General features: G+C 62.0%; 444 protein-coding genes, 4 tRNA genes, 1 other RNA gene and 3 pseudogenes (2 of these 452 only partly in view). 236 read left to right on the top strand and 216 right to left on the bottom strand.

The features are described from left to right. The 8 genes from phoB to phoR all read right to left on the bottom strand — a co-directional run. Positions 1-13, bottom strand: the beginning of a protein-coding gene (phoB, locus tag BBJ66_RS02730) for a phosphate regulon transcriptional regulator PhoB (RefSeq protein WP_003570612.1). The gene continues 671 nt to the left of window position 1, outside the view; the window shows 13 of its 684 coding nt (coding positions 1-13); it begins with the start codon at positions 11-13; its stop codon lies beyond the left edge, outside the window. 137 nt (positions 14-150) lie between these two features. Beyond that, on the bottom strand, positions 151-864 hold the full coding sequence (gene phoU, locus BBJ66_RS02725; RefSeq protein ID WP_003570614.1) for a phosphate signaling complex protein PhoU: 714 nt from the start codon (positions 862-864) through the stop codon (positions 151-153). Positions 865-908: 44 nt separating this feature from the next. Beyond that, positions 909-1,724, bottom strand: a complete 816-nt coding sequence (pstB, locus tag BBJ66_RS02720) for a phosphate ABC transporter ATP-binding protein PstB (RefSeq protein ID WP_049732262.1) — start codon at positions 1,722-1,724, stop codon at positions 909-911. Between the two features lie 15 nt (positions 1,725-1,739). Further along, positions 1,740-3,062: a phosphate ABC transporter permease PstA gene (gene pstA, locus BBJ66_RS02715; RefSeq protein WP_071084804.1), complete on the bottom strand. Its 1,323-nt coding sequence runs from the start codon at positions 3,060-3,062 to the stop codon at positions 1,740-1,742. Next, a complete protein-coding gene (pstC, locus tag BBJ66_RS02710; protein WP_071084803.1) occupies positions 3,059-4,540 on the bottom strand; it encodes a phosphate ABC transporter permease subunit PstC in 1,482 nt (493 codons plus the stop codon). The genes pstA and pstC overlap by 4 nt, the downstream gene beginning before the upstream one ends. A gap of 133 nt (positions 4,541-4,673) precedes the next feature. Then, complete coding sequence (locus BBJ66_RS02705; RefSeq protein ID WP_071084801.1) at positions 4,674-5,708, bottom strand: substrate-binding domain-containing protein; 1,035 nt, start codon at positions 5,706-5,708, stop codon at positions 4,674-4,676. 457 nt (positions 5,709-6,165) lie between these two features. Next, positions 6,166-6,567 (bottom strand): endonuclease domain-containing protein, encoded by a 402-nt coding sequence (locus BBJ66_RS02700; protein WP_071084799.1) that lies wholly within the window; start codon positions 6,565-6,567, stop codon positions 6,166-6,168. Between the two features lie 146 nt (positions 6,568-6,713). Further along, positions 6,714-7,937: a phosphate regulon sensor histidine kinase PhoR gene (phoR, locus tag BBJ66_RS02695; RefSeq protein ID WP_071084797.1), complete on the bottom strand. Its 1,224-nt coding sequence runs from the start codon at positions 7,935-7,937 to the stop codon at positions 6,714-6,716. 239 nt (positions 7,938-8,176) lie between these two features. On the opposite strand from phoR, the gene ppk2 reads away from it, so the two are divergent. After that, positions 8,177-9,058 (top strand): polyphosphate kinase 2, encoded by an 882-nt coding sequence (gene ppk2, locus BBJ66_RS02690; protein WP_071084795.1) that lies wholly within the window; start codon positions 8,177-8,179, stop codon positions 9,056-9,058. Positions 9,059-9,160: 102 nt separating this feature from the next. Here ppk2 and BBJ66_RS02685 read toward each other — a convergent pair whose 3' ends face one another. After that, positions 9,161-10,360, bottom strand: coding sequence for a regulator (locus BBJ66_RS02685; RefSeq protein ID WP_071084792.1), 1,200 nt, complete (start codon positions 10,358-10,360; stop codon positions 9,161-9,163). A gap of 286 nt (positions 10,361-10,646) precedes the next feature. Between BBJ66_RS02685 and BBJ66_RS02680 the strand changes: the two genes are divergently transcribed. The 5 genes and pseudogenes from BBJ66_RS02680 to BBJ66_RS02660 all read left to right on the top strand — a co-directional run. Then, positions 10,647-11,606 carry an NAD(P)H-dependent flavin oxidoreductase gene (locus BBJ66_RS02680; protein WP_071084790.1) on the top strand — a complete coding sequence of 320 codons (960 nt, stop codon included), beginning with the start codon at positions 10,647-10,649 and terminating at the stop codon, positions 11,604-11,606. Positions 11,607-11,727: 121 nt separating this feature from the next. Further along, positions 11,728-11,803, top strand: a tRNA-Thr gene (locus BBJ66_RS02675). A 438-nt stretch (positions 11,804-12,241) separates the two neighbouring features. Then, positions 12,242-13,126, top strand: a complete 885-nt coding sequence (locus BBJ66_RS02670) for an AbiTii domain-containing protein (RefSeq protein ID WP_071084787.1) — start codon at positions 12,242-12,244, stop codon at positions 13,124-13,126. A gap of 155 nt (positions 13,127-13,281) precedes the next feature. Beyond that, positions 13,282-14,460, top strand: a complete 1,179-nt coding sequence (locus tag BBJ66_RS35735) for a HEPN domain-containing protein (RefSeq protein ID WP_071084785.1) — start codon at positions 13,282-13,284, stop codon at positions 14,458-14,460. Further along, positions 14,454-14,645 (top strand): annotated as a pseudogene (locus tag BBJ66_RS02660) (ATP dependent DNA ligase); the annotation flags it as partial. The gene BBJ66_RS35735 and the pseudogene BBJ66_RS02660, both read left to right, overlap by 7 nt. A gap of 36 nt (positions 14,646-14,681) precedes the next feature. On the opposite strand, the gene BBJ66_RS02655 reads toward BBJ66_RS02660, so the two are convergent. After that, entirely contained in the window at positions 14,682-15,224 is a 543-nt protein-coding gene (locus BBJ66_RS02655; protein WP_128146116.1) for a carbohydrate binding domain-containing protein, read from the bottom strand. 394 nt (positions 15,225-15,618) lie between these two features. Between BBJ66_RS02655 and BBJ66_RS02650 the strand changes: the two genes are divergently transcribed. Next, positions 15,619-16,092 carry a hypothetical protein gene (locus BBJ66_RS02650; RefSeq protein ID WP_071084781.1) on the top strand — a complete coding sequence of 158 codons (474 nt, stop codon included), beginning with the start codon at positions 15,619-15,621 and terminating at the stop codon, positions 16,090-16,092. An 80-nt stretch (positions 16,093-16,172) separates the two neighbouring features. On the opposite strand, the gene BBJ66_RS02645 is transcribed toward BBJ66_RS02650, so the two are convergent. Next, the gene (locus tag BBJ66_RS02645; RefSeq protein ID WP_128146117.1) at positions 16,173-16,607 is read right to left on the bottom strand and encodes a hypothetical protein; all 435 of its coding nucleotides are present in this window, start codon (positions 16,605-16,607) and stop codon (positions 16,173-16,175) included. 600 nt (positions 16,608-17,207) lie between these two features. Beyond that, positions 17,208-17,837 (bottom strand): hypothetical protein, encoded by a 630-nt coding sequence (locus BBJ66_RS02640; RefSeq protein WP_071084777.1) that lies wholly within the window; start codon positions 17,835-17,837, stop codon positions 17,208-17,210. A 220-nt stretch (positions 17,838-18,057) separates the two neighbouring features. Here BBJ66_RS02640 and BBJ66_RS02635 point away from each other — a divergent pair, with 220 nt between their 5' ends. From BBJ66_RS02635 to BBJ66_RS02625, 3 genes are all read left to right on the top strand, one after another. Next, positions 18,058-18,450 carry a hypothetical protein gene (locus tag BBJ66_RS02635; protein ID WP_071084995.1) on the top strand — a complete coding sequence of 131 codons (393 nt, stop codon included), beginning with the start codon at positions 18,058-18,060 and terminating at the stop codon, positions 18,448-18,450. A gap of 227 nt (positions 18,451-18,677) precedes the next feature. Next, positions 18,678-20,168 carry an MDR family MFS transporter gene (locus tag BBJ66_RS02630; protein WP_071084775.1) on the top strand — a complete coding sequence of 497 codons (1,491 nt, stop codon included), beginning with the start codon at positions 18,678-18,680 and terminating at the stop codon, positions 20,166-20,168. 175 nt (positions 20,169-20,343) lie between these two features. Then, positions 20,344-20,724: a GFA family protein gene (locus BBJ66_RS02625; protein ID WP_071084773.1), complete on the top strand. Its 381-nt coding sequence runs from the start codon at positions 20,344-20,346 to the stop codon at positions 20,722-20,724. 63 nt (positions 20,725-20,787) lie between these two features. Here the strand turns inward: BBJ66_RS02625 and BBJ66_RS02620 are convergent, their stop codons facing one another. Continuing rightward, positions 20,788-22,809, bottom strand: a complete 2,022-nt coding sequence (locus BBJ66_RS02620; RefSeq protein WP_071084771.1) for an ABC transporter ATP-binding protein/permease — start codon at positions 22,807-22,809, stop codon at positions 20,788-20,790. Positions 22,810-22,882: 73 nt separating this feature from the next. Continuing rightward, positions 22,883-23,782 (bottom strand): GntR family transcriptional regulator, encoded by a 900-nt coding sequence (locus BBJ66_RS02615; protein WP_049732247.1) that lies wholly within the window; start codon positions 23,780-23,782, stop codon positions 22,883-22,885. Positions 23,783-24,070: 288 nt separating this feature from the next. Between BBJ66_RS02615 and BBJ66_RS02610 the strand changes: the two genes are divergently transcribed. From BBJ66_RS02610 to BBJ66_RS02580, 7 genes are all read left to right on the top strand, one after another. Beyond that, on the top strand, positions 24,071-25,573 hold the full coding sequence (locus tag BBJ66_RS02610; RefSeq protein WP_071084769.1) for a UxaA family hydrolase: 1,503 nt from the start codon (positions 24,071-24,073) through the stop codon (positions 25,571-25,573). A gap of 38 nt (positions 25,574-25,611) precedes the next feature. Further along, positions 25,612-26,631, top strand: a complete 1,020-nt coding sequence (locus tag BBJ66_RS02605; protein ID WP_071084767.1) for an aldo/keto reductase — start codon at positions 25,612-25,614, stop codon at positions 26,629-26,631. A gap of 9 nt (positions 26,632-26,640) precedes the next feature. Further along, complete coding sequence (locus BBJ66_RS02600; protein WP_049732245.1) at positions 26,641-27,090, top strand: RbsD/FucU family protein; 450 nt, start codon at positions 26,641-26,643, stop codon at positions 27,088-27,090. A gap of 205 nt (positions 27,091-27,295) precedes the next feature. Next, positions 27,296-28,285, top strand: coding sequence for an ABC transporter substrate-binding protein (locus BBJ66_RS02595; protein ID WP_012556485.1), 990 nt, complete (start codon positions 27,296-27,298; stop codon positions 28,283-28,285). Positions 28,286-28,390: 105 nt separating this feature from the next. Beyond that, positions 28,391-29,944, top strand: a complete 1,554-nt coding sequence (locus BBJ66_RS02590; RefSeq protein WP_012556484.1) for a sugar ABC transporter ATP-binding protein — start codon at positions 28,391-28,393, stop codon at positions 29,942-29,944. A 119-nt stretch (positions 29,945-30,063) separates the two neighbouring features. Beyond that, positions 30,064-31,038, top strand: a complete 975-nt coding sequence (locus BBJ66_RS02585) for an ABC transporter permease (protein WP_012556483.1) — start codon at positions 30,064-30,066, stop codon at positions 31,036-31,038. Between the two features lie 216 nt (positions 31,039-31,254). After that, complete coding sequence (locus BBJ66_RS02580) at positions 31,255-32,271, top strand: zinc-binding alcohol dehydrogenase family protein (protein WP_012556482.1); 1,017 nt, start codon at positions 31,255-31,257, stop codon at positions 32,269-32,271. Between the two features lie 220 nt (positions 32,272-32,491). Here BBJ66_RS02580 and BBJ66_RS02575 read toward each other — a convergent pair whose 3' ends face one another. Together BBJ66_RS02575 and BBJ66_RS02570 are read right to left on the bottom strand one after the other, a co-directional pair. Next, positions 32,492-33,217, bottom strand: a complete 726-nt coding sequence (locus BBJ66_RS02575; RefSeq protein WP_071084765.1) for a copper homeostasis protein CutC — start codon at positions 33,215-33,217, stop codon at positions 32,492-32,494. Next, entirely contained in the window at positions 33,214-34,455 is a 1,242-nt protein-coding gene (locus tag BBJ66_RS02570) for a LysR family transcriptional regulator (protein ID WP_071084762.1), read from the bottom strand. Before BBJ66_RS02570 ends, BBJ66_RS02575 begins: the two co-directional genes overlap by 4 nt. Positions 34,456-34,879: 424 nt before the next feature. Here BBJ66_RS02570 and osmF point away from each other — a divergent pair, with 424 nt between their 5' ends. The 6 genes from osmF (at position 34,880) to BBJ66_RS02540 (ending at position 41,632) form a co-directional block, all read left to right on the top strand. Beyond that, complete coding sequence (osmF, locus tag BBJ66_RS02565) at positions 34,880-35,788, top strand: glycine betaine ABC transporter substrate-binding protein OsmF (protein ID WP_049732240.1); 909 nt, start codon at positions 34,880-34,882, stop codon at positions 35,786-35,788. Between the two features lie 87 nt (positions 35,789-35,875). Then, a complete protein-coding gene (locus BBJ66_RS02560; protein ID WP_071084760.1) occupies positions 35,876-37,042 on the top strand; it encodes an ABC transporter permease in 1,167 nt (388 codons plus the stop codon). Then, complete coding sequence (locus tag BBJ66_RS02555; protein ID WP_049732238.1) at positions 37,039-37,983, top strand: ABC transporter ATP-binding protein; 945 nt, start codon at positions 37,039-37,041, stop codon at positions 37,981-37,983. The genes BBJ66_RS02560 and BBJ66_RS02555 overlap by 4 nt, the downstream gene beginning before the upstream one ends. Further along, positions 37,980-38,729, top strand: coding sequence for an ABC transporter permease (locus tag BBJ66_RS02550; RefSeq protein WP_071084755.1), 750 nt, complete (start codon positions 37,980-37,982; stop codon positions 38,727-38,729). The genes BBJ66_RS02555 and BBJ66_RS02550 overlap by 4 nt, the downstream gene beginning before the upstream one ends. Before the next feature lie 44 nt (positions 38,730-38,773). Then, on the top strand, positions 38,774-39,169 hold the full coding sequence (locus tag BBJ66_RS02545) for a VOC family protein (RefSeq protein ID WP_071084753.1): 396 nt from the start codon (positions 38,774-38,776) through the stop codon (positions 39,167-39,169). Positions 39,170-39,178: 9 nt separating this feature from the next. Further along, positions 39,179-41,632, top strand: a complete 2,454-nt coding sequence (locus tag BBJ66_RS02540; protein ID WP_071084751.1) for a glycoside hydrolase family 2 protein — start codon at positions 39,179-39,181, stop codon at positions 41,630-41,632. A gap of 218 nt (positions 41,633-41,850) precedes the next feature. On the opposite strand, the gene BBJ66_RS02535 is transcribed toward BBJ66_RS02540, so the two are convergent. Next, a complete protein-coding gene (locus BBJ66_RS02535) occupies positions 41,851-42,243 on the bottom strand; it encodes a PRC-barrel domain-containing protein (protein WP_049732234.1) in 393 nt (130 codons plus the stop codon). A 248-nt stretch (positions 42,244-42,491) separates the two neighbouring features. Here BBJ66_RS02535 and BBJ66_RS02530 point away from each other — a divergent pair, with 248 nt between their 5' ends. From BBJ66_RS02530 to otsA, 3 genes are all read left to right on the top strand, one after another. Beyond that, positions 42,492-44,192: a long-chain fatty acid--CoA ligase gene (locus tag BBJ66_RS02530; protein WP_071084749.1), complete on the top strand. Its 1,701-nt coding sequence runs from the start codon at positions 42,492-42,494 to the stop codon at positions 44,190-44,192. Positions 44,193-44,330: 138 nt separating this feature from the next. Continuing rightward, complete coding sequence (pgi, locus tag BBJ66_RS02525) at positions 44,331-45,956, top strand: glucose-6-phosphate isomerase (protein WP_071084746.1); 1,626 nt, start codon at positions 44,331-44,333, stop codon at positions 45,954-45,956. Positions 45,957-46,405: 449 nt separating this feature from the next. Continuing rightward, complete coding sequence (gene otsA / locus BBJ66_RS02520; protein WP_071084744.1) at positions 46,406-47,821, top strand: alpha,alpha-trehalose-phosphate synthase (UDP-forming); 1,416 nt, start codon at positions 46,406-46,408, stop codon at positions 47,819-47,821. A 259-nt stretch (positions 47,822-48,080) separates the two neighbouring features. Here otsA and BBJ66_RS02515 read toward each other — a convergent pair whose 3' ends face one another. The 3 genes from BBJ66_RS02515 to BBJ66_RS02505 form a co-directional block, all read right to left on the bottom strand. Next, the gene (locus tag BBJ66_RS02515; RefSeq protein ID WP_071084742.1) at positions 48,081-49,007 is read right to left on the bottom strand and encodes a carbohydrate kinase family protein; all 927 of its coding nucleotides are present in this window, start codon (positions 49,005-49,007) and stop codon (positions 48,081-48,083) included. 62 nt (positions 49,008-49,069) lie between these two features. Beyond that, positions 49,070-49,759, bottom strand: a complete 690-nt coding sequence (locus BBJ66_RS02510) for an orotate phosphoribosyltransferase (protein ID WP_071084740.1) — start codon at positions 49,757-49,759, stop codon at positions 49,070-49,072. Between the two features lie 72 nt (positions 49,760-49,831). Beyond that, entirely contained in the window at positions 49,832-50,482 is a 651-nt protein-coding gene (locus BBJ66_RS02505; RefSeq protein WP_071084739.1) for a TetR/AcrR family transcriptional regulator, read from the bottom strand. A gap of 100 nt (positions 50,483-50,582) precedes the next feature. On the opposite strand from BBJ66_RS02505, the gene BBJ66_RS02500 reads away from it, so the two are divergent. Continuing rightward, positions 50,583-51,065 (top strand): anthrone oxygenase family protein, encoded by a 483-nt coding sequence (locus BBJ66_RS02500; RefSeq protein ID WP_071084737.1) that lies wholly within the window; start codon positions 50,583-50,585, stop codon positions 51,063-51,065. A gap of 197 nt (positions 51,066-51,262) precedes the next feature. Here BBJ66_RS02500 and BBJ66_RS02495 read toward each other — a convergent pair whose 3' ends face one another. From BBJ66_RS02495 to BBJ66_RS02465, 7 genes are all read right to left on the bottom strand, one after another. Then, on the bottom strand, positions 51,263-51,799 hold the full coding sequence (locus tag BBJ66_RS02495) for a glyoxalase superfamily protein (protein WP_071084735.1): 537 nt from the start codon (positions 51,797-51,799) through the stop codon (positions 51,263-51,265). A 203-nt stretch (positions 51,800-52,002) separates the two neighbouring features. After that, positions 52,003-53,181, bottom strand: coding sequence for a GGDEF domain-containing protein (locus BBJ66_RS02490; protein ID WP_071084732.1), 1,179 nt, complete (start codon positions 53,179-53,181; stop codon positions 52,003-52,005). Positions 53,182-53,482: 301 nt separating this feature from the next. Beyond that, positions 53,483-54,523, bottom strand: a complete 1,041-nt coding sequence (gene pyrC, locus BBJ66_RS02485) for a dihydroorotase (RefSeq protein WP_071084730.1) — start codon at positions 54,521-54,523, stop codon at positions 53,483-53,485. Between the two features lie 72 nt (positions 54,524-54,595). Then, positions 54,596-55,228, bottom strand: coding sequence for a nucleoside triphosphate hydrolase (locus tag BBJ66_RS02480; RefSeq protein WP_049730606.1), 633 nt, complete (start codon positions 55,226-55,228; stop codon positions 54,596-54,598). After that, positions 55,225-56,007, bottom strand: a complete 783-nt coding sequence (locus BBJ66_RS02475; RefSeq protein WP_071084728.1) for an ATP-binding cassette domain-containing protein — start codon at positions 56,005-56,007, stop codon at positions 55,225-55,227. The genes BBJ66_RS02480 and BBJ66_RS02475 overlap by 4 nt, the downstream gene beginning before the upstream one ends. A 2-nt stretch (positions 56,008-56,009) precedes the next feature. Continuing rightward, positions 56,010-57,074 carry an ABC transporter permease gene (locus tag BBJ66_RS02470; protein WP_049730608.1) on the bottom strand — a complete coding sequence of 355 codons (1,065 nt, stop codon included), beginning with the start codon at positions 57,072-57,074 and terminating at the stop codon, positions 56,010-56,012. A 150-nt stretch (positions 57,075-57,224) separates the two neighbouring features. Beyond that, positions 57,225-58,244 (bottom strand): sugar ABC transporter substrate-binding protein, encoded by a 1,020-nt coding sequence (locus BBJ66_RS02465; RefSeq protein ID WP_003570686.1) that lies wholly within the window; start codon positions 58,242-58,244, stop codon positions 57,225-57,227. Between the two features lie 226 nt (positions 58,245-58,470). On the opposite strand from BBJ66_RS02465, the gene BBJ66_RS02460 reads away from it, so the two are divergent. The 3 genes from BBJ66_RS02460 (at position 58,471) to BBJ66_RS02450 (ending at position 60,989) form a co-directional block, all read left to right on the top strand. Further along, entirely contained in the window at positions 58,471-59,718 is a 1,248-nt protein-coding gene (locus tag BBJ66_RS02460; protein ID WP_071084726.1) for an ROK family transcriptional regulator, read from the top strand. Then, positions 59,702-60,178 (top strand): RbsD/FucU family protein, encoded by a 477-nt coding sequence (locus BBJ66_RS02455; RefSeq protein WP_071084724.1) that lies wholly within the window; start codon positions 59,702-59,704, stop codon positions 60,176-60,178. The genes BBJ66_RS02460 and BBJ66_RS02455 overlap by 17 nt, the downstream gene beginning before the upstream one ends. 217 nt (positions 60,179-60,395) lie before the next feature. Then, positions 60,396-60,989, top strand: a complete 594-nt coding sequence (locus BBJ66_RS02450; protein ID WP_049730611.1) for a TetR/AcrR family transcriptional regulator — start codon at positions 60,396-60,398, stop codon at positions 60,987-60,989. A gap of 14 nt (positions 60,990-61,003) precedes the next feature. On the opposite strand, the gene BBJ66_RS02445 is transcribed toward BBJ66_RS02450, so the two are convergent. The 4 genes from BBJ66_RS02445 to BBJ66_RS34510 all read right to left on the bottom strand — a co-directional run bounded on the left by BBJ66_RS02445 (position 61,004) and on the right by BBJ66_RS34510 (position 64,620). Next, complete coding sequence (locus BBJ66_RS02445) at positions 61,004-62,098, bottom strand: alkene reductase (protein WP_071084722.1); 1,095 nt, start codon at positions 62,096-62,098, stop codon at positions 61,004-61,006. A 72-nt stretch (positions 62,099-62,170) separates the two neighbouring features. Further along, complete coding sequence (locus BBJ66_RS02440) at positions 62,171-63,175, bottom strand: NADP-dependent oxidoreductase (protein ID WP_071084720.1); 1,005 nt, start codon at positions 63,173-63,175, stop codon at positions 62,171-62,173. Between the two features lie 33 nt (positions 63,176-63,208). Continuing rightward, a complete protein-coding gene (locus tag BBJ66_RS02435) occupies positions 63,209-64,072 on the bottom strand; it encodes an alpha/beta fold hydrolase (RefSeq protein WP_049730614.1) in 864 nt (287 codons plus the stop codon). Between the two features lie 182 nt (positions 64,073-64,254). Continuing rightward, the gene (locus BBJ66_RS34510) at positions 64,255-64,620 is read right to left on the bottom strand and encodes a hypothetical protein (RefSeq protein ID WP_128146119.1); all 366 of its coding nucleotides are present in this window, start codon (positions 64,618-64,620) and stop codon (positions 64,255-64,257) included. Between the two features lie 31 nt (positions 64,621-64,651). On the opposite strand from BBJ66_RS34510, the gene BBJ66_RS02425 reads away from it, so the two are divergent. Next, positions 64,652-66,199 (top strand): putative bifunctional diguanylate cyclase/phosphodiesterase, encoded by a 1,548-nt coding sequence (locus tag BBJ66_RS02425; protein WP_071084715.1) that lies wholly within the window; start codon positions 64,652-64,654, stop codon positions 66,197-66,199. Between the two features lie 151 nt (positions 66,200-66,350). Here the strand turns inward: BBJ66_RS02425 and BBJ66_RS02420 are convergent, their stop codons facing one another. The 11 genes from BBJ66_RS02420 to BBJ66_RS02370 form a co-directional block, all read right to left on the bottom strand. Further along, positions 66,351-67,820: an NAD-dependent succinate-semialdehyde dehydrogenase gene (locus BBJ66_RS02420; RefSeq protein ID WP_071084713.1), complete on the bottom strand. Its 1,470-nt coding sequence runs from the start codon at positions 67,818-67,820 to the stop codon at positions 66,351-66,353. Beyond that, entirely contained in the window at positions 67,817-68,590 is a 774-nt protein-coding gene (locus BBJ66_RS02415) for a sulfite exporter TauE/SafE family protein (RefSeq protein ID WP_071084991.1), read from the bottom strand. Before BBJ66_RS02415 ends, BBJ66_RS02420 begins: the two co-directional genes overlap by 4 nt. 2 nt (positions 68,591-68,592) lie before the next feature. Next, positions 68,593-70,584: an alpha-glucosidase gene (locus tag BBJ66_RS02410; protein ID WP_071084993.1), complete on the bottom strand. Its 1,992-nt coding sequence runs from the start codon at positions 70,582-70,584 to the stop codon at positions 68,593-68,595. A gap of 43 nt (positions 70,585-70,627) precedes the next feature. Then, positions 70,628-71,392: an SDR family NAD(P)-dependent oxidoreductase gene (locus BBJ66_RS02405; RefSeq protein ID WP_071084711.1), complete on the bottom strand. Its 765-nt coding sequence runs from the start codon at positions 71,390-71,392 to the stop codon at positions 70,628-70,630. Between the two features lie 3 nt (positions 71,393-71,395). Next, the gene (locus BBJ66_RS02400) at positions 71,396-72,280 is read right to left on the bottom strand and encodes an SMP-30/gluconolactonase/LRE family protein (protein WP_071084709.1); all 885 of its coding nucleotides are present in this window, start codon (positions 72,278-72,280) and stop codon (positions 71,396-71,398) included. A 10-nt stretch (positions 72,281-72,290) separates the two neighbouring features. Beyond that, positions 72,291-73,094, bottom strand: coding sequence for an HpcH/HpaI aldolase family protein (locus tag BBJ66_RS02395; RefSeq protein ID WP_190238020.1), 804 nt, complete (start codon positions 73,092-73,094; stop codon positions 72,291-72,293). A gap of 10 nt (positions 73,095-73,104) precedes the next feature. Further along, positions 73,105-74,850, bottom strand: a complete 1,746-nt coding sequence (gene araD / locus BBJ66_RS02390) for an L-arabinonate dehydratase (protein ID WP_071084705.1) — start codon at positions 74,848-74,850, stop codon at positions 73,105-73,107. Continuing rightward, on the bottom strand, positions 74,847-75,701 hold the full coding sequence (locus tag BBJ66_RS02385) for a carbohydrate ABC transporter permease (RefSeq protein ID WP_071084703.1): 855 nt from the start codon (positions 75,699-75,701) through the stop codon (positions 74,847-74,849). Before BBJ66_RS02385 ends, araD begins: the two co-directional genes overlap by 4 nt. 5 nt (positions 75,702-75,706) lie before the next feature. After that, entirely contained in the window at positions 75,707-76,642 is a 936-nt protein-coding gene (locus BBJ66_RS02380) for a carbohydrate ABC transporter permease (RefSeq protein ID WP_049730623.1), read from the bottom strand. A 140-nt stretch (positions 76,643-76,782) separates the two neighbouring features. Further along, entirely contained in the window at positions 76,783-78,018 is a 1,236-nt protein-coding gene (locus BBJ66_RS02375; protein ID WP_071084989.1) for an ABC transporter substrate-binding protein, read from the bottom strand. Positions 78,019-78,077: 59 nt separating this feature from the next. Further along, the gene (locus BBJ66_RS02370) at positions 78,078-79,142 is read right to left on the bottom strand and encodes an ABC transporter ATP-binding protein (RefSeq protein WP_071084701.1); all 1,065 of its coding nucleotides are present in this window, start codon (positions 79,140-79,142) and stop codon (positions 78,078-78,080) included. A gap of 264 nt (positions 79,143-79,406) precedes the next feature. Between BBJ66_RS02370 and BBJ66_RS02365 the strand changes: the two genes are divergently transcribed. Further along, the gene (locus tag BBJ66_RS02365) at positions 79,407-80,456 is read left to right on the top strand and encodes a LacI family DNA-binding transcriptional regulator (RefSeq protein WP_049730625.1); all 1,050 of its coding nucleotides are present in this window, start codon (positions 79,407-79,409) and stop codon (positions 80,454-80,456) included. 185 nt (positions 80,457-80,641) lie between these two features. Then, positions 80,642-81,700, top strand: a complete 1,059-nt coding sequence (locus BBJ66_RS02360) for an LLM class flavin-dependent oxidoreductase (protein ID WP_071084987.1) — start codon at positions 80,642-80,644, stop codon at positions 81,698-81,700. A 401-nt stretch (positions 81,701-82,101) separates the two neighbouring features. Here BBJ66_RS02360 and BBJ66_RS02355 read toward each other — a convergent pair whose 3' ends face one another. From BBJ66_RS02355 to BBJ66_RS02305, 11 genes are all read right to left on the bottom strand, one after another. After that, positions 82,102-82,413, bottom strand: a complete 312-nt coding sequence (locus tag BBJ66_RS02355) for a hypothetical protein (protein ID WP_071084700.1) — start codon at positions 82,411-82,413, stop codon at positions 82,102-82,104. A gap of 92 nt (positions 82,414-82,505) precedes the next feature. After that, positions 82,506-82,859: an ADP-ribosylation/crystallin J1 gene (locus BBJ66_RS02350; RefSeq protein WP_071084698.1), complete on the bottom strand. Its 354-nt coding sequence runs from the start codon at positions 82,857-82,859 to the stop codon at positions 82,506-82,508. A 63-nt stretch (positions 82,860-82,922) separates the two neighbouring features. Then, positions 82,923-83,960 carry a proline racemase family protein gene (locus BBJ66_RS02345; protein WP_071084693.1) on the bottom strand — a complete coding sequence of 346 codons (1,038 nt, stop codon included), beginning with the start codon at positions 83,958-83,960 and terminating at the stop codon, positions 82,923-82,925. Positions 83,961-84,013: 53 nt separating this feature from the next. Then, positions 84,014-85,264, bottom strand: a complete 1,251-nt coding sequence (locus BBJ66_RS02340; RefSeq protein WP_071084691.1) for an NAD(P)/FAD-dependent oxidoreductase — start codon at positions 85,262-85,264, stop codon at positions 84,014-84,016. Positions 85,265-85,346: 82 nt separating this feature from the next. After that, positions 85,347-86,624 (bottom strand): alpha/beta hydrolase, encoded by a 1,278-nt coding sequence (locus tag BBJ66_RS02335; RefSeq protein WP_049730629.1) that lies wholly within the window; start codon positions 86,622-86,624, stop codon positions 85,347-85,349. A gap of 569 nt (positions 86,625-87,193) precedes the next feature. Further along, positions 87,194-88,075, bottom strand: a complete 882-nt coding sequence (locus BBJ66_RS02330; protein ID WP_071084690.1) for an aldo/keto reductase — start codon at positions 88,073-88,075, stop codon at positions 87,194-87,196. 238 nt (positions 88,076-88,313) lie between these two features. Further along, entirely contained in the window at positions 88,314-88,949 is a 636-nt protein-coding gene (locus tag BBJ66_RS02325; RefSeq protein ID WP_049730631.1) for a TetR family transcriptional regulator, read from the bottom strand. Positions 88,950-88,968: 19 nt separating this feature from the next. Next, entirely contained in the window at positions 88,969-89,640 is a 672-nt protein-coding gene (locus tag BBJ66_RS02320) for a class I SAM-dependent methyltransferase (protein ID WP_071084985.1), read from the bottom strand. Positions 89,641-89,923: 283 nt separating this feature from the next. Then, the gene (locus BBJ66_RS02315; protein ID WP_071084688.1) at positions 89,924-90,223 is read right to left on the bottom strand and encodes a hypothetical protein; all 300 of its coding nucleotides are present in this window, start codon (positions 90,221-90,223) and stop codon (positions 89,924-89,926) included. Positions 90,224-90,378: 155 nt separating this feature from the next. Then, entirely contained in the window at positions 90,379-90,750 is a 372-nt protein-coding gene (locus BBJ66_RS02310; RefSeq protein ID WP_071084686.1) for a cell surface protein, read from the bottom strand. Positions 90,751-90,940: 190 nt separating this feature from the next. Continuing rightward, a complete protein-coding gene (locus BBJ66_RS02305) occupies positions 90,941-91,261 on the bottom strand; it encodes a hypothetical protein (protein ID WP_071084684.1) in 321 nt (106 codons plus the stop codon). Between the two features lie 264 nt (positions 91,262-91,525). Here BBJ66_RS02305 and BBJ66_RS02300 point away from each other — a divergent pair, with 264 nt between their 5' ends. Both BBJ66_RS02300 and BBJ66_RS02295 read left to right on the top strand, forming a co-directional pair. Further along, positions 91,526-92,938: an MATE family efflux transporter gene (locus BBJ66_RS02300; protein ID WP_071084682.1), complete on the top strand. Its 1,413-nt coding sequence runs from the start codon at positions 91,526-91,528 to the stop codon at positions 92,936-92,938. Between the two features lie 31 nt (positions 92,939-92,969). Then, positions 92,970-94,196 (top strand): adenylate/guanylate cyclase domain-containing protein, encoded by a 1,227-nt coding sequence (locus tag BBJ66_RS02295; protein ID WP_071084680.1) that lies wholly within the window; start codon positions 92,970-92,972, stop codon positions 94,194-94,196. A 253-nt stretch (positions 94,197-94,449) separates the two neighbouring features. Here the strand turns inward: BBJ66_RS02295 and BBJ66_RS02290 are convergent, their stop codons facing one another. The 3 genes from BBJ66_RS02290 to BBJ66_RS02280 all read right to left on the bottom strand — a co-directional run bounded on the left by BBJ66_RS02290 (position 94,450) and on the right by BBJ66_RS02280 (position 97,546). Continuing rightward, on the bottom strand, positions 94,450-95,427 hold the full coding sequence (locus tag BBJ66_RS02290) for an enoyl-CoA hydratase-related protein (protein WP_083335508.1): 978 nt from the start codon (positions 95,425-95,427) through the stop codon (positions 94,450-94,452). Between the two features lie 316 nt (positions 95,428-95,743). Continuing rightward, the gene (locus BBJ66_RS02285) at positions 95,744-96,673 is read right to left on the bottom strand and encodes an alpha/beta fold hydrolase (protein WP_083335507.1); all 930 of its coding nucleotides are present in this window, start codon (positions 96,671-96,673) and stop codon (positions 95,744-95,746) included. Positions 96,674-96,709: 36 nt separating this feature from the next. Further along, positions 96,710-97,546, bottom strand: coding sequence for an alpha/beta fold hydrolase (locus BBJ66_RS02280; RefSeq protein ID WP_244511614.1), 837 nt, complete (start codon positions 97,544-97,546; stop codon positions 96,710-96,712). Positions 97,547-97,661: 115 nt separating this feature from the next. On the opposite strand from BBJ66_RS02280, the gene BBJ66_RS02275 reads away from it, so the two are divergent. Further along, positions 97,662-98,231 (top strand): TetR/AcrR family transcriptional regulator, encoded by a 570-nt coding sequence (locus BBJ66_RS02275; RefSeq protein WP_071084678.1) that lies wholly within the window; start codon positions 97,662-97,664, stop codon positions 98,229-98,231. A 174-nt stretch (positions 98,232-98,405) separates the two neighbouring features. Beyond that, positions 98,406-99,155, top strand: coding sequence for a class I SAM-dependent methyltransferase (locus BBJ66_RS02270; RefSeq protein WP_071084676.1), 750 nt, complete (start codon positions 98,406-98,408; stop codon positions 99,153-99,155). Positions 99,156-99,185: 30 nt separating this feature from the next. Here the strand turns inward: BBJ66_RS02270 and BBJ66_RS02265 are convergent, their stop codons facing one another. Beyond that, entirely contained in the window at positions 99,186-99,773 is a 588-nt protein-coding gene (locus tag BBJ66_RS02265) for a hypothetical protein (protein ID WP_071084674.1), read from the bottom strand. Next, positions 99,773-99,904, bottom strand: a complete 132-nt coding sequence (locus tag BBJ66_RS35585) for a hypothetical protein (RefSeq protein ID WP_274534062.1) — start codon at positions 99,902-99,904, stop codon at positions 99,773-99,775. Before BBJ66_RS35585 ends, BBJ66_RS02265 begins: the two co-directional genes overlap by 1 nt. 138 nt (positions 99,905-100,042) lie before the next feature. Here BBJ66_RS35585 and BBJ66_RS02260 point away from each other — a divergent pair, with 138 nt between their 5' ends. Continuing rightward, positions 100,043-101,515: a hypothetical protein gene (locus tag BBJ66_RS02260; RefSeq protein WP_071084672.1), complete on the top strand. Its 1,473-nt coding sequence runs from the start codon at positions 100,043-100,045 to the stop codon at positions 101,513-101,515. 35 nt (positions 101,516-101,550) lie between these two features. Here BBJ66_RS02260 and BBJ66_RS02255 read toward each other — a convergent pair whose 3' ends face one another. Together BBJ66_RS02255 and BBJ66_RS02250 are read right to left on the bottom strand one after the other, a co-directional pair. Continuing rightward, positions 101,551-102,159 (bottom strand): pyridoxamine 5'-phosphate oxidase family protein, encoded by a 609-nt coding sequence (locus BBJ66_RS02255; protein WP_244511613.1) that lies wholly within the window; start codon positions 102,157-102,159, stop codon positions 101,551-101,553. 8 nt (positions 102,160-102,167) lie between these two features. Then, positions 102,168-102,872: an SDR family oxidoreductase gene (locus BBJ66_RS02250; RefSeq protein WP_071084670.1), complete on the bottom strand. Its 705-nt coding sequence runs from the start codon at positions 102,870-102,872 to the stop codon at positions 102,168-102,170. Positions 102,873-102,989: 117 nt separating this feature from the next. Between BBJ66_RS02250 and BBJ66_RS02245 the strand changes: the two genes are divergently transcribed. Next, the gene (locus BBJ66_RS02245; RefSeq protein ID WP_071084668.1) at positions 102,990-103,865 is read left to right on the top strand and encodes a LysR substrate-binding domain-containing protein; all 876 of its coding nucleotides are present in this window, start codon (positions 102,990-102,992) and stop codon (positions 103,863-103,865) included. Positions 103,866-103,892: 27 nt separating this feature from the next. Here BBJ66_RS02245 and BBJ66_RS02240 read toward each other — a convergent pair whose 3' ends face one another. Next, the gene (locus BBJ66_RS02240; RefSeq protein WP_071084666.1) at positions 103,893-104,189 is read right to left on the bottom strand and encodes a hypothetical protein; all 297 of its coding nucleotides are present in this window, start codon (positions 104,187-104,189) and stop codon (positions 103,893-103,895) included. A gap of 15 nt (positions 104,190-104,204) precedes the next feature. Next, positions 104,205-104,384 carry a hypothetical protein gene (locus BBJ66_RS02235; RefSeq protein WP_049730639.1) on the bottom strand — a complete coding sequence of 60 codons (180 nt, stop codon included), beginning with the start codon at positions 104,382-104,384 and terminating at the stop codon, positions 104,205-104,207. A 207-nt stretch (positions 104,385-104,591) separates the two neighbouring features. Here BBJ66_RS02235 and BBJ66_RS02230 point away from each other — a divergent pair, with 207 nt between their 5' ends. From BBJ66_RS02230 to BBJ66_RS02220, 3 genes are all read left to right on the top strand, one after another. After that, positions 104,592-105,113, top strand: coding sequence for a hypothetical protein (locus BBJ66_RS02230; protein WP_071084663.1), 522 nt, complete (start codon positions 104,592-104,594; stop codon positions 105,111-105,113). A 131-nt stretch (positions 105,114-105,244) separates the two neighbouring features. Then, positions 105,245-105,490, top strand: a complete 246-nt coding sequence (locus BBJ66_RS02225) for a DUF982 domain-containing protein (protein WP_003588894.1) — start codon at positions 105,245-105,247, stop codon at positions 105,488-105,490. A 289-nt stretch (positions 105,491-105,779) separates the two neighbouring features. Further along, a complete protein-coding gene (locus tag BBJ66_RS02220) occupies positions 105,780-106,205 on the top strand; it encodes a hypothetical protein (RefSeq protein WP_071084661.1) in 426 nt (141 codons plus the stop codon). 54 nt (positions 106,206-106,259) lie between these two features. Here BBJ66_RS02220 and BBJ66_RS02215 read toward each other — a convergent pair whose 3' ends face one another. The 4 genes from BBJ66_RS02215 to BBJ66_RS02200 form a co-directional block, all read right to left on the bottom strand. Further along, entirely contained in the window at positions 106,260-106,916 is a 657-nt protein-coding gene (locus BBJ66_RS02215) for a DNA methyltransferase (protein ID WP_071084659.1), read from the bottom strand. Positions 106,917-107,071: 155 nt separating this feature from the next. Continuing rightward, a tRNA-Arg gene (locus BBJ66_RS02210) sits at positions 107,072-107,148 on the bottom strand. Between the two features lie 122 nt (positions 107,149-107,270). Then, positions 107,271-108,803: an ATP-binding protein gene (locus BBJ66_RS02205; RefSeq protein ID WP_071084658.1), complete on the bottom strand. Its 1,533-nt coding sequence runs from the start codon at positions 108,801-108,803 to the stop codon at positions 107,271-107,273. A 368-nt stretch (positions 108,804-109,171) separates the two neighbouring features. Beyond that, entirely contained in the window at positions 109,172-111,169 is a 1,998-nt protein-coding gene (locus tag BBJ66_RS02200; RefSeq protein WP_049730654.1) for a methyl-accepting chemotaxis protein, read from the bottom strand. A 419-nt stretch (positions 111,170-111,588) separates the two neighbouring features. Between BBJ66_RS02200 and rpmH the strand changes: the two genes are divergently transcribed. The 4 genes from rpmH (at position 111,589) to yihA (ending at position 114,735) form a co-directional block, all read left to right on the top strand. Further along, positions 111,589-111,723 carry a 50S ribosomal protein L34 gene (gene rpmH, locus BBJ66_RS02195; protein WP_003570740.1) on the top strand — a complete coding sequence of 45 codons (135 nt, stop codon included), beginning with the start codon at positions 111,589-111,591 and terminating at the stop codon, positions 111,721-111,723. Positions 111,724-111,744: 21 nt separating this feature from the next. Further along, a complete protein-coding gene (gene rnpA, locus BBJ66_RS02190; RefSeq protein ID WP_049730655.1) occupies positions 111,745-112,146 on the top strand; it encodes a ribonuclease P protein component in 402 nt (133 codons plus the stop codon). Then, on the top strand, positions 112,146-113,939 hold the full coding sequence (gene yidC / locus BBJ66_RS02185) for a membrane protein insertase YidC (protein ID WP_071084655.1): 1,794 nt from the start codon (positions 112,146-112,148) through the stop codon (positions 113,937-113,939). Before rnpA ends, yidC begins: the two co-directional genes overlap by 1 nt. Positions 113,940-114,081: 142 nt before the next feature. Continuing rightward, entirely contained in the window at positions 114,082-114,735 is a 654-nt protein-coding gene (gene yihA, locus BBJ66_RS02180) for a ribosome biogenesis GTP-binding protein YihA/YsxC (protein WP_071084653.1), read from the top strand. Positions 114,736-114,803: 68 nt separating this feature from the next. Here the strand turns inward: yihA and BBJ66_RS02175 are convergent, their stop codons facing one another. The 3 genes from BBJ66_RS02175 to BBJ66_RS02165 all read right to left on the bottom strand — a co-directional run bounded on the left by BBJ66_RS02175 (position 114,804) and on the right by BBJ66_RS02165 (position 116,753). Next, complete coding sequence (locus tag BBJ66_RS02175) at positions 114,804-115,358, bottom strand: fasciclin domain-containing protein (protein WP_071084975.1); 555 nt, start codon at positions 115,356-115,358, stop codon at positions 114,804-114,806. Between the two features lie 139 nt (positions 115,359-115,497). Then, on the bottom strand, positions 115,498-116,217 hold the full coding sequence (locus BBJ66_RS02170) for an anti-sigma factor (protein WP_071084651.1): 720 nt from the start codon (positions 116,215-116,217) through the stop codon (positions 115,498-115,500). Beyond that, positions 116,214-116,753: a sigma-70 family RNA polymerase sigma factor gene (locus BBJ66_RS02165; protein WP_049730660.1), complete on the bottom strand. Its 540-nt coding sequence runs from the start codon at positions 116,751-116,753 to the stop codon at positions 116,214-116,216. The genes BBJ66_RS02170 and BBJ66_RS02165 overlap by 4 nt, the downstream gene beginning before the upstream one ends. 143 nt (positions 116,754-116,896) lie before the next feature. On the opposite strand from BBJ66_RS02165, the gene argB reads away from it, so the two are divergent. Both argB and BBJ66_RS02155 read left to right on the top strand, forming a co-directional pair. Further along, positions 116,897-117,784 (top strand): acetylglutamate kinase, encoded by an 888-nt coding sequence (gene argB, locus BBJ66_RS02160; RefSeq protein WP_003570750.1) that lies wholly within the window; start codon positions 116,897-116,899, stop codon positions 117,782-117,784. A gap of 301 nt (positions 117,785-118,085) precedes the next feature. Further along, complete coding sequence (locus tag BBJ66_RS02155; protein WP_071084649.1) at positions 118,086-119,234, top strand: alpha-hydroxy acid oxidase; 1,149 nt, start codon at positions 118,086-118,088, stop codon at positions 119,232-119,234. Positions 119,235-119,293: 59 nt separating this feature from the next. Here the strand turns inward: BBJ66_RS02155 and BBJ66_RS02150 are convergent, their stop codons facing one another. Beyond that, positions 119,294-120,064, bottom strand: coding sequence for an isocitrate lyase/PEP mutase family protein (locus tag BBJ66_RS02150; RefSeq protein WP_071084647.1), 771 nt, complete (start codon positions 120,062-120,064; stop codon positions 119,294-119,296). Continuing rightward, positions 120,061-121,134 carry a bifunctional transcriptional activator/DNA repair enzyme AdaA gene (locus tag BBJ66_RS02145; RefSeq protein ID WP_071084645.1) on the bottom strand — a complete coding sequence of 358 codons (1,074 nt, stop codon included), beginning with the start codon at positions 121,132-121,134 and terminating at the stop codon, positions 120,061-120,063. The genes BBJ66_RS02150 and BBJ66_RS02145 overlap by 4 nt, the downstream gene beginning before the upstream one ends. Before the next feature lie 101 nt (positions 121,135-121,235). On the opposite strand from BBJ66_RS02145, the gene BBJ66_RS02140 reads away from it, so the two are divergent. Both BBJ66_RS02140 and BBJ66_RS02135 read left to right on the top strand, forming a co-directional pair. Further along, positions 121,236-121,952, top strand: coding sequence for a pyrimidine 5'-nucleotidase (locus BBJ66_RS02140; RefSeq protein ID WP_049730664.1), 717 nt, complete (start codon positions 121,236-121,238; stop codon positions 121,950-121,952). A 104-nt stretch (positions 121,953-122,056) separates the two neighbouring features. Then, the gene (locus BBJ66_RS02135; RefSeq protein WP_071084643.1) at positions 122,057-122,689 is read left to right on the top strand and encodes an EF-hand domain-containing protein; all 633 of its coding nucleotides are present in this window, start codon (positions 122,057-122,059) and stop codon (positions 122,687-122,689) included. Between the two features lie 85 nt (positions 122,690-122,774). Here the strand turns inward: BBJ66_RS02135 and BBJ66_RS02130 are convergent, their stop codons facing one another. Continuing rightward, positions 122,775-123,641, bottom strand: a complete 867-nt coding sequence (locus BBJ66_RS02130; protein ID WP_049730666.1) for an LOG family protein — start codon at positions 123,639-123,641, stop codon at positions 122,775-122,777. A gap of 193 nt (positions 123,642-123,834) precedes the next feature. Between BBJ66_RS02130 and dapD the strand changes: the two genes are divergently transcribed. The 3 genes from dapD to BBJ66_RS02115 all read left to right on the top strand — a co-directional run bounded on the left by dapD (position 123,835) and on the right by BBJ66_RS02115 (position 126,571). After that, positions 123,835-124,695, top strand: a complete 861-nt coding sequence (dapD, locus tag BBJ66_RS02125) for a 2,3,4,5-tetrahydropyridine-2,6-dicarboxylate N-succinyltransferase (protein WP_049730667.1) — start codon at positions 123,835-123,837, stop codon at positions 124,693-124,695. Positions 124,696-124,794: 99 nt separating this feature from the next. Continuing rightward, positions 124,795-125,988: a succinyl-diaminopimelate desuccinylase gene (gene dapE, locus BBJ66_RS02120; RefSeq protein ID WP_071084641.1), complete on the top strand. Its 1,194-nt coding sequence runs from the start codon at positions 124,795-124,797 to the stop codon at positions 125,986-125,988. Then, positions 125,975-126,571, top strand: coding sequence for a hypothetical protein (locus BBJ66_RS02115; protein WP_071084639.1), 597 nt, complete (start codon positions 125,975-125,977; stop codon positions 126,569-126,571). Before dapE ends, BBJ66_RS02115 begins: the two co-directional genes overlap by 14 nt. A gap of 6 nt (positions 126,572-126,577) precedes the next feature. Here BBJ66_RS02115 and truA read toward each other — a convergent pair whose 3' ends face one another. From truA to def, 5 genes are all read right to left on the bottom strand, one after another. Further along, positions 126,578-127,378 (bottom strand): tRNA pseudouridine(38-40) synthase TruA, encoded by an 801-nt coding sequence (gene truA / locus BBJ66_RS02110; RefSeq protein ID WP_071084637.1) that lies wholly within the window; start codon positions 127,376-127,378, stop codon positions 126,578-126,580. Then, positions 127,378-128,313, bottom strand: coding sequence for a methionyl-tRNA formyltransferase (fmt, locus tag BBJ66_RS02105; protein ID WP_071084636.1), 936 nt, complete (start codon positions 128,311-128,313; stop codon positions 127,378-127,380). The genes truA and fmt overlap by 1 nt, the downstream gene beginning before the upstream one ends. Before the next feature lie 20 nt (positions 128,314-128,333). Then, complete coding sequence (locus BBJ66_RS02100; protein WP_071084634.1) at positions 128,334-128,756, bottom strand: type II toxin-antitoxin system VapC family toxin; 423 nt, start codon at positions 128,754-128,756, stop codon at positions 128,334-128,336. Beyond that, entirely contained in the window at positions 128,753-129,037 is a 285-nt protein-coding gene (locus tag BBJ66_RS02095) for a FitA-like ribbon-helix-helix domain-containing protein (RefSeq protein WP_071084632.1), read from the bottom strand. The genes BBJ66_RS02100 and BBJ66_RS02095 overlap by 4 nt, the downstream gene beginning before the upstream one ends. A 65-nt stretch (positions 129,038-129,102) precedes the next feature. Then, a complete protein-coding gene (gene def / locus BBJ66_RS02090; protein WP_071084973.1) occupies positions 129,103-129,618 on the bottom strand; it encodes a peptide deformylase in 516 nt (171 codons plus the stop codon). Positions 129,619-129,852: 234 nt separating this feature from the next. Between def and BBJ66_RS02085 the strand changes: the two genes are divergently transcribed. Together BBJ66_RS02085 and BBJ66_RS02080 are read left to right on the top strand one after the other, a co-directional pair. Continuing rightward, entirely contained in the window at positions 129,853-131,079 is a 1,227-nt protein-coding gene (locus tag BBJ66_RS02085; protein WP_071084630.1) for a DNA recombination protein RmuC, read from the top strand. An 81-nt stretch (positions 131,080-131,160) separates the two neighbouring features. Further along, positions 131,161-132,060 carry a ribokinase gene (locus tag BBJ66_RS02080; RefSeq protein ID WP_071084628.1) on the top strand — a complete coding sequence of 300 codons (900 nt, stop codon included), beginning with the start codon at positions 131,161-131,163 and terminating at the stop codon, positions 132,058-132,060. A 118-nt stretch (positions 132,061-132,178) separates the two neighbouring features. Here the strand turns inward: BBJ66_RS02080 and ptsN are convergent, their stop codons facing one another. The 7 genes from ptsN to lptC form a co-directional block, all read right to left on the bottom strand. Beyond that, positions 132,179-132,643 (bottom strand): PTS IIA-like nitrogen regulatory protein PtsN, encoded by a 465-nt coding sequence (ptsN, locus tag BBJ66_RS02075; protein ID WP_003570770.1) that lies wholly within the window; start codon positions 132,641-132,643, stop codon positions 132,179-132,181. A 70-nt stretch (positions 132,644-132,713) separates the two neighbouring features. After that, positions 132,714-133,289 (bottom strand): ribosome hibernation-promoting factor, HPF/YfiA family, encoded by a 576-nt coding sequence (gene hpf, locus BBJ66_RS02070; RefSeq protein WP_003570772.1) that lies wholly within the window; start codon positions 133,287-133,289, stop codon positions 132,714-132,716. A gap of 292 nt (positions 133,290-133,581) precedes the next feature. Next, positions 133,582-134,496, bottom strand: a complete 915-nt coding sequence (locus tag BBJ66_RS02065) for a DMT family transporter (RefSeq protein WP_071084626.1) — start codon at positions 134,494-134,496, stop codon at positions 133,582-133,584. Positions 134,497-134,583: 87 nt separating this feature from the next. Then, positions 134,584-136,146, bottom strand: coding sequence for an RNA polymerase factor sigma-54 (gene rpoN / locus BBJ66_RS02060; protein ID WP_071084624.1), 1,563 nt, complete (start codon positions 136,144-136,146; stop codon positions 134,584-134,586). Positions 136,147-136,366: 220 nt separating this feature from the next. Beyond that, entirely contained in the window at positions 136,367-137,143 is a 777-nt protein-coding gene (gene lptB, locus BBJ66_RS02055; RefSeq protein WP_003583867.1) for an LPS export ABC transporter ATP-binding protein, read from the bottom strand. Between the two features lie 40 nt (positions 137,144-137,183). Then, positions 137,184-137,819, bottom strand: a complete 636-nt coding sequence (locus BBJ66_RS02050; protein WP_071084622.1) for an LptA/OstA family protein — start codon at positions 137,817-137,819, stop codon at positions 137,184-137,186. Positions 137,820-137,834: 15 nt separating this feature from the next. Then, positions 137,835-138,500 (bottom strand): LPS export ABC transporter periplasmic protein LptC, encoded by a 666-nt coding sequence (gene lptC, locus BBJ66_RS02045; protein WP_071084620.1) that lies wholly within the window; start codon positions 138,498-138,500, stop codon positions 137,835-137,837. Between the two features lie 226 nt (positions 138,501-138,726). Here lptC and sppA point away from each other — a divergent pair, with 226 nt between their 5' ends. The 3 genes from sppA (at position 138,727) to BBJ66_RS02030 (ending at position 140,503) form a co-directional block, all read left to right on the top strand. Further along, positions 138,727-139,677 (top strand): signal peptide peptidase SppA, encoded by a 951-nt coding sequence (gene sppA, locus BBJ66_RS02040; RefSeq protein ID WP_049730680.1) that lies wholly within the window; start codon positions 138,727-138,729, stop codon positions 139,675-139,677. Positions 139,678-139,706: 29 nt separating this feature from the next. Further along, positions 139,707-140,006, top strand: a complete 300-nt coding sequence (locus BBJ66_RS02035; protein ID WP_003544934.1) for an integration host factor subunit beta — start codon at positions 139,707-139,709, stop codon at positions 140,004-140,006. A gap of 164 nt (positions 140,007-140,170) precedes the next feature. Beyond that, entirely contained in the window at positions 140,171-140,503 is a 333-nt protein-coding gene (locus BBJ66_RS02030) for a LapA family protein (protein WP_071084618.1), read from the top strand. Between the two features lie 35 nt (positions 140,504-140,538). Here BBJ66_RS02030 and BBJ66_RS02025 read toward each other — a convergent pair whose 3' ends face one another. Together BBJ66_RS02025 and BBJ66_RS02020 are read right to left on the bottom strand one after the other, a co-directional pair. Then, positions 140,539-140,973, bottom strand: coding sequence for a GNAT family N-acetyltransferase (locus BBJ66_RS02025; RefSeq protein ID WP_049730682.1), 435 nt, complete (start codon positions 140,971-140,973; stop codon positions 140,539-140,541). 63 nt (positions 140,974-141,036) lie between these two features. Beyond that, on the bottom strand, positions 141,037-141,492 hold the full coding sequence (locus BBJ66_RS02020; protein WP_049730683.1) for an SRPBCC family protein: 456 nt from the start codon (positions 141,490-141,492) through the stop codon (positions 141,037-141,039). A gap of 67 nt (positions 141,493-141,559) precedes the next feature. On the opposite strand from BBJ66_RS02020, the gene BBJ66_RS02015 reads away from it, so the two are divergent. The 6 genes from BBJ66_RS02015 (at position 141,560) to BBJ66_RS01990 (ending at position 148,056) form a co-directional block, all read left to right on the top strand. After that, entirely contained in the window at positions 141,560-142,180 is a 621-nt protein-coding gene (locus BBJ66_RS02015) for an NUDIX hydrolase (protein WP_049730684.1), read from the top strand. A gap of 99 nt (positions 142,181-142,279) precedes the next feature. Continuing rightward, positions 142,280-143,377: a class I SAM-dependent methyltransferase gene (locus tag BBJ66_RS02010; protein ID WP_071084616.1), complete on the top strand. Its 1,098-nt coding sequence runs from the start codon at positions 142,280-142,282 to the stop codon at positions 143,375-143,377. Next, positions 143,374-144,234 carry a TrmH family RNA methyltransferase gene (locus BBJ66_RS02005; protein WP_071084614.1) on the top strand — a complete coding sequence of 287 codons (861 nt, stop codon included), beginning with the start codon at positions 143,374-143,376 and terminating at the stop codon, positions 144,232-144,234. Before BBJ66_RS02010 ends, BBJ66_RS02005 begins: the two co-directional genes overlap by 4 nt. Then, positions 144,231-144,734, top strand: a complete 504-nt coding sequence (gene lspA, locus BBJ66_RS02000) for a signal peptidase II (protein WP_071084612.1) — start codon at positions 144,231-144,233, stop codon at positions 144,732-144,734. Before BBJ66_RS02005 ends, lspA begins: the two co-directional genes overlap by 4 nt. A 55-nt stretch (positions 144,735-144,789) precedes the next feature. Next, a complete protein-coding gene (locus BBJ66_RS01995; RefSeq protein ID WP_071084610.1) occupies positions 144,790-147,069 on the top strand; it encodes a PAS domain-containing hybrid sensor histidine kinase/response regulator in 2,280 nt (759 codons plus the stop codon). A gap of 108 nt (positions 147,070-147,177) precedes the next feature. Next, a complete protein-coding gene (locus tag BBJ66_RS01990) occupies positions 147,178-148,056 on the top strand; it encodes a GNAT family N-acetyltransferase (RefSeq protein ID WP_071084609.1) in 879 nt (292 codons plus the stop codon). A gap of 64 nt (positions 148,057-148,120) precedes the next feature. On the opposite strand, the gene BBJ66_RS01985 is transcribed toward BBJ66_RS01990, so the two are convergent. Together BBJ66_RS01985 and BBJ66_RS01980 are read right to left on the bottom strand one after the other, a co-directional pair. Further along, on the bottom strand, positions 148,121-149,110 hold the full coding sequence (locus BBJ66_RS01985) for a helix-turn-helix transcriptional regulator (RefSeq protein WP_071084607.1): 990 nt from the start codon (positions 149,108-149,110) through the stop codon (positions 148,121-148,123). 177 nt (positions 149,111-149,287) lie between these two features. Further along, a complete protein-coding gene (locus tag BBJ66_RS01980; RefSeq protein WP_049730691.1) occupies positions 149,288-151,573 on the bottom strand; it encodes an NADP-dependent malic enzyme in 2,286 nt (761 codons plus the stop codon). Between the two features lie 113 nt (positions 151,574-151,686). Here BBJ66_RS01980 and mutS point away from each other — a divergent pair, with 113 nt between their 5' ends. The 4 genes from mutS (at position 151,687) to murJ (ending at position 159,330) form a co-directional block, all read left to right on the top strand. Further along, on the top strand, positions 151,687-154,413 hold the full coding sequence (gene mutS / locus BBJ66_RS01975) for a DNA mismatch repair protein MutS (RefSeq protein WP_071084604.1): 2,727 nt from the start codon (positions 151,687-151,689) through the stop codon (positions 154,411-154,413). Positions 154,414-154,427: 14 nt separating this feature from the next. Next, positions 154,428-154,703 (top strand): hypothetical protein, encoded by a 276-nt coding sequence (locus tag BBJ66_RS01970; RefSeq protein ID WP_007633762.1) that lies wholly within the window; start codon positions 154,428-154,430, stop codon positions 154,701-154,703. A gap of 108 nt (positions 154,704-154,811) precedes the next feature. Next, positions 154,812-157,718 carry a [protein-PII] uridylyltransferase gene (locus tag BBJ66_RS01965; RefSeq protein ID WP_071084603.1) on the top strand — a complete coding sequence of 969 codons (2,907 nt, stop codon included), beginning with the start codon at positions 154,812-154,814 and terminating at the stop codon, positions 157,716-157,718. A gap of 25 nt (positions 157,719-157,743) precedes the next feature. Continuing rightward, entirely contained in the window at positions 157,744-159,330 is a 1,587-nt protein-coding gene (gene murJ, locus BBJ66_RS01960; RefSeq protein WP_049730694.1) for a murein biosynthesis integral membrane protein MurJ, read from the top strand. A gap of 260 nt (positions 159,331-159,590) precedes the next feature. Here the strand turns inward: murJ and BBJ66_RS01955 are convergent, their stop codons facing one another. Then, positions 159,591-160,019 carry a YcbK family protein gene (locus tag BBJ66_RS01955; protein ID WP_049730695.1) on the bottom strand — a complete coding sequence of 143 codons (429 nt, stop codon included), beginning with the start codon at positions 160,017-160,019 and terminating at the stop codon, positions 159,591-159,593. A 187-nt stretch (positions 160,020-160,206) separates the two neighbouring features. Between BBJ66_RS01955 and BBJ66_RS01950 the strand changes: the two genes are divergently transcribed. The 16 genes from BBJ66_RS01950 (at position 160,207) to trmB (ending at position 174,296) form a co-directional block, all read left to right on the top strand. Continuing rightward, positions 160,207-160,605, top strand: coding sequence for a VOC family protein (locus tag BBJ66_RS01950; RefSeq protein WP_071084600.1), 399 nt, complete (start codon positions 160,207-160,209; stop codon positions 160,603-160,605). 121 nt (positions 160,606-160,726) lie between these two features. After that, on the top strand, positions 160,727-161,791 hold the full coding sequence (trpS, locus tag BBJ66_RS01945) for a tryptophan--tRNA ligase (RefSeq protein ID WP_049730697.1): 1,065 nt from the start codon (positions 160,727-160,729) through the stop codon (positions 161,789-161,791). A 131-nt stretch (positions 161,792-161,922) separates the two neighbouring features. Next, positions 161,923-162,414, top strand: a complete 492-nt coding sequence (locus BBJ66_RS01940) for a universal stress protein (RefSeq protein WP_049730698.1) — start codon at positions 161,923-161,925, stop codon at positions 162,412-162,414. A 105-nt stretch (positions 162,415-162,519) separates the two neighbouring features. Then, complete coding sequence (locus BBJ66_RS01935) at positions 162,520-163,086, top strand: NifU family protein (protein ID WP_049730790.1); 567 nt, start codon at positions 162,520-162,522, stop codon at positions 163,084-163,086. Between the two features lie 86 nt (positions 163,087-163,172). Beyond that, positions 163,173-163,835, top strand: a complete 663-nt coding sequence (tsaB, locus tag BBJ66_RS01930; protein WP_071084598.1) for a tRNA (adenosine(37)-N6)-threonylcarbamoyltransferase complex dimerization subunit type 1 TsaB — start codon at positions 163,173-163,175, stop codon at positions 163,833-163,835. Further along, positions 163,832-164,332: a GNAT family N-acetyltransferase gene (locus BBJ66_RS01925; protein ID WP_171899737.1), complete on the top strand. Its 501-nt coding sequence runs from the start codon at positions 163,832-163,834 to the stop codon at positions 164,330-164,332. Before tsaB ends, BBJ66_RS01925 begins: the two co-directional genes overlap by 4 nt. An 85-nt stretch (positions 164,333-164,417) precedes the next feature. Beyond that, entirely contained in the window at positions 164,418-164,846 is a 429-nt protein-coding gene (locus tag BBJ66_RS01920) for a Fur family transcriptional regulator (protein ID WP_049730701.1), read from the top strand. Between the two features lie 27 nt (positions 164,847-164,873). Further along, a complete protein-coding gene (locus tag BBJ66_RS01915; protein WP_071084596.1) occupies positions 164,874-165,671 on the top strand; it encodes a lysophospholipid acyltransferase family protein in 798 nt (265 codons plus the stop codon). Between the two features lie 49 nt (positions 165,672-165,720). After that, the gene (miaB, locus tag BBJ66_RS01910) at positions 165,721-167,130 is read left to right on the top strand and encodes a tRNA (N6-isopentenyl adenosine(37)-C2)-methylthiotransferase MiaB (protein ID WP_071084594.1); all 1,410 of its coding nucleotides are present in this window, start codon (positions 165,721-165,723) and stop codon (positions 167,128-167,130) included. An 18-nt stretch (positions 167,131-167,148) separates the two neighbouring features. Beyond that, a complete protein-coding gene (locus tag BBJ66_RS01905) occupies positions 167,149-168,201 on the top strand; it encodes a PhoH family protein (protein ID WP_071084592.1) in 1,053 nt (350 codons plus the stop codon). Beyond that, the gene (gene ybeY / locus BBJ66_RS01900) at positions 168,201-168,716 is read left to right on the top strand and encodes an rRNA maturation RNase YbeY (protein WP_071084590.1); all 516 of its coding nucleotides are present in this window, start codon (positions 168,201-168,203) and stop codon (positions 168,714-168,716) included. Before BBJ66_RS01905 ends, ybeY begins: the two co-directional genes overlap by 1 nt. Beyond that, on the top strand, positions 168,713-169,867 hold the full coding sequence (locus tag BBJ66_RS01895) for a hemolysin family protein (protein WP_049730706.1): 1,155 nt from the start codon (positions 168,713-168,715) through the stop codon (positions 169,865-169,867). Before ybeY ends, BBJ66_RS01895 begins: the two co-directional genes overlap by 4 nt. Before the next feature lie 132 nt (positions 169,868-169,999). Continuing rightward, positions 170,000-171,604: an apolipoprotein N-acyltransferase gene (lnt, locus tag BBJ66_RS01890; RefSeq protein ID WP_071084586.1), complete on the top strand. Its 1,605-nt coding sequence runs from the start codon at positions 170,000-170,002 to the stop codon at positions 171,602-171,604. Between the two features lie 148 nt (positions 171,605-171,752). Beyond that, entirely contained in the window at positions 171,753-172,166 is a 414-nt protein-coding gene (locus tag BBJ66_RS01885) for a helix-turn-helix domain-containing protein (RefSeq protein ID WP_049730708.1), read from the top strand. A gap of 178 nt (positions 172,167-172,344) precedes the next feature. Beyond that, complete coding sequence (gene metK / locus BBJ66_RS01880) at positions 172,345-173,598, top strand: methionine adenosyltransferase (protein ID WP_049730709.1); 1,254 nt, start codon at positions 172,345-172,347, stop codon at positions 173,596-173,598. Continuing rightward, on the top strand, positions 173,595-174,296 hold the full coding sequence (trmB, locus tag BBJ66_RS01875) for a tRNA (guanine(46)-N(7))-methyltransferase TrmB (RefSeq protein ID WP_071084584.1): 702 nt from the start codon (positions 173,595-173,597) through the stop codon (positions 174,294-174,296). The genes metK and trmB overlap by 4 nt, the downstream gene beginning before the upstream one ends. A gap of 321 nt (positions 174,297-174,617) precedes the next feature. Here the strand turns inward: trmB and BBJ66_RS01870 are convergent, their stop codons facing one another. Beyond that, entirely contained in the window at positions 174,618-174,875 is a 258-nt protein-coding gene (locus tag BBJ66_RS01870; protein ID WP_003570822.1) for a DUF1150 family protein, read from the bottom strand. 47 nt (positions 174,876-174,922) lie between these two features. Further along, positions 174,923-175,348, bottom strand: coding sequence for an Hsp20 family protein (locus BBJ66_RS01865; RefSeq protein ID WP_049730711.1), 426 nt, complete (start codon positions 175,346-175,348; stop codon positions 174,923-174,925). Positions 175,349-175,587: 239 nt separating this feature from the next. On the opposite strand from BBJ66_RS01865, the gene BBJ66_RS01860 reads away from it, so the two are divergent. Beyond that, positions 175,588-176,532 (top strand): nucleoside hydrolase, encoded by a 945-nt coding sequence (locus BBJ66_RS01860; protein WP_071084971.1) that lies wholly within the window; start codon positions 175,588-175,590, stop codon positions 176,530-176,532. Between the two features lie 35 nt (positions 176,533-176,567). On the opposite strand, the gene grpE is transcribed toward BBJ66_RS01860, so the two are convergent. Both grpE and hrcA read right to left on the bottom strand, forming a co-directional pair. Next, the gene (grpE, locus tag BBJ66_RS01855; RefSeq protein ID WP_049730712.1) at positions 176,568-177,200 is read right to left on the bottom strand and encodes a nucleotide exchange factor GrpE; all 633 of its coding nucleotides are present in this window, start codon (positions 177,198-177,200) and stop codon (positions 176,568-176,570) included. Positions 177,201-177,311: 111 nt separating this feature from the next. Further along, the gene (gene hrcA / locus BBJ66_RS01850) at positions 177,312-178,400 is read right to left on the bottom strand and encodes a heat-inducible transcriptional repressor HrcA (protein ID WP_049730713.1); all 1,089 of its coding nucleotides are present in this window, start codon (positions 178,398-178,400) and stop codon (positions 177,312-177,314) included. A 127-nt stretch (positions 178,401-178,527) separates the two neighbouring features. Between hrcA and rph the strand changes: the two genes are divergently transcribed. The 4 genes from rph to hemW are packed head-to-tail and all read left to right on the top strand — an operon-like array spanning position 178,528 to position 181,526. Continuing rightward, positions 178,528-179,247, top strand: a complete 720-nt coding sequence (rph, locus tag BBJ66_RS01845; protein ID WP_049730714.1) for a ribonuclease PH — start codon at positions 178,528-178,530, stop codon at positions 179,245-179,247. Next, on the top strand, positions 179,244-179,669 hold the full coding sequence (locus BBJ66_RS01840; protein ID WP_071084582.1) for a VOC family protein: 426 nt from the start codon (positions 179,244-179,246) through the stop codon (positions 179,667-179,669). Before rph ends, BBJ66_RS01840 begins: the two co-directional genes overlap by 4 nt. After that, positions 179,670-180,314, top strand: coding sequence for an RdgB/HAM1 family non-canonical purine NTP pyrophosphatase (gene rdgB, locus BBJ66_RS01835; RefSeq protein ID WP_071084580.1), 645 nt, complete (start codon positions 179,670-179,672; stop codon positions 180,312-180,314). A 9-nt stretch (positions 180,315-180,323) separates the two neighbouring features. Beyond that, positions 180,324-181,526: a radical SAM family heme chaperone HemW gene (gene hemW / locus BBJ66_RS01830; protein ID WP_071084578.1), complete on the top strand. Its 1,203-nt coding sequence runs from the start codon at positions 180,324-180,326 to the stop codon at positions 181,524-181,526. 135 nt (positions 181,527-181,661) lie between these two features. On the opposite strand, the gene BBJ66_RS01825 is transcribed toward hemW, so the two are convergent. The 5 genes from BBJ66_RS01825 to mutM form a co-directional block, all read right to left on the bottom strand. Then, positions 181,662-182,774: a saccharopine dehydrogenase family protein gene (locus BBJ66_RS01825; protein ID WP_071084576.1), complete on the bottom strand. Its 1,113-nt coding sequence runs from the start codon at positions 182,772-182,774 to the stop codon at positions 181,662-181,664. Positions 182,775-182,938: 164 nt separating this feature from the next. Beyond that, complete coding sequence (dnaA, locus tag BBJ66_RS01820) at positions 182,939-184,489, bottom strand: chromosomal replication initiator protein DnaA (RefSeq protein ID WP_049730792.1); 1,551 nt, start codon at positions 184,487-184,489, stop codon at positions 182,939-182,941. 856 nt (positions 184,490-185,345) lie between these two features. Beyond that, positions 185,346-185,624: a 30S ribosomal protein S20 gene (rpsT, locus tag BBJ66_RS01815; RefSeq protein ID WP_003570835.1), complete on the bottom strand. Its 279-nt coding sequence runs from the start codon at positions 185,622-185,624 to the stop codon at positions 185,346-185,348. 191 nt (positions 185,625-185,815) lie between these two features. Beyond that, on the bottom strand, positions 185,816-186,589 hold the full coding sequence (locus BBJ66_RS01810) for an enoyl-CoA hydratase (RefSeq protein ID WP_071084574.1): 774 nt from the start codon (positions 186,587-186,589) through the stop codon (positions 185,816-185,818). Between the two features lie 20 nt (positions 186,590-186,609). Next, complete coding sequence (gene mutM / locus BBJ66_RS01805; protein WP_049730720.1) at positions 186,610-187,500, bottom strand: bifunctional DNA-formamidopyrimidine glycosylase/DNA-(apurinic or apyrimidinic site) lyase; 891 nt, start codon at positions 187,498-187,500, stop codon at positions 186,610-186,612. Between the two features lie 149 nt (positions 187,501-187,649). Between mutM and ubiE the strand changes: the two genes are divergently transcribed. The 8 genes from ubiE (at position 187,650) to BBJ66_RS01765 (ending at position 197,827) form a co-directional block, all read left to right on the top strand. Next, a complete protein-coding gene (gene ubiE, locus BBJ66_RS01800; RefSeq protein ID WP_071084572.1) occupies positions 187,650-188,426 on the top strand; it encodes a bifunctional demethylmenaquinone methyltransferase/2-methoxy-6-polyprenyl-1,4-benzoquinol methylase UbiE in 777 nt (258 codons plus the stop codon). Positions 188,427-188,477: 51 nt separating this feature from the next. Continuing rightward, positions 188,478-190,052, top strand: a complete 1,575-nt coding sequence (gene ubiB, locus BBJ66_RS01795) for a 2-polyprenylphenol 6-hydroxylase (RefSeq protein WP_071084569.1) — start codon at positions 188,478-188,480, stop codon at positions 190,050-190,052. A 201-nt stretch (positions 190,053-190,253) separates the two neighbouring features. Then, positions 190,254-191,840: an aromatic amino acid lyase gene (locus BBJ66_RS01790; RefSeq protein WP_071084567.1), complete on the top strand. Its 1,587-nt coding sequence runs from the start codon at positions 190,254-190,256 to the stop codon at positions 191,838-191,840. 23 nt (positions 191,841-191,863) lie between these two features. Next, positions 191,864-193,243 (top strand): dihydroorotase, encoded by a 1,380-nt coding sequence (locus BBJ66_RS01785; protein ID WP_071084566.1) that lies wholly within the window; start codon positions 191,864-191,866, stop codon positions 193,241-193,243. Further along, on the top strand, positions 193,240-194,520 hold the full coding sequence (locus tag BBJ66_RS01780) for a Zn-dependent hydrolase (protein WP_071084564.1): 1,281 nt from the start codon (positions 193,240-193,242) through the stop codon (positions 194,518-194,520). Before BBJ66_RS01785 ends, BBJ66_RS01780 begins: the two co-directional genes overlap by 4 nt. Then, positions 194,501-195,598: a DUF917 domain-containing protein gene (locus tag BBJ66_RS01775; RefSeq protein WP_049730726.1), complete on the top strand. Its 1,098-nt coding sequence runs from the start codon at positions 194,501-194,503 to the stop codon at positions 195,596-195,598. Before BBJ66_RS01780 ends, BBJ66_RS01775 begins: the two co-directional genes overlap by 20 nt. A 3-nt stretch (positions 195,599-195,601) precedes the next feature. Beyond that, positions 195,602-195,931, top strand: a complete 330-nt coding sequence (locus tag BBJ66_RS01770; protein ID WP_071084552.1) for a TfoX/Sxy family protein — start codon at positions 195,602-195,604, stop codon at positions 195,929-195,931. Positions 195,932-196,165: 234 nt separating this feature from the next. After that, a complete protein-coding gene (locus tag BBJ66_RS01765) occupies positions 196,166-197,827 on the top strand; it encodes a urocanate hydratase (protein ID WP_071084551.1) in 1,662 nt (553 codons plus the stop codon). 32 nt (positions 197,828-197,859) lie between these two features. Here the strand turns inward: BBJ66_RS01765 and BBJ66_RS01760 are convergent, their stop codons facing one another. The 3 genes from BBJ66_RS01760 to BBJ66_RS01750 form a co-directional block, all read right to left on the bottom strand. Continuing rightward, a complete protein-coding gene (locus BBJ66_RS01760) occupies positions 197,860-198,246 on the bottom strand; it encodes a VOC family protein (protein WP_049730729.1) in 387 nt (128 codons plus the stop codon). Then, positions 198,243-199,505, bottom strand: a complete 1,263-nt coding sequence (locus tag BBJ66_RS01755; protein ID WP_071084549.1) for an MFS transporter — start codon at positions 199,503-199,505, stop codon at positions 198,243-198,245. Before BBJ66_RS01755 ends, BBJ66_RS01760 begins: the two co-directional genes overlap by 4 nt. Before the next feature lie 138 nt (positions 199,506-199,643). Next, positions 199,644-200,555, bottom strand: coding sequence for a LysR family transcriptional regulator (locus BBJ66_RS01750; protein WP_071084542.1), 912 nt, complete (start codon positions 200,553-200,555; stop codon positions 199,644-199,646). 125 nt (positions 200,556-200,680) lie between these two features. On the opposite strand from BBJ66_RS01750, the gene BBJ66_RS01745 reads away from it, so the two are divergent. Continuing rightward, positions 200,681-201,445 carry an SDR family oxidoreductase gene (locus BBJ66_RS01745; RefSeq protein ID WP_071084540.1) on the top strand — a complete coding sequence of 255 codons (765 nt, stop codon included), beginning with the start codon at positions 200,681-200,683 and terminating at the stop codon, positions 201,443-201,445. Between the two features lie 124 nt (positions 201,446-201,569). After that, positions 201,570-202,775, top strand: a complete 1,206-nt coding sequence (coaBC, locus tag BBJ66_RS01740) for a bifunctional phosphopantothenoylcysteine decarboxylase/phosphopantothenate--cysteine ligase CoaBC (protein WP_071084539.1) — start codon at positions 201,570-201,572, stop codon at positions 202,773-202,775. A 6-nt stretch (positions 202,776-202,781) separates the two neighbouring features. Here the strand turns inward: coaBC and BBJ66_RS01735 are convergent, their stop codons facing one another. Then, entirely contained in the window at positions 202,782-203,594 is an 813-nt protein-coding gene (locus tag BBJ66_RS01735; RefSeq protein ID WP_071084537.1) for a class II glutamine amidotransferase, read from the bottom strand. 249 nt (positions 203,595-203,843) lie between these two features. On the opposite strand from BBJ66_RS01735, the gene BBJ66_RS01730 reads away from it, so the two are divergent. The 5 genes from BBJ66_RS01730 to BBJ66_RS01710 all read left to right on the top strand — a co-directional run bounded on the left by BBJ66_RS01730 (position 203,844) and on the right by BBJ66_RS01710 (position 209,289). Further along, positions 203,844-204,755, top strand: coding sequence for a pirin family protein (locus BBJ66_RS01730; protein ID WP_071084535.1), 912 nt, complete (start codon positions 203,844-203,846; stop codon positions 204,753-204,755). A gap of 317 nt (positions 204,756-205,072) precedes the next feature. Continuing rightward, positions 205,073-205,750 (top strand): FadR/GntR family transcriptional regulator, encoded by a 678-nt coding sequence (locus tag BBJ66_RS01725; protein WP_071084532.1) that lies wholly within the window; start codon positions 205,073-205,075, stop codon positions 205,748-205,750. Continuing rightward, complete coding sequence (locus BBJ66_RS01720; protein WP_071084530.1) at positions 205,747-207,039, top strand: CynX/NimT family MFS transporter; 1,293 nt, start codon at positions 205,747-205,749, stop codon at positions 207,037-207,039. The genes BBJ66_RS01725 and BBJ66_RS01720 overlap by 4 nt, the downstream gene beginning before the upstream one ends. Before the next feature lie 185 nt (positions 207,040-207,224). Continuing rightward, entirely contained in the window at positions 207,225-208,757 is a 1,533-nt protein-coding gene (locus tag BBJ66_RS01715; RefSeq protein ID WP_071084528.1) for a S10 family peptidase, read from the top strand. A gap of 115 nt (positions 208,758-208,872) precedes the next feature. Further along, entirely contained in the window at positions 208,873-209,289 is a 417-nt protein-coding gene (locus BBJ66_RS01710; RefSeq protein ID WP_049730739.1) for a GFA family protein, read from the top strand. 8 nt (positions 209,290-209,297) lie between these two features. Here BBJ66_RS01710 and BBJ66_RS01705 read toward each other — a convergent pair whose 3' ends face one another. Next, the gene (locus BBJ66_RS01705) at positions 209,298-209,825 is read right to left on the bottom strand and encodes an Lrp/AsnC family transcriptional regulator (RefSeq protein WP_071084527.1); all 528 of its coding nucleotides are present in this window, start codon (positions 209,823-209,825) and stop codon (positions 209,298-209,300) included. Between the two features lie 82 nt (positions 209,826-209,907). Between BBJ66_RS01705 and BBJ66_RS01700 the strand changes: the two genes are divergently transcribed. Further along, on the top strand, positions 209,908-210,294 hold the full coding sequence (locus tag BBJ66_RS01700; RefSeq protein WP_049730741.1) for a RidA family protein: 387 nt from the start codon (positions 209,908-209,910) through the stop codon (positions 210,292-210,294). 42 nt (positions 210,295-210,336) lie between these two features. Here the strand turns inward: BBJ66_RS01700 and BBJ66_RS01695 are convergent, their stop codons facing one another. Beyond that, positions 210,337-211,044, bottom strand: a complete 708-nt coding sequence (locus tag BBJ66_RS01695; protein WP_071084524.1) for a glutathione S-transferase family protein — start codon at positions 211,042-211,044, stop codon at positions 210,337-210,339. Between the two features lie 114 nt (positions 211,045-211,158). Between BBJ66_RS01695 and BBJ66_RS01690 the strand changes: the two genes are divergently transcribed. Beyond that, complete coding sequence (locus tag BBJ66_RS01690; protein ID WP_071084522.1) at positions 211,159-212,052, top strand: LysR substrate-binding domain-containing protein; 894 nt, start codon at positions 211,159-211,161, stop codon at positions 212,050-212,052. Between the two features lie 23 nt (positions 212,053-212,075). Here the strand turns inward: BBJ66_RS01690 and BBJ66_RS01685 are convergent, their stop codons facing one another. Continuing rightward, positions 212,076-213,659 carry a peptide chain release factor 3 gene (locus BBJ66_RS01685; RefSeq protein ID WP_071084520.1) on the bottom strand — a complete coding sequence of 528 codons (1,584 nt, stop codon included), beginning with the start codon at positions 213,657-213,659 and terminating at the stop codon, positions 212,076-212,078. Positions 213,660-213,749: 90 nt separating this feature from the next. Between BBJ66_RS01685 and dut the strand changes: the two genes are divergently transcribed. Next, on the top strand, positions 213,750-214,220 hold the full coding sequence (dut, locus tag BBJ66_RS01680) for a dUTP diphosphatase (protein WP_049730745.1): 471 nt from the start codon (positions 213,750-213,752) through the stop codon (positions 214,218-214,220). Beyond that, positions 214,220-215,119 carry a GNAT family N-acetyltransferase gene (locus BBJ66_RS01675; protein WP_071084518.1) on the top strand — a complete coding sequence of 300 codons (900 nt, stop codon included), beginning with the start codon at positions 214,220-214,222 and terminating at the stop codon, positions 215,117-215,119. The genes dut and BBJ66_RS01675 overlap by 1 nt, the downstream gene beginning before the upstream one ends. A 72-nt stretch (positions 215,120-215,191) precedes the next feature. Here the strand turns inward: BBJ66_RS01675 and BBJ66_RS01670 are convergent, their stop codons facing one another. Beyond that, entirely contained in the window at positions 215,192-215,656 is a 465-nt protein-coding gene (locus tag BBJ66_RS01670; protein WP_071084969.1) for an Lrp/AsnC family transcriptional regulator, read from the bottom strand. Positions 215,657-215,768: 112 nt separating this feature from the next. On the opposite strand from BBJ66_RS01670, the gene BBJ66_RS01665 reads away from it, so the two are divergent. Next, complete coding sequence (locus tag BBJ66_RS01665; protein ID WP_071084516.1) at positions 215,769-216,671, top strand: DMT family transporter; 903 nt, start codon at positions 215,769-215,771, stop codon at positions 216,669-216,671. A 46-nt stretch (positions 216,672-216,717) separates the two neighbouring features. Here the strand turns inward: BBJ66_RS01665 and BBJ66_RS01660 are convergent, their stop codons facing one another. Beyond that, the gene (locus BBJ66_RS01660) at positions 216,718-217,236 is read right to left on the bottom strand and encodes a Dps family protein (protein WP_071084514.1); all 519 of its coding nucleotides are present in this window, start codon (positions 217,234-217,236) and stop codon (positions 216,718-216,720) included. A 233-nt stretch (positions 217,237-217,469) separates the two neighbouring features. Here BBJ66_RS01660 and BBJ66_RS01655 point away from each other — a divergent pair, with 233 nt between their 5' ends. The 3 genes from BBJ66_RS01655 to BBJ66_RS34500 all read left to right on the top strand — a co-directional run bounded on the left by BBJ66_RS01655 (position 217,470) and on the right by BBJ66_RS34500 (position 220,946). Further along, positions 217,470-218,087, top strand: a complete 618-nt coding sequence (locus BBJ66_RS01655; protein WP_049730749.1) for a LysE family translocator — start codon at positions 217,470-217,472, stop codon at positions 218,085-218,087. A 144-nt stretch (positions 218,088-218,231) separates the two neighbouring features. Next, positions 218,232-219,194 (top strand): cysteine synthase A, encoded by a 963-nt coding sequence (cysK, locus tag BBJ66_RS01650; RefSeq protein WP_071084512.1) that lies wholly within the window; start codon positions 218,232-218,234, stop codon positions 219,192-219,194. Between the two features lie 1,026 nt (positions 219,195-220,220). Then, the gene (locus tag BBJ66_RS34500) at positions 220,221-220,946 is read left to right on the top strand and encodes a hypothetical protein (RefSeq protein ID WP_128146121.1); all 726 of its coding nucleotides are present in this window, start codon (positions 220,221-220,223) and stop codon (positions 220,944-220,946) included. Positions 220,947-220,977: 31 nt separating this feature from the next. On the opposite strand, the gene BBJ66_RS01640 is transcribed toward BBJ66_RS34500, so the two are convergent. The 5 genes and pseudogenes from BBJ66_RS01640 to BBJ66_RS34710 form a co-directional block, all read right to left on the bottom strand. Then, positions 220,978-221,880, bottom strand: coding sequence for a serine protease (locus BBJ66_RS01640; RefSeq protein WP_128146122.1), 903 nt, complete (start codon positions 221,878-221,880; stop codon positions 220,978-220,980). A gap of 12 nt (positions 221,881-221,892) precedes the next feature. Then, positions 221,893-223,548 carry a caspase family protein gene (locus BBJ66_RS01635; protein ID WP_274534064.1) on the bottom strand — a complete coding sequence of 552 codons (1,656 nt, stop codon included), beginning with the start codon at positions 223,546-223,548 and terminating at the stop codon, positions 221,893-221,895. A gap of 51 nt (positions 223,549-223,599) precedes the next feature. Beyond that, positions 223,600-224,625 carry a hypothetical protein gene (locus BBJ66_RS34495; protein WP_128146123.1) on the bottom strand — a complete coding sequence of 342 codons (1,026 nt, stop codon included), beginning with the start codon at positions 224,623-224,625 and terminating at the stop codon, positions 223,600-223,602. 563 nt (positions 224,626-225,188) lie between these two features. Beyond that, a pseudogene (locus BBJ66_RS01630) lies at positions 225,189-225,427 on the bottom strand (transposase); the annotation flags it as partial. Between the two features lie 81 nt (positions 225,428-225,508). Next, positions 225,509-225,676, bottom strand: a complete 168-nt coding sequence (locus tag BBJ66_RS34710; protein ID WP_161492664.1) for a hypothetical protein — start codon at positions 225,674-225,676, stop codon at positions 225,509-225,511. 221 nt (positions 225,677-225,897) lie between these two features. Between BBJ66_RS34710 and BBJ66_RS34685 the strand changes: the two genes are divergently transcribed. Then, positions 225,898-226,218, top strand: a complete 321-nt coding sequence (locus BBJ66_RS34685) for a hypothetical protein (RefSeq protein ID WP_145926485.1) — start codon at positions 225,898-225,900, stop codon at positions 226,216-226,218. On the opposite strand, the gene BBJ66_RS32825 is transcribed toward BBJ66_RS34685, so the two are convergent. The 9 genes and pseudogenes from BBJ66_RS32825 to BBJ66_RS01580 all read right to left on the bottom strand — a co-directional run bounded on the left by BBJ66_RS32825 (position 226,204) and on the right by BBJ66_RS01580 (position 236,898). Continuing rightward, a protein-coding gene (locus BBJ66_RS32825) for an IS5 family transposase (protein ID WP_088930309.1) occupies positions 226,204-226,964 on the bottom strand; the annotation gives its coding sequence in 2 pieces (ribosomal slippage) (positions 226,204-226,637 and positions 226,637-226,964; 762 coding nt in all). The two genes, BBJ66_RS34685 and BBJ66_RS32825, sit on opposite strands and share 15 nt — an antisense overlap. Before the next feature lie 306 nt (positions 226,965-227,270). Beyond that, entirely contained in the window at positions 227,271-228,794 is a 1,524-nt protein-coding gene (locus BBJ66_RS01605; protein ID WP_071084499.1) for a S1 family peptidase, read from the bottom strand. Continuing rightward, positions 228,781-229,551 carry a M12 family metallopeptidase gene (locus BBJ66_RS33980; protein WP_116429601.1) on the bottom strand — a complete coding sequence of 257 codons (771 nt, stop codon included), beginning with the start codon at positions 229,549-229,551 and terminating at the stop codon, positions 228,781-228,783. The genes BBJ66_RS01605 and BBJ66_RS33980 overlap by 14 nt, the downstream gene beginning before the upstream one ends. A 358-nt stretch (positions 229,552-229,909) precedes the next feature. Beyond that, positions 229,910-230,439 (bottom strand): annotated as a pseudogene (locus tag BBJ66_RS32820) (magnesium chelatase domain-containing protein); the annotation flags it as partial. Between the two features lie 7 nt (positions 230,440-230,446). Then, positions 230,447-231,976: a YifB family Mg chelatase-like AAA ATPase gene (locus tag BBJ66_RS01600; RefSeq protein ID WP_071084498.1), complete on the bottom strand. Its 1,530-nt coding sequence runs from the start codon at positions 231,974-231,976 to the stop codon at positions 230,447-230,449. A 173-nt stretch (positions 231,977-232,149) separates the two neighbouring features. After that, on the bottom strand, positions 232,150-233,097 hold the full coding sequence (gshB, locus tag BBJ66_RS01595; protein ID WP_071084496.1) for a glutathione synthase: 948 nt from the start codon (positions 233,095-233,097) through the stop codon (positions 232,150-232,152). Between the two features lie 134 nt (positions 233,098-233,231). After that, complete coding sequence (locus tag BBJ66_RS01590; protein ID WP_071084494.1) at positions 233,232-234,254, bottom strand: ABC transporter permease; 1,023 nt, start codon at positions 234,252-234,254, stop codon at positions 233,232-233,234. Next, positions 234,238-235,758 (bottom strand): sugar ABC transporter ATP-binding protein, encoded by a 1,521-nt coding sequence (locus tag BBJ66_RS01585; RefSeq protein WP_071084967.1) that lies wholly within the window; start codon positions 235,756-235,758, stop codon positions 234,238-234,240. The genes BBJ66_RS01590 and BBJ66_RS01585 overlap by 17 nt, the downstream gene beginning before the upstream one ends. A 156-nt stretch (positions 235,759-235,914) precedes the next feature. Beyond that, positions 235,915-236,898, bottom strand: coding sequence for a sugar ABC transporter substrate-binding protein (locus BBJ66_RS01580; protein WP_071084492.1), 984 nt, complete (start codon positions 236,896-236,898; stop codon positions 235,915-235,917). A 328-nt stretch (positions 236,899-237,226) separates the two neighbouring features. Here BBJ66_RS01580 and BBJ66_RS01575 point away from each other — a divergent pair, with 328 nt between their 5' ends. Further along, entirely contained in the window at positions 237,227-238,249 is a 1,023-nt protein-coding gene (locus BBJ66_RS01575) for a LacI family DNA-binding transcriptional regulator (RefSeq protein ID WP_071084490.1), read from the top strand. Positions 238,250-238,269: 20 nt separating this feature from the next. Here the strand turns inward: BBJ66_RS01575 and BBJ66_RS01570 are convergent, their stop codons facing one another. From BBJ66_RS01570 to BBJ66_RS34830, 4 genes are all read right to left on the bottom strand, one after another. Next, positions 238,270-238,773: a cupin domain-containing protein gene (locus BBJ66_RS01570; protein WP_049730762.1), complete on the bottom strand. Its 504-nt coding sequence runs from the start codon at positions 238,771-238,773 to the stop codon at positions 238,270-238,272. A gap of 116 nt (positions 238,774-238,889) precedes the next feature. Next, positions 238,890-239,258, bottom strand: coding sequence for a YraN family protein (locus BBJ66_RS01565; RefSeq protein ID WP_071084488.1), 369 nt, complete (start codon positions 239,256-239,258; stop codon positions 238,890-238,892). Next, positions 239,248-240,165, bottom strand: a complete 918-nt coding sequence (gene rsmI / locus BBJ66_RS01560) for a 16S rRNA (cytidine(1402)-2'-O)-methyltransferase (protein ID WP_049730764.1) — start codon at positions 240,163-240,165, stop codon at positions 239,248-239,250. Before rsmI ends, BBJ66_RS01565 begins: the two co-directional genes overlap by 11 nt. Next, positions 240,162-240,320, bottom strand: a complete 159-nt coding sequence (locus tag BBJ66_RS34830) for a hypothetical protein (RefSeq protein WP_167347720.1) — start codon at positions 240,318-240,320, stop codon at positions 240,162-240,164. The genes rsmI and BBJ66_RS34830 overlap by 4 nt, the downstream gene beginning before the upstream one ends. 93 nt (positions 240,321-240,413) lie before the next feature. Between BBJ66_RS34830 and dnaN the strand changes: the two genes are divergently transcribed. From dnaN to BBJ66_RS34825, 8 genes are all read left to right on the top strand, one after another. Next, complete coding sequence (gene dnaN / locus BBJ66_RS01555; protein WP_071084486.1) at positions 240,414-241,532, top strand: DNA polymerase III subunit beta; 1,119 nt, start codon at positions 240,414-240,416, stop codon at positions 241,530-241,532. 79 nt (positions 241,533-241,611) lie between these two features. After that, on the top strand, positions 241,612-242,523 hold the full coding sequence (locus tag BBJ66_RS01550) for a DUF72 domain-containing protein (protein WP_071084484.1): 912 nt from the start codon (positions 241,612-241,614) through the stop codon (positions 242,521-242,523). A gap of 95 nt (positions 242,524-242,618) precedes the next feature. Continuing rightward, complete coding sequence (gene pmtA / locus BBJ66_RS01545; RefSeq protein WP_049730767.1) at positions 242,619-243,218, top strand: phospholipid N-methyltransferase PmtA; 600 nt, start codon at positions 242,619-242,621, stop codon at positions 243,216-243,218. Beyond that, positions 243,218-243,799 carry a histidine phosphatase family protein gene (locus tag BBJ66_RS01540; RefSeq protein ID WP_071084482.1) on the top strand — a complete coding sequence of 194 codons (582 nt, stop codon included), beginning with the start codon at positions 243,218-243,220 and terminating at the stop codon, positions 243,797-243,799. The genes pmtA and BBJ66_RS01540 overlap by 1 nt, the downstream gene beginning before the upstream one ends. Positions 243,800-243,805: 6 nt before the next feature. Next, positions 243,806-244,513 (top strand): orotidine-5'-phosphate decarboxylase, encoded by a 708-nt coding sequence (pyrF, locus tag BBJ66_RS01535; protein ID WP_071084480.1) that lies wholly within the window; start codon positions 243,806-243,808, stop codon positions 244,511-244,513. Between the two features lie 28 nt (positions 244,514-244,541). After that, the gene (locus tag BBJ66_RS01530; protein ID WP_012559686.1) at positions 244,542-244,829 is read left to right on the top strand and encodes a DUF1330 domain-containing protein; all 288 of its coding nucleotides are present in this window, start codon (positions 244,542-244,544) and stop codon (positions 244,827-244,829) included. A 133-nt stretch (positions 244,830-244,962) separates the two neighbouring features. After that, entirely contained in the window at positions 244,963-245,943 is a 981-nt protein-coding gene (locus BBJ66_RS01525; RefSeq protein ID WP_049730770.1) for a complex I NDUFA9 subunit family protein, read from the top strand. Between the two features lie 282 nt (positions 245,944-246,225). After that, positions 246,226-246,378 (top strand): hypothetical protein, encoded by a 153-nt coding sequence (locus BBJ66_RS34825; protein ID WP_003570911.1) that lies wholly within the window; start codon positions 246,226-246,228, stop codon positions 246,376-246,378. 248 nt (positions 246,379-246,626) lie between these two features. On the opposite strand, the gene BBJ66_RS01520 is transcribed toward BBJ66_RS34825, so the two are convergent. Further along, positions 246,627-247,424: an undecaprenyl-diphosphate phosphatase gene (locus BBJ66_RS01520; RefSeq protein ID WP_049730771.1), complete on the bottom strand. Its 798-nt coding sequence runs from the start codon at positions 247,422-247,424 to the stop codon at positions 246,627-246,629. Positions 247,425-247,653: 229 nt separating this feature from the next. Here BBJ66_RS01520 and BBJ66_RS01515 point away from each other — a divergent pair, with 229 nt between their 5' ends. The 9 genes from BBJ66_RS01515 (at position 247,654) to BBJ66_RS01475 (ending at position 257,885) form a co-directional block, all read left to right on the top strand. Next, positions 247,654-248,346, top strand: coding sequence for a glutathione S-transferase family protein (locus tag BBJ66_RS01515; RefSeq protein ID WP_049730772.1), 693 nt, complete (start codon positions 247,654-247,656; stop codon positions 248,344-248,346). Between the two features lie 12 nt (positions 248,347-248,358). Beyond that, positions 248,359-249,516: a tRNA epoxyqueuosine(34) reductase QueG gene (gene queG, locus BBJ66_RS01510; protein WP_071084478.1), complete on the top strand. Its 1,158-nt coding sequence runs from the start codon at positions 248,359-248,361 to the stop codon at positions 249,514-249,516. After that, positions 249,516-250,385, top strand: coding sequence for an SDR family oxidoreductase (locus BBJ66_RS01505; RefSeq protein ID WP_071084476.1), 870 nt, complete (start codon positions 249,516-249,518; stop codon positions 250,383-250,385). Before queG ends, BBJ66_RS01505 begins: the two co-directional genes overlap by 1 nt. Before the next feature lie 408 nt (positions 250,386-250,793). Next, on the top strand, positions 250,794-251,156 hold the full coding sequence (locus BBJ66_RS01500) for a septal ring lytic transglycosylase RlpA family protein (protein WP_049730775.1): 363 nt from the start codon (positions 250,794-250,796) through the stop codon (positions 251,154-251,156). Between the two features lie 198 nt (positions 251,157-251,354). Continuing rightward, complete coding sequence (locus BBJ66_RS01495) at positions 251,355-252,644, top strand: RsmB/NOP family class I SAM-dependent RNA methyltransferase (protein WP_071084474.1); 1,290 nt, start codon at positions 251,355-251,357, stop codon at positions 252,642-252,644. Positions 252,645-252,841: 197 nt separating this feature from the next. Then, positions 252,842-254,116, top strand: a complete 1,275-nt coding sequence (locus BBJ66_RS01490) for an imelysin family protein (RefSeq protein ID WP_071084472.1) — start codon at positions 252,842-252,844, stop codon at positions 254,114-254,116. Positions 254,117-254,162: 46 nt separating this feature from the next. Then, positions 254,163-255,701 carry a di-heme oxidoreductase family protein gene (locus BBJ66_RS01485; RefSeq protein ID WP_071084470.1) on the top strand — a complete coding sequence of 513 codons (1,539 nt, stop codon included), beginning with the start codon at positions 254,163-254,165 and terminating at the stop codon, positions 255,699-255,701. Further along, positions 255,701-256,801, top strand: coding sequence for an imelysin family protein (locus BBJ66_RS01480; RefSeq protein WP_071084468.1), 1,101 nt, complete (start codon positions 255,701-255,703; stop codon positions 256,799-256,801). The genes BBJ66_RS01485 and BBJ66_RS01480 overlap by 1 nt, the downstream gene beginning before the upstream one ends. A gap of 4 nt (positions 256,802-256,805) precedes the next feature. Beyond that, positions 256,806-257,885, top strand: coding sequence for a DUF1513 domain-containing protein (locus tag BBJ66_RS01475; RefSeq protein ID WP_071084466.1), 1,080 nt, complete (start codon positions 256,806-256,808; stop codon positions 257,883-257,885). Here the strand turns inward: BBJ66_RS01475 and BBJ66_RS01470 are convergent. Next, positions 257,882-258,958 (bottom strand): DUF2252 family protein, encoded by a 1,077-nt coding sequence (locus BBJ66_RS01470; protein ID WP_071084965.1) that lies wholly within the window; start codon positions 258,956-258,958, stop codon positions 257,882-257,884. The two genes, BBJ66_RS01475 and BBJ66_RS01470, sit on opposite strands and share 4 nt — an antisense overlap. 243 nt (positions 258,959-259,201) lie before the next feature. Between BBJ66_RS01470 and BBJ66_RS01465 the strand changes: the two genes are divergently transcribed. The 3 genes from BBJ66_RS01465 (at position 259,202) to guaA (ending at position 261,964) form a co-directional block, all read left to right on the top strand. Further along, on the top strand, positions 259,202-259,651 hold the full coding sequence (locus BBJ66_RS01465; RefSeq protein ID WP_003544704.1) for a PaaI family thioesterase: 450 nt from the start codon (positions 259,202-259,204) through the stop codon (positions 259,649-259,651). Then, positions 259,648-260,286: a 5'-methylthioadenosine/S-adenosylhomocysteine nucleosidase gene (locus BBJ66_RS01460; RefSeq protein ID WP_049730780.1), complete on the top strand. Its 639-nt coding sequence runs from the start codon at positions 259,648-259,650 to the stop codon at positions 260,284-260,286. Before BBJ66_RS01465 ends, BBJ66_RS01460 begins: the two co-directional genes overlap by 4 nt. Positions 260,287-260,401: 115 nt before the next feature. Further along, positions 260,402-261,964 (top strand): glutamine-hydrolyzing GMP synthase, encoded by a 1,563-nt coding sequence (guaA, locus tag BBJ66_RS01455; protein ID WP_038686329.1) that lies wholly within the window; start codon positions 260,402-260,404, stop codon positions 261,962-261,964. 113 nt (positions 261,965-262,077) lie between these two features. Here guaA and BBJ66_RS01450 read toward each other — a convergent pair whose 3' ends face one another. The 3 genes from BBJ66_RS01450 to BBJ66_RS01440 form a co-directional block, all read right to left on the bottom strand. Next, on the bottom strand, positions 262,078-262,512 hold the full coding sequence (locus tag BBJ66_RS01450; protein WP_071084464.1) for a type II toxin-antitoxin system VapC family toxin: 435 nt from the start codon (positions 262,510-262,512) through the stop codon (positions 262,078-262,080). Further along, positions 262,509-262,808 (bottom strand): hypothetical protein, encoded by a 300-nt coding sequence (locus BBJ66_RS01445; protein ID WP_049730797.1) that lies wholly within the window; start codon positions 262,806-262,808, stop codon positions 262,509-262,511. The genes BBJ66_RS01450 and BBJ66_RS01445 overlap by 4 nt, the downstream gene beginning before the upstream one ends. Positions 262,809-262,952: 144 nt before the next feature. Further along, positions 262,953-263,654 (bottom strand): helix-turn-helix transcriptional regulator, encoded by a 702-nt coding sequence (locus tag BBJ66_RS01440; protein ID WP_071084462.1) that lies wholly within the window; start codon positions 263,652-263,654, stop codon positions 262,953-262,955. Positions 263,655-263,750: 96 nt separating this feature from the next. Here BBJ66_RS01440 and BBJ66_RS01435 point away from each other — a divergent pair, with 96 nt between their 5' ends. After that, positions 263,751-264,167, top strand: a complete 417-nt coding sequence (locus BBJ66_RS01435) for a VOC family protein (protein WP_071084460.1) — start codon at positions 263,751-263,753, stop codon at positions 264,165-264,167. Then, on the top strand, positions 264,164-264,295 hold the full coding sequence (locus tag BBJ66_RS32815; protein WP_244471372.1) for a hypothetical protein: 132 nt from the start codon (positions 264,164-264,166) through the stop codon (positions 264,293-264,295). The genes BBJ66_RS01435 and BBJ66_RS32815 overlap by 4 nt, the downstream gene beginning before the upstream one ends. 18 nt (positions 264,296-264,313) lie before the next feature. Here the strand turns inward: BBJ66_RS32815 and BBJ66_RS01430 are convergent, their stop codons facing one another. From BBJ66_RS01430 to BBJ66_RS01420, 3 genes are all read right to left on the bottom strand, one after another. Beyond that, the gene (locus tag BBJ66_RS01430; RefSeq protein ID WP_071084458.1) at positions 264,314-264,859 is read right to left on the bottom strand and encodes a YbhB/YbcL family Raf kinase inhibitor-like protein; all 546 of its coding nucleotides are present in this window, start codon (positions 264,857-264,859) and stop codon (positions 264,314-264,316) included. Between the two features lie 38 nt (positions 264,860-264,897). Then, positions 264,898-265,752: a helix-turn-helix domain-containing protein gene (locus BBJ66_RS01425; protein ID WP_071084456.1), complete on the bottom strand. Its 855-nt coding sequence runs from the start codon at positions 265,750-265,752 to the stop codon at positions 264,898-264,900. Between the two features lie 269 nt (positions 265,753-266,021). After that, the gene (locus BBJ66_RS01420) at positions 266,022-266,918 is read right to left on the bottom strand and encodes a LysR family transcriptional regulator (RefSeq protein ID WP_071084455.1); all 897 of its coding nucleotides are present in this window, start codon (positions 266,916-266,918) and stop codon (positions 266,022-266,024) included. 125 nt (positions 266,919-267,043) lie between these two features. Here BBJ66_RS01420 and BBJ66_RS32810 point away from each other — a divergent pair, with 125 nt between their 5' ends. The 3 genes from BBJ66_RS32810 to BBJ66_RS01405 are packed head-to-tail and all read left to right on the top strand — an operon-like array spanning position 267,044 to position 269,085. Then, on the top strand, positions 267,044-267,418 hold the full coding sequence (locus tag BBJ66_RS32810) for an Atu4866 domain-containing protein (RefSeq protein ID WP_083335505.1): 375 nt from the start codon (positions 267,044-267,046) through the stop codon (positions 267,416-267,418). A 39-nt stretch (positions 267,419-267,457) separates the two neighbouring features. Next, positions 267,458-268,309, top strand: coding sequence for an oxidoreductase (locus BBJ66_RS01410; protein WP_190238043.1), 852 nt, complete (start codon positions 267,458-267,460; stop codon positions 268,307-268,309). Positions 268,310-268,350: 41 nt separating this feature from the next. Then, positions 268,351-269,085, top strand: a complete 735-nt coding sequence (locus BBJ66_RS01405; RefSeq protein ID WP_049735634.1) for an SDR family oxidoreductase — start codon at positions 268,351-268,353, stop codon at positions 269,083-269,085. 13 nt (positions 269,086-269,098) lie between these two features. Here the strand turns inward: BBJ66_RS01405 and BBJ66_RS01400 are convergent, their stop codons facing one another. Continuing rightward, entirely contained in the window at positions 269,099-269,662 is a 564-nt protein-coding gene (locus BBJ66_RS01400; RefSeq protein ID WP_071084959.1) for a methylated-DNA--[protein]-cysteine S-methyltransferase, read from the bottom strand. Positions 269,663-269,827: 165 nt separating this feature from the next. Here BBJ66_RS01400 and BBJ66_RS01395 point away from each other — a divergent pair, with 165 nt between their 5' ends. The 4 genes from BBJ66_RS01395 to ybaK all read left to right on the top strand — a co-directional run bounded on the left by BBJ66_RS01395 (position 269,828) and on the right by ybaK (position 272,508). After that, positions 269,828-270,436, top strand: a complete 609-nt coding sequence (locus BBJ66_RS01395) for a 2'-5' RNA ligase family protein (RefSeq protein ID WP_071084453.1) — start codon at positions 269,828-269,830, stop codon at positions 270,434-270,436. 90 nt (positions 270,437-270,526) lie between these two features. Then, on the top strand, positions 270,527-271,585 hold the full coding sequence (locus tag BBJ66_RS01390) for a succinylglutamate desuccinylase/aspartoacylase domain-containing protein (protein WP_071084957.1): 1,059 nt from the start codon (positions 270,527-270,529) through the stop codon (positions 271,583-271,585). An 88-nt stretch (positions 271,586-271,673) separates the two neighbouring features. Next, positions 271,674-272,024: an ArsC family reductase gene (locus tag BBJ66_RS01385; RefSeq protein ID WP_071084452.1), complete on the top strand. Its 351-nt coding sequence runs from the start codon at positions 271,674-271,676 to the stop codon at positions 272,022-272,024. Between the two features lie 10 nt (positions 272,025-272,034). Continuing rightward, entirely contained in the window at positions 272,035-272,508 is a 474-nt protein-coding gene (gene ybaK / locus BBJ66_RS01380) for a Cys-tRNA(Pro) deacylase (RefSeq protein WP_071084450.1), read from the top strand. Between the two features lie 2 nt (positions 272,509-272,510). On the opposite strand, the gene BBJ66_RS01375 is transcribed toward ybaK, so the two are convergent. Continuing rightward, a complete protein-coding gene (locus tag BBJ66_RS01375) occupies positions 272,511-272,954 on the bottom strand; it encodes a MarR family winged helix-turn-helix transcriptional regulator (protein ID WP_071084955.1) in 444 nt (147 codons plus the stop codon). 79 nt (positions 272,955-273,033) lie between these two features. Between BBJ66_RS01375 and BBJ66_RS01370 the strand changes: the two genes are divergently transcribed. Together BBJ66_RS01370 and BBJ66_RS01365 are read left to right on the top strand one after the other, a co-directional pair. Continuing rightward, the gene (locus tag BBJ66_RS01370) at positions 273,034-273,717 is read left to right on the top strand and encodes a glutathione S-transferase family protein (protein ID WP_071084448.1); all 684 of its coding nucleotides are present in this window, start codon (positions 273,034-273,036) and stop codon (positions 273,715-273,717) included. A gap of 250 nt (positions 273,718-273,967) precedes the next feature. Further along, on the top strand, positions 273,968-275,221 hold the full coding sequence (locus tag BBJ66_RS01365; RefSeq protein WP_071084447.1) for an aminopeptidase: 1,254 nt from the start codon (positions 273,968-273,970) through the stop codon (positions 275,219-275,221). On the opposite strand, the gene BBJ66_RS01360 is transcribed toward BBJ66_RS01365, so the two are convergent. Next, positions 275,169-276,080: an EamA family transporter gene (locus BBJ66_RS01360; protein WP_071084445.1), complete on the bottom strand. Its 912-nt coding sequence runs from the start codon at positions 276,078-276,080 to the stop codon at positions 275,169-275,171. The genes BBJ66_RS01365 and BBJ66_RS01360 overlap by 53 nt on opposite strands. Positions 276,081-276,161: 81 nt before the next feature. Here BBJ66_RS01360 and BBJ66_RS01355 point away from each other — a divergent pair, with 81 nt between their 5' ends. Continuing rightward, the gene (locus tag BBJ66_RS01355; protein WP_071084443.1) at positions 276,162-276,659 is read left to right on the top strand and encodes a MarR family winged helix-turn-helix transcriptional regulator; all 498 of its coding nucleotides are present in this window, start codon (positions 276,162-276,164) and stop codon (positions 276,657-276,659) included. Between the two features lie 284 nt (positions 276,660-276,943). On the opposite strand, the gene xseA is transcribed toward BBJ66_RS01355, so the two are convergent. Further along, positions 276,944-278,527, bottom strand: coding sequence for an exodeoxyribonuclease VII large subunit (xseA, locus tag BBJ66_RS01350; RefSeq protein WP_071084441.1), 1,584 nt, complete (start codon positions 278,525-278,527; stop codon positions 276,944-276,946). A 298-nt stretch (positions 278,528-278,825) separates the two neighbouring features. Between xseA and BBJ66_RS01345 the strand changes: the two genes are divergently transcribed. Continuing rightward, the gene (locus BBJ66_RS01345; protein WP_071084439.1) at positions 278,826-279,071 is read left to right on the top strand and encodes a hypothetical protein; all 246 of its coding nucleotides are present in this window, start codon (positions 278,826-278,828) and stop codon (positions 279,069-279,071) included. Between the two features lie 23 nt (positions 279,072-279,094). Here BBJ66_RS01345 and BBJ66_RS01340 read toward each other — a convergent pair whose 3' ends face one another. Further along, on the bottom strand, positions 279,095-280,936 hold the full coding sequence (locus tag BBJ66_RS01340; RefSeq protein WP_071084437.1) for a hypothetical protein: 1,842 nt from the start codon (positions 280,934-280,936) through the stop codon (positions 279,095-279,097). Between the two features lie 161 nt (positions 280,937-281,097). Between BBJ66_RS01340 and BBJ66_RS01335 the strand changes: the two genes are divergently transcribed. Together BBJ66_RS01335 and BBJ66_RS01330 are read left to right on the top strand one after the other, a co-directional pair. Beyond that, positions 281,098-282,105, top strand: a complete 1,008-nt coding sequence (locus BBJ66_RS01335; protein WP_049735642.1) for a glycosyltransferase — start codon at positions 281,098-281,100, stop codon at positions 282,103-282,105. Next, positions 282,102-282,479, top strand: coding sequence for a GtrA family protein (locus BBJ66_RS01330; RefSeq protein WP_049735643.1), 378 nt, complete (start codon positions 282,102-282,104; stop codon positions 282,477-282,479). The genes BBJ66_RS01335 and BBJ66_RS01330 overlap by 4 nt, the downstream gene beginning before the upstream one ends. Before the next feature lie 15 nt (positions 282,480-282,494). Here BBJ66_RS01330 and BBJ66_RS01325 read toward each other — a convergent pair whose 3' ends face one another. Further along, the gene (locus BBJ66_RS01325) at positions 282,495-283,481 is read right to left on the bottom strand and encodes a Gfo/Idh/MocA family protein (protein ID WP_071084435.1); all 987 of its coding nucleotides are present in this window, start codon (positions 283,479-283,481) and stop codon (positions 282,495-282,497) included. A 235-nt stretch (positions 283,482-283,716) separates the two neighbouring features. Here BBJ66_RS01325 and BBJ66_RS01320 point away from each other — a divergent pair, with 235 nt between their 5' ends. Together BBJ66_RS01320 and BBJ66_RS01315 are read left to right on the top strand one after the other, a co-directional pair. Next, positions 283,717-284,664, top strand: a complete 948-nt coding sequence (locus BBJ66_RS01320; RefSeq protein WP_071084433.1) for an aldo/keto reductase — start codon at positions 283,717-283,719, stop codon at positions 284,662-284,664. A 13-nt stretch (positions 284,665-284,677) separates the two neighbouring features. Beyond that, the gene (locus tag BBJ66_RS01315; RefSeq protein ID WP_071084950.1) at positions 284,678-285,121 is read left to right on the top strand and encodes a GNAT family N-acetyltransferase; all 444 of its coding nucleotides are present in this window, start codon (positions 284,678-284,680) and stop codon (positions 285,119-285,121) included. Here the strand turns inward: BBJ66_RS01315 and BBJ66_RS01310 are convergent. Continuing rightward, the gene (locus BBJ66_RS01310) at positions 285,111-285,728 is read right to left on the bottom strand and encodes a hypothetical protein (protein ID WP_071084952.1); all 618 of its coding nucleotides are present in this window, start codon (positions 285,726-285,728) and stop codon (positions 285,111-285,113) included. The two genes, BBJ66_RS01315 and BBJ66_RS01310, sit on opposite strands and share 11 nt — an antisense overlap. A 149-nt stretch (positions 285,729-285,877) precedes the next feature. On the opposite strand from BBJ66_RS01310, the gene BBJ66_RS01305 reads away from it, so the two are divergent. Beyond that, positions 285,878-286,375, top strand: coding sequence for a YciE/YciF ferroxidase family protein (locus BBJ66_RS01305; protein ID WP_071084431.1), 498 nt, complete (start codon positions 285,878-285,880; stop codon positions 286,373-286,375). A 48-nt stretch (positions 286,376-286,423) separates the two neighbouring features. Here the strand turns inward: BBJ66_RS01305 and BBJ66_RS01300 are convergent, their stop codons facing one another. Beyond that, positions 286,424-287,311 (bottom strand): LysR family transcriptional regulator, encoded by an 888-nt coding sequence (locus BBJ66_RS01300; RefSeq protein ID WP_071084429.1) that lies wholly within the window; start codon positions 287,309-287,311, stop codon positions 286,424-286,426. A gap of 175 nt (positions 287,312-287,486) precedes the next feature. On the opposite strand from BBJ66_RS01300, the gene BBJ66_RS01295 reads away from it, so the two are divergent. Together BBJ66_RS01295 and BBJ66_RS01290 are read left to right on the top strand one after the other, a co-directional pair. Continuing rightward, positions 287,487-288,482 carry an aldo/keto reductase gene (locus tag BBJ66_RS01295; protein WP_071084427.1) on the top strand — a complete coding sequence of 332 codons (996 nt, stop codon included), beginning with the start codon at positions 287,487-287,489 and terminating at the stop codon, positions 288,480-288,482. 91 nt (positions 288,483-288,573) lie between these two features. After that, a complete protein-coding gene (locus tag BBJ66_RS01290) occupies positions 288,574-288,933 on the top strand; it encodes a nuclear transport factor 2 family protein (RefSeq protein ID WP_049735649.1) in 360 nt (119 codons plus the stop codon). A 54-nt stretch (positions 288,934-288,987) separates the two neighbouring features. Here BBJ66_RS01290 and pheT read toward each other — a convergent pair whose 3' ends face one another. The 5 genes from pheT to infC all read right to left on the bottom strand — a co-directional run bounded on the left by pheT (position 288,988) and on the right by infC (position 294,265). Then, positions 288,988-291,411 carry a phenylalanine--tRNA ligase subunit beta gene (pheT, locus tag BBJ66_RS01285; RefSeq protein WP_071084425.1) on the bottom strand — a complete coding sequence of 808 codons (2,424 nt, stop codon included), beginning with the start codon at positions 291,409-291,411 and terminating at the stop codon, positions 288,988-288,990. Positions 291,412-291,427: 16 nt separating this feature from the next. Next, positions 291,428-292,510, bottom strand: a complete 1,083-nt coding sequence (gene pheS / locus BBJ66_RS01280; RefSeq protein WP_071084423.1) for a phenylalanine--tRNA ligase subunit alpha — start codon at positions 292,508-292,510, stop codon at positions 291,428-291,430. A 247-nt stretch (positions 292,511-292,757) separates the two neighbouring features. Further along, the gene (gene rplT / locus BBJ66_RS01275) at positions 292,758-293,162 is read right to left on the bottom strand and encodes a 50S ribosomal protein L20 (RefSeq protein ID WP_071084421.1); all 405 of its coding nucleotides are present in this window, start codon (positions 293,160-293,162) and stop codon (positions 292,758-292,760) included. A 38-nt stretch (positions 293,163-293,200) separates the two neighbouring features. Beyond that, positions 293,201-293,404 (bottom strand): 50S ribosomal protein L35, encoded by a 204-nt coding sequence (gene rpmI / locus BBJ66_RS01270; protein WP_003570998.1) that lies wholly within the window; start codon positions 293,402-293,404, stop codon positions 293,201-293,203. Between the two features lie 324 nt (positions 293,405-293,728). Beyond that, positions 293,729-294,265: a translation initiation factor IF-3 gene (gene infC / locus BBJ66_RS01265; protein WP_012559640.1), complete on the bottom strand. Its 537-nt coding sequence runs from the start codon at positions 294,263-294,265 to the stop codon at positions 293,729-293,731. A gap of 178 nt (positions 294,266-294,443) precedes the next feature. Between infC and BBJ66_RS01260 the strand changes: the two genes are divergently transcribed. Continuing rightward, the gene (locus tag BBJ66_RS01260; protein WP_071084420.1) at positions 294,444-295,283 is read left to right on the top strand and encodes an alpha/beta hydrolase; all 840 of its coding nucleotides are present in this window, start codon (positions 294,444-294,446) and stop codon (positions 295,281-295,283) included. A gap of 164 nt (positions 295,284-295,447) precedes the next feature. Then, entirely contained in the window at positions 295,448-296,047 is a 600-nt protein-coding gene (locus BBJ66_RS01255; protein ID WP_064835900.1) for a transglutaminase-like cysteine peptidase, read from the top strand. A 229-nt stretch (positions 296,048-296,276) separates the two neighbouring features. On the opposite strand, the gene mbfA is transcribed toward BBJ66_RS01255, so the two are convergent. Then, on the bottom strand, positions 296,277-297,260 hold the full coding sequence (gene mbfA, locus BBJ66_RS01250; protein ID WP_071084418.1) for an iron exporter MbfA: 984 nt from the start codon (positions 297,258-297,260) through the stop codon (positions 296,277-296,279). Between the two features lie 183 nt (positions 297,261-297,443). Between mbfA and BBJ66_RS01245 the strand changes: the two genes are divergently transcribed. Further along, entirely contained in the window at positions 297,444-297,911 is a 468-nt protein-coding gene (locus BBJ66_RS01245) for a group III truncated hemoglobin (protein WP_071084416.1), read from the top strand. 4 nt (positions 297,912-297,915) lie between these two features. Here BBJ66_RS01245 and BBJ66_RS01240 read toward each other — a convergent pair whose 3' ends face one another. The 3 genes from BBJ66_RS01240 to BBJ66_RS01230 all read right to left on the bottom strand — a co-directional run bounded on the left by BBJ66_RS01240 (position 297,916) and on the right by BBJ66_RS01230 (position 300,486). Next, the gene (locus BBJ66_RS01240; protein WP_071084414.1) at positions 297,916-298,809 is read right to left on the bottom strand and encodes an EamA family transporter; all 894 of its coding nucleotides are present in this window, start codon (positions 298,807-298,809) and stop codon (positions 297,916-297,918) included. 90 nt (positions 298,810-298,899) lie between these two features. Further along, positions 298,900-299,451 carry a recombination regulator RecX gene (recX, locus tag BBJ66_RS01235; protein WP_071084412.1) on the bottom strand — a complete coding sequence of 184 codons (552 nt, stop codon included), beginning with the start codon at positions 299,449-299,451 and terminating at the stop codon, positions 298,900-298,902. Between the two features lie 9 nt (positions 299,452-299,460). After that, entirely contained in the window at positions 299,461-300,486 is a 1,026-nt protein-coding gene (locus BBJ66_RS01230; RefSeq protein ID WP_071084411.1) for a histone deacetylase family protein, read from the bottom strand. A gap of 136 nt (positions 300,487-300,622) precedes the next feature. Here BBJ66_RS01230 and BBJ66_RS01225 point away from each other — a divergent pair, with 136 nt between their 5' ends. Then, a complete protein-coding gene (locus BBJ66_RS01225) occupies positions 300,623-301,234 on the top strand; it encodes an HAD family hydrolase (protein WP_071084409.1) in 612 nt (203 codons plus the stop codon). A 30-nt stretch (positions 301,235-301,264) separates the two neighbouring features. Here the strand turns inward: BBJ66_RS01225 and BBJ66_RS01220 are convergent, their stop codons facing one another. Continuing rightward, positions 301,265-301,783: a GNAT family N-acetyltransferase gene (locus tag BBJ66_RS01220; protein ID WP_071084407.1), complete on the bottom strand. Its 519-nt coding sequence runs from the start codon at positions 301,781-301,783 to the stop codon at positions 301,265-301,267. A gap of 23 nt (positions 301,784-301,806) precedes the next feature. Further along, positions 301,807-302,376: a helix-turn-helix domain-containing protein gene (locus BBJ66_RS01215; protein ID WP_071084405.1), complete on the bottom strand. Its 570-nt coding sequence runs from the start codon at positions 302,374-302,376 to the stop codon at positions 301,807-301,809. A gap of 139 nt (positions 302,377-302,515) precedes the next feature. Here BBJ66_RS01215 and tenA point away from each other — a divergent pair, with 139 nt between their 5' ends. The 3 genes from tenA to BBJ66_RS01200 all read left to right on the top strand — a co-directional run bounded on the left by tenA (position 302,516) and on the right by BBJ66_RS01200 (position 305,656). Beyond that, positions 302,516-303,214: a thiaminase II gene (gene tenA, locus BBJ66_RS01210; RefSeq protein ID WP_071084403.1), complete on the top strand. Its 699-nt coding sequence runs from the start codon at positions 302,516-302,518 to the stop codon at positions 303,212-303,214. A gap of 77 nt (positions 303,215-303,291) precedes the next feature. Beyond that, positions 303,292-305,124, top strand: a complete 1,833-nt coding sequence (gene lepA / locus BBJ66_RS01205) for a translation elongation factor 4 (protein WP_071084400.1) — start codon at positions 303,292-303,294, stop codon at positions 305,122-305,124. A 301-nt stretch (positions 305,125-305,425) separates the two neighbouring features. Next, positions 305,426-305,656 carry a type II toxin-antitoxin system CcdA family antitoxin gene (locus BBJ66_RS01200; protein ID WP_071084398.1) on the top strand — a complete coding sequence of 77 codons (231 nt, stop codon included), beginning with the start codon at positions 305,426-305,428 and terminating at the stop codon, positions 305,654-305,656. 1 nt (position 305,657) lies between these two features. On the opposite strand, the gene BBJ66_RS01195 is transcribed toward BBJ66_RS01200, so the two are convergent. The 3 genes from BBJ66_RS01195 to BBJ66_RS01185 all read right to left on the bottom strand — a co-directional run bounded on the left by BBJ66_RS01195 (position 305,658) and on the right by BBJ66_RS01185 (position 307,491). Continuing rightward, positions 305,658-306,110 (bottom strand): GFA family protein, encoded by a 453-nt coding sequence (locus tag BBJ66_RS01195; protein WP_071084396.1) that lies wholly within the window; start codon positions 306,108-306,110, stop codon positions 305,658-305,660. Positions 306,111-306,184: 74 nt separating this feature from the next. Beyond that, entirely contained in the window at positions 306,185-306,742 is a 558-nt protein-coding gene (locus BBJ66_RS01190) for a sugar O-acetyltransferase (RefSeq protein WP_071084394.1), read from the bottom strand. Positions 306,743-306,753: 11 nt separating this feature from the next. Further along, positions 306,754-307,491: a type 1 glutamine amidotransferase gene (locus tag BBJ66_RS01185; protein WP_071084392.1), complete on the bottom strand. Its 738-nt coding sequence runs from the start codon at positions 307,489-307,491 to the stop codon at positions 306,754-306,756. Positions 307,492-307,615: 124 nt separating this feature from the next. Between BBJ66_RS01185 and BBJ66_RS01180 the strand changes: the two genes are divergently transcribed. Then, entirely contained in the window at positions 307,616-307,909 is a 294-nt protein-coding gene (locus BBJ66_RS01180) for a SelT/SelW/SelH family protein (RefSeq protein ID WP_071084390.1), read from the top strand. A gap of 11 nt (positions 307,910-307,920) precedes the next feature. Here BBJ66_RS01180 and BBJ66_RS01175 read toward each other — a convergent pair whose 3' ends face one another. Further along, entirely contained in the window at positions 307,921-308,334 is a 414-nt protein-coding gene (locus BBJ66_RS01175) for a BA14K family protein (RefSeq protein ID WP_071084388.1), read from the bottom strand. A gap of 168 nt (positions 308,335-308,502) precedes the next feature. On the opposite strand from BBJ66_RS01175, the gene BBJ66_RS01170 reads away from it, so the two are divergent. The 8 genes from BBJ66_RS01170 to BBJ66_RS01135 all read left to right on the top strand — a co-directional run bounded on the left by BBJ66_RS01170 (position 308,503) and on the right by BBJ66_RS01135 (position 314,929). Further along, positions 308,503-308,589: transfer RNA gene (locus BBJ66_RS01170), tRNA-Leu, on the top strand. Positions 308,590-309,123: 534 nt separating this feature from the next. Continuing rightward, positions 309,124-309,993 carry a hypothetical protein gene (locus BBJ66_RS01165; protein ID WP_071084386.1) on the top strand — a complete coding sequence of 290 codons (870 nt, stop codon included), beginning with the start codon at positions 309,124-309,126 and terminating at the stop codon, positions 309,991-309,993. 174 nt (positions 309,994-310,167) lie between these two features. Then, complete coding sequence (locus tag BBJ66_RS01160; protein ID WP_071084948.1) at positions 310,168-311,217, top strand: DUF4062 domain-containing protein; 1,050 nt, start codon at positions 310,168-310,170, stop codon at positions 311,215-311,217. Positions 311,218-311,509: 292 nt separating this feature from the next. Beyond that, positions 311,510-311,833, top strand: a complete 324-nt coding sequence (locus BBJ66_RS01155) for a poly(hydroxyalkanoate) granule-associated protein (RefSeq protein ID WP_244511611.1) — start codon at positions 311,510-311,512, stop codon at positions 311,831-311,833. Positions 311,834-312,019: 186 nt separating this feature from the next. Further along, a complete protein-coding gene (tnpA, locus tag BBJ66_RS34485) occupies positions 312,020-312,406 on the top strand; it encodes an IS66-like element accessory protein TnpA (protein ID WP_071084384.1) in 387 nt (128 codons plus the stop codon). Next, positions 312,403-312,756 carry an IS66 family insertion sequence element accessory protein TnpB gene (gene tnpB, locus BBJ66_RS34480; protein ID WP_071084382.1) on the top strand — a complete coding sequence of 118 codons (354 nt, stop codon included), beginning with the start codon at positions 312,403-312,405 and terminating at the stop codon, positions 312,754-312,756. The genes tnpA and tnpB overlap by 4 nt, the downstream gene beginning before the upstream one ends. 68 nt (positions 312,757-312,824) lie before the next feature. Then, positions 312,825-314,360: an IS66 family transposase gene (gene tnpC / locus BBJ66_RS01140; RefSeq protein ID WP_071084380.1), complete on the top strand. Its 1,536-nt coding sequence runs from the start codon at positions 312,825-312,827 to the stop codon at positions 314,358-314,360. A 92-nt stretch (positions 314,361-314,452) separates the two neighbouring features. Next, positions 314,453-314,929: a hypothetical protein gene (locus BBJ66_RS01135; RefSeq protein WP_071084378.1), complete on the top strand. Its 477-nt coding sequence runs from the start codon at positions 314,453-314,455 to the stop codon at positions 314,927-314,929. Between the two features lie 361 nt (positions 314,930-315,290). On the opposite strand, the gene BBJ66_RS01130 is transcribed toward BBJ66_RS01135, so the two are convergent. The 3 genes from BBJ66_RS01130 to BBJ66_RS01120 form a co-directional block, all read right to left on the bottom strand. Continuing rightward, the gene (locus BBJ66_RS01130; protein ID WP_071084376.1) at positions 315,291-315,587 is read right to left on the bottom strand and encodes a DUF982 domain-containing protein; all 297 of its coding nucleotides are present in this window, start codon (positions 315,585-315,587) and stop codon (positions 315,291-315,293) included. Between the two features lie 203 nt (positions 315,588-315,790). Continuing rightward, positions 315,791-316,123, bottom strand: coding sequence for a hypothetical protein (locus BBJ66_RS01125; RefSeq protein WP_049735671.1), 333 nt, complete (start codon positions 316,121-316,123; stop codon positions 315,791-315,793). Positions 316,124-316,182: 59 nt separating this feature from the next. Beyond that, on the bottom strand, positions 316,183-317,826 hold the full coding sequence (locus BBJ66_RS01120) for a GumC family protein (RefSeq protein WP_071084374.1): 1,644 nt from the start codon (positions 317,824-317,826) through the stop codon (positions 316,183-316,185). A 135-nt stretch (positions 317,827-317,961) separates the two neighbouring features. On the opposite strand from BBJ66_RS01120, the gene BBJ66_RS01115 reads away from it, so the two are divergent. From BBJ66_RS01115 to BBJ66_RS01065, 11 genes are all read left to right on the top strand, one after another. Then, complete coding sequence (locus tag BBJ66_RS01115) at positions 317,962-319,011, top strand: glycoside hydrolase family 5 protein (RefSeq protein ID WP_071084372.1); 1,050 nt, start codon at positions 317,962-317,964, stop codon at positions 319,009-319,011. A gap of 2 nt (positions 319,012-319,013) precedes the next feature. Then, positions 319,014-320,282 (top strand): hypothetical protein, encoded by a 1,269-nt coding sequence (locus BBJ66_RS01110; protein WP_049735674.1) that lies wholly within the window; start codon positions 319,014-319,016, stop codon positions 320,280-320,282. Positions 320,283-320,337: 55 nt separating this feature from the next. Further along, positions 320,338-321,354 (top strand): acyltransferase family protein, encoded by a 1,017-nt coding sequence (locus BBJ66_RS01105; RefSeq protein WP_071084370.1) that lies wholly within the window; start codon positions 320,338-320,340, stop codon positions 321,352-321,354. Positions 321,355-321,569: 215 nt separating this feature from the next. Then, the gene (gene purU, locus BBJ66_RS01100; RefSeq protein WP_071084368.1) at positions 321,570-322,454 is read left to right on the top strand and encodes a formyltetrahydrofolate deformylase; all 885 of its coding nucleotides are present in this window, start codon (positions 321,570-321,572) and stop codon (positions 322,452-322,454) included. Between the two features lie 119 nt (positions 322,455-322,573). Then, positions 322,574-325,495, top strand: coding sequence for an aminotransferase (locus tag BBJ66_RS01095; RefSeq protein WP_071084366.1), 2,922 nt, complete (start codon positions 322,574-322,576; stop codon positions 325,493-325,495). 519 nt (positions 325,496-326,014) lie between these two features. Continuing rightward, entirely contained in the window at positions 326,015-326,209 is a 195-nt protein-coding gene (locus BBJ66_RS01090) for a hypothetical protein (protein WP_003544544.1), read from the top strand. 128 nt (positions 326,210-326,337) lie between these two features. Further along, the gene (locus BBJ66_RS01085) at positions 326,338-327,333 is read left to right on the top strand and encodes a P1 family peptidase (protein WP_071084363.1); all 996 of its coding nucleotides are present in this window, start codon (positions 326,338-326,340) and stop codon (positions 327,331-327,333) included. 40 nt (positions 327,334-327,373) lie between these two features. Beyond that, complete coding sequence (locus BBJ66_RS01080) at positions 327,374-328,279, top strand: LysR family transcriptional regulator (protein ID WP_071084361.1); 906 nt, start codon at positions 327,374-327,376, stop codon at positions 328,277-328,279. 138 nt (positions 328,280-328,417) lie between these two features. Continuing rightward, a complete protein-coding gene (locus BBJ66_RS01075) occupies positions 328,418-329,947 on the top strand; it encodes an ABC transporter substrate-binding protein (protein WP_190238047.1) in 1,530 nt (509 codons plus the stop codon). 180 nt (positions 329,948-330,127) lie between these two features. Next, complete coding sequence (locus tag BBJ66_RS01070; protein ID WP_071084359.1) at positions 330,128-331,075, top strand: ABC transporter permease; 948 nt, start codon at positions 330,128-330,130, stop codon at positions 331,073-331,075. Between the two features lie 3 nt (positions 331,076-331,078). Beyond that, positions 331,079-331,939 (top strand): ABC transporter permease, encoded by an 861-nt coding sequence (locus BBJ66_RS01065; protein ID WP_071084357.1) that lies wholly within the window; start codon positions 331,079-331,081, stop codon positions 331,937-331,939. On the opposite strand, the gene BBJ66_RS01060 is transcribed toward BBJ66_RS01065, so the two are convergent. From BBJ66_RS01060 to BBJ66_RS01050, 3 genes are all read right to left on the bottom strand, one after another. Beyond that, positions 331,940-332,797 carry a C40 family peptidase gene (locus BBJ66_RS01060; RefSeq protein ID WP_071084355.1) on the bottom strand — a complete coding sequence of 286 codons (858 nt, stop codon included), beginning with the start codon at positions 332,795-332,797 and terminating at the stop codon, positions 331,940-331,942. A gap of 34 nt (positions 332,798-332,831) precedes the next feature. Next, entirely contained in the window at positions 332,832-333,182 is a 351-nt protein-coding gene (locus BBJ66_RS01055; protein ID WP_007634042.1) for a MarR family transcriptional regulator, read from the bottom strand. A 160-nt stretch (positions 333,183-333,342) separates the two neighbouring features. After that, positions 333,343-334,734 (bottom strand): leucyl aminopeptidase family protein, encoded by a 1,392-nt coding sequence (locus BBJ66_RS01050; RefSeq protein WP_071084353.1) that lies wholly within the window; start codon positions 334,732-334,734, stop codon positions 333,343-333,345. A 143-nt stretch (positions 334,735-334,877) separates the two neighbouring features. Here BBJ66_RS01050 and BBJ66_RS01045 point away from each other — a divergent pair, with 143 nt between their 5' ends. After that, the gene (locus tag BBJ66_RS01045; RefSeq protein WP_049734183.1) at positions 334,878-335,714 is read left to right on the top strand and encodes a tetratricopeptide repeat protein; all 837 of its coding nucleotides are present in this window, start codon (positions 334,878-334,880) and stop codon (positions 335,712-335,714) included. 9 nt (positions 335,715-335,723) lie between these two features. Here BBJ66_RS01045 and BBJ66_RS01040 read toward each other — a convergent pair whose 3' ends face one another. The 10 genes from BBJ66_RS01040 to BBJ66_RS00995 all read right to left on the bottom strand — a co-directional run bounded on the left by BBJ66_RS01040 (position 335,724) and on the right by BBJ66_RS00995 (position 345,235). After that, positions 335,724-336,356, bottom strand: coding sequence for a LysE family translocator (locus BBJ66_RS01040; protein ID WP_071084352.1), 633 nt, complete (start codon positions 336,354-336,356; stop codon positions 335,724-335,726). A gap of 74 nt (positions 336,357-336,430) precedes the next feature. Further along, a complete protein-coding gene (locus tag BBJ66_RS01035) occupies positions 336,431-337,417 on the bottom strand; it encodes a type II secretion system F family protein (protein WP_071084350.1) in 987 nt (328 codons plus the stop codon). A 15-nt stretch (positions 337,418-337,432) separates the two neighbouring features. Next, on the bottom strand, positions 337,433-338,440 hold the full coding sequence (locus tag BBJ66_RS01030; RefSeq protein WP_071084348.1) for a type II secretion system F family protein: 1,008 nt from the start codon (positions 338,438-338,440) through the stop codon (positions 337,433-337,435). 5 nt (positions 338,441-338,445) lie between these two features. After that, the gene (locus BBJ66_RS01025) at positions 338,446-339,909 is read right to left on the bottom strand and encodes a CpaF family protein (protein WP_071084346.1); all 1,464 of its coding nucleotides are present in this window, start codon (positions 339,907-339,909) and stop codon (positions 338,446-338,448) included. A gap of 31 nt (positions 339,910-339,940) precedes the next feature. Continuing rightward, complete coding sequence (locus BBJ66_RS01020) at positions 339,941-341,218, bottom strand: AAA family ATPase (protein WP_049734178.1); 1,278 nt, start codon at positions 341,216-341,218, stop codon at positions 339,941-339,943. A 14-nt stretch (positions 341,219-341,232) separates the two neighbouring features. Then, complete coding sequence (locus BBJ66_RS01015) at positions 341,233-341,991, bottom strand: CpaD family pilus assembly protein (RefSeq protein WP_071084344.1); 759 nt, start codon at positions 341,989-341,991, stop codon at positions 341,233-341,235. Then, positions 341,988-343,487 (bottom strand): type II and III secretion system protein family protein, encoded by a 1,500-nt coding sequence (locus tag BBJ66_RS01010; RefSeq protein WP_071084342.1) that lies wholly within the window; start codon positions 343,485-343,487, stop codon positions 341,988-341,990. The genes BBJ66_RS01015 and BBJ66_RS01010 overlap by 4 nt, the downstream gene beginning before the upstream one ends. 12 nt (positions 343,488-343,499) lie before the next feature. Further along, entirely contained in the window at positions 343,500-344,315 is an 816-nt protein-coding gene (gene cpaB, locus BBJ66_RS01005; RefSeq protein ID WP_049734175.1) for a Flp pilus assembly protein CpaB, read from the bottom strand. 110 nt (positions 344,316-344,425) lie between these two features. Beyond that, the gene (locus tag BBJ66_RS01000; protein ID WP_071084341.1) at positions 344,426-344,938 is read right to left on the bottom strand and encodes an A24 family peptidase; all 513 of its coding nucleotides are present in this window, start codon (positions 344,936-344,938) and stop codon (positions 344,426-344,428) included. Positions 344,939-345,046: 108 nt separating this feature from the next. Next, on the bottom strand, positions 345,047-345,235 hold the full coding sequence (locus tag BBJ66_RS00995) for a Flp family type IVb pilin (protein WP_071084339.1): 189 nt from the start codon (positions 345,233-345,235) through the stop codon (positions 345,047-345,049). A gap of 378 nt (positions 345,236-345,613) precedes the next feature. Here BBJ66_RS00995 and BBJ66_RS00990 point away from each other — a divergent pair, with 378 nt between their 5' ends. The 7 genes from BBJ66_RS00990 (at position 345,614) to BBJ66_RS00960 (ending at position 351,091) form a co-directional block, all read left to right on the top strand. Further along, a complete protein-coding gene (locus BBJ66_RS00990) occupies positions 345,614-346,024 on the top strand; it encodes a pilus assembly protein N-terminal domain-containing protein (RefSeq protein WP_049734172.1) in 411 nt (136 codons plus the stop codon). Positions 346,025-346,138: 114 nt separating this feature from the next. Continuing rightward, a complete protein-coding gene (locus BBJ66_RS00985) occupies positions 346,139-346,774 on the top strand; it encodes a TadE/TadG family type IV pilus assembly protein (RefSeq protein ID WP_071084337.1) in 636 nt (211 codons plus the stop codon). After that, positions 346,774-347,355 carry a TadE/TadG family type IV pilus assembly protein gene (locus tag BBJ66_RS00980; RefSeq protein WP_071084336.1) on the top strand — a complete coding sequence of 194 codons (582 nt, stop codon included), beginning with the start codon at positions 346,774-346,776 and terminating at the stop codon, positions 347,353-347,355. The genes BBJ66_RS00985 and BBJ66_RS00980 overlap by 1 nt, the downstream gene beginning before the upstream one ends. 110 nt (positions 347,356-347,465) lie before the next feature. Continuing rightward, positions 347,466-348,686: a phosphopentomutase gene (locus tag BBJ66_RS00975; protein WP_071084334.1), complete on the top strand. Its 1,221-nt coding sequence runs from the start codon at positions 347,466-347,468 to the stop codon at positions 348,684-348,686. Next, positions 348,683-349,651, top strand: a complete 969-nt coding sequence (locus tag BBJ66_RS00970) for an adenosine deaminase (RefSeq protein ID WP_071084332.1) — start codon at positions 348,683-348,685, stop codon at positions 349,649-349,651. Before BBJ66_RS00975 ends, BBJ66_RS00970 begins: the two co-directional genes overlap by 4 nt. A gap of 113 nt (positions 349,652-349,764) precedes the next feature. Beyond that, complete coding sequence (upp, locus tag BBJ66_RS00965) at positions 349,765-350,394, top strand: uracil phosphoribosyltransferase (protein ID WP_049734167.1); 630 nt, start codon at positions 349,765-349,767, stop codon at positions 350,392-350,394. Between the two features lie 127 nt (positions 350,395-350,521). After that, entirely contained in the window at positions 350,522-351,091 is a 570-nt protein-coding gene (locus BBJ66_RS00960; protein WP_071084330.1) for a TIGR02281 family clan AA aspartic protease, read from the top strand. Between the two features lie 6 nt (positions 351,092-351,097). On the opposite strand, the gene deoA is transcribed toward BBJ66_RS00960, so the two are convergent. The 9 genes from deoA to BBJ66_RS00915 all read right to left on the bottom strand — a co-directional run bounded on the left by deoA (position 351,098) and on the right by BBJ66_RS00915 (position 359,805). After that, on the bottom strand, positions 351,098-352,405 hold the full coding sequence (gene deoA, locus BBJ66_RS00955; RefSeq protein WP_071084327.1) for a thymidine phosphorylase: 1,308 nt from the start codon (positions 352,403-352,405) through the stop codon (positions 351,098-351,100). A 1-nt stretch (position 352,406) separates the two neighbouring features. Beyond that, positions 352,407-353,183: a deoxyribose-phosphate aldolase gene (deoC, locus tag BBJ66_RS00950; RefSeq protein ID WP_071084325.1), complete on the bottom strand. Its 777-nt coding sequence runs from the start codon at positions 353,181-353,183 to the stop codon at positions 352,407-352,409. 114 nt (positions 353,184-353,297) lie between these two features. Next, positions 353,298-354,098 carry a purine-nucleoside phosphorylase gene (locus BBJ66_RS00945; protein ID WP_071084323.1) on the bottom strand — a complete coding sequence of 267 codons (801 nt, stop codon included), beginning with the start codon at positions 354,096-354,098 and terminating at the stop codon, positions 353,298-353,300. Next, positions 354,095-354,484 carry a cytidine deaminase gene (locus BBJ66_RS00940; protein WP_049734162.1) on the bottom strand — a complete coding sequence of 130 codons (390 nt, stop codon included), beginning with the start codon at positions 354,482-354,484 and terminating at the stop codon, positions 354,095-354,097. Before BBJ66_RS00940 ends, BBJ66_RS00945 begins: the two co-directional genes overlap by 4 nt. Positions 354,485-354,486: 2 nt before the next feature. Beyond that, on the bottom strand, positions 354,487-355,458 hold the full coding sequence (locus BBJ66_RS00935; protein WP_071084321.1) for an ABC transporter permease: 972 nt from the start codon (positions 355,456-355,458) through the stop codon (positions 354,487-354,489). Between the two features lie 10 nt (positions 355,459-355,468). Continuing rightward, on the bottom strand, positions 355,469-356,572 hold the full coding sequence (locus BBJ66_RS00930; RefSeq protein WP_071084319.1) for an ABC transporter permease: 1,104 nt from the start codon (positions 356,570-356,572) through the stop codon (positions 355,469-355,471). 7 nt (positions 356,573-356,579) lie between these two features. Next, positions 356,580-358,091, bottom strand: a complete 1,512-nt coding sequence (locus BBJ66_RS00925; RefSeq protein WP_071084317.1) for an ABC transporter ATP-binding protein — start codon at positions 358,089-358,091, stop codon at positions 356,580-356,582. Positions 358,092-358,179: 88 nt separating this feature from the next. Continuing rightward, positions 358,180-359,172, bottom strand: a complete 993-nt coding sequence (locus BBJ66_RS00920; protein WP_064835792.1) for a BMP family lipoprotein — start codon at positions 359,170-359,172, stop codon at positions 358,180-358,182. Between the two features lie 315 nt (positions 359,173-359,487). Next, positions 359,488-359,805, bottom strand: a complete 318-nt coding sequence (locus tag BBJ66_RS00915) for a hypothetical protein (protein WP_003589247.1) — start codon at positions 359,803-359,805, stop codon at positions 359,488-359,490. A gap of 228 nt (positions 359,806-360,033) precedes the next feature. Between BBJ66_RS00915 and BBJ66_RS00910 the strand changes: the two genes are divergently transcribed. Then, positions 360,034-360,123: transfer RNA gene (locus BBJ66_RS00910), tRNA-Ser, on the top strand. A gap of 30 nt (positions 360,124-360,153) precedes the next feature. Here the strand turns inward: BBJ66_RS00910 and BBJ66_RS00905 are convergent. From BBJ66_RS00905 to BBJ66_RS00840, 13 genes are all read right to left on the bottom strand, one after another. Further along, a complete protein-coding gene (locus BBJ66_RS00905) occupies positions 360,154-361,248 on the bottom strand; it encodes a tyrosine-type recombinase/integrase (RefSeq protein WP_071084315.1) in 1,095 nt (364 codons plus the stop codon). Then, complete coding sequence (locus BBJ66_RS00900) at positions 361,245-361,433, bottom strand: hypothetical protein (protein WP_071084312.1); 189 nt, start codon at positions 361,431-361,433, stop codon at positions 361,245-361,247. Before BBJ66_RS00900 ends, BBJ66_RS00905 begins: the two co-directional genes overlap by 4 nt. Positions 361,434-361,687: 254 nt before the next feature. Next, a complete protein-coding gene (locus tag BBJ66_RS00895) occupies positions 361,688-362,038 on the bottom strand; it encodes a DUF2190 family protein (protein WP_071084310.1) in 351 nt (116 codons plus the stop codon). 2 nt (positions 362,039-362,040) lie between these two features. Beyond that, complete coding sequence (locus BBJ66_RS00890) at positions 362,041-362,253, bottom strand: phage head-tail joining protein (RefSeq protein WP_071084308.1); 213 nt, start codon at positions 362,251-362,253, stop codon at positions 362,041-362,043. 3 nt (positions 362,254-362,256) lie between these two features. After that, on the bottom strand, positions 362,257-364,137 hold the full coding sequence (locus BBJ66_RS00885; RefSeq protein WP_083335504.1) for a prohead protease/major capsid protein fusion protein: 1,881 nt from the start codon (positions 364,135-364,137) through the stop codon (positions 362,257-362,259). Then, positions 364,121-365,524 (bottom strand): phage portal protein, encoded by a 1,404-nt coding sequence (locus BBJ66_RS00880; RefSeq protein ID WP_083335503.1) that lies wholly within the window; start codon positions 365,522-365,524, stop codon positions 364,121-364,123. The genes BBJ66_RS00885 and BBJ66_RS00880 overlap by 17 nt, the downstream gene beginning before the upstream one ends. Further along, a complete protein-coding gene (locus BBJ66_RS00875) occupies positions 365,521-366,120 on the bottom strand; it encodes a hypothetical protein (RefSeq protein ID WP_071084306.1) in 600 nt (199 codons plus the stop codon). Before BBJ66_RS00875 ends, BBJ66_RS00880 begins: the two co-directional genes overlap by 4 nt. A gap of 320 nt (positions 366,121-366,440) precedes the next feature. Beyond that, complete coding sequence (locus tag BBJ66_RS00870; RefSeq protein WP_071084304.1) at positions 366,441-366,692, bottom strand: hypothetical protein; 252 nt, start codon at positions 366,690-366,692, stop codon at positions 366,441-366,443. 377 nt (positions 366,693-367,069) lie between these two features. Further along, positions 367,070-368,854 (bottom strand): phage terminase large subunit family protein, encoded by a 1,785-nt coding sequence (locus tag BBJ66_RS00860; RefSeq protein ID WP_071084300.1) that lies wholly within the window; start codon positions 368,852-368,854, stop codon positions 367,070-367,072. Then, on the bottom strand, positions 368,844-369,248 hold the full coding sequence (locus tag BBJ66_RS00855; protein ID WP_244511610.1) for a DNA packaging protein: 405 nt from the start codon (positions 369,246-369,248) through the stop codon (positions 368,844-368,846). The genes BBJ66_RS00860 and BBJ66_RS00855 overlap by 11 nt, the downstream gene beginning before the upstream one ends. 269 nt (positions 369,249-369,517) lie before the next feature. After that, on the bottom strand, positions 369,518-370,342 hold the full coding sequence (locus BBJ66_RS00850) for a helix-turn-helix domain-containing protein (RefSeq protein ID WP_071084298.1): 825 nt from the start codon (positions 370,340-370,342) through the stop codon (positions 369,518-369,520). A 1-nt stretch (position 370,343) separates the two neighbouring features. Next, positions 370,344-370,655, bottom strand: a complete 312-nt coding sequence (locus tag BBJ66_RS00845; protein WP_128146148.1) for a hypothetical protein — start codon at positions 370,653-370,655, stop codon at positions 370,344-370,346. A 149-nt stretch (positions 370,656-370,804) separates the two neighbouring features. Next, positions 370,805-371,281, bottom strand: a complete 477-nt coding sequence (locus BBJ66_RS00840; RefSeq protein ID WP_071084294.1) for an Lrp/AsnC family transcriptional regulator — start codon at positions 371,279-371,281, stop codon at positions 370,805-370,807. A gap of 109 nt (positions 371,282-371,390) precedes the next feature. Here BBJ66_RS00840 and BBJ66_RS00835 point away from each other — a divergent pair, with 109 nt between their 5' ends. The 3 genes from BBJ66_RS00835 to BBJ66_RS00825 all read left to right on the top strand — a co-directional run bounded on the left by BBJ66_RS00835 (position 371,391) and on the right by BBJ66_RS00825 (position 372,940). Beyond that, the gene (locus BBJ66_RS00835; protein WP_071084292.1) at positions 371,391-371,942 is read left to right on the top strand and encodes an RBBP9/YdeN family alpha/beta hydrolase; all 552 of its coding nucleotides are present in this window, start codon (positions 371,391-371,393) and stop codon (positions 371,940-371,942) included. A 164-nt stretch (positions 371,943-372,106) separates the two neighbouring features. Then, positions 372,107-372,316: a KTSC domain-containing protein gene (locus BBJ66_RS00830; RefSeq protein WP_003555857.1), complete on the top strand. Its 210-nt coding sequence runs from the start codon at positions 372,107-372,109 to the stop codon at positions 372,314-372,316. Positions 372,317-372,700: 384 nt separating this feature from the next. After that, on the top strand, positions 372,701-372,940 hold the full coding sequence (locus tag BBJ66_RS00825; RefSeq protein ID WP_071084940.1) for a CrpP-related protein: 240 nt from the start codon (positions 372,701-372,703) through the stop codon (positions 372,938-372,940). Here BBJ66_RS00825 and pncB read toward each other — a convergent pair. From pncB to BBJ66_RS00790, 7 genes are all read right to left on the bottom strand, one after another. Further along, positions 372,922-374,226, bottom strand: a complete 1,305-nt coding sequence (gene pncB, locus BBJ66_RS00820; RefSeq protein ID WP_049731206.1) for a nicotinate phosphoribosyltransferase — start codon at positions 374,224-374,226, stop codon at positions 372,922-372,924. The genes BBJ66_RS00825 and pncB overlap by 19 nt on opposite strands. Before the next feature lie 130 nt (positions 374,227-374,356). Then, positions 374,357-374,773: a hypothetical protein gene (locus BBJ66_RS00815; RefSeq protein ID WP_244511609.1), complete on the bottom strand. Its 417-nt coding sequence runs from the start codon at positions 374,771-374,773 to the stop codon at positions 374,357-374,359. 130 nt (positions 374,774-374,903) lie between these two features. Then, positions 374,904-375,863, bottom strand: a complete 960-nt coding sequence (locus BBJ66_RS00810) for a 2-hydroxyacid dehydrogenase (protein WP_071084289.1) — start codon at positions 375,861-375,863, stop codon at positions 374,904-374,906. 8 nt (positions 375,864-375,871) lie between these two features. Beyond that, positions 375,872-377,509, bottom strand: coding sequence for an ABC transporter ATP-binding protein (locus BBJ66_RS00805; protein ID WP_071084287.1), 1,638 nt, complete (start codon positions 377,507-377,509; stop codon positions 375,872-375,874). Beyond that, complete coding sequence (locus tag BBJ66_RS00800; protein ID WP_071084285.1) at positions 377,506-378,654, bottom strand: ABC transporter permease; 1,149 nt, start codon at positions 378,652-378,654, stop codon at positions 377,506-377,508. Before BBJ66_RS00800 ends, BBJ66_RS00805 begins: the two co-directional genes overlap by 4 nt. Then, complete coding sequence (locus tag BBJ66_RS00795; RefSeq protein WP_049731210.1) at positions 378,654-379,736, bottom strand: microcin C ABC transporter permease YejB; 1,083 nt, start codon at positions 379,734-379,736, stop codon at positions 378,654-378,656. The genes BBJ66_RS00800 and BBJ66_RS00795 overlap by 1 nt, the downstream gene beginning before the upstream one ends. Before the next feature lie 150 nt (positions 379,737-379,886). Then, complete coding sequence (locus tag BBJ66_RS00790) at positions 379,887-381,719, bottom strand: extracellular solute-binding protein (RefSeq protein WP_071084283.1); 1,833 nt, start codon at positions 381,717-381,719, stop codon at positions 379,887-379,889. Between the two features lie 212 nt (positions 381,720-381,931). On the opposite strand from BBJ66_RS00790, the gene mepA reads away from it, so the two are divergent. From mepA to BBJ66_RS00760, 6 genes are all read left to right on the top strand, one after another. Beyond that, positions 381,932-383,026: a penicillin-insensitive murein endopeptidase gene (mepA, locus tag BBJ66_RS00785; protein ID WP_071084281.1), complete on the top strand. Its 1,095-nt coding sequence runs from the start codon at positions 381,932-381,934 to the stop codon at positions 383,024-383,026. An 88-nt stretch (positions 383,027-383,114) separates the two neighbouring features. Continuing rightward, positions 383,115-383,495 (top strand): methylglyoxal synthase, encoded by a 381-nt coding sequence (locus tag BBJ66_RS00780; protein ID WP_049731213.1) that lies wholly within the window; start codon positions 383,115-383,117, stop codon positions 383,493-383,495. Positions 383,496-383,512: 17 nt separating this feature from the next. Further along, positions 383,513-384,538, top strand: coding sequence for a glucokinase (locus BBJ66_RS00775; protein ID WP_071084279.1), 1,026 nt, complete (start codon positions 383,513-383,515; stop codon positions 384,536-384,538). 122 nt (positions 384,539-384,660) lie between these two features. Then, complete coding sequence (locus tag BBJ66_RS00770) at positions 384,661-386,448, top strand: ABC transporter ATP-binding protein (protein WP_071084277.1); 1,788 nt, start codon at positions 384,661-384,663, stop codon at positions 386,446-386,448. A gap of 15 nt (positions 386,449-386,463) precedes the next feature. After that, positions 386,464-387,288: a 4-hydroxy-tetrahydrodipicolinate reductase gene (dapB, locus tag BBJ66_RS00765; protein ID WP_071084275.1), complete on the top strand. Its 825-nt coding sequence runs from the start codon at positions 386,464-386,466 to the stop codon at positions 387,286-387,288. 21 nt (positions 387,289-387,309) lie between these two features. Then, positions 387,310-387,945: a 2,3-bisphosphoglycerate-dependent phosphoglycerate mutase gene (locus tag BBJ66_RS00760; protein ID WP_003589269.1), complete on the top strand. Its 636-nt coding sequence runs from the start codon at positions 387,310-387,312 to the stop codon at positions 387,943-387,945. A 39-nt stretch (positions 387,946-387,984) separates the two neighbouring features. Here BBJ66_RS00760 and phnF read toward each other — a convergent pair whose 3' ends face one another. Further along, a complete protein-coding gene (gene phnF, locus BBJ66_RS00755; RefSeq protein WP_071084273.1) occupies positions 387,985-388,722 on the bottom strand; it encodes a phosphonate metabolism transcriptional regulator PhnF in 738 nt (245 codons plus the stop codon). A 110-nt stretch (positions 388,723-388,832) separates the two neighbouring features. On the opposite strand from phnF, the gene phnG reads away from it, so the two are divergent. The 15 genes from phnG to BBJ66_RS00680 all read left to right on the top strand — a co-directional run bounded on the left by phnG (position 388,833) and on the right by BBJ66_RS00680 (position 401,481). After that, the gene (gene phnG / locus BBJ66_RS00750; RefSeq protein ID WP_071084271.1) at positions 388,833-389,309 is read left to right on the top strand and encodes a phosphonate C-P lyase system protein PhnG; all 477 of its coding nucleotides are present in this window, start codon (positions 388,833-388,835) and stop codon (positions 389,307-389,309) included. After that, positions 389,309-389,917, top strand: a complete 609-nt coding sequence (phnH, locus tag BBJ66_RS00745; protein ID WP_049731220.1) for a phosphonate C-P lyase system protein PhnH — start codon at positions 389,309-389,311, stop codon at positions 389,915-389,917. The genes phnG and phnH overlap by 1 nt, the downstream gene beginning before the upstream one ends. Before the next feature lie 4 nt (positions 389,918-389,921). Further along, on the top strand, positions 389,922-391,028 hold the full coding sequence (locus BBJ66_RS00740; protein ID WP_071084269.1) for a carbon-phosphorus lyase complex subunit PhnI: 1,107 nt from the start codon (positions 389,922-389,924) through the stop codon (positions 391,026-391,028). Next, positions 391,025-391,900 (top strand): alpha-D-ribose 1-methylphosphonate 5-phosphate C-P-lyase PhnJ, encoded by an 876-nt coding sequence (locus tag BBJ66_RS00735; protein WP_071084267.1) that lies wholly within the window; start codon positions 391,025-391,027, stop codon positions 391,898-391,900. The genes BBJ66_RS00740 and BBJ66_RS00735 overlap by 4 nt, the downstream gene beginning before the upstream one ends. Further along, positions 391,897-392,673 carry a phosphonate C-P lyase system protein PhnK gene (gene phnK / locus BBJ66_RS00730; protein ID WP_071084265.1) on the top strand — a complete coding sequence of 259 codons (777 nt, stop codon included), beginning with the start codon at positions 391,897-391,899 and terminating at the stop codon, positions 392,671-392,673. The genes BBJ66_RS00735 and phnK overlap by 4 nt, the downstream gene beginning before the upstream one ends. A gap of 36 nt (positions 392,674-392,709) precedes the next feature. After that, positions 392,710-393,417 carry a phosphonate C-P lyase system protein PhnL gene (gene phnL / locus BBJ66_RS00725; RefSeq protein WP_071084200.1) on the top strand — a complete coding sequence of 236 codons (708 nt, stop codon included), beginning with the start codon at positions 392,710-392,712 and terminating at the stop codon, positions 393,415-393,417. Next, positions 393,414-394,031, top strand: a complete 618-nt coding sequence (locus tag BBJ66_RS00720; protein ID WP_071084198.1) for a DapH/DapD/GlmU-related protein — start codon at positions 393,414-393,416, stop codon at positions 394,029-394,031. Before phnL ends, BBJ66_RS00720 begins: the two co-directional genes overlap by 4 nt. A 117-nt stretch (positions 394,032-394,148) precedes the next feature. Further along, positions 394,149-394,994 (top strand): phosphonate ABC transporter ATP-binding protein, encoded by an 846-nt coding sequence (gene phnC / locus BBJ66_RS00715; RefSeq protein WP_071084195.1) that lies wholly within the window; start codon positions 394,149-394,151, stop codon positions 394,992-394,994. 86 nt (positions 394,995-395,080) lie between these two features. Next, positions 395,081-395,986, top strand: a complete 906-nt coding sequence (gene phnD / locus BBJ66_RS00710) for a phosphonate ABC transporter substrate-binding protein (RefSeq protein ID WP_071084192.1) — start codon at positions 395,081-395,083, stop codon at positions 395,984-395,986. A gap of 64 nt (positions 395,987-396,050) precedes the next feature. Further along, positions 396,051-397,010, top strand: a complete 960-nt coding sequence (gene phnE / locus BBJ66_RS00705) for a phosphonate ABC transporter, permease protein PhnE (protein ID WP_071084189.1) — start codon at positions 396,051-396,053, stop codon at positions 397,008-397,010. Positions 397,011-397,017: 7 nt separating this feature from the next. Beyond that, positions 397,018-398,361, top strand: coding sequence for a phosphonate ABC transporter, permease protein PhnE (gene phnE / locus BBJ66_RS00700; RefSeq protein WP_071084187.1), 1,344 nt, complete (start codon positions 397,018-397,020; stop codon positions 398,359-398,361). Between the two features lie 142 nt (positions 398,362-398,503). Then, positions 398,504-399,199 carry a DUF1045 domain-containing protein gene (locus tag BBJ66_RS00695; RefSeq protein ID WP_049731230.1) on the top strand — a complete coding sequence of 232 codons (696 nt, stop codon included), beginning with the start codon at positions 398,504-398,506 and terminating at the stop codon, positions 399,197-399,199. A gap of 13 nt (positions 399,200-399,212) precedes the next feature. After that, complete coding sequence (locus BBJ66_RS00690; RefSeq protein ID WP_071084184.1) at positions 399,213-400,352, top strand: alpha-D-ribose 1-methylphosphonate 5-triphosphate diphosphatase; 1,140 nt, start codon at positions 399,213-399,215, stop codon at positions 400,350-400,352. Continuing rightward, positions 400,349-400,945, top strand: coding sequence for a phosphonate metabolism protein/1,5-bisphosphokinase (PRPP-forming) PhnN (gene phnN, locus BBJ66_RS00685; RefSeq protein ID WP_049731232.1), 597 nt, complete (start codon positions 400,349-400,351; stop codon positions 400,943-400,945). The genes BBJ66_RS00690 and phnN overlap by 4 nt, the downstream gene beginning before the upstream one ends. Positions 400,946-400,965: 20 nt before the next feature. Then, positions 400,966-401,481, top strand: coding sequence for a GrpB family protein (locus tag BBJ66_RS00680; RefSeq protein WP_071084181.1), 516 nt, complete (start codon positions 400,966-400,968; stop codon positions 401,479-401,481). On the opposite strand, the gene BBJ66_RS00675 is transcribed toward BBJ66_RS00680, so the two are convergent. Then, positions 401,465-402,436: a LysR substrate-binding domain-containing protein gene (locus BBJ66_RS00675; RefSeq protein ID WP_225881045.1), complete on the bottom strand. Its 972-nt coding sequence runs from the start codon at positions 402,434-402,436 to the stop codon at positions 401,465-401,467. The two genes, BBJ66_RS00680 and BBJ66_RS00675, sit on opposite strands and share 17 nt — an antisense overlap. Positions 402,437-402,895: 459 nt before the next feature. Between BBJ66_RS00675 and BBJ66_RS00670 the strand changes: the two genes are divergently transcribed. The 4 genes from BBJ66_RS00670 to BBJ66_RS00655 all read left to right on the top strand — a co-directional run bounded on the left by BBJ66_RS00670 (position 402,896) and on the right by BBJ66_RS00655 (position 407,087). After that, positions 402,896-403,945 carry an ABC transporter substrate-binding protein gene (locus tag BBJ66_RS00670; protein ID WP_071084179.1) on the top strand — a complete coding sequence of 350 codons (1,050 nt, stop codon included), beginning with the start codon at positions 402,896-402,898 and terminating at the stop codon, positions 403,943-403,945. Positions 403,946-404,057: 112 nt separating this feature from the next. Further along, positions 404,058-405,131: an ABC transporter ATP-binding protein gene (locus BBJ66_RS00665; protein ID WP_071084177.1), complete on the top strand. Its 1,074-nt coding sequence runs from the start codon at positions 404,058-404,060 to the stop codon at positions 405,129-405,131. Beyond that, positions 405,128-406,297, top strand: a complete 1,170-nt coding sequence (locus BBJ66_RS00660; RefSeq protein ID WP_071084175.1) for an ABC transporter permease — start codon at positions 405,128-405,130, stop codon at positions 406,295-406,297. The genes BBJ66_RS00665 and BBJ66_RS00660 overlap by 4 nt, the downstream gene beginning before the upstream one ends. Before the next feature lies 1 nt (position 406,298). Beyond that, positions 406,299-407,087, top strand: coding sequence for an ABC transporter permease (locus BBJ66_RS00655; protein ID WP_071084173.1), 789 nt, complete (start codon positions 406,299-406,301; stop codon positions 407,085-407,087). 40 nt (positions 407,088-407,127) lie between these two features. Here BBJ66_RS00655 and BBJ66_RS00650 read toward each other — a convergent pair whose 3' ends face one another. After that, positions 407,128-409,485: a DNA translocase FtsK gene (locus tag BBJ66_RS00650; RefSeq protein WP_071084171.1), complete on the bottom strand. Its 2,358-nt coding sequence runs from the start codon at positions 409,483-409,485 to the stop codon at positions 407,128-407,130. A gap of 173 nt (positions 409,486-409,658) precedes the next feature. Continuing rightward, entirely contained in the window at positions 409,659-412,658 is a 3,000-nt protein-coding gene (gene polA / locus BBJ66_RS00645; protein ID WP_071084169.1) for a DNA polymerase I, read from the bottom strand. 406 nt (positions 412,659-413,064) lie between these two features. Between polA and BBJ66_RS00640 the strand changes: the two genes are divergently transcribed. Then, positions 413,065-413,481, top strand: coding sequence for a MarR family winged helix-turn-helix transcriptional regulator (locus tag BBJ66_RS00640; protein ID WP_003583451.1), 417 nt, complete (start codon positions 413,065-413,067; stop codon positions 413,479-413,481). 20 nt (positions 413,482-413,501) lie between these two features. On the opposite strand, the gene BBJ66_RS00635 is transcribed toward BBJ66_RS00640, so the two are convergent. Next, complete coding sequence (locus BBJ66_RS00635; RefSeq protein ID WP_071084166.1) at positions 413,502-415,886, bottom strand: bifunctional diguanylate cyclase/phosphodiesterase; 2,385 nt, start codon at positions 415,884-415,886, stop codon at positions 413,502-413,504. A 224-nt stretch (positions 415,887-416,110) separates the two neighbouring features. On the opposite strand from BBJ66_RS00635, the gene BBJ66_RS00630 reads away from it, so the two are divergent. The 7 genes from BBJ66_RS00630 (at position 416,111) to BBJ66_RS00600 (ending at position 425,724) form a co-directional block, all read left to right on the top strand. Beyond that, positions 416,111-417,499 carry a dipeptidase gene (locus BBJ66_RS00630; protein WP_071084936.1) on the top strand — a complete coding sequence of 463 codons (1,389 nt, stop codon included), beginning with the start codon at positions 416,111-416,113 and terminating at the stop codon, positions 417,497-417,499. 382 nt (positions 417,500-417,881) lie between these two features. Further along, complete coding sequence (locus BBJ66_RS00625) at positions 417,882-418,580, top strand: SH3 domain-containing protein (RefSeq protein ID WP_071084164.1); 699 nt, start codon at positions 417,882-417,884, stop codon at positions 418,578-418,580. 410 nt (positions 418,581-418,990) lie between these two features. Next, positions 418,991-419,212 (top strand): hypothetical protein, encoded by a 222-nt coding sequence (locus BBJ66_RS32800; protein ID WP_082336749.1) that lies wholly within the window; start codon positions 418,991-418,993, stop codon positions 419,210-419,212. 246 nt (positions 419,213-419,458) lie between these two features. Then, positions 419,459-421,792: a transglycosylase domain-containing protein gene (locus BBJ66_RS00615; protein WP_049731244.1), complete on the top strand. Its 2,334-nt coding sequence runs from the start codon at positions 419,459-419,461 to the stop codon at positions 421,790-421,792. Positions 421,793-422,073: 281 nt separating this feature from the next. Next, positions 422,074-423,990, top strand: a complete 1,917-nt coding sequence (dnaK, locus tag BBJ66_RS00610; RefSeq protein ID WP_071084160.1) for a molecular chaperone DnaK — start codon at positions 422,074-422,076, stop codon at positions 423,988-423,990. Positions 423,991-424,075: 85 nt separating this feature from the next. Next, positions 424,076-425,206 carry a molecular chaperone DnaJ gene (gene dnaJ / locus BBJ66_RS00605; protein WP_012559503.1) on the top strand — a complete coding sequence of 377 codons (1,131 nt, stop codon included), beginning with the start codon at positions 424,076-424,078 and terminating at the stop codon, positions 425,204-425,206. 317 nt (positions 425,207-425,523) lie between these two features. Next, entirely contained in the window at positions 425,524-425,724 is a 201-nt protein-coding gene (locus tag BBJ66_RS00600) for a hypothetical protein (protein ID WP_049731246.1), read from the top strand. Positions 425,725-425,768: 44 nt separating this feature from the next. Here the strand turns inward: BBJ66_RS00600 and BBJ66_RS00595 are convergent, their stop codons facing one another. Next, a complete protein-coding gene (locus BBJ66_RS00595; protein ID WP_071084158.1) occupies positions 425,769-426,134 on the bottom strand; it encodes a helix-turn-helix domain-containing protein in 366 nt (121 codons plus the stop codon). A 376-nt stretch (positions 426,135-426,510) separates the two neighbouring features. Here BBJ66_RS00595 and recF point away from each other — a divergent pair, with 376 nt between their 5' ends. Genes recF through BBJ66_RS00580 form a run of 3 tightly spaced genes read left to right on the top strand, consistent with a single transcriptional unit; the run spans position 426,511 to position 428,941 of the window. Next, on the top strand, positions 426,511-427,635 hold the full coding sequence (gene recF / locus BBJ66_RS00590; protein WP_049731248.1) for a DNA replication/repair protein RecF: 1,125 nt from the start codon (positions 426,511-426,513) through the stop codon (positions 427,633-427,635). Then, positions 427,632-428,456: a molybdopterin-synthase adenylyltransferase MoeB gene (locus BBJ66_RS00585; protein ID WP_071084156.1), complete on the top strand. Its 825-nt coding sequence runs from the start codon at positions 427,632-427,634 to the stop codon at positions 428,454-428,456. Before recF ends, BBJ66_RS00585 begins: the two co-directional genes overlap by 4 nt. Beyond that, the gene (locus BBJ66_RS00580; RefSeq protein WP_071084154.1) at positions 428,453-428,941 is read left to right on the top strand and encodes a GNAT family N-acetyltransferase; all 489 of its coding nucleotides are present in this window, start codon (positions 428,453-428,455) and stop codon (positions 428,939-428,941) included. The genes BBJ66_RS00585 and BBJ66_RS00580 overlap by 4 nt, the downstream gene beginning before the upstream one ends. Before the next feature lie 13 nt (positions 428,942-428,954). Here the strand turns inward: BBJ66_RS00580 and BBJ66_RS00575 are convergent, their stop codons facing one another. After that, entirely contained in the window at positions 428,955-429,956 is a 1,002-nt protein-coding gene (locus BBJ66_RS00575; protein ID WP_049731251.1) for a 2-hydroxyacid dehydrogenase, read from the bottom strand. A gap of 185 nt (positions 429,957-430,141) precedes the next feature. Between BBJ66_RS00575 and BBJ66_RS00570 the strand changes: the two genes are divergently transcribed. Continuing rightward, a complete protein-coding gene (locus BBJ66_RS00570) occupies positions 430,142-430,681 on the top strand; it encodes an SH3 domain-containing protein (protein WP_049731252.1) in 540 nt (179 codons plus the stop codon). On the opposite strand, the gene BBJ66_RS00565 is transcribed toward BBJ66_RS00570, so the two are convergent. Next, positions 430,674-431,666 (bottom strand): adenosine kinase, encoded by a 993-nt coding sequence (locus BBJ66_RS00565; RefSeq protein WP_049731253.1) that lies wholly within the window; start codon positions 431,664-431,666, stop codon positions 430,674-430,676. The genes BBJ66_RS00570 and BBJ66_RS00565 overlap by 8 nt on opposite strands. A 472-nt stretch (positions 431,667-432,138) precedes the next feature. On the opposite strand from BBJ66_RS00565, the gene BBJ66_RS00560 reads away from it, so the two are divergent. Further along, positions 432,139-433,086: an AEC family transporter gene (locus BBJ66_RS00560; RefSeq protein ID WP_071084934.1), complete on the top strand. Its 948-nt coding sequence runs from the start codon at positions 432,139-432,141 to the stop codon at positions 433,084-433,086. A 72-nt stretch (positions 433,087-433,158) separates the two neighbouring features. Here the strand turns inward: BBJ66_RS00560 and BBJ66_RS00555 are convergent, their stop codons facing one another. Next, positions 433,159-433,725: a c-type cytochrome gene (locus tag BBJ66_RS00555; RefSeq protein WP_049731254.1), complete on the bottom strand. Its 567-nt coding sequence runs from the start codon at positions 433,723-433,725 to the stop codon at positions 433,159-433,161. 153 nt (positions 433,726-433,878) lie between these two features. Here BBJ66_RS00555 and BBJ66_RS00550 point away from each other — a divergent pair, with 153 nt between their 5' ends. Continuing rightward, on the top strand, positions 433,879-434,634 hold the full coding sequence (locus tag BBJ66_RS00550; protein WP_071084152.1) for a 3-deoxy-manno-octulosonate cytidylyltransferase: 756 nt from the start codon (positions 433,879-433,881) through the stop codon (positions 434,632-434,634). A gap of 123 nt (positions 434,635-434,757) precedes the next feature. Beyond that, the gene (locus BBJ66_RS00545; RefSeq protein WP_049731256.1) at positions 434,758-435,612 is read left to right on the top strand and encodes a prephenate dehydratase; all 855 of its coding nucleotides are present in this window, start codon (positions 434,758-434,760) and stop codon (positions 435,610-435,612) included. A 20-nt stretch (positions 435,613-435,632) separates the two neighbouring features. On the opposite strand, the gene BBJ66_RS00540 is transcribed toward BBJ66_RS00545, so the two are convergent. The 5 genes from BBJ66_RS00540 to BBJ66_RS00520 all read right to left on the bottom strand — a co-directional run bounded on the left by BBJ66_RS00540 (position 435,633) and on the right by BBJ66_RS00520 (position 438,607). Beyond that, positions 435,633-436,001 (bottom strand): VOC family protein, encoded by a 369-nt coding sequence (locus BBJ66_RS00540; RefSeq protein WP_049731257.1) that lies wholly within the window; start codon positions 435,999-436,001, stop codon positions 435,633-435,635. A gap of 135 nt (positions 436,002-436,136) precedes the next feature. Continuing rightward, the gene (locus BBJ66_RS00535) at positions 436,137-436,397 is read right to left on the bottom strand and encodes a hypothetical protein (protein ID WP_049731258.1); all 261 of its coding nucleotides are present in this window, start codon (positions 436,395-436,397) and stop codon (positions 436,137-436,139) included. A 146-nt stretch (positions 436,398-436,543) separates the two neighbouring features. Further along, positions 436,544-437,236, bottom strand: a complete 693-nt coding sequence (locus BBJ66_RS00530; RefSeq protein ID WP_071084150.1) for a helix-turn-helix transcriptional regulator — start codon at positions 437,234-437,236, stop codon at positions 436,544-436,546. A gap of 4 nt (positions 437,237-437,240) precedes the next feature. Continuing rightward, on the bottom strand, positions 437,241-438,200 hold the full coding sequence (gene nudC, locus BBJ66_RS00525; RefSeq protein WP_071084148.1) for an NAD(+) diphosphatase: 960 nt from the start codon (positions 438,198-438,200) through the stop codon (positions 437,241-437,243). Beyond that, positions 438,197-438,607 carry an HIT domain-containing protein gene (locus BBJ66_RS00520; RefSeq protein WP_071084145.1) on the bottom strand — a complete coding sequence of 137 codons (411 nt, stop codon included), beginning with the start codon at positions 438,605-438,607 and terminating at the stop codon, positions 438,197-438,199. Before BBJ66_RS00520 ends, nudC begins: the two co-directional genes overlap by 4 nt. A gap of 89 nt (positions 438,608-438,696) precedes the next feature. On the opposite strand from BBJ66_RS00520, the gene ffs reads away from it, so the two are divergent. The 3 genes from ffs to BBJ66_RS00505 all read left to right on the top strand — a co-directional run bounded on the left by ffs (position 438,697) and on the right by BBJ66_RS00505 (position 441,063). Then, an RNA gene (gene ffs / locus BBJ66_RS00515) (signal recognition particle sRNA small type) lies at positions 438,697-438,793 on the top strand. Between the two features lie 45 nt (positions 438,794-438,838). Further along, a complete protein-coding gene (locus tag BBJ66_RS00510; RefSeq protein WP_071084143.1) occupies positions 438,839-440,719 on the top strand; it encodes a DNA polymerase III subunit gamma/tau in 1,881 nt (626 codons plus the stop codon). Positions 440,720-440,739: 20 nt separating this feature from the next. After that, a complete protein-coding gene (locus tag BBJ66_RS00505) occupies positions 440,740-441,063 on the top strand; it encodes a YbaB/EbfC family nucleoid-associated protein (protein ID WP_049731263.1) in 324 nt (107 codons plus the stop codon). A 77-nt stretch (positions 441,064-441,140) separates the two neighbouring features. Here the strand turns inward: BBJ66_RS00505 and BBJ66_RS00500 are convergent, their stop codons facing one another. Next, positions 441,141-441,502 carry the 3' portion of an MOSC domain-containing protein gene (locus BBJ66_RS00500; protein ID WP_190238044.1) on the bottom strand. The gene runs 256 nt beyond the window's last position, so the window shows 362 of its 618 coding nt (coding positions 257-618); its start codon lies beyond the right edge, outside the window; its stop codon occupies positions 441,141-441,143.

Here is a 441,502-nt window from a genome sequence, read left to right as displayed (position 1 = left end):
CTCTCGGGATCATGCGTGTCGGTCTCCTCGCGCATGATCCTTAAACCGGGGGTGATTTAAGCAATGCATCCTGCGCAAATTCACAAAAATCGGCTGCGACCTCTTTGCGCGCCCCACATGGGCGCGCACGCAATCGTCTGGTTTAGGCGGTTATTCCGTGACCGCGCCGACGGTGTTGGCGCTGTCGTCCTTCGGACGGTCACCTTCCGGCTGGGCGCCGGTCGCCATGTAATAGATTGTCTCGGCAATGTTGGTGGCGTGGTCGCCGATGCGCTCGATGTTCTTGGCGCAGAAGAGAAGATGCGTGCAGCTGGTGATGTTGCGCGGATCTTCCATCATGTAGGTCAAGAGCTCCCGGAACAGCGAGGTGTACATCGCGTCGATCTCGTTGTCGCGCTCGCGGATCGCACTCGCCTTGTCGGCGGCGCGTGTCGTGTAGACGTCGAGCACTTCCTTGAGCTGGACGAGCGCCAGCTCGGAGAGATGCTCGAGGCCGCGGGCGAGCTTGCGGGGAACGCCGGTGCTCTGCACGGCGATGACGCGCTTGGCGGTGTTCTTGCCGAGGTCGCCGACGCGTTCGAGATCGGCGGCGATGCGGATCGAACCCATGATTTCGCGCAGGTCGGCGGCCATCGGCTGACGGCGGGCGATGGTGACGATCGCCTTGTCGCCGATTTCGCGCTCGGCGTGATCGAGGATCACGTCGTCGGAGATGACCTTCTGGGCGAGCGCCGTATCGCCGTTGACCAGCGCCCGGACGGATTCGGCGACCATCTGCTCGGCCAGGCCGCCCATTTCGGAAATCCGCCGGGACAGGAACTTCAGATCATCATCATAGGCAGAATAAATATGTGTCGATGCCATGGGGCTTTATCCTCGAATAACGGGAAGGCTTGGTGACGCCAAAATCAGCCGAAGCGACCCATGATGTAGTCCTGGGTGCGCGGATCGTCGGGATTGGTGAACATCTTGTCGGTGTCGTTCTCCTCGACCAGATTGCCGAGGTGGAACATGGCGGTGCGCTGCGAAACGCGCGCGGCCTGCTGCATGGAGTGGGTGACGATGACGATCGTGTAGTTCTCGCGCAGTTCGTGGATCAGCTCCTCGACCTTGGCGGTGGCGATCGGGTCGAGCGCCGAGCAGGGCTCGTCCATCAGGATGACTTCAGGGCTGACGGCGACGGCGCGCGCAATGCAGAGACGCTGCTGCTGACCGCCCGACAGGCCGGTGCCGGATTCGTGCACGCGGTCCTTGACCTCGTTCCAGAGGCCGGCGCGCTGCAGGCTGGTCTCGACGATCTGGTCGAGATCGGCCTTCGACTTGGCAAGGCCATGGATGCGCGGGCCGTAGGAGACGTTTTCGTAGATCGTCTTCGGGAACGGGTTCGGCTTCTGGAAGACCATGCCGACGCGGGCGCGCAGTTCGACGACGTCGATATCGGGATCATAGATATCGTCGCCGTCCAGCGTGATCTTGCCGGCGACGCGGCAACCGTCGATCGTGTCGTTCATGCGGTTCAGGCTCCGCAGGAAGGTCGACTTGCCGCAGCCGGACGGGCCGATCAGCGCGGTTACGGTGTTTTCGCGGATGTTCAGGTTCACATCGAAAAGCGCCCGCTTCTCGCCGTAGTAAACCGAGACATCCTGGCCGATCATCTTATACGGGACGTTGCTCATCTTCTGATCCAGCGCCTTTTCAACTGCAGCTTCCGTCAACATGTTCATGATCTGTAACTCCGTTTACCAGCGGCGCTCGAAGCGACGACGCAAGAGGATGGCGCCCATGTTCATGACGATCAGGAACAGGAGCAGGACGATGATGGCACCCGAAGTACGCTCGACGAAGGCCCGTTCGGCCTCGTTGGCCCACATATAGACCTGCACCGGCAGGGCCGTCGAGGGATCGAGCGGTGTCGTCGGCGCGTTGGCGACGAAGGCGACCATGCCGATCAGGAGCAGCGGCGCGGTTTCGCCGAGCGCGTGCGCCAGGCCGATGATCGTGCCGGTCAAGATGCCGGGCATGGCGAGCGGCAGAACATGGTGGAACACCATCTGCATCTTCGAAGCGCCGAGGCCAAGCGCTGCGGCGCGGATCGACGGCGGCACAGCGCGGAGCGCCGCACGGGTGGCGATGATGATCGTCGGCAGGGTCATCAGCGTCAGCACCAGGCCGCCGACCAGCGAAGCCGAACGCGGCATGCCGACGAAGTTGATGAAGACGGATAGGCCGAGCAGACCGTAGACGATCGAAGGGACGGCGGCGAGGTTGTTGATATTGACCTCGATCAGGTCGGTCAGCCGGTTCTTCGGGGCAAACTCCTCGAGATAGATCGAGGCGGCAACGCCGATCGGCAGAGCGAGCGCCAGCACGATCAGCATCAGGTAGAGCGAGCCGATGAGGGCGACGCCAAGGCCTGCAGCCTCAGGACGGCTGGAATTGCCGTTGACGAAGAGGCCGGTGTTGAACTGCTTGTGCAGAGCGCCGCTCGCCTTCAGCTCGTTCATCCAGCCAACCTGCTTGTCGTTGACCTTGCGGTTCTTCTCATCGACCGAAAGGTCGATCTGGCCCTTGTTGGCGCTGTCGACATTGGCGTCGGCGAGCACGGTGACATTGACCGTCTTGCCGATGATCGTCGGGTCGGCGACGACCATGTCGCGCAGCTGGATCGGCGCGCCCTTGGAGAGCATGGCGGCTGCATCGCGCACGTCAGGCTTGCTCGAGGCGTTGATATTCAGCTGCTTGACGATCGCGTCGCGCAGCAGAACCGGATAATTGGCGGCAATCAGCACCGAAGGGTCGGTCGCACGCTTATTGCTGGGGTCGATCGTCTTCTCGGCAAATTCGATCGGCAGGGTGATCGCCGTCTGCTGGAAGGCGGTGTAGCCTTTGCCGATCACCGTCCACAGCAGGATGAACAGGAAGACGAGACCGAAGGTGATGGCGGCGATGCCATAGGCCTGGAACCGGCGTTCGGCGGCGTAGCGGCGCTTGATGCCGATATCGCGGCGCGCTGGCGCCTTGGAGACGGTGACGCCTGATGTGGGAGAAACAATATCCGTCATTCGTACTGCTCCCGGTATTTGCGCACGATGTAGAGCGCATAGATGTTGAGGCAAAGCGTGATGCAGAACAGCGTGATGCCAAGAGCGAAAGCAACCAGCGTCTGCGGCGAGGTGAACTCGAGGTCGCCGGTCAGCTGATTGACGATCTTGACGGTCACCGTCGTCATCGGCTCGAAAGGATTGATCTGGATGCGGGCGGCGACACCGGCGGCCAGCACGACGATCATGGTTTCGCCGATGGCGCGCGAGGCGGTCATCAGCAGCGCGCCGACGATGCCGGGAAGTGCTGCCGGCAAAACCACCTTCTTGATGGTTTCGGAGCGGGTGGCGCCGAGACCGAGCGAACCGTCACGCAGTGCCCGCGGCACGGCGGTGATGATGTCGTCCGACAGCGAGGAGACGTAGGGGATCAGCATGATGCCCATGACGATGCCGGCGGTCAGGACGCTCTGCGCCTGGATGAAGTTGGTGTAGTTGCCGGAGAGCAGGCCGCTGATCTGAGCGGAGAAATCGCGCAGGAACGGGCCGACGGTGACGAGCGCGAAGAAGCCGTAGACGATCGTGGGAATGCCGGCCAGCACTTCGAGCAGCGGCTTGGCGATCCCGCGCAGCTTCGGCGAGGCGTATTCGGCCATGTAGATGGCGGCGAAGAGGCCGACCGGCACGGCGACCAGCATGGCGACCAGGCCGATATAAAGCGTGCCGAGCAGCAGCGGGATTAGGCCGAACTGGCCGAAGGACGAGCTGCCGGCGCCGGCAAAACGCGGATCCCAGACCGTGCCGAAGAAGAAGTCGGCGGCGGGAACGGCGGCAAAGAAGCGCGCGGCTTCCGACAGCATCGAGAACACGATGCCGATCGTCGTCAGGATGGCGATCGACGAGGCGAGCAGCAGGCCCCAGAGCATGACGCGCTCGACCCGATTGCGGGCCCGGAAGCGCGGCGCGATGGCGCGCAGCGCATAGAAGGCGCCGGCAACGGCGAGAATGAAGACGACCACCGTCATGGCGAGGCGGCTCGTTGCGCTCATGGCGTTGAGCGTCTTGGCGGCGCCGAGCATGTAAGGCAGCGGCTGGCCGGCAAGCGGCACGCCCTTTTCGCTCAGCTTGGCCTGGAGAGCCGCCGGATCCCCGGCGACCGCGGCGGTTTCATCCGCGGTCAGCATCGTCAGACCGCGGGCGACCGTCGCCACCATGGAATAACCCAGATCCTGCTCGACTGCAGCTTGCGCCTTGACCTCCTCAGGGAAGTGGCTGCGCACCGAGGATTGGATGATGCCGGGGCTGACCGAGAGCCAGACGCAAAGCACGATGAGGGCGGGAAGAACCGCCCAGATCGCCGCATAGGCGCCGTAATAGGCCGGCCGTGAATGCAATGCGGAGGACCGGCCTCCGGCAAGTGCCGTGGCCCGGCTGCGCGCGACCAGATAGGCGGCGGCGCCGATCACCACAAGGCACAGAAGTATGACGGATGTGCTCATTCGTTACGTCCCCAGGCCATAGCCCCAAAAAGCCCAATCATGCGGAATGAATTCAACCCTGCACCGGAAACGCCGGCGCCAGGATTTAAGGCAATGCCGGCGCGGGCTTTGCAGCGCCGCGCCGGCAAAATCATTACATGGCCTTGCCGGCTTCGACTTCCTTGCGGATCGCGTCGCGCTCGGCATCCGGGGCGGCAACCAGGCCGTATTCGACGAGCGGGCTGTCGGGGCCGATCATCTGGTCGGATACGAAGAAGTTGACGTATTCCTTCAGGCCCGGAACGGCGCCGAGATGTGCCTTCTTGACGTAGAAGAACAGCGGGCGGGAAACCGGGTAGGTGCCGTTGGCGATCGTTTCCGTCGACGGAACGATACCGCTCATGCTGGCAACCTTGAGCTTGTCGGCGTTGTTTTCGTAGAAGGAGAGGCCGAATACGCCGACGCCGGTCTTGTTGGCGGCGATGCGGGCGAGCGTTTCCGGATAGTCGCCGTCGATGTCGACAGCAGCGCCGTCCTTGCGGACTGCGACGCAGGCCTTCGTCTGAGCGGCCTTGTCGGAGATTTCCTTGGCGATGACGTCGAGAGCACCCGAAGCCTTGCAGCCGGCAGCGAGAACGTTCTGTTCGAAGACTTCGCGGGTGCCGTGCTTTTCGCCCGGGATATAGGCGGCGATATCAACAGCCGGAAGCTTCGGGTTGACGTCCGACCACTTCTTGTAGGGGTTGGCGACGAGCTTGCCGTCGACGACGACCTGGGCTGCGAGGGCCTTGTAGATGTCTGCGGGAACGTAGGCAACATCCGGGTTGGAAGAGTCGGTTGCGAAGACGATGCCGTCATAACCGATCTTGACTTCCTGAATGTCGGTGACGCCGGCAGCCTTGCAGGCTTCGGCTTCGTTCTTGTTGATCGGACGCGAAGCGTTGGCAATGTCGATGGTGTCTTCGCCAACGCCCTTGCAGAATTCCTTCAGACCAGCGCCCGTGCCGCCGGATTCAACGACCGGCGTCTTGAAGTTGGTGAAGGTTTCGCCGAAGGACTCGGCAACGATCTTTGCGTAAGGCAGGACGGTGGACGAACCAGCAACCTGAATCTGGTCGCGGGCGACGGCAGCGCCAGCGAAAGCGGCGGTTGCAGCGAGCGCGGCAACGGTGAGCTTGAAGGTGTTCATTAGAAATCTCCCGCATTGGGCTTGTGTGAGTGCGGCCTTTCGAGAGGCCCTCGCAGTGCCTTTTTTCATCGGCGGGACTCTCTTAGCGCTGTAAGCACCGTCCTTTTATGTCAAATCGGTGAAACATTTGTGACAGGTTAAGTTTTTGATATTCAACATCAATTTTTACACACCTGGAGTGGATGCGTCACAGGGATCTGAATTTTTGGCCGCTTAACTACTTTGTGTTGCATAACCACATAACACACCAGAAAGTGAAGACTCTTGCATCCTTTCATTGAGATCGTACCGTGTATCTGCCCCTCATCCGCCTGCCGGCACCTTCTCCCCGTTTTACGGGGCGAAGGAGCATGGCCGCGACCTGTCCGTCCCTCGCCAACGTCTCGCGGGGCAAGTCCCCTCTCCCCGTTTTTACGGGGAGAGGGTTAGGGTGAGGGGCGGGCACAGCACGCCATCGCTAATCGCCCGCTGCCGGAAAGAACCGCAAATCCGTCGCTTCCACGCGTTCGGTCAGCCGTCCGTCACAAATCGCAACGATCGTCTCCAGCACGGACGACAGTTCTCTGAGCACATCCACGTTCCAGAAGCGAACGACCGACCAGCCGTTGCCGGTCATGAAGACATCCCGAATTGCGTCGCGTCGATTGCCTGCGTGTTGGCTGCCGTCGATTTCGATCACCAGCCGCAGTTCACGACAGGCGAAATCCGCAAAATAGGGACCGATCGGCAATTGCCGGACGAATTTATGTCCGTTGAGCCGCCGATCGCGCAGCTCATTCCATAGTTTGCCTTCCGCGTCATTGTCCGACTGACGCAACGATCGCGCTCGGGCGGTGGTTTTCGGCTTAGGGCCTCTCATCGATGTCGTTCCGTGTGATTTGCCCCTCACCCTAACCCTCTCCCCGTTTTACGGGGAGAGGGGACGTGCCATACGAGAGCGACAGGTCCCCTCTCCCCGCCTGCGGGGAGAGGGTTAGGGTGAGGGGCAGCCTCTCCATTCGGTCATTAGAACCGCACGGTGAAATCGGTGCCCTTGCCGACTTCTGACTTGACGATCAGCCGCGCCCTGTGGCGGGTGAGGATGTGTTTGACGATGGCGAGGCCGAGGCCGGTGCCTTTTTTCGAGCGGCTGTCCTCGATGCTGACGCGGTAGAAGCGCTCGGTCAGGCGCGGCACATGCTCGGCCGGAATGCCCGGTCCCTTGTCGACGATGCTGACCTCGACGGGCTGGCCGGCGCCGTTCTTCAGCCAGACATCGACGATCTTGCCCTCCTGGCCGTATTTGCAGGCATTTTCCATCAGGTTCTCGAACACCTGGACCAGCTCGTCGCGGTCTCCCAGCACCTCGACCTTGCCGTCGGGCAGATGCAGGTCGATGTCGACGCCGACATCTTTTGCGAGCGGCACCAGCGAATCCCGGACATGGCCGAGCAGCGGCACCAGATCGACCTTCTCATCCGGCGCGATATGCGATTTCAGCTCCAGCCGCGACAGCGACAAGAGGTCGTCGACCAGCCGGCTCATGCGCGTCGTCTGATCGAACATGATGGCGAGGAAACGCGCCTGCGCCTTCAGATCGTTCTTCGCCGGTCCCTGGATGGTCTCGATGAAGCCGCGCAGCGACGCAAGCGGCGTGCGCAGCTCATGGCTGGCATTGGCGACGAAATCCGACCGCATGCGGTCGATGCGGCGGACCTCTGAAATATCGCGGAAGGAGAGGATGAAATAGCGCTCCTGCGGCCCGCCTTCGGCCGAAAATTCGACCGGGGCGCTGCGGACGATATAGACGCGCTCCGACGGCAGCCGCTCGGCATGCTCGATCTGGTTCGGCGCGTTGGTGGCGATGGTTTCGCGCACCATGTCGAGCACGCCGGGCGAACGCATGCGGCCGGATATATGGGCGCCGAGCGCCACCTCGCCGAAGGCCTTTTCGGCAGCGCGGTTCTGGAAGAGCACCGAGGCATCGTCCGACAGCACCATGACCGGGATATCGAGGCCGGAGAGCGTGGCGGACACCTCAGGCAGGCGGCTCGGCGACACCTCCGGCTTGATCTCAACGGGCGCGGCCGGTTCGTCCTTGATGACGGGCGCCTCATTGAAAAGCGCGGTGACGACCATCACGAGCAGCAGGATGAGCACCACCCATTTGTTCATACCGGCGGCAAGCGCGGCGAGTGCGCTGAGGATCGCCGCCAGCAGCACCGGCCGTTCGCGCCGGATGCGCGCCAACAGGCTTTTTCTCCACGGAGTTTGGTCTTGCAAGTGCCCTCGCGGCGTCGATTCGTTTTTCTCTATATTGAACTCTGCCTGATAGCGGCAATTCATGACAGAAGTTTTCGGGCTGCCGCTTTGATGCGAAAGGCCGTAGCCGAAACCCCCGAAAAATTATCGGCGAATGCGAAAGATTTGATTTTCAACGGTAAATATGTTCGCCTGCAATAAGAACCGATCGGGCTGAGGAGGAACATATGGCCGAGACCGTCGAAAGCAGGGCCGTGGAGCTGGAGATCCGTGGAAAGCAACGCATCTTCGATGTCGACGATCCCATCCTGCCGGACTGGGTGGAGGAACATGCTCTTGCCTCAGGCGACTTTCCCCACAAGAAGAAGCTTAAGGAAGAGGACTATGTCGAGCAGCTGGAAAAGCTGCAGATAGAGCTCGTCAAGGTGCAGTTCTGGCTGCAGGCCTCAGGCAAGCGGGTGATGGCGCTGTTTGAAGGGCGCGATGCTGCCGGCAAGGGCGGCGCGATCTCGGCCTCCTCGGAGAATATGAACCCCCGCCTTGCACGCGTCGTGGCGCTGACCAAGCCCACAGAGCGCGAACAGGGGCAATGGTATTTCCAGCGTTATGTCGCGCAGTTCCCGACATCAGGCGAATTCGTGCTGTTCGACCGTTCCTGGTACAACCGCGCCGGCGTCGAGCCGGTCATGGGCTTCTGCACGCCGCAGCAATATGAGGATTTTCTCAAGCAGGCGCCGCAGCTCGAAAAGATCATCGCCCATGAGGGCATCTTCTTCTTCAAATTCTATCTCGATATCGGCCGCGAAATGCAGCTGAAGCGTTTCCACGACCGCAGGCACGATCCGCTGAAAGTCTGGAAACTGTCGTCGATGGACATCGCCGCGCTGATGAAGTGGGGCGACTACAGCGAAAAGCGCAATCGCATGCTGAAGGAAACCCATACGGATTTCGCGCCCTGGACGGTGATCCGCGCCAACGACAAGCGGCGGACGCGCCTCGAAATCATCCGCCACATGCTGAACAGGATGGACTATGACGGCAAGGACGAGAAGGCGCTCGGCACGGTCGACAAGGAGATCATCGGCTCAGGGCCCGGATTCCTGAAATAGGGTTCTCTGACGAGGCGCGCCGGGGCTGGGGCTACCAGCTTTGCTGGGACCGAGGCCATCGGCTTTGCCGAGGCTGGGGCCATCGGCTTTGCCGGAGCCGGATTATTGCCCCGGCAGGATGCGGATGGCGAAGAGGTTGATGCCGCGCGCCTTGCCGTCGAGATCGCTGTTGATCGTCAGCGTGCCCGGCGCATTCGGCGCCAGCGAGCGGTCGAATTTCACCTGCAGCAGCGCATCCGATTTTTCGCGGGTGACGTTGAAGCGATGGCGGGCGCAATTGCCGAGCGACTGGAAATTGCATTCGACGGTCACCTGCGTCGGCTCGTCGCTTGTGGATTGCAGCGTCAGCGCGATGGTCGAGGATTTGCCGGCAAGCTGCTGCAGCACCGAAGCGGGCACGCTGATCGAGATATTGCCATCGGCCGCACCGCTCTCGGAAATCAGGCGAATGGCGGGACCGTCATTCTCGGCGATCTTTTCGGTGCGCGCCCGCGGGCCGCTCTGGATCTTGTCGGCATCGTCGGGCTTGAACAGCGGGATCCAATCGGCCGAAAAGCTGTTCTGCGGATCGATCGTTACCGGCTCGTCGGTGTGAGGGGCGGCATTGCCGGCGCTGTCGTCATTGCCGGTGAAATCCTCGGGCTGGGTGCTGGCGGGTGGATTGGCGACGCTGGTGTCGCGCTCGGCGGCCGTCATCAGCAGGCCCGACGTATGCGCCCACCAGGCGCCGATGCCGATGAAGGCCAGCAGCACGCACCAGACGAGAAGCCTGGAAAAGAATTTGCGCGGCTTGCGGCGGCCTGCCGCCCGCTCCGGGCGGAAATCCATGTTGGTGGCGCGCTGACCGCGGGTAAGCCGCTCCTCGCCGACCGGGGCGGCAGCCAGATGATCGGCGCTGCCGGCATGCACGTCGTCGAGGCTGAAATCGTCGCCGCGGCTGTGGGCCACCTCGGGAGCGCGGGTCTCGCCTGCGGCCACGGGGCTGTCGATCAGATTGTCGATATCGCCGACATCGCCCGTGTGAACCGGCGGCGCCGGCATTTCCACGACGGGCGGCACGGGCACTTCAGGCGGCCTCTGGCGTGGGTGCAGGCGGTCGCGCTCCTCGCTTTCGATGGCGTGGATGGTGCTTTCCAGGCGATGGCGATGATGGGCGACGACCTCGGTCTCGGTGATATCCTGCTTGCGCAGGCCGGCTTCAAGCGCCTGGCGGGCCGACTGGTAGATCCTCGCTCGAACCTCCGGATTGTCGCGATCGGAATTGTCGAGCGCTGTTCTGATGGCCGTTTCTAATCCGCTCACTTCAAGTCCTTCACCTTGAACCCGGCATCGGACTGCAATCCCCGCCGTTCTCCATCAAAATTCGGTAGCGGCAAGCGCGGCAAACCGCAAGCCTTGCAGGCCCGGCTGCAGCGGATCGGCGGGGATAATCGCCAGGTTTTGCCGCTTGCGGACCTTATTCTACCAGCTTTGTCAGCCGCCTATATTCGGGCAGAAATCGACGAAGGCGTGGCAGCCGCTCTTTTATCGGCTTTTCTTCTCTGTTATGAGATTGACGTTTTCGTAAACGTCAATGGAAGCGTCAAGCATGGCCCTGCCCCCGATCCTCAGCGACAAATTGAGACTGCCGGTCATCGGCTCGCCGCTGTTCATCATCTCGCATCCGGCGCTGACGCTGGCACAGTGCAAGGCGGGTGTCATCGGGGCGTTTCCGGCGCTGAACGCCCGGCCGGCAAGCCAGCTCGACGAATGGCTGGCCGAGATCACCGAAGAGCTTACCCGCCACGACGCCGCTCATCCCGACAGGCCGGCCGCCCCCTTTGCCGTCAACCAGATTGTCCACATGTCGAACAAGCGGCTGGAGCACGACCTGTCGCTCTGCGTCAAATACAAGGTGCCGGTCGTGATCTCCTCGCTCGGCGCCGTGCCCGAGGTCAACGCCGCCGTGCATTCCTATGGCGGCATCGTGCTGCACGACATTATCAACAACCGCCATGCCCATTCGGCCATCCGCAAGGGCGCGGACGGGCTGATTGCGGTCGCAGCCGGAGCCGGAGGCCATGCCGGCACGCTGTCGCCCTTCGCGCTCGTCCAGGAAATCCGCGAATGGTTCGACGGGCCGCTGCTGCTTGCCGGCGCGATTTCGACCGGCGGCGCCATCCTCGCCGCAGAAGCGATGGGCGCCGACATGGCCTATATCGGCTCGCCCTTCATCGCCACTGAAGAAGCGCGCGCCACCGAGGCCTACAAGCAAGCGATCGTCGAAGGCGCTGCCGGCGATATCGTCTACTCCAACTATTTCACCGGCGTGCACGGCAACTATCTCAAACCCTCGATCGTCGCCGCCGGCATGGACCCGGATAACCTGCCCGCCGCTGATGTCTCGAAGATGGATTTCGAGCAGGCGGTCGGCGGCGCCAAGGCCTGGAAGGACATCTGGGGCAGCGGCCAGGGCATCAGCGCCGTCAAGGCCGTCGAGCCGGTGGCCAAACTCGTCGACCGGCTGGAGGCCGAATACAAGGCCGCCCGCGCCCGGCTCAGCCTCTGAACCTGAACTCGCCGCCCCTACCCTCTTTTTTGCCAAAGCCATGACAGGGCGCTTGAAATCTTCGGACAATGGCTGTATCAGCGCCATGCAAATCGCGGGCCGCATGCTTCGGCCGTGAGATGCCGCTTTAGCTCAGGTGGTAGAGCACATCATTCGTAATGATGGGGTCGCAGGTTCGAGTCCTGCAAGCGGCACCAGCCTTCCCTTTCTCCTTTGATTTCATTAATCATTCAATGATATCAATGTCTCGACAGCTGCCGACTGAGCCCCACGACAGGGACACACGGCAGATCAATGGCGTTTCGAATGGCTAAACCGACAACACGCAAAGGGACGGCTAACGCACAATTCAAGCGCCGCGTCCCGCTCCATCTGGTCGACACGTTGAAAGGCCAGCGGACAAACTCGCGTCTCTCAAGACGCTCGACCTTGCCGGTTTAGCCAACGTTGCACCTGAAGCCGATCCGAGCACATCTGCTCTGCGCGGCACAGCATCTGAGCACGCGGCGGGGCATCACCGCGTCGGCGTTTCCACTGGCGAAAAATTGGTGCAGCAATACACAACCTCTGGCTTATTATGCGCGCACTGGTATTGATTGGCGGGAGACCATCTAAGGGATTCGAAAGCTTCATTGATGCTTGGGCTGGTAGAAGAGATACAGCGAGATGCCCTCAATCCTGATGTCGGTGTTTCGACGCTTCTGCGGAAGGTAAAGCTGGCGGCTGCGAAATTGCAGCTGCCCACTATCGAAACGTGGGTGGAGGCCGAGCTTCATGGTTACGATGGCCCCGTGCCTCCCTACCGCAAATTTAAAGGTATCCCAAAGGCTTTTAATCCGTTCCGGGGTTGGATCGGAATACAGGTAACTGCTGAGGTATACGAAAAAATCAGCGGGACAAGCACAGGTCAATCCGTAGCGCAGATTGAGGACTTGCTTGCTGACAAGGCGGAGACGACATTTCACACGCCGATGAACCGCAATGTAGTTGACGCTTTAAACACTGGCACGCGGGTTCAACTTCCACAGATGTCTGTCTTTATTGGAAGGTCTGACTTAGCGGGCATCTTAGACACAGTTCGCAACATGGTTCTTGATTGGGCGATAGCTCTTGAAAAGAATGGAATAAGGGGGGATGGAATGTCATTCAGCCAAGAAGAGAAATCAGCCGCGCAGCGCGATGCGTCCATCACTATAGGGTCTGTCGGAACGATCGTTGGCGTGGTCGGTGGCCAGAACAGCGTCCGCGATATTGTCGGCGGGAACATGAACCTGACGTCGGTACGCGACCTTGCGCAGCAGCTCCGTACTGGCCATGAACTTCTTGTCAGCGCGGGGGCGGACGGGCGGTCACTATCGTCGGCTGTGGACGCCTTGATTGTTGAGTCTGAAAAACCTGAACCCAATCAAGGTGTACTGCGGGGATTGTTGACAGACGCGCGCACAGCGTTGGCTGGCGCAGCAGGGAATTTGATGGCAAGTGGCGCTTTGGCATTGATCAGCACACTGCTCGGGGGCTAGTCGAACGCCGATGGCGGCAAAGGTCCGTTGTTCTATGGAGCGCGCCGGGAGCGAAGGCGGCAAATCGGCTGCGGGATGACCAGAAGCACCCGTCGAAGAGTTTAAAGCTTCCAGCTGGAGGGCCGTGGTAGGTAGCCTATTCGGGGAATCGACGTATGAATATCGCAGAAGATCAAGCGGTGCTCGCTGCGCTGGAGGCAGCTTATCCCGCAGCAAAGAGATTACGAAATCCTCTTACTCCTGTCTCTGCCGGGAAGCCGACTACGGTATGGGGTAAACTGCGCAAGGCCTTAGAAGCGCACGAGGTTTTCGGAAAGGGGCGGCAAGTATTCGCAGGAGCGCACCAGCTGCAGCTCCACCCGTCTATGCTTTCGCAGTATATTAATCGACCCCTTGCAGCGAGGGGGCCAGAGGATACCTTGAGGTGGCTCCATGCTATTTTCTCCGTGGAGAAATTCGTCTCCCGACAGTGTGCCGAACTTATCGGCGTCAAGGTCGTCCGGGACTGCGCATTCGCCAACGGGGTTCAATTGCTGCCGCTTGGAAACATGCGACCGTCTTGGCATTCCAATCAACTAAGGTACGTTTATGAGGGGCCTCGATCTTTCATGGCCGCAACGCCATCCGATGTTGCCGGAATGATCCAGAAGGTGGAGATGACCTTCTCAACAGATGTTAAATCACATCGGCATGATTATTCCGCATTCTCTGAACTCGCGCTCGCTATTACGACAGCAACTGATTCAGCTCCGGTGGTTGGAGCAGCTTGGGGCGAGTATGAGGACACGGATTTCGCGGACGCCGAGTTTGGATGGGGACATATGCCGGCTCGGTATGAGGGACGACCGCCGCGATTCTCGACCGTCACATTGGAAGACGAGCACGTTGAACCGATTAATCGGTTTCTGTCGTTAAGTGGTAACGTCAAGCGCGCATGTGCGAACGCAGCCGCGCGGTTAAACTCCGCTAGACGCCGCGTAGAAACAGGACAAAGTGCGATCGACCTAGCGACGGCGTTTGAATCCCTGTTGGCCACGAGCGATGAAAGAACGGAGATCACCTATCGCCTTCGATTGCGTGCTGCCTTGATCCTTGCAAGCGACTACGAAGGGCGGCTGGAGGTATCAAACCGAATGAGAGACCTTTACGCTCTACGCAGCAAAATTGTTCACGGTGATAGTGTGGCTTCAAGCACCGCTGCAGACCGGGCTACGGTTGATTGGGACACACAAAATTTCAGCCGGCTTTTGAATCTGGTGATTGACGCGGGGCGATTGCCCGACCTTAAGCGGCTGGAACTCACCGGAGATGCTGCTGAAGCATTCCCAAGCTGATCATCGGTAAGCCGGCGGTCGACACCGGGCGCAAGCGAAACGCGGTGTTCGTCAATCCGAAGCTTGTTGCCGAGATCGAGTATCGAGCGTGGACCCATGACGGCAAACTCAGGCATGCGTCATACAAGGGGCTGCGGGAGACGCAGGACGATGTGGCGATTTTCGATCTATCCGGACAAGTGTAGCTGCGGACTTCACTGACTGCATGCCTCTCGCCTGGCTTACTCCATTAACTGGACATCATCGATGAGAATCATAGGTCCAGCATAATGGGGAGCGTTCTCCGTGAATATGTGCACATCCGTCGGCCCGTCTTTATCGACCTGCACGGGAACTTGATACAGTGTCCAATTGGTCTCAGGCTTCACCATAGCAGCGAACACCGTCCTGGTTCCAACTCTGGCAATTAGCGGGGTTAATCCCGCATACCCGCTACTAGCTTTGTACCAAAATGAAAAACTGTAGATGTGGCTTTTCAGCTCAACCAGCTGTGTGACCCCTCCCGTGCCCCCTCCAAGCCCGCCGATTGCCACGCTATATTTTTCGGTGTGGGGATCCTGGGTGACCGCCGAATTAGGCGGGATGAGTGTCCATTCGGAGCATGTTGCGGAACCGGGTATGCAGCTGTTCTCGAAACCGCCATTTCTGATCTGATCGTCTGCATTCGCATGAGACGCTGCGAGGGATGCCGTTAGATAGGCGCCAGCCACAAGTGCAGCCCGAGAAATGGTTGCGACGCGACGTGCAATCAAAGGGTTCTCCATCTGATGGCCTCCCTTGAGTTGTATTGCATTCATCAATATCGCGCTCATATGTTGTAGTAGTCAATTGACCTATAATTGAGCCCTCGTACTCACATCGGCTGTGGCCTACGACGGCAAGCCGCGACATATAAAGGACTGCGCGAAGCGATAAGCTGGCGGTTTGTGAGTGGACACACCCTAAGGTCTAACACCGGCCAGCCTAATGCGTCTCGTCGACGCGACTCTGCAAACAGCCGCCCTCTCAGTCGTTGCTAGTGACAGCTTTGCCCAGTCGGTGGGCAAGCCTTCAACAGTTTGAAGACATCTTCAACTCAGGCCGGCTGGCTGCCCCTTATATAAATATGCGCGACTGATATCGATCGAACGCGAGCAGGTTTAGCAATTAGGAGGATCTATGCGGACATCGCTTTTAAGCATCGCGCTTTTCACATTTACCCTGTCCGCTGCTCAGGCAAAAGACTTCCCTCTCGCCTCATGTGCCGGATGGAACGGAACGCTCGTCAGCAAGACCGGCACCGATACAAGCACAGCAGTGATGGAAGGCAAGCTCACTCGGGCCGATTTCCAGGAATATTGCAAGCGCGACGCAGGATGGGAGACAACAGCCCATGGCGGCAAACTGACCGTCAAGCAGTGCGTGGCGATGTACACGAAAGAGAATGGGGAAGACACTTTCCGTTCCACCGCCAATTGCAGCGAAGGCACGCTGTCCTTCGAACACTCTGCCGGAACACCGCAGAGTGTCACTTTCCCACTACCAGAGAATTCAGACGTCTCGTGCGCTTCGGGGATGCCGCCGCTGATCGAGCAGTTCCGCCTTCTCTGCCCTCAGGCCGCGCGGGAGTTTCATTTGATGGATGACGAATGACGGGGTGGCTGCGTAATATCGCACAGACTCGCCTTTCCCGACAGCGTAACGGCGTTTGTGACGCCGCAGACACAACGCCGTCATCGTTTGATAGCTGACTTGAGAAACCGCCTCAAAACTTCATGGAGAGTCAGGAGCGAAAACAGGGTGATCCACCCGCCGACAAGGCAGATCAGGTAAAACGCGGCAAATCTGAAATGACCAAACAGCTCGACTCCACTTCGGCACCTCGCGTTGGTGCATGCGGGAACTTGAGCCATGCCATAGGCAGCTAACCCAACCAGAGACAGGCTTAAGAACGCAATGCCTAACGCCTTGGCGGTTGAAATCTCAGGGTTAGGTTTGCGGGCGATCTGGCGCGAATAAAGGAAATAGATCGCTAAACATAAGCACGGAAGAGCCGTCGCCAGTAAGGCCAGTAGCATTGAAGCCAGCAGCGTCGATGCAGGTGTCGGATCGACGAGGATCGAGAAAACGTTCGCGAATAAATAAGCTAAAATAGGAATGCCAAGCATTGAGGTCTCCCAGCTTTTCGGGCCGGGTTTATAGAACTCTTGGAATACGAAGACGAAGTGGGACGCCAGCGCAAAAAGCGCTGGAAACAGCGGGAACTCCCATCGTAAAATAAGCAATCTCAACAATCCGAAACCTACCTAGCGCTCTGCCGAAAACGAGGCGATGCGTACGCTTTATCTAGAAGAACCGACTCCTCCTCGGTCCAGGAGCCGCGATCTATGCCATCAATCGCCTGAAAACCGCAACCGACAGGAACAATGCCGCCGCCGCACTGGTTCTCCCCTTGAGACAACAAGGATGGAGAAAACCATGCCCTGCAAATTCATCGCGATATCGCTGCTTTCCATCGGCTTTGCCGGCCCGGCGCTGGCGCAGACGGCAGGCGGGGCGGATTCCAGTGGGCGGCTTTCGGCGGCGCTCTTGATGGCACCTCTATTTGACGGCCGCACGGACCGTATGGTACGGTTTCATGATGTGGTGGAACGAGGCATTCGCGCCTCGCCCCGAGGGCCTTGCGCCCCTGCCGGATTGGGTCATGTAGGATGACTTTCTCCGGGAAGCCTTGGATGAACTATGGAGGCTCCATATGGCACCTCCTTTCATTCGAATATATTGGCCGGAGGCGTCGTTCGCGCGCTGCCTTCGGCCAAATCTTTGTCATCGGTGTTCGATCCCAAATAATACCACATCCTTCCGCTTCGACGCGCTACCCCCTCCTTAGAAAGTCGGTAGAGTGTCATTCCCACGGTCTTCTCATGCATACCAGTCAATCCGATCGCGCTTAGAAAGTCCTTTACGTCGGCAGCCTTGGTGCCTTTGTCGCCTTCGGCCTTAAGGATCTGTATGATCCACTCGCGTATCGATAGTGTTTCATTCGCAACGGCTTCCATCGGCAACGACTGGACATTACCGAGAGTCTCCTTGCTGGTCGAACCCTCTATCAAAGGGCCTTGAAGATGGGCAGGGCGCGGGACGCCGGCCAAGTCAAACGCCTTGGCATACCGATCCATTCCCAAAGCTTCTCCGACGTTATTCCAAAGGTCAGCATCGTTGCTAAAGCCGAAGGCTCGCAAGGCGGCCCTGATCGAGGTAATCGCTTCGTTGGCGATACGCAGCCGCTCCTGCGCGTCCGCCATATCCTTGGCGGCCTTCTCATGTTCCTGCCCAGCTTCGATGGTCCTCACAAGGAGCGCGTAAACGCCATCCCGCTCATGATCTTTTAAAAACATCACCCTTCCTCATAATCGATTCGATACTCGCATGTTCTCCCGACGTAAGCAATCCCCATAAGAAATCCCATCAACACATCATCATATCCAATCACGGGACAATAGAGGATCCATTTCGGCGGGTGCGACATATTTCTCAGCTGGCGTTTCGAGCAGTCGTTAAGGAACAATGCCGCCGCCGCTTGGGTTCCCCTTTGAGGCAACAAGGATGGAGAAAATCATGTCCTGCAAATTCATCGCGATATCGCTGCTTTCCATCGGCCTTGCCGGCTCGGCGTTGGCGCAGACGGCAGGCGGGGCGGATTCCAGTGGGCGGCTTTCGGTGGCGCCTGTTATCGGCGGATCGGGGAGTTCGGGTGTGGGTTCCGCCGGCACCGGTTCGGCTGGCACCGGCTCTGCCGGCGCCAATTCGCCGGGCAGCGGTTCCGTCGGCACCGATTCCGGCACGACCGGCAGCACGAGCGGCAATACCACGGGCACGGGCGGCGTCGAGCTCAACAGCGGCCGCAGCACGATCAATCCCGGTGGCGTCAATCCCGATCTCAAGCCGACGCCGGGTTGCACCGCCGGTTCCGGGAATACCGGCTCGGGCGGCGAGGCCTGCCCGCAATGAGGATATCGCGGATATCCGCCTGACTCCTGACAGAATGAAGGCCCGGCGTTGAGGGCGCCGGGCCTTTGCTCGGCGGCCTGAACCGCATAAAACAACAGTTGCCGTGAGAACTGCTTTACCGGCCGGTTTCCAGGACGTAATAGTACCGCATCCCTCCGCAAGCGGCGATCGCCCTACCCAGCCTGCCGATATCCCCGGCGTCCGCGGAGCACCCGAAGAGGATTGTCATGTCGAATGCAGCGCATCGCTCGAACCGCGTGCTTGTCGTCGCGACCATCATGTTCGCCACTTTCATGGTGGCGATCGAGGCGACGATCGTGGCAACCGCGATGCCGCGCATCGTCGGCCAGCTCGGCGGTTTTTCCTATTACAGCTGGGTGTTTTCGGCCTTCCTGCTGGCGCAATCGACGACGACGGTGATCTACGGCAAGCTTTCCGACATCTTTGGGCGCAAGCCGGTGCTGATCGGCGGCATCCTGATCTTCCTCGTCGGCTCTTTGCTCTGCGGGCTTGCCTGGTCGATGATGTCGCTGGTGCTGTTCCGCCTGCTGCAGGGGCTGGGTGCCGGCGCCATCCAGCCGGTGACGATGACGATCATCGGCGATCTCTTCAAACTCGAGGAGCGCGGCCGCGTGCAGGGCGCGATGGCGACCGTCTGGGCGACCTCGGCCGTCGTCGGGCCGCTGGCCGGCGGCATCATCGTCGACAATATCTCCTGGGCCTGGATCTTCTGGATCAACCTGCCGATCGGCATTCTCTCGATCATCGCCTTCATGATCTTCCTGAAGGAGGAGGTGGCGCACAAGCAGGCAAAGATCGATTACCTCGGATCGGTGCTGTTTTCGATCTCGATCGTGGCGCTGCTCGTCATGCTGACGGAAACCGATGCCGGCGCCTGGATCCTGCTGACGCTCTTTGCCGTCTTCGTCATTGCGGGCCTGCTCTTTCTCGCCCAGGAGAAACGGGCGCCGGAGCCGATCATTTCGATCCCGCTCTGGAGCCGCCGGCTGATCGCCACCAGCAATGCGGCGACGCTCTTGGCCGGCATGGCGCTGATCGGGCTTTCCACCATCCTGCCGATCTATGTACAGGGCGTGCTCGGCCGGTCGCCGATCGTTGCCGGCTTCACGCTGACCATGCTGGTCGTCGGCTGGCCGCTGGCGGTGATGCTTTCCAGCCGCTTCTATAAAGCCTTCGGCATTCGCCGGACGCTGCGCGTCGGCAGCCTGCTGTTTCCGTTCGGCGCCTGTTTCCTGCTGTTCCTGACGCCGGAGAGTTCGCCGGCACTTGCCGGCGCCGGCTCCTTCTTCATGGGCTTCGGCATGGGCCTGATCAGCCTCACCAGCATCGTGCTGGTGCAGGACAGCGTCGAATGGTCGATGCGCGGCAGCGCCACCGCCTCGATCATCTTTGCCCGCAGTCTCGGCAATACGCTTGGCGCCACCGTGCTCGGCGCCATCCTCAATGCCGGCATCAATCATTATGCCGGCGGCGAGGCGGCGGCCGGCCTGCACGAAGCGCTGAACCAGCCGACCGGGCTTTCGGCGCTCGCCGCCGACCCGGCGATCCGCGCCGTCTTCAATGCGGCGCTGCATTGGAGCTTCTGGGGCGTGGTGGTCGTCGCAGTGCTGACCTTCTTCACCACCTGGCTGATCCCGGTGGCGCCGAGCCGGAAACGCGAGGGCGCGGCTGTCGCAAGCGAGGCGGCCTCGCGTTAAGCGGTTCGGCCGATGCGGGGTGATCGACGAGAGCGGAAATGGGCGGCAATGTGCGGAGAGGCGCTCAAGTCTAGGCCTACAAGCCCTCCCGGACGCGTGACCCGGCTGACGGGCGCAGCAGCCGGATCCTCGGCGCAGGTTTAAAGGCAAGATTGGGCTTTTGAGAGGAACACTTATGCACAAAGGATCCTGTCTGTGCGGCGCTGTAACTTTTGAGATCGAAGGCGATCTGCAAGCGCCGGACGCATGCCACTGCTCCAAATGCCGAAAACAATCCGGGCACTTTTTCGCTTCAACCGACGTGCCTCGACGTCAGATCACGATCCGCGGAGGCGAAAGCGTCACCTGGTATCAATCCTCGGAAAAGGTCAGGCGTGGATTTTGCACGGTATGTGGATCATCGCTGTTTTGGGATCCACCGCATCGAGACTGGATTGCTGTCGCGATGGGTGCATTTGATAGCCCGACCGAAACCAAACTGAAAATGCATATCTTTGTCGCAGATAAAGGCGACTACTACGACATCACAGACGACCTACCCCGGAATGAGCAATAGCCAGAAGCGTGAAGCTGCGTATCCGACAAGCGAGGGCACTCCGCGCACCCGACCAAGCCAACGTCAGTGTCTATCGCGCGGCTGCGCCGATTTGCTCGCGGCCGTGCCGGCCTTCGACAGGGAGCGCCGGTTCTCCAAAACGCGTGACAGCAGGTTCCGTTTTTTCGTGCGCTTGATCAGGTCGATATCGCTGACCAGCTTTGCGCCGCCCTCGCGCCGCTCCAGGGTGATTTTGCGGCTATGGAAGACTTCGAGCTCGGCGCGATGCGCGACGCTGATAATGGTCACCTCCGGCAATTCCTCGATCACCATCTGCATCATCTTGTCCTGGCTCTTTTCATCGAGGGCCGAGGTTGCTTCATCGAGCACGATGATATCGGGCGTGTGCAGCAGGAGGCGCGCAAAGGCGAGCCGCTGCTTTTCGCCGCCGGACAAGGTCTGGTCCCAGGGCGCGTCTTCTTCGATCCTGTCGTTCAGATAGTCCAGTCCGACCTTTTTGAGGGCATCCTTGATCTTATCAAGCGTCCAGCTATCGGCGGCGCCGGGATAGGCGACTGCCCGGCGCAGCGTGCCCGACGGGATGTAGGGCCGTTGCGGCAACATGAACAAGCGGCGGTCGGCGTGAAAATTGACGCTGCCGTCGCCCCACGGCCAAAGACCTGAAATGGCCCGCACCAGCGTGCTCTTGCCCGACCCGGATTCTCCGGCGACCAGCACCCGTTCGCCGGGTTCGATCGCCACCCGGGTTTCCGTGACCACGGCGGTGCCGTCGTCAAGCGACACGGAGAGATCGTTGAGGCTGAGCATCGCTTCGCCTTCCGTTTCGCCGCGTTTGATGCGCCCGAGCGCGTCGCTCTGTTCGGCCCGCTCCAACCCGTCGAGCGACATCATCAGCGAAGCGACGCGCCGGGCACAGGCGTTCCAATCGGCAAGACGGGGATAGTTGTCGACCAGCCATCCGAACGCGCCCTGGACGATGGCGAAAGCTGACGCTGCCTGCATGACCTGTCCGAGCGTCATGCTGCCTTCGAGAAACTTCGGCGCGCATAGCAAGACCGGCACGACCGGGGCAATCAGCATCGATCCATGCGACACCAGCGTCGTGCGCATGTGCTGGCGGGCAAGCAGCGCCCATTGCCCGAGCACATTGGTGAAGGTTTTGTCGAGGTCGTTGCGTTCCTCCTCTTCACCGCCGAGCAATGCGATGCTCTCGCCGTTTTCCCGCACATGCGTCAGCGTGTAGCGAAATTCGGCCTCCGTCTGGTTTTTGGTCTCGGAGACCTGGACGAAATGGCGGCCGATCACCGCCATCGAACTGGAGGTGATCGCGGCATAGAGGACAGCGGTGACGACGAGAAAGCCGGGAATGGTGACGGTGAAACCGGCGATCGGCAGCGTCAATGCCCCGCCGATCGTCCACAGCACGACGATGAAGGTCGAAGCCGCCAGGAATGCGGAAATGACGCCGGCGATGAAATCGACGGGGGCTTCGGTGGCAATCCGCAAATCTTCGGAAATGCGCGCCTCGGGGTTCTTGTGGTCGCCGCCGATCAGGTTCAGCTGATAGTAACGGCCGTTTGCCAGCCAGCGCCCGATGACCGCAGTTGTCAGCCAGGACCGCCAGCGGCGCTGGATCATCATGCGAAGCGCGACCTGTGTGGTGACGACGGCGACGGTGCCGAGCACCAGCGGCACGAAGACGGCGCTGAGGAAATAGACGGTGCCGGCATCGTGTCGCTCGATGGCGTCGAAAATCGCCCGATTCCACAGATTGATTCCATATTGGAAGCCGACATTGATGCCGATCAGGGCCAGCAGCCCGAGTGTGCACGGCCAGGCGAGCCTGTCGCCGCCGCGGCCCCAGTAATGCCGGGCGCTGATCCAGAAACGCTTGAGCAGATACTTCTTGCGCGCCTGCTCGGCCTCCTCGGGCGTCAGCTCCGGACCGGGCTCGATGACATCCGGCGGGGGGACATCTGGCGGCGGCACGACCTCGACAGTCGATTCCTTCTCCTCGAGCGACGTCTCGGAACCTTGCGGTTCGGTGCCGTCAACCGATTGCGGTTTGAGTTTAGCGCCGGTCATAAGCACGATAACGGCTTATGGACCAGAAGGTTTCATGATGCGGATGAGGGGGCCACACGGCACGCCTTTCACCTCAATCACTCTCCGTCGCCAGCTGCGGCAGGGATTGCAGCAGGGTCTGGCGGGCGGAGTGGAGATGCGCGCGGCAGGCGGTTTCGATCGCCGCCTGGTCGCCGGATTCGAGCGCGGCGATATAATCCAGATGTTCGTGGATGGCGCGCTCGTTGCGTTCGCGGGCGGCGGTCTTGTTCCACTGGTAGTGATAGTGGAAGACGATGGCGATGGCGTCGTAGAAATCGGCGATGAAGCGGTTCTTCGAGGCGCGGTGGATCAGGAGATGGAAGCGCTCGTCGAGGACGGAGAAATCCTTGAAGCGCTGATTGATGTCGGCAAGCATGGCGTGATGTTCGTCGCGGATAGCGGCGAGATCGGTCCAGGCCTGGCTATCCCGGGCAAGCCGGCCGAATTCGGCGGCGGAATGCAACTCGAACATCTCGCGCACATCGGCCAGTTCGAGGGCGAATTCGCGGGTGAAGCCCTTGAGCGTCCAATGGCTGTTCGGCCGCTTCTCGATCAGGCCGAAGCGGGAGAAGCGGATCAGGAATTCGCGGACGCTTGTCGTGCCGGTGCCGATCTCGCGGGCCAGCTCCAGCTCGTTGATCTGCATGCCGGGGGCGGCATCATCGGCGAGGATGCGCTGCATGAAGCTGCGCTCGATGATATCATGCAGGGAGTCGGTCTCTTCGGAGGGAAAGAGATCGCGGTCGGTGGGCTGGCGCAGCACGATCTTCTGGCGCTTGTTCCAGCGGATGATGCCTTCTTCGCTGAGGCGGGTGAGGATGGCGCGGGCCGTCGATCGGCTGACGCCGAGCTGGGCGGCGATCTCCGGTTCCGAGGGCAGTGCCGTATCCGTGCGCAGGGCGACGGCATACCTGTTGTAGGCTTCCTTGAAGACTGTATTCTGCCTTGCCACCAGACCCCGCTTTCCGCCCTCGTGCCCGCTGCCCGGCTCTAAAGCAGGGCAAATAGACCGGGGCTTGTTCAAACGAACTTAGCTTATTTCCGGTCGCCTGCGGCTCATTGCCTCCCTCGTCCACAGGATCAATATTCCCGTTGACTTGAAAATGTTTATTGTAGATAAAAAACAAAATCAATGCGCTTTCGCCGATGCAGCGAGCGTTTCCTGAATTCAATAGTTGGAGCATGATGTCGTCCGAAAACCGCTCACACTTTTCGGTATCACGCTCTGGGGAGAAGAGACTTGGACAAACTGCCTTGGATCATCCTGTCGGCCGGTGACAATGTCGCGGTCGCAACGGCGGCCATCGCACCGGGTTCGACGGTTGCCGGCATCAAGACCTCCGAGAAAATCGACCCCGGCCACAAGGTGGCGATTGCGGATATTCCGCTTGGGTCCGCCGTCGTGAAATACGGACAGGCGATCGGCCGCACCACCGAAGACGTCAAGGCCGGCGACCATGTGCACAGCCACAATCTGCATTTCGAAAACGACCGGCTGGCGGCCACCGCCAATTCGGCGCCGGAAGCGGCGACTGATGAAGACAAGGCGCGGACCTTCATGGGCTATCGCCGCGCCGACGGACGGGCGGCAACGCGCAATTATATCGGCATCATCGCCAGCGTAAACTGTTCCACCACCGTCTGCCGGGCGATCGCCGACGAGGCCAACCGGACGATCCTGCCGCATTACGAAGGCATCGACGGCTTCGTGCCGATCGTGCACGACCAGGGCTGCGGCATGAGCTCGACCGGCGACGGCATGAATGTGCTGCACCGGACCCTTGCCGGCTATACCCGCCATGTCAATTTCGGCGGCGTGCTGATGATCGGCCTCGGCTGCGAGGTCAACCAGCTGACGCTCTACGGCCAGAGCGGTGCCGGCGCCGCCAAGCGGCATTTCAACATTCAGGATGCCGGCGGCTCGCGCCGCGCGGTCGAGCGCGCCATGGGCATGCTGCGCGAAATTGCCGCCGATGTCGGCAAGGAAAAACGCGTGCCGATCTCGGTCGGCGAAATCATCATCGGCCTGCAATGCGGCGGCTCCGACGGCTTTTCCGGCATTACCGCCAATCCGGCGCTGGGTGTCGCGGCCGATCTGTTGGCAGCCGCCGGCGGCACGGCGATCCTGTCGGAAACCTCGGAAATCTACGGCGCCGAACATCTGCTGCGCAGCCGCGCCGTCAGCGACGAAGTCGCCAGGAAGCTCGACGAGAAGATCGCCTGGTGGGAGGATTACGTCGCCCTGCACGGCGCCTCGCTCGACAACAATCCCTCGCCCGGCAACAAGCGCGGCGGCCTCACCACCATCCTGGAAAAATCGCTCGGCGCGGTTGCCAAGGGCGGGCGCTCGCCGCTGACGGCGGTCTACGGTTACGCCGAGCGGGTCACCGCCCCCGGCCTCGTCTTCATGGATACTCCCGGCTACGACCCGGTCTCGGCGACCGGCCAGGTGGCGGGCGGGGCGAATATGATCGCCTTTACCACGGGCCGCGGCAGCTGCTTCGGCTGCCGGCCGGCGCCGTCGCTGAAGCTTTCCAGCAATTCGGCGCTCTATGCCTCGATGGAAGAGGATATGGACATCGATTGCGGCACGATCGCCACCGGCGACGCGACGATCAGCGGCAAGGGCCGCGAGATCTTCGAGCTGATCGTCGACACGGCCTCCGGCAAGAAGACCAAGAGCGAACTCTTCGGCTATGGCGACAATGAATTCGTGCCGTGGCATCTGGGCGCGACTCTCTAATCTAAAAAGAACACCCCAAGGCTTGGCGAGGAGGCATGATGAAGACGAGACGGATCGGCAAGACCAAGCTCGAGGTGACCGAAATCAGCTTCGGCGCGGCAGCGCTCGGCGGTCTTTACCGCGCCTGCCCGCGCGAGGTAGCGATGGAAACGCTGCAGGCGGCCTGGGACAGCGGCATCCGCTATTTCGACGTCGCCCCCTGGTACGGCCTCGGCCTTGCCGAACGCCGCGTCGGTGATTTCCTGCGCGACCAGCCTGATGGCTCCTACGTGCTGTCGACCAAGGTCGGCCGGCTGCTTCGGCCGGTGCCGACCGGCACCGTGCCCGATTACAGCTATGTCGATCCGCTCTCCTTCGATGCCGATTACGACTATTCCTATGACGGCATCATGCGCTCTGTCGAATTCAGCTATGCCCGCCTCGGCCTCAACCGCATCGATATTCTCTACGTGCACGATATCGGCGGCTATACGCATGGCGCGGCGAAGAATGCGGTCTACCAGAAGCAGCTGCTCGATTCCGGCATCAAGGCGCTCGAAGAACTGAAATCCTCAGGCGCGATCGCCGCCTTCGGCCTTGGCGTCAACGAAGTGCCCGTCTGCCTCGACGTCATGCGCAACGCCGATCTCGACTGCATCCTGATGGCCGGCCGCTACACGCTGCTCGACCGGTCGGCGGTTGCCGAACTTCTGCCGCTCTGCCTGAAGAAGGGCACGTCGCTGGTCGTCGGCGGCGTCTTCAACTCCGGCATTCTCGCCACCGGGCCGGTGCCGGGCGCGCATTTCGACTATATGCCGGCCGATGACGAGGTGCTCGCCAAGGTCGGCGCCATGGAGGCGATCGCCAAACGCCACGGCGTGCCGCTGGCCGCGCCCGCCCTGCAGTTTCCGCTGCGCGAACCAATCGTCGCATCGGTGCTGATCGGCACCGCCAAGCCGTCGAGCCTGATCCGCAACATTGAGATCGTCGAGCCACGGCTTGCCGATGAGATCTATGCCGAATTCGAGCCCTATACGCTGGTCGCGCCGCCGCTCGGCGCCGAAGCTGTCCGGGTCTGAGGAGACACTATGCTCAAGGGTATTCATCCGCTGCTCGGCCCCGACCTGCTCCACGCGTTGAAGACGATGGGACATGGCGACGACATCGTCATAGCGGACGCCAATTTCCCCTCTGGTTCGATGGGCCCGCCGGTCATTCGCGCCGACGGTGTCAGCGCCACCGACATGGCCGAGGCGATCCTCGCCCACATGCCGCTCGACACTTTCGTGCCGGAGACAGCCTGGCGGATGGAGGTGGTCGGCGACCCGCACGCCGTGCCGGAGGTCTGCGCCGAGTTCCAAAAGATCGTTTCCCGGCGCGCCGGCGATTTTGCGATCGTGCCGGTCGAGCGTTTCGCCTTCTACGCGATGGCCCGCAAGGCTGCCTATATCGTCGCAACGACGGAATTCCGGCTCTACGGCAACCTGATTTTGAAAAAGGGCGTCGTGCATCCGCATGAGGTCGATCTCGGCCAGTAGCTATTTTAGGTTATCGTTGTATTGGAATAAAATCAGTTGCTTGGGAGGATTTTACCAAAGCAAAAAAGCCGGATCGGCACTCTTGCAATTTGATTGCGCCTCGGCTAGCTTCTCCCTGCAAATGTTTTTTATCGATAAAAATCGTCCGCCTGCGTTCAGCGGCCGGTTTATTCGGAGGAGAACGCATCCTGAGAGGAGAACCCTTATGACCATCGTGAAATCCCTTCTGTCGCGCCGCGCCTTTACCGCGCTCGCCGGCGCCGCCGTCATCGCCACGGCGATGCCGGTCACGTCCTTTGCCGCCGACGTGACGATCCCGATCATCGTCAAGGACACGACGTCCTTCTACTGGCAGATCGTTCTGGCCGGCGCCCGCAAGGCCGGCAAGGATCTCGGCGTCAACGTGCCGGAACTCGGCGCCCAGGCGGAATCGGACATCAACGGCCAGATCAGCATTCTTGAGAACGCCGTTGCCGGCAAGCCGGCCGCCGTCGTCATTTCGCCGACCGAATTCAAGGCGCTCGGCAAGCCGATCGATGAAGCCGCCAAGTCAGTTCCGATCATCGGCATCGACTCGGGCGCCGACTCCAAGGCGTTCAAGTCGTTCCTGACGACCGACAACGTCCAGGGCGGTCGCATCGCCGCCGACGGTCTTGCCGCCGCCATCAAGGAGATGACGGGCAAGGAAGAAGGCGAAATCGTCATCCTCACCAATCTTCCCGGCGTCGGCTCGCTGGAGCAGCGCCGCGAAGGCTTCCTGGATCAGATCAAGACCAAGCATCCGGGCCTCAAGGTCATCGCCGACAAGTATGGTGACGGCCAGGCGACGACCGGCCTCAACATGATGACCGACCTGATTACGGCCAATCCGAAGCTCGTCGGCGTCTTCGCCTCGAACCTGATCCTGGCGCAGGGTGTCGGTCAGGCGATCGCCGAAAACAAGCTCGGCGACAAGATCAAGGTCATCGGCTTCGACAGCGACGACAAGACGGTCGGCTTCCTCAAGGACGGCGCCATTGCCGGTCTCGTCGTCCAGGACCCCTACCGCATGGGTTATGACGGCATCAAGACCGCGCTTGCCGTCTCCAAGGGCGAGAAGGTCGAAGCCAATGTCGATACCGGCGCCAACCTCGTCACCAAGGCGAATATGGCCGATCCGAAGATCGACGCACTGCTGAACCCGAAGATCAAGTAAACAAGACAGACAGGCCGCGCCGGTTTTTAAAAACCGGCGCGGCTTTTTCCATCATGCTATGGTTTGCAAGGGTGGAAATGAGGCGACCAAGAGGAGGAGAGGTCCATGATCGGACTGGAAGAGGTCAGTCATCGCCATGATGACAGCGCCACGCTGAAAGAAGCCAACCGCATCCCCACCGGATCGCCCATCCTCGAGCTCAAGGGCCTGCAGAAGAATTACGGTCATGTCCAGGCGCTGAAGCCGGCGACGCTGACCTTCCTCGCCGGCGAAATCCACGCCATCGTCGGTGAAAACGGCGCCGGCAAATCCACCCTGATCAAATTGCTCACCGGCGTCATCACCCGCACGGCCGGCGAGGTGCTCTGGTGCGGCCAGCCGGTGGGGCTGTCGACGCCGAACGAGGCGATCGCCCGCGGCATCAACGCCGTACACCAGGAAGTCGTGCTCTGCCGGCACCTGACGGTCGCCGCCAACCTCTTTCTCGGCGATGAGGTCAACCGATACGGCCTGATGCGCAAGAAGCAGATGGAGAAGCTGGCGCAGGCCGTGCTCGACGATCTCGGCTTCGGCCTGCCGGCCGGCGCGCTGCTCAGCTCACTGACGATCGGTCAGCAGCAGCTGGTGGCCACGGCGCGCGCGGCGATGCGCGGCACCCAGTTCCTGATCTTCGACGAACCGACTGCCTATCTCACCCGCCAGGAATCGGCGCAGCTCTTCAAGCTGATCCGCCGGCTGCAGGGCGAAGGCGTCACCATCGTCTATATCAGCCACCGCATGGAGGAAGTCTTCGAGCTTGCCGACCGCGTCTCGGTGCTGCGCGACGGCACCCATGTCGGCACGCGGCTGATCGGCGAGACCAATGACGCCGAGCTGATCGCGCTGATGATCAACCGCTCGATCGAACAGATCTACCACAAGGAAGAGATTGCCATCGGCGAAACGATCGTCGAGGTCCGCGGCCTTTCGGGCCCGGGCTTCGAAGACGTGTCGCTGAGCGTCAAGGCTGGGCAGATCGTCGGCCTCTACGGCCTGATCGGCGCCGGGCGCAGCGAATTCGCGCTCGGGCTCTATGGCCGCCAGCCGACGACGGCAGGCGACATCCAGTGGATGGGCAAGCCTGTCGATATCAAGAACGAACGCACCGCGATGGAACTCGGCATAGCGCTGGCGCCGGAAAGCCGGCGCGACCAGGGGCTTTGCCTCAACCTGCCGATCGGCCTCAACATCAACCTGCCGGTGTTCGGGCGTCTCAGCCACGGCCCCGTCATCAACCACGCGCGGGAATCGGCCAATGCCGACAGGCAGATCCGCGATCTCAGCATCAAGACGCCGAGCCGGCGGGTTCCGGCCTCCAGCATGTCGGGCGGCAACCAGCAGAAGATCGTCATCGGCAAGTGGCTGAGCCATGGCGCCAGGCTGTTCATCTTCGACGAACCCACAGTCGGCGTCGACGTCGGCACCAAGGCGGAAATCTATCGGCTGTTCGCCAAGCTGCTGAAGGAGGGCGCCGGCATCATCCTGATCTCCTCCTACCTGCCCGAGGTCTACGAACTGGCCGACCGGCTGCACGTCTTCCGCGGCGGCAGGATCGTCGCCAGCCATGATTTCCACGCGGCGACGCATGAGGAAGTGCTCAGCGAAGCGATCGGCGTCTGAGCAAAAGCAATTCCAGCAAAAGTGCTTAGCGGTTTTGCGTCCGGAAATTGCGTGAGAACAAAGAGATAGAGAATTTCCGTCATTCGGAAAACGAAAATTCTCTAAGAGGGAGAAAATACATGACTGCCACCCCCACCGAAATCGTCGCGCCGCCGCCGCGCCGGAAAATGAACATCCTGTTCGGCCTGACGCTGATCGGCCTGCTGGTCTTCCTCTGGGTCGTGCTCGGCCTGGTCACCCCGAGCTTCTGGACGCCGCTCAACATTTCGAACCTGCTGCGTCAGGGCGCGATGACGGCGATCCTGGCGCTCGGCCAGACCTTCGTCATCATCACCGCCGGCATCGACCTTTCGGTCGGCGCGATCGTCGGCTTCTGCACAGTCATCATCGCCTGGCTGCTGCAGGCGGGCGTGCCGCTCTGGGGAGCGATCATACTAACGCTGGCAATCGGTGTGGCGATCGGCGCCTTCCACGGCTTCGGCATCGTCCATATGGGCCTGCCGCCCTTCATCATCACGCTGGCAACGCTGACATCGCTGCGCGGCATCGGCCTGTTGATCACCAACGGCTCGACGATCAGCATCACCGACGAGAGCTTCAGCAATTTCGCGCGGGCCGATTTTCTCAGTATTCCGAGCCTGTTCTGGATGGTCATCCTGGTGGCGGTGCCCTCCTTCGTCTTCCTGCATCTCAGCCGCTGGGGCCGCTATCTCTTCGCCGTCGGTTCGAATGCGGAAGCCGCGCGTCTTTCCGGCGTCAACGTCAAGGGCATGATCTACCTCGCCTATATCCTCTCGGCTGGCTTTGCCGCCTTCGTCGGCGTGCTGCTCGCCTCACGCATCGCCATCGGCAATGCGACGCAGGCCGACGGCTGGGAATTGCAGGCGATCGCGTCCTCCGTCATCGGCGGCACCAGCCTGTTCGGCGCGGTCGGCTCGGTGCACGGGCCGCTGATCGGCGCCTTCATTCTCGCCACCATCAACAACGGCGCCAACCTTCTGAACGTCAACTCCTTCTGGCAGCGCATCATCACCGGTCTGCTGATCATCGTGATCGTCTTCTTCGACCAGCTGCGCCGCCGTAAGAGCAATTGAGCGGCGAGCAGGAGATCGCCGCCTGCCCGCCCCTCATCCGCCTGCCGGCACCGTCCTTCGGACCCCCGCTCGCGGGGAGAAGGGACCAGGCCGCAACCTCTCGGTCCCTCGCCAACGTCTCGCTGGGCACGTCCCCTCGCCCCGCAAGCGGGGAGAGGGTTAGGGTGAGGGGCAAATCTCGCGACATAGAGTAAAAACGAAGAATCGAGATCCGTCATGAAAGCAGTCGTTTGCCGGGAGCCCGGCGTGCTCGAGATCGCCGAACGCCCTTCGCCTGCGGCACCGGCACCCGGCTGGGTGCGGTTGGCCGTCAGCCATGTCGGCATCTGCGGCACCGATTATCACATCTTCGAGGGCAAACACCCTTTCCTCGAATATCCCCGGGTGATGGGGCATGAGGTCTCGGCGACGGTGCTGGAAGCCGGCGACGGTGTTGCCATGGCGGTGGGAACACCCGTCATCGTCAATCCCTATCTGTCCTGCGGCCAATGCGTCGCCTGCATCAAGGGCAAGCCGAATTGCTGCACCAATATCAAGGTGCTCGGCGTCCATACGGACGGCGCCTTCTGCCAGGAGATCTCGGTTCCCGCAGGCAACCTCTACGCCGCCGAGGGCTTGAGCCTCGAGGCGGCGGCAACCGTCGAGTTCCTGGCGATCGGCGCCCATGCCGTGCGCCGCTCGATGACCGGCGCCGGTGCCAAGGCGCTCGTCATCGGCGCCGGCCCGATCGGGCTCGGGGCGGCAATCTTCTCGCGCATCGCCGGCCATGACGTGACGCTGCTCGATACCAGTGCCGAGCGGCTGCAGATGGCCTCGGACCGTTTCGGCTTCACCTCCGGCATCGTCGCCAACGAGCAAACGGCGGACGCCCTGCGGGAAAAAACCGATGGCGACGGTTTCGACGTGGTCTTCGATGCCACGGGTTACGGCCCTTCGATGGAGAAAGCCTTCTCCTTCGTCGCCCATGGCGGCGCACTGGTGCTGGTCAGCGTCGTCAAGGACGACATCCGCTTCTCCGACCCCGAATTCCACAAACGCGAAATGACGCTGATCGGCAGCCGCAACGCCACCCGCGCCGATTTCGAGCACGTGGCTGCTTCGATCGCCAAAGGCCTGGTGCCGGTGGACAAGCTCATCACCCATCGCACGACGCTTGCCGATGCGCCACGCGACTTGGCGCGGTGGGCGCATGAGAAGAGCGGGCTGATCAAGGCGGTGATCAGGGTTGGTTAGGGAGGGTTAGCGCCCCGTTTCGCCGAGCTGGATCGGCGGGGCAAGCCCCTCATCCGCCTGCCGGCACCTTCTCCCCGCTTGCGGGGCGAAGGGGGCGAGCCGCGACCTCTCCGTTCCCCACTAACCTCGCGCAGGGCACGTCCCCTCTCTCCGTCAGAACGGGGAGAGGGTTAGGGTGAGGGGCAGCCGTTAAGCGCTGTGCTTGCGTCGGCGGCGCTCGCTAACCCACCGCCGCAATCACCCTGCACATCTCCCTGACCACCGCAACATCCGTCTTATTCATACTCTTCGCCTCGAAACCGAAGGCAACCGCACGGGGGTCGACGCTTTCGATTGGTGAGCTGCAGGACCCATGCACCTCGCGAGCGCCGGTTGCCTGCAAGATCGCTCCGGCATTGGCCGGGCGGATGCCGCTGCCGGGCATGATGGATATGCGCCCAGTCGCCTTGGCCGAGAGGCGTTTCAGGGTTTCGATTCCGTCGGGCGCCTTCAGCGCGCAGCCGGAGGTCAGGATGCGCTCACAGCCGAGTTCGACCGCCTGTTCCAGTGCCTGATCGGCATCCGGCACCAGATCGAAGGCGCGATGCAGGGTCGAGCCGAGGCCTGCGGCATGCGCCTTCAGACGGTGGATCAGCGGCATGTCGAGGGTACCATCCAGCCGGTTGGCGCCGATGACGACGCCGGCGAGGCCTGCGGCGCGCACGGCGTCGATATCGAGCAGCATCGCTTCCTCATCCGCCGCCCCGAAGATGAAGGGGCCGGCATGCGGGCGGATCATTGCATAGATTGGGATGGGCGCCCGCGCGGCGATCTTCATCAGGCTCGGCAGAGGCGTCAGGCCGCCGAGCTCCAGCGCCGAGCAGAGCTCGATGCGGCCGGCGCCGCCTTCAATCGCGGCGGCAAGGCCCTCGGCGCTATCCACACACACTTCCAGCAGGATGGTCACGCGGCGCTCTCCCTGGCTTCGGCGCGCGCCATGGTCTGCGCGACGGCTTCCGATGTAAGTCTCGCCGCCGCTTCGATGATGACGGCGCAGGCATCGGCGGCGGCTTTGCGATGGTTGAAGGCGACGTGATAGGACATCGGCAGATGTTCGTCGAGATCGACGATGCGCACTTTATCGGCGATCGGCATGGCGCTGACGCGACCGAGGAAGGAGACGTAACCGTGATTGGCGACAAGGTCGACGATCACCGGCAGCGAATCCGCCGCGGTGATATCCCGGCTGCGCAAGCGCCGGTCGGGCGCACGCTCATCGCTGAAGGCCATCGCCGCATGGCCGAGGCCGGTGCGCGGGCTCGGCATGCAGATGGCGTGGCCGGCGACGAGATCGGCGACCGTGGTTCCGGTACTATCAGGCGGAGCGATCACCACCATATCGGTCTGCAGCAATTGGCGATGGCGAAAGCTCTCCAGCCCGAAGACCGAATCCAGAATCGCCACATCGATGCGGCCGCTCTTCAGCGCCTCGCGCAGATCGTCGGCGGTCATCGAAACGAGCGAGATCGCATTGTTGCTGCGCCGCGCATTCCATTCGGAGACCAGCGAGCCCAGGCAGCGCGCCACCCAGCTTTCCGAGCCGGTGGGGATGATCGAGCCGATGCGCAGCGACCGGGCGGCGCGGCGATAGCGCTCGTCGGCCGAGGATTTCAGATCGTTCCACGCCTGGCTGATCGTCGTGAAGATCTGGTAGGCACGCCTGCCCTCCTCCGTCAGCACCGAGCCCTGCGCCTGCCGCTCGAACAGCCGATGACCCAGAAATTTCTCCAGATTGGCAAGCTGAAGCGAAAGCTGCGGCTGACCCAGGCGAAGGCGGCGGGCAGCACGGTTGATGCTGCCCTGATCGGCGACTTCGAGAAAACGCTCGATGGTGACGATCTTGACGGGGATGCGGGCTGCCCAGGCCGCACGGGCGTCGGCGGCCGCGGCGTCCTGACCGGTGAATTGACCGAGCTCGTCGACCGCAGCGGTGATCGGCGTCAGGCCTTCCAGCACCCTGCCGCTGGCAAGCAGCGTCACCAGCTCGCCGGAGGCGCGTTCCGTCAGCTTGATCGCCAGCTCGGTCTCGAGATGGCGGATCGCCGTCGACACCGTGGAAGGCGACAGCTCGAAGCGGCGCGCGGTCTCCCGCACCGAACCGGAGGTCAGCACATGGTGGCTTATGAACAGGGCGCCGAGATGCAAATCTCTCCCTCCGGAAAGCGCTGGAAAAACCGGACGATATGGTGTGTTCACGAAAAAAGATATCCCTGCATCCGCGGAGCCGGACTATCGTTTCCATCATAAGAAATCCGGGCGGCGGAAATTCCGCGAAAGAGCACCGGAACGCCGTGGAAACACGCAAGGGGACAAAAACAAATCGCGCCGGCCCTGGAAAAGGGAATGCGTTTCCGCGCGTGGAGGTGCATTCGCCGCCATAATCGTGCTGCGACGGCAAATACTGGAGGGGGCTTGCATCGATTTTTCGAGCGTGCACGCTATTTCCATGACGCACGCCATTCCGGCATGGCGGCCCAAGTGGTCGCCGGTGCCGGCGGATTTTCTGCGCGCGCAGGCCTCCCGCCGAGGTTTGCGCCATATTCAACGGTGTCAACGAAGGGGATATTCCATGCTGAAGAAACTCGCACTCGCCGTCTCGCTCTCCGCCTTCGCGGCGGGTGCGGCCCATGCCGCGGATGTCGTCGTCTCGTCGAAGATCGACACTGAGGGCACGCTGCTCGGCAATGTCATCGCGCTCGCGCTCGAAGCCAACGGCATCAAGACACAGGACCGCATCGCGCTCGGCGCCACACCTGTTGTGCGCAAGGCGATCACCGCTGGCGAAATCGACATCTATCCTGAGTATACCGGCAATGCCGGCTTCTTCTTCAACAAGGCCGACGACGCGGCCTGGAAGAACATCGACCAGGGTTATGAGCTGGCGAAGAAGCTCGATTACGACGCCAACAAGATCGTCTGGCTGACGCCGTCGCCGGCCAATAACACCTGGGCGCTCGCCGTGCGCAACGACGTCGCTGAGCCGAACAAGCTGAAGAGCCTCACAGACTTCGGCAAATGGATTGCCGGCGGCGGTGCCGCCAAGCTTGCGGCGTCTTCCGAATTCGTCAATTCGGCCGGCGCGCTTCCCGCCTTCCAGACCACCTACGGTTTCCAGCTGAAGCCCGACCAGATGGTGGTGCTCTCCGGCGGCGACACGGCGGCGACGATCAAGGCGGCCGCCGACCAGACGAACGGCGTCAACACCGCCATGGTCTACGGCACGGATGGTGCGATCGAAGCGGCCGAGCTGACCGTTCTCGAAGACGACAAGAACGTGCAGCAGGTCTATGCGCCGACGCCGATCATCCGCGAAGAGGTGCTGAAGGCCAATCCGAAGATCGAGGAAGTGCTTTCGCCGATCTTCAAGAGCCTGACCGCCGACGAACTGCGCAAGCTCAACGCCAAGATCCAGGTCGACGGCGAGCCGGCAAAGTCCGTCGCCGAAGCCTATCTCAAGGAAAAAGGCTTCCTGAAGTAGTCATCGCTCGCTCCGCCCGGTTGCGGGCGGAGCCTCCCTTTGCTGATAGGGTTGGCCGGACGGGACTGGTCAGACAGGGTTGATTTGATGGAAGAAACCTCAGCGGTCCGCAGGCTGGACCGGCTCGGCGTGGTTCTGGTGGCGGGCGGCATCGCGGCGACGGCACTGATGCCCTTCATCTACGTCAAGGCGAACCGCATTGCCGCCGGCAAGCCGATGCTGCTGACGCAGCTTCTTCCCCAGCCTTCCGTCATCACCCTCACCGTGCTTCTCATCCTCACCGCTTTGGCCGCGCTGTTCCTGCGCCAGGCTCTGGCACGGCTTGTCATCGCCACACTCTGCCTGGCGGCGCTGATCGCTGCGATCGGCCTCGTCTCGGCCGCGGCCACGCCGCCGGGCAGCACCGTGGCGCGCATGACGCCGGGCGGCGGTTTCTGGGTGCTGTTTGCGGTGATCGGGCTCGTCATCTCGGATGCGCTGGTGAAGATCCGGCTGGCGCCGTGGATGCGGGTCGCAGCCCTTGCCGCCTATACGGCGCTGCTCTTCATCTCGCTCTCCTCCGGCCTGCTCGACAGCCTGTCGATCATGAAGGAGTTCTCGACGCGGGCGCCGCAATTCGAGACGGAAGCGATTTCGCATCTGCTGCTCGCCTTCGGCTCGCTCGCCATCGCCATTATCCTTGGCCTTCCGCTCGGCATCCTCTGCTTCTGGGTGCCGAAGCTGCGGGCGATCGTGCTGCAGGGTTTGAGCCTGATCCAGACGATCCCGAGCCTGGCGCTCTTCGGCCTGCTGATGCTGCCGCTCGGTTATCTCGCCACCCATGTGCCGCTGGCATCAGCGATCGGCATTCGCGGCATCGGCACGGCGCCGGCCCTGATCGCGCTGGTGCTCTATTCGCTGCTGCCGATCGTCGCCAATACCGTCGTCGGCCTGCAGGGCGTCGATCCCTCGGTGCGCGATGCCGCGGCCGGCATGGGGCTGACGCGCCGACAGATCCTTGTCGGCATCGACATGCCGCTCGCCTTTCCCGTCATCCTCACCGGCATCCGAATCGTGCTGGTGCAGGCGATCGGCATGGTGACGATCGCGGCGCTGATCGGCGGCGGTGGCTTCGGCATCTTCATCTTCCAGGGGCTCGGCCAGACGGCCATGGACCTCGTCCTGCTCGGCGCCGTGCCGACCGTCTTCTTCGCCTTCTCATCGGCCGTCATCCTCGATGCGGTCATCGACAGCATCCGGGGATCCGCCGCATGAGCATGATCGAGATCAGCAACGTCACCAAACGCTATGGCGCCGCCACCGTCGTCGACAATGTCTCGATGCAGGTCGAAAAAGGTTCGATCACCGTCATCGTCGGCACGTCGGGCTCCGGCAAATCGACGCTGATGCGGATGATCAACCGGCTGGTGCCGATCAGCGAGGGCGAGATCTTCGTCGGCGGGCAGAATGTCATGGATGTCGAGGTGACCGATCTCCGCCGCCGGATCGGTTACGCCATCCAGGGGCATGGTCTTTTCCCGCATCGCACCGTGGCGCAGAATATCGCCACCGTGCCGCAGCTTCTCGATTGGGATTCCACACGTATTTCCAGGCGCGTCGAGGAACTGCTCGGGCTGTTCAATCTCGATCCGGCGACCTTCGCCGACAAATATCCGCATCAGCTTTCCGGCGGCCAGCAGCAGCGCGTCGGGGTCGCCCGGGCGCTGGCGGCCGAACCGGAACTGCTGCTGATGGACGAGCCCTTCGGCGCCCTCGACCCTGTTATTCGCGGCAAGGCCCAGGACGACCTGCTGGCGATCCAGAAGCAGTTCGGCACCACCGTCATTCTCGTCACCCATGACATGGACGAGGCCTTCCACCTCGGCAACCAGATCGCTGTCATGAGCGAGGGCCGGCTGCTGCAATGCTCGACGCCGGAAAAGATCCTCACCGAGCCCGCCGACCCCTTCGTCCAGCAACTGACCGGCACCTCCGACCGGGCGCTGAAGCTGATGTCGCTGCTGCCGCTGAAGGAGAGCATGGAACCGGCCAAGAGCGGGCTTACCTATGCCCTGCCGCAGTCGCTCAGTCTGCGCGACGCGCTCGCCGAAATGATCTGGCAGGGGGTCGGCGAGGCGACCGTGCAGGACGGCGAAAAAGCGCCGGTGGGATCGATCTCGTTGACGCGGCTGCTCGAACTGGGCCGCAAGGCATGAAACTGCTCGTCGCCAATCTCTTCCGCCTGGCGGCGCTCGCCCTGCTGCTGGTGCTGCTGTTCAGGACCGAGTGGCTTTCCCTCCTGCTGACGCCGCTGACCAGCAACAATGCGCCCGCCGTCTATACGCAAAACAGCCTTGCGTCGCTGGCGGCCGGTCATCTGCAGCTGGTGATCGGATCGATCGTCTGCAGCGCCTTGCTCGCCGTTGCCGGCGGCATCTTCGTCACACGGCCGAGCGGCGCCGACTTTCTGCCGCTGTCGCGGGCGATTGCCAATGCCGGGCAGACCTTTCCGCCGGTCGCGGTGCTGGCACTCGCCGTTCCCGCCACCGGCTTCGGCGCCATGCCGACGCTGATTGCGCTCTTCCTCTACGGCCTGCTGCCGATCTTCGAAAACACCGTCGCCGGTCTCAAGCAGGTGTCGCCGCAGGTGCTCGATGCCGCCGACGGCATGGGCATGAGTGCTACGCAGCGGCTGTTGCGCGTCGAGCTGCCGCTTGCCCTGCCGCTGATCCTCGAAGGGCTGAAGGTCGCCACCGTCATCAATATCGGCACGGCGACGATCGGCTCGACGGTGGCGGCAAAGGGCCTCGGCGAGGTGATCATCGCCGGGCTGATTTCCGACAACACCGCCTTCATCCTGCAGGGCGGGCTGATCGTCGGCCTGATGGCGGTGCTGATCTATGACGCCATGGGTCTTGTCGAAGCGGCGATCACCCGAAGAATCGGCTTGCGCCCGGCGTGAAAGGACCGCTACCACAGCTGTGACCGAAAGAATGGGAGGCAGACTTGGCAAAGATGATCCACTCGATGATCCGCGTTCTCGACGAGGCGCGCTCGGTCGCATTCTACAGCAAGGCCTTCGGTCTTTCCGTCGCCGACCGCGTCGATTTCGAAACCTTCACGCTGATTTATCTCAGCAATGCCGAGACCGGCTTCGAACTGGAGCTGACCGTCAACAAGGGCCGGAGCGAACCCTACGATCTCGGCAATGCCTACGGCCATCTCGCCATCTCCGTCGAGGAGGTGACCGTCGAGCGTGAACGGCTGTCCAAGCTGGGGCTGAAGCCGGGTCAGCTGGTGGAACTCAACCGCGACGGCAAACTCTTCGGCCTGTTCTTCTTCGTCACCGATCCCGACGGCTACAAGATCGAAGTGCTGCAGCGCCACGGCCGGTTTCTCTAGGAATATTTGATGATCGAAAAGACCGAGCTCAATTCCGGCTGGACGCTTCACTGCAACGATACAGGAAGACCCGGCCTGCCGGATGCGATCCCCGCGACGGTGCCGGGCTGCGTGCATCTCGACCTTCTCGCCAACCGGCTGATCCCCAATCCCTATATCGACGTCAACGAGATCACCAATGACTGGATCGGCAAAACCGACTGGACCTATCGCTGCACATTCGAGGCCGCGCCGGATGAGGGCAAGGTGCAGGAACTGGTCTTCGACGGGCTCGATACGATCGCGGCGATCGCGCTGAACGGCGAAGAGATCGGCCGCGGCTTCAACATGCACCGCACCTATCGCTTCGACGTCTCGGCCCTTCTGACGACCGGTACCAACGACCTCACGGTCAGCTTCCGCTCGGCTTACGCCTATGGCGCCGAGATGGAGAAACATTACGGCTACCGGCCCAACAATTATCCGGGGCCGGGCAATCTGATGCGCAAGATGGCCTGTAATTTCGGCTGGGACTGGGGTCCGACGCTGGTGACGGCGGGGCTCTGGAAGAGGGTCAGGCTGGAAAGCTGGGATCGGGCACGGCTTGCCGAAACACGAGTCTCGGCCACGCTTGCCGGCGGCGACGGGCTGGTGAAGATCCATGCGAAGGTGGCGCGCCATGGGGACGCGAAGCCGTGCCGGCTGGTCGCGACGATCGGCGGTGTGACGACGACGGTTGCGATCGGCGCCGGAGAAGACACCATCGCCTTCGAGCTTCGCCTGCCCTCGCCAAAACTCTGGTGGCCGCATCATCTCGGCGCCCAGCCGCTCTATCCCCTGACGCTTGAGCTCGTCGACGATGCCGGCGGCGATCTGCTCGACAGCTATCAGCGGGCGCTTGGTTTCCGTTCGCTCAGGCTCGACACCTCGGCCGACGCGCATGGTTCGGCCTTCACCTTCGTCATCAACGACGTGCCGCTGTTCATCGCCGGCGCGAACTGGATTCCCGACGATTGTTTCCCTTCGCGGGTGACGGCGGGGCGCTACGCGGCACGGATCGACGAGGCGAAAGCCGCCAATATCCACATGCTGCGCGTCTGGGGCGGCGGCATCTTCGAGCGCGACGAATTCTACGAGGCCTGCGACCGCATGGGCATGCTGGTCTGGCAGGATTTCCTCTTTGCCTGCGCCGCCTATCCGGAGGAGGAGCCGCTTCGAAGCGAGGTCGAGGCTGAAGTACGCGACAATGTCGTGCGGCTGATGCCGCATGCCAGCCTGATCCTCTGGAACGGCAACAATGAGAATATCTGGGGATTCGACGAATGGGGCTGGCGGCCGGTCATCAAGGCCGATGAAAGCTGGGGGCTCGGTTATTATCTCGACCTGCTGCCGAGGCTCTGCGCCGAACTCGATCCCGACCGGCCTTATTATCCCGGCAGCCCCTATTCCGGCTCGATGGAGATCGCGCCGAATGCCGATGCGCATGGCTGCAAACATATCTGGGACGTCTGGAACGATGTCGGCTACGAGGTCTACCGCGACTATGTCCCGCGCTTCTGCTCCGAATTCGGCTGGCAGGCACCGGCCAATTGGGCGACGATCGAAGAAAGCGTGCACGACCAGCCGCTGACGCCGCAATCGAACGGCGTCTTCCATCACCAGAAGGCGACGCAAGGCAATGACAAGCTGATCCGCGGCCTCGCCGGTCATCTGCCGGAGCCGAAGACGATGGACGACTGGCACTTCGCCACCCAGCTCAATCAGGCGCGCGCCATCCGTTTCGGTATCGAGCACATGCGCTCGCATCGAAATATCTGCAAGGGCGCGGTGGTCTGGCAATTCAACGATTGCTGGCCGGTGACCTCCTGGGCGGCGCTGGATTCGGCCGGGCGCCGCAAGCCGCTCTGGTATGCGCTGAAGGCCGCCTATGATCCACGGCTGCTGACAATCCAGCCGCGTGATGGGGGGCTTGCGGCAGTGGCGGTCAACGAACGCACGCTGTTCTGGCGGGCGAAGATCAGCGGCAGACGTTTGAATCTCGACGGCTCCGTGCTGGCCGAATTCGAATTCTGGCGCCTGCTCTGCGACCGCTTCGAAGCCAAGGCGTTTCCGCTGCCCGAGGATATCGTCAGCCCCGGCTTACCGAAGGAGGAAGTCATCGTCATCGAGATGCTCGACAGGCGGGCTTTTCACTATTTCGTCGAGGATATCGAACTCGCCCTGCAGGCGCCGCGGCTGAGCATCGATGTCACAGCGATCGATGGCGGGTTTGCGGTTGCGGTGACGGCTGAGAACTTTCTCAAGGATCTCTGCCTGATGGCGGACCGGCTGGATCCGGATGCCGTGGTGGATACCATGCTGGTGACGCTGCTGCCGGGCGAGAGCCATGTATTTGCGGTGACGACGGGCAAAATGATTCGGGCTGAAGACATTGTCGTCGGTACGGTGCTGCGGTCGGCCAATGATCTTGTTGCGGGTTGCTGAAAAGCCCCTCATCCGCCTGCCGGCACCTTCTCCCCGCGCGCGGGGAGAAGGGGGATATGCCGCGACCTCTCCATTCCTCACTAACCTCGCGCAGGGCGAGTCCCCTCGCCCCGTTTACGGGGAGAGGGTTAGGGTGAGGGGCAGCGCCACCGACAACAGCACACACCAAAAGGCCCCGCATCGCACGGGGCCCTTCCAGTTCCGCCTATCGGACGACGTTACATCCAGTAGGGCGGCACGCCGTAGTAGTCATACACTCGGCGGCCATTATCGTTGTACCAGGTGTCGTCATCGTCCGCATAGCTCGGGGCGCCTTCGATCTGTTCCTTGGTCAGATCGATGCGATAGCCGTCCAGCTGGGTGTCGTAGTTCAGCTTTTCCCAGGGCAGCGGGTAGTGGTCGTGGCCGATGCCCAGGAAGCCGCCGAAGCTCAGCACGGCATAGGCGACGCGGCCGTCGAGCTTGCCGATGATCAGGCGTTCGATCGAGCCGATATGTCTGCCATCGGGCCCATAGACACGGGTGCCTTCGACGCGGTCGCTGGCGATCAGCGAATGTGTGCTCTTGGCGTTCGGGTCACGGCGGTTGGCGTCGGTATCCTGGTTCAGCATTGTGCACCTCCTTTTGGTTTTCTCGGATTGGGTATGGAAGATCAACGTCATGGCGGGTTCAAAGTTCCCATCTCCGGCGGGATGGCACGGCCAGCGAATGTTGACGTTTACGTCAAGGTTAGTATAGCTTCAATTCGGCTTGAACCATTCGAGCAATGGCATAAGCTGCCGGACTGGAAGATGGAGGGTCTTTCCGGTCGATTTGCCGACCGATCGTCGGCACGGCGGCCGCAAGGGAGAGAGACACGATGAACAGCATTTCCGTCCATCCGAACGGAGCCAAGCCCGAGAAACCCTGGCTTGCCGCCTATCCGGAGATGGTTCCGGCCGAGCTTCCGCCGCTGGAACATGCCTCGCTGGCGGAACTGCTCGAAAAATCCTGCGCCCGTTACGCCGACCGGACCGCCTTTTCCAGCATGGGCAAGGCGATGAGCTATCGCGAACTGGAGAGCCAGACCCGCAAGGTCGCCGCCTGGCTGCAAAGCACCGGCCTCGAGAAGGGTGACCGCGTCGCGGTGATGATGCCGAACGTCCTGCAGAACCCGGTCGCGACCTACGCCATCCTCAGAGCCGGCCTCGTCGTCGTCAACGTCAATCCGCTCTATACGCCGCGCGAGCTCGAACATCAGCTGCGCGATTCCGGCGCCAAGGCGATCTTCGTGCTTGAGAATTTCGCCCGTACGGTCGAGCAGGTGCTCAACAAGACCGACGTCAAGCATGTCGTCGTCACCTCGCTCGGCGAAATGCTGGGGCTGAAGGGGCTGATCGTCAATCTCGCCGTGCGCAAGGTGAAGAAACTCGTCCCCTCCTGGTCGATCCCCCAGCACAAGAGCTTCGGCCAGGTGCTGCGCGAAGGGGCGAAGAAAACCCTGCAGCCGGTCGCTCTTACCGGCGGCGACGTCGCCTTCCTGCAATATACCGGCGGCACAACAGGCGTTGCCAAGGGCGCGGTGCTGACGCATGCCAATCTGCTTGCCAACAAGCTGCAGCTGTCGCTCTGGCTGCGGTCGGCCTTCGAGCGCAAGAAACAGCCGGAGGTGCTGAATTTCCTCTGCGCCCTGCCGCTCTACCATATCTTCGCGCTGACGGTGAATTCGCTGATGGGCATGTCGCTCGGCGCCCGCAATATCCTGATCGCCAATCCGCGCGACATTCCCGGCCTCGTCAAGGAATTCGGCAAGTCCGATGTCCACATCTTCCCCGGGCTCAACACGCTGTTCAATGCGCTGATGAACAATGCCGATTTCGCCAAACTCGATTTCTCCCCGCTGATCATGTCGCTCGGCGGCGGCATGGCCGTGCAGCGCCCGGTCGCCGAACGCTGGCTGAAAATAACGGGCACGGCGGTGACCGAGGGCTACGGGCTTTCCGAGACATCGCCCGTCGCCACCGCCAACCGCTTCGATTCGCCAGAATTCACCGGCTCGATCGGCCTGCCGATGCCTTCCACCGATCTCGATATCCGCGACGAGGACGGAAAATCGCTGCCGCTCGGCGATGTCGGCGAGATCTGCATCCGCGGGCCGCAGGTGATGGCCGGCTATTGGCAGAAGCCGGAGGAGACGGCGCGGGTGATGACCGACGACGGCTATTTCCGCTCGGGCGACATGGGTTTCATGGATGCACGCGGCTATACCAAGATCGTCGACCGCAAGAAGGATATGATCCTGGTCTCCGGCTTCAACGTCTATCCGAACGAGATCGAGGAAGTCGCCGCCATGCATGCCGGCATTCTCGAAGCCGCGGCGATCGGCGTGCCGGACGGGCATTCGGGCGAGGCGGTCAAACTCTTCGTCGTCAGGAAGGATCCGAAGCTGACGGAAGCCGAGGTGAAGGCCCATTGCATCGCCAATCTCACCAATTACAAGCGCCCGCGCTTCATCGAATTCCGCACCGAGCTGCCGAAATCCCCCGTCGGTAAGATCCTGCGCAAGGACCTGCGCGGCTAATTTAACAAGCTCATGAAATTGAAGGCCATCCGCTCGCTGCGGGTGGCTTTTTTCATGTTGGAGCAATGGCTGAACTTGATTTGGGCCTGAGAAAGCGAATAGTTTCCGCAACCCTTTCCGCCTCCAAAGGAGCCTCCCATGAACGCCATCGTCGAACAGCTGAAAAGCACTGCCGCCGCCACCAAGGCGACCGATCTCCGTGCGGCCTTCGCCGCCGATTCCGAGCGCTTTTCGCGATTCTCGGTCTCGCTCGACGATCTGCTGATGGATTTTTCCAAGACGGCGGTGAACGACGACATCCTCAAGCTGCTGGTGAAGCTTGCCGAAGACGGCGGCGTCGAGAAGAAGCGCGAGGAGATGTTCTCCGGCAAGGCGATCAACTTCACCGAGGATCGCGCCGTGCTGCACACCGCCCTGCGCAACCGCTCCAACACGCCGGTTCTGGTCGACGGCAAGGACGTGATGCCCGATGTCAACGCTGTGCTCGCCGCCATGGGCAAGTTCGCCGACGAGATCCGCTCCGGCGCGCTGAAGGGCGCCACCGGCAAGGCGATCACCGATGTCGTCAATATCGGCATCGGCGGCTCGGATCTCGGCCCTGTCATGGCGACGCTGGCGCTTGCTCCCTTCCATGACGGCCCGCGGGCGCATTTCGTCTCCAATATCGACGGCGCTCATATCGCCGATATCCTCAAGCTGGTGCAGCCGGAGACGACGCTGTTCATCGTCGCCTCAAAGACCTTCACCACGGTGGAGACGATGACCAATGCGCAGACGGCGCGCAAATTCATCGCCAAGGCGCTCGGTGAAGCGGCCGTGCAGCATCACTTCGCCGCCGTCTCGACGGCGCTCGACAAGGTTTCAGCCTTCGGCATCGACAGCGCCCGCGTGTTCGGCTTCTGGGATTGGGTCGGCGGCCGCTACTCGATCTGGTCGGCCATCGGCCTGCCGCTGATGATCGCCGTGGGTCCGGAGAATTTCGGCAAGTTCCTCGATGGCGCCCATGCCGTCGACAATCACTTCCGCAAGGCGCCGATTGCAGAAAACCTGCCTGTCCTGCTCGGCCTGATCGGCTTCTACCACCGCAATGTGCTGGGTTATCCCACCCGCGCCATCCTGCCCTATGACCAGCGCCTGTCGCGTTTTCCCGCCTATCTGCAGCAGCTCGACATGGAATCGAACGGCAAGGGCGTCACCATCGACGGCACGCCGGTCGAGGGCAATTCCGGGCCGGTCGTCTGGGGCGAGCCCGGCACCAACGGCCAGCACGCCTTCTACCAGCTGATCCATCAGGGCACGAGCATCATCCCGGCCGAGTTCATGATCGCCGCCAATGCCTTCGAACCGGAGCTGCGCCACCAGCACCAGCTGCTGATCTCGAACGTTCTTGCCCAGTCGGAAGCGCTGATGAAGGGCCGCACCTTCGAAGAAGCCAAGAAGCAGCTGACCGACAAGGGCATGGACGACAGGAAGGCCGATTTCATCGCCCCGCACCGCGTCTTCCAGGGCAACCGTCCGTCGATCACCTTCGTCTACGACAAGCTGACGCCTTACGCGCTCGGCCGCCTGATCGCGCTTTACGAACATCGCGTCTTCGTCGAGGGCGTGCTCTTCCGCATCAACTCCTTCGACCAGTGGGGCGTCGAGCTCGGCAAGGAACTGGCGACGGGTCTGCTGCCTGTCGTCGAGGGCAAGGAGAGCGCGGCAGGCCATGACTCCTCGACGCAAGGGCTGGTCGCGGCGCTGTCGAAGCTGGCGAAGTAAGTACTCGAGGCTGCCGCCTCATCTTAACTCAAGAGGCCGGGCAAACGTCTATGCCCGTCCTCCGGCGCCCTATGCCCAGGAGAGGAGTCCTGCAGCGGGCTGTGACCCGCGCAGGCGATCCACAGGCCGACATCGCGACGGGCGCCAACATCATCATCACGGCGGCAAAAGTCGAACCGACATCGGTGGCGTCAGGCGCGCGGCCCCGCACAGACGCTCCCGTGCGGAAGCGGATGAAACGTTCTTCTAATGGAAAATTGTAGAAGGAATTCTTTCAATCCGCGGCGATCGCCCTAGATTCAAGCAAATTCTGTGCAACGGCTGTCTCCCAAGACATGGCCCATCAAGCCCGGGACGACGCTCCGTTCCATTATTCCCATTGGCCTATGAGCAGGCCCTCGTCCGGATCGGCGCGGAAAAGCTGAACCGCTCCAAGGCAAAGGAACCCCATGAGCCGTCTTATCGTCGTTTCCAACCGTGTTCCCGTGCCGAACAGAGATGGCGGTGCGGCTGCCGGCGGCCTCGCCGTCGCGCTGCAGGCAGCCCTGCAGGAGCGCGGCGGCATCTGGATGGGATGGTCGGGAGAGTCGAGCGGCGACAGGGAACCCGGCGCGCTGTCGCTGCAGCAGAAGGGCAATATCACCTATGCCCTGACCGACCTCACCGACACCGATGTCGAGGAATATTATCGCGGCTTTGCAAACCGCGTTCTCTGGCCGATCTGCCACTACCGCCTCGATCTCGCCGAATATGGCCGGAAGGAAATGGCCGGCTATTTCCGCGTCAACCGCTTCTTTGCGCACCGGCTGGCGCCGTTGATCGAGCCTGATGATATCATCTGGGTTCACGATTATCACCTCATTCCGCTGGCCGCCGAACTGCGCCAGATGGGGCTGAAGAACCGGATCGGCTTCTTTCTGCACATTCCCTGGCCGCCGGCCGACATTCTCGTCACCATGCCGGTCCACGAGGAGATCATGCGTGGGCTCTCGCATTACGATCTCGTCGGCTTCCAGACCGATTACGACCTCCAGAATTTCGCCGGCTATCTCAGACGGGAGGGCATTGGCGACGACCTCGGCAACGGATTGTTCGATTCGCACGGGCGGATCTTCAAGGCCGGCGCCTATCCGATCGGCATCGAGACCGCGGCCTTTGCCGAATTCGCCGAAAAGGCCGCAGAGAACGTCATGGTCCAGAAGACCCGGCGCAGCATCGAGGGTCGCGACATGATCATCGGGGTCGATCGTCTCGATTATTCGAAGGGCATCATTCAGCGGCTGGAAGCCTTCGAGCACTTCATCACCGTCAATCCGGCCTACCAGAACAAGGTGACGTTTCTGCAGGTCACGCCGAAATCGCGATCGGAAGTTCCCGAATACGAGCAGATGCAGAAGATGGTCGCCGAACAGGCCGGCCGCGTCAACGGTTCCATCGGAACGGTCGACTGGGTGCCGATCCGCTACGTCAACCGATCGATCAGCCGCAACGTACTCGCCGGGCTTTTTCGGCTGGCGACGATCGGGCTCGTCACACCATTGCGCGACGGCATGAACCTCGTCGCCAAGGAATATGTCGCCGCCCAGGATCCGGATCGCCCGGGTGTCTTGGTGCTGTCACGCTTTGCCGGCGCCGCACGAGAGCTGAAGGGCGCGCTGCTGGTCAATCCTTATGACGTCGAAGGTACCGCCAATGCGATTGCGCGAGGGCTCGCCATGTCGCTGGAGGAGCGCCGCGACCGCTGGAGCATGATGATGGAACATCTGCTCTCGCACGACGTCTCGCTCTGGTGCGAGAACTTCCTGCGGGATCTGGTGACCGCTCCGGAGGTTCAACCGGAGCATGGCTCGCGGACAATCTCCTGATCGATCGGCATCCAACGTCATCGCATGAGTCGTCGAAGGCGCGCGGGCGACCCATGTTTCCTGGACGCAAGGGCTGGTTGCGGCGCTTGGCGAAGTAAGCGTTAAATGCCCCTCACCCTAACCCTCTCCCCGTAAACGGGGCGAGGGGACGTGCCCTGCGAGGCGTCGATGGGACCGAGAGGTTGCCGCAGATCCCCTTCGCCCCGCAAGCGGGGAGAAGGTGCCGGCAGGCGGATGAGGGGCCGACGCTGGCCTAACCTTAAAGCCCGATCTCATGCGCCCAGGGCGGGTTGGCGCCGGCGCGGGAGACGGTGACGGCGGCGGCTTTGGCGCCGAGCGTCAGGGCGTTGCGCACCGCCTGTTCGTCGAGCGCGGCGACCTGCGCCTTGGTCAGCAGGCCATCCCTCTTCAAGGACGCCAGCACGCCGGCATCGAAAGTATCGCCGGCGCCGACCGTGTCGACGACCGCGACGCGCTGGCTCGGCACCGTCACCTTGCGATCCCTGGTATAGCCGGAAGCGCCTTCCGCACCCTTGGTGATGACGACGAGCTTGGCGCCCTCAGCGATCCAATGGGCGGCGAGCGCGTCGTGATCGCCCGCAAGACCGAACCAGTCGAGATCTTCGTCGGAGAATTTGACGATGTCGGATTTGGCCGCCATGCGCTTGATGCGGGCCATGTGCGCCGGCTTATCCTTGATGAAGCCGGGGCGGATGTTGGGATCGAGCGAGATGACGCGCTTTTCGGCCTCGCGGTCGAGCAGCGCTTCGTAGGTTTCGCCGCAGGGGCTCGGAATCAGGCTGATCGCGCCGAAATGCAGCGCCTCGCAATCATCGCCGAGGGTTGGCAGGTCGGCCTCGGTGATCATGCGGCCGGCCGTGCCCTCGTCGTAGAAAGCATAGGTCGCCTGGCCGTTGACCAGCTTGACGAAGGCGATCGTCGAGGGGCGCTGCGTGATGGCGCAGGGGCTGTAGTCGACATTGGCGGCCTTCAGCGTCGCAAGCAGGATTTCGCCCATCATGTCGTCGGCAATGCCGGTGAAGAAGGCGGTGGGGATGCCGAGGCGGCCGAGCGCGATCGCGGTATTGAAGATCGCGCCGCCGGCATAGGGGGCAAAGCCCTTTTCACCAAGGGTCGTGTCCCTCGGCAGCATGTCGATCAAGGCTTCGCCGCAGCACAAAATCATCATATTCCTCCCAACAGCACTGATAGGTTCATCAACCGATTAAGCGAGCTTTTGTCAACTGGCTAGAGCGAAAGCTCACTGACGCCACCGTTCCGTCCCGACCAGGCGAGCGGCGCATCGAGGAAGGCCTCGACCTCCTCAAGCGTCTTCTCGTCGAAGAGCTTCTGCGCCTTGGCGACTGCAAGCATATTGCGCCAGGTGGCGATGTGATGCAGCCTGACCTTGCCGTCGGTAAAGCGCTGCTGACCGAAGATGTCGTAGAAAAACAGCGCGATGCCGTGATCGACGATGCCGCCGGCAGCGCGGACGGCGTCGATGAACTTGAACATGCTGGTTCCGGCCGTCGTCAGGTCCTCGATGACCAGCACGCGCGACCCTTCCGGCATATTGCCTTCGATCTGGGCATTGCGGCCATGGCCCTTCGGCTGCTTGCGGACATAGATCATCGGCAGGCCGAGGCGATCGGCAAGCAGGGCGGCGAAGGGGATGCCGGCGGTCTCACCGCCGGCGATGCAGTCGAACTGCTCGAAGCCGGCATCACGCAGCAGCGTGCTGGCGGCGAAATCCATCACCGTCGAGCGGATGCGCGGGAAGGAAAGCAGCTTGCGGCAATCGATATAAACAGGGCTCGCCATGCCGGAGGCGAGTTTGTAAGGCTGGGCCGCATTGAAATGCACCGCCTTGATCTCCCAGAGCATCTTGGCCACCAGTTCGGCCATTACGGCGCGGTCGGGAAATGTCGTCTGGATCATGCGGCTCTCCTTCAGCTTTGCGTCTCCGGCAATAGCAGCAAGAGCCCATCGTTTCCAGACGCAAGGCGAGCCTTACAGCAAGAGACGGCCGATATCGGGTCCCTGCATCTTCTTGAACAGCGCAATCGCCGCATCGCCCGCTTCCGCATCCAGCGAAACGGCATAACGCACTGCGGCGGCAAGCAGTTGCATCGTCAGCCGGGCGATCGCCAGAAGCTCGCCACGGTCACGCTCCGGCCACAGGCGGGCGAGCACGGCGAGCAATGCCTGAGCATGGAATTCCATATCCTCGGCATCGACCTGCTGCAGCAGCTTGTCGGTATGGGTCGCATGCCAGATATCGCGCATGACGGGCTCGCGCCGGAAAAAGGCATAATATTCGTCGGCGATAGTGGCGAGCGCGCCGGCGAGCGCCGCTGGATCAGTCACCTCAGCCAGCTCCGCCTCGACGCAGCGCCTGCCCTCCTCGTTGAAGCGCTCGGCCAATGTCCGGATGATCGAACTCTTATCGGGGAAATATTGGTAGAGCGCGCCGAAGGAAAGACCGGCCTTTTGGACGATTTCGCTCATCTTCAAGCCGTCGCTGCCGCGGCTTTCGATCAGCTCGGAGGCGACGGCGAGGATCTTTTCGAAGCGTTCGCGGCCGCGCTGCTGGCTGGGAATGCGGCGCGGCTGGCCGGTATGTTGCTGGCGCCTGCGTGATGCGACCGGCTGATCCGACATCGTCTCTCCTTCGACGGTTGACAAGGAAAATAAGAGAGTTTATCTCATTTTGCAAATGGGAGAGTTTCTCTTGTTTTAAATCTTCGGAAGGAGCTTCGACATGCAGATCGTCCTCATCCTTTCCCTCGTCGCCGCAGCGATCGGCAGCGGCCTCGTCGCCGGCATCTTCTTCGCCTTCTCGACCTTCATCATGACCGCCTTCTCCCGCATCCCGGCGGAACAGGGCATCGCCGCGATGAATTCGATCAACGTGACAATCGTCCGCTCGCCCTTCATGGCGCTGTTCGTGCCGACGGCAATCCTCTGCATCGTCATATCAGTGCTGGCGCTGATGAACTGGCGCGGCGGCGCATCCGCGCTGATGCTGGCGGGTGCTGCGCTCTATGTCGTCGCCTCTTTCCTCTCGACCATCATCTTCAACGTGCCGATGAACGACGCGCTGGCGAAGGTCAGCGGCAGCGGGGCAGAAGCGACCGCGCTCTGGGCGACCTATCTCAGGGACTGGACGTGGTGGAACCATGTGCGGACGATCGGCTCGCTCCTTGCCTCGGTTGCCTTCGTCAGGGCGCTGATGATCCTCTGAGAAGCAAACGCCGGTGGCTGCCCCTCATCCGCCTGCCGGCACCTTCTCCCCGCTCGCGGGGCGAAGGGGGCGAGCCGCGCCCTCTCCGTCCCTCGCCAACCTCGTGCAAGACACGTCCCCTCGCCGCGTTTACGGGGAGAGGGTTAGGGTGAGGGGCAGCCACTGGCGCGAACCGTGCAATCTACAGCGCGCCCCGCCTATCCCTGCTCGCAAAAAACGATGCGGTTGCTGAAGGGGTCGATGACGGTCATTTCCAGTCCCCAGGGCGCCTCTTCCACGCCGGGCTTCATGTAGCGGTAGTCCTTGCCGGCGAGTTCGGCGTGGTAGGCCCGCACATGGGCGACGCGGACGAAGGCCTTGGCGCCGGGGCTGGCGTCGCCGGAATGTTCGCTGAGGTGCAGCGCCATGCCGTCACGCGAGACCTGGCAATAGAGCGGGGAGTTTTCCTCGAAGCGGTGCTCCCAGTCGAGATGGAAGCCGAGGAAGCCGCAATAGAATTCCATGGCCTTCTCCACCGAGAAGATGCGGAAGATCGGCATCGGCGGTTCGATGCCGATAGCGGAGCGGGAAGCACCCGCCGCATCGATCTTGGCCGAGAGGATATTCCATTGCTCGAGCCCGAACTGGCGGGCGACGATTTCGAGCGTCTCGCTGTGGGTCAGCGAAATGTCGCGGTCGGCAAGCGCCTGCCGCAAAGTCTTTGCCATGAGCTTGGCATCGCGAAAATCGCGCATAAGTCATCCTTCCGTCGGCGGCAAACAGGACGATCAGTGCCCGCGTCTGCTGACCCGTTCGCCATCGATCGCCAAACGGCAAGGGATGTGAAGGATGGTATCTGGATGCATTCACCATAACGCCAGAGTATCAAACGTCGAGCGTCGCGGGGCGGCTGGCCGCATCCGGCCAGGGGCGATATTATGAGAGGAACCGTCAGCAATCAAGACGCCGTGCGCGCCACCTCGAGCGGAACCGCCTGCAGGTGGCCGGCCAGCTCGACCCGGTTGCGGCCGCCCCGCTTGGCGGCGTAGAGCGCCTTGTCGGCAGCACTCAGCATGGCATCGAAATCCAGGCTTTCGGCGCGCCCGGGCGCCACGCCGACGCTGACCGTGCATTTCAGCACCGCGTCGTCGATCGCAATCTCGCGCGCCTCGAAATCCCTGCGGATGCGCTCGGCCGCCAGTTCCGCCCGACCGGGCATGGTCTCCTTCAAGACCAGCGCGAACTCCTCGCCGCCCAGCCGTGCGGCAATGTCCCCGGCGCGGCGATGGGCGGCAAGTTCGGCGGCGAAGACCTTGATCACGCGATCGCCCGCCGCATGGCCGAAGCGGTCGTTGACGGATTTGAAGTGGTCGATATCGAAGACGATGACGGCTGTGGTCGAACCCATCGGGCGCGTGCCGTATTGGTCGAACAGGGCGCGGCGGTTGAGCAGCCCGGTCAGCGGATCGGTGATCGCCTCGAGCCGATGGCGGGCGGCAAGCCGCCACTGATGCAGCGCCAGCGACAGCGCGCCGATCCCGGTCATGCCGGCGATGCAGACGGCAAGGCTCAAATCCTCGGCCCAGTTGCTCGGCGCCTTGCCGAGCACCAGCTTGCCGTCGGAGATCAGCACGGCGGCGCAGAGCACGAAGGAGATCGCCGTCAGCGTATAAAGCGCCGAGATGCCGAGGATCGGCGCCGGCGCTTCAGCACGGGCGAGCCAATATTGCCGGGCGGTGGCAAAGAGAAGCAGGGCAATGGCGAGATTGTCAGCGATGAAGGCCAGGCCGTCATAGCCCGATACCAGCGGCACGATCGAGAAGACCATCGCCGCCAGGGCGCGGATCGCAATGCCCGGCAAGGACAGGCGGCCGGTCAGAAACTGCCGGCCGGCACCCCAGATGGTGGCAAAACCGGCATGGAACAGCACGAAATTGGCAATGCCGAAGCCTATCACCGGCCTGTCCACATAGGCGCTGTAGACAAAAATGCCGCTGACGACGAAGACCAGGCCGACGGTGGCGGTGAGCAGCACGGTTTCGGCCCGGCGGACAAGCCAGCCGCCCATCAAGGTCACGGCAAGGCACGCCGTCGACACGCCGAGCGCCAGCAGGAGGGAGTTATAGTCAAGCATCATGCTTTTCAGTCTCCGCGACCGCGGCCACGCCGGATAATATTGGCAACCTATGCGATCGGAAGTGAGGAATGTCTTACGCATTCCGTTAAAAAATGATGCACTGCACAGGGAAATGTTATGGCGGTAACTTCGAGGCGAAGCTCGCGCATGAGGCGCCCCTCATCCGGCTGCCGCCACCTTCTCCCCGTAAACGGGGCGAAGGGAATATGCCGCACCCTCGTCCCACCAACCTCTCGCAGGGCACGTCCCCTCGCCCCGTTTTTACGGGGAGAGGGTTAGGGTGAGGGGCGGATCCTGGCGCCTACGCCACCACCTGCCAATGCAGCGGAAACATCGGGTCGAACACCGTCACCGGGCCGGCGCCGGTTTCGATCCTGGCGGGAAAAGTGACCGGCTCGGCCTGCTTTGACAGGGTGATGCGTTCCTCGTTCGGCTGCAGCCCGTACCAGGCCGGGCCGTTCAGCGAGGTGAAGGCTTCGAGCCTGTCCAGCGCATCCTCCTGCTCAAACACATGGGCGAGGCAGCTCATCGTGTTGATCGAGGTGTAGATGCCGGCGCAGCCGCAGGCGCATTCCTTCAGCGGATCGACATGCGGGGCGGAATCGGTGCCGAGGAAGAAGCGGGCGTCGCCGCTGGTGGCGGCCGCACGCAGCGCCAGCCGATGGTTCTCGCGCTTGGCGACCGGCAGGCAATAATAATGCGGGCGGATACCACCGACGAGGATGGCGTTGCGATTGATGATCAGGTGATGGGTGGTGATCGAGCCGGCGAGATTGCCCTTGGCCGCCTTGATATAGTCGATGCCATCCGATGTCGTCACATGCTCCATCGTCACCTTCAGCTCCGGCAGGCGGCGGCGCAGCGGATCAAGCACGGTTTCGATGAAAACGGCCTCGCGGTCGAAAATATCGACCTCAGGCGTCGTCACTTCGCCGTGGACGCAGAGCGGCAGGCCGATCTTCGCCATGCGCTCCAGCACCGGCATCGCCTTTTCCATGTCGCGTACGCCACCATGCGAATTGGTGGTGGCGCCGGCGGGGTAGAGCTTGACGGCGGTGATCAGGCCGCTCTTGGCGCCCGCTTCCACGTCATCCGGGCTGGTATGCTCGGTGAGATAGAGCGTCATCAGCGGCTGGAAACGATGACCGGCCGGCACGGCTTTGAGGATGCGCTCACGATAGGCCGTGGCATCCGCTGTGGTGACGACGGGCGGCACCAGATTGGGCATGATGATTGCGCGCGCGAAGGTGCGGCTCGTATCGGCGATCACGCCTTCCAGCATGGCGCCGTCGCGCAGATGCAGGTGCCAGTCGTCAGGGCGGCGGATGGTGATCGATTGCATGGCAGGCCTCCGAAGCGATGCGTCTGCGGCCTCGATAGCACTATCTTTTATACGAAAACAATCGCTGCGGCATCACGCCAGCGCGATCTCCAAAGTCACATCGGCCGGGCGGCGGTTTTCCAGGATCAGCCGGCCGTTCGGCAGGTCGTTGCCGTAGACCTTGGCGCTGGCGGCCTCTTCGCTCAGATTATAACCGCGCCAGCGCGCCCAAAGGCGCTCTTCCAGCACTTCGATCGGCGGCGCCAGCATGATGGTGAAATCGAAGATGCCGTCGAGTTCGGCCCATTTTCCCTGGGTGAAGAGCAGATAGTTGCCCTCGACGATGATGAAACGATCCTTCGGATCAATCGGTCGGGCGGAAGCAATCGCGAGTTCGCGCGCGCGGTCGAAGACCGGCACGAGAACCTCCTGGTCGGCCGGCCTGACGGCCCTGATAATATCGAGGAAGCCTCTGACATCGAAGGTTTCAGGAATGCCCTTGCGGGCCAGAAGGCCGCGTTCGATCAGGATGGCGTTATCCATATGGAAGCCGTCCATCGGCAGGACCGCGGCGCTTTCGCCTCTGGCTTTCAACGCCGCCGCCAGATTGTCGGCCATGGTCGACTTGCCGGAACCCGGCGGACCGGCAATGCCGATGAGGAAGCGCGTTCTATCACCGGCGCGGCTGAGCACCTCGCCGGCGATTTCCTCGGTGCTGACCGTCATGCCGCGACGGGCTCCGTCGGCACCGCCTTGGCGCCGGTCATGAAGGCGACGGCGTCGGACATGGTGTATTCCTTCGGATCGATCACCGTCAGGCGGCGGCCGAGGCGGTGGATATGGATCCGGTCGGCGACCTCGAAGACATGCGGCATGTTGTGCGAGATCAGCACGATCGGCAGGCCGCGGGCGCGCACGTCGAGGATCAGCTCCAGCACGCGGCGGCTTTCCTTGACGCCGAGGGCAGCCGTCGGTTCGTCCATGATGATGACCTTGGAGCCGAAGGCGGCGGCGCGGGCGACGGCGACACCCTGGCGCTGACCGCCGGAGAGCGTTTCCACCGCCTGGTTGATGTTCTGGATGGTCATCAACCCGAGCTCGGAGAGCTTGTTGCGCGCCAGCTTTTCCATCGCCGGCCGGTCGAGCATGCGCAACATCGAGCCGAGCATGCCCGGTTTGCGGATCTCGCGGCCGAGGAACATGTTGTCGGCGATCGACAGCGCCGGCGACAGAGCCAGGTTCTGATAGACAGTTTCGATGCCGGCCTCGCGCGCTTCCATCGGCGAGCGGAACTGCACCTGCTTGCCTTCGAGGGTGATCACCCCCTCATCGGGGGTGACGGCGCCCGAGATCGCCTTGATCAGCGAGGACTTGCCGGCGCCGTTATCGCCGATGACGGCGAGGATTTCGCCGGGGTAAAGGTCGAAATCGGCATTGTCGAGCGCGGTCACGCGGCCATAACGCTTGACCAGACCGCGGGCGGTGAGAAGGGGTTCGCGAGCCATGATTACACCGAAACCTTTCTGATCCACTGGTCGATGGCGACGGCGGCGATGATCAGCACGCCCGTCAAAAGCACTTTCCATTGCGGGTCGGCGCCGAGCATGTTGAGGCCCATCGACACGACGCCGACGATCATGGCGCCGAACAGCGTGCCGAGAATGGAGCCGCGGCCGCCGAAGAGCGAGATGCCGCCGATCACAGTCGCAGTGATCGCCTGCAGATTATAATCGGTGACCGCCGAGGAGGGCGAGATCGAGCCGTTGCGGCCGATCGAGACCCAGGCGGCGAAGGCGGCGATGACGCCCGAGATGGTGTAGACGGTGAGCAGCACCTTCTTGGTCTGGATGCCGGAGAGCTTGGCCGCCTCCGGATCGTCGCCGACCGCATAGACGTGCCGGCCCCAGGCGGTGTGATTGAGCACGTACCAGAGTAAGAGGACGAGCAGCACCATGGCGATGACGCCCAGCGTCAGTACGGCGCTGCCGAGCCTGAAGCTCGCGGCGAAAAGATGCAGCAGCGGCGCCTGTTCGTCGACATCGGTGTCGCGGATCGTCTCATTGGCGGAATAGATGAAATTCGTCGCCATGACGATATTCCAGGTGCCGAGCGTGACGATGAAGGGCGGCAGTTTCATGAAGGCGACGAGGAAGCCGTTCAGCAAGCCGCAGAGGCCGCCGACGAGGAGGCCGCCGATCACGGCGATCGGCGTCGGTATGCCGTAGGTGATGGCGACATTGCCCATGATGACAGCCGAGATCACCATGATGACGCCGATCGAAAGGTCGATGCCGGCGGTCAGGATGACCAGTGTCTGGGCGGCACCGAGAATACCGACGATGGCGATCTGCTGCAGGATCAGCGTCAGCGTATAGGACGAGAAGAACCGCCCGCCGATCGTTGCCCCGAAAATGATGATCGCCAGCACCAGCACGATCAGCGGCACGGCGGCCGGCGTCGAGTGCAGAAAATGCTGGGCACGCTTGATCAGCGAGACATCCTGGTGCTCGAAGGAGGCGACATTCTTGTCGCTGCCGTCGAGGACGCGTTCGAATTCCTGAGTTCCGGTCATGGTTCCTCCTCCGCATCCGCGCGCCGAACCCGCGCGGAGGCCGTCACCCTATTCATCCGTTCGTTGCTTAGCCGGTGGGGCGACGGCACATCGTCCGTCGAAAACGGCCGGGGATCAAGCCCCGGCCGCTCCAGTTTCAAGAGATTGGGCTCAGCCCCAGCACTTGTCGGTGCCTTCCTTGGTGTCGATCGACTTGACGCCGGAAACCGGCTTGTCGGTGACGAGCGAGACGCCGGTGTCGAAGAAGGACTTGCCTTCGGTCGGCTTCGGCTTTTCACCCGAGTCGGCGAACTTCTTGATCGCCTCGATACCGAGCGACGCCATCAGCAGCGGATATTGCTGCGAGGTGGCGCCAATGACGCCTTCCTTGACCGACTTGACACCCGGGCAACCGCCATCGACCGAGACGATCAGCACGTTCTTTTCCATGCCGACGGCCTTCAGCGCCTGATAGGCGCCGACAGCGGCCGGCTCGTTGATCGTGTGGATGACGTTGATTCCAGGATCCTTCTGCAGAAGGTTTTCCATGGCCTTGCGGCCGCCTTCTTCATTGCCGTTGGTCACGTCATGGCCGACGATGCGCTTGTCGTCTTCGTCGCCGATCTTGTCCGGATTCTTCGGATCGATGCCGAAGCCCATCATGAAGCCCTGGTCGCGCAGAACGTCGACCGTCGGCTGCGACGGCGTCAGGTCGAGGAAGCCGACCTTGGCGTCCTTGGCCTTGTCGCCCATCGTTTCCTTGGCCCACTGGCCGATCAGCTTGCCGGCGAGCAGGTTGTCGGTGGCGAAGGTCGCGTCGGCGGCATCGGCCGGCTCGAGCGGCGTATCGAGCGCGATGACCAGCAGGCCGGCGTCGCGGGCCTTCTTCACCGCAGGCACGATGCCCTTGGTGTCCGAAGCCGTGAGCAGAATGCCCTTGGCGCCGTCGGCGATGCAGCTTTCGATCGCTGCCACCTGGCTTTCGCTGTCACCGTCGATCTTGCCGGCATAGGACTTCAGCGAAACGCCGAGTTCCTTGGCCTTGGCCGTCGCACCTTCCTTCATCTTGACGAAGAAGGGGTTGGTATCGGTCTTGGTGATCAGGCAGGCGGAAACGTCAGCCGCCATCGCCGGAGCGGAAAAAGCGACACCAAGCGCGAGCGCGCCGAAAGCGAGAACTGATTTCTTCATGGAACTCCTCCCAGAGTTTGCCGGCGCCGCCCCTGCGGGCCGGAATTTTAAGATATGACACTTTGCCGTGGATTGTTAACTTCCAAAGCCGTCCCGTGCCCTTGACGAGGGCAATTAAGAGCGAAAAGAAATCGTCTTGTCAATAAATAAATCCAATTGAATTATTAATTCGATGTGGCATGCTCCGTTCAAATCGGGCATAGGCCAACGATCGGGAGGAGCGGCCATGTCGACCTTGGATGGACCGGAACATACACCGGTCCCGCCGCCAATTCTAAATCCGGCCGGAGGTGCGAACCAGGTCAGGGTCCGGGCCTATAACGAACGGCTCGTGCTGTCGCTGGTGCGTCTCTACGGTGCGCTGTCGAAGGCCGATATCGCGCGCCGCAGCGGACTGTCGGCGCAGACCGTCTCGGTCATCATGCGGGTGCTTGAGAAGGAAGGGTTGTTGTCGCGCGGGGCGCCGGTGCGCGGCCGTGTGGGACAGCCGTCGATCCCGATGCATCTCAATGCCGACGCCGTCTATTCCTTCGGCCTGAAGATGGGCCGGCGCAGCGCCGATCTGGTGCTGATGGATTTCGTCGGCCGCATCCGCATGCAGTTGCACCGGACCTACGCCTATCCGCTGCCGCAAGAAATCCTCGCCTTCGTTACGTCCGGTATTGAAGAGATCGAAAGCCGGCTCGACGAAAAGCAGCGCGGCCGCATTGCCGGCCTCGGCATCGCAGCCCCCTTCGAACTCTGGAACTGGGCCGAAGAGGTCGGCGCGCCGCCTGGCGCCATGGAGGTCTGGCGCGAGGTCGATCTGCAGGCCGATATCGCCGCGCGCGTCTCCCATCCGGTCTTCATGCAGAACGATGCGACCAGCGCCTGCGGCGCCGAACTGGTGTTCGGCGTGGGGCCGTCCTATCCGGATTTCGTCTATTTCTTCATCGGCTCCTTCATCGGCGGCGGCATCGTCTTAAATTCGGCGATCTTTTCCGGCCGCACCGGCACGGCCGGCGCCATCGGGCCGCTGCCGGTGCGGGGGAAAAACGGCGAGACGATGCAGTTGCTTGAAATCGCCTCGATCTTCGTGCTGGAAAACATGCTGCGCGAGCGCGGCATCGATCCCGAGCCGCTGTGGTATTCGGCCGACGACTGGGTGGATTTCGGCGAGCCGATGGAGACCTGGATCCAGGACAGCGCCAAGGCGCTGGCCCAGGCGATCGTCGCGGCCGCCTCGATCGTCGATTTCAGCGCCGCCGTGATCGACGGCGGTTTTCCCCATTGGGTGCGCAGCCGCGTGGTGCAGGCCACGATCGACGAAGCCGCCAAGCTCGACCTGCAGGGCGTCGTCATGCCTGAGATCATCGAGGGCGCAGTCGGCGCCCAGGCCCGCGCCATCGGCGGCGCCAGCCTGCCGATCTTTGCGCGTTACCTCACAGACCAAAACGTACTCTTCAAGGAGGTAGACCATGCTGAAGGGACTTGATCCGCTGCTGAGCCCGGAGTTGCTTTTCACGCTGCGAGCCATGGGCCACGGCGACGAGATCGCCATCGTCGACGGCAATTATCCGGGTGTCGAACATGCCCGCCGGCTGATCCGGCTCGACGGCCACCATCTCGTGCCCGTGCTCAACGCCGTGCTCAGCGTGCTGCCGATCGACGATTTCGTGCCCGAGGCGATCTTCCGCTCGACCGTCAAGGCCGAGCGCGACAAGCTCGATCCGGTGCATGAGGAGATGATCGACTGCTGCGCCCGCCACGAGCCGCACCGGCAGGTGGTGCCGCTGATCGGCCCGGATTTCTACGGCCGGGTGAAGGCCGCCCATGCGGTGATCCAGACCAGCGAGCCCAGACTCTATGCCAACATCATCCTGCGCAAGGGCGTGATCTATCCGAAAGAACCGGGCACTCAGGCGGCGGCCGGGGTGGACCCGTTCGTCTACTGATTGGGGAATTTCTTCCCTCTTTGCCGCATAAATCAAAGTTGCCACAGAGGGCACCGCGTATGAAAAGACGCGCGGGCCCTTCTGCGTGCTGAAGCGTCTGCACCATTAAGAGCCGCTTTTATTGACTATCCCCATCAATGATATACATCATCAATAAGTCACGCTATAATGACGGCCGACATTATAACTTGGGCATGGCGGTCGAAAGGGCTGTAGAGTGCGGATCACCAAGGAAAAGAAGCAGGAAAACCACGAACGTATTATCGCCACCGCGTCAGAGCTGTTTCGGGAGCGCGGGTTCGATGGCGTCGGCGTGGCGGAGTTGATGGAGCGCGCGGGGCTGACCCATGGCGGCTTCTACAATCACTTCCGCTCCAAGGAGGAGTTGATCGCGGAGTCGACCGAGAATGGTTTGAGCGAGACCTTGAGGCGCTATGCCGGTCATGACGTCCTCGACGTCATGGAACTTTATCTCGCGCGCGAGCACCGGGATGGGCGCGGCCAGGGGTGCACCGCGGCAGCGTTGAGCTGCGACGCCGCTCGACAGCCCGAGGAAACGAAGGCCGTTTTTGCTGCAGGAATAGATAGGCTGGTGCGCGCGATCGAGGGCGGCATTGCACGACACCACGCTTCCGACACCGGGGGCCGCGCGCAAGCCATCACCATCCTCGCTCAGGCCGTCGGAGCAATCGTGCTGTCGAGGGCCTGCCCGGACGACTCCCCGCTGGCGGACGAACTGCTCGACGCCTGCCGGGCGGATTGCCGCGACGCCATCGAAAATCGAACGCGGAATAATGGGGCCGCCATATAGGCAGCCCCATGCCGTCAGGCGCCGACCGGCGCGGCCATTTCAGGATAATCCGTATAGCCCGCCGCGCCCCCGCCATAGAGCGTCGCCATATCGAGATTGGCCAGCGCTGCACCGACTTTCAGGCGTTCGACGAAATCCGGATTGGCGATGAACGGCCTGCCGAAAGCGAACAGATCCGCCAGCCCCTGCTCCAGCCTTGCCGTCGCAAGTTCCAGATCATAGCCGTTATTGGCGATATACGTGTTCCTGAACCGGTGGCGAAGCGCCTGGTAATCGAAGGGTGCAACATCGCGCGGCCCGCCCGTCGCGCCTTCGACGACATGGAGGTAGGCAATGCCCATCTCGTCGAGCTCCTCGACGATATAGTTGAACTGCGCCTGCGGATCGGTTGCCGATACTCCATTGGCCGGCGACACCGGTGAAATCCGAACTCCGGTTCGTTCCGCTCCCACCTCCTCGATGACCGCAGCCGTTACCTCGAGCATCAGCCGTGCCCGGTTTTCGATCGAGCCGCCATAGGCGTCGGTGCGGCTATTGGCCCCGTCCCTGGCGAACTGGTCGAGCAGGTAGCCGTTGGCACCGTGAACTTCGACACCATCGAACCCGGCGGCAATCGCATTGGCGGCGGCGCGACGGAAATCCTCGACAATGCCGGAGATCTCGCGCAGTTCGAGCGCCCGAGGGGCCGACACGTCAACGAAGGCATTGTTCACAAAGGTCTTGGTTTCGGCCCTGATGGCGGAGGGCGCCACGGGCCGCTGCCCATCCGGCTGCAGGTCGACATGCGATACCCGACCGACGTGCCAGAGCTGCAGGAAGATATGGCCGCCCTTGGCATGCACCGCGCCGGTCACCTTGCGCCAGCCGTCGATCTGCGCCTGCGTGTAGATGCCGGGCGTGTCCTGATAGCCCTGCCCTTGCTGTGAAATCTGGGTCGCTTCCGAGATGATCAGGCCGGCCGAGGCCCGTTGCGCATAATATTCGGCAATGAGATCGCCCGGCACAAAGCCTGCACCCGCTCGGTTGCGCGTCAAGGGCGCCATGACGATGCGGTTGGATAGTGTGAGAGAGCCAAGTACGGCGGGCTCAAAGAGTGTCTTGCTGGTCATTTTTCGCTTTCAGAGTTGGAATCTATTTCTGGCGTTCGTCTCGCAATGCACGCCACGCCGGTCAGCTCGACCTCAGTCTGCGACCGCGATGACCACCTTGCCCTTGGCACGCCCGGTCTCGACATAGGCCAGCGCCTCGGCGGTCTTCTCGAACGGAAACACCTTGTCGACGACCGGTCGGATCACGCCTTGCTCGATCAGGCGGGCAATCTCACCCAATTGCTGTCCCTCGGCCCGCATGAACAGGAATGAATAAGCGATGCCGAGGCGCTTGGCCTTTTTGCGAACCCCTCGGCTCAGCAGGCGCAGCACCAGTTTCAGGAAGAGGTTCAGGCCGAGTTCCCTGGCGAATGCGGGATCGGGCGGACCGGAAATGGAGATGAGCCGGCCACCCGGCTTCAGCACGCGCAGCGATTTTTCGAGCGTCTTCGGATCCTGACTGTTCAGCACCAGATCGTAGCCCGACAAGACCTTCTCGAAATCCTGGGTCTTGTAGTCGATCACCACATCCGCCCCGAGGCTTCTCGCCAGTTCGGCATTCCCGGCGCTGGTCGTCGTCGCCACCGTCGCGCCGAGGTGTTTCGCAAGCTGAATGGCGAAAGTCCCGACACCGCCGGAGCCGGCCTGAATGAAGACCTTCTGACCCGGTTTCACCTTGCCCACCTCGACCAGCGCCTGCCACGCGGTCAGCCCGACCAGCGGTATGGACGCCGCTTCGGTCATGCCGAGATTTTTCGGCTTCGGCGCCACATCGGCTTCATCGATGGCAATGAATTCGGCGAATGCACCGACCCGATAATCGCGTGGCCGTGCATAAACCTCATCGCCAACCTTGAACCGCCTGACCCTGGATCCGGTTTTGACAACCGTTCCGGCCACGTCGTGTCCGAGGACGAAAGGCGTACGATAGGGAAGAATGAGTTTGAACTCTCCGTCCCGCAACTTGGAGTCCAGCAGGTTCACAGCCGTGGCCTGAACCCGCACGAGGACATCATTGTCCTGCACTTCCGGTTCGGGCAGGTTTGCCAGGCGCAGAGCGCCCTTCTTCTTGTATTTATCGACGACAAATGCCTTCACGAGGCTTACTCCAATTCGACGTTTATTGTGATGTCAGTCGCCAAGGAAGGCCAAAGCCTTCGGCACGAAATCGGCGTGGTTCTGGAAAATCCCGCCATGCCCGGCATCTTTGTAGATAATCAGTTGCGCGCCGGGAATGCGCCGCGCCATATCGGCGCTGTTGACCGTCGGGACCATGATATCATCGTCGCCATTGGCGATCAGGACCGGGATATTGATCCGACCGAGATCCTGAGGCGCCTGCCGCCCCCAGGCCTTGATCGCCTTGAGTTGCCGCAGAAACGCCCTTGGCGTCGGGCCCTTGTCCCTTCCCGCCTTGCGCTCTTTCAGGCGATCCAGAAAGGCTTTCGCCGCTCGGCGACCATTGGCGGTGGAGGTGAAAAACAGATAGGTTTTTGGGTCGCGCAACGTCAGCAGACCCTTGATCATCAGCGGCCAGGACACGGTGCCGACCTTCTCTATCCCTTTGCCGCCGGCCGGGCCTGTGCCGGTCAGAATGAGTTTCCGCACAAGGTCCGGCGCCTTCAGCGCGATGTCCTGCGCGACAAATCCCCCGAGAGAAAAACCGAGCAGGTCGACTTTTTTGAACCCAAGCGCTCGGATCAACGCGATCGCGTCGCGCGCCATCTCGTCGATGGTGACAGGGGCCGCGCCGCCCGAGGCGCCGATACCTCGGTAATCGGTCGCGATGACATGATGCTTGGTGGCGAGCCCATCGACAATCCGGGGGTCGAAATTGTCCAGCACCGCGCCCCAATGGTTGAGAAGGATGACCGGCACGCCGCCTTGGGGGCCGAGGTCGCGATAGACAAAAGCTGTCTCCCCAACATTGACCCAGAGATTTGGCGCCTCGGCGTAGCAGGCAGCTGACCGAAGGTATCTTATCGTCGCGTTCATCGTTTACTCCATTATCGAACGGCACGCCTAAGAGCTTTGCCGAAGCCGCTCGATGCCGGGCGCGCCTTCACCCCAATCATCGCCATTGCCCTTACGCCTCCTTACGAACGCCGACCGTTGCAGCAGAAAGCCGTCCGCTTCAGCCGTCTGGATATTTTAATGACATTCGTCATCATAGATGATTAATGATAATCATCATCAAAGTTGTCAAGCGGAATTTTCTGAACCGAATCGAAAGCCGTGCTGGTAAAAACGGGCTGAAAGATCAAGCCCACGGCCGTTCTGCTGATGGCCTTAGGCACTAGCGTGCCGCAATCTTCAGATTTGCAGCCCATCCGATTTGCGGGAAAGCTATCCGTTGTGCGAAGCGAAATGCGCGCAGCGTCGGCCAGGCAACCCGTCATTAACCTTGGACATTCCAAGATATCTTTGGATGTGCCGGTCCGCGCTTGAGCGACGACGGCCAGCCGGCCTCTCAATTCCGCCCGAATGACTTGTGGCGGTCTTCGACCACCGCTTGGGATGATGCGGTTCTGCGAGCTGGCCATGAGGGCTCTTCACACAACAGGAGCCTGTTCTATGCCTCGCATCCAAGCAACCAGACCCCAGCTGGAGATACTGGCCTGGCTCGCGATCTTCCTGCTGCTCTTCTGCCTATCCTGGCGCTTCGATTGGCATGAGGGGCTCGATGGGTTCATCGAGCGGCATCATGACTATCCGCTGGATCACGCGCTCCTTGCCCTTAATATCTCCGGGTTTCTGGGGCTCGTTTATTCCGTGCTGCGGATCAGGGATCTTTCCAGCGAGGTTCATCGCAGGCTGCAGGCCGAAAAGAACGTCGACTGGATTGCCTGCCACGACACGCTGACCGAGCTGCCCAACCGCAGATTTCTGGATTCGATATGCGCGCGGGCGATGATCGAGCAAAGGGCGCAGCAAAGCTATGCCGTGTTCAGCATCGATCTCGACGGCTTCAAGAAGGTCAATGACCTGCTGGGACACGATCACGGCGATGCGGTGCTGAAGACGGTTGCGCAGCGGCTTTCCGCCCTCTTTCCCCGTGAGCATGTTTTCCGCCTTGGCGGAGACGAGTTCGTCGTTCTCTCGCGGCGAACCGGAAATCCCGATCTTGCCGCTCTGGCGGACCGCATCGTCAGTGTGATCGGCAAACCTTTCACCTTCAACGGTGTCGCCGTCGACCTCGGCGCCAGTGTCGGCTTCGCACTCTATCCGGAGAACGGCGACGACCTCGCTCAAGTCATCCGGCATTCGGACTGTGCGATGTATGTGGCGAAAAGGCAGGGACGCAATCTGGTGAAGCCCTTCGTGCCTTCGATGCAGGACGAGCTGGCGAAACGGGTTCGACTGGAAGGGGATCTGCGCGCAGCGATCAGGAAGGCGGAGATCGTTCCCTATTACCAACCGCTGGTCGACCTGAGGGCGAACAAGATTATCGGCTTCGAGGCGCTGGCCCGCTGGAAAACGGCTTCCGGCGAATTCATCCCGCCGAGCGAATTTATTCCGGTGGCGGAGGAAGCCGGCCTGATCGTCGAACTGACGGATCAGTTGCTTCGCTGCGCCTGCACCGATGCGCTTTCCTGGCCAAGCGAGCTTGTCCTCTCCTTCAATCTTTCTCCGATCCAGCTGAGCGACCGGTTGCTGGGCCTCAGAATTCTCAGAATATTGGGCGAGGTCGGCCTTCCCGCGCACAGGGTCGAGCTTGAGGTGACGGAAAGCGCCATCATCCAGGACGCCGTCACGGCGCGAATTGTCCTCGACGATCTGGTGAATGCCGGCGTCAGGATTGCGCTCGACGACTTCGGAACCGGCTATTCCAGCCTCTCGCAGCTCTCCAACTATCGCTTCGACAAGATCAAGATCGACAGGAGCTTCGTCGCCTCGTTCGAGACCAACGACAAACAGGACAAGGTGATCAAGGCGATCATCGCTCTCGGCGCCGGACTTGGCGTGACGATCACGGCCGAAGGCATTGAAGAGGAAAGCCAGCTTCAGCGGCTTCAGGATCTCGGCTGCGACATCGGTCAGGGATATCTGCTCGGCAGACCGGCGCCGATCGAGAAAATCACCGCAGATCAAATCGGCACCAGGATTTTGCAACGCGGTTGACGGGGGCTGCGGTATGTCGGCTCTGATTCAGAGCCGACACGAACTTATCCGTTCAAGCGCGTTCGTTCTCTGTTGCAACGAGAGAAGTACCCGCTTCAACATCCCGGGATTGGAATCGCGATATCGTCGATCGTGATCGTGATCGTGATCGTCAGATCCCCCCGAGGGCTACATACTTCAACTCCAGAAAGCCCTCAATTCCGTACTTCGATCCTTCGCGCCCGGTGCCGGACTGCTTGATGCCGCCAAAAGGAGCCATCTCGTTGGCGATCATGCCGGTGTTGACGCCGACCATGCCAGCCTCGAGCGCTTCCGCAACACGCCAGATGCGGGCCATGTCCTTTGCGTAAAAATAGGAGGCCAGGCCGAATTCGCTATCATTGGCCATGGCGATGACGTCGTCCTCGTCCTTGAACGAAATGATCGGCGCCAGCGGCGCAAAGGTTTCTTCCTTCGCCACCTTCATTGCCTGCGTCACGCCGGTGACGACCGTCGGCTCGAAGAACGTGCCCCCGAGCGCGCTTCGTTTGCCGCCGGAAAGCACGGTCCCGCCTTTTGCGACCACATCGGCGACATGCTCTTCCATTTTCGCCACAGCCTTCTCGTCGATCAGCGGCCCTTGGCTGACGCCGGTTTCGGTACCGCGACCGAGCGAAAGTCCCGAAACCTTGGCCAGGAGCCGTTCGGTGAACGCGGTAGCGACGCTCTCCTGCACGTAGATGCGGTTGGCGCAGACGCAGGTCTGACCGGCGTTGCGGAACTTGGAAATCATCGCGCCTTCGACGGCGGCATCCAGATCGGCGTCGTCGAATACGATGAAGGGCGCGTTGCCCCCCAGTTCCAGCGACAAGCGCTTGATGCCGTCGGCTGCCTCCTTCATCAGCCAGCGGCCGACGCCGGTCGAGCCGGTAAAGGTGATCTTGGCAATCTTCGGATTGTGGCAGAACTCAAGACCGATTGGCTTGGCCGCGCCGGTCACGACCGAGAACACGCCCTTCGGCACGCCGGCGCGCTCGGCCAGAAGGGCAAGCGCCAACGCCGATAGCGGCGTCTGCGAAGCGGGCTTCAGGATCATGCTGCAGCCGGCGGCAAGGGCCGGGCCTGCCTTGCGGGTGATCATGCCGTTCGGAAAATTCCACGGCGTAATCGCCGCGCAGACGCCCACCGGTTGCTTCAGGACCATGATGCGCTGGCCGGCATTGGGACCGGGAATGATATCGCCGTCGATGCGCTTTGCCTCCTCCGCGAACCATTCGAGATAGGCGGCATTGGAGACGACCTCACCCCTCGCCTCCGCCAGCGGCTTGCCTTGCTCGGTCGTCAGGATCAGCGCCAGATCGTCGGCGTTTTCGATGATGAGATCGTACCAGCGCTTGAGCACCTGCGCTCGTTCCTTGGCCGTGCGCCTTGCCCAGAGCTTCTGGGCGGCCGCTGCGGCATCGATCGCTTCGGCGACAACCGCCTGGCCGAGATCCGGCACATTGGCAATCAGCGCCCCGTCGAAGGGGTCCGTGACCGCAATCGACTTGCCGTCAGGCGCGGCGATCCACGCGCCGTCGACGAAAGCCTTGTCTATGAGAAGCGCGGGGTCCCTGAGGGCAAGCGTGCGACGCTCGGTCATGATGCATGATCTCCTATGATCTTCAAAAGGGCGGGAACGGCCAGCGACAGGCCGGACAAGAGAAGCAGGCCGAAGGCCATGCGGCGGATGGACAGAGCGGACAGGGGCGGCGGCCACCTTTTGGCAACCGAGGTCATGATCATTACGACCGGAATGCAGAGCAGCCCCCACCAGAAGCCGCTGTGCGGCACCTCGCCGGCAACCGCGACCATGGACAGCCGAATGACCGCATTGACGGCAAAGACCGCCACCAGCGTTTCGCGGATGCTGACGGCCGGCAGCGGCTGCCGGTAGAGATGATAGACCAGCGGCGGACCGGCGGTGGAAAACAAGCCGCCCATCAGGCCGGCAACCGCCCCGAAAAGCGCAAAGGAAACCGTCGATGACCGCACCGCCAGCGGCTGCGGCTTCAGCGCGAGCTGCAGGCTGGAGGCAATGATGACGATACCGAGCACAAGCTTCAGCCAATCGATGGACGTCGAAACCATCAAGCCCAGCAGCCAGTATCCGGCAGCAAGAGCCGCAAGGCTGGAGATGACGACCGGCCAGAATTCCGCCCAGGCGATATCGCGCCAGCCGCGTGCCAGGACCTGCGCCGCATTGACGAGCACCATGCAGCCGACGAGTACGGCGGCCTCCGGCAGCGGCATCAGCCCGGAAAGCCCGATGCCGCCCATCATGATCAGGCCGAGGGCAAAACCGGTCAGGGTCTGCATGTAGGCGGCGACGCCCGCCAGCACCAGAAGCCCCGCAAGACCGGCGACGCTCACCGTCACAGGCCCCGAAGACCGGAAAACAGCGCTTCATCGGCGCAACCGGCGCGATAGAAAACGGGCGGCTGCCCCAGCGGCGCGGCAACTTGCACCTTTTCGCCGCCGGCAAAGGTTTCGCCGGTCCAGGCGTGAATCCACCGCTCGCCCTGCGGCAGGTAGACGAGACGATCCGCCTGCGCCGCCTCCCAGATCGGCGCGACCAGCATGTCAGGGCCGTAGAGATAGCTGTCCTGGATCGCGTATGTCTGGCGATCGTCCTGGTAATGCAGGAAGAGCGGCCGCTGCACCGGCAACCCCCGCGCAACCGCCTCATCGGACAGGCGTTTCAGATAGGGAGCGAGATGCTTGTAGATCCTTGTCATCCGGGCGAAATGCGACAATACCTGCGGATCCTGATCTAGCTGGACGTTCTCGCGCGGACGATTTCCCTCGTGGCTGCGCATGACGGGCGTGAATGCCGCCATCTCAGCCCAGCGCATCAAAAGCTCCGGCGTGCGGACATTGCCGAAGAGACTGGTGTAACCGCCGATATCGGAGTGGTGATAGGCGTTGCCGAGCAAGCCGGAAGACAGTGCCGCACAGATAACCGTGACCAGCCCGTCGTGACGGGAGAAATCGACCGACTGGTCGCCGCCCCACAATAACGGGCAATGTTTCTGAACGCCGGTGAAGCCGGCGCGCATGAAGAACAGCGCCTCGCCGGTCTGGCTGCGGCTGGCAACGGCCTTGGCGTTGACCTCGGCCCAGAGCGTCGGCCACTGATTGTGCATCAGCTTGGCGTCGATGCCGTTGGAAAGATGGACGTCGATTGGCAGATATTCGCCAAAATCGGCCATCCAGCCGGAAAGACCGTAGTCGAGCATCTTCTTGCCGATGATGTCCTCGGCAAACCATTCCGCCGCGGCCGGATTGGTGAAATCCACGACGCCGCAATCGAACTCGCCGAAATCAACGAGTGCGGTCCCCCCGGCCGCATCCGTTGCAAAGTAGCCGGCTTTCTCGGCGATCTCGAACAAGGGGCCATCGACACACAGATAGGGGTTAACGTAGCCCAGGAAGCGGATGCCGTGATCGTTGAGTTCGGCGATCTTCCGGCGCAGGCCCGGATAACGGTCCTCGTTGGCCTGCCAATCCCAGAAAAGACGCGCGCCGAAAGAAGTCTGACGCAGGCCGACCCAGTCCTCGCACCACAGAGCCGACACCTCGACACCCGCGTCGCGCATCGACTGAAGGCGCCGGAAGGAATTCTCCCCATCCTTCAGGCCGATAATCGCGCCGTTATATACCCAGTCGGGAAGCGGCGGCTGGCGGCCGAAGCGGTCCGACAGCACCTCGACCAGTTCGACGAACGTCGGAGCGGCGAAGAACTCGATCCGCTCCGGGATCGCCCAGACCTCGATCTCGTGAAAGGCCTTGCGGCGGAAATCGAAGACGGAATAGGCCGACGTCTCCACATGGCATGCGTAAAGAGCCGAAGAAACATAAGTCGGCTGCGGATAGTTGGTGTTGAAATAGTCACCGCCGGCCCTGTCCTTGACGTTCGATTTGAACGTGATCTCGCTGGTTTGGTCGCGGCCGACGCCGGGCTCGGACGTCCAGAGCGGAAAGCGGCGGCCGCGCATATCGAAATACGACATCTGCTCGCCCCCGCCCCAGACATGCTCATCGTGATCGGCGGGAATTCGGATCCAGAGCCGGTTGACGAGGGGATCGGGCGCTTCAAATTCGATCGCCCCGTTCTCGATCGTCAACACCAGCCGTGGCTTCTGGCCCGACCGTTCCGACAGGGCGACCCGGTTTCCGTCGATCTCGGCATGCGCCAGTCGGCCGCGCTCAATGACATAGTCCTCGATCTCGAAGTTGCCGCGATACATATCCATGCGCTCCTCGCCGATACCGGCGAAGATGCAGGGCGCACTCGTACTGTGATCGAGGATCGTCCGGCCGTTGATGGACACGGTAAATCCGGTTTCCGTCTTTTCGAGTTTCATCGCAATGTCTTTCAGATCTTGCATCGTCTTGGTCGGTTCTCGGTCAGTTCTGGGTCAGGCCGGCATCGACGACGAAATTGGCGCCGGTGCAGCCGCCGCTTTCGTCGGAGCCGAGAAAGAGCGCCATGCGCGCTACATGGCTTGCATCCAGCCTGAATTTCAGCGCTTGCAGTTCGAGGAACTGCTGGTTCTGCTCCGGCGAGGTCCACAACTTCAGCTGTCGCTCGGTGACAACAGCGCCGGGCACGATGCAGTTGACCCGGATTCCGGAAGGGCCGAGTTCGCGGGCAAGCGTCTTTGTCATGCCGTTTATCGCGGCCTTCGCGGTCGTATAACCGACCATGCCCGGACGCCCGCGCATCCAGGAAATCGAACCGAGCATGATGATCGATCCCGTCCCCTTTTCCGCCATGCGCGAGCTGACGGCCTGGGTGGCGAAGAACTGGTGATCGAGATTGAGCGACAGCGCCCTGCGCCAGCCGTCCGGCTCGACATCGCTCATCGCGTGACGATCGTCCTTGCCCGCATTGTTGACGAGGGTATCGATGCCGCCGCACGCCTGCTCGATCTCGGCGATGGCAACCCGCAACGCCGCAATGTCGGTGATATCGCATGCGGAAAAGGCAGCACCTGTTTCGGCGGCAAGCTTTGCCCCTTCGACCGCGTCGATATCGATGAAGGAGACATTTGCGCCCTGCGCCGCAAAAGCCCTGACCATTTCCGCGCCGATCCCCGACGCGCCGCCGGTGATCAGCACGGCGCGGCCCTCAAGAGATGCATAACGAACGCTGTCATAGGTCGATGGCATGGATCAGACTTCCGGATTGAAGAGAGGTTTTTGCAGCCCGGCGACATCGGCGCGCATGGCAAAGAGACCGCCGGACAGCGGGAATGCATCAAGCTCTGCCTCGGAGCGGCCGACGCTGGCGCTGGTGCAAAAGAGCGTACGCATGTCCGCACCGCCGAAGCTGACCATTGTCGGGCATCTGACGGGAACAGGATATTCGGCCAGCAGCGCGCCGTCCGGCCTGTAGCGCTGCACCCGGCCGCCCTCGAACAGGGCCGTCCAGTAGCAACCTTCGAGGTCGACAGCGCCGCCATCCGGGCGGCCCTTGTCCGTTTCGCTGCCGAACCGGGCAAAGACCCGCCGGTTGGATGCGATGCCGGTTTCCGGCGCGTAATCATAGGCGTAGAGCGTGTAGCGCAGCGTATCGGCGTGATAAAGCCGGCGTCCGTCCGGTGAGAAAGCGACGCCGTTCGAGGTCAGAAGACCATCGGCCAGTCGCGCCAATCCGTTACGGTCATACCGGTAAAGTCCAGCAATGCGTTTTTCGCGGCTTTCATCCACCGTTCCGGCAACGAACCGGCCCATCGGATCGACCATGCCGTCATTGAAGCGGCTGATCCTCTGGTCCTCCGGATTGTCGGCGAGCTTTCGAACCGGCTTGCCGTCCGCATCGATCAGCCAGATCCCCGACCGCAATCCCGCTACGAAACCGCCCCCTGCAGAGAGGCCGATGCAGCCAATTTCTTCCGAGAGATCAAACGTCGTCAAACTGTGCGCCTGCGGGTCGAAACGATGGATGCGGCAGCGCTTGATATCGACGAAATAGAGCACCTGCTCGGCAACCGACCACAAAGGGCATTCGCCGAGCGACGTTTTTGCATCGAGAACAAGGTCAAAGCCGGCGCGCACGAAATTATCCTCAATAGGCAGCGGCTGGTGCCGCGACAGGAGCCGCCTGACCCTTCAGGACGCCGAGCCAGTCATTGGCGCGGCCGGTCATCATCGCGACGTCGGACGCAATAGCCGCAAAGTCGTAGCCGTAGCCGAGGAAGCGCTTCACCATATCGGGATTGGGACCGACGATGCCGACCGGTTTGCCGGCGGCATGCGCGTCCTTGGCCGCCTTCTCGATCAGCGCCTGGACCTCTGGATGGGCGATATTGCCGATATGGCCCATGGCGGCCGAAAGATCGCCCGGACCAACGAACAGCGCGTCGATCCCATCGACGGCGGAGATCTGCGGCAGCCGCTCGATCGCTTCCGGAGTTTCGAGCTGTACGATGGTGCAGACTTCGCCATTCGCCCGCTTCAGATAGTCCGGGATCGTGCCGAATTTCGAGCCGCGATGAACGGCGGCGACGCCGCGAATGCCCTGCGGCGGATAGCGGGTGTAGGACGCCGCCGCGCGGGCCTCTTCGGCTGTCTGCACGAAGGGCAGCATGATCGTGCGTGCGCCAGCATCGAGCACGCGCTTGACCAGCACCTGGTCGTTCCAGGCAAGGCGCACCACGGCCTCGGCCGGCGTGCAGCCGATGGCGCGCAGGATGCCCGCCACGTCCGAAACCTCGACCGGCACATGCTCCATATCAACGACGAGGAAATCGAAGCCGGTATAGCCGAGCGCCTCGGCCGTTGCGGGAGCTGCGGCCATCAACCAGGTGCCGAGCGGCGCTGCCCGGTCCTTCTCGGCAAGCCATGCCTTGAAATGATTGGTCAGGCTCATCATCGTCTCCTCAATAGATCGCCGGATCGGGCACCACGGCCGTTCCGCTTAAGAAATCGAAATCACAGCCCTGATCGGCCTGGCTGACATGCTGCTGGTATAGTGCTGCAAAGGACCGCTGGTAGGTCGGCGGGGCTGGTCTCCACGCCGCGCGGCGGCGGATGATTTCCGCCTCGTCGACCCGCATGTTGACGGTCCCGGCGGTAACGTCGAGTTCGACGAGGTCGCCGGTCTTCAGGAGCGCCAGCGGTCCGCCGACGGCGGCCTCGGGAGAGACGTGCAGGATGCAGGTGCCGTAATGCGTACCACTCATCCGGCCGTCGCAGATGCGCACCATGTCGCGCACACCCTGCTTCAAAAGCTTCTTGGGGATCGGCAGATTGCCCCATTCCGGCATGCCCGGTGCGCCCACCGGGCCGGCATTGCGCAGCACGATCACCGTATCCTCGGTGATATCGAGATCGGGATCGTCGAGCGTCATGTTCATGACGCCCGGATTGTCGAAGACGATGGCCGGGCCGACATGCTTCAGAAATTTCGGGCTGGCCGCGGAAGACTTCATGACGGCGCCGTTCGGGGCAAGATTGCCGCGCAGAACTTCCAGCGTTTTTCCGCGCGATAGCGGCACCACCGGATTGTCCTCGCCGCGGATGACGTCGTCGTTCCAACAGTCCGCCCCGGCAAGATTGTCGCCGAGCGTTTGGCCGTTGACCGTCGGTCGCGTCAGATCGAGGTGATGCGAAAACTTGTTGAGAAGCGCCAGAAGACCGCCGGCGAAATAGAAATCCTCCATCAAGTATTCGCCCGATGGAAAGACGTTGACCGCCACCGGCACCTTGCCGGCCATCGCCGCCATGTCATCGAGCGATAGATCGACACCGGCGCGGCGCGCCATGGCGACCAGATGGACGGCCGCATTGGTGGAGCCGCCAAGCGCCATATAGGCAACCAGGCCGTTGAGAAAGCTCGCCCTATCCAGGATATCGGAGGGTTTCAGATCTTCCCAGACCATCTCGACGATCCGGACACCACAGGCCGACGCCATGCGTGGATGACCGGAATCGGTGGCGGGGATGGAAGAGGCGCCCGGCAGCGTCAGCCCCATGGCGTCGACGATCGATGTCATCGTCGAGGCGGTGCCGATGGTGTTGCAGGTGCCGGCCGAGCGCGTCATACGGCTTTCGAGGTCGACCCAATCCGACTGCGTGATATTGCCGGCGCGCAGTTCGTCCCAATATTTCTTGGTATGCGTGCCGGCGCCCGTCTTCATGCCACGCCATTGCCCGTTCGACATCGGGCCGGCCGGGCAGTAGATCACCGGAATATCCATCGAAATCGCGCCCATAAGAAGGGCCGGTGTGGACTTGTCGCAGCCGCCGAGCAGCACGGCCCCATCGACCGGATGCGAGCGCAGCAGTTCCTCGCATTCCATGGCGAGAAAATTGCGGTAGAGCATGGTGGTCGGCTTGACCATGACCTCTCCGACGGAGAGCGCCGGCATTTCGACCGGATAGCCGCCCGCCTGCCAGACGCCGCGCTTCACCGCCTCAGCGCGATCGCGCAAATGCGCATGGCAGGGACTCATCTCGCTCCAGGTGTTGATGATGCCGATCACCGGCCGGCCCATGAACTCGTCGCGGCGCATGCCCATCTGCTGCGTGCGCTGCCGATGGGCAAAACCGCGCATATCGTCCGAGGCGAACCAGCGCTGGCTGCGCAGTTCCGAGAGATCGCGTCTCTTCTTCACGTCGCTCATCCCTTGATGCCCCCCGCCGTCAGGCCGGAGACGACGCGCTCCTGGAAGATGACGATGAGAATGGCGACCGGCACGATGCCGGCGACCAGCGCTGCCGAGATCACCGGCCAGGGAAAGGCGAACTCGCCCTGGTAAAGCTGGATGCCGACCGGCAGCGTGCGCAAGGACGGGTTGGAGTTGAACGACAGCGCCAGCAGGAATTCATCCCAGGCATTGACGAAGGCGAGGATGCCGGCTGTGAAGACACCGGGCGCGCAGAGCGGCACCACGACCTTGAACAACGCACCCATGCGGGTGCAGCCATCGATCATCGCGGCATTTTCCAGATCGCGGGGAATGCCTTCGAAGAAGGAGACCAGCATCAGCGTGCAGACGGGCAGGCTCAGCACCGTGTAGGGCAGGATCAGCGCCGTCCAGCTGTTGAGGAGATTGAGCGCCCGCATGATTTCGAACAACGGCACCAGCAGCGTCACCAGCGGGAATGTCGAGACGGCGATGATCAGCGACAGGATCAGCCCGCGATAGGTCAGATTGAGCCGGGCGAGCGCATAGGCCGCCAGCACCGCGACGAACAGCGTCAGCGCGGTCGAAAGCAGCGCCACCATGAAGCTGTTGAACAGGAAGATGTGCAGCGGCTGGTCGGAGAAGGCCTGCACATAGTTCTGAACGGTGGGCGCATGCGGGATCCAGGTAATGGGCTTTGCCGTCAGCTCGGTTTCGGTCTTCAGCGACGTAAACAGGATCCAGAGCGCCGGGAACATGCCGTTCACCAGAAGGATGCCGGCAGCGATGAAACGCAGCGGCTTGCCGGACAGGAAGGACGCCGAACCGGCGGCTGTTGTCGTGCTCATGGATGCTACTCCTTGGTCCGGATCATGCGGAGATAGACGGCCGTCACGCACATCGACAGCGCGAACATCACGACGGCCAGCGCCGATCCATAGCCGAGATCGAGGAAGGACACGGTGTTCTGGTGGATGTACATGGCAAGCGTCGCGGTGGATGTGCCCGGCCCGCCGCCCGTCATCATGTAGGGGATGTCGAAGGTCTGCAGCGCGGTGATGGTGCGGAAGATCAGCGCCACGACGATCGAAGGCTTCAGCAGCGGCAGGGTGATTTCGAAGAACTGGCGCAGCCGTCCGGCGCCATCCACGTCCGCCGCCTCGTAAAGCGAGCGCGGAATGGTCTGCAGACCGGCCAGAATGATCAGCGCCATGAAGGACGATGTCTTCCAGACGATCGTCAGACAGATGGCGGCGAAGGCCCAGTTCGGCGAGTTGAACCAGATGATCCCCTCGAAGCCGAGGCGGTTCAGCACATCGTTGACGACGCCATATTCCGAGTGGAAAAACCACGCAAAGATCAATCCGGCAAAGGAAAGCGGCAAGGCCCAGGGAATAAGCAGCGACAACCGCACGGGCCACTGCGTCCGGAAGGGGAGGTTGGCGAGCAACGCGAGTGAAAGCCCGACCAAAAGTGCGCCCGGCACGGTGATCAGAGTGATCAGGATCGTATTCCAGGTGGTCTCCCAGAAGACCGGATCGTCGATCATCAGGCGGTAGTTATCCAGCCCGGCGAATTCCGCCGGCAGGCCTGAGGTGAGCGATAGGTTGAAGAAGCTCGTATAGATCAGCCGACAGACCGGATAGACGATGATCAATGCCAGAAGAAGACCGGCCGGTGCGAGGAGCAAAACGGCAAGAGCACGGTCGCTGAGATCGAGCCAACGAGTCCAGACCGCCGGCTGATGCTCGCGCGTATCCGTCGCCTTAAGTGTGGTTGTCGTCGCCATGGTCTCGTTCCGAAACGTTGAGAGGCTTGGAGGGCAAGGTCGATGCCTCGCCCGCAACCGGACGCTGCTCGTCCGCCTCTTGAGAAGATCTCCCCTCCCCGGAGGAGAGGGAGGGGAATGCGCAAGGAGCTAAGGGCTCCTCACCGCAGAATGCGTTTCAAGCGTGCGCCGATCTGATCGGCACCGTCTTCCGGCGTCGTCACGCCGGCAAGAACGGCGTTGACCGTGGTGCGGATGACTTCACTCACTTCGTTGTAGCGCGGCGTCACCGGGCGCGGCTTGGCGGTCTCAACCACCTGCAGCGCATCGGCAAACCACGGCGCGCTCTTCGTCACCTCGGCGTCCTGATAAAGACCGGCATAGGTCGGCAGCAGCGAGCCGTTGATTGCCATGAACTTCGAAACATCCTCGGATGACAGGTACTCGACCAGCTTCTTTGCTTCGTCCTGATGCTGCGAATAGGCGGAAACGCCCCATTCCCAGCCACCGAGGCAGGTTGCCTGCTCGCCGCCGGTCATGGCCGGCAGACGGGCAACGCCGACCTTGCCGGCAACGGCGGAATCCTTGCCCTGAGCCTGGGCCCAGGCATAGGACCAGTTGACGGCGAAGATAACATTGCCAGCCTGGAATTCCTTCCGCGTGTCGTCGGTGCCGACTTCGGCGATGTTCTTCTTGGCAATGCCCTCATCGGCAAAAGCTTTCCAGAGACTGAGCGATTTGATCGCCGCGTCGCGATCGAAGGTCAGGCGACCGTTGTCTGTCAGCATCTTGCCCTGGCTCCAATAGGGCAGCAGGAAGGTGCAAACGGCGCCTTCGATCGCCTTGCCCTGGAAGGACAGGCCCTGGAGATCGGCGTTGCCTTCGCCTTCGGCGATCTTCTTGGCGGCAACTTTCAGCTCGTCCCAGGTCTTGGGCGGCGCGATACCGTATTTTTCCAGAAGGTCCTTGCGATAGTAGAGGAACTGCGAATCCGCGAAGGCGGGCAGCGCGATCACCTTGCCATCGACCGTGTTGGCGCCCGCATAGGCCGGCAGATAGGAGGACATGTCCTTGCCGGCGAAATCGCTGGTCCAGCCGGCAGCCGCAAACTGCGCCGGGCGGATGACGTCGAGGATCAGAACGTCGAGAGAGGTGTCCTTGGCCGACATCACGGTGTTGAGATACTGCGCCTGAGCTTCGGACGTATTGCCGCCGGTCTCGATCTTGACCTTCACATCCGGATTGGCGGCTTCATATTTGTCGAGCGCCTTGCGCCAGACGTCCGGCTGGTGCTGGCTGGAGATGTAGATGTTCAGCGCCGTCTCGGCCGAAGCCGGCATCGCGAAGGCCAGCATCGCGCCGCAGAGCAATGCACCGGTTAATTTCGAAAACGTCATGATTTCCTCCCGTTTGATGTTTGGTCGCGCGATGCTGGCATCCTCCCCGCGCAGGGTCGTCAATGGACGGCGCGTTCCGTTGCGGCGTCAAAAAGATGAATTTTCGCGGGGTCCACCCCGATCTTCAGCGTTTCGCCGGCCTTGACCCGCGTCTCCGGCGGCATCCGGGCCGTCAGGGTCTCGCTGCCGACGGCGAAATGGACAAGCGTATCGGAGCCGAGCGGCTCGACGACCTGAACGTGACAGGTCAGGGCAACGTCTGATGCGTTCGCCGCAAAATGCTCCGGACGTATCCCGACGACGAATTCGCGGCCATCGACCGCGGGGACCTGGATCGCCGACAGCGGCAGGCGGTCCCCATTGGCAAATACCAGATGGCCGCCATCGGCCTTTGCCTTGGCAAAATTCATCGCCGGCGACCCGACAAAGCCGCCGACGAAGACGCTGGCCGGGCGATTGTAGACCTCGTCCGGCGATCCGACCTGCTCGATTTCGCCGCCGCGCAGGATGACGATCCGGTCAGCCAGCGTCATCGCCTCGACCTGGTCATGGGTGACGTAGATGATCGTCGTGCCGATCGCCTGATGCAGTTTCTTGATTTCGGTGCGGACCTGACCGCGCAATTTCGCGTCCAGATTGGACAGCGGCTCATCGAAGAGGAACACCTGCGGACGGCGCACGATAGCGCGGCCCATGGCGACGCGCTGGCGCTGGCCGCCGGACAACTGGCCGGGCCGGCGATCGAGCAGATGGGATATGCCGAGCATGTTGGCGGCCTCGTCCACCCGCACCGCCGCTTCTCCGGCGTTGATGCCCCGCACCTTCAGGCTGAAGCCCATATTCTCCCGAACCGTCTTGTGCGGATAGAGCGCATAGTCCTGAAAGACCATGGCGATATCCCGTTCACGCGGCGCCAGCCGGTTGACGACACGGTCACCGATCCTGACCTCGCCGCCGGTGATCGCCTCCAGCCCGGCAACCATGCGCAGGGTCGTCGATTTGCCGCAGCCTGAAGGACCAACGAAGACCACGAACTCACCGTCGGCGATCTCCAGATCGATGCCCTTGACGATCCGAAGGGCACCATAACTCTTGTCCAGCGCCCGCAGGCTCACTCCCGCCATTCAAACCTCCCGGAGACGGAACTTCATCCCATGCCCATCCTTACGTCTCGCTGCAATAATAGCGCTACGATTTTCTTTTTGCAAGCCCGTCTATTGAGAATCGCCGCGGGCGAATGAAGGCAAACCAAGCCCGGCATCACGAATTTGCCGACTTATCGAGTTTTATCAGGCAAATGGCGTATTTCCCGTCAATGGGAATTGTTCAATGGCGGCCTATGGGTTATTATGCGTTTAAATAATAGCGCTATTATATTGACGGAATAAATGGTGGACACTCGACGCTCCGCGAAGCCGACCCGAAAACGCCGCAAGATGCAGCGGGTGACGATGATGGATGTCGCGGCACGGGCCGAGGTCTCGCCTTCGACCGTCTCGCTTTATCTGCGCAAGCCGGACGCCGTATCGGCGTCGGCCAGCGAGGCGATCGCACAATCCATCGAGGCTCTCAATTATGTCCCGAACCTGATGGCCGGGGGGCTCGCCGCCGCCTCTTCGCGCGCCGTCAGCATCATCGTGCCATCGGTACGCAATGCCTTTTTTGCCGAAACGGTTGCAACCATGCAGGCCGAACTGGGCAAGGAGCGGCTGCAGGTGCTGCTCGGCCACACCGAATACAGCGAGCGCGAGGAGGAAAACCTCGTGCGCATGGCCTTATCCTGGGCGCCGGCGGCAATCGTGCTGACGGGGCTGAGCCACAGCAATGCGACTAGGAAGCTGCTGCGCGAAAGCAATGTGCCGGTGGTCGAAATCTGGGAGCTCGGCTCCGAGCCTATCGAGATGGCGGTCGGTTTCCACCACGAACAGGTCGGCCGCTCGATGGCCGCGCACCTGATCCAACGAAATCGCCGCAACCTCGTCTTTCTTGGCGCCCGTCTGCAAGAAGACAAAAGAGCGACGCACCGCGCCGAGGGATTTGTAGAGGAAGCTCGCAAAACCTCGGGTGCTACCGTCGATATCATCCAGCATCCGGCACCGTCGAGCGCCGAAGTCGGCGCCATGCTGCTTGGCGAAACCATGCGGAAATTTCCACAGGTGGATGGCATTGCCTGCTCCAACGATCACGTGGCACTCGGCGTAATTTTTGAATGCCAGCGGCTCGGAATCGACATTCCCGGACAGCTTTCGGTGATCGGCTTCGGCGATCTCAGCTTCAGCGCCGCCTCGAATCCTTCGCTCACCACCATCCGCCCGCCGGGAGATCTGATCGGCACCGAGGCTGCGCGCCTGATCCTTGAGCGCATAGCCGACAGCGGCGAAAGAAAGCCGACGGTCATCGATACCCGTTTCACGCTGCTTCATCGGCAAAGCAGCTGATCGAAGACAAACTGCCGCACACGGCACGCCGCTTCGAAAATTGATCTACCAAACAGGGAAAGGACAAAAGTGCCGCTCCTTCCTTCCACAGGCAACGGCTGCTACCAGAGACACTTGCGCCAGAGCCGGGCCGATAGTGAAATGCCGTGCGCGATCGCGCCGACGAGACCGGAGAAACCCACAACATGACCACCGCCTGCGAAGTCAGCTGGTTTTCCGCCCTGTGCGACGACGATTATGAATTCCTCGGCTGTCCCGATCCACGGCTCCTATCGAGCTTCGAACATTGCCGCGATATCGTCCTGCAGGCCGAAAGCGGCGGCTTCGACAATATTCTGCTTCCGTCCGGCTACGCGCTGGGCATCGACACGACGGCGTTTGCCTCGGCGATGGCGACGCTGACCCGCCGGATCAAACTCCTGATGGCAGTTCGCATTGGTGAAAACTGGCCGGCGCAGCTGGCCCGCCAGATCGCCACCATCGACCGCATCGCCCATGGCCGCCTCTCGGTCAACATCATCTCCAGCGAGATGCCGGGAGAAACCCTTGCGAGCGGCCCGCGCTATGCCCGCACCATCGAAGCCATGTCGATCCTGCGCACGCTGCTTGACGGAAAGCCGCTTGATCACGACGGCACCTTCTGGAAGCTGAAGGTCGATCCGCCGCGGATCGCTCCGCTGTCGGGACGCTGCCCGCAATTCTATTTCGGCGGCCTATCCGAGGATGCCCGGCAAGCAGCAGCGGAAGGTGCCGACGTCTATCTGATGTGGCCGGACCGGATGGAAGCCGTCCGCGAGACGATCGCCGATCTTCGCAGCCGGGCACAGAAGCGTGGCCGGGCGCTGCGCTTCGGTTACCGCGTGCATGTCGTCGTTCGCGAAACCGAATCTGAGGCACGACTTGCCGCCGACCGGCTGCTGTCGAAACTCGATGACGCCACGGGTGCAGCCATCCGGGCGAAATCACTCGACAGCCAGTCCGTCGGCGTCAGGCGCCAAACCGAGTTGCGCGATCAGGCCGGCAGTGAAGGTTATGTCGAGGACAACCTCTGGACAGGTATCGGCCGCGCCCGCTCCGGCTGCGGTGCTGCGATTGTCGGCGATCCCGACCAGGTTCTGGCAAAATTGCAGGCATATCGCGCGGAAGGGATCGAAGCTTTCATTCTCTCGGGGTATCCGCACACCACCGAGGCCGATCTTTTCGCCCGTCTTGTTTTGCCACGGCTGGATCATGGGCCGCTTTGACAAGAGGGGTGGAAACTTGCTTGCCTTGGCGGGATATGAACCGAAGATGTGATGCGACGCGTTTTTAGAACAGGGATGCCACTCGAAAACCGCTTCCGCACAATCGGCACCAGGATTTTGCAACGCTGCTGACGGGACGATCCGCCCGGAACGCCTGCGTTCAAGAATCCTTTACACTGACGCAGCAAGGAGCAGCGTAGCGGCGTGTCCTTCGAGGCTTCAGCCTTCGGCTTGCGCACCTTCAGGATGAGGGACGTTGGGTGCCGCGGTTTTACCCCGTCTCGGTCGTCGTCGTTGGAACCCCGATGACCTCCCAAGCGGCAAGCCCGACATTCGAGAGAGCCTCATCCTGAGGTGCCCCGCAGGGGCCTCGAAGGACGAGGCGGGCCTGCGCACAGTTGTCAGACTTCCACCCGCTCGAACTGACACGAGAACTTGACATTGTAAGCACAAAAGTCGCCTTCGGGGGTGATCACCAATCCAGTGATGTTCGCGCGCTGGAAGCTGTCCTCCTCGGCCTCATTGTCGATGTTGAGCGTTACCGTCAGAGCACCGTCTTCTGATTCAATCACCTTGTAATCATAGACTACCAACTGCCCAAAGCAGATGATTTCGCCGCCCTGGACGATCAGTTCCGCGCTATGCTCTTCCACATCCCTCCAGCGGCCCTGCATGTCTTCTGGCAGCGGCGCGGCGCGTCCGAGGCGTTCCATTCAGCTCTCTCCATCAATTTCGACATATGATCCTGAGCCCAGCGAAATTGCCGCGGCCGGAGCGTCTTTCTGCTTGGTAACTTTCAGTCAAGCTAAGGGAACGTTCTCGTAACGACGATCTTCCCGACGATCGCCGCGTTGAATTGATCCATCTCTTCCGCCGGTATCCAATATTCGAGATGCGCGCGACCGCCCGCCTCCTGAACAGCATGCCGGTCAAGATAGTCCTTTCTCACCCGAAATTCCGTCACGAAACCTGACCCGCTCCTCGGCACATTCCAGTCGCGTGCGATCTTGACTGCATAATCTTCGGACAGCACCGGATAAAAGATCGGCTGATCTGGCAGGCGTGGCGGAAACCCGCGCATGTCGCGCTCGCGGATCAGCATCAATTCCTCAGGTCCGACCGGGCGCCAGAGGGTTACGGTCTCGATATCTTCGTTCATCCTGTTTCCCCCCCTGCAACCAAACGCTGTCTTGACCGGCAAGGCTTACCACAGCCTGTACGCTCAAATCTCCCCCGCCGACGGCCCCCAGACATCCGTCAGCGCAAAGCCTGCGGGATGCGGGTCGAAGGGGTCGAGGGCGACCTGGGTCATGCCGAAGGTGAAGCCGCGGCCGGTGATGGTGGGGATGACGGCGGGGCGGCCGGCGACCTCGGTCACCGCCTGCAGCCCGACCTCGAACTGCGAGCCGATGATCGATTTCGAGGTGAAGACGTCGCCGACCTTGGCCCTGCCGCGGGCATGAAGCGCGGCGAGATTGGCGGAATTGCCGGTGCCGCAGGGCGAGCGGTCGGCCCGGCCCGGCCACATGGTGGTGCAGGTGCGCACCGTGCCGTCGGCCTCGGTATCGCGAAACATCACATAGGCGATGCCCGAGATCGCCGGGATCTCCGGATGGACGACCTTGATATCGCGGTTGATCAGTTCTTTCAGGATCATGCCGGCCTGGACCAGACCGGCGGCATTGGCCTTCTCGATCTTGAGATTGATCTGGCCGACATCGACAAGCGCGTAGAATATGCCGCCATAGCAGAGATCGGCCTTGATCCTGCCCCAATGCGGCGTGTCGATCTCGACGTCGAGCTGATGCACGAAGGACGGCACCATGGTGAGCTTGACCTTCTCGCAGCGCCCGTCGCGGCAGGTTGCCGTCGCCTTGACGAGGCCGGCCGCGGTTTCGAGCGTCACCACCGTCTCCGGCTCCTGCATCTCGACGATGCCGGCTTCGAGCAGCGCCGTCGTTACGCAGATCGAATTCGAGCCGGAGCTGGCATGCGCCTGATCCGGTTGCAGGATGATGAAGGCGGCATCCGCGTCGGGATGTCTTGCCGGCAGCAGCAGGTTGACCGAGCCGATCGGTGCGCCGCGCGGCTCCAGGCAGAGGAAGCGGCGCAGCTCGTCACCCTTCGGATCGGTGTTCAGCCAATGCAGCTGGGCGGCGATGGTGTCGCCGGGGATTTTCGGCACGCCGCCGATCGCGACGCGGCCGATTTCGCCTTCGGCATGAACATCCAGCAGCTGGATCGTGCGCTTCCATCTCATAGAAGAAACTCCGGTTCAGAGGTGACGGGCGACGCCGCCATCGACAGTAAATCCTAATATCGGTCTATGCGGAACGGGGCGATGTCGAGGGACGGTTCGAGCCCGGTCACCATATCGCCGATCAGCCGCGCTGTCGTTGCGGCATAGGTCAGGCCGAGATGGCCGTGGCCGGTCGCGTAGAAAACACCGGGCATCTTCGAGGAGGGCGAAATGATCGGGATGGTATCGGGCAGCGCCGGGCGGTGGCCCATCCAGTCCGTCGCCTCTTCGAGCTTCAGCCCGGGCAGCGCGCGTTGGGCGTGGCGCACCAGCACCCGCGGGCGGCGGAAATCCGGCGCCGCATCGAGCCCGGCGAGTTCGACATTGCCGCCGACACGGATGCCGCCTGCCGTCGGCGTCACCATGAAGGCGCGCGCCGGCCAGATCATCGAATAGCGCATGGAGATGCCCGGCTTCATGATCTGCGTGTGATAGCCGCGCTCGGTTTCAAGCGGGATCGGCTCGCCGAGCTTTTCGGCCAGAAAACGGGTGTGGACACCGGCGGCGAGCACGACGGAATCGGCCTCGACGCGGCCGCCCTCTTCCAAGAGAACGACAACGGTGCCATCACCCTTGCGCTCGATGTTCCTGACCGCGCCGGAGACAAAGGCCGCGCCCGCGGCTTTGGCCGCCTCGGCCAGTTTGACCACCAGTCTATAGGGATCGCGGATCGACTTGTTGTCGGGCAGCAGCACCGCCTTGGCGATGGTAGGCGAAAGCGCCGGCTCATAATATTGGATGGCGCCGTTGCTCAACACCTCGAACTCGAGACCGTAGCGCTGCATCATGGCGATATGGCCGCGGTCGGCGGCAAATTCCGCCTCGGTCTCGTAGATCGCCAGACACCCCTCTTCCGTCATCATCTCGGGCGCGCCGATCGCCTCGAGCATCTGCCTGAAATCGCCGAGCGCCTGTTGCGACAGGCTCATACCGGCATCCTCGATCTCTCTCAGGCGCGACGGGCGGCCGGCGGCAAGGAAACGCAGGAACCAGGGCAGCATCTTGGCCGCATAGGAGGGTCGCAGCCAGACCGGACCTTCGGGATCGAGCAGCCAGCCCGGCATTTTCCTCCAGGTCGAAGGGCCGGAACCGGCGGCGAAATCGAGCGCGATGCTTGCCATATTGCCGAAGGAGGTGCCGCGTCCCGGCTCGCCCTTGTCGACCAGCGTCACCGCAAGCCCGCGCCGCTGCAGCTCGAAGGCGATCGAGGCGCCGATCACGCCTGCGCCGACGACAACCACCCTCTTCTTCGTCTCATCCGCCATGCATCAACCCATCCAGACGGCAGACAGAATTTGCCGTTCGTCACTCTGATATATCAGATCGGTGGTGATGCCTATGGAATTTTTACTGGCTTTCCGGCAGGCTTGCGCCGACGCTGTCGCCGACCGAACCGACGGTATTGTCCATCGACTGGCCGAGACGCTTCAGCTGGGCGTCGTAATTGCGCCTTGTGCGCGGATCGAAGATGGCGATCGGCGTGCTGACGGCGACGCTGACGGCACTTCCGGCCGTCTGGGCAGCGCCCATCGCCACCGCGCCGACGGCCTCTCCGAGACCGACATTGGAATCGGTGATCGTCTGGCCGGCAATCAGCCGGTCGCCGATCAGCTTCACCACTTCGGGGCTTTCAGCGAATTTGCCATGGTTCAGCCGGTCGCCGCCCTTGAGCTTGGTGAGATCGAGCACGGTGATGCCGGCCGCCTCCAGCTTGCTGCGATAGGGTTCGGCGGAGGGATCGATCTGGCCGAGGCGATCGACATTGCCCGAGATGCGCCGCGACAACGCCAGCGCCCGATCATCCCTGGAGACGAAGATGGTGAAATGCGGCTTGTCCTTGCCGAGGCTGACGAACTGGCGGCCGAAGACGTCGACATCGAGATCCGGCGAGGCGAGGATGACATTGTTGATCTTCGACGCGACGTGGCCGTTGCGGATCGCCATCTGCCTGAGCGCTTCGACGGTCAGCCAAGTGCCCATCGAATGCGCCATGATGGTGACGTCGCTGACGGCGGGATTGGCGGCGGTGCGGGCCAGCAGCTCCTCCAGCGCATCGCGGGAATAATTGGTGCTTTCCTTGTCGTAATTGTAATCGAAGATGCTGGCGCGCGAGGGCCAGGTGAAGACGACGGGGGCGACGTCGGCATGCGAATCATGGACGATCTGCGCGAAGCGGTAGACGGCATCCTCATAACGATTGTTGAAGCCGTGCACGAAGACCAGCACCCGCCGGCTTTTAGGCATATGGCCCTTCAGCCAGGTCTCGCCCGCCCGCTCGCCTTCGAGCGGATCGACGGACACGGTGACGAAATCGCGCAAGGGATCGGCCGGCAACCGCCTTGGCCATTGCACCTGGCCGACCTTGCGATTGGCCTCCGGCGGGATGGAGACATCGACGGCATTGACGGTCAGCCCGGTGCCGCGTTCACCTGAGAAAAGCACTGCGGGATTATCATCGGCAGCGCGCGTCGTCGCGACAAGAAGATCGACCTTCGAGGTGCCGGGTGGCACGCTGCCGGCCGCCTGCATGACGCCGACCGGCCTGCCGCCGCAGCCGGCAAGCGTAAACGCCGCCAGCAGAAGACCTGTCAGAGCCGCCCGCGGGCCGCGCCATTTGCCGATCATGATCAAACTCCAACCGGTTCGCGCACCGACAGGCGGCGCCCGTTCAAATAGGCTGACGACGCATGCCGAGTCAAATTTGCGCGCGGCGGAGAGCTTGAATGGGAAAACGAAAAGAGCCTGGCGCGGGAGGAGGTGCGCCAGGCTCTTGATCCTGACTGACAACTGGGAGGAGGAGTGTTGTCAGTCCGATGTAAGAGCGCTGGGAGGAGGAGTGCGCTGCTTACGAAGATAGTGATACCCCATTCATTTGATTGGGAATAGCGAAAATACCGCAATGCAGCAATGCGTTGAGCGCAAGGCTTGCCCTGAAATTAACAGGGCGCCGCCTTATTTTTTAGCATGTTTGACCAGGTGGTCAAAATTGTGCTGAAAAATGCGTCTCAGTTCAGAGACCGCCACCAGCCCCTCATCCGCCTGCCGGCACCTTCTCCCCGCTTGCGGGGCGAAGGGGATATGCCGCAACCTCTCCGTCCCTCACCAACGTCTCGCGGGGCACGTCCCCTCGCCCCGTTTACGGGGAGAGGGTTAGGGTGAGGGGCAGCTTATGGGGTACAGCCCGGGCAGATCCCTCACGCCGCCTTAAACACCTTCCGGCCCTCGGCATCGAGCGCCGAGAATTCCTCGTCCGACAGGGTGATATCGACGGCCGCGACGTTTTCTTCGAGGTGCTTGACCTTGGAGGTGCCGGGGATCGGCAGCATGACCGGGCTGCGTTTCAGCACCCAGGCGAGCGCGATCTGGCTCGGTGCGGCATTGTGCTTTTTGGCGATCGTATCGAGCAAGGAGCCCGGTTTGGCGAGATCGCCGGCAGCCAGCGGGAACCAGGGGATGAAGCCGATATTGTGTTTGGCGCAATAGTCGAGCACCTCCTCGCTGGTGCGATCGACGAGATTGTAGCGGTTCTGGACGGTGGCGACCTTGAAGTGTTTCGACGCCGCCTCGATGTCGGCGACGGAGACTTCGCTTAAGCCCGCATGGCGGATGAGGCCGGCATCGAGCAGCGATTTGATCGCATCGAATTGCTCCTTGGCCGGCACCTTCGGATCGATGCGGTGCAGTTGCCAGAGATCGATCTGCTCGAGCCCCAGGTTGCGCAGGCTCTTATGCGCCTGCTGGATCAGATATTCCGGGCGGCCGACCGGCAGCCAGATATCGGGGCCGTGGCGGGTCAGGCCGCCCTTGGTGGCGACGACGGATTTGCCGCCATAGGGATGCAGTGCCTCCTTGATCAGCCATTCGGAAATATCGGGGCCATAGGAATCGGCGGTATCGATGAAGTTGACGCCGAGTTCCGGCAGGCGCTTCAGCGTGCGGATGGATTCGGCATGATCGTCTGGCTCGCCCCAGATGCCCTTGCCGGTGACACGCATGGCGCCGAAACCGAGACGGTTGACCGCGATCTCGCCGCCGATCTTGAAGGTGCCTGACTTGGCTGCGTTATGACTGGACATGATCTTTCCTCTCCTGGTCAATGAAATCGTTAAAGTCGGTGGAGCGTTCAGGTGCCGCCCGGTTCACCTGCCATGGCGGGGCCTGGCCGAAAGCGATGCGGGCATGGTGATGATCCGCTCATCGTGGGGATATTGAGAATGTGGCCGTTACGACGCTTGCACATATAGGAGGGCGCCGCGTCGACGGACAGGGACGGCGCTGAAAATGCCGCAGAGTGCGCGGGTTCATCGATACGCATCAACGCCCGGTCTTCGCCTCGCCGCCGAATTCCGCCAGGATCGTCCACAGTTCGGCGAGGATTTCATAGGCGAAATCCTGCGGCGCCGCACCCGGCGGGCGCTGCTGCCAGAGTTCGGCCCCGACGCGCAGCGCGCCAATGACGACCGCCGCAAGCACGCGCATGCGCGACCGCTCCTCCGGATCATTTCCCTTGCGCAGAAGCAGCGCCTCGGCGAGCTTCTGCTCCAGCCTGGCATATTTCAGCTGGTCGCGGGCCTTCAGGGCCGGCGTGCGATGGATGAGTTCGCTAAGCGCCAGGCCGCGCTCGTCGACGGAGGCAAGGACGGCGGCGGTGATCGCCGCCTTGACCACGGCCACCGAGGGTTCTTCTGCCGGCCTTGCGGCGATCTGCGCCATCAGCCGATCGGCGAAGCCATCCTGCCAGGCGAACACCACCTCGTCCTTGGAGGGGAAATAATCGAAGAAACTGCGTTTGGAGACGTCGGCCGCCTCGGTGATGTCCTCGATGGTCGTGGCCTCGAAACCGCGCTGGAGAAAGAGGGTCATCGCCGCCTGCTCGATGCGCTCGCGCGTCTGCCGCCGCTTGCGTTGCCGCCTGCCTTCCCCAGTCGCCGTCCGCTTGCTGTCAGCCATTTCAGCCCGGCATCATCGTTCAGCCGCCGGTTTCGTTGGAAAAGGCGGCGACATCGTCGAGTTCAGCTTCGCTCGCACGATAGCTGAAACGTTCGCGCGACAGCTCCAGCGGCTTGCGGCGGGAAATCCGGTAGACGGAGGCCGGAGGCAGGTTGCGCACCGTGCCGCCGATGCGCACCGCCTTCAGGCCGAGACGGTCGAGGATCGGCCGCGGCACCGGGCAGCGCGGGCCATAGGTAAACTGATAGACAGCCCCGCCCGGGCGCAGATAGACGAAAGCGCCGGCCAGGATCGAGGCGATCTTGCGCGGCGACATGGACAGAAGCGGCAGGCCGCTGACAACCGCACCGACCGGTTCGCCCTCGAAAATATCGGCGTGGGCGAGTTGGGCCGCATCCATCTGCAACACACGCGCCATCGGGAAACGCGCCTGCAGGGCGGTGATGAACTCCGGACCGTACTCGATCAGGGTCAGATCCGCCTCACTTACGCCGCGCGCCAGCAGCGCCCGGGTGAAGACGCCGGTGCCGGGACCGAGCTCGATGATCGGCCCGTCAAGGGCGGCAATTTCACTGGTCATGATCCTGGCAAGCGAATCGCCGGATGGCGCGATCGCCGCGACGCGAAGCGGGTTGCTGATCCAGGAGCGGAAAAAATGCAGGAAATCGGAGCATGCGGCCTTTGCGGTCATGACTATCCCACCTGTCTGAAATTCGATTTGATTATGAAAAGCGACCATCGCGGCGAGCATGGCAATTCCAAGGCAGACACATCAAGCACCCGCCCGATCAAGCGATTGACACGAATTTTTCGGTTGAAACTCGATGTTTGTTTGTACTTATTGCATCTTTGCATTGGATGCAAGATTTACTGAAGATAACTGCGCCGGGACATGCCATCTCCGGCTGAGCGATATCCCACGGCAAAAAGGCGGCGCAAAGGCCGCCTTCAGACTCGCCAGCCGCCGAGGCTCGTCAGTAGTTGCAGCCGGAGCTGCTCGTCGGGTTGAAGCCGAGCTTGCAATCCATGTTGAGGGGCTTCTTCGGGTTCGTCATATAAGGTGTCGAGCCCATGCTGTCCGCGCGCTCGCCGATCGAACCGGTCGTGCGCCTGTCATGTTCGATCCTGGTTTCCTGCCGGACAACCGGACGCGCGGTTGCACGCTGCTCCGTCGCGCTCGACTGGAGCGGGGCTGCCGCGGCTGGAAAGGCCGCGAGGCCGAGGATCGCAGCGAGGGCCGCGGCGGTCAGGCCGGTCTTGAAGGTGATGGTCATAATCGTCTCCTTGGGAGGATTCAGGGACTTTACGCCCCGGAATTAGGAAGGCGATCTGTCACAATCTACGGCGCCAAAGCGGAGGTCACGGACATGTGAGCGGCCCCACGAATGGCGAAAGAGGCGGGTCATCGCCGCCTCTTTCATTTGCCGGCTCAATAGCCGTTGTCGCAGGGCATGCTGCCGGGACCGATCGATCCCGAAAACGTAGGGTTGCACATTTCCGGAACTGCCGGTCTGTTCACCGGCTGGCGGACGATCGAGCCCGTGGTGCCGGCCTCGACGCCGAAGGCGGCAAGCGGATACCAGTAACCGTCGGAATGGCGGCGGGTGCCGGGGCGCTCGGTGCGGAAGCCCTGATAGCCATGCCAGGACCCGGCATGTGGTTTATATTGCACCATTTTTACGGCTTGGACATCGGGCGGCCGAACCGCCTGGATGGGTGCCGCCTGCGCTGGAGCGATCGATGCGAGGGCGAGAAAGGCACTGAGCGCCGTGGTGGAAGGGACAAGTCTGGACATCTTCATGATAAACCCTCCTTCGTGGATTTACCTGATGAAAATGCCTTTCCCAACGGCGGAGTTCCCGTTCACATGCAACTTCCAAAACTCGTGATTGCAGGCGATCCGGCGTGAGCAAATCGCCGAAAAACGTGAAAAGTCGCGATCGGCGAAAGGGCTCAAGCGGCGCTCGGGCGGAATTACGAATTCTCTGTTCTCAATTCGCGTATAATGTCCGGTAGCCCTGGCCGGAGAGGCAGGCGACATATTGCCGGTGGGCCGCGGCGCGCGCTATCGTTTCCGCCTCCAGCTCATCGGCCTCGATATAGCCCGTCAGCTGGGCGCGCAGCTGATACTGCTTTCGGGCCTCGTCATACATGGCGTTGCCGTCAGTCATGCAAATGCCATGCGCAACGGCAGGCGGATTGACCGGTACGCCGACCGCCAGGAGCACCGGATCATTGGCATGGTCGATGCAGCCGGCAAGCGCCGTCGTCATCGCAAGGACTGCCAGAGCCCGAAAAATTCGCACCATCATGCATTCCTCCGGCCGAACCGCCTCTGAGATCATCAGACCTGCGGGTACATCAGCAAGGTTGCGCGAAACTAGAATTACAGCTGCATTTTTGATTTGAGGTGTGCTTGCCTTGCTGCGGCTTGGTGTGCCCGTCGCCAAAGCGACCATGTGACGCATGATTTTATGGACCGTGATTTTAGATTTCGAACGAACTCTAATCTTGACTTAGATGACAAAAGACCTCTAAGTAGATCCAGTTGCGAACGCTATTCGCGAGGCCTAGCCATGAATCGTCCCTCCTCTTCGAACATAATTCCGGTCCAGCAGCGAGAGATTCGACTTGGCGTGCTAGATGGCCCAATCATCCCAACCATTCTCAGTCTTGCAACACCAACAATCCTGGTCCTCGTGGTCCAGACACTCGTGGGCGTGGCAGAGACCTATTTCATTAGTTTCCTGGGCACTGACGCACTTGCCGGTGTCAGTTTGGTTTTCCCGATACTGATGCTCATGCAAATGATGTCGAACGGTGGGATCGGAGGCGGGACGGCTGCAGCCATTGCACGTGCTTTAGGGGCAGGCCGTCGAGGAGACGCCGACGCTCTGGTTTGGCACTCTATCGTCCTTGCCTGTGCTCTTGGGGGGATTTTTACGGCGCTTGCGCTTCTATTTGGCTCAATCCTTTTCCGATCCATGGGAGGGGAAGGCCAAACGCTCACTGCGGCGGTCACCTACTCATCCGTGGTATTTTCGGGCTCCGTTCCGATCTGGATCACAGCGCTCCTCTCATCCGCTTTGCGTGGCGCGGGCAATCCAAGAATCCCGGCCTTGGTGATTTTTGGGGGGACGATTGTGCTTCTTCCTCTGTCTCCAGCCCTTATATTTGGCTGGGGCCCCTTCCCGATACTCGGTATAGCCGGTGGCGGGCTTGCCATCGTGGTCTATTATTTGATCGCAGCTGTAGCCCTTGTATTGTATCTAAGATCGCCAAACACCTTTCTGAAATTGAAGGTTGTTCCTCTGGAACGACGACTGTTCGGCGAGATACTCGGCGTAGGCCTGCTCTCCGCGATTGGAACCGTCCAGGTCAATTTGACCGTAACCTTCGTCACCGCCGCTGTTGGCCATTTTGGAGTTGACGCATTGGCCGGTTACGGCATTGCCTCCCGTCTCGACTACCTCCAAATTCCTGTGATCTTCGGGCTCGGGACTGCGATAGTAACGATGGTAGGCCTCAACATCGGCGCCAACCAAATCGAGCGGGCTCGCCGTATCGCATGGATCGGCGCTTTTCTCGCGTTCGGTTTTTCGGGGATAATTGGCATTATTGGGGCGCTTTGGCCGGCGGTCTGGATGAGAATCTTCAGCGATGACCCCGACGTTTTGAACCAGGGTTCCCTATATCTGAAGACGGTAGCGCCTTTCTATGGGTCCGTCGGTCTGGGTCTCGCCCTTTATTTCGCCAGCCAAGGTGCAAAGAGCGTCCTGTTGCCGGTGCTTGCCGGAACCGTTCGAATGGTAATTGCAGCCTTCGTAGGATGGTCTGCCGTCCAATGGTTAGGTGTTGACCTTATCTCACTCTACGGCATCGTCGCGTTTGCTGCGGTCGTATACGGGGCACTCACCGCTGCGGCCATTTACTGGGGAAAATGGACGCGTGACGCGGTATCCCTACTCCAGCACGATAAATCGCCTTGAACGGCAGGATCCACCAAGATAAGGGCGATCAATGAACGAGCTTCGGAGCCTTGCCGCTTGGATCATCGACAAGGGCATTTGCAGCAGCAGCATCGAGGAAATTCTCCTGGGCGCAAGCGAACGACTTGTCGCACTCGGATACCCCGTTATGCGCCTGTCGATTTTGATGCCGTCACTTGATCCGACGCAACGCGGATTTTCTATATCGTGGTCATCGTCCACTGGTGTTTCCACCGAAATAACAACTCATGGAACTGCCGGCCAAAAGTCGTTTGAACGGTCCCCCGTCTTCTATTTGCTTTCGAATGAACTCCAATTCGCTCGGTGGAAGCTATCCGAGGGTGAAGATAAGCACCCTTACCCAATTCTTTCCGAGTTGCGTGAACAAGGTGCAACCGACTACGTGCTGAAATTGATCTCATTCCCCGGCGAGGCGGTGCTCGTTGGCATGGGTTTTTCGATGGCAGCAGACGGTCCCCAGGGGTTCTCACAAAAGCAGATCGACGACCTCGATATGTTTTTACCCGCGTTGGGTCTGGCATGTTACCGCATTGCTGCAACCCGAACCGCTACAGAAATGCTTGCTGTCTATACGGGTCCACGGACGAGTGGCAGGATTTTGAGTGGTCAGACCGCGCGCGGTGAGGGCACTGCTATCTACGCCGCAATTCTCCTGGCTGACCTCAAGAACTTTTCCGCATTGAGCGAGGTCTACGGTGCGAACCGGATCGTGGCATGGCTTAACGAACACTTCGAGGCAATAGGCGGCGCCGTCGAAGCTAATGGCGGCGAGATATTAAAATTTATGGGCGACAGCGTCCTATCCATTTTCCCGGCCGATCTCGATATGCCGGCAAACGCGTGTAAAAAGGCCTTTGTCGCGGCTCAGATGGCCCATACTGCCAACGACAATCTCAACCGGAGGCGATTGGCAGCAGGCGGCCCGGAGCTCTTGGTCGATGTGGTTTTGCATGTGGGTGAAATCTTTTATGGAAACGTTGGATCGCCTCGACGTCTCGATTTCACAGCCATCGGGAAAGCCGTTAACGAAGCAGCACGGATCGAGAGACTGTGTGACGCGGTAGGGCGAAGACTTTTGGTCTCAGAGAGCTTCGCAAACCATTTCGAGGGCGTCTTCGAGAAAGTAGGAACGTTCACGCTGCGGGGCATCGCCGCAGCCGCCGATGTATACGGAACAATGCCTCACCTGGCCGATGGACGTTCGCTTTCAGCTTCGGAAGCCGATGTTGAATCTTGACCGGGCAACTTTTCGTAGGCTGTGAGCGAGCGATATTTGCGGCGAGCTGTTTGCTAAATGACTCGCTCCCGCTGCTTTCAACAATATGAACTAGCCCCCTGAGTCTATCTTCCGTCCCCAGCTGCCGGCACCGCCCTCGGCGGCGCCGATGTCCTGGCCATCCCCTCCAGCGCCAGCTTCTCCTGCCGTGCGCATGTCCTCTTCCGTATTCTCAGACCAGCCGTGGACAGCGCGGATGTAGTCCGCTTTGGGTTCAGTTACCATGAAAGACAGGGGGACGACCTTCCGATTGCGCGGCCAGCCCCTCGATGAAATCCTCCGTACGATAGAGTGCAGCATACTGAGCGCCGAGCTGCGAGAACGCCTCGGCATCACCAGAATCAACGGCCAAATGCGCTGAAGTCAGAGTCGTCGCCACGCCGAGCGGCGCATTGGCTGCAATCTTGGTGGCGATCTCAATCGCGCGATCAAGGGCACCTTGGGGCGTCTTGACCATCTCCTGCAGGGTGCCCATCCGGTACGCCTCTTCGGCGGTCCAATGATCTCCAGTGAGCATGTATCGCATCGCATTGCCCCAGCCAGCTTCACGGACGAAGCGTACGGTCGAGCCGCCACCAGGGAAGCGACCATGCGCGTTTTCATCCTGACCGAAATTGGTTTCGGCTGCGGCGACCCGGATATCCGCCGAGAGGAACAATTCGTGGGCTAAATTCCAGGTATCACCGTGAACCGCGGCAATCAGCGGCTTCCTGCGCTGTGTTGGGCCGTAGTTGAGAGGATTGATGACGTGGGCCAGGCCAGCGAGGGGGCCCCCGCCGTTCGCGACGGCTCTGTATGCTTCCACGTCGATGCCGCGTGAAAACCGCTCGCCGTGGCCGAACAAGATCGCTGCTCGCAACGACGGATCGTGGTCATAATCATAAAGGGCTCTCGCCAATGCCTGAAAGGTTTCCGGATCGACCCGATTTTCGATGGCGGGGCGATTGAGGCCGAACAAGGCCACTTGGCCGCGGCGTTCGATGGTTAATTTGGCGCCAGAGTCGAGGCGTACCTCCACCAGCGTCGTAGCTTGTGCCGGCTGCACGGCCGCAGTCGATTGCGTGGGTTGAGTTTGCTGGGTCCGCTCTGCACCGAGGGCAGACGTGGCCGCTGTGGTCACGGGGACAATGGCAGCTATGGTTGCGGTCGCCTTGATGAGATCGCGACGCGCGATGATCGGCTCGTTCTTCATTCTCGATTCTCCGTATTTCGTGGCCATACGGCCTGCGTGCCTGTTGGTCGCTTGTTGGCCGGCTACCCGCCGACGGAGGGCACGCTCAAGGAGGCGGCGCGTGGGAGGCGGCGCGTGGGAGGCGCAAGAGAACAGGGCCTGGAAGGGCAAAGTCTGTAAGGACCGCATTCGCTATCCCGCGCCCTGGTCTCACCAGACGAGTGCCGAGTGTTCACACCCGGGTTCTTCAATCGCAGAGGAAATGGGTGGGCGGCTTCAGGCCGCCCACCGGACAATGCCACTGCCGACATATTGGCCTGGTGCTCCGCAAGCAGGCTTAGTTCGGTCCGTCAAGAAATGTATCCACTTGCGAGACGAAGAGCGTGTCGTGCTGAAACAGCGACCCGTGACCGGAGTCTGGATACAGGCTAAGCTGAGCGTTCGGGATGCGCTGAAACAGCGTAACGGACTCAAGCGTCGGGGCAATGAGATCCTTGCTTCCGTTCACGATCAGCACAGGTTGTTTGATTTGCGCAAGCTGCTCGGAGTTGTCCGGCATGCTGCCCCAGGTAACGAGAGCTTTGGCTTGCGCGCCCATGGTCTGTTCAGACGCTGGAGCCTCGGGGTCCACTGAGTGGTTGTTGATATTCTTCAAGTACTCGTCGGCTTCTGCCCTTCCCAGTTCAGTGTCGGTGAAAAACAGAAGGGCACGTAGCGGACGTCCGGTCTCACCGCTGGTTTTGACAGCCGTTGCAATCACGTTAGGAAGCTGCCTGAAGCCTGCCGAACCTTGTGGTGCCGAACCGACCAGGACTGCCTTTCTGATCAGTGATGGCTTTTCTATCAGAAGCTGTTGAACTATGGAGCCCCCGAGAGAAAAGCCGAGTGCGTCGACCTTCTGCAGCTTTAGGGCCTCGATCAGTTGCACAGCGATCTCGGCCATGCCCGCCACACTGTCCGGAGATTGTCCTTCGGAGGCTCCGACGCCCGCATTGTCGAATATGATGAGCTCCCGCCCCTTCGCCAGACCTTCCACAGTTCGTCGGTCCCAATCATCCATGGTGCCGGTAAAGTGCTGGAAGAGAACAAGGGGTGGCTTGGCACCGCGGTTGCCGATCGTTCGATAGGCGTAGCGCGTACCATCGACTTCGACATATTTGTTTTCGGTCGTGGTGTAGTCAGAGGCTAGAACGGGTTGGGCGGAAGCGACGCTGCCGATGACGGTCGCCGAGAGAAGCATCGTGGATAATATTAAGCGCTTGATCATTTCGCACCTTACTTTTGTTTTTCCGACGCGGGCGCGTTAGCGAAGAAACTCGAGAGCTTGCTGCACGAACAACTTGTGGTGCTGGAAGATGCCGCCGTGACCCGTACTCGGGAAAATGCTCAGGCGGGCATTGGGCAGGCGCTTCGCGAGCTCGAAGGAATTTACCGTGGGCACCATGATATCCTTGTCTCCGTTTGCGACGAAAACCGGATGTTCGACGTTGCTCAGATCGGTTGCTTCACTCCCGCCCCAATTGTCGATGGCGGCGATCTGGGCACCGATCGTCTCATCCCGGGCGGGTGCATCCCGATTCTCCGTGCGCTCTTCCAGGCGCGACAGGAATTCGTCGCCGGCTGCCTGCCCTTCGGCTGTTTCTGTGAAGAACAGAAAGTGCTTCGGATGTTTCCCGGTAGCTCCAGCCTGCTGAAATGCATTCTGGATCAGGGCCCCGACACCCGAGATGCCCTCGCCTCCGGTCGGCCCCGTTCCGGCAAGAATGATCTTACGAACGAGCCCCGGTTCGCGTTGGACGAAGGCCTGCGCAACGAAACCTCCAAGCGAAAAGCCGAAGAGATCAACCTTTTCAATCCCTAACGCATTCACAAAGGCAACCGCGTCCACCGCCATCTCGTCGACAGTTGCCGGTGCAATGCCATCAGTTCCACCCAGGCCGCGGTTGTCGAAAAGAATAACCGGGTGGCTGGCTGCAATTCCGTCAATCAACCGGGGGTCCCAATCATCCATCACGCCAGTCAGATGATGCAGGAAAAGAACAGGCACACCGTCCTTCGGGCCAAGCGTGCGGTAAACGAACTTCGTTCCATTTACATCAGCGTCCTTGGTTTCGGCAGTCGCAAAGGTCGTCATCGGCATGGCCTCTTTCAAAACACGTCGGCGCCAGCGGGATGTTGGCTTAATATAACGATCGTGATATAACGATCGTTATGCTATCAGCGTGCAGCATGTCAAGATGTGATTGGAGCAAGCAATGAGATACCCACCCGACCAGAAGGCGAAAGCACGGGCCGCGATGGTGGAGGCTGGAGCAAAAGCTCTTCGACGCAAGGGATTCAACGGGATCGGCGTCGACGGACTTGCGTCTGCCGCAGGTGTGACATCAGGTGCGTTCTACTCAAACTTTCCCAATAAGGAGGCACTGCTGCAGGAGGTCATTGAGACTTCTCTCGGAGAACCATTTGTCGCCTCGCAGGGAACGGTCCTGGAGCGTCGACAGAAGCTGAAAGAATGGATGGCGTTGTATTTCAGCGTTGATCATCGAGACAGTCCGGACACGGGATGTGTAATGCCCGCTCTGAGCGTGGATGTGGCCCGTGCGAGCCACGATGTCCGCGTCGCCTATACGGAACGGATCAATTTCCTTGTTGCGAAAATCGCCGAAGTTGTGGAAGGCGAAACGCGCGAACGCGAACGGAAGGCGTGGAATATAATCGCGTTGATGATCGGTTCTGTTTCCGCTGCACGCGCTATGTCCAACCAACAATCTGCGGAGACCGTTCTTGGCTTCGCCCTTGCATCGGCGATGGCTCAGATCGAGTGAGCCGTGGACATGACGGGGTCTACAATCCCACAGATGCTCTGCCGATTGGCGTACAGCTCTCGGAGGGACAGTTCGGTACAAGGCAAACCGACGTCAAAAGTTTAAATATTGCTTAAATATTATATTAATGCTTACTTATGGCCGCAGACGCTAATCTCTCCGGGGAGGAAGATTATGGCTTCGCCGTGGGTAATCGACGCGCTGTCGCATGCGCAATCAGCGTTTTCCAGCAAGATCAACACGGACATTCTCGAGGTTGGCGGTGGCTCCCGCACCCATATCCCGTTGCAGGGAGCGAGATATACGGTCCTCGACATCTCGAAGGAGCAGCTCGAGAGGAACCGGGACGCTTGCGAGCGGATCCTCGGCGATGCGCAAACCATAGACTACGGAGATCGCCATTTCGACGCCTGTGTCTTCTGGGACGTCCTCGAGCATCTGGAAAGCCCGCGCGCCGCCCTGCTTAGAGCCCATGACACCCTGTCTCCCGGCGGCTTGGTCTTCGTCAAGGGCCCGATCCTGAATTCGGCCAAAGGGATCTTCACCGACCTTACGCCCTGGTGGACCCACGTCCTGTTTTATCGCTACGTGCTGCGGCAGAAAAACGCTGGCAAACCGGGTTATGCCCCCTTCCGCGTCGAGCACGCCGCCGAGGCATCGCATTCGGAGATTGCCGGGACACTGAAGGAGCTCGGCATGGATATCGTCTTCGTCGGCGAATATGTGTCGACGCAGGTGCATGCGCTCAAGGACCGGATTCCCCCGCTTTATTGGCTCTATGAAGCCTTCGGCCTTCTGCTGCGCACAGTTTCGGCCGGAAGGATCGGCGGGCGGGAGACCGAGTTCCTGATCGTGGCAAAGTGCCTGCGTCCCCACCAAACTCTATATAGCACTTCGGAATCCCGAAATTGGCTGCGGCATTGAAATCCTTCACTCTTTCCTGAGGGTCACAGCTCACGAAACGCGGCGAATTTCGGGATCCCGAAGCGGTGGGATTTCGGGATCCCGAAGTGGCGTTTTTTTCTTCCGGCCGACACGCCCACGTTTATCGGCGGCAAGTTTGCGGTCGGTCTCGGACCATTTCCGGCACCTATCGGCCGTGCATTGTTTCCACTCGTCGGTGGCCGGCGCACCTTCATGGTCACCGACGAATGTCAGCGTGAACCGGTTGGGGTGCGCCACCCCGCTGCCTGCCCGGCCGCGGTGAACTTTGATCAGCCCCTTATATGCCAGCTCATCGAGCGCATCGGCGACATATTCGCCGGTGACGCCGTAGGACACGAACTGGGGATGGGTCACCACAAGTTTGCCGTTTTCAAGAGCGGCATGGGCGGTGTGCTCAATGACGATGCGGAAGAAGGCGCGGCAGGCATTGGCGCTCAATGTCGTGAATGCCGGCGATTCCAACAGCTGGATCGTCAGCCATTGCCAGCGGAGGCTGCCGTCATCGCTCCCGCCGGGCGGCGCGGTATGCTTGCGCACCATCGCCCGCGTCTTCCCGGCACTGGTGCGGCTCTTGTCGCGCGGGTTGAATTCCACCATCAGCCCCTCGCCGTCGTTGCCGGACGATCCTTCGGCAAGACGCCAGGCTTGCGAGGCCGGGAATTCTGCAGGCGGCGGCCGAAGCGCGTCCAGACGACCACCTCGACAACGGGAAAAATTTTGCTCGACATTCAGCATTCCATGGTTGCAATTGCGTGCAACCTAGCGCAAGCACGATCCATAAACTAGGAAAATATTCTTATCTTTGATCTTATATCACCGAGGTCTTCCTGCTAGGATCTCGGCAGGGATGTCAGAGGCCAGCCAGCATGAAATTACCGCATTGGAGAAGACTTGTCGGGTTTTGTGTCTGCGTCACGCTCTCCGGCCCGGCACAGTCCGAGGATGGCGTCACCATCCCCGGTTATGCGCCGGCGACCGGCGTCGAGCATGGCTACAGCGTTCAAAAAGCGACCGAAAGCGATATGTCGTTCTGGTTCGACAAGCCGGGCGCCTCGATGACGGCGCGCGGCGTATTTCACCCCCGCATGACGGTTCTGTCGCGAGATGAAAACGGCATGCGTGTCCGCTGGTTGCTCAACGCCGAACTGCCGGAAGGCACTGCCGGCGCTGCCGATAGCTATCAGATGAACCTGCTCTACCAGAACTCCCTGACGGCCTACGGCACCAGCACACTCGACCTTGAAACGGACCTGAACGGCTATCCCAGCAATCTGTTCGGCGTCGATCGGATCCTGGCGCATATGCGGGAGATGGCCGCCAATGGGCCGGGTGGGGCCGCCGCGCCTCCAGAGAGCGGGGTCAACGGCATCATCGGCAAGATAGAGCAAAACCCTCTGCTGATTGTCACCGCCTTGGTGCCGGAGGCGCAGCTGCTTGCGACCGGACAATTCTATCAGGATCAGCTCATGCAGATCGGGCAGGCCGCGGCGGGGTCGCGGATCGAGGATTATGGCGGCGTCAATGTCCCCGTGACGTCGACCTGGACCCTTGAGTCCACCGACGCGGCTGCGCGCACGGCAACTCTTTCCGTCTCGGAAGAATTCGACCCTGCAGCGTTGAGCCAGTCGCAGGAGCCGGCGACGGCAAAGATGATAGCGGCCTTTCCCGAACGGGCAAAGAACCTTACCGCCGATCAGCTGGCGTCCATCAAACGTGCCGGCAAGACCCGAAGCGTCAAATTCGTGATGTCGCTGGACGATGGTTCGGCGATCGAAGCCACCGAGATCGTCAGCGTGACCACAGGCGGGTTTGCGCTCAGCACCTACACCCACATATTGCGGGACGACATGCCGGCACGCTTGCCGCTCCCCGCGGTGCTGACGGCCAAGGTGTTGCAGACACCCGATCTGCATATCGAGCCGCTGCCATCTGAAAAGGCCGGGCCGGGCATCCTGGACGAGCTTTCCACACTGCCTTCGCCACCAGCATCGCAGGAGACGGCAGTGGCGACGGGCAATGACGGGGCTGAGGCGATCGCGCCTGTCTCGCTTGAGGTGAAGAGCGCCGAGGTCGGCCGGTCTCCCCTATCTTATGACCCGGGGCTGACTATCGTGCTCACGCCTGAGAGCACCGCCAAATTCCGCGATTTCACGCAAGCCGCATTGGGACGGCAAACCCAGTTGCTGGTCAATGGCAAGGTCGTCATGGAACCCTGGATGCGGGAGCCGATCATGGATGGCCGCATTGTTCTGGCGGGAACGGGTGGGGAAGATCTGGCGGCGATGGCCGAACAGCTGAGGGTTCCGGGCGCTGCGATCGTCGTCCGGCTGCGCCCGTAAGGGCGCGCGCGCCCCATGTCATGGCTCACTCCATATCATGGATTGACCCATCGACAGGCTGCAAGCGCGCCGGCCTGGTCATAGATCAACAGCGCCCTTCGATTGCCCTGCCGGCGCAACTCGAACCAGTCCAGCATGCGGGCGCGAAAGATCAGCAGGCCGAAGTGCGGCTTTCCCTTCGCTTCATCCGCAGGCTTCGGCGGAACCGCGTGATCGATGACGTCAAAGGCACACTCGTCCCCGGGGAGACCGCCGGTGTAGGTCGTCCGCGTCCAGGTGGAGAGCTTGTCCCAGGCGGCGTTTGCCTGATCGCTGCCGGGGGCATGCAGTTCGACCGTTCCCTGAAGCCGAAACTGCAGCCGCGTCTGCGTGGAGAAGCCGAGGATGGTGACATGGGGATTTGCCGAAAGCTCCAGCCATTTCGGGCTGCGGCTATCGGTGTGAAATTCCAGAACCCGTGATGGACCGTCGGCGCGCCGCAACACCACCATGCGCGCCTGCGGCCTCGCCCCTGAATCCACGGAGCAGAGGTTCAAGAACCGGAAACCCGACTGCGGGCTTGCCGCCGCTGTTTCCAGCTCCCGCCATGCGGCAGCGTCTATCTCAGCGAGGTTCAACGGCACAGCTTCATGATCTGCTTCCATGAGCTGTCTCAGACGGAACGGGTAATGCCGCCGTCGACGCGGATGTTCTGACCGGTGATATAGCCGGCGCCATCGGAGAGCAGGAAGGCGACGGTCGCGGCGATTTCCTCGGCCGTACCGTAGCGGCCCATCGGCACGCTGTCGCGCCGCTCTTCGGTGGCGGGAAGGCTGTCGATCCAGCCGGGCAGGACATTGTTCATGCGGATGTTCTTCGCCGCATAGGTATCGGCAAAGATTTTGGTGAAGCTTGCCAGCCCCGCCCTGGCGAAGGCCGAAGTGGGAAACATCGCCGACGGCTCGAAGGCCCATGCCGTCGAGATGTTGACGATGGCGCCGCCGCCCTGGGCCTCCATGATCGGCGCGACCAGCCGGATCGGCCGCACGGCGCTGAGGAAATAGACCTCCATGCCCTTGTGCCAGTCCTCGTCGGTAATTTCGAGGATCGGCGCGCGCGGCCCATGGCCGGCGGAATTGACCAGCGCATCGATCCGCCCCCATTTCCCCATCGCCAGATCGACGAGCCGCTTCACATCGTCATTCACCAGGTTCGAGCCGGTGACACCGACACCGCCCAATTCCTTGGCGAGCGCCTCGCCCTTGCCCGACGAGGAAAGCACCGCAATGCGATAGCCGTCCGCAGCCAGCTTCCTTGCGGCGGCGGCACCCATGCCGGAACCGCCTGCGGTGATGAGAGCGACTTTTTCTTTGGACATCGGAGCCTCCAATCGTTGAATTGCGAAGCAGTATGCCAGAGACAGCCCCGACTTTCGCCTCAGAAAGAAACGTGTCAGACTGTAGAAAATCTACTGGAAATCGCCCGGAAATCTTGAATGGCCCAACCCCGCCGCAAGCTGCCGCCGCTGAATGCGCTCCGCGCCTTCGAAGTCTCGGGCCGCAGATTGAGTTTCCGCGCCGCCGCCGAGGAACTGGGAGTGTCGCAGGGCGCGGTGGCGCAGCAGGTGCGCGCGCTGGAAGATCAATTCGGCCTGATGCTGTTTCAGCGCCTGCCGCGCGGCCTGGCTCTGACCCCGCAGGGCGCGGCCTATCTGGCGGATGTGACGCGCGCCTTCGATACGCTCGGTGAGGCGACCGGGCGGCTTCTCGCCCGGCCGGACGCCGTGACGATCAGCGTCACCCCGACGGTCGCCGCCAAGCTGCTGATCCCCCGTCTCGCCGAGTTCAAGGCGGCCCTTCCCGACGTGGAATTGCGAACGGTCGCCACCGAGGCACTGTCCGACTTCGACCGCGATCAGGTGGATATTGCGGTGCGGCTGACCCGCGGGCCTTTCCCGGCCTCGCTGGAGGCGCGGTTGCTGTTCCGCCAGGAACTCGTCGCCGTCGCCAGCCCGCATCTGGTGAAGCACCTGCCCCTTCCGCTGACGGCCGATGCGCTTCGCAAGCTGCCGCTTCTGCATGACGCCGTCAGCCCCTGGCCGCTCGTCCTGCGATCGCGCGAGAAGCTGCCGGGTGCCGTGTTCAACCACACCACGCTGGCGCTGGATGCGGCGCTGGCCGGCCAGGGCGTCTCCTTGGCCTGCCGGGCGTTCGTGGCGGCGGATCTCGAGGCCGGGCGGCTGGTGCAGGTGATCGATGAGACGACGCTGATCGAACCGGACTATTTCCTGATCCGTAAACGCTCGTCATCACCGCGAAAGGCGGTCGATGCGGTATGGCACTGGTGCGCGGCGCGGCTGTCGCTGGGTTAAACCCATAAACCGACGCCAAGTCGGATTTCAATTCTTGGGTTCAGGGATCAGGCGTATCAGCGCTCCGTTAGACGCCGCGCCGCTGATTGTCGTTGAGATCTGCCGAAGCGGTCCGCGAGCGATGAGCATCTCCGGCGCAAGGTGTTTTCCAGGCCCCGGATCGGCAAAGGCTGAAAACGCGTGATCCGACTCGAGCATCGCCATGAATGATGTCGCGACGATTGCTTCGCCGCAGGCGGCGCATCGAAGAATGTACGAACCGAGGTGCACAATCGATTCTGTTTCGTCCAATCCGCACGATGGGCAAGCCAACATATTGTTCATTGGTTCACTCCAGTCCTATGACGCGGCGGCCAGGACGATGGCGATGACGAGCAGCATCGGGCCCATCCACTTGAAGTGACGAACTAGAGGCGGATTGGCGGAGTAGCCGGGCAGCGGCAGATAGCCAAAGCCCACCGAGGTCATCCACAGGCCGGCGCAAAACATGATGATTTCATCGATATAGGCTGCGATCATGGCTCTCCCGCCGTCGTAAGAACACTGTGACGCTCTGCCTCGACAAGCGGAGCCGCTCTATCCTAGCCGGACGGCGGCCTCCAATTAAACATTTGGCGGCGCCTTCGAAAAGACCAAAGGCTAAACTCAAGGTGGTACAGCCGCTGCAAATCCCGTAAGCATCTGAAACTCGCGACGAATGCGACCAAGCCACCTCGGGAATATCACATGCGCAACGCCCAATTCATTCGCTTCACTGCCTTCTCGCTCAGCATCGCTTTTGCGACATTTCAGACCGAAGACCTCATGGCCGGTCCGGCCAAAGAGAAGTTCTTCGATGCCGCCCTGTGCAAACCGCCCTATTCGATGACATCGGCAACGGAGATTTACGATGCCGCGGAAGCTCTGGCCAAGCCGGACAGCTCGTCGCTCGGTGCGGCGATCTACAAGATCCCGAGCCAGATCGGCCGCGACGGCTTCAAGTCGACAGAGGTTTTCTTTGCCAGCAATGCGGTCGGAATTTTGGTCGAGGGCCAACGCGCTGACGATCTGGCGAAAAAATACCGGTTGAAGCCGGAGACCTCGGACCTGCTTGGGACATCCACCAAGGGTTATTCGCGCGAGCTTCCCGCCGATCAGCAGCCCGAACCGGGACTTGCCGGTCCCGGAAAAGTCCGGATCGTCGCCCGCCAAGGGGACGCCTTGCCGGGCAAGACATTGCTGGCGTGCGAATTCGCCCAGGATTTTTGAGAGGCGCCGCATAAGCCTGCAGTCGGCTTTGCTCGAAAAAAGCAGCTCATTCAAGCCGTCGTCTCGCCACGCGGGATAAACCGCCTTATGTGAGGATGCGGCAAAGGGCACGCAGCGGAGATCCTGAGACAATGCAAACCATTTGGAAGAAGCCGGTAACACTCGCCCTTGAAGGCCCGGATCAGTGGGTGGTCATCCAGACGACCCAGGCCGCAACATGGGCGCTGGTCGAAGACTGGCCGACCGAAGAGGGTCCGGCGCTGGATCGGGCGTGCGCGGTTTGCGCGGATGTCATGTCGGGCAAACGAAACCGGGAAGAGGCGCGGCAGGCCTTTATCGAAGCTGCGATCGAAGCCGGCATCCCGATCAAGGAGTAGGCAAAGGCATTTGGACTCTGTTGGGCCTGATGCCTCCAGCAAGGGCACGAGCCGGCGGTTCCGACACTGGTGTGGCTTTTGTCGTTCTTTCACGCGTGCGGTGGGGAAAGTTCGCTCCAGCGTCCACATCGGCAAATCGCCACATATTCTTCGACATTCAACATTCCATGGTTGCAACGGCAAGAATCTAGCGTAAGAACGTTTCATGAACTAGGAAAAAAATCTTAGGGTATTTTTGAGATCGCCTGATCCCGTCAGGGACAGGAAATTGCACGCGGTGGAGGGCAGGATGCGAAAGGTCGGCATGAGGAAGAAGAGCGCCATGGTCGATGGCCAGCGGCTGCTGGCATTGGTGTCGATCCTGCTGGGAAGCGCCGTTCAGGCTTTTTCCTGCGATCAGCCGGTCGTGATTTCGAATTGGTCGCTCTGTGCGACCGGCAATGTGAGCGCTGAGGGCGGCGCCGCTGATTGGAAAGTCGTTCCCGCATGGACTCGCCAGAAAGCCATAAGCGCGTATTTCGAAAACGAGCCGCGGCTCTTGGCAAACCACGGCCTTTGCAACGCCAAATTCCAACGCGTCGTACTCTGCCTGCCGGGATGGCAAACGGGCAACCCGGATGAGTGTTCATATCTGGTTTGCAGCGGCTATTACTCTTCCGTATTCGGGAAGAAAGAAAGGGAAGACTATGAAAGAGACTTCCCGGCCAAGCAATAGTTTGCCGCTTCGCTGCCTTGGGCGGTCACTGGAGTTGCGGTCGCGGCAAACTTTTCATCCGCTTGCATTCTTGAACACGAGGCACTGGGTGAATCGGTTGCCGCTTTCCACCGCTTCAGACCAATTCACCACAATTTCCCCTTCAAGCGTCATGACCTCCGACAAAGCTCTTCCCAGATCCCAGACAAGGGGAGAGAATTGTTCGTTGGTCAGATTGTCGGCCTGAACGACAAGATAAGCGTTCGTCTTCATGCGTTTGCAGATCCGGCCGTATATTTCCTGCATTCTTTTGAGATAAACGTCATAGCCATCATAATCCGGATCGCCGTTATGAAGCGGGTTCCATTGATGCCAATGGGGCATGTATGGCGGCGACGTAATGCAAAAATCCATCTCGGGAAGGTCGAAGGCTGCCAGCTCCGCGCTATCGCCGCAGAAGAGATGATCCTTTGTCGTTATGCGTTCCCTGACCCATTCATATCTCTGCCGGTCGGCTTCTATCCCATAAGGGATTCTGCCCCTCTGCTCGCAGACAAAGAAGGTGGTCCCCAAGCCCACGAAGGGATCGAAGACGGCGTCTCCTGATTTTGTAAACCGATCAAGCAATGCCGACACCAAAGCGCCGGGAAATCTGATTTCATCGCCGTTCTGAAAGTCCGGCAAGGGAAATTGATGTTGGTTGGAGACCGTCCATAATTCTGAAATTGCCACGGCAAACTTCCTGCGCCCCACAGCTGTCACCGGACACAGTTCCTCCGCTGGCCCGTGGGAAAAATGCTCGGTCAGCTACACACAGTATCAGAGGCACACGTCAGATGGCGTTCCCTTTCGGGAGCCAAGCGGAATTAAAGCTGATAAAAAGGAAATGGCGCACCCGAAGAGATTCGAACTCCTGACCCCCAGATTCGTAGTCTGGTGCTCTATCCAGCTGAGCTACGGGTGCGTGCAAGTGCGGCGGTGCCGCTTGCGTGGGCGATCCTCTAAAGCGTCCTTGGGGACAATGCAAGAGCATTTCGGAAAAAATCGCGCGTTTCATAATTTGCGGCCGCGGCTTTCGAAATCCTGTCACTTTTCGATGTGCGTCCGGCTGCGGTAATCCTCCAGCGAAACCGGGCGATCGGGGATCTCGATGCGGAACTGGGTTCCAACAGTCGGTTTTTCCACCAGCGCGATCGTGCCGCCATGGGCGAGCACCAGCTCGCGGGCGATCGTCAGCCCGAGGCCGGTGCCGCCGGAGCGGGCGGAGCCGCGAAAGGCGGCAAAGAGGTTCTGGCGCGCCTTCAATGGCATGCCGGGACCGGTATCATCCACCGTGATGCTGACGACGCTGCCGACGCGCTGGGCGGCGACGGTGATGCGCCTGACCGTACCCGGGGCGCCCTCGCCCGGCGCGGTCAGCGCCTGCAGCGCATTGCGGCAGAGATTGTGGATGACCCGGAACAACTGCTCGCCATCGGCGTCGACCTTGAGATCGGCGGCGATCTGCTCTGAGAATTCGATGCCGCTTTGCGGATCGATCGCCAGCATGTCCTTGACGTCCTGGGTGAGTTCCAAAAGCGGGATATGGCGGCGGCGCGGGGCGGATTCGCTCGCCTTGCCATAGGACAGCACCTCGGTGGTATAGCCGACGGCGCGGTCGATGGTGCGCAACAGCTTCGGGGCGAAGCTTTTCACCATCGGATCGTCGACGTCGACCAGCCGGTCCGACATCAGCTGCGCCGAGGCCAGGATGTTGCGCATGTCGTGATTGATCTTGGAGACGGCAAGGCCGAGAGCGGCGAGGTTCTTCTGCTGCTTCAGCGTCTTCTGCAGCTCCATCTGCATCGAGGTGAGGTTGCGGCCGGCAACCGCCAGTTCGTCGCGGCCGCCATCGCCGATATAGATATGGGCGGGGTTTTCGGGATCGGAGGAGAATTGCTGCATGCTGCCGGTCAGCCGGCGGATAGGGCCGATCAGGATGCGGTTGATCGCAAAGAAGATCAGCGTCGCGGTGAAGAGCGAGATCAGCACCGACAGCAGGAGAACGTTGCGGGAATAGGCAAACATCGCCGTGCGCAGCTGCCTGTCCTTCATCACCACCTCGACGCCGGTATTGGTGTCGCCGACGGGGCCATAGACGCGGATCATCCTGCTGCCGCCGAAGATCAAGGTGTCGAGCGCATCGCGTATCGCCGTTGCCGGCGGCACATCGGTCAGATCATAGGCTTCATCGACCGAGGTCGGCATATCGGTCGTCGCCAGCAGCCGCGAGGTCCCGTCCTTGCGCAGCACGATCGCCTTGGTGCCGGTCGCCTCGAGCGTTTCCTTCTGCAGGGCGCGCGGCAGCTCGACCGGCTGCAACCCATCGATGACGATGGCGGCGGCGGCGGCCGTGTTCAGCCTGTCCTGCAGCCAGCGTATCCGCATGCTGGCGACCGAGGGGAAGAAGATCAGGATTTCGGCGAGCATGATAAAGACGACGGTGAGCCAGAGCAGCTTGCCCGACAATCCGCCGAACATTCCGCCGAATCTGCCGGCAGACGGGCACGGCGCCCTGGCGGTCTCGCCGGCCGCGGTGGTTTCCGCCGAAGGATTGTCGCCCTGATCTTGTACCGGCATTCTGGTCTCGCCCGATCGGCAGCACTGCAGCCGCCCTCACCGTTGGAGCTGTATATTAGACCAAAAGCCTCCGCTTTCAAATCTTTGCGAGCAGCGTCACGTCGTCACAAAGAAACGCCGCCCGAGAGGAGTGAAAGCCCCCCCAACCCCTCCCCCACAAGGGGGAGGGACTAATTTGCGGCGCCCGCGCAGCAAATATCAGCCTTTCCGCGGATGAGACGACGAAGTGGGAAGCGCGGGTGCGACAGGTTAAGCCTCTCCCCCTTGTGGGGAGGGATTTGGGGCGGGGTCTTTGCCCGGCGCGGACCGGGCAGAAAAACTAACGCCGCCCGGAGGCGGCGTTAAAAATGGCGAGTGATCAGTAAGGATCAAAACTCTTCCCAGCTCTGCTCTGCCGCGGCAGCGTTGCCGCCGAAGGCGCGGGCGACCTTGGCGATCGCGCGGCGGGCGGGAGAGGCGACCGGCCGTTGCGGCTCGTTGCGGACCAGCGCCACCGGTGTCGGGGCGTCGTCCGACAATTTGAAGCGGGCAATGAGGCTGACCAGCCCGCCAGCTTCGGCCGACAGCCTGTGCGTGGCGGCGGAGGTCTCTTCCACCATGGCGGCATTCTGCTGTGTCACCTGATCCATCTGGTTGACGGCGGTATTGACCTCCTTGAGGCCGGTCGACTGCTCGGTCGCAGCCGTAGCGATCGAATGGATATGGTCGTTGATGGCGATGACCCGGGTGCCGATTTCCGCCAGCGCCTCGCCGGTCGCTTGCACCAGCTTGACGCCGACCTGCACTTCGTCGCCCGACTTGGTGATCAGCGCCTTGATGTCCTTGGCGGCGGTTGCCGAACGCTGGGCAAGTTCGCGCACTTCCTGGGCGACCACGGCAAAGCCCTTGCCGGCCTCACCGGCGCGGGCTGCTTCGACACCGGCATTCAGCGCCAGAAGATTGGTCTGGAAGGCGATCTCGTCGATGACATTGATGATCTGGCTGATTTCGCGCGAGGCCTGCTCGATCCGGCCCATCGCCTCGACGGCGTTGCGCACGACGACGCCTGATGCACCCGACTTGTCCTTGGCTTCGGAAACCATGACGGTTGCTTCATGCGCCCGCTCGGTGGAGTTCTGGACGACGGCGGTGATCTGATCGAGCGCTGCTGACGTCTGTTCGAGGGCGGCCGCCTGCTGCTCGGTGCGCTTCGACAGGTCGTCGCTGGCATTGCGCAGCTCGGCGGTGTTGCCGTTCATCGCTTCCGTCGTCTCGCGCACCTCGCGCATCGTCGCCTGCAAGGTGACGAATGTGTTGTTGACGTTCTGCTGCAGCTCGGCGAAGGCACCCTGGAAACTGCCGCGCATCGTCTGGGTGAGGTCGCCTTCGGCAAGGCTTGCAATCACACGGCGGGTCTCGCCGATACCGGTATCGACGCTCGACAGCAGCGTGTTGATATTGCCGGCGAACTGGTTGAGGTTTTCGTCCTCATAGTCCTTGCTGATACGGTGGCTGAAATCGCCGGCCGCAGCCGCGGCGACGACGACCGACATGCTCGACTGCAGGTCGTCGCTCTTGGCGCGCATGGCCGCCTCCTGGGCGTTCAGGCGCTTGACGGCAAGGCCGTTCTGCTTGAAGACCGCGACCGCCGCGGCCATCTCGCCGATTTCGTCCTGGCGCCCGGCAAAGGGAACCTCGGCTTCGAAATTGCCGTCGGCGACGGCCTTGATCGCATCGGTGACGCGCTTGATCGGGCGGCTCAGATGGCTGGTGCCGATATAAAAGCCCATGCCGATGCCGGCCGCGATGCCGATGCCGGTAATGCTGAGGACGAGCATCAGCACCCAGGAGCGGAAACTCTCGATCTCGGCGTTGACGGTCTCCAGCGCGGCTTTGTCGATGGCGACGACCGCGTCGATCTCAGCCTGGAACGCCTTGCGGTTGGCGCGGTTGGCTTCATTGTTGCCCTGGGCGCTGGCGGCCTCGGGGCCGACTTCGGTGCCGAGCCGGGCCGTTTCCGCGCGGAAGGTGCGGAATTCTGCGGCGCGGGCGGCAAGCTTGGCGAAATCACCCTTCTCCTCCTCCGGCACCAGCGGCGCCCAGCCCGCGATGACCTTGTCGATCTCGTCGAGGCCGGCCAGCAGGCCCTTGGCGAAGTTCGGCGTATCCTTGATCGTCTTCGCCGCATAGATGCCGCGCGATTCCATCACCACGGCGGTGACGAAGCGGTTGAGGCGTTCACCGGCATAGGCGCGGGCGGCAGCCTGCTCGTAAGCCGTCAGGTTGCGGCTATATTCGTGCATGGCCGACAAGGCCGTTGCGCCGATCAGAAGCGCGACGGAGCCCATCACGCATACCAGCAGATTAATTTTGCCGCGGATCTTCAATGCACTGTCTCCTACCTACGCCACTGCCTGGAAAGCAAATTGCCAGCCGATGATCCGAATATCGGTGAAATTGATTAAAGTTCGATTGCCAATATTTACGATTATGGCCGGGGAAAATTATCCATGCCGGCCCTGACGAGGGCGCGAAAAGCCCTGAAAACCGGGCGATCGATCTGCAGCGACGGCAAAGCACAACCAATCGGCGCAGGTCGAATTTCTTAACACCAGAGTGCGAAAATACTTGTCGAGCCGGCCGCGCAAAGTGAAATTATCGCGTATAATTGACTTTCACCGGCTTCGTCCGTATAAGCCGCCGCACGTCCGGTCATTCAGGCCTTTCATGGCCCGCCCGTTCGAAAAACAACGCTCCTTGCATTGTGCAAATTCAAGAAGGGCCGCACTCCGCGGTGTTTAAATAAATGAAGCGTACCTACCAACCATCCAAGCTTGTTCGCAAGCGTCGCCACGGCTTCCGTGCGCGCATGTCCACGAAGGGTGGCCGCAAGGTCATCGCCGGCCGCCGCGCGCAGGGCCGCAAGCGTCTTTCGGCTTAAGGCCGGGTTGCCCGAGTAGAGATGGCGGGCGAATTGACGACCAATGAAAAAAAACACACTGTCGGGCGGCTGAAAAGCCGCCCGCAGTTTCTTGCCGTACGCGAAGGCGAAAAACGCCGCGGCGGCCTCTTCCTTCTCGAAGTCCTCGACCGGAAGGAACCCGACAGCCAAGCCCGCGTCGGCTTCACAGTCACCAAAAAACATGGCAACGCAGTCGAACGCAACCGTATGCGCCGCCGCCTGAAAGAGGCGGTGCGGCTTCATGCGGGGTTTGCAATGCAGCCCGGACACGACTATGTGGTTGTCGCGCGCAGGGACGTGCTTGAGGCGTCCTTCAAAGAATTGGCCGCGGAACTGAAATTTCGCGTGGAAACCAGGCCGAAACCCCGGCGCTCCGGAGATGGACGCCCCAGGAACGTATGATGGAAAAAAACCGCAATTACTTCATTGCGATCGCTCTCTCGGTGCTGATCGTCCTCGGCTGGCAGTTTCTCTATATGAATCCGCGCATCGAGGCCCAGCGCAAGGCGCAGGAAGCCCAGAAGGCGCAGCAGAAGACCGAACAGGTGCAGCAGCCCGCAGCCGATGGCGCGACGCCGGCTCCGACCAGCGGTACGGCGCCCTCCGGTCAGGCCGTCGCCACCGCGACGCTCGAACAGGCGCTCGCAAAGAACCCGCGCGTCGTCATCGATACCCCTGCGCTTTCCGGCTCGATCAACCTTGCCGGCGCCCGGCTCGACGACCTGAAGCTCAAGGGCTATCACGAGACCGTCGACGACTCGAGCCCGACCATCACCCTGTTCAGCCCGGCCGAAACCAAGGACGGCTACTTCACCGAGCTCGGCTATATCGGCAGCGACGCGACGGGCAGCGTTCCCGGCGCCTCGACGCTCTGGACCGCGCCCGAGGGCGCCAAGCTCACCGACAAGACCCCGGTGACGCTCTCCTACACCAACGACAAGGGCCTGACGTTTACCCGGACGATTTCCGTCGACGAACGCTACATGTTCACCGTCGCCGACAAGATCGAAAATACCGGCCAAGCTCCCGTATCCCTGTCTTCCTACGGCCGTGTCACGCGTTACAACAAGCCGACGACGCCCTCCGTCTACGTGCTGCATGAAGGCTTCATCGGCGTCATCGGTGACGACGGCCTGGTCGAAACCAAATATACCGCCGCCGAGAAGGAAGCCGTCATGCCGCCGAAATCGACCGGCGGCTGGCTTGGCATCACCGACAAATACTGGGCCGCGACGATCGTTCCGCCGCAGACGTCAGCCTATGAAGCGCGCTTTTCGCATTTTGCCGATGGTCAGCCGCGCTATCAGGCCGACTACAAGGACGATGCCTTCACCGTTGCGCCGGGCCAATCGATCGAGCTCAAGAACCTCGTCTTCGCCGGCGCCAAGGAAGTGCCTGTCATCGACGGCTACGAGGCCAGCTATTCGATCCCGAAGTTCGACCGGCTGATCGACTGGGGCTGGTTCTATTTCATCACCAAGCCGATGTTCAAGCTGATGGACTTCTTCTATCGCTTCTTCGGCAATTTCGGCGTGGCGATCCTGTGCACCACCATCGTCGTCAAGGCGTTGTTCTTCCCGCTCGCCAGCAAGCAATATGCGTCGATGGCGAACATGAAGCGCATGCAGCCGAAGATGGAGGAGCTGAAGGCGAAATTCGCCGACGACCGCATGGGGCTGCAGCAGGCGACGATGCAGCTCTACAAGGAAGAGAAGATCAACCCGATCGCCGGCTGCTGGCCGGTGGCGCTGCAGATCCCGATCTTCTTCTCGCTCTACAAGGTGATCTACATCACCATCGAAATGCGGCACGCGCCGTTCTTCGGCTGGATCAAGGACCTTTCGGCGCCCGATCCGACGACGATCGTCAATCTGTTCGGCCTGCTGCCCTTCGAAGCGCCGACCATTCTGCATCTCGGCGTCTGGCCGCTGATCATGGGCGTCACCATGTTCCTGCAGATGCGCATGAACCCGACGCCGCCCGATCCGACGCAGGCGATGATCTTCAACTGGATGCCGCTGGTGTTCATGTTCATGCTGGCAAGCTTCCCGGCCGGCCTCGTCATCTACTGGGCCTGGAACAACACGCTCTCGGTCGCGCAGCAGTCGGTGATCATGAAGCGCCAGGGCGTCAAGGTCGAACTTTTCGACAATCTGAAGGGCTTGTTCCGGCGAAAACCGGCGCCGTCGAAATGATGCTCTCAAGCCCCGCTCCGGCGGGGCTTTTCATTTCCGGGCGGACCGAGGCGCGAAGCGCAGACCACCTCAAAGCTTGACATCCGTCCGCAAAACCACGAAGCCCGGTTAAGAGACAGAACCCTAGGATTGCCGAGCCCGCATGCCCGAAACCGAAAAGCCGCTCTTCGGCCACCCATGGATCTTCATCCGGGGCGTCCCGTCGCTCAACTTCCTGCCGCCGGAAGGGCCGCTTGAGGTGGCCTTCGCCGGCCGTTCCAATGTCGGCAAATCGTCGCTGATCAATGCGCTGGTCGGCCAGAAGGGGCTGGCGCGCACGTCGAACACGCCGGGGCGCACCCAGGAGCTCAATTATTTCGTTCCGGACGGTTTTTCCGGCGAAAGCGGCGACATGCCGCCGATGGCGATCGTCGACATGCCGGGCTATGGCTATGCGCAGGCGCCGAAGGAGATGGTCGACAAGTGGACCAAGCTGGTTTTCGATTATCTGCGCGGCCGCGCGACGCTGAAGCGCGTCTATGTGCTGATTGACAGCCGCCACGGCATCAAGAAAAACGACGATGACGTGCTCGATCTGCTCGACAAGGCGGCCGTCTCCTATCAGATCGTGCTGACCAAGACCGACAAGATCAAGGCGCCCGCCGTGCCGAAGCTGCTTGCCGAGACCGCGGACAAGATCCGCAAGCGCCCGGCCGCCTATCCCGGCGTGCTGTCCACCTCATCGGAAAAGGGCGACGGGCTGGACGATCTGCGCCAGGCGATCGGCGAAACCGTCGGCGTCGCGCGCTGGAAATAAAGGGGCGCCCCGAAGGACGCCCCAGCTGCCGGAACCGCTCAACACTTCCGGACACTGCGCATCTGGATTTACATCTTCGGCAGCAGCACCTTGTCGACGACGTGGATGACGCCGTTCGACTGTTTGACGTCGGCGATCGTGACATGGGAGACGCCGCCGTTTTCGTCGGTCAGCGTAATCTTGCCCATGCTTTCCCTGGCTTTCAGCACGCAGCCGCCGACGGTCTTGATGTCGTGCTCGCCGCCGTCATCCTTGATCATCTTGGCAACGGTCTTGGCCATCGCATCGGCGGCAACCACATGGCAGGTCAGAACCTTGGTCAGCGTCGCCTTGTTTTCCGGCTTCAGCAGCGTCTCCACGGTGCCCTTCGGCAGGGCGGCGAAGGCTTCGTTGGTCGGCGCAAAGACGGTGAAGGGGCCTTTGCCCTCGAGCGTGCCGACCAGGCCGGCTGCCTTGACGGCTGCGACCAGCGTCGTGTGATCCTTGGAATTCACGGCGTTTTCGATGATGTTCTTGGTGGCGAACATCGCCGCACCGCCGACATCGGGGTTCTTGGCGGCGGCAAAGGCGACGGCGGACAGGGCGGCGGCAAGCGCGAAGCCGCGCAATAGGGACTTGATCATGATTTTCTCCTCACCGGACAGCATCCGCGGGCCTTATGCCTGAGCGTCGTCCGGACATTTCGAACTACGGAGGTTCGCGCCGAAGAGTTTCAGGCGGGAGAAATGATTTTATGCGGCGCCGATTACGGTCGGTGCCCGATCATGGCCGGCGTAAAGCGCCGCTTGCGATCACCGGACCGGTCGCCTGGCCGGTCGGCGAGCCGCCGAAGGGTTCGAGGCTGACGGCAAGCGTTGCGCCATCGGCGAGATGGCCGCGCAGATCGGCGGGAATGACGAGTTCGCCGCTCTCGCCCGGCTGGAAGACGCCAAGCGATTTCGGCAGGCCGCTACCGGGTACCAGCCAGAGTTCCAGCGACTTCTCCTCCGGCTTGCCGGCGGCGACCGGCACGATCTTCAGCCGACCGCTCTGCAGCTCGTAAGAGGCGAGAAGATTGATGGCGCTGTTCTGGCCGGAAAGCGAGGCGACGAGTGGCGTCGGCCCCTGCGGCTCAGGCACCACGCCGGAGGCGAAGATGACGGCGCTGACGGCGACGACGATGCAGGCAAAGCTCAGCGAGCGCCAGAAAACCGCCGAATTCCAGAGCCCTTGCGAAAAGGATGCGGGTTTTTCAGCATCCCCGAACAGCCGCGCCTCGATCCGCTTGAAGGTTTCCCGGCTGGGAGCGGCGGTTTCATACTCGTCATTGAAGGCGGAAAGGTTGGTTTCCCAGCGGCTGACGATCGCGGCAAAGGGCCGATCGTGGCGCATGCGCTCTTCCACCACCCGCCGGTCCTGCTGCGACAGGACGCCAAGCACATATTCGCCGGCGAGAACCTCGTCGCGGGAGCGGTCTCCCTTGCTTTTGTCGGGCGATGTCATCGTTCCATGCACTCTCTCAGTTTCAACAGGCTGCGCCTGAGCCAGGTCCGCATCGTGTTCAGCGGCACACCAAACTGATCGGCCAGTTCCTGATAGCTCAGCCCTTCGACATAAGCCCGTTTCACCGCGACCGCACGATCAGCTTCCAACTCTTCCATGCAGGTGTCAATCCGCCTTCCTTCATCCTTCGTCACCGTCTGCATTTCCGGGTCGGGTGCGGCGTCGGCAAGATCGTAGGCGCTGTCCAATTCGTCGGCGACAGGCTTGCGCGTCCTCAGCGTATCGATCGACCGGTTGCGGGCAATCGCCGAAAGCCATGCCGAGGACGAACCCGTGGCTGCCTGGAAGCTTCCGGCCCTTTGCCAGATGCTGATATAGACTTCCTGCAGGGCTTCTTCGGCTTCCGTGCGATCCTTCAAGATACGCAGGCAGATGGCAAAAAGTTTCGGTCCGGTCTGATTGTAAAGGGCAACAAAGGCCCTGCGGTCGCCGAGCGCGACGCGGCCGATCAGGTCTGCAATCTCATCGCCTTGCATGCCGTTCCTCATATCGTGCTTGGGTGCGCCGGACGCTAAAAACCATCGGCTCCGCGCCAGATACGAAAAACTATTGCCCTCTGGATTGTTCCCTCTGTCGGAAACTTGCGATAAAAGGCCGCGAACAATTCCGCGGGGTCCCCATGAACGAGTCCGAAAGCGAACTGCAGGCACGGCTTCTGGCCAAGGCGCTGCCCTTCATGCAGCGTTACGAGAACAAGACGATCGTCGTGAAATATGGCGGCCACGCCATGGGCAATCCCGAGCTCGGCAAGGCCTTTGCCAGCGACATCGCGCTGTTGAAGCAATCGGGCGTCAACCCGATCGTCGTTCATGGCGGCGGCCCGCAGATCGGCGCCATGCTGAACAAGATGGGCATCGAATCGAAATTCGAGGGCGGGCTGCGCGTTACCGACCAGAAGACGGTCGAGATCGTCGAGATGGTGCTCGCCGGCTCGATCAACAAGGAAATCGTCGCGCTGATCAACCAGACCGGCGAATGGGCGATCGGCCTGTGCGGCAAGGACGGCAACATGGTCTTCGCCGAAAAGGCGCGCAAGACCGTCAAGGACCCGGATTCCAACATCGAGCGGGTGCTCGATCTCGGCTTCGTCGGCGAGGTGGTCGAGGTCGACCGCACGCTGCTCGATCTGCTCGCCCGCTCCGAGATGATCCCGGTGATCGCCCCGGTTGCGCCCGGCCGCGACGGGGCGACCTACAATATCAACGCCGATACTTTCGCCGGCGCCATTGCCGGGGCGCTGAACGCCACCCGGCTGCTGTTCCTGACCGATGTGGCCGGCGTGCTCGACAAGAACGGCCAGCTGATCAAGGAGCTTTCCGTCGCCGAAGCCCATGCGCTGATCGCCGACGGCACGATCTCGGGCGGCATGATCCCCAAGGTCGAGACCTGCATCGACGCGATCAAGGCCGGCGTCCAGGGCGTCGTCATCCTGAACGGCAAGACCGCCCATTCCGTCCTGCTGGAGATCTTCACCGAGCACGGCATCGGAACGCTGATCGTTCCCTGATCGAGAGTGGTCGACGCGAACCTGCGCCAGCAGGGGATGGACGCAAGGAGCAGCGCTGCGGCATGTCCTTCGAGGCTTCGCCCTGCGGGCTACGCGCCTCAGGATGAGGTGCGTTGGAGAATGCCTCACTGAAGCAGGGGGGTGGAGGTTGATCGCCATCGCCTGAGCGCCGTCCCGCGCAAAAACCGCCCAAACAGCGACAATCCTATCGGACAGGCCGCAAATCGCCCGATCTAGCCTTGGCAAGATTTCGAATCGTGTTTTAGGTTGCTGCCCGAAAACCAACGGGTCGAGCAAACAGATGCGCCTTACAGACTGCTATAATTTCCACGACTTCCGGCGCATGGCCAAGCGGCGGCTTCCCGGGCCGATCTTCGATTATATCGACGGCGCTGCCGATGACGAGGTGACCTATCGGCGCAATACCGCGGCTTTCGAGGCCTGCGATCTGGTGCCCGATGTTCTCAGAGGGGTGGCCGAGGTCGACATGTCGGTGACGGTCATGGGGCAGAAGCTGGCGATGCCGGTCTATTGCTCGCCGACGGCGCTGCAGCGGCTGTTTCACCACCAGGGGGAGCGGGCGGTGGCGGCGGCGGCGGCCAAACACGGCACGATGTTCGGCGTCTCCTCGCTCGGCACGATCAGCCTGGAGGAAGCCAGACAGCTCAGTGCCGGGCCGCAGGTCTACCAGTTCTATTTCCACAAGGATCGCGGCCTCAATCACGAGATGATGGCGCGGGCGAAAACTGCCGGCGTGCAGGCGATGATGCTGACGGTCGACAGCATCACCGGCGGCAACCGCGAGCGCGACAAGCGCACCGGTTTTGCCATTCCCTTCAAGCTCAATCTCGCCGGCATGATGCAGTTTGCGATCAAGCCGTACTGGGCGATCGACTGGATGACGCATGAGGCGTTCCGGCTGCCGCAGCTCGAAAACCACGTGAAGATGGACGGCGGCGCCCTGTCGATCAGCCGCTACTTCACCGAAATGCTCGACCCCTCGATGTCGTGGAACGACGTGGCTGACATGGTGCAGGCCTGGGGCGGGCAATTCTGCCTGAAGGGCATCATGTCGGTCGAAGACGCCAAGCGCGCGGTCGAGATCGGCTGCACCGGCATCGTGCTGTCCAACCATGGCGGCCGCCAGCTCGACGGTTCGCGCAGCGCTTTCGACCAGTTGGCCGAGATCGTCGATGCCGTCGGCGACCGGATCGACGTGATGATGGATGGCGGTGTGCAGCGGGGAACACATGTGCTGAAAGCGCTGTCGCTGGGGGCAAAGGCCGTCGGGCTCGGCCGCTACTATCTCTTCCCGCTTGCCGCTGCCGGACAGCCCGGCGTCGAACGGGCGCTGGAGACGATGCGCACCGAGATCGAACGCGACATGAAGCTGATGGGCTGCACTTCGATCGACCAGCTGACGCGGCGCAATCTGCGCTTCCGTTCCTGAGCGGAAGGCTACGTCATTGCGGGCCGCAGTCTATCCTGCGGATGCGGCCCGTCAACATCTCAGGGCTGGCTATAAATCGCCGCCGCTTCCTGCTTCAGCTTTTCCATCATCGACCGGTAAGGCCCCGGCCCATAGCTGATGCGGCCAACACCGAGCCTTGCCAGGGTTTTCACATCGGGGGCGCCGGTCCGCATCATGACATTGACCGGCAGCGACGATGCCGCGCAGATCTTTTCGATCAAACCGGGATCGATCAGGCCGGGCACGAAGAAGCCGTTGCCGCCGGCCGCCGCATAGGCCCTGCCCCGCTCGATCGCCTCGTCCACCAGGCCGGCATGTTTGGCAAGATCGCTTTCGGCCAGGAAAAGGTCGGTGCGGGCGTTGATGAAGAAAGGGATGTCCTTGGCATCGGCCATAGCGCGAATGGCGCGGATGCGGGCCGCCTGGCTCTCGGCGGGATAAAGCCCCTCGCCGGCAACGACCCGATCCTCGAAATTGATGCCGACGGCGCCGACCTCCACCAGCCTGGCGACATTGGCGGCCGCCCCCGCGGGCTCCGCCGAATAGGCGCCTTCGAAATCGACAGAAAGCGGCAGGTCGACGAAATCGGTGATGGATTTCGCCGTCTCCACAAGCACCGACATCGGCAGCTTCTCACCATCGGCAAAACCGTGGGCCGCGGCGACCGACCAGCTTCCGGTCGCCAGCGCCCTGGCACCGGCTTCCGCCACCGCCTTCGCCGTGCCGGCATCCCAGATATTGTAAAGCACGATCGGGTTGCCCTTCTGGTGCAGCGCGTGGAATGCCCTGGCCTTTTCAGTCTGGTTCATGTTGTCTCCTCCATCTTTGTTTGCGTGCTGATCTTCTCTTCATGGCGCAGCAGCCATTGCTTGCGCCAGAGCCCGCCGCCGTAACCTGTGAGCGAACCGTCCGCGCCGAGAATGCGATGGCAGGGCACGATGATCGCCAGCTGGTTGGCGCCGTTGGCGCGGCCGACGGCACGCACGACCTCCGGCCTGTGCATCTCCCTGGCAAGATCGCCATAGGCGCGCGTCTTGCCGACAGGGATCTCCATCAGCTTTGCCCAGACATGTTTTTCGAAGGCTGTGCCGCCGAGCGCCAATGGCGTCGTGAAAACGGCGAGCCGCCCCTCGAAATAATCCCGGATTTCCGCCTCGACCTGGTCGATGACAGGGGTGCGGCCGATCGCGACCGAGGAGCGGACGCGTTTCTGCAATGCTTCGAGCTCGCTCGGCAGCGCCTTGCGATCGTGAAATTCGAGGAGATGCAGATGGGTCTTGTCGGCAACCGCGATCATCGGTCCGAGCGGGGTGTCGAACCAATCGGCAAAGAGCAGTTCTCGGTTCTGCGACAGCGCCGGCGCCTTGCCGACGAGCCGCTGGAAAGCCGAGCGAAAACCGCTCGGAGACTCGTATCCGGCGTCGATCTGCGCATCGATGACCCGCGCGCCATCGGCCAGCTGCCGGGCCGCTTCGCCGAGCCTGCGGTAACGGACGATATCGTGGAAGGTCATGCCGAGCGCCCGCTTGAAGGCGCGGCGCACCGTCGAGGGGTCGTGGCCGCGGCGCACGAGTTCGTCCTCCGTCCAGCGAACCTCCGGCTCGCCGTCAAGCGCGGCCAGCAGCGCATCGACGACCGGCTCCCGGCCCGGCTGCTCCAGCGGCCGGCAGCGTCGGCAGGGGCGGAAGCCGGAATGCATGCAGGCGGCGATCGTCTCGAAGAAGAGGGTATTTTCCCGCTTCGGCTTGCGGGCCGGGCAGGTCAGACGGCAGAAGATGCCTGTCGTCTTGACGCAGACATAGGCCTGTCCCTCATAATCGGCGCGACGCGCGATCAGGGCATCATAGAGCGTGTCATCGTCGGGGCGTTCGAACAGCATAGCCGTTTCTAGCATCCCGCGCCCGCGACGTCCGCCGAAAATCGGGCGTCTATTTTTTCTTGTCGATTTCCTTGCGGTCGCAGCCATGCCATAAGTCCGCCATGACAAAGATCGACCGCACACCAGATAAAGCCGATTTCGCGCACGTTACCGACTGGGTCTTCGACCTCGACAACACGCTCTATCCGCATCACGTCAATCTCTTCGCGCAGATCGACAAGAACATGACCGCCTATGTCGCCGCGCTCTTACAGATGGAGCGGGAAGAGGCGCGCAAGCTGCAGAAGCAGTATTATCTCGAACATGGCACGACGCTGCAGGGGCTGATGATCCATCACGGCATCGACCCGAACGACTTTCTGGAAAAGGCGCATGCGATCGACTATTCGGCGCTGACGCCGCAGCCGGAACTCGGCCAGGCGATCAAGGCGCTGCCGGGGCGCAAGTTCATCTTCACCAATGGCAGCGTCAAACATGCGGAAATGACGGCGGAGGCGCTCGGCATTCTCGAGCATTTCGACGACATCTTCGACATCGTCGCCGCCGACTACGTGCCGAAGCCGGCGCAGGCGACCTACGACAAGTTCACGGCGTTAAAACGCGTCGAAACGAGCAAGGCGGCGATGTTCGAGGATCTGCCGCGCAATCTGACGGTGCCGAAGGCGCTCGGCATGCAGACCGTGCTGCTGGTGCCGCGCAATCTGGAAGAGACGCTCGTCGAATGGTGGGAAAAGACCAGCGGCGAAGAGGATCATATCGATTTCGTCACCGACGACCTCGCCGCCTTTCTCAACAAGGTCACCGGCCTCGGCGGCTGACGGATTACCAAAGTTTCATTCAGCTTACCGATGTTTAACTGGGGCTTTCCGCCCTGCTGCCGTAGCTTTCTTCGTGAGGGGACACCTCACGAAAGGCAAATACGATGTACCGCAACAAGCTGATACTGGCAGCGCTTTCCTCCACCCTCATCTTCGGCGCAGCCGCCGGAGCGGGCTATGCCGCACCCGGTGACGGGCCGCGTCAGCACGCCGGCATGCACGGTCCACACGGTCCAGGATCTGCCGCCTTCCTCGAAATCACCTATGTCAGGATGCTCAAGCAGTTCGACACGAACAAGGACGGAAAGGTCACCAAGGAAGAGGCGACGGCCGGCCTCGACAAGGTTTTCGCTGCGATCGACACCAATAATGACGGCTCGCTGACGCCCGGTGAAATCCGCGCATACCAGAAGACCGAGATGCAGGCGATGCGAGATCAGCGCAAGCAGGAGGCCGGCGAAAACAAGGGGGATAGCGCCGCCGCGACGCCGGACAATGACGACCAGGGACGGCCGCCCCGCGACGGGCACGATGGTCGTGACGGGCACCGCTGGATGCGCCATGGCGGCAACATCATGCGCGCCTCGTTGATGATGCATCGGATCGATACCGACCAGAACGGCCAGATCTCCAAACAGGAAGCGGTCGCCGCCTTCGACAAGCTGTTTGCGCGGATGGACCGCAACAAGGACGGCGTCATCTCGATCGACGACATGCCGGACCGGCCGCTGCTGTAAGGCCGCTTCTGTAAAGCTGGGCGAACCATTGCCCCCGCTCTTTCCCCGCCCGGCGGGGAAAGAGACGCGTCTCACGACCGAGACGCTATTCGCGATGCTCATAGAAATCCTGGATGATCTTCCACGCGGCCTCGGCCGTGTCGACGAAGCTGATCAGCTTGACGTCATCAGGCGCGATCGTGCCGAATTCGGCCAGGGCATCGAAATTGACGATGCTGCGCCAGAAGGCCTCGCCGAAAAGGATCAGCGGCAGCCGCTCCATGCGGCCGGTCTGGATCAGCGTCAGGCATTCGAAGAATTCGTCGAGCGTTCCGAAGCCGCCGGGAAAGACGGCGATCGCCTTGGCGCGCACCATGAAATGCATCTTGCGAATGGCGAAATAGTGGAAGTTGAAGCTGAGCTCCGGCGTCACATAGGCGTTCGGCGCCTGCTCGTGCGGCAGCACGATGTTGAGGCCGATCGAGGGTGCGCCCTCGTCGGCCGCGCCGCGATTGCCCGCTTCCATGACGCCCGGACCGCCGCCGGTGACGATGACATATTCCTGGAACCCGAGGGTCGCCGAATATTTCGAGCAGAGCCGGGCGAATTTGCGCGCCTCGTCATAATAGACGGAAGCCGCCTCCAGATTGGCGCGCTGGATATCGTTGCGCGCCGCCCAGGCGCTCTGGCCGGGGGCGGGAATGCGGGCGCCGCCGAACATGACGACTGTGGAGCGGATGCCGCGTTCCGTCAGCATCATCTCCGTCTTCAGCAGTTCCAGCTGCAGGCGGATCGGCCGCAACTCCTCGCGGCAGAGGAAGTCCTCGTCGACATAGGCAAGGCGGTAAGCGGGCGACATCGTCTGCGGCGTCTTCGGCACGGCTTCGGCGCGCTGCCTGTCGGTCGAGCTGCTCTTCAGCGGGTCCCATACGCCGTCCTTGCGCCGCGATCCGCCGTTTCGTCCCTTCGCCATGTCGAAATGCCTTTCAGTCCTGCCGGTCGTAGTGCCGGATATGTCGCTATAACGCCTTGAAACCAGATTGATCCTGCCCGAAAAATCATTCCATTCTACGGGCGCATGCTGTAGAGCAGGACACAATCCCGCCAACCGCAATTCCGGAGACTGCGCCGTCTCCACGATAAAGATCGAAGTTTAAGGAATTCCCATGAGCGCCACCGACCTCGCATCCCTCGAAAAGACCATCGAAGCCGCCTTCGACAATCGCGACAATGTGAACACGTCGACGAAGGGCGAGGTCCGCGATGCCGTCGAAGCAGCGCTCGACCTGCTCGATGCCGGCAAGGTCCGTGTCGCCACGCGTGGCGCCGATGGCGCATGGACGGTCAATCAGTGGCTGAAAAAGGCCGTGCTCCTGTCCTTCCGCCTCAACGACATGGATGTGGTCAAGGGCGGCTCGGGCAATTCCACCTGGTGGGACAAAGTGCCTTCGAAATTCGAGAACTGGGGCGAGAACCATTTCCGCGCCGCCGGCTTCCGCGCCGTGCCGAACTGCGTCGTGCGCCGCTCGGCCTATATCGCCCCGAACGCCATCCTGATGCCCTCCTTCGTCAATCTCGGCGCCTATGTCGGCGAAGGCACGATGGTCGACACCTGGGCGACGGTCGGCTCCTGCGCGCAGATCGGCAAGCACGTGCATCTGTCCGGCGGCGTCGGCATCGGCGGCGTGCTGGAGCCGATGCAGGCCGGCCCGACGATCATCGAAGACAATTGCTTCATCGGCGCCCGTTCGGAAGTGGTCGAAGGCTGCATCATCCGCGAAGGCTCGGTGCTCGGCATGGGCGTCTTCATCGGCAAGTCGACCAAGATCGTCGATCGCGCCACCGGTGAGGTGAGCTACGGCGAAGTGCCGCCCTATTCCGTCGTCGTCGCCGGCTCGATGCCGTCGGGCAATGCGACGATGGCGAACGGCCAGCCGGCGCCGCATCTCTACTGCGCCGTCATCGTCAAGCGCGTCGATGAAAAGACCCGCTCCAAGACCGGCATCAACGAGCTGCTGCGCGATTGATGACATCGGGAAAATGATCCGGTAAACAGACGGCGTCTTTTACGCGAGGCGCCGCCGCCTTGCCATGTCTTTGCCATTCCCGCCGGATAGTTCGACGCCATGACCGCTACCGATCCCGTCGCCAATCTTCAGACGCTGATTCGCTGCCCCTCCGTGACTCCAGCCGAAGGCGGCGCATTGTCGGCGCTCGACGCCATGCTTGCGCCGCTCGGCTTCACCGTCGACAAGGTGAAAGCGAGCGAAGCGGGCACGCCCGACATCGAAAACCTCTATGCCCGCCTCGGCAGCGACGGCCCGCATCTGATGTTTGCCGGCCATACCGATGTCGTGCCGGTCGGTGACGAGGCTGCCTGGACGCATCCGCCCTTTGCCGCCGAGATATCGAAGGGCGAACTGTTCGGCCGCGGCGCGGTCGATATGAAAGGCGGCATCGCCTGTTTCGTCGCCGCCGTCGCCCGCCATATCGAGAAAAGCGGACCGCCCAAGGGCTCGATCTCCTTCCTGATCACCGGCGACGAGGAAGGCCCGGCGATCAACGGCACGATCAAGCTGTTGCAATGGGCGGCTGAGCGCGGCGAGCGCTGGGATGCCTGCCTGGTCGGCGAGCCCACCAATCCCGACAGGCTGGGCGACATGATCAAGATCGGCCGGCGCGGCTCGCTGTCGGGCAGGATCACCGTGCACGGCGTCCAGGGCCATGCCGCCTATCCGCATCTTGCCGACAATCCGGTGCGCGGCATGCTGCAGCTGACGCAGGCGCTGATGGACCCGCCCTTCGACGGCGGCACCGACGATTTCCAGCCCTCGAATCTCGAGGTGACGACGGTCGATGTCGGCAATCCGGCAACCAACGTCATTCCGGCCAGGGCATCGGCAAGCTTCAACATCCGCTTCAACGACAGCTGGACGGCCGAGACGCTGCGCGCCGAAATCCTGCGCCGTCTGCAAGCCGCCGCCGGGGACGGCCGGCTGCGGCCGGGCCGCGAACCGGTGAAATACGATATCGTCTGGGCCGACCGGCCGAGCCATGTCTTCCTGACCCGCAACAATGGCCTGATCGCCTCGCTGTCATCGGCCGTCGAGAGCGTGACCGGCCGCTCGCCTAAGCTTTCGACCACCGGCGGCACGTCGGATGCGCGTTTCATCAAGGATTATTGCCCGGTCGTCGAGTTCGGCCTCGTCGGCCAGACGATGCACATGGTCGACGAACGCGTCGCCGTTGCCGATCTGGAGATGCTGACGGCGATCTACGAAACCTTCATCGCCCACTGGTTCGCCAATGCCGGGGCTTAGAGAAGTCCAGTATTATCTGGCCGGCCTCTGGCTGCTGATCCGGCTGGATCCGCGCGGCTTCCGCTACCTCGATATGTCCGAGCGCGGCGTCAACCGCTCGTTCTGGGCGATCGCCTGGTGCCTGCCGCCGATGGGCATTTCCTGGCTCTGGTGGCGGCAGGTCTTTCTGCGGTCGATGCCGCCGGAAGCCGATGTCGGCTTTGCCTTCTATCTCAGGCTCGGCCTCGTCGAGCTCGCCAACTGGTTCGTGCCGCTGGTTTTTGCCGGGCTGCTGCTGCTTGCCTTCCGCATGGGCGAGCGTTTCGCGCCGGTCGTCGTCAGCGTCAACTGGCTCGGCGTGCCGCTCTCCTATATCAACGGTCTGCTGCTGGCGATGGTGGTCTTCCTTCCCGGCTCCGTCGGCCTCGTCTCGCTGCTGCTGCTTGCCTTCATGCTGGCGCAGGTCTTCGCGCTGGCGCGCATCCTCAGGATGATCTGCCACGGCCACGCGCTGATGGTCGGGGCGATGACGCTGGTGCTGCTGGTGCCGTCGATGATCCTTTCGGAATATCTGCAGCACTTCCTCGGCATCTATCCGGTCTGATCAAGCCTATGATTGATCGTCGTCGGGATCACTGACCGGCCTGCGCCGATCGACGATCACGTCTGGATAATCCACCTGCAGAAAATAGAGCCCGTCGGGCGGCGCCACCGGCCCGCAGGCCTTGCGGTCGCGCGCTTCGAGCGCCGCCTCGACATCGTCAGGCGTCCATTTGCCTTCGCCGGCGAGCTTCAGCGTGCCGGCGAAGGAACGGATCTGGTTGTGGAGGAAGCTCTGCGCCGTGGCGCGGATTTCGATCAGCTCGCCGTTGCGGGTCACATCCAGCCGGTCGAGCGTGCGCACCGGGCTGTTTGCCTGGCAATGGGCGGCGCGGAAGGTGGAAAAATCGTGCCGGCCGACCAGCCGCTGGGCGGCGGCATGCATGACCTCGTGGTCGAGCACCTTCGGCACCCACCAGGCCTTGCCGGCTTCAAGCGCCAGCGGCGCCCGGCGGCTGACGATACGGTAGAGATAATGGCGGCGCAGCGCCGAAAAGCGGGCATCGAAGAATTCCGGAACCGCTTCGACATCGAGAATGGAGACACGCTCGCCGCCGAGCCTCAGATGTGCGTTCAAGGCATTCTGCAGCTGGTAGGGCGACCAGTCCTTGGCAAGGTCGGCATGGATCACCTGCCCCATGGCGTGGACGCCTGAGTCGGTGCGGCCGGCGCCGCGGACCGAGACGGTCTCGCCGGTCAGCGACAGCACTGCCGCTTCGATCGCGCCCTGCACCGAGGGGCCGTTCTCCTGCCGCTGCCAGCCAACATAGGGGCCGCCGTCATATTCGACGGTCATGCGGAAACGCGGCATCAGGAAAGCCTCGTGCCGGCGGCAAGCGGCGTGCCTCTGAGGAAGTCGGCTGCCGGCAGCGGCTTGCCGCCGGCCTTCTGCAGCTTGGTCAGCCGCACCGCACCCGACGCGCAGGCGACGACGAGGTCGTCGCTCAGCAATTGCCCGGCAGCCCCCTCGCCTTCCGCCAGCGCGGAGCCCAGCACCTTGACCCGCTCCGGCTTGCCGCCGATGACGAGCTCGAACCAGGCGCCCGGAAACGGCGCCAGGCCGCGGATATGGTTGTGCACATCCCTGGCATTCCTTCCGAAATCGATGCGGGTCTCGGCCTTGTCGATCTTGGCGGCATAGAGCACGCCCTCTTCCGGCTGCGGCGTCAGCGGCAGGTCGTTCATTTCCAGCTTCACCATGGCTTCCGCCATCGCCTTGGCGCCGACCTGCATCAGCCGGTCGTGCAGCTCGCCGGCCGTCATGTTCGGGCCGATCTCGACTTCGCGGGCGAGCGCGACGGCGCCGGTATCAAGACCCTTGTCCATCTTCATCACCATCATGCCGGTCTTTTCGTCGCCGGCCATGATCGCCCGCTGGATCGGCGCGGCCCCCCGCCAGCGCGGCAGCAGCGAGGCATGGCCATTGTAGCAGCCGTCGCGGGTCCCGTTCAAAACCGGCTCCGGCAGCAGCAATCCGTAGGCAACGACGACGGCGACGTCGGCATTGAAAGCGGCAAACCGCTCGCGCTCCTGTGGATCCTTAAAATTGACCGGAGTGAAGACCGGAAGACCGAGCAGTTCGGCGGCCTGATGCACCGGCGATTTCTGCAGATCGAGCCCCCGCCGGCCGCCCGGCCGCGGCGGCTGGGTATAGACGGCGACGATCCTGTGGCCGGCATCGACGAGCAGACGCAGGGTCGGAACCGAGAACTCGGGGGTTCCCATGAAGATGATGCGAAGGGACATTCTATCTCGCCAATTGAGGATCAACCCTCTTCAAACGGGTTTACGAGCTTGAGATCAAGCTCCTCGAAATCTCTGGTGTTGCGGGTGGCGAGTGTGGCGCCGTTGGCAAGGCAGATGGCGGCAATCATGGCATCCTGGACCGAAATCGGACGCCCTATGTTTTCACGTTTCGCCCGCAGGCGTCCGGTTGCCATGGCCGCTTCCAAATCCCAGCCAACAATACGATCACGAAATTGGCCTTTCACCAAATTCTCGATGGCGCGAAAGAAGCGATCCGATCCGGTCTTCAAGAGAACCCTTTCAGCGCCGTAAATCTGCTCCATCAACCCGACAGTGCAAAGCCAGATTCTCGAGCTATCCTGCCGCAACATCCAAGCCTTCACCTTTTCATTGGGTAATGACCTGGCAAACTCGGAAACCACATTCGTATCGAGAACGATCATTCGAAGTCCTCAAACGGCCGGCCAAAATCCTTTTTCCGCGCGGCCTCGATTTCCTCCATGATTGCAGCAAATTCGTCGTCTACCGCGTCTTCTCTTTCGAAAGCGGCGCGTATCGCTGCATAGGCCGACACGGCCTCGGGCTTTGCTTCGGTTTTTCTCTGAAGCGCTTCCCGCAAAAGTTCCTTGGCCTCGTCAGAAAGACTGTTTCCACTGCGCTGCGCCGATTCCGCAATGTCTCGCTTCATCGCCTCGGAAATATTCCTGATCAGAAAATCACCCATGCGGCACCTCCGTCATGATATCAGTGATATCATAATGCCTCGCCGGCGAATTTTCAACGCGGCGCTCAGAGCGCCTTCGACTTCGCCGCCTTGGTGAACTTCTTGATCACCATCTCCCGCTTCAGCCGCGAGATATAATCGATGAACAGCACGCCGTTCAGATGGTCGATCTCGTGCTGCAGGCAGGTGGCGAGCAGGCCGTCGGCCTCCGCCGTCTGTTCCTTGCCGTGGCGGTCAAGATATTTGACCGAGACGACAGCCGGGCGCTCGACCTCGGCATAATAATCCGGGATCGACAGGCAGCCTTCCTCATAGACCGAGCGATCGTCGGAGGAGGTGACGATCTCCGGGTTGATGAAGACCTGCGGCTGCTTTTCCTCGCCCTCGCGCGACACGTCGATGACCAGCATACGGCGCGGCACGCCGATCTGGATCGCCGCAAGGCCGATGCCCGGCGCGTCGTACATGGTTTCCAGCATATCGTCGGCAAGACGCTGCAGGTCGGCGTCGACCCGCTCGATCGGCTTGGAGATCTGGCGGAGAAGGGGATCGGGAAGAATGATGAGTGGCTTGATGGTCATGGCGTTCCCATAACCCATCTTTTCCGACTATGGAATTATCCGGCAGGCGGGGAAGACGCTTTTTTGCATCTCCGCCCGGAATTTCGCCATATTCGCCTCAAGCCGCCGGGTGGGCGCGGTGCCCGGAACGACCGCATACGCCGGCAGGAGCCTGGGCGTGCGAGGATATTGGGGGCGCTATATCCGTTCACGTTTTGATCTATATATTGCCGCCTCTTCTGTTATGGTTGCGGCATGACCGCCCATTCCGATTCGTTCACTTTACCGCTTGCCTCGATCAGCCCGGCCATGTTGGCGCTTGCCGGCGGGGTTCTGCTGGCCTTTGTCCTGCTGGTGACCGTGCTGCTGCTGCGCGGCGCAAGCCTTCGCCGCGAACAGGCGGAGGAGGCGAGCTTTCGCGCTGGAGAAAGCGACGCGCGCATGGCCGAGCTTCTGAAGATCCAGGCGGAAATGCAGGGCCGCATCGCGGCAATGACCGAGGTATTCGGGGCGCGGCAGAGCGAGCTCAACCAGGCGATCAGCCAACGCCTCGACGGCATGTCGCAGCGCGTCAACTCGACGATTACCGAGCAGACCAAGTCGACGCATGAGAACCTGCAGCGGTTGCAGGAGCGGCTGGCGGTGATCGATGCGGCGCAGAACAATATCCAGACGCTGGCCAAGGATGTCGTCGGGCTGCAGGCCATTCTTTCCAACAAGCAGACGCGCGGCGCCTTCGGCCAGTCCCGGATGGAAACGATCATCGCCGACGGCCTGCCGATGGGCGCCTATGCCTTCCAGCAGACGCTCACCAACGGTTCGCGGCCGGACTGCACGATCCGCATGCCGAACGGCGCGCCGCCGCTGGTGATCGATGCGAAATTTCCGCTCGAAGCCTGGAACGCGATCCGCGACGCCGGCAGCCCGGAGGCCGGCAAGATCGCCGGCCAGCAGTTCCGCCGCGACATGGAGATCCATATAAGGGACATTTCCGAGAAATATCTGATCCAGGGCGAAACTCAGGATACGGCCTTTCTTTTCGTGCCGTCGGAATCGATCTTCGCCGAGCTCCACGAGAATTTCGAGCCGGTGGTGCAGAAGGCGCACCGGGCGCGTGTCGTCATTGTTTCGCCGTCGCTGCTGATGCTGTCGATCCAGGTCATCCAGGCCGTGCTCAAGGACCAGCGCATGCGGGCTCAGGCGCATCTGATCCAGGGCGAGGTGGCAATCCTGATGGACGATCTCGGCCGCCTCGATGAACGGGTGCGCAAGCTGCAGGGTCATTTCGCCATGGCGCAGAAAGACATCGACATGGTCGTCACCTCGGCCGACAAACTGACCAGGCGCGGCGCCAAGATCGAAGCGCTGGAATTCGAAGCGGGCAGCGGCGAGGCCAAGCCGGCCCGCGATGGCGAACCCGCGGCCAAATCGGTGGAAAGCCGCACCGGTCTTCTCAAGCTGCGGGTGGTTGACGAGGAGTGACCGCTTCGGGCAGTGTCTCGCCCGCATGAAACAGCAGGAGCATGACGTCGCCTGCATGCGCCAGAGGACGGGACATCCCTGATGATTACAGTTTTCGGGTCCATCAACATGGACCTCATCGCCACCACCGAGCGCCTGCCGAAGCCCGGCGAGACGGTGGCCGGCAACGGCTTTGCCACCGCCGCCGGCGGCAAGGGCGCCAACCAGGCGCTGGCCGCGCGGCGCGCCGGTCGCCATGTGCATATGGCCGGCGCCGTCGGCAAGGACAGTTTTGCCGCCGATGCCCTTTCCCTGCTCAATGATGCGGGTACCGATCTTTCCCTCGTCAGGCATGTCGACGGTCCGACGGGCACGGCGCTGATCCTGGTCGGCGGCGACGGCGAAAACATGATCGCCGTCGTTCCCGGCGCCAACGGCCTGGTCACGCCCGACGATGCCGAGGCCGCGATCGGCGGCATGCAGGAAGGCGATATCCTGATGCTGCAGCTCGAAGTGCCGACATCAGCCGTCGAACGCGCGCTGTCGGCCGCCCGCGCCAAGGGCGTCACCAGCATTCTCAACCTTGCTCCCTTGATTCCCGATGCGCCGCGTCTCGGCCGGCTCGCCGATATCGTCATCGCCAACGAGACCGAATTCGAGCGGCTGGCCGGACAGGACGGCATGGACGCGCAAGCGCGCGAGGCGGCCCTGACGCGCCTGCATGCCGAAACCGGCCAGACGCTGATCGTGACGCTCGGCGGCGACGGCGTCGTCGCCATCCGCGACGGAGCGATCGCGCGGGCGCAGGGCCTGAAGATCGAACCCGTCGATACGGTCGGCGCCGGCGACACCTTCTGCGGCTATTTCGCTGCGAGCCTCGACGAGGGTCTGGATTTTGCCTCGGCGCTGCGCCGGGCGGCGGTCGCCGGTTCGCTCGCCTGCCTCAAATCAGGAGCACAGTCTTCGATCCCTTCGGGTGAAGACGTCGCAGCCAGGATATAGCGGGTTGCCTTGCGAAGCCGCCGGCTAGACTCCCGCTGATTCCGGGAGTTGCGGCGGGTTCCGGCCTGACGCGCATCGCATTGTCGCAAGACTGCTGCACAGTTTTGCAGGGCCTGGTTCAGGCGGCGTTGGACGTCTGCTCTTCATTGAGGAAGGCGTAGATCGCCGAAGCGGAATCGGTGGCGCGCAGCTTGGCGACCAGATCGTGGTCGCGCAGCACGCGGGCAATCCGCGACAGGGCCTTGAGGTGATCAGCGCCCGCGCCTTCCGGCGCCAGCAGCAGGAAAACGAGGTCGACAGGCTGGTCGTCCAGGGCCTCGAAATCGACAGGCTGCTCCAGCCGGGCGAAGATGCCGACGATCGAATGAATGTTGACCAGCTTGCCGTGGGGAATGGCGATGCCGTTGCCGACGCCGGTCGAGCCAAGGCGTTCGCGCTGCAGGATGACGTCGAAGATCTCCCGTTCGGAGAGCCCGGTGATCCTGGCGGCTCTTGCGGCCAATTCCTGAAGCAGCTGTTTCTTGGAATTTACTCTGAGGGCGGGAATGATCGCATCCTGATGGAGCAAATCTGCCAATGCCATTTCTTTTTCCTTCTGTCGCCGGGATCAAATGCAAGGAGCGGCGGCAATACCGCCGCTCACTGCCCTGACCTCAGCCTTTGATATTGGCCGAATCGATCCAGCCAATATTTCCGTCGTGCCGACGGTAAACGATGTTCAAATGTTCCTTGCCGGGGCTGCGGAACAGGAGAAGCGGCTCGTCGGTCATGTCGAGTGCCATCACGGCGGTGGCGACCGACATGGTCTTCAGCTGCTTCGTGCTTTCGGCGACGATTGCCGGGGCGAAATCGTCGGGAATTTCATCCTCGTGATCAGGAACAGAGTCCATGACCGTGTAGGAGACTTCTGCAAAACCGTTCAGATGGTTTCCGGCATGATGGTCCTTCAGCTTGCGCTTATAGCGGCGCAGGCGCTTTTCGATGCGCTCCGAAGCGGCGTCAAAAGCAAGCTGGGGATCGGTCGCTTCACCGGCCGCATGCAGCACCACCCCGCTGTCGAGATGAAGCTTGCAATCTGCGGAGAAACGAGAACTCGCCTTTTCCACGGTCACCTGGCCGGAATACCCCCCGTCGAAGTATTTCGTGATGGCCATACCAATTTGGTCCTCGATCTTTTGACGGAACGATTCACCAATTTCCATATGTTTACCGGACACACGCACACTCATGGAGTTTCCCTTCTTATGTCGTTTGCGGGTATCAGTTTACGCCAAGCCTCAGGTTCATCCAAGCACTTCGCGCAATCTCAAGCAAGATCGGCGTCAGCCTGCTGGTCCTTGGTACCCTTCTGATGCTGGGGATAACTCCAGATGCCGTTTGCGGCATCGATTGCGGCGGGCTTCTAGCCAGCCGCTGCCGGAAAGTCAATAGGGCGAAAAACCGCGGTTGCTAATGCGCGCACCGCGTGTGATGCCGCGCCAAGGAATACAGGGGATGCGGCCGACCGCTAGCCAGTGATGCCTAGACTATTCCCGCCCTGCTTGTACTCACCCTTGCCGGGATCGTCATAGCTGCGACACCGAGAATGACGCAAATGAGTCCAATCCAGGCGGTGGAGCTCAGCCTTTCGCCGAGGAAAACGATGCCGATCGCAACGCCGATCGGAACCCTGAGATAGGCTTGCGACGTCGTTCCGACCGAACCCAGCGTCTGGACGAGGCGGAAATAGATCGAAAAGGCAAGCGCCGTCGAAAAGGCGGAAAGAGCCAGCAGCGCCAGAATCGATGCGGCCGATGGATCGAGCGTCCACGGCCGGTCGACGACAAGGCTGACCGGCAACAGAATGACCGCACCTGAGATCAACGAGCCGGCCGCCGGCACGATGGGATCGAGCCCCTTGAAGTTCTTGCTGAAAATCGCCGCACCAGCATAGCAGGCGGTCGCCAGGATGATGGCGAGCTGCGCCGTCAGGCTTTCGCCGAGACCGCCGAGCACCGAGACGCCGATGACCAGGCAGATGCCGGCAAGCCCTGATATGACGCCGAAAAGCTTTCGCGCCGTCACCTGCTCATGGCGGGTTATCAACACGGTCAGCAGGAAGGTGAAGATCGGCGTCGCCGAATTGAGAATCACCGCCAGCCCGGCATCGACGGATTGTTCCGCCCAGGCGATCAGCGTGAAGGGAATGACGCTGTTCAGACAGGCCTGGACGAAAAGCCGCCGCCACGTCTCGCCGTCGGTGGGCAGGCGGATTCGCCGGTAGCGGAGGACGATAAGCAGGATGGCGCCGGCAATCAGCGTGCGGACCGCGATCAACGTCACCGGCGGGATCGTCTCGACACCGATCTTGATGAAAGTATAGGAGGCCCCCCAAAGGGTCGCCAGCGCCAACAGCAGAAAAAGCTCCCTGGCAAGCTTCTGATTTTGCGGCATCATGGTCGGCTTTCCCAGTTCGCTCCAGACGTCAGAGCAATAACGGGATTTGGAGCTGGATGCTTCGATCAAGACCGAAGCATTGCGGTGTCAGAAGCCGGCGACCTTGGCGAGCGCCCGCTTTTCGCGGCGGCGCTGCACCGAGGAGGCGATGTTCATGGCCTCGCGGTATTTGGCAACCGTGCGCCGGGCGAGATCGACGCCGCCCTTCTTCAGCATGTCGACGATATCGTCGTCGGAGAGCACCGCGTCCGGGCTCTCCTGCATGATCAGCGCGCGGATCTTGTGACGCACGGCCTCGGCCGAATGGCTGTCGCCGCCGGCGACGGCGCTGATCGAGACGGTGAAGAAATATTTGAGTTCGAAGAGGCCGCGCGGCGTCAGCATATATTTGTTCGAGGTGACGCGGCTGACGGTGGATTCATGCATCTTGATCGCTTCGGCGACCGTCTTCAGGTTCAGCGGGCGCAGGTGGTCGACGCCGTTCAGCAGGAAGGCGTCCTGCTGGCGGACGATCTCGCTTGCCACCTTCATGATGGTCTTCGCCCGCTGGTCGAGACTGCGTGTCAGCCAGTTGGCGCTCTGCAGGCATTCGGACAGGAAGGCGTGATCCTCGCCATTGCGGGTCACGCGGGAAAAATAGGATTGGTTGACCAGCACGCGCGGCAGCGTTTCCGGATTAAGCTCGACCAGCCAGCCGCCCTCCGAAGAGGGCCTGACGACGACGTCGGGCATGATCGCTTCGGAAACGCCGGTCTCGAAACCGCTGCCGGGTTTGGGATTGAGCTGACGAATTTCGCCGAGCATATCGAGAAGATCTTCCTCGTCGACGCCGCAGAGCCGCTTCAGCGTGGCGAAATCGCGCCGCGCCAGCAGTTCGAGGTTTTCGACGAGCGCCTGCATGGCGGGGTCGTATCGGTCCTTCTGCCTGAGCTGGATCGCCAGGCATTCCGAGAGGCTGCGGGCGAAAACTCCCGGCGGATCGAGCGTCTGCAGGGCGGTAAGCACACGCTCGGCCGCAGTCAGGCTGGTGCCCAGCCGTTCGCCGGTCTCGACGAGATCGACCTGCAGATAACCGGCATCGTCGAGCTGATCGACGAAGTTCTGCGCAATCAGCCGATCGGCCATGTCGGGCAGGATGAAGGGGATCTGCTGGACGAGATGATCGCGCAACGACACCTGGCCGGCGACGAAATCGTCGAGATCGTAATCGGCGCCCTCGCCGCCGCTGCCCGGCATCGATTTCCACTGGCCGACGAGCTCCGGCGCATCGAGGCGCTGCGGCGCGCTGTCATCGGGAAAAACGTTGGTATAGTTGGCGTCGAGTTCGTCGTTCAGCCGGCTGGTGCTGGCGCTGCCGCCATTGTCGTACCAGTCGCTGGAGAGCGCGTCGGTGCGGTTGCCATAACCGTCGTCCGAGCCCGCATCCTCCGGCGGATGACCATAAGGCTCATCTTCGGCTTCGCCGCGTTCGGCCCCTGCCTCGCCGTCATTCGACGGAAATTCGAGCAGCGGGTTCTTCTCCACCTCCTGGGCGATGAACTGGGTGAGCTCGACATGCGTCATCTGCAGCAACTGGATGGATTGCATCAGTTGCGGTGTCATCACCAGGGATTGGTTCTGGCGCAGGAAAAGACTGGCGGACAGTGCCATGACGGACGCGAAACTCCCTCGATTCCTCCGGGAAACCGCGTCCGATCACACTTCAGGCGACGGAAATCCAACTGGCCCAAAAATTGCTTTTTTATCTCATTTGGTCAAGCGGAACTATGTCAGCGCGGTTAATTTCTGCGGTGGCACAGGTGTCGGCGAAAGGTCTGCGCCGTTTCAGGACGACTGAGGCAGCGTCCCCGTCTTTGGCGTCATCAGCCATTCAGAGGCTGAAATTGTCGCCGAGATAAAGCCGGCGCACTTCCGGATTGTTGACGATGTCGTTCGCCCGGCCATGGGTCAGCACTTCACCGGCATGGATGATGTAGGCGCGGTCGATCAGGCCCAGCGTCTCGCGCACATTGTGGTCGGTGATGAGAACGCCGATGCCGCGCGCCGTCAGGTGGTGGACGAGATTCTGGATGTCGGCGACCGAGATCGGATCGACGCCGGCGAAGGGTTCGTCAAGCAGCATGAAGGTCGGGTCGGTCGCAAGCGCCCGGGCGATTTCGAGGCGGCGGCGCTCACCGCCCGACAGGGCGACGGCGGCACTCTTGCGCAGCTTCTGGATATGGAATTCCTCCAGCAGCTCGTTCAGCTTCTGCTCGCGCTCGGCCTTGTCCTTGACATGCACTTCGAGGACGGCGCGGATATTCTCTTCCACCGTCAGGCCGCGGAAGATCGAGGCTTCCTGCGGCAGGTAACCGACGCCGAGACGCGAGCGGCGGTACATCGGCATGGTCGTGACGTCGTTGCCGTCGATCTCGATCGTACCTTCATCCACCGGCACGAGGCCGGTGATCATGTAAAAACAGGTGGTCTTGCCGGCGCCGTTCGGGCCGAGCAGTCCGACGGCCTCGCCACGGCGCACCACCAGCGAGACGCCGTTGACGACGCGACGCGTCGCATAGGTCTTCGTCAGACCGCGGGCGATCAGCGTTCCCTGATAGCGGCTTTTGTCGGCGGCGCCCGCAGCTTGTGGCCCGGGCTGGCCGAACATGGTGGATAGCGATGATAATTTCACGTGGGAGGCCGGCTTCTCAGTTCTGCTTCTGCTGTGCATTCGGCTGCGATTTTGGATCGAGCTGAATCTGGACACGCCCGCCGCAGCTTTCAAGCTCCGCCTGACCGGTTTGCATGTGAACGGTCAATTTGCAGCCGGTAAAGACGTTCGGTCCATCCGACAGAATAACCTTGTTGCCCTGATCCGCCGTGAGGATGAATGTCTGCGAGGCCATATCGAAAGCGCCGTCATCGGCAGTCGCCGTCTGCGTGCCCGATGTCAGCAGGACCTTGTCGGTCACCAGGATCTTGTCGATATCGGCACTGCCCGATGCCAGCGAGGCCGACTGCTGCGGCTGGGCTGCGGGTTGCGCTCCATCAGCGGCGGGCTTTGCCGCCTTGTCCTTGTAATAGACGGTCATCTTGCCGGACTGCATCGTCGTCGTCCCCTGGACGACCTTGACCTTGCCGGTGAACAAGGCAGTGTGCTCCTGATCGTGGATCTCCAGCTTGTCGCTTTCGATCTGGATCGGCTGGTCGTTGGAAAGCTTCATGCCCGACATCGTGGCCGCCTGCTGCGCGCCTGCGCCCGGGGCCATCAGAATAAGGGCCAATGCGCCGGCAATGAATGCCATGCCAGTCTTGCAAGTGGAAAAACGACAATCTTTTGTCATGGATGACCCGGCTGGTTAAGTGCCCTGTTTATGGATGGTGGATGGATCGACATTCATGCGAACATTCCCCTCGAATGTGATCACCCGCCCCTTATCGGTTATCTCCATCGTCTTCGCAACAATGGAGGCATTGTCCTTGGTGATGGTGACGGGGTCGTCGCTGCGCATGTTTCCGCCCTTGATGTCGAGCTGGGCGGACTGGAAATTCGCGTTGAGGCCGCTGCTCAGCACCAGGGTGAAGGGGGCCGTCATATGCAGGTTGTCGGTGGCGCGATTGTAATCGGCCGTCGAGGCGACGACGCGGGCAATCAGCCCGTCATTCATCGGCACGGCGGCCTTGATGGTCTCGAGCGTGATCAGATCGGGATTGCGGATATCCTGCAGCGCCCTTTCGGCAAGCATCGAATAGTTGACGCCGTCGGAATTACGGCCGGCGATCGCCGGCTTTTCCATCACGACCTTGCCGTTCTCGATCTTGGCGCCTTCCATCTTGATGTTCTCGGGCAGATAGATCTTGACCAACGCCACCGCCGTCAGGCCAGCCGCGACGACGAGGGCTGCCACCGGCAGCAAAATCTTCAGCCGCCGCACGCGGGCGGAATGGAACAACGCATCGCCATAGGCGCTCCTGCCGGAGCCCGCATAGGCGGCATTTCCGTTGTTCTTCAGGGTATCGAGCATAGGTCTCGTTCCATGTGCGGTGACGGCAGCGCCTCGCAACAAAGCCGGCCGCCAATCACAGTTCGTTTCGCATTATTACATTGGCTTGCCAATATGGAATTTTTTCTGCAACAAGCAACAAAACGGAAAAACATCAAAAAGTGGCATTCGTACGCGCCGCTGCCACCTATTTCACCGGATCCATCGGCGGGCATGCCGAAGCCGGGGCCAGCGCTGGAGGTATCTCATGGACAGTTCGATGATCGCGGATCGCCGGCGGCTGCGCCGCAAGCTCTGGTTCTGGCGCCTCGCGGCGGTGGCCCTTGTCGTGGCGCTTGGTTTCGCCTTCTACAGCTTCGTCGTCGGCGATAGCAAGATGGGCCGCCCGCATATCGCCCATGTGACGATATCGGGGCTGATCGTCGACGACGACGAGCTTCTGGAGCGGCTGAAGAAGGTCGAGACCAACGACCAGGTGAAGGCCGCGGTGATTTCGATCTCCTCACCCGGCGGCACGACCTATGGCGGCGAAAAAATCTTCAAGGCGATCCGTGCGATTTCGGCCAAAAAGCCCGTCGTCTCCGACGTGCGCACGCTTGCCGCCTCCGCCGGCTACATGATCGCCACCGCCGGCGATACGATCATTGCCGGCGACAGCTCGATCACCGGCTCGATCGGCGTCATCTTCCAGTATCCGCAGATCCAGCCGCTGCTCGACAAGATCGGCGTCTCGCTGCAGGAGATCAAATCCTCGCCGCTGAAGGCCGAGCCCTCGCCCTTCCACGAGGCGAGCGAGGAGGCCAAGGCAATGATCCGCAACATGGTGGTCGACAGCTATAACTGGTTTGTCGATCTGGTCGCCGACCGGCGCAAGCTGCCGCGCGACGAGGTGCTGAAGCTCGCCGACGGCACCATTTATACCGGCCGCCAGGCGCTCAAGGTGAAACTTATCGATACGATCGGCGGCGAGCCGGAAATCCGGGCCTATCTCAAGTCGCGCGGCGTCGACGCCGACCTGCCGATGGTGGACTGGGACAAGAAGAGCAACACGCCGTTTCTGCTCGCTGGGGCTGTTTCGCGGTTGATTACGATCTTCGGTTATGATGATCTCATGAAAGGCCAGGATATCAATGGAATCCTGCCCCCAAAGTTGCTTCTTGACGGGCTGCTTTCAGTTTGGCAGGTTGGCCACGATTGATAAGAAATCAATAATTTAAGGGGGCGACTGTGATCAAGTCCGAATTGGTGCAGATTGTTGCGGCACGCAACCCGCATCTCTATCATCGCGACGTCGAGAATATCGTCAACGCGGTTCTCGACGAGATCACGGATGCACTGGCTGCGGGCAACCGTGTCGAATTGCGCGGCTTTGGCGCGTTTTCGGTCAAGAACCGCCCGTCCCGCTCCGGCCGCAATCCGCGCACCGGCGATACCGTCTTCGTCGAGGAGAAGTGGGTTCCCTTCTTCAAGACCGGCAAGGAGCTGCGCGAGCGGCTCAATCCCGGCCAGGCCGACGAAGAGGATTGAGCGGCGCAAGCCGCCTGCGGCGAATCCGCACTTGAACTCGTAGGCCAGTTTTCTATTCTGCTCATGCATCGGCCCCGAAAATCGGAAGCGATTTTCGGGGCCGATGCGCAGATACAACGCGCCGCGCGAAGAGAGCGGCACCATCCGACGCATGGAGAGCTTAGATGGCCAAGAAGATCGTCAACCTGTTGATTCTGCTGCCGCTCGGCGTCGTCCTCATTGTCTTCTGCGTCGCCAACCGGCAAAGCGTCACGCTCGCCTTCAATCCGTTCCGGCCGGAGGATCAGGTACTTGCGCTTTCCGCACCCTTCTTCGTCTTCCTGGTCGTTGCCCTGATCGCAGGCATGCTGATCGGCTCGGCCGCCACTTGGTTCAGCCAGGGCAAACACCGCAAGCGCGCCCGCACCGAAGCCAAGGAAGCCATCCGCTGGCAGGGTGAGGCCGACCGCCACAAGAGCCGCGCCGAGGAAATCGCCGGGCGGCTTCCGGCACGGTAAAACCGGCTCGGATTCGACGACGGTCCGGCGCTCGATCAAACCGGAAAAAAGCTCAGCTCCTCATAATCGCCCTCCGGCGACGTGCCGTTGCCGGTCACGCGGAAACCGTGGGAAAGGTAGAACGCCTTCGCCCGCCGGTTCTTCACCAGGCACTTCAGCCGGTAGCGGTGTTGCGGCCATTCGGGCAGCGCCTGCAGAAGCGCCGTACCGGCGCCAAAGCCCTGGAAGTCCCGGCTGATATAGAGCATGTGGATGAAATCATCGGCCGGCCAGAGCGCCAGGAATCCGGCTACTCCACCGTTTTCATGCTCGCAGACGAAGACCGTCTCGCCATTGGTATGAGCGGCGAAATCCTCGCGGTGGAACTTGCCGGGGTCGACCCAGACGAATGTTTCGCGGCGCACGGAAAGATAAATCTCCGCGAGTATTTCCTGGTCTTCCGCCCGCGGCGGCCTGATTGTCCACGTCATGACGTCGATTTAACCCATGCCCCACCCCGCGCCAAGCCCAAAGCACGTGGTGCCGGGCCGGGATCAGCCGGCCGCCATCTTCGCGACGACGGCGGCATTGAAATCCGAAAAGAACCCTTCGGCGAGCCTCTGCGAGGTCGAATCGAGCAGGCGTGCGCCGAGTTGGGCAAGCCTGCCGCCGAGTTCGGCTTTGGCCCGATAATGCAGGATGGTCTCGGCGCCGTTTTGCTCGAGCACGATGTCGGCGCTGCCCTTGGCAAAGCCGGCAAGACCACCCTTGCCTTCGGCCGACAGCGTGTAGCTTTTCGGCGCATCGACATTGGAAAGCGTCAACAGCCCATGGAAGGTCGCCGACAGCAGGCTGAACTTGACCTTGATCGTCGCCTCGAACATGTCAGGCGACAGCCGCTCGATGCTCTGGCAGCCCGGAATGCAGCCGCGCATGATCTCGGGATCGTTGAGCGCTGCCCAGACGACATCCCGCGGCGCGGCGATGCGTTCTTCGCCGGTGAAATCCATTCGACAGCCCCATCTCCGATTCGTTCATCTTATCCCAGCGGGAAAGGCTTTTGCCAGTTAGAGAGGAATGTTATCCCGCTCGTTGCGGAGCAAGGAACAGGCGATGAGTGACGAATTGAAGCCCTGGAGCGTGACGGCAAGCCGCATCACCTATGAGGACCGCTGGATCCGGCTGCGAAGCGACGATTGCGTCACCGCCGACGGAATTGTCGTCGCGCCCTTCCATGTGCTCGACTATCCCGACTGGATCAACGTCGTGCCGGTGATGCCCGACGGGCGCGTGCTGCTGACGCGGGAATACCGGCACGGCCGCGGCGAGATCATCCACGGTCTCGTCGCCGGCGGCATCGAGCGCGGCGACAGCGGGAGCGGCGATGCGGCGATGACAGCAGCCCGGCGCGAACTCCACGAGGAGACCGGCTATGAAGCCTCGACCTTCGTCAAGCTGCTGACCTCCTATCCGAATGCCGCCAGCCACAGCAACGCGGTGACGAGCTGGCTGGCGCTCGGCCTCAGCCGGGCCGGCGAACCGCGTTTCGACCCCGGCGAGAAGATCGAGCTGCTGTTTGCGGATCTTGCCGCCATCCTTGGCGACCTGCAGTCCGGCGCGGTCGTCATGCAGTCGATGCATGTCGCGGCCCTTTATGCGGCAGAAAGCTGGCTTCGCCGGCGGACATCCGAGGCTTGAAATACATACCGCGCCGGCGCGCAGTTGATCCGGCACGCTTTTCTGGGCTACTGCATAAATCAAAGGGCGCTGTGCCCGACAGAGACGCGGAAGAGCACGTTGAAACAGAAAGAACGCCGGCCGGGCCAGAAGAAGACATCAGGTCCTTCCGGTGAAAGCCGCAGGGACGATCGCGCCGGCCGGCCGCCAAAGCCGGCCGCACGGCCCGCGGCAGCCCGTGAGGCGGTGCGCGAGGCTGTCGGGCCCACCGCCGCCGAACGGCCGCTGACGACGCGCAGCGGCGAGCGTCCGACCGAGCGCGTGCCCGTGATCCTCGAATCGCTCGGGGCCGGCGACTTCCACCTGATCGACAGCGGCAACGGCGAAAAGCTGGAACAATACGGGCCTTACCGCATCATCCGTCCCGAGGCCCAAGCGCTGTGGCGGCCTTCGCTGCCGGCCCATGTCTGGGAAAAGGTCGATGCCGTCTTCACCGGCGACACCGACGAGGAAGGCAGCGGCCGCTGGCGCTTCCCGAAGGCGGCGCTCGGCGAGACCTGGCCGCTGAACCTGCTCGGCGTCGATTTCCACGGCCGTTTCACCTCCTTCCGTCATGTCGGCGTCTTCCCGGAGCAGATCGTGCACTGGAGCTGGATGAAGGAGCAGGTCGAAAAGGCCGGCCGGCCGCTGAAGGTGCTGAACCTTTTCGGCTATACCGGCGTCGCCTCGCTGGTTGCCGCCGCGGCCGGCGCCGAAGTCACCCATGTCGACGCCTCGAAGAAGGCGATCGGCTGGGCGCGGGAAAACCAGGCGCTCGGGCGCATGGAGAAACTGCCGATCCGCTGGATCTGCGAGGATGCGATGAAATTCATCCTGCGCGAGGAACGCCGCGGCAGCCAGTACGACATCATCCTCACCGATCCACCGAAATTCGGCCGCGGCCCGAACGGCGAGGTCTGGCACCTCTTCGAGCATCTGCCCTTGATGCTCGATGTCTGCCGCGAGATCCTGTCGCCGAAGGCGGTGGGCCTGGTGCTGACGGCCTATTCGATCCGCGCCAGCTTCTATTCGATCCACGAGCTGATGCGCGAGACGATGCGGGGCGCCGGCGGCGCGGTCGAATCCGGCGAGCTGGTCATCCGCGAAGCCGGCCTCGACGGCAAGACGCAGGGCCGGGCGCTTTCCACTTCCCTCTTTTCCCGCTGGGTGCCGAAATGAGCAAGGACTTCCACGATCAGGGACCGCGCAGGGTCGGACAGGTGAAGGAAGTCACCTCGCTTGCCAATCCCATCATCAAAGACATCAAGGCGCTGACGAACAAGAAGTCGCGCGAGGAGAGCGGGACTTTCCTGGCCGAGGGACTGAAGCTCGTCATCGATGCGATCGAACTCGGCTGGACGATCCGCACGCTGGTCTATGCCAAGGCCGCCAAGGGCAAGCCGCTGGTCGAGCAGATGGCGGCAAGGACCGTCGCTTCCGGCGGGCTGGTGCTCGAAGTCAGCGAAAAGGTGATCGCCTCGATCACCCGCCGCGACAATCCGCAGATGGTCGTCGGCATTTTCGAACAGCGCTGGAAGCCGCTCAAGGACATCCGGCCCAGAGAGGGCGAGACCTGGGTGGCGCTCGATCGGGTGCGCGATCCCGGCAATCTCGGCACCATCATCCGCACAGCGGATGCGGCCGGCGCGTCCGGCATCATTCTGATCGGAGAGACGACCGATCCCTTCTCGCTCGAAACGGTGCGGGCCACCATGGGCTCGGTCTTTGCCGTTCCGGTCGCACGGGCGACGCCGGAGGAATTCATCGCCTGGCGGAAATCGGCCGGCGTTTGCGTGGTCGCGACGCATCTTGCCGGCGCGGTCGATTACCGCACCATCGACTACCGGAAGAAGCCCGTCGTGCTCTTGATGGGCAACGAGCAATCCGGCCTGCCGGACCAACTGGCCGGGCAAGCCGACGCGCTTGCCCGCATTCCGCAGCAGGGCCGCGCCGATTCTTTGAACCTTGCCGTCGCCACCGCCGTCATGCTTTTCGAGGCGCGCCGCCATCTCCTCTCACTTGCCGAGGGCAAATGACCGAACAGACTTTTGCCCGCCCCGCACTGTTTTCGAGGCCGGCGCCGATCCTCTTCTTCATCGTCGTCGCCGTGCTCATCGATCAGGTCGTCAAGATCGCTGTCGATCATTACCTGCCGCTGCAGGAGGCCGTGCCGGTTATTCCGATGCTGGCGCTCTACCGCACCTACAATCTCGGCGTCGCCTTTTCGATGCTGGAGGGCATGGATGGCTGGTTCATCGTCGGCATGCGGCTCGTCATCGTCGCCTTCGTCATCTGGCTGTGGTACCGCACGGCGAAGGACCGCTGGCTCGCCCATCTCGGTTATGCGCTGATCATCGCCGGCGCGATCGGCAATCTCGTCGATCGCTTCGCCTATGGCCATGTGATCGATTACATTCTTTTCCACACCGAAAGCTGGTCCTTCGCGGTCTTCAATCTCGCCGACAGTTTCATCACTATCGGCGCGGCCTGCGTCATTCTCGACGAGCTGATGCTGCCGAAAACGGCCGGCCACTAAAATCTTATCGAATTCCTGAAGGCATTCGGAAGAGGCCTCATGTTAGCCAGATAGCATGCACAATCTGGGACAGTTGCAGGAAAGATTGTCCGCCGCCTTCGGCGGACCCGCCGCCAAGCCGCATGAAGAGCGGATGGCGGGGTCCTTCTCGCGGCCGGTCGCATCGGCGCTTGAGGCAGCCGATGACGGCAAGATCGGGCCTGCAACAACACGCCGCCTGCTGGTCTACTGGCTTGGCGGCGCCGGCCTGCTTGCCGCGATGATCCTGACGCTGCTTGCCCATGCCGGCGATGCTCTGCTGCTTTCGGGCGGTCTTGTCGTTCTCGGCCTTGCCGTCATCGCCAGCTATGCCGTCCTGATGGTGCGGCGGCGCAAGCCCCCGCGCGGCGGCAAATCCCTGCCGGATTGGAACGATGGCGCCAAGCTGTTCGCCGACGTGCACGACGTGCTCGGCGACATCACCGTCAGCCGCAGCATGGACCGGCGCATCATTTCCGCCAACGACACGTTTCGCCGCCTGACCGGGCGGCTGCGTCCGGAGGGGCGGAGCTGCGAGGAGATCGGGCTTGCCTTCCGCCCCGGCCCGATCCCGCACTGCTTCGACGTCGAGATCTCGACGCCGGACGGCCAGCGCATCTTTCTCTGGCGCGACGTCGTCACTCGTGACCCGGCAAACGGCCGCCTGCTGCTGCAGAGCGTGGCGCGTGATGTGACCGACGAGCGGCTGATCGCACAGGGCCGCGAAGAGGCCCGCCAGAAGGCGGAATATAACAGCGCCGCCAAATCGCGGCTGCTTGCCACCGTCAGCCACGAGGTGCGCACGCCGCTTTCCGGCCTGCTCGGCATGACGCATCTGCTCGCCGAGACGCGGCTGACGCAGGAGCAGCAGGACTATCTCGCCAATATCCGCCAGTCCGGCCACGCGCTGACGCAGCTTGTCGAAGATCTGCTCGATTTCTCCACCATCGAGGTCGGCCGCTTCGCGCTGCACCCGCGCTCGGAATCGCTGCGCAAGCTGCTCGAAAGCGTCGTCGAGATGCTCGCCCACCGGGCGCATGAAAAAGGCATTGAGATCGGCGCCACGGTGTCTTCAGACGTGCCGGAGAATATGAGCTTCGACCCGGCGCGGCTGCGCCAGGTTCTGTTCAACGTCATCGGCAATGCCGTGAAGTTCACCCAGGCCGGCGGCGTCTTCATTCGCGTGTCGCTCGACGCAGACGACCTGTCGATCACCGTCACCGATAGCGGTCCCGGCATGACGGCGGAGGAACAGGCGCGGGTCTTCGGCGAGTTCGAGCAGGGCGGGACCGTCGCCGACAAGAGCAGCGGCACCGGGCTCGGCCTTGCCATCTCCGCCCGCATCATGCGCGAATTCAACGGCGCGCTGACGGTTGCCAGCGAAAAGGGCAGAGGCAGCGAATTCACCATCCGCTTCCCGGTCGATATCGGCAGCGAGCGCCCCGACAGGCGCAATACGCTGCTTGCCGGCAACAGCGTCGTGCTCCTGGCGCCGGCGGGTGCGGCGCGCACCGCCGTCGCCGAGACGATTACCGCGCTCGGCGGCCTCTGCCATCTCGTCGCCGACGGCGAGAGCGCGCGGGCAACGCTGCTTGGCTTGGCAAACAGCGGAAAGCGGCCGACCGATATCATCATCGACCATCGCATGTCGGCCGAATTTTCCGCCCATCTTGCCGATCGCGCCGAAATCGCCGCCCTTGGCCTGCGCAAGGTCCTGCTCGTCAATCCGGAAGAGCGCAGCGCCCATCCGCTCGACCTCTTCGATGCCTGGCTCATCCGGCCGCTGCGCGAACAATCGCTGATCGACGTGCTGCGCGGGCGCATGCGCGGCATGGAGAAGCGCGACGCGCTGAACGACAACCAGCCGGGCTTCGGCCTTTCGACGGCCGAGACGATGGTGGCCGCCAGCGGGCTCAACATCCTGCTTGGCGAGGACGATCCGATCAATGCCATGCTGGTGCGCGTCGTGCTGGAGAAGGGCGGGCATAAGGTGCGCCATGTCGAGGATTTCGAGGCGCTGCTCGATTGCGCCCTTTGCGAGGCGAATGCCCGGCCCGATATCATCATCAGCGACCTGTCGATGCCCGGCGGCAACGGCATCGATATGCTCGGACGCCTGCGCGGTCACGAAAGGCGGCTCGATCTCGCCCCGGTGCCGGTGATCGTGCTCACCGCCGACAAGAGCGACGAATCGCGACGCCAGGTCTTGCTGAATGGCGCCAACCGGGTCATGGTCAAGCCGGTCGACCCGGTGCGGCTGCTGACCGAAGTTCAGGCGGTCGCCGCACTTTCCGCCCGCCGGGCAGAGGCGCGGTAACGTGCCGCGGGGCCGGCATGCGCCTTGCGCCGGGAAATCCAATATGTCACTTTCCTGTCGCAGAGAAGTGTTTTATGGCGTCGATAAGCCGGCAACGGGAGAATCGCCATGTCCGCCATCGACATCCTGAATCGTGACACCACTGCCGAGGCTGCACCGCCTTCGACGGCGGCTGCGCAGAAGGACGGCGATATCCTCGGCCGCATCGGCAATCTGGAAACCCGCCTTGCCCGCACGGCGCGCGAGATCGATGCCGCCCAGGCGGTGCGCTACCGCGTCTTCGTCGACGAAATGAAGGCGCAACTGCCGCAGGATGCCATGCGCCGCCAGCGCGATGTCGACGCCTATGACGCTGTCTGCGACCATCTTCTCGTTCTCGACCGCACGATCGAGGGTGACCCGGAAGACCAGATCGTCGGCACCTACCGGCTGCTGCGCCAGGATGTCGCCATGGCCAATGGCGGTTTTTACTCGGCTTCCGAATTCGAGATCGACGGCCTCCTTGCCAAACATCCGGACAAGCGCTTCATGGAGCTTGGCCGTTCCTGCGTGCTGCCGGAATACCGCACCAAGCGCACCGTCGAGCTTCTCTGGCAGGGCAACTGGGCCTATGCGCTGAAGCACGGCGTCAGCGCCATGTTCGGCTGCGCCTCTTTCCCCGGCGTCTATCTGGAGAGCCATGCGCTGGCGCTGTCCTTCCTCTACCACAATGTGCTGGCGAAGAACGAATGGGCCGTCGACGCATTGCCGCATCTCGCCCGCAACATGGACCTGATGCCGGTCGAGGCCGTCAACCCGAAGCGGGCGCTGATGGCGCTGCCGCCGCTGATCAAGGGTTATATGCGCCTCGGCGCGATGGTCGGCTCCAGCGCCGTCATCGATCATGCCTTCAACACGACCGACGTGCTGATCGTGCTGCCGATCTCCAGCATTTCCGACCGCTACTTGAATTATTATGGCGCCGACGCCGGCCGCTTCTCGAGCTAGAGCCGTCTGCTTGTGAAAGCCTACAGCAAAAGACGCGCACTGTAGGCTCTGCGATGGCGTGCCCTCATATATCGAACCGCCTTCTCGTATCTGACGGGTTCTCTCCATACGCCGCCCGATAGGTGGCCGCAAAACGGCCGAGGTGAAAGAATCCCCACTTCAAACAGATGTCCCGCAACGACTGCCGGTTGGAAGGATCGCGCAGATCCTCTCGGACCGCTTGCAAGCGGATCGTCCTGAGGTAGGCAGAGGGTGTGGTTCCCTTGAAGGCACGAAAACCGACTTCGAGAGCGCGAATGGAAATGCCCGCCGCCTCCGCGACACTCTGCATTGTCAACGGCTGCGCGATGTTTGCATGCATGAATTCAATGGCGCGACGGACGTGCCGCGGTGCGATCAGATGGATTTTCTTGTCGAGGAGATGCGAGAGCCGATGCGGAACCAGGCGCACCACCAGATCGGCAAAGGCCTGGATCAGGTTCGACATGGCAATTGGCGATTGGAGTAGCGGCCCGTTGTTGCGCATGCCGATGATCATCGTTTGGGCGAGACCGCCGATCAACTGTCCCGCCGCCGTGGAACGATCAATGACCGGCGCCAGATCCATTGCCCCGGTCAGCGGGGTCTCCAAAACGGCAGCGACGGTCTGAGCGATGATCGACCAGCTCAGGCTGAGTGTGTCCGACCGGTGCGGCGCTGCCCTCACGGAAACCCGTTCCGGTTCAAGATTGTTCGTCAGCAACAGCCGCCCGGGTGTCGCTTCGGCCACGGTCCGACCAAACCCTACGTCGAGAGCACCCGTGCGCGGCACGATGATTGCCAGAGTTTCCGGCGTTCCATCTGCCGTTCTTGCACCCCAGCCGCCGGAATCCTGGTTGCTGACCAGCGACAACCGCTCATCGCCCCAAAACCCGACCTTCCAGTCGAGTGGTTTCTCTCGGCCATTGCGCCATGCGTCGAACGAACCGAACCCCTTGGTCAGAGCCTCGACCATATCGTCGAAAGTTGCCCCCTGAAATCGGGCGATGAAATTGGGGGATGCATTTTCCGGCATGGGAACCCAAACGGCTGATGAAATTAAATTATGCCCCGCGTTTTGCATCAAAAGTATGACTTATTAGATAAACCCTTTCAACCAGGGCCTCGGTGCGTAAGCCACAAAAGCTGTGCGCGGCCGACGTGTTGTCGGCCGGGCACGGAAATGCCGTCTCATAGGGGAGGCAGAGCGAGTTTATGAACCCGCGCCATAAGCGGCGATCGCCGCCATATTGACGATGTCGCTGTCCTTGGCGCCCATCGAGGTGATCTGCACCGGCTTGTCGAGACCGACGAGGATCGGGCCGATCACGGTGGAGCCGCCGAGCTCCTGCAGCATCTTGGTCGAGATCGAGGCCGAGTGGAAGGCCGGCATGACTAGCACGTTGGCGGGACCGGAAAGGCGGCAGAAGGGATATTGCTCCATCACCTTGCGGTTCAGGGCCACGTCGGCCGCCATCTCACCATCATATTCGAAATCGACGCGGCGCTTGTCGAGGATCTTCACCGCCTCGCGCACCCGCTCGGAGCGTTCGCCCGAGGGATGGCCAAAGGTGGAATAGGCCAGCAGCGCGACACGCGGCGAATAACCCATGCGCCGCGCGAGCCCGGCCGCCTCTTCGGCGATATCGGCAAGCTGCTCGGCCGTCGGCATGTCGTGCACGGCGGTATCGGCCACGAAGACCGTGCGGCCGCGGCAGAGCGCCAGCGAGACGCCGATGACGCGGTGGCCAGGCTTTTCATCGATGCAGCGGCGCACGTCCTCCAGCGCCGTGGAATAGTTGCGGGTGATGCCCGTCACCATGCCGTCGGCATCTCCGAGCGCCACCATGGTTGCGGCGAAGTGGTTGCGGTCGTTGTGAATCAGCCGCTGGACGTCGCGGTGCAGGTAACCGTGCCGCTGCAGCCTGGCATAGAGATAGTCGATATAGGCCTCGACCCGCGTGGAAATACGGGCATTGACGATCTCCAGGCCCGGCCGGTTGAGATCGATGCCGGCGCGTTCGGCCGTCGACCGGATCAGGTCCTCGCGGCCGAGCAGGACGGCGGTGCCGAGCTGCTGATTGGCGTAGGACAATGCGGCGCGCAGCACCTGCTCTTCCTCGGCCTCGGCAAAGACAATGCGCTTCGGGCGGCGGCGCACCCGCTCATAGAGGCTGGCGAGCGTCGAGGCGATCGGATCGCGGCGCGCCGAAAGCTCGCGGGCATAACCGGCCATATCGGTGATGACCTTGCGGGCAACGCCGGTCTCGATCGCGGCTTCAGCGACCGCGACGGGGATCGCCGAGATCAGCCGCGGATCGAAAGGAACCGGGATGATGTACTGCGAGCCGAAACGCGGCCGGTTGCCCTGATAGGCGGCAACGACGTCATCCGGCACATCCTCGCGGGCAAGGTTTGCCAGCGCCTTGACGGCGGCGATCTTCATCGCGTCGTTGATGGTGGAAGCACGGACGTCGAGAGCGCCGCGGAAAATATAGGGAAAGCCGAGGACATTGTTGACCTGGTTCGGGTAATCCGAACGGCCGGTCGCCATGATGGCGTCGTCGCGGATGCGGGCCACCTCCTCAGGGGTGATCTCGGGATCGGGATTGGCCATGGCGAAGATGATCGGCCGATCCGCCATCGAGCGGATCATCTCGGCCGAGAAGGCGCCCTTCTGCGACAGGCCGAAAACGACGTCAGCGCCCTCCATCGCCTCCTCAAGCGTGCGCGCGTCGGTCTTTGCCGCATGCGCCGATTTCCACTGGTTCATGCCCTCTGTGCGGCCCTGGTAGATGACGCCCTTGGTGTCACAGAGGATAACGTTCTCGGGCGCAAAACCCATCGCCTTGATGAGCTCGATGCAGGCGATCGCCGCAGCACCGGCGCCGTTGCAGACGAGCTTCGTCGTCTTCAGGTCGCGGCCGGTCAATTCCAGCGCATTGATCAGGCCGGCGGCGGCGATGATCGCCGTTCCGTGCTGGTCGTCGTGGAAGACGGGAATATCCATCAGCTCGCGCAACCGGCTTTCGATGACGAAACAATCCGGCGCCTTGATATCCTCGAGGTTGATGCCGCCGAAGGAGGGGCCGAGGAAGCGCACGCAATTGATGAATTCGTCGACATTTTCCGTATCGATTTCGAGGTCGATCGAATCGACGTCGGCGAAGCGCTTGAACAGCACCGCCTTGCCTTCCATGACCGGCTTGGAGGCAAGTGCGCCGAGATTGCCGAGACCGAGGATCGCCGTGCCGTTGGAAATGACCGCGACCATGTTGCCGCGGGCCGTGTAATCATAGGCCGTCTGCGGATCGGCGGCGATCGCCTTGACGGGCACGGCGACACCCGGCGAATAGGCAAGCGACAGGTCGCGCTGCGTCGCCATCGGCTTGGTCGGCACGACTTCCAGTTTGCCGGGCCGGCCCGTGGCGTGAAAATCGAGCGCCTCCTGGTCGGTAACTGATGTCGCCGGCCGGTCCTTCTTATCGATATCGGGCATAAATCCTCCAACGTCCTGTGGGCGACGCTTCGCTCTTCCTCAAATGCTGTTGTCATCTATAGCGGCGCGCGGATAGGGTTGGCACCTGTTTTTTTGGGAAAAACTGCACCTCCGTGAACGCACGAATAGACACAGGGAATGACGCCTTTTCGGCTGCCGAGCTTGCCACGGCGGAAAGCCGTGCCTCGGCCACGCCGATGATGGAGCAATATATCGAGATCAAGGCGAACAATCCGGGTTCGCTGCTCTTCTATCGCATGGGCGATTTCTACGAGCTGTTCTTCGAGGATGCGCTGGAGGCTTCGCGCGCGCTCGGCATCACGCTGACGAAGCGCGGCCAGCACATGGGCCAGGACATCCCGATGTGCGGTGTGCCGGTGCATGCGGCCGACGATTATCTGCAGAAGCTGATCTCGCTCGGTTTCCGCGTCGCCGTCTGCGAACAGGTCGAGGATCCGGCCGAAGCGAAAAAACGCGGCGGCAAATCCGTCGTCAAGCGCGATGTCGTCCGCCTGGTCACGCCAGGCACGATCACCGAGGAAAAGCTGCTTTCGCCCTCGGAATCCAACTATCTGATGGCGCTGACCCGCATTCGCGGTGGCGCCGAGCCCTTGCTGGCGCTTGCCTGGATCGATATTTCCACCGGCGTCTTCCGGCTGGCCGAGACCGAAGCCTCGCGCCTGCTTGCCGATATTCTGCGCATCGATCCGCGCGAGCTCATCCTTCCCGACACGATCTTCCACGATCCGGAACTGAAACCGGTCTTCGACGTGCTCGGCCGCACCGCGGTGCCGCAGCCTTCAGTGCTTTTCGACAGCGCCAGCGCCGAAGGCCGGATCGCCCGTTATTTCGGCGTCGCGACGCTCGACGGCTTCGGCAGCTTCTCGCGCGCCGAGCTGGCGGCGGCGGCCGCGGCCGTCGCCTATGTCGAGAAGACGCAGATCGCCGAGCGGCCACCGCTTGGAAAGCCGGAGCGGGAAAGTGCGGCGTCGACGCTGTTCATCGATCCCGCCACCCGCGCCAATCTGGAACTGGCCCGCACGCTGTCGGGCGACCGCAACGGCTCGCTCTTGAAGGCGATCGACCGCACCGTCACCGGCGGCGGCGCGCGGCTGCTTGCCGAGCGGCTGATGTCGCCGCTGACCGACCCCGCCCGCATCAATGCGCGGCTCGATTCGATCGGCTTTCTGATCGACGAACCGTCGCTCTGCGGCAAGCTGCGCGACACGCTGAAACATGTGCCCGACATGCCGCGGGCACTGTCGCGCCTGGCGCTCGACCGCGGCGGCCCGCGCGATCTCTCGGCGATCTGCCAGGGCCTTCAGGCGGCGAGCGACGTTGCGGCTGCGCTGGAAAGCGCGATGCTGCCGGAAGAGCTTGGCCAGGCGCTGTCCGGGCTGCAGGCGCTTCCCGCGGCGCTGGAAAGCCTGCTGGCCGAGACGCTTGCCGAGGAATTGCCGCTGTTGAAGCGAGACGGTGGCTTCCTGCGCGACGGCGCCAGCCCCGAGCTCGACGAGGTCCGGGCGCTGCGCGACCAGTCGCGCCGGGTCATCGCCGGCCTGCAATTGCAATATGCCGAAGAGACCGGCATCCGGTCGCTGAAGATCAAGCACAATAACATCCTCGGCTATTTCATCGAGGTCACGGCCGGCAATGCCTCGCCGATGACCGACACGGCTGAGGCCAAGGCCCGCTTCATCCACCGCCAGACGATGGCGAGCGCGATGCGCTTCACCACCACCGAACTTGCCGATCTCGAAAGCCGTATCGCCAATGCCGCCGACCGCGCGCTGACGATCGAGCTCGCCGCCTTCGCGAGGATGACGGCGGCCGTGGTTGCGGAGGCCGAGGCGATCAAATCCGGCGCCCGGGCGCTTGCGGTCATCGATGTTGCCGCGGGCCTGGCGCTGCTCGCCGACGAGCAGGCCTATTGCCGGCCGCAGGTCGACGGCTCGAAGATGTTTGCCATCGAGGGCGGCCGTCATCCTGTGGTCGAGCAGGCGCTGCGGCGGCAGGCGGACGGCCCCTTCGTCGCCAACCATTGCGATCTGTCGCCGAAAACCGGCGACAAGGACGGCGCGATCTGGCTGCTGACCGGCCCCAACATGGGCGGCAAGTCGACCTTCCTCAGGCAGAACGCTTTGATCTCAATCTTGGCGCAGATGGGCTCCTTCGTGCCGGCGACCTCGGCCCATATCGGCATCGTCGACCGGCTGTTCTCGCGCGTCGGCGCCTCCGACGATCTGGCGCGCGGGCGCTCCACCTTCATGGTCGAGATGGTCGAAACGGCTGCGATCCTCAACCAGGCGAGCGACCGTTCGCTCGTCATTCTCGACGAGATCGGCCGCGGCACCGCCACCTTCGACGGCCTGTCGATCGCCTGGGCCGCCGTCGAGCACCTGCATGAGGCCAATCGCTGTCGCGGCCTGTTCGCCACGCATTTCCACGAGCTGACCGTGCTGTCGGAAAAGCTTGGCCGGCTATCGAACGCCACGATGCGCGTCAAGGAATGGGACGGCGACGTCATCTTCCTGCATGAGGTCGGGCCGGGTGCAGCCGACCGCTCCTACGGTATCCAGGTCGCCCGGCTTGCCGGGCTTCCGGCCTCGGTGGTGGCGCGGGCCCGCGATGTGCTCACCCGCCTGGAGGACGCCGACCGCAAGAACCCGGCGAGCCAGCTGATCGACGACCTGCCGCTCTTCCAGGTGGCGGTGCGGCGCGAGGACACGGCCCGCGGGCCGTCCAAGGTCGAGGAGGCGCTGAAGGCGATGAGCCTTGACGACATGACGCCGCGCGAGGCAATGGACGCGCTTTACGACCTCAAGAAGAAGCTGAAATAGGGTAGCGGCACGCGATGTTCATGGAAAAGCTGGTTCGCGAAACGGAGCGCCTGTCGCTCATCTGCTCGATGCTCGACACGATGCGGCGCGCCGACGCCGACCGCAATGCGCGCGGCTGGACGTCGCCGATCGGCATGCTGAAAATCACCCGCTGTTGCGCTATGATCTCAGAACTCGGCACATCAATCGCCAAGGCCGGCTATCGCGAATGCGACCGGCAGTCGCTTGAGGAGATCATGAGAGAGACACGGCAGGTGCTGCATTTGCTGAATGCGCGGGCCGCCCTCTGAGTTTTTCGGGAAAGCTGTCGCGCGGCTTACCAACACCATTTCGCCAAATTTAAAGGTTCTTGCAGTATGAGGGCGCGTGTCGATCGCCTGACAAAGGGGTTATAGCGCATGCAGACGAAACACGAGGCGAGCCCGGATCCGGCCGCCCGGCATGAACAGGAAACTGCCCCGGCGACAGCGATGCGCGCGCTTGATCTTTCCCATATCCTCGACGTCGAACTCTTGCAGAAGCAGTGCGACGCCGTTGCCGAGGCCAACCGCAACCGGCCCGACGTGCTGCGCGCCGACCTTCTCGCCGTCCTGAAAAAGGCAAGCACGGAAGGCCGGCAGAAGGCACGGGCCGCGCTGATGGCCGATGGCGGCGGACTGAATTGCGCCTACCGGATTTCCTGGCTGCAGGACCAGATCATCACCGTCCTCTACAATTTCGCCACCGCACATATCTTTCCGCAGCAGAAGGACAAGTTCACGGTCACCGCCGTCGGCGGCTACGGCCGCGACACGCTGGCGCCGGGCTCCGATATCGACCTGCTCTTCCTCTTCCCGCCGCGGCCGACTGAGGAGACGCACAAGGCGGTCGAATTCATGCTCTACGTCCTCTGGGACATGGGCTTCAAGGTCGGCCACGCCACCCGCACGGTGGAGGAATGCATCGCGCTTTCGAAATCCGACATGACGATCCGCACCGCCATCCTCGAGATGCGCTACATCTGCGGCCTGCAGCGGCTGGAAACCGAGCTCGAGACCCGCTTCGACAAGGAAATCGTCACCGGCACCGGCCCTGAATTCATCGCCGCCAAGCTTGCCGAGCGCGACGAGCGCCACCGCAAGGCTGGTGATACACGTTATCTCGTCGAGCCCAACGTCAAGGAAGGCAAGGGCGGGCTTCGCGACCTGCACACGCTGTTCTGGATCTCGAAATATTATTATCACGTGCGCGACCAGGCGGAACTGGTCAAGCTCGGCGTCCTGTCGAAGCACGAATACCGTCTGCTCGAAAAGGCCGACGATTTCCTCTGGGCGGTACGCTGCCATATGCACTTCCTCACCGGCAAGGCCGAGGAGCGGCTGTCCTTCGACATCCAGCGCGACATCGCCGAAGCCTTCGGCTATCACACCCGGCCGGGCCTATCGGCCGTCGAGCGCTTCATGAAGCACTATTTCCTTGTCGCCAAGGATGTCGGTGATCTGACCCGCATCCTCTGCGCCGCGCTCGAAGACCAGCAGGCGAAGTCGATCCCCGGCCTCACCGGCGTCATCAGCCGTTTCACCCATCGCACCCGCAAGATCGCCGGCAGCGTCGAATTCGTCGAGGACCGCGGCCGCATCGCGCTTGCCGATGCGGAGGTGTTCAAGCGCGATCCTGTCAGCATCCTTCGGCTCTTCCACGTCGCCGACATCAACGGGCTGGAATTCCACCCGGACGCGCTGAAACGCGTCACCCGTTCGCTGGCGCTGATCGACAACCGGCTCAGGGAAAACGACGAAGCCAACCGCCTGTTCATGTCGATCCTGACATCAAAGCGCGATCCGGCGCTGATCCTGCGGCGGATGAACGAGGCCGGCGTGCTTGGCCGCTTCATTCCCGAATTCGGCAAGATCGTCGCGATGATGCAGTTCAACATGTATCACCACTATACGGTCGACGAACATCTGATCCGCACCGTCGACGTGCTCTCCGAGATCGACAAGTCGCGGTCCGAGGATCTGCACCCGCTGGCGAACAAGCTGATCGTGAACATCGAGGACCGCGAGGCGCTCTACGTCGCCGTGCTTCTCCACGATATTGCCAAGGGGCGGCTGGAGGATCACTCGATCGCCGGCGCCCGCGTCGCCCGCAAGCTCTGCGCCCGCTTCGGCCTGTCGCAGAAGCAGACGGAAATCGTCGTCTGGCTGATCGAGGAACATCTGACCATGTCGATGGTCGCGCAGACCCGCGACCTCACCGACCGCAAGACCATCACCGATTTCGCCGACCGGGTGCAGTCGCTCGACCGGCTGAAGATGCTGCTGATCCTGACGATCTGCGATATCCGCGCCGTCGGCCCCGGCGTCTGGAACGGCTGGAAGGGCCAGCTTCTGCGCACGCTCTATTATGAAACCGAGCTGCTGCTGGCCGGCGGTTTCTCGGAAGTCTCGCGCAAGGAGCGGGCGAACGCCGCCGCCGAGGCGTTGCGCGGCGCGCTCTCCGACTGGAGCCAGAAGGACCGCAACACCTATACCAAGCTGCATTACCAGCCCTATCTGCTCTCCGTGCCGCTTGAGGACCAGATCCGTCACGCCCATTTCATCCGCCAGGCCGACAAGGCAGGCCAGGCGCTCGCCACGACGGTGCGCACCGACAGTTTCCACGCGATCACCGAAATCACCGTGCTGTCGCCCGACCACCCGCGCCTGCTCGCCGTCATTGCCGGCGCTTGTGCCGCCGCCGGCGCCAACATCGTCGACGCGCAGATTTTCACGACGTCGGACGGCCGGGCGCTCGATACGATCCATGTCAGCCGCGAATTTTCCGACGATGCCGACGAACTGCGTCGTGCCGGCACGATCGGACGGATGATCGAGGACGTGCTGTCCGGCCGCAAGCGGCTGCCGGAGGTGATCGCCACGCGGGCGCGCAACCGCAAGAAGAACAAGGCCTTCGTCATTCCGCCGTCGGTCAACATCACCAACAGCCTGTCGAACAAGTTCACGGTCATCGAGGTCGAATGCCTCGACCGGCCGGGACTTCTGTCGGAGATCACCGCCGTGCTCTCCGATCTGTCGCTCGACATCCAGTCGGCCCGCATCACCACCTTCGGCGAGAAGGTGATCGACACCTTCTACGTCACCGATCTGGTCGGACAGAAAATATCCGGCGACAGCAAGCGCGCCAACATCACCGCCCGGATGAAGGCCGTCATGGCCGAAGAGGAAGACGAACTGCGCGAGCGCATGCCCTCCGGCATTATCGCGCCGGCCGCCACCGCCCGGACATCACCTTCAGCCGACAAGAAAGCCGATTCCCCCGCATGAGCCCCACACGCATGAGCCAATACGCATGAGTCTCGTCAAGAAATTCGCGACCGTCGGCGGCGCCACCCTCGGCAGCCGCATCTTCGGCTTCGCCCGCGAAACGCTGATGGCCGCCGCACTCGGCACCGGACCGATGGCCGACGTCTTCTATGCCGCCTTCCGTTTTCCGAACCTGTTCCGCCGGCTGTTTGCCGAAGGCGCCTTCAACGCCGCCTTCGTGCCGCTTTTTGCCAAGGAGATCGAGGCGAACGGCACGGATGGCGCCAAGCGCTTTTCCGAAGAAGTCTTCGGCGTGCTGTTTTCGGTGCTGCTGCTCATCACCATCGTGATGGAGCTTGCGATGCCGCTCCTGGTGCGCTTCGTCATCGCGCCGGGCTTTGCCGACGATCCCGAGAAATTCTCGATCACCATCCGCATGGCGGCGGTGATGTTTCCCTATCTGATGTGCATGTCGCTGACGGCGATGATGAGCGGCATGCTGAATTCGCTGCATCATTTTTTCGCCGCGGCCATCGCGCCGGTTTTCCTCAACGTGGTGATGATCGGGGCGCTGTTTTATGCGCTCTATACCGGCGCCGATCCGCTGGCGACGGCCTGGTATCTCTCCTTTGGCGTGCTTGCCGCCGGCGTCCTGCAGCTCGCCGTCGTCTATGTCGGCGTGCTGGCGGCCGGCATGAGCATCGGTTTCCGCTTCCCGAAGATGACGCCGAACGTCAAGCGGCTGCTGATCCTGGCGGTGCCGGCGGCGGTGACCGGCGGCATCACCCAGATCAACCAGCTGATCGGCCAGGCGATCGCCTCGTCGCGCGACGGCGCGATCGCAGCGCTGCAATATGCCGACCGCATCTATCAGCTGCCGCTCGGCGTCGTCGGTGTCGCCGTCGGCGTGGTGCTGCTGCCGGAACTTGCCCGGGCGCTGAAGGGCGGCCATCTGCGCGAGGCCGGAAACCTGCAGAACCGCTCGATCGAATTCGTGCTGTTCCTGACGATCCCCGCCGCCTTCGCGCTGTGGATCCTCTCCGACGAGATCATCCGCGTGCTCTATGAGCGCGGCGCCTTCCATCAGGAAAACACCGCCGTCGTCGGCTCGATCCTGGCGATCTACGGCATCGGCCTGCCCGCCTTCGTGCTGATCAAGGCGCTGCAGCCGGGCTTCTATGCCCGTGAGGACACCAAGACGCCGATGCGCTTTTCGGCGATCGCGGTTGCGACCAACTGCGCCACGGCGCTGACCCTCTTTCCCTATATGGGCGCGCCCGGCATCGCCGTTGCCGAAGCCACCGCCGGCTGGATCAGCACTATGCTGCTATTCACCACGCTTCTGCGCCGTGGTCATCTGACATGGGAATGGGCGCTGGCAAAACGCACCGTCCTGCTGATCGTCGCCGCAGCCGTCATGGGCGGGGCGATCGTCTTCCTCAAGCAGCATTTTGCGCCCGCGCTTGCCTCCGGCGCGCCGCTTCTTACCAAGATCGGCACGCTCGGATTGCTGATTGCCATTGCCATGCTGGTCTATTTCGCCGCCGCCTTCCTGATCGGCGGGGCCGATCTCGGCATGATCCGGCGCAACCTGAACCGCAAGCCGGTGGCGGCGAAGGACGCGCAAAACTAGGCGATTGCCGGTGCCGGCCTCTTGCATGCCGGCACCAACCGTCGAGCCACAAGACCCCTCCCCAACCCCTCCCCACAAAAGGGAGGGACTTAGATGCCGCGCCCGACGTGTTCCATTTCACTGTTTCATCCGCAGAAAGGTTGCTGCTTAGCGCTATACAGTGCGCTAGGTTAGCCCCTCCCCCTTGTGGGGAGGGGTTGGGGAGGGGTCTTCGCCGGCCACGAACCGGACAACCATTGGACAAGGGCGGGCAGCACTTTTCAGCAATCGACCCATCGCCGCTGCGGCCCGACGTCGACATGGACGATGCCGTTGCAATAAGTGCCGATGCCGCCGATGCCCGGCGCGCTTCTGGCGGCTGCGATGATGGTGCGCTCCGAGAGGCCCGGCATCCTGATATCGGCCGCCAGGCATTTGCCGTGCAGGGATCCATGGCGGCGGGGATGCGGCCTGAGGCCGGAGGTGATCATCGGCCGGCGTCCGGTTTTTGCGGCGATATGCGACAGCACCGCCCGAAGACGCTCGGGAAAACAGCCGGCACGGACGCTGACGGTCTGGACCGTGTAGGCAAGGCGCGCCTCCTGCTTGGGAATATGGATGGCCGGTCTCTTGCTGTCTTGACCGACGGCGCCGGTTGCGGATTGTAGGGCGAAAAGGCCTGCCATGGCGAGCAAACTGGCGTTCTGCATGGTCCCTCCGGGCGGTTGACAGGGCGGCCATCGCACGCCCCTGCGCGATCGAGGATTTTCAGTTCAATAAAAGCTTTTCTGTGAAATTTTATACTCAATTGTGGGTAAGCAACTTGATCATTTTGGCTTAAAACAACGGATATTGCCGATCCAAATTGGAATAAACATCTCAATCGGGAGATATGACATGACGATCCAGTCGCTTTTCCTCGTCACCCTCGTCGTCGACGACTACGACCGCGCCAAGGCTTTCTACTGCGACGCCCTCGCTTTCGATTGCCTTCAGGACGAGAAACAACCGGAGGGCAAGCGCTGGGTGGTGGTGAGGCCCAAAGGGGGAGAGGGCGCCGCCTTTCTGCTGGCGCAGGCGGCAAACGAGACGCAGCGGGCGGCGATCGGCAACCAGACCGGCGGCCGTGTCGGCTTCTTCCTGAAGACCGATGATTTCGCCCGCGACCATGCCGCAATGCTGGCAGCCGGCGTGCGCTTTCTCGAAGAGCCGCGGCATGAGGTTTACGGCACGGTCGCGGTGTTTTGCGATCCCTACGGCAACAGCTTCGATCTGATCCAGCATGCCACGGCCTGAACCCCTTGATTGCGACCGGTTGCCCGTGCATAAGCCGCGGCGTTGGCGACATGGGTGAACAACCCTGTTGCCATGCAGCAAACCAAAGCTGTGGGCCCTCCACCAGCCTATCGAGGACGACATGAGCGAATTCAAGAAACTCGTATTCTCCGGCGTGCAGCCGACCGGCAATCTGCATCTCGGCAATTATCTCGGCGCGATCCGCCGCTTCGTGGCGCTGCAGGAAGGCAATGACTGCATCTATTGCGTCGTCGACATGCATGCGCTCACCGCCCAGTTGGTGCATGAGGACATGCCGAGCCAGACGCGCTCGATCGCCGCCGCCTTCATCGCCGCCGGCATCGATCCGGAAAAACATATCGTCTTCAACCAGTCGGCCGTGCCGCAGCATGCCGAACTTGCCTGGATCTTCAACTGCGTCGCCCGCATCGGCTGGATGAACCGCATGACGCAGTTCAAGGACAAGGCCGGCAAGGACCGCGAGCAGGCCTCACTCGGCCTTTACGCCTATCCGAGCCTGATGGCCGCCGACATTCTCGTCTATCGCGCCACCCATGTGCCGGTCGGTGAGGATCAGAAGCAGCATCTGGAACTTGCCCGCGACATCGCGATGAAGTTCAACCTTGATTATGCCGAGCATATCGGCAGGACCGGTTATGGGGTCGACATCACCGTCGGCAACGAGCCGGTGCATGCCTATTTCCCGATGGTCGAGCCGCTGATCGGCGGGCCGGCGCCGCGCGTCATGTCGTTGCGCGACGGCACCAAGAAAATGTCGAAATCCGACCCTTCCGACCTGTCGCGCATCAACCTGATGGACGACGAGGACGCGATCTCGAAGAAGATCCGCAAGGCAAAGACCGATCCGGACGGCTTGCCGAGCGAGGTGGACGGACTGCAGGGCCGGCCGGAAGCCGACAATCTGGTGGCGATCTATGCCGCGTTGGCCGACAAGTCCAAGGCCGACGTGCTTGCCGAATTCGGCGGCCAGCAATTCTCCGTCTTCAAGCCGGCGCTGGTCGATCTCGCCATACATGTGCTGGCGCCGATCACCGGCGAGATGCGCCGGCTGATGGACGATACCAGCCATATCGACGCGATCCTGCGCAAGGGCGGCGAACGCGCCAGGGCCCGCGCCGAGGTGACGATGCGCCAAGTACGCGACGTTATCGGCTTCCTCTATTGAGGGTGACTCTTCTTCTCCCCGCTTAGGGGCGAAGGGGACCCTCGCCTGGGGAGAAGGGAACCTTCTCCCGGGGGGAGAAGAGGAAAAACTGGGCTTGCAAATTTTCCGCTTCGGGTGTCAGAGTCCGCGCCATGGTATCGAAGCGACTCTCACGGCTCGAAGGTCATCGCCGCAAATTCATGGCGGTGATCGACGGTACACCCGAATGCCAGCGCGCCGTTCATTATGCCGGCCGGCGCGCGAAGAATTCCAATGGCGGGCTGGTGCTGCTCTACGTCATCCCCGACGGGGATTTCCAGCAATGGCTGGGCGTCGAGGCGATCATGCGGGCCGAGGCGCGCGAGGAGGCCGAGGCGGTGGTTGCCAAGATCGCCCAGATCGTGCGCGAGACGATCGGCATCGAGCCGGAGATCGTCATCCGCGAAGGCGGTGCGGCCGAACAGATCAACGCGGTGATCGAGGAAGACCGCGATGTCGCGATCCTCGTTCTGGCCGCCGGTTCGGCGAAGGAAGGTCCGGGACCACTGGTCTCGTCGATCGCCGGCCGGGCGGCGGCGTTTCCGATCCCGGTCACGGTGCTGCCGGATACGCTGACCAACGAGGAAATCGACGCCCTCTGCTGAGAATTTCTTGAGTAAAAATCTCTTGAATGGTACCGGCAATCGGCTTATCTTCTTTTGAAGAATTCTAAAGACGGCGAAGCCATGGGCAGCCGCATGGAGACCCAGATGTTCATTCAGACCGAAGCCACGCCGAACCCCGCCACGCAGAAGTTCCTGCCGGGCAAGGTGGTGATGGAAAACGGCACGGCCGAGTTCCGCAGTGCTGCGGAAGCCGAAGCTTCGCCGCTCGCTGCCCGCCTGTTCGAAATCCCTGGAGTCACCGGCGTCTACTTCGGCTATGATTTCATTTCCGTTTCCAAGGACGATGCCGAATGGCAGCATCTTAAGCCGGCTATATTAGGCTCGATCATGGAGCATTTCATGTCCGGCAAGCCGGTTATGGGTGATGCCTCGATTCTTTCCGAGGACGTCGATGCCGGCGACGAGTTCTTTGACGAAGGCGACGAATCGATCGTGCTGACCATCAAGGAACTGCTGGAGACCCGCGTGCGGCCGGCCGTTGCCCAGGATGGCGGCGATATCACCTTCCGCGGTTTCAAGGACGGCAAGGTCTATCTGAACATGAAGGGGTCCTGCGCCGGCTGCCCGTCTTCGACGGCGACGCTGAAGCACGGCGTCCAGAACCTGCTGCGCCATTTCGTCCCGGAAGTGCAGGAAGTGATTGCCGCTTAAAATGTGAGTTCGTCCGGCCGTTCATCTCCCGTTCGGCCGGATGAATTTATAATCGGGCAACAATAGATTTTTCGGAAATTGATGGCATGATTGTTCTGGCGCTCGACACGGCAGGTGTAGACTGCGCTGCCGCCGTTTACGACAGCGGCAGGAATACGATGCTGGGGGAGGCATCGGACATGATCGGCAAGGGGCATGCTGAACATCTGATCGGTATCGTCGATCGCGCGCTGGAACAGGCCGATATGACGCTATCCGATATCGACCGGATTGCCGTCACCATCGGTCCCGGCTCGTTTACCGGCATCCGCGTCGGGGTTGCCGCCGCCCGCGGTTTTGCGCTTTCCCTCAATGTGCCCGCCGTCGGCGTCACCACGCTCGAGGTCATGGCATCAGCCCAGCGCGAGAAGACGCCTCATCGCGCCGTGCTGGCAGCGATGGACGCCAAGCGGGACGAAATCTACCTCCAGTCCTTTTCATCAGACGGTTCGCCCCTCGACGCGCCACGGGCGCTAAGCGTTGCACACGCGCAAGCTTTTGCTGAAAGCTTCGACGGTGAGATCACCGGTTCGGCGACGCCGCTCTTGAAGGCCGACGCCGGCAGCGATCACAGCAACAGTTTCCCGATCTCTATCGTGGCGCGCCTCGGTGCTGCCGCCTCCCTCGATGCCGGAAAGCCGAAGCCCCTTTATCTGCGCGGACCCGATGCCAAGCCGCAGGCCGGGTATGCGATTGCCCGACGAGTATGACGATGCTGGAAGCCTACCTGACGCTGAAGCCGGAATTCGAGATCATTGCCATGGAGCGCGAGGATTGCCGTGATGTCGCCGTCCTGCACGGCGAACGTTTTGCCCGGCCCTGGGGCGACGGTGAATTTCACGGATTGCTGATGCAGGAGACCGTGTTCGGCTTCGTCGCGCGCCAGACCAACGCCATCCTGAAAAAACCGCTTCCCGGCTTCATCCTGGCCCGCCATGTCGCGGGCGAAGCGGAGATCCTGACGATCGCCGTCCAGGCCAAGGTCGCCCGCGCCGGGCTCGGCTGGCGGCTGATGCAGGCGGCGATGCGGGAAGCGCGCGCCCGCGGCGGCGAGAGCATGTTTCTCGAAGTCGACGACGGCAATACGGCAGCGCTTGGCCTCTATCGCAAGCTCGGCTTCGAAAAGGTCGGGGAACGCAAGGGTTATTACAAGCAGGAAAACGGCGCCCTCTCCACGGCGCTTGTCATGAAGCGCGTTCTTCGGTAGTTCCCTGCCAGCGAGAAACATGGACGCAGGCACGGCGCAACGCGGTGCGGCGTTTTCGAAACACGAATATCCCTAGAGGCGGGCCATGTCTGATGTAGCCAAGACCCTTGAGGAGCTTTGCACCGAACGCGGCATGCGCATGACCGAGCAGCGCCGCGTGATCGCGCGCATCCTGGAAGACTCCGAAGACCATCCCGACGTCGAGGAACTCTACCGCCGCTCGGTGAAGGTCGATGCGAAGATCTCGATCTCGACCGTCTACCGCACCGTGAAACTGTTCGAGGATGCCGGCATCATCGCCCGCCACGACTTCCGCGACGGGCGCTCGCGCTACGAAACGGTGCCGGAAGAGCATCACGACCACCTGATCGATCTGAAGACCGGCACGGTCATCGAATTCCGCTCGCCGGAGATCGAAGCGCTGCAGGAGCGCATCGCCCGCGAGCACGGCTTTCAGTTGGTCGACCACCGGCTGGAGCTCTACGGCATCCCGCTGAAGAAGGACGATCTCTGAAGCGATGGCCGCCCGGGGGACCAGCATTTGATCGCCTGGCTGCGTATTGTCTGCGCTGCGGTCATCATCCTGGCCGTCAGCATCGTGCTCGTACCGCTGCAGCTGCTCGCCCTGCGTTTCGACTGGCGGCTGCGGCGCCGGCTGCCGCGCGTCTGGCACCGCATTGTCTGCTATTGTCTCGGCATCCGCGTCCGCGTCACCGGCCGGTTGGAAGAGCGCCGGCCGCTGATGCTCTGCTCCAACCATTCCTCCTGGATGGATATCATGGTGATGTCGGCGGTTGCCGACGTTGCCTTCATCGCCAAGATCGAGGTGGCCGACTGGCCGATCTTCGGCACGCTCGCCAAGCTGCAGAAGAGCGTCTTCGTCGTGCGCGAAGAGAGACGCAAGACCGGCCATCAGGCAAACGAGATCGCCGGGCGCATGGCCGACGGCGAGATCGTCGTGCTCTTTCCTGAGGGCACGACCTCGGACGGCAACCGGCTGCTGGAGGTCAAATCCTCGCTGTTCGGCGCCGCCGCGATGGCCGTGCCCGCTTCGCCGACGGGCATCGTCGTGGTGCAGCCGGTGGCTGTCGCCTATACGAGGGTGCACGGCATCGCCATGGGCCGCTATCACCGGCCGCTTGCCGCCTGGCCGGGGGATATCGAGCTGCTGCCGCACCTCCTCGACATCGTGCGCTGCGGCGCCATCGACGCCGAGGTTTCCTTCGGCGAGGCGGTGGAATACCGCTCCGACACCAATCGCAAGGAGGTGAGCGCGGCCATTGCCTCACGCATTCGCAACTTGTTGAACAGCCGCCTGCGCGGGCGGGAAATCTCCTAACGTAAGATTTCGATTTTCTCGGGCGGCAAAAACCACTAAATAGCGCGCCATGACACAGGAAAGCGCCCTCCTCCAGGCCCCGGAACAGCTACTCCGCGACGGCTCCAACAGCCGCAAGGTCTTCATCAAGACCTATGGCTGCCAGATGAATGTCTATGATTCCACGCGGATGAGCGATGCGCTTGCCCGCGACGGCTACGAACCGACCGAGGATATGGAAGAGGCCGACCTCGTTCTGCTGAATACCTGCCATATCAGAGAGAAGGCGGCCGAGAAGGTCTATTCGGCGCTCGGGCGGCTGCGCGACATGAAAAAGAGGAAGGCGGCGGACGGCCGGGAGATGATGATCGGCGTTACCGGCTGCGTCGCCCAGGCCGAAGGCGAGGAGATCCTGCGCCGGGCGCCTGCCGTCGACGTCGTCATCGGCCCGCAGACCTATCACCGCCTGCCGGAGGCGCTGCGCCGGGCCAAGGAGGGCCAGCGCGTCGTCGATACCGAATATGCGATCGAGGACAAGTTCGAGCACCTGCCGATCGCCGAGAGCCGGAAGATCCGCGCCCGCGGCGTCACCGCCTTCCTGACGGTGCAGGAGGGCTGCGACAAGTTCTGCACCTTCTGCGTCGTGCCCTATACGCGCGGCTCGGAAGTGTCGCGGCCGGTTTCTCAGATCGTCGAGGAAGCCGAAAAGCTCGTCGAGGGCGGCGTGCGCGAGATCACCCTGCTCGGGCAGAACGTCAATGCCTGGCACGGTGCCGGGCCGCGGGGCGAGGCATGGAGCCTCGGCGACCTGCTCTACCAGCTTGCCGAGATCCCCGGCCTTGCGCGGCTGCGCTACACCACCAGCCATCCGCGCGACATGGACGACCGGCTGATCGACGCCCACCGCGATCTCCGGGCGCTGATGCCCTATCTGCACCTGCCGGTGCAATCGGGCTCCGACCGTATCCTCAAAGCGATGAACCGGCGCCACACGGCGGCCGAATATCTCTCGCTGATCGCGCGCATCCGCACGGTGCGGCCCGATATCGCGCTGTCGGGCGATTTCATTACCGGCTTTCCGGGGGAGACAGACGCCGATTTTGAGGATACACTCAGGCTTGTGGAGGAGGTCCGTTATGCACAGGCCTTCTCGTTCAAATACTCGACACGGCCGGGCACGCCCGGCGCGGAACTGAAGGACCAGGTGCCGGAAGAGATCAAGGCAGAACGGCTGGAACGCCTGCAAGCGCTTCTCCTGAAGCAGCAGCAGGAATTTGCCGAATCCTGCATCGGCAAAGAGATCGACCTGTTGCTGGAAAAGCCCGGTCGCATGCCGGAACAGCTGATCGGCCGCTCTCCGTGGCTTCAATCCGTGAATGTTGATGCAAAAGCATCGCAAATCGGTGACATTATTAAAGTGCGAATCACCGGAACCGGAAACAACAGCCTGTTTGCCGAACGTGCAGAGGCTGCGGTTTAACCCAAGGAGCCCGACCGCTTGAACGGACAAGAATTGGTTTCTTCTTCACCGCGCCACCCCCGCACGCCGAGCGACTCCAATCACTTTGTCCTGACGTTCGAGAACAACCGCTTCGCCAGCGAGCTCTTCGGTCAATTCGACCAGAACCTCAAGCTGCTTGAGGAACGGCTCAATATCGATGCGCGGGCCCGCGGCAATTCGGTCGTCATATCAGGCGATGTCGTGACCACCAACCAGGCGCGGCGCACTCTCGATTATCTCTATGAAAAGCTTCAGAAAGGCGGCAGCGTGGAACGATCCGACGTCGAGGGCGCAATCCGCATGGCAGTCGCCGCCGACGACCAGCTCAGCCTTCCCACCATGGAGCGCAAGGCCAAGCTGACGATGGCGCAGGTTTCGACCCGCAAGAAGACGATCATCGCCCGCACGCCGACCCAGGACGCCTATATCCGGGCGCTTGAGCGTGCCGAGCTGGTCTTCGGCGTCGGCCCGGCCGGCACCGGCAAGACATATCTCGCCGTCGCCCATGCCGCCCAGCTCCTGGAGCGCGGCGCGGTCGAAAAGATCATCCTGTCGCGCCCGGCGGTCGAAGCCGGCGAGCGCCTCGGCTTCCTGCCTGGCGACATGAAGGAAAAGGTCGATCCCTATCTTCGCCCGCTCTATGACGCGCTCTACGACATGATCCCCGCCGACAAGGTCGACCGGGCGATCACCGCCGGCGTCATCGAAATCGCGCCGCTCGCCTTCATGCGCGGCCGCACGCTCGCCAATGCCGCCATCATCCTCGATGAAGCGCAGAACACGACATCGATGCAGATGAAGATGTTCCTGACGCGTCTCGGCGAAAATGCCCGGATGATCGTCACCGGCGACCCGAGCCAGATCGACCTGCCGCGCGGCGTCAAATCCGGTCTCGTCGAGGCGCTGCAGCTTCTCAACGGCGTCGAGGGCATCTCGATCGTGCGCTTCAAGGATACCGACGTCGTCCGCCATCCGCTGGTCGGACGCATCGTCAGGGCCTATGATTCCACCTATGCCGTCGAAACCGAAGCAGTCAGCCGGCAGGACTGATGGCCGAACTCGACATCCAGATCAGCGTCGACGACATCGGCTGGCCGGGCGAGGAAACGCTGCTGTCCTTCTGCGAGCGCGTGCTCGGCGCAGCCGTGGTCTATCTCCGCGACAGCGAGAAGCAGCCCTTCCCGACGATGCCGCCCGAGGTGTCGCTTGTCTTCACCGACGACGCCTCGATTCAGGACATCAACGCCGAATGGCGGGGGAAGGACAAGGCGACCAACGTGCTTTCCTTTCCGGCCTTTCCGGTTCAGCCCGACACGATGCCCGGTCCGATGCTCGGCGACATCATCATCGCCCGGGAGACGGTAGAGCGGGAAACCATCGAGCTCGAAAAGAGTTTCGACGACCATTTGACCCATCTTCTGGTGCACGGTTTCTTGCATCTTCTCGGCTACGACCATATGAATAGTGCCGAAGCCGAAATTATGGAGGGGCTGGAGACTCGCATTTTGGCGCAGCTCGGCCTATCTGATCCTTACGAGGGTCAAGACCTTAAAATGGAACCATGAGCGACTTTACGACGAAGCCGGCGGCAGACGCCAAGGACTCCGAGCCATCCTCCTCTTCCGACGAGGCGGGCAGTAGTAGTCGGCCATCCGGCCGATCCCAATCCTTCTGGTCGCGCGCCGCGCGCATCCTTCGCCCGCAGCAAGGCTCGCGGCTGCGCGAGGATCTTGCCGACGCGCTGATGACCGATGCGGCCGGCGACGACGCGTTTTCGCCCGACGAACGGGCAATGCTGCACAACATCCTGCGTTTTCGCGAGGTACGCGTCGCCGACGTGATGGTGCCGCGCGCCGATATCGAGGCGGTCGACCAGAACATCACCATCGGCGAGCTGATGATCCTGTTCGAAGAATCCGGCCGCTCGCGCATGCCGGTCTATGCCGATACGCTCGACGATCCGCGCGGCATGGTGCATATCCGCGACCTGCTCTCCTATGTCGCCAAGCAGGCGCGCAACAAACGCCGCGGCCCGACGAAACCGGCCGTTGCCGTGCCGGCGCTGCCGGCGATCGAAGTTGCGCCCGAAAACATCCAGAAGCCCACGCGTTCGGGCAAGCCGAATTTCGATCTCGCCCGCGTCGACTTGCAGAAGACGCTGACGGAAGCCGGCATCATCCGCAAGATTCTGTTCGTGCCGCCGTCGATGCTGGCCTCCGACCTGTTGCGCCGCATGCAGGTGAACCGCACGCAGATGGCGCTCGTCATCGACGAATATGGCGGCACCGACGGCCTCGCCTCGCATGAGGACATCGTCGAAATGGTGGTCGGCGACATCGACGACGAACATGACGACGAAGAGGTGATGTTCAAGCGGGTCGCCGAAGACGTCTTCATCGCCGACGCCCGCGTCGAACTGGAAGAGATCGCCGCAGCGATCGGACCGGATTTCGATATCAGCGAGCAGGTCGACGAGGTCGATACGCTGGGCGGCCTGATCTTCTCCGCACTCGGCCGCATCCCGGTACGCGGCGAGGTCGTTCAGGCGCTCCCCGGTTTCGAATTCCACATTCTCGAGGCCGATCCGCGCCGCATCAAGCGGCTGCGCATCACCCGCAAGCGCCATGCGATCCGCCGCCGCGCCAAGGTCGATGGCGACATCCCGCCCGGCTCTGACGCTGGCGACGACCGGCCGGCGGAATCAACCGCCAACTAAGGCTGTATATTTTGTGCATGTCGTTATCCCGGAACCGCTGCACGGTTCCGGGCGATATGCATTAACGGGACAAGGAGCCGCTTTTTTGAAAGACTGCGAACGGGTTGATTCGCGGTTTTGATGGGAGTGCGCATGGAGCGGCTTGCGGACAGGGTTATCCTCGTCTGGGGTTTCAAACGGTCGCTGCTGGCCATCGCCGCCGGAGCATTCGCCGTGCTGGCGCTGCCGCCCTTCGGCTTCTTCGCGGCAATGTTCGTCTCCTTCCCGCTGCTCGTCTGGCTGATCGACGGGGCGGCGGCTTCGCCTGAAAGCGGCGTGTTCGGCAGGCTGTGGCCGGCCTTTGCCACCGGCTGGCTGTTCGGCTTCGGCTATTTCGTCGCCGGTCTCTGGTGGCTCGGCCATGCGCTGCTGGTCGATCAGGAGGAATTCGCCTGGGCGCTGCCGCTCGCCATTCTCGGACTGCCGGCCTGCCTGGCGATTTTCTACGGCCTGGCGGCCGCACTTGCCCGCATCTTCTGGTCCGACGGCATGGGACGGATCGCCGCACTTGCGGCCAGCTTCGGGCTGATGGAATGGCTGCGAAGCGTTGTTCTCACAGGCTTTCCCTGGAACGCCATCGGCTACGGCATGATGCCGGTTCCGCTGATGATGCAGTCGGCGCATGTGATCGGGGCGATGGGGGTGACGGCCCTTGCCGTCTTCATCTTCTCCGCGCCTGCCCTTGCCGGCACGCGGCAAGGCGCGCGGGCGGGTCTCGCGCTCGCCGTCCTGCTGTTTGCCGCCCATCTCGGCTACGGTGCTTATGCCCTCTACCTCGCACCGCGGGCGGCGGCCTTGCCGGAGGATAAGCGGCCAGTGGTGCGGCTTGTGCAGCCTGATATCGACCAGGCGGCGAAGATGGACAATGACGCCGACCGCAATGCGATCTTCGAGACGCATCTGAAGCTGTCGGCCGAAACGCCGAAAAACGGCGGGCGCAAGCCCGACATCATCGTCTGGCCGGAAACCTCGATCCCCTTCATCCTGACCGACAACCAGGATGCGCTGACGCGGATCGCCGATACGCTCGACGACAACCAGATTCTGATCGCCGGCGCGGTGCGCGCCGAAGAGATGGGACCGGGCACGCCGGCGCGCTACTATAATTCCATCTATGTCATCGACGGACGCGGTCAGATCGTCGCCGCCTCCGACAAGGTACATCTGGTGCCTTTCGGCGAATACCTGCCCTTCGAGGACCTGCTCACCGAATTCGGCATCCAGAACGTCGTCGAGATGCCCGGAGGGTTTTCGGCAGCAGTGAGCCGGCACCTGCTGGCGCTGCCCGGCGGGCTCAATCTCTATCCGCTGATCTGCTACGAGATCATTTTCCCCGATGAAATGACCGGCGACATCAAAGACGCCAATGCCATCCTCAATATCACCAATGATGCCTGGTTCGGTGCGACGCCCGGCCCCTATCAGCACTTCCAGCAGGCGCGGGTACGGGCTGTTGAAACCGGACTGCCGCTGATTCGCGACGCCAATAGCGGTATTTCAGCAATTGTAAATGCACGAGGGGAAATTGTTGCCGGCCTCGATCTCGAACAAACCGGCTATATTGATGCAACTCTTGATAGGTTCGGGGTGGAAGCCGGAACGACATTCCCCCGGCAAACATACTTCTGGTTGACCGAGGTCCTGCTCATTTTGATTGCGCTGGTTTCTCGTAGAGGTTTTATTTCCGGGTTGAATTGACCAAAAACCCCTAAAATTGCATAGTGATGACAATCGGCGTTCCGAACGTATGTTCAAAGGTGGGTTCTCACCGCTTGCAACGTGGCGTTTGGGATGGATCAGGGGCATGCCGGTTAAACAGGTTGAAATTCTTAGCTAGGGCACGACCATGATTGAAAACAAAAAGAAGCCGAATCCGATCGACATCCATGTTGGCAGCCGTATTCGCCTTCGCCGAACAATGCTGGGCATGAGCCAGGAAAAGCTGGGCGAAAGCCTCGGCATCACATTCCAGCAGATTCAGAAATACGAAAAGGGCACCAACCGCGTCGGCGCAAGCCGTCTGCAGAATATCTCGAACATCCTCAATGTTCCGGTTTCCTTTTTCTTCGAGGACGCGCCCGGCGAACATTCCGGCGGCGGCATGGCCGAGGCCTCCAGCTCGAATTACGTCGTCGATTTCCTCTCCTCTTCCGAAGGCCTGCAGCTCAACCGCGCCTTCGTCAAGATTTCCGATCCGAAGGTTCGCCGCAAGGTCGTGGAGCTGGTGAAGGCTCTGGCAGCCGAGGCCGACTCCGACTGAGCCACACCCATCGCAGAATCCGAAAGGCGGTCGAAAGGCCGCCTTTTTTGCGTTTTTAGGGCAAAATTTGTCACTTTGCCGCAGATATAAAGATATATTTATGTCCTTCTGCGCTTGTCATCAGGCCTCGAACTGAGTACCTACTAGGTAGCTTTTATTCTTTGAGGGGAATCCCGGAATGCGCGCGAATTATCTCTTTACCAGCGAATCTGTTGCCGAAGGTCACCCTGACAAGGTCTGTGACCGCATCTCCGACGAGATCGTCGATCTGGTCTACCGCGAAGCGGCAAAGACTGGCATCAATCCGTGGGGCGTGCGCATTGCCTGCGAAACCCTCGCGACGACCAATCGTGTCGTCATCGCCGGTGAAGTTCGCCTTCCCCCGAGCCTGATGAAGAAGGACAAGGACGGCAACGACGTCATCAACCCGTCGAAGTTCAAGGCTGCCGCCCGCCGCGCTATCAAGGACATCGGTTACGAGCAGGACGGCTTCCACTGGAAGAAGGCCAAGATCGACGTGCTGTTGCACTCGCAGTCGGCCGACATCGCCCAGGGCGTGGATAGCGCTGCCGACCAGCAGGGCGACGAGGGCGCCGGCGACCAGGGCATCATGTTCGGTTACGCCTGCCGCGAAACGCCGGATCTGATGCCGGCGCCGATCTATTATTCCCACAAGATCCTGCAGTTGCTCGCAGTTGCCCGTAAGAAGGGCGACGGCGAAGTCGCCAAGCTCGGCCCCGACGCCAAGAGCCAGGTGACCGTGCGCTATGTCGACGGCAAGCCGTCGGAAGCAACCTCGATCGTGCTTTCGACCCAGCATCTCGACGAGAGCTGGGATTCGAAGAAGGTCCGCGCCGTCGTCGAGCCCTATATCCGCGAAGCGCTCGGCGAACTGAAGATCGCCGACGATTGCAAGTGGTACATCAACCCGACCGGCAAGTTCGTCATCGGCGGACCTGACGGCGATGCGGGCCTCACCGGCCGCAAGATTATCGTCGACACCTACGGCGGCGCTGCGCCGCATGGCGGCGGCGCATTCTCCGGCAAGGACACGACCAAGGTCGACCGTTCGGCTGCCTATGCCGCCCGCTATCTCGCCAAAAACGTCGTGGCCGCCGGCCTTGCCGACCGCTGCACGATCCAGCTCTCCTACGCCATCGGCGTCGCCCAGCCGCTGTCGATCTATGTCGACCTGCACGGCACCGGCAAGGGTGTTTCGGAAGACCAGGTCGAAGCGGCGATCCGTGAGAATATGGACCTGTCGCCGTCGGGCATCCGCCGCCACCTCGACCTCAACAAGCCGATCTACGCCAAGACCTCGGCCTACGGCCATTTCGGCCGCAAGGCCGGCCGCGACGGCTCGTTCTCCTGGGAGCGCACCGACCTCGTGAAGGCACTCAAGGAAGCCGTGAAGACCAAGGCCGCTGCATGACGGATATGGAACGCCGGGGCCGGGCGACCGAAGCCTTTTTCGGTCGCCGCAAGGGAAAGGCCCTGCGCGAACAGCAGGCTGAAACATTAAACAGCCTGCTCCCGGCATTCCTCGTCGACCTCTCGGCGGCTCCTCCGGAGCCGCTGACCTCGCTTTTTCCGGTTCCGGTGGAGACATTGCGGCTGGAAATCGGTTTCGGCGGTGGCGAACACCTGATCCACCGCGCCCTGGAAAGACCGTCCACCGGCTTCATCGGCGTCGAACCCTTCGTCAACTCCATGCAGAAGCTTTTGTCGCGCGTCGGCGAAACGGGCGCGCGCAATATCCGCGTCTATAATGACGATGCGACGCAGTTGCTCGACTGGCTGCCGGACGCGTCGCTCGACCAGATCGACCTGCTCTACCCCGACCCCTGGCCGAAGCGGAAGCACTGGAAACGGCGCTTCGTCTCGAAGACCAATCTCGATCGCTTCCATCGCGTGCTGAAGCCCGGCGGCCTGTTCTGCTTCGCCTCCGACATCGACACCTATGTCAACTGGACGCTGCTCAAATGCCGCGACCATGGCGGCTTCGACTGGATGGCCGACAATGCGGCGGACTGGCTGACGCCCTATGAGGGCTGGCCGAGCACGCGCTACGAGGCCAAGGCGCGCCGCGAGGGCCGGTCGTCGGCCTATCTGACGTTCCGGAAGATCTGAGTTTCAACGGCGGCTAGAGGGCAATAGCGACGGGCGTGCCGTGTGGCCCCCTCATCCGACCCTTCGGGCCACCTTCTCCCCGCTGGGGAGAAGAAGGAGCAAGCTCCAATTGGATGACGTGCTTCTGAACGGCCGGGTTCGTTTGGGCAGCATCGGCGCGGCATTCTCCCCTCTTCTCCCCAGCGGGGAGAAGGTGGCCCGCAGGGTCGGATGAGGGGGTCACGCGGCACCAACGACGATCAGTTTATCTCGAAGCGGCATCGCTACAAATGCCTGATGCACCGCAAAAAGCGGTGAAACGCGATAGACAGTATTCGACGGTCAGTGCAGGCTGACCGTCTTCAGTTCGTCCTCGGCAGCCTTGAAGAAGGTGCTGGAGCGGTTGTCCGTCAAGAGGATCGGCGTGCCGTCGGCGCCGAAGAGTGCCCAGAGATCGACATTCGGATCGATATCCGGCGCCTCGGGAAAACACTTGGCGACCTCTTCGGTGCGCATTTTTCTGATATAAGCGACCTCGCCGCTGCCGATGTGGGCAAGCTCGGATTTGGTCAAGTGAGACGTGGCTTCTTTCATCAACATTCCTGTTCCTCCGGAAGAAGGGACCAACGGTTCGACAAACCGTTGTGCTACTGTGAGACCGAAATGTTAATTTTCTTGACCATGCGCGCCGGCTCCGGGCGAATTAGATCGACGGAGAGCAGACCGTTCTTCAGACCAGCGCCTAGCACCTGCATGCCGTCGGCAAGAACGAAGGTGCGCTGGAACTGGCGGGCGGCGATGCCGCGATAGAGATAGTCCCGATCGCCCTGCTCGACCTGGCGACCGCGAATCAGAAGCTGGTTCTCCTCGATGGAAACATCGAGTTCCTCCTCGCCGAAGCCGGCGACAGCCAGGGTGATGCGCAGACGTTCCGGCGCGCCGCTGTCGGCGCCGATGCGTTCGATATTGTAAGGCGGATATCCGTCGCTTGCCTTGGAAATGCGCTCCAGCGTCTTTTCCATGGCATCGAAGCCCAGAAGCAGCGGGCTGGCGAAAGGGGTAATGCGGCTCATCTCTTTTCAAGTCCTTGATGCAAGCGACCATCCCGGACCTTAAGGGCAGCATCCGGATGCCGCTAATATGGGGACAGCACCCCGGCGCTGCAAGACGCGGGCGACGTCTCGGTGCCACCCCGCAATTTTAAGGTGGCGCCCCGGGGGCTGCTTGACAAAGCGCCTGCTGCCTCGCATCAAAACGTGCCGGCGCGCAATGTGCCGATTTGCGACGAGAAATGAAGAAAACGGTGCATCGGATGGCAAGCGCAAGAAAGATCATCATCGACACGGATCCCGGCCAGGACGACGCGGCCGCCATCATGCTGGCCTTCGGCAGCCCCGACGAGCTGGAAGTGCTGGGGATCACTACGGTCGCCGGCAATGTGCCGCTTGCGCTGACCAGCCGCAATGCACGCATCGTCTGCGAGCTCTGCGGCCGGACGCAGACGAAGGTTTTCGCCGGCGCCGACGCGCCGATCGCCCGCAAGCTGGTGACCGCCGAACATGTGCACGGCAAGACCGGCCTCGACGGCCCTGAACTCAGCGAGCCGACGATGGCGCTGCAGCAAGGCCATGCCGTCGACTTCATCATCGAGACGCTGCGGCGTGAGAGCGAAGGCACCGTGACGCTCTGCACGCTCGGGCCGCTCACCAATATCGGCTTGGCCTTGCGGAAGGCGCCCGACATCGCCCCGCGCATCCGCGAACTGGTGATGATGGGCGGCGGCTTCTTCGAGGGCGGCAACATTACGCCGGCGGCCGAATTCAATATTTATGTCGACCCCGAGGCCGCCGATATCGTCTTCCGCTCAGGCGTGCCGATCGTGATGATGCCGCTTGACGTCACGCACCAATTGCTGACCCGCAAAGACCGGGTGAAGCGCATGGCCGAGATCGGCACGGCGCCGGCAAAGGCGATGGTCGAGATGCTGGAATTCTTCGAGCGCTTCGATATCGAGAAATACGGCTCCGACGGCGGACCGCTGCATGACCCGACAGTCGTCGCCTACCTGCTGAAGCCGGAGCTTTTCGAAGGCCGGGACTGCAATGTCGAGATCGAGGTTCAGTCCGAACTGACCGTCGGCATGACGGTCGTCGACTGGTGGCATGTCACCGAGCGCCATCGCAACGCCAAGGTCATGCGCCAGGTCGATGCGGACGGCTTCTTCGATCTTTTGATCGAACGCTTCGCCCGCATCTGATTTCAGCGTCCTTCTCCACAGGGAGAAGGTGCGGTTCAGGCGTCCTTCTCGTCGAACACGGAATTGGCTTCGGCTTCAACCGCCTTCGGGCCGCCCTTGGCAACGCCGACCATGGCCGGGCGCAGCACGCGCTCGCCGATGGAAAAGCCCGCCTGCACCACCTGGACGACGGTGTTGTTCGGCACATCCGGGTTCGGGACTTCGAACATCGCCTGATGGAAATTCGGATCGAATTTCTGGCCGACCGGCTCCAGCTTGCGAACGCCATGACGTTCGAGCGCCGAGAGCATGGCACGCTCGGTCATCTCCACGCCTTCGATCAGCGTGGTCAGGCCGGCATCGGCCGTATCCTTGGCCTCCGGCGGGATGGCATCCAGCGCCCGGCGCAGATTGTCCGAGACGGCCAGCATGTCACGCGCAAAACCGGCGACGGAATAGGACTTGGCATCCTTGACCTCACGCTCGGTGCGGCGGCGCAGATTGTCCATTTCGGCGGCAAGGCGCAGATAGCGGTCGCGCAGCTCGCTGTTTTCGGCTTTCAGAAGCTCGAGTGCATCAGGCTGGGGGGCCTCTTCCTGCGCGATATCGTTCTCGACGTAGGCGGCAGCGTCGGCTGCGGCATCGGCCGCAGTTGCGTCAGGTCCGTTTTTCGTCGTGTCATCGGTCATGACGGTCTCCGGTTGGTGTCTTCAGATGCGCCCGATATCGAGGTTTGACCGAAAAAAATCAAGTCTGCGTGACAAAGAAGCGAAAATTCTGCGGTCTTCGTCAAAGTGGCGTCAAAGCGGATTGCGCGAAAGCCGGGAGACGAGCTGGGCGGTGTAATCCACCATCGGCACGATGCGGGAATAATTCAGCCGCGTCGGGCCGATGACGCCGACGGCGCCGACGATGCGATCGTCATCGTCACGATAGGGCGCGACGATCAGCGACGAGCCGGACAGCGAGAAGAGCTTGTTTTCCGAGCCGATGAAAATGCGTACACCCGAGCCGGTTTCGGCCAGATTGAGGATCTCGATCAGGCTGTCCTTCTTTTCGAGATCGTCGAACAGCAGGCGCAGCCGGTCGAGATCCTCGGCGCCGGCAAGGCCTTCAAGCAGGTTGGCGCGGCCGCGAATGATCAGCTGCGCCGGCTTGCCGTCATCAGGGCTGCCGGCCCAGACGGCGATGCCGCGCTCGACGAGATCCCGCGACAGGGCGTCGAGCTCGTGACGGACGTTATCCTTCAGCTGGCTCAATTGTTTGCGCAGCTCCGGCAGGGTCTGGCCGGACATGTGAGCATTGAGAAAATTCGCCGCCTCGGTCAGCTGCGAGGAGGTGACGCCCGCCGGCAGTTCGATGATGCGGTTTTCCACCTGATCGTGATCGCCGACGAGCACGGCCAGCGCCTTTGTCGGCTCCAGTCGGATGAACTCGACATGTTTGAGCACCGGATCGCTTTTCGAGGTGATGACCAGGCCGGCGCCGCGCGAAATGCCCGATAGCATGCGGCTGGCCTCGTTCATCATCGATTCCACCGGATTGCCGCCGCTTTCGGCCCGCACCTGACGATCGATGCTGGCGCGGTCCTCGGCGGAGAGGTCGCCGACCTGCATGAAGGCATCGACGAAGAAGCGCAGGCCGATCTGGGTCGGCAGCCGGCCGGCGCTGATATGCGGCGAATAGATGAGGCCGAGATCTTCGAGATCGCTCATGACGTTGCGCACCGAGGCCGGCGACAGCGACATCGGCAGCAGCCGGGACAGGTTGCGCGAACCGAGCGGCTCGCCACTCTCCAGATAGCCTTCGACGATGCGGCGAAAAATTTCCCTGGAGCGCTCGTCCAGCGCAGCAACGGCATCCGAAACCGATGTCGACCTGATGCCCATGAAGCTTACGAACCCGCGCTGATGATACTTCCCGAAAAGTAAGTCAAACTCGCAGCCGTGGCAAAAGGGAATTTGCAAATGGGCGCCGCCAATCGTAGAAGCGGTCAACAAACCCCAGGAGATAAGAATGCGGCCTTCAGGCAGAAAAATCGACCAGATGCGCAAGGTCTCGTTCGAGCGCAATTTTTCCAAGCATGCGGAAGGCTCGTGCCTGGTGAAATTCGGCGATACGCATGTGCTCTGCACGGCCAGCCTCGAAGAAAAGACGCCGCCATGGCTGCGCAATACCGGCAAAGGCTGGGTCACGGCCGAATACGGCATGCTGCCGCGGGCGACCGGCGAGCGCATGAAGCGCGAGGCGGCGGCCGGCAAGCAGGGCGGCCGCACCCAGGAGATCCAGCGGCTGATCGGCCGGTCGCTGCGCGCCGTCGTCGATCTGCAGGCGCTCGGCGAACGCCAGATCACCCTTGATTGCGACGTCATCCAGGCCGATGGCGGCACGCGGACAGCCTCGATCACCGGCGGCTGGATTGCGCTTTACGACTGCCTGAAATGGATGGAAAGCCGCAACATGATCAAGGTCGACCGGGTCCTGAAGGATCATGTCGCCGCCATTTCCTGTGGCGTCTTCGCCAGCCAGCCGGTGATCGATCTCGATTACCTCGAGGATTCCTCGGCCGAGACCGACGCCAACTTCGTCATGACCGGCACCGGCGGGATCGTCGAGATCCAGGGCACGGCCGAAGGCACGCCGTTTAGCGAAGAGGAATTCACCTCGCTGATGGGTCTTGCCAAGAACGGCATCGGCGAACTCGTCGCCCTGCAGAAACAGGCAATTGCGGGATGAACCCCATGCTGGAAGGCATGTTGGAAACGGCGCTCTACGCGCACGATCTCGATGAGGCCGAGGCGTTCTACGAGAACGTTCTCGGGCTCGAAAAGATCACCCGCGCCGCCAACCGGCATGTCTTCTTCCGCTGTGGCCCCGGTGTTCTGCTGATCTTCAATCCCGAGGAAACGGTCAAACCGCCGGCCCCCGACGCGCTGCAGGTGCCGCCGCATGGCACGAGCGGAGCGGGCCATGCCTGCTTCCGGGTCTCCGGCCGCAACATCGATGCCATGACTGAGCGGCTGAGAGCGGCCGGTGTGGCGATCGAATCCGAGGTGCACTGGCCGAATGGCGGCCGCTCGATCTATTTCCGCGATCCCGCCGGCAACAGCCTGGAATGCGCGGAGGCTAAAATCTGGGGCATCGAACAGGATATCTGAATGCGCAAGCTCGAAACGAAGACCATCGTCGTCGCCAGCCACAATGCCGGCAAGATCCGTGAGATCCAGGAATTGATCGGACCGCTCGGCTTCACCGCCAAATCGGCAGCCGAGCTGAATTTCGTCGAGCCCGACGAAACCGGCACCAGTTTCGAGGAGAATGCGACGATCAAGGCGGTGGCCTCCGCCAATGCCGCAGGCATGCCGGCGCTTTCGGACGATTCCGGGCTGGTGGTCGACGCGCTTGACGGCGATCCCGGCGTCTACACCGCCAATTGGGCGGAGACATCGGACGGCACGCGCGATTTCGACATGGCGATGGCAAAGGTGGAAAAGGCGCTGCAGGATGCGGGCGCGACCAAGCCTGAACAGCGTACCGCGCGTTTCGTCAGCGTGCTCTGCCTTGCCTGGCCGGACGGCCACACGGAACTGTTTCGTGGCGAGGTGGAGGGCAGCGTCGCCTGGCCGCCGCGCGGCACCCAGGGCTTCGGCTACGATCCGGTCTTCCAGCCAGAGGGTTACGACATCACCTTCGGGGAAATGAGCAGCGAGGAAAAACACGGCTGGAACATCGGCAAGCCGCAGGCGCTGTCGCACCGGGCGCGCGCCTTCAAACTCTTTGTCGAAACCTGCCTGGAGGCATAAGGTCACTACGTGGACAATTTCGACACTCCAAGCCTCTCGCGCAACGTCGCACTGCTGCCCGATACCGGCGAGCCCGGCTTCGGCGTCTATGTGCATTGGCCCTTCTGCGCGGCGAAGTGTCCCTATTGCGATTTCAACAGCCATGTGCGCCACCAGCCGGTCGATCAGGAGCGCTTTGCAGCAGCCTTCCTGAAGGAGATGGCGACGGTCCGGGCAATGAGCGGGCCGAAGACGGTGACGAGCATCTTCCTCGGCGGCGGCACGCCGTCGCTGATGAACCCGGAAACGGTCTCCGCCATTCTCGACGGCATTGCGCGGCACTGGCACGTGCCTGATGGTATCGAGATCACCATGGAGGCCAATCCCTCGAGCGTCGAGGCCGAGCGCTTCCGCGGCTACCGGGCGGCCGGCGTCAATCGCGTCTCGCTCGGCGTGCAGGCGCTTGATGATCGGGACCTGAAGTTCCTCGGCCGGCTGCATGACGTCGCCGATGCGCTGAAGGCGATCCGGCTGGCGCGCGACATTTTTCCGCGCATGTCCTTCGACCTGATCTATGCCCGGCCGCATCAGACGGTCGAGGAATGGGAAAAAGAGCTGAGGCAAGCGATCTCCTACGCGGTCGATCATCTTTCGCTCTATCAGCTGACCATCGAGGAAGGCACGCCCTTCTATGGCCTGCACAAATCAGGCAAGCTGATCGTGCCGGATGGCGAGCAATCGGCCGTGCTCTACGAGGCGACGCAGGAGATCACCGCGCGCGAGGGCATGCCCGCCTATGAGGTTTCCAACCATGCCCGGCCGGGTGCCGAAAGCCGGCACAATCTGACCTATTGGCGCTATGGCGATTATGCCGGCATCGGCCCGGGCGCGCATGGCCGGCTGACGCGCGGGCCGGAAAAGATCGCGACGGCGACCGAGCGCAAGCCGGAAGCCTGGCTCGACATGGTCGAGCGCGACGGCCACGGCATTCTCGACGAGGATCGGCTCGGCTACGAGGAACAGTCTGACGAATTGCTGCTGATGGGGCTGCGGCTCAGGGAAGGTGTCGATCTCGCCCGCTGGCAGCAGCTTTCCGGCCGCGACCTCGACCCGAAGCGGGAAGAGTTTCTGCTCGAACACAAATTCATCGAGCGGATCGGCAATTCACGGCTGCGCTGCACGCCGGCGGGCATGCTGATCCTCGATTCCGTCGTCGCCGATCTCGCCTGCTGACATCGGACAACGGATTGTTTCCAACGCGGCGATGACATCAACGCCGCGTCGGAAAAACAATTCTCAGCCGTGGCCGCTGCATAATTCCTTACATCGAAATCGATTAAGGATAAAATTATGCAGCAATTCAAAGTGCTACAGCGTCCTTTGCGCGTCTGAAGACACGCGCGGCGCTGTAGTGGCGCCGGCCTTGAACAGGCTGCCGGTCGGCGTCTTCAGGAACATCTCCAGCGGAATATGCTCCTGGTGCAGGAAGCCGGTGGCCGGCAGCAGGCCGTCGCGGACCATTTCGATGACGGCAACGACGGAGGCCGAGGTCGTCCAGGCGATCGCCGTGCGGCGTGCGCCGGCAATCTCGATCGGGTAATAGGCGCGCACGAACTCCTTGCGGCGCAGGCTGCCATTCTCCGTGCCCTCGGCGGCGACATGGACATAGACGACATCGTCTTCAACAGGCGGCTTGGCGTTGGTCAGGATCTCGCCGGCGAGCTTGCGCTTGTCGCGCATCAAAAGCTCGTGGAAGAAGAAGTTCATCAGCTCCATATGGCCGGGATAACGCATGGTCTTGTAATCGAGATTGTCGATCTTGCCGAGCATGGTGTCGCACATGGTGCCGAGGCCGCCCGAGGTGGTGAAGGCTTCGAGCTTGACGCCGCCGACATAGACGGTCTCGTGCCATTCCATCGGCGAGACGAGCTTGCGCACCCCACCCTCGATGACCTCGCAATCGTTCAGATATTCGTTGACGACACCTTCAGGCGACCAGTTGAAGGCATAGCCCAGAAGGCCGGTCGGATGCTGCGGCAGGGCGCCGACGCGCATGCGGATCGAACGACAGCGCTCGAAGCCATCGGCAAGGCTTGACCCGACGATGCCGACGAAACCCGGTGCCAGGCCGCATTGCGGCGCCATCAGGCCGCGGGCGGTCTTTGACAGTTCGATGATGAAATTGGTGGTGGGAACATCTTCGGTCAGGTCAAAATAATGAATGCCGGCGAGATGGGCGGCACGCGCCAATTCGATGTTCAGATGGTAGGGAAGGCAGGAAAGCACCGCCTCGACATTCGACAGCAGCTCGCCGACCACTTGGACGTCGGCAATATCGCCGGCGCGGCACTTGAAGGGAACGTCGCTCAGCGGCAGTTGCGCATCGACGCCGATGACCTCGAAACCGCCCTCATGCAAAAGCGTGGCCGCCAGCCGTCCGACCTTGCCGAGGCCGAGAACGGCGATCTTTCTAAAACTCATCCATTATCCTCCCATGCGCCCTCTTCGGCGCTTCAGTCTTTGTCCGACGCACGCCGCTCCAAATCGGACATGCACGGGATGGCCGGAGGTATAGAATAAAAAGCTCATAAAGCAAAACGGCCGGAATCGCTTCCAGCCGTCAAAACCTTCCGAAAATCGGGTGGTTATTCGTTGATCAGCCGCTTCAGAAGCTCGACTTCGTGCGACAGCTTGGTGTCTCCGGAAATCAGCTCTTCGATCTTGCGCACGGCGTGCAGCACGGTCGTGTGATCGCGCCCGCCGAAACGGCGGCCAATCTCGGGGAAGGAGCGCGGCGTCAGCGTCTTCGACAGATACATGGCGATCTGGCGCGGCTTGACGATGACGCGGGTGCGGCGGTTCGAGACCAGTTCCTGGCGCGAGACGTTATAGTGCCTGGCGACGATGCGCTGGATATCCTCGATGCGCACGCGGCGAGGTTCGCCGGAGCCGACCAGATGGGCAAGCAGCTCGTCGACGCGCTCGATCGACAGGTTCGGCTCGAAGGAGCGCCGGAAGACCAGCTGGTTGAATGCGCCTTCCAGTTCGCGGCCGCTGGCCGTGATGTTGCGGGCGACGTGCTGCAGCAGGTCGGCCGGAATTTCGAGCGATGGATCTTCGAGCCGGGCTGCCGCAAGGCGGCGCTTGAGGATTTCGAGACGCATCTCATAATCCGGCGCGTCGAATTCGATCGCCACGCCGCCCTGCAGGCGCGACCGGACGCGAGGATCGAGCGATTCCAGCTCCCAGGGGGCGCGATCGGCGGCGACGACCACCTGCTTGGCGCTGTCGAGCAGCATGTTGAGGAGATGGCAGAATTCATGCTGGATCATCTTGCCCTGCAGGAACTGCATGTCGTCGATGATCAAGAGATCGATGTTGCGCAGCGAATCCTTCAGCGTCAGCGCGTCATTGTCGCGGATCGCCGTGGCGAAGCGCCACATGAAATATTCGGCCGTGAGATAGACGACGCGCAGTGCCCGCGGGTTCTGCACCGCCGCATTGGCGATTGCCTGCAGCAGGTGGGTCTTGCCGAGGCCGACCGCCGAATGGATGAACAGCGGATTGAAGCGCACTGCGCCGGAACCGGCTTCGGCGATCGTCTTCGCAGCCGCAAGCGCAACACGGTTCGAGCTGCCTTCGACGAAGGTGTCGAAGGTGAAGCGGCTGTCGAGCGGCGAACCGAAGAGCGGCGAGCCAAAGCTTGCGGGCCTTGCCGCAGCCACTGAGGAAACCGCCTGCTGGACGGCCTGGCCGGCCGGCTGGGCGCTTGCCGGGCGGCGCGCCTGGGGGGCAACGACCGGCTCGGGCTGGACCGCCTCATCGAGCGCCTTCGTGCCGCTGCGGGTCGCCGTGCGCACCAGGACTTCGATCTTCAGAATTTCCGGATCTTCGGCCTGGAACAGACCGGTGATGAGATCGAGATAACGATTGTTGATCCACGACTTCAGGAAGGTGGTCGGAACCGACAGGCGAACCACGCTCTTCGAGACCGAATGCAGCTTCAGCCGGGCGAACCAGCTGGCATAGACGTCAGGACCGACCTGGGCCTTCAAGCGCGCGCTGACGCGCTCAAACAAGATGCCGTGCTTCATTTCCGCCTTTGCTTCTCCCACTTCGAGGCGAATGGAGCCAAACGCCTGCGGTGCCACATCCCCATTGTCGAGCCCGCCCGTCGTCATCGTATTCATCTGCATAATGCCGCCTTTCAATTCCACCGGGCGGCTTCCGCTAAAATAGCCGCCCGATTATTCCCCGCTTTGGCGAGCTGACGGCATCCTCATGAAGCCGCTTACCTGCCGGTTCACTCAAACACTGCCCCCGAAGGGACCGGCGCAGAATTCCGTTGCAGGAACCGCATTCATGCGGCAACCTTCATCGGCTTTCCGTGCCAGGCTGGCGGTCGATCCTCGTTTTCGACCGATCAGCCCGAACGCAATATCACTTTACCTTCTCCGGCGGCCTCGCGTTAAACGTGTGACCACCGAAGACACAAAACATCCCTGCCCGTAACAGCCACGTTACGGCCCAAATCCGTCAAGTGCTTGAAAAAACGGAAGCGCAAGGCTCCGTAACAAATGGCACAAACTTATCGCCCTGCCGACGTGGCAGTTAAGACCGAGCCTCTGCAGGTGATGTCCGCGCCCTTTGTTGGAAGCCATTTAGGCAGGATCAAATGGCAATATCAACGATGAATTTTACGCAAAATTAAGAAGCGGGCATTGACTCCGCCGGCCGTTTTCGGGCGTCACACCAGCGTCAAAAAAGAATCGCTTTTGAATCAAGGAGATTCCCCGTTCGGGCTATTTTGACACGCATGGAAAGAAAAAAAATAAAAATCTGCTTGACTCCCCCCTGCTCCCGGAAGCTCGGGGCAGAGTCGCGTGGCGTCAAAGCATCCTTGCGCAACTATTTGTTTTTAAACAGTTTTTCCTGTCATGGCATTGACACGAAACAGTCGCAGGATTAACCATAGAAGGGCTGATCGGCGGAATCGAAAAAGCCCGGTAAAATTACCGGGCTAATCATAAAGATGAAGACGTTAACGGAAGATTACGCGGTCGCGGTGACCGACAGAGCCTTCACACGAGCGGCCAGGCGCGAGACCTTGCGCGATGCCGTGTTGGCGTGCAGCACGCCCTTGCTGGCGGCGCGGGCAAGCTCGGGCTGAGCGGCCAGGAAAGCTTCCTTCGCCTTGGCGGCGTCACCGGATGCGATGGCCTCTTCGACCTGGCGAACGAAAGTACGAACGCGCGAGCGACGAGCCTTATTGACGTCGGTACGGCGGGCGATCTTGCGGGTCGCTTTTTTCGCCGAAGTTGTATTGGCCATGGATGCCTCTCTCAAGAATTCGAACAAACTCCGCCATTACCGCGGGCCCTGCGGCCACAGAATCCAGCAATGCGGGAGCAATCGCGGAAAACCAAACCGGCTTTCCGAACCGTGGGCGGGCATATAACTCTAAAGCCGGCCCACGTCAACGCGGATTTTCAAGCTTTGCCATGACAAGCGGCTAAAAGCGTTCAACGGTGCTTAAAAGCCGGTTTGCGCTTCTCGACGAAGGCCGCCATGCCCTCCTTCTGGTCATCAGTGGCAAAGAGACTGTGAAACAGCCGGCGTTCGAAGCGGAGCCCTTCCTCCAGTGTCGTCTCGAAGGCGCGGTTGACCGCCTCCTTGGCCATCATCACCGAAGGCTGCGAGAGCGAGGCGATCTTTTCGGCCGCGGCAAGAGCCTCCTCGAGCAGACGCTCGGGCGCTACCACACGCGATACGAGTCCCGACCGCTCCGCCTCGGCGGCATCCATCATCCGGCCGGTCAGGATGAGATCCATCGCCTTCGCCTTGCCGACGGCGCGCGTCAGCCGCTGCGAGCCGCCCATGCCGGGAATGACGCCGAGGGTGATTTCCGGCTGGCCGAACTTCGCCGTCTCCGAGGCGATGATGAAATCGCACATCATGGCGAGCTCGCAGCCGCCGCCGAGCGCAAAGCCGCTGACGGCGGCGATCACCGGCTTGCGGGCCTTGGCGACCTCGTCCCAGCCGCTGATGAAATCGCTCTTATAGATATCGGCGAACTCCAGCGGCTGCATCTCCTTGATATCGGCGCCGGCGGCAAAGGCGCGCTCGGAACCGGTGATGACGATGGCGCCGACCGCCTCGTCGGCATGGAAGGCGGCATAGGCCTCCTTCAATTCCTTCAGGACGGTGGAATTCAGGGCGTTCAGCGCCTGCGGGCGGTTCAGCGTGACGAGGCCGACATTGCCTCGGGTTTCGACGATCAGGGTCTCATAGGCCATGCTGGTCTCCCGGTTCTCTCTTATTTCTGGCAGGCGGCGCAATAGAAGGTGGAGCGGCCCGCCTGGACGATACGGGCGACCGTACCGCCGCAGCCGGGCGTGCGGCAAGCCTGACCTTCGCGATCATAGACAGAGAAGGAGTGCTGGAAATAGCCGAGCGATCCGTCCGTCTGGATATGATCGCGCAGCGACGATCCGCCGGCGGCGATCGCATCGGCGATGACGTCGCGGATCGAGGCGACGAGCAGGTCCAGCTGCTGCTTCGGCCGGCCGCCTGCCGTCACCAGCGTACCGGCGGCGCGGACAGGCGAAAGATGCGCGCGCCACAGCGCCTCGCAGACATATATATTGCCGAGACCGGCAATGTTCTTCTGGTCGAGCAGCGCACTCTTCAAAGGCTGCGCCTTGTCGCGGAAGCGCTCGGCGAGATAGGCGGCGCCAAGCTCGTTTCCGGTCGGCTCCGGGCCGAGGTCGCGGAAGAAGGGATGGGCGGCGAGATCGGCGCGCTCCACCATATCCATGAAGCCGAAACGGCGCGGGTCGTTATAGACGACGCGGCAGGAGCCGCCCGGAGCGTCGAGGTGAAAGACGACGTGATCGTGCTTCTCGTCCTTCGAACGGGCATGATGAAATTCGCCCGGTGTCCCGGAGGCGACGCCCTCCTCGATGCGAAAAGAGCCGGACATGCCGAGATGGGAAATCAGCGTGTTGCCGTCGTCGAGATCGACCAGCAGATATTTGGCGCGGCGCCCAAGCCCGACGATGGTGCGGCCGGAAACCCTGTCGGCGAAAGCCTCGGGAAAGGGAAAGCGCAGATCGCCGCGGCGCAACTCCAGCCTGGCGACGCGAGCCCCCTCCATCGCCGGCGCCAGGCCGCGTTTTACCGTTTCGACTTCTGGCAATTCCGGCATCTTAACCCATCTGTATCTAACGTGTTTCAACCGAGGACGATGTGCGCTATAGCGCCAGTGGTCCGCGGAAAGCGCGGCCCAGTGATAACGTCGCGCGCGGTCTTTCGCTATGGCCTGCGCGGCTGAATATCAAGGAACGGAGCAGTCTGATGTCAGAAAGCCGCACTTCCGCCGATGGCGGCATGGAGACCTCCTACGGCTTCCGCGAGGTGTCTGACGGCGAGAAGCAGGGCCTCGTCAACCAGGTGTTCCACAAGGTCGCCAAACGCTACGACATTATGAACGACGTCATGTCGATGGGCATGCACCGCGCCTGGAAGGATGCGATGATTTCGGCGCTGAACCCGCGCAAGGAGCCGGGCTACAAGGTGCTCGACGTTGCCGGCGGCACCGGCGACATCGCCTTCCGCATCGTCGAGGCTTCGGGCCGGCAGGCGCATGCGACCGTGCTCGATATCAACGGCTCGATGCTCGGCGTCGGCGCCGAGCGGGCGGAAAAGAAGAAGCTTTCCGGCAATCTCACCTTCGTCGAGGCGAATGCCGAGGAACTGCCCTTCGAGGCCGCCAGCTTCGACGCCTATACGATCGCCTTCGGCATCCGCAACGTGCCGCGGATCGATGTCGCACTGTCGGAGGCCTATCGCGTCCTGAAGCGCGGCGGCCGGCTGCTGGTGCTCGAATTTTCCGAAGTCGACATGCCGCTGCTCGACAAGATCTATGACGCCTGGTCGTTCAATGCCATTCCGCAATTCGGCAAGGCGATCACCGGCGATGCCGAACCCTACCAGTATCTGGTGGAATCGATCCGCAAATTCCCGAACCAGGAGAATTTCGCGGCAATGATCCGCCAGGCTGGCTTTTCACGCGTCAGCTACACCAATTATACCGGCGGCATCGCCGCGCTGCATTCCGGCTGGAAGCTCTGAGGGAATGAGGGAAGAAAAAGAGACAAACCTCCCTCGGCGGGGCACTGTGGCATGAGCACTTTCGGGGCCTATTTCCGCCTTTGGCGCGTCGGCTGGGTGCTCGTGCGCGAAGGCGTCGTCTCGGCTCTGCCGTCCGAAGGGCTGCCGCCTCCGGTGGCGCTCGCCAAATCCTTCGTCACGATTTTCGAGCGCAGCAAGGCGCGGCACCAGAAGCGCAGCGACCGGTTGGCGCAAGCCGTCGAGCGACTCGGCCCCTCCTATGTGAAAATCGGCCAGTTCCTGGCGACACGGCCGGATGTCGTCGGCGTCGAATTCGCCAACGACCTGTCGCAGTTGCAGGACCGGATGGCCTTCTTTCCCTCGGCTGCAGCCAAGGCCAATATCGAAGGCTCGCTCGGGCGGCCGATCGGCGAACTCTATGCGAGCTTCGACGAGCCGATCGCCGCGGCCTCGATCGCCCAGGTGCATCCGGCCGAGGTCGAGACATCGGAAGGCCGCAAGAAGGTCGCCGTCAAGATCGTGCGGCCGGGCGTGCGCCAGCGTTTTGCCCATGACATCGAGGCGATGTATCTCGTCGCCCATATGCAGGAGCGCTTCCTGCCTTCGAGCCGGCGGCTGCGGCCGGTCGAGGTGACGAAGACGCTGGAACAGACGACGAAGATGGAGATGGATCTTCGCCTGGAGGCGGCCGCTCTTTCCGAGATCGCCGAGAATACCGAGAGAGATCCCGGCTTCCGCGTGCCGAAGGTCGACTGGGAGCGAACGGGGCGCGACGTCATCACCATGGAATGGATCGACGGCACGCGCATGTCCGACGTCGAGGGGCTGCGCGCGGCCGGCCACGATCTCAACCTGCTTGCCGATACGCTGATCCAGTCCTTCCTGCGCCATACGCTGCGCGACGGCTTCTTCCATGCCGACATGCATCCGGGCAACCTCTTCGTCGATGCGGGTGGCATGATCGTCGCCGTCGACATGGGCATTGTCGGACGGCTCGGCAAAAAGGAACGGCGGTTCCTCGCCGAAATCCTCTATGGTTTTATCACCCGCGACTATATCCGCGTCGCCGAGGTGCATTTCGAGGCCGGCTATGTGCCTGGCCACCACAATGTCGAGAGCTTCGCCCAGGCGATCCGGGCGATCGGCGAGCCGATCCATGGGCAGCCGGCCGAAACGATTTCGATGGGCAAGCTCTTGACGCTGCTTTTCGAAGTGACCGAACTCTTCGACATGGCGACGCGGCCGGAGCTGGTGATGCTGCAGAAGACCATGGTCGTGGTCGAAGGCGTGTCGCGCATGCTCAATCCGCGCTTCAACATGTGGAAGGCTTCCGAGCCCGTCGTCGGCGACTGGATCCGCACCAATCTCGGGCCGAAGCGGATCGCCTCCGATCTCAAGGATGGGCTGAAGGCGGCGGTGAAGCTTGCCGAAGCCGTGCCGGAAATCGCGGCGAAGACCGAAAAATTCCATCACCAGCTTCTGCATATGAGCGAACACGGCTTACGGTTCGACGAACAGACGGCCGAGGCGATCGGCAAGGCCGAGGCGCGGCATAACCGCTCGGCCAGGATCGCGCTTTGGGTCATCGCATTGACGCTTCTCTATATTGCCTGGATGGTGAGCTGATCCGTCGGTAAAAACATGCTGTGTTCGGCATTTGGGATATCCCATGTGACGGAGGGCTCGCTTAGTCTCGCCGTTAGAGCATGATGCCGAAAAGTGTAAGCGGTTTCGGGCGACATCATGCTCTAGCTCTTTAATTTAGAACAGGATTCAGGTTTTCTGCCGGACCGGCCTAAAATCATCCTGTTCTAGGAGATATGGCACATGCAGCACGAACGCCTTGGCATCGAACTTTCCGGACGGCCGCTCGGTTTTGCCGAGATGGCGGCGATCGGTGCGGGCAAGGCGACGATATCGGCTTCGGCGACCGGCATGGCCCGCATCGCCATTGCCCGGGAGATCGTCGAGGATGCGATTGCTTCAGGCATGCCGGTCTACGGCTCGACAACAGGCGTCGGCGCCATGAAGGATGTGGAGTGGTCGGCCGACGAACTCGACACCTTCAACCTCGGCCTGGTGCGCGCCCATCATTTCGGCACCGGCACGCCCTTTTCCTGCAATGTCGTGCGCAACGCCATGGCGATCCGCGTCAATACGGCGTTAACCGGCCAGGTCGGCTGCACGCCGGAGCTGATCGAAGCCTATATCACCATGCTGGAAGCCGATCTGATCCCGGTCGTGCGGCGCACCGGCTCGATCGGCTGCGCCGATATCGGCCTGATGGGGCAGATCGGCGCGGTGCTGACCGGCGTCGGCGAAGCGGTCTATCGCGGCAAGCGGATGCAGGCGGCCGACGCCTTCCGGGCGGCCGGACTGGAGCCGGTGCGGATGGCGCCGCGCGACAGCCTCGCCTCGCTCAGCATCAATGCGGTGAGCTTTGCCGCGGCTGCGGAAACGACGCGCAATGCCGCCGCCTCGATCCGCATCCTGCTGGCGACGGCGATGATGGCGGCCGGCGCGCTCGGCGCGTCCCGCGATCCCTGGAAGGCCGTCCGCCATGTCGGCACGGCGCGCGAGGCGCTGATCGGCGCCTGGCTCTGCAACGCCTCCGACGACTGGAACTGGCCCGTCGCGACGCATGTGCAGGATCCGCTCAGCCTGCGCATGATCGCCCAGGTATTCGGCGCGGTCATCGAAAACCTGCTGTCGACAGGCCATAAAATCCTTGCCGCCACCGGGCGTTCGGACGACAATCCCGTCGTAGTCGAAGGCCGGGTGATGACCTCGGGCGGCTCGCTGCCGCTCGATGTGACGATCCTGCTCGAATCGGCCGCACTCTGCATGGCGCATGCGGCGCGCAACGCCTTCAACCGCTGCGTCATTCTCGGCAATGGCCAGCGGCGCGACCTGCCGGTCAATCTCGTGCCGCCAGGGCGGATCGCCACCGGTTTCGGGCCGATCATCAAGCTTGCCGGCGAGATTTTTTCGCGCGTGCTGTCGATGTCCAATCCGGTGTCGGCGCAGTCGCTGGTGGTGGCCGCCGGGCTGGAGGACGAGGCGGCCTTCCTGCCGCTGGTCATCGAGCGCTTCGAGCGCCAGATGCAGGCGCTGAAGCGTCTGGCAGCGCTGGAGGCGCTGCTGTCGGCCCAGGCGATCGACATTCTCGGCGACGAACCGAAGGGCGTCGCCGCCATGCTTTACGACGTCGTGCGCAAACATGCGGATTTCTATATCGTGGACAGGCCGCTTTCGGCCGAGGTGGAGGCAATCGAGGAGGAGCTCGGCTCGGACGACTTCCTCTCGAGGCTGACCGAGCAGGTTCCGATCGCCTCCTTCGACGATTTCTTTGCGCTCGGATCACTGGAGCATATCGAGGAGCGCCTGACCCACCACGAGGCGCAGGCACTCTGATCTCAGCCTGGGGAGGAAGCGTGATGGACTTCGATCTCGTTCTGCAGGGCACGGTGGTGCTGCCGGACCGCATTCTCGAAGCGGGTTATGTCGCCACCCGTGACGGCAAGATCGCCGAGGTCGGTCTCGGCGTGCCGCCTGCGGCGCGCGAACGGCATCTGCTCGGCAAAGCGCTGATACTGCCCGGCGCGATCGACGCGCAGGTGCATTCGCTTTCCCAGAAGGACCAGGAGGATTTCGTCTGGTCGACGCGTTCGGCGGCAGCCGGCGGCGTAACAACGATCGTCGACATGCCCTATGACGAGGGCGATCTCGTCTGCTCGGCGGCTGCGGTCAAACGCAAGATAGACCATGCCGGGCAGCAGGCGCGTGTCGACTTCGCGCTTTACGGCACGGTCGATCCGGAAGAAGGCCCGGCGCGGATCGGCGAGATGGTCGAGGCAGGCGTTGCCGCCTTCAAATTCTCGACTTTCGGCACCGACCCCAAGCGTTTTCCACGCATTCCGCCGGCTCTGCTCGACGCCTGCTTTGCCGCCATCGCGCCGACGGGGCTGACGGCGGGCGTGCACAATGAGGATGACGAGGCGGTGCGCAGCTATATGGCTGCGGTGAAGGCGAGCGGCATCACCGACTGGCAGGCGCATGGCCTGTCACGGCCGCCGATTACCGAACTCTTGGCGATGCATACGATCTTCGAGACGGGAGCTGCCACCGGCTGCCCGGCGCATGTGGTGCACTGCTCGCTCGGGCGCGGCTATGACATTGCCCGCGCCTATCGGCGTGACGGTTTTGCCGCGACCGTCGAATGCTGCATCCATTATCTGACGCTCGATGAAGAGAACGACGTGAAACGCCTCGGCGGCAAAGCGAAGATCAATCCGCCGCTGCGGCCGCGCGCCGAGGTGGAGAAGCTCTGGCGGAAGGTGACCGAGGGCGATGTCTGGCTGGTCTCGACCGATCACGTCAGCTGGTCGGAGAACCGCAAGACCAATCCCGATATGCTCGCCAACGCCTCCGGCGTTCCGGGCCTGGAGGTGATGGTGCCGCTTTTCGTCAAAGGCGCCAGCGAACGCGGCATTCCGCTGACATGGGCGGCGAAGCTGATGGCGGAAAATCCGGCCAGGCATTTCCGGCTCGACCATATCAAGGGGGCGCTGACCCCTGGCAAGGATGCCGATATCATCGTGCTGGAACCGCGGGACAGCGTCTATGACGCGTCTGCCAGCGGCAACAACGTCGTCGGCTGGAGCCCCTATAACGGCACTCGCCTGCCGTGGAGCGTTGCGGCCACCTATCTCAGAGGCGAGAAGATCGCCGAAGGCGGCAAGGTGCTGGCCGAACCCGGCACCGGGCGGTTCGTCCGGCCGCTGCCGCGCCAGGTTGTTGCGGGAGCGCCTGCATGAGCCGCAATCTGCCCGTCGATGCCGGCCGGATCGCCGCAGATATCGAGGCGCTCGCCGCAATTACCGAGCCCGGCCATCCCTGGACGCGGCGGGCTTTCACGCCGCTCTTTCTCGAAGGCCGGGCCTATATCGAAGCGCGGATGAAGGCGGCGGGGCTGGAAACGAGGATCGATGCCGCCGGCAATCTGATCGGCCGGCGCACGGGCCGCAAACCCTGGCTCGGCACGATCATGCTCGGTTCGCATTCCGACACGGTGCCGGATGGCGGCCGCTTCGACGGCATTGCCGGGGTAATTTCAGCGCTTGAGGTGGCGCGCGCGCTCAGCGACCGGGCGATCGAACTCGACCACGATCTCGAGATCGTCGACTTCCTTGCCGAGGAGGTGAGCATCTTCGGCGTCTCCTGCATCGGCAGCCGGGGGATGACCGGGCAATTGCCGGAGGCCTGGCTTTCGCGTGTCAGCGACGGGCGCGACCTGGCCGAAGCCATCGCCGAGCTGGGTGGCACGCCAGGCGTGCTGGCGCAGCAGAAGCGGCCCGATCTGGCAGGCTTCCTCGAGCTCCATATCGAGCAAGGACCGGTGCTCGAAGCCGAACGGGAGGACATCGGCATCGTCACCGCGATCTCCGGCATCACCCGCATCGAAATTGCCGTCGAGGGGCGGGCCGACCATGCCGGCACGACGCCGATGGATCGGCGGGCGGATGCGCTGGTGGCGGCCGCCCAGCTGGTGCTCGACATCCGCAACGCCGCCGCCGAGCTTGCCAAGATGCCGGGCCACTTCGCCGCGACGGTCGGTGAACTCAGGATCGAGCCGAATGCCGCCAATGTCGTACCGTCGAAAGTGGTGCTGCTGATCGACGGCCGCGCCGAAATCCGCGCCGATATGGAAGCTTTCTGCCGCTGGCTCGATGGCCATGTCGAAAAGCTCGCCGACGCCTATGGCGTGACGATCAAGCCGCCGAGCCGGGTGTCCGACAATCTGCCGACGCCGGGCGATGCCGGGCTGCTGTCGACGCTGGAGGCCGCCTGCATCAGTGTCGGCGCCAAACACCGGCGCATGGCGTCGGGCGCGGGGCACGATACCGCCTGGGTCGCCAAGGTGGCGCCGGCGGCGATGATCTTCGTGCCTTGCCGGGAAGGCCGCAGCCATTGCCCCGACGAATGGGCCGACAATGACGATATCGCGCTCGGCGCCGCCGTGCTGTTCGAGGCGGTGCACGAAATGGACAGAGATTTGAACCAGGAGAAACCGGATGGGACGCATACTGGTTGAGAAGGACGTGGAAGCAGCCGTCAAGGGCGGCTCCGTCTATGCCGCCGGCGGCGGCGGCTGGGCCGATCATGGGCGAATGCTTGGGTTTGCCGCCGTCACTATCGGCAAGCCGGAGCTGGTGTCGATCGACGAGTTGCAGGATGACGCCTGGATCGCCACGGCGGCGGCGATCGGCGCGCCGGCCTCCACCACGCCCTGGGAAATGCAGGGCATCGATTATGTCAAAGCCGTGCAATTGCTGCAGGAGGCGTTGGGTGAAAAGCTTTCCGGGCTGATCATCGGCCAGAACGGCAAATCCTCGACGCTGAACGGCTGGCTGCCTTCGGCGATCCTCGGCACCAAGGTGGTCGACGCGGTCGGCGATATCCGCGCCCATCCCACCGGCGACATGGGCTCGATCGGTATGGCCGGTTCACCCGAGCCGATGATCCAGACTGCCGTCGGCGGCAATCGGGCCGAGAACCGGTATATCGAGCTGGTGGTAAAGGGGGCGACGGCGAAGATCTCGCCAGTGCTGCGCGCGGCCGCCGATCAATCCGGTGGTTTTATCGCCAGCTGCCGCAACCCGCTGCGCGCTTCCTATGTCCGTAGCCATGCCGCACTCGGCGGCATCTCGATGGCGCTTGTGCTCGGAGAAGCGATCATCGCGGCGGAAAAGCGCGGCGGATCTAATGTTATCGATGCGATCTGCAAGACGACGGGCGGGCATATCCTCGCCGAGGGCGTCATCTCTCGAAAGGACGTCGTCTACACCAAGGAAGCCTTCGACATCGGCACGGTCACCGTCGGCACGGGCGCAAAATCGGTGGCGCTGCATGTGATGAACGAATATATGGCGGTCGACGATGCGAATGGCGCCCGGCTTGCGACCTTCCCCGCGGTGATCACCACGCTGTCGCCGGAGGGCGAGCCGCTCAGCGTCGGCCAATTGCAGGAGGGCATGCATGTGTTCATCCTGCATGTGCCGAAGGATATCATTCCGCTGTCGGCAAGCGTGCTCGATCCCACCGTCTATCCCGTCGTCGAAAAGGCGATGGGGATAGAGATCGCCCGCTACGCTTTGGAAACGAAGGCCTGAACCATGACGCGCGATCCCGGCCTTGAAGAGCTGTTGCGCGAGGAACTCGGCGATCGACCGGGCCTTGCCGAAAAATCGATGTTCGGCGGCTCCGCCTTCATGCTGAACGGCAATCTTCTCTGCGGCGCGCGCCACGACGGCATGCTGGTCCGTCTCGGCCGAGGCAATGACGGCTGGGCGCTGGCGATGCCGGGCGTGATCCAGATGCTGTCCGGCGAACGGGTGATGCAAGGCTGGGTGCGGGCGACGGCTGCGGTTTACGGCGACGATGCGCTGAGACGGCGTTTGCTCGGTGCGGCACTTGCCTACGTGGAATCGCTGCCGGGGAAGTAGAGACTGCGCTTTCCCCCTTCTCCCCAGCGGGGGTCCGAAGGACAGATGAGGGGGTGAGCGGCAAAGCCGCGAGTGCCTGAGCGCAAGCGAAGGGCAATGAATGTTTTACCGTGTGGCCCCCTCATCCGACCCTTCGGGGCCACCGACCAGGGTCGAGCCACAGGTCTCGACCCGTCCTTCGGACCCCCGCCGGGGAGAAGGGAAAAAAACTGAGAACCAAGCGAGGAACCCACGATGCCGAAGGCCAATCCACGTCATCCGAAATTTCCGATTCCCGGCGGGCCGGACTTGCGTGCCAAGGGCTGGCGGCAGGAGGCGCTGCTGCGGCTGCTCGAAAATGTGCTGTCGGTCGGCGAGGATCCCGAAAACCTGATCGTCTATGCCGCGCTCGGCAAGGCTGCGCGCAACTGGGCGGCGCACAAGGGCATCGTCAAGGCGCTGACCGAGATGGAGGAGGACCAGACGCTGCTCATCCAGTCGGGCAAGCCGATCGGGCTGGTACGAACGCACGCCAAGGCGCCGCTCGTCATCATGGCGAACTGCAATATCGTCGGGCAATGGGCGAAGGCCGAAGTGTTCTATGAGCTGCAGCGCAAGGGACTGATCTGCTGGGGCGGACTGACGGCGGGCGCCTGGCAATATATCGGCAGCCAGGGCGTCATTCAGGGGACCTATGAGATCTTCATGCGCATTGCCGAGCGGCGCTTCGGCGGCGATCTTGCCGGCCGCTTCGTGCTGACGGCCGGGCTTGGCGGCATGGGCGGGGCGCAGCCGCTCGCCGGTCGCATGGCAGGGGCGGCGATCCTCTGTGTAGATATCGACCCGGAACGGGCCCGCAAGCGCCAGCAGATCGGTTATCTCCAGGAAATCGCGCCCGATCTCGATACCGCCCTTCAGATGATCGATGCGGCGGTCAAGGAGAAGCGGGCGCTGTCGGTCGGGCTGGTCGGCAATGCGGCCGAGGTCTATCCCGAAATTGCCCGGCGCGGCATCGTGCCCGACATCGTCACCGACCAGACCTCGGCGCACGACCTCGTCTACGGCTACGTGCCGAAGGGCATGAGCCTCGATCAGGTGAGAGGATTGCGCGACGATGGCCAGGGGCAGTTGATGGCGGCAAGCCGCGCCTCGATCGTCGAGCATGTGACGGCGATGCTGGAATTCCAGAAGCGCGGCGCGGAAGTCTTCGACAATGGCAACCTCATCCGCACCCAGGCGAAAGAGGGTGGCGTCACCAATGCCTTCGACATTCCGATCTTCACCGAAGCCTATCTGAGGCCGCTGTTTGCCCGGGCGATCGGCCCGTTCCGCTGGATGGCGCTCTCAGGCGAGGAGAGCGATATCGCCCGCATCGACGACCTGCTGCTCGAACTCTTCCCCGACAACAAGATCATCACCAACTGGATCCGGCTGGCGCGCCAGCATGTTCCCTTCGAGGGGCTGCCGGCCCGCATCGCCTGGCTCGGCCACGGCGAACGCACGATGCTGGCGCGGCGCGTCAACGCGCTGGTCGCAGGCGGCGAGCTCAAAGGCCCCATCGCCTTTTCCCGCGACCATCTCGATGCCGGCGCCATGGCGCATCCGAATATCATGACCGAGCGGATGAAGGACGGCTCGGATGCGATCGCCGACTGGCCGCTGATCGATGCAATGATGCTCTGCTCGTCGATGGCCGATCTCGTCGTCGTCCATTCCGGCGGCGGCGGCTATGCCGGCTACATGACAAGCTGCGGCGTCACCGTCGTCGCCGACGGCAGCGATGCCGCCGATGAGCGGCTGGACCACGCGCTGACCAACGACACCTCCCTCGGCGTCATGCGGTATGCCGATGCCGGTTATGAGGAGGCGCTTGATGAGGTGGCGAAGAAGGATGTGCCCTATATCAGGCTGGATTGAGTCGGGGGCAGGTATCGGCCAGATATCGAGCGTCAATCGATCGGATTCGAAACTTCGATGAGATTGCCGTCAGGGTCTCTGAAATAGACCGAGCGCAGGCATCCGGTCGCACCGGTGCGTTCGACTGGGCCTTCTTCGATCACAATGGCCGACGCCTGCAGATGGGCGATGACATCGGCAAGCGGCGTCTCGGCGATGAAGCAGAGGTCGCCGGAGCCGGGGGTGGCATGTCTTGCCTTGGGTTCAAATTCGTGGCCGGCCTGATGCAGATTGATCTTCTGTCTGCCGAATTTCAGCGCCTTTCGGCCTTCCGCAAAGGTTTCGACCGACATGCCGAGAATGCGGGAATAGAAGTCGCAGGTGGCTGCGATATCGGCGACGGTCAGCACAAGATGATCGAGACGGTCTATGCGGATCATGCTTTTCTCCTTGTAAAGTCCTGGGCAAAGCCCTGGGCAAAGTGCTGGGCGACGCAGGCGGAGATAAAGGCGAGCGCCAGCATGGCAAGCGTGAAGAGGACGACGGCGGCCCAGCCTTCCACAGCAAAGAACCAGCCGCCGGCCGAGCCCATGAGGCTGGAACCGACGTAATAGGCGAGCATATAGAGCGACGAGGCGTGGCCCTTGGTGCCATGCGCAAGCTTGCCGACGAGGCCGCTGGCGATGGAATGGCTCATGAAAAAGCCGGTCGTCAGCACGACGATGCCGAGAATGATGGATGGCAGCGGTGCGAAAAGCGTCAGCGCGCTGCCGGCGGCCGTCAGCGCCAGACCGAAGAGCAGCACGCGAAAATGCCCGATCCGGTCTCCGATCAGGCCGCCGATCGAGGAGGCGCCGATGCCGAAGAGATAGACGGTGAAGATCAGGCCGAGTTCGGTCTGATTGAGGCCATAGGGCGGCGCCACGAGACGGAAACCGGCATAATTATAGATGGTCACGAAGGAGCCCATCGCCAGGAAGGCGATGGCGAAGACGAAGGGCAGCGCCGGATTTTTGAGATGGCCGAGCCAGGCTTTCGCGTGAAAGCGCGGATCGAAGCCCGGCCGGCGGACGAAATTCTTCGACGGCGGCAGCAGGGCGATGAAGCCGATCGCGGCGGCAAGGCCGATGGCGCCGATGAGGAAAAGCGCCGGCCGCCAGCCGAGATATTCGGCGAAGATGCCGGTGAGGACGCGGCCGGACATGCCGCCGAAGGCCGTGCCGCCGACATAAAGGCCCATGGTGGCGCCGAGGCCGCGCGGATCGATTTCCTCGGCGAGATAGGCCATGGCGACGGCAGGCACGCCGCCGAGAACGAGGCCCTGCAGGGCGCGGATCACCAGCAGCAGATGCCAGTTCGGCGCAAAGGCGGTGGCCACCGTCAGCAAGCCGGCGCCGACCAGCGACAGCGCCATCAGGCTGCGGCGGCCAAGCCCTTCCGAGACGGCGGCGGCACAGACGATGGCGACCGCCAGGAAGCCGGTGGAAAGTGAAAGGGACAGCGAGCTTTCGGCCGGGCTGACGGCAAATTCCTGCGAGAAGATCGGCAACAGCGGCTGCACGCAATAAAGCAGCGAGAAGGTGGAAAAGCCGGAAAGGAAAAGCGCCAGGCTGGCGCGGCGATAGGCGCCGGTGCCGCGTGTCAGATAGTGCTTTTCTCCTGCGATCGTAGTCTTCACGCCATGCACTGACGGCGGCATATCTTCATCCTGACGAACCTTCGAGTTCATGGGTTAGAACAGGATGATTTTAGGCCGGTTGGCCTAAAATCTGAATCCTGTTCTACATTAAAGAGTTAGAGCATGATGTCGCCCGAAATCCGCTCACACTTTTCGGCATCATGCTCTATCCGCAATATCCCAATAGGGCGGATCGCCAAAACTCTTCTTCAGATGATCGGCGATGGCGCGCAGCTTGGCCGAGGGATTGCGGCCCTCGGGATGAGCCATGTAGATGAATTCGGCCTCCGGCCTGTGGCCGATATCGATTTCGGCAAGCCTGCCTTCGCGGATGGCCGGGCCGGCGATAAAGGCGGGCAGCAGCGCGATGCCGAGACCGGCAATCGCGGCGTCGCGCAGCATGTCGCCATTGTTGATGCCGAGCGCCAGTTTCGCGCGGACGACGACCGCACCCTCCGGCGTCTGGAAGCGCCAGTCGGCGACGCCGCGATTGGTGTAGAAGATGCCGCGATGATTGTTCAGGTCGGCGAGCGAGCTCGGCATTCCCTGGCGGACGAGATAATCCGGCGACGCGCAGAGCAGGCGACGGCTGGGCGCTAGCTTCCAGGCGACCAGCCGGCTATCGGCGATCGGGCCGTTGCGGATGATGGCGTCGTAGCCGTCCGAGGCGGCATCGACACGCCGGTCGTCGATATCGAGCGTCAGTTCGATATCGGGATGGTCGGCAAGGAAGGGATAAAGCGCCGGGCCGAGATGCATGCGGCCGAAAGTGACCGGGGCGGCGATCCGGATCGGCCCCGACAGCGTGCCGCGCCGCTCGGCCATATCGGCGGCGGCCTCCTCGATCTCACGCACGATACGCCCGGCGCGCTGCAGGAAGACCGCACCATCCTCGGTCAAGGCCAGCTTGCGCGTCGTTCGGTGCAGCAGCGTGCCGCCCAGCGATTTCTCCAGCTCGGCCAGCCTTTCGCTGACGACGGATTTGGAGAGCCTGAGGCGCCGGGCCGCCTCGCTGACCGAGCCTGCCTCGACGACGGCGACAAAAGCCGCAATACCTTCGATCCTGATCATCGTTCGGTCTTTCCGAATTCAAATTCCCCAATATGGAGACTAATCCGAACGAAAAGAAAATGCCATCTTCCACTCAACGCAGGAGACGGCACGGGCCGTCTCGCTTCCAACACAGGAGATGGACCATGAACCGTTTGAACAACAAGGTCGCGATCATCACCGGCGCAAGCTCCGGCATCGGCCGCGTCACGGCAAAGCTCTTTGCCGCCGAAGGCGCCAAGGTCGTCGTCGGCGCCCGACGTCAGGCCGAACTCGACAGTCTCGTCGCGGAGATCAAGGCAGAGGGCGGCGACGCCGTCGCCATCGCCGGCGACGTCCGGTCGGAAGACTATCACAAGGCGCTGGTCGCGGCCGCCGTGACCCATTACGGCAAGCTCGACATCGCCTTCAACAATGCCGGCATCATCGGCGAGGCTGGCCCGAGCACCGGTGTCTCGGAAGCAGGCTTCAGCGAGGCGCTGGCCGTCAATCTGACAGCCTCCTTCCTCGCCGCCAAACATCAGATCGGCGCCATGACGGAAAATGGCGGCGGCTCGGTGATCTTCACCTCGACCTTCGTCGGCTACAGCTTCGCCTTTCCCGGCGTCGCCGCTTATGCCGCCAGCAAATCCGGGCTGATCGGGCTGACGCAGGCGCTCGCGGCCGAATTCGGACCGCAGGGCGTGCGCGTCAATGCCGTCTTGCCGGGTGCGGTCGATACCGACATGTACCGGGACATGAACGATACGGCCGGCAAGCAGGCTGCCGTCACCAATATGCATGCGCTGAAGCGTGTCGCGACACCGGACGAACTCGCCCGCTCGGTTCTCTACCTCGCCTCCGACGATGCGAGCTTCGTCACCGGCACGGCGTCGTTGGTTGACGGCGGCATTTCGATCACCCGCAGTTGAGACGGCGCGGCGCGATTATTGGCAGGCGGGTTGGAGATCCCTCTCCAGCCCGCCCGCGCGATTGCATGTTTTGCGCCAAAGGCTTAGGGTCGGGGCCGGTCAATAAGGCGACGGGAAGAAAGCCATGGCTCTCAGCGGAAAACGCATCCTCCTCATCATCTCCGGCGGCATCGCCGCCTATAAGAGCCTGGATCTGATCCGTCGGCTGCGCGAGCGCGGTGCCGGCGTGCGCCCGATCATGACCAAGGGGGCGCAGGAATTCGTCACGCCGCTTGCCGTCGGCGCACTGGCGGCGGACCACGTCTTCCTCGATCTGTTTTCGCGTGAAGACGAACAGGATGTCGGCCATATAAGGCTGGCGCGCGACTGCGATCTCGTGCTCATCGCCCCTGCCACCGCCGACCTGATGGCGAAGATGGCGAACGGGCTTGCCGACGATCTCGCCTCGACCGTGCTGCTGGCGACCGAGAGGCCGGTGCTGGCGGCACCGGCGATGAACCCCAGAATGTGGGCGCATCCGGCGACGCGGCGCAATGCGGCGCTGCTCCGGGCAGACGGCATCCGCTTCGTCGGGCCGATGGCCGGCGAGATGGCGGAGAGCCGGGAAGCCGGGCTCGGCCGGATGGCGGAACCGCTGGAGATCGTGGCGGCGGCCGAAACCATGCTCGACGACGGAGAAAAGCCGCTGAAAGGGCGCAAGGCGATCGTCACCTCAGGACCGACACACGAGCCGATCGACCCGGTGCGCTACATCGCCAACCGCTCTTCCGGCCGGCAGGGCCATGCGATCGCCGCCGCCCTTGCCAAACTTGGAGCCGAGGTGACGCTGGTCTCGGGGCCGGTGACGATCGCCGACCCCGTCGGCGTCAGCACCGTGCATGTCGAGCGGGCGGAGGAAATGCGCGACGCCGTGCTTTCGGCGCTGCCGGCCGACATCGCGGTGATGGTGGCAGCGGTGGCGGACTGGCGTGTCGCCTCGGCCGCCGACCAGAAGCTGAAGAAACATCCGGGCGAATCCATTCCGACGCTGGCGCTGACCGAAAACCCCGACATCCTCAAAACCGTCGGCCATCATACGATGCGGCCGAAACTGGTGATCGGCTTTGCCGCCGAAACGCAGGACGTGGAAAGCAATGCGCGGGTGAAACTCGAGCGCAAGGGCGCCGACATGATCGTCGCCAATGACGTTTCGCCGGCCACCGGCATCATGGGCGGCAGCCGCAACAGCGTCAAACTCATCCGCCGCGATGGCGTCGAGCAATGGCCCGACCTGGCGAAGGAAGAGGTTGCCGAAAGGCTGGCGGCGCTGATCGCCGCGCAGTTCAGCTAAAGCGCTTCAGGCAGGGATAGCCACGCGCTGCGGCCGGGCGGCACTTCTCTTTCCCGGCCGGAAGTCTGCGACGTCGATACCGTTTTCGCCGACGGTGACGGCGCTGCCATCGGGAATTTCGGCCCAGGCGTCGACATCGTCATTCAACGGCTCGGAGACCAGGCAATAGCCGGCGCTGGCAGGCGAGGCATAGAGCGTCGGCGCCTTGCGATCGGTGGCATAGCGGATCGCATAGAGCGTCTTGCCGTCGGAGAAGGCGGCGGTAAAGCGCAGCAGGATCGAGCCGAGGAGACTTTCGGCCAGATCCTCGACGAAACCGACCATGTCGGCCATTGCGGCGATCGGTGCCTCGCGCAGGCCGAATTGCAGCGCCAGCAGAAACATCAGCTCGGAATCGGTCGTGCCGCCGCGGGCGTTGAACAATTCGTCGTCGAGCATCGCCTCCATCGGCCGGCGCAGACGCTCGAAGCCGGAGATCTGGCCGTTGTGCATGAAGGACCAGGTGTCATGGGTGAAGGGGTGGCAATTGTCGCGGCGCGTGCCGCCGCCGGTGGCGGCGCGGACATGGGCGAGGAAAAGCGGCGAGCGGATCTGCCGCGCCAGGCTCTTCAGATTGCAATCCGACCAGGCCGGCAGGATATCGCGGTAGCGGCCGGGCTCCGGCCTGTCGCCATACCAGGCGATGCCGAAACCATCGCCATTGGTCGCCGTCTTGGCGCGGGTGGCGCAATGGGACTGCTCGATCAGCGAATGAGCGGGCGAGGATACCAGCTCCTCGAGATAGAGAGCGTCTCCGCGATAGGCTGCCCAGCGACACATGGCTTTCTTGCTCCGGGACCCGCCGCCGCATCGGCGGGCATGCTGAAATTGTCTGATGGCGCGGCTAATAACAGCTTAACGCGCGGCCGGTTTGCAAGCACAAGGTGACGGATTCGTGGCGCTCGGGATGTTCAAATTCGGCGAAAGCCTGTGTTCTTTTGTGAACACTGCGTTGTCCGCAGGGCAGGCTTCGCGCTTGGCGGCGGGGCCGCTATAGTTGCCGCCAAGTTGAACCTTCAAGAGGACGCCATGTCGATCCGCCCCGTCAAACATGAAAGTACCGCCACACCGACCATGGAAGGCGCGGGCGTGAAGCTGCACCGCGTCTTCGGCTTCGGCGATCCGGCGATGACCGACCCCTTCCTGATGATGGACGATTTCCGCAATGACAATCCGGCGGAATATATTCGCGGTTTTCCGTGGCACCCGCATCGCGGCATCGAGACGATCACCTACGTGCTTGCCGGCACCGTCGAACACGGCGACAGCCTTGGCAACCGTGGCCTGCTCGGCGCCGGCGATATCCAGTGGATGACGGCCGGCAGCGGCATCATGCACCAGGAAATGCCGAAGGGCGATTTCGCCGGCCGCATGCATGGCTTCCAGCTCTGGGCAAACCTGCCCTCCTCGCTGAAGATGACGGCACCGCGCTATCAGGACGTCAAATCCGCCGATATCCCTGTCGTCGTCGATGATGACGGCACGGCCGTGCGGGTGATCTGCGGCGATTTCTGGGGCAAGGCCGGTCCCGTCGACGGCGTTGCCGCCGAGCCGATCTATCTCGACGTCTCGGTGCCGCCCGGCAAGAAGAAGCGTCTGCCGGTCGACACCTATCGCAACGCCTTCGCCTATATCTTCGCCGGCTCCGGCACCTTTCGCGATGCGTCGAAACCCTTCGGAGTGCGCGTCGAGAAGGAAGTGGACGGCGAGGAGTTGAACATTCGCGACATGTCCGGCAACCGCACGCTCGTGGTCTTCGACAGCGGCGACGAAGTGACGGTGCAGGCGGGCGACCAGGGCATCCGTTTCCTGCTTGTATCAGGCAAGCCAATCGAGGAGCCGGTCGCATGGCACGGCCCGATCGTGATGAATTCGCGCGAGGAAATCATGCAGGCGATGCGCGAACTGCAGAACGGCACCTTCATCAAGGCGGCGCATTGATCGCATTTCTCTCTTGCATCTGCGAAGAATCGGCCTACCTTCGAGCTATCAGCAACAGAACGAAAGGAAGGTGATCCAATGTCTAATGAGATTTCGGACCTCGTAACGGGCATGGGAGAGATGATGAAAGCGAGGCAGCCCTCGCTGTAATCCCCGCCTTCCTGGGGCTGCATAGACAGTCCAGGCCAGTTTGAGGCCAAACTCATGGAAAGGGTCGCCGAGGCGGCCCTTTTTTATTGCCGTGATTTCATCAGCATTGACGAACCATCGCAATCCCACTACTCATAAAGTCATCAGATGACTTTATGAGTAGTGGGATGCGCGCAATCAGCAGGACCAATCTCGCCGATGACGCTGTCGAGGCGATCCGCAGCGATATTCTCGGCAAACGCTGGGCGGTCGGCGAGAAATTGCCGAATGAAGCCGCGCTGTCGGCCATGCTCTCGGTGAGCCGCGGCACGGTGCGCGAGGCGGTGCGGGTTCTCGTCTCCCAAGGCTATCTCGAAACGCGGCAGGGTTCGGGTACCTATGTGCGCGCAACCAGCGATGCCGGCCGGCCGCTGACGATGGCGCGGCGCGCCAGCCTGCGCGACCAGTTCGAGGCGCGCCTGGCGCTCGACGTCGAGGCCGCCCGGCTGACGGCGGTCCGCAAGAGCCCGGAGACGGTAGCGGAGCTTCGCCGACTGCTTGCCGAACGCGGCAGTTACGACGGCGGCGATCAGGCCGGCTTCATCGAACGCGACCTTGCCTTCCACAAGGCGGTCATCGCCGCGTCCGGCAACCGGGCGATGATCGAGATCTATGATTTCTTCTCGGCCTCGATCGCCGACACGATCGCCGCGACGCTCGGCAAGGATATTCCCGAACCGGATATGCAGGCGCATGCCGATATCGTCGACGCCATCGAAACCGGCGATCCCGACCAAGCGGATGCGGCGGTGCGCCGCTTCATGGCGCCGGTTCTTGCCGCCCTCGAGCGGATGATCCTGTCATGACCACATCTTCCGCCGATGCCGTCACGACACTCGACGCATCAGACGATTTGCTTGTGGACGCCGAGGCCGGCAGCCTGCCGCCGCCGCAGGCAACACCGGTGCGCGGTGCCGCCGATCGTTTGCTGCTCGGCGCCAGCCTGGTGCTGATCGCCTTCAACCTGCGCCCGGTCTTTTCGAGCGCCTCGGCGCTGCTGCCGGAAATCCGCGCGGAACTTGGCCTCAGCGCGCTTGGCGCCAGCCTGCTGACGACGCTGCCGGTCGTCTGCCTCGGCGCCTTTTCGCCGCTGGCGCCACGTCTTGCCCAGCGCCTCGGCACGGAACGCACGCTGCTCGGCGTTATCCTGCTTCTGGCGCTCGGCACTGCGTTGCGCGGGCTTTCCTCGGTGCCGCTGCTCTTCATCGGCACCGCGCTCGCAGGCGCCTGTATCGCCATCGGCAACGTGCTGCTGCCGGGGCTGGTGAAACGGGATTTCGCCGGGCGCGCCGCGCTGATGACCGGCTTCTACACCATGGCGCTCTGCGCCGGTGCGGCCAGTGCGGCCGGGCTGACGCTGCCGATCGAACACGCGCTCGGCGGCTCTCTCGACGGCGCCCTCGCCGCCTGGGCATTGCCGGCGCTCGTCGTGGCCCTGCTCTGGCTGCCGCAGGTTCTGCGCAGCGGCGGCCACGCCAGGCGAAACGGATTTCATGTCCAAGGCCTGTGGCGGGACCGGCTGGCCTGGCAGGTGACGCTGTTCATGGGGCTACAATCGGCGCTTGCCTATTGCGTCTTCGGCTGGCTGGTGCCGATCCTGCGCGAACGCGGCCTCGACGGCGTCACCGCCGGCGCGATCGTTTCGCTGTCGGTGATGGTGCAGGCGGCATCCTGCCTGATCGTGCCGCATGTCGCCGTGCGTGGGAAAGACCAGCGGCTGATCAATGCCAGTCTTTGCGGCGTTGCCGTTATCGCCCTGCTCGGCCTGCTGTTTGCGCCGCTGTCGACGGTCTGGCTGTGGGCCTTGCTGCAAGGCATCGGCCAGGGTGGGCTGATCGCGGCGGCGATGACGACGATCGTGCTGCGCTCGCGCGATCCCGATGTCGCCGCCCATCTGTCCGGCATGGCGCAATGCGTCGGTTACCTGCTTGCAGCCATCGGCCCGCTCATCGTCGGCCTTATCCGCAGCTGGACCGGCAGCTTTTCCTGGTGCGCCGCCCTCTTTGTCGCGCTTGGGCTCGGTGCGGCGATCAATGGCTGGAAAGCCGGCCGGTCGGTCGAGATCAATGTCCATGCCGTGGAAAAGGTGAGCTGATCCCTCACCGGCCCATCACCATCTCTTGATGCCGGTCGCCGGCCGCGGATGTTACGCTATCTCTAAAGCTCTTTGTTCTTACGCATGTCGTTGGGGCAAAAGCGCTTCGCGCTTTGCCTGGGAAAACCGCTGCCACTTTTGCGCGACATGCTTTAGCTGCAGTCCGCACCGCCGGAGGAGACATCTTGCGTTTACGACCCCTGTTTCTGTTTGCCGCTCTGGCGGTGTCGCTGGCCCCTGCCCTTTCCCCGGCTCAGGAAAGCAGTCAATCCGGAGAGAAAGTCGAGCGCAGTGCGCGCGACGGCGTGCTGAAGCTGCTGCCGGCCGATTCCGTCACCGAACACGAACTGACGATCGGCGGCCGGAAGATTGCCTATACCGCAACCGCCGGCACGCTGGATCTCTTCGGCCAGGACGGCGCGCCGACCGGCGCGATCTTCTACACCGCCTATGTCGCGAAAGGCGGCGGGCCGGACCGGCCGCTGACCTTCGCCTTCAACGGCGGGCCGGGTGCGGCTTCCGCCTTCCTGCATCTGGGGCTGGTCGGGCCCAAGGTGCTGGATTTCGGGCCCCAGGCGCGCGACGGCGCCCATGCGCAGCTCGTCGACAACCCGCAAAGCTGGCTCGATTTCACCGATCTCGTGCTGATCGATCCGATCGGCACCGGCTGGAGCCGGACGGTGAAGGCCGACGACGCCTCCAACTATTACAACGTCAACGCAGACGCTGAGAGCATCGCCAAGGCGATCGCGCTCTATGTCGCTCACAACAACCGTTCCAACGCGCCGAAATATCTTCTCGGCGAAAGTTACGGCGGCTTCCGCGCCGCCAAGGTCGCCTCGGCGCTGCGGGAAAGCCAGGGCATCGTCGTCGCCGGCGCGGTGATGCTTTCGCCCTTGCTCGAGGGCCAGCTGATGTTCAATGCCGATCAGTTTGCGCTCGGCGCAGCGCTTGAGCTGCCGTCACTGGCGGCGGCCGAACTCGACCGGCGCAACGCCTTTAACGAAGAGAAGCAGCGCGAGGCCGAGGCCTTCGCGCTCGGCGATTATCTGACGACGCTTGCCGGTTCCCCGCCGACGGGCACTGAGGCCGCCGCCTTCTATGGCAGGATCGCCGGGCTGACAGGCATCCCTGAGGATATCGTCACGCGCAACCGCGGCTTCCTCGGCAATTCCTTCGTCAAACACTCCGACGGGGGCAGCGGCGAAGTGATGAGCTCCTACGACGCCGCCTTCGCCGCCCCCGATCCCTATCCGGAATCGGATTACGACCGTGGCGACGACGCCATCCTCGACGGCTTCACCCGCGCCTATGGCGGCGCTTTTGCCGACTATGCCCGCAACGAACTCGGCTTCAAAACCGAGATGACCTATTCGCTGCTCGACAGTGATATCAGCCGGCGCTGGGAATGGGGCAGCGGGCGCGGCGGCGGATCGCGCTTGCAGGCGACCGCCACCGACGACATCAGGCAGCTGCTTGCCTCCAACACGGCCTTCCATCTGCTGATCGCTCATGGCTACAGCGATCTGGTGACGCCTTACGGCGTCAGCCGCTACGTGGTCGACCACCTGCCGCCGTCGCTTGCCGGCGGCCGCGTCGGGCTGAAACTTTATCGCGGCGGGCATATGTTCTACACCCGGGCCGATCAGCGGGCCGCCTTCACGGCGGATGCCAAGGCCTTTTACGCCAGACGCCTGGCCGTGCAGCCGGCGGACTAAAGCGTGGCGCGATCTTTCAGATTCGCTTGGCCCACGCTTTAGCTTTTTGTTTTTCGCATGTCTTCCTCGCAAAACCGCTTCACACTTTTGCGCGACATGCTTTGGGGACTTGCCGATGCATATCACCGGAGGATGCCATTGCGGCGCGATCCGCTATCAAGCCGAGATCGATCCGGAGCGGGTCACGATCTGCCATTGCACCGATTGCCAGCGGCTGACGGGGTCGGCCTATCGCGTCACCGCGCCGGCGCGGCCGGGAAGTTTCACGCTGATTTCGGGCGAACCGCGCGGCTACAGCAAATACGGCGATAGCGGCGGCCTCAGCCGGCAATTCTTCTGCCCGAACTGCGGATCGCCGCTTTATCGCACCGATGGCGACGGCGGCGCGATCGGCATCCGCCTTGGCGGCATCGACCAGCGGCGGGAACTCACGCCCAGGAAGCAGATATGGTGCCGCTCGGCCTTGCCCTGGGTGGAGAATATCGAACCGCTGCCACGGTTCGACGGCGAGGACCGCGGCAAGGACGTTTAGGTCGCAGACTATTCCGGCAGCGGTATATCCGGCCAGTTGTCGGTGACGCCGGCCTGGACCGGACGCTCGAGATAGGTGGAGAGGGCGATATAGCTGCGGGTGCCGGTGACGCCGGGAACGGCGTGAACCTGCGCGAGAAAAGCCTCCAATGCCTGCGGGCTGGCGGTGCGGACCTTGAAGAGGACGCTGGCATCACCGGCAACCGAATGCATCTCTTCGACTTCGGGAAAGTGCAGGAGCTGCATCAGCCGCTCGCTCTTGCCCCAGCCGGCCGCCTCGACATGCACGAAGGCCAGCAGCGGCTTGCCGAGGGCGGCTCCATCCAGCGCGGCATGCACGCCCTTGATGGCGCCGGATTGGCTGAGACGGCGCACACGCTCATGCACGGCCGGCGCCGAAAGCCCGACCACTTGGCCGAGTCTCGCATAGCTCTGGCCGCTGTCGGCGGCGAGCGCGGCTAATATTTTTCGGTCAAAAGCATCCATGGCCGGCTGCTGTACACGCCGCTGCCGAAGATCGTCTGTATTTTTCTTCATTCGGCAAACTCCTCTTTGTGCCGAAGAATAATCGCCGATATTGCCATTTGTTCAACAGAATATTCGATGGAGGAAAAGCCCCATGGAGATGATCGAGCATAATCCGACAGGCGGGATCTATCCCACGAGCCCCGATTACATTCACGCGCTGGAGGTAAGGCATCCCTCCCGGCTGCTCTTCGTCAGCGGCACGATGGGTCTGGATAGTGAGGGAATGGCGGCGGCCGATCTGGACGGCCAGTTGGAACTTGTCTGGGCCAATCTGCGCAGCATCCTCGCAGCCGCCGGAATGACGGTGGACAACATCGTGCGGCTGACGAGTTACCTGCGCGATCGCGCCTTTGTGGAGGCGAACCAGAATGCCCGGCTTCGCGCCCTTGGCGGCCGCGCCGTGCCGACGACCGCCATCGTCGTGGAAACGCTGTGCGACGACTGGCTCGTCGAGATCGAGATCGTCGCCGCCGGCTGACGGCAATGGCCATCACATCCGAAGCCGCGATGGCCGCCGGGTTCAGGCGGCCTGCTTCAACAGGCCGAGGGCTTCGGTCAGATCGACCTCGCCGAGGAAACCGCCACTGCTTTTGACTTCCTGCCGGTGCTCGATCGCATGGGCAAATTGCACGGCCGGTTGCTGCTGCATGCGCTCATAGAGGCGATGCAGGCCGGGAAACTGCCGCCGGTCGACGACCTTGTGAAAATCGTTCCAGCGGGCAATCCCGACGAAATAGGCATCGGCCAGGCTCGGACCGTTGCCGACAAGCCAATCGCGGCCATCGAGCAGCCGTTCCAGCGTGTGATGCGCCTTTTCCACTGCGGCGATGCCATAGGCTGCCAGCGCCTGCTTCTGCTGCGGCTCCAGCGGGTGTTCGAACGCATACCAGAGCGGGCCGAAGGCCTTGAAGAAACTGGTGTTGAGAAAGGCGAGCATCTGGTTCAGACGATCGAAATCCTCCGACCCCTGCGCAAAACCGCGACCGCTGCCGATCGCCCGGGCGCCGATATGCTGGAGGATCGCCATGCTTTCGCTGATGACCCTGCCATCTTCGAGCAACAGCGACGGCGTTTCGCCGACTGGGTTGATCCTGAGGTAGTCGTCGCTGGAGACCATCTCCGGCATCTCGACGCGGCAGAGCCGGTAAGGCAGGCCGGACCATTCCAGCGCGACGATCGAGCCGAAGGAGCAGCCTTCGGGGACGCCGTAAAACAATATGGGTGACATCAATCGTTCCTTCCAGAATTGAACGCGTTTGGACGCGATCAATGTGCAGATGTGGACGATCTCACGGTAGAGGCTATAAATGCATCTCAATGTCCACAACCATGGAAGATGGCGATGGCGCTCTTCAACCTCAACGACCTGCATCTCTTCGTGCAGGCGGTCGACAGCGGCAGCTTTACGGCGGCGGCGAGACATCTCGGCATGCCGAAATCGACGGTCAGCAAGCGGGTTGCGGAGCTGGAAGGCCGGCTTGGCGTTCGGCTGATCCAGCGCACGTCACGCAGCTTCGCGCTGACCGAGCTCGGCCGGGAATTCTTTCAGCATGCGCAGGCCTCGATCATCGAGGCGGAGATGGCCGAGGGCATCGTGCGGCGGCATCTGGCCGAACCAGCCGGCAGCGTTCGCCTGACCGCCTCGGTGCCGACGGCGCAGTTCACCCTGACGGAGCATCTGCCGGCGCTGGCGGCGCGCTATCCGAAGCTCCGGCTTTCCGTTCATGTGACCGACCGTTTCGTCGATATCGTCCAGGAAGGCTTCGACATCGCGCTGCGCAGTCACCGGATGCCGCTGCCGGATTCAGCACTGGTGCAGCGCAAGCTTGCCAGCCATCCTTTCTTCATTCTCGCTTCGCCGGATTATATCCGCGCCCATGGGCAACCGGGCCGGCCGGAGGACCTCACGCAACATGCCACGATCATGACCAGCCTGACGGACAATCAATGGCGGCTCTATAGCGATAGCGGCGAAGAGGCGCTGGTCACACTGCAGTCCGTCATGGCGGCGGACGAACCCTATGTGCTGATGGAAGCGGCGGCGGCCGGGCTCGGCATCACCTGCCTGCCGACATCGGTCTGCCGGCAAGCGCTGGCGACCAAGCGGCTGGTGCGGCTGCTGCCGGACTGGACGGCCGGCAGCATCGAGACGACGATCCTGATGCCGCACCGGCGTGGCCAACTGCCGGCGGTGCGCGCCGTCGTCGATTTTCTGGCGGAACGGCTGGCCGGCTAGAACCGCGAGAATTGCCTTGGGTATCACGCCGCCTTGGCGGCGTGATATTCCTTGATGGCGACCATCTTGATCGCCGGATGGCGTTCGGACTCGTAACGCAGCGAGAACCCGTCCTGGGCGAGGAAGACCGGATCGCCGTCGAGATCGCGGGCGATATCGCCGCGTTTGACGGTGAGGAATTTTTCCAGATCGGCCGGCTGATCGGCCGAGATCCAGCGGCAGACGGAGAAGCGCGACATTTCGAAGGAGACCGGCAGGCCGTATTCGGCCATCAGCCGCTCCTTCAGGACGTCGAGCTGCAGGGCGCCGACGACGCCGACGATCGCCGGCGACCCGTCCTCCGGCGAAAACAGCTGGACGACGCCTTCTTCGGCCATCTGCTGCAGGGCTTCCTTGAGCTTCTTCGCCTTCATCGCGTCTTCCAGGCGCACGCGGCGCAGGATCTCAGGCGAGAAGTTCGGCACGCCCTGGAAGACGAGGGCTTCGCCTTCGGTCAGCGTATCGCCGATGCGCAGCGTCCCGTGATTGGGAATGCCGACGACGTCGCCGGCATAGGCGGTGTCGGCGAGCTGGCGCTGCGAGGCGAAGAAGAATTGCGGCGCCGTCAGGCCGAGCTGCTTGCCGGTGCGGGCAAGCCTTGCCTTCATGCCGCGCTCGAGCTTGCCGGAGCAGATGCGGGCAAAGGCGATGCGGTCGCGGTGGTTGGGATCCATGTTGGCCTGGATCTTGAAGACGAAGGCCGTCATCTTGTCGTCGGTCGCGTGCACGGTCCTGGTATCGGCTACCTGGTCGCGCGGCGGCGGCGCAAATTCGCCAAGCGCGTTGATCAGGTCGCGAACGCCGAAATTGCGCAGCGCCGAGCCGAAGAAGACCGGCGTCATATGGCCTTCCAGGAAGGAGTCGCGGTCGAAGGGGCGGCAGGCTTCGATCGCCAGCTCCGTCTCCTCGACGAAAGCCCGGCGCTCGTTTTCCGGCAGCCGGTCGGCAACACTCTGCGGACCGTTGACCGGCGTTCCCTCGATTTCGGTATCGGAGCCGCGCACCGTGTTGGCGGCAATATTGTAGGAGCCGCAGAAGGTCTTCGAGCGGCCGATCGGCCAGGTGATCGGCGCCGTATCCAGCGCCAGCTTCTCTTCCACCTCATCGAGGATCTCGAAGGGATCGCGGCTTTCGCGGTCCATCTTGTTGATGAAGGTGATGATCGGAATATCGCGCATGCGGCAGACTTCGAAAAGCTTCAGCGTGCGCGGCTCGATACCCTTGGCGGCATCGATGACCATGACGGCGGCGTCGACGGCCGTCAGCGTGCGGTAGGTGTCGTCGGCAAAGTCCTCGTGGCCCGGCGTGTCGAGGATGTTGAAGACATTGTCGTTATATTCGAAGGTCATCACCGAGGTGACGACGGAGATGCCGCGCTCGCGCTCGATCTTCATCCAGTCGGAGCGCGTCTGCATGCGATCCTTCTTCGCCTTGACTTCGCCGGCAAGCTGAATGGCGCCGCCGAACAGCAGAAGCTTTTCGGTGAGCGTCGTCTTGCCCGCATCCGGGTGGGCGATAATAGCGAATGTGCGGCGGCGGGAAACCGCCTCGGCGAGACTTTCGGCCATACTGTGAATCCTGTGGAATTGCCGCGTATCTAACGATTAAAGCCCGGCTTTGCAATTGACCTTACCCTTTCGCGCGCAAAGTAATGGGGCATGACCATTCATCACGACACGCGCCCGGCGCTGAACCTCATCCGCCTGACCAACGGCGAAGGCCTCGACCTGCCCGCCTATGAAAGCAAGGGGGCGGCCGGCATGGACCTGCGCGCCGCCGTCGATGGCGACACGCCGCTGACGCTGCTGCCCGGCAAACGGGCGCTGGTGCCGACCGGCTTCATCTTCGAAATCCCCGAGGGTTTCGAGGGCCAGGTGCGGCCGCGTTCCGGCCTTGCCTTCAAACACGGCATCACCTGCCTGAATTCGCCCGGTACCGTCGACAGCGATTATCGCGGCGAGGTGAAGGTGCTGCTCGCCAATCTCGGCGAGGAAGCCTTCATCGTCGAGCGCGGCATGCGTATCGCCCAGATGGTGATCGCGCCGGTGACCCAGGCGCGGGTGGCCGAGAGCGCCACCGCCAGCGAGACGACGCGCGGCGCCGGCGGCTTCGGTTCCACCGGGGTGTGATGGCCAAACGCCTCGACAGCGCCGGCCTCACCTTTCGGCAGGATTATTTCGGCGACCCGGTCGGCTGGGCGGCCTTGGTCCGCCTGCTCCAGGATATTTTCGGCATCGATATCGGCCCGCTGCAGCAGCTCGGCGGCCCCGACCCCAGCAGCATGCCGTTCGGCTGGTTCGATGCCGAGGGGGGACTTGCGGCCAATCTCTCGGCTTTTGCGCTGCCTTTCGTCCTCAACGGCCGGATCGTCCATGCCGCCGGGCTGCAATCGGGCGCGGTGCGGCCGCCATGGCGCGGGCGCGGGCTCTACCGCGATCTGACGGTGAAGGCGCTCGACTGGTGCGAGCGGCAGGGTTTTGAAGCCGTCATTCTCTATACCGATAAACCGTCGCTCTACGAGCCCTACGGTTTTCGGGTCATACCGCAGCATCGATTTGAGGGAGCGGCACCAGACCCCTCGATATTTTCAGGACCCGCCCGGCTACTTGCGCCGACCGATGCTGACGATCTTGCCTTGCTGCAATCGCTGCTGAAAGCGCGAAGCCCGGTTTCGACGTCGCTTTCGGTGACCGCAAATGCGGCAATGTTTCTCATCAACACGCAGCTCGATCCCGATGTTCGCGTCAGCTTCCTGGAAGACCGGCAGGCTGCGATCGCCTGGAAGATGGATGAGGCCGGCCGCTTCCGCCTTCTCGATGTCGTGGCGGCGGAGATCCCGTCGCTTGCCGCGATCCTCGGCGGGCTCGACATCGCCGCCGCCGCCGTCGAGGTGCTTTTCCGTCCCGACAAGCTCGGCTGGGCGGGAACTCCGCAGCCGGTGGAAAGCGGCACCGTGCTGATGCTGCGCGGGCTCGGCGATGAGGCCCCGCATTTTCCGGCGATGCTGTCGCCGATGGCGGATTTCTAAAGCTCTTTGTTTTGATGCATGTCGTTGGGAATCGCTGCACACTTCCGGGCGACATGCACTCGTTCGCCGAGTTTACTTTTTCCGAGACAGCGGCGGCAGGCGGCGTTTGACGGGCGAGGCTTTGATCATCGCGGTGTTGGTTTCCGCCCGTTCGGCGACCCTGTCGAGCAGGCCGTCGAGCTCCGCCATCGATCGGATGACCAGGCGGGCGATAAAACAATCCTCGCCGGTCACCTTGTCGCATTCGACGATTTCGGGAATCTCCTGGATGAGCCGCTCGACGAAATGCAACTGCCCCGGCAAAGGCCGCACACGGACGATCGCCTGCAGGGGATAGCCGACGGCGGCAGGATCGAGATCGATGGTGAAGGCCTTGATGACGCCGCGCTCCTCCAGCCGGCGCAGGCGCTCGGCCGCACTCGGCGAGGAAAGCCCCACCTGCTGCGCCAGCTCCTTCAGCGAGATACGGGCATTGCCGGCCAGCACCGCCAGGATGGCCTGATCGGTTTCGTCGAGCGACTGCACATCGTTAGCCATGGCGTCCGTCATTCCTCACATGATTAGGCAACTTTGATAATCTTCCTTCCTATTCTTATATAAAATCGGTCGCCGCCGCAATATTATGACGCCATCGAAAACGGAGGCGATCATGGGCGGCGACATCAAAAGAGGCACGGCGGAGATGACGGCAGCGATGCTGATCTCGGGGACAATCGGCTGGTTCGTCGTCATGTCGGGCCAGCCGGTCAGCGGCGTGGTTTTCTGGCGCTGCCTGTTCGGGGCGCTCACCCTGCTCGTCATCTGCGGCGCCCTTGGGCTGCTGCGGCCCGGCATTCTCACGCTGCGCACCTTCGGCATCGCCGTCTTCGGCGGCATCGCCATCGTCTTGAACTGGCTGCTGCTGTTTGCCTCCTATTCGCATGCGACGATCTCGATCGCCACGACCGTCTACAACACCCAGCCCTTCATGCTGCTGGTGCTCGGCGCGCTGTTTCTCGGCGAGAAGATCACCGCCACCAAGCTGTTCTGGCTGGTGCTCGCCTTTGCCGGCATGATGGCGATCGTCCAGGCGAAACCGGGCGGGAGCGGCGGTACATCAGACGGCTACGGCCTCGGCATCCTGATGGCGCTGGGTGCGGCCTTTTTCTATGCGCTGGCAGCGCTTGCCGCAAAGTGGCTGAAAGGCACGCCGCCGCATCTGATCGCGCTGATCCAGGTCGCGACCGGCATGCTGATGCTGGCGCCGATGACCGATTTTTCGCATCCGCCCACGGATCTCGGGACATGGGCGATCCTTATTACCGTCGGCGTCGTCCATACCGGGCTGATGTATGTGCTGCTCTATGGCGCCATCCAGAGGCTGCCGACGCATCTCACAGGCGCCCTGTCCTACCTCTATCCGATCGCGGCGATCCTCGTCGACCGGCTGGCCTTCGGCCACGCACTGCAACCGCTGCAGGTCGCAGGCGCCGCAATCATCCTCCTTGCCGCCGCCGGCATGAACCTCGGCTGGAGCCCGAGATGGCTGCGGCCGAGAGCGCTCCAGAGCTGAGACCGGGCCTACCGGCATCGATGGCCGGCACGCCGGTTTGCCGGCCTTACCTCTGGCGGCGCGTCGTTTCGAACAGGAACCAGGTGCGGCGCTCTCCTTCGTCGATCCAGTTCTCGATCAGGCTGGCGGTCGCGACATCATTGTGCTCGTCGCAGAGATCGTGCACCTCGCGCAGCAGCGAAACGAGTTGACCGTTATCTTCGCGCAGTTCCGACAGCATGTCCTCGGCCGTGACGAAATCGGCGTCATTGTCGGCGATGCGCTGCTGGCGGGCGATCTGGCCGATGGAGCGCAGCGTCACGCCGCCGATCTTGCGGGCGCGCTCGGCAATGTCGTCGGTCATGGCGAAGATCTGCTCCGCCTGTTCATCGAGCAGCAGGTGGTAGTCGCGGAAATGCGGGCCGGACATGTGCCAGTGGAAGTTCTTGGTTTTCACATAAAGCGCGAAGACATCGGCGAGCAGCGCGGTCAGCGCCGCCGAAATATCGGTGACGGCATTGGTCGGCAGGGTGGAAGGCGTCTTGAGCGGCTGGAGCCTGCGGGTTTCGGCTGAGGTCGGGGGCATCAATTCTCTCCTTGGCGATGAAATCTCGAGAGCGCCGCGCGCCTTTTCGAGAGGCGCAAAGGGTGCGGATGGCGCGCGTGCAGAGAGAGAACTAGCAAGGCCGGATCGCTTTCCAAGTGGATCATGGTGCCGCAGACCTATTCCTGATGGTGATGGACCGATCAGCGCCGAAGCATTGATGAGGCTGCAACACGCGCCTATAGAGAGGTCACCCACTCTCATGGATATCAAAGATGAGCCTTACCGCCCTGATCGCCTATGCCGGAGCGCTGTTCATCGCCGCCGCCATTCCCGGGCCGGGGATCACCGCGATCGTCGCCCGCGCGCTCGGCTCGAATTTCCGCGAGACCTTCTTCATGGGCCTCGGCCTGGTGCTCGGCGACATGACCTATCTCACCGCCGTCATTCTCGGCCTCGCCTTCGTGGCGCAGACCTTCACCGAGGTGTTCATCGCCATCAAGATCGCCGGCGCCCTCTATCTCGGCTATATCGCCTGGAAACTCTGGACGGCGGGGCTGCTGCCGCAGGATATCGCGGCGAAGAAATCCAGCAATATCGGCCTCTCCTTCCTCTCCGGCCTGCTGGTGACGCTCGGCAATCCGAAGACCATGCTGTTCTATGTCGCGCTGGCGCCGACGCTGATCGATATCGGCCATATCAGCTTGCGCGACTACGCGATGCTGCTCGCGGTGACCTTCGTGGTGCTGATCGTCGTGCTGGTGCCCTACATGCTGCTGGCCTCGCGGGCCCGGACGATGCTGAAAAAGCCGCGCGCCCTGCAGGCGCTGAACCGGGTGGCGGCCGGCATCCTGGCCGGCACGGCAGCCTTCATCGCCACGCGGGCGGCCTGAAATAAACATCCGGCAGACAACGGTTTTCAAAGCTTTTTTTCTCCGCGGTCGGCTCTCCCGGCATCAACGCGGTCTAGCCTCTTCAGGCCTTTGACCCTATTCTCCTCCTCGATTTCAGAAGCAAGATTTCAAAGGGAGGCACTCATGTCGCACAAGCCCGGCCGCGGCCGCATCTATTCCTCGATCACCGAGACCATCGGCAACACGCCGCTCGTGCGCTTCGACAAGCTGGCGCGGGAAAAGGGCGTGGTGGCCAACCTGATCGGCAAGCTCGAATTCTTCAACCCGATCGCCTCCGTCAAGGACCGCATCGGCGTGGCGATGATCGAAAGCCTGGAAGCGCAGGGCAAGATCGCCCCCGGCAAGACGGTGCTGATCGAGCCGACCTCCGGCAACACCGGCATCGCGCTCGCCTTTGCCGCCGCTGCCAAGGGTTACCGGCTGATCCTCACCATGCCGGAAACCATGTCGGTCGAGCGCCGCAAGATGCTGGCGCTGCTCGGCGCCGAGCTGGTGCTGACCGAGGGACCGAAGGGCATGAAGGGCGCGATCGCCAAGGCCGAGGAGCTGGCGGCGTCGCTGCCCGACGCCATCATTCCGCAACAGTTTGAAAACCCGGCCAATCCCGAAATCCACCGCAAGACGACGGCCGAGGAAATCTGGAACGACACCGACGGCACGGTCGATATCCTCGTCTCCGGCATCGGCACCGGCGGCACGATCACCGGCGTCGGCCAGGTGCTGAAGAGCCATAAGCCCGAGATCCAGATCATCGCCGTCGAGCCCGCCGATTCGCCGATTCTCTCCGGCGGCAATCCCGGCCCGCACAAGATCCAGGGCATCGGCGCCGGCTTCGCCCCCAAAATCCTCGACACCGGCATTTACGACGAGGTCGTCACCGTGACCAATGACGAGGCCTTCGAACAGGCGCGCCTGGTCGCCAGGCTGGAAGGCGTGCCGGTCGGGATCTCCTCGGGCGCGGCGCTGGCGGCGGCGATCAAGGTGGGAAGCCGTCCGGAGAATGCCGGCAAGAATATCGTCATCATCATTCCGTCTTTTGCGGAGCGTTATCTTTCGACGGCGCTGTTTGAAGGGCTGGGGGGCTAACGGTAGCTGTGCTCGGGCGCCGGCAATTTATCTTGCAAAATATTGGGGCGCTTCGGCGCCCCTTCTTTTGTGCCGTCACCTGCATCCCAATCGAAGTGGGACGAAGTTAGGGCCATCGCACAGAATGAAATTGAATTAGGTATCATTCGCCAGGAGCTTGAAGAGCTCGACCAGCGCGTTGCCGACACAATCATCAACCGCATAGAAAACACCGTATTGTAATTCTGCAGTTTAACCAAAGACCGAGATATATCCAAGATCCACTCCACCATGCGGCAACCGTTCGACAAGGTAGTCTCGGACTATGACGCAGGCCATCTTCAATTATTCTGGCACAACGCCGAACAAAATCCCGCTCAGTTTCTCTATACATTTACTGATGCAGAATAAAAAGTGCCATTCTCTCGCGGTACTATCGAAGTTATTCGACGTCCCAACCTACACTCAGGCATCCACGACCATAGACCAAAGGAAGGTGCACCTGCACAACTGGGAGCAAAAACGCAGGACCTTGCGGGGAAAGACTCCCACGGATGTAGAGTTACACGGCAGGACTTGCCGCGAAAAATACTGAAATTATTTTGCTACGCGATCATCGAAAGAGACCAACGCACCCTCCCCTCCCATAGATGCGATTTGTGGGAAGTGGTGTGGGCCTCTGGTTAGTATCCACGAAGCACGCTGGTAGCTCAGGCCAACGATCATATGCTGGATCGCTAGACTCCCCACACCGGCATCGTCGTTTTTCGTTTCCAGCTTGCGCTGGATCCTACACTCCAAACTAATGGCTGATTTGCGGGAAATCTGAAGAAACGGTCATCGCGAGCGGAAGCATTTTCTCAGTTGCGCGGCAGCTTAAAACGTTCCTGCGGAACTGCGTAGGCCCACAGCGTAGCAACTAATCACCTTTCCCCGTTTCCTTGAAACAACCTGATCGCGGTAACAGATTACGATCATTTTTCATTTGACTCACAGCGTAATATCGAAGTTGTATATATTGCCACCGTCAATTCATGGGAGTATTTCATGCGAGCACCAGTTTTGATGACTTTTTTAATGCTACTTTCAGGCTGCGATACTAATACGATCAGAAATGGGCCAAATCTGACCCCCGTGACTGTCCGAACATACATGGATGAAGCCTGCCGTGTTCCTTCCGGTACAAAATCCTATTCTGCGTATGACTTTTATGTAGCGGGCATCGGCGCGGCTCGGTTGCAGTGCGACAACTATATGCTTTCGCTCATCAACGCTAATCGCGATTCGCGATTCGCTGCGAGTGCGATAGCAAGCGCAAACGCACAAACGGCCCTGATTCTTGCCGCGACAATGTCGAACGCCACGAAGCCGCTTGCGGTTGTTGCCGCTACGTCCGAATTCGTTAGGCAAATAATTATCGGATATGGGAATGAGTATGCATTCGCGTCTTTCGCGCAGGAGATTTATCCGCAGACTCGAAGCTTGATGAACGCTTATCTCGCAGATTCCCGGACCATTCAAGTTGTTGCAAGAATTCAAGCCGATCCAAATTCAATAGCGAGCTATTGCATTGCTGCCGATCTGGTAAGAACGTTTGCGTCGAATTGCTCCCCCCTAAACATAGATTCAAACGTTCGAAGGGCGATTTCAAGTGCAACACCTACGGAAGTCGATCAAGGCTCAGAAGAAGACGCGCAAGCACGTTCTTTGCCTCTACCGGGGAGGCCTCATGCCTCATCATTGGCTTTGCCAACGCTCACGTTGGGGCGGTAGCGACCGGGGATGCGATAGACTGGCGCAGGCATCAGGGCTGAGCTTTAATATTTTTCTCGATCCACGGCACGTAACGGAGTACCCTAGTATACACTCCAGGCTTTCCTGGTAATGCGCACTCTCGACCGAAGCTCACAATGCCCAACTCAGCCGGCGGTTTGCCTTTTGGACTGTAAACTAACCCGCTACCACTGTCGCCAGAGCACGAATCTTTCTTTCCAAGCTTGAATCCCGCACACATCATCCTATTGACGTTCAGCGTCTGATAGTGGCAGTCCTCCGGGTCCACAAACGGAACGCCAACGTATTGCAACTGCCTTACAGTTTTAGCCTTGCCGGTGCTGCCCCAGCCTGTGACAGCGAGGTAAAAATCGGAATTATCTTCAGTTAGTGCGGCCCCGTCCCTGTCATCTGTCTCATCCGGAAGTCTAACGCTATTGGTATTCGAGTCAAAGATAAGTGGCAGCACTAGCCTAACGAGGGCGATATCGTTACCCTCTTCAGGGCGCTTATATGGCTTATACATAACAATATCGGCAACTTCCGACGACCTCGCGGTTGAATCCAGAAGGGTCGATCCGCTGGTCACTATGATATCACTGTTCGTCAGGCCTTTGACGCAATGCGCTGCCGTAAGAATCCAACGATCGGAAATGATCGATCCTCCGCAAAAATGCGCCTTGAACCGATCGTCTATCCAAGCCACACCAAGAGATACAGCCCAAGGAAATTGTCCCGAAGCGGCCGCCATCCCCCCAACAATCTTGGGGCTCTTCTTCAGTACGAATGAAGCGACCGCATTCCTGAATTCAAAGGGCTTAGACAGAAACTGTTTGTCACTGAGAATGCGTTCGTCAAGCGGTTTAACTGCTTGCGCTAGCGCGATTTGACTGCTTACCAGCAGCGCCCATCCGACAAAAAACAGTAGTCTCATATGGACCTCCAATCAGTATCCGAATAACTTCACCCTCACACCGTCTCCTTGCATATCTGGACTCCCGGCGACGGATGTAATTGCCGTGTTACTAACATTCTGCTTGTTCAACAGGTATTTCGCGTGGGCAAGCTGGAGCAATCTGTCCGATGAAACTTGGCTAATCAATGAACGCCCGGTGGACAAAGAGGCCCACGTTATTGTCTTTCCTCTTTTTTTTACTTCGGCCAAAGCGCTGTTGAGCGCCTCAGAGGAAACCATTGACGAATTTCCAGGCTGGGACGGCAAGATAAACGTCCCTATCGGGTGACCGAGACTAACTTTTGCTTCGGATTTCTCTTCGAATTTAACGTAAGCTTCGCCGGTGACAATGTTTGGAAGCTCTATCCTTGCCCAAGTCTCGGAACCATGTTCAACTACCTCTTTGAGCACCACTCGGTCGCGTGCCGCGAGTCTTCCAACAACGTCGCCTGATAACTCTGGGCTCGATCTGGCTATCACCCCGTTCAACACGATGCGTTCCTGGCCTATAGTCGAGTACCTTCTTAGCCTTCTAAGTTGAGAATCATCGATCACGTTGCCATCCGTTGGGACGACCATGGCCAAATCTCCTTGCGTGTTTTGTAGTCGGTCAAACGCAAACGGCCCGCGAGGGCGAGCAACTTCAGCTGCTTCACCCTCTGCTGCCCCATAAGCTTGCTCTACGTCACTTGGCGACACGCGCGAATAGCTCTGGGCCGTTGTCGAGTCACCATTTCTTTCGAGCCAAGCTTTTGCTGCCCGCACATAAGGGCTTAAAGCGTTCCGCGCTATAAATGCCTCGACTGTATCTGGCTTCTTTTCATTTAACACCGAGAGCCAAAGCTCCTTATCGCGATCGAACGTGCGCTGCGTCGGGTTGATATAAATCATAGTGTTCCAATACCCAAAGACGCCAGGTTGTTGTGGCTCACCTATTTTAGTCGAATCTAACAGTACCTTGACGCTTATGTCTTGGTAGACGTCTTTGAATTCAGTGTCTTCTTTGGCTAGGTGAGCTACTATCGCGTTTGTATAAATGCTCATATGTGAAGCGTCTCCAAAACCCGCAGCTGTCGCGCCGTCCCTCGTGGCCAAGCCCATAAAAAACTGGCCCTTTCCTGAGATCTGATTGGGTGACCCCTTTTCAACAATCTGGGTACCGGGCGCGGTCTTAACGGCGCCTAAGGATCGACATGCGTCTACTAGCAAAACAACGGCACCTGGGCTCGCCACGTCGAAGTAGTCTGTTATAGTCTCGCTAGGGAGCGCAAACTTAAGTATGTCACCCTTGCTCATTGGTTGTGGCATTGACGTGCCAACCATGTAATTGCTGCCGTTATAGATGAAACCGTGCCCGCTAAAATACACAACGACTAAGTCGTCCTCAGAGACTTTACGGGCGAACTCCTTTAGAGCTTTGTCGAACGCAGAAAAATTCTTGAGGTTAGATACGGTTGTAACTTTAAAATTTATGCCCCCCAGCTTTTCAGCCATGCCCTTCCCATCGGCGATTGCGCTAGGCATTTTGGGTTCAATGTTCGTGTAATCGTCATTAGCGATGATTAACGCCCACCGTTGCGGCAGCCGAGTTCGTGTGTCAGCCTCCGACACCTGCGCCCAAGCAACGGCCGAACCAAGAATAAGCATAGCAACGTAAATAAATAGTAACTTTCTCATTCTATGCGCCAACATGAATGTTTATAAGGGGCCTATTTCGCCAGATTTTTCGAGGTACTTCAGCATTACTGCAGCTCCACATTGTTGTGATATGGTGCTGGCGCTATATACACTATCTTTCACAAATTTCCCTGATTTGTAGTGAGACGAAAAGCTCCACAAGTAGGGCGAAGCTACGCGGATGCTCTTTCGCCGATAACCAAGTCCGTTGTAGAGCTCAAATCTGTACAGAATATCTTCGAGTGCCCAACTCTCCTGCCCCACGAAACCTTCATCGGTGAGCGCATGCTGTGCGCTCGCCTGCCAGCTGTAGGGGGGCTGCCAATCTCTCGGACGTCGCTTTGGATCGTGAGTGGTTTTCTTCGAAAGTGGTGTGTCTCCATTGTAGAGATGTGAACTGAAATTGAAGCTCGCCTCAAGCGCATGCAATATCCCAATGAAATACCAGGGAACGGCAGTTAGTGCTGACAACGCAGCATACTGTGCCTTCCCTGCCTTCAATTGCTTCACATGCCATTGAACGTTACCGTCCCTATCTGAATTGACAACGCAGCTTGAATACAGTTCGCGATACTCTGCAGCCGAAGCCTTACCGGTCGTCGACGTGACCTTTTCAGGAGGCGAAACTTTTGCGATTTTTCTCGGCTCAAGGGGCTTAGGATTAGGCTGAGTAAAACTGTGCTCCTGGCGGGTAATATCGCTTAAATAGACAGACGCATTATCTGCCAGGCTTGCCCCACGTTCCTGCCCTTGCGCTCGTTCGATCAAAGCTAGGAGCCTTGGCATGCCATTTAAATAAATGTTCTCAGTATCTAACGCTGATCTCGCTGTTAGATCGCCTGGAAGAGGCGTTTTTGATGGCGGCAAGGCCAGTGTATCGGCTTTTTCCTCAAGAGCATTAATTTCAGTGGAGATGGAGAAAGCCTCCTTTACGCTGTATTGCGCGTGTACCCGCCGCGGAACGGCAGCAATAACAATGGCACCCGACAGTGCGTACGCTGTGTGCGTTAGTAAATTTCTCCGAGTGAGATTATATCCGCATGACATACGACGTCGCCTCTTGAAGTAGGTTGACCTTACCAATGGGCGAGGATTGTATTATTTATTTAGCTGCACGTCAAGGTAGCCAACTCTACATCCCTTCATACCATGTTTTTTCCTGACATCTTGTAAGGAAGTATTTAATCATCGCCGAGGGACCTGCCTTTCCGTAGTTACTCCTTGTCAATCCCCAGATTCCACAACAATGTTATGTTTATTTACTACGTTCGACTGCTCTTAGGCACGAGAAAGCAGGGAGGCAGCGAGCGAGTCGCGACTAGGCAGGAGGCATGGTGATCTTTCGCTCTAGCTGAGGCACACCCATGCCGCGCCCTCCACCCATGCATCAGCTCGGTGCCAGGCCCGCGCCTGGGGCCGTCCTACTCGTTGCCAAGCTAGACAGGTTGAGGCGAAAGGTGGCTCGGATCGCGACCCTGATGGAGGACAAAACGCGTAATGATTCCCATTGCGAACCTCCCGAGGGCGGACAAAGCCATGCTCCATATATACGCGGTCATGACGGAAATGGAGCGCGACTTCATTTCGGCGCGTACGAAAGGCGGGGAATTCAGAAGATCGTTCTGCATGCTCAACTCGGCATACATCTTCTTTAGCCGTCGATTCTCGTCCTCCATGCTCTTCATCTGCGCCACCATCGACTATCCATGCCGCCCAGGCGCGCGCGCCATTTATAAAAACTGGCGTCGCTCATGCCATGCTCCCGGCACAGTTGCGCCACCGGGATACCGTCCTCGGCCTGCTTCAGGATCGCCATGATCTGCGCGTAGCTAAATCGTGATGCCTTCATCGGAATCTTCTCCAAAATCATTGTGAGAAAATTCTACTTTTAAACCCGATTAGTTTGAGGGGAGATTACCCCGTGGTGCTACTACCAGACAACCAGATACGGGAGCGGATGTGTTTCAAGACCGTCCGGCACTACGCCGAACTGATGCGTGGCGGGGAGAAGTTTATCCCGATCAAAATCGCGAGGGTTGATGCCGCCGACGAGGCGCCAAGGGGCTTCGTGCTGGTGGATGGTTGGCACCGTGTTCATGCTGCCCACCGCAATAGCCTTCGAAAATGCAAGCGATTGTCGTGACACCATCGAGGCCAGAGGAAATACGATGGTTGTCCGCAGAGGCAAATAGGCGACACGGACTGCCGCTATCGCGTGTCGATAAGCGTAACGTCTTCAGAGCCTACGTTAGGGCAAAGAAGCACCGCACGGGAAGAGGCAACGCCGTGAAGTCTGCTAGGGAAATGGAGAAGGACCTGATGGGCATTGTGTCCCGGCACCAATTACCGAAATGGATGCTGTCCGACTTCCCAGCGATCTATCGCACGATGAAGGGTAGCTGTCTCGAAGATGGCAATCCCGATGCAATGGGAGTGGGGTTGCCCGATATGGACGAGGAGTACGCAAAGGGGGCACGTGCCGCCATGAGCGACTACATGGCCTGCATGAGGGCCATCAAAGACAACCAAAAGGCTCGAACCATTTTGACCGATGCAGCCGCTGTCGTTACCGAGGTATCAGAGTTAGTCACTGGAAAACGGGCGTGGCCTAGGAGCTGTGGACACTTATCTGAGCCATAGGATTGTTGCGGCCAGAGCGATCATAGCTTTGTAGTTTCGAACGGTTTTCTCATATCGTGTGGCGATGCGTCGAAACTGCTTGAGCTTCGAGAAGCAGCATTCGACGAGATAACGCTGAGCATAGAGTTGCTTGTCGAGCGGATACTTCTTGGCACGCGAGGGGTTGTTCGGGATGACCGCTTGCGCGCCCTTGTCGGCAATGAGTTTGCGTAGCCGGTCGCTGTCGTAGGCCGTATCGGCCATGACGACCTCGGCTGGCAGGTCTTCGATCAGGAGATCGGCTTGCGGTGCATCGCCTTTCTGACCGGCGGTCAGAATGAAACGAACGGGACATCCAAGGCCACGCACGGCCATATGGATTTTGGTGCTCAAGCCGCCGCGCGAACGGCCAAGGGCCTGATCTTCAGCCCCTTTTTTGCGCCGGAGGCGTGTTGATGCGCCCGGATGATGGTGCTGTCGACGATCAGATATTCGAAGTCGGTATCCTCCGACATCGCCTCAAAGACACGCCACCAGACACCCTTTTGGCTCCAGCGGCTGAAGCGGCGAAACACGCTGTTCCAATCACCGAACACCTCCGGCAGGTCGCGCCAGGGTGAACCCGTCCGCACGATCCACAAGACCGCTTCCACAAACATGCGATTGTCACGTCCAGACGAACCGCGCGTGCGATCGTCGCCAATGATATGACGAGACATCCGCTCCCACTGGTCATCTCGAAGAATGAGACGATCTAAAACACCCATGACTGCCTCCAAAAGACAGTCTTGAATCTGATTTGCTCACCTTTGGGAATCCCAAGAGTCCACGACTCCTAAGGCATCGCTCGATTTCTGAAGACCATTTCGTTATATTTCAAAGACTTCTACCGAAAGTGGCTAATTAGCCGCGTAGGGACGCCATCGGAACCCCGAATGCCCTGCAAATCAAGGCCTCTCGGGCCCCCACCTCCATTTATCGTCACAACCAACAGCACCAACCTCAGGGCTCGGAGCAATTCGGGCCTCGTCCCTTCCGGGGACTTATTCCGTTCTTCCTATTAGGTCCACAGATCAGTGGGGTGCGGCTGAATTGATTTTATCCTGGACTGCCTGACCAATACCTTCAAAGTGCACCTTGAAGTCCGGCTTACATATACTGCCAACATAACCACCCGTCTTCTCGGAAAGTTCCTTGTAAAGAGTGCCAAAGAACGAGGGCGATTCCTGGGCATCCTGAATTTTTTCGCATTTCTCATCGCCAGGGACAACGATAATTGAATTCCATACGAAAACCTTTGACGGCAAAATGCGACTTATTGTGCTAAGCAGATCATCGGGGTAATTTTCCTTATCGAGGGGTTTGTATTGCTCCGTGCTCCACCCCAGGTTTCCTCCGATGCTTCGCTCATTTTCATCCGAAAGAACGATCGCTATCAGAACCCCCTTCTGTCGCAGGCATCCCTTGTCGGCGCGATATCGGACGTGCAGATTGAGGGACTTGATCCCTTGCTCATCGGAACTCCACTCGGAACCAATGCTGGCCAGCGTGTCCTTCACTACCCTGTCAAAGTCGGGCGTATTTTTGTCGAGGACGTTTGTAACTAGAGTCTTCACGCTGCCCGCTCTGGTAACCCAGGGCAAAACGTTCCCTTTGTAAAAACCAGCGTCTGTAGTGAGCAGGCAAACCCGCACATCTTCATCCGCATCTAAATCCTTCATGAATAACGTGAATGCTTCAAAAAATTTCTTTTGATCGTCATACATCGAGGCCGAGTCGTCCACAATCGCGATGATGTCTACGGAATTTTCGGTCCCGACGGAAAGACTGTTCGGATTTATCTCCGAAACTTGCTCATTTGCGCAACCCGGATTTCCAACTAAAGAAGGTAAAATTGGCTGCGCATAGGTCAATGGAATAATTACGTACTGTCCCGCGACTCCTTTGCCTTTAACCTCCATTTGGCCCTTTGCTATTCCCACTACCGTCCCATCTTTTAAGAACACTGGGCTTCCGCTTTGCCCGGGGTTTATCACCATGTCTGTAATCAGCGTTCCCCCCGGTCCGTCAGTTGAGGTAACCCTTCCACTCGCGCTGACGAAGGGCAGGTCGTTGGGAAATCCCACGGTATAGACTTCCTCGCCCACTATAGATGAGGGGGCTCTGTCGACACTCGTGCAGATGGGTTTACTCTCAGCCAGATTGTCGGCCCTGAGTAAAAGCAAGTCACGGCTGGCGTTAGAATCGACTGGAGCCGCGCTATAAGCTTGATTATCTTTCCTCCCACGGTGAACTGTTACGCTCAATGTATCAGGACGATAATCACCGAGTTCGGAGAGAGCGTGAAATGCCGTTAAAATATTTCCTTCTCTGTCAATGTAGAATCCAGTAGACTTCGTAGTGCGCCTCTCGCCTTTGTTATCTTCAGCAGTTGCCTCGATGTAGACGACACCGTCTCGTTTTCTGTTGATCATTTCTTTGATGTCCGCGGCAATGGCGCTGCCCGAGCGCGATTCAATGCCCAAGGCGAGGGTAAAAAAAGCGACGAGAAGGCCCCAAGCTCCCATTGATGAGGGGCGCATGTTAGCGCGGCCCATAGACAGCACTCACGGCGTACTGATCGAACTCTGACAACTTACCGTCATTGCCGTAGACCGGATTGCAATAATTCATTACGGAATGAAGGTCCCATGGTGTCAGTAATGTATCGCCACTAGTTCCTTGGGCCCTACCGTAACATTCATCCGATGGCGTATCTGGTCGGTTTTGTTCATGAGCAAAGCCGATTGCATGTCCGAATTCGTGGACGGCGATACTGTACACGCAATCCTTTCGTGTATCCTCGCTCTCCGAACAGCTCTCGCTCCATTTAAGGAAAGTGAAGTTGAGGAGCATTCCGTCATGAACCCCATCCAGCCGCTTACCCAAACCAAGTGTTCGGGGTCCATCATCCTTCACTACTATTCTGATACCCTGAGTGGTGGGCGAGCATTGTTCCCAGCCTATGAAATCAAGTCGAGAGTATCGTGACCACGATTCCTCCACGGCGGTGCGGACCAATTCAAGCAGGTTCGAATCTGCCTTATCCATATTTTCCCAACAAACGTGGATTGGATTAATTTCCCAAGCGTCGGCCATCGATGGAAATGCATAGTTCAAAACGTCCTCAAAAACGCCGGCCACCACTTTTTGATCGCGCGGGTCGGACGGGCCGATCCGGGCCGCAGAATTTTGCCGCGACAGATATGACCCTAAGCCTTGATCGCCTGCAAAGGAGCTTGAACACATCACTGTTGCGGATGCGCAAAAAAGACTCCAGGCAAGGACACGACGGCGCCAAGCAGACCACATCATTTTCACCCCCCACAATTAGAAGTAATGAATATATCAGAGTGAACGCATTGAGCAAAGTGGTTGCACACCGAGAATATTCTCTTGAGCAACTTCGTGCTTGAAAGGGCTATGCATCGCCGATGCTGCGTTGCTAGAGCTTTCAGGACCTTCTGCCTGTTCGATATCGATGAGATTACTTACGATTAACCCAAATCTAAGCCTAAATAGTTGGACTGCGTGCTGATTATGGGAACACGTTGTCGCGACGCAATCGTCTCACGATCATTGCGAATTGCTAGGAATTAGAACCGCTTATACGCCGACCTTAGGTGAACACGGCACTTCATGCTCTAGCAGGTCAGGGGTCTTTTGTTTATGCCATGAGCAGATTGTGGCCGCCGGCGGCCGCGACTTCGAGCGCCCGCTTGGCGCTTTCCTGGCCCTTGATCTCGGCGAGATCCGGCAGATTAGCGGCATTGGTGCGGATCGACGCTTCCGGCCTGGACAGCACCTGGGTGCCGCGGAAATGATTGGCAAGGGCGATCAGGCTGCGCGGGGCGAGAATATTGACCTCGGCACCGGCCCAGGCGGCCTCGGCGCCGCTTTCGGCCGGGCAGATCAGCCCCTTGCCGAGCGCATTGGCGCCGATCGCGGCCGGTAGCGCGCCTGATATGGCGGCGATGGTGCCATCGAGATTGAGTTCGCCGACGACGACATAATCCGACAGCGCGTCAGCGGGAATGGCATCAGGGCAAGCGCGATCGGCAGATCGAAATGCGAGCCCTCTTTCGGCAAATCGGCTGGCACCAGATTGACGGTTATCCGCTTGCCCGGCGGAGCCAGGCCGGAGGCTTGAAGAGCCACCTTGACGCGTTCGCGGCTTTTGGCGCTCGCACTGTCAGAACGTCCTCTCTTCCTACGCCGCCGTCAGCCTCTCGCCAGCGATACGATAGGAGATCGCCTCGGCTAGATGAATGCGGCCGACCGTCGACTTGCCGTCGAGATCGGCCAGGGTGCGGGCGACCTTGAGGACGCGGTGGTAGCCGCGGGCGGAGAATTTCATTTTTTCGGCGGCGTCGCGCAGCAGTTGCAGGCCGCTGGCGTCGGGTTCGGCGAGTTTCTCGATCATTGCGGTGGAGCAGCGGGCATTGGTGCCGATGCCCTTGGCGCCGGCGGCCTCGAACCGCTCTTGCTGGCGTTCGCGGGCGCGGGCGACGCGGCGGGCGACATCGGCGCTGGCCTCCGCGGCCAACGGGCGGATGAGATCGGCGGCGGAGACGGCCGGCACGTCGATGCGGATATCGATGCGGTCCATCAGCGGGCCGGAGATGCGGGCCTGGTAATCGCTCATGCAGCGCGGGCCGCGGGCGCAAGTATGACCGGGCTCGCCGGCCATGCCGCAGCGGCAGGGGTTCATTGCCGCGATCAGCTGGAATTTCGCCGGATAGGAGACGCGGTGATTGGCGCGGGCGATGACGCATTCGCCGCCTTCGAGCGGCTGGCGCAGCGCATCCAGCGCCTGCGGGGTGAATTCGGGAAACTCGTCGAGGAAGAGCACGCCGTGATGGGCAAGCGAGGCTTCGCCGGGCCGGGCGCGGATGCCGCCGCCGACGAGGGCCGCCATGGTGGCGGAGTGATGCGGGGTGCGGAAAGGCCGGCGGTCCGACAGCTTGCCGCCGGAAAGCTCTCCGGCGATCGAATGGACCATCGAGACTTCAAGCAGTTCGGCGGCCGAAAGCGGCGGCAGGATCGACGGCAGCCTTGCCGCCAGCATCGACTTGCCGGAGCCGGGAGGCCCGACCATCAGCAGATTGTGGCCGCCGGCGGCCGCCACCTCGAGCGCCCGCTTGGCGCTTTCCTGGCCCTTGATCTCGGCGAGATCCGGCAGATTGGCGGCATTGGCGCGGATCGACGCTTCCGGCCTGGAAAGCACCTGCGTGCCGCGGAAATGATTGGCAAGGGCGATCAGGCTGCGCGGAGCGAGGATATTGACCTCGGTGCCGGCCCAGGCGGCCTCGGCGCCGCTTTCGGCCGGGCAGATCAGCCCCTTGCCGAGCGCATTGGCGCCGATCGCGGCCGGCAGCGCCCCCGATATGGCGGCGATGGTGCCATCGAGGTTGAGTTCGCCGACGACGACATAATCCGACAGCGCGTCGGCGGGGATGGCGCCGAGTGCGGCCATCAAAGCGAGCGCGATCGGCAGATCGAAATGCGAGCCCTCTTTCGGCAGATCGGCCGGCGCCAGGTTGACGGTCACCCGTTTGGCCGGCAGCGCCAGGCCGGAGGCGTGAAGGGCGGCCTGCACCCGCTCGCGGCTTTCGGCCACCGCCTTGTCGGGCAGGCCGACGATCTGCATGCCGACCTTGCCGGGCGCGACCATGACCTGGACCTCGACCGGCACACCTTCGATGCCCTGAAATGCCACCGTACTGACACGCGCGACCATATGCCCACCCCTTGCCCGCCAACTCTTATACCGCCTGCAACCCTTCAGGGCCAGCAGTTGCAATCTGGCATGGGAACAGGAATAAAACAAGAACAAGAAAGGAACGTAGTCGGATATAGTCTGTGACCGGGGTTGTGTCCGGTCACGGCAGGCGCGTGGTCCACGCGGCAGGCTTAGCCGCGCTTGCGCTCGATCGCATCCCAGAGCAGGCTTGCGATATCGGCGCCGCCGAACTTCTTGACCTCGCGGATGCCTGTCGGCGAGGTGACGTTGATCTCGGTCATGTAATCGCCGATCACATCGATGCCGACGAGCAGGAAGCCGCGTTCTCTCAGCGCCGGGCCGATGCGGGCGCAGATTTCCTGTTCACGCGGCGTCAGTTCAGTCGCCTCGGCGCGGCCGCCGACATGCATGTTGGAACGGCTGTCGTGCTCGGCCGGCACGCGGTTGATGGCGCCGGCAAATTCGCCGTCGACCAGGATGATGCGCTTGTCGCCCTTGCGCACGTCGGGCAGATATTGCTGGGCGATGAAGGGCTCGCGGAACAGCTGGCCGAACATTTCGAGCAGCGAGGAGAGGTTGCGGTCATCGCGGGTCGAATGGAAGACGCCGGCGCCGCCATTGCCGTAGAGCGGTTTGAGGATGATATCGCCCATCTCGTCGCGGAAGCGGCGGATCTCGGCCGGATCCTTGGTGATCAGCGTCTTCGGCATCAGGTCGGCAAATTCGGTGACGAAGATTTTTTCCGGCGAATTGCGCACCCAGGCCGGATCGTTGACGACGAGGGTCTTCGGGTGGATGCGCTCGAGCAGATGCGTCGAGGTGATATAGGCCATGTCGAAGGGCGGGTCCTGGCGCAGCAGCACCACGTCCATGGTGGAGAGATCGACGCGCTCGGGCGCGCCGAGCTCGAAATGATCGCCCTTGACGTCCTTCAGCAGCATCGGCTCGACGCTGGCATAGAGCTTGCCGTCGCGGAAGCTGAGGCGCTCGGGCGTGTAATGGAACAGCCGGTAGCCGCGCGCCTGGGCTTCCAGGCTCATGGCGAAGGTGGAGTCGCCCGCAATATTGATGCCGGCGACATGATCCATCTGGACCGCTACATTGGTGATCTTGGCCATTTCCGTCCCTCGCTGAATGCCGGACAGATGTAGGTCGGCCCGGTATCAAACGCAACGGTCAATCAGGCTTTCCGGCGCTACAGCGCCGCGCGTCTTTTCAGACGCGCAAGCGGCGCTGCAGGCGTTTGAATGGATCACCGCGTTTCGAGTATCCGCATCAATCGGCCGCGATAGCTGTCGAGAATGACGGCAAGGACGATGACGGCGCCGATGACGATCGGCTTGATATTGTCGTCGGCGCCGAGCAGTTGCAATCCGGTCGACAGGACCTGCAGAATGCAGGCGCCAACCAGCGTGCCGATGATCGAACCCTTGCCGCCCGAGAGGCTGGTGCCGCCGATGATGACGGCGGCGATGGCGTTCAGCTCGTAGCCGATACCGGCGACCGGGCTGCCGACATTGAGGCGGAGCAGATAGACCATGGCGGCGATGCCGGCGGTCAGCCCTGAGATGGTGAAGACGGCGATCTTGTATTTTTTCGGCTGGTGTCCGGAGAGCCGGACGGCCTCTTCATTCGTGCCGATGGCAAAGACGAAGCGGCCGAAGACGGTATAGCGCAGCACGAACCAGCCGATGAGGACGACGACGACGGCAATCAGGAAGATCGATGGGAGTATGCCCCAGAAGATCAGGTTGCCGAAATCGACGAAAGGCTGCGGCAGGCCGGTGATCGTCGAATTGTCGCTGACGACGCGGGCCAGGCCGCTGGCGACATTCAGCATGCCGAGCGTGACGATGAAGGAGGGAAGCTTCCACTTCTCGCAGATCCAGCCATTGACGGCGCCAAGCGCAGCACCCGTGCCCATCGAAGCAAGACAGGCGAGGATAATCGCCTGCCATGGCGAAAAGGCCGGGTTGATCATGATCGTGGCGCCGATCACCGTGCAAAGGGCCAGCAGCGAGCCGACGGAAAGATCGATGCCGCCGACGAGGATGACGAAGGTCATGCCGGCAGCAAGCACGGTGTTGATGGCGATCTGCACGAAGATCTTCAGGAAATTCTCCGGCGTCGCGAAATAGGGCGCCGTCGCCGAGAAAAACGCCAGGATCAGGATGAGGGCAATGGCGACGCCCGCCTCCTTCATCGAGATCCGGATAAGCTTGTCCCAGAAGCGCGCCTCTTTTGCCTCGGTCTGTTTTTCAATGCTGGCGGACACGGCTGTACTCCTTGTAAGCGAGCGACAGGATCCTGCTCTCGTCAAATTGTTCGCGGGCGATTTCGCCGGATATCTTGCCGTCGGAGAAAACGATGATGCGATGGCAAATGCCGATCAGCTCCGGCAGATCCGAAGATACCACCAGCACACCTTTTCCCTCGGCGGCAAATTTCCACAGAAGCTCATAGATCTCGGCCTTGGCGCCGACGTCGATGCCGCGGGTCGGCTCATCGAAGATCAGCACCTTGGGGCCGCGAAACAGCCATTTGGCAATGACGACCTTCTGCTGGTTGCCGCCGGAAAAGGTTCTGACCGCCTGATGGATGGACGGGGTCTTGATCCGCAGTTCGCGCACCAGGCGTTGCGAATGATCGTCCTCCGCTCTCCGGTTGATCAGGCCGTTGCGGGAGATCCTGGCGAGATCGGTGATGGTGGCATTCTGGGCGCAGCTCATGTCGAGCATCAGGCCCTGCATCTTGCGGTCTTCGGTCGCCAGGCACAGCCCGGCGGCAACGGCATCCTTCGGCGATTTGATCTCGACCGGCTCGCCGTTCAGGCGGATTTCGCCCGATGCCTTGACGTCGGCGCCGAAGAGGGCGCGCACCGCCTCGGTGCGGCCGCTGCCGACAAGGCCGGCGATGCCGACGATTTCGCCCTTGGCCACGGAAAAAGACAGTTCCGGGCTGTTGCGCGTCACCTTCAGGCCGGAGACACCGAGCGCTTCGCCGGATACCGTGCTGTCGCCTTTGAAGATGCCGTGATCGGCAAGCTTGCGCCCGACCATCAGTTCGACGATATCAGGAATAGCAAGCCCGGCCAGCGGCCGGGTGATCACATGCTGGCCGTCGCGCAGCACCGTCACATCGTCGCCGACGTCGAAGATTTCCTCCAGCCGGTGCGAGATATAAAGCGTGGTGACGCCGCGACCCTTCAGCCGCTTCAGAATTTCGAACAGGCGATCGACCTCCTTGGAGGTCAGGGTCGCGGTCGGTTCATCGAGAACGAGAAGCTTGCTTTCGTAACACAGCGCCTTGGCGATCTCGACCAGCTGCAGTTGCGCAACGCTGAGGCTGCTTGCCAGCGTCGTCGGGGCGACATCGAGGCCGACCTCTTCGAGGAGTTCGGCCGCCCTGGCGTTCATCGCCTTGTAGTTTACCAGGCCGTATCGGCGCGGCAGATGCTCAAACAGCAGATTTTCCGCCACCGTCAGGTTGGATAGCGGATGCAGTTCCTGGTGAATGACGCGGATGCCGGCCCTGAACGCCTCCAGCGGCGAGGCCGGGTGATAGGGCTTGCCGTCGAACAGGATGTGACCGTCATCCGGCCTGAAGACGCCGCCGAGCAGGTTGATCAGCGTCGACTTTCCGGCGCCGTTTTCGCCAAGGAGAACATGCCCCTTGCCGCGGCCGATCCGCATCGAGACGTCCTTGAGCGCCACGACGCCCGGGAAGCGCTTGCCGATTCCTTCCAGCCTCAGGATGTCGTCATCTGCTGCGTCTGACACGTCGACCTCATGCACGATTAGGCGATCCTCCACGGAAGGCGCATCGGAGAGGCTCGAAACAAGCCTCCTCCGGAGCAATCAACGCGTCGATCGGTTGGTAGTCGTTGGCGCCAGCAGCAAGCCGGCGCCTCTTTGTCCTGTCGTCGGAAATCCCGATTATTTCAGATCGGCAGAGGTGACGAGCTTGACGTCGGTCTTGACCCAGCCGGTGAATTTTTCGCCGGCAAGTTCGCGCATGCCATAGTCGATGCCCATGACCGCCATCTGCGCGCCATACTGCTCGACGGTGGCGAGCATCTTGCCATCCTTGATCAGCGGCTGAACCGGCGGGATGTTGTCGAAGCCGACAACCTTGATCTTGCCGGCCTGGCCGGCCGCATCGAGAGCCTTGACGACGCCGAGCGCCATGGAGTCGTTGGCGGCCATCACGCCTTGAATATCCTTATACTTCGTCAGGAAATTCGTCATGACAGTGTTGGCTTCCTCGGTCTCCCAATGGGCAGTCTTGCTGTCGAGAAGCTCGAGCTTACCCGATTTGACGGAGTCCACGAAGCCTTCCTTGCGCTCCTTGGCATTGTCGGCCTCGGGGTTGCCTTCGAGGATGACCACTTTGGCGCCGGCTCCGAGATCCTTGGCCAGCGCATCGCCTGCGAGCTTTGCGCCTTCCTTGTTGTCAGGCCCGAAGAAAGCCAGATCGATACCGGCCTTCTTCTTGGCATCGGCATCGAGCGGTACGTCGATGTTGATGACCTTGACGCCGGCCTTGACCGCTTTTGCCAGCGGCGTTGCCATCGCCTTTGAATCGGCCGGGGCCACGACGATGATATCGTATTTCTGGGTGACGAAGTTCTCGACGGCGTCGACCTGCGAGGCGAAGTCACGCTCGTCCTTCATGCCGACGGCTTTGAAATCGAACTTGTCCTTGTTCTCGGCCGCATATTTGTCGGCGCCGGCCTTCATCTGCTTGAAGAACTCATTCGACAAGGATTTCATGATCAGGCCGACCTTCGGCTTCTCGGCCGCGAAGGCAGGCGACACGCTGCAGGACAGCGCCAGCAGCAAGGTGCCGGCAAGGCCGACCTTCAAGGCCGCACGGCGCGGTGCATTGATCAAGACGGATTCGCGCTTAAAATTGGACATTTTTCCTCCTGAACGGCCCTCTGCTCAGCTCCATCTGAGTTGCCCCGCGGCAATGAACCGTTTCCAACGACAAATGGGTAACACGCCGTTGAGAATTGTCAAGCGGTCGAAAGCGCGCCAGACAGAGGACTCAGGCGCCGTATCAAGCGCGTATTGACATATTCCTGATGAACCGTTTCCATGGTTCTCGGCAGGCTCTGCTGTCATATTCGGCCGACCGAGAGAGACGGCCTTTGACTAGAGACCTGAAGACAATTAGCTGGAAGCCTGGATCAGGCGCCTTCGGGCGCGTTGCTCAGACGAAGAATGAAGGGCATCTATTTCAGTCATGTCAAAGGTCGGGATCAGGGATGTTGCCAAGCTTGCGGGTGTTTCCACCGGCACCGTTTCCAGGGTTTTGAACGATCATCCCTCCGTGACCAAGGAGGTGCGGGCGCGCGTCGAAGGGATCATCAGGGACCTGGGTTACCTTCCCGACCCGTCGGCAAGAAGCATGCGCAGCAAGGTCAGCCGCCTGATCGGCATCGTCATCCCGGATCTGACCAATCCGTTCTTCTCCGAACTCGTGCAATCGGCGGAACAGGCGGCGGCCAATCACGGCTATAATATCATCGTCATGACCTCGCTCGATCATGCGGCCAAGGAAGCCGATCGGATCAAGCAGCTGACGAGCCGGAAGGTCGACGGCATCATTCTCGTTCCCAGCAATGACTTCCATACGATCAAGCTGCCGAAAGGGTTGCCGATCGTCGTCGTCGACCGTCTTATGCCCGGATATTCCGGCATTGCCGCCGATCACCGCGCCGGCGTTCGCCTCGGCGTCGAGCACCTTCTGAAGCTCGGCCATCGCCGCATCGGCTTCATCTCAGGGCCCGGACACTCCGTCCCCGCCAACGACCGCCTCAAGGGTTATCTCGATGCAATCGAGCAGGCGGGGGAACAGGCGGACGGCAGCGCGAAAATGGCGGGACCGCCGCTGATTGCCGAGGCGGCCTTCGATTATGAGAGCGGCCGCTCGGCTGGAAACTATCTTCTGGCCCGCGCCCGCAACGAGCGGCCGACGGCGATCTTTGCCAGTTCGGACCAGCAGGCGATCGGCTGCATGCGGGCGGCGCATGATCTGGGAATTCCGGTTCCTGCAGCCCTTTCCATCGTCGGCTTCGACGGCATCCCGCTCGCCAGCATGACGACGCCGCGCCTGACAACGGTGAAGCAGCCGATCCAGGACGTCGCCGCCGCCGCGGTCGCCGTTCTGTTGAACAAACAAACCGCGCCTGAGCTCGACAATCCGATCCTGTTTGCCTGCGAGGTATTAGAGGGGGAAACGACCGCCCCGCCGCAGCCGGATTAGCACATGATTGGCCGCGCTTTTCAGGCGGCGATGCCCTGATTGCCGCCATTGCGCAGCATGTTGCGGAGGCGATAGGCGATCGCCAGCGGCTTGGGGAAAGGCTTGCGCAGGAAGGCGACCTTGCGGACATAATTGTCGACTCGCCAGCTCGCCCAGGTGCCGCCGGCGAAAAAAGCAACATCGCCGGCGCAGAGTGTGCGTTCGGTGCCGTCCTCGGCGGTGATATGGACCTCGCCTTCGAGGATCATAACGGTCTCGTCCCAGCCGAAATACCAGCGGAATTCGCCTGATGTGCAATCCCAGATCGCCGTCAGCGAGGCCTCGTCATGACCGCGCGAATGTTCGGCGGTGCGGGCCTGCGGATTGCCGCTGACGATCCAGTCCGGATTGATCGGCGTCGATTTCAGCGGCAGGAGATCGCTCGCATGGGCGACAAAGGATTTGCCGGCCGGCTTCGCCACGGCATAAGGCACCGAGCGCGCGGCCATGGCGACCGCACTTGCAAGCATCAGCTTCCAGGCCATGAAACAACCCCCAAATCTTTATCCCAACCGAGATTTGGGTAACAGACAGTCGTAAGAACCTGGTTCACGCCGGCGCTAAAATTTTAACGATCGGGAAAGCCGATGGTCGCAGGAGGTCAGAAGGCGTCGGGAAAGTGCCGCGGCAGCCGGCCCGGCATGACCGCGACGATATCATAACGCTGGGAAAGACGGGCCTGATCCGCCTGGCGGGCGAGCCAGAGATCGCTTGCCGCCCGTATGCGCTTCTGGGCGGCGGCGGAGACGGCGTCGACGGCCGCCGCCTCGCCATGGCGGGCCTTGACCTCGACGAAGACGGCGAGATCGCCCTTGCGGGCAATAATATCGATCTCGCCGAGGCGGGTGCGGTGGCGTAGTGCCAGGATGCGGTAACCCTTCAGCATCAGAAAGACGGCGGCGACATATTCCGACATCAGGCCCCGGCGCTGCGCTTTCCTTTTCAGGGCGGTGAGATCCCTATCGCCCATCGGCGCCCTTCAGTTCCAGCAGGCGCTGGTAGAGCACCTTGCGCGGCAGGCCGGTGAGACGGGCGGCCTCGGTCGCGGCCTTGGCCGTCGGCATCGTTTTTGCGAGATCGGCCAGCACAGCTTCGACATCGGCCTCCGGCGTTTCCACCGGCTCCGGCGGGCCGACGACGAGGACGATCTCGCCCTTGACGTTTTCCACCTGCTGGTAGTGTGCGGCAAGCTCGCCAAGCGTGCCGCGGCGGAACTCCTCATAGGTCTTGGTCAGTTCGCGGCAGACGGAGGCGGGCCGCGCACTTCCCAGCACGTCGGCGGCAGCAAGAAGCGTGGCGCCGATGCGATGCGGCGATTCAAAGAAGATCAGTGTCGCGGGAGCCGCGACGAGTTCGCCGAGACGGTCGCGGCGGGCCTTGTCCTTGACCGGCAGGAAACCGGCAAACAGAAAGGCATCGTTCGGCAGGCCGGAGCCGACAAGGGCTGCGAGCGGCGCCGAGGCGCCGGGAATGGGGATGACGCGGTAACCTGCCGCAATCGCCTGCTGCGCCAGCCGATAGCCCGGATCGGAGACCAGTGGCGTGCCGGCATCCGACACGAGCGCCACCGAGCGGCCGGCCTCCAGCGCCTGGAGGAGCCGCGGGCCGGCCTCGTCGGCATTGTATTCGTGATAGGCGAAGGGCCGGTTCTGGATGCCGTAACGGTCGAGCAGCACGCGGGTGACGCGCGTATCCTCGCAGGCGAGCACATCGGCGCCGGCCAGCGTTTCCAGCGCGCGCAGGGTGATATCGCCGAGATTGCCGATCGGGGTGGCGACCAGATAAAGCGCCGGCTCCAGCGGCCGCGCCGGCACCGCCATATTGTGCAGGCGGAAGCTTCGCCGGGTGGCGGCCTGCTCTGTCGTTTCCTCATTCATGCCATTTGCTTTCGTCCCGCCGTCATCGCGCCTTTATGGGCGAGCGGCACGGCTTCGGCAAGGGTTCGGATTTCTGTGAGAATTGCCCGGGAAAACCGCAAATGCAGGCGCTTGGCCCTCCATGCCTCTTGCAATCCGATGCTGAAGTCTGCCATTTTGCCCGTCCACTCCTCCGGTCTCAGGCCGGGAAAGCATTCTTCGGGTGCTCGATGCGCCCGGACAGTCACGGTCGAAAGCGGTAGCATTCCATGCGTATTACTATTGAGCGGTCAAACCTGTTGAAATCGCTGAACCACGTGCACCGCGTGGTCGAACGTCGCAACACGATCCCGATCCTGTCCAACGTATTGCTCAAGGCCGACGGCCAGAACCTCGACATGAAGGCGACCGACCTCGACCTCGAAATCACCGAGGCGACGCCGGCAAGCGTCGAGCAGCCGGGCGCCACAACCGTTCCGGCCCATCTTCTCTACGATATCGTGCGCAAGCTTCCCGACGGCTCGGAAGTGCTGCTCGCCACCAGCGCCGACGGCGGCTCGATGACGGTGCAGTCCGGCCGCTCGAAATTCTCGCTGCAGTGCCTGCCGGAATCCGACTTTCCCGATCTGACCGCCGGCACCTTCACGCATTCCTTCAAGCTGAAGGCGACCGATCTGAAGATGCTGATCGACCGCACGCAGTTCGCGATCTCGACCGAGGAGACGCGCTATTATCTCAACGGCATCTTCTTCCACACGATCGAGAGCAAGGGCGACCTGAAGCTGAGGGCCGTTGCCACCGACGGTCACCGGCTGGCGCGCGCCGATGTCGATGCGCCCTCCGGCTCTGAAGGCATGCCGGGCATCATCATTCCGCGCAAGACGGTCGGCGAGTTGCAGAAGCTGGTCGACAATCCGGAGGTGACGGTGACCGTCGAGGTCTCCGATGCCAAGATCCGCCTGACCATCGGCTCGATCGTCATGACCTCGAAGCTGATCGACGGCACCTTCCCGGATTACCAGCGGGTCATCCCGACGGGCAACGACAAGGAAATGCGTGTCGACTGCACGACCTTCGCCCAGGCCGTCGATCGCGTCTCCACCATTTCCTCCGAGCGCGGCCGCGCCGTGAAGCTGGCGCTGTCCGAAGGGCAGCTGATGCTGACCGTCAACAATCCGGATTCCGGCAGCGCAACCGAAGAAGTGGCCGTCGGCTACGACACGGATGCGATGGAAATCGGTTTCAATGCCAAATACCTGCTCGACATCACCGCGCAGCTTTCCGGCGAGGAAGCGATCTTCCTGCTGGCCGATGCCGGCTCGCCGACGCTGATCCGCGATACGGCGGGCGACGATGCGCTCTACGTGCTGATGCCGATGCGCGTCTGACGGGAACGAAGGCCGGCCGGCTCCGTTTTTCCTCCTGTGACGGCGGAGGATTGCTCCTCCTGTGAAAACGGAGGATCCGATGACGAAAAAGGCGGGAACGGTGCGCATCGGCGTATCCGGCTGGACTTATGCGCCCTGGCGCGGCCAATTCTATCCGGAAGGCCTGCCGCAGAAGCAGGAACTTTCCTATGCCGCCCGGCGCTTCCCGTCGATCGAGATCAACGGCACTTTCTACAGCCTGCAGCGTTCGGACAGCTTCGGCCGCTGGCGCGACGAAACACCCGAGAAATTCGTCTTCGCGGTCAAGGGGCCGCGCTTCATCACCCATATGCTGCGGCTGCGCGAGATCGAGACGGCACTCGCCAATTTTCTCGCCTCCGGCCTGCTGCGGCTTGGCCCCAAGCTTGGGCCGATCCTCTGGCAATTCCCGCCGAACATGGCCTTCGATCCCGATCTTTTCGAAAATTTTCTGGCGCTGCTGCCGCAGGACCGCGATGCGGCTGAAGCACTCGCCAAGCGGCATGACGGGCACGTCAAAGGCCGCGCCTGGCTTCGAAGCGATGGCGATCAGCCGCTCCGCCATGCGCTCGAAATCCGCCACGACAGCTTCCGCTCTCCCGCCTTCATCGAAATGCTCCGGCGACATAATGTCGCCCTCGTCTGCGCCGACACGGTGGAATGGCCATTGCTGATGGATATCACCGCCGATTTCGTTTATTGCCGCCTGCATGGTTCCGAACAACTCTATGTCAGCGGCTATGAGGACGAGGCACTCGACCTTTGGGCCGAACGCGTCCGCGCCTGGGCAACCGACGGTGAACCGAAAAATGCGACGCGGGTGCTGGCGCCGCTCGCAGCGTCCAACAAGGGCCGCGACGTCTATCTCTATTTCGACAATACCGACAAGAAGCTGCGCGCGCCTGTCGACGCCGAGCATCTCAGCGAAAGGCTTGCCGGTCTCGTGCCGCGATCGGCGCCGAAAGCCGCATGAGTTGTTGATGCCGATGTCCTTGTTGCGAAAATCCTTGTCCCGACAGCGACAAGCGGCATATTAAGACAGTCGATCAACATGCGGATGGGTGGAGAATGCGCTTAAGGGTCAAGGTCAAGGAACACTTCGGCAAGAGATTCGATGAGGAAATCCGTTTCTTCCGGGGCATGATGCAGGGGCCGAAGACGGTCGGTTCGATCGTGCCGACCTCCTCGATTACCGCCAAGCGCATGGCAAGCGTCATCGACATGCATTCCGGGCTGCCGGTGCTCGAACTTGGCCCGGGCACTGGCGCCATCACCAAAGCCATCCTCGGCCGCGGCGTGAAGCCGGACAATCTGGTGGCGATCGAATATTCGACGGATTTCCACCAGCATCTGCAGCGCGCCTATCCCGGTGTGCACTTCATCAACGGCGACGCCTTCGATCTCCAGGCCACGCTGGGTGCATTCGGCGACCGGACGTTCGATTGCGTCATCTCCTGCATACCGCTCCTGAACTTTCCGATGGCGATGCGCGTTGCGCTGCTCGAAAGCCTGCTCGACCGCCTGCCCCCCGGCCGGCCGGTGGTGCAGATCTCCTATGGCGCGATCTCGCCGATCGCCGCCAATCCCGACCGCTACCATATTCAGCATTTCGACTTCGTCATGCGCAACATTCCGCCGGCACAGCTCTGGATGTACCGGCGCGGCTGATGTTCGGGCTCTACATCACCCATCCGCAAGTAAGGATCGACGCCGAGGTGCCGGTGCCGAAATGGGGGCTTTCCGATCTCGGTGCGGCGCGAGCACGCAGGGCGGCGGAGAGCGACTGGGCCGGCAAGCTGCGGCGCATCGTCTCCAGCGACGAGACGAAGGCGATCGAGACGGCCGAAATTCTGGCGGCAGCCTCCGGCGTGACGATCGAGGTCGTTCACGCCATGCACGAGAACGACCGCTCGGCCACCGGCTTCCTGCCGCCGCCGCAATTCGAAGAGGCGGCCGACTGGTTTTTCGCCCATCCTGAGGAAAGCTTCAAAGGCTGGGAGCGCGCCGTCGATGCGCAGGCCCGCATCGTTACGGCGGTGAAGACCGTTCTTGCCGCCCATGATGCGACAGCGCCGATCGCCTTCGTCGGCCATGGCGGCGTCGGCACGCTGCTCAAATGCCATCTGGCCGGCAGGCCGATCGGCCGCGATCGCGACCAGCCGGCCGGCGGCGGCAATCTCTATGCTTTCGGCCTTGCGGATCTGGCCCTGACATGCGACTGGACACCCATCGAAGACTGGAGGGGGTGACTTGAAATGGACGCACGCGAGCGGCTGATCGTCGGCCTGGATGTTCCAACGATCGGCGAGGCGGAAAAACTGGTTTCCACGCTCGGCGACGACATTCTCTTCTACAAGATCGGCTATCAGCTGGTCTTTGCCGGCGGCCTTGAATTTGCCCGCGACCTTGCCGCAAGCGGCAAGAAGGTCTTTCTCGACATGAAGCTGCTCGACATCGACAACACCGTTGCCTCCGGCGTCGAGAACATCGCCAAGATGGGCATGTCGATGCTGACGCTGCATGCCTATCCCAAAGCGATGAAGGCGGCGGTCGAGGCGGCTGCCGGCTCCGGCCTCTGCCTGCTCGGCGTCACCGTGCTGACCTCGATGGATGCCGAAGACCTTGCCGACGCCGGCTACAGCCAGGATCCGCACAGCCTGGTGCTGCGCCGCGCCGGACAGGCGCGCGCGGCCGGCATGGGCGGCATCGTCTGCTCGGCGGCTGAGGCGGCCGAGGTGCGCGAGATCGTCGGCCCCGACATGGCGATCGTCACCCCCGGCATTCGCCCGACGGGCAGCGACCATGGCGACCAGAAGCGGGTGATGACGCCGTTCGACGCGCTGAAGGCGGGGGCGACGCATCTCGTCGTTGCCCGGCCGATCGTCAAGGCACCCGATCCCCGGCATGCCGCCCGCGCCGTGCTCAACGAAATGGTTGCTGCGCGCTGGCCGGCAAACCGCTGACAGACACCAACGCGAAAGGGAGAAGATCATGGCCAAGGGATATTGGATCGCCCGCGTCGACGTTCGCGATGCCGAGCGCTACAAGGATTACGTGGCGGCGGCCAAGCCGGCTTTCGAAAAATACGGCGCGAATTTCCTGGCGCGCGGCGGCGCCTTCACCGAACTCGAGGGAAGGCCGCGCGCTCGCAACGTCGTGATCGAATTCCCCTCGATGCAGCATGCGGTCGACTGCTATAATTCACCGGAATACCAGATCGCCGCGAAAATCCGCCAGGAAGTGGCGGACGCGGAAATGGTCGTCGTCGAGGGCGTCTAGAACGCAGTGCGCCGTTTCTGACGCAACTTCGCATCTGCAAAAACCGACAGTGCGATGGGCCTTTCCGTCGCGCCGGGATTGGGCTAAGACGGAGCCGATACAGCATCCCGCCAAGCCTTTCGAGGAGCCTGCCATGACCCTTGCCAACCTGCCGCCGCTCGTCACCGTATTCGGAGGGTCCGGCTTTGTGGGCAGGCACGTGGTCCGGGCGCTCGCCAAGCGCGGTTACAATATTCGGGTCGCCGTGCGCCGTCCCGATCTTGCCGGCTTCCTGCAGCCGCTCGGCAATGTCGGCCAGATCTCCTTCGTGCAGGCGAATCTGCGCTATCGCAGCTCGATCGACCGCGCCGTCGACGGTGCTGATCATGTCGTCAACTGCGTCGGCATTCTGCATGAGACCGGCCGCAACACCTTCGACGCCGTGCAGGAATTCGGCGCGCGTGCGGTCGCTGAAGCGGCCCGCGGCGCCGGCGCCACGCTCGCCCATATTTCGGCGATCGGCGCCAATGCCCATTCCGAGTCCGGCTATGGCCGCACCAAGGGCCGCGCCGAAACCGCCATCCTCTCCGTCAAGCCCGATGCGGTGATCTTCCGCCCGTCGATCGTCTTCGGCCCGGAGGACAGCTTCTTCAACAAGTTTGCCGACATGGCCCGCATGTCGCCGGTCCTGCCGCTGGTCGGCGGTGGCAAGACGAAATTCCAGCCCGTCTATGTCGAGGATGTCGCCGAGGCCGTCGCCCGCGCCGTCGACGGCAAGGTCGCCGGCGGCAAGATCTATGAGCTTGGCGGACCCGAGGTGCTGAGCTTCCGCGAATGTCTCGAGATGATGCTGAAGGTGACGTGCCGCAAGAACCCGCTGGTCTCCCTGCCCTTCGGTATTGCGTCGATGATCGGCAGCATCGCCTCGCTGATCCCCTTCATAACGCCGCCGATCACGCCGGATCAGGTGCGCATGCTGAAGCACGACAACATCGTTTCCGCTGCGGCCGAGTCGGAAGGTCGTACGTTGCAGGGCCTCGGCATTGCGCCGACCATGGCCGCATCGGTGCTCGGCTCCTATCTTGTGCATTATCGTCCGCACGGCCAGTATACCGGCACCGGCAAGGCCGCCTGACCAATTTTTGAACCGTCGGAACGACGCCGTTCGCGCATGCCGCGGACGGCGTTTTCTTTTGTCGGCTCAAGCAAAGCCGGCGCAAGTTTGAAATGTTGTTGTGCCAGTCATACCAAGTGCCGTTGCATAAAAGACGCATCGGAAATTTTGTGGAATTAACGCCAAATTTAGCAGGAACGTTTATTGCTATTTGCCATTCCACTGACTACCAAGCCCGCGCGTCTTCCAACGGACTCAACGCTTGGGATCGCGTGCGGCAATCACTGTGAAAGGCATTTCTCGATGGGCAAGTCAATCGCGCTCCTGTTTGCGTGTGCGGCGCTGGTTATCCTTGCAGGCTCCTTCGTTGCGTCCGGCTCGGTCGCAGCAGTGAAGGGTGGCTGTTCGCCGGCCTACGGCGTCGATCCTTGCTCGACGGCTTCGATCAGCCATTGACGAAAGGCCGGCCTTGCCGCCGGCATCTTTCATAAAGACACGTAGCAGTCGGAGCGCCTGAAGCAGGACGCTCCAAGGTCAACGCCCGGTCTTGCCCGCTTCAAAACAGCAGCAGGCACCTATCTCTTTATATTGCTATCTGGAAATAAGGCGCCCTTGGCTGGCAATCGCGTGCCTGCTCGCAAGCTCGACGCGGCACCTTGCATTCGCGCCTGGGAGCCGCGCGAATGCAAGGCGTTGGGAATGTCTTAGGCGATCAGGCCGGTTGCGGCCATGCCGAGCAGCAGGACGCCGAGAATGATGCGGTAGACGGCAAACAGCGTGAACCGGTTGCTTCTGATATAGGCCAGCAGCCATTTGACGGCGATGAACGCGACGATCGTGGAGACAACGAAGGCGATGCCGAGCGCTGTCCAGTCTTCGTTAGCCGCGCCGCCGTCCTTGAAGGTCTTCAGCAATTCATAGCCGCTGGCGGCATACATTGTGGGGATGCCGACGAGAAAGGCGAATTCGGTCGCAGCGGCGCGGTTGCCGGTGCCGGCCAGCATGGCGACGAAGATCGTAGCGCCGGAGCGCGACGTTCCCGGGAAGACGCCAGCAACGATCTGGGCGATACCGACCAGGATGGCGACGAGCCAGGTGATCTCCTTATGGGGAGCTTTGCGCGCCGCGGCCCATTCGGCAAAGATCATCCAGAAACCGCCGATGATCAGCGCCCAGGCGATCGGTGTGGCCGTCTCCGGCAGCTCGAAGCCGAGTTTCTTGACGACAAGCCCGAGGATTGCGGTGATGAGAAAGGCGACGATCAGCTTGGCGGCATAATCGCGATTCTCAGGCTCCCGCCAGCCAAGCACCAGATCCAGCAGGCGGCGCCAGTAGATGATGGTGACGGCGAGGATGGCGCCGGCCTGGATGACGATGTTGAACATGTCCGACCGGTGGCCGAGCCATTGTTCCGCAATGATCAGATGGCCGGTGCTCGAGATCGGCAGAAACTCGGTAATCCCCTCGATGATACCGAGAAGCGCAGCATTGATATAATCCATACATTGTCTCCGTTTAAAGGTCGGTCGGGCCTGACCGCTTGGGTCGATCAGGCCGCCGCTTCCATTCGTTCGCTAGACCGTATCTCGCCATTGTCAGATGGCGTAAAATCCGATTCGCTTGTATTGGCGGGGCCAAGCTCCTATAGCTTCAACCAATGAGTCATGACTAGGGCGCTATAACTGAGCTGCCACACAGTCCTGTAACAGCAATCACGAAGCTCGAGTATCGATGCCCACGCTTTATCATCATCCCATGTCATCCGCATCTCGCTTCGTCCGGCTGATCCTGGCCGAATACGGCTATCAGGCGGATCTGATCGAGGAGCAGACATGGGAGAAGCGCCGGGACTTCCTGGCGCTCAACCCGGCCGGCACGCTGCCTGTTTATGTCGACGACAGCATGCGCGCACTCTGTGGCGCCACCGTCATATCCGAATATCTGGATGAGACGCACGGCGTGCTGAAGCGCGACCGGCGGCTGCTCGCCGAAGACCCTTTCCAGCGGGCGGAAATCCGCCGGCTGAGCGAGTGGTTCATGCAGAAGATGGAAAACGACGTGACCAAGCCGCTCGCTCGCGAGCGTGTCTACAAGTTGCAGATGACCGCCGATCAGGGCGGCGGAGCCCCGGATTCGAAGATTTTGCGCACGGCTCGCGCGAATATCCGCCAGCATATGCGCTATCTCACCTGGCTTGCCGGCTCGCGCCAATGGCTGGCGGGCGAGCGGATGAGCTATGCCGACCTTGCCGCCGCGGCCTCGATCTCGATCCTCGATTATCTCGGCGAAATCGACTGGGCGGACGCGCCCGTCGTCAAGGACTGGTACCAGCGGCTGAAATCGCGCCCCTCCTTCCGGCCGATGCTGACCGAGCGGGTGCGCGGCCTCACGCCGGTATCGCATTATGCCGATCTGGATTTCTGACGAGGGCTTTTCATGCCCGAAGCCGATAGAGATGACAAAGAGCGCCGCCGCCGCGACAATTTGACCCTGTTCGTGCGGGCGGAATCTGCCGCCAAGGGCTTCGATCTCTGCCGCATCACACGGCCCGACGCGATTCCCGAAGCCAAAGAGCGCCTCGGCCAGTTCATCGATGCCGGGCGGCATGGGACGATGGAGTGGATGGCGGAGACGCGCGAGCGGCGCGGCGATCCGCGCACGCTCTGGAGCGAGGTGCGGTCCGTCGTCGTCTTCGGCCTCAACTACGCCCCGGAGGAAGATCCGCGCGGCGTTCTCGCCAAGCCTGAGAAGGCGGCGATCTCAGTCTATGCCCGCAACCGCGATTATCACGACATCATCAAGGGCCGGCTGAAAGAGATCGCCACGCGTTTTGCGGCGCGGGCCGGCGCCGACGTCAAAGTCTTCGTCGATACCGCGCCTGTGATGGAAAAGCCGCTGGCGGCGGCGGCCGGCCTCGGCTGGCAGGGCAAGCACACCAACCTCGTCAGCCGCACGCACGGCTCCTGGCTGTTTCTCGGCAGCATGTTCACCACCGCCGATCTCGCCGTCGACGCCGAAGAGGCCGATCATTGCGGCTCCTGCCGCGCCTGCCTCGACGCCTGCCCGACGGCCGCCTTTCCCGCGCCTTACCAGATCGATGCGCGGCGCTGCATCTCCTATCTCACCATCGAGCACAAGGGGCCGATCGACGCCGATCTCAGGCCGCTGATCGGCAATCGCATCTATGGCTGCGACGATTGTCTCGCCGCCTGCCCGTGGAACAAGTTCGCAAGTGCGGCCTCCGAGATGAAGCTGAAGGCGCGGGACGATCTGCAGGAGCCGTCGATTGCCTTTCTGCTGACGCTTGACGATGCCGCCTTCCGCGCCTTCTTCAGCGGCTCGCCGGTGAAACGAATCGGCCGCGATCGCTTTATCCGCAATGTGCTGATCGCCGCCGGCAATTCCGGCGAGAAGGCTCTTATCGCCCAATGTCAGCTGCTCGCCGGCGATGCCTCGCCGGTGGTGCGGGGAATGGCAGTGTGGGCGCTGTCACGGCTGATGGAGGCTGGCGCATTTTCAAGCCTTGCGACACAACGAGCCGATGAAACTGACGACGACGTGCTGACTGAATGGCGGCTGGCGGGAGTAAGATGATGCATGTGATGATTTTTGGCTGCGGTTATTCCGGCACGGCGATCGCCAAGGCCTTCGCCGGCGACGGGGTACGCATTTCCGGCACCACGCGCTCGGCCGACAAGATGGACGCGCTCCTGCAGAACGGCGTCGAAGCCTTCCTTTTCGACGGCGAGACCATGGACGACGGGTTGCGCCGGGCTCTGGCCGATGTCACCCATCTCGTGCAGTCGATCGCACCGGGAAAGGCCGACCCGCTGCTACGGCTGCTCGGCGAAGACGGCGCAAACCTGCCGTCCGGCCTCGAATGGATCGGTTATCTCTCCACCGTCGGCGTCTACGGCGACCACAAGGGCGGGTGGATCAACGAGGAAACGCCGTGTGTGCCCGTCTCCGGGCGCTCGAAGGAGCGGCTCGAGGCGGAAGAGGGCTGGCTGGCAATGGGCGAGAGATGCGGCGTGCCGGCGGCGGTGCTTCGACTTTCCGGCATTTACGGGCCGGGACGCAATGCCTTCTGCAATTTGGACAAGGGCACGGCGCGGCGGCTGATCAAGAAGGACCAGGTGTTCAACCGCATCCGCGTCGAGGATATCGGTGCGGCGACCCGTTTCCTGTCAGACCATCGCCTCGGCGGCATCTATAATATCACCGACGACCGGCCCGGCCCGCCGCAGGACGTGATCGTCGAGGCAGCGCGGTTGATGGGCGTCGAACCGCCGCCGGAGCAGGCCTTCGAAACCGCCGAGCTGACGCCGATGGCGCGCTCCTTCTACGGCGAGAACAAGCGGGTTTCGAATGCGAAACTCAAGGCCTCCGGCTTCGAATTCTCCTTCCCCGACTACCCGATGTCACTTGCGCAATTGTGGCAGGATGGACGCTGGCGCGGTTAGACCAGGCCCGCTTGAGGCGGCCGGGCGATCACCCGAAATGAGTAGGAAATTCCTACTTTCTGCATTTGGCAGAACAATTCTCGCCGCATATCATGGTTAACGGCCTTTGAATTTGCGCAAATGTGGCAGCGAATATGGCAAAGCTCGAAAAAATATTTCGTGATTTTTGTGAAGGCTGGGAAGTTTAAAATTTCTTCGGAAAAATCATTTGAATTTTAGCTGATTTCATTGCGTTTTTTCCACATTTTGCCGCACGCGGCAAATTCTCATATTTTATCAATGGCCTCACGAATGTTACAGATTGTAATATTCCGTGAACTGGTGCGGCACTTTTTCGCCACTTTTTAACAGATTTAAGCCCCGCCGCCTGCAGAGGCGTTGAGTTCAATAGTTGAGGGATACTCTGTTTTGAAGAAAATACGTCGTTCTATTATCGCTGCCGTAACTATTGCAGCCTGCTCTTCCTTGCTTCCGGCGGAGAGTTTTGCTGGAAATGGCTGCGGCGGTGCTTCATGGTACGCACTTCGCTCCAAAACTGCTTCCGGGGAACGTATGAACCCTGCCATCTTGACTGCCGCGCATCGTTCGCTTGCCTTCGGCACCAAGGTTAAGGTCACCAACCGCAACAATGGCCGCACCGTCGTCGTTCGCATCAACGATCGCGGTCCGTTCATCCGCGGCCGGGTGATCGACCTGTCGCGCGCAGCGGCGCAGAACATCGGCATGGTGAGCTCCGGCACGGCGAAGGTCTGCTACCAGGTGATCAGCTAAAGCTGACAACCGAGGTGATCAGCTAAAAGCTGGCAGCCGAGGTGGTCAGCTGAGGCTTAGCAACTGGCTGCGCCGTCAGCGGCGCTTGCTCTTGCCGTCAATCGCGGTTACCACGCGGTTGAGACTTGCGAACAATCCATCCCGCGACTGTCGCGGCGGACGGGATCCTTCGCAGGCATGGCAACAGGAGACTTGTGAATGCGTCTGGGCGGCCGCCTCGAAGGGGCGATTTCTGTGCTCGCGGATATCGATGCCCGCAAGCGGCCCGTCGCCGACGCGCTGAAGGACTGGGGCCTTGCGCACCGTTTCGCCGGTTCCGGCGATCGTGCCGCGATCGGCAACATCGTCTATGACGCCCTGCGCATGCGGCTTTCCCATGCCTGGCTGATGGACGATGACAGTGCCGCAGCCATTGCCCACGCCGTCATGTTCCGCCAATGGGGTTTCACACCCGACAGTCTTGCCGCCGAACTGGCGGACGACAAATTCGCGCCGGCGCCGCTGAGCGCCGATGCCGCGGACGCCTTTGCAAACCGCCTCCTCGACGACGCGCCGCCGCATATCCGCGGCGATATTCCCGAATGGGTCCAACCCTCCCTCGAACAGGCCTTCGGCGCCGGCTGGCTTGCCGAGGCACAGGCGCTCGCGGCGCGACCGACGCTTGATCTGCGCGCCAACATTTTGAAGTCCTCCCGCGACAAGGCCGTCAAGGCGCTCGAAAGAGCCGGCGCGCAGGCGGCGAAGATCGCCCGCTACGGTATCCGCATTGCCGCCGGCGAAGGCGCCTCGCGCCTACCCAACGTGACGGCCGAGCTTTCGTTCCAGAAAGGCTGGTTCGAAGTTCAGGACGAGGGATCGCAGATCGTCGCCGACCTGGTGCTCGCCAAGGAGGGCGACCAGGTTCTCGACTATTGCGCCGGCGGCGGCGGCAAGACGCTCGCCATGGCGGCCGCCATGCAGAACAAGGGACAGGTTCACGCCTATGACGCCGACCGCAAACGGCTGGCGCCGATCATCGAGCGGCTGAAGCGGGCGGGCACCCGCAATGTCCAGGTGCATGACGACCCCAGGGGCCTTTCGGGCCTTGCCGGGCGCTGCGACAAGGTGCTGGTCGACGCGCCCTGCACCGGCACCGGCACATGGCGCCGCCGGCCGGACACGAAATGGCGGCTGACGGCGAAGAACCTCGACGAGCGCACCGCCCAGCAGCAGGACGCGCTGGCGCAGGCAAGCGGCTTCGTCAAACCGGGCGGCGAGCTGATCTACGTCACCTGCTCGGTGCTGCCCCAGGAGAACGAGGAACAGGTGCGCCGCTTCACGGCCGACAATCCCGATTTCCAGATCGTCAGCGCCCTGCCCGCCTGGGATGGCCTGTTCGGCAAAGACGCCCCGCGCCCGCACTCTTCCGACGGGCTGACGGTGACGCTGACGCCTGCTTCTACCGACACGGACGGCTTCTTCTTCTGCCGCATGCAGCGCAAGGGCTGAGGGCGCCAGACGCACTTCGAGGTGAACGAGAGCCGCGAATTCCGCCGGTTTTTCGGGCAAATGTGCTGCGAAAGAGTCGATCTTGCAGCAAGCGCTCATCTTAAAATCATTCCAAACTAGAGTGTTTGACACCAGTTTGCTTTTGCGCGAAGAGACGGAGCCCGATTTAGACGGAAGATCCGTCACAGGAGAGGATCATGAAGCTCAATACATTCCGCGCAGCCGTGCTGGCGATTGCCCCCGCCGCCCTGCTCGCCCTTCCCGCGCATGCCGAAACCGATGCCGCCGCCGTGGTCAAACATTATGCCGAGGTGGCGCATGCGAAATACGAAGACTCGCTGACAACGGCGAAGGCGCTCGACGCCGCGATCGACGCCTTCCTGAAGGCGCCCACCAACGAGACGCTGAAGGCCGCCCGGGACGCCTGGATCAAGGCGCGCGTTCCCTATCAGCAGACGGAAGTCTATCGCTTCGGCAATCCGATCGTCGACGACTGGGAAGGCAAGGTCAATGCATGGCCGCTCGATGAAGGCCTGATCGACTATGTAGATCCCTCCTACGGCACCGAGAGCGACGAAAATTCGCTGTATGTCGCCAATGTCATCGCCAACAAGACGATCAAGATCGACGGCAAGGATGTCGACGCCTCCAAGCTGACGCCGGAATTCCTCTCCGGCACGCTTGCCGAGGCCGGCGGCATCGAAGCCAATGTCGCGACCGGCTACCACGCCATCGAATTCCTGCTCTGGGGCCAGGATCTGAACGGCACGGGACCCGGCGCCGGTGACCGCCCGGCAACCGATTACGACCTCAAGAACTGCACGCACGGCAATTGCGACCGCCGCGCCGAATATCTGAAATCCGCCTCCACCCTGCTGGTTTCCGACCTGCAGGAAATGACCGACAACTGGAAGGCGGACGGCGCTGCGACGAAAAATGTCGAAGCCGACGCGAAGGCCGGTCTGGTTGCGATCCTGACTGGCATGGGTTCGCTCTCCTATGGCGAGCTTGCCGGCGAGCGCATGAAGCTCGGCCTGCTGCTGCACGACCCTGAGGAAGAGCATGATTGCTTCTCCGACAATACCTACAACTCGCATCTGAACGACGCGATCGGCATCGCCGCCGCCTATACCGGCAACTATACCCGCGTCGACGGCACCAAGCTCAGCGGCCCGTCGCTGCACGATCTGGTGGCCGCCAAGGACAAGGCGCTCGATGCCGAGATGGAAGGCAAGCTCAACAAGACGCTCGACGCGATGAACGCCATGGCGAAGCGCGGCGAGACGGTCGAGAAGTACGACCAGATGATCGGCGAGGGCAACAAGGAAGGCAATGCCGTCGTCCAGGCCGCCATCGACGGGCTGATCGACCAGACGAAATCGGTACAGCGCGTTATTGCCGCACTCGATCTCGGCACGGTTCAGCTTGAAGGTTCCGACAGCTTGGATAATCCTAACGCCGTCTTCAAATAAGCAAAAAGGCGGGCCGCTTCGATGACGGAGCGGCCCGAACCCTGAAATGTCGCATGCCCCGGCCCGCCGATTGATCGCCCGCGCAGCGCTCTGCGCCACGCTTGCCGGTTTTTCCGCAACGATCGCCGCCGGTTTCGATCTGCCGACGACACGCACCGACCTCTCCGACGCCGATCTGACACGTGTCGCCGACGTCACCCGGCCGACCAGGGATTTTTCCAAGGCCGAGCAATACGAAGCGATGCAGGCGGGTGCGACGACCTCGATCGATCCGGTTACCGAAGACAGTTTCTCGCATATTTCGGCCAATATCCCCTTCGAGGAAGAGCAGAATTTCAAGCTCGGCAATGCGCTTTTCCGCAAGCTCTGGGTTTCCTCGCCGTCTTCGACGCAGGCCTCCGATGGCCTCGGCCCGCTCTTCAACGCCCGCTCCTGCATGAGCTGTCACGTCAATGACGGCCGCGGCAAACCGCCGGAGGGAGGCCCAAGCGCCGTCTCGATGTTCCTGCGGCTTTCCCGTGCAGCCGGGACGGCGGAGGAAGAAAAGGCGATCGCAAGCGCAGATGTCCTCAATTTCCCCGATCCGGTCTATGGCCATCAGCTGCAGGATCTTGCCGTACCCGGCCTTGCCGCCGAGGGCCGGATGGCGATCCGCTACGATGAGGAGACGGTGACACTCGGCGACGGCGAGACCGTGTCGCTGCGCCGGCCGCATTATGCGGCCACGAACCTTGCCTACGGACCGCTCGATGCCGCGACGACGATCTCGGCGCGTGTCGCCCCGGCGATGATCGGCCTCGGGCTGATCGAGGCGATTCCCGAAGCCGATATCCTTGCCCATGCCGACCCTGAGGATGCCGATGGCGACGGCATTTCCGGCAAGGCGGCGATCGTCCGCGACCACCGCAGCGGCAAGATCGCGCTCGGCCGCTTCGGCTGGAAGGCGCAGAACGCCACGGTCCGCGACCAGAATGCCGATGCCTTCGCCAATGATATCGGCATCTCGACACCCGACCATCCGGACGCGCATGGCGATTGCACCAAGGCGGAGGAGAAATGCCTCGAGATGCCGACCGGCGTGCAGAAACGGCTGGGCGAGCAAGAAGCGCCCGGTCCCATTCTCGACCTCGTGACCTTCTATTCCGAAAACCTTGCCGTTCCCTCGCGCCGCAAGGCGAGCTTTCCCGAGACGCTGAAGGGCAAGCGGATCTTCTATGAAAGCGGCTGCATTTCCTGCCATGTGCCGAAATTCGTCACCCGCCGGGATTCACCCGACAAGGTGCAGTCCTTCCAGCTGATCTGGCCCTATTCCGATTTTCTCCTGCACGATATGGGCGACGGGCTTGCCGACGGGCAACAGGTCGGCCTTGCAAGCGGACGTGAATGGCGCACGCCACCGCTATGGGGTATAGGACTGACCCGGACTGTCAGCGGACACAGCTTTTTCCTGCATGACGGCCGTGCGCGGAATCTCACCGAGGCGATCCTTTGGCACGGCGGCGAAGCTGACAAGGCCCGCAACGCTTTCTCCTCCCTGTCGAAAGACGACAGGGAGGCCCTGATTACATTCCTGGAGTCACTTTGATGCGCCTTTGGCACCCCCTGCTCTGCCTCACTCTGATCGGCCTCGCCACATCAGCGGCCGCCCAGACCGCCGCTCCTCCGGCAGGGCTGAACGAGGATGCCGTTCCCGCCGTCATGCAGCGCGCCGTCGACGAGGTGATCCGCCCGGGCTACCGCAACATGCAGCAATCGGCCGCCCGGCTGACGACGGCGATGAAGGATCTTTGCGACGGCGGCACCCAGCAGACGCTCGACAAGGCGAAATCGGCCTTCGACGATACGATCCGCTACTGGTCGATCATCGAAATCGTCCAGACCGGGCCTGTCATCCAGGACAATCTCTTCGAGCACATCCTGTTCTACCCGGACCGCAAGGGCGTCGGCCTGAAGCAGGTGCAGGCGCTGATCGCCAAGGCCGACCCGAAGGATGCGACGGTCGATGCGATCGCCGGCAAGAGCGTGGCGCTGCAGGGCCTGACGGCGCTGGAATACGTGCTTTACGGCAAAGGCTCCGACGATCTGATCAAGCAGAAGGGCGGCTTCCGCTGCCTTTACGGCGCCGCGGTCGCCGGCAATATCCAGCGTGAGGCCGGCGAAGTCGTCGCCGCCTGGGAAAAGCCCGACGGCGTGCAGGCGAGCTGGAAACATCCCGGCCCGCAGAGCGATGAATTCATGGACAACAAGGAGGCTGTGACCGCGCTGCTCGGCATTCTCGTCCACGGCGCGGAGAATGTCCGCGACCAGCGGCTCGAACAGTTCTACAAGGGCAAGGATACGCCGCCGCGTCCGCGCATGGCGATTTACTGGCGCTCGAAAAATACCTGGAAATCGATGGCCGCCAATCTGGAGGGGCTGCGCACGCTCTGGCAGAAGGCCGGCATGGCCGAGCTTCTGCCAGCGGACAAACAGGCGGTCGCCGCTTCGATCGACGAGGATTTCAAATCGCTGCTCGACAGCGTGCCGAAACTCAATCCCGATATTGACGCCGCCGTCAGCGATGCGGAAAAGGCCAAGCTCGACACGCTTTTGGCCGAAAGCCGTGATCTGATTACCCGGATCAGCGATGAGTATGGCGCGGCTGTCGGCCTTTCGGCCGGCTTTTCCTTTTCTGACGGGGACTGAAACGATGATACGGACAGCTGCGATCAGCCGACGCGATTTCGTCAGGGCGGCCGGACTCGGCTTCCTCGCGAGTTTGGCGCCGAAGTCGCTGATGGCTTTGGAGCGGGCGGACGCAGTCTATGCCTCGGGCATTCGGGCGGCCGACGGCTCCTTTGCCGTCGCCACCGTGACCGAGCGCGGCGAGATCGTCGATCAGGTCAAGCTTCCCGCCCGGGCCCACGGCATGGCCTTCAGCGCCGCCACCGGCAGGACCGTCGCCTTCGCCCGCCGGCCCGGCACTTATGCGATGATCTTCGACCCCTGGCACAAAAGCGAGCCGATCGTCATCAGCGCCAGGGAAGACCGGCATTTCTACGGTCACGGCGCTTTTTCTCCCGACGGTCGTTTTCTCTATGCCAGCGAGAACGACTTCGACGGCAATCGCGGCATGATCGGCATCTACGACGCCAGCAACCGCTTCACCCGCATCGGCGAATTCGAGACCTACGGCATCGGCCCGCACGACATGACGGTTTCCGACGACGGACGCCTTCTGATCGTCGCCAATGGCGGCATCGAGACGCATCCGGATTTCGGCCGCACCAAGCTCAATCTCGGGGAGATGCAGCCGTCACTGGTGCTGGTCGACGCGGCGACCGGGGCGCTCATCGAAAAACATGTGCTGCCGGCGCAATGGGCGGAGCTTTCCACCCGCCACGTCGATCTCGACGACAAGGGCCGCATCTGGTTTGCCTGCCAGTACGAAGGCCACCGCAAGGACCTGCCGCCGCTCGTCGGCCATTTCGCCAAGGGCGAAGATCTTTCCTTCATCGACCTGCCGGAGGAGACGACGCGCAGGCTTGCCAATTACGTCGGAGCGATTGCCGTCAATCGCAGCGAGGGCATCGTCGGCATTACCTCGCCGAAGGGCGGCACCTCCGTGACCATCGATGCAAGGACGGGCAAGGTGCTGGCCGAGACCAGCGTTCCGGACGCGGCCGGCATCGCGCCGGCAAAAAGCGGCTTTGCCGTCTCCACCTATGACGGCGATTTCCTGTCGACCCGCAGTGACGTCGCCTGGGATCAGCATATCGTGCGGATCTAGTCGGCGTGAGAATAGGCCTTCTGCTCGGCACTGATGCTTGAGGCCGCGGCTCTTGCCGCCTCATGCAGCCATTCGTTTCCCCGTGCCTTGATATCGCGGAGGATCACGGCGACCGCCGCCGCATCGTTGGAATGGCAATTGGCGATCTCGAAACCCATCAGCTCGAGCATCGTCGGCGAAAGCAGGATTTCGGGGTGCCGGTCGATTTCGATCTTACAGCTGTTCGGCGAGAGCCGGCGAACGAGGATGCGGCCGGAAACCTGGTAGTGCGGATCGGCGCACCGCGCCCGCCCATTGGCGATCTCTCCCGCATGGATCGCCACGTCCTCAGGTCTGTGGCGAAGCGACCAGGCTGACGGCAGCAGCGCCTTGGCCTCACGCAGCACCGGCCCGCCCTGCCATTCCGCATAGGCGACGAAACGCGGCCGACCGAGGCTGCCGGTGCCGCCGCTGCGTGGCTTCGCCACGAAAGGTCCCGAGCCGGACGGCAGTGCAGCCGCGAGCCCCTTGACATAGGCTGATGGCGGCGACTCCTTGCCAGGAGGCAGCATTTCGTATTTCTCCCAAAATTCCCGGCGCTCGGAATTCGGCAGCATCAGCGCCTTGCGCAGCCATTTGTGATCGCGTTCGAGGATGACGGGCAGCGGATTTTCAAGGCCCCTGAGATAGCCGCTGAGGATCGTCTCGCTTATCATCCGCACCGAGGGACCGTCGTCGCCACGGGCCAGCACGGCGCTTGCCGCAAGACGGACGAGATCCAGCGCATAGGGCATCATCGCCGCGTCGTCGAAATCATTGACGCCCCAGACGAGCCGGCCTTCGGCATCGCGCCAGGTGCCGAAATTCTCCAGATGCGTATCGCCGATCGCCAGCACCTCCGGCGCGCGGCCAAGTTCCGGGCAGATATCGAGGATGATCTCGCACCAGCGCCAATAGGTGGCGCGCAGGAAGACGAAGCCGCCGCTGCGCATCTTCTCGTGCTTCTCTAGAAGATCCTCCTTGACGAGGTCGCCGCCGAGCTCATCGGCCAGCCAGGTCTCGAAATGCCGGACCGATTGCGATATCGTCGTCATGCGCCGGCGCTCCATTCTTTCGAGACAGGACGCGGAGAATACGCGCCGGGCGCGAAGCTGCAATCGTCTTCGCACCGGCTTGCATCACCGGCTTATCACCGGTTTGCATGGCGACGGAAAGGCGAAAGGTTGCCCCGGCGACACGGCCGCGGCTTTCCATCGGCACCGAAACCGATTTCAGCAATGTGCAGCTTGTCGAATCCGGCCCGCCATGCCACTTTCCCGGCTGCAAGAGGGGCAGACATGAGCGAGACTGACAGGGGCGATTTCCGCGCGCGAATCCGCCGCAATTTTGCGCGCCAGGCGGCGATGGAAACGATCGGCGCGGAGCTGACGCGCGTCGAGCACGGTGTCGTCGAGATCGAGCTTCCCTTCGACGTCAAACTGACACAGCAGCACGGCATCCTGCATGCGGGCATCATTTCTGCAGCGCTCGATTCGGCCTGCGGCTTTGCCGCCTACAGCGTCATCGACCCGGAAGCCTCGATCCTGACGATCGAGTTCAAGGTCAATCTCATGTCGCCGGGGCGTGGCGATCGTTTCCTGTTTCGCGGGGAAATCACCAAACCCGGCTCCACCATCATCGTTGCCGACGGGCGAGGCTACGCGATCAGCGACGGGCCGGCGAAACTCATCGCCTCCATGACCGGAACGATGATGGTGATCCGCGGTAGAGAAGGAATTACGGGATGAAGTTCGAGCTGAAATCGGTCGCGGGAAAATCCATGCTGTTCGTCATGGCGGCGGAGGCCGAATACGGCCCCTTCCTGCGGTCGCGCATCGAACCTTTGATGACCGGCGTCGGCCCGGTCGAAGCGGCGGTGGCGCTGACCAAGACACTGTCGCGACTGGATGCAGCCGACGACCTGCCGGATCTCGTCGTTTCCCTCGGCTCGGCCGGCTCCGCCAAACTAGAGCAAACCGAAATCTATCAGGTAACCTCGGTTTCCTACCGCGACATGGACGCTTCGCCGCTCGGCTTCGAAAAAGGCCGGACACCGTTTCTCGACCTGCCGGCAACACTTGAACTGCCGCTGCGCATTCCCGGCATTGCCGAAGCAAGCCTTTCCACCGGCGGCAATGTCATTTCAGGTGCTGCCTACAGCGCCATCGACGCCGACATGGTCGATATGGAGACCTATGCGGTGCTGCGCGCCTGCCAGGGTTATAAACTGCCATTGATCGGTCTTCGCGGTATTTCCGACGGCGCAGTCGAGCTGCAGCACATCTCCGGCTGGACCGAATATCTGCACATCGTCGACCGCAAGCTCTCCTACGGCGTCGACAGCCTGTTCACGGCGCTGGAGGACGGGGTTTTCTGGTTCTAGGCCCTAAAGGCCGCGCGCCTTTCCCGGCGCGCGAGGGGACAATCGGAACAATAAAAACCCGATGCCGCCGATTTCCCGGATTGCAAGGCGAAGCGCTTTTCATTAAAGCCTCGCCATGACCCAGACAGCACATCCCGACTCCGTTCTCATCGTCGATTTCGGCAGCCAGGTGACCCAGCTCATCGCACGACGCGTGCGCGAGGCCGGCGTCTATTGCGAGATCGTTCCCTTCCAATCGGCCGAAGAGGGCTTCAAGCGCCTCCAGCCGAAAGCCGTGATCCTGTCCGGCAGCCCCGCTTCGACGGTGGATGAAGGGTCGCCGCGAGCGCCGCAGATCATCTTCGACAGCGGCCTGCCGGTGTTCGGCATCTGCTATGGCCAGCAGACGATGTGCATGCAGCTCGGCGGCAAGGTCGAGAGCGGCCATCACCGCGAGTTCGGCCGCGCCTTCCTGGATGTCGACAAAGACTGCCAGCTGTTCGAGGGCCTCTGGTCCTCCGGTTCGCGCCATCAGGTCTGGATGAGCCATGGCGACCGTGTCACGGCGCTGCCTGACGGTTTCGAGGTGGTCGCCACCTCCTCCAACGCGCCCTACGCCTTCATCGCCGACGAGAAGCGCAAATATTACGGCGTGCAATTCCATCCCGAGGTCGTGCACACGCCCGACGGCGCCAAGCTGATCGGCAACTTCATTCACAACATTGCCGGCATCAAAGGCGACTGGTCGATGTCGGCCTACCGCCAGAAGGCGGTCGACGAGATCCGCAAGCAGGTGGGCGACAAGCGCGTCATCTGCGCGCTTTCGGGCGGCGTCGACAGCTCCGTTGCCGCGCTGCTGATCCACGAGGCGGTCGGCGACCAGCTGACCTGCATCCTGGTCGACCACGGGCTGATGCGCAAGGATGAGGCGGCCAACGTCGTCGCCATGTTCCGCGAGCACTACAATCTGCATCTCCTGCATGTCGACGCGTCCGACCGTTTCATCGGCGAGCTCGAAGGCGTTTCCGACCCGGAAACCAAGCGCAAGATCATCGGTCGGCTGTTCATCGAAACCTTCGAGGAAGAGGCGAAGAAACTCGGCGGCGCCGATTTCCTCGGCCAGGGCACGCTCTATCCCGATGTGATCGAGAGCGTTTCCTTCACCGGCGGTCCGTCGGTGACGATCAAATCGCACCACAATGTCGGCGGCCTGCCGGAGCGCATGAAGATGCAGCTCGTCGAGCCGCTGCGCGAACTCTTCAAGGACGAGGTGCGCGCGCTCGGCCGCGAACTCGGCCTGCCCGATAGCTTCATCGGCCGCCACCCCTTCCCCGGCCCCGGCCTTGCGATCCGCTGCCCCGGCGGCATCAGCCGCGAAAAGCTGGAGATCCTGCGCGAGGCCGATGCGATCTATCTCGACGAAATCCGCAAGGCCGGCCTCTACGACGCCATCTGGCAGGCCTTCGCCGTGCTGCTGCCCGTCCAGACCGTCGGCGTCATGGGCGACGGGCGCACCTACGAATTCGTCTGCGCATTGCGTGCCGTCACCTCCGTCGACGGGATGACCGCGGATTTCTACCATTACGACATGGAATTCCTCGGCCGCGCCGCAACGCGCATCATCAACGAGGTGCGCGGCATCAACCGCGTGGTTTATGACGTGACGTCGAAGCCGCCCGGTACGATTGAGTGGGAATGAGCACAGCTGTCAGCGCCAAAGCACCGTGCGTTTGAAAGACGCGCAAGGGACGCTGTGACACTTGGAGTTGCCGCATAACTCCTCAAATCGATTCCCATTTGAGGAGTTATGCGTCAATCTGTCGTTCTACGGATCGGATTGATGATCCGGAGTCCGGCAAAATCCTTTTCATTATCCGTTACCACCACGCACTCGTTGGCATGGGCAACAGCGGCGATAATCATGTCGAGCCCGCTACGTGGTTTTCCTGCCGCTTTCCCCTCCGCCATCAGTCGCGCCCAGATCAGGCCCGCTTTGTCGTCGAACGGCAGGATGCGGCCTGCAAACAGCGCCTGCGGCCCTTCGCGCCCCGAAAACCACTTATCAAGAGTGTCGCGTTTCTTGCCGCCTGGCTTCTCCAAAATGCCTCGGCGGATCTCGGCGACGGTCAGCGAGGCGATGAACAAGTCTTCGTCGCGTTGTGTCGACATCCATGCCAGGAGCGATTCCGATGGCTGCGGTTTGACAATATTGCTGAGGATGTTGGTATCCAGAAGAAAGCGCGTCACAGGTCGACTTTGCGCCCCTCTTCACGGGGTCGGGAAAGATCGAGTTCCGCGTCGACCAGCGGTGAACGACGCAATGCGGCGAGAATTCCGCCAGGCTTCGGCGGTTCGCCGGCGATCGACTTGCTGACAGCCGCGCGAAGCTCCGAAGCCTCAGGCGTGTCCTCCGACAGGCGTCGGGCGAGCGATCGGATAAGGTCGCGATCGGCATCCCGGCCGAGCACTTCGAAGCGCGCCAAACCACGCTCGCCAAGGCGGGATCGATAGTTTTGGATCGCGCGCTTCTGTGAACTTCCCATGATAGCCTCCGGCTTATTTCCAGTAATATAGCCAGACATGGGGCTTTCAGCAAGATTGCGCGGTCGGCGCGCATCGACAGCCTCGTCGGCCGTCACCCCTTCCAAGTCCGATTCTGCCATCCGCTGCTCGGCGACTCCCGATGATCAATGGTCGGACCGAGAGCGATGCTCCTCGCGCCATCGCTCCCAGCGGCGAAGCAGGTCGCCCTTCCTTAGGCCGTTGCTCGCCTGCAGCACCTCTATCTTGATCATGCGGTCGGTTCGGAAGTGACGGAAATCTTGCCTCAACTCGCACCAGGCAACAATCAAGCGCGTTGCGTCTCCGTAACCGAGTATGATCGGCCACACGACCCGCTCGGTCTCCTCCCCGGTATCGGATCGGTAGTGCAGGCGAAGCTTCCGATCTTCACGGATCGCACGGCGCAATTCGTTCGTGTCGACCGTGTCTGCCGGAGGGACCCTGCTAGGCTTTGCTCCAACGCTTGGCTCGACGATATAGGGACGCAGTCTTTCAGGGATAACAGCAGCAATCTTGCTCATTACGTCCTGCGCCGCTGCGGATAACACCTTATCGCCGCGTGCGGCGACCCATTGTGCGCCAAGCACGATCGCCTCGATCTCGTCGGGCGTCAGCATCAAAGGCGGCATGTCATAGGCAGGGTCGAGCAAATAACCGAAGCCCGCCTCTCCGACGATGGGGACGCCTTGGCCGATCAGGTCGGTGATATCGCGGTACACCGAGCGCCTGGACACTTCGATCTCCTCGGCCATTGTCGCGGCAGTCACCGGCCGGGTCGTACGGCGCAGGATCTGAATGATCTGAAACAGACGGTCGGCTTTGCGCATTGCTGTTGACTCCTGTTGCCATGATGCTGGCAACAGGCCTGTGCGACAAGCAGCAATGCCGCGCGCAGGTCCGCGGCCTTCTCGAAAGGAAAAGTCATGAAATTTGCCTCAACCCGGCTGATTGCCGGTGATATCAAGGCTGTGGTCGGCTTCTACGAAATGGTCACCGGACAATCGGCCGAGTGGTTGGCGCCGGTTTTCGCGGAGATCATCACCCCTTCTGCGGCGCTCGCCATCGGCAGCGTGGAAACCGTGCCGCTGTTCAAAGAGGGCAGTGCCGAGGCTGGCGCCAATCGAACCGCGATCATCGAGTTCATGGTGGACGACGTCGACGCAGAATATGCCCGACTGAAGGATAAGGTCGAACTTGTTCATGAGCCTAAACTGATGCCGTGGGGCAATCGGTCGGTGCAGTTCCGCGATCCGGAAGGAACGCTTGTCGCGCTGTTCATGCCGTTTAGTGAAGCGGCAAAGAAGCGCTTTGCATCGCGATCATCGCTCACGGCGGCGTGAGCTTTGCCCGCAGTCTGATCGGCCAGGGACTGGTCGATCAGTTTGCTCTGCTTGTGATCCCCGTGGCGCTGGGCAAAGGCCTGTCGTTATTCTCCGGCGCGGTGGCGAATATCTATCGGCCGGCCTGACCCGCCGGCCGGCCGGTTTCAGCGGCCGTAAGTGACTTCGACGGAGGCCTTGTCGAGCGTATTTGCCCTGACATAGTAGCCGACCATGGCGCCCGGCGCGGTATCGGGAAGCGGCAGCTTGTCGACCGAGAGCGCGTAGACGGTGAACTGGTAATGGTGCGGCGCATCGCCGGTCGGCGGGCATGCGCCGCCATATCCGGATACGCCGAAATCCGTCCGGCCTTCCACGGCTCCGGCAGGAAGCTTCTTCTCACCGCTGGCCCCGGTAGCGATCTTCGAGGCATCGGCGGGAATGTTGAAGACGGACCAATGCCACCAGCCCGAGCCGGTCGGAGCGTCCGGATCGTAAGCCATGACGGCGAAGCTCTTGGTTCCATCAGGCGCACCCGACCAGACCAGTTCCGGCGAGATATTCTTGCCGGTGCAGCCGAAGCCGTTGAAGACCTGCGCATCGGCCATGGGCTTGCCTGAGATCAAATCTCTAGAGGTGAGCTTCATTTCCGCCTGAGCGGCCGTGGCGCCGAAGACGGAGGCGGCGAGAAGGACTGTTGTTATGAGACGCATGCTGTTTTCCTGCGGTTGGTGATGCAGGAAAACTAGCGTCAGCCCGGGAGCCTATCTGCCCCGCTACGCTCAACTTCTGCCCCGATCCGCTCAAAGTGCTCCGGTCCGCTGCGCACATGGCGCGGATTGACGCCGAAGCGCTCTTTGAACCGCGCCGAAAATTGCGACGGCGAGTCGTAGCCGACTTCGAGCGCCACCTGCGCCATCGGCAAGGTTGTCGTTTGAATGAGAGCCAGGGCGCGATTCATCCTTGTATCGCTCAAGATCTCGCTGAAACCTGTCTTCTCGGCGGCCAGCTTACGCCTGAGCGTCGCTTCGCTCATGTTGAACGCGCGCGCCGCCTGCCCCAGTGTCCAATCGAAGGCCGTATCACTTTCAATCATCTGCCGCAGCCGATCCTCGAGCCGAGGACTTTGGCATTGGCCCAGCACCGCTCCACTGAGCGCAAACCAGGTGATCAGCTCTATCAAGCGAGCCTTGGCAATGGCGCCGGGAAGCCTCGTCAGATTGCCGGGCTGACAGCAATAGTCAAACAATGCCGCCGCTTCCTCCGGCAGGTTCGGGGCACTTGCCGGGACAGGCCGCGATGGAACGGCGATCGATCCCATACTGAGATAAGCGTCCTCGAAAAGCTGTCTCGGAACAGGAAGCGCCAGGGTCTGGTACTTCTGCGGCGCCTTGGGGATGTTCTCCATCGTCAACGGCCGATAGTCGGGCAGCAGGCCATAGGCGCCGGCCTCGAGGCGCAAAGCCTTATCATCCGCCATAACGATCTTCGTTCCCGACTGCACCTGGATCAGCAAGGGGCTCGTATTGACGAGGCGATAAAAACAGGCCCGACCGCCCTGGCGGATCAAGGCCCTGGTCGGAACGGAAAAGACGTCTTCCAGCATATGGTCTCCGGCAACGGAATGGGGCAGAGCGCTACCGTCTCCCTCTGGGGGATACCAAAACCGAGTGCGAGCGGCAACCTTGGGCCGGGGCACAGCTCCCATTCTAGCGATTGTCGGGCCGTCCGGCATAAGCGACCGATGCGCACAGCCTCCGCGGCTGCCTCTGGCATCGGGATTCGAATCTGGATAGTTCTTCTGCAGCAATGGTTTGCCTGACGGCAGAGGGACTTCCGCAGCCGACAGTCTTCCGCCGCGGCGACGGGCCCTATCTACCGCCTGCCGGGGGCGCGGATATGGTCCACCAGCGCCCGCAGCTTCAGCGGCTGCCGCTGGCGCCTGGGATAATAGAGATAGAAGCCCGGAAAGGGCGGGCAGAAATCCTCCAGCAGCAGCACGAGTTCGCCGCGGTCGACATAGGGCTGAAAGGTTTCCACCATGCCGAATGTGATGCCGGCGCCGGCGCAGGCCATGCGGATCATCATGCCCATGTCGTTGGTCGTGACGGCGGGATCGACGGAGACGTCGAAATCGCGATCATTCTCGGTGAATTCCCAGCGATAGGGCGCGGTATCCGGGCGCGGGCGCCAGCCGATGCAGGCATGGTCCTGCAGTTCGCTTGGATGGCGGGGACGGCCGCGGCGCTCGAGGTAGGCATGGGATGCGGCGGCGCATTGCCGCTGCGGCTCGGAGACGGAGATCGCGATCATATCCTGCTCGATGACTTCCCCCAGCCGGACACCGGCGTCGAAGCCCGCCTCGACGATATCGAATTCGTCATCGGTGACGGTGATATCGAGTTTGATCTCAGGGCAGGCCTCGATGAAGCCGGCCAGCAAGGTGCCCGATAGAAAACTCTCGGCGATCGAGGAAACGGTGATCCTCAGCAGGCCGCTCGGGCGCGCCTGCATGTCCCGCACCGTCTGCATCGCATCCCTGACCTGCCGCACCGATGGGCGAACCGCCTCGAAGAACACTTCGCCGGCCTCGGTCAGGCTGACGCTGCGTGTCGTGCGCTGCACGAGCGCAACGCCGAGGCGATCCTCCAGGCGTTGCAAAGCCTGGCTGACGGCGGAGCGGGTGACGCCGAGCCGCTCGCCGGCAAGACGAAAGTTGCGCGCTTCCGCCACTGCGAGAAAGACCGAGATGCCTTCGAGATCGTCACTCATTAGTTAGTATTTCTAACCAAGGCATCTCCGATTGGCAACTTAATCACGTCGACCAAGGATACTATCTTCCTCTCGAGGCCAGGCAAGGCAGGCTCATGCACAGGCCTCTTTCGAAGGGAAGACCGATGCGAAACATTTCAGCGAGACCTGTTCTGCATATTTTTGCCGCAACCACCTTGGCCGGTACGGCGATCGGCTCGTCGGCCGCGGATGCCCTCAACGACCGGCAATCCGTGCGTCAACAAACAAGCGAGAACATCATGCAGCACCATCCTTACGTCGGCATGTGGGTCACGGATGACGGCCGTGTGCGCCACGAACTTCTGGCCAACGGCCGTTATGACGAAGCTCGCGGCAGCCGGGAAAGCGCCTATCGCGGCCGCTACGAAGTCACCGGAAGCCACATCGAATACTGGGACGACACCGGCTTCACCGCCGACGGCGATTTTGTCGACGGCGATACTCTCCATCATGGCGGCATGGTGCTTCGCCGCAAATAACCCATCACTCGGGATAAGGGCCGTTTCCGGCCGGAAAGGATGACGATCATGTCTTCCACCACACCCATCTGGTTCATAACAGGCGCTTCGTCCGGTCTCGGCCGGGCGCTTGCCGAAGCGGTTCTCGCCCGTGGCTGGCGCGCCGCCATAACCGCGCGCACACCCGAGGCATTGAGCGATCTCACGGCAGAACACGGAAACCGCGCACTTGCTCTCGCACTCGATGTGACGGACAGCCGCTCCGTCGCCCGCGCGGTTCATGATGCCGAGGCGCATTTCGGGTCGATCGACGTGCTCGTCAACAATGCCGGCTACGGCTACCTCGCGGCGATCGAAGAGGGCGAGAATGCTGAGATCCGCGCCCAGTTCGAGACCAACGTCTTTGGCTTGATAGATGTGACCAGGCAGGTCCTGCCGGGAATGCGGGCACGCCGGCGGGGGCACATCTTCAACGTCTCCTCGCTCGGCGGGCTCGTCGCCTTCGCTGCCACCGGCTATTACCACGCCACCAAATTCGCGGTCGAAGCCCTGTCGGAATCGCTGTCCCATGAGGTCAAGCCACTCGGCATCGATGTGACGATCCTCGAGCCCGGCGCCTTCCGCACGGACTGGGCCGGCCGATCGATGGTCGAATCCAGGACTGTTATCGACGACTATGCCGAGACATCGGGCAAGCGGCGCCAGGCCACCCGTTCGGTCTCCGGCAAACAGCCGGGCGATCCGGCGCGTGCCGCAGCCGCGATCATATCGGCATTCGAGGCGGAGGAGCCGCCGCTGCGGCTGCTCCTCGGCGCACCCGCCCTGAAGATCGCCCGCGAGCGGCTCGACGCGCTGCGGGCAAATTTCGACGCCTGGGCGGAGACGACGCTGAGCGTCGATTTCCCCAGTTGATCGCACACCCGAGGAAACCTCAGCCTGAAAAGGAGCTTGAAATGTCTGGTATCGAAGGAAAAGTCATTGCCATCACCGGCGCCAGCAGCGGCATCGGAGAGGCCGCGGCAAGGGTGCTGGCTGCCGCGGGCGCCCATATCGTGATCGGCGCACGCCGCAGCGAGCGGCTGCGGGCGCTCGCCGGCGAAATCGAATCCAGGGGCGGCAGCGTGCGCCTGAGAAAACTTGACGTCACCGACCGTTCCGAGGTTGATGCCTTTGCAGGTTTTGCGAGATCCGAATTCGGCCGGTTGGACGTCATGGTCAACAATGCCGGCGTCATGCCGCTTTCGCCGCTTGCGGCCCTCAGGGTCGACGAGTGGGACCGGATGGTCGATGTCAACATCAAGGGCGTGCTCTATGGCATCGCCGCAGCCCTACCGATCATGAAGGCGCAGGGATCCGGGCAGATCATCAACCTGGCTTCGATCGGCGGCCACAGCGTCTCGCCAACGGCCGCCGTCTATTGCGCGACGAAATTTGCGGTGCGGGCGATTTCGGACGGGCTGCGGCAGGAGACCGATTGCATCCGCGTGACCGTCATTTCTCCCGGCACGACGACATCGGAACTGGCCGACACGATCACCGATCCGACGGCGCGAGACGCCATGAGAGCTTTCAGGGCGGTGACGATCAGCCCAGAGGCGATCGCCAATTCGATCCTCTATGCCGTCAGCCAGCCCGATGACGTCGATGTCAGCGAGATCATCATCCGGCCAACGGCCAGCCCGCATTGAGTTGCCGTCACGCCTAAAACCCCAGCGATTGCTGGGCGGGCGGCGGCGGGGCGAGGTTGACGCCTTCGAGCTCCAGCATGCGGGTCTTCGACGACGAACCGCCGGGAGCGGAGAAGCCGCCGATCTTGCCGCCAGCCGCCAGCACCCGGTGGCAGGGAATGATCAGCGCGACAGGGTTCTTCGCCATCGCCTGGCCGACGTCGCGGGCGGCTTCCGGCCCGGCGCCAAGCTCCTTGGCCAGCGCGCCGTAGGTGGTCGTGCGGCCCCAGCCGACACGCCTTGCCGCCGCATAAATATCCCGGAAGAAGGCATCCTGCCCGGCAAGATCGAGTTCGACGCCGGAAAAATCCGTTTCCTCGCCCTGAAAATAGCGCTTCACGGCGGCGACCGTTTCGAGCACCGCAGGCGTCGGCGCGCCGGGTTCGGCCTCCGGCAAGCGGCGCAGCAGCAGGCGTTCGGTCGCTTCCGCTGACTTCGTCGGCAGCTGAAAACGGGTGATACCGGCGTCGCTCCAGGATATGCCGCAGAAACCGCCTGCGGTTTCGAAAATGAAATAGTGATGGATCGTCTGGGCCATGACGCAGCCTCCGCGTTGTCGGTTACCACCAAAATCGTACGGGACGGCCGCTGTTTCAACCCGATTCTTGCGCATCTCGTTCTTTTTTTGTTCTTGATATTCTCCCTTGCCGGCGTATCTTTCGCCCATTTTGGAGCGCGAGGCGGTCATGACGACCTGACAGGCATGGACCAGATTTCCCTCGATTTCGACCATGGTCAAAATCGGCGCGGGCGGGCGGACGAAAACCGGAACGGCGGCCACAGGCTTTTCTTTGCGCTCCGCCCGCCTGCGATCGTCGAACGGCAAGCGGCTTCGATCGCCGATGACTATGGCAAAACCTTCTGCCTTTCCGCAACGCCGCGACTGACGACGCTGCATGTGAGCGTTATCGGCATCGGCGACTATGACGTGTTGCCGGAGGACGTGATCTTTGCGGCCCGGCAGGCCGGCGCCACGGTCGAGGGCGCGCCGATCGCGGTCACCTTCGACAGGATCATGAGCTTCAGGCGGGAAGACAAGGCGCGGCCGCTGGTGCTCTGCAGCAAAGGCGGGCCGATGCCGCTCATGCGCCTGCATGTCCAGTTGGGCGTCGGCATGCACAATACCGGATTGCGTCACAATATCGATCGCAATTTCACGCCGCATATGACGCTGCTCTATGACCGCAAAGCGGTGCCGCCGGCGAGCCTCGATCAACCAGTTTCATGGACGGCGCGGGAATTCCTGCTGATCCACAGCCTTCTCGGAAAGACCGAACACCACATCATCGATCGCTGGCCGCTGCTCGGCTGAGGGCACGTGCCCGGTGAGGCTTGCGCTTGCCGGACATCCGCGCATAAAGCTGGAGGAACCGTTCGGATGCAAATGCGGAGCGAAGACAGCATGGATGTTTCAGAGATCATCATCCCGGGCGATACGCCGGGAACCGAGTGGCGGCTGCCGGTGCTGCGTTTTGCCGGCCGCGATCCGAAAGCGCCGACGATCTATATCCAGGCGGCCCTGCATGCCGGCGAACTGCCGGGAACGGCGCTCCTGCATTTCCTCTGCGAGCGGCTGCGGCAGGCGGAAAGCGAAGACGGGATCGCCGGCGACATCACTATCGTGCCGCAGGCCAATCCGATCGGCGCGGCGCAGTCGCATTTCGGGGATTTGCAGGGCCGTTTCGACCTTAACTCCCGCACCAATTTCAACCGGGATTTCCCGCTGATCTCCCTTGCCGATCGGGCAACGCTGATCGAAGAGCTCGACGATTATCCGGCTACCGACAGGCTGAAGCGGCAGCTCCTGCATATGGCGCTCGGCGCCGATCTCGTCCTCGACCTGCATTGCGACGACGAATCCCTGCAATATGCCTATATCGACGAGGCCTTCTGGCCTGAAGCGGCCGATCTTGCCGCCGCCCTCGACATGCAGGCCGTGCTGCTTTCGGATGGCGAAAGCTCGGCCTTCGAAGAGGCCGTCGGCTTTGCCTGGAAGTATGAGGTTCCCGGCGAGCGCCGATCCCGGCTGCCGGGCAGGCTTTCCGTCACCGTCGAGCTGCGTGGCAAGCGCGACGTCGATCCGGCGCTGGCAAAGCAGGATGCTGACGGGCTTTGGCGTTTCCTTGCGGCGCGGGGGATCGTCAACGGCGGGACAGAGGCAACCGGATTTTCCGGCCCGGCCGTGCCGCTCGACAATGTCGAGATCCTCCGCGCGCCGGAAGGTGGGGCCGTGCTCTTCCATCGCAATATCGGCGACAGGATTGCGCAGGGCGAGCTTCTGGCGACGATCGTCACCCGGCCGGGGCAGCCGGGCGGCAGCCTCGACCTGCATGCGCCGCAGGACGGGCTGATCCTGACCCGGACGTCCGACCGGCTGGTGCGGCGGCGCGGCGACCTGATGAAGATCGCCTGCGGCGGCCCCAGCAACGCCTCCCGCAAGGCCGGCGCACTGGAGAATTGAGCAGGCGCTGCCGGGGATAAATGCCGCACGGCGTTTGCGCCGCCCTTTGCGCATGTTATCCCGTCGCATCACAGGGAGATCGATCGGCATGACCGTCACCATTTATGGCATCAAGAATTGCGACACGATGAAGAAGGCCCGCAGTTGGCTGGAAGCTCACGGCGTCGCCTATGAATTTCACGATTACAAGGCATCAGGCATCGACCGCGCCCATCTCGAATCCTGGGTCGATCAGGCCGGCCTCGATACCGTCCTCAACCGCGCCGGCACCACGTTTCGCAAACTGCCCGATTCCGAGCGCGAGAATCTGAGCCGGGAAAAGGCGATCGCGCTGATGCTCGATCAGCCGTCGATGATCAAGCGTCCGGTGCTGGCGGCGAAGGGCAAGCTGCTGGTCGGCTTCAAGCCGGAGGTTTACGCCGGCACGTTCGCGGGATGATCGGCGGCCAATGTCCAAGACCACGCGCGCGACACAGCTTCTTTCCCAGGCAGGCGTCGCCTTGACCGTCCATACCTATGATTACGATCCCGGCGCCGAGCGCGTCGGGCTGCAGGCGGCCAAGGCCTTGGGCGAAGAGCCGCATCGGGTGCTGAAGACGCTGATGGCCGAGGTGGACGGCAAGCCGGTCTGCGTCGTCGTGCCGTCGGATCGCGAAGTCAGCATGAAGAAGCTCGCCAGCGCCTTTGGCGGCAAGTCGGCCAATATGATGAAGCCGGCCGATGCCGAGCGACTGACGGGCTATCATGTCGGCGGCATCAGTCCCTTCGGCCAGAAGAAGACCGTGCCGACGGCAATCGAGGAAGCCGCCCTTGCCGAACCGCTCGTCTACATCAATGGCGGGCAGCGCGGCTTGCAGGTGCGGCTCGATCCGAAGGATGCGCTGAAAGCGCTGAAAGCTATCGGCGCGCCATTGGTCGCCTGATATCAAAGGAAGCGGTCGAGCAGGCCGGCAAGCGTCTTCGCCTCGTTTTCGGCAAGCTTGCAGCCAATATGGGTCTCGATCGCGCCGCCATAAACGGCCCACATGCGCTCGCGGAGCTGCCGGCCGGCCTCGGTGATCACAACCCAGCGGCCGCGCCCATCCTCGGCGAAGACCTCGCGCCGGACCAGGCCCTCCCTTTCCAGCCGGTCGATCAGGCGGGAAAGATTATACTGCGCAAGCAAAGTCCGCTCTTCGATCTCATAGGGGCGCAGCCTGCCTTCCCCGGCGCGCGCCAGTTCCCACAGCACGTCATACCAGGCAAGCGGCGGCATGTCGGCCGCCTTCAGGTCGGCTTCGATCGCGCCGAGCAGGCGCTCGCGGACGCGCATGATGCTCGTCCAGGCAAGGGTGGAGGCTTCGCTTGGTTTCGGCATTTTCTCAGGCATAAATGCAATTACATCTATCTTGAATTCCGTCGCAAGCGCTATTAGATGCATTTGCATAGATTGTGATCAGGAGATTTCCATGAGCAGGCTTACCCTCATCAGCCATCATCTCTGCCCCTATGTGCAGCGCGCCGCGATCGCGCTTCTCGAAAAGGGCGTGCCTTTCGAGCGCATCAACATCGATCTTGCCGACAAGCCGGATTGGTTTCTGGAGATCTCGCCGCTCGGCAAGGTGCCGCTGCTCAGGATCGAGGAGGAGGATGGCAGCGAGGCCGTTCTGTTCGAAAGCAGCGTCATCTGCGAATATCTGGAGGAAACGCAGCCAGGCGTCGCGCTGCATCCCAAAGACGCGCTGACGCGTGCCTTCAATCGCGGCTGGATGGAATTCGGCTCCTCGGTGCTTTCCGATCTCTGGGGTTATGAAACGGCGCAGGATGAATTGCAGCTGGAGGCCAAGCGCAAAGCGCTGATGTCCAAATTCGCGACGCTCGAAGCGGCGCTGGGCGACGGGCCTTATTTTGCCGGCAGCAGCTTCGGCCTGGTCGATGCCGTCTTCGCGCCGGTCTTCCGCTATTTCGATCTCTTCGATACGCTTGGCGACAGGGGCATCTTCGAAGGGCTCAAGCGGATGAAACGCTGGCGCAAGGCGCTGTCCGAGCGCGCAAGCGTGAAGGCGGCCGTCGGCGAGGATTACCCGCAGCGGCTGACGGAATTTTTGGAGAAGCATAACTCGATCCTGCTCAGGCTGCCTGCCGCCGCCTGAAGCGCAACTGGCGGCCGGACATCCATCCGGCCGCCGGCAATTCGGCGACACGACACTTCATTTTCGCCGCAAATGGGTCTAAGTCTGCCAGCCTCTTGGAGCGGTTCAACTTTTCACGGAAGCGCAGAACCGCTCCAATCTTTTGGATCTACGCAATTCCCGGCAAAAGCGCTTCGCGCTTTGCCTGAGAAAACCGCTTCGCACTTTTCCTGGAATTGCTCTAGCGTCGATGACAGAAGGCAGGTTGAACATGACTTTCATGCCCCAGAGCCAGAACACCATTGATCCCGTCAAGCTGGAGAAGCTTGCTGAGGTCGCCGTCAAGGTCGGGCTGCAGCTGCGCAAGGGTCAGGATCTGGTCGTCACCGCACCTGTGGTGGCGCTGCCGCTCGTTCGGCTGATCACCAAGCACGCCTATCAGGCCGGCGCCGGGCTGGTGACCGCTTTCTATTCCGACGAGGAAACGACGCTTTCGCGCTATCAGTACGGCAGCGACGAGAGCTTCGACCGCGCCTCCGACTGGCTTTATGAGGGCATGGCCAAGGCCTACGCCAACGGGGCGGCGCGCCTTGCGGTTGCCGGCGACAATCCGCTGCTGCTGTCCGAGCAGGATGCTGGCAAGGTCGGCCGCGCCAATCGCGCCACATCGACCGCCTACAAGCCGGCGCTGGAAAAGATCTCGAATTTCGACATCAACTGGAACATCGTCTCCTATCCCAATCCGTCCTGGGCCAAGGTGGTCTTCCCCGGCGATCCTGAACCGATCGCCATCGCCAAGCTCGCCAAGGCGATCTTTGCCGCCTCGCGCGTCGATGTCAGCGATCCCGTCGCCGCCTGGGCCGAACACAATGCCAATCTGGCCAAGCGCTCCGCCTGGCTGAACGGCGAGCGCTTCGCTTTGCTGCATTTCCAGGGACCGGGCACCGACCTGACAGTCGGGCTTGCCGACGGGCACGAATGGCATGGCGGCGCTTCCACCGCCAAGAACGGCATTACCTGCAATCCGAACATTCCGACCGAGGAAGTCTTCACCACGCCGCATGCGCTGCGCGTCGAAGGCCATGTTTCCAGCACCAAGCCGCTGTCGCACCAGGGCACGCTGATCGACAATATCCAGGTGCGCTTCGAAGCCGGGCGCATCGTCGAGGCGAAGGCATCGCGCGGCGGAGAGGTCCTGAACAAGGTGCTCGATACCGACGAAGGCGCGCGCCGGCTCGGCGAAGTGGCGCTGGTGCCGCATTCCTCGCCGATCTCGGCGAGCGGCATCCTGTTCTACAACACGCTGTTCGACGAAAACGCCTCGTGCCACATCGCGCTCGGCCAGTGCTATTCCAAGTGCTTCCTGAACGGCGCGACACTCAGCCAGGAGGAGATCAAGGCGCAGGGCGGCAATTCCAGCCTGATCCATATCGACTGGATGATCGGCTCGGGTAAGGTCGATATCGACGGCGTCAAGCCGGATGGTTCGCGGGTTCCGGTGATGCGGCAGGGCGAATGGGCCTGACCGGCATCGTCGCGCGCTGACTGAGCCAGACGCTAGCAAGGACCATGGCGAAGCCGGCGATCTGCACCGGCGCCAGGCTCTGGCCGAGCGCCAGCCAGCCGAGCAGGGTGGCGACGACGGGGCTCAGAAAGCCGAGCGAGGCGACCGCCGAGGGCTCGATGCGCGACAGGCCGCGAAACCACAGCAGATAGGTGAAGGCCGCGCCGATCAGGCCGAGATAGGCGATGCCGGCGATATTTGCGACGGTCGGTTCCGGCAGCGCCGGTTCGAGGAAAAGCGCAAAAGGCACCAGCAGGATGCCGCCTGCCGTCAATTGCCAGGCGGTGAAGGTGAGGTTTGACACCGGCGGCGCCCAGCGCCGCGTCAGCACCGTGCCGAAGGCCATCGAGACGGCGCCGGCGAGACCGGCGGCAACGCCCGCAGGATCGAGCCCCGCCTTCGGCGTCAATACCAGCAATCCCACGCCGACCATGCCGGCAAGACCCGCCAAGACGGCAAGCGGCCGGATCGGCTTGCCGAGGAAAAGCCGCGACAGCGCGATGACGATCAGCGGCTGCACCGCGCCGACCGTTGCGGCAACGCCGCCCGGCAGCCTGTAGGCCGAGACGAAGAGCATCGCCCAGAAGAACGCGAAGTTCAGCGCGCCGAGAACGAAGGCGCGGCCCCACCAGATGCCCGTCGGCAGCTTGCGAACAATGAGCAGCAGAAGCAGACCTGCCGGCAAAGCGCGCAGCATCGCGACGGTGAGCGGATAGCCATATGGCAGGAAGGATGTCGTCACGAAATAGGTGCTGCCCCAGATGGCCGGAGCCACGGCGGTGATCAGCACATCGGCGAAATATCGTGAGTTTGTCTTCATTTCAAGAATCTCTATATCAAGATAAATTCAGGGTAGCACAATTTATCTTGACGTCAAGATATCTCGTGGTATCGATGTGACATGGGTGAAGAGAAGCAAGATCATGTCGACAGAATCCTGGCGCAATGGCGCCAGGAACGTCCGGATCTCGACGTCGAACCGATGGGCATCCTCGGACGCCTGAAGCGCCTCGGCACCCATCTCGGCCGCGAAGTGGAGGCGGTGCTCATGAAGCACGGGCTTTCCACCTCCGCCTTCGACGTGCTGGCCACGCTTCGCCGCTCCGGCGCGCCGCACCGGCTCTCGCCGGGCGAACTCCTGGAGATGACCATGGTCAGCTCCGGTACGATGACCAACCGCATCGACCAGTTGGAGAAATCAGGCTTCGTCGAGCGCATCGTCAACCCGGATGACAGGCGCAGCGTGTTGATCGCGCTGACAGATAAGGGGCTGGCGACGGTGGAAGCGGCCGTCGATGCGCATGTCGCCAATCAGCACCGGCTGACGGGGAATCTGAGCGCTGCCGATAAGGCGGAACTCGACCGGTTGCTCAGGACGTTTCTTTCGGATTTCGAGTAACTTCACCATGTAGCGACGCGCTTGCGGCATGGATGCTCGGGTCAAGCCCGAGCAGGACGGAGGGTGGGGGACCCGAGCGGCAAGATAGGGACGTCCGAAGGAATTTCAGTAAAATGGGCCAGCAGTTCTGCGTCGGAATCGCGCAAAATAAAACACGGCAATTTCAACAAAATCACCGCTGCGCTTGCATTCCTTGCCGCATAGGCACCCTCACCCTCCGTCGTCCTCGGGCTTGACCCGAGGACCCATGGCCGCAACCAGCGCGTCGGCCGCTAGGACCCGCTCTAAAACAGACTTCCCTGCTTCGACGGATCGCCGGTTTCCCTGGCGGGCCGCTTCCTCAGCGAGGCGGGCGGTGCGCCGTCTTCCGTGGTCACCGCGCCGATGCGGCCGTCGGAAAATTCGATAGAGACTGCGGCACCTGTCGAAAGAGCTGAAGCCTGCGACACCGGCCTGTTCTCATCGTCGCGGATCACCGCGTAGCCGCGCTTCAGCACATTCTTGTAGGAGAGCGACTGCAGCACGCGATCCTGCGCCGCAAGTGCTGCTTTTGCCCGGATCAGTCGATGGGATGTCGCGGTGTCGGCGTGCCGGATGAGATTGGCGAGGTGGTCGCGGGCGCGGCCGGTCTGCGCCTGCAGGCGGGCTGGGAGCGAGGCGAAGACCGCCTCGGCGCGGCCGACGCGGGATTTCGAGCGGTCGATCAGCCGCTCGACCATGCGCTCGGCCCGCACCATCCGCTCGTTCAGAGTCTGCCGCCGCTCGGCGATGCGGTTGGCCAGCACATCGGGGCGCAGATGCGCGGCGACGCGCTCGAAGCCGCGGCGCTTGTTGATGGTGTTGAGTTCCAGTCCGCGGCCAAGGCCGGCCGCCGCCTCATCGAAACGCCGGCGCGGCAAGGCAAGAAGCTGGTCGAGCGACGGCAACGCCCGCATCAGAGCGCGCACCGACTGGCGGCGATGGTCCATCTGCCGGTTCATGCAGCCCTGCAGCCGCGCGGCAAGGGCAGCGGCCTGCGCCTCGAGCTCCGCCTTAACCGGCACAGCCATCTCGGCAGCTCCTGTCGGCGTCGGGGCGCGGACATCGGCGGCATAGTCGATCAGCGTCCAGTCGGTTTCATGGCCGACCGCCGAGATCAGGGGTATCCGGCTTTCGGCGGCCGCACGCACGACGATCTCGTCGTTGAAACTCCAGAGATCCTCAAGGCTGCCGCCGCCGCGCGCGACGATCAGCACGTCCGGGCGGGGGATGGCGCCGGCCGGCTCCAGCGCGTTGAAGCCGCGAATGGCGTTCGCCACCTCCTCGCCGGATCCCTCGCCCTGAACCTTCACCGGCCAGACGAGGACATGCACGGGAAAGCGATCGGAGATCCGGTGAAGAATATCGCGGATCACGGCGCCGGTCGGCGAGGTGACGACCCCGATCACATCAGGCATGAAAGGCAGCCGCTTCTTGCGGTCGACATCGAACAGGCCTTCGGCGCCAAGCTTGCGCTTGCGCTCCTCGATCAGCGCCATCAGCGCGCCGGCGCCGGCCGGCTCCAGCGTCTCGATGACGATCTGATATTTCGAGGAGCCGGGAAAGGTGGTGACCTTGCCGGTGGCGATCACCTCCATACCCTCTTCCGGACGGAACTTCAGCCGCGAGAAGGTGCCTTTCCAGATGACCGCGTCGATGCGGGCGCGATCGTCCTTCAGCGCGAAATAGGCATGACCCGAAGAATGCGGCCCGCGATAGCCTGATATTTCGCCGCGCACACGAACTTGGTCGAAGGCCGTTTCGACGGTGCGCTTGATCGAGCCGGAAAGCTCCGAAACCGAATATTCGGCAAGGTTGGTCGGCGAATCGCTGTCGAAGAGGTTGCTCATCCCTTCTTTTTATGTCGATCGGCGGCAAACGGGAAGGTCGGTATCGGCGCAGCGAGCCTGTTTTCCCGGCTGTCGAAGTCGGCGGCGGCGGGCGCATGTGGTCGCGGCAGCCTGGCGGGTGAACAGCGAAATCGGGTAAATCCGTTTGGTTGCGGAACGCATCGTTAGAATGCGCGTTATAGACGAAAGGGATTGCTAACCACCGCAATACAAAGGCTTTTCGGCGGAGCCTGCCGGTAAATCTTTGTTAGCTGGCGCTTCCTATGCTTCCCCTCGTTATCACTGGGAAGGTGCTGAAATGATTATTCTCACAGCAGCAGCATTGGGCATCACCGCCGGGCAAACGCGCTCGGCTGCCGCAATCGCGTTGGTTGCCGCGCTGATCGGAATAACCTTCGCGGTGGCGGCGATCACCTCGCCCGGGCCGGTCTCCATGCTGGCCTTCGTCTATGCCGTTCTCGGCTATAATGGCGGCCTCATGCTCTTCGTTCTCGGGCTCTATGCCAAAACGCGGCTTCGCCCCGCGACGCGCGTTTCCCACTAAAGGCTAGCCGAAAACTGCCGGCGTCAATTCGCCGCCGGCCGATAGCGAAAGAACTGAACGCCCACCCCTGCCGCCTTCGGAAGCGGCTCCAGATAGGGCGGAATATTGCCTTTGCCGAGTTCCGCGTAGAGCCCATCCGGTTTCAGCTTGGCGATCTCCCGGGTCTGCAGGTCGGCGGGGCAGAAGCCAAGCACCGTCACATCAGCCCCCTTCAGGAAGGCTTCCGCCTCCTGCGGCTCCGCCAGACCGATATGCAGTTCCGTCAGCATGCCGCCCTGATTGCGGTGATAGGGCGCGGAAAGAACCCGGTTCTGCGTGAAACGGAGGATCGGCACGCCCATTTCCGAGGGTGCGGAGACCAGTCCGGCCGGAAGCCCGGCGAGCGGCGCCAGCGCCGCTTTCGATGTGCAGGAAAGCAGCTTTTCTGTCGCCAGCTTCTGCGCGCCATTCTCCAACTGCAGCGAGGCAAGTCCGCCGCCGAGTGCCCAGGCGGCCGGAACGCTGGCCAGCACCGTGACGATATAGACGAAGGCGGCGGCAACGTTCTCGCTGTCGCTGTTGGAGATCCGCCTGATATCGATGATCAGCAAGGCAAGCGGCAGAATGGAGAGCAGGTTCGAGAAAGTGCTGCCGCGCACCTGGACCAGCGCGATCGCAAAGCTGGAGGCGAGCAGGAAGAGCAGAACCAGATGGATCTGCATGCGGTCGCGCCGAACGATGCGGAAGATGCAGACCGTGATGCCGAACAGACCGGCCGCATAGAAACCACCGATCGCGAAGGGATCGGTGCGAGCGAGAGCGAAGGCCGACTGCGCTTCCGACACATTCCTCAGCCAGAGCTCGACCAGCATCGGATCGAGACCGGCGAGCGGGTCGCTCAGGCATTGCGGCGCAATCACCATCGCCGAACCGAAAACGCCGGCGCCGACGAGGCCAAGTGCGGCAAAGCGCAATGGCCGGCGCAGGCGGCTCGCAAAAACCGCCGAAAACAGCAGCAGCCCGCCGCCGATCGCCGCCAGGCTGTAATAACCGAGCGAGAGATTGTCGCAGGTGACCGTCGAATAGAGCCGGGGCGGCACCGTTGCGACAAAGAGGATGCTGATCGCAATCGCCAGCGCCAGGCCGAAGGCCTTCGCGGCGGCGGCGAATTTCTCCCCTTCCCAGGCCCAGAGCACAGCGATGGTCAGACAGACGGCGGCGACGAAAGGCGTCGTCTCGGCGCCGATGGCAATGGCGATGGCCGCCGCGATACCGGCAACCGCATAACTCCAGCCGCGCCGCTTTGGATCCAGCAGCATCGCCACCATCGTCGCAACCAGCGCCAACTGCGCATTGTGATGATCGATGGCTCCAGGCGCGAAACGGTTGCCGGTGTAGATCGCAAGACCGGTCATGCCGAGACAGATATGCATGCCGGCAATACCGCCGATACGCCGGCCGGCAACGGCCATGGCGAGCATGGCGGGCAGGACGAGCGAAACCGGCCAGACGGCAAGCGCCAGCGCCTCGGCCGTCTCGCGGGGCGCAAACAGGCCGAAGAACCAGATCAGCGAAGCGATCGGCAGATCGATCAGCCGCGACCAATGCATCAGCGTGCCGCCACCGAGGCCGAGGCGATATTGCATCAGATCGAACCATCCCTGTCCGGCGAGAAAATCGCGAACCTCGATGAGACGCATTCCGTCGTCATTGTCGGGACCGACATAATCGGTGGCGGTAAAAAGCTTGGCGACGAGGAGGATGGTGGCGAGAACGACGCTATAGGCGATGACGGTTGGCCACAGGCGCATCATCAGCCCGCCCAGCCCGCCCCTTTGGGCGGTGGTCACGGATGCGGCATTGGCGATCGGCTGCACGGCATTCATCGTGGTTAGCGCTTCGTTTCCAGATGGCCGAAGCTTAGCCGTCGCCGATCAAGAAAGTGTAAAGCCGTTCGCGGCGGCTGCCGATTTTGCCTGCGTCATAGGGTCTTATTAACGGCGGGTGATTTAGGCTGCGTGCGGCTTTCAGTGTAACGAGTAGAGTCATGGCCCGATCGCGTACCGATAATCCGAATATTGCCGTCCTGCTTCCCTGCTATAACGAGGCAGCGACAATCGGCCCTGTGGTGCGGGGTTTCCGCGCGACGCTGCCGGATGCGGCGATCCACGTCTACGACAATAATTCCACCGACGGCACTGCGCTGCAGGCGATGCTTGCCGGCGCGCATGTCGTGCGCGAGCGGCGGCAAGGCAAGGGCCACGTCGTGCGCCGCATGTTCGCCGACATCGACGCCGACATCTACATCATCGCCGACGGCGACGGCACTTACGCGCCTGAGGATGCCGAAGAGTTGGTGCGCACACTGCTGACCGAGCGGGCCGACATGGTGGTGGGAACCCGACGCGGCGTTCATGCCGATGCCGGCCGTCAGGGCCACGCGCTCGGCAACCGGCTTTTCAACCTGCTCTACCGGACGATCTTCGGCCCCGACTTCACCGACATCTTTTCCGGCTACCGCGCTTTCTCGCGCCGCTTCGTCAAGAGCTTCCCGGCGGTATCGGGCGGCTTCGAGATCGAAACCGAAATGTCCGTGCACGCCTCGCGGCTGAAACTGCCGGTCAGCGAGCTGGAACTCGATTACGGCCGCCGGCCGGAAGGCTCGCATTCCAAGCTTTCGACCTTCCGCGATGGCGGCAGGATCCTCTGGATGTTCGCGATGCTGATGAAGGAGACGCGGCCCTTCGCCTTCTTCAGCACGATCAGCGCCAGCTTCATGCTGGCGAGCCTCGGCTTCATGGCGCCGGTGCTGGCGGAATATTTCCAGACGGGCCTCGTCAGCCGCATGCCGACCTGGGTGCTGTCGATGGCGCTGATGATGATCTCCTTCATGCTGTTTACCGCCGGCGTCATCCTGGATTCGGTAGCCCGTGCCCGCGCCGAACAGCTTCGCATCCATTATATGAACCTGGAGACGCCAAGTGCGGTCAAGGCACCGCTCAGCCAGACAGCGCCGGTATCGCGCACGCGTCCCGGCAAGGCGGATGCGGCGTGAGAAAGCTCATCCGCTTTACCATCGCCGGCGGAATCGGCTTCCTCGTCGATGCCGGCATGCTGTCGGCGCTGCTGCATCTGACGTCGCTTGGGCCGTTTCTGGCACGGCTGGTGGCGATCGCTTGCGCAATGGCAGTGACCTGGGTTTTCAACCGGCGCTACACTTTCGATCGCTCCGGCCGGACGCTCGCCGCCGAAGGCTTCCGGTACGGCTCGATCGGGGTGACGGCAGCGCTCGTCAATTATGGGCTTTATTCCACGCTTCTGCTGTCGCTGCCGGCACTTCAGCCGCTGGCAGCGATGGTGATCGCCAGCATCGCCTCGATGGTGTTCAGCTTCTTCGGCTATTCGCGCTTCGTCTTCCGCGCCGAATAATTCTCGAAATATGCGCTAGACGGCTTCCCAGCCGTCCTTCTCGCTGGCCCGGTAGATCGCGTCGATCACCTTCTGGTTCAATTTCGAATTTTCCAGCGTGACGAGCTCTTCCTTGTTGTCCTTCACCGCCCGGGCGAAGGCTTCGACCTCACGCTTGTACTGGCGGCTGTCCTGGAAGCGGAAGATGCGCGATTCATTGTGGCTGCGGTCGGCAAGCTCGATCTCCTCAGGCCCCCAGCGATTGGCGTTGAATGGCGACTTCACCTCGATGTAACCGTCGGTGCCGTGGAAGACCATGACCTGGCGGTTGGCCATCTGCGTCGAGATATAGAAGCTCAGCTCGAAGTCGCCGAAATCGGCTTTGACGCTCGAATAGATATCCGTGCCGAATTCGGGATCGCGCTCGGTGACCGCCTGGATCCGCAGCGGTTCCTTGCCGGTGGAAAACCGCGTGCCCATGACGGGATAGACGCCGATATCGGGAAGGCCGCCGCCGCCAAGCTCGGGAACGTTGCGCATGTTGGCGGGATCGCGGTTGAAATAGGTGAAGGCGCCCTGCACATGCCGGAGCGAACCGATCGCACCCTCGTCGATCAGCGCGCGCACCTTCTGCCACACCGGGGAATAGGTGATCATGTAGGCTTCGGTGACCACCACGCGGTTGCGGTCGCGGGCGGCGATCACTTCGTCGATATCGCCTGCCTTCAGCGCCAGGGGCTTCTCGCAGAGCACGTGCTTGCCGGCATCGGCTGCTTTGATCGACCATTCGATATGCTGCGAGGTCGGCAGCGGGATGTAGACCGCGTCGATGAGATCGGAGGCCAGCATCTCCTCATAGGAGCCGAAGGCATGCGGCACGGAGAAACGGTCGGCCATCTCCCTGGCACGTGTAAGATCACGGCTGGCAATCGCCGTGACGACGCAATTTTCCGCGTCCTGGATTGCGGGAACGACATTGTCGCGGCCGATCTTCGCCGTTGAAATGATACCGAAGCGCAGCATATCCAAACCTCCCAAACAGATTTCCGCGAACCATATTCAGGCCTCAGCTGCGGCGCAATGGCGCGGGCTGAAATCACGGAAGTTTGCCTTCCCGGATGCCCGCAATGCGCTAAGTTCTTCCAGATCGTCGGAGCATGATGTCGTCCGAAACCGCTTATCCTTTTTGGCATCATGCTGCGGGACGGCGTTCTGCCGTATCCGCGATTTCAATCATTGCAGAATTTTGGAGAGCGTCATGGAAATGCGCCGGCTTGGAAAAACAGGTCTTTCGGTCGCGCCGATCGTCATCGGCGGCAATGTCTTCGGCTGGACGGCCGACGAGAAAACATCCTTCGCCATTCTCGACGCCTTCTTCGATGCGGGGCTGAACACGATCGACACGGCCGATGTCTATTGCGCCTGGGTTCCGGGCAATAAGGGCGGCGATTCCGAGGAGATCATCGGGCGCTGGCTGAAACAGGCAAGCGTCTCCCGCGACAGGGCCGTGATCGTCACCAAGGTCGGCTCGGATATGGGACAGGGAAAGACGCTGAAGGAGAGCTATATTCTGAAAGCAGTCGAGGATTCGTTGCGGCGGCTGCAGACGGATTATATCGACCTCTATCTCTCGCATTGGCCGGACGCCGATACGCCGCACGAGGAAACGCTCGGCGCTTTTGCCAAGCTGAAGCAGCAGGGCAAGATCCGCGCCATCGGCTGCTCGAATTATGATGCGGCGCTGCTGCAGGCTTCCTTCGACGCTGCCGAAAAGGCCGGTCTGCCGCGTTACGATGTGGTACAGCCGGAATATAACCTCTATGAGCGCGCAAGCTTCGAGGGGCCGCTCGCCGAGCTTTGCATCAAGGAAGATATCGGCGTCATCACCTATTTCAGCCTCGCCGCCGGCTTCCTCACCGGCAAGTACCGCAGCAAGGCGGATACGCAAGGCCGCGCCCGCGAGGGCCGCGTCTTGCAATATCTCGATGACAAAGGCCTGCGCATTCTTGCCGCACTCGACAGGGTATCCGCTGAAACCGGCGCCAAGCCCGCGGAAATTTCGCTCGCCTGGCTTTTGCGCAAGAAGGGCGTGACAGCGCCGATCGCCAGCGCCACCAGTCTTTCGCAGCTTGAAAGCCTGGCGAAATCGGCGACACTTCAGCTTTCCGATGACGCGATGGCGCTGCTCGATGAAGCCGGCCGCTGAAAGAGAAGAGACGATGACCGTGACGATCCGCGATGCCCGCCTGGAAGACGAAACGCGCTGGCGCGAGCTCTGGGCTGATTATCTCGCCTTTTACGAGGTTACGGTCGATGCCGATATCACCGACCAGACATGGCGCCGGGTTTTCGATCCGGCGTCGGCGATCGCCATGCGCGTCGCCGAGGTCGACGGCAGGATCATGGGCTTTGCGCTCTATCTCACCCATGAGGGCAGCTGGATCCGCGGCAGGGATTGCTATCTCGAAGATCTGTTCGTCGATCCCGAGGCACGCGGCCAAGGCGTCGGGCGGGCACTGATGGACGATCTCGTCGCCACCTGCAAAGCCAGGGGCTGGTCGCGGCTCTATTGGCATACGAGCGAGCAGAACAAGACGGCCCGGGCGCTCTATGACAGCTATGTCGAGAGCGACGGCCATATCCGCTATCGCATCAGCTTCTGAGGGCAGGAAAACCTTCGTACCATTCGGAATGTTTTCCCTCCCAATTCGCCATGCCCGGCTTGGTGAGGATGCCGCGCGGGCTGACGTAACTCTGGATCACCCGTTTCGGCCGCTCGTGCCACTGGATATTGAAGGCCCAGAGCTTTGGGAAGAAGCAGAGCGAAGCATAAGGCAGATGATCGTGGATCCACCAGGCGAGACGCTGCCAGTCGCTTTCGTCGCTGTAGCGGTCGATCATCCATGGCACGGCAATGCTGACAGCCGCACCCATGCAGCCGTCGAAGTCCCGCATGTCCCAGATGTGATGGGCTGCGGTGGCGGCATTGGTCGAGCAGTTCAGATTGTTGTCGTTGCCGAACCTGTTGACCGCAGGCGAGCGATAGCCGGAGCGGATGTGCAGGCGCCCGAAGGTCGCTTCCAGCGGCTCCAGCAATTCCTGGCAAAGCCTTCTGCCTGCCTCGATCGCCAGATCGGGATCCTCGGGAATATTGGGAATGCGGTAGAAATCGGCGATCTCAGAGTGCAGGAAATCGCGGAGAAAGAAGTTCTGCGACAGCCGCACACGGCCAAGATCCTCCAGCCCCTTCATCGAACCCGGCTTGCGCATGACGTTTCCTTCCTCCCGCATCGACGGCAGAATCATCGCCCGGAGCAGATTTCCAGTCCACCCGAAATCGGTCGGGAACAATTTGCGCAATCCTTGCTTCTTAGTGTGTCGCCGCATTCGCGGCCTTTCCCAGAACAAGGATCGAGAAAATGGCCAAGGAAAAGACGTTGGAAGATCTCTTCTACGACACGCTGAAGGACATCTATTTTGCCGAACGGCAGATTTTGCGCGCCCTGCCGAAGATGGCGCGGGCCGCCCAGTCCTCCGAACTGAAGGCAGGGTTCCAGAAGCACCTGGAGCAGACCGAAGGCCAAGTCGAGCGGCTGCAGCAGGTTTTCGAGAAGATCGGCAAACGCGCCCAGGGCAAAACCTGCGAGGCGATCCAGGGCATTATCGCCGAGGGCGAAGAAATCATGGAGGAATTCAAGGGCACGCCGGCGCTGGATGCCGGGCTGATTTCTGCGGCCCAGGCCGTCGAACATTATGAAATCGCCCGTTACGGCACGCTGAAGACCTGGGCCGCGACGCTCGGCCTCAAGGATGTCGTCAGCCTGCTCGACCAGACGCTGCAGGAGGAAACGGCGACAGACAAGACCCTCTCGCAGCTCGCCACCACGGCGGCGAACCGGAAGGCAAAGGCTGCTTGATCCCGTGAAGAGAACGGGCGGCGGGTCTTACCGGCCGCCCGGATCTTCCTAAACATATTTGAAGAAATCGATGAAGGCCCGCAGTGCCGGGCGCATCTGCCGCCGGCTGGGATAATAGAGAAACGGCCCGGAATAGGGCGCGCACCAGTCTTCCAGCACCCGCACCAGCTTGCCGCTCGCCAGTTCGTCATCCACCCGCATATCGAAGAGATAGGCAAGGCCGGCACCGTTCAGCGCCGCAAGCAGCGCCAGCCGATCCTCGCTGACAACAAGCGGCCCCTCGACTGCGACGACCAATTCCTGCCCGTCCTTTTCGAATTCCCAGCGATAGATGGAGCCGTTGGTAAAGCGCCGCTTGATGCAGCGGTGATGGACGAGATCGCGCGGGTGTTCAGGCTTCGGATAGCGCTCGAAATATTCGGGCGAGGCGGCGATGACGGTCCTCAGATCGGGCGAGACCTTGACCGCGATCATATCGGCTTCCAGGCTCTCCTCGAGCCGTATGCCGGCATCGAAACCCTCCTTGACGATATCGGTGAAACCGTCCTCATTGGCGATCTCCAGGGTGATATCGGGATAGAGGTTGAGAAAATCGCCGAGGCGCGGGGCGAGCAGGAGATCGGAGGCGAAGCGCGGCGCAGTGATGCGCAGATTGCCGGCGGGCCTGGCGCGCGTATCGCGGACCGCCTCCAGGGCAATATCGATCTCCTCCAACGCCGGACGCAGCCTGTCGAGAAGCAGGCGCCCCTCCTCCGTCGGCGCGACGCTGCGGGTGGTGCGCGCCAGAAGCCGGACACCCAGGCTTTCCTCCAGGCTCGATATGGCATGACTGATCGCTGATGGCGCGACGAGGAGTTCCTTGGCTGCGGCGCGGAAGCTGCGATGCTCGGAAACGGCGGCGAGAACGGCGAGTTGCGAGAGCTGTGTTCTGTTCATTGATCGAAATGATAGAACAAGCCGTTATAAATTGCATATATTTTCTGACCGATGCGGCACCGATATGGTCTGCCCGTACCGCAACGACCTCTTTGAGAGCATGAGGTTGTCCGAAAACCGCTCACGCTTTTCGGCATCGTGCTCCAGCCGTCCCAGCTTAGAAAAGGAGCGCATCATGAAAACCCGGAAACTCGGAAACGATCTGACCGTCTCGGCCGTCGGCCTCGGCTGCATGGGCATGAGCTTTGCCTATGGCGCCAGCGACGAGGCGGAATCGGTGAGGACGCTCAATCGCGCCGTCGATCTCGGCGTCACCTTTTTCGACACCGCCGAAGTCTATGGCCCCTTTACCAACGAGACCCTTCTCGGAAAGGCGCTGAAACCATTCCGCGATCGGGTGGTGATCGCCACCAAATTCGGTTTCAAGATCGATACCAGCCAGGCGGGCACCGCCGCCATCACCGGCGTCAACAGCCGCCCCGAGCATATTCGGGACGTTGCCGAAGCCTCGTTGAAACGGCTTGGGATCGAGACCATCGATCTGTTTTACCAGCACCGCGTCGATCCCGATGTGCCGATCGAAGAGACGGTCGGCGTCATGGCCGAGCTGGTGAGGGAAGGCAAGGTCCGTGCGCTCGGCCTCTCGGAAGCCGGCAGCGCCACCATCCGCCGCGCCCATGCGGTGCATCCGATCGCCGCACTGCAGAGCGAATATTCGCTCTGGACACGCGATCCCGAGGCGGATGTGCTTGCCACATGCCGCGAGCTCGGCATCGGGTTCGTGCCCTACAGCCCGCTTGGCCGCGGTTTCCTGACGGGGGCGATCCGCAAGGTCGACGATCTCGCCGCCGACGATTTCCGCCGCCAGGTTCCGCGTTTCCAGGCGGAGAATTTCGACGCCAACGCCGCCCTCGTCGCAACGCTCGAACAGCTTGCCGCCGAGAAGGGCGTGACGGCCGCGCAGCTGGCGCTCGCCTGGGTGCTGAGTCAGGGTGATGATATCGTGCCGATCCCCGGCGCCCGCAAGCTTCACCATCTCGAGCAGAACGCCGCCGCCGCCGATATCGTGCTCAGCGTGGCCGAACTCGAGCAGCTCGACGAGGCGATCCCGGCCGCGCAGGTGGCGGGAAAACGCTATTCGGACGCCTCGCTTGCAATGACGAACCTGTAAGCGACAAAAGCCCGGCCTGATACAACCGGCCGGGCTTGCCTTCGCGGCCGGCGAAACTATCTAAAGCCATCTCGGAAAACGGGATGAAAACATGTCGGACAGGCAGGCAGTCGAACAGACGGTTCATCTCTATGTCGAAGGCATGGCCTTCGCCAATGAGGCAGCCTTGAAAAAGGCCTTTCACCCGAAAAGCTCGATCATCGGCTATTACCAGAATGCCGTCGAATGGCTGACGCGGGACGAATTCATCGCCGCCATCCTGGCGGAGGAGCCGGCCCCGCCCGGCACGCAGCCCTTCATGGATATCCAGAACGTCGATGTCGAGGGCGATGCGGCGAGCGTCAAGGTCACCGACGATTTCGCCGGAATGCGTTTCACCGACTATCTCTCACTGCTGAAGATAGACGGCCGCTGGACGATCGTCAGCAAACTCTACCATCTTCACACGTGAAAAGACCGGCCGCCTTGGCAGCCGGTCCGTTGTTTTTGGTGAAGGCCGACGGGATCAGCTTCTGAGAACGCCGCCGGTGAATTTTGTCACGCTGGCGACGATCTTCTGCGTCAGCGCCTCGAAGTCCTCATCCGTCAGCGTGCGCTCGGCCGGCTGGATCTGTACCTCGATCGCCACCGACTTCTTGCCCTCGCCGACGGAAGCGCCTTCGAAGATGTCGAAGACATTGACGCCGGTGACCAGCTTGCGGTCGGCGCTTGTCGCAGCCTTGATGATGGCGCCCGCTTCCACGGTCTTGTCGACGACGAAGGCGAAGTCGCGCTTGACCGCCTGGAAAGGCGAAAGATCGAGCGCCGGCTTGGTGCGGGTCGCCTTCTTCTTCGGCTCGGCCATGGCATCGAGATAGACCTCGAAACCGCAGAGCGCGCCGGAGACATCGAGCGCCTCCAGCGTCAGCGGATGGAACTCACCGAAATAGCCGAGTATGACCTTCGGCCCCATCTTGATCGTGCCGGAGCGGCCGGGATGATACCATTCCGGCCCGCCCTGCTCGATCTGGATATTGCCCATCGGCAGCCCGCAGGCTTCGATGACGGCGAGCGCATCGGCCTTGGCGTCGAAGACATCGACCGGCTTGCCGCCGCCCTTGGCGGCGTTCGCCCAGGCGCGGCCGGCGCCGGCAAGCGAGGCCGTGCCGCGGCGGATGCCGCCGGCAACGCGGCGCTGACCGTCCGGCCTGTCGTTCTCATAGGTGCCGGAGACTTCGAAGAGAGCGACGTCGGCGTAACCCTTGTCGGCATTGCGCTGGGCTGCGGTCAGCAGGCCCGGCAGCAGCGAGGGGCGCATATCCGACATTTCGGCGGCGATCGGATTGGCAAGCTTGAGGGCTGGCGAACCACCGCCGAAGAGCTTGGCCTGATCTTCCGGAATGAAGGACCAGGTGACGGCTTCGAGCATGCCGCGCGAAGCCAGCGCCCGCTTGGCGAGGCGGGTGCGGATCTGCAGCGTCGTCAGGATCTTGCCGTTGACAACAGCATGGCTTTCGAGCGGCGCCGGCTTGATATTGTCGACGCCGTGGATGCGCATGACCTCCTCGACGAGATCCGCCTTGCCGTCGACATCGGGACGCCAGGAAGGAACGGCGACGGAGACACGCTCGCCGGAGCCGGAGACCGTGAAGCCGAGGCGGGTCAGGATGACGTTGCTTTCCTCATCCGAGACGTCGAGCCCTGTCAGGCGCTTGACCTCGGAATAGGGGAAATCAACGATCTTCGGCTCGTAGCCCTTGTAGCCGACGACCTCGGCTCTGGCGGCCGTGCCGCCGCAGAGTTCCAGCACCAGTTCCGTCGTGCGTTCGAGACCGGGAACCATATAGTCCGGATCGACGCCGCGCTCGAAGCGGTAGCGGGCATCGGTGATGATGCCGAGGCTGCGGCCCGATTTGGCGATGTTCATCGGATCCCAGAGGGCCGATTCGATCAGCACGTCGACGGTGTTCTCGTCGCAGCCGGAATGTTCGCCGCCCATGATGCCGCCGATCGATTCGATGCCGTCCTCATCGGAGATGACGACATTGTTCGGACCGAGCTTATATTCACGCTGATCGAGCGCCAGCACGGTCTCGCCTTCGGCGGCGCGGCGGACGGTGAGGTTGCCCTTGATCTTGGCGGCATCGAAGACGTGGATCGGCCGGCCCTGGTCGAAGGTCATGTAATTGGTGACATCGACCAGCGCGTTGATCGGGCGCAGGCCGATGGCGATCAGCCGCTGCTGCATCCAGCGCGGGCTCGGGCCGTTTTTGACGCCGCGCACTAGCCGCAGCGCAAAACCCGGGCAGAGCTTGGCATCGTCGAGATCGAGCGTCAGCTTCACCGGCGTCCCGCCTTCGACGGCGAAGGACGGCGCCGGCCGGGTCTTCAGTGTGCCGAGGCCGGAAGCGGCGAGATCGCGGGCAATGCCGTGGATCGAGGTGCAGTCCGGCCGGTTCGGCGTCAGGTTGATTTCGATGACCGGGTCGTCGAGATGAGCGTAGGCCGCGTAACTCGTGCCGACAGGCGCATCTTCGGGCAGATCGATGATGCCGTCGTGGCTGTCGGAGATCTGCAGTTCCTTTTCGGAGCACATCATGCCACGGCTTTCGACGCCGCGGATATTGCCGACGGCAAGCGTCACATCGATGCCGGGAACATAGGTTCCGGGTGCCGCGAAGGCGCCGACAAGGCCGGCGCGCGCATTCGGCGCGCCGCAGACGACCTGGACCGGCGCGCCGGCGCCGGTGTCGACCATCAGCACCTTCAGGCGGTCGGCCTGCGGATGTTTTTCCGCCGAGACAACTTTGGCGATGACGAAGGGCTTGAACGCCGCCTTGTCGTCGACATCCTCGACCTCCAGACCGATCTCGGTGAGGCGCGTGCAGATTTCATCGAGGCCGGCATCCGTTTCCAGATGCTCTTTCAGCCAGGAGAGCGTGAATTTCATCGTCCCAATTCTCCGTTCAAGCGCTGAGGCCGCCGAACAGCGTCGGCATGTCGAGCGGGCGGAAGCCGTAATGCGTCATCCAGCGGACGTCGGCGTTGAAGAAGTCTCGCAGGTCGGGCATGCCGTATTTCAGCATGGCGATGCGGTCGAGGCCCATGCCCCAGGCAAAACCCTGATATTCATCCGGATCGAGGCCGCCGTAGCGCAGCACGTTCGGGTGGACCATGCCGCAGCCGAGGATCTCCATCCAGTCCGTGCCTTCGCCGAACTTGACGATCGGGCCGGAGCGGTCGCACTGGATATCGACCTCGAAGGAGGGTTCGGTGAAGGGGAAGAAGGACGGGCGGAAACGCATCGTCACGCTGTCGACCTCGAAGAAGGTCTTGCAGAACTCCTCGAGCACCCAGCGGATATTGGCGACATTGGCCTTCTTGTCGATGACCAGGCCTTCGACCTGGTGGAACATCGGCGAATGCGTGGCGTCCGAGTCCTGGCGGTAGGTCTTGCCGGGAATGATGATGCGGATCGGCGGCTTCTGCGCTTCCATGGTGCGCACCTGCACCGGCGAGGTATGGGTGCGCAGCACCTTGCGCTCGCCATTCTCATCCGGGTTAAAGAAGAAGGTGTCGTGCATCTCGCGGGCCGGGTGGCCTTCGGGGAAATTCAGCGCGGTGAAATTGTAGTAATCAGTCTCGATGTCGGGACCCTCGGCGATCGAGAAGCCCATATCGGCGAAGATCGCGGTGATCTCGTCGACGATCTGGCTGATCGGATGGATGCGGCCACGCTCGGCGGGCGACGAGCGTACCGGCAGGCTGACGTCGACGGTTTCAGCCTTCAGCCGCGCATTGATTGCCTCTTGGCGGAGCGTCGCCTTGCGGGCGGCGAGCGCCTCGGTCACGGCATTCTTCAGAACGTTGATTGCAGCGCCCCTGGTCTGGCGTTCTTCCGGCGTCATCGCGCCGAGCGTCTTCAACAGTTCGGAGACGGAGCCTTTCTTGCCGAGGGCGGAAACGCGTACGGCTTCCAGGGCCGCCTCGTCGTTGGCGGCGGCGATTTCGGCGAGCAGCGATGCGTTGAGCTGGTCGATATCTGACATTGTCACTTCTTTCCGTCCAGTATCAGGCGGGCGATCGGGAGGCAGGAGGCGCCGGCCGGCGCAAGGAATATAAAGAAAGAAAAACCCGCGCTAGCCCAAACCAGCGCGGGTTTCCCAAAATCATAAATTCAAAGCTTGGGAAGCGCTGGTAACGCATGTCCCGAGCGGGCGCCGCCCGCTCGAAAGGTAGATGCGTCACTTTAAGCAGTTGAGCCAGCTTATGCGCGTTCTTACGAACGCGCGCGGCTCAACGGACCGCGCCTTCAAACTCGTTGGCCGTACCGGCTTCCTTGAGATACTCAAGAGCCTTCTTGGCAGCATTGACGAGCGCGCCGAATGCTTCCGGCTCGTGGATCGCCATGTCGGAGAGAACCTTGCGGTCGACTTCGATGCCGGCCTTGTTCAGGCCGTCGATGAAGCGGCCGTAGGTCAGGCCGAATTCGCGGACAGCGGCGTTGATGCGCTGGATCCAGAGCGCACGGAAGTTGCGCTTGTTGACCTTGCGGTCGCGGTAAGCGTACTGCTTCGAACGATCGACCGCAGCCTTTGCGGTGCGGATGGTGTTCTTGCGGCGGCCGTAAAAGCCCTTGGCGGCCTTCAGAACCTTCTTATGCTTGGCGTGGGCGGTGACGCCTCTTTTTACACGTGCCATATCATGATCTCCTTAAATCTAGCGTTCGCGGACGAGTCTCAGAGACCGTTCGGCAGGTAATTCTTGATAACCTTGCGGCCATCCGGTTCTGCGAGAACCATGGTGCCACGTGCATCGCGAATGAACTTGTTGGTACGCTTGATCATGCCATGGCGTTTGCCGGCAGCGGCAGCCTTGACCTTGCCGGTTGCGGTGATCTTGAACCGCTTCTTGGCAGAGGACTTCGTCTTCATCTTGGGCATTTTGCTACTCCTTCTGTCCTCCCTGCGCGCTTCATCAAAAAGCCCTTCTCGCGAAGTCCGGTTCTCCGGCCGTCGCAACAAGGTGCGGGAGCGTTTGTTGTTGATCTGCGGCTTCAGTGACGAACCGTTCCGCAAGCATTCGAAACTGCCACGGCATGCCCTGCCGGTCAGTTCGGACGCGCGCTTATAACCGCAGCGTCCTGAAAGTGCAACGGGGCCACGGAGGAATCTTCGCACCCTTCAAATACAGGGCCGAAAGTCCCGGGGCCGGAAGCACAAAAGCCGCCCTTGCGGACGGCCTTGGGGCGAAAAAGTGCCTGGCGCTTACTTCGGCGCCAGCACCATCATCATCTGGCGGCCTTCGAGCTTGGGCTCGGCTTCGACCTTGGCGAACTCGGTCGTATCGGCCTTGACCTGCTGCAGCAGCTTCATGCCGAGCTCCTGGTGGGCCATTTCACGGCCGCGGAACTTCAGCGTCACCTTGACCTTGTCGCCTTCGTCGAAGAAGCGACCCATCGCCTTCATCTTCACCTCATAATCATGGGTGTCGATATTGGGGCGCATCTTGATTTCTTTGACTTCGACGATCTTCTGCTTCTTGCGCGCCTCGGCAGCCTTCTTCTGGTTGGCATATTTCAGCTTGCCCAGATCGAGGATCTTGCACACAGGCGGTTCGACATTCGGGGAAATTTCGACGAGATCGAGGCCGGCTTCCTCAGCCATTCTCAAGGCCTGGTCGGTAGGCACGACGCCCATATTCTCGCCGTCAGCCCCGATCAGCTGAACTTTGGGAATGCGGATTTCACGGTTCGAGCGCGGTCCGTCCTTCACGGGCGCGTCGGTTTTAAAAGGTCTGCGAATGGTCGTATTCTCCTCGCGTTGTTTCGGAATGTTGCAGCCTCGCGCTCCCATATCGGGGTGCACAAACGTGTCGCGTCATCGCTGCAACGGAGTCAATATCATCCTTTAGCGGAAAAATCACCCGCTGTCAGCCTGCCAAGAATCTGTTTTATAGGCCAAAATAACAGGAGTTTCGCCGATGTCCGATCAGATGCTGAATGCCCAGCCGCAGTTCCTGACGGTCGGCGAAGGTGAGGCGGCGCGTGATATCGCTATCATCGTCCGCCCGGCGCAAACCGGCAGCGACGCACCAACACTCGTCTGGTTATCCGGCTATCGCTCCGATATGAGCGGCACCAAGGCCGTGGAACTCGACGGCCTGGCGGCGGAGCTTGGGCTCGCCTGCATCCGCCTCGACTATTCAGGCCACGGGCTCTCGGGCGGCAGCTTCCGCGAAGGCACGATCTCGCGCTGGCTGGAGGAGTCGCTGGCCGTCATCCGCCATGTCGCCCCCGACCGGGTGATCCTGGTCGGCTCCTCGATGGGCGGCTGGATCGCGCTCAGGCTGGCGCAGGAACTCCAACGGCGGGACGGCCCGAAGCTCGAAGGCCCAAAACTCGAAGGAATGGTGCTGATTGCGCCGGCCCCCGATTTCACCTCCGAGCTGATCGAGCCGAACCTCAAGGCGAAGGAGCGCAAGTCGCTTGCCGAGCGCGGCTATTTCGAAGAACGGTCGCAATATAGCCCCGAGCCGAACATCTATACCAGAGCGCTGATCGAGGACGGCCGCGACAACCGGGTGCTCGACGGCATCATCGAAACGGGCTGCCCGGTGCATATCCTCCAGGGCATGAAAGACGCCGACGTGCCGCATGCGCATGCGATGAAACTTATGGAGCATCTTCCCGCCGACGACGTGGTGCTGACCTTCGTCCGCGACGGCGATCACCGCCTTTCCCGCCCAGGCGATATCGCGCTTCTGCTTGCCGCCGTCAAAGGCATCATCCGTTCATCGACAAACAGGCAGATGCCCGTTTGAACGGCACCGGCCAAAAAAATCCCCCGACGCAAGTGCCCAACCCGTTGCATTTTAACCATGTCGGCGAGTCGTAAGGCGCTCCCAAGAAGTAACGATTGACTCTTCTCGGCCCTCTCCATTAACACTTTGTTAATAAATAAGGGGCGATGCGAGGAAGAGCGGGCGTGCGGATGAAGGGTATTTTTGTGGCCATGATGGCCATGTTTGCGATGGCGACGGCCGCCATACCGGCCCCCAGCAGAAATGCTTCCATGGTAACGGGCAATGCCACATCCCAGCCGATCGGCCACTATGATTTCTGTCAGATCCACCGCAGCGAATGCGGGGCAAACCGCAATTCCGGTCCGGTCGAGATGACGCCGGCAAAGTGGTCGCTGGTGCGTTCGGTCAACGCCACCGTCAACCGCACGATCACGCCAATGACCGACAAGGAAATCTACGGCAAGGATGAGGTCTGGGCCTATCCGACCACTGCCGGCGACTGCGAGGATTTCGCTCTCCTGAAGCGCCGCATGCTGATCCAGCGCGGCTTTTCGGCCGCCGATCTGCTGATGACCGTCGTGCGCAAGCCGGATGGTGAAGGCCATGCTGTGCTGACGCTGCGCAGCGCCGAGGGCGACTTCGTGCTCGACAACCTCGCCGCAGAGGTCAAGCCGTGGTTTGCGACGCCTTATTCCTTCGTCAAGCGCCAGTCGAGCTACAATGCCGGCCGCTGGGTCACCATCGAAAACGGCCGCGACGTTCTGGTCGGCGCGCTACGGTAAGGATTTCCGGGGGATGTGGGGAAAAAGGCCGGCGAAAGCCGGCCTTTTTCTTTTGAGAGGTGCTGCGGAGGCGCTCCGGCCCTCACAAGGGGCTGATCGCTGTGCTGCACCCTCGCATGAGTAAGGTATTGGTTTGCCGTACCGTTTCCCGGCCCTTCGCATGGTTCCGGGCGTTCGCTGCTGCAATCGATTCACTGGATCGATTGCTCGGGCTGCGCCCGACCGCGCCTCACCCATTGCCGATCAAAATCCCCGCGCCGAGCACCAGGCCGCCGCCGAGGACCACCTGGAAGGCGGCGCGCAGGAAAGGGGTTTCCATGTAACGGTTCTGGATGAAGGCGATTGCCCAGAGTTCGAAGAAGACGATGATCGCGGCGGTGATCGTCGCGGTCCAGAAGTGCGGGATCAGATAAGGCAGCGCGTGGCCGAGACCGCCGAGCGCCGTCATGATGCCGCAGGCAAGGCCGCGTTTGACCGGCGAGCCCCTGCCGGAGATCTTGCCGTCGTCGTGGGCGGCCTCGGTGAAGCCCATCGAGATGCCGGCGCCGACGGAGGCCGAAAGGCCGACAAGGAAAGTCTGCCACGTATCCTGGGTGGCGAAGGCGGCGGCGAAGATCGGCGCCAGCGTCGAGACCGAGCCATCCATCAGCCCGGCAAGACCCGGCTGCACATAGGTCAGCACGAATTGCCGATGCACCGTCTCGTTCTCGTCATGCTTGACATCTTCGGGCGTATGTTTGTCGCCCAGCATGCGGGCGATATCCTCATGCCCCTGTTCGGCAAGGGCGAGATCGCCGAGAAGCTCGCGCGTCGAGGCATCCGAGGTGCGTTTTGCCGCCTCGAGATAGAAACGATAGGCCTGCTCCTCCATCGCCTCGGTTTCCCGGCGCATCGCATCCAGGGTAAGATTTGCCCTGAGCCAGTCGGGCTTGCGCTCGTAGAAGCCCTCGACATGTTCACGCCGGATCAGCGGAATGCGCTCGCCGAAACGCTGGCGATGGATTTCGAACAGCGACTTGCGATGGGTGTCCTCGACCTCGGCCATATCTTCGAAGACTTTGGCCGAGGCCGGAAATTCACTTCGCAATCTGTCGGCATAGGCGAGATAGATGCGGGCATCGTCTTCCTCGGAGGCGATCGCCAGCGCCAGAATCTCCTGCTCGGACAGCGATTCGAAAGATCGTTTCGAGGATCTGAAAAACCGCGCCAGCATGACTCTCTCCAAATTTAGAATTATTCTAAATCTAAAGAAGGAGGCAGTGGCGGTCAAGGGCGTGAGAAGTGATTGAAGCGCCTGGGCTGACAGATTGCCGCAAGCGGGCACCGCTGACTTTGGCTCGCTGTGTTAAACACCTATATGAGTGAGCGCCGCATCACGCGGCGCCGGGGTTTTGCAATGGACAATGAGATTCAGGGGCGCCCTGCCCATATCGCGGCGATCCGCGAAAGGGCGGAGGCCGAGATGCGGGAAATGGGCGTCGACGAGGCCTTTATCGGCAGGCTGGTCGAGACCTTTTACACCAGAGTGCTTGCGGATCCCGATCTCGGCCAGGTGTTCGACGCCAGGCTCTCCGGCCGCTGGCCGGCGCATATGACGAAGATGAAGAGCTTCTGGTCGGCGGTCGCCTTCCGCAGCGGCGCCTATGGTGGCAAGCCGGTGCAGGCGCATACCGGTGTGCAGAACCTGACGCCCGATCTCTTTCCGAAGTGGCTGTCGCTGTTTGCCGCAACACTCGACGATATCGCGCCAACGCCGGAGGCAAAGGCCTGGTTCATGGCGACGGCCGAGCGGATCGCCAAAAGCCTGACGCTCTCGCTGTTCTACAATCCCGCCCTCGACGACCCGACGAGGAAGACGGGCTGATCCCTTACTGCTTGGCGGCAAAGGTGGCGCCGGCGCTTGCGGCGACGACCAGAGCCGTTCCGGCCATCTGCAGAAGGGTCATTGGCTGCGTCAGAATGGCAAAGCCCGCAAGAGCCGCAATGGCCGGCTCGAGGCTCATCAGGATGCCGAAGGAAGTTGTCGGCATGCGCCGCAGGGCAATCAGCTCCAGCGTGTAGGGCAGCAGCGGCACGAGAATGGCAAGGCCTGCCATTTCGATCAGGCCGTAGCTATCGAGCGCCGGCACGGCACCTGCGAAGCCGAAAGGTGTCGCCACGACAGCAGCAACCATCAGCGACATGGAAAGCCCTTCCAGCCCCTTGAAGCTTGCGCCGATCTTCTTGGTGAGCACGATATAGATCGCCCAGCCGGTTCCGGCGCCGCAGGCGAAGAGAATGCCCGGTATATTCCCAACCCAGCCTTCACCATCATGAGCAAGAGCCAGAACGCCGAGCGCGGCAATGAGCGGCCAGACCAGACGCCGGCCAAGCCCGTAGCCGATGGTCGCGACCGAAAGCGGACCGAGAAAATCGATCGCCACGGCGAGACCGAGCGGAATGCGCTCGATCGCCGCGAAGAAACTCATGGTCATCAGCGCCGTGGTCGTGCCGAGAACCAGAGCGCTTGTCCATTGCTCCCTGGAATAGCTGAATATGCGCGGACGGACGGCGACGGCCAGGATGAGGGCGGCAAAGGCAAGGCGCAGCCAGCTGGCGCCGGCAGGTCCATAGGTGGCGATGGCGGAGGAGGAAAGTGCGGCGCCGAACTGGATCGAGGACATGGACAGCAGGCACATCAGCCCGCCGGCCGCCAAGCCGCCGGATGTTGCAGGTCCTTCGATTGCCAGCACGCCGGCACTGTCGTTGGTTCTGTTTTCCATGTCCGCCTCCGATTGCGGGCTCTTCATACGAAGGTCATTTGCAACCGACAAATTCAAACTTCTGATCCAGGCAGCAAAAGGCCTGATGCATCAGAGGCGGCCTGCGAGGATCATCTCTTCAGCCTCTTCGAAGCTCATGTCGAAGACCTTCTTGCCGATCTCGAAGCTGAAGCCATTGCGGGCGAAGGCGGAGAGTTCCTTGGCCTTCCGCTTGTCGTCAAGCTCGACCCGGCGGAACGGGCCGAAGGCGCGCTTGCGGGCGAATATCGCCGCGGCATAGAGATCATCCGCCGCCTCGAGTGCCGCCTCGACCTTGTCGCCGGAGACGCCCTTCGCTGTCAGCTTCTGGGCGATCGCGCGCTTCGATTTGCCGCCGCGCACGGCAGAGCGCGTGCTGATCTCGGCATAGGCGCCGTCATCGAGCACCTTGTTGTCATAGGCAAATTTGACGGCGAAATCGGCAACGGCCTTGAGCTGGCCCGCGCTGATATCCTCGAACTTCTCCTTGGCCTTGCGGATGATGGCGTCAAAGAGCTGCTTTTCCGTCATCATCCGCCGCTCCAGGCGATAGATGGCGGAGTTGCGCGCCCAACTCAGCATGCGGGGTGTCGGGATATCGGACGGAACGGTCTCGTCGGTCATACCAAGCAATCAGGCCTCCAGACCTTTGAGCACGTTGGCAACGTTGGGGCCGATTTCCGGCACGCCGTAGCCGCCCTCCATGCAGACGAGCACCGGCAGGCCGGCAGAAGCGATCATCGCTCCCATGCGGGTGAAATCGTCGGAGGTGAGGCTGAAGAAGGAGATCGGATCGCGCTCGAAAGTATCAACGCCGAGCGCCACGACGATCGCCTCGGCGCCGAAGGCCTTGATACGGGCAAGCGCATCGGCAAGGGCCGAAGACCAGATCTCCCAGGGCGTGCCCGGCGGCATCGGATAGTTGCGGTTGGCGCCGGCGCCCGTCCCCTCGCCTTCCTCGTCGGCATGGCCGAGGAAATAGGGAAAGGCCTGCATGGGATCGCCGTGCAGCGAGGCGGTGAAGACATCGCCTCTGTGATAGAAGAGATCCTGGGTGCCGTTGCCATGGTGGAAATCAACATCGAGCACGGCGACCTTTTTCGCACCGCCATCGAGCAGCCGCTGCGCCGCCACACCCGAATTGTTGATGAAGCAGTAGCCGCCGAAGAGGTCGATGCCGGCATGGTGGCCGGGCGGGCGGCAGAGCGCGAAGGCGAAACGATTGCCCTCTCCCAGCCAGTCGGCGCCCGTCACCGCGCAGCGCATCGAGGCGATCGCCGCCTCATAGGAGCCTTTGGTGATCGAGGTATCGGCGGCATTGGCATAATGGCCGATCGCGCCGACGATATTGTCGGGCACGCGCTGGCTGGTGCGGCGCACCGGGAAGGAATTGGCGATCGCCTCCCCTTCGAACCCGGCCGCCACCCAGCGATCCCAGACCGTGGCGAGAAAATCGAGATAGGCCGGATCATGCACCTTTTCAGCCGTTTCAAGCCCGTGCGCATCGGGCGCCACGACATCGGCAAAGCCCGCCTCCTTCACCGCCGCCAGGATCCATTCCGCCCGGAACGGCGCCTCGAAAGGCGTCACCAGATGGCCGGCATAGAGTTCGGTCCTGGCATCGCGCAGCTTGTGGTCTTCGGAATAAATGACGCGCATTTCAGATCCTGCCCTTGATTGAAAGTCGAGATTTACACGGGGTTGCCGCGACAAAAAAGCGGCGCGGCGATCTCTTGATCATCCAGGGCAACAACGCCATCTTCGCCGCTCTCTTGAGAACGAGGAAATTTTCCGTATGAAAGTGCTGATGGTCGATGTCGACGGCGTGCTTATTCATGGCCGGCCGGCCGACGGCCTGCCGCATTTCACTTATCTTGAACGTGATCTCGGGCTGCGCCTCGACCTGCTGCAGCAGGAATTCTTCCAGACCTGCTGGGGCAATATCATTATCGGCCGTGAGCCGTTGGCGCCCAGCCTCGCCAAAGTGCTGGAAAAGATCGCGCCGCATCTCAGCGCTAAAACGCTGATCGATTATTGGTTCGAAAACGATTCCCGCCTCGACCGCGATCTCCTGGCAGATCTCGCTGCGCTCCGGCAAAGCGGCATCACGCTGTTCCTGGCGACCAACCAGGAGCATCGGCGGGCGCGCTACCTGATGGAGCAGCTGGGTCTTAACGCGCATTTCGACGACATCCTCTATTCCGCGGCACTCGGACACAGCAAACCTTCGCCGGACTTTTTCCGGCTGGCGACCGAGCGTGCCGGCGTCCTGCCCGGCGAGATCGGCTTCATCGACGATGTGGCGGAAAATATCGAAGCTGCGCGGCAATTCGGCTGGAACGCGGCACGATGGACAGCGGGCGCCAGGCTGCGCGAGACGCTTTCCGCATTCAGCCATCCGGGATGAGTCATCTGAGATGAGCCGGGGCCGGCGCAATCAGGCGAGCCGCTTGTAGAACAGCGTGGTGTCGCAGAAGCCACCTTGAGGCCACAGCGCATAATCGGGGATGACGCCGACGCGCTGCCAGCCCAGGCGCGGATAGATCGCCTCGGCATCGCTGCCGGTTGCCGTATCGAGCACCAGCAGGGTCTTGCCGCTGTTGACCGCCTCACGTTCGGCGGCCTGCATCAGCCGCCGGGCGAGGCCACGCCCGCGGGCGGAGCGGTGCACCAGCAGCTTCTTCAGATCGCCGCGATGCGGCTGATTCGGCATCTGCGCGGCCCCCACCTGCACCGTGCCGACGATCCGACCCTCCAGTTCGGCAACCAGCAGCAAATTGCCGCCCGCCCCGACCGCATCGGCGACATCGCGCCAGTAGAGTTCGGCCTCTTCAGGCCCATAGGGCTGCATGAAGCCGACGGAGGCGCCGCCGGCAACGCAATCGGCAAGCACCTCTGAAAGAGCGGGGATGGCGGCGCGCGCCTCCTCGGCGGAAAGGGTACGAATATCGGGCATGGTCTTCTCCTGAAATGAAGCTGTTAGCGGCCGCCGCGATCGAGCACGACGCAATAGCGCGCCGGCGCGTTGCCGGGATTGTGAAAGACATGGCCTTCGCCGACCGGCATGAAGAGGCAATCGCCGGGGCGCAGCCGGTAGACCACCTCGCCCGCCGTCATCTCCAGCTCGCCGTCGAACAGCCAAATATGCTGCGTCATGCCATGGGATGCCGCGTGTGGCGGAAAGCTGACGCGGGCGCCGGAGGGGAATTCGACCTCGACGATATCGACATCGGAAGCGGTACCGGGCGCCGAGACCGCACGCCTGAGATAACCGGTCTCCGGATCGCGCCAGACCTGCTGCTCCTGCCGGCGGGCCAGCGGCGAGGCCTGCTCTCCCTCCTCCGCGAAGAAGGCCGAGAGAGACAGGCCGAGCGCAGCACAGATCCTTGCCAGCAGCGAGGCGGTGGGGCTCGCCTCCGCCCGTTCGATGCGCGAAATCATCGCCCGGCTGACGCCGGAAGCGGTGGCAAGATCGTCAAGGGTCAATCCTTTGTCCAGCCGCAGCGTGCGGATACGGATGCCGATTGCCAGTTCGAGTTCCTGTTCCATCGTCCGATCCATGATTCTACTATAAGAGAAATACATTATCTGATGATGGAATCAACACTCTTCAGGCGGTCGGCGCTCGATCTTGCTTTCGCCTCGGCGTCGCCGATATATGGCAGCGCAATTCAGATGGGAGAGAGTGATGGACGCCGGCACGCAGAGCACGGAACTGACGGAAAGCTTCACCGCCGCCGCCTGGGACAGGATCGCGCCCATCATGGCCGAGATCGAGGTGCTGCCGTTGCTCACGCGCCTTTCGGACGGCACGCTGCCGCCTGAGGTTTTCCGGCACTACATTCTGCAGGATGCGCTTTACCTCAAACATTATGCGCGATGCCTGGCGATCGTCGCGGCCAAGGCGCCCGACAATGCGCAGGTGCTGCGCTTCCTCGGTTCGGCGCAGAAGGCGATCACCGTCGAGCAGGGCCTGCATGCCGGCTTCCTCACCCAGTTCGGCATCACTTCCGAAGATGTGACAGCGGCCGAACCCTCGCCTGCCTGCTTTGCCTATACCAATTTTCTACTTGCCACGGCCTATCACCGCTCCTACGCCGTGGCGCTTTCTTCCATCCTGCCCTGCTTCTGGATCTATTGGCATGTCGGCGAGGCGATCAAGAGCCGGCCGGCAATCGAGGGCAATGCCTTCCAAGCCTGGATCAATACCTATGGCGATCCGCAATTTGCCGCCGGCGCCCGCGAAGTGATCGCGCTGACCGATATTGCCGCCCGGGCCGCATCGCCGGTGGAGCGCGCCGAGATGATGGATGTCTTCGTGCGCGCCTCGCAATATGAATGGATGTTCTGGGATTCGGCCTGGCGGCTGGAGGCGTGGCCGGTCTGAGACGCGCCCGGCCAGCTGGCAAAATAGCGTAAACAGCGGGATAATTACCGCTTTGCGGCAGGGGGCGGCGCTGCTATATGGCGCGCATGAGCACCAATTCGACCACTCCGCTGTCCCATATCCGCAACTTTTCGATCGTGGCCCATATCGACCACGGTAAATCGACGCTGGCCGACCGGCTGATCCAGACGACAGGCGGCCTTGCCGAGCGCGAAATGTCCGAGCAGGTGCTCGACAATATGGATATCGAGCGCGAGCGCGGCATCACCATCAAGGCCCAGACGGTGCGCCTGCACTACCAGGCTGATAATGGCGAGAAATACATTCTCAACCTGATCGACACGCCCGGCCACGTCGACTTCGCCTATGAAGTCTCGCGGTCGCTGTCGGCCTGCGAGGGCTCGCTGCTGGTCGTCGACGCCAGCCAGGGCGTCGAGGCGCAGACGCTCGCCAACGTCTATCAGGCGATCGACAACAATCACGAGATCGTCACCGTCCTCAACAAGATCGACCTGCCGGCCGCCGAACCCGACCGCATCAAGGAGCAGATCGAGGAAGTGATCGGCATCGACGCTTCGGAGGCCGTGCTGATTTCGGCCAAAACAGGCCTCGGCATTCCCGACGTGCTGGAGGCGATCGTCAACAAGCTGCCGGCGCCGAAGAGCCCGGGCGGCGACAAAGCGCCGCTGAAGGCGCTGCTGGTCGACAGCTGGTACGACACCTATCTCGGCGTCATGGTTCTCGTGCGCATCATCGACGGCGTTTTGACCAAGGGTCAGACGATCCGCATGATGGGCACGGATGCGAAGTACCAGGTGGAGCGCGTCGGCGTGTTGACGCCGAAGATGGTCAATGTCGACAGCCTCGGCCCCGGCGAGATCGGCTTCATCACCGCCTCGATCAAGGAAGTGGCCGATACCCGCGTCGGCGATACGATCACCGAGGACAAGCGGCCGACCGCACAAGCGCTGCCGGGCTTCAAGCCGGCGCAGCCGGTGGTGTTCTGCGGCCTCTTCCCGGTCGATGCCGCCGATTTCGAGGATCTGCGCGCCGCCATGGGCAAGCTTCGCCTCAACGACGCCTCCTTCTCCTTCGAAATGGAATCGTCGGCCGCCCTCGGCTTCGGCTTCCGCTGCGGCTTCCTCGGCTTGCTGCATCTCGAAATCATCCAGGAGCGGCTGGAGCGCGAGTTCGACCTCGACCTGATCGCCACCGCACCCTCCGTCGTCTACAAGATGTTCATGACCGACGGCACGGAGCGCGAGCTGCACAACCCGGCCGACATGCCTGATGTCGTGAAGATCTCGGAAATCCACGAGCCGTGGATCCGCGCGACGATCCTGACGCCTGACGATTATCTCGGTGGCATTCTGAAGCTCTGCCAGGACCGGCGCGGCATTCAGATCGAACTGACCTATGTCGGCACGCGTGCGATGCTGACCTACGACCTGCCGCTCAACGAAGTCGTCTTCGATTTTTACGACCGGCTGAAGTCGATCTCGAAGGGTTATGCCTCCTTCGACTATACCCTCACCGACCACCGCGAGGGCAACCTGGTGAAGATGTCGATCCTCGTCAACGGCGAGCCGGTCGACGCGCTGTCGATGATGGTGCACCGGACGGCGGCCGAAAAGCGCGGCCGCGACATGTGCGAGAAGCTCAAGGAGCTGATCCCGAAGCACATGTTCAAGATCCCGATCCAGGCGGCGATCGGCGGCAACGTCATCGCCCGCGAGACGATCTCGGCGCTGCGCAAGGATGTGACCGCGAAATGCTACGGCGGCGACGCCACCCGCAAGCGCAAGCTGCTCGACAAGCAGAAGGCCGGCAAGAAGCGCATGCGCCAGTTCGGCAAGGTGGAGATTCCGCAGGAAGCCTTCATCGCAGCGTTGAAGATGGGCGACGAATAGGCTTTCGCAGAGCCTTTTTTGACGACAAGACCTGGGTCTCCTTGGCTTGTTGACAAGCCTCGCTCTTTATTCTCCGTCATCCTCGGCCTTGTGCCGAGGATCTGCCAACGTATCAACCGGCTGCAGATGCTCGGGACAAGCCCGAGCATGACGGAGGAGAAGTGGTCGGGCTCTATCAGTCGTCCAAGGAGAACGAAAGCCCGTCAGTAGCCCGGGCGTCGCATTTCCCGGGTGTATCGCCTAGACTGCGCAAGGTATGATGCCAGCGCCAATGTGCCGGCATTTGTAGGGAGGTTCTGCCATGAAGAATGAAAGCCGAGCAACCGGAAAGCCTGGATCGGCGGCAGGCGCAGATGCCGATCCCAACAAGGGTGGCAAAGTCCAGGCCGTCGATCAAAAGACAAGCGATGAAACGCTGCCTCGCGAAGAACGCGAAAGACTTTGGCGAATTGAAAACGCCGAGGCGATCGCGGAGCAAAACGAATATGTTGCGAAGCATGGCCTGCCATTTGCGAAATACCGGCAGTTTTGACTCATCCCCGACCCACATATTCCTTCACCAGCCCTTCATAGGCGTCCATCTCGGGCAGCGCCTCAAAGCTGTACACGGCGCCGGTCTCGGCAAAGGCCAGCTTCTCGCTCGTCCAGGTCTCAATGAAGGGGGTAAACCAGCTGGGATCATCGAGCATGGTCACGCGCAGATTGACGAACCAGTCCATGCCTTCCGGGCGGGTGAACATCCAGCTCATGCAATGCGGGCAGAAATAATGTTTCGTAACGCCGTGCAGGCCGCCGATGACAGGCTCGCCTTTCGTCACCTCGAAGCCTTCACTGGGGATGGCGGCACTCAGCGAATAGGCGCTCGCAGTCATCCTCTGGCAGCCTGTGCAATGGCAGGCCATGGCCAGCAGCGGCGGCGCGCTGATCTTCAACCGCACCTGGCCGCAACGGCAGCCGCCTTCCATGGGTAGGTTCTGTGCTGTCATGATATCTCTCCCCTTCCGCCACGTGATCTAGCGGAGCCGGCGCCATTGTCGAGGGAGGCGAGGCAGGCCGAATTTCAGACGGCGTTTATCCGCCGCGCCGGGTTGCCGACCACGGTTGCGCCCGCCGGCACGTCCTTCGTAACAACGGCGCCCGCGCCGACGATTGCACCATCGCCGATAGTCACCCCGCCGAGGATGATGGCGGCGCCACCGATCCAGACATCGCTGCCGATCGCAACCGGCCGGGCGATCTCGATGCCGGCGCTGCGAAGTTTCGGGTCCTTGTGATGTTCGGCGCAATAGATCTGCACGCCGGGGCCGAACATCGTGCGGTCGCCGACGGTCACCCGGCCGGAATCGAGGATGGTACAGCCGGCATTGAAATAGACGCGCTCGCCGAGCGTGATGTTGATGCCGTAAGAGCAGTGAAACGGCGCTTCGATGAAGACATTGGGGGCCACGCCCGCAAAGAGCGCCCTCAGGGCTGGCGCCATGGCGCCGCGCTCGTCCGGCGGCAGCGTGTTGTGCGCATGGACCGCCAGGCGCGCCTGGCGGCGCAAGAGATCGAGCTCGTCGTCGAGGCAGCAATACCATTCGCCTGCCGCCATCTTCTCGCGTTCGCTCGCCGGCATTGCGTCGCCTCTCAAGCCGAGGCCTCCGCCAATATTCCGATCTCTGCCGGTTCGATCAGGCTGACCCAGGCACGCGCGATGGCAAGGCCGGCGGCATCGGCGGCGACGCCATGCCGCGCCGCCAGTTCGGCATGGTTCTCCAGCCAACCGGGGGCGATGCGGGCGATCGTATCAGGGAATTCCGCCTTCCATTGCTCAACAACTGCTCGGTCGGCCTCGAAATGGAACTGGGTGCCATAGACGGCGCGACCGATGCGGAAGGCCTGGTTCTCGGCGACCGGGCTCGTCGCCAGACGCACCGCACCTTCGGGCAGGGAAAACGTGTCGGCATGCCATTCGAAAATGGTGAATTCACCGCCAAGCGCCGACAGCAGCGGATCGGCCCTGCCCTCGGCGGTGACGCCGATCCCGTGCCAGCCGAACTCGCGGGCGGTGCCGAGATGATTGTCGGCGCCATAAGCGCGGGCGAGGATCTGGCTGCCGAGGCAGATGCCGAGTACCGCCTTGCCGGCATCACCGAAGCGGCGCGAAAGCCGCACGAGCTCTGGCAGGTAAGCATGCGTCTCATCATCTAGCGCGCTCTGCTCGCCGCCGAGAACGACAAGTGCGTCATGGCCGGATATATCCGGCGGCAAGATGCCGTCCTGCCACACGCGGAACCACTCGATATGAGCTCCCGCCTCGTCGAGTGCCGTGGCAAGCGCGCCAAGACCGGTATTGCGCATATTTTCGACGACTGCGACTCGCATGGGTTCTCCCGGTGTGACCGACGATGGAAGAGACCATGCCGCCGAACGACGCGCAAGATGCTTGCGCGCCATTGCGTGAGCACGCCGCAAGGGCTTAAATCCACGCAAACGAAAGGAAACCGCCATGACCGAAAAAGCACGCGTCTCGATCCTCTACTGCACCCAGTGCAACTGGCTGCTGCGCGCCGCCTGGATGGCGCAGGAACTGCTGCACACTTTTTCCGACAGCCTTGGCGAAGTGGCGCTGATCCCCGGCACCGGCGGCAATTTCGAGATCCGCGTCAACGGCGACCTGATCTGGGAACGCAAGCGCGACGGCGGCTTTCCCGGTCCGAAGGAGCTGAAGCAGCGGGTTCGCGATATCGTCGAGCCCGGCCGCGATCTCGGCCATGTCGACCGCGCTTCGCTGGAAAGCTGACCGCAACGCTCTCAGCGATAGGGCGAGCGGCAGACCCTGTAGACGCCCTCATAGGTGAGGAAGTGATCCGTCCTCGGATTGTAGGAGCGGTATTCATTGGTGCACCAGGCGATATGCTTGTTCGGAGCGTCCGGCTGCACCCGGCGCACCGGCGGCGGATCATAGGTCAGCTGCGGCCGCCCGGCGGCACCCGGCAGGTAATAGGTCGGTCCCGCGCCGCGCGGCTGGTAATTCGGTTGGACATAGGCGGGGCGATGCCATTGCTGCGGCCCGAAACCGAAACAGCCGCGAAAATCGCAGAGCGTCGAGCCCGTATTGAGCGGCCCGACCCCCGGCTTGCCCAGCTTCAGCGAATCAGCGCCTGCCATGGCTGGCGCGAAAACAGCAAGAAGACCGGCGAACAGAAGCGTGCGGGCAACTGGCATGGGGCATTCCTTTCGATATTTCCTCTATATAGGGCGTAGCAAGTGAAGCGCTATGCCTGCCCTCCGGCCACTCCCCCGCATGTGATCAACTGTTTTTCGCCAACTGTCAGAAAAACTTCAAAAACCCGGTTGACAGTCAGGAGCCGCCCCCTTACATCGCTCTCCGTCGCCCAGATGGCGGAATTGGTAGACGCGCCAGCTTCAGGTGCTGGTACCCGAAAGGGTGTGGAGGTTCGAGTCCTCTTCTGGGCACCATTCCATTCTTGATCGCTACCAGGATCAAGGAGTTAAGCCTTTCCAATAAGTTGCGCATTTTGTCCCTTGTAACAAAGGCCGGTAACAATGCGCTTAAGGCTTATCCGTCCAATGGCTCCTAAGGGCTACCAAAATCCCCACTTCCTAAAGCGTATTCCCGCCGATCTGCGCAAGCGTATGGTGGGTCGCCACTGTGCACCTCCCAGCGTCGTGCACCTGCACTATCTTCAGTCCGTCCCAGCAAGCAACTTGCCGGAGACCCCATGCGCGAGAGGGTAACGAATAGGGTCATGGTGAGCGAGCCGTGGCCCTTTCTGTTTGAGCGCTTAGGCTGCGATCGGGTGGCCGCAGGGTGGCATGTCGTTGGCATCGGATCCCATGGGAAGCGCGCGGGGGAAACTCGCCGCCGCTGCTACGCAGATAGCCCCTGAGATATGTGACCCCTGCGAAAGTCGGAAGCGATGCCCTTGTTTGCTAGCGGCACGAGCCGTTAGAATACAACAAGCAGGTGAATCGCAGTTAGCGAGTTATAAAATGGCCGATATAGATACCGTCGAGGAAGAAGAAGAAGCCCAAGAAGCTGTTGAAGCTACCTATTTCAGGCAATTTCTAGAGAACACCCACCCCTCCGTAGTTAGGCCCATACATGATCTGTGGAAATTGCAGAGCAGAGGTGGCGTGACGCAGCGCGTTATTTCCCCGCCCGATTTGCGACTTTACTGCCAGCAATGCGGAGGGGATCGAACGTTTCGGTGCCCTAATGAGGAAGTCATCAGCGTCAGCCGCACAGCTGCGAGTTTCAACGTATATTACCAGTGTGGTGACTGTCACGACCAAACAAAACTGTTTTCGCTTTACGCAATTTTCAACGACAAACCTTCAGGTCAACTTTACAAGTATGGGGAGATGCCTCCCTTTGGGGTCCCCGTGCCCAACAAAGTCCTCAGGCTCTTTGGCAAGGACGCCAAGATGTTTCAGAAGGGGCGGCAATGTGAGAATCTTGGCTATGGCGTCGCAGCATTTGCCTACTACAGGCGGGTGGTCGAAAACCACAAGAATGATATCTTTGAGGAAATCATAAAGGTCTGCCGCACAGTCAATGCGCCTCAGGCCATCATAGACGAACTGCAACAGGCTAAGCAGGAAATTGCCTTCACGAAAGCCATTGGGGCAATCAAGTCAGCACTCCCACAGGGACTTCTCATAAATGGTCACAACCCGCTGCTAGCGCTCCATGGTGCCCTCAGTGTCGGGCTGCATGATGAGAGCGATGAGGACTGCCTTGCCGCCGCGCAAGCTGTTCGCCTCGTGCTGACAGACCTCGTGGAGAAAATCGCCACCTTGAAGCAAGACGACAAACAGCTCCACGATGCCGTGCAGTTGCTGCTCAGAAAGAAATCCTGATGGGCGTAGACGGCACATAGGCTTTCCCGCAGACTTTTGCCACGGGGATAGCTTCTGAGATATGTGACCCCTATGGACGTTGGCGAATTGGGGATTGCACGATGCGGGCCACCAAATTGGATTGTCGCACAGTTCGACCAGTTGTATCTCTTGGACAACCTGCGGGAGATCGCCATGGACGTGCGTTACCAAGTTTTCGTAAGCTCGACGTTTGTTGACCTGCAAAATGAACGAAGTGCCGTCTTTCAGACCCTGATGGAGATGGATTGCATCCCGGCAGGCATGGAGCTCTTCCCAGCAATGGACGAGGAGCAGTGGAACTTTATTAAGCGCGTCATTGATGATTGCGACTACTATATTCTCATTCTAGGAGGTCGCTATGGTTCGGTGTCCACTACTGGCATTAGCTACACCGAGATGGAGTATGACTACGCCATCAGCAGAGGACTGAAGGTGTTAGCTTTCGTGCACGAAGCGCCTGAGGATATTCCCGCCAGATATACGGATACCGACCCGGGCTTGCGTGAAAAACTGACAGCCTTCCGAGCTAAGGTGCAGTCCAACCGGCTTGTGAGGTTCTGGAGGGAGGCAAAGGAGCTTCCGGGTCTGGTCGCGTTGAGCCTTAACAAAACCATCAAAACCTATCCGGCCACCGGCTGGGTACGGGCCGATAAGGTATCGTCGGAGGCGGACGTTGTGGAACAAAACAAACTCCTTAAAGAGGTAGAGTCTCTTCGAGCTCAACTTGAAAAGCAGCGAAGTGTGAACTCGCTGCCAGACCTAGCCAGTGTGGATGAGGTTTACGAGGTCCCGCTTTATTGGGAGGACTACCACTCCACCGGAGTCCGGGAGACCGCCATTTCTGTGCCGGTGACTTGGAAAGAGATATTTTCGCTGATTGGCCCCGACCTTCAGGTTCATCCGGCGGATGGAGCGGTGAATTTCAAGCTCGCCGATGGCCTTCTACGCAGGGAACGCTCGAATCATAAACGGACTCCCCAGGTCCGAGACCAGGCTTTTAAGACGATAAGGGTGCAGTTAGTAGCTTTGGGCCTGATCCAAACGCATTACACTAAGACTACCAAGGGCGACATGGCCCTCTTCTGGAGTCTCACCGAGGCGGGGGTCAAAAAACTTTTCGAGTGGCGTACGGTAAAAGCCTCAAAAGCCGACAGCACAACAGAGCCGTCGGGCTTAGAGCTGGCAATACCAGATGTTGATTGATGCAGGCGTAACCGAAGCCTGTAACAACTCTTGCGGATCGTCCATAATTATGCAAGAAAATCAACATTGAGAGGGCGAAAATGCGCAGTCCTCTTCTGGGCACTATTCCATTCTTGATCGCTACCAGGATCAAGACGTTAGCCTTTCCAAAATTTACGCATTTGATGCCTGTGGAAGGCCAGCAACAATGCGTTCAAGGCTTGTCTGCTCAAACTCCAAGGACTTTCAAAATCCATATTGGCGCCTATTCCGGTCACCGATAGCCAGCCGCCATTGACTTGTTCATTGCCGAATGGAACATAAAGCGAACAACATGGAGCCTTGTGATGATCCGATACGCCGCATCCGTAGTCAGCGCCCCCGAGCCTTCGAGGCGCGCGAGGCGTCAGCCGCCAAGCTGGCCATTGAAATGCCTCTGCCCAAACAGGTCGTTGATGAACCCTCGACCGGTGCGGTCCTTGCTGCCTATCCGCTGCTGGTCGGCTCCGAATCAGACGAGTTCGACTCCAACACACTGCCGAAGATCACAAAGCCACCGCGCCGTGCGGTAAAAAATCGGAAGCCTAAAGTCGCCGAAGCGGCCGGCACTCCACTCCAGCTTGATCTAGAGGCCTAACCGTCTCTTCGGGACTAGAACTGGCTGCGATCCCGGGAACTCCCTACCATAATCTATATAGCACTTCGGAATCCCGAAATTGGTTGCGGGCTTGAAATCATTCGTAACCGGTGTTCCGTCCCCACGTTGTCCTCGCCGCCCTGATCTGTGATCGCCTATCCATGGACGCGCAACGGGAGTTTCTCCATGGAGAGTACATTGGAGGTTCTCACGACCAGGAAGTCTGGTCGTGAGGTTAACCGACACTGGCCGAACGAGGTAAAGGCGCAGATCGTTTCGGAGAGTCTTCGGCCCGGAGTGATGGTGAATGAGGTTGCCGAGCGACATGGTTTGAAGCCAAACCACCTCTCCACCTGGCGTACGATGGCGCGGCAAGGCAAGCTGGTTCTGCCTGCACCTGAGGATGCGGTGGAGTTCGCAGCGGTCATGGTCGAGCCACCTGTTTCGGAACCACCGATCAAGAAGGCCAGCCGTCCCGAGATCATTGTCGGGTCCGTCACCATTCGGCTGGAAGAAGGCGCATCTGCCGCCCGCATCGCCGCTGTCGCGCGTGCCTGCGCGGTCCCAGCATGATCTTTCCGTCGAACCGGGTTCGGATCATGGTGGCCACCAAGCCCGTCGATTTCCGTAAGGGCCACGATGGCCTGGCGGCGCTGGTCAAGAACGAACTGCACAAGGACCCGTTCACAGGGACGGTCTTCGTGTTCCGGTCCCGGAAGGCAGACCGGCTGAAGTTGATCTACTGGGATGGCAGCGGTCTGGTGATGGCCTACAAGCGGCTGGAAGAGCACACCTTCACCTGGCCGGGCATCAAGGATGGCTTGATGACACTGGGCCATGCGCAGTTCGAAGCGTTGTTTGCGGGCCTCGACTGGCGTCGGGTTCGCTCCGTGGAGGCGAGACCGCCGGACGCCATCGAATAGATGCGGCACGGTGACTCGGGCGATGGATTTTTCCGGCGAAGCGTGACGGGGTTTGATAAACTTCGAGTATGTTGTATGCCGCCGATCTTCCAGACGACATTGCTGCGCTGAAGGCCATGCTGATCGCGGCGCAAGCGCGTGAAGTTCGCAAGGATGACCGGATCGAGCGGCTGGAGAAGCTGGTTGCCGCTTTCAAGCAGGCAGCCTTCGGCCGCAAATCCGAGAGGGCCGATCCTGAACAATTTGATCTCGCACTGGAGGACCTGGAAACGGCCATTGCCTCCATTCATGCCGAAGACGAAGCCGATAGCCCCTCTGGGAAGCCGCAGCCTAAACCCCGCGCCGCCAATCGCGGCTCTCTCCCCGCCCATCTTCCTCGTATCGAGGAGATCATCGAACCGGAAAGCGTGATCTGCGCCTGCGGCGGCGGCCTGCATTGCATCGGCGAGGACGTCTCCGAGCGGCTGGATGTTACTCCGGCGCAGTTTCGTGTCATCGTCACCCGTCGTCCCAAATATGCCTGCCGTGCCTGCACCGACGGCGTCGCTCAGGCTCCAGCGCCCGCCCGATTGATCCAGGCCGGATTGCCGACAGAGGCGACCATCGCACATGTGCTGGTATCTAAATACGCCGATCATTTACCGCTCTACCGACAGGCCCAGATCATGAGCCGCCAAGGCGTTGATCTCGACCGTTCGACACTTGCCGATTGGGTCGGCAGGGCGGCATTCGAACTTCGTCCGGTCTTCGACGCTCTGATCGCCAATTTGAAGCGTTCGACCAAGCTGTTCATGGACGAGACGCGTGCACCGGTACTCGATCCCGGATCGCGCAAGACCAAGACCGGCTATTTCTGGGCGCTGGCCCGCGACGACAGGCCTTGGGACGGAGGAGCGCCGCCGGGCGTCGCCTTCAGCTATGCTCCCGGTCGCGGCGGGCTTCATGCCGAGCGGATATTGCAAGGATTTACGGGCATCCTTCAGGTCGACGGCTACGCCGGATATAATCGGCTGATCGCGCCGGATCGTGTCGCCTCTGATATCCGGCTGGCCTATTGCTGGGCGCACGCACGGCGCAAGCTAGTCGAGATCACTCGCACCGGCTCGACACCGATTGCAGAGGAAGGCGTGAAGCGGATCGGTGAACTCTATCGCATCGAAGCTGAGCTGCGCGGTCTCGACGCCGCCGCTCGCATGGCCGGAAGACAGGCACGGTCAGCGCCATTGATCGCCGACATGCGGACCTGGCTCACGCATCACCGTGCCCGCGTCGCGGGCAAGTCGCCGCTCGGAGAAGCTCTTGCCTATGTCGCCAAATACTGGGATGGGCTCTGCGTCTACCTGACCGACGGTCGCGTCGAGATCGACAACAATTCCGTCGAACGAACCATCAGGCCAATTGCTCTCAATCGGAAGAACGCGCTCTTCGCCGGACATGACGCTGGAGCGGAGAACTGGGCGATCATCGCGTCGCTGATCGAGACGTGCAAGCTCAATGCCGTCGATCCGTATGCATATTTGGCCAGGACCCTGACCGCCATCGTCAATGGCCACAAGCAGAGCCGATTAGGAGAACTCTTGCCGTGGAATAACTTGGTGGTGTGATATGTGCTCAAAGGTTCTATTGCCGAGACGCAGACGATTGACAGCTTGCAACTCATAGAGGTAGCTCTGGACCACCTTGTCTGAGCAGCGTTATGGCCGTCAATATTCCGCACCAGGACCACTTTCCCGATATTGGCGATCAGGAGATTGCCAGTCTGGGCGTACCTTTTGCATTTGTCTCTGTTTTCGATCACTGGCTGACCGAAGCGGAATGTACGGCGACAAATTTGTTCACCTATGAAAGTGCCTTAAAGGCCAATCAACTTCAGGATTATTTAGCCGGGGAGAGAAAATTTCTCGCGCTCTATAATCATCTCGGAAACGCCGGCACCATCGTGAACTTTTCAGGAGTGCTTCGGCCCATAGTTTCCGCAAGCTCCGAATTTCAACGCATACTGCGGCGCAGTCTGCGCGAGGCTCGGTTCATGGATATATACCTTGAGGGATACGGGGTGCGCATCCTTGGGAATTATGACCGCACCGATGTAATTATTGCGGAAACATGCGAGCAATTAGATGTGCTGGAAACGGAAATCGCTCGATTCGACCTTCACATGCTGCGTAAGTAACATCGGCTGCCAGCTCGTTTTGGCGCATAATTCCGATCCACGTCATGGCTGGCTCTCGACCCTTCAAACCCGTCCTGGTCAAGGCGGTGTGCCCGGAACAACGCTTACAATCATTCGATGTTTCCCCACGACGACATCTCGCAAAACTCGGCGGATTTCGGAATCCCGAAGCGGGGGAATTTCGGGATTCCGAAGTGAGGTTTTTCGTGAGGGCGTATGCATCTGCCGACATTAAGCGGGCGGCGGAGCGGTATCCCGCAGCAGCCATCAGTAGAGCTTTCCGTTATCGGGCGGTTCGCAGCATTTGCATCTCATGCGTCAGCGCCGCTTCGGTCGGCGCAGGATAGAGTGGTTGTGGCATTCACGCGGCCATTTCGGCCGTCGTCTTCCCGCTGTCGGGAATAACAGTCAGAACCCCCATGCCCGCTTCTCTGGCGGCGCTCAGAAGCAATTCCCTGAGTTCGTTCATCCCAGCCTGTCCCATGACGGCATCGGCGCAAGCCTTCACCGCCGCGACATATTCCTCTCCATCTTCAAACGGCCAGTCCACCATCAGAACTTCGGCTGCGTCGCGCAGCGTCCTGACGATCTTGCGCTTGTGCCGGGCTCCGACAAAGAGAACAAGAGGCGCAAAATCCGCCGATGTGTTCCATTGCATGGCACTTTCTCCCCACGGGTTAGAATATTAGTAACAATGCAAGAAGCGTGCCGGGGACGCGATCGGCCTATACAAGCGGCTGGGCTTTGCGGCAGCCGAAAGCCTGCTGCTGCAGCGCGCCGAGGAAGAGGGCGTGGTCAAATATTCGGTCGGCGATCGACCCAACAGCTACATCCGGCGGCTTTGCCGACCGGCTGAGGTGCTTACCGCACCGGCTGATAGTGGCCGCGCAGCGGCACCTTGTCGTCCATCGAGATGAAGCCGTCGCGTTCGCAGACATACATCAGCGTCGGCATGCCGCCCGAGCGGAAGATCTCGTCGTAGCGGCGGCGGATCTGGACGGTTTCGGTGCGGCAATTATAGGATTCCTCCTCCTTCTTGTCCGGCTGCGCCTTGACGCCGGGCAGGCCCTTGTAGGGGTAGAGGGGCTGAACGCCGGAATCGAGTGATTTCGTCCAGTCGACGGCAAAGGCCGACGCGGGTGCCAGGCTGGACACGGCAACGAGCGACATCAGAAGCACCATCACAAGCCGCATTGGAATTCTCCTGCCGGCAATAGGCCGTTCACAGGATGTAGGAGAACCGGGGATCGTGATCAAGCAGCCGCAGCCGGCGATTTCCTGAAATAGCTTTTGATGACGGGATGGCTGAAGAGGCCGGCGAGGATCGCAAAACCGGCGCCGACGACGAAACCGGCGAGAAGACCGCCGATAACGCCGGCGATGAGCAGGATCTTCTTTCCCGGCCCGTCGGCCTTGACCGGCGGCTCGGCCGGCGAGATGACGCGAATGTTGCTCTGGTTGAGGTTCTGCTCCTCGCTCGTCTGGCTGGAGCGCTTCAGCACCGTCTCATAGATATCGCGCGCCGCCGTCGCCTTGCGCTGCAATTCGTTCAGTTCCACCTGCTTGTCCGAAGTGCTCGCCTGCAGCGCTTTCTGGACGGCAAGCTCCTTGGCGATACTGTCCTCGGCGGCCTTGGCCTGCTCGTACTCGCCCCTTGCCGAGGTGGCGAGACGCTGCAATTCACCCTTGATTTCGCCTGATATGCTCTGCAGCGAGGAGCGGGCTGCCTGCAGGCGGGGATGACGCGTGCCCATCTGGCTTTCGAGGCTGCCGACAGCAGCGGCTTGGGTGGCATATTGCTGTCGCAGGCTGACCAGCGGCGAGGTGACGCCGCCCTCCGCCTGATTGCCGGCAACGATGTCCTCGACGCGCAGATTGGCGACGGCATCGGCGCGGGCCTTGGCCTGGATGGTCTTTTCCTGCGCCGTCACCAGTATTGTGTTCAGCGAGACGAGCCGCTGGTCGGAAATCAGATTGCCTTCGGTGGCGGCCATGTCGTTGTCGGCGCGGAAGGTTTCGACGGCCTGCTCGGCCTCCAGCACCTTCTGGCGCAGATCGTCGAGGCGTCCGTCAAGCGTCGAGGAGGTGTTTTCGTAGATGCCGTTCGAGGCGCTGTTTTCTTCCTCGGTGAAGGAGGTGACGACCTGGTTGGCAAGCCGTGCGGATTTCTCGGGATCGTTGGTCGTCGCGGCAAGCGAAACGACATAGGTGCTGGCCTGGCGGGTAATGACCAATGCCTTCTGCAGGGCGCCGATCACGGCGGCGCCATCGGTGCGGCCGCCGGTGAATTCCGGATCCTGATCGAGCTTCATGGTCTCGACGACACGGCGCAGCACGTTGCCCGAGGTCAGGATCTGCACCTGGCTGTCGATCAGCGTCGAGATCATTTCCGGCGAAGGCCCCGACGATTGCCCGCCTGCATCGGCAAGGCCGATCTGGCGCGGATCGAAATAGAGGCTGCTGACGGCGGTGAATTTCTGCCCGATGGTGGGCGCCACCACTCCGCCGGCAACGGCACCGAGAAGGGCCAGACCGAGCACGATCAGCCGCCGGCTCCAGATCGCGGCGACGCTGGAGCGGAGGTCGAGAAGCGGTGCGGCCGATGCGGAGGCTGCGGCCGGGGGCGCGTCGACGACAGGCTGTTTCATGGGCGCAATCGGGGGCGGGGGCGCAGGCGCCGGGCGTTCGGATTGGCGGGTTTGCGCAACACTTGCCGACGGCGGCACAAAGGCGGGAGGAGCGGGGGCAGGAGAGGCAGGTTCGGGCGCCGGAGGGACGAAATCGTCCGGACGGACCACAGGACTGCGCGTACGCACGCCTTCCGGCGCAGTCTGAGGCGACTCATAACTGCGCCAGCCAGGGAGCCGGCTTACCCTGTTCCTGTCATACTGGTTCATACGCGCACTCGTGTCCCGCCCAGCATCAAAGACTGAAGCCGAGGTGCTGAGACTTTAGAAATTCTTAGCTAACGGACCGTTAAAATAATTCGAGCGACGCCGATGTTGCGATTTGCCTGGATTACGAGGGTAACCATGAGGACGAGACGACATCTGACAGCGCTGCTGCTTGCGGCCGCTCTCGTCCCCCCGCCGGCCCTTGCGGCCGACGCGCCCTGTTATCGTGGCGTCAATCTTTCCGGCGGCGAATATGGCGATCGCGACGGCATTTACGGCACGAACTATACCTATCCCAGTGAGGACACGATCGGCTATTTCGCCAAGAAGGGCATGTCGGTGATCCGGCTGCCCTTCCGCTGGGAGCGGCTGCAGCCGGCGCTCGGCGGACGGCTCGACGAGGACGAACTCAAGCGGATCAAAGATACCGTCGGCCTGATCCGCAAGCACGGAATGGCCGTGCTGCTCGACCCGCATAATTTCGGCTATTACGACAAGACGCAGGTCGGCACGGCGCCGGCGACGGATGCCGCCTTCGGTAATTTCTGGGCAAGGCTCGCGGTCGAATTCGCCAATCAGGACGGCGTTCTCTTCGGCCTGATGAACGAGCCGCACGATATCAAGGCGACGGACTGGCTCGATGCCGCCAATGCGGCGATCCGCAGCATCCGCGCCGTCGGCGCCCGCAACCTCATCCTGGTGCCGGGCACCGCCTGGAGCGGCGCTCACAGCTGGGAGAAGGATGTGATCGGTGGCCCCAATGGCACGGTGATGCTCGGCGTGCGCGATCCGCTCGACTTCTACGCCTATGAGGTCCACCAGTATCTCGACATCGATTCCTCCGGAACCCATCCGACCTGCGAGGGTGCCGCCGCCGCTGTCGAAGCGATCGCCGGCGTCACCGCCTGGCTGAAGAAGAACCACAAGCGCGGCTTTCTCGGCGAATTCGGCGCCGCCGCCGACAAGGACTGCATGAACGGGCTGACCGAAATCTATGCCACCATGTCCGACAATGGCGACGCCTGGCTCGGCTGGTCCTATTGGGCGGCGGGCGAATGGTGGCCGGCCGACGAGCCGTTCAACGTCCAGCCGCAAAAGGGCGCTGAGCGGCCGCAGATGCGGCTCCTCGCCAGTTCGGCGAAAGCCAGAGCCGGCGCCTGCGCCAGCGTCAAGCCGGCGAGGAAGTGACAGTGGCGGCCGTCGACCAGAAGGCAGCTTTCTCTGTAGCCGGCAGTGCAGCCGGCGCAGCCTCGCGGACCGATTATCCCCTGCTCTGGCTCGGCCTGCTGTCGGTGCTCTACAACGGCATTCTCGCCTTCATCAACCACAATATCATGCCGCTCTCGATGACGCATGTCGCCGCCAGCGAAGGGCTGATCCTGGCGAGCGCCCTCATCTACATCCTGCACAAGGGGATCTACGAGACCGATCTCCCAGCTTTCCTGTTCCTGCTGTTCACACTTGTGGTGACCATCTATGTCAGCGTGCTCAACCGCATGCTGTTCGTCGATCATTTCCGCAACGTGCTGATTATCTTCTGCTTTACCGGCCTTGGCGGCTGGAGCAACGAGAAAACCATGAAGCTCGCCTTTCGCTGGGCGAGCCTTGCCGTCATGATCTTCCTGATCTTCGAGATCGTCAGCGTGCCGTTTTTTGTCAGTATCGTGCATCCGTCCGATTATTTCGCCAATACGCGCGGGCTGCTGCCGCTGAGCTACAACACAACGGGCCTGTTCCAGAACGCGCTCGGTTTTCCCGAGCGTTTCTCCTTCGGCATCATCGACCACCGCTCGTCGTCGATCTTCCTCGAACAGGTGTCGCTCGCCAATTTCTGCGGCGTGATCGCGATCTATCTGATTTCCATGTGGGAAAGACTAGGCCGCTGGGATCGGTTGCTGTTCGTCGGCACGGCGGTGCTGATCCTGGTGACGAACGATACGCGCACGATGCTGATCTTCTGTTTTGCCTGCATCGTCGGCTATTTCGTCTTTCCGAAGATCCCGAGGAACTTCAATCTGGCGCTGATGCCGCTGATCGTCGCCGCCGGTTTCCTCGTCTACACCCTGAAGCCCAATGCGACCGGCGACAATTTCACCGGCCGCATCAACCTGACGATGAAAAAGATCATGGAGCTCGATCCGCTCGCCGTCCTCGGCCTTTCGGTCGACCGGGTCGCGGAATTTGCCGACAGCGGCTATGTCTACCTGATCTACGCGGCGACGATCTTCGGCGTCATCGCCCTCTGGCTGTTCGTCTGCCTCTTTCCCGCCGGGCGCACGGCGGCGCAGCGGCGCTGCGCCCATTCACTTTCTCTTTTCATTTTTCTGAATATGATGATCGGGGGGACCGCCGTTTTCTCGATGAAGATCGCCGGGCTCCTGTGGTTCGTCGTCGGATATATGCGCTTCCACGACAGCCCGCGCATCCGGCAGGATCGTGCGGCTTATGTAGAGAGTTGACCGCAGCGGCACGGTGGAGACCGTCGCCCGCAAGCCCCGGGGAGCAAGACATCAGATGCTTGTCCAGCTTCAATATCTGCGCGCCGTCGCGGCGCTGATGGTCGTCTATTTCCACGCGATCCTGCAGCTTGCCAAGGTCAATCCCGCGCTCGACGCGACTGCCTTCGTCTATGGCGAGACCGGCGTCGACATCTTCTTCGTGCTCAGCGGTTTCGTGATGTGGCTGACGACGAGCGGACGGGCGATGAGCCCCATCGATTTCGCCCGCCGGCGCATCAAACGCATCGTCCCGCTCTATTGGCTGGCAACGCTGTTTTCGGCTGTCGTGGCGCTGGTGGCCCCGTCACTGCTGAAATCGACAGTGTTCGACCTGCCGCATCTGATCGCCTCGCTGTTTTTTCTGCCATGGGCCAATGCCGCCGATCCGAACACGATCACCCCCGTCGTCGTGCCGGGCTGGACGCTGAACTACGAAATGTTCTTCTATCTTATCTTCGCGCTGCTGCTGCCGCTCTCGGAAGCCCGCCGCATCCCGGCGATGTTTGCCGTCTTTTCCGTCATCCTGATCGCCTGCCGGCTGCTGCCGGAGATGACGGCCACCCGGTTCTACGGCGAGCCGATCATCCTGGAGTTTCTCGCCGGCGCCGTGCTCGGCTGGCTCTACCGGCAGAAGGTGCTTCTGCCGAACCGCTGGGCATGGGCGGCACTGGCCATGGGCTTTGCGTTCCTCCTCATCAACGAGGCGCTGATGCCGCCGGAAAGCCGGTTCTACGCCTGGGGGATTCCGGCGATCTTCATCGTCTACGGCGCGGTCTCCATCGATTTTTCCAGGCTGCCGGTCCTCACATGGCTGAACTATCTCGGCGACTGTTCCTACAGCATCTATATCACCCACGCCTTCACGCTCGCGTTTCTGAGGGTCGCCGCCGACCGCCTGCCGATCGGTATCCTGCAGCAGCCGGTGCTGTTCGTGATCCTGTCGCTGGTGCTCTCGTCGATCGGCGGCGCCATCATCCACGAAATCACCACGCCCCGCCGCAAGGTCGCGGTGGCGGGCCGCCCGCCGGCCTAAAATCGGCACTTGAGGCGAGAATACGCATGCCCACGGCGCTGGCGGCACAGTTTTTCGCGTAACTTCTCCTAAGCTAGGCCCAGCGTGAGAGAATTTGCAGAAGCATGATGGTTTGCCTTGCAATTTGTCGCATGAATGAAAGCGCACCGGCCTGTTCGCGGCCCGGGCTTTGATCTAAGCACGGCGGCGGCCTTGCAGAGGGAAGAGGGAAAGACATGAGAAGCTATGTATTGACGGTATCCTGCAAATCGACGCGCGGCATCGTTGCGGCGATTTCGAGCTATCTGGCGGAGAAGGGCTGCAACATCATCGACAGCTCGCAGTTCGACGATCTCGATACCGGCAAGTTCTTCATGCGCGTCTCCTTCATTTCGGAGGAGGGGCTTTCCGGCACCGAGATCGGCGCCGATTTTGCCGCCGTCGCCGCACCATTCGAGATGGATTACGAATTCCACGACAGCGAGAAGCGCATGAAGGTGCTGCTGATGGTGTCGCGCTTCGGCCATTGTCTCAACGACCTGCTCTACCGCTGGAAGATCGGCGCCCTGCCGATCGACATCGTCGGCGTCGTCTCCAACCATTTCGACTACCAGAAGGTCGTGGTCAACCACGATATCCCCTTCCACCATATTCCGGTCACCAAGGCCAACAAGGTGCAGGCCGAAGCCCATATCATGTCGGTGGCCGAGCAGACCGGCACCGAGCTGATCGTGCTTGCCCGCTACATGCAGATCCTGTCGGACGAGATGTGCAGCAAGATGTCGGGCAAGATCATCAACATCCACCATTCCTTCCTGCCGTCCTTCAAGGGCGCCAACCCCTACAAGCAGGCCTATGGCCGCGGCGTCAAACTGATCGGGGCGACGGCCCATTACGTCACCGCCGATCTCGACGAAGGCCCGATCATCGAGCAGGACACGGCGCGCATCACCCATGCTCAGTCGCCCGACGACTATGTCTCGATCGGCCGCGACGTCGAAAGCCAGGTGCTGGCCCGCGCCATCCACGCCCATATCCATCACCGCACCTTCATCAACGGCAATAGAACCGTCGTCTTCCCGGCAAGCCCCGGCAGCTACGCTTCCGAACGCATGGGTTGAACGCGGTCGAGACCCACATCTCTTTTGCTGGCAACCGGCAATCTCCCGTTGCCTGCCAGCAGCAAGTATTTGATTATCGCCTTCAATAGATAATCGAATCATGCTGCGGGAGGGGTGTCATGACCGACGAGGCGCTTGTTGATCGCATGACGCTGCCGCGTCCCGACGTCACCGTCGCGGACGCGGAAGAGATCCTTCTTGCCCATTACAGCCTGTCCGGCACCATAGCCGAACTCGGCAGTCAGCAGGATCGGAACTACCGCGTCGATAGCGATCGCGGCCGCTACGTTCTGAAGATCTGCCATGCCGCCTACGAGACCCGCGAACTCGAGGCGCAGAATGCGGCGATCCATCACCTCAAGAGCAGGCAGGATGCGCCGCGCGTTCCCAATGTGATCGCCGCCAATGACGGACGCGAGATCGTCGTGCTCACCGTGCGCGGGCAAGGCTGCCAGGTCCGGCTGCTGGAATATCTGGAAGGCCAGGGGCTGACGGAACTGAGCTATCTGGCGCCGGCCTCCGTCGCCGCACTGGGCGCTCTCTGCGCGCGGCTGGCGCAGGCGCTTGCCGATTTCAACCATCCCGGCCTCGACCGCAGCCTGCAATGGGATCTCCGGCGGGCGGGGCCGGTCGCCGTGCAACTGCTTTCCGCCATCACCGACAGCACCGCGCGCGACCGGATCGCCAAAACCATGGTGATGGCCGTTCGCCGCATCCAGCCCCTGGCGCCGTCGCTTCGGCTACAGGCGGTGCATCACGACGTCACCGGCGACAATGTCGTCGGCCATCGCAGCGCCCATGGCCATATCATTCCCGACGGGGTGATCGATTTCGGCGACATCATCCGCGGCTGGCTGGTCGGCGACCTCGCCGTCACATGTGCCTCGCTGCTGCATCAGGCCGCGGGCGACCCTTTTCACATCCTGCCTGCCGTCACCGCCTATCAGGCGATCTATCCGCTGACCGAGGACGAACTGAAGGCGCTCTGGCCGTTGATCGTCGCCCGCGCGGTCATTCTCGTCGCCAGCAGCGAGCAGCAGATTTCGGTCGATCCCGACAACGACTATGTCCGCGGCAATCTCGATCGCGAGCGGGCGATCTTCGATACGGCGATGTCGGTTCCCTTCGAATTGATGGAAGCAGCAATCCTCCAGGCCGCCGGCGGCGATGTCGCCGCCCCGGAAACATCGGAATGGCTGCCGCTGCTGCCCGACATCGATCCCGCCGGGATCGCCTATGTCGATCTCGGGGTGCGGAGCCCGCATTTTTCCGCCGGCAACTGGCTGAATGCCGACATGGACTGGCGGCTGCTTGCCCGGGCTGCGACCGAAAGCGGCACGGCGGCGACGCGCTACGGCGAATATCGGCTTTCCCGGGCGGGAATCGCCGGCAGACAGGCGACCTGCGCCCTGCATATCGATATATGCCTTGCCGCCGGCAGCGCGGTTGCCGCGCCCTTCGCCGGCCGCATCGGCTGGAAGGACCAGCATCTGACACTGACCGGCGACGGCATGACCCTGCACCTCGACGGGCTCGACCCCACGGTCGAGGACGGCGCCGAGCTTGCAAGCGGCGAGCCGCTCGGCACGGTCGTCGGCGAGGCTTCGTCGCTCGGCGGACTGCGCGTCCAGCTTTGCAGCGTCGCGGGGCTTGAGCCGCCGCTCTTTGCCACGCCGCGCGAGACGGCGGCCTGGTCGGTGCTCTGCCCTTCGCCCTCGCTGCTTCTCGGCCCTGGAGCCGATGCGCCGAAACCTGAAACCGCCGCGCTGCTCGCCAGGCGGCAGGCGCATCTGGCAGGGGCTCAGAAGAATTATTACGCAGCGCCGCCCCAGATCGAGCGCGGCTGGAAGGAGCATCTGTTCGATGTCGAGGGCCGCGCCTATCTCGACATGGTCAACAATGTCTCCATTCTCGGCCATGGCCATCCCAAGCTTGCGGCGGCGATCAGCGCCCAATGGCTGCGGCTCAACACCAACTCACGCTTCCACTATGCCGCGATCACGGAATTTTCCGAACGGCTCGCAGCACTTTTGCCGGACGGGCTGGACGCGGTCTTCCTGGTCAACAGCGGCTCTGAGGCGAACGATCTGGCGATCCGGCTGGCGCAGGCTCATAGCGGATCGCGCAACATGCTCTGCCTGCTCGAAGCCTATCATGGCTGGTCGTCGGCAAGTGACGCCGTTTCCACCTCGATCGCCGACAATCCTGAGGCTCTGACCACCCGGCCCGACTGGGTGCATGCGGTCGTGTCACCGAATACCTATCGCGGCGCCTTCCGCGGCCCCGATACGGCCGCCGGCTATCTCGGCGCCATAACGCCGGTGCTGGAAGCAATCGACGCCGGCGGCGAGGGCCTTGCCGGCTTCATCTGCGAATCGGTCTACGGAAATGCCGGCGGCATTCCGTTGCCGGATGGCTATCTCAGAGAGATCTACGCACAGGTGCGCGCCCGCGGCGGCCTCTGCATCGCCGATGAAGTGCAGGTCGGTTATGGCAGGCTCGGACATTATTTCTGGGGTTTCGAACAGCAAGGGGTGGTGCCCGACATCGTCACCATCGCCAAGGGCATGGGCAACGGCCATCCGCTCGGCGCCGTCATCACCACCCGGGAGATCGCTCGGTCGCTGGAGAAGGAGGGCACTTTCTTTTCCTCCACCGGCGGCAGCCCGGTCAGCTGCATCGCCGGCATGACGGTGCTCGACATCATGGCCGAGGAAATGCTGCAGGAAAATGCGCGCACGGTCGGCGATCATCTGAAGGCGCGGCTTGCCGCGCTGATCGACAGCCATCCGATCGCCGGCGCCGTGCACGGCATGGGCCTCTATCTCGGGCTCGAATTCGTCCGCGACAGAACGACGCTGGAGCCGGCGACCGAAGAGACGGCGGCAATCTGCGACCGGCTGTTGAGCCTCGGCGTCATCATGCAGCCGACCGGCGATCACCAAAATGTGCTGAAGATCAAACCGCCGCTCTGCCTCAGCATTGAAAGCGCGGATTTCTTCGCCGACATGCTGGAAAAGGTGCTCGACGAAGGCTGGTGAGCGAGGTGGTTCCGGCATTAACCAAATCGGTCATTTCGAGGCATGTCGACTTTTAACGAAACGGCCCATTGCCTGAATCAGCCGGGCTTCCTATCTCTGCTGCGGCGATCGAAAGAGTTTCGATTCTGTCATGCGAATTTTACGAAGAGCTGATATGTTTCTTTCCGTAAAGCTCGGCTGGGATGGAATGAATTTTTTCGGATCGTCGATATTTTGACACGTTTCGGAATATGTTTCTGACAGGCTGCAGGGTAATCTCTACTAAGTTAGTAGATTATCAATGGCAGCCATCGCCGGCCCCGGGCTCTTCTGGGACCTCTCAAGTGCAACGCCAACGCAAGGAACGAGCATGATAGACATCGATATTCTCGCCGACCTTGGGCGATCTGTGCTTGGCAATGACCGTCCGGGCGCCCTCTCCCGCCCGAACTGTCGAATGTGACGTTCGTCCTCCTTTCAACGGTACCAGACAAGTCAATTCGTCATGGCTGTGCATGTCGCGCGGCAGGAGTTCTATCTATGAAGAAGCAAGTTATCGAATATGCAGGCGTTCCCGTCGGGATCGTCATTCCCGATGAAGACCGGCTGAAGTTCATCGCCGTGAAATTTCATGTCCACGACCTCGACGAGCAGCGTTTCGGCTCGCCTGACGAGGTGCGGCTGGCCATCCACGATCTGATGACCCGCCGTCATCCGAAGCCGCTTCATGCCTGAGGGCATCCGGCCGGCATCGCATTCACGGCTTGTCCCGATCTCCGACCGGTCCCGCCATTTGGGGCCGGTCTTGTTTTTTGAGGGCAATTGCAGTCCTATCGGCGGCCTATCCGCATAAGGATCCGCCCTTGCCCGATCTTCTCAACCTCATCACCGACATCGACGGCGTTTCCGTCGGTCACGCGACCGACCTTGCGCTCGGTTCCGGCGTCACGGTCATCGTCTTCGACGCGCCGACCGTCGCCTCCGGCACGGTGCTCGGCGGCGCGCCGGGCGGGCGCGACACCGGCCTGCTCGATCCGTCGATGACCGTCAACGCCGTCGATGCCTTCGTGTTCTCCGGCGGCTCCGCTTTCGGGCTGGATGCCGCCGGCGGCGTGCAGGCGGGATTGCGCGAACTCGGCCGCGGCTTCGCGGTCGGGCCGGTGCGCATACCGATCGTGCCGCAAGCAATCCTGATGGACCTGCTGAACGGCGGCGACAAGGATTGGGGGCTGCATTCGCCCTATCGCGACATGGGCTATGCGGCGGTGAAGGCGGCGGCCAAGGGCGCCTTCGCGCTCGGCACGATAGGCGCCGGCACGGGGGCGACGACGGCCACCTTCAAGGGCGGGCTCGGCTCGGCCAGCGCGGTCAGCAGTGCCGGGCATCGCGTCGCGGCAATCGTCGCCGTCAATGCGCTCGGCTCGGCAACGATCGGCGACGGGCCCCATTTCTGGGCAGCCCCCTTCGAGAAGGACGCAGAATTCGGCGGGCTCGGCATGCCTGCGATGCCCGATCACAGGATGCGGCTCAAGGGCATGAATACGCCGGCAACGACGATCGGCGCAGTGGTGACCGACGCGCAGCTGACCAAGGCCGAGGCGCACCGGCTTTCGCTGGCCGGCCATGACGGTCTTGCCCGGGCGCTGCTGCCGGCGCACCTGCCGCTCGACGGCGATACCGTTTTTGCCGCCTCAACGGCCAGGCATCGCCGAGACGACATGGCGAGCCTGATGGAGCTTTGCCATCTTGCCACCATCGTCATGGCGCGGGCGATCGCCCGCGGCGTCTACGCGGCCACCGCGCTGCCGGCCAAGGGCGCGCAAAAGGCATGGCGCGACCGCTATGCCGACGGTCAATGATTGAATAGGGTCCGACCCGGGGAATGGCGGAGAGACGTGAATGCAGATCCGGGCGCTGATGTATTTCGACGAGCTGGTCAGGACCAATTCGATGCGCCAGGCGGCCGAAAACCTCAATGTCGCGCCGACGGCGATCAGCCGGCAGATCGAAAACCTCGAATCTCATTTCGGCGCGCCGCTGGTCGAGCGCAGCTCCCGCGGCGTCAAGCTGACGGCTGCCGGAGAACTGCTTGCCGCCCGCGCCGGCCGCACCCTGCGCGAACTCGATCACGTCCAGCAGCTGATCGAAGACTTGAAGGGTCTGCAACACGGCCATGTCAGCATCTATGCCAATGGCGCCACACTCACCAGCCTGCTGGCGCCGGTGCTGGCGGAATTCAGCCTGAAATATCCAAAGCTGCGCTTTACCGTGACGATCAGCAGCGCGCGGGAGGCCGTCGACGCCGTCAGCAGCGCTGCGGCGGATATCGCCGTGACGCTGTTTGCGCCGGTCATGTCAGGCACCAAGGTCCGGCTGCGTTCCGAGATCGCCTATGATCTTATCGTCGCGCCGCGGCATCCGGCGGCTGCGCTGCCCGACATCCCCTTGAGAACGCTTGCCGACTACCCGCTGGCGCTGCCGGAGCATTCCTTTGGTTTCCGTCAGGCCTTCGACGCGCTGATCGAAAAGGAGGGAGTGGATCTCGACCCCGTATTCGTCACGAGTTCGATCGAGATGTTGAAGGAGCTTGTCCTCAGCGGGGCTGCGGCCACATTATTGCCGGCGCTTGCCGTTCGCCGCGAGATCGAAGCCGACCAGCTGCGCGCCATCCCGCTTGCCGGCAAGAGCATTCGCACCCATGTCGACCTCTCCATCGCGCCCGACAGGCAGCTGTCTTTTGCGGCGGCGACCCTGGTCGACTTCATCGAAAACTTCATGCGCGAACGCATGAAGATCAAAGGCTAAAGCTTGCCTTTGCACCCAATTTGCTGTGTAGCTGTTTCGGCTACACCGATTGCAAAAAATCCTCATAATGTGTTCACGTGTAGTCCGTCGTCTATTGATGAAAGGCCTTCGCTTTGAGCGTGGCCAGACAGGGACATGATGATCAAGCTTTCCTTCGTGCCGCCGGCGCGCTTCGCCCGGCAGATTTCCCTCAGGGCTGCGCTTACGGCGGGATTGGTGATGGCTGCGATGGCGCCGGCCGAGGCGGCGAAGACCACCCTCACCCTCGGCATGAGCGTCGAGCCGACCGGCCTCGACCCGACGATCGCGGCACCGGTGGCGATCGGCCAGGTGACCTGGCAGAACGTCTTCGAGGGGCTGGTGACGATCGACCAGGCCGGCAGGATCCAGCCGCAACTGGCAAAAAGCTGGCAGATTTCGCCCGACGGCCTGACCTATACGTTCAAGCTGCAGAGCGGCGTAACATTCCATGACGGCGAGGTCTTCGATGCCGCTAGCGCCAAATTTTCGCTCGACCGCGCCCGCGGCGCGGATTCGGTCAACCCGCAAAAGCGCTTCTTCGCCTCGATCGCCTCGATCGAAACGCCCGATGCCGAAACGCTGGTGCTGCATCTCTCGGCGCCGACCGGCAGCCTGATCTATTGGCTCGGCTGGCCGGCTTCGGTGATGGTCGCGCCGAAGACGGCCACCGGCGACAAGGTGACACCAGTCGGCACCGGTCCCTTCAAATTCGCCAGCTGGGCGAAGGGCGACAAGGTCGAGTTGGAAAAGAATGCCGATTACTGGAACAAGGCTGCGGCCGCCAAGCTCGACAAGGTGACCTTCCGCTTCATCGCCGATCCGCAGGCGCAGGCGGCTGCGCTGAAATCCGGCGATCTCGATGCCTTTCCGGAATTTGCAGCACCCGAGCTGATGAGCTCCTTCGACGGCGATACCAGGCTCGTCACCCGGATCGGCAATACCGAGCTCAAGGTCGTCGCCGGCATGAACAATGCCAGGAAGCCCTTCGACGACAAGCGCGTGCGCCAGGCGCTGATGATGGCGATCGACCGCAAGACGGTGATCGACGGTGCGTGGTCGGGCCTCGGCACGCCGATCGGCAGCCATTACACGCCGAACGATCCCGGCTATCAGGATATGACGGATGTGCTCCCCTATGACGTCGAAAGGGCGAAAGCGCTGCTTGCCGAAGCCGGCTATCCCAACGGCTTCACCTTCACGATCAAATCACCGCAGATGGCCTACGCGCCGCGCAGCGCCGAGGTGATGCAGGCGATGTTTGCCGAGATCGGCGTGACGATGACGATCGAGCCGACCGAGTTTCCGGCGAAATGGGTCCAGGACATCATGAAAGACCGCAACTTCGACATGACGATCATCGCCCATGCCGAACCGCTCGACATCGACATCTACGGGCGCGATCCCTATTATTTCAATTACAAAAACCCAGTCTTCAACGCGCTGATGAAGAAGGTCCAGGAGACGACCGATCCCACCGCGCAGAATGCGATCTATGCGCAAGCACAGAAGATCCTCGCCGAAGACGTGCCGGCGCTCTACCTCTTCGTCATGCCGAAACTCGGGGTCTGGGACAGGAAGCTGAAGGGGCTATGGGAGAACGAGCCGATCCCGTCCAATGTATTGTCCGGGGTTTCGTGGGAGGAATAAGGCGGCCCTGAGGGGATACAGGAGACCCGACATGTATTTGGCCGATATCGGACGCAACCTTTCCCCTGTCTCGCCAAGTCAGGTCAACCCAGGCCGATATTGTTTGGTTTCGCTGGCGGATGACGCTCTTGGTGCCGGCGCATCAGAGAGCCGCCAAGCCACCCCGGCAGCGTGGCCCGCATGATCGCACTCCTCCTCCGCCGCTTCGCCGGTCTCCTCGTCACGCTCCTCATCGTCTCGCTGCTGATCTTCACCGTCATGGATCTCCTGCCCGGCGATCCCGCCTCGATCATGCTCGGCACCTCGGCAAGCCCGGAGACCGTAGCGGCGCTGCGGCATGATCTCGGGCTCGATCAGCCGCTCATCCTGCGTTACGGGCGATGGCTGGCCGGCGTATTCTCCGGCGATCTCGGCCAATCCTACACCTATGGCGTCCCGGTCGCCGGATTGATCGTCGCGCGGCTGGCGGTGACGCTGCCGCTGGCGATGATGGCGGTCGTGCTTTCGGTGGCGATCGCCCTGCCGCTCGGGGTGCTGGCCGCTTCGCGCCGCGGCGGCCTCTTCGACGTCATCGCCACGCTGTTTTCGCAGATCAGCATTGCCATGCCCGCCTTCTGGGTGGCGTTGCTGCTGATCATCCTGTTTTCGACGATGCTCGGGCTGATGCCGGCCGGCGGCTTTCCGGGCTGGAGTGCCGGCCTTCTGCCGGCATTGCAGGCGCTTGTCATGCCGGCCGTCGCGCTGGCGATGCCGCAAGCGGGCGTGTTGACGCGGGTGGCGCGTTCGGCGGTGCTCGAAACGCTGCATGAGGATTTTGCCCGCACAGCCGTCGCCAAGGGACTCTCCCGTAGGGTCGTGCTGTGGCGGCATATCGTGCCGAACGCGCTGATCCCGATCCTCACCATGATCGGGCTGCAGTTCACCTTTCTCGTCGCCGGCGCAGTGCTGGTGGAAAACGTCTTCAACCTGCCCGGTCTCGGGCGGTTGGCGCTGCAGGCGCTCTCCCAGCGCGACATCATCGTCATGCAGGATGTCGTGCTGTTCTTCGCCGCCCTCGTCATCCTGGTGAATTTCATCGTCGATCTCTCTTACCTCACGATCGATCCCAGGATGAGAAAGGCGGTTTGAGACATGGCTCCCGTCGTTTCCACCGCCGTTGCCGGCCGCCGCGGCCTTAAACTTAGCCGGCGAATGAACCTGATTTCCGGAGCCGTGATTATCGGCCTGCTGTTTGCCGTTGCGCTTCTGTCGCTCGTCTGGACGCCGCTGCCGCCGGCGAAAATGCAGATCATCCATAAGCTGCAGCCGCCGCTTGCCTTCGGCCTGCTCGGCACCGACCAGTTCGGCCGCGACGTGCTGTCGATGCTGATGGCGGGATGCTGGAATTCGCTGTCGATCGCCATCACCGCGGTTGCGGTCGGCGGGACGCTCGGCTCGATCGCCGGCATTTCCGCGGCGGCAATCCGCGGCCCTTTCGAAGCGCTGCTGATGCGCATCTGCGACGTCATCTTCGCGCTGCCGCCGATCCTGTCGGCGATGGTGCTCGGCGCCTTTCTCGGGCCCGGGCGCTTCACGGCGATCACCGCGATCGCCGTCTTCATGATCCCGGTCTTTGCACGGGTGACGCTGGCGACCTCGCTGCAGGCGTGGAGCCGCGACTATGTTATGGCGGCGCGCGCCCTCGGCAATACGCGCCTGACCATTTCGCTGCGCCATGTGCTGCCGAACATCATCAGCCAGATCATCGTGCATGGCGCCATTCAGCTGGGGCTGGCGATCCTGACCGAAGCCGGGCTCAGCTTTCTCGGGCTCGGCATGGCGCCGCCGGCGCCGACATGGGGTCGGATGCTGGCTGATGCGCAAACCTATCTGGCGCTTGCGCCCTGGCTGGCGATCCTGCCCGGCCTTGCCATCGCGCTCGCCGTCTTCGGTTTCAACATGCTTGGCGACGGCTTGCGCGACCTTCTCGATCCACGCGAGGTGCGACCCTGATCAGCCGATCGGACGGCGGTAACCGGTCGGCTGCTCGTAAAGCCAGCCGATGCGCTTGACGGCGGCCTCGAAATTCTCGCGCGCCACCGTCATGCTGTGGCCGTTGGCGTGGAGGATGGTTTCCGGATCCTCGAAGACGGCGACATGGCCCTTCCAGAACACCAGGTCGCCGCGGCGAATTTCGGAACGGTCGATCGGTTGGCCGAGGCCGGCGGCCTGCATGTCGCTATCGCGCGGCGCCTTTCTGCCGGTCATCAGCATCGCCAGCTGGACGAGACCGGAGCAATCGATACCAAGGCCGGAGCGTCCGCCCCAGAGATAGGGTGTCTCCAGGAAACGGGCTGCGATCTCGACGTAATCGGCGCCGTCGAGCCCGCCGATCGGCTGGACGTGTTTGGCGAAGATCGCGGTTCCATCCTTGAGCACGACATAGCGATTGCCGCGCGCTTCCGCCTCGCCGGCGACATGGATGCGGCTTCCCATGGACAGGATCGCCCGGTGGGGTTTGCGCAGCTCCGGTTCCGGATAGAGGAAGGTGCGCTGAACGGTGACGATATGGGTCGGCGCCATCAGGCTTTGCGAAAGCACCTCTTCAGGGAGATATCCGACATAACCGTCCGAGGCGGCTTTCACCCAGCACCAGCCGTTGGCGCGATCAAACACCGTCACATCCTCGCCGAGCAGCAGTTCGGTATCGATGCCACGCGCAGGTTCCGGTTCGGGACGCAAGCCGGCGACCGGAACGGCGACGCGGGCCGAGGCGCCTTCGACGAAGCGCAACGCCTCCACCTTGCCTTCGAGCCCCGCTTCGGCGAGATCGGGCCGATAGGCATGCAGCCGGCGGTCGAGCATCGTCATTGACATTCCTTTCAAGTGGCCTTTCAGAGGCCTCTCAGAGCGGCAGCCGGCGGGCCTGATCACGGACGAGGTCGCCGAGCTTTTCCAGGTATAGCGCGCCGCCGACGGTGCGCTTGATGATCACGCTGCGCCGGTCGGCATCGTCGCGCACACGATCGACAAGGCCCATCTCGCCCATGGTGTCCAGGGCGCGGGTGATGACCGGCTTGGTGACCTCAAGAGTCGCGGCAAGCCCGCGCACCGTATGCGGTGGCGGCACCAGATAAATATGCAGCAGGATCGCCATCTGGCGCAACGTCAAATCGCGGTCATCGTGGCGGACCTGATCGAGCGCCACGCCATGCCAGAGCCCCAACGCCTGCGAGGCGGTCAGTTCGATCGGCACGGCCCCTCCGGAAAATCGTTACGCTAACGTTTCATTTTCCGGCAGTTACCATGCACATGCAAGAGGCGGCAGGAATTGCCGCCCGGCAGGGTGAATAAAATTTTAACGATCGGCAGCGCGGGGCAATATGGGACCGCCCCCTCAGCCGTCGTTTGCACCGTCAGCGCAGGCTCTCGCGGATATGATGGAAGAGCGCGCGGATTGCCTGTGCTTCACCGCCGCCCGGCGAATGCGGCCGCTCGGACTGCGCCCAGCCGTAAATGTCGAAATGCGCCCAGCTCTTCGTCTTGCCGACGAAACGCTTGAGGAAAAGCGCCGCGGTGATCGCTCCCGCCATGCCGCCGGCCGGCGCGTTGGTGAGATCGGCGAATTTGGCGCGGATATCCTTTTCGTAGCCGGAATAGAGCGGCAGCCGCCAGATCGGATCGTCCGTTTCCAGGCTCGCTTCGGTCAGGTCGTGGGCCAGATTGGCGTCGTCGGTGAAGAAGGGTGGGAGATCAGAACCCAGCGCAACGCGGGCAGCGCCCGTCAGCGTCGCCATGTCGATCAGGAGATCGGGCTCTTCCTCGTCGGCATAGGCAAGCGCATCGGCAAGGATCAGACGGCCTTCAGCGTCGGTATTGTCGATCTGGACGGTCAGCCCCTTGCGGCTCTTATAGATGTCACCAGGGCGGAAGGCATTGGAGGAGATCGCATTTTCGACGACCGGGACAATGATGCGCAGATCGACCTTCAGCTTGGCGTCCATGATCATCAACGCAAGCCCCATGACATTCGCCGCGCCGCCCATGTCCTTCTTCATCAGCAGCATGGAGGCGGCAGGCTTGATATCGAGGCCGCCGGTATCGAAGCAGACGCCCTTGCCGACGAGCGTCACCTTGCGATGACCCTTCTTGCCCCAGCGCAGCTCGAGAAGGCGCGGCGCATCGACGCTGGCGCGGCCGACGGTATGAACCAGCGGGAAATTCTGCTCGAGCAGATCGTCGCCCGTGATAACCGATACCTCTGCCTTGTAATGTGCAGCCAAACCACGGAACACGGTTTCGAGCTGGTTCGGCCCCATGTCATTGGTCGGCGTATTGATGAGATCGCGGGCGAGAAAGACGCCGGCGAGCTGGCGTTTGATATCGGCACTGTCGGCATCGCGGGGGATCATCAGCGTCGCCGCCGGCGTTTTTTCGGACTTGTAGCGGTCGAAACGGTAGCTGCCGAGACCAAAGCCCAAAGCCAGGCGATTTGCCGTCAGCGGAGCAGTCTCGATGTGCCAGTCGCCGGCCGGCAGCGCCCGGGCGAGCCTGCCGGTGATGTAAGGCTGCTCGGACGGATTGGTGCCGAGGCCAAAAAGCGCGCCGCCGAGATGGCCCTCGGCCGTCGGGATCAGCAGCAGCGACCCGCTTTCCGCCTTGTAGCCCGCCCTCTGCGCCCAATCGAGCGCGATCGGATCGATCGTGCCGGTCTCGATATGGGCAGGGGTGACTGCAAAGATCGGCAGCGTCGAACCGCCCTTGGTGTTGAAAGGGGTCGGTCTCTCGATGAACTGATAGGGGGCCATGATTGTCCTTCGGCGGTCGCAAGGAATCACTCCTTAACGGTCTGTTAGGGTTAACAGACTATTGCTGGAGCGAAGATTGCGTCAAACCTTTCCCTGTTCCGCTTCGAGGTCAGGCGCCGATTTCGGAATCCAGGGAACGCGTCATGCCGGCCTCGCTCACCACCACATTCACCCATCGTATCCTGCAGGGCGCTGCGGCATCGCTGATCGTCCTGGCACTTGCCGGCTGCTCGACGACCAAGGATCGGATGACGACCGGCTCGGTGCCGAAGCTCACCAAGCCGGTCGAAGAGATGGACGCCACCGAGCTGCGCTCGGCAACCGACCGGCTCGGCCAGGCCTACGAAAAGAACCCGCGCGATCCGGTCACCGGCGTCAACTATGCCAATCTGCTGCGCATGAACGGTCGTGATGCGCAGGCTCTCGCCGTCATGCAGCAGGTGGCGATCAGCAATCCTGCCGACCGCAACGTGCTCGCCGCCTACGGCAAGGCGCAGGCGGCGGCCGGCCAGTTCCAGCAGGCGCTCGACACGATCGGCCGCGCCCAGACACCGGATCGTCCGGATTGGAAACTGATCTCGGCCGAAGGCGCGATCCTCGACCAGATGGGCCGGGCAAGCGATGCCCGGCAGCGCTACCGCGACGCACTCGACATCCAGCCGAACGAGCCCTCGATCCTTTCCAATCTCGGCATGTCCTATGTGCTGACCGGCGATCTGCGCACCGCCGAAACCTACCTGCGTTCCGCCGCCGGCCAGCCCACCGCCGACAGCCGCGTCAGGCAGAACCTCGCGCTCGTCGTCGGCCTGCAGGGGCGTTTCCCCGAAGCCGAGCAGATCGCGCGGCGCGAACTTTCGCCGCAACAGGCCGATGCCAATGTCGCCTATCTCCGCGGCATGCTCTCGCAGCAGAATTCCTGGCAGAAGCTTGCCGCCAAGGACAAGACGCCGGGTGCGGCGGACGCCAGCAACACCAACTGACAATGGGTTTTAGCGGGCGCTCAGGCCCGAAAAAACAAGACGAAGTCCGAGGCCGCCCATGACGGCACCGGCGGCCCGGTCGATCCAGCTCTTAGCCGCGAGATAGAGCCGCCGCGGATGGCGGGCCGAAAAGGCCAGCGCCACGATCGAATACCACCCCGCTTCCACCGCAAAGACGCCGAGCGGCAGCGCAACCATCAGATCGAGCGGCACCGTCCTTGGCAGAAGTGCGGCAAAGAGGCTGGCATAGACGATGATGGTCTTCGGGTTGCTGAGCTGGGTTAGCAGCGCGGTGGTGAAGCTCAGCCTCGGCGCGCGTTGGCCATCGCCGGCGTTGGAAACCTCCAGCGGCCGCGCAGCACCTCTCCAGATATTGACGGCGATATAGATGAGATAGGCGCCGCCTGCGACCTTCAGCAGGATATAGAGCCATTCGAACTGCGACAGCAGCGCCGTCAGCCCGGCGAGCGCCAGCACGGCAAAAACGACGCCGCCGGCGCCCATGCCGAGTGCGGCCGCAAGACCGTCCAGCCGTGACCGCGAAATGGCAATCCTGGAGACGACGACGAAACTCGGGCCGGGGCTCATCGCGCCGACCGCCAGGGCTGCCATGATGCTGATGAAAACGCCTACGGAAGACATTCAAGAACCCTCGTTCGGATCGAAGGTTACTGCATTATTCCTCAAATCGGAACCGGTTTAGACGGCAGCGAGCCTCAGAACTTGTCTGACACCTGGATACCGGCCGGACCGAGAATGACGGCGATCAGCACCGGCAGGAAGAACAGGATCATCGGCACCGTCAGTTTCGGCGGCAGAGCCGCCGCCTTCTTTTCCGCTTCGTTCATGCGCTCGTCGCGTCCTTCCTGAGCGAGGACACGCAGCGCCTGCGCCACCGGCGTGCCGTAGCGATCGGCCTGGATCAGCGCTTGAGTGACCGAGCGCACCAGCTCGATCTGGGTGCGCGTGGCAAGATTGTCGAGCGCCACGCGACGATCCGGCAGGAAGGAGAGCTCGGCCGTGGTCAGCACCATCTCCTCGGCAAGCGGCGGCGACTGCTCGCCGAGTTCTTCCGACACACGACGCATCGCCGCCTCGATCGAGATGCCCGATTCGACGCAGATCAGCATCAGGTCGAGCGCATCCGGCCAGGCACGTTTGATCGAGTGCTGACGCTTGCCCATGCGGTTCGAGATATAGATGTTCGGCGAGTAGAAGCCGAGATAGCCGATGCCGATGACGGCAAAGAGGCGGATGGGCGTGCCCCTGTCGGCGAGATTGCCGAGGCCGAAGACCCAGAAGGTGGCAAGCGCCAGGAAGAGGAAGGGCAGCAGGAAGCGCGCCACGAGGAAAGTATTCAGCGCATTCTCCGAGCGAAAACCGGCAGCGCGCAGCTTGTTGACGGTATTCTCGTCGACCAGCGCCTTGCGCAGGTTGAAGCGCTCGACGATCTGGCGGACCGAGCGATTGTTCTGGCTCCTGAGCGAAGCCTTGCCGGCGCCGGTTTCGGTGTTCATGCGGGCGCGTTCGCGCGCGCGGATCTGCTCGCGCTCTGTGGAAACAGCCTTCATACGCTTGTTGAGATCGCCCCGTTCGAAGAAGGGGACGGCAATCGTATAAAACGTGGCGAAGACCGCGATCGCCACGAGGAGCGCGATCAGCATGCTCGGATTGGTCAGGGTTGCGGCAAGGTCCTGCGACATGGTGCGTCCTTCCGGCTAAATGTCAAAATTGACCATGTTGCGCATGACGAAGATGCCGATCGACATCCAGATCGCCGAAACACCCATGATGAGGTGGCCGCGCGGATCGGTGAAAAGGATCATCATGTAGCTCGGCGACGTCAGATAGACGAGGGTCGCGACGATGAAGGGCAGCGCACCGATGATGACCGCCGACGCCTTGGCTTCCATCGAAAGCGCCGAGACCTTGGCCTTCATCTTCCGGCGCTCGCGCAACACCTTGGAGAGATTGCCGATCGCTTCCGACAGATTGCCGCCGGCCTGTGACTGGATGGCGATGACGATGGCGAAGAAGTTGACTTCCTGGAGCGGCATATGGAGCGTCATGCGGGCGCAAGCGTCGGGAATGCTGAGGCCCACCTGCTGCGCCTCGATCACCCGCCGGAACTCGCTCTTGACAGGCTCGGTGCCTTCGGTGGCGATAAGGCGGATGGCATCGTTGAGCGGCAGGCCCGATTTGATCGAGCGGGTGATGACGTCAAGCGCATTGGGGAGTTCGTTGAGGAACTTGTTCTGGCGGCGCTTGATCAGAAAGCCGACGATCCAGCGCGGCAGGCCGAGACCGGCGACGACCGCAATACCGATCATCACCATCGGCGACATGCCGATGATGAAAGCCATGAGCAGCAGCACGCAGGCGAAGATGGCGCTGATCAGATAGAATCTCCCGACCGTGACTGCCAGACCGGCTTGCACCAGCCGGGATTTCATCGACAGGGTCTTCTTGGTCTTTTCGTGCTGGCGCTTTTCCAGATCCTTGAGATTGTCCTGCACCGATTTCCGGCGCTTCGACATTTCCTGCACCCGGTCGCGGGCAGCCTTGACCTTGACCCGGTCGCTTTCGGCCGACTTGACACGGTCGATGCGACTTGCCGATTTCTTGTCGGCCTCGATCCGGGAATACATCAGCGCATAGGCGACCGCCGCCGCGGAGACGGCGGCGAGGACAACGATTGCCAGCACTATCGGATCGAACCCGAACATCTCGCCTAATCCTTCGTTTTCGCTTCCATCGCGTCGAGGGCGGCGGCAAGACGCTTTTCCTCGTTGAAGTAGCGGGCGCGATCCCAGAAATGCGGCTTGCCGACGCCGGTCGACATGTGCCGGCCGATCAGGCGGCCGCCGGCATCCTCGCCTTCGATCTCGTAACGCATCAGGTCCTGGGTGATGATGACGTCGCCTTCCATGCCGATCACCTCGGTGATCTGGGTGATGCGGCGCGAACCGTCGCGAAGGCGCGCCGCCTGGACGATCACATCAACCGAACTGGAGATGATCTCACGCACCGTCTTTGCCGGCAGGGTGAAGCCACCCATGGCGATCATCGATTCGATACGGCTCAGGCATTCGCGCGGCGTGTTGGCGTGGATGGTGCCCATCGAGCCGTCGTGACCGGTGTTCATCGCCTGCAGCAGGTCGAAAACTTCAGGTCCGCGCACTTCGCCGACAATGATGCGCTCGGGGCGCATACGAAGGCAGTTCTTGACGAGATCGCGCATGGTAATCTCGCCTTCGCCTTCGATATTCGGCGGGCGTGTTTCCAAACGCACGACATGCGGCTGCTGCAGCTGCAGTTCTGCCGTATCCTCGCAGGTGATGACGCGTTCATCCCTGTCGATATAGTTTGTGAGGCAGTTCAGCAGCGTCGTCTTGCCCGAGCCGGTGCCGCCCGAAATGACAACGTTGCAGCGCACGCGGCCGATGATCTGCAGCACGGTCGCACCCTCAGCCGTGATCGCACCGAAACGGACGAGCTGATCGAGCGTCAGCTTGTCCTTCTTGAATTTGCGGATCGTGAGCGCCGGTCCGTCGATCGACAGAGGCGGCGCGATGACGTTGACGCGCGATCCATCCGGCAGACGGGCGTCGCAGATCGGGCTCGATTCGTCGACGCGGCGGCCGACCTGGCTGACGATGCGCTGGCAAATCGAGAGAAGCTGCGCATTGTCGCGGAAGCGGATCTCCGATTCGATGGTCTTGCCGCCGACTTCGATGAAAGTCTGGCCGGCGCCGTTGACCATGATGTCGGCGATATCGTCACGCGCCAGCAACGGCTCCAGCGGACCGTAACCGAGGACGTCGTTGCAGATATCCTCGAGCAGTTCTTCCTGCTCGGAGATCGACATCGCAAAGTTCTTGATGGTGATGATGTCGTTGACGATGTCGCGGATTTCCTCGCGCGCGCTTTCGCCGTCGAGCTTGGAAAGCTGGGAGAGATCGATCGTATCGATCAGCGCGGAAAAGACCTGCGCCTTGGTGTCGTAATATTCATCGGTGCGAACAGGGCGCTTGCGCTGCGGCGTCTGCATCACCTGCTGGCGTGCGGGCTCGCGCGACGGTTCGACCAGAACGGAGGGAGAAGAGGCCGCAGGGGCGGCAGCCGGAGCCGGCGGCGGGGGAGCAATCGTCCCTCCGACCTTTCCGGAACCTTCATTTCCGCGTTTTCCAAACATGCCGCTTAATCCAATCTGCTCGTTCTGCTTGTTATTTGCGCTTCAGGAGGCCCAGCAGGCCGCCCTTCTTCGCCTTCCTGATCGCGACACGGCCGGTGACGATGTGCGATATCTGCGAAAAGGTCTCCGCCGTCGGCGATTTCGGGTCGACTTCCGAGATCATCCGGCCGCTATTGGCGGCGTTGCCGAAAAGATTGATGTCGAAGGGGATGATCGCGATCGGATCGATCTCCAGCGGTTCACAAAAATCCGAGGGTGAAATCTCCGGGCGCTTCGGCATGCCGACCTGATTGAGGACGAGATGCGGCGGCTTGTCGTTCGGCCGCATCTTGCGCAACGCATCCAGCATGTTCTTGGCATTGCGCAGGTTGGCGAGATCGGGAACGGCGGTGATGACCACTTCGTCGACGCTCGACAGCACCGAGCGTGTCCATTCCGACCAGGCATGCGGAACATCGAGCACGGTCACGGGCGCGCTGCGCTGCAGGACATCGAGCACCGGCTGGAAAGCCTGGCCATCGAAATCATAGGCGCGATCGAGCAGCGAGGGCGCCGCAAGCAGGGAAAGATGCGCGGAGCATTTCGTCAGCAGGCGATCGAGGAAGACCTCGTCGAGACGATCGGGCGCGAAGACCGCTTCGGCGATGCCGAGGGCCGGGTCTTGATCGAAGTCGATGTTCGCCGTGCCATAGGGCAGGTCGAGATCGGCCAGGATCGTCTCGGTGGAGAAGAGATTGGAAATGCCGAAGGCGCAATTATGCGCGATGGTCGAAGCGCCGGTACCGCCCTTCGAGCCGATAAAGGCGATGCTGCGGCCGAGCGGCTCGGCTTCGGGATCGACGAAGATCGAGGCCATCGATGCCAGGATATCGGGCATCGCGACCGGCTGGACCATATATTCGGAAATGCCGTTGCGGATGAGTTCGCGATAGAGCCCGATATCATTGTAATAGCCGACGATCACGACCTTGGTCGTCGGGTCGCAGACAGCGGCGAGCGGCGCCAGTTCGCCGAGCAGGCTCCCGGAATTCGCCTTGGTCTCGAGGATGATCAGGTTCGGCGTCGGGGCGCCTGAGAACATATTGGCGGCAGCCGCGATGCCGCCGCTGGTGATGCGCATGCTGACCTTCGCCATACGCCGGTCATTGGCGCAGCGTTCCATGACCTGCTGCAGCGCTTCGCTCTCGCAAAAAGCATGCACTGAGATGCGCGGCAGCGGCCGCATATTTTCCAGATCCGCCATGCGCACCGCCTCCTCGGCGTGGCGAAGCTCACTCGGATTCTTGATTTCGTATTCGATCGCGCTCATCGTCCCGTTCCGTCTCAGAAGCTGCTGTCGCTGCCGGCGACCTCTTCGATCGTCGATGTCGTCGTGCGGTATTCCTGAATCGCATTGTTGCGCCGCTGCGCGTCGATCGGGGTCATGCCGCGAGGCGCCACCAGATCCTCCGGATTGGCGATCTGGGCGGCGAGGTTGTTCTGCGAGGCGCAACCGAAATTATAGTAATTCTGGTTGGTGAAATCGTTCGAGATGTCCTTCGGCCACTGGCCGCATTGGGTGGTGATCGCGGTGGTGCCGGTAAAGCTCAGCCGGATCGGCGCCGCATCGCCGGGGCCGACCGCGGCATAGGAGGTGTTGACGATTTTCGAGCTTGCGATTCCCCGCGAAGCCAGCTCGGCCCGGACCTGATTGCGCAGCTGGTAGGCGGCCGCCGAATTCGGCGAACCTTGCGGCGACAGCACGTAAACCGGACCCGAGGCGCGGGCGATGTAGTTTGCGGCAAAACCGCGGATGAGGTCACGCTGGGCAATGGTCAGGCGGCGATCGGTGGAGGCGACGGGTATATCGACCGTCTGCTCCGCTTCGGTCACAATGATCGGGTGGCGGGCGCGATAGTCGTCGGGAATGCCGCCTGTTGTCAGCTGGTCGTGGGGACCGGCGCATCCAGAAAGGATCACCGCCGAAACGCCGGCCGCGGCCAGCAGCGCCTTCGAGATTCCGAGGCGGGGTGTCGTCGAATTGATATGGGTCATCGCCTGATCTCTGTTCTCTTCCATTGCTGCCGACGGCGCCCCACTCATTTGTAGATGAACCCGATCGAACCGTGGAACTGCGCATCAGCCACAGGCGCCTCGCGGCGGCCATAGACCTTGTTGACACGGTTGAGGAAGAAGGTCGCACCGTCGTTTTCGGGGCTGAAATTATCGTCAGGCCGATTGAGCTGATTGCGCGCCACAGGGCGCACCAGATAGGGCGTCGCGATGATGACGAGCTCGGTTTCCTGACGCTCGAAACCCTTCTGGCGGAAGAGGGTGCCGAGCAGCGGGATTTTGGAAACACCGGGTGTGCCGCCCATCGTCTGCGAGACGTTGTCGCGGATCAGGCCGGCCAGCGCGATCGAGCCGCCCGAGGGCAGCTCCACCGAGGTTTCCGCCGAGCGGCGCTGATATGTGGCGTTGCCGCTGCCGGCGACCGGTTCGGAGACATTGGTCTTGATCTCAAGGCTGATGCGTCCCGATGAGAGCACGACCGGCTTGAAGGCGAGGTTGATACCGTAGTTGAACGGCACGACGGTGACGTTGCCGTCGCTGTCGGTCGTCGAATACAGCTGTTGGCCGCCGGAATTGAAGGTCGCGGCTTGGCCCGATATCGCCGTCAGCGTCGGCTCGGCAAGCGTCTTGACGACCTTGGCCTGCTCCAGCGCGTTGAGGTAGGTGGAAATGTCGTATTTGCCGATCGAGCTCTTGAAGAGCGCCGCCAGGCCGCCGCCAACGACCGATGTGGCGCTGTCGGCGCTGGGGCTGCCGAGCTGGGCGACCGTCATGCCTGAGGAATTGGAAACCAGATTGTCGAAACCGAGCTGCTTCAGCACCTCGCGGCGGACCTCGGCGATCGTCACCTTGAGGGTGACCTGGTCTTCGCCCTCGATCTGCAGCAGGTTGACGACCTGCGAGGATTGACGGCCTTCGGCAAAGAGCGCCACCGAACTGTCGCCACCGGTGCCGGATGCCGTCTCGGTTCTGGTCGTCGCTTCGCCGCCCTTCAGGAAGACCTGCGCCAGATCGGCGGCTTGCGTGGCATCCTGCGGTGTGCGCACGGTGCCGGTCAGCACGATGTTGTCGGAGACGATTTCGACGTTGATGTTGGAGTCTGGAATGAAGCGGCGGAGATTGACTTCGAGGCCGGACACGTCGCGCTCGATCTCGATGTCGAGATTGACGATCTCCTGCCCGCCGGCGCCGAAAACGAAAATATTCGTCTGGCCGACCTTCTTGCCGAACAAATAGATGCGCCGCGAGGTACGGGTGACGGCATCGGCCATGGTCGGATCGGATACGAGGATATCATGCGCATCCTCGGGCAGATCGACGACGACGGCCTTGTTCAGCCCGAGCTTCAGCCGGCGGTGGGCATCGCGGCCAGTCTGCGAGATGCGGACCAGGTTTTCGGACTCGGCACGCGCCTCGCCTGAGCCCAGAAGCGGCGCGAAAGAGGCCGGCGCCATACCGGAGACGCCGACTGCAAGCGAGAGGCAACCTGTCAGGAGAATCCCGGCGCGCCGCTTTGAATTGCCCATTTGCACGTCCTCTTACTCCGCCTTCGGCGCTGCGCCGGCATCGGTAACGATGGCGCCGGATTTAATGACCTGGATAATCGCACTGCCGTTGTCACCGCTCAGCAGATAGTCGGCGGCGCTGGTATCCTGCTCCTGCGCATCGGCGACCGAACGAAGCGCCAGCGACAGCCGGTCCGCCATCTGCTGGGCGACGGCGAGAACCTTCGTCTGATCCGGCGTGAGCTCAAGCGTCGCAGTCGTTCCCACAACCGATTTCGAGCCGTCGTCCTTTTCCTGAATCTGCTGGTCGATGGCGAGGACGCGGACATTGCTCAGCACGGTTTCGGTGATGAGCTTGTTGGCCTCGGTGCCCTTGCGGACCATGATGACGTCGACACGGTCGTTCGGCAGAATGAAACCACCGGCACCCGTCGCCACCGATATCTCGGTCGCGACGGCGCGCTTGCCGGCCGGCAGCAGCGAGGAAAGGATACGGCTATTGGAATCGGCGACCTTTTCCGGCCTAATCGGTTCACCTTCGAAGATCGGCAGGCGCACGACGGCACCCTGCAGATCCTTGATCGCGTCCGGCTTGTCGGCTTCGGTGATCAGACCCGGGACAACACCGCCCTGCGGCCAGGGCATCCAATGAACCGACTTCTCGTCCAGCCTTTCGCCGACCGCCAGATTGGCGTTGGAGACGAGGATGTTGACGGTCGGTTCCTTCTCGATCACTGACTGAACCTGGGTGACGACACCGCCACTGCCCGCCATTTGCATCGCCAGGAAGCCGGCAAGGCCGGCTGCCACCAGGGCGACAGCTAGGATTATAAGGCGGGCCGGTTTCATCGATCATTCCTCAGGGCACGATATGTTCGCCCTGCAGAATGCTCAGCAATTGGTATAATTATGGTTAATGGAACGCTTACATTTTAAGTTAACGGGCATTTAAAATGCCATTATTTCAGGCTTTCCAGCGCGGCGAGGAAGAGCGGCGAGGAAGGGAAAGCCATGAAGCCGCCGATCGCGATGGCGATGCCGTAGGGGATTTTCTTGGCGAACAGGACCGAATTCGGCACCGGCAGGCCGATGGCGAGGATCGTGTTCGATTGCGCTCTGACCAGCAGGATCAGCAAGGTGATGCAGCCGCCGATGACGGCGACATCGGTCATCAGGAAAAGAAGGGATTCGTTCAAGCCAAACCAGAGCGCGGTGGCGCTCAACAGCTTGGCGTCGCCGCCGCCCATCACATTGAAGGCAAAAAGAGCGAAGCACGCAGTAAAGACAATGGCGCCGGCGGCAAGATGCATCCCGATCGCTTGCAAGCCAAGGCCGGACAGCGGTGCGAGAACGAAAAAGGAGGCGATGAGGATCAGGGAAACGCGGTTCGGGATCGTCATGGTGAACAGATCCGAGAAGGCCGCCATGGCCAGGCAGAGTGGCAGTATCAAGAAGACTGCAGCTGCGATCATGCGTATACCCGATCCTGACGTGATGCGAAAAGGCTCACGGCCGTTCAGCCTGTGAGCCCACTCGATATATCGGCCAAATCAATGGCCGGTATTATACGGATGCCGTTATTAGCCGCCGCTTGCAGTCTGAGCGCCGTCCATTTTGGTGCTCAAGCCGTTAAACGTGTTGCCGATCTTGCCGCCGAGCGCCGTTGCGCCGGTGATGAGCGCTACGGAAATGAGAGCGGCGATCAGGCCGTATTCGATCGCGGTCGCGCCGGATTCGTCCTTCATAAAACGGCTAAAAAGCTTGGTCATGGTTACTCCTAACTCCAGTTGATGTTCAGCACGTCCGCCAACTGTTGCCGTTGATCGGATGACTGCAACCTAGCGAATGGGCGTTTCCATCGGCTTAAGGAAAAGAGTTAACTAGATGTGAACGGGACAACATGCCTTTGTAGAGTAAGTATTTTCTTACAGGCTTACCTCAATATTTAACAATATTCCTGCTATATCGGCTGCATTCATCCGCAAATAGCACACACTCGACTTCCAGCCACCGCGTGCGCCTCCAGAGGCCGTGTCAAATCGGATCATCCCGCATCATTCCGGAACAAGGTGACTGGCTTAAGGCTTCGTTCACCATTTTTTTCCATTCTATGCCGATATTGCGCTGTGATCGTGAAAGAGGACCAAATGTCATCGAGCGGCAAAACCATTTTCTTTGCCGGCATGATCGCCGTTTTCGGTGTTTCGGGAATTTCCGCGGCCGCAGACGATGACATGCTGCGCGTCTATATGGATCACGCGCGCGTATTGAAGCTCGACCGCCCTGTCAGCAAGGTCATCGTCGGCAACGCCAAGGTCGCCGATGCGACCGTCGCCGACGCCAAGACGATCGTGCTGACAGGACGCAGCTTCGGCACCACCAATCTGGTGCTGCTCGATGCCGATGGCAATGCCATCCTCGACGAGCGTATTCTGGTGTCGATCGATGAGGGCAATACGGTGCGCGTTTACCGGCAGACCGAACGCTCCGTGCTGTCCTGCACGCCGAACTGCGAGCAGCATGCCCAGCAGGCGGCGACCGGCACCACCTCCCCCTGATCGGTTTCCCTCACTTCTTCGGCCATTCGTTAAAATCGTCGCGTCAGACTGAAACGGAAAATCAACGAACGGACCCTAGTGTAGCGGACAGAGAATATCGCTCGGGTCCAGGCAATGACGGCAATTGATCAGAAGACGGATAAGGCGCATCCTCCGGCGCCGTTCCGATTCTTGCGGTTTCGCGCTCTCGCCCGCTCGCGCGATGGTGCTGCGGCGATCGAATTCGCCTTGCTCGCCATTCCCTATTTCCTGGTGATTTTCGCCGTCCTCGAAACGTTTGTCGCCTTTGCTGCCGAGGAACTCGTCTCCAACGCCGTCGATACGATGAGCCGCAAGATGCGAACCGGGCAGATCACCTATAATCTCGGCCGCACGACCGATATGAACCAGACGCAGTTTCGTCAGGCTTTCTGTGATGAGATCTCGATCCTGATCCGCTGCTCGACCAGCGAAGCGGCTACACCGAGCAAGCTCTACGTGGATGTGCAGACGTTCGGCACATTCTCGGCCATTCCGACGACGATTCCCAAGCTTTCCACCAACAAATATGCCGACATCAACACGGCGGCCTTCAAATATACGCCGGGCGGCGCCGGCACCATCAACATGGTCCGCGCCTACTACCGCTGGGAAATCATCACGGATCTGGTCCGGCCTTATATCACGACGATACGGCCTTCCGACGGTTCGATGCCGAAGTATTATCTGATCGTCGCAACCGCGGCCTTCCAGAACGAGCAGTATCCATAATGGCGCTTCGCAACCCGTTCACCAGGCTGGTATTGACGGCGCGGCGGCTGGCCCGAGATCGCAAAGGCGCCGGAGCGATCGAATTCGCGATCCTCTTTCCCGTGCTCGTCATGCTCTATATCGGCGCCTTCGAGATCACCATCGGCCTCAGCGTCAGCAAGCGGGTGACACGCGCCGCAGGCTCGGTGGCCGACCTCGTCACCCAGCAGCAATCCGTCACGAAGAGCGCGCTCGCGCAGATGCCGTCGGTCGCAAACTCGATCTTCGTGCCCTACAACACGACGTCGCTTAAATTGAAGATCACCGGGATCACCGTCGATGCCGGCGCCAATGCGAAAGTGCTCTGGTCCTGGGCGCAGGACGGGACGGCGCCCTATGCCAAGAACACAGCAGTGTCCGACGTGCCGTCCGACATGAAGACGGCGAACAGCTTCCTGGTTCGCACCGAGCTCAGCATCCCCTATACGATGTTCCTGTTTGCGCCGAACTTCATGCCTGACGGCATGCGCACGATCACCATCAGCCGCAGCTATTTCTACCGCCAGCGGCAAGGCGACTCGATCCCCTGCGGCGACTGCTGAGGCGGCTTTTGCCTCCCCCGAATTTGCCAAGCCGGCCGCAGCATTATATGCCTGAACCTCTGCCGCCTCCGACGTCCCTGAGGCTGGCGATCGGCTTTCTCGGGTGTAAAATGGCGCGTGCCTTTCTTTTCGTTCTGGATTCCTTCGGCGTCGGCGGAGCGCCGGATGCGGCCGCCTATGGCGACGAAGGCGCCGATACGCTCGGCCATATCGCCGAGTTCTGCGCAGCCGGCGCGGGAGACCGGGCCGGATTGCGCAGCGGGCCGCTTTGCCTGCCCAATATGTCCGAACTCGGGCTGATGCAGATCGCCCGCTCCGCCTCCGGCCGGTTTCCGGCGGGCATGCCGATCCCGGAGAAGGTCTACGGCATTTACGGCGCCGCCAGCGAAATCTCTCGCGGCAAGGATACGCCGTCAGGCCATTGGGAAATCGCAGGAACACCCGTCAGTTTCGATTGGGGTTATTTCCCGATAGAGGGCGACGCCTTTCCCGCCGAACTCATCGAGGCGCTCTGCAAGGAGACAGGCGTGCCGGGCATTCTCGGCAACTGCCATGCCTCCGGAACGGAGATCATCGCCCGGCTCGGCGAAGAGCATATCCGCACCGGCAAGCCGATCTGCTACACCTCCTCGGATTCGGTCTTCCAGGTGGCGGCGCATGAGCTGCATTTCGGCCTCGATCGGCTGCTCGCCTTCTGCGGCACAGCCCGCGGACTGCTCGATCGCTACAATATCGGCCGCGTCATCGCGCGGCCTTTCGTCGGTCATTCCAGCTCTACCTTCCAGCGCACCGGAAACCGGCGCGACTTCTCGGTGCTGCCGCCGGAGCCGACGCTGCTCGACCGGCTGATCGAATACGGCCGGCACGTGCACGCTGTGGGAAAGATCGGCGACATCTTCGCGCATCAAGGCATTTCCAGGATCATCAAGGCGAACGGCAACGAGGCGCTGATGGACGCCTCGCTTTCCACCATCGACGAGGCCGAAGACGGCGATCTCGTTTTCACCAATTTCGTCGATTTCGACATGATTTACGGCCATCGCCGCGATGTGCCGGGTTATGCCGCGGCGCTCGAAGCCTTCGACGCACGCCTGGCCGAAGTCCATAAGAAACTGAAGCCGGGTGACCTCGTCGTGCTCACCGCCGACCACGGCTGCGATCCGACCTGGCGCGGCACCGACCATACGCGCGAGCGCGTGCCTGTCATCGCCTACGGCCCCGGCATCCGGTCGCGTTCGATCGGCGTGCGTCGCAGCTATGCCGATATCGGCGAAAGCATCGCCCGCCATCTCGGCATTCCGGCCGGACCGCATGGAAGGAGCTTTCTGTGACATCGCATTTGAAGAAGGTCGAGCTGCACTGCCATCTGGAGGGTGCGGCACCTCCTGAACTGACCGAGGCGCAGGCGCTGAAATACGGCGTCGATATCAGCGGCGAGCTTCGCGGCGGAGCCTATGTCTGGCATGATTTCGCAAGTTTCCTCGAATGTTACGACAAGGTTTCCGAGGTCTACAGGACCGAGGAGGACTATGCGCTTCTGACCGAGACCTATCTCGACGAACTCGCCGGCATCAATACGATCTACAGTGAACTGATCGTTTCGCCCGACCATGGCAAACGCATCGGGCTCGGCGCCGACGCCTATATCTCAGGCATCTGCGAAGGCATCCGGCGGGCCAGGGAAAAGAGCGGCATCGAGGCCCGGCTGATCGTCACCGGCGAGCGGCATTTCGGCCCGGAGAGCGTGATCGGTGCCGCCGAATATGCGGCAAAGGCCGGCAATCCGTTGATCACCGGCTTCAACCTTGCCGGCGAGGAGCGGATGGGGCGCGTCGCCGACTATAGCAGGGCCTTCGATATCGCCCGCGATGCCGGACTGGGGCTCACCATCCATGCCGGCGAGGTCTGCGGCGCCTTCAGCGTCGCCGACGCGCTCGATGCGGTGCGCCCCTCGCGCATCGGCCATGGCGTGCGCGCCATCGAAGATCTCGATCTGGTGAAGCAGCTCGCCGATCTCGGTACCGTGCTCGAGATCTGCCCGGGCTCCAATATCGCGCTCGGGGTCTTTCCCGATTTCGCGTCCCATCCGCTGCGGCGGCTGAAGGAAGCCGGGGTGCGGGTGACGATCAGCTCTGACGATCCACCTTTCTTTCATACCTCGCTTGCGCGGGAATACGAACTGGCCGCCGAGGCTTTCGGATTCAGCGATGCCGAGATCAATGCCATGACGCGAACCGCGATCGAGGCGGCCTTCGTCGACGAAGACACCCGCAAGGTTCTGCTCGCCCGGCTTTGACGGCCAAATGTTGAGCGAGGCTGGGGAAGATCGGTGCAAATTTGCCGCCACTCTTGCGGTCGGGCCGATTTCCGTGAAAGAAACATTCGACAGCAAGAATGAAAGGCTTCCCCATGGACGGCGTCACGGTCATCGATCATCCGCTGGTGCAGCACAAGCTCACCATCATGCGGCGCAAAGAAACATCGACGGGCAGTTTCCGCCGGTTGCTGCGCGAAATCTCGACACTGCTCTGTTACGAAGTGACCCGCGATCTCGAACTGACGATGGCAACGATCGAGACGCCGCTGCAGACGATGGAATCGCCGATCCTCGAAGGCAAGAAGCTGGTCTTCGCCTCGATCCTGCGGGCCGGCAACGGACTGCTCGAAGGCATGCTCGATCTCGTGCCTTCCGCCCGCGTGTCGCATATCGGCGTCTACCGCGACCACGAGACGCTGCAGCCGGTCGAATATTACTTCAAGGCGCCTGAAGACGTGGCCGAGCGCCTGATCATCGTCGTCGACCCGATGCTGGCGACCGGCAATTCCTCGATCGCGGCGATCGACAAGCTCAAGGAACGCGGCGCCCACAATATCCGCTTCCTCTGCCTGCTCGCCGCCCCGGAAGGCATCCAGAACTTCCGCGCCGCCCATCCCGATGTTCCGGTGTTCACCGCCTCGATCGACAGCCATCTCAACGAGAAGGGCTATATCATGCCCGGCCTGGGCGATGCCGGCGACCGCATGTACGGCACCAAGTAATTTCAGCCTTCCTTTACCAAATCGAAAGACTTTATGGCCCGGACGCTTCGTTCCGGGCCTTTTCGTTGTCGGTATTAGCAACTTGTCAGCACTTGGGGCGTAGCAAGCTTGAAGAATGAGGCCCCGCATGAAGCGGGGTTTATACAGGAAGGATTTCTGTTTCATGCTCGTGCGTACCGTCATATTCGCCAGCATCGCCGCAGTGCTGGCCACACAGGCGCCTTCCTTCTTCGGAAGCACCGGCCAGCCGCCTGCCGACGCTCTCTCCGCCAATTACATCTCGACCGAAAGCGACAAGCCCGCCGCAGCCGCGGCGATCTCCGCCGGCAATGCTATCCGCCTGCAGGCGGATGCGCAGGGCCACTATACCGGCAGCTTCAAGATCAATGGCAAGTCGGTGCAAGGCCTGATCGATACCGGTGCGACTTATGTGGCGCTCAACGAGACGCTCGCCCGCCGCCTCGGCTACACGGCCAACCAGCTCGATTTCCGCTACGGGGTCAATACCGCCAACGGCCAGACGAAGGCGGCGCATGTGATGCTCGACCGGGTCGAAATCGGCGGTATTCGCGTGCGCAATGTCGAAGCCTTCGTGCTCAAGGACGAGGCGCTGACGACGACGCTGGTCGGTATGAGCTTCCTGCAGAAGCTCGCCTCCTATTCCGTCGCAGATGGTTCGCTCAGCCTCAAGCAGTAAACCGCGTCAGATCCGGGCCGAAATCACCGGGGTCAGCTCCGGCTTTTCCTCGGCGATACGGTAGTGCGCGGCAAGTGCGGCCGCTGCCCTTTGCGCCGCTGTGTCATCGGCGGCGTGAACCAGCGCGATCGGCTCGCCCGCGCTGACGCGGGTGCCGAGCGGCAGGAGTTCGGAGAAGCCGACGCGGTGATCTATGCGATCGGCGGGATGGCGTCTGCCGCCGCCGAGATCGATGACGCTGACGCCGATACCGCGCGCATTACAGGCGGCAAGCCAGCCGGACCGGGCGGCCGGGACAGGTTTTTCCACCGGCGCCCTGACGAGGTACCGGTCGGGGTTTTCAAGGAGATCGGCCGGACCGCCGAGCAGGGATACCATGCGCGCAAAAACCTCTGCCGCCCTCCCCGATGACAGTGCCCGACGCGCCATCCCCTCACCTTCCTCAGAGGACGCGGCAATGCCCGATGTCACCAGCATCTCGGCAGCGAAGGCCAGAACGACGGTCTCGAGCCGCGTATCCGGCTTCCCACCGGCCAGGAAATCCAGGCAATTGCGCATTTCAACGGCGTTGCCGGCGGCATCGGCGAGCGGCTGGTTCATGTCGGTGATCAGCGCCGAGGTCCTGACACCCGCGCCGTTGGCCACCTCGACCAGCGACTGCGCCAAAATCTCTGCCTGGGCGCGGTCGGCCATGAAGGCGCCGTTGCCGACCTTGACGTCGAGCACCAGGGTCTGAAGCCCGGCCGCCAGCTTCTTCGACAGGATGGAGGCGGTGATAAGCGGAATGGAATCGACGGTGGCGGTCACGTCGCGCACGGCATAGAGCCTGCCGTCGGCCGGCGCCAGGGCGCCGGTCTGGCCGATGATGGCACATCCCGCCTGCTTCACGACCTTGTGGAACAGAGGGGCATCCGGAGTGATCATATAGCCGGGAATGGATTCGAGCTTGTCGAGCGTGCCGCCGGTATGGCCGAGACCGCGCCCTGATATCATCGGGACGGCGAGGCCGCAGGCTGCAGCAATCGGCGCCAGCATCAACGAAACATTGTCGCCGACGCCGCCGGTCGAGTGTTTGTCGGCGATCGGGCGGTCGATATCCCCCCATTGCAGCCGATCGCCGGAATCGGCCATCGCCAGCGTCAAGGCGACGATTTCCTCACGCGACATGCCCTTGAACCAGACGGCCATGGCAAATGCGCCGATCTGGCCTTCCGACAGGTGACCGGCCGCGAGTGCCGCAATGAAGGACCGGATATCGGCGGGGTCGAGTTCGTCGCCGTCGCGTTTGCGCCGGATGATCTCCTGCGGGATCATTTCAATAGCTCGACGCCGCGGCAGGTGCAGACTGTGTTCCGCTCAGAACTGCCAGGATATCGTCGAGCAGGCCTGAGGCGCCGAAGCGGAAGGTCGACGGCATCGCCCAGTCGGGCGCCATGATGGTTTCGGCCAGGCTCAGATAGAGCGCCGCATCCGCCACCGAGCCGATACCGCCGGCCGGCTTGAAGCCGACCTTGCGGCCGCTCTCGCGAATGGCGCGGATCATGATGTCGGCGGCTTCGAGCGTCGCGTTGACGGCGACCTTGCCGGTGGAGGTCTTGATGAAATCGGCGCCGGCTTCGATGGCAAGTTCGGAGGCGCTGCGAATCAATGCCGCATCCTTCAACTCGCCGGTTTCGATGATGACTTTCAGCAGGACGGAACCGGCGCATTCGGCGCGCACCGCCTTGACCATGTCGGTCACCGCCTTCTCATTGCCTGATATGAGCTTGCGGTAGGGGATGACCAGATCGATCTCGTCGGCGCCATCGGCAATTGCCTCACGGGTTTCGGCGGCGACATCGGCCACTTCCATATTGCCGGAGGGGAAATTGACGACGGTGGCGATCCGCACGGCATGGCCGGTGCCGAGGATATTGCGGGCCTGGGCGACGAAGCGCGGCCAGATGCAGATCGCAGCGCTGTTGCCGTAGGGCGTCTGCGCGCGGGTGCAGAGCACATCGATCTGCGCCTCGGTGCAATCATCCTTGAGATTGGTCAGATCGAGAAGGGAAAGGGCGACCGCCGCCGTTTCCCGGATGGAATGGCTATTCATCTTTATTTCCTCTAGAGCATGATGCCGAAAAGTGTGAGCGGTTTTCAGGCGACATCATGCTCTCGCTATTTAATTTAGAACAGGATTCAGATTTTAGGCCGACCCGGCCTAAAATCATCCTGTTCTGGCCGCAATCATCTCTTTCAGAATGGCGGCGAGACGGGCGCCGCCGACGGGCGCCATGTCCTTGGTTTCTTCATGGCTGAGCTCATTGCCGGTCATGCCTGCCCCATAGTTGGTGATAACCGAAGCGGCGGCAACCCGCAGACCGAGCATTCTTGCGATGATCACCTCGGGCACCGTCGACATGCCGACTGCATCGGCGCCGAGGATGCGCGCCATGCGGATTTCGGCCGGCGTTTCGAAGCTCGGGCCGGAGAACCACATATACACACCTTGCGCCAGCTCGATCTTGAGCTTTGCGGCTGCCGTCTGCATCGCCGTAGCGAGGCCGGCATCGTAGGCGCTGGTCATGCCGACGAAACGATGATCGCTTTCCTCACCGATCAGCGGGTTCATGCCGGAATAGTTGATGTGGTCGGTGATCTGCATCACCGAACCGGGTGGCATGTCGTCGCGCAGCGATCCGGCCGAATTGGTCAGGATCAGCGCTTCGACGCCGAGCGCCTTCAACACCTCGATCGGCAGGCGCATGGCATTGGCATCGCCCTTCTCGTAATAATGCACGCGGCCGGAGAGCATGACGACAGGCACGCTGCCGAGACGGCCGGCGACGACCTCGCCCGCATGGCCGGAGACGGCGCTGACGGGAAAGCCCGGCAAATCGCGATAGGGAATGCGCACGGCGCCTTCCAGCTGCCCAACCAGCGAGCCGAGACCGGAGCCGAGCACGATGCCATGGCGCGGCTTGATGGTGCCGAGCAATGCGGCGAGCAGATCGACCGTCGCCTTCATCCGAGTTCGGTCTCGAAGCTGAAGGGAAGAAGCTCTTCCATCGTCATGGTCTTCTGCACGCCCGCCTCATCGCACAGATAGATCTTCGTATCCTTGGAGGCGAATTCGGAGATCTTCTGGCGGCAGCCGCCGCAGGGCGGGCAGAGCGGCAGCTTTTCGGCAATCACAGCCATTTCGACGATCTTCCTGGCGCCGCCCATGATCATGGCGCTGATCGCCGTCGGCTCGGCGCACCATCCTTGCGGAAAGGAGAGGTTCTCGATGTTGGCGCCGGCATAGACCTTGCCGTCCTCGGCGCGGATCGCCGCGCCGACCGGGAATTTCGAATAGGGCGCATGGGCAAAGGCCATGGCGCCGCGGGCGGCTTCGAACAAGTCGTGAGACATGATCAACGTTCCTTCGTATAGGGCACGCCGCCGGCCTTCGGCGGGATCGCCACGCCGATGAAGCCGGCAAGCAGGACACAGGTGAGGATATAGGGCAGCGCCTGGAAGACCTGAACCGGCACCTCGCCGATCAACGGCACCTGCTTGCCCTGCATGAAATTGGCCAGTGCGTCGAGGAAGCCGAAGAGCAGGCAGGCAAACATCACGGGCACCGGCTTCCACTTGGCGAAGACGAGGGCAGCCAGCGCGATATAGCCCTTGCCGGCCGACATGTCCTTGATGAAGGCGGCGGACTGGGCAATCGCCAGATAAGTGCCGGAAAAGCCGCAGAGGATGCCGGCGCACATGACGGCGCGGTAGCGCAGCCAGGCGACCGAGATGCCGGCCGTATCGACCGCGCCCGGATTTTCGCCGACGGCGCGCAGGCGCAGGCCGAAGCGCGTGCGGTACAGCACCCACCAGGAAAACGGCACGGCAAGAAAGGCAAGGTAAGTCAGGATATTGTTGCCGGAGATGACATTGGCGTAGAGCGGGCCGAGGATCGGTATGTCGCGGGCGGCATCGGCACCCGGCAGGATGATCGGCGCGAAGCGCGCTTCCGGCGACAGCTGCGGCGTGCGCCCGCCCTGACCGAACCAGGCCTGGCCGAGCACGATGGTGATACCTGCGATGAAGAAGTTGATCGCCACACCCGAGACGATCTGGTTGCCACGATTGGTGATCGAGGCGAAGCCGTGCACCAGGCTGAGCGCCACCGAGCAGACGATGCCGGCGCCGAGACCGAGCCAGGCCGAATCGGTGAGATAGGCAATACAGGCAGCGGCGAAGGCCGAGCCCAGCATCTTGCCTTCGAGGCCAATATCGAAAATGCCGGCGCGCTCCGAGAACAGACCGGCAAGGGCGGTAAAAATCAGCGGGATCGACAAGCGGATCGTGGAGGCGAGAACGCTGATGAAAATGTCGTAATAATCCATCGTCCGCTCCTCAGGCTCGCTTGAACTGTTGATAGAGGCGCACTATCGCCGGCCGGAACATGTATTCCAGTGCGCCGGCGAACAGGATCACCAGACCCTGGATAACCAGGATCATCTCGCGGGTGATGTTCGGCATTTCGAAGGAGATCCAGTCGCCGCCCTGATAAAGGATGCCGAAGAGGATCGCCGCAAAAATGATGCCGAGCGGATGATTGCGCCCCATCAGCGAGACCGCGATACCAACAAAGCCGGCGCCGCTGACGAACCCCACCTGCAGGCGGGCAGAGGCGCCCATGACCGGATTGAGCGCCATCATGCCAGCCAGCGCACCAGATAGCATCATCGCGATCATCACGATCCGCACATAGGGAATACCGGCATAGGATGCGGCCGTCGGGCTGACGCCCAGAGTACGCATCTCGAAGCCGAGCTTGGTGCGCCAGATCAAAAGCCAGACGACATAGCACATCACCAGCGCGATGATAAAAGAGACGTTCAACGGAGCGGCACCGAGCTTTGCCCCGAATATTTCCATCAACCAAGTCAGCTTCGGTAACTGTCCACCTTCGAGGAAAGTCCGTGTTTCCGGTGCCATTTTGCCTGGCACGATCAATACGTGCACAAGCAGGTAGTTCATCAGTGAAGCGATGATGTAGTTGAACATGATCGTCGTGATGACGATATGGCTGCCCCGCTTCGCCTGAAGCCACGCTGGAATGAAGGCGGCAATTGCGCCGAACAGGGCAGCGCCGATGATGGCAATCGGCATCGTCACATACCATGGCACGTAATTGTCGAGCGAAAGCGCCACCAGGGCACAGCCAAGGCCGCCGATATAGGCTTGACCTTCGGAGCCGATATTGAAGAGACCGGCGTGGATGGCGACAGCCACGGAAAGACCGGTGAAGATGAAGCTCGTCGCGTAGAACAGCGTCAAACCTATGCCTTCGCCGCTGCCCAACGCCCCCTCGATCAGCAGCGACAGCGCAGCGAGCGGGCTCTCGCCGATCAGCCAGACGACGAAGCCGGAGATCAGGAAGGCGACGATGAGGTTCAGAAGCGGGATCAGGCCATAATTGATCCAGTTTGGCAGCGGAACTGATGCAGTGCTCATAAAGGCCTCACGCGGCAATGCCGGCCATCATCAGGCCGAGGGTCTGTTCACCGGCATCGGGCGTCTTCTCGCCGACCACGTGGCCGGCAAACATGACAAGGATACGGTCTGAAAGGGCGCGGATCTCATCGAGTTCGACGGAGACGAGCAGGATCGCCTTGCCCGCGTCGCGCATTTCGATGATCCGGCGGTGGATGAATTCGATGGCGCCGATATCGACGCCGCGCGTCGGCTGGCCGATGATCAGCATCTTCGGGTCGCGTTCGATTTCGCGGGCGACGACGATCTTCTGCTGGTTGCCGCCGGAGAAATTCGCGGTCTTCAGCCGCGGGTTCGGCGGGCGGATGTCGTATTTTTCGATCTTCTCCATCGCATCCTTACGGATCGCTTCGAGATCGAGCAGCGGACCTTTGCTGTAGCCAGGGCGCCGGTGATAACCGAGCACGGAATTCTCATATTCCTCGAATTTCAGAACGAGGCCCATATGGTGGCGGTCTTCGGGAATATGGGCAAGGCCGAGATCGCGCAGGCGGGCGGGATCGGCCTTGTCGATCGTCTGGCCGTCGAGAAGGATTTCGCCTGAGGCGGGCTTGCGGATGCCGGCAATCGCCTCCAGCAATTCGGACTGGCCATTGCCGGCAACCCCGGCAATGCCGACGATCTCGCCGGCGCGCACGTCGAAAGAGACATTGTCGACCATGGTGACGCCGCGATTGTCCTTGACCGTGAGGTTGCGAACCGAGAGCACCGCGGCCCCGGGATTTCCCTCGCCCTTCTGCACGCGCAGCAGCACGCGGCGGCCGACCATCAGCTCGGCAAGCTCTTCCACCGTCGTTTCCGCCGTCTTGCGGGTCGCGACCATCTCGCCGCGGCGCATAACCGAGACCGTATCGGTGATCGCCATGATCTCGCGCAGCTTATGGGTGATGAGGATGATCGTCTTACCCTGGTCGCGCAGCACCTTGAGAATGCGGAAGAGGTGATCGGCTTCGGCCGGCGTCAACACGCCAGTGGGTTCGTCGAGGATCAGGATCTCGGCACCGCGATACATCGCCTTCAGGATTTCGACGCGTTGCTGCAGGCCGACCGGAAGCTCCTCGATCAACGCGTCCGGATCGACCTCGAGGCCGTATTCCGTTTCCAGCCGCTTGAGCTCGGCGCGGGCCGATGCGACGCCTCTCGCCAGCAGCACGCCGCCTTCGGCGCCGAGCATGATATTCTCGAGCACCGTGAAATTGTCGACCAGCATGAAATGCTGATGCACCATGCCGATGCCGGTGGCGATCGCCGCCTGGCTGTCGCGGATGGTGACGGGATTGCCGTTGACGCGGATCTCGCCGCTGTCGGCATGGTAGAAACCGTAAATAATCGACATCAGCGTCGATTTGCCGGCGCCGTTTTCGCCGATGATGCCATGGATCGTCCCCTTGGCAACGGTGAGGTTGATGTCCTTGTTGGCATGGACGGCACCGAATTTCTTGTCGATGCCGACAAGCTCGATAGCGGGCTTATCTGTCACTGCAGGCTCCAAATAAGAAAAGGGCGTATGGCGAAAATCCCCTCCGCCATACGCCCGATCTCAATCGTCGATTACATCCGGGCGCGGATCACTTCGGGCAAGCGTTGTCCGAGGTATAGTCGTGAACCTTGATGGTCCCCGCGATGATATCGGCCTTGGCCTTGTCGACAGCCGCCTGCATTTCCGGCGTGATCAGCGACTTGTTGTTGTCGTCGATCGCGGCACCAACACCGTCTTCCTTGACGCCGAGCGCCTGGACGCCACCGGTGAACTTATCGTTCTTGGTGTCGGTGTAGGCGTTGTAGACGGCGAGGTCGACGCGCTTGACCATCGAGGTCAGGACGGAGCCCGGATGCAGATGGTTCTGGTTGGAATCGACGCCGATCGACAGCTTCTTGTTGTCGGCAGCCGTCTGCAGAACGCCGAGACCGGTGGCACCGGCTGCCGCGTAAATGACATCGGCGCCCTGGTCGATCTGGTTCTTGGTGAGTTCGCCGCCGCGAACCGGGTCATTCCAGGCCGCGCCCGTGGTGCCGGTCATGTTCTGGAAAACTTCGACATCGGCCTTGGCGGCGCGCGCACCCTGCTCATAGCCGCATTCGAACTTGCGGATCAGCGGGATGTCCATGCCGCCGACGAAGCCGACCTTGCCGGTCTTCGATGCCATGCCGGCGAGAATACCGACGAGATAGGAGCCTTCTTCTTCCTTGTAGACCACCGAGCGGACGTTCGGCTTGTCGACGACGGAGTCGACGATGATGAACTTGGTGTCGGGGAATTCGGCTGCGACCTTCTCAATGGCCGAAGTCCAGGCGAAGGAAACGGCAACCACCGGATTGAATCCGCGGCTTGCGAAGTTGCGGATGGCCTGCTCGCCCTGGGTGTCGCCGGTTGGTTCGAAGTCGCGATAGGCAATGCCGGTCTCGGCCTTGAACTTCTCGGCACCGTTGTAGGCCGCCTCATTGAAGGACTTATCGAACTTCCCGCCGGTGCCGTAAACCAGCGCCGGCTTGACATCGGCAGCCAGCGCCGTCGTCGACATGGCAGCCACGGCAAGGAGAGTGAGAAGGGATTTTTTCATTGTGCAGCCCTGTTGTTGCTATTCGTTAGGGGTCCTCCCGCAAGTCCTTTCCGGACATGTCTGCGGAACCACCGACCTCCCCCCGGAGGCCTGGCTGCGCGCATCCTTGCATGGCTCACGGAAAAATTCACCAGAAATTTTTCAGGCGGTAAAGATTTGCAGCAATTGCCGAAAATCCGTTCTCCGGGGCTTATTTTTAGACATTTCCGCCGCCGAGATGCGGAATTTCCAGCCAATCCGGCAGCCCCGCCGGGGCTGGGGAAACATTGGCGGCCGATCGGAGCCGCGGCCGACCATGGCGGCAAAACCGGCCTCCTATGCGGTGAAGCGACCGGCCACCGGCGGCTTCTTATAGCCGATCATCCAGAGAAGCAGCGCGATCACCAGGAAAACGGCAAAGGCCGGCTGCAGCATCAGCCATTGGAAAATGAAGGCGTAGAAACGCGGGTGGATATAATAAGAAAGGGAGGATTGCAGCGATGTGAGGGTTGCCGGGCTCACATCCTGCCAGGCATCGGAAATCGGCGTCACCACCACTGAGGACGCCGCAACCGATTGGATCGAATCGATGGTCCCGGCAATAACGGCCGCCGCAAGCGCGACAAGGCTGGCCAGACGCAACAGGAAACGCATCAATTCCTCCGACGCTCTTTATGCCGGACAATCCCGGCCGGCCGCGCCATTTCTCCACCTTGAGAATTACATAGTCGTCGATGGGGTGAAGCACAATGGACGGGCGGAGGCGAGTTTTATCGGAAGAAGTCAAAAAACTGTTAGATTTCGGTTGATCGACAAAAATTCATCGGTATATATCGCGCCGTTCCGACGATTTGCTCCTATCCAGGCGCGAACGCCCAAGAAGGACAGGTGGCCGAGTGGTTTAAGGCGCACGCCTGGAACGCGTGTGTACGTGAAAGCGTACCGTGGGTTCGAATCCCACCCTGTCCGCCATCCTTATCAACAACCTGTTGATTTTCCATATTACTTTCCTTTCGTTTGTCCAACTTTCGCGGACGGTTGGACAATTCTTGTTCGCTTTTTCTTCCCGGCGATGGCCTTGAGGCCCTTCTCCGCGAGCGCCGCTTGGTTGGCGTCGGCCGTGTAGACCGAGACCTGTTTCAGGTCGGTATGCCCTGTCACCGCCTTGATGACATCTCCACTCATTCCGCCCTCTGCCATCCGCCGTGCCGCCGCCTTGCGGAGACCATGAGCGGAACAGCGCGGAAGTCCGGCTTCGTTGCAACGATCACGAAACCAGTTACCGAAGCCGGCAGGCGTGAACGGTTTTCCAAATTCGGTAGTGAGAAAGGTAGGTTTGTCGCGCGGTAGCGGTCGAATGGCATCGGTCAGCGCGGGAAGCATGAATAGGTCTAGCTCCGCATCCGTCTTCACCTGTTTCACTTCGATGTGCTTGCCCTTGATATGCTCCCATCCCATGGCGACGACGTCGCTCCGACGCTGAGCGGTATAGAGGAGAAGCACCAACGCCAGGCGGGCCTTAGATCCCTCTGGATGACACGCCTCGTAGGCAGAAATTTCATCCTCTGTCCATGTGTGGAAGCCCTTCGTCTTCTTCTTGAAGCCGTCCACGGCATCCGTGGGATTATGGGATATCCATCGGTTCGCGACAGCGTGGCGGAGCATGATTTTCAGAAGGGACAGCAAGCGGTTTGCAGCCTGCGGGGTGTCCGACATTCCGCCGATAATGGCGCTGATATGTTCGTGTCGGAGATCTCGGATCATGCGGTGACCGTGCTTTTCGCGGAACCGCTCGATGATCAGGCGATAGGTCTGCTTCGTGCTGTCGCGCAGACCGGTGAACTTCGGCGAGCGATAGTAGGAAACAGCCAGAGCGTCGAACGATCCCGGCCGCGTCTTGCTCGCACCGATATTGGCGCGCCATTCCGTTACGCCAGCCAAAGCGTCGGAATAGGCCTTCTCGAAACTCGGCCCGGTCGGCGGATAGGGCAAATAGGTATCGACACCTTTTGCCCGGAACCGGACACGGCGCTTCTTATGCCGGTCGATCACGAGCGTGCAATGCTTCGGCAGTCCGTTCCGGCGCTTGCCTTTCATTTCAGCACATCATCCCAGCTAGTGCCGCTCGACAAGCCGGCGGTCTTCTCCGCAAGCGATGCTGCGGCCTCAATGCGGCCGTCCGGATGGAGCGTTATTTTTGCAGTTTCGAAGCCCGCCTCGAGGGCAGCTTTGAAAAGCCGTTTGGCGTCGGCCTGCTTGATTGCTGCGGCACGGTTAGCCATCACTCGAGCCTCCTGGGCGGATTTCCAGTCTTCACCGTCTTTTTCCAGGTTCTGGGTGATACGGGCGGCTGATCTCGCCGCCCGTATCGAGCATGCTCACGGCTGGAGAAGGAACGCCCCAGCGAGGCAGCATGGTTGCGGGTTTCCAAGCCGCGCCTCGTGCCGTTGAGCAATCCGACGTCTTCAGCCCCGGTAAAGGCTCGGCGGGATCGGATTGTCCTTCAGGAGCCGGCTGCCCCCATCTTGACCCCGCCTTAAGCTACTCCGAAGCTGCCGTTAAGGCGCACGCGCACCGTCGATGCATTGACGCCGGCGGCGGCGATTGCAACGCCGATAAGGGTATTATCGCCGGCCGTCGTGCTCGCCACGGCGGTGACTTTCTCGGCGGCCGCATCCCAATACAGAGGCGCGCCAAAGGTGACCGCGCCGGAAGCCTTGGGAAGATCGAAAACTCCTGTCGTCGCCAGTTCCACCTCACTGCCGGCGTCGACGGTCGTTGCAGCGACACCAAAGAGAGAACTGATCAGAACGCCATCTCCGGACGACACTCCGCCGGCCGGTGCGGTTGCGGTCACTACGTCGCCGCGCTGAACATAGTTTTTCATGGTCAAAGTCCTTTTGAGCTTGAAATGTAGACAACGCCACCGGACCGGCCTTGAAGGGCGGACATCTGCCGCTCTATGTCGGCAATTGCCGCAGCCAGTTCGGCGTCGGATCGATATTCAGTCCTGACGTCGCCGTGCTGGACTGAGCGAACGCCAGAGGCGCGGGCCTTGCGGAGCGCCTCGAGCCACACGGTCAAGTCGGAAAGCGTCGCCATGGGTCAGGTCGTCACGTCTTCGCCGGGGTTCATGAACCAGCCCCGGTAGTCGACAAAGGCGGCGCCGAAATCGAGCCGCACCTTGGTCTCGACGCCGTCGACTTCGAAGCCGGCGCGCGTCTCGGTCTGCGGTCCCTCCTGACCGGCCAGATAAGCATATTCCAGCCCCTCGATCGTCGCCGGATCGCCAGCGACGTACCAGCGAACAGGGGAGGACAGCCGGGCCTCGACGAGCATCTCTAGCTTGCCAGCGAACGGATTGACGCCATCGGCGCTGTTCGGCTGCAGCGTCGCAAGCAATGTCTCGGCTGCGGTTTCGGCCTCAGGAGCCACGAGCAGGTACTTGGGTACGACGTTAATCGGCCGGCCGGAAAGCCCCTTCTGCTTGCGCATCGCCAAGCGCGCGACGTCCAGGCCACCGAAACGCGGAAGGGGGGTCGATGTCAGGTCGACACCATCCTCAGCAAGGTTGCCGTGGTCGGCATGAAACAACGTCTTACCGTCTTTCATCACCGGCCCGAAGCCTGCAGCGCCTTCGAGAATATCGACTAGGAACTGCGCTTCGAATTCGGCGGCGGCGGCGCCGAACTTGCCGGCGACATCAACGAATGCGCCAATGTCGTCGTTGATGATCGCCTGGCGGGTGAGGCCGAATATTCGGCCATAGGTGGCAATGCCGTAGCTCTCGCCGGCTTCGCTGATCGTCGAATGTTTGTATTCGCCGTTCTCGTTGACCTTCTCCAGTCCGGCCGCTTCGCCGATCTGGAGTTTCGTCATGTTGCGGAAGTCCTTTGCCGTAGTCTGTCGCGCCACTCGCTTCAGCACGGCAGCCGCTGCTTCATAACCCGGGCGCAGCGCCCGGTTCGCCGTGTCGGCAAACACCAGGGGAAAGTCGCTCGTCGAGTTCAGCGCCCGCGTGATCGTTTCCGCCGGCGATAGGCCAGTCGTGTGCATGCCGCGCAGTTGAAGCATCTGACGCGCCATATCGAGCGTCGTCATGTTGACGTATTGGCGCGCGGCATCCGAGGGCTTGTGGCGGGGATTTCCGCGCACATAGAGGGCCTCGCCCATACGTCCCACGATGGCTTCGGGGTCGTCGTGGTTCGCGACCACGGTTACTCGCGTTTGCGGCGTTTGCCTGTTCGAACGTTGCCTGACCTGTTCGACGGCCGCGGCGCGAGCCTCGTCTACGGTCGCTTCACGGTCGATCAGACCATTGGAAAATTCGTCGCCAAGACCGAAGGTTTCGGCCAATGCTCGGATTTCGGCATTGCTTTGCGCCCGTGTCATGGTCGCGGGATTGGCGTTCGCGCTGGTGGTTGCCGTCGCGGACGCGGCCGTCGCTGTGTTGTTTGCCTGCGGCATGGTAATTCCTCTTGTTTTTGCCCCCGCGTCAGCTCCAACGGGGACGAGCGAAACCTCGTGCAACGTCCATTTTGTGACCGTTCGCAGCCGTTGACCGGACTGCGGGTCTACTCGGTCCTCAAAATCGTCGACGCCGTAGCCGACACTCACATTTCGAATAATTCCGGCCGCCACGTCCTTAAAGACGGCCTCTGCGCGCTCGGAGAACTGGGCGGTAACGATCAGCTGCCCTTTCTCAATACGGACGCCACGGACCACGCCGAGCACCCGATCGAGCCCGTCCTGGCGATGGCTATCAAGCAGAGGCATCCCTTCGGCTCTGCTCAAATCAACTGCGCCCGGAGTGAGCGAGAGCATTTCGTTGAAAGCTCCCTCCATGTCGTGCCGCAAAACGCCGGCGCCAGTCGATGCGATCATTTCGACGGTACGCGCCTTTTCGTCGACGCTCGTCGGCGCGAACGACAACGCCCGCACTTGCGGGGATATATGCGGCGGCGCTGCTTCAATTGGACGAGGCATTGACGTTCGCTCCAGTTTGAGGGCGCGCCGCCAGTCCGAGGCGGTCGGCGCGGGCCTTGTCGGCGGAAATCTCGCGGTCGAGCTGCTCAACGTCGTAACCGCGCTCGGAGACGATCTCGGCGCGCGATCGCAACAGGTTGTCCATTTCGAGGACGGCGGCTTGCGCATCCTTCAGCGGATCGACCCACGGCCAAGCCGGTGGCAGCCATTTCACCCCGAACGCGGCGCGATCGCGCTGATAGGCGGTTGCGGGAACGACGCCCAACAGGACCTGCCAGCGAATGAACCGCTCCCAAACGGGGCGGCAGAGTTGGAAGGCAATGACGTGATGCTGTGTCGCCTCGGCAAAGCGCCGATATTCGAGCAACGCCGCGCGCGACGAGGTATAGGTGACCTGGGAATAGTTGCCCGTCACCTGTTCGAACGTGCAATTCGCGCCGCTGGCGATCATCCGCAGGATAGCGTCGGCAACGCCGAGCGCCGGACCCTGGTCGGGCGTATCGGGAAACTCGACGTTTTTTCCGGGCGGCAGCGTGATCATCGCGCCGGGCTCCAGACTTACGGACGATCCGCCGGCCTGGTCTTGTCCGTATACGCCCTGTCCATCGGTATCGGTGATGAAGCCGGCATGAAGCGCCGCCACCTTGGCGCGGACCAGAAGCGCGTCGACCAGTTGATCGAGATCATGGGTGGACAGCAAAACCGAAGCAAACCACGAAAGGCCGCGCACCTGGCCGGGAAAGAGTGGTCGGAACAGGTGGATCACCTCGCCGGCAGGCCATCGCTGGGAAGACATCGGCAGCCCGGCGAGGGCATCGCCGGGTGCGTTCGGCCGCAGCCAATACGCGACAATGCGGCCGTCTCCGTTGTATTCGACGCCCTGGACGATGGCGCCGCCTGCCGAAGGCGTGACATTCTTGAAGCGGTCGAGTTGTTCGGGATGCAGCCGCCGCAGCTGCGGCGCGCCGGTCGCCGGATCCGAGGTCCAGACTGCAAGCCCCTCGCCGAAAACGACCATATCGCGGACCATCGCGGCCTGTTGCCCGTAATGGTCCGTTCGCCCCTCGGGGTCGGCCATGTCGGTCCATGCAGACCATCCCAGGGCGAGCCTATCCCGCATTGCCTCGACAGGATGCAGCGGACGCGGCGTGATCCCGGTGCCAATGAGATTGGCGACGGAAGTCTCGACGATCTTGGCGGCGACGGGATTATTGACCACCAGCCCGGATGCGCGCGCTGCGATCGTCGACGCATCCGTCAACATAGCGCGGCCGGGATTGGCAATTGCCCGGGCATCATTCCAGCGGCGAGTGTTGCCGGATCCTGCGTCAAGCGCACGCTTGGCGGCGGAACGCTGAAAGAGATTGCGGAAGGCGGTAAGCATCATTCAGCACCCTTTGCCCGATGTTTGGCCATCGCGAGGATTGCTCGTTCTGCCTGCGTTCGGTCGCCAGGTGCCTTCCGGCTGATCTCCCAAAGATCAACTTGCTGTGCGACGTTGTCGACGATGGCACCCACCGGAATGTGAATGTACGGCTTGGCTGCATCGGGCAGGCTTTCTCTTGCGCGCTTGAATTCATCAAGCAGCGCGGGAGAGGTAATGTAGTCGACGACGAATTTTCCGCCGTGCTTGTACATGATGGCGAAATGTTTCTGATGTTCTTCCGGCGGGGCCGTTTCAGCGGAGCCGCGGTGCTCAAGGCTAAGATTAACCCACTCGCGGAAGTTCGCCGAGGAAATGAGCTCGTCGGCCAGCGCCGGGCCGGTGAATTCGACGAGATGAAGGACCGTCTGCGCCTTGACCAGGTCGAACGCAGAAAAGAGCCGGCGATTTCCGGTGCCCCCGATGTGCTCGGGCGTGATGCTGATGCCACCTTTGCCGATCGGCCGTTTAAGCCAATTGGCGAGCGTGCCCGGCGAGACGCCAGTCAACTCGACGACGTCGGCCCTTTCAAATTTCGGGGTGTAGAAATCTTCCTTCATGGAAAAGAGATCGCATGATCCCTCCGCTTTGTCAACGGAAGAGGCCATGCGACCCCTTGAAAGCTGTGTTGTGGGAAATTCTAGCCTTCTGCCTGCTCAAGTTTCTTTACGCGCTTCTGCAGCTTTTCGACTTCGCGCTGTAACTCGGCGACTGTGCTCTTAAGCCGCTGAATTTCGTACTCTGCTTGGTGAATTCGATTTTCCGACATGCGTTAACCCTTTGCGTTCGCCGCACCGATCAGTGGCGCGGATGATCCTTTTCGAAATAAGCCAGCGCGACGCGAAAACGGCGCCTCGTAGGCCTTGTCAATACGTTTTAATCACGCCGATTTTTCCATCTGCTCAAGAGCAGTCAGCGCGGTCATCACCTGGCCACTGGCCAGGCGCAATAGCCGGCCAAGGCTGCCGACTATCTGGTTGTGTGGCGTGTCGAGTATCTCCGCGAGGTCGTCAGCGCAGAAGCTAGCAATGTCGAGAAGCGCCATCGCGTTGTACGTCTCCTCGATAGCTGTATCGAGGTTCGGTTGCTCTGCCAGGCCGGCGGCGGCCGCCGGAAAGGGAATTTTCGGCATATTGTCGTTCTCCAACAATCGTGGTATCAACAGTTTATGTTGATACCCGACGGCGTTAGCGCCGTCAACATAAAATGTTGATCAATGTTACCAAAACAATCGCGCGCCGCGAGAGCCCTGCTCAATTGGACACAGCCGAGGTTGGCGGCCGCCGCAAATCTTGGCCTCTCGACGATCGTCGACTTTGAGAAGGAGCGCCGGCAGGTGTCAGATGAGGCATCGGCCGCGATACATTCCGCCCTTGAAAACGAGGGTATTGAGTTTCTGTCGGGGCAGGGCGGCGTTGGTGTTAGGCTTAGCACGTGCAAATCCCAAGGAGAGGGTGATTGATATTGGCATCGATCATATCGCCCTCGTCGCCGGCATGCATCGCTGCGCTATCGCCCCATCCATCTGCTTTTCACCACATTGGGCACCGGCTTAGTAGCGTCAGCACTGGTGCGCGAAAGATCGGCCCTCCGCTGATCCCAGTTGATGTTGAGAAGCTGCCGCGCCGCGAATGCATAGACGCAACAGTCAAGCGCCTCAGCCTGTCGTCCTGGCACACGCTCAAAACGGCGCTGCGGCTGCCCGCGCGAATATCGGACCACCACGCGCTCGCTGGCGAGCTGCTCGTAGAAGACGGCCGGCAAGCTCTTGGAAAAGCGGATCGCCTGATTTCGACCAAGGCAGGAGGTCAGGTGTGATTTTATGCCGTCGACGCCAACAATCCACAGCCGGCCGCCCTGGATCTTGCTTTTCGAGCGCTCGATCCAGGGGCGGTTGCCGGCAACGCCCTTGATCGCGAAAACTCGCATGCCGTAGCGCGGGAACGCGAAGCGGTAGACGGCCTCCATGGTTTCGCCGTCGCCGCTGTCGATCGCCGTCGCGTCAATGCCGATTTCGCCGCCGAGGGGATGGTGGAAGCGCTGTTTCAGCACCCCGTCGAGTTCATGCCATGTGGCGTCTTGGTCGGTGCGCCCCCATACCACCAGGTGAGCGAGGACATGGGCCGCGCCCTCCCGGTCCCAGCCGATGAATGTCACCTCGAGGCGATCGCGCTGCACATCGACGCCAACCGTTATTGCCAAGACGCCCGCTGGTATTTCCTCGAGCGAGAAAGCCTCTGCACGGCCCGAAATTTCGCGGTCGTCAAGTTCCTCGCCGGTTTCGCGCCACCCTTGCGCCAGGATCGTGTTGATGAAGGTCTGCAGGTGCGCGGGATCATCCTTGGCGGCGACGAATTCCGAGGCCAGTTTCCCCCAGGAAGCGTTCGGCAAGAGGGAAACGAGCGCGTTCAACCGAAAGCCCGCGTGGCCGGTGACGTGCGGCTGTGTGGCACGCCAACGGCCGAGCGCGACCATCGCCGGCTTGTGCCTCTCCTCGATGATGCAGCCGCAGGATTTGCAGACGTAGTACGCCCGGTGCGGCTCGCCGGCAGGCCACTGGATATCGCCCCATCCGATTTCATGGAAATCGCCGCATTCGGGACAAGGCACCTCATAAACCCGCGCGTCGGATTGGCCGTAGGAGCGGAGCACATGGCTCGTGTCCTCGAAGACGGGCGTCGAGCCGATAACGATTTTGCGATCCGCAAAACTCAGTGTGCGCTTTTCCGCCAACAGGATCGGCGAGCCCTCCGCGCCGTTTTCCATGCCGTCGACCTCGTCGCAAAGGAGCACGCGCACATTGTGCCTACGCAGGTTGCGCGGGGCCTTGGCAGCCACGACCTTCAGCGATCCGCCGGGGAACCGGCGCGACAAAATGGTGTTGCGACCGCCATCGTCCTGGTCGTCGCCGATCAGGCCAGCGAGCACTGGCGATGCCGCGAAGATCGGTTCGATGTCGGAAACCATGTAGTCTCTGCAGTCGGCCTCGGTGGGCAACAGGCATAGGATTGGCGATGGATCGTTGGCGATGTATCCGCCGAGCGCGCCGGTGATGAGGGTCGTGAAGCCGACGCGCACCGGCTTGACCAGCGTCACGCGTTCGATGAAAGGATCTCCGATCGCGTCGGCGATCTCGCGTTGAAACGGCCAGAGGCGGACGGCCCCAGGCAGTGACGAGACACCGTCAGGCAGGGACAGGTGTCGTTCGATCCACGACGACAGCGCCTGTCTCGGCGGTGGTCGCAGCGCCGCAAGGGCATTCCGGCGAATGGAGGCCAGCGTTTCATTCGTCATTCGAAAGCTTCTCCAGCGCGTGCCGCAGCTCGGCGTCCATCTCCGCGATATCGTGGGCGGTTAGGTGCGGCATGGTTTGCCGTAGCCGCGACGGGACCGCCAGCACCGAAGTACGGACCATGCGCAGCATGGAAGCCCATTCTCGCTCGACCTCGGCGGCATCGACCAGGTCGCGCCGGAGCATAGCGTTCTTGAGCGCCGCGGCGTCCGCCTGTTCCTTGACGAGGCGCAACCGCTCGGCGCCGACATTCTCCGGTCGCCCGGCATCAAACTGCAGGCTGGTCTGCTTTTGGGCGGCGCTGCGGTTCGTGTCGATGTTGTCTTGTATCCAGATCCGGCCTCGCGCTACGTCGATCCGGTCGTCTGCCTCCACCGGCAGGCCTTTCTTGATCATCTGCGACACCCGCCCGGGCGTTAGGCCGACAACCTTCGCGAAATCGCTCTTGGAGAGCGACCGCGGCTGGCCGATCTTCGTCGTTTCGATCTCGGTGGAGCTATGCATTGTGCTCATAACCTTTTGTTTTTTCGGGATTATCTTTAGCTTTCAAATTTACCTCAGCGACTAAAACCCCGCGCTACCGCCTTACCCGCTTTGCAGCGGGGCAAGAAGGACCCGCTGCGGGTCTGTCACCCGATTTTCCCCTTAGCCCTAAAATGCGTCGATCAGCCATGCGCCCGCATCCTCTCGCTCTGCATCGTGGCGACAATGAACGCCAGCCCGCCGCCCTTCCGTTTCATTTCCGCTTGCGTGGTGGCTTCCTGCCTGTCCCACGTCATCCAGTCCAACACATCAGCCTCGGCCCTCTCACCGAGCGCATGAACCTCCCCATACCAGCGCCGTTCGGCCGCTGCCCTTGCTGCATCGCCATGGCTGACGCTCTTTCCTCCACTGATCGGCAGGAGAAGAGAACCCTGCGCTATCGGCTTGCTCCCTCTCCAGAGCCCTTGCTGCGCTCTCGGCACGCTCTGCGCTCGCGGCTTTTCGTGCGGCTTTTCCCCACGCTCCCCTTCGATGGGTTTATTCGATTGGTTACTTCGAAGGGTTTGTGTCGCAGCCGTGCGACCTTTAACGTCGCATCCCTGCGACCTTGAACGTCGCACGCTTGCGACGTTGGGTGCCGGTGTGCCGGCAGACCGGCAGGGGGCACCAGGTGCATCGCCGGTCTTCATGCGTGCATCCCAATCTTTCGCGATGGCGCGGAAGCGGTCCCAGTTCGGCAGGTAACTGGCACGATGCGCTTTGCCGCCATGGCTGACCTTTTCGATGAAGCCGAGTTCGTGGAGCTTTTCGGTCGCGCGGATGACCGTCGCGCGGTCTATGCCGAGCAACGTCGCCAAGCGCTCAATGCTGGGATCGCATTGGCCGGTCCGCTTGTTGAAGTGGTCGATGATCGCCCCAGCTACTCGCTTGGTCGCCTCGGTGACGCCCGACATGATGTTGAGAGCCTTGTGGGCGAACAGGATAGCGTTCTCTTCGAGGATCGCCATGTTACGCCTTCGGATAGGCCAGAGCGTGTGCCTGCTTGGTGGCTTCAATGGCTTCGAGGTTGGTAAGCTGGAAGCGCTCGCGAAGCGCGGGGATAACCGGACGTGTGAGAGTGGCGCGATGCTGATGAAGCCAAAGTGCCGCCAACCTTATGCGGTTGGTCGCTGCGCCGATTTCGCCAGCGTTTTCAAAGGAGACAATTGCCGAGTTAGACAGCATAGCATGCTGATTTTCAATGCATATGGCAAAACCACCCTGTCCGCCATGGTGCATTTCCGCATCGTATGTCTCCCACTGTCTGACGTCGTTTGGCAAAGACCGGCTCGCGTCGAAACGCGAGGGTCAATTTCAGCATCCAGGCGGTTCCTCCTCCGACATGTGCACCCATGCCGTCTCATGCCGGGAACGAAGCCTCACTTCTTCGCGCTGCGCCTCGCGGACGATTTCTTCCTGCCCACATACTCTCAAGGACGTTGCAGCAAGGCGCGTCCGATCGGCTTCGGAGTCTCGCTGCGCAACACCAGAGATGTCGTCACGGGGCCAAAACGGGCGATCGTGTCGACGATGGTTTCCAGTTCTCCCGGCGACGGAATCAGCACCTTCAGGAGGAAACAATCCTCTCCGGTGAGGCGCAGGACTTCCATGACTTGCGGCATCTCTGCAAACTGCTTCAGACAGGCCTTGATATGTTCATGCGTCGTGCGCAGGCGAAGCACAGCCATCATTCCAATTCCCAAAGCGGTGGGGTCGATCCGGGCGGAGTAGCCAACGATGATGCCGCGATCTTCCAGCCGCTTGACCCGCTCGGATGCCGCCGGCTGAGAAAGCCCGACCCGTCGACCGAGTTCGGAAATCGCAATGCGGCCATTTTCCTGCATCGCTTCTATGATGGCGATATCGGTTGGATCGAGCAGTAGCCGATTGTTTTCCTGAAAAGCCATGAGATCACCTTGAAATCATCGGAGAAGGACGCGGTTTTCCGATGATCATTCATTCCGACGCAAATGAAAATGCATCATTTTCACCTGCATGAATGGCAGAGGAAAACACATGAGGGATATCATCATATTGCCGGGCATTGGCGGTTCGGGTGAGGCTCATTGGCAGACCCGATGGGAATCAACGAACCCGGAAATGCGGCGTTTTCAACCAGCCGATTGGGATAGGCCCGACTTGGCGGACTGGATTTCAGCCTTGGATCGCACCGTCGCCGCATCGGCAACACCTCCCCTGCTGGTCGCCCATAGCCTTGCCTGCCTGCTGGTCGCTCATTGGCAGCAGGTTTCGTCGCTTGCTGTTGCCGGGGCTTTTCTTGTGGCGGTTCCGGATCCGCAATCCGCTGCATTCCCGGAGGAAGCCACCGGATTCGCAGATCCACCATCCCAAGAGATGCGCTTCCCCACTCTAATTATCGCAAGCGCCGATGACCCTTTCGGCACGCTCGACCATGTCCGGGCGCGAGCCGCCCTGTGGGGTAGCGGCCTTGTCGAGATCGGTCCATTCGGCCATATCAACGGGCAAAGCGGCCTTGAGAACTGGGGTCAGGGGAAAGCCTTGCTGACGGCCTTCTCCGCCGGATTGGCAAGGTTGCACCCGGATTGAGCTGGTTCGCAAGCGTGGGTTTTGGGCTCTCGAACCCGCCGCTCCGATGACGCTGCGACGTTTAAAGCACCAGAAGATTCCTGAATTTTTACCATGCCGCTTCACCGCGTCTTTGCACGTACCGGGTTATGCTCTGGAAAATTAAAAAACCAGAGGTAAAACAGGTGGAAGAACTTTCGGTAAAGTCGAAGATCATCAAATCCGTCTATTTCAGCCAGGAAGACGGGCGGCTCAGGATTTGTTTCAAGAATGGCGAAGAGCGGCTGTTCGAAGGCGTTCCGTCCTCGGAAGCTCATGCAATGACGGTGGCGCCGTCTCCCGGCCATTATTACCTCGACCGGATCAGAACCCGGTTTCGGCGATTGGCTGCCTGAAAACCGAGGGATGCCGACGGCTCACCTGCGGGATTGCGCGGGATCGGGACAGGTCCGGTGGATATCAACCGCCCATTAACCCTCCCTATCATCTTGGTTGGATCGCATCGGCCGGAAGGCGGCAACGTGTCGGTGCTGCCGGCCTGTTCAAGGTCGGCTAGCCGGGAGGCTCGGCGGCGGACCCCAGCCAGGAAGCCGGGTCTCCCCGTTACGCTATTTCCGTGAAGGAGATCGCATCATCGCGAGCCTCTCCGGCCTTCACTTTGCCCTGAACTAGCGATTTGGGGCTAATCCTGTGAAAAACCCCAATTATCGAATTCGGACTCGACAATGCTTTATTAGGATGATTGCATAAACCTATCGGATAAAAACCGGGGGATGACGATGTTCGAGACTCTGCTTGAGATGCAGGAGCGTGGCGTACGGGACCGTGCGCGTGGCCGCAGCCTCGCCGACAATCCGATGTCGAAGCCTGATATCCTGCCGATCACCGATTTCCAAGAATGGTACTCGATGTTCGACGCCTGGCGCTTCGGCTGGTCGATCGAGGATGCGATGGCCGGGCATGGCAATATGCAGCGGGATGGCGGCACTATGCCCCTCGCCTACACCAGGACGGTCTGATCGATCCTGTCCTCGGCGCCGAAGAATTTCAGGTAGCGCTCCACCTCTGCCGGGTCGCCCGTCGCCTTCTGCGGATTGTCGGAGAGTTTTACCGCCGGACGGCCGTTGGCATCGCTGACCTTGCAGACGACCGAGATCGGGTTGAGGCCGGATATTTCGGTCGGCGCGCAGCCGGAAAAATCATTCGTCAGGTTGGTGCCCCAGCCAAAGCTCATGCGCACACGGCCTTCGAAATGCCGGTAGGTATCGATGATGGCGTCGACATCGAGACCGTCGGAGAAGATCAGCAGCTTCTGGCGCGGATCGCGGCCCATCTTCTTCCACCAGTCGATGATCTTTTCACCGCCTTCGATCGGCGGGGCGCTGTCCGGGCGGAAGCCGGTCCAATCGGCGACCCATTCCGGCGCGTCGCGCAGGAAAGCTGCAGTCCCGAAAGCATCCGGCAGGACGATCAGGAGGTTGCCGCCATAGAGCTTGTTCCAGTCGCGCAGGATCTTATAGGGCGCGTTGCGCAACTGCTCATCGGTTTGCGCCAGGGCGGCAGCCACCATCGGCAGTTCGTGGGCATTGGTGCCGACGGCTTCGAGATCGGAATCCATCGCCAGCAAGACGTTGCTGGTGCCGGTAAAGGCCGGGCCGATGCCTTCCTTCAGCGCCTCGACGCACCAGCGCTGCCAGAGGAAACTGTGACGGCGGCGGGTGCCGAAATCGGAGATACGCAAGCCCGGCAATTCCTTCAGCCGTTCGACCTTCGACCACATCTTCGCCTTGGCGCGGGCATAGAGCACATCGAGGGTGAAGGGGCCGAGCGCCTTCATCGCCGAGCGCGACCGCAGCTCGTTGACGATGGCCAGCGCCGGGATCTCCCACATGGTGGTTTCCTTCCAGGCCCCATGAAAATCCAGCACATATTGCCCGTCCTTCTTCGACAGCTCGTATTCGGGGAGCTGGAAGTTGGAAAGCCAGGCGAGGAATTCCGGCTCGAAGATCTGGGCGCGGCCATAGAAGCTGTTACCCGCCAGCCAGATCATCTCCTTCTTGGAGAGTTTCAGCGTGCGGGCATGGTCGAGCTGCTCGCGCAATTCGCCTTCGTCGATCTCATCGGCGAGCCGCACACGCTTGGTGCGGTTGATGAGCGTGAAGGACGCGTTCACGTCTGGGTAAAGCTTCCAGATCATCTGCAGCATCAGGAGCTTATAGAAGTCGGTATCGATCAGGCTGCGGACAATCGGATCGAGTTTCCAAGCGTGATTGTAGACGCGTCTTGCAATATCGGTCCTGGCCATAAAATTCCTGCCCCTGTCCACTCCGGTCAGGTGCTGCCAAAATCCCCAGTGCTGCCAAGTGCGGGGCCGGCGCACGAAACCGGCTCGTGCGCCTTCTTATCGAAAAATCGGCAGAGAAAGTCCAGAAAAATCAATAAACATCTTGCCGCGGTACGGCGGCGGGATGCGGAAGATCATCTGCCGGAGGCTCTGGCGCGGCAGGCTGGGCCGGCGTTGCGGGCGTGACGCCGGGGGCGGCCGGTGTCGCGTTTTGCGTCTCTGTGGGAATCGCAGTGCCGTTTTGCAGCGTTGGCGCAGGTGCCGTGTCAGGCTGCTGCGACTGCAACTGCTGGCCGGGCTGCTGTGGTGCCGCCTCGTTTGCTTCGCGCTTACCCCAGATCTCCACCGGGATCCAGACCACGAAGGCCAGCACCAGCGCGGCGAGCAGCACGAGCAGAATGCGATAACCCATGCGCCCCTGCCTTGCCTTCACTGGCGGGATCTGCTCTTCCCTATGAAGCTTGCCGTCAGACTTTTCCCAGCGTGTTTCCGTCTGATGCGCCATCATCGTTTCCTTCCGCTGTCTTGACGGGCCGATCCGGCCCGAGAATTCCACAGGGAAACGGGTGGCTGTCTGGAAGGTTCCGGGGGCTTAGATCCGGATGATATTGGGCGCTGACAGGTTTCGGCATGATGCTCTAATAGCCGACGGCGCGGTCAACGACGAATTGCAGCGGTTCGCCGCGCTCGAACCGGGCGATCTGCGTCTCGACATGACGGAACAACGCGTTTTCTTCCGAAACCGCCGCGTCGTGCGGCGTGATGAAGACGTTTTCCAGCTCCCATAGCGGGTTGTCCGAGCCAAGCGGCTCCACTGCGAAGACATCGAGGGAAGCGCCGCCGAGGGTGCCGCCGCGGATTGAAGAAACGATATCGGTTTCGACCTGGCTCCTGCCGCGGCCGGCATTGATGAAGACCGGGCGTCCGAGCGCGCCGTTGCGGCGCAGCTTTTTAAATAGCCCGCTATCATAGAATCCTGTCGTCTCAGGGGTCAGCGGCAACAGGCCGACGAGGATGTCGGTCTTTCCGAGGAAGCTGTCCAAGGCGCCGGCATCGAAGGTTTCGACGCCGTCGATCTCCTTGCGGCTACGCGACCAGCCGATGACGTTAAAACCCAATGTCTTCAGCTTGGCGACCGCATCCAGCCCGAGAATGCCAAGACCCATGACGCCGACGGTGACCTCCGCCGCTTCGGGCGCGATCAGCTTGGCCCATTGGCGCTGCCGCTGATGGCTATCATGAGCGTATTGGGCACGCAGATGCATCAAACATTGCATGACCACCCATTCGCTCATGCGGGTCGTCAGGCTGCGATCGACGAAACGCACGATCGGGATCTCGGGAAGGCCGTCCATGCCGATGATATGGTCGACGCCGGCGCCGCCAGAAAAGATCACCTTGAGCTTCGGCGCCCGAGCGAAAAGGTCGGCATCCGGCTTCCAGAGCAGCGCATATTCGGCTTCGCGGAGATCACGCACCCGATCAGCGGGGTCGGCGAGATTGATGCTGCCGCGATCGGAAAAGGCCGTCTGCAGCACGCGGGCGACGCCTTCGGGATTGAACTTGATATCGACGAGAACGGGAGGAGGTGTCGGCATGATGATCTTTACTGCTGGACGGCTGATGTCGGCACCGCCTCGATGTTGAAGGCGGCGGCCATCAGCGCCCTGGTGTAATCGTCCTTCGGAGCGCGGAAGATTTCCGATGACGGGCCCTGCTCGACCACCTTGCCGAAACGCATGACGATGACGTCGTTGGCGAGCGCCTTCACCACCTTAAGGTCGTGGCTTATGAAGAGATAGGCGAGATCGTGCTTCTTCTGCAGATCGCGCAGGAGATCGACCACCTGGGCCTGCACGCTCATGTCGAGCGCAGAGGTCGGCTCGTCGAGCATGACGAAGCGCGGCTTCAGCACCATGGCGCGGGCAATGGCGATGCGCTGGCGCTGGCCGCCGGAGAATTCGTGCGGGTAACGCCAGCGGGTCAGGGGATCGAGACCAACTTCCTCCAGCGCCCAGCAGACGCGCTGGTCGCGCTCTTCCGATGTCAACGAGCGCTCATGCACCTTCAGCCCTTCGGCGACGATATCGCCGACCGACATGCGGGGGCTGAGCGACCCGTAGGGATCCTGGAAGACCACCTGCAGCTGGTTGCGCAACGGCCGCATCTCGCTGAACGAATAGCCGGCTATATCCTTGCCGACGAAAGCGATCCGCCCTTGCGAGGAAATCAGCCGGGTGAGCGCCAGCCCGAGAGTGGTCTTGCCGGAGCCGGACTCGCCGACGACGCCGAGCGTCTGCCCGGCACGCAGCGAAAGATCGATGCCGTCGACCGCCTTCACGTGATCGACGACGCGGCGCATCAGCCCCGCCTTGATCGGGAACCAGACGCGAATATCGGAACCTTCCATCACCATCGGTTTTGCGGGGTCGGCAAGCGGCGGCTCGCCGCGCGGCTCGGAGGCGAGGAGGTGGCGGGTATATTCATGTTTGGGATTGGCAAAGACCTCTTCGACCGTTCCGGTTTCGACGATCCTGCCCTTGGTCATGACGCAGACGCGGTCGGCGAATTTGCGCACGATGCCGAGGTCGTGGGTGATGAACAGCATCGACATGCCGTGCACGGCCTTGAGCTGCCGCAACAGCTCGAGGATCTGCGCCTGCACGGTGACGTCGAGCGCGGTGGTCGGCTCGTCGGCGATCAGCAGCTCCGGCCGGTTGGCGAGCGCCATGGCGATCATGACGCGCTGGCGCTGGCCGCCGGACAGTTCGTGCGGATAGGCCTTCAATCGCTTTTCCGGCTCGCGGATACCGACCTGGTTCAACAATTCCAGTATGCGCTGGCGCGCCGGCTGACCGGTGAGACCCTGGTGCAGCGCCAGGATCTCGGCAATCTGCTTCTCGATCGTATGAAGCGGATTGAGCGAGGTCATCGGCTCCTGGAAGATCATGGTGATGTCGTTGCCACGCACCTCCCGCAACGCTCTTTCGGACGCCTTCAAGAGATCCTTGCCCTTGAACAGGATTTCGCCGGAGGGATGGCTTGCCGAGGGATAAGGCAGAAGCCGCAGGATCGAATTGGCCGAGACCGACTTGCCGGAGCCGGATTCGCCGACGAGCGCCACGACCTCGCCCTTGGCGATATCGAAGGATATCTGATCGACGGCAAGCGAGGTCTGGCCGCCCTGGTGAAAGGCAACCGAGAGATCGCGGACGGAAAGGAGCGGTTCTGTCATCTCACTCATTGAAACGTCTTCCTCGGATCGAAGGCATCGCGCACGGCTTCGCCGATGAAGATCAGCAGCGACAGCATGATCGACATGGCGAAGAAGGCCGTCAGCCCGAGCCACGGCGCCTGCAGGTTGCTCTTGCCCTGGGCGATCATCTCGCCGAGCGAAGGGGAGCCAGGCGGCATGCCGAAGCCGAGGAAATCGAGCGAGGTCAGCGTCGTGATCGAGCCTGAGAGGATGAAGGGCAGGAAGGTCAGCGTCGCCACCATGGCGTTCGGCAGCAGGTGGCGCCACATGATGGTGCGGTTGTTGACGCCGAGTGCACGGGCGGCGCGGACATATTCGAAATTACGGGCGCGCAGGAACTCGGCGCGCACGATGCCGACGAAGCCGACCCAGGAAAAGAGCAGCATGATGCCGAGAAGCACGAAGAAGCCGGGCGGCAGAATGGCGGCGATGATGAGCAGGATGTAAAGCACCGGCATCGACGACCAGATCTCGATGAAGCGCTGCAGCAAGAGATCCGTCCATCCGCCGAAATAGCCCTGCACCGCGCCTGCGGTCACGCCTATAACAGCCGAGCAGATGGTCAGCGCCAGGCCGAAGAGCACGGATATGCGGAAACCGTAGATGACGCGCGCCAGCACGTCGCGGGCCTGGTCGTCGGTGCCGAGCCAGTTGAGATTGCCCAAAGTGCAGCTTGGATCGTTCGCCCCTTGCGGATAGCCGGCGCAACGCTCCTCCTTGGTCATCAGCCAGAAGGGGGCGGTCGGGGCCGAATGCGGAATGTTCGAGTTGACCGAACGGTAGGAATAGCGGATTGGCGGCCAGATCATCCAGCCATTGGCATTGATCTCGTCCGATATCACAGAGGAACGGTAGTCGGTCTCGGCGAGGAAGCCGCCGAACTTGTCCTCGGGATAGTCGACGAGAACCGGAAACAGGATCTCGCCCTTGTAGGAGGCGATGATCGGCCGGTCGTTGGCGAGGAATTCGGCAAACAGGCTGAGGATGAACAGCAGCAGGAACAGCCACAGTGACCAATAACCGCGGCCGTTCGCCCGGAAATTCTGCCAGCGGCGAATGTTGGTCGGTGACAGCAGGCCCTTGCGCGGCGGCTTGACGGGTGTGGCGACAGCGGGATTTGCGGCGGCGTCCATCAGACATCCCTCCGCTCGAAATCGATGCGTGGATCGATCCAGGTGTAGATCAGGTCGGAAACCAGGCTGACGACGAGGCCGAGCAGCGAGAAGATGTAGAGCGTGGCGAAGACGATCGGATAGTCCCGATTGACCACCGAGAGATAACCGAGGCGGCCGAGACCATCCAGCGAGAAGATGTTTTCGATCAGCAGCGAGCCGGTAAAAAAGGCGGAGATGAAAGCACCGGGAAAACCGGCGATGATGATCAGCATGGCGTTGCGGAACACATGGCCATAAAGCACCTGCCGCTCATTCAGGCCTTTGGCGCGGGCGGTGACCACATACTGCTTCTTGATCTCCTCGATGAAGGAGTTCTTGGTCAAGAGCGTCGTCGTGGCGAAGGCGGCCAGCGACAGCGAGATCAGCGGCAGGGTGAGGTGCCAGAAATAGTCGAGCGGCTTCTGCCACCAGGCAAGCTGGTCGAAATTGTCGGAGACCAGGCCGCGCAGCGGGAACCAGTCGTAGAAGGAGCCGCCGGCGAAAAGCACGATCAGGAGAATGCCGAAGAGGAAGCTCGGCACGGCGTAACCGACGACGATGACGCCCGACGTCCAGACGTCGAAGGTCGATCCATCCCTGATCGCCTTGCGGATGCCGAGCGGGATGGAGATGGCATAGGAGAAGATCAGGATCCAGATGCCGAGCGAGATCGACACCGGCAGCTTCTCCTTGATGAGATCGAGCACGGAGGTGTTGCGGAAGAAGCTCTCGCCGAAATCGAAGCGGATGTAATTCCACATCATCTCGCCGAATCGCGTCAGCGGCGGCTTGTCGAATCCGAACTGTTTTTCCAGCTTGGCGATCAACTCCGGATCGAGGCCCTGAGCGCCGCGATATTTGGAGCCTTCGTCGCCGCCGCCGGGAAGATCGCCGCCTCCAGACAGGCGCTGGTCGGCACTATCGGCCTGACCGGTCAATTGGGCGATCACCTGCTCAACCGGGCCGCCGGGAGCGAACTGAATGACAATGAAGGAAATCGCCATGATGCCGACAATGGTCGGGATCATCAAAAGCAGGCGGCGAATGACATAGGCGCCCATCAGCCTTCAGCCTCCGGGAATGTTTTTCTTGTCTGCCCGCCGTCCAGTCCAATGCCGCTCAATCCGCCAGCCTTCCTTTGCCGGCCCTGCCGGCGTGTGGTGATTCGTTCGTGCCATTTGGAGCCGAGGCCCCCTGCATTGCAAGCCCGCTCATTTTGCCGAGGTGGACCACCAGGCATCGGGGAAGCCAAGGCTGTAGGCCGGAAACTCGGCCGGGTGCGTGACAGTGTTCCAATAGGCGACGTTATAGGTATCGCGGTAAAACAGCGGAATGACGTAGTGATTTGCCAGCAATACTCGGTCCATCGCCTTGATCGCAGCGACCTGCTCATCGCGGTTGGGGGCGAAGATAATCATGCGAATGAGTTCATCGACCGCCGGGTTGGCAATGCCGGCATAATTGTGGGAGCCCTGCTGGTTGACCGAGCCGGATCCCCAATAGTCGGCTTGCTCGTTGCCCGGATTCATCGTCTCCGCCCAGACATTCCAGATCATATCGTAATCAAAGCTGCGTTCGCGGTTGACAGCTTGCGAAGCGTCGACTGTCCGAACCCGCACATCTATGCCGATTTTCTTGAGATTGCTGGCATAGGGCACCGCCCAGCGTTCCAATATGGGGCTCGACAACAATATCTCGAAACTCATCGGCTGGCCGGTCTTGGTATTGACCATGCGATTGCCCTTCAGCTCCCAACCGGCGTCTTTCAGAAGGGCAATCGCCTTGCGGAGATTGTCGCGGCTCTTCTGCGGATCGCCGCCGACCGGATTGGTGTAGGGCGTCGTGAAGACCTCAGGCGGAACCTTGTCCTTCATGGCCTGCAGTATTTCCAGTTCACGCCCCTGCGGCAGGCCGGAGGAGGCGAGTTCGGTGTTCCAGAAATAGCTGTCGATGCGCTTGTAACTATTAAAGGCAACGGTCCGGTTCAGCTCCTCGAAATCGAGGCCGTAATTCAGCGCCTCGCGGACCCGCTGATCCTTGAAAAGGTCACGCCGCATATTGGGCACGAGCGCCTGCAGGATGCCGGTGGAGCGCAGCGGATTTGCAACCTCTTCCTTCTTGATGCGTCCTTCCTTCACTGCGGGAAAATCATATCCCGTCGCCCAGCGGGAAGCCGTCGTCTCCTGCCAGTAGTCGCTATTACCGGCGCGAAAGGCTTCGAACTCGACATCCCGGTCACCGAAATAGGTGTAGATGACATTGCGGAAATTGTTCTGGCCGACATTTACGTTGAGGTCCTTGCCCCAATAGTCGTCGCGCAGCTCATAACGGATTGTTGCGCCGGGCGAGAAGGAAGCGATCTTATAAGGACCGGAACCCATCACCGGCTCCAACGTCGTCTTGGTAATGTCGCGCGGCTTGCCATCCGGCCCGGGCGCTTCCCACCAATGTTTCGGCACGATCATCAGCTGGCCGAGAATGTTGGGCAGTTCGCGATTGTTCTTCTCGTCGAAAGTGAAGGTAACGTCCCGCTCGCCGGTCTTTTCCGCCTTGATAACATGATGGTAATAGTTCCCGGCAAGGGGATTCAGTTCCTTGGTCTTATCAAGGCTGAAGATGACGTCTTCGGGGGTTACAGGCTGACCATCTGCCCATTTCGCCTCTTTGCGCAGGCGAAAGGTCGCGCTCGAGACGTCCGCGGGATAGGATAATCCCTCGGCAAGCAGACCGTAGGAGACGAGGAGTTCATCATCCGCCGGCTTCATCAACGTGTCGTAGGCAAGCGACAGGCCTATCGCTATCTGGCCCTTTGCCAGCAGCGGGTTGAAGGTGTCGAAGGCGCCGCTGGCGGAAAGACGCAAGTCTCCGCCCTTCGGGGCATCGCGATTGACGTAATCGAAATGCGCAAAGCCCGGCTTGTACTTCATCTCGCTGATGACGGAGCTGCCGATCTGAAAGGGCTGGTCCTGACCCGTTGCCGTCATGGGCGCCAAGACACCCGTCAGCGATACAAACAAACCGATCTTCGACCACAAAGCCGCCATTCACGCTTTCCCCTCATTATTGGTGGGTTCGACAATACGAAAAATACGGGCGAAAAACAGGTGAGAGTTTGGTTTTTGCCGGACTCGCGAAAATTTGAGCCGTTGGCGTCACCACCCTCGCGCTCCTTCTATCCCCGCCCGCCAAAACATCGATTCACCAAAATCACTTTTCACGATAGATTCGAACGCAAATCACTTCTCAAGGAAACAGCATGGCTTTCGGCTTCGCTCAGGCTTTCAGGACATTCGGCAAACTGGCGCTTGCCGGCGCAATCGGCGCAAGCCTTGCCGCCGGCGATGTCGGGGCTGAGCAGAAGGCGCCAAGCCCGGGCAGTGCCAAGGGCCAGTTCGGCGCCGCCAGCCTGCCGACGCAGGGCCCGGCGCAGCCGATCGGCTTTTACGCCAAGGGCTGCATGACGGGTGCGGTGGCGCTTCCCACAGACGGGCCGACCTGGCAGGCGATGCGGCTTTCGCGCAACCGCCGCTGGGGCAACCCGGCGATGATCGCGCTTCTGGAACGGTTTTCGCAGGACGCGGTTGGATATGCCGGCTGGTCGGGCATCCTCGTCGGCGACATTGCGCAGCCGCGCGGCGGGCCAATGCTCAACGGCCATTCCTCGCACCAGATCGGCCTCGATGCCGATATCTGGTTTACGCCGATGCCGGCACGCCACATGACGGCCAAGGAGCGTGAGGACCTGCCGTTCACGACGATGCTGCAGAAGGACAAGTTCCTCACCGTCGACCCCAAGGTCTGGACGCAATCGCGGGCGCGGCTCTTGATGCTGGCGGCAAGCTATCCCGAGGTGGAGCGCATCTTCGTCAACCCGGCGATCAAGAAGAAGATGTGCGACACCTGGACGGGCGACCGCACCAACCTCGGCAAGCTTCGGCCGATATACGGCCACGACTCGCATTTCCACATCCGCATCAAGTGCCCGCCGGGTGCTGCGGGATGCACGCCGCAGGCACCTGTTGCCGCCGGCGACGGCTGCGACAAGTCGCTCGCCTATTGGTTCACGCCGGCCCCCTGGGCGCCGCCGAAACCGCCGAAGCCCGGCGCCAAGCCGCCGAAGCCACCGCGCGAAATGATGGTTTCCGACCTGCCGAAGGCCTGTGCCGCCGTGCTCGATGCCGCCTCCGTCGCCTCGATGCAGGCCGCCACCTACGGCGGATCTTCCGCCGCGGGCGGATCTTCCGCTGCGAGCGCGCTCACCGCCGCTCCGGCAGCAGAGCCGGCCGCCGATGACGAGGGAGACTTGCCCGATGTCGGCCCGGTTCCGAACGACAAGCCGGCAATCCAATGAGGAGCGCCGGCGCCTTGTCTTTCAAATCGCAAATTCTTGGTATAGAAGCGGTCAAATCGATTGAATTGCTTGGGCGGAGATTGGGTTCATGGCCGGCGGCAAATGCCTTGCATTGATTGCGCATGACCAGAAGAAAGACGATATGGCGGCGTTCGCCCGCGCCAACAGGGATATTCTCTCCGGCTGGAAGATCGTCGCCACCGGCACGACCGGCGGGCGGGTGCTCGACGCCGCCCCGGATCTCGACGTCACCAGATTGAAAAGCGGACCGCTCGGCGGCGACCAGCAGATCGGCGCGCTGATTTCGACCGGCGAGGTCGACGCCCTGATCTTCTTCGTCGACCCCTTGACGCCGATGCCGCACGATGTCGACGTCAAGGCGCTGATGCGGCTCGCCATCGTTTACGATATTCCGATGGCGCTCAACCACGCGACCGCTATAAAACTTCTTCCCACACTCGAAGCCTGATCAGCACGGAACCGGCCATGCCCAAACCGAACCACAGCACCGCTCCGCTGCCTTTCCCGATCCTGATCGGCGATATCGGCGGAACCAATGCCCGCTTCTCCATCCTGACCGACGCCTATGCCGAGCCAAAGCAGTTTCCGAACGTGCGCACGGCGGATTTCGCCACGATCGACGAAGCGATCCAGAAGGGCGTGCTCGACAAGACCGCCGTGCAGCCGCGTTCGGCGATCCTTGCCGTCGCCGGCCCGATCAACGACGACGAGATCCCGCTGACCAATTGCGACTGGGTGGTGCGGCCAAAGACGATGATCGAGGGCCTCGGCATCGAGGACGTGCTCGTCGTCAACGATTTCGAGGCGCAGGCTCTGGCCGTCGCCGCCCTTTCGGATGAGAACCGCGAACGCATCGGCGACGCCACCGGCGACATGATCGCCTCGCGCGTCGTGCTCGGACCCGGCACCGGGCTCGGCGTCGGCGGGCTGGTGCATGTCCAGCACAGCTGGATCCCGGTCCCCGGCGAAGGCGGCCACATCGATCTCGGGCCGCGCAGCAAGCGCGACTATCAACTCTTCCCGCATATCGAGACGATCGAAGGCCGTGTTTCGGCCGAGCAGATCCTCTGCGGACGCGGCCTCGTCAATCTCTACCATGCCATCTGCGTGGTCGACGGCATCCAGCCGACGATGAAGGATCCGGCCGACATCACCTCGCACGCGCTTGCCGGCAGCGACAAGGCGGCGATCGAGACCGTCTCGCTGTTTGCCACCTATCTCGGCCGCGTGGCGGGCGACATGGCGATGGTGTTCATGGCGCGCGGCGGCGTCTATCTGTCCGGTGGCATCTCGCAGAAGATCCTCCCGGCGCTGAAGAGACCGGAATTCCGATTGGCCTTCGAGGACAAGGCGCCGCATTCGGCGCTGCTTCGCACCATCCCGACCTATGTGGTGACGCATCCGCTGGCAGCGCTTGCCGGGCTTTCCTCCTATGCGCGCATGCCGGCGAATTTCGGCGTCTCGACGGAAGGCCGTCGCTGGCGGCGCTGACCCTGGCGCGCGCCACCCCGGACGCGACGCTCTAGCCAAACCAATCCCAACTCTTTATAGAGCCGGCAAAAGTACGCGTCGCGCCCTGCGCCGCGTTCGGTACGAGACAGGAAACCCGATTTTTGGAAGCGGCGGAAACGAGAACGCAGAGCGTCAGCAGCGATACCGTAACCGGCATCCTGAAGCGCATCATCGCTGAAAACGGCCGTGACCATCTCTGGGGCTACGTCTTTGCGATTGCCTGCCTGATCGTGGTGGCGCTTTCGACGGCGTTTACCGCTTGGATCATGCGGGCGATCATCGACGAAGCCTTTGCCAATCGGCGCGCCGACGTCGTCTGGATCATCTGTCTTTCGATCTTCATCGCCTTCGTGCTGCGCGGCTTTGCGGGCTACGGCCAGGCGGTGGCGCTGTCCAAGGTCGGCAACGATATCGTCGCCCGTTACCAGCGCCGGCTCTATTCGCATCTGATGACGCTTTCGGTCGGCTTCTTCAGCGAAGCCCGCTCCGCCCATATCGCCGCGCAGGTGAGCCAGAACGTCAGCGGCATCCGCGACGTGCTCAACCTGACGATCACTTCGACGGTGCGCGACCTGCTGACCTTCGTTTCGCTGCTCGCGGTGATGATCCTCCAGGATCCATTGCTCAGCCTGGCCGTGTTCATCATGGCGCCGCCGCTGCTTTATGCGCTGCGCTATGTTTCCAAGCGGCTGCGCTCGGCGACGCGCGAGGCCGTGCATTTGAACAGCCACGTTCTCGGCGCCATGCAGGAGACGATCCAGGGCATCGCCATCGTGAAAGCCTTCACGATGGAAGACGAGCTGGAACGCAAGGTCACCAAGCTCATCAAGGGCGCCGAAAACAGGGCGAACCGGATTGCCCGGCTTTCCGAGCGCACGTCTCCGCTGACCGAGAGTTTCGCGGGCTTTGCCGTCGCCAGCGTGCTGGCCTATGCCGCCTACCGCTCGATTTACTACAATGTGCCGCCGGGTGCCTTCTTCTCCTTCGTCACGGCGCTGCTGCTTGCCTATGACCCGGCCCGCCGGCTTGCCCGCCTGCAGGTGCAGATGGAGCGTGCCGTCGTCAATGCGCGGATGATCTACGAACTGCTCGACATGGAGCCGCGCCAGCGCGACCTGCCGGACGCCCAGCCGCTGACCGTGACGCAAGCCAGGATCGAATTCCGCAACGTTTCCTTCGGCTACGGCAATGAGAGCGTGTTGAGCGGCGTGAGCTTCGTCGCCGAGGGCGGCGCGACCACTGCGCTGGTCGGGCCTTCGGGGGCCGGCAAATCCACGGTCATCAACCTCATTCCACGCTTTTACGATCCGCGCGAGGGCGAGATCCTGATCGACGGACAGGACATCGCCCACATCACCAAGAAGTCGCTGCGCCATCAGCTCGCCTATGTCTCGCAGCAGCCTTACCTGTTCGAGGGGACGATCCGCGACAATATCCGCTATGGCCGGCCGGAAGCGACCGATGCCGAGGTGGAAGAGGCAGCCCGGCTTGCCTATGCGCATGACTTCATCACGGCGCAGCCGCAAGGATACGACACGCCGGTCGGCGAAAACGGCGTGACGCTTTCGGGCGGCCAGCGCCAGCGGCTGTCGATCGCGCGTGCGCTGGTGCGCAATGCGCCGATCCTGCTGCTCGACGAGGCGACCTCTGCCCTCGACACGGAGTCCGAAGCCGCCGTGCAGAAGGCGCTCGACGAGGCGATGACCGGACGCACTGTCGTCGTCATCGCTCACCGGCTTTCGACCGTGGTGCGCGCCGACAAGATCGTCGTCATGCAGCAAGGCCGGGTCGTCGAGGAAGGCAATCACCAGACGCTTGCGAAGGTCAGCGACGGTCTTTACGCTCGCCTCAACAATCTGCAGAGGCCTTCGGCCTCCGATTCAAACTGACCTGGTGAGACTGACATGAGCGATGCTGCGATGAAACTGGTGGTGGTTGGCGCGGCAGGGCGCATGGGGCAGACGCTGATCCGGCTCATCCATACCATCGAGGGCGCCACGCTGCATGCGGCGGTGGAACGCAGCGGTTCGCCCTTTATCGGCAAGGATGCCGGCGAGATCGCCGGTCTCGGCCCGACCGGCATCATCATCGGCGACGATCCGCTCCAGGCCTTCCTCGATGCCGAGGGCGTGCTCGACTTCACTTCGCCGGCCGCGACAGTGGAATTTTCGGGGCTCGCCGCGCAGGCCCGCATCGTCCATGTCGTCGGCACCACCGGCTGCTCCGACGACGACAATGCCAGGATCGCTGCTGCGGCCCGCCATGCCCGCATCGTCAAATCAGGCAATATGAGCCTCGGGGTCAATCTGCTCAGCGTGCTCGCCGAACAGGCTGCGCGGGCGCTCGAGCCTGATGACTGGGATATCGAAATCCTGGAAATGCACCACAAGCACAAGGTGGATGCGCCGTCCGGCACCGCCCTTTTGCTCGGCGAGGCCGCGGCCAAGGGGCGCAATATCGATCTCGCCTCGAAATCGGTCCGCGTACGCGACGGTCATACGGGCGCCCGGCAAGCCGGCACGATCGGCTTTGCGACGCTGCGCGGCGGCTCCGTCATCGGCGAGCATTCGGTGCTTTTCGCCGGCGAAGGCGAGATCGTCACCCTGTCGCACAGCGCTGCCGACCGCTCGATCTTTGCGCGCGGCGCTATCAAGGCGGCGCTGTGGGCGCGCGACAAGAAGCCGGGTCTCTATTCCATGCTCGACGTGCTCGGGCTTTCTTCCCAATAACGACATATCGGAGGCATATTCATGAGCGGAACCCTCGTCCTCGTTCGCCACGGCCAGAGTGACTGGAACCTGAAGAATCTCTTCACCGGCTGGAAGGATCCCGATCTGACGGCGCTCGGCATCGAGGAAGCCAATGCCGGCGGCAAGGCGCTAGCCGAATACGGCATCAAATTCGACGTCGCCTATACCTCGGTGCTGGTGCGCGCGCAGCACACGCTGAAGCTCATCCTCGACAAGGTCGGCCAGCCCGATCTGCCGACGATCCGCGACCAGGCCCTGAACGAGCGCGACTACGGCGATCTCTCCGGTCTCAACAAGGACGATGCCCGCGCCAAATGGGGCGAGGAACAGGTGCATATCTGGCGCCGCTCCTATGACGTGCCGCCGCCCGGCGGCGAAAGCCTGCGCGACACCGGCGCCCGCGTCTGGCCCTATTACCTGACCGAAATCCTGCCGCGCGTGCTCAGGGGCGAGAAGGTGCTGGTTGCCGCGCACGGCAATTCGCTGCGCTCGCTGGTCATGGTGCTCGACAAGCTGACCAAGGAAGGCGTGCTTGCCCTTAATCTCGCGACCGGCGTTCCCATGGTCTACAAGCTGAAGGCGGATTCAACCGTCGCGTCGAAGGAAGTGCTCGGCGACATGTCCGGCGCACACTGATATCAGTGGCCTTCCCTGTTCCGTCAGGGAAGGCTGACCTCAATTCTCGATCGTGAACTGCACCCGGTCGGCCGCGAAGCGGCTGATCGAATATTGCACCGGCACGCCGTCGAGATCGGTATTCATCGCCTTGGCGATCAGCAGGATCGCGCCGGGCGTCAGCTCCAGCTCGGCCAGATCGGCCGTGTTCGCATGGGCGGCCGTCACTTCGGTGGTCGCGCGGACATAATCCGGCAGGCCAAGTTCGGCGAAAGCCTTGGTGATCGATTCGTGCTTGCGGTAGGCCTCGCCGATCCCGGCGAAACGTTCGGCGGGAAACCAGCTCGTCGCCCTTGACACCGGCCGCCTGTCGGCATGGCGCAATGTTTCCAGGCGGATCACCCGTTCTCCCTGCTTCAGGCCCAGCCAGCGAGCGACTTCGGCGCTCGCCTCCTCCTGCGCTTCATCGAGCAGAAGGCTGCGCATCTCGCGCGCCTGGTCGCCGATGCCTGAAGTGAAGCGGGTGCGCCGGGTGATCGGGAAATTCAGCCGTTCCTTGCGCTCGATCAGCGTGCCGCGACCTTGCACCGCGCGAACGATGCCTTCCTGCGCCAAGGCCGCCAAGGCGCTGCGCACCGTGTGGCGGTTGACGCCGAATTGCAGCGCCAGCACCGTTTCCGGCGGCACCATTCCGGTTTCGTCATAGGCTCCGTTGCCGATCGCCTCACGGATCCGGTCGGCGATCTGGCGCCAGAGCGCCACGCCGGTCTGTCTTTGCACCTGCTTCAATCCCGCCATTCCGGCCCCATTTCCCGCGCCCGATGTCACACGCTTGTCACGACATCGATTTAAGCGTAGGTATATCTTGTATAGTTGTCTATATCAATAGACATTTTAAGGAAGCGGCGATGATATCAGCGGACAGGACAGACGCTGCGTCACAGACGGCATCCGGGCGCAAACGCGCCGCCGATCTGCTGGCGCGAGCGGAACGAAGCGAACTCTGGGCGGTTTGGGATGCCTTGCCGGAAAAACCCGCGGCGCATCCGGTGCGCGGGCCAGAGACCGGGCTGGTGATGGTGCGCGGCCGCATTGGCGGCGGCGGCGCGCCCTTCAACCTCGGCGAAGTAACGGTGACGCGGGCAACAGTTCGGCTCGACTCCGGCTCGGTCGGTCATGCGCAGGCGCTCGGCACCGACCGGGAAAAGGCCCGGCTTGCAGCGATCTTCGACGCACTCTGGCAGGAGGAGGCGACCAAGGATTTCGTCGAACGGGCGCTGCTTTTGCCGATCGCCGGACGGATCGCCGCTACTGAGCGCCGCAAGGCGGAGGAGACGGCGGCGACCCGCGTCGATTTCTTCACCATGGTCAGGGGAGACAACTGATGGGCCTGAAGACGGAAGCCCTGACCGGCGGCTTTGCCGAGCCGGTCTTCCATGCCCAGAGCGTCTTCAAGATGCTGATGGACGGCATCGCCCGCCCCGGCACGATCCAGACCGTTCAGCCCGATATCGCACCGCCTGTGCCGCTCGGCAGCGCCGCCGGCGCAATCGCGCTGACGCTTTGTGACCACGACACACCCGTCTGGCTGTCCCAGGGGCTGGCGAAATCGGCCGTGCCGGAGTGGCTCGGCTTCCACACCGGCGCGCCGCTCACCACTGAGAAGGCCGAGGCGCGCTTCGCTTTCACCGAGGCCGGCACCGCGCTTTGCCCCTTCAGCCTCTTCGCCTCAGGCACGCAGGAATATCCCGACCGCTCGACGACGCTCATTATCCAGCTCCCCGAACTCGAGGGTGGGCGCCGGCTGGCGCTGATTGGCCCCGGCATCCAGACTGTGACGGAGATCGCGCCTGTCGGCCTGCCGGAGACCTTTCTGCGGCTCTGGACGGAGAACCGCGCGCTCTTTCCGCGCGGAATCGACATCGTGCTGACATCGGTGACACGTTTTCTCTGCCTGCCGCGCACCACCAAGATCACAGCAACGGAGATCTGAGCTCATGTATGTTGCCGTCAAGGGTGGCGAGGCCGCCATCGCCAATGCCCACCGCCTGCTTGCCGACCGCCGCCGCGGCGACCGTTCGCTGCCGGCGATCGGTATCGACCAGATCGTCGCGCAGCTGGCGCTCGCCGTCGACCGGGTGATGGCCGAGGCCTCGCTTTTCGACCGGACGCTCGCGGCCCTTGCCGTGCGCCAGTCGCGCGGCGATATGATCGAGGCGATCTTCCTGCTGCGCGCCTACCGCACGACGCTGCCGCGCTTCGGCTATTCCAGGCCGCTCGACACGGCTGATATGACGATCGAACGGCGGATTTCGGCGACCTACAAGGATCTGCCGGGCGGCCAGCTTCTTGGGCCGACCTTCGATTATACGCACCGGCTGCTCGATCCGTCGCTGCTTGCCGACGAGGCGGTCGCGGCGCCTGTCCAGCGCGCCGCCGAGACCGGCCGCGTCATGCGCGTCTCCGAAATTCTCGGCGAGGAAGGCCTGATCGAGGCCGATGGCGACATGCCTGAGGATCACGAGATCGGCGATCTGACCCGCGAGCCGATGGAATTCCCGATGACCCGCGATCTGCGCCTGCAGGCGCTCGCCCGCGGCGACGAAGGCTTCCTGCTGGCGCTCGGTTATTCCACCCAGCGCGGCTATGGCCGCAACCACCCCTTCACCGGGGAAATCCGCATCGGCGAGGTCGAGGTGGAATTCGACGTGCCGGAACTCGGTTTTGCCGTCTCGCTCGGCGTCATCCAGGTCACCGAATGCCAGATGGTCAATCAGTTCAAGGGCTCAGCCAAGGCGCCGCCGCAATTCACCCGCGGCTACGGCCTGGTTTTCGGCCAGAGCGAGCGCAAGGCGATGGCGATGTCGCTGGTCGATCGCGCGCTTCGCGCCGAAGAGCTCGGCGAGGATATCACCGCGCCGGCGCAGGACGAGGAATTCGTCATCTCGCACTCCGACAACGTGCAGGCGACCGGCTTCGTCGAGCACTTGAAGCTGCCGCATTATGTGGACTTCCAGGCCGAACTCGATCTCGTCCGCCGCATGCGCCGCGAATTCGAAGCCGCCCGCAATGCCGGCGAAGACATGAAGGAAGCCGCCGAATGAGCGATCTCGCCAGCTACAACTTCGCCTATCTCGACGAACAGACCAAGCGGATGATCCGCCGCGCCATCCTGAAGGCGATCGCCATCCCGGGCTATCAGGTGCCCTTCGCCAGCAGAGAAATGCCGATGCCCTATGGCTGGGGCACCGGCGGCGTGCAGGTGACGGCCTCGATCATCGGACCGGACGACGTGCTGAAGGTCATCGACCAGGGTGCCGACGACACGACCAATGCCGTTTCCATCCGCGCTTTCTTCCAGAAGGTCGCCAATGTCGCGGTGACGACGCATACAGGCGAGGCAACAATCATCCAGACGCGCCACCGCATTCCCGAGGAAAAGCTCAAGGCCGGCCAGGTGCTCGTCTACCAGGTGCCTATCCCCGAGCCGCTGCGCTTCCTCGAGCCGCGCGAGACCGAGACGCGCAAAATGCATGCGCTTGAGGAATACGGCCTCATGCACGTGAAGCTCTATGAAGATATCGCCCATAACGGCCGGATCTCCAGGACCTACGCCTATCCGGTGAAGGTGCACGGCCGCTACGTGATGGACCCGTCGCCGACGCCGAAATTCGACAATCCGAAGATGCACATGTCGGAGGCGCTGCAGCTCTTCGGCGCCGGACGCGAGAAGCGCATCTATGCGGTTCCGCCCTATACCGACGTCGTCAGCCTGGATTTCGAGGACTATCCCTTCGACATCCAGCGCTTTGACAAGCCCTGCGCCCTTTGCGGCGCTGAGGATGTCTATCTCGACGAAGTGGTTCTCGACGACAAGGGCGGGCGCATGTTCGTCTGCTCCGACACCGATCATTGCGAAGACCGTCGCGCGCACGGGCATGCCGGCGAAATGCTGGCCCGGGAGGCTGCAGAATGAGCGATATCCCGCTTCTCAAAGTCCATGACGTTTCGAAATTCTACGGCAACCGCATCGGCTGCCGCGACGTCTCCTTCGAGCTCTGGCCGGGCGAAGTGCTTGCCATCGTCGGCGAGTCCGGCTCCGGCAAGACGACGCTGCTGAACTGCCTCTCCACCCGACTGCTGCCGAGCACCGGCAGCGTCGAATATCACATGCGCGACGGCAGCTACCGCGATCTCTACCGCATGAACGAGGCCGAGCGGCGCTTCCTGATGCGCACCGACTGGGGCTTCGTGCACCAGAATCCGGCCGACGGTCTGCGCATGGCGGTGTCGGCCGGCGCCAATGTCGGCGAACGGCTGATGGCGATCGGCGACCGGCATTGCGGCAGGATTCGCGCCTCGGCGATCGACTGGCTGGAACGGGTCGAGATCGACGCCGACCGCATCGACGACCAGCCGCGCGCCTTTTCCGGCGGCATGCGCCAGCGCCTGCAGATCGCCCGCAACCTCGTCACCGGGCCGCGCCTCGTCTTCATGGACGAACCCACAGGCGGCCTCGATGTCTCGGTGCAGGCGCGCCTGCTCGATCTGGTGCGCGGTCTCGTCAACGATCTCGGTCTCTCGGCGATCATCGTCACCCACGATCTCGCCGTCGCCCGGCTTCTGTCGCACCGGATGATGGTGATGAAGGACGGCTACGTCATCGAACACGGGCTCACCGACCGGGTGCTCGACGATCCGCGCGAACCCTACACGCAGCTGCTGGTCTCCTCGATCCTGCAGGTCTGAGCACTACGGCAGGTCCAAAACCAGGAAGAAGACATCATGCCAACGCCCCTCGTCGTTTCCGAAGTCTCGAAAAGCTTCACCATGCACCTGCGCGACGGCATCAGGCTGCCCGTCGTTTCCAATGTCGCCTTCTCGGTCGCCTCAGGCGAATGCGTCGTGCTCGGCGGCCCCTCGGGCGTCGGCAAGAGCTCGCTGCTGAAGATGATCTACGGCAATTACGCCGTCGATACCGGCCAGATCCTCATCCGCCACGATGAGCGCATCGTCGATCTCGCCGCCGCCGATCCGCGCACCATGCTCCACGTGCGGCGCCATACGCTCGGTTACGTCAGCCAGTTCCTGCGCACCGTGCCGCGCGTGGCGGCAATCGACGTGGTCGCCGAACCGCTCGTGGCGCGCGGCGAAGACGCCGTCGCGGCTCGGGAAAAGGCCGGCGCTCTGCTTGCCAGGCTCAACCTGCCGGAGGCGCTCTGGCAGCTTCCGCCCGCCACCTTCTCCGGCGGCGAGCAACAGCGTGTCAACATCGCCCGCGGCTTCATCACCGGGCACACGATCCTGCTTCTCGACGAACCCACAGCTTCGCTCGACGCGAGGAACCGCGCCGTCGTCGTCGGCATGATCGAGGAGAAAAAGCAGGCGGGCGTCGCGCTTCTCGGCATTTTCCACGACGAGGAAGTGCGCGAAGCCGTCGCCGACCGCATCCTCGACGTCCAGCTTTTCTCTCCCGGAAAGATCGCCGCATGAGCCGCAAGCTGGGTATCGAGCCCTATGTCCATGAGACGGCCTCCGTCAGCGATTCCAGCTTCGGGCGCTTTACGGAGGTCTCCGAGCGCTGCCGCATCAGCGAGGCGACCTTCGGCGACTATTCCTACATCATGCAGGATGGCTCCGTCTGGTGCGCGACGATCGGCAAATTCGTCAATATCGCCGCCGCCGTGCGCATCAACGCCACCAACCATCCGACCTGGCGTGCGACGCTGCATCATTTCACCTATCGCGCCGCCGACTACTGGCCGGACGGCGACATGGAGGAGGACTTCTTCGCCTGGCGGCGCGCAAACCGCGTCACGATCGGCAATGACGTCTGGATCGGCCATGGAGCGACCATTCTGCCGGGCGTCAGTGTCGGCAACGGCGCGGTGATCGGCGCCGGCGCCGTCGTCTCGAAGGACGTTGCGGCCTACTCGATCGTCGGCGGCGTGCCGGCCAAACCAATCCGAGAGCGGTTTTCGAAAGCGGTCGGCGAACGCCTGGACAGGCTTTCCTGGTGGGACTGGGAGCACGACCGGCTGCGCCTGGCGCTGCAGGATTTCCGCAACCTGAGCGCGGAAGATTTCCTGGTCCGCTACGGCGGCTAAACTTGCGATTTAGGCACGGAGAATTGTGACACGAACTACACAAATATGACATTTGAGGTTCATGAAGCGGGACTAATGCGATGCTGACCGAGGCCTGGAGCGCAAGGGAAGAGCATGATGTTCGAGCTGAAGGATGTCACCCGTCGTTTCGGAAACAAGCTCGCCGTTGATACCGTCACGCTCGCCATTCCCCAGGGTCAGATGGTCGGCATCATCGGCCGCTCCGGCGCCGGCAAGTCGACGCTCTTGCGCATGATCAACCGCCTGCAGGAGCCGAGTTCCGGCTCCATCCATTTCGCCGGCGTCGAGGTTTCCGGGCTTCGCGGCGGGGCGCTGCGCAACTGGCAGCGCGACTGTGCGATGATCTTCCAGCAGTTCAACCTGGTGCCGCGCCTCGATGTTCTCACCAATGTCATGCTCGGCCGCCTCAATCACCGCTCGACGCTTCTCAGCCTGCTCAACATCTTCACCCGCGAGGAACGCGTGCACGCGATCGCAGCGCTCGAACGCCTCGGCATCGAGCAGACGGCATTGCAGGCGGCCGGCACGCTTTCCGGCGGCCAGCAGCAGCGCGTGGCGATTGCGCGGGCGCTGATGCAGAGCCCGAAGATGGTGCTCGCCGACGAGCCGATCGCCTCGCTCGATCCGCTCAACGCCAAGATCGTCATGGATGCGCTGCGCGATATCAACGAGCGCGAGGGCATCACCGTCATCACCAACCTTCATACGCTCGATACCGCCCGCAACTATTGTGAGCGCATCGTCGGCATGGCCGGCGGCCGCGTCGTCTTCGACGGCAAGCCCTCGGAGCTGACCGCTGAGGCGGTGAGGGCAATCTACGGGACGGGCAAGGATGGCGCCGGCATCGACGAAACGATGACCTCGACATCGATCAATCCCGCTCCCGAGCGGGCAGACAATCAATCCGCCGGCACCCAGCCGCTGGCGCTGGCCGGTCTCTGAGCGAGGCGGCCGCGATCGAAAGCCCGCGTCAAGGGCACACTTCTTCGTAACGGAAGACCGGGGGCACCGGTCAATAGGAGAGACATATGTTGAAGAAAGCACTCTTTGCGGCAACGGCGCTCTTCGCGCTCGCCGGCGCCGCCCATGCAGCTGATCTCAAGGAATTCCGCATCGGCATCCTCGGCGGCGAAAACGAAACCGACCGCCTGCGCAACTATGCCTGCCTTGCCGACCATCTGAAGCAGGAATTCGGTTTCGAGAAGGTATCGCTGTTCCCGGCCGCCGATTATGACGGCGTTATCCAGGGCCTGCTCGGCGGTACGCTCGACTTTGCCGAACTTGGCGCTTCCGGTTATGCGGCCGTCTACATCAAGGATCCGAAGGCGGTTACGCCGATCCTGACGACGCAGCAGAAGGACGGCTCGACCGGCTATCACTCGATCGGCCTGGCACTGAAGTCTTCCGGCATCAAGACCATCAAGGACGCCAAGGGCAAGAAACTCGGCTACGCCGATCCGGATTCCACCTCCGGCTATCTCGTGCCCCTGACGCAGATCCCGAAGGACACGGGCATGCCGAACGACAAGTTCTTCGCCTCGACGCAGTTCAATGGCGGCCACGAGAACAACCTTCTCGCCGCCTATGACGGCAAAGTCGACATTGCCGTCGACGACTCGTCCGGCATCGGCGATTTCAAGGACGGCTACACCTCCGGCACCTTCCGCAAGGAAGTCGACAAGGGCGCCGTCGATCCGAACAAGCTGGTTGAAGTCTGGCGCTCGCCGCTGATCCCGAACGGCCCGCTCGTCGTTCGCAACGCTCTCGGTGAGGACTGGCAGACGAAGCTCGCAGCCTTCTTCACGGCGCTGCCGGAGAAGGATCACAAGTGCTTCGCCGCTATTGAAGGCGGCGACTACAAGGGTTACGCCCCTGTGAAGCACGAGTTCTACAACACCGTCGTCGAAGTCCGTAAGGCTGCCATCGGCGGCTGATCGGTCTTCTGAATGCAGGGCGGCCGGAAACGGCCGCCCTTTCTTCGTAACGGGCGAGGCGTCCATGACTGTTGCCGAGATACAGCCACACATGCAGAGCACCAGGGAGATCCGCACCGCCTGGGAACGGATGGTCGCCAGGCGCCGTTTCTACACCGTGCTCGGCCTGGTGATCCTCATCGCGGCTTTCGCAAGTTCCGTCCGCTTCGCCGACGAGAGCAATGCCGGCCATTTCTTCGACCGCCTGCCGCATCTTTTCGACTTCCTGAGCTGGCTCATTCCCAAGGACTGGAACGACGTCTGGCGCGCGCTGTTCGACATAGCGAGCGTCAACGACAAGGGCGGCGAGGAATTCAACTTCGACAAGGGCCGTGTCTATATCTCGGGCGCCTTCTACATTCCCGAATATTTCGAGCTGATGATCGTCACCATCAACGTGGCGCTGCTTTCGACGCTCATCGCCTTCGTCTTTGCCGTTCCGTTGAGCTTCTTTGCCGCGCGCAACCTGACGCGTTCCTGGCCGCTGCGCATCTTCACCAAGCGCCTGATGGAATTTCTGCGCGCCTTCCCCGAGATCGTCATTGCCGGCCTGTTTTCGGCAATCCTGTCGATCGGGCCGGTCGCCGCCATCATCGCCATCACCCTGCACACAACAGGCGCGCTCGGCAAACTCTTCTACGAGGTGGCCGAGAATATCGACATGAAGCCGCATGAGGGCATGAAAGCGGTCGGCGCTAACTGGTGGGAGCGCGTTCGCTTCGCGGCGCTGCCGCAAGTGCTGCCGAATTTCACCTCCTATGCGCTGCTGCGGCTCGAGATCAACGTGCGCGCCTCGACCATCATCGGCGCCGTCGGCGGCGGCGGCATCGGCGAGGAGCTGAAGCTGTCGATCTCGCGCGGCTTCGGCGCCAAGACGATGGCGCTCGTTCTACTGCTGTTCGTGACGATCGTCGCCGTCGACCAGTTCTCCGCATGGCTGCGCCGCCGCCTCGTCGGCGAGCACGCCTTCCTCCTGCAACATTGAGGCTGCCATGACGGTGATCGACGCAAACCGCATGAACGAAATCGAAGCGCGCTATCCGGAATATTTCCACCGGTCGTTCCGCCAGCGTTTCGGCGGGCTGATGATCCTGATCGCGACGCTGCTCTACAGCCTCTATGCCGTCTGGTTCTTCGACCTGCCCAAGCTTTTCGCCGAAGCCCATTGGGAGCGCGTCGGCATCTATCTCAGCCAATGGGTGAGCTATGACGTTCAGCCGGAATTCCGCATCCAGGACGACGGCTCGATCGAGGTGCGTTATCCGCGTTTCTCGCCGCTCGGCGACAATCCGCATCCGGACTGGCTGGTCGACAATCCCGATGGCAGCATCACCGTTTCGATCAGCGGCGTCAGCCGCACCGTCACCGTGTCGAAGAGCCGGACGATCGTCACCGCGCATGGCATCAGCGTCCCCGTCAAGGTCACGAGCGGTGCGCTTGAGGTGGTCGGGCCGGTGCCCGGCTGGATGACCGTCTATGACGACAATGTGCTTGCCGATCTCGGCTTTGCCGGCAATGTCAGCATCTCCGTCGACCGGGTGAAAATCCGCAAGCGTTTCATCGGCTGGGCGAATTTCATCTTCGACACGCAATCCTCCTTCTTCGACAAGCCGGCTGGCGAGGTCGTCAGCCTCATCGTCTCCGGACCGCGCATCAAGCCCGACCAGTCCAACCTGTCGCTCGCCTTCGACGACATCTGGAACAACAGCGAATGGCAGCATGGCGACGTCTGGACCAAGCTTTTCCAGACGATCGTCATGGCATTCCTCGGAACGCTGCTGGGGTCGCTTGCCGCTTTCCCGCTCGCCTTCCTGGCGGCGCGCAACATCACGCCGAACCGGCTGCTCAATCAGATCCTCAAGCGCTTCTTCGATTTCCTGCGTTCGGTCGACATGCTGATCTGGGCGCTGTTCCTGACCCGCGCTTTCGGCCCCGGCCCGCTGGCGGGCAGCGGCGCAATCTTCCTCACCGAGACCGGCACGCTCGGCAAGCTCTATTCCGAAGGGCTGGAGAATATCGACAACAAGCCACGGGAAGGCATCCAATCGACCGGCGCTCAGACCGTGCTCGTCCATCGTTACGGCATTATGCCGCAGATCGTTCCCGTCATCGTCAGCCAGACGCTCTACCAGTGGGAATCGAATGTGCGTGGTGCCACCATCATCGGCGCCGTCGGCGCGGGCGGCATCGGCCTCAAACTCTGGGAGGCGATGCGCACCAACGCCAACTGGGAAAACGTCGCCTATATGGTCATCCTCATCCTGATCGTCGTCTTCATTTTCGACGCCGCCTCGAACGCGCTGCGCCACCGGCTGATGGGCACGAAAGCCCACTGATCCATCCGCTGGAAAGGCCGTGGCGGCGCTGCCGCCATCATCATTCTGTCACGGAAATCTTTTAGCCGGGAACCTGCTTGCGGTTCGCCGCCAAATCACTGCACATTGCGCTCCCGTTTCGACGATCCCCAGGATAAAAGCCTTGCGCTACGCTCTCTATTTCTCGCCGCCGAAGGATGATCCCCTGACCGGCGCGGCCTCGCTCTGGCTCGGCCGCGATGCCTTTGCCGGCAAGACCTATGCTGCGCCTGATGATGCGCAGCTCGGTGCCGCAGAGCAGTTCGAGCTGACCGCCGACCCGCGCCGCTACGGCTTTCACGCGACGATCAAGGCGCCGTTTTCGCTCGCCGCCACCGTCACCGAGAAGGATCTCATGGCTGTCGTCGAGGAGTTTGCCGCGCGCACTGAAGCCTTCGAGATTCCCGAGCTCGTGCTCGGTCAGCTCGGCCGTTTTTTTGCCCTCGTTCCCGGTTCTCTTCATCAACCTCTTCAGGATTTCGCCTCGAAGGTGGTAAAGTCCTTCGAACCGTTCCGCGCAGCGCTTACCGAGGCCGATATGGCGCGGCGCAACCCGGAGAAGCTCAGCGACAGCCAGCGCGCCAATCTGCAGCGCTGGGGTTATCCTTATGTCATGGAGGATTTCGGCTTCCACATGACGCTCACCGGCCAGGTGCCCGAGACACGCGCCGCGGTGATGAAAGCCATTCTGACCGAGCGTTTTGCCGATTTCACCGGCCGGCCGCTTTCGATTTCCGGCCTTGCCGTCTTCACCGAGGAGACTCGCGGCGCCCCGTTCAAAGTTCATTCCTGGTTGCCGCTTTCCGGCGCCAAAAGCTGAAAGACCCGACGAGATGAGCAGAGAGACCGTGTTTTCCAACGCCCGCATCGTTCTCGAGGATGACATCCTCGCGGGCTCGATTGTCATTCGCGACGGCAAGATCGCCGATATTTCCGAAGGCAACTCGGTAGCCGGCGAAGATTTCGAAGGCGACTATGTCATTCCCGGCCTCGTCGAGCTGCATACCGATCACCTCGAAGGCCATTATCAGCCGCGTCCCGGCATCCGCTGGAACAAGACGGCCGCAGTCCAGGCGCATGACGCCCAGATCGTCACCTCCGGCATCACCACGGTGTTCGACTGCCTGCGCATGGGGGCTGACGAGGACGGCGGCTTCGAACATGGCGAGATGCGCGAGATGGCCGACGCCATCCAGTCGGCGGAGAAGGAAGGCCGGCTGCGCGCCGAGCATCTCCTCCACCTGCGCTGCGAGGTTTCGGCCGACAATGTGCTCGAACATTTCGCCGATTTCGAAAAGGACCGGCATGTGCGGCTGGTCTCGCTGATGGATCATGCGCCCGGCCAGCGTCAATTCCAGACGATGGATCAATATATCTTCTACTATCAGAAGAAGCGTGGCCTGAGCGACGAGGCCTTCGCCCGTTTCGTCGCCAAGCGTCAGGCAGAATCGGCGCGCAACTCGACGCCGCATCGCAACGCCATCGCCAAGGTCTGCGCCGAGCGCGGCATCACCGTCGCAAGCCATGACGATGCGACGCTCTCGCATGTCGACGAGGCGATCGACAACGGCGTGCGGCTTGCCGAATTCCCGACCAGCTTCGATGCCGCCCGCGCCTCGCACGAACATGGCATGAGCGTGCTGATGGGCGCGCCGAACATCGTGCGCGGCAAGTCCCATTCCGGCAATATCGCCGCCCGCGACCTCGCCGAGATGGGCGTGCTCGACGTGCTGTCCTCCGATTACGTGCCGCTCAGCCTGCTGCATGCGCCCTTCATCCTCGCCGACGAGGTCGAGAGCATCACCCTGCCGAAGGCGATCGCCATGGTGACGTCGACGCCGGCGCGCACCGTCAGCCTCGATGATCGCGGCCGGATCGCCACCGGGCTGCGCGCCGATCTCGTCCGCGTCCACCGTTCGCATGGCGTGCCGGTGACACGCTCCGTCTGGCGTCAAGGACGCCGTGTCGCATGAGCCCGTACGAACCCCATCCTGGAGCCGGAGCCGAGCGCGGCATCATGGTCGTCGTCGTCGGGCCGAGCGGCGCCGGCAAGGACACGCTGATGAACCTTGCCGCGCGGCATTTCGCCGGCCGCGCCGACGTTCACTTCACCCGCCGCGTCATCACCCGCCACCGCGACGCCGGGGGTGAAGACCATCTTTCCGTCTCCCTCCAAGGGTTTGCCGCCATGGAGCAGTCGGGCTCCTTCGCCGTCTGGTGGGAGGCCCATGGCTTGAAATACGGTATTCCGGCCGAGGTCTCGGTGGCGTTGTCGCGCGGCCATGTCGTCGTCGCCAACGGTTCCCGCTCGGCGCTTCACCGTTTCCAGGCGGCTTTCCCGCGGCTCAAGGTGATCAACGTCACCGCTCGCCCGGAAGTGCTCGCCAGCCGGCTGGAGGCGCGCGGGCGCGAGACGCATGAGGATATCATGGCCAGACTTGCCCGCGGGCCGCTGACGGTGCGCGGCGACTACGACGTGGCGGAGCTCGACAATAGCGGCTCGCTCGAAGAGGCCAAGCAGAAGATGGTCACGATCCTCGACGGGCTGCTCGCCGAAGTGCATTGACAGCAATTGCGAGGAAGGGCATGCGCGCCATCAAAGTGGTCGACTACGATCCTTCCTGGCCGCGGCTCTTTGCTGAAATCAGCGCCGAAATCTCCATGCTGCTCGGCAATCTCGTGCTGTCCATCGACCATATCGGCAGTACGTCGGTGCCTGGCCTGGCGGCCAAGCCGAAGATCGACCTCGATGTCGTCACGATCTCTGATGACATTCTGCCGATGGCGATCGAAATGGTGCGCGCTGCCGATTTTGTCTTCCACGGCGATAGGGGAGAGAAACGCTGGGCCTTCACCCGCGATCACGAAGCTTATGGCTTCAAGCTCTATCTCTGCGGACCCAATAATCGCGCCCATCAGGAGCGCATCCTGTTTCGCGACTATCTTCGGGATCACTCCGAAAGGGTCGCGGCCTATGCCAATCTGAAACGTCGGCTGGCTGCGGAAGCAGGCGATGATTGGGATTTCTACACTGGCGGCAAGACCCAGTTCGTCGGCGAGACGCTGCGATTGGCATGCCTATCGTCTATTGCCGTGGATTAGCGCTTTCATGAGCGGCGTGACCTCCCGTCGTTTCAGTGATCGACTGTTGCAGCCATGCCCGGAAACGCGCCGACGTCACCTCATTCCAACGCTCCCGGGGTCCGACCAAATAATAGCCGCCAAGCCGGACATCGGTTTCGAGCAATTCGACGAGCCGCCCGGCGCGCAAGTCGTCGGCGGCGATCAGACGAGTCGCCAGCGCTATTCCTTGACCGGCCACCGCCGCGTCGACGGTCAGATTGGCTGACCACAGCCGAGGACCGTTCAATGTCACTTCATGCTCGAAGCCAGCCTTGCGAAACCATTGCCGCCACTGATCGCGGCTTTCCTCGTGGATCAGCGGCTGTCGCACCAGATCGTCAAGGGTCCGTATCGGCGCGTTTCGGCTGATCCATTCGGGGCTGGTGACCGGGAACATACGAGGCCTTTCCAGCAGGATCCAGCGGACATTCCCCCTTGGCTCCTCGGAATAGCGGATGTCGACATCGGCCTCATAACGGGTGAAATCCGGCTCGAGATCGGTCGCGCGCATGACGAAATCGATGCCGGGCAAGGCAAGCTGGAGCTGATTGAAACGCGGCGTCAGCCACCGTGTGGCGAAACCGGGCACGCACCAGATGCGCAAGACCGTGCGGTTGACTGCCGGACGCAGTTCCGCCGTGGATTTGGCAATGAGGTCGAAAGCCGCCCCGACTGTCTCGGCAAAAACTCTGCCTTCCGCCGTCAGCCTGATGCCGCGCGGGCCGGCATCGACAAGCCGCGTGCCAAACCAGGCTTCGAGATTGCGGACGTGGCGGGATATGACGGTGTGACTGAGATTGAGATCGTCGGCAGCTCTCCGCATCGATCCCAGGCGACTGACCGCCTCGAAGGCACGCACCATGGAAAGCGGCGGCAAACGTCCGCGTTTCGGAACACCTTCCTGTTCATCTGCCGATGATTTCCCTCTGCGCAATCCTGTCTCCCAGAACGGATATTGGTTCTGCCAAACCAAAATCGGAATGCCGTCTACATCTTCATATGCCATGGAATGGGCAATTTTTGGCGTAACGAAGAGTGGTGCACGGTGGTGCATAGAATGCACCACACATCTGGTGACTGGCAATCGCGTTTTCCGCCCTTCGCAAGCGAAAACATCAAATTTGCCGGCGGCGCGACCACTTGCCGGAGGAGACTGATCGGGAGCGGTGCATCCATGTGTCCACCGCGGTCAACAAAAAGCGCCTTTCCGCCCCGCAGGACATTCGCCAGCATTGCCCGCAACACGCCGCTCCACCTCGGAGATGACACCACGGCAAAGTCCGCAGACGCCGGCTTTGCCCATCCCTTGCGAGCGGCCGCGATTGCCAACGATCCCCACAGATCATGGCTGTCAACCGGCGTCAGACGGACGCTCAACAAACAGGGGAAGCGAATGACATTCAAAAACACTTCGACGATTGCGGCTCTCGGCCTGCTGTCGCTGGCGCTCGCCGCGGGACCGGGCGTGGCCCGGGATCTGACCATCGCGTCCTGGGGCGGGAACTTTCAGGATGCGCAGCGAGAGATCTATTTCAAGCCGTTCTCCAAGGTGACCGGCAAGCCTCTGCTCGACGAAGGCTGGGACGGCGGCATCGGCGTCCTTCAGGCAAAGGTCAAGGCAGGCAATCCGTCCTGGGATGCCGTGGAGGTCGAAGCCGATGAGCTCTCGCTCGGCTGCGCCGACGGGCTTTTTGAGAAGGTGGATTGGAACAAGCTTGGGGGCAAGGATGCGTTTCTGCCTTCCGCGGTGAGTGATTGCGGCGTCGGCGCCATCGTCTGGTCGACCGCCATCGCCTATGACGGTGCCAAGATTGCCGATGGCCCCAAATCCTGGGCCGATTTCTGGGACGTGAAGAAATTTCCCGGCAAGCGCGCCCTGCGCAAGGGACCGAAATACACGCTCGAATTCGCGCTGATGGCCGACGGCGTGCCGGCGGACAAGGTTTACGACGTCCTGGCGACGCCTGAGGGCATCGACCGCGCCTTCGCCAAGCTTGACGCGTTGAAACCGCACCTTGTCTGGTGGACCTCGGGCGCGCAGCCGCTGCAACTGCTTGCTTCCGGCGAAGTGGCCATGACCAGTGCCTATAATGGCCGCATCACCGGCATCAACCGTTCCGAGGGCCGGCAGTTCAAAGTTGTCTGGCCGGGCAGCATCTATGCCGTGGATAGCTGGGTCGTTCTGAAGGGCGCCGAAAACAAGGATGCTGCCTTTGACTTCATCGCCTTCGCCAGCAAACCGGAAAACCAGGCAAAACTGCCGCAATATATTGCCTACGGTCTCCCGAACAAGGAAGCCGGCAAGAGCTTGCCGGCGGAACAACTGGCCGACCTGCCCACCACCCAAGCCAACATGCAGGAGGCAGTCAGCCTTGATACGGATTTCTGGATCGACAATTCGGAAGCGCTGACCAAAAGATTCGACGCCTGGCTGGCACAATAACCGACGGAATATCGCCCCCGTGGGATCGCTTCTGCCGATCGACCCGTGGGGGCTTCCGCACGTCTTCGTCACTTCGCTCCCCGGGAGCCGACAATCCGAACGGAGGGCCATCATGGCTGCGCCGCGCATACGCTTTGAAAGAATCTCAAAATCCTTTGGCCTGCACCAGGTCGTCAATGACCTGTCGCTCGACATCGAGAGGGGCGAGTTCGTCAGCCTTCTGGGACCGTCGGGTTCGGGTAAGACGACTTTGCTGATGATGCTGGCGGGTTTCGAAAACCCGACCGCCGGCGGCATTTTTCTCGACGGCCGCCGCATCGACCACCTGCCTCCGCATCGGCGCGAGATGGGCGTCGTTTTCCAGAATTATGCGCTCTTTCCGCATATGTCGATCGCCGACAACATCGCCTTTCCTCTGAGGATGCGCGGTGTCGGACGCAGCGAGATCGACGAGCGCGTGAAACGCGCCCTCGATATGGTGCAACTGTCGGCCATGAGCAGCCGGAAGCCTGCCCAGCTTTCCGGCGGTCAGCAGCAGCGGGTGGCGCTTGCCCGCTCCCTGGTATTCGAGCCGGCGGTCGTGCTGATGGACGAGCCGCTTGGGGCACTGGACAAACAGTTGCGCGAACAGATGCAACTCGATATCCGCGCCCTTCACAAGCGGCTGGAACTGACCGTGGTGTTCGTGACCCATGATCAATCCGAGGCACTGACCATGTCGGACCGGATTGCGGTCTTCAACCACGGCAACATCGAGCAGATCGGTTCGCCGCGTGATATTTACGACCGACCGCAGACACGTGTCGTCGCCGAATTCATCGGCGAAACCAATCTGATAGAAGGAACGGTCAGGGTGGCGGGCACGGCCGGCACTTCGGTCGAGATCGCCGACGGACGGCATGTGATCGTGCCTGGCAGTAATTCCCTCACCGTCGGAAGCCGCGTCCACATTTCCGTTCGCCCCGAGCGCATTTCTCTGGCGGCCGGCGGCATCGGCGTGGCGGCGAACGCCCTGCCGGCGAAAATACTCGACAGCGTCTATCAGGGCGACCACCTGCGGGTGCAGCTCGATGAGGATGCCTTCCGCTTCGTCGTGCGGACGGACATGCGATCGGCGGAGTGGCCGGTCGGAGCCGAGGTGGTGGCGCATTTCACGCCTGATGACTGCTGGGTGATCGCAGCATGAGTGCTTTCCGTCGACACAGCGGCACCTTTGCCCTCATTCTTCCCCTGACCCTGTTCCTGGGTGTCTTCTTCATCTGGCCGCTTCTGACCGTGCTGGAGCAGGCGGTGTCCGATCCGGTCGTCAGTCAAAACCTGCCGCGGACGACAGCGGCGATTTCGGCCTGGGCTCTTCCCTCCGAACCCTCCGACGAAATGCGGACTGCCCTTGTCGACGATCTGAAATCGCTCGATGACGACCAGAAGCTGGGAGAGGTGGTTCGAAGACTGAACAGCGCCCAGCCGGGCTTCCGCACGCTGATGCGAAAGACCGTCGCAGCCGTGAGAGACAGCACCGGGCCGATAAGCCTCGCAGAGATCGACGCCCGATGGAACGATGTTGCCTTCTGGCGGGCAATCGCCGAAGCGACCTATCCATATACCGATCGCAACCTGCTTGCCGCAGTCGATCTTCAGCATGACGCATCAGGGGCGATCGTGGCGATGCCGGCCGGAGAGTCCGCCAATCAGGCGATTCTTCTGAGAACATTCGCCGTGGCCGCCGTCGTGACCCTGACGACCTGTCTCATCGGCCTGCCCTACGCGATGCTGGCCGCCGCCTTGAGCGGCTGGCGGCGACAGCTCCTGCTTGCCGCGGTGCTGCTGCCGCTGTGGACATCGCTGCTGGTGCGCACCGCGGCCTGGTACATCCTCCTTCAGGATAAGGGGCTCATCAACTCCCTCCTCGTGTCGCTCGGCCTTCTCGACAGTCCCTTGCCGCTTCTTTTCAACCGGACGGGTGTCGTCATCGCCATGACGCATGTGTTGCTGCCCTTCATGGTTCTGCCGATTTACAGCGTCCTCATCGCAATCCCGCGAAATCTGATGCCGGCGGCAGCCTCTCTTGGCGCGCAGCCGATCCGGGCCTTTCTGCATATCCTGCTGCCTCTGGCCCTGCGCGGCATAGCCTCCGGCGGACTGCTCGTCTTCATGGCAGCGCTCGGTTACTACATCACACCGGCGCTCATCGGCGGACCAAAGGACCAGATGATCAGTTCGGTGATTGCCTTCTACGCCACCGGCTCGGCCAATTGGGGCATGGCCGGTGCGCTCGGTATGGTGCTGCTCGCCGTGACGATCGTGCTCTACGGCGTTTATGGTCGGCTATCCATGAAGAAGACGGGGGCGTGACATGGCAATTCGATTGCTAAAATTTCTGTTCGGCGCGGCAACGGTCATTTTTCTGCTGGCTCCGCTTTTGGCGATCCTTCCGATCGCATTTACCTCCAGCAGCTTCCTGGCCTATCCCATTCCGTCTTTTTCGGATCGCTGGTTTGCGGAACTGGCAACCGAGGACGCCTGGCGACGGTCGATCGTCAACAGCTTGCTGATCGGTGCGGGGACCACCTTGCTTTCCACCATGCTCGGCATTCTGGCCGCACTGGCATTGCGCAGGCGCGTTGTTTTTGCCGCGGCGCTGAGGACGATATTCCTCCTGCCGATGGTCGTTCCCGCCGTGGTGCTCGGCGTGGGGCTGCAGATCCTGTTTGCCGGCCTCGGATTTCCAAACACTTTTGCAGCCGTCATCGTGGCGCATACGGTTGTCGCCGTGCCTTTTGTGCTGGTCAGCATCACCGCCTCGCTTGAGGGCATCGACTATCGGACCGAGCGTGCGGCCGCGAGTCTCGGGGCTTCTCCGGCAAAAGTCTTCTGGAAAGTGACGCTGCCGCTTGCCATGCCCGGCGTCCTTTCCGGCGCGGTGCTTGCCTTTGCGACATCGCTTGATGAAGTCGTGCTGACGCTGTTTGTCGCTGGACCAAACCAGTTGACGCTTGCGCGCCAGATGTTCTCGTCAATTCGCGAAAACATCAGCCCCGCCATCGTGGCCGCAGCATTTCTGTTTATCGTCGGGACGATCTTTCTCGGAGGCCTGCTCGCGGTGGTGCACAAACGCGCCGCCCGATCTGCGGCCCCAGCCTGAGGCCAGGGCCGTACGTCCTTCGAGGCGCCGACGGCTCCCGTTACTCGCCGTCACCCCGACCAGAAACGATCTCGCGCTTGCCGACATGGTTGGCCGGCCCGACCAGGCCTTCCTTTTCCATGCGCTCGACCAAGGAGGCGGCTCTGTTGTAACCGATGCCGAGGCGGCGCTGGATGTAGGAGGTCGAGCACTTCTTGTCGCGCATGACGACCTTCACTGCCTGCTCGTAGAGCTCGTTTCCATCCTCGGAGGCCATGGCGCTCTTGTCGAAGACGGCGCCGGCCTCTTCCTCTTCGGGCTCGTCCTCTTCGTCGGCGGTGACGGTGTCGAGATATTCGGGGCGGCCCTGGGTCTTCAGATGGGCAACGACCTTTTCGACCTCGGTATCCGAGACGAAAGGACCGTGGACGCGGGAAATCCGCCCGCCCCCTTGCATATGCAGCATATCGCCCTGGCCGAGCAGTTGCTCGGCGCCCTGCTCGCCGAGGATGGTGCGGCTGTCGATCTTCGAGGTCACCTGGAAGGAAATGCGGGTCGGGAAATTCGCCTTGATCGTGCCGGTGATGACGTCGACCGAGGGACGCTGTGTCGCCATGATCAGATGAATGCCGGCGGCACGCGCCATCTGCGCCAGACGCTGGATCGCGCCTTCAATCTCCTTGCCGGCGACCATCATCAGATCGGCCATTTCGTCGACGATGACGACGATATAGGGCATCGGCGTCAGGTCCAGCGCCTGGTTTTCCTCGATCGGGGCGCCGGTGCCCTTGTCGAAGCCGACCTGGACCATGACATGAATGGTCTCGCCCTTGTCGCGGGCCTGCGCCACGCGGTCGTTGTAACCGTCGATATTGCGCACGCCGAGGCGCGACATCTTGCGGTAACGCTCCTCCATCTCGCGCACCGCCCATTTCAGCGCCATCACCGCCTTCTTCGGATCGGTGACGACGGGCGTCAGGAGATGCGGGATACCGTCATAGACGGAGAGTTCGAGCATCTTCGGATCGACCATGATCAGCCGGCACTGTTCCGGCGTCATGCGGTAGAGCAGCGACAGGATCATCGTGTTGATGGCGACCGACTTGCCGGAGCCGGTGGTGCCGGCGACCAGCAGATGCGGCATCTTGGCGAGCTCGGCAATGACAGGCTCGCCGCCGATGGTCTTGCCGAGGCCGAGCGCCAGCTTATAGCCGCTCTTCTCGAAATCCTGGCTCTCGATCATTTCCCGGAAATAGACCGTTTCACGGGTGACATTCGGCAATTCGATGCCGATGACGTTGCGGCCGGGCACGACGGCGACACGGGCCGAAAGCGCCGACATCGAGCGGGCGATGTCGTCGGCAAGCCCGATGACGCGCGACGATTTCACGCCCGGCGCCGGCTCGAATTCATAAAGGGTGACGACCGGGCCGGGGCGGACATGGATGATCTCGCCCTTGATGCCGAAATCTTCAAGCACACTTTCCAGAAGCCCGGCATTCTGCTCCAGCGTCTCCTGCGACATGATCTCGCCGAGCCGTTCCGGCGGCTCCTGCAGCAGGGCGCGCGGCGGGAATTCATAGCCGGAGGCGTCGATCCTTTCGGATCTTGCCGCCAGACGCGGCGACGGGAGAACCGCGGCGACAGGCGGCGTGCGCTGGGGCGCCGGTGCGGTCTGAGGGGCTGACACCGCGTGAAGGGCGGGCGCCGCCTGAGGCGCGGGAGCAATCGGAGAGGTCAGCGCAGGCGGAGGGGCCGGCACAACAGGGATCTCGACGGGGATGCGCCTCGGCCGTTCAAGGGATATGGCGGCCGGAGGGCGCGGGGCGGGCTTTGCGGGGGTCGCAGCGGAAGGCGGAACCGGGCGGGAGGCGACGGGGACCGGCCGGCCGGGGCGCCATTCCATGATGCGGAACAGCGATGTGATCGATTCGGGCGCCGTCTCGGCCTTGGGGAACGAGATCACGGCAGGCGCGCGAACCGGCTCGGCCTCTTCGAAGGCCATGACTTCCCAGAAGGCGAAATCCGAAATGGAGGAAAGCTCGGCGGAGGCGCGGAAAGCAGGCGCGACCGGCTCGTCGGGAACGGCTGACGGCTGCAGTTCGATCATCTGCGGTGCTGCGGGAAGTTCATCCGGCTCCGGCAGATAGATATCGAAGGGCACGTCAACGGCGACCGGCTCGATCCGTATCGCCTGCTGTCCAATCTGCGAATCATCGCGAACGGGCTCATCCGGCGCCCGCCGCTTGCTGATCAGCGTTTCCGGCGTGCGGGTAAAACGGACGTTCGGCGCGAGGGAAAAATTGCTCTGCCAGATCGGCGCCGCCGGTTTTTCTCCCGGATCTACCGCCGGAAGTTCCGTTTCAATCCCGCTGGAAAAGTCCCCGGCGTCCGTCAAATTGGTTCTGGGAAAACGCATGCGTCCGCTACTCACTCATGCCTAACAAATTACGACCGTACCGGGATAGAAAAGGAAGGTTAATAAGTTCCTTCCCGCCGTATCGTTCCGATACGGCTCCTGTCGCTAAATCGCTGCGATTTCAGTGAGTTGAATTAAGCGGAAAAATCTTTGCCAATTTTGTGGAAACGAGGCTAATGGGCCTCGTCCCAATTGCTGGCGGCACGCGCGTCGACCCTCAGCGGCACGCGCATTTCGAGCGCCGGCATGGTGGCGTTTTCCATCACAGAGACGATGATGGGCATCGCCTTTTCGACATCCTCGTCCTCGACTTCGAAAATGAGTTCGTCATGGACCTGGAGCAGCATGCGGACGCGCTCGCCAAGACCGACTTCAACAAGCGCCGGCTCCATCCTGATCATCGCCCGGCGGATGACGTCGGCGGCCGAGCCCTGGATCGGCGCGTTGATCGCGGCGCGCTCGTTGAAGGCGCGCACCGACGGGTTGGAAGAGCGGATTTCGGGGTAGTTGATTCGCCGGCCGAAAATCGTTTCGACATAACCCTTGTCGCGCGCCATCGCCTTGCGGCTTTCCATATAGTCGCGGATTCCGGGGAAACGCTCGAAATACTTCTTAATGTAGTCGCCGGCTTCCGAACGCTCGATCGATAGCTGGTTGGCAAGGCCGAAGGCCGAGATGCCGTAGATGATGCCGAAATTGATCGCCTTGGCGCGGCGGCGCACCTCGCCAGGCATGCCTTCGACGGGCACGCCGAACATTTCCGAGGCGGTCATGGCGTGGATGTCGACGCCATCCTCGAACGCCTTGGTCAGCTGCGGGATCTCGGCCACATGGGCAAGCACGCGCAATTCGATCTGGCTGTAGTCGGCGGAGATCAGCTTGTGGCCCGGCGTCGAGATAAAGGCGGTGCGGATCTTGCGGCCTTCGGCGGTACGCACCGGAATGTTCTGCAGGTTCGGCTCGGAGGAGGACAGGCGCCCCGTGGTCGTCGATGCCAGCGAATAGGAAGTGTGGACCCGCTTGGTCTCCGCGTGGACATAGCCGGGGAGCGCGTCGGTATAGGTGGATTTCAGCTTGGTGAGCTGGCGCCAGTCGACGATCTTGCGCGGCAGCTCGAAACCGGCGGCGGCCAGATCCTCGAGCACCTGCGCGGAGGTGGACCATTGCCCGGTCTTCGTCTTGCTGCCGCCGGCAAGGCCCATCTTGCCGAACAGGATATCGCCGAGCTGCTTCGGCGAGCCGATATTGAACCGCTCGCCGGCGAGCACATAGATCTCGTCTTCCAGGCGCGCGGCACCCTGGGCCAGCTCGCCGGACAGGCGCGACAGGATCTGCCGGTCGACGGTGATCCCCCGCGCTTCCATGCGCGCCAGAACCGGCAGCAGCGGCCGCTCCAGCCGTTCATAGACACTGGTCAATCCGGCCGCCGCCAGCCGCGGCTTCAGCACCAGCCAGAGCCGCAGCGTCACGTCGGCATCTTCGGCGGCATAATGGGTGGCGCGGTCGATATCGACGAGATCGAAGGTGACGTTCGCCTTGCCGCTGCCCGCCACATCCTTGTAGGGGATCGGCGTATGGCCGAGGAATTTTTCCGAGAGCGGGTCCATGCCATGGGCGCCGGTGCCGGCGTCGAGCACGTAGGAGATCAGCATCGTGTCGTCGAAACTCCTGGTCTCGATGCCGTAGCGCTGCATCAGCAGGTAGTCGTATTTGAGGTTCTGCGCGACCTTGAGAACCGCGCCGTCCTCCAGCAATGCCTTCAGCCGCGGCAGCGCATCGCGCATGGGGATCTGGTTGTCGGCAAGGCCGCCGCCGAGCAGATCGCCGACGCCGTTCTTGTGGGCGAGCGGTATATAGGCGGCGCGGATCTTCGTGCCGGTGGGATCGGCCGTATTGTCGGCGATCGCCAGCGAGAAGCCGACAAGCTCGGCCTGCATCGCATCCAGCGACGTCGTCTCGGTGTCGAAAGCAACGAGGCCGGTATCGCGCGCATCGGCGATCCACCGGTCGAGCGTGGCGAGATCGCGGATCGTCACATAGGCCGAATGATCGAAGGGCAGCGTCGCAAAGGCTTCGGCCCGCGCCTTGGCCAGATCGGCGGGCGAAAAGGCGCCTTCGACGGAAGCCTTGGCCTTCGCACGCGGCGGCACCGGTACCGATTCGCCCGAGACCTCGGGGATGCCGCCGGCAACCGGGGCCGGTTCGGCCGCATCGAGATCGGGGCCATGGGCAGCCTTGCCCCATTCGATGTTGACGATCGCCGGTTCGATGGCGTTGGCATCGCAATCGCAGACTTCGGCGACGCGGCGCGTCAGCGTCGTGAATTCCATCGTCTTGAGGAAGCCGATCAGCTTCGGGCCGTTCTGCGGTTCCAGCACCAGCGCGTCGAGATCGAGGTCGAGCGGCACATCGGTGCGCAGCCGCACGAGGTCGCGCGAGAGCCTGGCCATATCGATATTGGCAAGGATCGTCTCGCGGCGCTTGACCTGCTTGATCTCGGTGGCGCGGTCGAGCAGCGTGTCGAGATCGCCATATTCCTCGAGCAGCTGGGCGGCGGTTTTCGGGCCGATGCCGGGAATGCCGGGAACATTGTCGACGGAATCACCGGTCATCGCCTGCAGGTCGATCATCTTTTCCGGCGGCACGCCCCACTTCTCGATGACATCGGGAATGCCGATCTGCTTGTCCTTCATGCTGTCATACATATGGACATTCGGGCTGACGAGCTGCATCAGGTCCTTGTCCGATGAGACGATGGTGACATCGGCACCCGATGCCTCGGCCAGGCGCGCATAGGTGGCGATGATATCGTCGGCCTCGAAACCTTCGGTCTCGATGCAGGGCAGGTTGAAGGCGCGGGTCGCCTCGCGGATCAGGCCGAACTGGGGAACGAGTTCTTCCGGCGGGGCTGAGCGGTTCGCCTTGTAGGCGTCGTAGAGATCCTTGCGGAAGGTCTTGGCGGAATAATCGAAGATGACGGCAAGATGTGTCGGGGTGACGCCGACATCGGTATTGCGCGCATCCCTCAACAGCTTCCACAGCATGTTGCAGAAACCGGAAACGGCGCCGATCGGCAGGCCGTCGGTCTTGCGGGTCAGCGGTGGCAGTGCATGAAACGCCCGGAAGATGAATCCGGAACCGTCGACTAGGAAGAGGTGATCGCCTTTTTTCATGGGTGCATGGATAGCGCGGGCACGGGACGAGGTCCATATAAAGTTCGGCGGGCGAGGCGGAAGATTCCGCTCACCAAACTGTTACCGATTTGTAACGATCGCCCTCCCTTGAAAAACCACATTCGCAGGCACAAATCCATGTCACCGGCGCTTGATCGCGCCGCGGGTCTGATTACCGGCTTGTCCCCCGCCGCGTCAGGCTTGGACAAAGGCCTTATCCCCCTCTCCGGGCCTTTGTCCCCACTTTAAGGTCGCCATGGCCAACCTCCAGGCCATGGCGACTTTTGTTTTTCCAAGCCCTCGAAATTATCGTCGCCCCTCGCATATTTTGAAGTATCGCATGCGATTTGCTGCATTGTCTCCGGGATGGTTTTGAGCCTAACTTGCAATCATGGGATTTAACCGCATGGATTCGGGAGCTTACCTTGCCAGCCAGCTGGCGAAGGGTTTTGCCCGCTCGCTGCACCAGCGCGCGGTCGGGCTCGGTTTTTCTCCGGGCCAGTTTCCCATTCTGCTGGAACTCTGGGCCGAGGACGGGCTGACCCAGAAACAGCTTCTCGAACGGGTCGATATCGAGCAGGCGACCATGGCGAATACGCTGTCGCGCATGGTCCGCGACGGGCTGATCGAGCGCCGGCCGCATCCATCCGACAAACGCGCGCAACTGCTCTTCCTGACGCCGAAGGCCCGCGCCATGGAGGCCGAGGCGATCGAAACCGCGCGCGAGGCCGACCTTGCGCTGTTTAAAGGTTTTCGGGTTTTCGAGCGCGAGCTGACGCTCGAATATATCCGCCGGCTGCTGGAAAACGCCAAGGCGCTCTGAGCGGCATTATTCGCCCAAGATTATTCGCTGACGAGGCGTGTGCGCCGTCGCGGCGGCATGCCTGTTCCGGTCTGCTCCGGCAGGATGCTTTTGCGAACGGCTGGCTTCATGCTCGGCTCGATATCCGGCTTGCCGAGCAACAGGCCCTGCACCTGCGCGCAGCCTTCCTCGACGACGATCCGGCGCTGCATTTCCGTTTCCACGCCCTCAGTGACGACGGGCATGCCGAGGCTGTGGCCGAGACCGATAATGGCGCGCACGATCGATCGCGCCGCCGCATCATGCTCTAGCACGCCGGTGAAGCTGCGATCGACCTTGATTTTGTCGAAGGGAAACGAGCGCAGATTCGAGAGCGAGGAGTAGCCGGTGCCGAAATCGTCCATGACGATGTGCACCCCCAACTTACGCAGGCGCTGCAGCGTTGCCATCACCCGGTCGCGGTCGCGGATCAGGGCTGTCTCGGTGATCTCGAGTTCCAGCCGATCGGCTGCGAGCCCCGTCTCGGCGAGGACCGCCTCGACCCGCTCACACAGGTTGGGCAGCATGAACTGCACCGGCGAAACATTGACCGCAATCCTCAGCGGCTGCGGCCAGCGCGCGGCCTCCCTGCAGGCCTGCTGTAATATCCATTCGCCGAGCTGAACGATCGATCCGCTTTCCTCGGCGATCGGGATGAAAATGTCGGGCTCGGTCATGCCGTGGCCCGGCCGGTGCCAGCGCATCAAGGCCTCGTAGCCGCTGATCTCGCCGCTCTGCGCGTTGAGGATCGGCTGATAGCTGACATGGAGTTGGTTGCGGATGATCGCGTGGCGCAGGTCGCTTTCGATCTGGCGGCGGTTGCGCGCCGCTTCGTCCATTTCCGCGTCGAAGAAGCAGGCCCTGCCGCGGCCATCATGCTTGACGCGGTAGAGCGCGGTATCGGCGTTGTTGCAGAGTTCTTCGGCCGTGCGCCCGTCCCTTGGATAGAGCGCGATGCCGAGGCTGACGCCAACGGCTGTGGGGTCACGGGCTGTGTCCATCTCGGCGGCGAATTCGTTGATGATATCAGCCGCAAGCTTTTGCGCCGACGCCGGCTGCTGCCCGGCGGATTGGATGATGGCGAATTCGTCGCCGCCGAGCCGGGCGATCGTATCGCTCTCGCCGGCCACCCGGCGCAGGATAGCGGCAACCTTGCGGAGAATGCGGTCGCCTTCGGCGTGGCCGAAAATATCATTGACGGCCTTGAACCGGTCGAGGTCGAGACAAAACAGCGCAACCTCGGTGTGCTTGCGTTCCGCCACCTGCAGCGCCTGCCGGATGCGGGTGTCGAACAGCGACCTGTTCGGCAGATCGGTGAGCACGTCGTGGTGGGCGAGATGCTCGATCATCTCCTCGGCCTGCTTGCGCTCGGTGAGATCGCGCACCGCCAGCACCTCGCAATTGCGGCCGCGATAAACGATCCTGCTGGAGTTTGCTTCTACGGCAATCTCTCTGCCGGCGCGGGTGTTCAGCAACGTCTCGCCGGGCCTGTTCTCCCGGGATCCCTGAACGGCCGTCAGCACATCCGAGGGCGCCTTGCCCGAGAGATCGGCAAGCTTCCAGCCCGATAGGGCCTGGAACCGCTCGTTGACATCGATGATCCGGCCTTCGCGCAGGATCAGCAGTCCCTCCTGCGAGGCGTTGGCCAGTCCGCGCAGATCCGTCAGGTGGCTTTGGACGAAAACCACGGCAAGCGCGACCAGGATAAGAGCCGTTGCCGCCACCACGACGATCGCGGCGAGTACCCGGGTGTCGAGCACCAATGTGGGAACCTGCATGCCAGGATCCGGCACGAGGGTAATGCTGCCCATCGAGATGAAGTGAAGGGTACAGATGGCGAGGACGAAGACCAGCGATGAGGTGAGGAGACGCCTCACGCCCTTCAGATTGAAAAAGATATGGAAGGCGACGCTCGACAGAAGCATTCCGGCGACGACCGCCGTCAGTGTCATCACGGGATCGTAGAGGATGACCGCCTGTGTCTCGATCGCCTGCATGCCGGTCAGGTGCATGGAGGCGATGCCGAGCGCCATCAGCACCCCGCCGCGGATACGGGAAAACCGTCCGGCACGTTGCGAAGCGGCGAGGATCGCCACCCATGAGCCGACCACCGACAGGAAAAAGGAAAGCAGCGTCAGGTCGAGCGCGTAGCTGATCGGCGTGCCGCCGTCATAAGCGAGCATCGCGATGAAATGCGTTGCCCATACGCCGGTGCCGAAGGCAAAGCCCGACGCGCCGATCCAGAGCTTGCGCTGCCCGGCGTCGCACTCCTGGGCACGGGAAAGCAACAGCATCGCCGCCATGGCGCCAACCAGACAGACCGCGGCCGCCACGATGACCAGGCGCCAATCATGATTGTCGCGAATACAGGCAATGACCGAAAACATCTGCGCGCCCCCCGAACAGCTGATTTTCGGCTGATGCTATTTAGGTTGTGCTAATTAACTGTAAATTGAATTAGATCTTTCTTTATTATCGTGCGGCGCCCCTCCACGAGACTTCATCCATGTCGTTTCAGCCGCTTTGCACCCTGCCGATTTTTACCTTTTCCGCCTCGCCTGCTTTCCTGGTTTGGTCTATCGTCCCGCCAAATTTCGAAAAGGAGTCGAAAATGGCCGACATACAACCGGTTCTTTCGCGTGCGGACCAGAATCTTTCATCGAGCCTCGAAAAGCTTTTCGAGCTGCTGCGCATCCAGTCGATTTCCACCGATCCCGCCTATAAGGCCGAATGCCGCAAGGCTGCCGAATGGCTCGTCAGCTATCTCGAAACGCTCGGCTTCGAAGCCTCCGTTCGCGACACGCCAGGCCATCCGATGGTCGTCGCCCACCATGCCGGCGCTTCCACCAACGCGCCGCACGTTTTGTTCTACGGCCATTACGACGTTCAGCCGGTCGACCCGATCGAGCTTTGGGAAAACGATCCCTTCGAACCGACGATCAAGGATGTCGGCGACGGCCGCAAGATCCTGACCGGCCGCGGCACCTCCGACGACAAGGGCCAGTTGATGACTTTCCTTGAGGCCTGCCGCGCCTATAAGGAGATCAACGGCGCGCTTCCCTGCCGCGTCACCATTCTCTTCGAAGGCGAGGAAGAATCCGGCTCGCCGTCGCTGAAGCCCTTCCTCGAAGCCAATGCCGCCGAGCTCAAGGCCGATTATGCGCTGGTCTGCGATACCGGCATGTGGGACCGCGACACGCCGGCGATCGCCGCGGCACTGCGCGGTCTTGTCGGCGAGGAAGTCACCGTGACGGCTGCCGACCGCGACCTGCATTCCGGTCTCTTCGGGGGCGCTGCGGCCAATCCGATCCACATCCTCGTCGAGGCTCTCGCCGGTCTGCATGACGAGACGGGCCGCATCACGCTCGAAGGTTTCTACAACGGCGTCGAGGAAACCCCTGAGAACATCAAGGCGTCATGGGAGACGCTCGGGAAGACTGCCGAGAACTTCCTCGGCGAAGTCGGCCTTTCCATTCCCTCAGGCGAAAAGGGCCGGTCGGTACTGGAACTCACCTGGGCGCGGCCGACCGCCGAAATCAACGGCATCTGGGGCGGATATACCGGCGAGGGTTTCAAGACGGTGATCGCCGCCAAGGCTTCGGCGAAGATTTCGTTCCGCCTCGTCGGCACGCAGGATCCGGCCGCCATCCGCGAGGCTTTCCGCAGCTATATGCGTTCGAAGATTCCCGCCGACTGCTCGGTCGAGTTCCACCCACACGGCGGCTCGCCGGCGATCCACCTCTCCTATGATTCGCCGGTTCTGACCAAGGCGAAAGGTGCGCTCTCCGACGAGTGGCCGAAACCCGCCATCGTCATCGGCATGGGCGGGTCGATCCCGATCGTCGGCGATTTCCAGAAGATGCTCGGCATGGAATCGCTGCTCGTCGGCTTCGGCCTCAGCGATGACCGCATCCATTCGCCGAACGAGAAATACGAGCTTGTCTCCTACCACAAGGGTATCCGCTCCTGGGTTCGGATTCTTCAGGCGCTTGCTGCCTGAACGAAACGGCGTGCCAGATCGCAGTAACAAAAAGGCCGGTTGAAACCGGCCTTTCGTCATCCGCTCGCTCAGTGCCAGTTCATCCGTGGTCAAGGAGAAGCGGGTATTGCAATGAGACTGCCTCCGAAAGGTTAACGGATCGTTAACGGCGCGCGGGATCGCCGGGTTATCGGAAGCATCGCACGGCCTAAAGGCATTGGCAGCAATTTCCGCGTTCAAGCTGCGTTCATCGCGGGCCGCATATAAGTCATTGAAAGACAAGGCGAATGATAACGCTCTCGCACGCGCGGACGATCGCTCGACCTTTTCGTTTTCAGACTGAAGATGCCAGGCAAGTGCAGCCAGGCGCTGCCCCAAATGCGCCTACAAGGAGTGAGAAAACGTGAAAAATCTGTTTGCTAAAATCGCCGTGGCCGGCCTGTTCATGCTGACGCCTGTGATCGTGCAGGCTGCCGAAGGCTATTCGACGGCGAACGTCAACATGCGCGCGGGTCCGAGCACCCGCTATCCCGCCGTCGCGGTCATACCCGCCGGCTCTTCCGTCGAGATCCGCGGCTGCCTTTCCGATCTCAACTGGTGCGACGTGGAGTTCTACGGCGGCCGCGGCTGGGTCTCCGGCCAATATGTGCAGGCCCTCTATCAGCAGCGCCGCATCTATGTCGGTCCGCAATATTATCGTCCGCTCGGCATTCCGGTCATCCGCTTCAGTGTCGACAATTACTGGGATCGTTACTACCGCAACCGCGATTTCTATCGGGAGCGCGACCGCTGGAGCCGCGGCCCGGACTACTATTATCGCGACCGCGACAATCGGGATCGTGACAGAGATCGCGATAATCGGGATCGGGATAATCGCGATCGGGATGGGCGGGATCGCGATCGGAACTGGCGCGACGGAGATCGCAACCGCGACAGCGACCGGGATTGGCGCGATCGGGATCGCGACAGAGACTGGCGCAACCGAAATGGCGACCAGGACGGACGCGACGGCAATCGACGGGACGACCGGAGAGATGGGGATCGCAGACCCGATCGCAGGAATTTCGATTGCCGGCCCGGCGATCCCTCCTGCGACCAATGAGATGGGAAGGGGCAGCGGCAGCGCCGTCCCTTTCGGCTTGCCCGGCCACCGGCGGGCAGTCAAGAAAAAGCCCGGCGCTCCCATGAGGGGATGCACCGGGCCTGATGTCGATCGGCGCGTGTTGAGGGGAGACGGCCGATCCGGGCGCGGGACGTGAGGGGTTGTCCCGCTTCATCCTAAACCATCACGGAGCCTATTGGTTCCACCGACCAGACAGAAGATGTGCGGCGGGGTGCCAATAGCAGCTCGCGCATGTCGGCGTAACGCATCTTCAGCCAGCCTCCTCGCCCCTCCCGGAGATCCCCGACAATTTGATGTGAAGGCATCGCGATGCCCTTGTGCTGCGGGATTCTTTGTTGCACTTTCGCGATGTTGCGGATCGATTTTGATCCGTTCGAGGCTGGACCCTGATGACGCAAGACTACCTGGCTTTCCCAAGGCTTTTCGGCGCTCGGGCAGCCGTTATTGATGTTACCGTCTGGCATAAACACAACCCACTCCTTCCTGTGCGACTTATCGATGGGGCAAGCCTCAACCCTTCCGGCCAGATCTGGCGTCGCTTTCATCTGGGTGCGTGGGAATATAAGCAGGACCCGGAAACGCTCGAGGATTACGAGGCCCGTCAGTTCTGAGCGCCAATGAATGCTGCCCAAAAGTGCGCAGCGGTTTTGGAACAACGATAGTGATAAATCAAAGACTTAAAGCGCGTTGCATGCAACCGGATTGACGCAACGCGCTTTGTCGGCGTGTTCTGCTTTCCATCGTTAACACCCCGTTAAATCGCCGCATTTACAGTTCAGTCGGGTGGCGGCGCCTGCAAAAGTGCCGTTGTGCGAAGTCACGCTTCGCGATCGAACATGGGGTGTGACCGGTCGGCGATGGCAGGCAGAGGCAGATCAGGCGACAGAATAGAACCGTCCTTCAGCGGCCGCCCGGCGCGCGACGATGACGAGTTTTCGCTCGATGCCGATGACCGCATTGCCGGAAGCCGATCTGCGCGGCGCGGCGGCTCCAAGCCGCCGCAGCGTGCCGCCCCCCGGCGCCGGCGCGAGCCGCGGGAACGCGAAGGCGGCGGCTTTTTCGGCTTCCTGCGCCGGGTGATCTACTGGTGCGTCGTGCTGTTCATCTGGGCCGGCATCGGCGTGGCCGGGCTCGTGGTCTATTATGGCTCGCGCATGCCGAGCGCCAGCACATGGGCGATCCCTGAACGACCGCCGAACGTCAAGATCACCGCCGTCGACGGCAGCGTTATCGCCAATCGCGGCGCCACCGGCGGCGAGGCGCTGTCGCTCGAAAACATGTCGCCTTACATTCCGGAAGCCGTCATCGCCATCGAGGACCGGCGTTTCTATTCGCATTTCGGCGTCGACCCGCTCGGCCTCGGCCGGGCGATCGTGACCAATTTCACGGCCGGCCACATGGTGCAGGGCGGTTCGACGCTGACGCAGCAGCTCGCCAAGAACCTCTTCCTGTCGCCCGAAAGAACGCTGGAACGCAAGGTGCAGGAGGTGCTGCTCTCGCTCTGGCTGGAGCAGAAATACACCAAGGACCAGATCCTTGCCATGTATCTCAACCGGGTGTTCTTCGGATCGAACGCCTATGGCGTCGAGGCGGCGTCACGGCGCTATTTCAACAAATCGGCGCGTGACGTGAATCTCGGTGAGGCCGCGGTGCTCGCCGGCCTGCTCAAGGCGCCGTCGCGGCTTTCGCCGGCCCGCGACCCCGATGCCGCCAATGCGCGCGCCCAACTCGTGCTTGCGGCAATGCGCGAACAGGGCTTCATCACCGATTCCGAAGTCAAGACCGCGATGTCGCAGACCCCGGCTTCGGCCAAGAGCTATTGGTCGGGCGCCGGGCACTATGTCGCCGACATGGTGATGGACGAGCTGCCGGGCCTGATCGGCGACGTCAAGGAAGACGTCATCGTCGATACGACCATCGACAAGTCGCTGGAAAGGAAGGCCGAGCAATCGCTGGTCGACGTGCTCGACAAGGAGGGCGGAAAGCTCGACGCCTCGCAGGCGGCGCTCGTCTCGATCGACGGCACCGGGGCAATCCGGGCGCTCGTCGGCGGCAGGGATTATGCGACGAGCCAGTTCAACCGCGCCGTCAAGGCCAAACGCCAGCCGGGCTCCTCGTTCAAGCCCTTCGTCTATGCCGCCGCACTCGAAAAGGGACTGACGCCCTTTTCGGTGTTCAACGACGCGCCGATCCGCATCGGCGACTGGACGCCCGAGAATTACGAGAAGAAATACAATGGCGAGGTGACGCTGGCGACCGCACTCGCCAAGTCGCTGAACACGGTGGCCGCCCAGCTGGTGATGTATGACGGGCCGGATCAGGTGATCAAGCTTGCCCATCGGCTCGGAATCGAAAGCGAGCTGCAGCCGAACGCCTCGATCGCGCTCGGCACTTCGGAAGTGTCGCTGATGGAACTCACCGCCTCCTATGCCGCCTTCATGAATGGCGGCTACAAGGCGACCCCGCACGTCATCCGCCGGGTAACGACCGCCGAGGGCAAGGTTCTTTACGAAAATACCTATGACAGCCCGCCGCGCGTGCTGTCCGAGCAGATCGTCGCCGAGATGGATGCGATGATGATGGGCGTCATCGACAACGGCACCGGCAAGAGCGCCAAGATCCCCGGCTGGCAGGCGGCGGGAAAGACCGGCACGACGCAGAATTCGCGCGACGCGCTCTTCGTCGGCTTCACCAGCAACCTGACCACCGGCGTCTGGTTCGGCAATGACGACGGCAAACCGATGAAGAAGGTCACCGGCGGCGGTCTTCCGGCCAAAGCCTGGAAGGAATTCATGATCGCCGCCCATAAGGGACTTTCGCCGGCACCGCTGTTCGGCAACGGCCAGTTGATCGACGATCCCAATGGGCAGCCGATGGCGCAGGCAGCACCCGGCGATGGGCAGTTAGGCAACGGGCAACCGATGACGGCGGAGGCGCCGCCTTCGACGATCGGCGGCATTATTTCCGGCGTCTTCGGCGGCGGCGACAACGCAAACCGCTATCCGCAGGCGCCTGTCCGGCAACAAAGCGCGACATCAGGCAACGGGCCGGTTCCTCCAGGCGACATTGCCGAAGGCGGCGGTTCCGGCTACGACGGCATGGTGCCGCCCGGCGATGTCGGGGGGCCGCAGTCGACCTCTTCCGTCCAGCCGCGGCGCACGACCCTGCTCGATCTGATCATGGGCCAGTGAGATCTTTTGCTGCATGGCCTGCGCAAGCCGGATGCGCTAGAAATCTTCCGCTTTCCGGACGGCGGGCGAGCTCGTTCGCGGCGACTGTAAAAATTGAATGCAACACATTCGTTTTGCTGGATTCCGGGCCATTTCCCGCCTTGCAGTCCAGAAAACCGCTCCTTATATACGCCGCATCACCGCAATCACGATTGCGTAATCTTAAGTAGACCCATCCCGTAAGGGGCTGTCAGGGAATGCCTTCTCGGGGTTCAGACAGCTTGCTTCAAGGAGAGAATGACATGGCAAAAGTAATTGGTATCGACCTTGGAACGACGAATTCCTGCGTCGCAGTCATGGACGGCAAGGACGCGAAGGTTATCGAGAATGCGGAAGGTGCGCGTACGACCCCTTCCATGGTAGCCTTTTCCGAGGATGGCGAACGCCTCGTCGGCCAGCCGGCCAAGCGCCAGGCGGTCACTAACCCGACGAACACGCTCTTTGCGGTTAAGCGCCTGATCGGCCGCCGCTATGAAGATCCGACCGTCGAGAAGGACAAGCACCTCGTTCCCTTCACCATCGTCAAGGGCGACAATGGCGACGCCTGGGTCGAAGCCAATGGCAAGGGCTACTCGCCCGCACAGATTTCCGCGATGATCCTTCAGAAGATGAAGGAAACGGCCGAATCCTATCTCGGCGAAAAGGTCGAGAAGGCCGTCATCACCGTTCCCGCCTACTTCAACGACGCGCAGCGCCAGGCAACCAAGGATGCCGGCCGGATCGCCGGTCTTGAAGTGCTGCGCATCATCAACGAGCCGACCGCGGCCGCACTCGCCTACGGCCTCGACAAAAAAGAAGGCAAGACGATTGCCGTCTACGACCTTGGCGGCGGCACCTTCGATATCTCGATCCTCGAGATCGGCGACGGTGTGTTCGAAGTGAAGTCCACCAACGGCGATACGTTCCTCGGCGGTGAAGACTTCGACATGCGTCTCGTCGAATATCTCGTCGGCGAATTCAAACGGGACAACGGCATCGACCTGAAGAACGACAAGCTGGCCCTGCAGCGCCTCAAGGAAGCTGCCGAAAAGGCCAAGATCGAGCTTTCGTCCTCGCAGCAAACCGAAATCAACCTGCCGTTCATCACGGCTGACGCCTCCGGCCCGAAGCACCTGACGCTGAAGCTGACCCGCGCCAAGCTCGAAAGCCTGGTCGACGACCTCGTCCAGCGCACGATCGCGCCGTGCAAGGCAGCCCTCAAGGATGCCGGCGTCACCGCGGCCGAAATCGACGAAGTGGTTCTCGTCGGCGGCATGAGCCGCATGCCGAAGGTCCAGGAAGTCGTCAAGCAGCTGTTCGGCAAGGAGCCGCACAAGGGCGTCAACCCGGATGAAGTGGTCGCACTCGGCGCCGCCATCCAGGCCGGCGTTCTGCAGGGCGACGTCAAGGACGTGCTGCTGCTCGACGTCACGCCGCTGTCGCTCGGCATCGAGACGCTCGGTGGTGTCTTCACCCGCCTGATCGAACGCAACACGACGATCCCGACGAAGAAGAGCCAGACCTTCTCGACCGCCGAAGACAACCAGCAGGCCGTGACCATCCGCGTTTCGCAGGGCGAGCGTGAAATGGCTGCCGACAACAAGCTGCTCGGCCAGTTCGATCTTGTCGGTCTGCCGCCTTCGCCGCGCGGCATGCCGCAGATCGAAGTCACCTTCGACATCGACGCCAACGGCATCGTGCAGGTTTCGGCCAAGGACAAGGGCACCGGCAAGGAACAGCAGATCCGCATCCAGGCTTCCGGCGGTCTTTCCGACGCCGACATCGAGAAGATGGTGAAGGATGCCGAAGCCCATGCCACCGAGGACAAGAAGCGCCGTGAGGCCGTCGAAGCCCGGAACCAGGCCGAAAGCCTGATCCACTCCACGGAGAAGTCGCTGAAGGATTACGGCGACAAGGTTTCCGAGGCTGACCGCACCGCGATCTCGGATGCGATCGCCGCGCTGAAGACGGCTTCGGAAGCAACCGAGCCGGATGCCGACGACATCAAGGCCAAGACCCAGACGCTGATGGAAGTGTCGATGAAGCTCGGCCAGGCGATCTATGAAGCGCAGCAGGCCGAAGGCGGCGCTGCCGGCGATGCCTCTGCGGAAGGCGGCGACAATGTCGTCGATGCCGACTACGAGGAAATCAAGGACGACGACCGTAAAAAGTCCGCGTAATCCGCGACGGCGTGGTTATGCTTCAACACCTGATCCGGCTGCTCACCATGGCAGCCGGAAATCCATTTCCGGGGTTTAATCCTTAATGGCAAAAGCGGACTTTTACGAAACTCTGGGTGTAGCCAAGACGGCGGACGAGAAAGAGCTGAAGAGCGCCTTCCGCAAGCTGGCGATGAAATTTCATCCGGACAAGAACCCGGATGACAAGGACGCCGAACGCAAGTTCAAGGAAATCAACGAAGCCTACGAGATGCTCAAGGACCCGCAAAAGCGGGCGGCCTATGATCGTTATGGCCATGCGGCTTTCGAGCATGGCGGCATGGGCGGCGGTGGCGGCGGCGGATTTGCCGGCGGCGGCTTCTCCGACATCTTCGAGGATATCTTCGGCGAGATGATGGGCGGCGGACGGGCGCGCCAACGCTCGTCGGGCGGCCGCGAACGCGGCGCCGACCTTCGCTACAATATGGAAATCACGCTGGAAGAGGCTTTCTCCGGCAAGACGGCGCAGATCCGTGTTCCCACCTCGATCACCTGCGACGTCTGTTCGGGTTCGGGCGCCAAGCCCGGCACACAGCCGAAGAATTGCGGCACCTGCCAGGGAAGCGGGCGCGTGCGCGCCGCGCAGGGCTTCTTCTCGATCGAGCGGACCTGCCCGACCTGCCACGGCCGCGGCCAGATCATTCCCGATCCCTGCCCGAAATGCCACGGCCAGGGCCGGGTGACGGAAGAGCGTTCGCTCTCGGTCAATATTCCTGCCGGCATCGAGGACGGCACGCGCATCCGCCTGCAGGGCGAAGGCGAAGCCGGCGCCCGCGGCGGACCGGCAGGCGACCTCTATATCTTCCTGTCGGTGAAGCCGCATGAATTCTACCAGCGCGACGGCGCCGATCTATATTGCGCCGTTCCGATCTCGATGACGACGGCAGCTCTCGGCGGCACCTTCGACGTGGCGACGCTCGACGGCACCAAATCGCGCGTCAGCGTGCCCGAGGGCACGCAGGCCGGAAAACAGTTCCGCCTGAAGAGCAAGGGCATGCCGGTGCTGCGTTCGGCGCAGACAGGCGATCTCTACATCCAGATCCAGATCGAGACGCCGCAAAAGCTGACCAAGCGCCAGCGCGAGCTGCTGCAGGAATTCGAACAGCTTTCCTCCAAGGAGAACAATCCCGAATCGACGGGATTCTTCGCCCGGATGAAGGAATTCTTCGAAGGCTGAACCGCGATCGATAGATCCATCTCGAAAGCCGGGGACGGAAACGTCTCCGGCTTTTTCGGTTCCAACAGTCCCGTTTCGGCACACCCACCATTCGCATCGAGGAATTTGTCCCGGATCGGCACGACGGCTGAGCGGAACATGACTTACATTAACGCAGCCCAATGATGCCGCTTGCAAGTTTTCCAAATGAATTCAGTCTCTGCCGTCAGCGCATAACCCCGAAGATCGGAATCGATATCCGGAAAGGATTATGCGGGCAATCAAGGTGATAAAGCGTCCTGAGAGGCGCGGGAACAACCAAACCGAGGGTATCTGCCATGGCGCCAGCCTTTACCTCCCAGTCCGAAGACGTCGACGTTCTCGCCGGCGCCATCTACACATGGTGCGCCGAGCGCAACATCAAGCTTCGCAGCCAGCAGGGGCTTTCCATCGCCAGTATTGCGATCGACCTTTATCATGCCGGCCACCAGACGCAGGACGACCTGCTGATGGCACTGCACGAATGCGAGATTCACTAAAAGGCAGCGCCGACCTTGAAGGCACCTATCCGGCTCCGGCGAGATCAGGCGGCGCTATCGGCCGTTTCGCCACACATGATCGTCAGGATGGTCTTGACCGCTTCCTTGCCCGCCGTCGAGTTCAGTCTGTCGTAGGTCAGTGCAAGCGCATAGGCGTCAGGGCTGAGTTCGATACGGCTGCCGAATTGCGATATGCCGGTTCCTTCGAAAAGAGCGGCGATGTCGACATCGAGAAACATCGCGATCTGATGCAGCTTGCTGGCGGAAACGCGGTTCGTCCCTTTTTCGTATTTCTGGATCTGCTGGAAAGTCAGTCCGAGTGCTTCGCCAAGCTCGAGCTGGGACACACGGCGAAGGGCGCGAAACTGTCTTACGTTGCGACCAACGATAATATCAACCGGATCTGGCACTTCATCACTCTCTGATACATAAACATTTCGTTTACCATATCGTTTTTGAAGGATAACTCAACCCTAAAGTTGCAAAATTCAACCGGGTTTTTTTGGCTTTACGTAACGTCAGCCGCCCCGGGCGATTGTGGCAAAACCTCGAATATGCGGGGCTCGCAGACGCTGGAAAAGGCGGCCGGCCCCAGCGCCTCGGCAACATTGGAGCATCCGTCTCCAGGTTGTATTTTTAACGGGAATTCGGTCCCGCGCAGTATCATGCCTGAAGCTGATCCCTACCGAACCGGTGGCACCAGCGATCACGGCAGCAATGCTTGCCGAGCCTTGCCATCAACGCCGCTTAGGCTTAGCTGTCACGCTTCACGATTCCGGACATTCGATGCCGCACAAGGTTTCTCTTTCCCGTCTGAAGCTGACAGACTTCCGCAATTATGCGGCGGCGGCCCTTGCCCTTGACGGCCGGCACGCCGTGCTGACGGGAGACAACGGCGCCGGCAAGACCAATCTGATGGAGGCGGTCTCGCTGCTGTCGCCGGGCCGCGGCCTACGCCGGGCCGCCTATGGCGACATTACCCGCGTCGGCGCGGCCGGCGGTTTTTCGATCTTCGCCGCGCTTGACGGCATGGAAGGCGAAGTCGAAATCGGCACCGGCGTCGAAACGGGCGAGGAGACCACCGTCCGCAGGCTGCGGATCAACAGCACCCCGGCCAAGACCGCCGACGAATTGACCGACCATCTGCGGCTTCTCTGGCTGACACCGGCGATGGACGGCCTCTTTACCGGCGCCTCCTCCGACCGGCGCCGCTTTCTCGACCGGCTGGTGCTGTCGCTCGATCCCGCCCATGGCCGCCGCGCCAGCGATTTCGAGCGCGCCATGCGCAGCCGCAACAAATTGCTGGATGAAGGCCGCTTCGACCCCTCCTGGCTTGCCGGCATCGAGGAACAGATGGCGAGCCTCGGCATCGCCATGGCGCTTGCCCGGCAGGAAATGCTCGGTCTGCTGACCCGGCTGATCGAGGAGACGCGCGAAAGCTCGCCCTTCCCTTCGGCATCGCTGCAGCTCTCGGGCTTTATGGATGGCCAGTTTTCGCGCCCCTCGGTCGACCTCGAAGACGACTACGCGGCCATGCTTTCAGAGAGCCGCTACCGCGATGCCGGCGCAGGGCGGACGCTGGAGGGGCCGCACCGGGCCGATCTCATCGTGCATCACCGGGAAAAGGCGATGGAGGCGGAACGTTGCTCCACCGGCGAGCAGAAAGCGCTGCTTGTCGGCATGGTGCTTGCGCATGCGCGCCTCGTCGGCAATCTCACCGGCCATGCGCCGATTCTGCTGCTCGACGAGATCGCCGCCCATCTCGACGAGGGCCGCCGCGCCGCGCTGTTCGACCTCATCGACGGGCTCGGCGGCCAGGCCTTCATGACCGGAACGGATCGCGCGATGTTTTCGGCGCTCGGCGACAGGGCGCAGTTCTTCACGGTGGCCGAGGGAAGGGTGTTCGAATGAGCGAGGCGGCTTTTCCCAGCGCCTGGCGCCATGATAATATCGGCGCCATGGAACCGCTCAGCCCTGATGAAATCGCCCGCTATCACCGCCACATCCTGCTTCCCGAGATCGGCGGCGCCGGCCAGCAAAGACTGAAAGCCGCCCGTGTGCTGGTGATCGGCGCAGGCGGTCTCGGTGCGCCAGTCCTGCAATATCTGGCCGCGGCCGGGATCGGCACGCTCGGTATCGTCGACGACGACCGGGTGTCGCTGTCGAACCTGCAGCGCCAGGTGATCCATGATTCGGGCACGATCGGCGAATTGAAGACGGAAAGTGCCGCAGTCGCCATCGCCAGGCTCAATCCGCATGTCCGGCTGATCCGCTTCGAGGAACGTTTTTCCGCGGAGACGGCTTGCCGGCAACTGTCCGGCTTCGATCTGCTGATCGACGGCTCCGACAATTTCGACACGCGTTATGCCGCCGCGGATGCGGCCGAGGAAGCACGCATTCCGCTCGTCAGCGGCGCCGTCGGGCGTTTCGATGGCTCGCTGACGGTTCTCAAGCCCTATGAGAACGCCGAGGACGGGACGCCCAACCCTTGTTATCGCGACCTGTTTCCGGAAGCACCGCCGGCGGGGCTGATTCCAGCCTGCGCCGAGGCCGGCATCATCGGCGCGCTGACCGGCGTCATCGGCACGATGATGGCGATGGAGGCGATCAAGCTCGTCACCGGCAGCGGCGAACCGCTGATCGGACGGTTGCTGCTCTATGACGCGCTCAAGGCCCGGTTCGACACTGTCCGCTACAAAAGACGCCGCACAACACAAAGACAGGCCGGATGACGATTATTCCTCTTGATCACAGTTTCACACGCTGGGACGAACTGCTCGCGCTCATCCTCGCCTCCTTCGCTTCGATGAACGGCAGGATCGATCCGCCATCCTCGGCGCTCGCGCTGACGGCGGCGTCGCTGGCCGAAAAGGCCAGGGCCGAGATCGGCCATGTCGCCGTCGACGGCGAAAAGCTGATCGGCTGCCTGTTCCTCCGGCCGGAGGCCGATTGCCTCTATGTCGGCAAGCTCGCCGTTTTGCCCGGGCTGCAGGGCAAGGGCCTCGGCAAGCAGCTATTGGCGATTGCCGAACAGACGGCCGCAAAGCTCGGTCTTCCCGCTTTGCGGCTGGAAACGCGCATCGAGCTCACCGACAATCACGCCGTCTTTGCCGCCTGGGGATTTTTGAGAACCGCCGAAAAAGCGCATCCCGGCTTTGCCAGAACGACGTTCGTCGAGATGCGCAAGAGCCTTGCGCCTCGCATCCAGGCCGCCTGACTCCAGCTCGGCTTCAGCGGCCGGGCAGCACCCGGTTCGGCGGCCTGTGGCCGTCGATGAAGGTGCGGATGTTGATAATCACCTTGTCGCCCATATCGATGCGGCCTTCTATCGTCGCCGAGCTCATATGCGGCAGCAGCACGACTTTGCCCTCATTGGCGAGCTTGACGAGCCTCGGATTGACGGCAGGCTCGTTTTCGAAGACGTCGAGACCGGCGCCGGCGATCCGGCCCTCCCTCAGAGATTTGATCAGCGCAGCTTCATCGACCACATCGCCGCGCGCGGTGTTGACGAGATAGGCGGTCGGCTGCAGCAGCGCCAACCGGCGCGCCGAGATCAGGTGGAAGGTCGCCGGCGTCGACGGACAATTGACCGAGACGATGTCGACGCGGGCGAGCATCTGGTCGAGGCTTTCCCAATAGGTCGCCTCCAGTTCGTCCTCGACGGCCGGATTGACGCGCTTGCGGTTGTGGTAGTGGATCGACAGGCCGAAAGCCTTGGCGCGGCGGGCGACCGCCGTGCCGATGCGGCCCATGCCGACGATGCCGATGCGCTTGCCGTGAATGCGCCGGCCGAGCATCCAGGTGGGGGACCAGCCGGCCCATTCGCCCGGCTTGTCCGTCAGCACGCGGGCGCCTTCGCCGAGCCTTCTCGGAACCGCGAGAATGAGCGCCATGGTCATATCGGCGGTATCCTCGGTCAGGACGTTCGGCGTGTTGGTGACGGTGATGCCCTTGCGCGCCGCCGCCTCGACGTCGATATGGTCGGTGCCGTTGGAGAAGCTCGCAATCAGCTTCATCTGCGGCCCGGCCTGATCGATCAGCGCCGCGTCGATGCGGTCGGTGACGGTTGGCACCAGCACGTCGGCGGTCTTGACCGCGGCGATGAGCTCGGGAACGGAACGCGGCGCGTCGTCGATATTCAGCTCGGCGTCGAAGAGCTCGCGCATGCGGGTTTCGACGGCATCGGGCAGCTTGCGGGTGATGTAGACCTTCGGTTTTTTCTTCGCTGTCATGGCTGGCTGTGGTGCCTTGTTCAGAGGTCTTTAACCAAGAGGGGTGATAATTTTCCCATCCGGGCATTTTCTACCAGACCCGCACGCGAAGACAAACAAAACTCGCGGTGCAGCCGTGGGAATGTCAGAGCCCGGACCGCGAGCAGGCCGGGCCTGCCCGCGAATTCGAGCAAACGGAAACTTCCATGCGCAGCAAAGTCCTGAAGTCCTGCCTTGCCCTTGCCATCGCTCTGGCTGCATCCATGGGAACGGTCGAATTCGCCCATGCGCAGGCCGCCAAGGGGCCGAGCGGGCTGCCATTGCCGCGTTTCGTCACACTGAAATCCAAGCGCGTCAACCTGCGCATCGGCCCGGGAACGGATTATGCCGTTTCGTGGATGTACCTGAAATCCGGCCTGCCGGTGGAGATCATCCAGGAATACGACAATTGGCGCCGCATCCGTGATGCCGACGGCACCGAAGGCTGGGTGAACCAGTCGCTGCTGTCAGGCCAGCGCGCGGCGATCGCCGCCCCGTGGATGAAGACGAAGGCCAAGGGCGTTTTCGTCAATCTGCGCCGCGAGGCGCAACCCTCCGCATCGATCGTTGCCAAGCTGGAACCCGGGGTGATGCTGACGATCGGCGAGTGCAACGGCGACTGGTGCCGTGCCGAGACCGACGGCGCCTCCGGTTGGGTGGCGCAGTCGGAAATCTGGGGTGCCTATCCCGGCGAAGCCTTTAAATAAGCCCCGCCTGCCCGGCAGCTTCGGACAGCGAGGTCATCGGGCGCGGACCGATCTGCTGGATGACGATGCCGGCGGCGAGGCAGCCGAGCTTGCCGCAATCCTCGAGAGAGCGGCCCTGCGTGTAGCCGTAGAGGAAGCCGGAGGCGAAGAGATCGCCGGCACCCGTCGTATCCACGACCTCCCTGATCCTGATCGCATCGACGTAATAACGCTCGCGGCCCTTCAGGATGACGGCACCATCCTCGCTCATCGTCACCGCGGCGATCTTGCAATCGGCGGCCATCCTGTTCAGCGCCTCTTCGAAATCGTCGGTTTCGTAGAGCGACAGCGCTTCCTGGCGATTGGCGAAGACGATATCGATCTTGCCGGAGCGCATCAGATCGAGGAATTCACCGCGATAACGGCCGACGCAGAAGCTGTCGGACAGCGTCATCGACACTTCTCGGCCGTTTTCATGGGCGATGCGGGCACAATCGAGGATCGCTTCCTTGGCGCGCGGCGGATCCCAGAGGTAACCTTCGAAATAGGTGACCTTGGCGTCTGCCACGACATCGGCCTCGACGTCCTCGGGCCCGAGTTCGACGCAGGCGCCGAGATAGGTGTTCATCGACCGCTCGCCGTCCTCGGTGACGAAGATCATCGAACGCGCCGTTGGCGGAAAGGTGCCCTTGGGCTTCGTCTGGTAGTGAACGCCCTGGGCGCGAATGTCGTGGGTGAAGATGTCGCCGAGCTGATCGGCAGCGACATTGCCGAAATAGGCAGCCTTGCCGCCGAGGTTCGCAACGCCGGCCGCCGTATTGCCGGCGCTGCCGCCGGAGGCTTCGAGCGCCGGCCCCATGCGCGAATACAAGAGTTCGGCCCGTTCGGCATCGATGAGGTTCATCGCCGCCTTGGTGATCTGGTTGTCAATGAGGAACTGGTCGTCGCAACGGGCAATAATGTCCACGATTGCGTTGCCGACTGTCAGAACATCGAATCTTGTCATGAAATGGGGAGTCCCGGATTTGTGATAGCCGGGGTTTGGTCTTAGCGAAATTTCCGCGGTTTGGAAGGATAAATGGTGGATGGCGCGGCTATTTCTTCGCAAAACTGCCGCCCATTCGTCATGCCCCTGTCATTTTCCAAATCTAGAAATGGTCGCAAGAAGACCGGCATGAGCAGCTTTCAGTTGCGGTCGGACGCACGAGGGATGATCCCCTCGATCTTACCGGCGCGATGCTGACCACGGATGAACTGGCAGTTTTGCGATCGGATATCCGGCAAGGCCGGAGCGGAAAAGCGGGCTGTGCCCGCTTTTTTTGTTTCTCGGATGCCGCCGGATCGGCGGCGATTGCCTTTTCAATGCAAGCCGTTTGCTGCTACTGCATAAGGAATTCAAAGTGCTGCTGCGTCCTTACGCGTCTCACGAGAGGCGCGGCGCCGTAGCGGTCTATCCTCCCCACAAAGCAGCCTCCCTCATGTCAGCCATCATTCTCGACGTTCTTCCCATCTTCATCCTGATCCTCATTGGCTGGCTGATCGTCCGCAGCGGCTTGATGGCATCGAATGTCGGCGAAGCGCTCAGCGAATTCGTCTTCAAGATCGCCGTGCCGCTCTTACTCTTCCGCACGATCGCCGAGGCGGATTTCCATGGCGCCTCGCCTTTCCGGCTGTGGATCGTCTATTTCTCAGGCGTTGCCATCACCTGGGCGACCGGCCATATCGCCGCCACACGCCTCTTCGGCCGTGACGAACGGATCGGCGTGCTGGCCGGCGTTTCCTCGGCTTTCGCCAATAATATCTTCATCGGTCTGCCGCTCGTCGAGCGCACCGTCGGCGATGAAGGGCTGGTGGCGCTGTCGATCCTGCTTGCCGTGCATCTGCCGGTGATGATGGTCGCCGGCACGGTGCTCATGGAGCATGCCGAGCGCAAGATCGCCGGCAAAAGCGATCGCAGCATGGTGCTGGTGCTTCGCCAGATCGCCGTCAATCTCGTGCGCAATCCGCTGGTGATCGGGCTTGCGGGCGGCATGGCCATGCATCTTTCCGGTCTCACCATGCCGGTAACGCTGGAAACTGTCGTCAAGCAGATCGCCGGCATTGCCGGTCCCGCGGCGCTGATCTCGCTCGGCATGGCACTGGAGAAATACGGCATCTCAGGCAATCTCGGCATTGCCAGCGTCACATCGAGCCTGAAGCTGCTGCTGCTGCCCGGCTGCGTCTGGGCGGCGAGCCATCTCCTCGGCCTCAGCCCCGAATGGACGGCGGCAATCGTGCTGACCTCCTCGGTGCCCACAGGCGTCAACGCCTGGCTGATCGCCAATCGATTCGGCGTCGGCCATAGCATTGCCGCCTCGACGATCACCGTCACGACGGCGCTCGGCGCCATCACGGTCTCGCTCTGGGCCTATTTCCTGGGTGCCTGAAAAACACTCCGCACAGCAAAAGCCCGGCTTCGCGGGCCGGGCTCTGTATGAAATGCGATTATACCGTCCGCGTCACTGCGTCGCGGTCTTCGGGTCCGGCAGCGGCACCGGCGAATCGGCCAGCGTGTGCAGGTAGAGAATGACGTTGGCGCGGTCCTGATCCTTCGCCAGACCGGCAAAGCCCATGGCGGTGCCGGGAACGTCCTTCTTCGGCGCCAGCAGGAACTTGTTGAGGAACTCGAAAGTCCACTTTTCGCTGCTGCCCTTGGAGAAATCCTTCATGGCAGCGGAATAGGCAAAGCCCTCATGCGAGGCGATCGGGCGATCTACGACACCAAAGAGGTTGGGACCGACCTTGTTCGGTCCCCCTTTGGTGCCGTCATGACAGGCCTGACACTTCTTGAAGACCGTTTCACCGGCCTTGGCATCGGCAGAAGCGAGCAATTGCGCGATCGGAACGGCAGCAGCGGCAGGCGCAGCTTCGCCACCGGCGGCGGGCGCCTCTTCGGCAACGATCGCGAAACCTTCCTTTTCCGGCGCTTCGGAATGGAAGATCCCTTCGGACGCGATGGAGACCGACATCAGAACGAAAATCGTTCCGAGCAGCGCCCCCACGGCCGTATTGACGTATGAATTCATCTGCAATGCTCCCCTTGCAGCCGGCAGACCATAACCGGACCATCTTGAAATCGCGCGGAACCTATGTCTTTTGGCTGATCGTTGCAACTGTCTAAATGGTCTTGTGCGTGAGACTTTTTGACACTTTTCAGCCCGGAATAGAAGGCCCGACCAATGAGTGATTCAAATTTAGACGGCGTGCTCGTATTGATCCCGGCGCGCATGGCCTCCACCCGGCTTCCGGGCAAGCCGCTCGCCGATATTTGCGGGCTGCCGATGATCGTTCAGGTGGCGCTGCGCGCCAAAGAAGCAGCCATCGGCCGCGTCGTCGTCGCCGTCGACGACACCCGGGTGTTCGATGCGGTTTCTGCCGCCGGCTTCGAAGTCGTCATGACCAGCAGCGATCATCAATCGGGTTCCGATCGGATCTTCGAGGCGCTGCAGAAAGTCGATCCAGCCGGCAAGGCGAAATTCATCGTCAACGTCCAGGGCGATCTGCCGACGATCGATCCGGAAACCGTGCGCGCGGCTTTGCGCCCTCTCGAGAACGAAGCGGTCGATATCGGCACGCTGACGACCGAAATCGACAATGAAGCGGATAAAACCGCGCCGCACATCGTCAAGGTCGTCGGTTCGCCGGTTTCCGACACGCGCCTGCGCGGGCTCTATTTCACGCGGGCGACCGCACCTTACGGCAAGGGTCCGCTCTATCACCATATCGGCCTTTACGCCTATCGGCGCGCAGCGCTGGAGCGGTTCGTCTCGCTCCGGCCTTCGACACTCGAAAGGCGCGAATCGCTGGAGCAGTTGCGGGCGCTGGAGGCCGGAATGCGCATCGACGCCGAGATCGTTGACACGGTTCCGCTCGGTGTCGATACTCCCGCCGACCTCGAAATAGCGCGGCGCATTCTCTCCGCCAGAACAGGATGATTTTAGGCTCGGTTGGCCTAAAATCTGAATCCTGTTCTCAATTAAACAGTTAGAGCATGATGTCGTCCGAAAACCGCTCACACTTTTCGGCATCATGCTCTAAGTCGAACTGACGGGACCATCATGAACATCAAGACCAACAGGATCGCCTTCCAGGGCGAATTCGGCGCCAATTCCGACATGGCCAGCCGGGACATGTTTCCGACCATGGAGCCGCTGCCCTGCCAGACTTTCGAGGACGCGTTCACGGCGGTCGACAATGGCGACGCCGATATCGGCATGATCCCGATCGAGAATACGATCGCCGGGCGCGTCGCCGACATCCACCATTTGCTGCCCGAATCGCGCCTGCACATCATCGGCGAGTATTTCATGCCGATCCGCTTTCAGCTGATGGTGCTGCCGGGGGTCACCAAGGACGAGATCCGCACGGTGCACAGCCATATCCACGCGCTCGGCCAGTGCCGCAAGATTGTCCGCGCCAATGGCTGGAAGCCCGTCATCGCCGGCGATACGGCCGGCGCGGCAAAGCTCGTGAAGGAAACCGGCGATCGTTCGATGGCGGCGCTCGCGCCGCGTCTTGCCGCCGATCTCTACGGGCTGGAGATCATCGCCGAAAATGTCGAGGATACCGAAAACAACGTCACCCGCTTCGTCGTGCTGTCGCGGGACGAGGAATGGGCGCAACGGAATTCGGCTGAGGAAAAGGTCGTCACCACCTTCGTCTTCAACGTCCGCAACATTCCGGCCGCGCTCTACAAGGCGCTCGGCGGGTTCGCCACCAACAATATCAACATGACGAAGCTGGAAAGCTATCAGCTCGGCGGACGCTTCGTGGCGACACAGTTCTACGCCGATATCGAAGGCCATCCGAACGATCCGAACGTGCGCCGGGCATTGGAAGAATTGCGGTTCTTCTCCGAGAAGGTGCGCATCCTCGGTGTCTACAAGGGACATCCGATGCGCGGCCTGCTTTAACAAGCCCCGCATCAGTCATATTATCTATCCGGCTCACAGACGCGCAGCCGATGCCCATCCGGATCGAGTACGACGAAGGTCGGGCCGAAATCCAGTTCGGTCAGCTCCTGGGCGATCGGCAGGCCGCGGCCGCGCCAATCGTCATAATGCCGGGCGACGGCATTTTCCCCCGTCACCATGAAGGCCACTTCGCCGCGGTTGCCGATGGCGGAGGGCTGCGGCTCGACCTTGCTGCGCCGCCAGAGGCCGAGGGTGAAGCCGCCGTCGAGCGGAAAGGCAACGAAATTCGGCGCCTCGACGGCTGGTTCGCGGTTCAGGAGGTTGCGATAGAAGCCGGCGCTTTCGCCCGGGTCCTTGACGTAGAGGATAATCAGATTGGGGCTGGTCATTTTGGTTCTCCCGTTTATGTGAAATGGTGAGGGCGAGGCCCCGCTGCTGCCACTGAATGGCAGCAGGACGTGGGAGGCTCGGCGACTGCGGCGCCTTGTTTCCGTCGGGCCGAAGATCAATGGTAATGAAGTAACTTAGAGCGGAAAACGATCTTCGCGGCGCGGGCCGCGCCCGTCCATGAAGCCGAGGTCACGCTTCAAGGAATCCGGTGTCGATTCAAGATCGAGTTTCGGACGGCCTCCCCTGGGATTCCGAAGAAAGCCCATGACCAGTCGCAGCAAGCCGGAGCGCGCCGATTGGCGGGCGTCGGCAAAAGTTTCGGCTGAAATCACATCGGCAAAGGTCTCGGTGGTAAAACGGTCGTTGGCGAAATGGATGGCGGGAGGCGTTGCCATGATCAGTACTCCTTCCCTAGCGCATCGACACGATGCGCGGAACCTTGGATGCTACAGCGACCTTTGCGCGTCCAAAGACGCGCGGCGCTGTGGTGGATTGGTCCTGATCATAACCCCGACTGCTGACAGTTTATGGCAGCAGCGTTTCAGTTCTCGAGCGGCACGTCCTGCTCGCGCCATTCCTTCAGAAGAACCGTGCGGCGGCGCGGATAACGCACCTCATGCAGCGTCATGTCGATGATGCGGTCGGTGCGGAAATGGCGGAAGTCCTGGCGCAACTCGCACCAGGCCATGAGGACGCGGACATGCTCGAAATAGCCGAGTGCGAAAGGCCAGACCCGGCGGCGCGAGATTCGGCCCTGCTCGTCGCCATAATGCAGTTCGAGAATACGCTCCCGGCGGATCGCCCGGCGGATGGCCGAAACGTCGGCCTTGTCCTCGTCCCGGCGTTTCGGGCCGACGAAAAGGGCGGCCGAATCGATCATTTCCCGCATATCGGCCGGCAGCACGGCGGCAATCTTGGCCAGCGCATCGGCGCCGGCGCCGGCCAGGCGCGGCTCGGCGGCGCGCGCGACCCACCGCGAACCGAGGACCAGCGCCTCCAGCTCCTCTTCGGAAAACATCATCGGCGGCAGCATGAAGCGCGGCTTCAGCACATAACCGATGCCGGCTTCGCCTTCGATCATCGCTCCCTGGGCCTGCAGGCTGGCAATGTCGCGATAGAGCGTGCGCAGGCTGACGCCGGTTTCCTCGGCAAGCACGATGCCGGTCACCGGCCGCCGGTAACGCCGAAGCGTCTGGAGCAGCGTCAGCAGCCGTTCCGAGCGCGCCACCGGCATGGTGCTAGCGCTTCCACTCCACCCAGTCGCGCATCAGGCGGTGGGCGATCGCCCCTTTCGGCGGCGAGGCCTTGCCTGTCGCGCTCGGGCGTTCCAGCATTTCGATGGTTTCCTCGCGGGTGAACCAGCGGCAATCTTCCAGCTCCGTCTCGTCGCGGGTGATTTCGGTGGATTTGGCCTCGGCGTAACAGCCGATCATCAGCGAATGCGGCATCGGCCAGGGCTGCGAGGCGTGGTAGCGGATGCGGCCGGTGCGGATGCCCGATTCCTCCAGCGTTTCGCGGCGCACGGCGTTCTCGATGGTCTCGCCGGGTTCGAGGAAGCCGGCCAGACAGGAATACATGCCAGGCGCAAAATGCGGACTGCGGCCGAGCAGGCAGAGGTCGCGGCTTTCGTCGATCGTCAGCATGATGACGACGGGGTCAGTACGGGGGAAGATCATGTGCTCGCAGGCGGCGCAGACCCGCTTGTAGCCGCCGATGTGGATCTCCATCGCCGAGCCGCAGCGGCCGCAGAAGCGGTTGTCGCCATTCCAGCGGATGAGGCTTGCGGCCTGGGCGAATTCACCGAGCAGCACCTCGTCGATCAGCATTTCGCGAAACAAAGTGCGGCCGTCGGCAGGCTTGTAATGACTGGCGAGATCGTCGACGTCGATGCCGACGGGAACGGCAAGCCGCGGCTCGCCTGATTTGCGGTAGCCGAGAAGCACCGTCTCGTCCCAATCCGGGTGCAATTCCTGCAGCTCGTAGCGGGCAAAGAGCGGATCGAGCACCTGGCCGTCATGCTTCAGCACCAGCCTGTCTCTGGCGAAGGCGAAGATATGCGTGCCGTCCCTCGCCAGCGCCTTTTCGACGGAGTGTTCGTCGCGATGCTCGGAATCGCGATTGAGGTCATTGGCGGCAAAAGCCGTGAGATTGCTGGGTTCGGGATGCGGCACATCCGAATCGAAAAGCGAATGACTCATGATGAAAGGGCTTCCCGCAGCTTCGCTATGAATTCGTCTCTCTTTCCGTCCTCGTAGGGTTCCGCGCGCCCGAATCCCCAGACGGGACCCGGCCAATTGGCGTCGCCTTCGAAGCGGGCAATGATATGAACATGAAGCTGGCGGACGATATTGCCAAGAGCCCCGACATTGATTTTTGCAGCACCGGTAATCTGCTTCAGCGCTTTGGCGACGAGGTCCGTCTCGAAGGCGAGCAGCACCTGGTCGAGCGGCGTCAGCTCGAAGATCTCGGTGATGTCGGCCCGGCGCGGCACCAGAATGAGCCAGGGCCAGCGGGCATCCCTCGACAATCTGAGATCACAGAGGCCGGTGACCATGACGCTGGTGCTGTCGTTTTCCAGCCGGGGGTCGAGCACGAAACCGTCCAAAGGGCATTCCTCCCATGTTTTCCAACGACTAGCAGTTTTTTCGCATGTTGGCTTGCTTTTGATGACGATATTGCCGATATGTGCATCCGGGAGGTTGGTGGTGGACGAGCCACTCGCCAACCGGGTCAGGTCCGGAAGGAAGCAGCCCTAACGAGCCCGGCACGGGTCATCGTGCCAGCCTCCCACCTTCTCTCCACGAAGTGCCCGACGATCCGGGCGACAAGCAGGGCGATGAGCGACACCGAGCGACAATCAAAAGATGCCGCCTCGACGGGCACCGGATACCGGGTGCTGGCTCGCAAATACCGCCCCAAGGATTTTACGGACCTGATGGTCGGCCAGGAGCCGATGGTCCGCACCCTGACCAACGCCTTCGAAACCGGCCGCATCGCCCAGGCCTATATGCTGACCGGCGTGCGCGGCGTCGGCAAGACGACGACGGCGCGCATCCTGGCGCGGGCGCTGAATTACAAGACATCCGATATCGACAAGCCGACGATCGACCTTCGCACCCCCGGTGAACATTGCCAGGCGATCATGGAAGGCCGGCATGTCGACGTGATCGAGATGGACGCCGCCTCCCATACCGGCATCGACGATATAAGAGAGATCATCGAGCAGGTGCGCTACCGGCCGGTTTCGGCGCGCTACAAGGTCTATATCATCGACGAAGTGCACATGCTGTCGACGCAGGCCTTCAACGGCCTGTTGAAGACGCTGGAAGAACCGCCGGAGCATGTGAAGTTCATCTTCGCCACCACCGAAATCCGCAAGGTGCCGATCACCGTGCTGTCGCGCTGCCAGCGCTTCGACCTGCGCCGCATCAGCGCGTCGGATCTCGTCGGGCTGTTTTCGACGATCGCCGCCAAGGAAGGCATCGAGGCGGAACCGGATGCGCTGGCGATGATCGCACGCGCGGCCGAAGGCTCGGCGCGCGACGGCCTGTCGCTGCTCGACCAGGCGATCGCCCATGGCGCGGGCGCCGTCCAGGCCGAAGCCGTGCGCGGGATGCTCGGCCTTGCCGACCGCGCCCGGATCGTTGATCTCTTCCAGCATGTCGTCAAGGGTGACGTCGCCGCAGCCCTCGGTGAATTCCAGAGCCAGTACGAGGCCGGCGCCAATCCGGTGGTGGTGCTGACCGATCTTGCCGATTTCACCCATCTGGTAACGCGGCTGAAATACGTGCCGGATGCGGCGAACGACCCCTCGCTCAGCGAAGTCGAGCGCACCAAGGCGGCGGAATTCGCCAAGGGCGTCGCGGTCACGACGCTGTCGCGCATCTGGCAGATGCTGCTGAAAGGCATTCCGGAAACGGAAGGCTCGTCGCGGACGGCGGGTGCGGCCGAAATGGTGCTGATCCGGCTCGCGCATGCGGCGCATCTGCCGGCGCCCGAGGATGCGGCGCGGCGGCTTGCCGAATTTTCCGGCGACAATGCCGGCTCGCGGCCCTCCTCCCCGCCTTCCGGCAATGGCGGCGGCAGCGGTACGCGCGTTCCCTATCAAAGCAGTGTCGCGGCACGCGCGCCGGAAATCGCACCCGGCAAACCGCAGGCGTCGGCGCCGGTGGCGATGCTGCGCGCCGTGCCGAGCAGCCAGCCGGAGACGATGCCTGTCGGGCGGATCGAGACGAAACCGGCCGAGGTACCGAAGCCGCTCGTCCCGGTCAATTCGGTCAGTGATATCGTCGATCTCGCCGCCGAGAAGCGGGACGTCAAGCTGAAGGCACTGGTGCGCAACTTCGTGCGGCCTGTCCGCATCGAACCCGGCCGGCTGGATGTGAACCTCACCGAGGGCGCACCGGGCACGCTGCTGAACGAGCTTGCCGTCAAACTGAAGGAATGGACGGGCATCCACTGGATCGTCAGCACCAGCCGCGAAGAAGGCGGCCCGACGTTGGTGGAGGCGGAAGCCAAAGCGCAGCAACAGCGCGTCAGCGATGCCCGCCAGGACCCCGATGTCGCGGCGATCCTGGCGCAGTTTCCGGGCGCCAAGATCATCGACGTGCGCGTCAGGGCGCCGACGCCGGAGGAGGAAGCGGAAGAGGCAACACTGCCTGCCGCCGCCGAATCGGAAGACGGTGATATCCTGCCCGGCGACGACATAGAATTCTGATTTCAAGAAGGAGCGAGACGATGCGCGACATCATGGGCATGATGGGCAAAGTCAAGGAAATGCAGGCCAAGATGGAGCAGATGCAGGCGGAGATCGCCGAGCTTGCCGCCGAGGGCAAAGCGGGCGGCGGCCTCGTCACCGTCGTCATCTCCGGCAAGGGCGAGCTGAAGAGCCTGAAGATCGACCCGTCGCTGTTCAAGGAAGACGATGTCGAGATCCTCGAGGACCTGATCGTCGCCGCCCACAAGGACGCCAAGGACAAGGCCGAGGCGCTCGCTGCCGAAAAGACCAAGGCACTGACCGCCGGTCTGCCGATCCCACCCGGGTTCAAACTACCGTTCTGAGAACTGGGCGCTCTCTTCATTTCACCGCTGCTCGGCTGCGATGATCGCGCTCGCGATCCAAGGGTAAAAAAGCGCTCCTAGACCTGCGCTTCCAGCATCGATCGCAGCTTGTAATGAATGGGAGCGGCGAGATAACGCACTCGGTCTGGCTCCGAAAGCCGCCGACCGAAAGTCTCCATCAGTTCCGGCATCTTGACCTTCTCTCCGGCAAAGGGTCGGTGTTCCACCGGCATTCCGGCCTTAGCCACGCCACCCCTGATCACGCGGCAGTAAATGCCGGGACGGGCGGCGGCGGTATAGCGCTTGACGAATTTCGGGTCGGCCATCCTGGCGGCGAAGGTGGCGCAGGGAATGCGGCAGGCGCTGACCTCGAGGACGAGATCACCTGATAGGAACCGGTCGCCGACGGAAACGTCGCGATTGTCGAGGTCCGAGATCA

The organism is Rhizobium sp. RSm-3, from assembly GCF_001854685.1.
Lineage (GTDB): Bacteria > Pseudomonadota > Alphaproteobacteria > Rhizobiales > Rhizobiaceae > Rhizobium > Rhizobium ecuadorense.
The sequence above is the reverse complement of the archived record's forward strand: the minus strand, read 5'-3'. Positions and strand labels throughout refer to the sequence as shown.

What these genes read in the sequence shown, in the direction of transcription:
- BBJ66_RS02340 (WP_071084691.1), bottom strand. Translation starts at nt 85,264, where the DNA reads ATGGCGGATGAGACGAAGAAGAGGGTGGTTGTCGTCGGCGCAGGCGTG.
- rsmI (WP_049730764.1), bottom strand. Translation starts at nt 240,165, where the DNA reads ATGAATGAGGAAACGACAGAGCAGGCCGCCACCCGGCGAAGCTTCCGC.
- BBJ66_RS01470 (WP_071084965.1), bottom strand. Translation starts at nt 258,958, where the DNA reads ATGACGACGATATCGCAATCGGTCCGGCATTTCGAGACCTGGCTGGCC.
- BBJ66_RS00945 (WP_071084323.1), bottom strand. Translation starts at nt 354,098, where the DNA reads ATGAAGGCGACGGTCGATCTGCTCGCCGCATTGCTCGGCACCATCAAG.
- BBJ66_RS02645 (WP_128146117.1), bottom strand. Translation starts at nt 16,607, where the DNA reads ATGCTTGGCATTCCTATTTTAGCTTATTTATTCGCGAACGTTTTCTCG.
- BBJ66_RS01760 (WP_049730729.1), bottom strand. Translation starts at nt 198,246, where the DNA reads ATGATCCGCATAGACCGTCTCGATCATCTTGTGCTGACCGTCGCCGAT.
- BBJ66_RS02605 (WP_071084767.1), top strand. Translation starts at nt 25,612, where the DNA reads ATGAAGACGAGACGGATCGGCAAGACCAAGCTCGAGGTGACCGAAATC.
- BBJ66_RS02620 (WP_071084771.1), bottom strand. Translation starts at nt 22,809, where the DNA reads ATGACCGGCGCTAAACTCAAACCGCAATCGGTTGACGGCACCGAACCG.
- BBJ66_RS02590 (WP_012556484.1), top strand. Translation starts at nt 28,391, where the DNA reads ATGATCGGACTGGAAGAGGTCAGTCATCGCCATGATGACAGCGCCACG.
- BBJ66_RS01440 (WP_071084462.1), bottom strand. Translation starts at nt 263,654, where the DNA reads ATGCGCAAAGCCGACCGTCTGTTTCAGATCATTCAGATCCTGCGCCGT.
- BBJ66_RS02495 (WP_071084735.1), bottom strand. Translation starts at nt 51,799, where the DNA reads ATGCGCGATTTTCGCGATGCCAAGCTCATGGCAAAGACTTTGCGGCAG.
- BBJ66_RS01425 (WP_071084456.1), bottom strand. Translation starts at nt 265,752, where the DNA reads ATGCTGGAAGACGTCTTTTCCGTTCCGACCAGGGCCTTGATCCGCCAG.
- BBJ66_RS00535 (WP_049731258.1), bottom strand. Translation starts at nt 436,397, where the DNA reads ATGGCAACGCCTCCCGCCATCCATTTCGCCAACGACCGTTTTACCACC.
- BBJ66_RS00825 (WP_071084940.1), top strand. Translation starts at nt 372,701, where the DNA reads ATGTTCGAGACTCTGCTTGAGATGCAGGAGCGTGGCGTACGGGACCGT.
- BBJ66_RS01755 (WP_071084549.1), bottom strand. Translation starts at nt 199,505, where the DNA reads ATGCCGCCGTCAGTGCATGGCGTGAAGACTACGATCGCAGGAGAAAAG.
- BBJ66_RS01530 (WP_012559686.1), top strand. Translation starts at nt 244,542, where the DNA reads ATGGCCAAGGGATATTGGATCGCCCGCGTCGACGTTCGCGATGCCGAG.
- BBJ66_RS02305 (WP_071084684.1), bottom strand. Translation starts at nt 91,261, where the DNA reads ATGATGGTGCGAATTTTTCGGGCTCTGGCAGTCCTTGCGATGACGACG.
- phnK (WP_071084265.1), top strand. Translation starts at nt 391,897, where the DNA reads ATGAGCGATATCCCGCTTCTCAAAGTCCATGACGTTTCGAAATTCTAC.
- BBJ66_RS00875 (WP_071084306.1), bottom strand. Translation starts at nt 366,120, where the DNA reads ATGAAGGAAGATTTCTACACCCCGAAATTTGAAAGGGCCGACGTCGTC.
- pstC (WP_071084803.1), bottom strand. Translation starts at nt 4,540, where the DNA reads ATGAGCACATCCGTCATACTTCTGTGCCTTGTGGTGATCGGCGCCGCC.
- BBJ66_RS02140 (WP_049730664.1), top strand. Translation starts at nt 121,236, where the DNA reads ATGACAAAGATCGACCGCACACCAGATAAAGCCGATTTCGCGCACGTT.
- BBJ66_RS02245 (WP_071084668.1), top strand. Translation starts at nt 102,990, where the DNA reads ATGGCCCAACCCCGCCGCAAGCTGCCGCCGCTGAATGCGCTCCGCGCC.
- dnaK (WP_071084160.1), top strand. Translation starts at nt 422,074, where the DNA reads ATGGCAAAAGTAATTGGTATCGACCTTGGAACGACGAATTCCTGCGTC.
- BBJ66_RS00915 (WP_003589247.1), bottom strand. Translation starts at nt 359,805, where the DNA reads ATGCGTTTCCTGTTGCGTCTGGCCAGCCTTGTCGCGCTTGCGGCGGCC.
- BBJ66_RS01040 (WP_071084352.1), bottom strand. Translation starts at nt 336,356, where the DNA reads ATGTCTTCCGTAGGCGTTTTCATCAGCATCATGGCAGCCCTGGCGGTC.
- BBJ66_RS02285 (WP_083335507.1), bottom strand. Translation starts at nt 96,673, where the DNA reads ATGATCAAGCGCTTAATATTATCCACGATGCTTCTCTCGGCGACCGTC.
- BBJ66_RS01260 (WP_071084420.1), top strand. Translation starts at nt 294,444, where the DNA reads ATGTCCGATCAGATGCTGAATGCCCAGCCGCAGTTCCTGACGGTCGGC.
- BBJ66_RS02480 (WP_049730606.1), bottom strand. Translation starts at nt 55,228, where the DNA reads ATGACGGTCAGCACCGAGGAAATCGCCGGCGAGGTGCTCAGCCGCGCC.
- BBJ66_RS00890 (WP_071084308.1), bottom strand. Translation starts at nt 362,253, where the DNA reads ATGGCGACGCTTTCCGACTTGACCGTGTGGCTCGAGGCGCTCCGCAAG.
- BBJ66_RS01600 (WP_071084498.1), bottom strand. Translation starts at nt 231,976, where the DNA reads ATGGTCGCGCGTGTCAGTACGGTGGCATTTCAGGGCATCGAAGGTGTG.
- BBJ66_RS02435 (WP_049730614.1), bottom strand. Translation starts at nt 64,072, where the DNA reads ATGAACGCGACGATAAGATACCTTCGGTCAGCTGCCTGCTACGCCGAG.
- BBJ66_RS00570 (WP_049731252.1), top strand. Translation starts at nt 430,142, where the DNA reads ATGCGCAGCAAAGTCCTGAAGTCCTGCCTTGCCCTTGCCATCGCTCTG.
- BBJ66_RS02360 (WP_071084987.1), top strand. Translation starts at nt 80,642, where the DNA reads ATGACCACCGCCTGCGAAGTCAGCTGGTTTTCCGCCCTGTGCGACGAC.
- lepA (WP_071084400.1), top strand. Translation starts at nt 303,292, where the DNA reads ATGGCGCGCATGAGCACCAATTCGACCACTCCGCTGTCCCATATCCGC.
- BBJ66_RS01475 (WP_071084466.1), top strand. Translation starts at nt 256,806, where the DNA reads ATGATACGGACAGCTGCGATCAGCCGACGCGATTTCGTCAGGGCGGCC.
- BBJ66_RS02375 (WP_071084989.1), bottom strand. Translation starts at nt 78,018, where the DNA reads ATGACGTTTTCGAAATTAACCGGTGCATTGCTCTGCGGCGCGATGCTG.
- BBJ66_RS01365 (WP_071084447.1), top strand. Translation starts at nt 273,968, where the DNA reads ATGACTTTCATGCCCCAGAGCCAGAACACCATTGATCCCGTCAAGCTG.
- BBJ66_RS02335 (WP_049730629.1), bottom strand. Translation starts at nt 86,624, where the DNA reads ATGATCGGCAAATGGCGCGGCCCGCGGGCGGCTCTGACAGGTCTTCTG.
- BBJ66_RS01240 (WP_071084414.1), bottom strand. Translation starts at nt 298,809, where the DNA reads ATGGAAAACAGAACCAACGACAGTGCCGGCGTGCTGGCAATCGAAGGA.
- BBJ66_RS02280 (WP_244511614.1), bottom strand. Translation starts at nt 97,546, where the DNA reads ATGCCGATGACGACCTTTGCGACTGCCGAAACCAAGGACGCTGATGTA.
- BBJ66_RS34830 (WP_167347720.1), bottom strand. Translation starts at nt 240,320, where the DNA reads ATGGCAGACTTCAGCATCGGATTGCAAGAGGCATGGAGGGCCAAGCGC.
- BBJ66_RS00575 (WP_049731251.1), bottom strand. Translation starts at nt 429,956, where the DNA reads ATGACAGCGAAGAAAAAACCGAAGGTCTACATCACCCGCAAGCTGCCC.
- BBJ66_RS01390 (WP_071084957.1), top strand. Translation starts at nt 270,527, where the DNA reads ATGGATGTTTCAGAGATCATCATCCCGGGCGATACGCCGGGAACCGAG.
- BBJ66_RS02470 (WP_049730608.1), bottom strand. Translation starts at nt 57,074, where the DNA reads ATGACCGGAACTCAGGAATTCGAACGCGTCCTCGACGGCAGCGACAAG.
- phnF (WP_071084273.1), bottom strand. Translation starts at nt 388,722, where the DNA reads ATGGCGGGATTGAAGCAGGTGCAAAGACAGACCGGCGTGGCGCTCTGG.
- BBJ66_RS02630 (WP_071084775.1), top strand. Translation starts at nt 18,678, where the DNA reads ATGTCGAATGCAGCGCATCGCTCGAACCGCGTGCTTGTCGTCGCGACC.
- BBJ66_RS01985 (WP_071084607.1), bottom strand. Translation starts at nt 149,110, where the DNA reads ATGCCGGAAAATGCATCCCCCAATTTCATCGCCCGATTTCAGGGGGCA.
- BBJ66_RS01060 (WP_071084355.1), bottom strand. Translation starts at nt 332,797, where the DNA reads ATGACGATGCTCGACCGCCGGCTGCATGCCTATCGGCCCGATCTCGCC.
- BBJ66_RS00635 (WP_071084166.1), bottom strand. Translation starts at nt 415,886, where the DNA reads ATGTTTTCGGTCATTGCCTGTATTCGCGACAATCATGATTGGCGCCTG.
- BBJ66_RS00560 (WP_071084934.1), top strand. Translation starts at nt 432,139, where the DNA reads ATGTCAGCCATCATTCTCGACGTTCTTCCCATCTTCATCCTGATCCTC.
- BBJ66_RS01920 (WP_049730701.1), top strand. Translation starts at nt 164,418, where the DNA reads ATGTCTGATGTAGCCAAGACCCTTGAGGAGCTTTGCACCGAACGCGGC.
- BBJ66_RS01190 (WP_071084394.1), bottom strand. Translation starts at nt 306,742, where the DNA reads ATGCCGGCGAGCGAACGCGAGAAGATGGCGGCAGGCGAATGGTATTGC.
- pyrF (WP_071084480.1), top strand. Translation starts at nt 243,806, where the DNA reads ATGGACGCACGCGAGCGGCTGATCGTCGGCCTGGATGTTCCAACGATC.
- BBJ66_RS00860 (WP_071084300.1), bottom strand. Translation starts at nt 368,854, where the DNA reads ATGACGAATGAAACGCTGGCCTCCATTCGCCGGAATGCCCTTGCGGCG.
- BBJ66_RS01220 (WP_071084407.1), bottom strand. Translation starts at nt 301,783, where the DNA reads ATGCCCGATATTCGTACCCTTTCCGCCGAGGAGGCGCGCGCCGCCATC.
- BBJ66_RS01065 (WP_071084357.1), top strand. Translation starts at nt 331,079, where the DNA reads ATGGCTCCCGTCGTTTCCACCGCCGTTGCCGGCCGCCGCGGCCTTAAA.
- BBJ66_RS02380 (WP_049730623.1), bottom strand. Translation starts at nt 76,642, where the DNA reads ATGGCGACGACAACCACACTTAAGGCGACGGATACGCGCGAGCATCAG.
- BBJ66_RS01445 (WP_049730797.1), bottom strand. Translation starts at nt 262,808, where the DNA reads ATGGGAAGTTCACAGAAGCGCGCGATCCAAAACTATCGATCCCGCCTT.
- BBJ66_RS01345 (WP_071084439.1), top strand. Translation starts at nt 278,826, where the DNA reads ATGATTATTCTCACAGCAGCAGCATTGGGCATCACCGCCGGGCAAACG.
- BBJ66_RS02275 (WP_071084678.1), top strand. Translation starts at nt 97,662, where the DNA reads ATGAGATACCCACCCGACCAGAAGGCGAAAGCACGGGCCGCGATGGTG.
- BBJ66_RS01105 (WP_071084370.1), top strand. Translation starts at nt 320,338, where the DNA reads ATGCTTGTCCAGCTTCAATATCTGCGCGCCGTCGCGGCGCTGATGGTC.
- lnt (WP_071084586.1), top strand. Translation starts at nt 170,000, where the DNA reads ATGGAGCGGCTTGCGGACAGGGTTATCCTCGTCTGGGGTTTCAAACGG.
- BBJ66_RS01520 (WP_049730771.1), bottom strand. Translation starts at nt 247,424, where the DNA reads ATGGATTATATCAATGCTGCGCTTCTCGGTATCATCGAGGGGATTACC.
- BBJ66_RS02385 (WP_071084703.1), bottom strand. Translation starts at nt 75,701, where the DNA reads ATGAGCACGACAACAGCCGCCGGTTCGGCGTCCTTCCTGTCCGGCAAG.
- BBJ66_RS01300 (WP_071084429.1), bottom strand. Translation starts at nt 287,311, where the DNA reads ATGAACAGAACACAGCTCTCGCAACTCGCCGTTCTCGCCGCCGTTTCC.
- BBJ66_RS01745 (WP_071084540.1), top strand. Translation starts at nt 200,681, where the DNA reads ATGAACCGTTTGAACAACAAGGTCGCGATCATCACCGGCGCAAGCTCC.
- BBJ66_RS01400 (WP_071084959.1), bottom strand. Translation starts at nt 269,662, where the DNA reads ATGGCCCAGACGATCCATCACTATTTCATTTTCGAAACCGCAGGCGGT.
- ubiE (WP_071084572.1), top strand. Translation starts at nt 187,650, where the DNA reads ATGTCAGAAAGCCGCACTTCCGCCGATGGCGGCATGGAGACCTCCTAC.
- BBJ66_RS01315 (WP_071084950.1), top strand. Translation starts at nt 284,678, where the DNA reads ATGACCGTGACGATCCGCGATGCCCGCCTGGAAGACGAAACGCGCTGG.
- BBJ66_RS02325 (WP_049730631.1), bottom strand. Translation starts at nt 88,949, where the DNA reads ATGGCTGACAGCAAGCGGACGGCGACTGGGGAAGGCAGGCGGCAACGC.
- BBJ66_RS01405 (WP_049735634.1), top strand. Translation starts at nt 268,351, where the DNA reads ATGTCTGGTATCGAAGGAAAAGTCATTGCCATCACCGGCGCCAGCAGC.
- rplT (WP_071084421.1), bottom strand. Translation starts at nt 293,162, where the DNA reads ATGGCACGTGTAAAAAGAGGCGTCACCGCCCACGCCAAGCATAAGAAG.
- tnpB (WP_071084382.1), top strand. Translation starts at nt 312,403, where the DNA reads ATGATCTTTCCGTCGAACCGGGTTCGGATCATGGTGGCCACCAAGCCC.
- BBJ66_RS00735 (WP_071084267.1), top strand. Translation starts at nt 391,025, where the DNA reads ATGAGCGATCTCGCCAGCTACAACTTCGCCTATCTCGACGAACAGACC.
- BBJ66_RS02265 (WP_071084674.1), bottom strand. Translation starts at nt 99,773, where the DNA reads ATGGTGGAATTCAACCCGCGCGACAAGAGCCGCACCAGTGCCGGGAAG.
- BBJ66_RS00905 (WP_071084315.1), bottom strand. Translation starts at nt 361,248, where the DNA reads ATGAAAGGCAAGCGCCGGAACGGACTGCCGAAGCATTGCACGCTCGTG.
- rpsT (WP_003570835.1), bottom strand. Translation starts at nt 185,624, where the DNA reads ATGGCCAATACAACTTCGGCGAAAAAAGCGACCCGCAAGATCGCCCGC.
- BBJ66_RS01070 (WP_071084359.1), top strand. Translation starts at nt 330,128, where the DNA reads ATGATCGCACTCCTCCTCCGCCGCTTCGCCGGTCTCCTCGTCACGCTC.
- BBJ66_RS00990 (WP_049734172.1), top strand. Translation starts at nt 345,614, where the DNA reads ATGTCATCGAGCGGCAAAACCATTTTCTTTGCCGGCATGATCGCCGTT.
- BBJ66_RS01720 (WP_071084530.1), top strand. Translation starts at nt 205,747, where the DNA reads ATGACCACATCTTCCGCCGATGCCGTCACGACACTCGACGCATCAGAC.
- BBJ66_RS01485 (WP_071084470.1), top strand. Translation starts at nt 254,163, where the DNA reads ATGTCGCATGCCCCGGCCCGCCGATTGATCGCCCGCGCAGCGCTCTGC.
- BBJ66_RS01385 (WP_071084452.1), top strand. Translation starts at nt 271,674, where the DNA reads ATGACCGTCACCATTTATGGCATCAAGAATTGCGACACGATGAAGAAG.
- BBJ66_RS01115 (WP_071084372.1), top strand. Translation starts at nt 317,962, where the DNA reads ATGAGGACGAGACGACATCTGACAGCGCTGCTGCTTGCGGCCGCTCTC.
- BBJ66_RS00930 (WP_071084319.1), bottom strand. Translation starts at nt 356,572, where the DNA reads ATGAGCACTGCATCAGTTCCGCTGCCAAACTGGATCAATTATGGCCTG.
- BBJ66_RS02080 (WP_071084628.1), top strand. Translation starts at nt 131,161, where the DNA reads ATGATTACAGTTTTCGGGTCCATCAACATGGACCTCATCGCCACCACC.
- BBJ66_RS02175 (WP_071084975.1), bottom strand. Translation starts at nt 115,358, where the DNA reads ATGATCAAGTCCCTATTGCGCGGCTTCGCGCTTGCCGCCGCCCTGTCC.
- def (WP_071084973.1), bottom strand. Translation starts at nt 129,618, where the DNA reads ATGACCATCAAGCCACTCATCATTCTTCCCGATCCCCTTCTCCGCCAG.
- ubiB (WP_071084569.1), top strand. Translation starts at nt 188,478, where the DNA reads ATGAGCACTTTCGGGGCCTATTTCCGCCTTTGGCGCGTCGGCTGGGTG.
- BBJ66_RS01310 (WP_071084952.1), bottom strand. Translation starts at nt 285,728, where the DNA reads ATGCGCAAGCCGGGTTCGATGAAGGGGCTGGAGGATCTTGGCCGTGTG.
- BBJ66_RS02650 (WP_071084781.1), top strand. Translation starts at nt 15,619, where the DNA reads ATGCGGACATCGCTTTTAAGCATCGCGCTTTTCACATTTACCCTGTCC.
- BBJ66_RS00790 (WP_071084283.1), bottom strand. Translation starts at nt 381,719, where the DNA reads ATGGCGGCTTTGTGGTCGAAGATCGGTTTGTTTGTATCGCTGACGGGT.
- BBJ66_RS00840 (WP_071084294.1), bottom strand. Translation starts at nt 371,281, where the DNA reads ATGGCTTTTCAGGAAAACAATCGGCTACTGCTCGATCCAACCGATATC.
- deoC (WP_071084325.1), bottom strand. Translation starts at nt 353,183, where the DNA reads ATGAATAGCCATTCCATCCGGGAAACGGCGGCGGTCGCCCTTTCCCTT.
- BBJ66_RS01490 (WP_071084472.1), top strand. Translation starts at nt 252,842, where the DNA reads ATGAAGCTCAATACATTCCGCGCAGCCGTGCTGGCGATTGCCCCCGCC.
- BBJ66_RS02350 (WP_071084698.1), bottom strand. Translation starts at nt 82,859, where the DNA reads ATGAACGAAGATATCGAGACCGTAACCCTCTGGCGCCCGGTCGGACCT.
- rdgB (WP_071084580.1), top strand. Translation starts at nt 179,670, where the DNA reads ATGCGCAAGCTCGAAACGAAGACCATCGTCGTCGCCAGCCACAATGCC.
- BBJ66_RS01780 (WP_071084564.1), top strand. Translation starts at nt 193,240, where the DNA reads ATGAGCCGCAATCTGCCCGTCGATGCCGGCCGGATCGCCGCAGATATC.
- BBJ66_RS01955 (WP_049730695.1), bottom strand. Translation starts at nt 160,019, where the DNA reads ATGCAGAACGCCAGTTTGCTCGCCATGGCAGGCCTTTTCGCCCTACAA.
- BBJ66_RS02100 (WP_071084634.1), bottom strand. Translation starts at nt 128,756, where the DNA reads ATGATCGTTCTCGATACGAATGTGGTTTCCGAGTTTGCCAGGTCATTA.
- BBJ66_RS01775 (WP_049730726.1), top strand. Translation starts at nt 194,501, where the DNA reads ATGGGACGCATACTGGTTGAGAAGGACGTGGAAGCAGCCGTCAAGGGC.
- BBJ66_RS01840 (WP_071084582.1), top strand. Translation starts at nt 179,244, where the DNA reads ATGAACCCCATGCTGGAAGGCATGTTGGAAACGGCGCTCTACGCGCAC.
- BBJ66_RS01940 (WP_049730698.1), top strand. Translation starts at nt 161,923, where the DNA reads ATGGTATCGAAGCGACTCTCACGGCTCGAAGGTCATCGCCGCAAATTC.
- BBJ66_RS01785 (WP_071084566.1), top strand. Translation starts at nt 191,864, where the DNA reads ATGGACTTCGATCTCGTTCTGCAGGGCACGGTGGTGCTGCCGGACCGC.
- BBJ66_RS00665 (WP_071084177.1), top strand. Translation starts at nt 404,058, where the DNA reads ATGGCTGCGCCGCGCATACGCTTTGAAAGAATCTCAAAATCCTTTGGC.
- BBJ66_RS01710 (WP_049730739.1), top strand. Translation starts at nt 208,873, where the DNA reads ATGCATATCACCGGAGGATGCCATTGCGGCGCGATCCGCTATCAAGCC.
- BBJ66_RS01305 (WP_071084431.1), top strand. Translation starts at nt 285,878, where the DNA reads ATGGCCAAGGAAAAGACGTTGGAAGATCTCTTCTACGACACGCTGAAG.
- BBJ66_RS01540 (WP_071084482.1), top strand. Translation starts at nt 243,218, where the DNA reads ATGTTCGGGCTCTACATCACCCATCCGCAAGTAAGGATCGACGCCGAG.
- xseA (WP_071084441.1), bottom strand. Translation starts at nt 278,527, where the DNA reads ATGAGCAACCTCTTCGACAGCGATTCGCCGACCAACCTTGCCGAATAT.
- BBJ66_RS01155 (WP_244511611.1), top strand. Translation starts at nt 311,510, where the DNA reads ATGGAACATAAAGCGAACAACATGGAGCCTTGTGATGATCCGATACGC.
- deoA (WP_071084327.1), bottom strand. Translation starts at nt 352,405, where the DNA reads ATGATCCCGCAGGAGATCATCCGGCGCAAACGCGACGGCGACGAACTC.
- BBJ66_RS33980 (WP_116429601.1), bottom strand. Translation starts at nt 229,551, where the DNA reads ATGATGTGGTCTGCTTGGCGCCGTCGTGTCCTTGCCTGGAGTCTTTTT.
- pstA (WP_071084804.1), bottom strand. Translation starts at nt 3,062, where the DNA reads ATGACGGATATTGTTTCTCCCACATCAGGCGTCACCGTCTCCAAGGCG.
- BBJ66_RS02410 (WP_071084993.1), bottom strand. Translation starts at nt 70,584, where the DNA reads ATGAAACTCGAAAAGACGGAAACCGGATTTACCGTGTCCATCAACGGC.
- pstB (WP_049732262.1), bottom strand. Translation starts at nt 1,724, where the DNA reads ATGAACATGTTGACGGAAGCTGCAGTTGAAAAGGCGCTGGATCAGAAG.
- BBJ66_RS01690 (WP_071084522.1), top strand. Translation starts at nt 211,159, where the DNA reads ATGGCGCTCTTCAACCTCAACGACCTGCATCTCTTCGTGCAGGCGGTC.
- BBJ66_RS02135 (WP_071084643.1), top strand. Translation starts at nt 122,057, where the DNA reads ATGTACCGCAACAAGCTGATACTGGCAGCGCTTTCCTCCACCCTCATC.
- BBJ66_RS01950 (WP_071084600.1), top strand. Translation starts at nt 160,207, where the DNA reads ATGACGATCCAGTCGCTTTTCCTCGTCACCCTCGTCGTCGACGACTAC.
- miaB (WP_071084594.1), top strand. Translation starts at nt 165,721, where the DNA reads ATGACACAGGAAAGCGCCCTCCTCCAGGCCCCGGAACAGCTACTCCGC.
- BBJ66_RS01435 (WP_071084460.1), top strand. Translation starts at nt 263,751, where the DNA reads ATGAAATTTGCCTCAACCCGGCTGATTGCCGGTGATATCAAGGCTGTG.
- BBJ66_RS01375 (WP_071084955.1), bottom strand. Translation starts at nt 272,954, where the DNA reads ATGCCTGAGAAAATGCCGAAACCAAGCGAAGCCTCCACCCTTGCCTGG.
- BBJ66_RS01185 (WP_071084392.1), bottom strand. Translation starts at nt 307,491, where the DNA reads ATGCGAGTCGCAGTCGTCGAAAATATGCGCAATACCGGTCTTGGCGCG.
- BBJ66_RS02150 (WP_071084647.1), bottom strand. Translation starts at nt 120,064, where the DNA reads ATGAACCAGACTGAAAAGGCCAGGGCATTCCACGCGCTGCACCAGAAG.
- BBJ66_RS00855 (WP_244511610.1), bottom strand. Translation starts at nt 369,248, where the DNA reads ATGATCAAGAAAGGCCTGCCGGTGGAGGCAGACGACCGGATCGACGTA.
- BBJ66_RS02025 (WP_049730682.1), bottom strand. Translation starts at nt 140,973, where the DNA reads ATGACGTGGACAATCAGGCCGCCGCGGGCGGAAGACCAGGAAATACTC.
- BBJ66_RS01080 (WP_071084361.1), top strand. Translation starts at nt 327,374, where the DNA reads ATGCAGATCCGGGCGCTGATGTATTTCGACGAGCTGGTCAGGACCAAT.
- BBJ66_RS00900 (WP_071084312.1), bottom strand. Translation starts at nt 361,433, where the DNA reads ATGGCTAACCGTGCCGCAGCAATCAAGCAGGCCGACGCCAAACGGCTT.
- BBJ66_RS01675 (WP_071084518.1), top strand. Translation starts at nt 214,220, where the DNA reads ATGGCCAAACGCCTCGACAGCGCCGGCCTCACCTTTCGGCAGGATTAT.
- BBJ66_RS01525 (WP_049730770.1), top strand. Translation starts at nt 244,963, where the DNA reads ATGACCCTTGCCAACCTGCCGCCGCTCGTCACCGTATTCGGAGGGTCC.
- BBJ66_RS02515 (WP_071084742.1), bottom strand. Translation starts at nt 49,007, where the DNA reads ATGATTTTGTGCTGCGGCGAAGCCTTGATCGACATGCTGCCGAGGGAC.
- BBJ66_RS02705 (WP_071084801.1), bottom strand. Translation starts at nt 5,708, where the DNA reads ATGAACACCTTCAAGCTCACCGTTGCCGCGCTCGCTGCAACCGCCGCT.
- BBJ66_RS02475 (WP_071084728.1), bottom strand. Translation starts at nt 56,007, where the DNA reads ATGGCTCGCGAACCCCTTCTCACCGCCCGCGGTCTGGTCAAGCGTTAT.
- BBJ66_RS01020 (WP_049734178.1), bottom strand. Translation starts at nt 341,218, where the DNA reads ATGAGCGCGATCGAATACGAAATCAAGAATCCGAGTGAGCTTCGCCAC.
- BBJ66_RS01870 (WP_003570822.1), bottom strand. Translation starts at nt 174,875, where the DNA reads ATGTTGATGAAAGAAGCCACGTCTCACTTGACCAAATCCGAGCTTGCC.
- BBJ66_RS00680 (WP_071084181.1), top strand. Translation starts at nt 400,966, where the DNA reads ATGCGCGCCATCAAAGTGGTCGACTACGATCCTTCCTGGCCGCGGCTC.
- BBJ66_RS34495 (WP_128146123.1), bottom strand. Translation starts at nt 224,625, where the DNA reads ATGTCATGCGGATATAATCTCACTCGGAGAAATTTACTAACGCACACA.
- BBJ66_RS01725 (WP_071084532.1), top strand. Translation starts at nt 205,073, where the DNA reads ATGCGCGCAATCAGCAGGACCAATCTCGCCGATGACGCTGTCGAGGCG.
- ybaK (WP_071084450.1), top strand. Translation starts at nt 272,035, where the DNA reads ATGTCCAAGACCACGCGCGCGACACAGCTTCTTTCCCAGGCAGGCGTC.
- pncB (WP_049731206.1), bottom strand. Translation starts at nt 374,226, where the DNA reads ATGGCCAGGACCGATATTGCAAGACGCGTCTACAATCACGCTTGGAAA.
- BBJ66_RS02020 (WP_049730683.1), bottom strand. Translation starts at nt 141,492, where the DNA reads ATGGATTTCACCGGCGAAGAACGCATCGCCGCGCCGCGGGATGTCGTC.
- BBJ66_RS00800 (WP_071084285.1), bottom strand. Translation starts at nt 378,654, where the DNA reads ATGGACGCCGCCGCAAATCCCGCTGTCGCCACACCCGTCAAGCCGCCG.
- BBJ66_RS00545 (WP_049731256.1), top strand. Translation starts at nt 434,758, where the DNA reads ATGAACATCAAGACCAACAGGATCGCCTTCCAGGGCGAATTCGGCGCC.
- BBJ66_RS01015 (WP_071084344.1), bottom strand. Translation starts at nt 341,991, where the DNA reads ATGAGTGGGGCGCCGTCGGCAGCAATGGAAGAGAACAGAGATCAGGCG.
- BBJ66_RS00920 (WP_064835792.1), bottom strand. Translation starts at nt 359,172, where the DNA reads ATGAAAAAATCCCTTCTCACTCTCCTTGCCGTGGCTGCCATGTCGACG.
- purU (WP_071084368.1), top strand. Translation starts at nt 321,570, where the DNA reads ATGAGAAGCTATGTATTGACGGTATCCTGCAAATCGACGCGCGGCATC.
- cpaB (WP_049734175.1), bottom strand. Translation starts at nt 344,315, where the DNA reads ATGAAACCGGCCCGCCTTATAATCCTAGCTGTCGCCCTGGTGGCAGCC.
- BBJ66_RS01215 (WP_071084405.1), bottom strand. Translation starts at nt 302,376, where the DNA reads ATGGAACAGGAACTCGAACTGGCAATCGGCATCCGTATCCGCACGCTG.
- BBJ66_RS02505 (WP_071084739.1), bottom strand. Translation starts at nt 50,482, where the DNA reads ATGTCGGATCAGCCGGTCGCATCACGCAGGCGCCAGCAACATACCGGC.
- BBJ66_RS01505 (WP_071084476.1), top strand. Translation starts at nt 249,516, where the DNA reads ATGCATGTGATGATTTTTGGCTGCGGTTATTCCGGCACGGCGATCGCC.
- phnE (WP_071084189.1), top strand. Translation starts at nt 396,051, where the DNA reads ATGACTGTTGCCGAGATACAGCCACACATGCAGAGCACCAGGGAGATC.
- BBJ66_RS02420 (WP_071084713.1), bottom strand. Translation starts at nt 67,820, where the DNA reads ATGACCGAGCGTCGCACGCTTGCCCTCAGGGACCCCGCGCTTCTCATA.
- BBJ66_RS02300 (WP_071084682.1), top strand. Translation starts at nt 91,526, where the DNA reads ATGAATCGTCCCTCCTCTTCGAACATAATTCCGGTCCAGCAGCGAGAG.
- BBJ66_RS01465 (WP_003544704.1), top strand. Translation starts at nt 259,202, where the DNA reads ATGAGCGAGACTGACAGGGGCGATTTCCGCGCGCGAATCCGCCGCAAT.
- BBJ66_RS02655 (WP_128146116.1), bottom strand. Translation starts at nt 15,224, where the DNA reads ATGGAGAACCCTTTGATTGCACGTCGCGTCGCAACCATTTCTCGGGCT.
- BBJ66_RS01335 (WP_049735642.1), top strand. Translation starts at nt 281,098, where the DNA reads ATGGCCCGATCGCGTACCGATAATCCGAATATTGCCGTCCTGCTTCCC.
- BBJ66_RS32810 (WP_083335505.1), top strand. Translation starts at nt 267,044, where the DNA reads ATGCGAAACATTTCAGCGAGACCTGTTCTGCATATTTTTGCCGCAACC.
- recF (WP_049731248.1), top strand. Translation starts at nt 426,511, where the DNA reads ATGCCGCACAAGGTTTCTCTTTCCCGTCTGAAGCTGACAGACTTCCGC.
- BBJ66_RS01970 (WP_007633762.1), top strand. Translation starts at nt 154,428, where the DNA reads ATGTTCATGGAAAAGCTGGTTCGCGAAACGGAGCGCCTGTCGCTCATC.
- BBJ66_RS01550 (WP_071084484.1), top strand. Translation starts at nt 241,612, where the DNA reads ATGACGAAAAAGGCGGGAACGGTGCGCATCGGCGTATCCGGCTGGACT.
- BBJ66_RS02015 (WP_049730684.1), top strand. Translation starts at nt 141,560, where the DNA reads ATGTTATCCCGCTCGTTGCGGAGCAAGGAACAGGCGATGAGTGACGAA.
- BBJ66_RS02595 (WP_012556485.1), top strand. Translation starts at nt 27,296, where the DNA reads ATGACCATCGTGAAATCCCTTCTGTCGCGCCGCGCCTTTACCGCGCTC.
- pyrC (WP_071084730.1), bottom strand. Translation starts at nt 54,523, where the DNA reads ATGCAATCGATCACCATCCGCCGCCCTGACGACTGGCACCTGCATCTG.
- lptC (WP_071084620.1), bottom strand. Translation starts at nt 138,500, where the DNA reads ATGCTCGATACCCTGAAGAACAACGGAAATGCCGCCTATGCGGGCTCC.
- BBJ66_RS01655 (WP_049730749.1), top strand. Translation starts at nt 217,470, where the DNA reads ATGAGCCTTACCGCCCTGATCGCCTATGCCGGAGCGCTGTTCATCGCC.
- BBJ66_RS01360 (WP_071084445.1), bottom strand. Translation starts at nt 276,080, where the DNA reads ATGAAGACAAACTCACGATATTTCGCCGATGTGCTGATCACCGCCGTG.
- BBJ66_RS02225 (WP_003588894.1), top strand. Translation starts at nt 105,245, where the DNA reads ATGCAAACCATTTGGAAGAAGCCGGTAACACTCGCCCTTGAAGGCCCG.
- BBJ66_RS01480 (WP_071084468.1), top strand. Translation starts at nt 255,701, where the DNA reads ATGCGCCTTTGGCACCCCCTGCTCTGCCTCACTCTGATCGGCCTCGCC.
- BBJ66_RS02145 (WP_071084645.1), bottom strand. Translation starts at nt 121,134, where the DNA reads ATGCTGTTCGAACGCCCCGACGATGACACGCTCTATGATGCCCTGATC.
- BBJ66_RS00850 (WP_071084298.1), bottom strand. Translation starts at nt 370,342, where the DNA reads ATGGCGATCCTCGAAGAGAACGCTATCCTGTTCGCCCACAAGGCTCTC.
- BBJ66_RS02530 (WP_071084749.1), top strand. Translation starts at nt 42,492, where the DNA reads ATGAACAGCATTTCCGTCCATCCGAACGGAGCCAAGCCCGAGAAACCC.
- BBJ66_RS02235 (WP_049730639.1), bottom strand. Translation starts at nt 104,384, where the DNA reads ATGATCGCAGCCTATATCGATGAAATCATCATGTTTTGCGCCGGCCTG.
- BBJ66_RS00835 (WP_071084292.1), top strand. Translation starts at nt 371,391, where the DNA reads ATGAGGGATATCATCATATTGCCGGGCATTGGCGGTTCGGGTGAGGCT.
- BBJ66_RS00760 (WP_003589269.1), top strand. Translation starts at nt 387,310, where the DNA reads ATGAGCGGAACCCTCGTCCTCGTTCGCCACGGCCAGAGTGACTGGAAC.
- BBJ66_RS00795 (WP_049731210.1), bottom strand. Translation starts at nt 379,736, where the DNA reads ATGGGCGCCTATGTCATTCGCCGCCTGCTTTTGATGATCCCGACCATT.
- BBJ66_RS00640 (WP_003583451.1), top strand. Translation starts at nt 413,065, where the DNA reads ATGGATTCGGGAGCTTACCTTGCCAGCCAGCTGGCGAAGGGTTTTGCC.
- BBJ66_RS01090 (WP_003544544.1), top strand. Translation starts at nt 326,015, where the DNA reads ATGAAGAAGCAAGTTATCGAATATGCAGGCGTTCCCGTCGGGATCGTC.
- BBJ66_RS01095 (WP_071084366.1), top strand. Translation starts at nt 322,574, where the DNA reads ATGACCGACGAGGCGCTTGTTGATCGCATGACGCTGCCGCGTCCCGAC.
- BBJ66_RS02555 (WP_049732238.1), top strand. Translation starts at nt 37,039, where the DNA reads ATGAGCATGATCGAGATCAGCAACGTCACCAAACGCTATGGCGCCGCC.
- BBJ66_RS01810 (WP_071084574.1), bottom strand. Translation starts at nt 186,589, where the DNA reads ATGGCCTATGAGACCCTGATCGTCGAAACCCGAGGCAATGTCGGCCTC.
- BBJ66_RS02165 (WP_049730660.1), bottom strand. Translation starts at nt 116,753, where the DNA reads ATGCAAGGCGATGAGATTGCAGACCTGATCGGCCGCGTCGCGCTCGGC.
- BBJ66_RS01320 (WP_071084433.1), top strand. Translation starts at nt 283,717, where the DNA reads ATGGAAATGCGCCGGCTTGGAAAAACAGGTCTTTCGGTCGCGCCGATC.
- BBJ66_RS01705 (WP_071084527.1), bottom strand. Translation starts at nt 209,825, where the DNA reads ATGAAGAAAAATACAGACGATCTTCGGCAGCGGCGTGTACAGCAGCCG.
- rnpA (WP_049730655.1), top strand. Translation starts at nt 111,745, where the DNA reads ATGGCGGGCGAATTGACGACCAATGAAAAAAAACACACTGTCGGGCGG.
- BBJ66_RS01290 (WP_049735649.1), top strand. Translation starts at nt 288,574, where the DNA reads ATGTCGGACAGGCAGGCAGTCGAACAGACGGTTCATCTCTATGTCGAA.
- BBJ66_RS01825 (WP_071084576.1), bottom strand. Translation starts at nt 182,774, where the DNA reads ATGAGTTTTAGAAAGATCGCCGTTCTCGGCCTCGGCAAGGTCGGACGG.
- lptB (WP_003583867.1), bottom strand. Translation starts at nt 137,143, where the DNA reads ATGTTCGGCCAGCCCGGGCCACAAGCTGCGGGCGCCGCCGACAAAAGC.
- gshB (WP_071084496.1), bottom strand. Translation starts at nt 233,097, where the DNA reads ATGGCCAAGATCACCAATGTAGCGGTCCAGATGGATCATGTCGCCGGC.
- BBJ66_RS01925 (WP_171899737.1), top strand. Translation starts at nt 163,832, where the DNA reads ATGACGATGCTGGAAGCCTACCTGACGCTGAAGCCGGAATTCGAGATC.
- BBJ66_RS01640 (WP_128146122.1), bottom strand. Translation starts at nt 221,880, where the DNA reads ATGAGACTACTGTTTTTTGTCGGATGGGCGCTGCTGGTAAGCAGTCAA.
- BBJ66_RS00805 (WP_071084287.1), bottom strand. Translation starts at nt 377,509, where the DNA reads ATGAGTGAGATGACAGAACCGCTCCTTTCCGTCCGCGATCTCTCGGTT.
- tnpC (WP_071084380.1), top strand. Translation starts at nt 312,825, where the DNA reads ATGTTGTATGCCGCCGATCTTCCAGACGACATTGCTGCGCTGAAGGCC.
- pheT (WP_071084425.1), bottom strand. Translation starts at nt 291,411, where the DNA reads ATGAAATTCACGCTCTCCTGGCTGAAAGAGCATCTGGAAACGGATGCC.
- BBJ66_RS02170 (WP_071084651.1), bottom strand. Translation starts at nt 116,217, where the DNA reads ATGACATCGCCCGACAAAAGCAAGGGAGACCGCTCCCGCGACGAGGTT.
- BBJ66_RS02500 (WP_071084737.1), top strand. Translation starts at nt 50,583, where the DNA reads ATGCAGATCGTCCTCATCCTTTCCCTCGTCGCCGCAGCGATCGGCAGC.
- lspA (WP_071084612.1), top strand. Translation starts at nt 144,231, where the DNA reads ATGACCGAACAGACTTTTGCCCGCCCCGCACTGTTTTCGAGGCCGGCG.
- BBJ66_RS01495 (WP_071084474.1), top strand. Translation starts at nt 251,355, where the DNA reads ATGCGTCTGGGCGGCCGCCTCGAAGGGGCGATTTCTGTGCTCGCGGAT.
- BBJ66_RS00985 (WP_071084337.1), top strand. Translation starts at nt 346,139, where the DNA reads ATGACGGCAATTGATCAGAAGACGGATAAGGCGCATCCTCCGGCGCCG.
- BBJ66_RS01025 (WP_071084346.1), bottom strand. Translation starts at nt 339,909, where the DNA reads ATGTTTGGAAAACGCGGAAATGAAGGTTCCGGAAAGGTCGGAGGGACG.
- BBJ66_RS01700 (WP_049730741.1), top strand. Translation starts at nt 209,908, where the DNA reads ATGGAGATGATCGAGCATAATCCGACAGGCGGGATCTATCCCACGAGC.
- BBJ66_RS01395 (WP_071084453.1), top strand. Translation starts at nt 269,828, where the DNA reads ATGGACCAGATTTCCCTCGATTTCGACCATGGTCAAAATCGGCGCGGG.
- pgi (WP_071084746.1), top strand. Translation starts at nt 44,331, where the DNA reads ATGAACGCCATCGTCGAACAGCTGAAAAGCACTGCCGCCGCCACCAAG.
- BBJ66_RS34500 (WP_128146121.1), top strand. Translation starts at nt 220,221, where the DNA reads ATGCGAGCACCAGTTTTGATGACTTTTTTAATGCTACTTTCAGGCTGC.
- metK (WP_049730709.1), top strand. Translation starts at nt 172,345, where the DNA reads ATGCGCGCGAATTATCTCTTTACCAGCGAATCTGTTGCCGAAGGTCAC.
- queG (WP_071084478.1), top strand. Translation starts at nt 248,359, where the DNA reads ATGCCCGAAGCCGATAGAGATGACAAAGAGCGCCGCCGCCGCGACAAT.
- BBJ66_RS01045 (WP_049734183.1), top strand. Translation starts at nt 334,878, where the DNA reads ATGCCGGCCTCGCTCACCACCACATTCACCCATCGTATCCTGCAGGGC.
- BBJ66_RS01325 (WP_071084435.1), bottom strand. Translation starts at nt 283,481, where the DNA reads ATGCTGCGCTTCGGTATCATTTCAACGGCGAAGATCGGCCGCGACAAT.
- BBJ66_RS00530 (WP_071084150.1), bottom strand. Translation starts at nt 437,236, where the DNA reads ATGCCGGTGGCGCGCTCGGAACGGCTGCTGACGCTGCTCCAGACGCTT.
- BBJ66_RS02155 (WP_071084649.1), top strand. Translation starts at nt 118,086, where the DNA reads ATGCGCCTTACAGACTGCTATAATTTCCACGACTTCCGGCGCATGGCC.
- murJ (WP_049730694.1), top strand. Translation starts at nt 157,744, where the DNA reads ATGAGTCTCGTCAAGAAATTCGCGACCGTCGGCGGCGCCACCCTCGGC.
- BBJ66_RS01685 (WP_071084520.1), bottom strand. Translation starts at nt 213,659, where the DNA reads ATGGCCGAAAGTCTCGCCGAGGCGGTTTCCCGCCGCCGCACATTCGCT.
- ppk2 (WP_071084795.1), top strand. Translation starts at nt 8,177, where the DNA reads ATGGCCGAGACCGTCGAAAGCAGGGCCGTGGAGCTGGAGATCCGTGGA.
- cysK (WP_071084512.1), top strand. Translation starts at nt 218,232, where the DNA reads ATGTCGCACAAGCCCGGCCGCGGCCGCATCTATTCCTCGATCACCGAG.
- BBJ66_RS02600 (WP_049732245.1), top strand. Translation starts at nt 26,641, where the DNA reads ATGCTCAAGGGTATTCATCCGCTGCTCGGCCCCGACCTGCTCCACGCG.
- BBJ66_RS00895 (WP_071084310.1), bottom strand. Translation starts at nt 362,038, where the DNA reads ATGAAAAACTATGTTCAGCGCGGCGACGTAGTGACCGCAACCGCACCG.
- BBJ66_RS01605 (WP_071084499.1), bottom strand. Translation starts at nt 228,794, where the DNA reads ATGGGCCGCGCTAACATGCGCCCCTCATCAATGGGAGCTTGGGGCCTT.
- BBJ66_RS02490 (WP_071084732.1), bottom strand. Translation starts at nt 53,181, where the DNA reads ATGATGCTTGACTATAACTCCCTCCTGCTGGCGCTCGGCGTGTCGACG.
- BBJ66_RS01565 (WP_071084488.1), bottom strand. Translation starts at nt 239,258, where the DNA reads ATGGGCGATAGGGATCTCACCGCCCTGAAAAGGAAAGCGCAGCGCCGG.
- phnE (WP_071084187.1), top strand. Translation starts at nt 397,018, where the DNA reads ATGACGGTGATCGACGCAAACCGCATGAACGAAATCGAAGCGCGCTAT.
- BBJ66_RS01420 (WP_071084455.1), bottom strand. Translation starts at nt 266,918, where the DNA reads ATGAGTGACGATCTCGAAGGCATCTCGGTCTTTCTCGCAGTGGCGGAA.
- BBJ66_RS02255 (WP_244511613.1), bottom strand. Translation starts at nt 102,159, where the DNA reads ATGGAAGCAGATCATGAAGCTGTGCCGTTGAACCTCGCTGAGATAGAC.
- BBJ66_RS00660 (WP_071084175.1), top strand. Translation starts at nt 405,128, where the DNA reads ATGAGTGCTTTCCGTCGACACAGCGGCACCTTTGCCCTCATTCTTCCC.
- dnaN (WP_071084486.1), top strand. Translation starts at nt 240,414, where the DNA reads ATGCGTATTACTATTGAGCGGTCAAACCTGTTGAAATCGCTGAACCAC.
- BBJ66_RS01980 (WP_049730691.1), bottom strand. Translation starts at nt 151,573, where the DNA reads ATGCCCGATATCGATAAGAAGGACCGGCCGGCGACATCAGTTACCGAC.
- BBJ66_RS32800 (WP_082336749.1), top strand. Translation starts at nt 418,991, where the DNA reads ATGACGCAAGACTACCTGGCTTTCCCAAGGCTTTTCGGCGCTCGGGCA.
- BBJ66_RS01225 (WP_071084409.1), top strand. Translation starts at nt 300,623, where the DNA reads ATGAAAGTGCTGATGGTCGATGTCGACGGCGTGCTTATTCATGGCCGG.
- BBJ66_RS01430 (WP_071084458.1), bottom strand. Translation starts at nt 264,859, where the DNA reads ATGCGTCTCATAACAACAGTCCTTCTCGCCGCCTCCGTCTTCGGCGCC.
- BBJ66_RS01660 (WP_071084514.1), bottom strand. Translation starts at nt 217,236, where the DNA reads ATGCCCCCGACCTCAGCCGAAACCCGCAGGCTCCAGCCGCTCAAGACG.
- BBJ66_RS02130 (WP_049730666.1), bottom strand. Translation starts at nt 123,641, where the DNA reads ATGGCGAAGGGACGAAACGGCGGATCGCGGCGCAAGGACGGCGTATGG.
- BBJ66_RS02345 (WP_071084693.1), bottom strand. Translation starts at nt 83,960, where the DNA reads ATGAGATGGAAGCGCACGATCCAGCTGCTGGATGTTCATGCCGAAGGC.
- BBJ66_RS01860 (WP_071084971.1), top strand. Translation starts at nt 175,588, where the DNA reads ATGGCAAGCGCAAGAAAGATCATCATCGACACGGATCCCGGCCAGGAC.
- BBJ66_RS00550 (WP_071084152.1), top strand. Translation starts at nt 433,879, where the DNA reads ATGAGTGATTCAAATTTAGACGGCGTGCTCGTATTGATCCCGGCGCGC.
- hpf (WP_003570772.1), bottom strand. Translation starts at nt 133,289, where the DNA reads ATGAGTGTGCGTGTGTCCGGTAAACATATGGAAATTGGTGAATCGTTC.
- BBJ66_RS00670 (WP_071084179.1), top strand. Translation starts at nt 402,896, where the DNA reads ATGACATTCAAAAACACTTCGACGATTGCGGCTCTCGGCCTGCTGTCG.
- recX (WP_071084412.1), bottom strand. Translation starts at nt 299,451, where the DNA reads ATGACCGACGAGACCGTTCCGTCCGATATCCCGACACCCCGCATGCTG.
- BBJ66_RS02065 (WP_071084626.1), bottom strand. Translation starts at nt 134,496, where the DNA reads ATGATGCCGCAAAATCAGAAGCTTGCCAGGGAGCTTTTTCTGCTGTTG.
- BBJ66_RS01460 (WP_049730780.1), top strand. Translation starts at nt 259,648, where the DNA reads ATGAAGTTCGAGCTGAAATCGGTCGCGGGAAAATCCATGCTGTTCGTC.
- BBJ66_RS01075 (WP_190238047.1), top strand. Translation starts at nt 328,418, where the DNA reads ATGATCAAGCTTTCCTTCGTGCCGCCGGCGCGCTTCGCCCGGCAGATT.
- BBJ66_RS01665 (WP_071084516.1), top strand. Translation starts at nt 215,769, where the DNA reads ATGGGCGGCGACATCAAAAGAGGCACGGCGGAGATGACGGCAGCGATG.
- BBJ66_RS00555 (WP_049731254.1), bottom strand. Translation starts at nt 433,725, where the DNA reads ATGAATTCATACGTCAATACGGCCGTGGGGGCGCTGCTCGGAACGATT.
- BBJ66_RS02535 (WP_049732234.1), bottom strand. Translation starts at nt 42,243, where the DNA reads ATGCTGAACCAGGATACCGACGCCAACCGCCGTGACCCGAACGCCAAG.
- BBJ66_RS01885 (WP_049730708.1), top strand. Translation starts at nt 171,753, where the DNA reads ATGATTGAAAACAAAAAGAAGCCGAATCCGATCGACATCCATGTTGGC.
- BBJ66_RS00615 (WP_049731244.1), top strand. Translation starts at nt 419,459, where the DNA reads ATGGCAGGCAGAGGCAGATCAGGCGACAGAATAGAACCGTCCTTCAGC.
- rpmH (WP_003570740.1), top strand. Translation starts at nt 111,589, where the DNA reads ATGAAGCGTACCTACCAACCATCCAAGCTTGTTCGCAAGCGTCGCCAC.
- ptsN (WP_003570770.1), bottom strand. Translation starts at nt 132,643, where the DNA reads ATGGCATTGGCAGATTTGCTCCATCAGGATGCGATCATTCCCGCCCTC.
- BBJ66_RS01135 (WP_071084378.1), top strand. Translation starts at nt 314,453, where the DNA reads ATGGCCGTCAATATTCCGCACCAGGACCACTTTCCCGATATTGGCGAT.
- BBJ66_RS00720 (WP_071084198.1), top strand. Translation starts at nt 393,414, where the DNA reads ATGAGCCGCAAGCTGGGTATCGAGCCCTATGTCCATGAGACGGCCTCC.
- BBJ66_RS01695 (WP_071084524.1), bottom strand. Translation starts at nt 211,044, where the DNA reads ATGTCACCCATATTGTTTTACGGCGTCCCCGAAGGCTGCTCCTTCGGC.
- BBJ66_RS01770 (WP_071084552.1), top strand. Translation starts at nt 195,602, where the DNA reads ATGACGCGCGATCCCGGCCTTGAAGAGCTGTTGCGCGAGGAACTCGGC.
- BBJ66_RS00510 (WP_071084143.1), top strand. Translation starts at nt 438,839, where the DNA reads ATGAGCGACACCGAGCGACAATCAAAAGATGCCGCCTCGACGGGCACC.
- phnN (WP_049731232.1), top strand. Translation starts at nt 400,349, where the DNA reads ATGAGCCCGTACGAACCCCATCCTGGAGCCGGAGCCGAGCGCGGCATC.
- upp (WP_049734167.1), top strand. Translation starts at nt 349,765, where the DNA reads ATGGACGGCGTCACGGTCATCGATCATCCGCTGGTGCAGCACAAGCTC.
- BBJ66_RS02260 (WP_071084672.1), top strand. Translation starts at nt 100,043, where the DNA reads ATGAAATTACCGCATTGGAGAAGACTTGTCGGGTTTTGTGTCTGCGTC.
- BBJ66_RS00630 (WP_071084936.1), top strand. Translation starts at nt 416,111, where the DNA reads ATGGCCGACATACAACCGGTTCTTTCGCGTGCGGACCAGAATCTTTCA.
- BBJ66_RS02635 (WP_071084995.1), top strand. Translation starts at nt 18,058, where the DNA reads ATGTCCTGCAAATTCATCGCGATATCGCTGCTTTCCATCGGCCTTGCC.
- yidC (WP_071084655.1), top strand. Translation starts at nt 112,146, where the DNA reads ATGGAAAAAAACCGCAATTACTTCATTGCGATCGCTCTCTCGGTGCTG.
- BBJ66_RS02560 (WP_071084760.1), top strand. Translation starts at nt 35,876, where the DNA reads ATGGAAGAAACCTCAGCGGTCCGCAGGCTGGACCGGCTCGGCGTGGTT.
- BBJ66_RS01295 (WP_071084427.1), top strand. Translation starts at nt 287,487, where the DNA reads ATGAAAACCCGGAAACTCGGAAACGATCTGACCGTCTCGGCCGTCGGC.
- BBJ66_RS01245 (WP_071084416.1), top strand. Translation starts at nt 297,444, where the DNA reads ATGGACAATGAGATTCAGGGGCGCCCTGCCCATATCGCGGCGATCCGC.
- BBJ66_RS01370 (WP_071084448.1), top strand. Translation starts at nt 273,034, where the DNA reads ATGAGCAGGCTTACCCTCATCAGCCATCATCTCTGCCCCTATGTGCAG.
- BBJ66_RS02455 (WP_071084724.1), top strand. Translation starts at nt 59,702, where the DNA reads ATGCTGAAGGGACTTGATCCGCTGCTGAGCCCGGAGTTGCTTTTCACG.
- coaBC (WP_071084539.1), top strand. Translation starts at nt 201,570, where the DNA reads ATGGCTCTCAGCGGAAAACGCATCCTCCTCATCATCTCCGGCGGCATC.
- BBJ66_RS02365 (WP_049730625.1), top strand. Translation starts at nt 79,407, where the DNA reads ATGGTGGACACTCGACGCTCCGCGAAGCCGACCCGAAAACGCCGCAAG.
- BBJ66_RS02405 (WP_071084711.1), bottom strand. Translation starts at nt 71,392, where the DNA reads ATGCCATCGACCTATGACAGCGTTCGTTATGCATCTCTTGAGGGCCGC.
- BBJ66_RS01230 (WP_071084411.1), bottom strand. Translation starts at nt 300,486, where the DNA reads ATGCGCGTCATTTATTCCGAAGACCACAAGCTGCGCGATGCCAGGACC.
- BBJ66_RS02205 (WP_071084658.1), bottom strand. Translation starts at nt 108,803, where the DNA reads ATGCCGGTACAAGATCAGGGCGACAATCCTTCGGCGGAAACCACCGCG.
- BBJ66_RS00650 (WP_071084171.1), bottom strand. Translation starts at nt 409,485, where the DNA reads ATGCGTTTTCCCAGAACCAATTTGACGGACGCCGGGGACTTTTCCAGC.
- pheS (WP_071084423.1), bottom strand. Translation starts at nt 292,510, where the DNA reads ATGTCAGATATCGACCAGCTCAACGCATCGCTGCTCGCCGAAATCGCC.
- phnG (WP_071084271.1), top strand. Translation starts at nt 388,833, where the DNA reads ATGATATCAGCGGACAGGACAGACGCTGCGTCACAGACGGCATCCGGG.
- BBJ66_RS01125 (WP_049735671.1), bottom strand. Translation starts at nt 316,123, where the DNA reads ATGCGGCTTGTGATGGTGCTTCTGATGTCGCTCGTTGCCGTGTCCAGC.
- BBJ66_RS35735 (WP_071084785.1), top strand. Translation starts at nt 13,282, where the DNA reads ATGAATATCGCAGAAGATCAAGCGGTGCTCGCTGCGCTGGAGGCAGCT.
- BBJ66_RS01995 (WP_071084610.1), top strand. Translation starts at nt 144,790, where the DNA reads ATGCACAATCTGGGACAGTTGCAGGAAAGATTGTCCGCCGCCTTCGGC.
- BBJ66_RS00995 (WP_071084339.1), bottom strand. Translation starts at nt 345,235, where the DNA reads ATGACCAAGCTTTTTAGCCGTTTTATGAAGGACGAATCCGGCGCGACC.
- guaA (WP_038686329.1), top strand. Translation starts at nt 260,402, where the DNA reads ATGACCCAGACAGCACATCCCGACTCCGTTCTCATCGTCGATTTCGGC.
- BBJ66_RS00975 (WP_071084334.1), top strand. Translation starts at nt 347,466, where the DNA reads ATGGCGCGTGCCTTTCTTTTCGTTCTGGATTCCTTCGGCGTCGGCGGA.
- dapB (WP_071084275.1), top strand. Translation starts at nt 386,464, where the DNA reads ATGAGCGATGCTGCGATGAAACTGGTGGTGGTTGGCGCGGCAGGGCGC.
- BBJ66_RS01965 (WP_071084603.1), top strand. Translation starts at nt 154,812, where the DNA reads ATGCAGACGAAACACGAGGCGAGCCCGGATCCGGCCGCCCGGCATGAA.
- BBJ66_RS01670 (WP_071084969.1), bottom strand. Translation starts at nt 215,656, where the DNA reads ATGGCTAACGATGTGCAGTCGCTCGACGAAACCGATCAGGCCATCCTG.
- BBJ66_RS02295 (WP_071084680.1), top strand. Translation starts at nt 92,970, where the DNA reads ATGAACGAGCTTCGGAGCCTTGCCGCTTGGATCATCGACAAGGGCATT.
- BBJ66_RS01580 (WP_071084492.1), bottom strand. Translation starts at nt 236,898, where the DNA reads ATGTCCAATTTTAAGCGCGAATCCGTCTTGATCAATGCACCGCGCCGT.
- BBJ66_RS00740 (WP_071084269.1), top strand. Translation starts at nt 389,922, where the DNA reads ATGTATGTTGCCGTCAAGGGTGGCGAGGCCGCCATCGCCAATGCCCAC.
- BBJ66_RS01010 (WP_071084342.1), bottom strand. Translation starts at nt 343,487, where the DNA reads ATGGGCAATTCAAAGCGGCGCGCCGGGATTCTCCTGACAGGTTGCCTC.
- phnC (WP_071084195.1), top strand. Translation starts at nt 394,149, where the DNA reads ATGTTCGAGCTGAAGGATGTCACCCGTCGTTTCGGAAACAAGCTCGCC.
- mutM (WP_049730720.1), bottom strand. Translation starts at nt 187,500, where the DNA reads ATGCCGGAATTGCCAGAAGTCGAAACGGTAAAACGCGGCCTGGCGCCG.
- BBJ66_RS02085 (WP_071084630.1), top strand. Translation starts at nt 129,853, where the DNA reads ATGACCGCCCATTCCGATTCGTTCACTTTACCGCTTGCCTCGATCAGC.
- BBJ66_RS34685 (WP_145926485.1), top strand. Translation starts at nt 225,898, where the DNA reads ATGGGCATTGTGTCCCGGCACCAATTACCGAAATGGATGCTGTCCGAC.
- BBJ66_RS02550 (WP_071084755.1), top strand. Translation starts at nt 37,980, where the DNA reads ATGAAACTGCTCGTCGCCAATCTCTTCCGCCTGGCGGCGCTCGCCCTG.
- BBJ66_RS00885 (WP_083335504.1), bottom strand. Translation starts at nt 364,137, where the DNA reads ATGCCTCGTCCAATTGAAGCAGCGCCGCCGCATATATCCCCGCAAGTG.
- BBJ66_RS01000 (WP_071084341.1), bottom strand. Translation starts at nt 344,938, where the DNA reads ATGATCGCAGCTGCAGTCTTCTTGATACTGCCACTCTGCCTGGCCATG.
- tnpA (WP_071084384.1), top strand. Translation starts at nt 312,020, where the DNA reads ATGGAGAGTACATTGGAGGTTCTCACGACCAGGAAGTCTGGTCGTGAG.
- BBJ66_RS02030 (WP_071084618.1), top strand. Translation starts at nt 140,171, where the DNA reads ATGGCCAAGAAGATCGTCAACCTGTTGATTCTGCTGCCGCTCGGCGTC.
- BBJ66_RS01935 (WP_049730790.1), top strand. Translation starts at nt 162,520, where the DNA reads ATGTTCATTCAGACCGAAGCCACGCCGAACCCCGCCACGCAGAAGTTC.
- BBJ66_RS34825 (WP_003570911.1), top strand. Translation starts at nt 246,226, where the DNA reads ATGGGCAAGTCAATCGCGCTCCTGTTTGCGTGTGCGGCGCTGGTTATC.
- BBJ66_RS00780 (WP_049731213.1), top strand. Translation starts at nt 383,115, where the DNA reads ATGGCCGGCGGCAAATGCCTTGCATTGATTGCGCATGACCAGAAGAAA.
- BBJ66_RS01735 (WP_071084537.1), bottom strand. Translation starts at nt 203,594, where the DNA reads ATGTGTCGCTGGGCAGCCTATCGCGGAGACGCTCTCTATCTCGAGGAG.
- BBJ66_RS01790 (WP_071084567.1), top strand. Translation starts at nt 190,254, where the DNA reads ATGCAGCACGAACGCCTTGGCATCGAACTTTCCGGACGGCCGCTCGGT.
- BBJ66_RS00940 (WP_049734162.1), bottom strand. Translation starts at nt 354,484, where the DNA reads ATGTCTCACGACTTGTTCGAAGCCGCCCGCGGCGCCATGGCCTTTGCC.
- BBJ66_RS01030 (WP_071084348.1), bottom strand. Translation starts at nt 338,440, where the DNA reads ATGTTCGGGTTCGATCCGATAGTGCTGGCAATCGTTGTCCTCGCCGCC.
- BBJ66_RS02680 (WP_071084790.1), top strand. Translation starts at nt 10,647, where the DNA reads ATGGCCCTGCCCCCGATCCTCAGCGACAAATTGAGACTGCCGGTCATC.
- yihA (WP_071084653.1), top strand. Translation starts at nt 114,082, where the DNA reads ATGCCCGAAACCGAAAAGCCGCTCTTCGGCCACCCATGGATCTTCATC.
- rpmI (WP_003570998.1), bottom strand. Translation starts at nt 293,404, where the DNA reads ATGCCCAAGATGAAGACGAAGTCCTCTGCCAAGAAGCGGTTCAAGATC.
- BBJ66_RS02700 (WP_071084799.1), bottom strand. Translation starts at nt 6,567, where the DNA reads ATGAGAGGCCCTAAGCCGAAAACCACCGCCCGAGCGCGATCGTTGCGT.
- BBJ66_RS00880 (WP_083335503.1), bottom strand. Translation starts at nt 365,524, where the DNA reads ATGATGCTTACCGCCTTCCGCAATCTCTTTCAGCGTTCCGCCGCCAAG.
- BBJ66_RS01730 (WP_071084535.1), top strand. Translation starts at nt 203,844, where the DNA reads ATGTCGATCCGCCCCGTCAAACATGAAAGTACCGCCACACCGACCATG.
- BBJ66_RS01515 (WP_049730772.1), top strand. Translation starts at nt 247,654, where the DNA reads ATGCCCACGCTTTATCATCATCCCATGTCATCCGCATCTCGCTTCGTC.
- polA (WP_071084169.1), bottom strand. Translation starts at nt 412,658, where the DNA reads ATGAAAAAAGGCGATCACCTCTTCCTAGTCGACGGTTCCGGATTCATC.
- phoU (WP_003570614.1), bottom strand. Translation starts at nt 864, where the DNA reads ATGGCATCGACACATATTTATTCTGCCTATGATGATGATCTGAAGTTC.
- BBJ66_RS00980 (WP_071084336.1), top strand. Translation starts at nt 346,774, where the DNA reads ATGGCGCTTCGCAACCCGTTCACCAGGCTGGTATTGACGGCGCGGCGG.
- BBJ66_RS01120 (WP_071084374.1), bottom strand. Translation starts at nt 317,826, where the DNA reads ATGAACCAGTATGACAGGAACAGGGTAAGCCGGCTCCCTGGCTGGCGC.
- BBJ66_RS35585 (WP_274534062.1), bottom strand. Translation starts at nt 99,904, where the DNA reads ATGTCGAGCAAAATTTTTCCCGTTGTCGAGGTGGTCGTCTGGACGCGC.
- BBJ66_RS01130 (WP_071084376.1), bottom strand. Translation starts at nt 315,587, where the DNA reads ATGCAATGGAACACATCGGCGGATTTTGCGCCTCTTGTTCTCTTTGTC.
- BBJ66_RS01200 (WP_071084398.1), top strand. Translation starts at nt 305,426, where the DNA reads ATGAAGAATGAAAGCCGAGCAACCGGAAAGCCTGGATCGGCGGCAGGC.
- BBJ66_RS02050 (WP_071084622.1), bottom strand. Translation starts at nt 137,819, where the DNA reads ATGACAAAAGATTGTCGTTTTTCCACTTGCAAGACTGGCATGGCATTC.
- BBJ66_RS01895 (WP_049730706.1), top strand. Translation starts at nt 168,713, where the DNA reads ATGAGCGACTTTACGACGAAGCCGGCGGCAGACGCCAAGGACTCCGAG.
- BBJ66_RS01165 (WP_071084386.1), top strand. Translation starts at nt 309,124, where the DNA reads ATGGCCGATATAGATACCGTCGAGGAAGAAGAAGAAGCCCAAGAAGCT.
- phnD (WP_071084192.1), top strand. Translation starts at nt 395,081, where the DNA reads ATGTTGAAGAAAGCACTCTTTGCGGCAACGGCGCTCTTCGCGCTCGCC.
- BBJ66_RS02370 (WP_071084701.1), bottom strand. Translation starts at nt 79,142, where the DNA reads ATGGCGGGAGTGAGCCTGCGGGCGCTGGACAAGAGTTATGGTGCCCTT.
- BBJ66_RS02310 (WP_071084686.1), bottom strand. Translation starts at nt 90,750, where the DNA reads ATGAAGATGTCCAGACTTGTCCCTTCCACCACGGCGCTCAGTGCCTTT.
- fmt (WP_071084636.1), bottom strand. Translation starts at nt 128,313, where the DNA reads ATGTCCCTTCGCATCATCTTCATGGGAACCCCCGAGTTCTCGGTTCCG.
- BBJ66_RS00585 (WP_071084156.1), top strand. Translation starts at nt 427,632, where the DNA reads ATGAGCGAGGCGGCTTTTCCCAGCGCCTGGCGCCATGATAATATCGGC.
- BBJ66_RS02510 (WP_071084740.1), bottom strand. Translation starts at nt 49,759, where the DNA reads ATGATCCAGACGACATTTCCCGACCGCGCCGTAATGGCCGAACTGGTG.
- BBJ66_RS01570 (WP_049730762.1), bottom strand. Translation starts at nt 238,773, where the DNA reads ATGGCCTGGAAGCTGATGCTTGCAAGTGCGGTCGCCATGGCCGCGCGC.
- dapD (WP_049730667.1), top strand. Translation starts at nt 123,835, where the DNA reads ATGAGCGCCACCGACCTCGCATCCCTCGAAAAGACCATCGAAGCCGCC.
- araD (WP_071084705.1), bottom strand. Translation starts at nt 74,850, where the DNA reads ATGAGCGACGTGAAGAAGAGACGCGATCTCTCGGAACTGCGCAGCCAG.
- BBJ66_RS01050 (WP_071084353.1), bottom strand. Translation starts at nt 334,734, where the DNA reads ATGGCCCCCTATCAGTTCATCGAGAGACCGACCCCTTTCAACACCAAG.
- otsA (WP_071084744.1), top strand. Translation starts at nt 46,406, where the DNA reads ATGAGCCGTCTTATCGTCGTTTCCAACCGTGTTCCCGTGCCGAACAGA.
- pmtA (WP_049730767.1), top strand. Translation starts at nt 242,619, where the DNA reads ATGCGCTTAAGGGTCAAGGTCAAGGAACACTTCGGCAAGAGATTCGAT.
- BBJ66_RS02330 (WP_071084690.1), bottom strand. Translation starts at nt 88,075, where the DNA reads ATGTCCAGTCATAACGCAGCCAAGTCAGGCACCTTCAAGATCGGCGGC.
- BBJ66_RS01035 (WP_071084350.1), bottom strand. Translation starts at nt 337,417, where the DNA reads ATGTCGCAGGACCTTGCCGCAACCCTGACCAATCCGAGCATGCTGATC.
- BBJ66_RS02355 (WP_071084700.1), bottom strand. Translation starts at nt 82,413, where the DNA reads ATGGAACGCCTCGGACGCGCCGCGCCGCTGCCAGAAGACATGCAGGGC.
- BBJ66_RS01180 (WP_071084390.1), top strand. Translation starts at nt 307,616, where the DNA reads ATGACCGAAAAAGCACGCGTCTCGATCCTCTACTGCACCCAGTGCAAC.
- argB (WP_003570750.1), top strand. Translation starts at nt 116,897, where the DNA reads ATGAACGAGTCCGAAAGCGAACTGCAGGCACGGCTTCTGGCCAAGGCG.
- BBJ66_RS02585 (WP_012556483.1), top strand. Translation starts at nt 30,064, where the DNA reads ATGACTGCCACCCCCACCGAAATCGTCGCGCCGCCGCCGCGCCGGAAA.
- trpS (WP_049730697.1), top strand. Translation starts at nt 160,727, where the DNA reads ATGAGCGAATTCAAGAAACTCGTATTCTCCGGCGTGCAGCCGACCGGC.
- BBJ66_RS02115 (WP_071084639.1), top strand. Translation starts at nt 125,975, where the DNA reads ATGCCGGGGCTTAGAGAAGTCCAGTATTATCTGGCCGGCCTCTGGCTG.
- BBJ66_RS00870 (WP_071084304.1), bottom strand. Translation starts at nt 366,692, where the DNA reads ATGCCGAAAATTCCCTTTCCGGCGGCCGCCGCCGGCCTGGCAGAGCAA.
- BBJ66_RS02230 (WP_071084663.1), top strand. Translation starts at nt 104,592, where the DNA reads ATGCGCAACGCCCAATTCATTCGCTTCACTGCCTTCTCGCTCAGCATC.
- BBJ66_RS01575 (WP_071084490.1), top strand. Translation starts at nt 237,227, where the DNA reads ATGTCAAAGGTCGGGATCAGGGATGTTGCCAAGCTTGCGGGTGTTTCC.
- hrcA (WP_049730713.1), bottom strand. Translation starts at nt 178,400, where the DNA reads ATGGGCATCAGGTCGACATCGGTTTCGGATGCCGTTGCTGCGCTGGAC.
- dnaJ (WP_012559503.1), top strand. Translation starts at nt 424,076, where the DNA reads ATGGCAAAAGCGGACTTTTACGAAACTCTGGGTGTAGCCAAGACGGCG.
- BBJ66_RS02290 (WP_083335508.1), bottom strand. Translation starts at nt 95,427, where the DNA reads ATGAAGAACGAGCCGATCATCGCGCGTCGCGATCTCATCAAGGCGACC.
- phnL (WP_071084200.1), top strand. Translation starts at nt 392,710, where the DNA reads ATGCCAACGCCCCTCGTCGTTTCCGAAGTCTCGAAAAGCTTCACCATG.
- BBJ66_RS01750 (WP_071084542.1), bottom strand. Translation starts at nt 200,555, where the DNA reads ATGATCAGGATCGAAGGTATTGCGGCTTTTGTCGCCGTCGTCGAGGCA.
- BBJ66_RS00540 (WP_049731257.1), bottom strand. Translation starts at nt 436,001, where the DNA reads ATGACCAGCCCCAATCTGATTATCCTCTACGTCAAGGACCCGGGCGAA.
- truA (WP_071084637.1), bottom strand. Translation starts at nt 127,378, where the DNA reads ATGCCGCGTTTCCGCATGACCGTCGAATATGACGGCGGCCCCTATGTT.
- BBJ66_RS02640 (WP_071084777.1), bottom strand. Translation starts at nt 17,837, where the DNA reads ATGTTTTTAAAAGATCATGAGCGGGATGGCGTTTACGCGCTCCTTGTG.
- dut (WP_049730745.1), top strand. Translation starts at nt 213,750, where the DNA reads ATGACCATTCATCACGACACGCGCCCGGCGCTGAACCTCATCCGCCTG.
- BBJ66_RS01355 (WP_071084443.1), top strand. Translation starts at nt 276,162, where the DNA reads ATGGGTGAAGAGAAGCAAGATCATGTCGACAGAATCCTGGCGCAATGG.
- BBJ66_RS02250 (WP_071084670.1), bottom strand. Translation starts at nt 102,872, where the DNA reads ATGTCCAAAGAAAAAGTCGCTCTCATCACCGCAGGCGGTTCCGGCATG.
- phnH (WP_049731220.1), top strand. Translation starts at nt 389,309, where the DNA reads ATGGGCCTGAAGACGGAAGCCCTGACCGGCGGCTTTGCCGAGCCGGTC.
- BBJ66_RS02240 (WP_071084666.1), bottom strand. Translation starts at nt 104,189, where the DNA reads ATGAACAATATGTTGGCTTGCCCATCGTGCGGATTGGACGAAACAGAA.
- BBJ66_RS02315 (WP_071084688.1), bottom strand. Translation starts at nt 90,223, where the DNA reads ATGACCATCACCTTCAAGACCGGCCTGACCGCCGCGGCCCTCGCTGCG.
- BBJ66_RS00775 (WP_071084279.1), top strand. Translation starts at nt 383,513, where the DNA reads ATGCCCAAACCGAACCACAGCACCGCTCCGCTGCCTTTCCCGATCCTG.
- mbfA (WP_071084418.1), bottom strand. Translation starts at nt 297,260, where the DNA reads ATGCTGGCGCGGTTTTTCAGATCCTCGAAACGATCTTTCGAATCGCTG.
- dnaA (WP_049730792.1), bottom strand. Translation starts at nt 184,489, where the DNA reads ATGCAGATGAATACGATGACGACGGGCGGGCTCGACAATGGGGATGTG.
- trmB (WP_071084584.1), top strand. Translation starts at nt 173,595, where the DNA reads ATGACGGATATGGAACGCCGGGGCCGGGCGACCGAAGCCTTTTTCGGT.
- BBJ66_RS01340 (WP_071084437.1), bottom strand. Translation starts at nt 280,936, where the DNA reads ATGAATGCCGTGCAGCCGATCGCCAATGCCGCATCCGTGACCACCGCC.
- BBJ66_RS00810 (WP_071084289.1), bottom strand. Translation starts at nt 375,863, where the DNA reads ATGCCGACACCTCCTCCCGTTCTCGTCGATATCAAGTTCAATCCCGAA.
- BBJ66_RS02465 (WP_003570686.1), bottom strand. Translation starts at nt 58,244, where the DNA reads ATGAAGAAATCAGTTCTCGCTTTCGGCGCGCTCGCGCTTGGTGTCGCT.
- mepA (WP_071084281.1), top strand. Translation starts at nt 381,932, where the DNA reads ATGGCTTTCGGCTTCGCTCAGGCTTTCAGGACATTCGGCAAACTGGCG.
- rph (WP_049730714.1), top strand. Translation starts at nt 178,528, where the DNA reads ATGCGGCCTTCAGGCAGAAAAATCGACCAGATGCGCAAGGTCTCGTTC.
- BBJ66_RS00580 (WP_071084154.1), top strand. Translation starts at nt 428,453, where the DNA reads ATGACGATTATTCCTCTTGATCACAGTTTCACACGCTGGGACGAACTG.
- sppA (WP_049730680.1), top strand. Translation starts at nt 138,727, where the DNA reads ATGGACAGTTCGATGATCGCGGATCGCCGGCGGCTGCGCCGCAAGCTC.
- BBJ66_RS00600 (WP_049731246.1), top strand. Translation starts at nt 425,524, where the DNA reads ATGGCGCCAGCCTTTACCTCCCAGTCCGAAGACGTCGACGTTCTCGCC.
- BBJ66_RS34710 (WP_161492664.1), bottom strand. Translation starts at nt 225,676, where the DNA reads ATGAACACGGTGCCAACCATCCACCAGCACGAAGCCCCTTGGCGCCTC.
- BBJ66_RS00935 (WP_071084321.1), bottom strand. Translation starts at nt 355,458, where the DNA reads ATGGATTATTACGACATTTTCATCAGCGTTCTCGCCTCCACGATCCGC.
- BBJ66_RS02540 (WP_071084751.1), top strand. Translation starts at nt 39,179, where the DNA reads ATGATCGAAAAGACCGAGCTCAATTCCGGCTGGACGCTTCACTGCAAC.
- BBJ66_RS01195 (WP_071084396.1), bottom strand. Translation starts at nt 306,110, where the DNA reads ATGACAGCACAGAACCTACCCATGGAAGGCGGCTGCCGTTGCGGCCAG.
- BBJ66_RS02625 (WP_071084773.1), top strand. Translation starts at nt 20,344, where the DNA reads ATGCACAAAGGATCCTGTCTGTGCGGCGCTGTAACTTTTGAGATCGAA.
- BBJ66_RS34510 (WP_128146119.1), bottom strand. Translation starts at nt 64,620, where the DNA reads ATGGCCAGCTCGCAGAACCGCATCATCCCAAGCGGTGGTCGAAGACCG.
- osmF (WP_049732240.1), top strand. Translation starts at nt 34,880, where the DNA reads ATGCTGAAGAAACTCGCACTCGCCGTCTCGCTCTCCGCCTTCGCGGCG.
- BBJ66_RS02005 (WP_071084614.1), top strand. Translation starts at nt 143,374, where the DNA reads ATGAGCAAGGACTTCCACGATCAGGGACCGCGCAGGGTCGGACAGGTG.
- BBJ66_RS02670 (WP_071084787.1), top strand. Translation starts at nt 12,242, where the DNA reads ATGCTTGGGCTGGTAGAAGAGATACAGCGAGATGCCCTCAATCCTGAT.
- BBJ66_RS02270 (WP_071084676.1), top strand. Translation starts at nt 98,406, where the DNA reads ATGGCTTCGCCGTGGGTAATCGACGCGCTGTCGCATGCGCAATCAGCG.
- BBJ66_RS00505 (WP_049731263.1), top strand. Translation starts at nt 440,740, where the DNA reads ATGCGCGACATCATGGGCATGATGGGCAAAGTCAAGGAAATGCAGGCC.
- BBJ66_RS00690 (WP_071084184.1), top strand. Translation starts at nt 399,213, where the DNA reads ATGAGCAGAGAGACCGTGTTTTCCAACGCCCGCATCGTTCTCGAGGAT.
- BBJ66_RS02580 (WP_012556482.1), top strand. Translation starts at nt 31,255, where the DNA reads ATGAAAGCAGTCGTTTGCCGGGAGCCCGGCGTGCTCGAGATCGCCGAA.
- BBJ66_RS01160 (WP_071084948.1), top strand. Translation starts at nt 310,168, where the DNA reads ATGGACGTGCGTTACCAAGTTTTCGTAAGCTCGACGTTTGTTGACCTG.
- tsaB (WP_071084598.1), top strand. Translation starts at nt 163,173, where the DNA reads ATGATTGTTCTGGCGCTCGACACGGCAGGTGTAGACTGCGCTGCCGCC.
- BBJ66_RS01635 (WP_274534064.1), bottom strand. Translation starts at nt 223,548, where the DNA reads ATGCTTATTCTTGGTTCGGCCGTTGCTTGGGCGCAGGTGTCGGAGGCT.
- ybeY (WP_071084590.1), top strand. Translation starts at nt 168,201, where the DNA reads ATGGCCGAACTCGACATCCAGATCAGCGTCGACGACATCGGCTGGCCG.
- BBJ66_RS00960 (WP_071084330.1), top strand. Translation starts at nt 350,522, where the DNA reads ATGAAGCGGGGTTTATACAGGAAGGATTTCTGTTTCATGCTCGTGCGT.
- BBJ66_RS02220 (WP_071084661.1), top strand. Translation starts at nt 105,780, where the DNA reads ATGCGAAAGGTCGGCATGAGGAAGAAGAGCGCCATGGTCGATGGCCAG.
- BBJ66_RS00655 (WP_071084173.1), top strand. Translation starts at nt 406,299, where the DNA reads ATGGCAATTCGATTGCTAAAATTTCTGTTCGGCGCGGCAACGGTCATT.
- BBJ66_RS02445 (WP_071084722.1), bottom strand. Translation starts at nt 62,098, where the DNA reads ATGACCAGCAAGACACTCTTTGAGCCCGCCGTACTTGGCTCTCTCACA.
- nudC (WP_071084148.1), bottom strand. Translation starts at nt 438,200, where the DNA reads ATGAGTCATTCGCTTTTCGATTCGGATGTGCCGCATCCCGAACCCAGC.
- BBJ66_RS02320 (WP_071084985.1), bottom strand. Translation starts at nt 89,640, where the DNA reads ATGACCGCAAAGGCCGCATGCTCCGATTTCCTGCATTTTTTCCGCTCC.
- dapE (WP_071084641.1), top strand. Translation starts at nt 124,795, where the DNA reads ATGACCGCTACCGATCCCGTCGCCAATCTTCAGACGCTGATTCGCTGC.
- BBJ66_RS01410 (WP_190238043.1), top strand. Translation starts at nt 267,458, where the DNA reads ATGACGATCATGTCTTCCACCACACCCATCTGGTTCATAACAGGCGCT.
- BBJ66_RS01765 (WP_071084551.1), top strand. Translation starts at nt 196,166, where the DNA reads ATGCCGAAGGCCAATCCACGTCATCCGAAATTTCCGATTCCCGGCGGG.
- tenA (WP_071084403.1), top strand. Translation starts at nt 302,516, where the DNA reads ATGGACGCCGGCACGCAGAGCACGGAACTGACGGAAAGCTTCACCGCC.
- BBJ66_RS02395 (WP_190238020.1), bottom strand. Translation starts at nt 73,094, where the DNA reads ATGAGCCTGACCAATCATTTCAAGGCATGGCTTGCCGAGAAGGACCGG.
- BBJ66_RS01865 (WP_049730711.1), bottom strand. Translation starts at nt 175,348, where the DNA reads ATGAGCCGCATTACCCCTTTCGCCAGCCCGCTGCTTCTGGGCTTCGAT.
- BBJ66_RS02095 (WP_071084632.1), bottom strand. Translation starts at nt 129,037, where the DNA reads ATGGGTGATTTTCTGATCAGGAATATTTCCGAGGCGATGAAGCGAGAC.
- rpoN (WP_071084624.1), bottom strand. Translation starts at nt 136,146, where the DNA reads ATGGCACTGTCCGCCAGTCTTTTCCTGCGCCAGAACCAATCCCTGGTG.
- grpE (WP_049730712.1), bottom strand. Translation starts at nt 177,200, where the DNA reads ATGACCGATGACACGACGAAAAACGGACCTGACGCAACTGCGGCCGAT.
- BBJ66_RS02425 (WP_071084715.1), top strand. Translation starts at nt 64,652, where the DNA reads ATGCCTCGCATCCAAGCAACCAGACCCCAGCTGGAGATACTGGCCTGG.
- BBJ66_RS01175 (WP_071084388.1), bottom strand. Translation starts at nt 308,334, where the DNA reads ATGCCAGTTGCCCGCACGCTTCTGTTCGCCGGTCTTCTTGCTGTTTTC.
- BBJ66_RS01990 (WP_071084609.1), top strand. Translation starts at nt 147,178, where the DNA reads ATGTCCGCCATCGACATCCTGAATCGTGACACCACTGCCGAGGCTGCA.
- BBJ66_RS00815 (WP_244511609.1), bottom strand. Translation starts at nt 374,773, where the DNA reads ATGATGGCGCATCAGACGGAAACACGCTGGGAAAAGTCTGACGGCAAG.
- BBJ66_RS00565 (WP_049731253.1), bottom strand. Translation starts at nt 431,666, where the DNA reads ATGACAAGATTCGATGTTCTGACAGTCGGCAACGCAATCGTGGACATT.
- BBJ66_RS02460 (WP_071084726.1), top strand. Translation starts at nt 58,471, where the DNA reads ATGTCGACCTTGGATGGACCGGAACATACACCGGTCCCGCCGCCAATT.